This window comes from Kribbella sp. NPDC043289 (assembly GCF_056436705.1).
Window position 1 is genome coordinate 282,612 of the sequence record NZ_JBWKCB010000005.1, and the last position, 332,006, is coordinate 614,617.

Sequence of the window (332,006 nt, forward strand, 5' to 3'; positions counted from 1 at the left end):
ACCTCGCCGTACTACCGGGTCGTGCGGTGGGTCAGGCGCCGAGCGGCGCGGGACCGGTTGAAGCTCGGGGGATCAGCCGGGAGCCGACCTCGACGGACCGTGGTCCCGAGCCGGTGATCGTCTCGACGATCAGATCGGTGGCATGGGTGGCCACCGTCTGCGGCGAGATCCGGATCGTGGTGAGGGCAGGGATCGACAGACCGGCCAGCAAGGTGTCGTCGATGCCGATCACGCTGACCTGGCCGGGCACGTCCACCCCGGCGCCGGCCAACTGGTGCAGGACACCGATCGCCACCAGGTCGTTGTGCGCCAGGATGGCGGTCGCGCCGTTCGCGATCGCCAGCGTGGCCGCGTGCAGGCCGGTCTCGAAGCGTGGTTCGTAGGGGCCGAGCTCGACGACCGAGAGCCCCTGCGCGTCGAAGGATTCTCTTATCGTCTTACCCCGCAGGTGTTCCGGCCGCGAGCAGTTCACGAACACACAGCTCGTGTGACCGAGCGCGCGCAGGTGCTCGGCGGCCTGGCTGATCCCCGACGCCAGCGAGATCTGCAGCTCCGGGATGCCCGGGACGTGCCGGTTCACCAGCACCAGCGGGATCTCGGCGGCCAGCTCGAGCAGCCGGCCGTCCGACAAGGTCGATGCCCAGAGCACCAGACCGTCGACCTTCTTCACGATCGCGTCGATCGTCTCCAGCTCGTCGGCCTCGCGCTCGTCGCAGTCCGCGACCAGCAGCGTGTACCCGTGGTTGCGGGCCCGGGCCTGCATCGCCTTGACGATCGGCGGGAAGAACGGGTTCGCGATGTCCGGGACGACCAGGCCGAGTGACTCGGTCCGGCCGCTGCGCAGCGTCCGGGCCGCCGGGTCCGGCCGGTACCCGAGCTGCCGGGCGGCGTCGGTCACCTTCTGCCGGGTCGCCTCTTGCACCTGGTCCGGCGCGGTGAAGACCCGGGACACCGTCGACGGGGAGACACCCGCCAGCTGCGCGACTTCCCTGACCGTGGCGGCCATCCGGATCTCCTTGTCCTCGCCGAGCGTTGAAACATGTTTGCAATCGTTCCTGGTTGTGTCAACAGTTCGGTTCCCACCCTCTGGCACACCGTGCCGTTCTTGACTTATCGTCCAATGACAACGTTCCTGAAACAGAGCAGAGGCCACATGAAGATCACCGGCTGGGAAGTACTCACCCTCCCCGACCGCGGCGACGCGATGATGCTCGTCGCGGTCGACACCGACGAGGGCATCCACGGCATCGGCGAGGTCGGACTCCGCTCCCGCCAACGGGCCGCCGCCGGCGCCCTCGAACACCTCGGCGCACTGATCGTCGGCGAGGACCCGCTGCGCACCGAGCACCTGTGGCAGCTGATGTTCCGCTCCGGCTTCTACCCGGCCGACCGTGTCATCGCGTCGGCGATCGCCGCGATCGACGTCGCACTGTGGGACATCCGCGGCAAGGCGTACGGCGTACCGGTGCACCAACTGCTCGGCGGTGCGGTGCGTGATCACGTGCCCTGCTACGTGCACGTCGGTGACGGGATGGCCGATCGCCCGCGCTTCCTGGATCACTGCCGGGCGCTGGTGTCCGACGGGTGGCGGCATCTGCGCTTCTCCGTCCCGCACGACGCCGACGTGCTCGACGAACGACGTACCCTGCGGGAATCGATCCGGCTGTTCCACGAGGTCCGCGACGTCGTCGGCGACGAGATCGAGCTGCTCCTCGACGTTCACACCCGCCTCGACCCACCCGAAGCGGTTACGCTTTGCCGCGAGATCGAGTCCGCCCGCCCGTACTTCGTCGAGGACGCACTCCGCGCCGAGCACCCCGACTCGTACCGCATGCTGCGCGCGCGAACCGGCGTACCGCTGGCGGCCGGGGAACAGTTCGCGTCGAAGTGGGAGTTCGCGCCGCTCCTCGAGAACGAACTGATCGACTACGCCCGCGTCGACATCGCCATCGCCGGCGGCCTCACCGAGGCCCGCAAGATCACGGCCGCCTGCGAAACCCACCACATCAAACTCGCCACCCACAACCCCCTCGGCCCGGTGACCGCGGCATCATCCCTGCACCTCAACCTCGCCACCCCGACTGCCGTCATCCAGGAACACCAGGCCGCCCCCGACCCCGAACTGGCGTCCTTCTTCACCCACCTCCCCACCATCACCCCCGGCCGAGTCCACCCCACCACCCTCCCCGGCCTAGGCATAGACATCGACCGCCCCCGAGCCCGAGCCCACACCGCCAACCCCCGCCCCCTCCCCACCCTCCACCGCCCCGACAACTCCTACACCAACTGGTAACACCACCAGCGGTACGGCGTTGCAGGAAACTGCAACGCCTGTGGATAACGCACCGGCCGAACACCCTCCGTATGCGACGCTTACACCACCCGCATCGTTGAACGGAGCCCCCATGCCGCGCCGACCGGCCCTCGGACCCACCACCGCAGCCCTCTGCGCCCTCCTAGCGCTAACGGCCTGCCAAGGCTCCCCAGAGGCCGGCCAACCCAACACGGCACCGACGTCTCAGCCGTCCAGCCCGGCAAGCACGACGAGCACACCTGTTGACGAGTCCAAGGCAGCCGGCGATGCGGCGGTTGCCGCCTACGGCCGGTACATCGCCGTGATCAATGCGATGACGGCCAGCGGTGGCGCGTCCGTACAGGCTCTGCCAACGGTCGCGTCCGGGGTCGAGCTGGCCAAATCGCAGAACCAGGCCGAGACGTACCGGGTCAAGAAGATCAAGACGATCGGAGGCATCGAGATCCTCTGGGCCAAGGCGGTGAAGACCGGTCCCACCGGCGCCAGCATCACAACCGCCTCTGTCCAGGCCTGCTACGACACGTCGAAGTCCAAAGCAGTCGACTCCACCGGTAAGAACGTCCGAGTGCCTGGCACGCCCACCCGCTGGCTCGACAACCGCGACCTGCAGCTGATCGGCGGCATCTGGAAGGTCACCAGAGGCAGAAATCAGGGGGCGTCGTGCTGAGATTCTCGGCCGCGGCGTTGAGCTTGCTGGCCGCCGCTGTGCTCACTCCCCAGACGTCGCTTGCCACACCTACGCCGACGGCGGCGCCTCCTGACTGCGACTGGGATCCGCAGACCGGTCAATGCCTGGTCAGTGTGGCAGACGACGGGGATCCGCCGACCGCGTCGGTGACGACGAAACCCGGGAAGAAGAAACCTGGTGGGTCCGACTGTGTGTTCGAGGGGCAGGTCGTGCCGTGTCGGACGGCTGACGGGTTCTTCGATGCTGCGTCGCACTGTTACCTGACGCCGACCGACACCCCGCTGCTGATGGGGGGACCCACGGTGTACCCGCCGGGTACGAAGTACTACAGGTGCTGGGTGATTCTCGGTGTCGTGGACGGCAAGCCGGAAGGTATCGAGAGAGCGCTGTCGGTGGTCCGTCCGCCGGCCGAGCACCGCACCATTGATCCTCGGGTTGCCGCGCAGCAGGTGGTGAAGACGATGACCTTTGTGGCGCCGCAGCTTGGGTTGTCGCCGTATGTGCAGAGTGCGAATCAGGTCGGTGTCGTGAACGTTCCGATCTGGATGTGGGCCACCGATCCGGGGCCGACCACCACCGGTCCGCAGACGAAGACCGCGGCGCTCGGCGGGGTCTCGATCACCGCGACCGGCACCGTCGATCACATCGAATGGTCCATGGGCGGCGGCAACACGGTCACCTGCAAGGGCGCCGGTACGCCGTTCACCAAGGCGATGGCAGCCGGCAAGTCCCTCAAGGGCATGCCCACGTCGCCGACCTGCGGCTCCAAGTACACCAAGACCTCGCACTGCGAGAAGGCAGGCAGCTACACCGTCACCGCCACGGCGTACTGGAACGTCCACTGGACCGGCGGCGGCATGCAAGGCGACATCCCCCTCAACTTCAGCCGCTCACTCCCCCTCCAGGTCACCGACCTCCGCCCGGTCCTCGTCGACCCGAACGGCGGCTCGGCGACCACGTCGATCCCACCGCGGAACTGCGGCGGCTGACGCCGCGGCCGGGGCTGTGGATGACGACCGCAGCTCGTGGACGGAAAGGACTAGATTCGGCGCATGACGAACTGGCCATCGGTCGACGAGGTCCGGGCTGATCTTGCCGGCGTGCTCGCGAGGTTCCGCAGCGGGCAGACGCGTGCGTTCAGCTTCGGGAACAGCCTGCCTGAGGCAGTCGTCCTGACGTACGACGAGTTCGAGGACCTTGATGGCGCGGAGACGTTCACCGGTTTGAACGACGTACTCACGCCGGCCGAGCTCGCCGAGCGGTTGCCTGCTCTGGTCGCGACCGGTTCCGGGTTGCCCGTGGCGTGGGGCGACGGGGGCGAGGCGCAGGCGGTGGTGATGTCGACGACGCAGTACCGCGACCTCCGAGGCGACGACCACCCGCCACCGGGCGTCATCGACGACCCCACCGTCCGCACGTACAACACTGAGCCACTCCCCACCAGCCGTCCCCTCGACCTCGACGACTGGGCAGCCCGGATGGGCCCAGAAACCCAAGAACTACTGGAAGAACTCCGCCGCGAGCAAGAACCCCGGCGGGCCTGAGGCAGCCCTTCGGCGCGAGGTACTGCGGACGATGATCGACCTCGCCAGCGGGAAGACCGACGGTCACCACGCGCTGACCTGCGCGCTCGGCAACGGAGACCTGCGGGACTGCGTGACGGCGTACCTTCGATCGGATCCGCAACGTCCCGCGGACTACCGGCTCGTGTTCCGCGAGATCGGCCCCGCGACACCGAACGGACCGGCGCGCCGTGAGCTGCTGGCCATCAAGCCTCGTCGTGGGGCGAACAACATCTACGCGCAGGTCTGCGCTCGTCTGCACCGCCATCCGAATGATCGCCAGCCAGGCCTCAACCGGTACGACGACTGGACGCAGACAGATGTCGGTACGTCCAACCGCCAGGCTGAGCTGGACGCCAAGCGTGCGATCGCTCACGCGTGGGACGGGCAACGACCGCTCCGGTCCTCGCGACCGCTCGCCGTCGGCGGATCGCCGAGAGCCCCCGGCCTCATCTCCGCAACCCTCTCTCAGTACGTCGGTGGAGAGTCGCACCCAGGTTGACGATCGCCCTGGGATGCGGCGTGGTCGGCCCGGGCCAACTGGCTGGCCTGAGCGCGGTCGGTGAACGCAGTTTCGTCGAGGTTGCCTGGGGCAACTGGTTAGTGGGTCCAGTGGTGGTAGAGGTAGGACTCCAGGGTTGCGATGGTGGTGTAGAAGGCGTGGGTGCGGCGGGCTACTCGGGGGTCCAGCCAGTTCCAGTTGGCGAGGTGGCCGTACGCCGCGACGGTGTCGGCGAGGGTGAAGAGGGCCAGGGCTGTTGCGATTCGTCGCGCTCGGGCTCGGCCTGGTGTGTGGAGGGCGGTTGAGAGTAGGCCTCGGCTGGCGATGTGGGAGGTCATGGCGACGGATCGTTCGATGAGGACGAACTGGTCGACGACGACGGAGTGCTGGCGGGCTTTGCGCCATTGGTCGAGCGTCTCTGGATCGGCTGGGTGCGCGATGCCTAGTGCGAGGACGTACAGGGCTTCGATGCCGCCTACGCCCGCGCCGAATGCCACGACCTGGCCGGGGGCTGAGGGGCGGCGTACGGCGAAGGCTAGGGCGGTGCAGCCGAGTTCGGCGGCCGCTGAGATCGCCCCGCGTTGGGCGGCATGCGCGAGCATCGAGCGCCGCCCCGCGCTCGGAGCGGCACTCGGCATCCCGGCATCGGCCCGCTCCTCGCTAGGCACAGCTCCCGTGATCGCCGGGACGGCTCGTTTGATGAACGAGGCCAAGGCCCAGCTGGCTGCTCCGGCGAGGGGCCAGGTGAGCGAGACGTGGCGCGACCTGGCGACGGCGATGGGTGCGGCGGCCAGGGCGACGATTCCCAGCGTGCCGATCGCGCCGGATGTAGTCTCTGAGATCTTGTTCGAGGGAACCGTCACTCCTCGTCTGCCGGGGCGGCTCGGAAGCGCTCCTCCTCGGCCGGCACCACCTCGATCTCTGGGAGGTCGGACTCCTCCACGAGGACGACGGTATTGACGACGACCGACACCGCCGGCTGCGTCCCCTTCGTGACCACTCGGACGGCCGGCTTCGTGCCCTTGGTGATGATGCTGACCAGCGGCTTCGTCAACGGGAACGCGAGCTGCTCGTCCCCTAGCGCCTCGGGTTGCTCGAACCGCAGGCTCGACCGGATGGCCTCTTCCTGCTGGACGTCGAGCTCGTAGCCGGCTTCGTTGAGCGCCCGCACCGGGTCACTGTCCATCGCCTCCGCGAAGGACGGCTCGGTGAGCACTCGTTCCAGCAGCAGCGCAAACTGCTGCTCGCTCTCTGATACCGGGATGTACCTGTCCGGCATGGCTCCTCCCTACAGCTTCACGGCACCGGCCATCACAGCGGCAGGTGTCGTAGTGGCCGGCGCGCGACGTCCGCGCGCCGTTCCTTTCCGGTGTTCCGGTCCCGCGCGTACGCCACGGTGCGCAGATTCGGCAGCGCGTGGCTCGAGCCCCTGACCAGGTCCTCCGGGAAGTACAGACTGATCGGCTCCGGATGCCCGTACTCGATCATCACGCGATCGGGGTTCCGGGCCCGGGACAGGTACATCAGCGCGCGTACCTGCCGGCTGATGTCCCAGATCTCCTCCGGCGTCAACTGGACCCCGCTGCGGAACAGGTACAGGTTGCGGAAGAACCCGAACTCGTCGTACATCACTTCGCTGACGTCCAGGCGGTCACGCTGCTCCTGCCACAGCCGCGAGCCCGGGATCTGGCAGTACCACTGGAGCAGCAGCCGGACGCCGTACGTCGCGTAGAGTTTCGCGGCGAACGCGATGGTCCGGCGTACTTCGGTCACGGTTTCCCAGGGCAGGCCGAGAATGAAGGAGAAATCGGCACGGTCCGCGATTCCGAACTCGACGAGTTTCTGCGCCGCGCGTTCCAGAATGTCGGTGGTCGTCCCTTTCCCGATCTTCTTCAGACCTTCGTCGTACCCACATTCCGCGCCGACCAGGAACTGCCCGGTGAACTCGGCGATCGACTCGACGTACCCGGGGAACAACAGGTCTGTGGCCCGCGAGTCGTACACCAGGCTCGGTGTCATCCCGCGGCGCCGGATCGACTCGGCGATGCGGATCGCGCGGCGCGGATTCATCGAGAACTCGTCATCGATGATGTGCACGAATCCGGTGTTGGTCCGGCCGGTGTACTGCGACAACGCCTCGAGGCGATCGACGAAGGCCTCGGGTTCGAAACTGCGATAGCTGCGGCGGTACGACGTACTGCAGAACGAGCAGTCGAACGCGCAACCCCGCGACGACTCGATCGACAGCCCCTGGAAGACGCCCGGCTGCAACTGGTCGTAGTCCGGCAGCGGAGCCGCGGCGAGATCGTCCGCGGTGAGCTGCCGGGCGACCGGGTTCCGCACCAGTTCGCCGGACTCCGACATCCAGCTCAAGTTCGCGACGCCGGCCACATCACCGTTGTCCTGTACGGCGTTCGCGAGCTCGACGATCGCCCGTTCGCCCTCACCGCGGACGACGTACTGCACCGGGAACGTCCGCAACAGGTACGCGTCGAACATCGTCGGGTGAATACCGCCCAGCACGATCGGCACGTCCGGCCGCGCGGCGCGGATCTGCACGATCACCGACAGCGCGGTCGGCCAGGACATCGACGTCGCCCCGATCCCGACGAGCCCGGCCTCGGCCACCTGCGGCAGGTACGCGTCGATCCGGTCCGATCCGTCCGCGATCAGGTCGACCAGTGTCGCGTCGTGCCCGTTGGCGTTGAGCACCGCCTGCAGCAGGTACATCCCGTAGGCGGGACATTCCCGTACCGCATCCATCGCAATCGGCTTCGGATCGCCGGCGAAATCGTCCATGATCGGCGGCGAAATCAACACAACCTTCATCGCGCCCCCATTTCCCACCCGGCGACGAAGAATCAACTAATTGATTGAGATGTGCGCTCCTGGTAAATACAAAGCACATTCCAGCGTGCGCTTCCGGTCATCACGTGTCAAGCACGCCGGAACGCGGACCGGCTCCCCCGCGACACGGGGGAGCCGGTTTCGTGCGTTATCGGATCAGCGCAGGTCGAAGCGGTCGAGCTCCATGACCTTGTGCCAGGCGGCGACGAAGTCGGTGACGAACTTCTGCCGCGCGTCGTCACTGGCGTAAACCTCGGCGACGGCGCGGAGCTCGGAGTTCGAGCCGAACACGAGGTCGGCGCGGGTCCCGGTCCACTTGGTCTTGCCGTCGACGGTGGCCTCGAACGTCTCCTGGCTGTCGTCGGTCGCGTGCCACTCGGTGCCGAGGTCGAGCAGGTTGACGAAGTAGTCGTTCGTCAGCGTGCCGGGGTTGTCCGTCAGGACGCCGTACTTCGACCCGTCGTAGTTGGCACCGAGAACTCGCAGGCCGCCGACGAGGACCGTCAACTCCGGCGCGCTCAGCGTGAGCAGGTTCGCACGGTCGAGCAGGAGGTACTCGGCCGGGAGACGGTTGCCCTTGCCGTTGTAGTTGCGGAACCCGTCGGCGACCGGTTCGAGCGCCGCGAACGAGTCCGCGTCGGTCTGCTCGGCCGACGCGTCCACCCGACCGGGCGTGAACGGTACGACGACGTCGTGCCCGGCGTTCTTCGCGGCGATCTCCACACCGACGCCGCCGGCGAGGACGATCAGGTCGGCCAGCGAGACCGACTTCCCGAACGACTGCTGGACGCCCTCGAGCGTGCGCAGCACCTGCGCGAGCTCGTCGGGGTTGTTGACCTCCCAGCCGCTCTGCGGCTGCAGGCGGATCCGCGCACCGTTGGCGCCACCACGCTTGTCGCTACCGCGGAACGTCGACGCCGACGCCCACGCGGTCGAGACCAGCTGAGCCACCGTCAGGCCGGACGCCGCGATGGCCGCCTTGAGCGCGGTCACGTCGGCGTCGCCGACCAGCTCGTGGTCGACGGCCGGCAGCGGGTCCTGCCAGATCAGCACCTCGCTCGGGACCTCGGCGCCGAGGTACCGGACGATCGGGCCCATGTCGCGGTGGGTCAACTTGTACCAGGCGCGCGCGAACGCGTCCGCGAACTCTTCCGGGTTCTCGTGGAAGCGGCGCGAGATCGGCTCGTAGATCGGGTCGAACCGCAGCGACAGGTCGGTGGTGAGCATCGTCGGCAGCTTCTTCGGGCCGTCGTACGCGTCCGGGATGATCGCCTCGGCGTCCTTGGCGACCCACTGGTTCGCGCCGGCCGGGCTCTGGCTGAGCTCCCACTCGTAGCCGAACAGGATGTCGAAGAAGTCGTTCGACCATTGCGTCGGCTTCGTGGTCCAGGTGACCTCGAGGCCGCTGGTGATCGCGTCCTTGCCCTTGCCGGTGTTGAAGGTGCTCTTCCAGCCGAGGCCCTGCTGCTCGATCCCCGCGCCCTCGGGCTCCGCGCCGACGTTCTCGGCCGGGCCGGCACCGTGGGTCTTGCCGAACGTGTGGCCGCCGGCGATCAGCGCGACGGTCTCCTCGTCGTTCATCGCCATCCGGCCGAAGGTCTCGCGGATGTCGCGGGCGGCAGCGATCGGGTCCGGGTTCCCGTTCGGGCCTTCCGGGTTCACGTAGATCAGACCCATCTGGACCGCACCGAGCGGACGCTCCAGGTCGCGGTCACCGGAGTACCGCTCGTCGCCGAGCCAGGTGGTCTCCGGGCCCCAGTACACGTCGGTCTCCGGCTCCCAGACGTCCTCGCGGCCGCCGGCGAAGCCGAAGGTCTTGAAGCCCATGGTCTCCAGCGCGACATTGCCGGTGAGGATCAGCAGGTCGGCCCAGGAGATCTTCTGGCCGTACTTCTTCTTGACCGGCCAGAGCAGCCGGCGGGCCTTGTCCAGGTTGCCGTTGTCCGGCCAGCTGTTCAGCGGCGCGAACCGCTGCTGCCCGGCGCCGGCGCCACCGCGGCCGTCGTGGATCCGGTACGTGCCGGCGCTGTGCCAGGCCATCCGGATCATCAGCGGGCCGTAGTTCCCGAAGTCGGCCGGCCACCAGTCCTGCGACGTGGTCAGCACCTCGGCGATGTCGGCCTTCACGGCCGCCAGGTCGAGCGTCTTGAACGCCGCGGCGTAGTCGAACTCCTCCCCGAGCGGGTTCGACACCGGCTGGTTCTTGGCCAGGATCTTCAGGTTCAGCTGGTTCGGCCACCAGCCACGGTTGGCGTTCCCGCTGGTCGGGTGCACGCCCTGACCGTGGTTCACCGGGCAGCCACCGGTCTCGGCGCCGCGGCTGTCCGCGGAGGCCTCGCCGGGCAGGGGCTCATGGTTCTCGGACATCGAATTCCTTCCAGGACTGGACGTTTTCGGAAGATCAGGTACGGCGTGAGCAGTCGGCGCACAGCCCCCAGTAGATGACCTCGGCCTCGTCGATGACGAACCCGTGGTCCTCGGAGGCGGTCAGGCAGGGCGCATGCCCGACCGCGCAGTCGACATCGGCGATGGCACCGCACGACCTGCAGACCGCGTGGTGGTGGTTGTCCCCCACCCGCGACTCGTACCGTGCGACCGACCCCAACGGCTGGATCCGCCGCACCAGCCGCGCTGTCGTCAAAGTGTGCAGCGAGTCGTACACCGCCTGGTGCGAGACCTCCGGCAATTCGTTGCGCACGGCACCGATAATCGAGTCCGTGTCCGCATGCGGGTGATCGTGGACCGCGGCCAGCACCGCCACCCGCGGCCGGGTCACCCGCAACGAAGCCCCACGCAACAGATCCTGGAGCTCATCCACCGTCGGCACGTTCCGCAGTCTTCCGCCTTTTCTGGAATGAGTCAAGATTAGGCTCAGATTGAGACAGGCGTGTCGCGCCGGTCAGGGCTGGATGTTCTCCAGATCGTCCAGCAGGCCGGGGTGTTGCGGCGTCCAGTCGAGCGCTTCCCGCGTGTGCGCGCTGGAAGACGGCTGATCGGTCGCGAAGATCGGTCCCAGCGGCCCGAAGGTCTCCGGCGCCACGGACTCGACCGGGAGACCCAGCCGCCGCCCGATGACCGCCGCGATATCCCGTACGGCGTCCCCCTCGTCGGCGACCGCATGCCACGCGGTCCCCGCCGGTGCGTTCTCCAGAACCAACCGGAAGAGCACGGCCGCATCGAGCGCATGCACAGCAGGCCACCGCTGCGCGCCGTCGCCCGGATAGCCGGACACACCGCCCTGTCGCGCGATCTGAGTCAGCAAGCCGGCGAACCCGCCATCACCTTGATTGTGAACCGTGCGCGGCATCCGTACGGCGGCACTCCGGACACCACGCGACGCCAGGTCGAGCGTTGCCATCACCGCGCGACTGCGACCACCAACCGGGCCATCGGTCGGCAGCGGGTCGGCCTCCGTCGACGGTCGGCCAGGCACAGCCGGCGTACCCGAAACCGTGACCAACGGACGGTCGCTGCCCGTCAGCTCCTCCCCCAGGGCCGCGAGCGCGGCTCCCTCCTCGGCAATGCCCGCGGCGAGTGCTTCGGGGCTACTGAAGTCGTTGCTGAAGGCAAGATGAATCACCCCGTCGGCCTTGGCCGCGCCGGCGCGGACCGCGTCCAGATCGGCGAGCCCGCCGCGAACGGTCGTGGCACCGACAGCCCGGAGGGCCGCCTCAGACGCGTCGGAGCGCGCGAGGCCGAGGACGGCATGACCGTCCCCGAGCAGTTCACGGACGACCGCGGACCCGATCAGACCAGTGCCCCCGGTCACGAAAACCTGCATGAGATGCTCCTCAGAAGTGATGGGACTCTTGTCTCATCACCGTAGCACCCGATGGGACAAGAGTCCCATCACCTAGACTGACCGTATGGCTCGTTGGGAACCCGGTGCGCGCGACCGACTGGTCCTGGCCGCGGTCGACCTGTTCGCCGACCAGGGGTACGACGCCACCACGGTCACGCAGATCGCCGAACGCGCCGGCGTCACCAAGAGCACCTTCTTCCGCCACTTCCCCGACAAGCGCGAACTCCTCGTAGCCGGCCAAGACACCCTCAGCCGCCTGCTATCCGAAGGCATCGCCGCCGCCCCCGAGAACGCCACACCCCTAGAGGCAGTCGCCGCCGGCCTAGAGCGCGCCTCGAACACCATGGGCCCCATGAACCGCGAGCTCGCCCCACGCCTGAAAGCAGCCATCGCCGCCAGCGCGGAACTCCAGGAACGCGACGCCCTGAAAAGCGTCGGCCTAGCGACAGCCATGACAGCCGCCCTCCGAGCCCGCGGCGTACCCGATCCCCTCGCCCACCTAGCCGCCGAACTCGGCCTCCTAGCCTTCAAACAGGGCTACGCCGACTGGGCCGAACTAGAACACGACGAGGGCGGACTGGCCCCTCATACCTTGGCTGCTCTGGAGGGTCTCCGCGCCGCAACCGCATCCCTCACCTGAGCAAACAGCCCCGACTCCCAACCGCGGCGCCCAACCCCGGAGCCGAGCGAAGCGAAGGCGCAAGGGGGTGCGGGTGGCGGAGCCCCCGCTCGCGGCAAGCGAAGCGCAGCCGCACGAAATGACGAAGGCGACCCGGTCCGCGCTTTCCGCGGACACGAATCGCCCATCGACTTCGTGGAGCTGAGGGGATTCGAACCCCTGGCCTCTTCGTTGCGAACGAAGCGCGCTACCAACTGCGCCACAGCCCCGAGTCGGTCGCTCGGTTTCCCTTGCGACCGCGAAACTCTAACACGGAGAGCCCCGCAGACTAAAACCGGATATCAGTCGCCGACGGCGCGTTTCACCTCGGGCTCTTCGAAGGGCTTCGGCGCGACGGTTTCGGCGACGGCGGGCTTGTCCGCAGGGTCGCTGATGCGGGCGCTGGAGAAGACCGCGTCGTCGGTCAGGGAGATGGTCCGGACCGTCCGGTCGGGGGCCTTTTCCTTGAGCACATATGTCGGCAGCGTGACCGGCACCGGGTCCCACAGGCCTTCGGACGCGGGCTTTTCTTCCTTCTCCGGAGCAGGCGCCGGCGCAGGCTCGGCGGGGAGCTTGACCTCGATGGTCATCTCCTCGTCGACCGACGGCGCGGGCTTGCCGGCCGGGCCGCGGTCGTGCCGCGCCTGGACCCGTGCTCGCCGTTCGGCGGCAGCCGTGGCGCGCTCGTGGGCCTGTCGCCGCAACTGCACACGAGTGAGTACGACGAACCCGAGGATCAACGCCCCGGGTACGGCGACTGTCCACCACGGCAGCATCGCGAGACCGGCGAGCGCCACGACGGACAGCAGGGACAGCGTCAGGATCGACAGCACCCGCCGACGGCGCATGGCGGCCACCCGGCGGGCACGGTTGGGGATGTACCGCGCGGGTGGCGAGGGGTCGTCCGCGGCGACAGCTCCGGGCGGGCGTACGACGTACCGGGTCCGCGACGGGTCGCGGGACAGGACGCGCGCTTCGTCCGATGACGGCACCACCGGACGCCGCCGCGCTTCGTCGCCTCGCTTCAGCCACATCGGGACGAGGTAGGCGGCCCAGGCGGCGACGATCGCCACGTAGATCAGCCCTGTCGTCCCCATGCGATGACGCTAAAGCGCGGCGGGGGCCAGATGAGGTACGTGAGACGGTGTGTCGCAAGAAGACTCGTGTGACTGATGTGAATAGCACGCACCGTAGTCAGGTGAGTCGAGAAACGAGACCGGCTCCGACCTCTTCGACGTTGAGCGCGAAAATGCGGTGGTCGCGCCAGTCGCCGTCGATGTGCAGGAACCGCGGCCGCTCGCCCTCGTACCGGAAGCCGAGCTTCTCGACGACCCGCAGACTTGCCTTGTTCTCGGGGCGAATCGCGACTTCGATCCGGTGCAGACCGAGGGTGAACCAGCAGTGGTCGGCGGCCATCGCGACCGCTGTCGGGACGATGCCGCGACCGGCGTACTGCTCGTCGACCCAGTAGCCGAGGTTGGCCCAGCGGGCCGAGCCGTAGGTGATGCCGGACACGGTGAGCTGTCCGACGAGGGGCCATCGGGCGCGCGGCCCGGCGCCGGCCGCACCGCCGTACGTGATGACGAACGGCAGCATCCGTCCGTACCGCGCTTGGCGGTTCCAGTCGCGTGCCATGGCGCGGAAGGTGCGCGCACCGTCTTCGGCACCGGGCGGCTGGGTCGCGTCCCACGGCCGCAGCCAGCTGACGTTGCGTTGGCGCGCTGCGGCCCATTCGCTGCCGTCGCCGGCACGCAGCGGTCGTAGGCCGACCTGCCCGTGCTGCAGCTCCACTGGCCAGCGCACGATCGCCATCAGTCGACGTCCGTCCGCACGTGGTCCCCACCGTGTACTTGCTCGACCGCGTGTCTCAACAGTGGCTCCAGTACGGCGAGACCGTCTTTCACACCGCCCCGCGATCCGGGCAGGTTGACGATGACCGTAGTACCGGCGATTCCGGCCAGTCCACGCGACAGTGAGGCCGTTGGTACGCCGTTGGCCACGCCGTACGCCCGGATGGCTTCAGCGATCCCCGGCACCGCTTTCGTCAGCACAGCGGCGGTCTGCTCCGGCGTCTCGTCAGTGGGCGAGATCCCCGTGCCACCTGTCGTCAGAACCACGTCGTACGACGCCTCGACCGCGGACCGCAGCGCGGCCCCCACTGGCGCACCGTCCGGGACCACCTCCGGCCCGGACACCTCAAAACCCCAGTCCGCCAGCCGGGACGCGATCAGCGGACCTGTGGTGTCGGAGTACACCCCAGCGGCGGCCCGGTTGGACACGCTGACGACGAGCGCCCTCACGGCCGCTCCCAGTGCCCGGTCTTGCCGCCTTCTTTCAACTCGACCTGTACGTCGGTCAGGGTGGCCGCCGGGTCCAGTGCCTTCACCATGTCGATCACGGCGAGCCCTGCGACCGCTACGGCGGTCAGCGCCTCCATTTCGACACCGGTCCGGTCCGTCGTCTTCACCTGGGCCCGGATGAGTACGGCGTCGTCGGCAACCTCCAGGTCGACCTTCGCACCGGTGATCGCGATCGGATGGCACAGCGGCACCAGGTCCGGCGTCCGCTTCGCGCCCATGATCCCGGCGATCCGCGCGACGCCGAGCGCGTCACCTTTCGGTACGCCGTCGCCGCGCAGGGCGGCCACCACCTCGGCGGACACCAGAACCTTGCCGCTGGCAACCGCCCGGCGGACGGTGGCGTCCTTGGCGGACACGTCCACCATCCGCGCGGCCCCGGTCTCGTCGACGTGGGTCAACCCCGCAGGGGGCTCGGTCATCCGGTCTCCTCGTCCGAGGGCGTCCCTGGAACCATCAGGCACCCTCCAACAGCATCAGCTCGACCTGATCGCCGGCCCGGACCGCTGTCACGTCCTCGGGCACCACGATCAGTGCGTTCGCCCGGCTCAGCCCACCGAGCAGGTGGGAGCCGTGCCCGCCGACTGTACTGGCCATCCAGCCCTCGTCGCCGCCGCTGGCCGCAGCGCGGACGAACTGCCGCCGCCCGGCCGGCGAGTTGAACCCGTCCAGCGTCACGCCGGGGACCAGGGCCCGCCGGTACGGCATCTGCCCCATCATCTTGCGCAGCGCGGGCCGCACGAACACCTCGAACGAGATGTACGCCGACACCGGGTTACCGGGCAGCGTGAAGATCGGCACCGAGTCCTCACCGATCACACCGAACCCCTGCGGCTTGCCCGGCTGCATCGAGACCTGCGGGAAGTCCACTGTGCCCAATTTGGAGAGCTCTTCCTTCACCACGTCGTACGCGCCCATGCTGACGCCACCTGTGGTGATGACCAGGTCAGCACGCACCAACTGGTCGGACAGGGTGTCCATGATCCGTTTGGGGTCGTCGTCGACGATTCCGACCCGGTACACCACCGCGCCGGCGTCCCGCGCACAGGCGGCCAGCGTGTAGCTGTTCGAGTCGTAGATCTGTCCCTCGCCCAGTCGGCTCCCCGGCTCGCGCAGCTCGGCGCCGGTCGAGATCACCACGACGCGCGGCCGCGGGCGGGCCTTCACCCGCGCCCGACCGACAGCAGCCAGTACGGCGATCTGCCGCGGCCCCAGCACGGTGTCACTGTCCAGCACCTTCGTACCGGCGGTCACGTCCTCGCCGGCGTGCCGCACCGAGCCACCGACCGGCGGCTGCTGGGTGATGCGCACGTTGACCGTCCCGCCGTCGGTCCACTCGACCGGTACGACGCTGTCCGCGCCCCTGGGCATCGGTGCGCCCGTCATGATCCGCACACAGGTCCCCGGGGTCACCACGATCGGTTCGCTGCGCCCGGCCCGGAACTCGCCGACCACGGGCAGCGCGATCGGGTTCTCGTCCGAGGCGCCGGCCAGGTCGCCCGCCTGGACGGCGTACCCGTCCATGGCCGAGTTGTCGAACCCCGGCAGGCTGACCCCCGACACGATGTCCTCGCAGAGCACCTGCCCCACCGCGTCCATCAACGGCTGGTCGAACGCGGGCAACGCGGTCACCCGGCCGAGTACGACCTCCAGATGCTCATCCACACTCCGTCTCACGAGCCCGACCCTAATCCGTACCGAAGGACGGGAGGTAGTTGGCGCGGCCGACGGACCGCAGGCTCACCGCGGCTCGCCACGGCCCGCGGTGCGGCACCACTACCCGTTGATCGGTACGCCTTCGGGGTGGCGCCCCCACACCATCCGGACGTCGGGCGTGCGTTCCTCGTTCGCCGCTCCGTCGGTACGGCGGACCTCGCGGAAGCCGTGCGCCCGGTAGAAGGACTGGGCGCGGGTGTTCATCTGGAAGGTCCACAGCGCGAGACCGCCGGGGCGCAGGTCCTTGGCGAGGTCCACGAGGGTGGAGCCGACGCCGTGACCGGCCGCCTCCGGGTCGACGTACAGCTGGTCGAGGTCGTCGCCGTCCAGGGTGAGGACCGCGACGATCCGGCCGTCGTCCAGGGCCACCCAGGTCTGGGCGTCCGGCAGCAGCACGTCCGCGAACCACGTCGCCACCTGCGCGGCGGTGTGGATCGCCGGCGGCAGCTGCGCCCCCGCGGCGTGCCGGGAGCGCCACCAGACCGCGGCCGCCTCGTCCGTGTCGTACGGCTCCAGCGGCCTGATCAACAGCTCGTCCACAGTCCCCCCAGTGCGTGTCAGCTCAGTACGGTGCCGTCCGGGATGTCCCGGCGCTCGCCGTCCGGCGCGGTCACCTCGACATCACCGAGCACCACCACGTCCTTGCCGAAGGCAACGTCGCCGCGGACCGCGAGCCGGTCGGCCCGGACCAGCGACGGCGGGCCGGCGGCGAACCGGGCGTCGAAGTCGGCGAGGATCTTGAAGTACTCCGGGTCCAGGTCGACGTACGGCTCGTCGCCCTCGTGGGTCGTGGTCAGGTCGCCCGCCTCGTCCAGTTCGTAGACGTCGGAGCGGAGTACCAGCAAGTCGTTCGTGGTCTTCACCGGCTTGAACCGGCTGCGGTCGACGATCACCGCCTGCGAGCCCTCGAAGGTCTCGATCGCGGTACCCATCCCGGTCTCCAGCTGGATCACCTTCGGCGACGAGGGGTCGGCCGGGTCGACGGTCTTGCGGTTCACCATGATCGGCAGCCCGAGCACCCCGTCGTGCCCGGACATCAGCTCGTCGAGCCGGTCCAGGTCGATCCACAGGTTGTTGGTGTTGAACATCTTGTGCCGGGTGATGTCCTGGAAGTACTGCGTCTCGTCGTCCGCGACCTGGGCGCTGTCGCGCAGGATCAGCCGGCCGTCGGACTTCCGCACCGCGACGTGCCCGCCCTTGCGGTCCGAGCGCGTCCGCCGGCAGACCTCCATCCCGAACGGTACGTCGTGTTCGGCCATCCACGCCGCGATCCGGGGGTCCGGTGTCGCGCCGAGGTTGTCCGCGTTCGAGATGAACGCGTGCCGGAAGCCGTGCTCGCGGAGCGCGTCGAGGGTGCCGGAGGCAACCAGTGCGGTGAACAGGTCACCGTGTCCGGGCGGGCACCAGGCGAGCTCCGGGTCCGGCTCCCACTCGGCCGGGGTCAGGTCGTCGGCGAGCAGTTTCGGTTCCATGTTCTGCAGGAAGTCGAGCGGCAGGCCGTCGATCGCGAGGCCGTCGTACTCGCCGAGGATCTGCAGCGACTCGGTCTTGGTGCGGAACGAGTTCATCAGCACCAGCGGCAGCGGTACGTCGTACGCGCGCCGGGTGCTGAGGATCTGCCGGGCGATGATGTCGAGGAAACTCAGCCCGTCCTTGACCGGCAGCGCGGACTTCGGGCCGGTGACGCCCATCGACGTGCCGAGGCCGCCGTTGAGCTTGATCACCACGGTCTCGGCCAGCGCGGCCCGGAGCGCGTCCGGGTCGGTGTCCAGGTGGTCCAGGTGGGGCAGATCGCCCACCGGCTCGATGTCGGCCTCGGGGATCTTCCCGTGCTGGCCGGACTTGAGCAGCCGGTAGTAGTGCGTGAAGACGCGGATCGCGACGTCGGCAGCACCGGCGGCACGCATCTTCTCCTGCGCTTGTCTGAGACCCACCTCACCCATGCACCAACCCTAGGCGACAGGACGTAATCCCAGTGTTGCCCGCGTCACGCTCCTACGATCAGAGCGTGTTTGAAACCAAGGCCGTGGCGCGGCAGCACTTCCTGGAGGCGCGGGGGCAGCGGGCCCACGCGGACGGACTGCTGGCGAGCGCCCAACAGGTGTTGCCGGACGTGTACCGGGTCGCTGTGTACGTCTCGATGGATCCGGAGCCGCAGACCGGTGCGCTGATCGACTGGCTGCTCGCGACACACCATGAGGTGCTGCTGCCGATCCTGTACGCCGACAACGACCTCGGCTGGGGCGTTGCGCCCGGTGCGGCCGACCTGGTGCCCGGCCGGCTCGGACTGTCCGAGCCGCCGATCGATCTGGGCTCCGACGCGATCGCTACCGCCGAGCTCGTGATCTGCCCGGCCGTGGCCGTCTCCCGCGACGGAGTCCGCCTGGGCCGCGGCGGCGGCTCCTACGACCGCGCCCTCGCCCGCACCAGGCCCGGTACGCCGATCTGGGCCGCCGTGTACGACACCGAGATCGTCGACGCGCTCCCGTCCAACGCGCACGACCAGCCGGTCGACGCCGCGTTGACGCCAAATCGTTTGATCCCGCTGCGAAGATCGGGAGATGACTGAGACCGCGGTCCAAGCCGCAGCCACAGCCGCTCACAACCTCGGCCTGACGGTCACCGACCCGACAGTGCTCTACACCGCGTTCTCGACGGTGGTGCACCTGAAACCGACCTCAGTGGTCGCCCGGGTGCCGATGAACCTCCCGGACGGTCTCAAGGAGCCGGAGCCAGCAGGCCGCCGGCAACAGCGCGAGCTGGACGTCGTCGCCTGGCTGGCCGAGCAGGGCTTCCCCGTGGTGCCGCCGAGCCCACTGGTGCCTCGCGAGCCGGTCACTCAGGACGGGCTGTCCATGACGTTCTGGACGTACGTCGAGGTTGACCAGGCCGCCGAGCCCGACTACTACGGCGCGACCACTCGTGTACCAGAGCTGCACGCGCGACTCGCCGACTACCCGGGTGAACTGCCCTGGATGACCCCGCTGCGTCTGATCGGACCGGGTCTCGCCACAGTCGAGGCAGTACCCGGCCTGCTCGAGCAGGAGGACGTCGAGCGGGCACGCGCCGAGTGGAAGGTGCTGGAGCCGGTTCTGACCAGCCGCAGCGCCTTCGAGGCGGCGTTCCCCTCAGCGACCATTCAGCCGCTGCACGGCGACGCGCCGTCGTGGAACCTGATCACCACGGTCGACGGCCCGCTGTGGGCCGACTTCGAGGACGTCGGCCTCGGACCGATCGAATGGGACCTCGCCGGCTTCGGCCCCGACCTCTGCAAGGCGTACGACGAGGGCGCGCAGGCCCGCGGTCTCCCGACGCTGGACCCGCAGATCCAGCAGGTGATGGACCTGGTCCGCGCACTGCAGGTCCTCGTGTGCACCCCACTGGTCCCACAGATGCCCGCACTGGCCGACGGGATCCGCATGTTCGCCACCCAGTGGCGCGCGATGCCGTTCGCTGGTGGACTGAGCTGATGCTGCGCGAGTACGTCGACAACGGTGCGATGCCCGGACTCATCAGTCTGGTGAGCCGTGGTGACGAGACGCGGATCGAGGTGCTCGGCAGAACGGAGTACGACGGTCCGGAGCTGCAGCGGGACAGTCTGTTCCGGATCTCGTCGCTCACCAAGCCGATCGTTGCCGCAGCGACCATGCTCCTGGTCGACGACCTGCGGCTGTCCATGGACGCCCCGGTGGCCGACGTACTGCCGGAGCTCGCGCATCCCGTCGTACTGCGGGATCCGGACGGGCCGATCGACGACACCGTCCCGGCGGAGCGGCCGATCACGGTGCGGGATCTCCTCACGTTCCGGCTCGGGCTGGGCGAGTCGGACAACCCGGCGCTGCGGCAGCGGGAGGCCGAGCTGGAGCTGCACACGTTCGGGCCGCCGGTACCGCGGACTCCGCTGGAGCCTGACGAGTGGATCAAGCGCCTCGCGACGCTGCCGCTGCAGTACCAACCGGGTCAGCGGTGGCTGTACTCGACCGGCTCGCACATCCTCGGCGTACTCCTCCCACGGGTCACCGGGCGGCCGCTGGAGGAGTTCCTCCGCGAGCGGATCTTCGAGCCACTGGGGATGCACGACACCGGGTTCACCGCGGTGGATCCCGCCCGCCTCACCACGGCGTACGTCGGGGACGACGTACTGGACCCGGCCGCGGAGAGCCAGTGGCTGACTCCGCCGTCGTTCCCGGACGCGAGTGGTGGGTTGATCTCGACGATCGACGACTATCACGTGTTCACGCGGATGCTGCTGAGCGGCGATCTGCTGTCCCCGGCGGCCGTCGCGGAGATGACGAGCGACCAGCTGACACCGGCGCAGCGTACGGCGGCCGCCGACTTCCTCGGCCCGGACACCGGATGGGGCTACGGGATGTCCGTCGGCGGCGGCCGGTACGGCTGGGCGGGCGGACTCGGCTCGCTCTGGTCCACCACACCCGCGGACGGGACGATCTCGATCCTGCTGACCCCGCGGGCGCTCTGGACCTGGCCCGAAGAACTCTTCGCCGAGGCCAGCACGCCCGCGTGGTGACCTAGTTGCCGGGCTTGGTGAAGGTGAGCGAGTGCTTGCGGGTCGCCTCGACCGCACCCTTGGTGTAGGCCCACGGCAGGGTCTCGCCCTTGACCCACAGGTCGGTCTGGTCGGTGTAGTTCGGCGAGAACGCGTGCCCGGACACACCGGTCAGGTTCACCCAGCGGGACTGGTCGAAGTCGGACAGGTCGACCACCATCCGCATCGACGGGGTCGAGGTCACCTGGTACCCCTCGGAGGCGTCCCACGAGGTCGCGTCGACGATCGACGTACCGCCGCCGAGCTCGTACGGGCCGCGGTTGAAGATCTTCTCGACCACCCCGACGCCGGAGGTGCCCAGCGTCTGGTTGGTCAGCGTGAGCTTGTGCAGCCGGCCCCACTGCCAGTTGGACGGCTCGCGCGCCATCTTCTGGGTGATCTCGGTCCGGGCGTTGATCAGCGCCTCACGCAGGATGTCGTCGCGGCTCTCCCGCTGCGGTGTGCGGATGTCGTCCCACCAGCCGCTGTTGCGCTGGCCGATCAGGTTGTGGATCACCTCGAACCAGCGCGAGCCGCCGTCCGGCCAGGTGCCCTCGGGGAGCTGGTCGTGGAACGTCAGCGAGAGCAGGTTGCGCCAGACCACGTTGAAGTACGCGGCGGCCGCGGAGTCCGGCGGCTGGGTGAAGTCCCAGTTCCGCAGGGTGTCCTGGCCCTGCTTGTCGAACGCGTCGTCGATACTGATCCGCAGCAGGTACGGCACCACCATCTCGGCGGCCTTGTTCTTGGTGTCCAGCTGGATCGACGCCATCGCGTTCGCGTCCAGCTTCCCGGCGTCCTTGATCCGGTCCAGGATCTGCTGCGAGCGGTAGCCGTAGTCCCACGAGTTCGTCAGGTAGTACGTGTACGTGTTCGGCACCACGGCCTGGTTCGCGGTGACGATGATCCCGCTCGGTGGGTCGAACTCGTTCGGCAACGCGTCGAACGGGATGTAGCCCTTCCAGGAGTACTTCGGGTCCCACCCGGGCACCGGCCAGTCGCCACGGCCGGTCGTGCGGATCGGGATCAGTCCGGGCGACTGGTACCCGATGTGGCCTTCGGTGTCGGCGTACACCAGGTTCTGCGAAGGCACCTGGAACTGCGCGGCGGCGGCCCGGAACTGGGTCCAGTTCTGGGCGGTGTTGATCGCGAACAGCGCGTCCGCGGTGCGCCCCGGGTTCAGCGCGGTCCACTGCAGCGCCACGCCGTACGCCTTCGGGTACTTCGCCTGCGACGCGGACTGCTCGCCGACCTTCTTCTCGTCCTCGCCGACGTCGGAGATCAGCGGACCGTGCCGGGTCTCGCGGACAGTGATCTTCACCGGATCGTCCTGACCGGCGATCTTGAACGTCTCCTCGCGCGTGGTCATCGCGCGCCACTTGTTGTTGTAGAGGACGTTGTTGCCGTCGATCCGCTCCAGGTACAGGTCCTGGACGTCGGGGTCGAGGTTGGTGAAGCCCCAGGAGATCGCGTTGTTGTGCCCGATCACCACACCGGGCAGACCGGAGAAGCTGAAGCCGGAGACGTCGAACGGACAGGTCTTGCTGACGTTGTTGCAGTGCAGGCCGACCTGCGTCCAGATGCCCGGCATGGTCGCGCCCAGGTGCGGGTCGTTGGCCAGCAGCGGTTTGCCGGTGGTGGTGTGGTCACCGGAGACGACCCACGAGTTCGACCCGACGCCGTCACCCTGTCCGAGCAGTTGCGGCAGCCCCTTGGCGACCTTCTGCACCGAGTCCAGCGACTTGAGCAGGTCCTGGGTGAGCATGCCCCGGCGGACCTCGGTGCTGACCGGTGCGGTGGTGAACTTGCCGTTCTTGCCGATCGAGCCCGACTCCATGATCGGCTGGTTCCGCTCGTACGGGTACTGCGGGTAGAGGCTCTCGACGTTGCGGGCCGGGAACGCGGACAGCAGCTTGGTCCGGGTGATCTCCTCGTCCAGGTTGCCGCCGAGGTCCCACGCCATCGCCTTCAGCCAGGACAGCGAGTCCGCCGCGGTCCAAGGCTCCGGGGTGTAGTTCTTCGGGCCGCCGGGCTGGAGCGACAGGATGCCGTACTCGAGACTGAGACCGGAGCCGCTGTGCTTCGACAGGTACGCGTTGACGCCGCGGGCGTAGTCGTCCAGGTACTCCCGGGTGCTCGGGCTGAGCAGCGGCAGCTCCTGCTCCGCGACCCGCCGCCAGCCGAGGGTCCGGACGAACTTGTCGGTCTCCAGCGCCGTCTTGCCGAACAGCTCGGTCAGCCGGCCGGAGGTGACGTGCCGCCGGAAGTCCATCTCGAAGAACCGGTCCTGCGCGTGCACATACCCCTGCGCGGCGAACAGGTCGGCCGGGGAGTCGGCGTAGATCTGCGGGATGCCGTTGGCGTCCCGGACCACGCTGACATCGGCGTCCAGCCCGTTCAGATCGATCGTCCCGTCGTACGTCGGGAACGAGTGGCGGACGACGAAGATGACGGTTCCCGCGATCACCACGAGGAGCGTGATGAGGGCGATTCCGCTGTAGATGAGAGCTCGAAGCAGGCGACGCACGGACCAACCGTAGAGAATCCCCCCGCCCACCCCAAATGGAGTCCCTCACAACTTTGCGTTGCTTTGCGTTCCCTCGACATGAACGCAGAGTTGAGGTATGAAGCCGTCCCCCTTTCCGCGCTGGACCGGATCCGCTGCAACGGCTACGACGACTTCGGAAACGTCGTCGTACCGCTGGTTTCCGGAGGCGGTGAGCCACTGCGCTGCTGCCTCACGGTCGCGGACGCCGGCGAAAGCATCGCACTGGTCGCGCACCGCCCGATGACCGTCGGCGGACCGTATGCCGAGGTCGGGCCGGTATTCGTCCACTTGTCCACCTGCTCGGCGCCGGCCGCGGACAGCTTCCCGATCGACTACCGGGACCGGCGGGCGGTACTGCGTCCGTACAGCGCGGACGGTCAGATGCTGGACGGTGTCGTCGCGGATCCCGGGACGAGTGAGATCGAGCTCAAACGACTGTTCGAGGACCCGGTCGTGGACAGTGTTCAGGTGCGGAACGTGGTCGCCGGTTGCTGGAACTTCACAGTGCGCCGAACAGTGCGCCGACAGGCCTGAGTTGGAATACTTCGGGCCGCTGGCGCATTATTAGCAGTCGGGTAGTAGGAGTGCCAGCGGCTTGAAGGGAACCGACCGTGCCGACGTACCAGTACCAGTGCACCGACTGTGGCGAAGCGCTCGAGGTGCGCCAGAGCTTCACGGACGACGCACTGACCGTGTGCCCCAACTGCCAGGGCAACCTGCGCAAGGTCTTCAACGCCGTCGGCGTCGTGTTCAAGGGTTCCGGCTTCTACCGGACCGACAGCCGGTCCTCCGGCAAGAGCTCGGTGCCGGCGAAGTCCGAGTCCTCTTCGGGCTCGTCCGGCTCGTCGTCGAACGGGTCGGGCTCGTCCGGCAGCTCGTCCTCCGGTGGATCGTCGTCCGGTTCTTCGTCGTCGGGGTCCTCCTCGTCGGGCTCGTCCGGATCGTCCTCGAGTGGCTCGTCCTCGGGCACCAGCGCCGCCTGAACCACCGCGCCTGTGGATAACTGACGGGAGGGTGTCGGCGAAACTCGTACCTTCTCCGGCATGACAATCCCTTCCGCACTTCGTGACCTTGTTCGCGCCGCCCGGTGGCACCGTCGGCTCCTCGCCGGCGTCGCCGCCGCGGCCGCCGTGTACTTCGGACTTCTCGCCCTCTCCCCCGCACCGCCTCCGACGGTCGCTGTGCTGGCCGCTGCCCGCGACCTCACCGGCGGCGCCGTGCCGACGCACGACGACCTCCGCACGGTGGACCTGCCGCCCGGCGTCGTGCCGACTGGCGCGCTCAAACCCGGCGCCGATCTCAGCGCCCGGGTGCTGAGCGGCCCGGTCAGAGCCGGCGAACCACTCACCGACGCCAGATTCCTGGCGCCACCCGCCGTGCCACGCGGTTCTCTCGCTTACCCGTTCCGCATCGACGACGCCGACATCAGCGCGCTCCTGCGCGTCGGCGACAAGCTCAACGTGTACGCCGCGACGAGCACGACCGCGGGCGCCGCAGACCTGCTCGCCAAGGCTGTCCCCGTGGTTGCCCTGCCGACTCCGGGCTCGGGCAGCTCCGGCGCGCTGATCGTGGTCGCGACCAGCCCCGAGATCGCCGGCAGACTGGCCCAGGCCGGTGCGAGCGCCCGACTCACCGTGGCGCTGACGAACGACACCAGTTGATCACTCTGCGGACTGGTCAGGGCACGAAGCGTTCCCTGACCGGCGCGGTACCTCGCTCTCGCGGGTCTGCGGCCCTAACTTGTCCGGGTACATCCCACCCGCTTCGTGGAGGCACCCTCACATGCTCAAGGGCTTCAAAGAATTCATCATGCGCGGCAACGTCGTCGACCTCGCGGTCGCCGTCGTCATCGGCGCCGCGTTCGGGAAGATCGTCACCGCGCTGGTGGAAGGTCTGATCAACCCGCTGGTCGCTGCGATCTTCGGCAAGGCGGACATCTCCAAGGTCTGGAGCTTCGAGATCAACGGCGCGAAGTTCTCGATCGGCCTGATCCTGGACGCCGCGCTGAACTTCCTGTTCGTCGCGGCAGCGGTGTACTTCTTCATCGTGATGCCGCTGAACAAGCTGGCCGAGCGCCGTAAGCGCGGCCAGGAGCCGGAGCCGGAGACCACGCCGCTGACCACGGACCAGGAACTGCTGGCCGAGATCCGCGACCTGCTGCGCTCCGCCCAGACTCGCTAGTAAGACCTGCCATCGGCAGGTGGACGCACAACCTCAGCCCCTGAGCTCGCCGGCGTCCACCTGCTCACCGGCGTACCGCATCCAGCGGTACGGGACCGGTTGTCCGTCGTTCCACTCCTCCATCAACGCGGCGGGGACGTCGACGAATCCGCTGCCGTGATAGGCCCGGATCGCCGGCGCATTCTCCGGCCGGACCCGGACGAACACCTCCGAGTACCCGGCGTCGAGCGCGGGCCCGAGCAGCGCTCGGACCAGCTCACCGCCGAACCCGCGACCCCGGACCTTCGGGTCCACGATGATCCGGGCGAGCTCGACCTCGTCCTCCTCGTCGTCCAGCCACACCTCGCCGTACCCGACCGGCCGTTCACCGTCGAACAGCAGATAGGAGTGGATGTCCTCCTCGACCGTCCGCCAGCTCGTCCGCAGGTCCACCGGGAAGGGATACTCCACCCGCCCGGACAGCAACGCCACTTCCCTCTCGTTCCGCGCCCAGCTCGCGACCTGGACGCCGTACCCGTCGGAAAACCCCCGAAGCTCCACGCACTCCCCCTCAGTTGACGAACTCCACGATCGTTCGCACCAGCTGATCCAGGGACGGCGGGAAGGCGGGCGTCGGCGGTTCCGGACACCCGGCCAGTTCACGACTCCCCCGGATCGACCGCAGCAGCGCGTCGACCGTCTTCCGCTGATGCGACGGATTCTCCGGCACCGACGGCAGGACCGCCACTCGAAAGCGCGTCAGCGCCACCCCACGCACTGGCTCGGCGGGCCGATCAGGTGTCAGCACGTCCAGGCCGTGCGGCCGGGCTCATCCGTGGTGCGGGGGGACCTCGCGCAGGATGCGATCGTCGTCGTCGTTGTTGCCGAAGTCGTTGTCACCCCAGGTCCGCGGGTCATCGTCACGGGTCTGGTCCGGAAGCAGCGGCTCGTCGTCTTCGTACGGGCTCGTCATAGGTCCAGATTACCGAGTCGCCGAGGCTCGCCGGGACCGATTTCGCCGTCGACCACCTCACCCTGGATCTGGTCGGCGGAACTGCCTCCGAGTTGCGAACCGACGGCTTCCTGGATCAGCGGCGCGATCCCCGGTTCACCCTGCCACCGGTTGTTCCCGAGCACGGACCAGGAGGTCAGCACCGACAAGGTCGGAATCGCCAGCCCGGACAGCCGCAGCGGTACGGCGTTCTGGAACGCGAAGGTGATCGTCCAGTTCGCCGGATCGGGGTAGAACTCCTGGACGGCGCTGTAGTAGAAGCTCATCCAGCCCTTCGTGGGCAGGTGGCAGAGCAGCCGGTAGTTGGTCGCCACGACCGGGAGTTCCTGGACGTCGCGCCACGACTGCTGCATGTCCCGCTTGGCCGCGGCCTTCCGGCTCGCGTTCACCGCGGCGTTGGCGGCCATCAGCCCGAGCACCAGCGCCGGCTTGCCGATCACGAAGCCGCCGCTGGCGGTGTAGCGGCCGTTGCCGCCGTACAGCCTGGCGTACTGCGCGGTGGTCTGGATGTACGCCGCCTCGCCCGGGTCGAGGACGAGCCCGTACATGGTCAGCTCCTGCGGCGCGTTGCCGGACAGCAGCCAGCGTGCCCAGTCGACACCGAGCTGCCACTCCTCGCGCTCCCGCGCCGCGGCCGCCGCGGCGGCGTTCTTCTTCCGGCCCACGACACAGCATCGTAGACAGCGGCAAGCCGACGCGGCGCGCCCGGCGGCGCGTTCGGCGACCAGTACGCCGACGTTACAGCTGTGCCTCGGTTGCCGCACGATCCCGCGACGTGACCGGAAAGACGCGCTGCCGTGATGTTCTGGCACGCGCGGCGTGACCCCGTTCCACCATGATGGTGCACCTTGCCAACCCGGAAGGAACCGAGTCGTGAGTGCACTACGGACACGGGGCCTGATCGGTGCGACGCTCGTCGTGGCTGTACTCGGATTTGCCGCCGCCTGCGGCTCCGAGAACGCCTCGTCCCCGCCCGCCGCCCAGCCCACGGATACACCGACCACCCCCAGCCCGTCAGCCACCCCCAGCGGCACTCCCAGCACGGACTGCCCCGAGACCATCACCGCAGTCCGCACGGCCGCCGACAGGGTGGTCTGGGGCCAGGGTGTCGCCGCATCGACGTTCCAGCCGGTCAGCGTGACCATCTGCCAGTACGACCCGCAGGCGGCCGGGCAGGACTACGCGACCGTCAACAGCAAACGCAACGGCACGCAGGCCACCGCACTGTTCGCCTTGGTGAACGCGGCGAAACCCGTCGCGAAGAAGCCGAACATGTGCACCAAGGAACTCGGTCCCACCTACGTCCTGCGCTTCACCGACAACGACCGCGGCGTGCTGTCGTTCACCGCTGAGGCGTTCGGCTGCCACCGGCTGGTGGCGACCTCGCTGGAAGGCCAGGGCAAGCCCGGCACCCTGCCGGCCCCTCGCCAGGTGAGCGCCGAGCTGATCAAGTCTCTCGGCCTCCGCTGACCCCCGCGCCGGACGCGCACCCCGAAGCCGTCCGGAGCGGGCCACCCGCGCCTGCCTTGCGGGTCCCTCTCGAGGTCGACCCGCAAGGCAGGTTGCGGCAGCAGGCGCGCCTGCGAACGGCTCGCCCGCCCGCGTACCGACGTACCCGCTCGGCGAGATGTAACTGTGCGGGAAAGGTTGCATCAGGTGGGCGGCTCGGTGCGTCTAATAGATGTGAGGAGTTGTACGCCCAGCCAGGGAGTGGCGAGTGGAGTTCGAGGAGTACGCGGCCGCCCGCGGACAGGAACTGGTTCGGCTCGGGTTCACCGTCTCCGGCGACTACCAGCGTGCGGAGGACCTGGCACAGATCGCGTTGATGCAGGCGTTCCGTTCCTGGCGGAAGGTGCGGAAGGCCGACGATCCGCACCACTACGTCCGGCGGATCCTGGTCAACGAGTTCCTGTCGATGACGCGGCGGCGTTCGTACACCGAGGCGCCGACGGCCGACATCGACCCACAGCGCACCGTCCCGGATCACGCCACCGACATCGCGAATTCCGATGACCTGTGGCGATCCCTGGCGACGCTGTCCGCCCGGGAGCGGGTCGTGCTGGTCCTGCGCTACTACCAGGACCTGGACGACCAGACGATCGCCGACGTGCTCGGCATCAAACCGTCCTCCGTGCGTGCGACCGTCAGCCGGGCGCTCGCGTCGCTGCGGCGGAGTCCAACGTACTCAGGGGCCGGCGAGCCCCATCCTGTTGATGAGAGGTTGTCGTGAGCAACACCGATCTCGAGGATGACCTGCGCGGTACCTTCGAACGCGCCGCGGCCTCGGTGCCGCAGAGCACCGGCCTGGCCGAGCGCGCCACCACGAGCGGCCGCCGCGCCCAGCGCCATACCTGGATCGTCTCCGGTGCGGCCGCGGTCGCCGTGGCTGCGGTCGCTGTCGTCGGCTTCGGGTTGGCCGGCTCGCAGAACAAGCCGACCCAGCCTCCCGTGGCCGCCGCGCCTGCTGCGTCCTCGGCGACGCCGCAGACCAAGCCGCTGACGGCCCAGACCGTGTCCGGCACGTGGCGAGCGGTACAGGTGTCCGGATTCAAGGCCCTGCGGTTCTCCCGGCCTCAGGATCCGGTGCTGACCCTGCGCCCCGACGGCACGTGGACCGGTTCGGACGGGTGCAACGCGCTGCAGGGGACGTACACGATCGGTCAGCGTGGCGCGTTCACCGCGACGTCGGGGCCGCAGCATATGATCGGGTGCGACAACGTGCCGCACACCGGCGTACTGCAGGCAGCCAAGCGGGTCGCGGTGGACGGCGACACCCTGAAGTTCTTCGCGACCGACGGGCGCCAACTTGCGAGTTACGCTCGCGCACGGTAGTCGCAATTGCTCGCAGACGGTGACTAGGTCTTGACGCAGCGGAGTCCCTGACCGGACCATCTAGGGGTTTGGTCCACCGATCTGGGGAGCTTCGTGCGACTCTCTGTTACCGTCCCACTGCTCGCTCTCGGCTCAGCCTCACTCTTCGCAGTCGCCCTCACCGTGCCCTCGTCGGGCTCGGTGACGGGCGCCGCAGCGTGCTCGCACGCCCAGCCGAGTACGAGCTCGACCGATGCGAAACGACTCTCCCAGCCGACGTCCACCTCCGACGCCCGCCCGCTCGGTGAGTCGCTCGGCGACGGCATCTCCGCGGCGGTCGACTCCCTCGAGCCGCTCGACGCGACCGGCCGCCCGAAGTCCGGTCTGCCGTACGGACTCAGCCAGGGCATCATCGGCGTGGTCGGCTCGGCGACGAGCGGGTACAAGGTCGTCGTCGACTCCGCGAAGCTGGACAGCAAGAAGTACCAGTCCGCGATGGCCCGGAACCTCCCGGCGGCCGGCAAACAGATGGTGAAGATCGAGCGCAGCTGCCGCTCGGCCAAGTCCATCGCCGACACCTGGACCACCGTCGGCGACCGTTCGTGGTCCGCCGACGCCTCCCGTACGACGTTCGCCGCCGACCTCGACCCGATCAGCGAGAACGTCGTCGTCGAGTACGACCAAGCGACGACCTCCCCCGAGTCCCAGGCCGGCCTCCGCGAACTGTCCGGCGTACAAATGGTCGCCGGTTCGCTCGCGCGCACGTCCCGGCTCAGTGACACCCCGAAGGGCGGTCACTGGGGCGGTGCCCGGATCACGTCGGCGCTGAAGAACTGCACCGCCGGCTTCTCCGTCGTACGCCGGTCCAACGGCCAGCGCGCCTCGGTCACGGCCGGCCACTGCGGTCAGCGCGGGACGGTCTGGAAGTCCGGCACCAACTACTACGGCACCACCACGGTGCGGACGAACTACCCGGACTACGACCAGTCGCTGGTCACCGGCAGCGCCTACGGCCCGAAGATCTGGACCGACGGCCCCGGCGACACCGTCGCCACCCGCACCGTCACCGGCGGCGGCGACCCCGGCGTCGGCACGGTCGTCTGCCAGTCCGGCAGCTTCAGTACGTCTGTCTGCGGCCTCACGGTCCGTTCGACGTCGGCGCAGTACTGCGATGTCGACGGGTGCACGACGTACGTGATCCGCGCGACCCGCGGCGGGCTGGTGGCGATCATCGGCGGCGACTCCGGCGGCCCGGTCTACTCCCGCCGCGGCAGCAGCTCGGCCACTATCCGCGGCATCACCTTCGCCGGCGCCGGCTGCGCCGCCTCGCGCTGCACCACCCTCTACGCCGAACGCTACAAATCCATCACCGGCCACCTCGGCGTCACCGCCCTCACCGGCTGACCCCGACCACACCCGCACCTCCGCTAAGCTGTCCCCGCGTGCGCCCCCGTAGCTCAGGGGATAGAGCGTCGGTTTCCTAAACCGTGCGTCGCAGGTTCGAATCCTGCCGGGGGCACCAAGCGCGTCACGAACCCTCCGAGGTCTCCGGTTGTTTGGTGGCCGGTTGGGGTGTGCGGGACTGTCTGCGGGTGGCGAGGAAGTACTTGACGCCTTCGAGGGTGAGGAAGGCGGTCACAACCGCGATCAGGATGGGTGCGGTCTGCAAGGCCCCTACCTGCGTCAGGAACGCGGTCATCAGGACCATCGCGAACGGCGCGGACACCATCGCGCCCGGGACGGCGGCGAGCAGGCAGGAGAACGCCAGTCCGAGCGGTACGCCGGGGATGACCTGGTGCACGATGACTCCGGCCGTGCCGCCGATGAACAGCGACGGAAAGATCGGCCCGCCGATGAAGCCGCTGCCCTGGCTGACGGCGAAGGTGAGCATCTTCGCGATCAGCAGGGTGACGAGCAGGCCCAGGCCGAGGCTGCCCGCGTCGGTGAGCACGACCTTGAGTTGGTCGCTGCCGTTGAACATGGTCAGCGGCAGGGCCACGCCGACGACCCCGAAGATCAGCCCGCCGAGCACCGGTTTGGTCATCTCGGGGAGTTTCAGCCGCTCGAACAGCCGCGCAGCTCCGAGCATGAACCCAGCGAGCACCGTCACCACCAAGGCCGCGAACAGGCCCAGCGGCACCGCGGCCAGGAGCTGCCAGTCCTTGAACGCGTACCCCGGCACTTGGTAGTCGTCGATGAACGCGGCGCCGGCAATGACGAAGTAGACGGCGAACGAGATGCTCGATGCCACGGTCTGTGCGGCCAGGGCCTTGGTGAGCCGCCGTCCGCCCGGGCGGGCGACCTCCAGGATCAGCAGCACCACGATCACCGGGCTGGAGAACAGCCCACCGTAGGCACCGGCGAACCCGGCCAGGGTGTTCACCCCGGCGTTCTCCTTCTTGAGCCTTCGTCGCTCAGCGATCCAGCTGCCGACGCCGCCGCCCATGGCCCCCAGCGCCTTCTCCGGGCCGAGGCTGGCGCCCCCGATCAGCGACACCGTCGAGACCGCCGCGATCCCGGGCACCAACCGAGTATCGACGTGCTCGGTCTGCAGGTCGTCGAACAGCCCCGGAGTCTTCCACGGCACCCGCATCAGCCGCCGTACCAGGCCGACCAGGACACCCGCTGCCACGGCGATCGCGATCCACCACCACTTGCCGCCGAACCAGCCCGAATCGGCATCGCTGTACCACCTGCCGCCGAGCGTGAGCACGCCGATGAAGATCAGCCCGGCGAACGCTCCGAACACCCCGAGAACCACCGCGTAGGCGATCAGCACCCAGAAATCCCGGTGCTGAGTGACCGGCGGTGCGGGGCCCGGCCCGGAAACCGCGGTCACGACCGATCCCGCGCCACAGAGTGCCACCAACCCGCAACAACCATGCCCCGAACGCTAGGGGCGCTCCCCGGCGAAGACATCACCCGCGCGGGATGGCCCTCGCCGGGCGACCTGCTGATGCACGGGGTGGCGATTCGCTTCTGGAACTACGCGGTGTACTGCGGTGCGATTGCCGCGGCCGGTGGGCATCGCTGTGCTCGTCATGCTCCTGGCCGGGCTCCTCAGCAGGCGCACGGCCACAGCGCCGCCGCACCGGACCGGGCAGCCGGCCTGAACGGCTTCCGCTTCGGTGCCGACCGGGCGTCACTGTGAGGTGTCTGCCGGTTCGTCCGCTGCGTCCGGCCGCGGTGCTGCCTTGCGTTGCCGGCCACGCTGGACCGCGCCGACGACGACCTTGATCGCCACACCGAAGACGATCAGGTCGGCGATCATCTGCCCAGTGACCACCATCCGCGCCGCATCGCTCTTGGCGGTGATGTCACCGAACCCGACCGTGGAGAACACGGTGACGGTGAAGTACAGGGCTTCGCTGTGGGTCAGCTGCTCGCCGAAGCTGCTCGCCGACCGCGCGGCCATCACGACGTAGGTGGAGGCGAACAGCAGCAGGAACAGCGGCACGCTGGTGCCCAGCGATTCGACGGCCCGCACCGCGGGGAACGGCGACCGGAGAATCATCAGGACCTGAGCCGTGACCAGAGCGATGAACGCGGCCAACCCGACGACAAGGATGGTCACCGCGGTGAAGGTGGAGGCGTGGTCCAACGGCAGCGCGTAATACAGGGCTACCAGCGCGGCCGCCACCACGGCCACTCGCAGCAGCGCCCACGCCACCCTGCCGAACGAAGGCCGGGCCGCAGCCTCGTACGGCGCTATGCCGGCGCCGGCGGTCATGGCGCGCGCCGCGTTCCGCCGACCGCGACCCGGAACGACAGTCCGCCCGGCTGCACGGCGTACTCGTTCCCCGGGTCGCTCGGCATCGCGTCCGTCGCGCGCATCATGCCCTCAGCTTCACGCCGTACCGTGGCCGGCCCCATCACCCCTCGCGGGTGACGCCGTCCTTACTGGTGGAGTGTTTGGCTGGGGAGTTGGCGACCAGCCCCTCGTTCAACGCCCGGTCAGGGCGCGACGGCTTCGACGGTGCCGGCGTCGACCGCCGCCGCGAGTCGTTGGTGGTCGCGGTCGTTGACGTCGGCGTAGGTCAGCGCGAAGTCCGCGACCGCCCGGTCGAAGGTGTCGGACTTCCCGAGGTACGCCGCGATCGCGACCTCATCGCCTCCTCTGCCGTGCGCCCGAGCGAGGGTCCGTCCGCACAGGGCGCCGTACACGCGTAGCCCACCGGGAGTGAGTTTCGACGGGTCGATCTCGCCCTTCATGTCCCACAACTGCCGGACGTAGTAGTCGTTTCCGTCCAATGCGGTCGTCCAGCCGAGGAACTCGTCCGACAGCGCCTGCAGGAGGCGCTGGCCGGCCACCACCCGATGCCCGTGCGTCGGATAACTGCTGGCCGCCACGTACGGCTCGAGAACCGAGGACTCCGCCTGCTTGACCTGGAGGAACAGCACGTCGTCCGGGCTCTTGCCGCGCATCAGGACCACGAAACAGCGGGTGCCGACGCTGCCGACGCCGACCACTTTCCTCGCCATGTCGACGATCTCGTACTGGTCGAGCAGCGTGCGACGGTCGTCTCCAAGACTCCCCCGGTACCCGCCGAACGCCTGCTGGACTGCCTCGGCGATCCGGTCCGCGTCGTCGGCGGACCACAACTGCCGGACCGGGACCAGCAAGGGCGGCCGGCTGGCCAGACGGACCGACACGCCGTCCGACCGGCAAAGCCTGGCCAACGCCCCCAGGCTGTCGCGCGCCCGGGCCTTCGCGAAGATCTTCGCCAGCCGGTCAGGAGACAGTTTGGGCGCCCGGATCCCGAACTCGGCCTCCAGTTGCTCGGCGATGTCGGTGAGTTTCTCGGTGGACATGTGCATGTACCACAGGTCGATCGTCCGTTGGTCGGCGTAGCCCAGCATGGCCTCGCGGTAACCGCGCACCGTCGACCGAGCAGCATCGTGTTGCCGGCCGAGCGGAAGCCCCTTCTGGCGGGCAGCAACCGCGACGCTCGCCGCGAGGCGCTTCACGTCCCACTCCCACGGCCCCGGCAGGGTCTCGTCGAAATCGTTCACGTCGAAGACGAGGTCCCGCTCCGGCGACGCGAACAGCCCGAAGTTCACCAGGTGCGCGTCACCGCATACCTGGACCGTGATGCCGCTGGTGGGACTCCCGGCGAGGTCGTTCGCCATGATCGCGGGACCGCCGCGGAAGAAGGCGAACGGCGACGACAGCATCCGGCCGTAGCGAATCGGGACCAGATCCTTCTCGCGCGTCGTGGCCTGTTCCTCGAGGATGTCGATGGGGTCCGGCCGATCGGACGCCGGCGCCCAATCGCCGTGCGTGTGCCGCGGCGCTCGTTGCCGAGCAGCCTTTCCCATGGCCCGCCGTACCTGCGATGTCAGGTCCGGCGAACTCCCCGCGTCCCCCTCGAAGTCGAACATCGGCCTGCTCAAGTGCGCTCGCGGCGCGAGCCCTCGGTGAGCGGCAGGGCGCCGCCCTCCGCGGCCTCGCGCTCGTCCTTGTCGGGCAGGCCGCGGACGCTTCCGATGATCGCCACGGCGATCGCGGCGCCGAGCAGCGGACCGGCGACGTACACCCACCAGCCGGTGTAGTCGTTGCCGACGATGTCGGGCCCGAGGGTGCGGGCCGGGTTCATCGACGCGCCACTGATCGGGCTGGCGAACAGGCCGAGCAGCGCGACCGTCGAGCCGACCGCGATGGCCGCGTTGTGGCCGATGCTGCGGGCGCCGGTCGCCGTGTTCAGGATGATGCTGACCAGGATCGCGGTCAGGATCGTCTCCATCACGAACGACTTCCACTCCCCGCCGGACGAGCTGATCGGATAGTTGCTGCCCTGGCTGACGTCGCCGAACATCCCCTGCAGGAACAGTGCCGCACAGATCGCTCCGGCGAACTGCACCAGCCAGTACGGCACCAGCCACTTCGGCGGGAAGACGCCCCGGGCCGTGAAGGCGAAGGAGACGGCGGGGTTGATGTGCAGGCCCGACAGCGGGCCCCAGGCGTAGATCATCGCCATCACGGCCGCTCCGGGCGCGATCACAGCCGCCGTCCTGCTGATCGGCGCGTTGCCCACGTAGTGGTTGATCACCCCGGATCCGGCCGCCACCGTGACCAGCACGAACGTGCCCAGGAACTCGATGATCAGCCGGATCCACAACGGTCGTTGCCGGAGCACGTCTTCCTCGAACCGGACGAAGTACCGGCGCCCGAGGGCCGCTGGACGGTCGAGCTCGGGATCGATGGCGGGATCTGCCATGAACGTCTCCCTTCCTGTTCTGCGGTGCAGACTGTTCTGTGGTTCAGACGCCGGTGGTCGCTTCGACCTTGCCGGCCTTGACGGCGTGCTCGAGCGCGGCGTAGTCGCGTTCGTTCTGGTCGGCGTAGGTTTCGGCGAAGTCGGCGATCGCCTGGTCGAAGACGTCCGAGCCACCGAGGTAGGCGGCCAGCACGACGCGGTCGCCGGAGCGGGCGTGCGCGCGCGCCAGGGTCGATCCGCACAGGCGGGCGTACAGCGACATCCCCGAGGGCACCGCTTGCTCGATCGGGAAGGAGAACTTCCAGTCCTTGAGCTGACGCACGTAGTAGTCGCGGTCCACGCCGTCCGGGCCCGGAACGCGGGTCCAGCCGAGGAAGATGTCGCTCTCGGCCTGCATCAGGTGCTGTCCCGCGACCACCCGCTCGCCCTGGTTGGTGTACTGGCTGCGCCCGCAGTACTCCGCCAGGACCGAGTCCTGTGCCTCCTTGGCCTGCAGGAACACGGGTTCCACCCCGTCTCCGCTGTCCATCAGCACGATCCACGCGCGGGTACCGACACTGCCCACGCCGACGACCTTCCGCGCCGCCTGGACCAGCGTGAACTGCTCAAGCATGTGCCGCCGGTCGGACTGCAGGGTACGCCGGTACTTGCCCAGCATCTTGCGGATCTGCTCGTACACCGCATCGGCCTGCTCGTCGGCGAAGACCTCCTCGATCGGGACGACGATCGGCGCGTCGCTGATGATCTGCCGCCGGCCGTCGACGACCGTGGTCAGCTTGCGCAGCACCTGCGCGCTGTCGTGGGTGTGGGCCTTGGCGAGCATCTTCTCGGTCGCGGCGAACTGCTTCGACGTCATCTCGGACTGCAGGTCCCGCAGGGCCTGCTCGATGTCGAGGTGCGTGTACCAGACGTCCAGGAACTCCTCGTGCGCGAACCCGCGCATCGCCGTCCGGTAGCCCTTGACCGCGGCGAGCACGATCTCGCGGCGGCGCTTGCGCCCGTACCCGTTGGTTCGTCCGGCCACCGCGAGGCTGGCCGCCAGCCGTTTGACGTCCCATTCGAACGGCCCGGGCAGCGTCTCGTCGAAGTCGTTGACGTCGAACACCAGCTGCCGCTCGGGCGAGGCGAATGCGCCGAAGTTAGCCAGGTGCGCATCACCGCACAGCTGCACCCGCAGCCGCGACGTCGGCGTCGTGGCCAGGTCGGCCGCCATCGGCAGCGCCGCGCCCCGGTAGAACGAGAACGGCGACGCCAGCATCCGCCCGTGCCGGATCGGCACCAGCTCCGGTACCCGCGTCTTCGCCTGCTCCAGGAGCAGCCCGATCGGATCCCGCGAGGCGATGGGCCGGAACTCCGCGTGCGACTCCCGTGGAGTAGCTCCGCGGGCGTCCTTCCCTAGTGCGACTCGATCCGCCCGGCTCAACCGGGTGGCGTCCTTGTCCTGTTCCAGGTCTCTGCGCGCCGACCGCGTGGCGGGACTCGCCGTTTTACCCCGGGTCGTCACAGTCATAGCTCCCCTTCCAGCCACACCATCGAGAAAGTGCATCGGGCACGGGAGGGCCGCGGGCCGCGAGAACGGCGTCGTTCCCTCGACCACGCTCCCTACCCTGGTACGGACGGACCCGGCCGGCATCACCCCTGCCGGGTGACGAAAGCCCGGGCCATCGCGCTGCGTGGCAGGCCTGCGCGGCTCTGTGGTCGTGGGCATCGGTACTGTGTGAGAGATCTGGACGGAGAGGGATCGCGTGCGCGTCGTTGTCGGTGCTGGTGCGGTGGGGAGCGCGGTCGCGCGGTCGCTGGCGGCGCGCGGTGAGAAGGTGCGGGTCATCACGCGGTCCGGCGGTGGACCGGACGGGGTGGAGCGCGTCGCGGCCGACGCCCGATCCGGATTGACGCAGTACGTCGATGGCGCGTCGACGATCTACTCGTGCGCGGGACCGGCGTACAACAAGTGGACGACCGAGTGGCCGCCGCTCAATGCGGCGTTGATCGCCGCCGCGGAGGCCAGCGGCGCGGTGCTGGTCACCACCGGCAACCTCTACGGGTACGGCGCTGTCGACGGCCCGATGACCGAAGAGCTGCCGCTGCTGCCCAACACCGTGAAGGGGCGGGTACGGGCGCAACTCTGGACCGACGCCCTGGCGGCCCACGAGGCCGGGCGGATCCGGACGGCTGAGGTGCGCGGCTCGGACTACCTCGGCGCTGGCGCGGTGTCACCGTTCAGCGTCACCGTGTTGCCGAAGGTGATCGCCGGCAAGCGCGGACTGATGCCGGGCGACCTCGACGCGCCACACAGCTGGACGTACGTCGGTGACGTCGCGCGAACACTGATCGCGATCGCCGACGACGAGAGCGCCTGGGGACGTGCCTGGCACGTGCCGACGCCGGCGCCGCTGTCGGTGCGGGAACTGGCCCGTCGTGCCGCCGATCTGGCCGGGGCACCCCCCGCGCGGGTCGCGGCGATGCCGGCCGCGATACTCCGGCTAGCTGGGTTGGTGGACCCGGCAGCCCGGGAGATGGTGGAGATGCAGTACCAGTGGCAGCGGCCGTTCGTGGTCGACTCCACCGCCACGACTGTTGCGTTCGGCATCAAACCTACGACCACCGACGACGCGCTCCGGGAAATGATCGGGAAGGGCAACAATGAGCTCTAACGGACCAGGCCGGTGGATCCGCCGCCTCGTCGTCACGCTGGTGCTGCTGGCGGTGCTGGCGGTCGTCGTCGACCGGATCGCGCTGACGGTCGCCCAGAACCAGCTCGCGACGCGGGCCGACACGCAGGCCCGGAAGTACGACGTCCACTCGACGGACACCTCGGTCAAGATCAACGGCTTCGGGTTCCTGCCGCAGCTGTACAACGAGAAGTTCTCCAGCGTCACGATGACGATGCTGAAGCCGAAGTTCTCCGGGGTCCCGGCCGAGAGCCTGAAGGTCGACATGCACGACGTGCACGTGCCGCGGTCGCTGGTGCTGAACCAGAAGGGCACGGTGACCGTCGACACGACGGATCTCCAACTGAAGCTGTCGCCGCGTGAGCTCGGCCGGCTCGCGGTCAAGAGCACCGGACTCGAGGGCCTGCAGATGCCGGTCGTCGACGGCAAGGTGCATGCCCAGGCGACGGTCCAGGGCGTCAAGATCGACGTACCGGTCCTGCCGCAGATCCAGAACGGCAAGATCGCCGTGGACGTCTCCCAGTTGTCGACCACGCTTCCGTCGGTACTCCGGAACGCCCTGAAGAACCAGCTCGCGCAGGGGATCACGATCCCCCCGCTGCCGTTCGGCGCCCAGCTCAGCGGGGTCTCCGTGGTGGGTGGCGCGGTGGTGCTGACGGCGACGGCGTCCGGGCTGAACTTCAACGCCTGAGTTCCCTTGGGTTGCGATTGTTCGCGATATATCGTCGGACTATCGCAATCACATTCGTGAGGAACGGGTGGTCGAGATGACCGGATCGGCGTACGCCGCGGGCTGGCCCTGGCAGCAGCTCGCACGGCATTGTTCGAACTTCGACGACATCGTGGACGAGCTGCGCGCGGCGATGACCGGCAGCCGGCGGAGCACCAAGGGACACCACCAGCAGCACTTCGGGCCGCAGTGGGGGATGTTCGGCGGCGGGCAGATGTTCGGTCCGCCGTGGGGACCGCCGCCGCGCTGGCGTGGACCCAAGGCGCGCCGCGGCGACGTGCGCGCGGCGATCCTCGCCGTGCTCGCGGAGCAGCCGATGAACGGCTACCAGATCATCCAGGAGATCGCCGAGCGCAGCGGCGGCATGTGGAAGCCGAGCCCTGGCTCGATCTACCCGACCCTGCAGCAGCTCGAGGACGAGGGCCTGGTGACCGCAGACGCGGAGGTCGGGCGGCGGACGTTCCGGCTGACCGACGAGGGCCGGACGTACGTCGGCGAGCACCAGGACGAGGTGTCCGCGCCGTGGGAGGCGATGAGCGCTCCCCAGGGTGACGACGAGAACGGGTTCCGGCCGCTGTTCGGACAGGTCGCGACGGCGATGTGGCAGATCCTCGCCAGCGGTACCCCGGACCAGCAGGCCCGGGCGCGGGACGCGGTCGCGGACCTGCGGCGCAAGCTGTACGGGATCCTCGCCGAGGACGGCGACAGCACCGAACAGGACCGCTCATGACATCGCCCGACCGGGACCGCCGGCGGCGTGGCGGTCCCGGCGCCGGCCGCAGGCGCGATTGGCAGGGCTGGAATTCTCAGGGCTGGAACTCTCAGGGCTGGAACAGTCAGGGCTGGAACGGCCCCCGGTGGTACGACGAGTCCGCTGCCGACCGGCCCGAACAGGGGCGCGGTGGCCCCGGGTGGGGCGGTCGTTGGGGCGGCCCCGGCTGGGTCGGCGACTGGCGCGAGACGAGCTGGGACGACCCACGGGATGCGGGGCGTGACGGCCGGCGCGGCGACGTACCGGCGAAGCGGGTGCGGATCGGGGACGCCGAGCGAGACCAGGCCGTTGCTCTGCTGAGTGAGCATTTCGTGGCCGGGCGGCTGACCCAGGCCGAGTTCGAGGAGCGCAGCGAGCAGGCGACGCGCGCGCGGTACTCCGACGATTTCGACCAGCTCTTCGACGACCTCCCGTCGACGACGGAACTGGTACCGCACGGCGCGGCCCGACCGCTGCGGCGGCCCGGTCCACCGCCGGCGTTCATGATGATCGCGCCGTTCCTGATGGTCGGCCTGGTGATCAGCTCGATCGCCCTTACCGCACCGTGGCTGCTGTGGGGCCTGTTCTGGATCGTGATGATCAGCGGCATGACCAGGCGCCGCTGGCAGAACTAGACCTGCCGCCGCTGCCGGGCCCGCGGGATCTCCTCCGCGAACTCGACCACGAACCCGTCCGGGTCGGCGACGTGGACCGTCCGATGTCCCCACGGACGGTCCGCCGGCCCACTCAGCAGCGGTACGCCGGCTGCGCGCAACCGCTCGGCGTACGCATCGACATCGTCCACCGGCACCACCACTTCCCCACCGGCGCCGGGTGTCACCGTGCTCTCGGTCAGCCACTCCGCGCGCCGCCGCTCGTACAACGCGAACCGCACCCCACCCGCGTCGAACTCCGCATACCCCGCGTCGGTGAACTTGTACGCGAACCCGATCACGTCCCGGTAGAACCCCACGGACGCCTCCAGATCCCCGACATACAAGATCAGATACCCGATCTCCATCTCACCTCGTATTGTTCGTCGTCTACTGTTGCATATATGCTACAAGGTATGAGTGCAGGCGAACTGCTCAGACGGGCACGCGAGGACGCCGGCCTGTCGCGGAGCGCGCTCGCCACCAGGGCCGGAGTCCCGACGTCCACGGTCTCGAGGATCGAGACCGGCTTCAGTGATCCCACGTTGACGATGCTTTCGCGACTGATCGCGGCCGCCGGTCAGCACCTGACGCTGACCGTTGAACAGTCCCAGTTGCCTCCAGAACTCACGATCGCGCGCCTGGCAGGGGCCCATTCCCCGGGCGCGAAGGTTCGCAAGGTCAACTGGACGCGCTTGCGCGGTTTCATCGACACAGTCGTCGAGCATCGCGATCTCACCGCGACAGCGATCGCGTCCCCGCCGCACCGAACCGGCGACGCCGCGTTCGACGCGCTCCTGGCCGGCATGGCGGAGAAGCTCGCCGACGACGCCGGGGTCCCGCGACCCCGATGGACCAGGTCGGTTCCGCCCTCCCCCACCCCATGGGAGGCGCCTGGTACGCCGGCGCGGGTCCGCCAGGCACGAGCGCAAGCTCCGGCACAGCTCGCAGCACGCAACATCTGGCTCGCCGAGCATGATCTCTGGCGCGACGCAGCATGAGTCACGGTTCGCCTATGCCGAGCGCCGCCGTGCTCGGCAAGGCTGAGATCCTCAACCATCTGGCAGAAGTTGCCGATGAGTTGGCTCGCGAAGACCTCGTCTGCCGACTGGTGGTCGTCGGAGGTTCGTACCTGGCGCTGCATGGCCTGCGAGAGTCCACCGCGGATGTCGATTCCCTGACCCGGTTGACCGAGGACGTCAAAGCCGTCGTACGCCGGGTTGGCGAACGGCACGGCCTGCGGCCGACTTGGCTCAACGACTCGGCGGCTATGTTCATGCCTGCCGGACTCGATCTCGATGAGTGCGCCGTGCTGTACGAACACAGCCATCTCACGGTTCTGGGCCCTCCGCCGGAGCAGGTGTTCTTGATGAAACTGCTGGCCGGCCGCGCACCGGACCATGACGACCTGACTGCCCTGTGGCCGAGGTGTGGATTTGCCGACGCTCAGACGGCGGTGGACGCCTACTACGTTGCCTATCCGTTCGAGGAGCACGACCCGCATCTCGTCGATTACGTCCAGCAGATCGCAGAGCTGGCCGGCAACGCTTGATTGTCGGTGGCACCGCATAGCGTCATCGGTATGTATTCCGGAGTGTTGATTGTCGAGAGTCTTGGGGTTGGGGCCGAGGTGGCTGACATCCCGTTGGCTGTCCGGAAGGTCAGCCGGATTGCCGTCGGTGGTACGTCGGTGGCCCAGCCTGATGTCTGGTCGTTGCTCGAGTTCGACGTCGAGCGTGGGGCGGAGCTGGCCGAGGTGTTGTCGCGAACGCTGGCGAGTCCGGGGTGGTACGCCGACTTTCACGACGAGCACGAGAGCTTCGTGATCTTCCCCGGGCGGGTGTTCCGGTACCGGCGTGGCGACGACGCGGCGCGGGAGGAGGCGAAGGAGTTCGGACGTGGGCTGGCGATTCCGGAGCAGCAGCTCGACTGGACGCGATAACCGCTGGCGGGCGGTGATTGGATGGCTGGTATGACGACCGTTCTTCGCTACACCGCCTTCGCGTCCGACCCGGCCGGTGGTAATCCGGCCGGCGTGGTTCTGGACGCGCGCGGGCTCGACGACGCCACCATGCTGTCGATCGCGGCCGACGTGGGGTACTCCGAGACCGCCTTCCTCACCGAGGGCCCGGACGGCAGCGGCCCGCTCCCGGTGCGGTACTTCTCCCCCAAGGCCGAGGTCTCGTTCTGCGGGCATGTCACGGTCGCGACGGCCGTCGCGCTGGCCGAGCGCCACGGTCCGGGCGAGATCGTCTTCTCGACGCCGGCCGGCATCGTCCCGGTCACTGTCGACGACACCCTCCGGGCGACCCTCACCAGCGTCGAGCCGTCCGTCGAACCGGCCGGGGACATCACCGAGGTCCTCGACATCCTCCGCTGGTCCGCCGACGACCTCGACCCGGCCCTGCCCCCACGGATCGGGTACGCCGGAGCGCGCCACCTGATCCTGGGTACGGCGACCCGGCAACGACTCGCGGCGCTGGACTACGACTTCGACCGCCTGCTCGCGTACATGCTCGGCCTCGACCTCACCACCCTGCAGCTCGTCTGGCGCGAATCGCCGACCGTCTTCCACGTCCGCGACCCGTTCCCGGTGGGCGGCGTGGTCGAGGACCCGGCGACCGGTGCCGCCGCGGCCGCGTTCGGGGCCTACCTGCGCGAGCTCGGGCTCGGGCAGCCGTCGATCACGCTGCACCAGGGCGACGACCTCGGGCGGCCGAGTCTCATCACGGTCGAGCTGCGCCCCGACGACAACCGCGTGCGGGTCAGCGGCAACGCCGTACCGATCACGGCACCCGCGTGAGCCACTCCTCGGTGCCGAACTTCGCGGCGACCCGCTCGGCGGCCACGGCGACGGTCGCGTCGTCGATGGCGCCGGATTCCAGACCGTAGCGGTTCCGGAACGTGCCGACCATCCGCTCGATCACGTCCGCGCGGTCGAGCCCGGTCTGACTGCGCAGCGGGTCGACGCGCTTGTTGGCGCTCGTGGTGCCCTTGTCGGACAGCTTCTCGCGGCCGATCCGCAGTACCTCGAGCATCTTCGAGGCGTCCATGTCGTAGGCCATCGTCACGTGGTGCAGGACGGCGCCGCCCGCGAAGCGTTTCTGGGCGGCGCCCGCGATCTTGCCCGCCGGCGAGGTGATGTCGTTGATCGGCTGGTACGTCGCCGCGATGCCGAGATCGTTGAGCGCGCCAATGACCCAGTCGTCGAGGAACGCGTACGACTCGACGAACGACAGTCCGGAGACGAGTGATTCCGGAACGTACAGCGAGTAGGTGATCGTGTTGCCCGGTTCGACGAACATCGCGCCGCCGCCGCTGATCCGGCGTACCACGGTCACGTCGTGGCGGGCCGCGCCGTCGAGGTCGACCTCGTTGCGCACGGACTGGAAGCTGCCGATGATGACCGCGTTCGACGACCACTCCCACAGGCGCAGCGTGGGTGGGCGTTCACCCGACCCGACCTGCTCGGTGAGCACCTCGTCGAGGGCCATCTGCAGCGCCGGCTCCCGCGGTACGTCGTGCACGAACTGCCACGCGTGATCCCGCCATCCGGTCGCGCCGGTCAACGCCCGGCGTACCGCGACCGCGACCGCCTCGGGCGAGAACCCGAGCATCTCGACGCCGTCGCCCAGCGCGCCACGCACCCGGGCCGCGATCTGCGCCGCCGCGGTGTCCACCGGGAGCCCTGCCAAGGCACCGTTGATCCGCTCCAGCGCGTCGTCCGGCTCGAGGAAGAAGTCCCCGGAGATCTGCGCGCTCCGCACGTGTTCATCGACGACATCCAGATCGGCGACCACGAGCTTGCCGCCCGGCACCTTGTACTCACCATGCATATTCACCATCAACTTGCTCTGGTCAACGGTTGTTCCCGGACGGATACTCCGGGTCATGGGGGAAATGAGCATGAACCGCGCGATCCACGCCGCCGTACGCCGGGATCTGGATCGCTTCATTGACGCATTGGGAGAGTTCCCGGCCGGGGACCGGCAGCGGGCCGAGCAGCTGGCGACGGCCTGGAAGAACTTCGACGCGCAGCTCACCCGGCACCACCAGGGTGAGCACGACATCGCCTGGCCGGCCTTGGAGAAGGTCGGTGTGAGCCACGACGTACTGACGGAGTTGGACGCCGAGCACGACACCATGGCCGACGCGCTGGCGACCACCCGGACCGCGATGGCTGCGCTGCAGAGGTCGGCGAGCACCTCGGACGCGGAGGCCGCACTGACCGCGATGCGCGGGCTGCAGCGGGCCACCGTTCAGCACCTCGACCACGAGGAGGCGGAGATCGAGTCCGTCTACCTGGAGAAGGAGGGTACGCCGGAGATGCGCGCGATGGGCCGCGAGTTCGCGAAGGTCGGTCCGACCGAGGGCGGCACGTTCTTCGCCTGGGCACTGGACGGCGCGACACCGGCCGAGTCCGACGCCATCACCAGCACCGTGCCGAAGCCGGTCCTCACCCTCATCGTCGGCCTCTTCGGCCGCAACTACCGCAAATCAGTCGCCCCGACCTGGCGCAACTGACGGATCCGTCTGTCCGTGGTTGCCACCAGCAACGGTCAGGCGGCCTGCTTGAGTTCGACCGCGACCTGCCACACGCTCGCACGGACGGTGTCGACGTCGGGGGACGCGTCGACCTCGTAGTGGATGCCGCGGTCGGCGTAGAAGTCGAGCAGCGGTGCGGTCTGTTCGTGGTAGACCTCGAAGCGGCGGCGGATCACGTCTTCGGTGTCGTCCGAGCGGTGCTCGATCTCGGCGCGCCGGAGCAGCCGGGTGACCAGGGCATCCACCTCGACCTGCAGGACGACGGCCGCGTCGAGCGAACGCCCTTGCCCGTGGAGCATCTCGTCCAGGACCTTCGCCTGGTGGAGCGTCCGCGGGTAGCCGTCGAGGACGAAACCCGGACGGGCGTCGGCGCCGGCGAGCCGGTCGCGGACCATCCCGTTGGTGACCTCGTCGGGCACGTACTCCCCCGCGTCGAGATAGCCCTGTGCCGTCCGGCCGAGCTCGGTCCGCTCCGCGATGTTGCGGCGGAACAGGTCGCCGGTGGAGACGACGGGCACCCCGAGATGGCCTGCCAGATGACCCGCATGCGTCCCTTTGCCCGCCCCCGGCGGCCCCATCAGCAAGACAGTCGTCACGGCCCACCCCTCCTGACGCTCGATAAGTCATTCAGAGTAAGGGAGCTTTCGCCGCCGCGGTACGGCGTACGTCACTCCGAATCCCGGACTACGTCACACACCGCGCGTTACTGTCCGCAACGGCCGGTTTCGGAACATGTGGCGAAAACTGGAGCGGCACGGCGGGATCCGGCCGGGTGCGCTCGGCCGGATCCCGGTGCCGGTCACGTCAGAACTCCCACTCCGGGCGCAGCTCGATGGTGTCGCCAGGTCCGGCGAACTTCTCCGCCAGTTCCTCGGCACGTTCCCGGGTCGCGCAGTCCAGGACGAAGAAGCCGGCCAGCTGTTCCTTCGTCTCGGCGTAGGGGCCGTCGGTGCTGACCGGCTTCTTGCCGTCGTGCCGGTAGACCCGGCCGGTCTTCGGGGCGTCCAACGCCAGGCCGCTGACCAGCTCACCGGACGCGGACAGCTCGGTGAGCATCGCGTCGAACTCCTTGCCCATCGCCGCCCGCTCGTCGGCCGGGACCGCACGGCCGACCTCGGTGAAGTCGATCGTCGGGTGCCCCCACGGCTGCATGTTCGAGTGGATCAGTACCACGTACTTCATCTCGGACCTCCAGGTCGCTGTCTCCGCCGGTACGCCGTTGTGCGCCCGACACCCCCTACGTCGGAGGCGCCGGCAGACCCTCGACATTTTGCCTGGATGTATTCCAGCTCACATTCGGTCACACTCCCCCCACCCTGCTCCGTCAGCGCATCAGAACCCCACAGAGTCCCAGCGAACGGAGCGCGACCATGAGCACCATCCTCGTCACCGGCGGTACCGGAACGATCGGCCGGCAGGTGGTCCCGCTGCTGCAGGCGGCCGGCGGCAAGGTCCGCGTCCTCAGCCGGCACGCGCAGGACCGCGGCGACGGCGTCGAGTACGTGGCCGTCGACCTGCTGACCGGCGACGGTCTCGAGGCGGCGGTGGACGGCGTGGACGTCGTCCTGCACCTCGCCGGCGGCCCGAAGGGTGACGACATCGGCACCCGCAACCTGGTGCAGGCGGCCGAGCAGGCCGGCGTCAGCCACCTCGTACACATCTCGGTGACCGCGGTCGACCAACTGCCGCTGACCTACTTCAAGTCCAAGCTCGCCGCCGAACAGGCGGTCCGCGGCTCCACGGTGCCGTCGACGGTACTGCGGGTCGCCCAGCTGCACGATTTCGCCTGGAACACGGTGCGGGCGATGGCGAAACTGCCGATCCTCCCGACGCCCGGTGGGATCCGGTTCCAGCCGGTCGACAGCCGGGACGTGGCCCAGCGGCTGGCCGAACTGACGCTCGGCGAGCCGCAGGGTCTGGTCCCCGACCTGGTCGGCCCGAAGGTGTACAGCCTGTCAGAGCTCGCCCACGACTACCTGAAGGCGACCGGCAAGCACCGGCTCTCGCTGCCCGTCCGCGTCCCGGGCAAGGCGGGCAAGGTGTACCGCGCGGGCGGCAACCTGACCCTGACCGGCGCCACCGTCGGCACTCACACCTGGGAGGACTTCGTCGCCGCGCAGGTGTAGGGCGCCAGCAGTTCCACCAGGTCCGGTCTGCGGCGCCGGGCGATCCCGGCCAGAAAGTCGGCCACCTGCACCCGCGGATCGTGTTTCGAGTCGACCTGCTCGAACGACCGCAACGGCGCCGGTTCGAACCGTCCGGCGAGGTACTCGCCCAGCCTGGCCACCCGTCCCGGGGTCAGCGCACTCTGCTCGTCGTGCACCACGGCGACCGAACGACCGCCGGCGCTCCAGTACAGCACCGTCTCGGCGAGCGCCGGCACCAGCGGCTCGAGCGGCGGAGGAAGCTCCGGATCCTCGTCGATCAGCCGCTGCATCACCTCCTCGACCCGGGCCCGGGTCACCGCCCGCAGCGCGGGAACGTCGGCCGGCAACGTCGCGAAAAACCGATCGAGCGCCGCGTGATCCAGTAACCGCACCCGCTTCGTCCGCGTCAGGTCCACGAACGCCGCGAGGAACCCGGTCCGATGCCGCAGCGCCGCGACCACCTCCGAGTGATCCGTGGCGAGGCTGGTGCCCGCGCCGTACGACGGCTCCTCGGTGAACAGTTCGAACACCCGCGCGGCGACGTACGCGGTCTTGTCGATGACGTGGACGTGCGCATGACCGCGCAGGGTGCTGAGCAACCATTCCAGCGCGGGTCGTTGCTCGGAGCGCAGGAGTTGGTTGGCCTTGTACTCCGTGCGGCGGCGCAAACGGGTCCGCAGTACGTCGACGAGATCGGCGGCCGCGGTTTCGGGGAGATCGACGCTGGCGTGGGTGATGACGGGTGAGGTGGGGTCGAGCAGGTTGGTTCCGGAGAACCCCGACTCGTCGCACGCGACCTCGACCCAGGATGACTGGGTGGTCATGGGATGGCTGGCTCCAAGGCTGAAGGACTGCACGCTTCGGGGCCCGTCGGCAGGACGGGCTTGATCGGACGCGCCGGCATTCATCGGGGCGCGCGGGCGATCAGTGAGCGGCAGCAGCCTTGGCAGACATGCGACCCATCATGGTCCGGGCGGTCGCCGGACACCAGTGAATTACCCGGGTTTGCGGCCGAGCGCGACCAGCAGGAGCTGTCCCGCGCCGGTGGTGCTGAGCTTCCGCTCGTCGTCCGGCCACCAGGAGGTCAGGTCGACCAGCCCCGGCTCGACCAGCTCGAGCCCGCCGAGGAGCGCCGCCACCTCGTCCCGGGTCCGGAACCGGATGTGCGGGAACGTGTCCCGCAGCTTCCCCTCGATCGCAGTCGAGAACCCGGCCAGCCGGCCACCGTCGCGCGGGTTGATCGGGTGGGTGAGCGCCAGGTACGAACCAGCCGGCACGGCGGCCAGGTAGTCCGCGACGACGGCGCCGGGATCGGCGGCCGAGTGCAGGACCATGCCGAGCAGGATCCCAACCGGGCGGGTCAGATCGAGCGCGCCGGTCACCACCGGATCTGTCAGGACGGCCGCCGCGTCGGTCAGGTCCGCGCCCGCGAAGAAGCTGCGCTGCTCGTCGGCGAGCAGCGCCCGGCCGTGCGAGATCGCGGTCAGGTCGTGGTCGACGTACACGACCTTCGCGACGGCGTTGGTCCGCAGTACGACGTCGTGGGTGTTCTCCGCGGTCGGGAGTCCGGCGCCGAGGTCGAGGAACTGGTCGATCCGGCCGTCGGTCGCCATCCGGGTCACCGCTTCAGCCATCCACCGGCGGTTCTGCCGAGTCAGCTCGGGCAGTTCCGGGGCGATCTTGAGCAGCTCCTGGACGAACTGCCGGTCGACCTCGAACGCGTTCTTGCCCCCGAGCAGTACGTCGTACACCCGCGCCTGCGACGCTCGCCCGAGATCGATCGGAGCCGGGTTCGGCGGGCGGACGTCGTCCAGTTCGGGCATCGCCGCTCCACCTCGCCTCACGCACTGGAAACCAAGTTGCCGGAAGGCTACCCAGATCCCAGCCGAACGACCGCAGCGGGGCGTGCCGATGAGTTTTTCGACGCTCACTCGTCCCAACGAGAACCAACCCACTCTCAGGAGGCACGCATGGCGAAGGTCTTGTACTCGGTGACGATGTCGGTCGACGGCTTCATCACCGGACCGGACGGGGACATGCAGTGGATGCGCCCGTACCTCGGGCCCAATCCGGAGGTCGACGAACTGGTCCCGCGGATCGGGTCATTGCTGGTCGGCCGGCGATCGCACGACGGCGACGACCCACACAAGGGCGAGGCCGGCGAGGGCGAGGCGTTCGGCGGCGGCTGGAACGGCCCGCTGTACGTCGTCACGCACCGCCCACCGTCCACGCCCGAGCCCGATGTCACCTACGTCGACGACTTCCCCAAGGCGCTCGCGCAGGCGAAGGCAGCGGCCGGCGACAAGTACGTGAACGTCATCGGCGCCAACATCGCCAAGCAATGCGTCGAGGCCGGTGAACTCGACGAGGTTCTGCTGCTCTTCGCCCCGGTGATGCTCGGCGACGGCACCCGCCTCTTCGACCACCCCGGCGGCCGCACAGTCCGGCTCCAGCGAAAGAGCGTCACCGAGTCCCCACTCGCCACCAGCCTCTGGTTCGAAGTCGTCAAGGACTAGAAGTCGGCGGCGGTGGGTTGCATCAGGGCGCGGATCTCGACGGAGCGGCCGGGGGCTCGGGTGTCGGGCAGTAGGCGGGCGAGCTCGATCGCGCGGTCGCGGGTGTCGACGTCGATGACGTAGTACCCGTCGATCTGGCTGGGTTCGCACTCGGGCAGCCGGCCGGGTAGCTGGATGGCCAGTTGGGGATCCGCGAGCAGCCCGCTGCCGACCAGTTCACCGGCGTCGTGGGCGGCTCGCTCGAACTCGTCACGCCGCAGCCGTGCCTCCCCGGCACCCCGCAGGATCAGTAGGAACTTCATCGGCGCTCTCCTCTCATAAAAGGACGGAGTCGAGCGCGCGTTCTTGACATGATGGCCCGATGTTCGCGAGCACCGAACGGCTGACCCTGCGCCGTTTCACCCTTGACGATGCCGAACCGTTCGCGGCGTACCGCTCGGTTCCCGCGGTGGCGCGGCACCAGGGCTGGGAGGCGCCGGTGCCGATGGACGAGGCTCGGGAGAACGTCGAGCGGTTCGCGCAGAGCGATCCGGAGGCACCCGGCTGGTTCCAGTACGCCGTCGACCTGGACGGCGTACTGATCGGCGATATCGGGCTGAACCTGCACAAGAACCTGATGCAGGCCGATCTCGGGTTCACGCTCGCACCGGAATACCAGGGGCAGGGCTACGCGTCCGAGGCCGTGCTCGGGCTGCTGGAGTACGCGTTCGTCGAGCGGGAGCTGCACCGGGTCTCGGCCGAGTGCGACGCCCGCAACACCGCGTCGGCCAAGCTGCTCGAGCGCGTCGGCTTCACGCGTGAGGGACTGCGGCTGTCGAACACGTGGATCAAGCGCGAGTGGACCGACGATCTGCTGTACGGCCTGCTGCGTGACGATTACCTCGGCCGACGGGTCAGCCCGCCGCCGCCCACGCCCGCGCCGTCAGCTTGATCGACCCGTCCGCCTCGATCGGCAGCCGCGCCCGCACGGCGTCGCGCAACGCCAGGTGATCCGGCTCGGCGAGACTCCGCAGGTACGCTGGCGCGACCCCCTGCCCACCGAGGAACGGCTGCCAGTAGTCGTCGAACGACGCGAACACCGTCGGTACGACGATCTCGCGCGTCCGCACCGCATCGAACCCGGCGGCGCTGAACAGCCCCTTCAGCCCTTCCTCGGTGCAGAAAGTGAACCGGCGGCCCTCGTCGTACTCGCGATCCTGCGGACGCACCTCGACCATCGCGTCGAAGAAGTACCGCATCAACTGCATGCCATCGGCGTAGTCCCACACGTAGACGGCGACCGTCGCACCGATCTCGCGGATCCGGCGCAGCGCCTCGACCCGCTCCGGCACGAAGTTGAGCACCAGGCCCGCGACCACCACGTCGAACGGACCGTCAGGCAGCTCGGCCGCCGACCGCACGTCGAAGCTCGCCCGCTCGTCGTGGACGTGCTGCCGGGCGTACTCGACGAAGCCGGCCGACGGGTCGACACCGAGCACCGCCACTGGGTCCGCCGTCCGAAGGATCGTGCTGGTCAGCGCACCCGTCCCACAGCCGACGTCGAGCCAGCGCAGACCGGCCGGTCGACCGAGCCAGTCGACGAACTCGGTCGCGACGAGCCGGCTCCAGCGGCCGACGTACGACTCGTAGATTCCCCCGCTCGACCACTCGCTCATTTCCGCAGGATAGAGGGCAACGCGACGCCCGTCAGTCCTTCCGAGACCTCCCACAGCCGGGCGTTGACCTCCGGATCGGTGGCGCGCTTCGGGTTCCGGACGAGGGTGGTTTTGCCGACCAGGCCGAACAGACCATCGGGTCCGTAATACTCCCCCGCCTTGGCGGCTGGGTCCGCGGCGGCGAACAGCAGCGGTTCGGTGCCGATCTCCACGTCCTGCTTGGGAATCGGGTTGTGCTCCAGGAAGAGCCGCCACGCGAAGGACTGCCGTTTGGGGCCCAGGTTGGCGCCGGCGCTTTGCAGGTTGGTGCGCGTGTAGCCGGGGTGCGCGGCGACGCTGACCAGACCCCAGTCGCGCTCGGCCGACAGCTTGGCGAGGTGGTTGCTCAGGATCAGGTCCGCAAGCTTCGACTGCGCGTACGCCGCCGTACGCCGGTACCGCCGCTCCCACTGCAGGTCGTCGAACTCGATCTCACCCTGGTACGCCGCCCCGCTCGACATCGTCGCGACCCGAGGCGCCGGTGCGGCGAGGAGCAACGGCAGCAGCCGCACGGTGAGCGCGAACGGACCGAGGAAGTTCGAGCCGAACTGCAGCTCGAAACCGTCCTTCGTGGTGATCCGGGTCGGCGGGACCATCACGCCGGCGTTGTTCACCAGTACATCCAGGTGCGGCTCGTCGGCGCTCAGTTGGTCGGCGAACTCCTGGACCGAGGCGAGGTCGGCGAGGTCGATCCGCCGTACCTCCAGCTGGGCCTCGGGATGCGCGGCGAGGATCTCGGCCTTCGCGGCCTCGCCCTTCGCCGGGGTCCGGACGGCCATCACCACGCGGGCGCCGGCCGCCGCGAGACGTTTCGTGGCCTCTTTACCGGTGCCGCTGTTGGCGCCGGTGACGACAACGAGCTTGCCGGTCTGATCAGGGACGTCGTACATGATCCACTCTCCATAAAAGACTGGTGGTCTGTTATGAGATCGACGTTATCAGACCATCGGTACGATAACAACAGACCGTCGGTCTGTAGAATGGGGAGATGACTTTCCAGCGCGCGCGGAGCGCCGAGCAGCGGGCCGAGCGGCGCCGGGCGATCCTCGCGACGGCGGCCACGATGCTGACCGAGATGCCGGTCGCCGACCTCAGCCTCAACGAGCTGAGTCGCCGCGTCGGCCTCGCGAAGTCGAACGTGCTGAACTACTTCGACTCGCGCGAGGCGGTCCTGCTCGAGCTGTCGAGCAGCGAACTGACGGCCTGGGTGCAGGACCTGGCGGCGACGCTCGGCGACGCGCTTCCCGAGTTGTCGGTCACCGAGCGCGGGGAGCAGTTGATCAGCGCCATCGTCGGCACGCTGGCCAAGCGGCCGGTGCTCTGCGACCTGATCAGTGCGCAGGCGGCGGTCCTCGAGCGGAATATCACGACCGAGACCGCGCTGACGTTCAAACGCGCGGCCGCCGTCGCCTACCAGCAGATGATCGCAGCGGTCGAGGGCGTCCTGCCGGAGCTCGGCCGGGACGGCGCGGGTCGCTTCATCGCCACCGCGAGCCTGCTCGCCGGGGCGATCTGGTCACACTCGCACCCGGTGCCGGCCATCCTGGCCGCCTACGAGGCCGATCCGGCACTCGAGGCGATCAGGATGGACTTCGGGCCGTCACTGACCGACGGCCTACGGACCTTGCTGTACGGCGCGCTGCCCCGGGATCAGGGCAGGTAGTAGTTCGGGTTCGGGAGCTTGAAGGTGCGGTCCGCGGAGCCGCCCTTCAGGTCGGAGTACTGGTCGCCGAAGTTCGCCACGATCTCGTAGCCGAGGGACTCGATGTGCGCCCGGGTGGCCGACTTGTAGTGGATCGTCGTACACGAGCCGTTCGGGTCGCCCGCGCAGGCCTGCTTCAGGTAGTCCGGGTAGTCCGCGACGGCCGGCTTGGTGAACAGGCCGTCCTCACCGTTGCTGAGCGCGGTCGGCGCCGGGTAGCCGGCGTCGACGCCGACACCGTCGGTGGTCAGGTTGCCGAGCGTGGCCTTCTCCTGCGCGGCGCCGCGGCCGGTCAGGAAGAAGATCGCGTACCCCTCGGCCTGGGCCTTCTTCACCATGTCGACCATGCCCGGGACGGCCGGGAACCTCTGGTTCAGCACGTAGTCCGCGTTGGTGGTCGGGTTGTACGCCCAGTTGCTGAAGATCTCGTAGTTCCAGGTCGCCAGCGCGGTGTCGTCGACGTCCAGCAGGATCGCCTTGGTCTTGCGCGTGTGGTGCGGCACCGAGATCCAGCGCGTGCCGGCGGCGGCCACCGAGCGGGCCTCCTTGGCGTAGTAGCTGTCGTCCGCGAACGTGCCGCTGCCGAGCGGGTCGCCGTAGTAGTTGCGCAACTGCTGCCGCAGTACGTCGATGTTGGTGACCTGCTTCTCGCTGTGCGGCGTCGACGTCTGGATCGCCGGCTGCTGCGTCGCGGCGCCGGCGGAGTACGCGACCCCACCGACCACCGATGCCATCGCTACTGCGGCGACGCCGGTCAGAACCACCCGACGGGACGGCCGGCGCCAGGAACGGAATGCCATCGTGCCCCCTTCAGAACGGGAATGCTTGCCGAAGCAAACTAACCCCGCCCCGGGCCTGTCGGCGGCGCGACAACCGGAAGACCAGGGGAAACCTGCACGTAGTCAGACGGCCTTCACGTATCGATGACAGGGCACCGGCAGCGTTCCGTCGCCGACCGCGGCCGGGTAGTCGAAGGCGCCCGCGTCCGTCCAGCCGCTGCGCTCGTAGAAGCGTCGCGCCCGCGCGTTCCCGGTCGCCACGGCCAGCCAGGCCTGCTGATGCCCGTTCGCCTTCACCTGCCGCTCGGCCTCACTCAGCAGTACGCCGGCCACTCCCGCGCCACGGTGCTCGCGCCGACGTACACCTGCTCCACCTCGTCCCCCACCACCATCACAAACCCCGCGACCTCGTCACCGACTATCGAGACCGTCGTGTCCGCAATCCGTTGCGCAGCACGCATCCAGAACGATTCCTCGGTCCGCACCGCGACCAATTCGTCAGGGACATGCCCGAGATGCCCGTCCAGCCAACCGTCGTACCAAATCGCAGCAACCGCATCCGTGTCCCCGGCAACAGCAGCTCTCACGCTCATGCCTCGAGGGTAAGCACCAACGAGGCGCAGGCCATCGCCAGGAAGAACACCGCGAGCGCGAACTGGGCGGTGTAATCCGCGGCGCGCACATGCGTGTACAACGCACACACGAAGAACAACAACAGCCCAATCGCGGCCGCCGCCACCAACGACGGAAGCTGCCCAATCAGCCCGGCGAGCAACCCGAGCGCGCCCGCGGTCTTCAACGTCCCGATCGGGAACGACAGCCAGGACTCCGGTACGCCGGCCTTCGCCATCCCCGGCAGGATCGGCTGCCAGTGCAACAGCGCGGCGATCCCGGAGAACGCGTTGATCGCAACGGTCACAGCGACCACGAGAACAGCGAGTGTGGTCATCTCAGTTCACCGCCAGGTGGGCGAGCTTGTCCGGGTTGGTGATCGCGTAGATCCCGGTGATCTGATCGCCCTCGACCTCCAGCACGATCACGGCGTACGGCGTGGCGCCGGTGAGGAGCACCGCCGACGGGTCACCGTTCACGGTGCGGTACTCGACACCGAGCGACGGCACCGGGCGGCGCAGCCGATCGCCGATGATCAACGGCGCGATCCGGTCCCGGCCCAGGATCGGGTGCAGCCCGGCGGCACGCGCCTTGCCACCTCCATCGGCCCACAACGTGACGTCCGGCGCCAGCACCTCCATCAGCGCGTGCAGATCCCCGCCGACGATCGCGTCGATGAACCGCTGCGTCACGTCCAGCCGCACCTTCGGATCCGCGGTGAACCGTGCCCGTCGCGCCTGGACGTGCTCCCGCGCCCGATGCGCGAGCTGCCGTACCGCGGCCGGCGTCCGCCCGAGGATCCCCGCGATCTCGGCCAACTGATACCCGAACACCTCGTGCAGCACGAACACCGCCCGCTCCAACGGCGTCAGCGTCTCCAGTACGACGAGCATCGCGAGCGAGACCGCCTCGGTCCGCTCCGCCTGGTCGATCGGGGTGAGCACGGGCTCCGGCAGCCACGGGCCGACGTACTCCTCCTTGCGCCGGTTGATCGCGGTACGCCGGGCCAGCGCAGCGTTTACCGCCACGCGAACGAGGTACGCGCGCGGGTTCTGTACGTCGGTGCGCCCGGACCAGGCGAGCCAGGTCTCCTGCAGCACGTCCTCGGTGTCCGCGACGCTGCCGAGCACGTTGTAGACAATCGAGAACAGCAACTCGCGCTGCTCGAAGAAAGTGTCGGTCGAACTCATGGTGTTCATGCCCTCTGGGAGTCGTTCGCGCACGAAAGTGTGACATCGGCACGGTGAACCCGCCGCGCCCTACGCTGGATCGGGCGCGCTCGTCGGCGCCGGCAGACCGTAAGGCCCGCACGGCACGACAGGAGAACGATGGCCGACGAAGAGCTGCGCATCGGCCCGGAGTATTTCTGGGCGGTCTCGGTCGTCGAGGCCATCGGCCCGATCGGCGGACGATACGCCGCCACGCACTGGGACGGCCAGGTTGTGATCTCCGACAAAGAGCCGAACCTGGACTACTTCGAACGGGCGATGAGTTCGCCCGACCGGCCACTGATCATTCCCCGGCGCCACCTCGCAACGGTCCGCTCGGCGATCGGCCGGCAGCACGATGACGCCGGCAAGAAGGCCCCGAGTCAACGCCAACGGCAGGCGCGCTGGACGGCGCTGGTCGAGGCCACCGGCTACACGACGACTCAGGTCGTGGAGATCATGAGCCCGCTGCCGGATCTCCAGGGGAACCCGGGAGCCCACCCGGAGGCCCGGCTGAACGCCGCGCTGGCCGACATCGTGACCCAGGATCAGCTGGCCGCGGTGTGGCACGAGAGCGAGTCCGCCGGTCTGATCCGCACCGACGATGTCCCGTCGCCGGAGTTCTCCTGGTCCGACCGCGGCCCGGCCACCCCGGCGGCGCGCGAGATGCTCGCCGAGATCGTCCGGCAGCAGGGTCGGGAGCCGGACCCCCAGGAGATTGCCGCGATCGCCGGCGAGCTGATCGGCGTACCGCCCGATCGGCGCTGGACGGCGATGACCGGCATGATTCGCGGCGCCGACGGGCCCGGACCGGCCGAGCTGCGAGAGCTCACCGCCGGCGCACTGCGCCGCGGCTTCGAGGCTGCGGTCAAGCACCCCGAAACCGGCGCCGCCGACCCGGCCGTGGCGGCCCAAGCGGTGCGCACCGTGGGCGCCGACCCCCAGAGCGCCGCGCGGAAGACAGCTCTCGAACTGCTCGATTCCGGCCAGCCGGTGTTCGGCCTCGATCCCGCCATGCGCTCGCCACGAGGCGCGGCCGGCACCGACAACCGCAGCGATAACCGCACCGGCAGCCGCACCGACGACCGGGCCGGCAGGGCGACCAGCGGACCGCGCGCCTGGCTCAGTCAGTGGGGGTCAAGGCGTCCCGAAGGTCCCCGCGGGCGATAGACGCCTCACTCCGGGTCGTAGGCGAGGTTGGGGCGCAGCCAGCGTTCGACCTCGTCGACGGCGAGTCCTCGCCGTACGGCGTAGTCCAGGATCTGGTCGCGGCCCACGCGGCCCACGCTGAAGTAGCGGGACGCGGGGTGGGCGAAGATCAGACCGGAGACGGCCGCCGCCGGGGTCATCGCGAACGACTCGGTCAGCCCGAGGCCGAGCTTGTCGGCCTCGAGCAGCTCGAACAGTTCCCGCTTCTCGGTGTGGTCCGGGCTCGCCGGGTAGCCGAGCGCCGGGCGGATGCCGCGGAAACGCTCGGCGTGCAGGTCCTCCAGCACCGGCTGCGCGTCCGACTCGAACCACGCCCGCCGCGCCTCCAGGTGGATCCACTCCGCGAACGCCTCGGCCAACCGGTCGGCCAGCGCCTTCACCATGATCGCCCGGTAGTCGTCGTTGCGTTCCTCGTACGACTTCGCCATCGTCTCCGCCCCGTGGATCGCGACCCCGAAGCCACCGAGGTGGTCACCGGACGGCGCGATGTAGTCGGCCAGGCAGCGGTTGTGCCGGCCCGCCGGCTTCTCGGTCTGCTGCCGCAGCATCGGGAACGACGCGTCCAGACCGTCGAGGATGATGTCGTCGCCCTCGCTGTGCGCCGGCCAGAACCCGTACACGCCCTCGGCGGTGAAGGACCCGTCGGCGATGATCTCGTCCAGCAACGTGTTCGCGTCGTCGAACAGTTCCCGCGCCACCGGCTGATCGAGAATCGCCGGGTACTTCCCCTTCAGTTCCCAGGCCAGGAACAGGAACTGCCAGTCGATCATCGCGCGCAGCGTCTCGATGCTCGGTGAGACGCGCTTGAGACCGGTGAACGCCGGCACCGGGAGCTCGCCGTACTCGACCGGCTCCTTGTTCGCCCGCGCCTGCTCGACCGTCAGCAGCGGACTGCGCTGCTTGTTCGCGTGCTGCTCGCGCAGCCGCTCCTGCTCCAGGCTGTTGCTCTTGGCAAGCGCATCGGCACGGTCGGCGTCGAGCAGGTCGGACACCACGCCCACCACCCGCGAGGCGTCCAGCACGTGCACGGTCGTCTTCTCGTACGCCGGTGCGATGCGGACCGCGGTGTGTTGCTTCGACGTGGTGGCGCCACCGATCAGCAGCGGGAGCTTCAGCCCGCGGCGCTGCATCTCGGACGCCACCGACACCATCTCGTCCAGCGACGGCGTGATCAGTCCGGACAGCCCGACCGCGTCCGCGCCCTCGGCCACCGCGGTGTCGAGAATCCTTGCCGCGGGCACCATCACGCCGAGGTCGATGACCTCGTAGTTGTTGCAGCCGAGCACCACGCCGACGATGTTCTTGCCGATGTCGTGGACGTCGCCCTTCACGGTCGCGAGCACGACCTTGCCCTGGCCGCGCACCATCTCCGTGCGGCCCTCGCGGCGGGCCTGCTCCTTCTCCTCCTCCATGAACGGCTCGAGGTACGCGACCGACCGCTTCATCACCCGCGCGCTCTTCACCACCTGGGGCAGGAACATCTTGCCCGCGCCGAACAGGTCGCCGACGATCTTCATCCCGGCCATCAACGGGCCCTCGATCACCTCGAGCGGGCGGGGCAGCTGCTGCCGCGCCTCCTCGGTGTCGGCCTCGATGTAGTCGACGATGCCGTGCACCAGCGCGTGTGACAGCCGCTCCTCGACCGGCCCTTCGCGCCACGAAAGGTCGACCTCGCGCTGCTTGCCCTTGCCCTTCACGTTCTCGGCGAACGCGACCAGCCGGTCGGTGGCGTCCTCGCGACGATTGAAGATGACGTCCTCGACCAGCTCCAGCAGGTCCTTCGGGATGTCCTCGTAGACCGCGAGCTGGCCCGCGTTCACGATGCCCATGTCCAGGCCGACCTTGCCGGCGTGGAACAGGAATGCGGAGTGCATTGCCTCACGGACCACGTCGTTACCGCGGAACGAGAACGACAGGTTCGAGATACCGCCGCTGATGTGCACGCCGGGACAGCGGTCCTTGATCAGCGGGAGCGCTTCGATGAAGTTCTTCGCGTACCCGTTGTGCTCGGCCATGCCGGTGGCGACGGCCAGCACGTTCGGGTCGAAGATGATGTCCTCGGCCGGGAAGCCGATCTTCTGGGTCAGCAGGTCGTACGCCCGGCCGCAGATCTCCACCTTGCGCTCGACCGTGTCCGCCTGGCCCTGCTCGTCGAACGCCATCACCACGGCGCCCGCACCGTAGTCGCGGATCTTGCGCGCGTGCTCGAGGAACTGCTCCTCGCCTTCCTTCAGGCTGATCGAGTTGACCACGCCCTTGCCCTGCACGCACTTCAGCCCGGTCTCCAGCACCGACCACTTCGAGCTGTCGATCATGATCGGGATCCGGGCCACCTCGGGCTCGGTCGCGATCAAGTTCAGGAACGTGGTCATCGCCTGCTCGCTGTCCAGCAGGTCGGCGTCCATGTTCACGTCCAGCAGGTTCGCACCACCGCGCACCTGCTCCAGCGCCACGTCGACCGCGGCCTGGTGGTCGTCACCCTCGATCAGCCGGCGGAACTTCGCCGACCCCGTCACGTTGGTCCGCTCCCCGATCATCACGAACCCGGTGTCCGCGCCGATCTTGAACGGCTCGAGCCCGGAGAACCGCGTCGTGTGATCCGGCCGTACGACGGTGCGCGGCTCGAGATCCTGTACGACGTGCGCGATCTGCTTGATGTGGGCCGGAGTCGTCCCGCAACAACCGCCGACGATGTTGACCAGCCCGGACTGCGCGAACTCCTCGAGCATCGCCGCGGTCTCGTCGGGCGTCTCGTCGTACCCACCGAAGGCGTTCGGGAGACCGGCGTTCGGGTGCGAGGCGACGTACGTGTCGGCGAAGCGCGCGAGGTCGGCGACGTGCGGACGCATCTCGGCGGCACCGAGCGAACAGTTGACGCCGACGACCAGCGGCTTGGCGTGCTCGACCGAACTCCAGAACGCCTCGACCGTCTGACCCGACAGCGTCCGGCCGCTCAGGTCGACGATCGTGACGGAGATCCACAGCGGCAACTGCGGCGCGACCTCACGGGCCGCGGCGACGGCAGCCTTCGCGTTCAGGGTGTCGAAGATCGTCTCGATCAGCAGCAGGTCGACACCGCCCTCGGCGAGCGCGGCGATCTGCCCGGCGTACGCGTCCTTCACCTGCTGGAAGGACACCGCGCGGTACGACGGGTCCTCGACGCGCGGGGACAGCGACAGCGTCACGTTCAACGGGCCGATCGAACCGGCGACGAACTTGGGACTGCCTGGCGTGGCGAACTCGTCCGCGGCCTCGCGGGCCAGGCGCGCGCCGGCGACGTTCATCTCGCGCACGTACTCCTGCAGACCGTAGTCGGCCTGGCCGATGCTGGTCGCGGTGAACGTGTTCGTCGTGGTGATGTCGGCACCCGCCGCGAGGTACTGCCGGTGGACGTCGAGGATCACGTCCGGACGTGTCAGGTTCAGCAGGTCCGGATCACCGGTGACATCGTGCGTGTGGTCGCCGAACCGGTCGCCCCGATAGTCGGCGGGCTGCAGCTTCGCCCCTTGGAGCATCGTGCCCCACGCACCGTCGAGGACCGCGACCCGCTGATCCAGCAGGTCCCGCAGCGCGGCTTCACTCATCTGCCTACCCCTCCAGAAAAGATTCCGGAGGCGCCCTTGCAGTCAGAGACTCAGGTCGAGCGTGGCGGACCTGGGTCCGTTGCAGCGCCTCTCGGCCTGGATCGCCATGCTAGCGGCGTCACAGCCCGCAATCAGCACCCCGGATCACATTCTAAGACGGTGTTTCAAGGGGTGATCAGGGCTTGGACTCCCGGCGCGTAGAGCTCAACGATCGTTTCCGGGTCGGTGGTGGCGATCGGGCCGGTCTTGTCGATCGCCATCGCGGCACCGAGCCCGAGCAACTGCCCGGTGACGAGCGTCGCCCGTAGCTCGGCGTCCGGGCCGGTCAGCCGGGCGATGAAGGCGCGGACCACCTGGTCGCGGAAGTGCTCGCGGATCTGCGCCCGCTCGTCACCCTTGCCGGCCGCGAACACCACCCGGACGAGCAGGTCGGCGTCGTTGTCACGGCGGTACTGGACCAGGGTCCGGACGGCGTGCTCACCGAGCCGCTCGTTCGGGGCAGCGAGCAGCAGCTGGACGGCCTCGCTGAAGTCGGCGACCTTCTCGAACAGTGCTTCCTTGCTGCCGTAGTGCTTGACGATCAGGGCGGCACTAACCCCCGCGTCGGCGGCGACGCCGCGGAGCGTGACCGCGTCGTACGACTCCCGCGCGAACGCTTTCCGCGCCGCTCTCAGGATCGCGGTTCGCCCCGGATCGGTCACGTCCGCGCCACCCGCACCGTTTCCACCTGGTCGGCGGGCGCGGCACGGCGTACCGGGATCAGCAGCACCAGCCCGGCGGCGACCGCAGCGGCGATCCCCGCGATCACGAACACGATCAGGTACGCCGACAGCGCCGGCGCGACCTTGCCGGCCTGCGAGATCGTGACGTTGGCCAGCACGGTGGCGACGATCGTGCTGCAGATCGCCTGCCCGATCGTGCGCATCAACGTGTTCAGACCGTTGGCCGCGGCGGTTTCCGTCACCGGCACAGCATGCATGATCAGTGCCGGAAGTGCGGAGTACGCCACGGCGGTTCCGGCCGAGACGACGGTCGCGCCGATCACGATCCCGGCGACGTTGCTGCTGGTGAAGAGGCGGACGACGTACCCGGCCGCCATGATCACCGAGGCGATCATCAACGTGAACCGCGGACCGCGCGCGCTCGAGATCCGGGCGGACACCGGCGAGAGCAGCACCATGGCGACACCGCCGGGCAGCAGACACAACCCACTGACCACGATCGACTCGCCCAGTCCGTAACCGGTCCACTTCGGTTCCTGCACGAGCTGCGCGGTCGACAGCGAGTTGGCGTAGAACGCAAAACCGATCAGCAGCGCGCTGAGGTTGGTGAACAGTACGGCGGGTCGCGCCGAGACGCGGAGGTCGACGAGCGGGCTCTTGGTGCGCAGCTCGTACCAGCCCCAGAGCGGGACGAGCAGGACGGCAACGGCGTACAGGATTGTCAGTCGGCCGGCGCTCCACGCGTTGCTCTTCGAGACGGCGAGGAGCAGACAGACCAGGAACGCACTGAGCCCGAGGCCGCCGAGGACGTCGAACCGGCCGCTGGTCCGGACCGCTGACTCGGGAACGATCAGCAGCACCAGTACGACGTCCAGCAGGCCGAGGCCGAGGTTGATCCAGAACATCGTGTGCCAGTTCGCGTACTCGACGACCAGGGTCGCCGCCGGGATCCCGAACGCGGCGCCGATCCCGAGCGTCGAGCTCATGATCGCGATCGACGGGATCACCCGGGCCGGCGGCAACTCGTCGCGCAGGATGCTGATGCCGAGCGGTACGACGGCGACCGCGGCCCCCTGGAACGCGCGGCCGGTGATCAGGACGGTCAGGTTCGAACTCGTCGCGCAGAGCAGCGAGCCGATCACCATCGACGACAGGGCGATCAGCAGAACTTTCCGCTTCCCGTACATGTCGCCGGCGCGGCCGAGCAGCGGGGTGAAGACGGCACCGGTCAGCAGCGTCACGGTGATGAGCCAGCTGACGTCCGACACCGGGCTGTGGGTGATGGCGGGCAGCGACGGCAGCAGCGGTACGACGATGGTCTGGCTGATCGAGACCAGCACACCGCAGAACGCGAGCGCGGCCAGGATCAGACGTGGGTGAGCGGCAGGACGGACGATCAAGCGGAGTGTCCTCACGAGCGGCGGGGTGAACGGCTGTTTACTCAGCAATAGTAAACGCATGTTCACCCGTCCCGGAAGTGGACCGGGAAACGGTTCACCGATTGGACCAGGGACGCGGGTACCGGTTTGCCTACGGTGGCTCCATGAGGATCTTCGTCGCCGGCGCCACCGGCGTGATCGGCCGCCGGCTCGTCCCCCTGCTACTCGCCGACGGCCACCAGGTCACAGCCCTCACCCGACACACGACGGCTCACCTTCCGGCCGGCGTACAGATGGTGCTTGGCGATGTGTACGACGCCGATCATCTTCAGAACGTGGTCGCCTCAGCGCGACCGGACGTCGTCATGCACCAACTGACCGACCTCACCGCCCGCGACTTCGCCGCCAACACCCGCATCCGCCGCGAAGGCACCCGGAACCTGGTCGACGCTGCCCGAGCAGCCGGCGTACCGCGGGTCATCTCCCAAAGCATTGCCTGGGCCTACGAACCCGGCTCCACTCCCGCGACCGAGTCCACCCCGCTGGACCGGCACGCCGCCGACGAAGCCCGCCGTACGACGGTGGGAGCGGTCGCCACCCTCGAGGAGATCACCGCGGAAGCACCCGAATGGGTCGTCCTCCGCTACGGCATGCTCTACGGCCCCGACACCTGGTACACCAAAGGCGGCCTGATGGCCGACCTAGCTCTGGCTGGCCAACTCCCCGTCACCCCCGACATCACCAGCTTCCTCCACATCGACGACGCCGCCATCGCCGCCGCAGCCGCCCTCACCTGGCCCAACGGCCCCGTGAACATCGTCGACAACACCCCCGCCCCCGCCACCACCTGGCTCCCCACCTTCACCCAATCCATCGGCGGCCCCACGCCACCCACCCCCACAACAACCCCCCGCACTCCCTGGGCCCGAGGCGCCACCAACACCCACGCCCACTCCCTCGGCTGGACCCCCACCCACCCCACCTGGCAAACCGGCTTCTTCGCCTAGCCCTTCACCGAGTCGCAGCACGCGGCACCCACCAACTCCCCCGAGTCGTGGCATCCGGCGACCACCAGCTCCCCGAGTCGTGAACCACGGCTACGAATCCCCAACCGTCACCCACGACTCGACGCAGACCATCGGCTTGAGAACAGGCCAACCGCTGCACCGCCAACAGCACGCCAAACGGCGCCCGACGTACCCAAGCCATCGCACCCCGCGCAACGCGGGCCGCGCGAGTCGGACGCCCGTCGCACGCCCGTCGCACGCGTCGTGCGATGCGTGTGTGTCGTGAGATGGTCGCGTGTTGTGCGATCGCATCGGATGCGTGCGAGGCGTGTCCTGCGACGTACCTCCACTCGTCTCCCGCCCACTCCACCTCGGCACACCGGTTTCTCGCCCGACCTCCACCGAGTGGTGGCAACTGGCGGGCCCCGATCCGCCGAGTCGTGAACCGGGGCTCCGAATCTCCAGCCGTGTCCCACGACTCGGCGGGTGGCGGCTGGGATTTGGGGGCAAGAGAGCGGGCCCGGTGCTCCGAGGGGGGAGGAGCGCCGGGCCCGTGTTCGGTCCGCTGTAGCGAGGGGAGGCGCTACGGTCAGCGGACCGGGCCTGTGATGAGTTCGATGGTGGCCTTGTGGGTCTGGCCGGACTGGTCGGTCCAGCCGACCTCGACCTTGTCGCCGGGGTGTTGCTTGTTGAGCAGCGTGGACAGGGTGTCCGGCGACTCGACGGTGTGACCGGCGAACGAGGTGATCACGTCACCGGCCTGGATGCCGGCCTCGTCGGCGTGACCGCTCGCGACCACGTCGCCGACGACCGCGCCGGTGGTGCCTTGGCCGGCCACCACGGAGATGCCGAGCATCGCGGAGTCACCGATGTGTACGGCGTCCGACGACTTCCCGTTCTCGATCTGCTGGGCGATGTCGAGCGCCTGGTTGATCGGGATCGCGTACCCGGCGGTGGTCGTCCCGGACCCGTTCCCGGACCCGCCCTGACCGTCGCCGAACCCGTTGCCCTGCCCCTGGCTCTGTCCGCTGCCGTCACCAAGACCGCTGCCGTTGCCGCTGCCGTCACCCAGACCGCTGCCGTTACCGCTGCCGTCACCAAGACCGCTGCCGTTACCGGAGCCGTCGCCGAGGCCGCTGCCGGAGCCATCGCCCCAACTGCCGGGGCCGTTGTCGCCGAACGGGGAGCCGGTGCCGTCGCCGTTGCCCGTGCCGTCGCCGTACCCGGTGCCGGATCCGCTGGCGGCCAGCGTCGCGGTCGCGGTGCTGCCGGACGTCGCGGCGGTCTGGCCCGGGCGGCCCTGGCCGCCGTTGTTGCCGCCGTTGCCGGCGACGTCCACGCCGATCACCTTGCCGCTGGCGTTCACCAGCGGGCCACCGGAGTCACCGGCCTGGATGTCGGCGTCGGTCCCGATCAGGTTCGTCAGGTTCTCCGGGTCCTGACCGCTTTCGTCGGTCGCGGTGATCGACTGGTTCAGCGCGGTGACCTTGCCGGCCGCGTAGCTCGGCGTACCGCCGACGCCGCCTGCGTTCCCGACGCCGACGACCTGGTCGCCGACCTTCACCTGGTCGGAGTTCCCGGTGTCCGCGGTCTGCAGTCCGGAGGCGTCCTTCAGCTTGAGTACGGCGATGTCGTGCTGGTCGTCGTACCCGACCACACTCGCCTTGTACGTCTTGCCGTTGCCGATGTCCGTCACGGTGATCGACGTGGCGCCCTGGACCACGTGGTGGTTGGTGAGTACCTCGCCGTCGGAGCTCAGCACGATCCCGGTACCCGCCGCTCGTGCTCCCTCATACCCGAGCACGGTGTTGACGTCGACCAGACCGGGCGAGACGTTCGCGGCCACGGAGGAGGCGTCGAAGGCCTTCTGGGAGAGCTGCGAGGGAAGGCCCGCGCTGTGCTGGTTGATGCCCCAGGCAACCGAACCGGCGACCAGCACCGCGGCCAGCCCGATCGCACCGGCCCCCAGCAACCGGCGACCACGCTTCTTCGGCGGCCGCTGCGGCACGTACGGGAACGGCACCTGCCCGAACGGCGGGTACGGCGCGTGCTGCCCCTGCGAGTACGGCGCCTGCTGTCCTTGCTGCCACTGCGCTTGCTGTCCCTGCTGGTACTGCGCCTGCTGAAACGGCCCCGACGCCTGCTGGTACTGATACTGCGGCTGCCCACCCGGCACCTGCTGACCACCCGAAGCCTGCGACGGACCCTGCGGCGCCTGCTGCGCCGGCTGCTGCGGTCCCTGCGCCTGCGGCGGCTGCTGCCCAAGCGGCGCGTGCTGCTGCGCCGGCTGCGCGGACTGCGGCGCCGCCGACTGCCACTGCTGCGGCCCCTCCGCCTGCGGCGTCGGCTGCGGCTGCTGCCCCTGGGGCTGCGGCTGCTGCGGCTGTTGTGCCTGTGGCTGCTGGTTTTGTGGTGTGCCGTCCGATGGCATTCCGCCGTCCGGCGACTGCCCGCCGTTGTACGGTCCCGGTCCAGCGGTTTCGTTCATTGGTGTGTGCCCTCCTCGGCCAGTTCTCCCTCTGCTTTCGAGTAGAGCTCGCCAGACTGAGAACTCCATCGGGCCAACCAATGAATCAGCTGAGAATCTGCTGCACCGCCATCACCACCGCGCGTCGCCGGATGATCGCGTCCGGCAACTCGGTGCCGAGCTCGGGGTTCATCGAGGACCAGCTCGTCGCGATCGCCTGGATCAGCGACAACAGGCTGACCGCGGTGAACCGCCGCGGCACCACGCGCCGCCGCATCCCCCGCTGCAGTTCATCGAGCCGGGCCTGGTTGACCGCCACGATCGCCTCCAACGGCTGCCCGTCGGGCCGCTCCAGCCGGTACCAGACCGAGAGCCGCAACCTGTCCGGGTGTGCCTCGAAGTAGTCGAACACCCGCCCCGCGTACGCCGGCAGGTCGTCGACGTCGAACCCGACCTCGTCCAGGTACTTCTCCAGCGACGCACTGAACACCGCGTCGAACAGGTCGTCCTTGTTCCCGAAGTACGCGTACAGCATCGCTTTGTTGCACTCGGCGACCTCGGCGATCCGGCTCACCCGCGCGCCGCCGATCCCGCGGGCGGCGAACTCCTCGGTGGCCGCCTCCAGGATCCGGGCGCGGGTCCGGTCTGCGTTCCGTTGCTGCATACGGCCAGCTTACCAACCAACCGGTTGGTTGATTTATAACCAACCGGTTGGTTAGATTGAGTCGTATCCAACCGTTTGGTTAGTTAGGAACGACAATGAGCAAGATCTGGTTGATCACCGGTAGCTCGCGCGGCCTGGGCCGCGCCCTGACCGAGGCCGTGCTCGCGGCCGGCGACCGCGTCGTCGCGACCGCTCGCAAACCCGAGCAGCTCGACGACCTGGTGACGAAGTACGGCGACCAGCTCCGCGCGGTCGCCCTGGACGTGACGGACGCCGACGCCGCGCGCGCCGCGGTCCGGACGGCGGTCGAGGAGTTCGGCGGGCTGGACGTGGTGGCGAACAACGCCGGCTACGCGAACAGCGCACCGATCGAGCAGATGGCCGACGACGACTTCCGCGCGCAGGTGGAGACCAACCTGTTCGGCGTGGTGAACGTGACGAAGGCGGCGCTGCCGGTGTTTCGCGAGCAGCGGAGCGGGCACTTCCTGCAGTTCTCGTCGATCGGCGGGCGGGCCGGTGGCACGCCTGGGATGGGGGCCTACCAGACCGCGAAGTTCGCCGTCGAAGGGTTCTCCGAGGTGCTGAACAACGAGGTGCGGCCGCTCGGAGTCAAGGTGACGATCGTCGAGCCCGGCGGCTTCCGCACCGACTGGGGCGGCTCCTCGATGCAGCTCCACGACGTCCACCCGGACTACGAGTCCACTGTCGGCGAGATGCACCAGCGCCGCGTGGAGACCGACGGCAAGCAGCCCGGCGACCCGGCCAAGGCCGCGACCGCGATCCTCGAGATCGTCAACCTCGAGAACCCGCCGCTGCGCCTGCTGCTCGGCTCCGACGCCCTCAAGCTCGCCGTGACATCGTCGGCATCCCGCGCCGAGGAAGCCGCCACCTGGGCCCACCTCACCACCTCGACCGACTTCGACTGACCGACCTCAGCCGACCGCCCTCGGCGACCTGGACCGACCGGCCCCGACCCGGCCTCAACCGGCCTCGGCCCGCCGAGTTCGACCAGCAGTCGGCGCCATGTCTACACTGTAGATATGATCTACAGCGTAGACACCGGGGCGGCCGAACTGCACGTGGAGCGGACCGGCGACGGGCCGCCCGTCGTGCTGATCCCCGGCGGCGGAGGCGACGCTGCGATGTACCGCGACCTGGTCGACGAACTCGCCCGCCGCTACAGCGTGATCACGTTCGACCGCCGCGGTAACTCCCGCAGCACCCGCAAACCAGGCGCCGGCAGCGGCCTCGACGAGCAGGCCGCGGACATCGTCGCGATCCTGGACGACGCCCGCCTCGACCAAGCCTTCGTCTTCGGCTCCAGCGCCGGCGGCCTAGTGACCCTCAGCCTGATCACGCAGTACGCCGATCGCGTAGCCGCCGCCGTCGTCCACGAGGCCCCGGTGGTCCAGATCCTCCCCGACGCCGCCGAACGGACCGCCGACTTCGACGAGCTCGGCCGGATCGCCGATCGCGAAGGCGCCCTGCCGGCGATGATGAAGTTCGCCGCCACCACGATGGACAGGCCGACCAAGCTCTTCGACCGCAAGCTCGGCCGCCGGCTCGCCACCGCCGGCATCACCCTGGCCGGCCGACTCTCCCCCGACAACGAGATGAACAGACTCTTCGGCAACGCCGAGAACCTGATCCGCCGCGAGATGCCCGCCTTCGTCCGCTACCGACCTGACCGCGAAGCACTCAAGGACGCCAAGACCAGATGGGCCTTCGGCGTCGGCGATCTCAGCGAAGGCCGCTACTACAGTCGCGCCGCGCAACAGCTCGCCACCGAGCTCGGCGTACCGTGTCTGGAATTTCCTGGTGGTCACCTCGGCTACCAACGCGAGGCGGCCGAGTTCGCGCGTCGTCTGCAGGAGTACTTCGATGCCTGACCGGACCCCGCCGACGCGGGTCGTGCTGAACCGCAGGTACATCGCCGAGGTCGCGCTCGACCTGATCGACCGCGTCGGCCTGCCGAAGTTCTCGATGCGCAAGCTCGGCGCCGAGCTGGGCGCCGACCCGATGGCCGCCTACCGTCACTTCGCCGACCAGGAGGATCTGTACGACGGCATCGCCGAGCTGCTGTTCGACCGCCTCGACGTGGACTCGCTGCCCTGGGACAGCGGCTGGCGAGAGTTGTTGGCCGGCTACAACGAGAGGCTCAAGACAACACTCTTGGAGCACCCGCAGGCGGTGACCGTGTTCGCCTCCCGCCCGGTCCGCTCCCCCGAGGCGATTGCCACCGGCAACCGCATGATCGAGAGCCTGCAACGCAACGGTTTCACGGCACCCGACGCACTGCGGGTCACCCGTTGTCTCCGGGAGTACACGATCGGCCACGCGCTCACCATCGCCGTGGAAACGGTGGGCCGCAGCCGTAAGCCGCCGCCCACCGATCCCACCTACAACCTCCTCGCCGAGGCAGCCGACAGCGCAACCCCCGGCGATCACTTCACGCAAGGTCTGCAGGCGATGCTGACAGGCTTCACCGCAGCGAGCTGAAGAACTCCCGCACGTCCTTGACCAGCAGCTCCGGCTCCTCAAGCGCCGCGAAGTGACCGCCGTGGTCGACGTCCGTCCACCGCGTGATCGTGTTCGACGTCTCGCAGTACCGCCGGATCGCCACGTCGTGCGCGAGCGCCAGCACCGCAGTCGGTACGCCGGAGTTCGGGCTCGGTGCCCACGAGCGCGGCTGGGCGTACCCGATGTACGCCGCGGACCCGCCCGTGCCGGTCAGCCAGTACATCATCACGTTCGTCAGCAACCGGTCCTTGCTGATGATTGCCTCGGGCAAGGTCTCCGCCGGGAACGTCCAGGCGTGGAACTTGTCCATGATCCACGCCAGCTGCGCGACCGGCGAGTCGACCAGCCCGTATGCCAGCGTCTGCGGCCGCGTCGACTGGATCGAGATGTAGCCGAACTCGTCCTTCATGAACTGCCCGATCCGCGCCATCTTGTCCTGCTCCAGCGGCGTCAGCGTCTTGAGCTCGGCCTCGGAGATCTGCAACGGCGGCAGGTTCGTCCCGCCGTTCGTGTGCACGCCGACCACGTGCTCCGGCGCGACCCGCGCCACCTCAGGTGACACCGAGCCACCGAGATCCCCGCCCTGTACGCCGTACCGCTCGTACCCGAGCCGGCTCATCAGCTCCGCCCACACGCGCCCGATCCGCGGGAACGTCCAGTCGTCGTCCGCCGTCGGCCCGGAGAACCCGAACCCGGGCAGCGCCGGGATCACCACATGGAATGCATCCGACGCCTGCCCACCGAACGCGACCGGATCGGTCAGCGGCCCGATCAGGTCCAGGAACTCGACGATCGACCCCGGCCAGCCGTGCGTCAGCATCAACGGCAACGCGTCCGGCTCCGCCGAGCGCACGTGGATGAAGTGGATCCGCTGCCCCTCGATCTCGGTGGTGAACTGCGGGTACGAGTTCAGCTCCTTCTCGGCCGCACGCCAGTCGTAGGAGGTCCGCCAGTACTCCACCAGCGAGGACAGCCAGGACACCGGTACGCCGGTCGTCCAGTCGTCACCGGGCAACGGGGCGGGGAACCGGGCACTCGCCAGCTTGGCAGCGAGGTCGTCGAGCGTGCTCTGCGGAATGTCGATGGTGAAAGGCTTGATCATGTCTCTAGTCTGACACCCGGTTAGGACACCTTCGGACCTAACTAGATGCCAGACTGAATTCCATGCTGGAAACCTCCGCACGACTGCTCAAACTGCTCTCGCTCCTGCAGCAACCCAAGGAGTGGAGCGGCGCCGCCCTGGCCGACGAGCTCGACGTCGGAGTCCGGACGGTACGGCGGGACGTCGACAAGCTCCGCAACCTCGGCTACCCGGTCGACGCCGCACCGGGGGTCTCCGGCTACCGCCTCGGCTCCGGCGCCGCGCTCCCGCCGCTGCTGCTCGACGACGAGGAGGCCATCGCCGTCGCGGTCGGCCTACGCGCCGCCGCGACCGGCACCGTGGCCGGGACCGAGGAGTCGTCGGTGCGTGCGCTGACCAAACTCGAGCAGGTCCTGCCGTCCCGCCTGCGGCACCGGATCGAACTGCTCCAGCAGATCGCGGTCACTCCGGCGGGCGGGCCGTCGGTCCAACCCGACGTACTGCTCGCGGTCGCCGCCGCCTGTCGCGACCACCACCGGCTGCGCTTCGACTACCGCAACCACGACGGTACGGCGACCACTCGCACGACGGAGCCGCATCGACTCGTGCACACCGGCCGCCGCTGGTACCTGGTGGCGTGGGACCTGGACCGTGAGGACTGGCGCACGTTCCGCCTCGATCGACTGGAACCGCGGATCCCGACCGGCCCGCGCTTCACCCCACGCGAGGCGCCTCCTCTGGAGACCACCACCCGCGGCGTGGCATCCGGGGGGTACCGCTATCAGGCCCGCGTCCTGGTCCACGCACCGGCCGACGAGGTCGCGGATCGCTACGGGCCACACGTCGCCTCGGTGACGCCCCTCGACGAGACGACGACCCTTGTCGAGACCGGCGCGAACTCGCTCGACCAGATCGCCGTGTACCTCGGGATCCTCGGGCTCCCGTTCGAGGTCCAGTCACCGCCGGAACTGATCGATTGCATCCGCGAACTCACGACGCGCCTGACAGCCGCGATCCCGCCGTCCTGACCGGTACCGTTCAGACATGCAGGATCGGTACGTCGAGACCGTGCTGGGCCGGATCCGGTTGCGCGTCAGCGGGTCAGGGCCCGCGATGCTGTTCTGGCCGAGCCTGTTGATGGACGGCACGCTCTGGTCCGCCCAGGCCGCGCACTTCGCGGACCGCTTCCAGGTGGTGCTCGTCGATCCACCCGGGCACGGCGGCAGCGAGCCGCTGACCGGACCGTTCACCTTCGGCCAGTGCGCGCAGGTGATCACAGATATCCTCGACGACCTCGGTGTCGACCGAGTGCACCTGATCGGCAACAGCTGGGGCGGCATGATCGGCGGCACCTTCGCGGCGCTGCATCCCGACCGAATCGGCATCGCGGTGCTGATGAACGCGACCTCGTCACCGGCCGGCCGTCGGCAGCGGTTCGAGTACGGCGTCCTCACGCGGTCGGCGCAGTTGCTAGGTGGGATTCGTGGACCGCTCGTCGGGCCGGTCCGGGACGCGTTCGTCGGACCGACCGCGAAACGCGAGAAGCCCGAGGTCGTTGCCACGGTCAACGAACTGGCACGGAAGGTCAACGTCCGTTCGGGGATGCACGCGGTGACCAGCGTGGTCCCGCGCAGGCCCGACCAACGCGAACTGTTCAGGACCATCCGTACGCCGGTGCTCGTCGTCGCGGGCGGCGAGGACAAGACGTTCCCGGTCGCCGAGACCGAGGAGATGGCCGGCTGCATCCCGGGCGCGAGGTTCGTCGTACTCGAGCAGTCGGCACATCTCGCGGCGCTGGAGTCACCCAAAGAGGTGAACGCCCTGATCGACGATTTCCTCGCCGATCAGGGCAGCAACACCTAGCGGGTGACGGCCCCGGTCTTCGGGTCCAGGATCAGCGGCCGGGTGTTCGGGTGCGCGCGGAAGCTGAACATGCTGTTCAGGCTGCCGGCCCGCTCGTCGAACGAGTGGTCACCGATCTTGCCGGTCCGCCAGTTGTCCTCGATGAACTTCAGGACCGAGGTCTGGTCGGTCACCGCGTGGTCGACGTGGTTGGTCTTCGCGTACGGCGAGACGACGAGCAGCGGCAGCCGCGGGCCGTAGCCGCAGCGGTCGGCGTACCCACCGGCGACCGGCTTCTTGCCGCACAGCGCGGCCTGGTCGAGTGCCGCGTCCTTGGAACCGTTCACGCTCGGCGGCGTGACGTGGTCGTACCAGCCGTCGGAGTCGTCGTAGGCCAGGACGACCGCGGTCGACGCCCAGTCCTTGGACTTCTGCAGCTGGTTGATCTCCTTGACGACGAACGCCTGCTCGTCCAGCGGGTCGGAGTACCCGGCGTGGCCGTCCTGGTACTCGCCGGCCTTCAGGAAGCTGACCGCGGGCAGGTTGTTCGCCGCGACGGCCGCGTCGAAGTCCGACGTGTCGTACTGGTGGTTGGCCTGGTCGGTGCGACCGATCGCGGCCACCGACGACGGCGGCAGGTGCTTCGGGTTCGCGGTCGACTGGTAGTACATGAACGGCTCGTGGTGCGGGCTGTAGTCCGTCGCCGCGTTGCCGCCGACGTTGGTGTGCGTCGAGCCGCAGACCGCCTTGCCGTTCGCCGACGAGGTCGGCTTGAAGCCGCCCTGGAACCAGCCCCAGGTGACGTGCTGGTCGTTGAGCAGGTCACCGATGTTCTTGCCGTGCATCACGGCCAGGTTGTTCGACGACTTGCCGTTGTTGTTCGAGCAGTCGTCGTAGTACGGGTCGGGGTCGTTGGTGATGGTGCCGATCCCATTGGTGTCCGGCGACTGGACGGCGTACGCGTCCGTGGTCGGCTTGCCGGTCTTCGGGTCCATCGCCTGGCCGCCGTGGGTCTGCCCGGAGATCAGGTTCAGCGCGCCCGGCGTGGACGGCCCGTACACGGTGTCGAACGAGTTGTCGCTCATCGCGTAGTGCTGGGCGTAGTTCCACATCGCGGTGACGGTGTTGCCGTCGTAGTAGTCCATCACCAGGCCCGGCTCACCGAACAGGACGGGCTGGCCGGTGCACTTGTCGGTCTCGGTGTTCTCGACGAACTTGTCGTCCTTGCCACCGTTGACGGCCTTCTGCTCGGCGCTGTAGCCGTGGTTCTGGTCGCAGGTCAGCGCCTGCGACGGCGCCAGCCGCTTCGGGTTGTAGGCGTTGGGGTTGTTCGTCAGCAGCTGCTGCGACAGGCCGTTCACCTTGGGCGTGTGCCGGGCGGCGGTGAACGGGGTGCCGTTCTCGTTGGTCGCGTTGGGGTACGTGCCGAAGTAGTGGTCGAACGAGATGTTCTCGCCGAAGATCACCACCACGTGCTTGATCGGCGTCGTCGTACCGACCGGCCGGCTCCAGTTCGCCGCCTGGGCGTTGGCCGGGGGCTGGAACGTGGCGGCGGTATTGGTCAGCTGGTGGGTGTCGCCGGCACAGCCGGCGGCAAGCAACAAGCCTGTCGTGGCCGCGGCGGCGGTGGCCGCGACCCGGAGTCTTGCGCGCATGCCTTCTCCTCCTGAGTAACTCATCCGAGCAACGACCGCCCGAAGTGGTCGTTGCCGTCCCGAACACCGGGAAGCACGAAGAAATAACCGCCGCCGACCGGCCGGATGTAGTCGACGAGAGGCTCGTCGGCCAGCCGGGTCTGTACGGCGTCGAACTGCCGGGCGATGTCCTGCTGGTAGCAGCAGAACAGCAGGCCCATGTCCAGGTCGCCGACTGCGTCGGTCCCCTTGTCGTAGTTGTAGCCGCGGCGCAGGAACTGGCTGGCCGCGGTGTCCGCGGTCCGCGGGTTCGCCCGGCGGATGTGGCTGGTCAGCGGAATCGCCGTACCGGTCGGGTCGGCCGCGTAGTCCGGCGTGTCCGTCTCGCGGTTGCCGTCCAGCGGTGCGCCCGAGTCGCGGCGGCGGCCGAACATGTTCTCCTGCTCGCCGACCGAGACGCGGTCCCAGAACTCCACCAGCATGCGGATCTGGCGCAGGACCTGGTAGCTGCCGCCTTCGGTCCACGCCGGCTCACCGTTGCCCTTGGCAACCCATACGAGCTTGTCGTGGTCGGACTGCGCCGGCTGCACGATGCCGTCCTTGAAACCCATCAGGTTGCGCTGCGTACCGGACGGCCGCGGCGGGCTCTGGAAGCCGTCGACCCGCCAGCGCAGCTGCATCGCGCCGCGGGTGTGCCGAGCGATGTCCCGCAACGCGTGCAGTACGACGTCGGTCTCCGACGCGCACAACTGCAGGCTCAGATCCCCGTGACACAGGCTCTCGTCGAGGCTGTCGTTCGGGAACTCCTTCATCGCGGTCAACTTCGCCGGTTTACGGTCCTTCAGCCCGTACCGCGCGTCGAACAACGACGCCCCGACGCCAACGGTGACCGTCAGGTCGTCCCCCGGCATGTCCGGACCGAGTACGCCGGAATCCGCCGGTGGAGCCGTGATACCCAACGGCTGCAACGCACCGCCCGCGGTCAACAGCCGCGCCCGGTCGGTCAGCGTCCGGAACAGGTCGGCGAGCTCGCCCTTGTTCGCCGCGATCACGTCGAACGACGCGAAGATCGCCTGCTTCTGCTGCGGAGTCGTGATGCCGGCCTGGTGTACGCCGTGGAACGCCACGGACTGCGACGTCTCCGCGTCAGCAGACAACGACAACCCGGTCGCCGCGGCGGCACCTGCACCAGCTAGCGCACCGGCCAGGAAAGACCGGCGTCCGACGCCCGTCATGAGCCCCTCCGTACTTCGCAGATTGCGGCGACCGGCGCGAGCTTCTCCAGGAGTTCACCGACCGCGCCGTTGAGCTGCTCGCGCGTGGTCCGGTCCAGTTGGGCGACCGGCGTGTTCTGGTGCGCGGTCAGCAGTGCCCGCGTCCGGTCTTCCCACTTCTGCACCTCAGGCAGTTCGGGGTACCGGGGCTTGAGCACCGGGTTCAGGATGGCGAGCACGTTCGCCGTGCCGTTCAGGTTCGCCAGCGCGGTGTTCAGCGACGTACCGCTGCCTTGGTCGTTCTCCCCGGTGAGTTCGAACTGGAGGGCGTTCTCCATGATCTCGTGGGCGCGCAGGCCGAGGTCGTTCGGATCCACCTGCTGATTCGGCAGGTCAGCCTGGAGGCCGTGGACATCGGCGGCGAGCTTGGCCGCGATCGGCTTCAGCGCCGCGGCCGTCGCGTTGTGCCAGAGGCCCTTCTCCAGCGGGTGGAAGCCGCTGCCGGAGCCGTCGATCTTGTCCGCGAAGTCGCCGAACGCGTCGTACGCGGCGCCGAGGGAGTTGTACGCCAGGTGCGCGGACAGCCAGTCGGACCGAGCGGCAGCCAGGTTGCCCGCGTCCACCTCGCCGCGCAGCTTGTCCGTCTTGCCGACCAGCTGTGCCACACCGGTCGCGACCGCGGCCTCGTACTGCTTGACCAGCGGCAGCATGTCGTTCTTGGTGACCGCCACTGCGGCCGGGCCGCCCTTCGCGTCACCCGTGAGCGTCACGCTCGGACCGGTGATCGCGTCGGTGTCCTCGATCAGGCAGCGGATCGCGTACTTGCCGGCACCGAGTTGCACGTCCATCGGTGCTGTCGTGTTCGGCCCGAGGCCCTCGACCTCGCCGTACACCTTGTTGCTGGTGACCTCGACCAGGTCGACCTCGGCCGCGGCGTCGCCGGTGTTGTGCAGCAGCAGCGTCTGCCGACCGGTCCTCGCGTTGGTCCAGCCCTGGCCGCATTGGCTGCGGGACACGCTGATCTCAGGCGGGCCGCCGGCCGCCTGGGCCGAGTCCTCCCAGGGCCGCCACAACGCCACCGCCACCAAGGCGCCGACGGCAACTACCGCGATCGCGGCCGGCAGCGGGCGGGGAGGGCGCACGGAACGTTGCTCCTGGAGTAGGGCGGATTTACATTCGCGGGCAATGTTAATCCCGCTGCACCCTGCCATGGCTCGGGTTCCGGCGTGTTCGCGCGCTCGTCACGAACTGTTCGCTAGCGACGGGTTGGAACTGAGATTCTGCTGAGATCCGACGCCACCACGATCTCGCCGGAGAACTCCGCCGCGGCCTCCTCGTAGAAGCGCTCAGGCTCCAGATAGCGCTGCGAGAAGTGCGTCAGTACCAGCTTCCGTACGCCGCACTCGGCCGCGACCCGGGCCGCCTGGCGTGCGGTGAGATGACCGAAGCGACGCGCCAGCTCGGCCTCGGACGAGAGATACGTCGACTCGATCACCAACAGATCGGCGTCTTCGGCCAGCCGCAGGACGTTCGGGCACAGCCGGGTGTCCATGATGAACGCGAACCGTTGCCCGGGGCGCGGTTCGCTGACGTCCTCGAGATGGATGGTGCGACCATCGACCTCGAGCGAACCCGCCCGCTGCAGCCGGCCGATCGCCGGCCCGCTGACCCTCGCTGCGGCGAGTTTGTCCGGCAGCATGCGGCGGCCGTCCGGCTCGATCAACTGGTAGCCGAAGGACTCGATCGAGTGCTCCAGGCGGCGCGCCCACAGCTGCCCGAACGAGCCGACCGACAGCAGCCCGTCCTCCTCCACCGGCTCCTCGAGCAGTTCGGCCCGCTCGAAGAACGAGGCGGCGTACCGCAGTCGAGTGAAGTACGTCTGCCCCGACGCCGGGTAATGCGCCCGCACCGCATGCGGTACGTCGTCCAGCGACAACCGCTGCACGATCCCCGGCACCCCGAGACAGTGGTCGCCGTGGAAGTGCGTCACGCACAATCGCGTGATCGCCCCGGCTGCGACCCCGGCGTACAGCATCTGCCGCTGCGTGCCCTCGCCCGGATCGAACAGGAACCCCTCGTCGTCCCAGCGCAGGAAGTACCCGTTCTGCGTGCGTTCCCGGGACGGCACCTGACTGCCGGTCCCGAGCACCACGAGCTCACGCAAGCGCGTTCACCAGTGTTGACGAGGACATGTTGCCGCCGCAGGACACCACCGCGACCCGCTTCCCGGCCAGTTCGGTACGCCGTTCGCGCGCCGCCGCGAACGCCAGCGCGGCGGACCCTTCGATCAACTGGTGCTCGGTGTCGATCACCATCCGGAGCGCGTCCCGGATCGCATCCTCCTCGACGAGCACCCAGTCGTCGACCAGTGCACGGCACAGGTCGAACGTGATGCTGCCCGGTTCGACGCTGCCCGCCGTACCGTCGGACAACGTCTGCGCGGCGTCGACCTGGACGATCGAGCCGGCCCGCACCGACGCCGCCATCGCGTTGTCGACCGCCGGCTGCGCGCCGTACACCTTGATGCCGGGCAGGTGCTTCTTGAGCACCGCGGCGACCCCGCTGATCAGCCCGCCACCACCGACCGACACCACCACGGCATCGAGCGATGCGCCGCCGAGCTGCTCGACGATCTCCACCGCGAGCGTCCCCTGCCCGGCGACGATGTCCGGATCGTTGTACGGCGGAATGTACGTGAGCCCGTGCTCCGCGGCGTACGCCCGGGCCTTGAGTTCGAGCGCACCGGTGTCGTTGCCCTCGGCCCGCAGTTCGAGACCGAGCCGGCGGAGCGCGGCGACTTTGCCCGGTGCGGCGTTCTCGGGCAGGTACACGATGCCGTGACCGCCGAGGGTGGCCAGCGCGTTGCCGACGCCGACCCCATGGTTGCCGGTGGACGCCGTGATCACTCCCGCCGCCCGCTCCGCATCCGTCAGCGTGAGGATCTTCGCCAACGCCCCACGGGCCTTGAACGAGCCGGTGCGCTGCTGGTGCTCGCACTTCACGAGCACCTCGGCGCCGAGGTCGTCGCTGAACGCGTCGTACCGGACGAACGGTGTCAGGCGCAGATGTTCCCGCAGGGCCGGCGCCACCCGCTCGGCCCTGTCGGCAACCTCTGCCGGAGTGATCATTCCGACGGGTTGAGGCTGGTGCCCAGCGCCTGCCAGTCGAGCACCGGCGCGGCCAGCTTGCTGATCGTTGCCAGCAGCCCCAACCGGGCGGCGCGGATCTCCGGCTCCTTCGCCATCACGAGGATCTCGTCGAAGAACGCGTTGACCGGCTCGACCAGCACCGACGCGGCCGAGACGAACTCACCGAGTCCGGTGGGCGCGGTACCGATCTTCTGCACTGCTTCGTGCAGCGCGACCTCGGCCGGCTCGGTGAGCTTGCCGGCGTCGTACTCCGCCTCGGTGCCTTCGGGAACGATCCGGCGTACCCGCTGGAGGACGGCGACCAGGTCCGCGAAGTCGCTGTTCCCGACCTGGCCCTGCAGCGTCTCCAGCGTCTCGTCAGCGACCACCGGAGCAGTTGCCAGCGGCAACACGGCGGCCACCTGGAAGTGGTCGTCGCCCCGATCGAGGAGCTGCTGCTCGTACCGCCGGACGGTGAACTCGGCGACCTCGTCGAGCGAGTCCGCCGGTACGTCGATGCCCTGGGCACCGATCTCCGCGGCCGCGGCCCGGAGACCGACCGGCAACGTGATCGCCCGCAGTTCCGGGTGCTCGCGAAGGATCGCAACCACACCGGCAGCCGCCCGGCGCAGCGCGAACGGATCCGAGCTACCGGTCGGCTTCGCGCCGATACCGAACAGGCCGGCCAGCAGGTCGAAGCGGTCCGCCAGCGCCAGCAGCGCACCCGGAGTCGTCGACGGGACCGGGTCACCGGCCGACCGCGGCAGCTCCATGTCGAACAGCGCCTGCGCGACCGCCTCGGTCTCCCCCGCGCGCTTCGCGTACTCGCGGGCCATCGTGCCGGCCAGGCTGGTCAGCTCGACGACCATCTGCGAACCGAGGTCGAACTTCGCCAGCTCGGCCGCCCGCTTGAGCGTCGTCAGGTCGTCGCCGTCGAGGTCCACCGTGCCGGCCAGGGCCAGCGCGATCCGGCCGATCCGCCCGGCGCGGTCGGCCATCGAACCGAGCCGCTCCTCGAAGGCCAGCTTCTCCAGCTCGCTCTTCATCGACTCCAGCGGCGTCTCCAGGTCGGCCCGCCAGAAGAACGCGGCGTCCTCGTAGCGGGCCCGCAGGACCGCCTCGTTGCCGGCCCGGACCCGGTCCTCGTCGACCGAACCGTTGGCCACGGCAACGAAGTGCGGCAGCAGCTTGCCGTCGCCGTCACGCACCGGCAGATAGCGCTGGTGCTTGCGCATGACGGTGGTCAGGATCTCGCTCGGCAGCTCCAGGTAGTCCGCGCTGAAACCGCCGAGGATCGGCGTCGGCTCCTCGATCAGGTTCACGATCTGGTCGACCAGCGCGGACTCGCCCTCGACGTCGACGGTGCCCTGCACCTTGGCCGACAAGGTTTCGGCCGCCTCGACGACGGTGGCCCGCCGGCGAGCCGGGTCGGCCTCGATGCCGTGGATCCGGAGCAGGTCCAGGTAGCCCTCGGCCGAGGCGATCTCGACCTTCGGCTGCGCGGCCGTGCGGTGCACCCGCGTTGTCCGGCCGGCGGCCAGCGTCGACACCGAGACCGGCACGATCTCGTCACCGAGCAGCGCGACCAGCCAGCGGATCGGGCGGGTGAAGGACAGCTTGGCGTCGTTCCAGCGCATGTTCTTGTCCGAGCGCAGACCGGCGACGATCTCGCTCAGCACGCCGCTCAGCACCTCGGCCGCACCACGCCCCGGGTCCGGCTTGGTGACCGCGACGTACTCGACGCCGTCGACATCCAGGTCGTGCAGTTCGCTGACGTCGACACCCTGACCACGGGCGAATCCGGCCGCGGCCTTCGTGACGTTGCCGTCGGCGTCGTACGCGGCCTGCTTCTTCGGACCGCGCACCACCCGCTCCGCGTCCGGCTCACCGGCCTGGACGGAGGCGACGAAGGCGACCACCCGGCGAGGCGTCGCGTACGTCGTGATCGCGCCGTGCCCGAGGCGCGTCGCGGCCAGCTTCTCCTCGAGCGCGGCCTGCACCGCGGCGGCGGTCTTGGTGACCTCGGACGGCGGCATCTCCTCGGTACCGATCTCGAAGGTCAGCTGCCGGGTACCGCTGCTCGCCGGGAACTCGGTCGGCACGGCCGCGGCCGGCGGGAGCTCGGCGAGACCCAGCGGGTGCTCCAGCTCCTGACGGCGTTCGGCCCACAGCCGCGAGACCTCGCGCGCCAGCGTGCGCATCCGGCCGAAGGCCTTCGCGCGTTCCGTCGTACTGACGGCGCCGCGGGCGTCCAGCACGTTGAAGGTGTGCGAGCACCGCAGTACCTGGATGTGCGCCGGCACCGGGAGACGGTCGTCGATCATCCGGCGGGCCTCGTTCGCGTACTCCTCGAACAGCCGCTTCTGCGACTCCACGTCCGCGTCGTCGAGGTAGTACCGGCTCATCTCGTACTCCGCCTGGCCGAACGCCTCGCCGTACGAGATGCCCGGCGCGTAGGCGATGTCCTTGAAGTGCGAGACGCCCTGGAGCGCCATCATGATCCGCTCGATGCCGTAGGTGATCTCCACCGACACCGGGTCCAGCGTCATCCCGCCGGCCTGCTGGAAGTACGTGAACTGGGTGATCTCCAGGCCGTCCAGCCAGACCTCCCAGCCCAGACCCCAGGAGCCGGTCGCCGGGTTCGCCCAGTTGTCCTCGACGAACCGCACGTCGTGCGCGTCGATGTCGATCCCGAGCGCTTCCAGACTGTCCAGGAACAACTCCTGCGGGTTGCCCGGGTCCGGCTTCAGCACCACCTGGAACTGGGTGTGCGTCTGCAGGCGGTTCGGGTTCTCGCCGTAGCGGCTGTCGTCGGGCCGGACACTCGGCTCGACGTACGCGACCCGCCACGGCTCGGGACCGAGCACCCGCAGGATGGTGGCCGGGTTCAGCGTCCCGGCACCGACCTCGGTGTTGAACGGCTGCACGATCATGCAGCCGCGGTCGGTCCAGTACTTCGTCAGCGCCAGCAGCGCGTCCTGCATGGTGAGCACAGCAAACCTCGAGCCATCTTCGGGGGGTTTTCGCAGCGAAGTCTATTAGGCCAGCGCCGGTGCTATCCCCCGGATCGCGAGGGTGAGCAACCGGTCGGCCTGGACGGCGTCCTCACCGCTGGCCAGCGAGATGCCGTTGACGAGCTTCAGCAGGTCCTCGATCCGGACATCCGGGGGTACGGCGCCGTCGCGCTGAGCACGCTCCAGCAGCCCTCCACCGGCCGCCAGGATGCGCCGGTGGCAGTCCGAACCACGCTCCGCGCTCAGCTTCAGCGCCGGGCCGAGACCACGGCTCGCGGTGCAGTGCGCGACCATGCTACGCAGCCAGATCGTCAACGCCCGCAGGGGTTCGGGATGGTTCGCGAGCTGTACCGCCTGGTCGCAGACCGCGTCGATCCCGCTCTGGAAAACGGCCTCCAGGAGCGCCACCCGGCCGCCGAAGTGCCGGTGCAGGGTCGCGGACCCGACGCCGGCCCGGCGCGCGATCTCCTCGAGCGACGCGTCGGCGCCCTGCTCCGCGACCACCTCGGCGGCGACCGTGACCAGCCGGTCACGGTTCCGCTGGGCATCAGCTCGCATCGAAGTCCCTTGATCAAGTGGGGTGGTCCCCCATATCGTACCGGGAGATAAACGGGGGACCACCCCATTTCACTCGAGGAGACAGTTGATGCGTATCGGTATGGCCTTCGGGGACGTCCGCGGACAGATCCCGCTGCCGGAGATCGCGAGCCAGGCGCAGGCGGCGGCCGCGGCCGGATTCCGGACCGCCTGGCTCTCGGACGGCATCGGGTGGGATGCCCTCACCGCGCTCGCGGCCGTCGGTCCCGGGGCGCCGGGGATCGAGCTCGGCACCGCCGTGGTGCCGTTCCCGCAGCGCCATCCGCTGGTGCTCGCGAGACAGGCTCTGACCGTGCAGGGGGCAGTCGGGAACCGGCTGACGCTCGGCATCGGCGCCGGGATCTCCAGGATGGTCAGCGCGATGTACGGGCTGCCGACCGAGCGGCCTGCGCGACGACTGCGCGAGTACCTCGAGATCCTGCAGCCGCTACTCCGGGGCGAGTCCGTCGACCATCACGGAGAGACCTTCACGGCGGTCGGCTCGGCCGTACTGCCGGGCACCGAGCCGCCGTCGGTCCTCGTCGCGGCGCTCGGCCCGGCGATGCTGAAGGTCGCGGGCGAGCTCGCAGACGGCACAGTCACGTGGATGACCGGACCCCAGACACTCAGCAAGCACATCGTCCCGTCGATCACCCGAGCGTCCGGGAGCCGCGACCCACGGATTGTGGCTGGTCTTGCTGTGTGTCTGACGTCCGCCGAGGACACGGTACGGGCGCGTTTTGCGGAAGAGTTCGCGCTGGCGGGTCAAGTTCCGGAGTACCGCGCGATGTTCGACCGCGAGGGCGTCGCCGGGCCGGCCGACGTACTGCTCGTCGGTGACGAGTCAGCCATCGCGAAGCAACTCGACCGGATACGCGACACCGGAGTCACCGAGGTCATGCTCGCGCCGATCGGCACCCCCACCGAACAGACACGCACAACCGACTTCCTGTCTACAGTGGTGCGGTGACCTCGCCCCTCCATGCGGCGGTAGTTCGCTAGCTCCGTCGTCCGCTCCCCGGCGCCGTACCGGCGTTCCGGGTGAGCCGTGCTGCCCATATCGCTTCGCACTGGCAGGGACGACTCTTGGACGACGTCATCACGGTCGACGACTCCATCTCCGCGGATCGGGCGCTGCGCCTGATCGAACGCGGCTCGACACTTCTTTGGGAAGGTGATTTCCAGAACGCCAAACAACTGCTGTCCGCCCTCGGCCGCCGGCTTCCGGCCACGAGTGGTGGCTCGTTCCACGATCAACGGCGGCGCCAGGCCGAGCGGGTTCGCATCCTGAACTCCTTGTGCCTGCGACTGGTCGACCACCACATCGCGTTGCGCCGGGCTCCGGACGTGCGCGCTGCCTGCGCCGACGCCTACGGACCACCTGATGGCGAACGTTTGGTCCCGCTGCGCGAGCTGCTCGGTGTGATCGGCGCGCATCAACTTCGGCTCCGGGGCGTGGACGTGCTCGCCCTCGGCGAGCGGATCCATCCGCAGTACGGCGTGTTCGCGCCGACCCGTTCGGAGTACGTCGACCTTGTTGCCGACTGCCCCATGCCGACGACGAGTACGGCGTTCGACATCGGGACCGGGACCGGAGTACTGGCCGCGGTTCTTGCCCGCCGCGGTGTTCAGCGGGTTGTTGCTACAGACAACAACCCGCGCGCGGTGGAGTGCGCGCGGGAAAATCTGCGGAGGCTGGGGGTGCGCGCCGAGGTGGTCGAGACCGATCTGTTCCCGCCGGGTCGGGCCGATCTGATCGTCTGCAACCCGCCGTGGATCCCCGCCCGGCCGATGACGGTGCTCGACCACGCCGTCTACGACGAGGACGGCCGCATGCTGCGCGCGTTCCTGGCCGAGGTCGCCGATCACTTGGAACCGGATGGGGAGGTGTGGCTGATCCTGTCCGATCTGGCGCAGGTACTCGGGCTCCGGAGGCCGGGCGAGTTGGAGGAGATGTTCCGGGCCGGCGGGCTACGGGTCGTCGGCCGGGAGGACGTCGTACCGCGGCACCGCCGGGCGCGCGACGGCGAGACGACCTCGCTCTGGCGACTGCGGGTCCGTCGTGACAGTTGCTGCCGGGGGGTGCTGTGTTGTTCTATCGGCGGGTGACGGTAACGGATGCGGGCGGGGCGGTCGACGCGGTTTGGAGGATCGAGTCGGCGCGGATCATCGCGGGCGTCGCACGGATCGTGCGGGACGTCGGGCTGGCGGAGGAACTGGCGCAGGACGCACTGGTGGCCGCGCTGGAGCAGTGGCCGGAGTCCGGCGTACCGAACAATCCAGGTGCCTGGTTGATGGCGATCGCCAAACGCCGCGCGATCGACCTGATCCGGCGCAAGGAGACGTACCAGCGCAAGCTCGCCGAGATGGGTCACGAGCTCGAGATCGACGGCGACAGCGTCGAGGACGATGTGGAAGCCATTCTCGAGGACCACATCGAGGACGACCTGCTCCGGCTCGTCTTCACCGCATGTCACCCGGTGCTCACCATGGACGCGCGGGTGACGCTGACGCTGAAGCTGCTCGGCGGCCTGAAGACCGACGAGATCGCCCGCGCGTTCCTCGCCCCGGAAACGACGATCGCCCAGCGCGTCGTGCGCGCCAAGAAGAACCTGGCCAAGGCGGGCGTCGAGTTCGAGGTCCCGGCCGGCCCGGACCTGCTGGACCGGTTGTCATCGGTCCTCGAGGTCGTCTACCTGATCTACAACGAGGGGTACTCCGCGACCGCGGGCGACGACTGGATGCGTCCGGCGCTCTGCAACGAGGCGATGCGGCTCGGCCGGCTGCTCGCGGAGCTGATGCCGACCGAACCCGAAGTACTCGGCCTGCTGTCGCTGATGGAGCTGCAGTCGTCCCGTGCGAACGCGCGCACCGGACCGGACGGCGAACCGGTCCTGCTGCTCGAGCAGGACCGCCGCCGCTGGGACCGGCTGCTGATCCGCCGCGGCCTCGAAGGCATCGACCGTGCCTGGGCCCTGGAGAAGCCACCCGGCCCGTACCTCCTGCAGGCCGCGATCGCCGCCTGTCACGCCCGCGCCGCCGATCCCGAGGACACCGACTGGGCCCGCATCGCCGGCCTGTACGCCGTCCTCGCGCAGGTCACCCCGTCACCGGTCATCGAGTTGAACCAGGCGGTGGCGATCTCGATGGCGTTCGGGCCCGAGCGCGGACTCGAGGCGGTGGACCTGCTCGCGGACGACCCGTCGCTGAAGGACTACCACCTGCTGCCGAGCGTGCGCGGTGACCTGCTGTTCAAGCTCGGCCGGCTCGACGAGGCGCGCGCCGAGTTCGAGAAGGCCGCCGCGCTGACCCGCAACGAGCGCGAGCGGACCCTCCTCCTCGAACGCGCGGCGGCCTGCTGACTGCTCAGCAAGCGCCGCTCTAGTGCTGCCGGACTAGCCGTGCCGGCGGGCGATCCAGGCTGCGGCGCCGACACCGACGGCCAGTGCGGCGCCACCGACGGCCGCTGCGGCCTTCGGGTGCCGCTTGCCCATCGCCGGCAGCTCCTTCATCGCGCCGGGCACGTCCTTCATCTTCTGGCCCGCCTGCCCGGCGGCGCCCGAGACGCGCTGCCCGGCGTTCCCCGCGGTCTCCTTCACGCGCTGCGGCATGTTCAGCCGGCGGGTGAGCTCCTGGACGGTGTCGGCGAGCTGCTGCCGGGTGTGCTCGAGATCGATCCGGACCGTCTTGGCCTCGGACATCGGCTCCCGGTGGGTGGCGTTCCTGGAGTTGGTGGAGGTGGTGCTCATCGTGTGCGGTTCCCTTCCGGCTGGTGTCCCTTGAATGCTTCGAGGTCCTCGTGCACGGCGTCGGGCGGCACGCTGCGGAACGGGCGGATGGCACGTGCGACGTGCCGCTCGCGCAGCCCGGTACCCACATCACCGAGAGTCACACGTCGCACTGTGATCTGAGTCACAGGCTGTCGATCGGTCCCCCGATTCCTCGACGCACGGGTGAAGACTCACTCACTCAGGAGGATCGAGATGAACACGGTGGAATCCAAGGACGGTACGACGATCGCGTACGACCGGCGTGGGAATGGGCCGGCGCTGGTCCTGGTCGACGGCGCGCTCTGCAGCCGTGCCCAGGGCCCGATGGCCGACCTCGCCGAGACGCTCGCGGACCGGTTCACCGTCTACAACTACGACCGGCGCGGCCGTGGCGACTCCGGTGACGCCGAGGAGTACGAGGTCGACCGGGAGATCGAGGACCTGGCCGCGGTGATCGAGGCGGCCGGCGGATCGGCGTACGTCTACGGCTCGTCGTCCGGCGCGGCGCTGGCGTTGCGGGCCACGGCCGCCGGGCTGTCGATCGACAAACTGGTGGCGTTCGAGCCGCCGTACGTCGTCGACGACAGCCGCAAGCAGATCCCACGGAGCTGGGTCAGCGACCTGCAGCGCCTCGACGCGGGTGACGCGATCAAGTACTTCTTCACCAAGGGTATCGGGCTGCCCGGGATCGTCGTCACGATGATGAAGCTGATGCCGGCCTGGAAGCCGATGAAGGCGATCGCGCACACCCTGCCGTACGACGCACAGGTGGTCGGCGGCAACTGTTTCGGCGAGCCGATGGACGCTACCCAGTGGGCGCCGATCGACCAGCCGGTGCTGGTGGTGAACGGCGGCAAGAGCCCGGCGTGGATGAAGAACTCGGCCCACGCGCTCGCCGCGGCGGTCCCGGGCGCCGGCCACACCGAAGTACCGGGTCAGAACCACATGATCAAGTCGGCGGCGATCGCTCCGGTGATCGCGGAGTTCTGTGCCTGAGACACCCGAAGGGCGCCCAGCCGGAGCCGGGCGCCCTTCGTCGTACTGCGGAGTTCTCAGGCGCCGGTGATCAGCGCCGCGGCGCCGGAGCGGGCCGCGTCGAAGCGGGCCTGGGCGTCGCCCCAGTTGACGACGTTCCACCACGCCTTGACGTAGTCGGGCTTCACGTTCTTGTACTGCAGGTAGAACGCGTGCTCCCACATGTCCAGCATGGCGATCGGGATCTGCCCGGCCGGCAGGTTGCCCTGCTGGTCGTACAGCTGGTGGATGAGCAGCTTGCCGCCCAGCGCGTCCCAGCCGAGGATCGCCCAGCCGGAGCCCTGGATGGTGGTCGCGCTCGCGGTGAAGTTGGCCTGGAAGGCGTCGAACGAGCCGAAGAACTCGTCGATCGCCGCGCCCAGCTCGCCGTCCGGCTTGTCGCCACCGTCCGGCGACAGGTTCTTCCAGAAGATCGAGTGGTTGACGTGCCCACCGAGGTTGAAGGCGAGCGTCTTCTCCAGCCCGACGATCGCGCCGAAGTCACCCTTGTCGCGGGCCTCGGCCAGCTTGTCGAGGGTGTCGTTCAGACCCTTCACGTAGGTCGCGTGGTGCTTGTCGTGGTGCAGCTCCATGATCTCGCCGGCGATGCTCGGCGCCAGTGCACCGTAGTCGTAGGGGAGGTCGGGAAGCGTGTACGTGGTCAACTCTGCTCCTTCGTCGGGGCCCTCGGGGCCGATATCTCCGATGTCCTGTGTCAGCGGCACCAGCTTGAAACTTCAACCACGGTTGAGGTCAAGACGCCACGCGGGCGACGCGGCACCTCGGACCGGTGCCCGGTTCGACCGCGATCACTCCCCCGCGCACGTTCCGGACACCACCAGCTTCACATACTCCGCCCCAGGACCCACGGAGGAGTCTCACCTCGGCTGGTGCAGGACCTTCAGCTCGGCCCGCAGCGCCTCGGCGAACACCTCCGGCGTGTCCGCGAACCCGGTGTGACCGCCCGGGAACCGCGTCGGCTCGATGCCCAACCGGTCGGCCAGCGCGGACGACGTCCGGTCGCAGAGCTGCCCGGTCGACTCCTCGCCGATCCCGACCACGACGTCGGCCTCGCGGAGCCGGTCGAGGTCCGGGAGCCAGGTGATCGTCTCGCGCATCTCGTGCGCGAACCAGAACTGCTCCGCGGCCACCTGCTCCGGGTCGCGCTCGCCGCCGAACATCATCTCGACGACCTCGTCCGGCATCTGGATGTTCGCGAGCGCGAAGAACTGCCTCCAGGCGCCGGTCACGTCACCGGCGAGGTAGTCGGCCATCAGCTGCTCGGACTTCGCCGTCAGCTCGTCCGCGTCCGGGACCAGCCGGTTCAGCGGCGGCTCGTGCGCGATCACCGAGCGGACCAGCTCCGGGTGGTACTGCGCGAGCGCCAGCGCGCTGACCGCCCCACCACTCGACCCCAGTACGACGGCCGGCCCGGCGTCCACGTGCCGGATCAGCCGGGCCAGGTCGTCGGCCCGCTGCTCGGGGCGCGACGTACCGCCGGGGTTCAGCGTGCTCCGCTTCACCCCGCGCGGGTCGAGCGTCAGGACGGTGTAGTCGGGCGCCAGCAGGTCGGCCAGCGGCGCGAACGCGTCCGCGTCCATGGGTGCGCCGACCAGGACCACCAACGGTCCGGTCCCGCGCACTTCGTAGTACAACTCTGCCTCGGGAACCACTAGTGTGTTGTTCATGTCCCTTCCACGAACGGAAGGGGCACGGATGGACATCAGTTCTGGTAAACGTCCGAATCCGGGCCGAAGTCGGCTTCCTCGACGACCCGGCGCACCTCGACCTCGGCGCCGAGGGCCTCGGCCAGGCGGGCGGCCCACTCGATCGCCTCGTCACGGTTGCGGACCTCGACGACGATCATGCCGCCGATCAGTTCCTTGGTCTCCGCGAACGGGCCGTCGGTGACAGTACGGCGGCCGCCCTCGACCTTGACCCGGGCGCCGAGCGCGCTGCGGTGCACACCCTCCGCGAACAGCAGGACGCCGGCCTTCGACAGGTCCTCGACGACCTTGCCGACCGCCTCGCCGACCTCCGGCGCCGGGAACAACCCGGCCTCGCTGTCGGCGTCGGCCTTGTTGATGATCATGTAGCGCATCGCAACTGCTCCTCGTGGTTTCGGTCGATCACTTACACTCACGTCGAGCGGCAGCAGTACAGATCGACACCCGCTTCAGATCATTACCCGGGTCAGTTCGCACAGCCGTCGCGCGTCGTCCGCTGGCGGCTTAGGTGCGCGTTGGCGTGTTGTAGCGCGTCGGCGGGCAAACAACCCGTCAGTGGGCTAGGGCGTGTCTCCCAATCCGGCGAGGCGCCATGCCGAGTGCCTCGCAGTAGGCGGGGGATCGGGAGACACGCCCTAGTTCGGCTGGTCGCCGTTCGGGTGGTAGGCGCAGGCGTCGGCGAGGTTCTGGGTCGGGCCGGGCGGCGGGGGCGTGGTGGCGGGCTTCCGGGTGGTCGCGGGAGTCGACGACCTGGCCGACGGTGTGGTGGTCGGTGTGGTGGTCGGTGTGGTCGTCGGCGGCGTGGTGGCCGGGGCCGGCTCGGACTCCAGAGCCGTCTCGACGGTGTCCCGTAGCGCCTGGTAGTCCGGGTGCAGGTACTTGAGCCGCAGCTTCTCCGGGTCGAGCGTGACGTTCGAGACCGTCCCCGACTTCACCTTCAGCGCCAGCTCGACCATGGCCGGCAGCAGCTCCTGCGGGATGTCGGTCCGCAGCAGGTGCTGACCGGCGCGCGCGATCGCCTTGTACTTCGTCACCAGCGTCTGCGGGTCCGCTGCGTCGACGATGCTCTTGATCACGCACCGCTGCCGGACCTGGCGCTGGTCGTCGTCGGCGCCGTACCGCCCGCGGGCGAACCACAGCGCGTGCCGCCCGTCCAGGTGCTGGTTCGGACCGGGCTCGATCCATTCCTTCGGCGGGATGTGCGAGCTGCTGACGCCGCCCATCGCGACCCGCTCGTTGACGTTCACCTTGATCCCGCCGAGCGCGTCGACGATCTCCGGGAAGCTCTGCAGGTTGACCTGCAGGTAGTAGTCCAGCTTCAGGCCGGTGGCCTCACCGACCGACTGCTTCAGCACGTCCGCGCCCTCGTTGTCCGACGGCCCGAGGATGCCCGGGTGCGCGTCCGGGATGTTCTGGTACATCGCCGTCAGCATCCACTCCAGCCGGCCGTCGAGGCTGAGCCCTTCCTTGCCGAACCCGTTCGGGTAGAACTTGGCCAGCGGTGAGTCCTTCGGGAACGGCATGAAGGTCAGGTTCCGCGGCAACGAGATCAGCGCGGTGTTCCCGGTCTTGGTGTCGATACTCGCGACGATCACCGTGTCGGTGCGCACCCCCTCGCGGCTCGGAGCGTCGTCGCCACCGAGCAGCAACAGGTTGAGTCTCGGTGTGCCCTCCCACGGGTCCTTGACGTTGACCGTCGAGGGCCGCGTCGCGCTCTTGCTCTGCTCCTGCGCCTGGAACACGTCCTGCACCAGAGTCCGCTGCGCCAGCACGGTCTGGACGCCGATCGCCGACGGCGCCGCGATCGCGAAGCACAGCACGCCGACGAACGCCGCACCGAGCACTCGTCCGCCGGCGCCGCTCGTTGCCGGACGCAACGACCGGTGCGAGGCGACGATCACCATGATCCAGAGCAGCGCGACGACCCCGATCAGCACCGAGGTGAGCAGCAGCCGGCTCGGTACGACGGCCGCCGCGATCACCTCGTCACGACGGGTCAGCGCGACGTACACGACGAGGCCGGCCAGCGCGAGGAAGACGACAAGCACGAACGCACCGATCCGCCGGCGCCCGCCGGCGATCAGTCCGGTCCCGGGGAGCAGCGCACCGAGCAGCGTCAGCCCCAACACCGAGAGCACCGAGCGTGGCCGCTCGGCCTCCGCGCGCGCACGACTCGCCATGCGTTCCCCTGTCACCCCGTCTGTCCCCCGACTTCAAGTGTGCGCCAAACTCCCGCTCCTTACCTCTTCAGACGTGTTACAGGCTCAATCGGTTGTCAAACAGCCGACCGCTTAAACGGCTCGCGACCCCCGCGCGCGGGGTCTAGGTTGGTCGGTTGTGCGGATTCTGGTGCTGGGTGGAAACGGGTTTGTCGGGCGCGCGATCGTGGACGACGCGCTGGCGCACGGGGCCGAGGTCGCCTCGTTCAGTCGCGGGAAGGGCGGTACGCCGCTCCCTTCCGGCGTGACGCAGTTGATCGGGGACCGGGAGACCGGCGACTACTCGGGGCTGCAGACCGGTGAGTGGGACGCGGTCGTCGACCTGAGCGGCTTCCGGACGCGGGACGTCGACCAGGCGATGGACGTGCTCGGTGACCGCGTCGGACGGTACGTGTTCATCTCGAGCCACGCGGTGTACGTCCGCGATCTGCCGGCCGGGACCGACGAGACCGCGCCGCGACGGGAGCCGCTGCGCGATGCCGACGTACTGACGAACGACACCTACGGTCCGTGCAAGGTGGCCTGCGAGGACGACGTCGTCGAGCGATACGGCGACCGCGCAACCATCGTCCGTCCGGGCCGGGTGACCGGCCCCGGCGACTCGTCGGGTACGGCGCTCTACTGGATCCGCCGTGGCGCGCGCGGTGGCCGCGTCGCACTGCCCACGAGTCCGGAGCAGCCGCTCCAACTCATCGACAGCCGCGACGTGGGGCGTCTCGTCGTACAACTGATCACCGATGCGCGAGATGGTGCGTTCAACGCGGTCGGGCCGGACTCGACCATCAGCGATCTCATCCAGGTGTCCGCCGAGGTGTCGGGCCGCACCGTCGAGATCGTGCCCGTCCCATTCGACGCCGTACCGCCGCGGTTCCCGCTCGTCGACCCGGTGTCCGAATGGGGCGAGCGGCAACGTAACCCGGCCAAGGCCCGCGCGGCCGGTCTGCCGGTCACGCCGCTGCCGCAGACCGTGGCCGACGTACTCCAGTGGGACCAGGACCGCGGCGTACCCGCGCTGAAGATCGGGCTCACCCCGGAGCAGGAAGCTGAGCTACTCGGGTAGCGCGAGGGTCCGGCCGGCGTCGCGGGCCGCGTTGATGGAACGGGTGAGGGTGTCCTTGAGCGCGCTCGCCTCGTCAGTGAAGCCTTGGACGACCGACGTGTCGCCGACCGGTTCGGTGCGGGCGAGGAGTTCGATGTAGCGGTCGCCGTCCTCGAGGGCGGCCTCGGCCCGGAGCGCGGCGTCGGCGGCACGGACCCGGTCGGCGTACCGGTCGAGCAGATCGACCTTGCGCTTGATCGCTTCGGCGGAGAGCACCAGGGCGCGGCGCTGCGGGCCGAGGACGGCGTCCAGCTCGGCGGTGGACATACCGCGCGCGACGTCCTGCTGGCGCGCCCGCAGTACGGTCTGCTCGCGCAGGACCTGGGCGATGTCCCAGAGTTGCTCGGGCAGCACCAACTCGTTCTGTACGTCGTCGAGCAGGCCGCGCCGGGTAACTGTTGCCTCAAGCACCGTTCGGACCGCGCGCTGGGCCCGGCCGAGCAGTCGCGCGGCCTCAGAGTCGAAGTCCTCCGGCAGCAGGTACTTCCGGTGCTGCAACCGGACCGCCTTGTGTCCACGGTCCTCGACCATCGACTTCACCAGGACCCCACCGGTCGCCAGCACCGCGACCCCGGCCAGCACCACCGCGGCCCACGCCGCGACCGCGGTCGGCAGCGTCGCCGCCATCACGATCAGCGCCAGGATCCACCCGCCGACACACACCGCCAGCCAGACCAGCAACGTCCCGAACGTGTTGCCGGGCGCCACCGACCACGACGACTCCCGCTTCGGCCGCGGCGCGTCGGCCGCCACGAACAACTCCGGCCGGTGCTCGTACAACCGTCGTACGCCCACAGGCACACCCGGCGCGAACACAGGCTCCATCGCCACCTCCGGAGAAGACGTCAGCACTCAGCGTAGCCGCGATGCGAGACCATCGAGGAAGACGCCGAGCCCGAATTCGAACAACTGGTCCAGGTCGTAGTCGTAGTCGAAGCCGTCGGCGAGCAGATCGCGGAAGGCGGTCAGGTTTCCGGCGGCGATCATCGCGGCCAGCTGATCGCCCTGACCCTCGACCCACTCGTCCGCGGTCACGCCGGTGTCCTGCTCGGCCTGCGCCTCGGCCTCCATCACCAGCGCGATCCCGCGCACGTACGCGAACAGACTGATCACCGCCGACAACGCGGCGCCTTTCTCGAACCCACGCAACGCACCCAGCACCGCATCCGTGTGCGGCAACAGTCGCGGCACCAACTGCGGCCGGCTCAGACTGATCGCACTCGCCAGCCACAGATGCCGCCGGTACGCCGCCCAATGCACCTTGGCCACCACCGTGATCGCGTCCCGCCAGTGCTCCGGGACCTTCCCCAACGGGAACTCGCCGATCGCCGCGTCCACCATCTGTACGACGAGCGCGTCCTTGCCACCGACGTACCGGTAGAGCGCCATCGTCGACACCCCGAGCTCGGCTGCGATCCGTCGCATCGACAACGCGGCCAACCCTTCGGCGTCCGCGATCGCGATCCCCATCCGCACGACCTCGTCCCGGTTGAGATCCGGCGCGGAATCGGCGTCAGCACGCCGGGCGCGCGGCGGCGGACCGACCACGGTCCCGACCCCCGGCGCCGGATGCACCAGCCGCTCCTGCTGCAAGACCTGCAGCGCCTTGGTCGCGGTCGCCATCGCCACCCCGAAGTCCCGGACCAGCGCCCGCGTCGACGGCACCCGGTCCCCCGGCCGCAGCTCACCGGAGTCGACCCGCCGCCGCAGTTCCGCCGCGATCACCAGGTACGGCGCTTCGCTCATCAACCCTCCCCAGATAGTGCACGTACATCGTACGCGCACTACCTCAGAACCAGTCCCACACGATCCCTCCGCCCCGCCACCTCACCACCGTTTGAGGGGCCGGCCCCTCGGCCAGTGGGTCCTACCCCCGCTGTGCAGGACGCCACCCCACAGCTTGAGGGGCCCGCCCCCCAAACGGGGCGGGGAGCGGGTGCCCGCACGGTGAGGCCCGTGCCAAGATGGGCGACATGCTGCGCGAACTGCACCTCACCGGCAACCCGGATGCCGACACGCTGCTCAACGACGACCCGTTCGCCCTGCTCGTCGGGATGCTGCTCGACCAGCAGTACCCGATGGAGCACGCCTTCTCCGGCCCGCTGAAGATCGCGAACCGGATGGACGGGTTCGACCTGCACAAGATCGCGAACACCGACCTGGAGACGTTCGTCGAACTCTGCGTCACCCCACCGGCCATCCACCGGTACGGCGGCTCGATGGCCCGCCGGGTGCACGCCCTCGCCCAGCTGATCATCGACAAGTACGACGGTGACGCGGCGAACATCTGGCTCGCCGGCCGCCCGAAGCCGGACGGACCCGAGGTGCTGAAGCGACTGAAGGCGCTCCCCGGATTCGGCGAGCAGAAGGCGAAGATCTTCCTCGCCCTGCTCGGCAAGCAGCGCGGCGTGACGCCGAAGGGCTGGCGCGAGGCCGCGGGCAACTACGGCGACCGCGGCTCCCGGCGCTCGATCGCGGACGTCACCGACACCGCGTCGCTGAACGAGGTCCGCTCCTTCAAGAAGGCCGCGAAGGCAGCGGCCGCCGGCGCCTGATCCGGCGTCTGATTCTGCACCTGATTCCGCGCAACACCTGGGCCCGATCTGTTGCAGATCGGGCCTTTCGGTGCGGGATGTCCCTTGTGCTCCAGGCGTTTCCCTGCGAATCCCGGCGTACCGACCTATGCTCGGGGCAGCCACGGGAGGAGCGCGGATGGACATCCGGGATCTGGATCGGCGGGCCGGCGCGGTGCTTGGGGAAGTCGTGATGCAAGTCCGGCAGGAGCACCTGTGGTTCCCGACGCCGTGCCCGGACTGGACGGTCCGCGGCCTGCTCCGCCACGTGGTCAGCCAGAACGACGGCCTCGCGAAGGCCGCGCAGAACGGGTCCGCCTCCGTGCACGCGTGGAACGCCGGCCGGCTCGCCGACAACCCGGCCGGTGCCTACCGCCGCTCGAACGTGCGGGTCGCCGACGCGTTCGCCGACGGCGGCGCGCTGGACCGGCTGGTGGAGGTGCGCGAGTTCGGCTCGTTCCCGCGCCGGATCGCGCTGACCTTCCACCAGCTCGACTGCATCGTGCACGCCTGGGACCTGGCCCGGGCGATCGACGTGCCGTACAACCCGCCGCCGGACATGGTCGAGCTCGCCCTCACCCTGGCCCGCCGGATCCCCGACACCGACACCAACCGCGGGCCCGGCTACGCCTTCGAACGCGCCGTCAAGGTCTCCGGCACCGCCCCCGACCTCGACCAGTTACTCGGTTTCCTCGGCCGCGACCCGGAGTGGGTCTCGCCCCTCGACTGAGTACTCCGGCAGGTCAATGGCATCCGGCTTGGCGACGGCCATCTTGGCGAGCGCGCCGGACATCAGCCGCGACGTCATCACCCGCAGCACGAAGTCGCGGTAGCCGATCCCGAACGCGGTCATCGGCATCGCCATCTTCAGCCCACCCGGCGGCAGTTCCATCCGCTGGTCGACGTACGCCCGCATCCGGGCCTGGTACGCCGGGAACGCGCGCGCGTGATCGCCGTCCACAGCGGCCAGCTCACCCACCAGGACATAGGCCCCGACGAGCGAGAGCGCCGTACCGTGGCCGGCCATCGGTGAACCGCAGTACCCGGCGTCGCCGACGAGGGTGACTCGCCCGCGCGACCACTCCGGCACGACGACGCGGCTCGTGCTGTCGAGGTAGAAGTCGTCCGCGGCGTCCAGCCCGCGCAAGACGTGGTCGGTGTGCCACCCGAGCCCCTCGAAACGCGAGCGCACGAGCTGCTTCTGTCCCGCGACGTCCCGCCGGTCGTAGCTGACCACCGGTGACCGGAAACTCAGCAGCGCCTTCGCGAACCGCGGATCGCGATCCGGCCGCAGTGCCACCCAGCGACCGCGCGGCGCGGTGTACACCTTCATCCAGTGGTTCAGGTCCTCCGGCGAGTCGACGGTGAAGTACGACGTGTAGCCGCCGAGGTGGTGCACGAAATCGGTCTCGGGACCGAACGCGAGCCGCCGTACCCGCGAGTGCACGCCGTCGGCACCGACCACCAGGTCGAACCGCCTCCGCGCCCCGCTCGCGAACGTCACGTCGACACCGGCCGCGTCCTGCGCCAGTTCGGCGACCGAGTCGCCGTACAGGTACTCCACCTCGGCCGTCGCCGCGGTCAGGATCCCGGCGAGATCGCCACGCAGGATCTCGATCTCCGCGACCGGCCCGGCCCCGTCGAGCAGCTCCGCGGCCATCGCGGCGGACCGCCGGCCGTCGGCCCGCACGTACTCGAGCCCACGCTCGTGCACCTGCCGCTCGGCCACCGCCGGCAGCAGCCCCATCCGGTCGGCCACCACCCGGGACACTCCCCGCAGGTCGACGGTCTGCCCGCCCGGCCGCGGCCCGGACGCGAGCTCGACCACCGTCGGCGCGAACCCGAACCGCCGCAGCCAGTACGCCAGCGCCGGCCCCGCGATCCCGCCACCGGAAATCAGAACAGTCTTCATCGGACACCCCTTCGAACTAGTGCGCGTACGCCGTACACGGTGCACTACTCGGGGATGTCGACGCCACCGCGCACTAGTGCACCGGGGCAGGTGCACTAGTGGACGCCCAGGCCATCACAATCGCGCCACTCGGGCGGGCCCACGCTCAGCGAGCCCGCGATCGGCGGATTGTGATGGCCTGGCGGTCCGGGGTCAGAGGGTGAGGGCGAGGCGGGTCGCCTGTTCGATCGCGCGCTTGGCGTCGAGCTCGGCCGCGACGTCGGCCCCGCCGACCAGGTGCACCGGACGCCCGGTCGCCCGCAGCGCCTCGGCGAGATCGCGGACCGGCTCCTGACCGGCGCAAACGACCACCGTGTCGACCGCGAGCACGGTTGCCTTCTCGCGCTTCTCGCCGAAGGTGATGTGCAGTCCCTCGTCGTCGATGCGCTCGTAATTGACACCTCGCAACTGCTCGACCTGCTTGTTCTTCAGCGCGGCCCGATGCACCCACCCGGTCGTCTTGCCGAGACCGGCACCGATCTTCCCGGCCTTGCGCTGCAGGAGATACACCTTCCGCGGCGACGGCTCCGGCCGCGGTACGGCGAGGGCGCCCGGCAGCTCAGTCGGATCGCCGACGCCCCACTCCGCCTTCCACGCGGCGAGATCCGGCGCCCCGTCCGTCGTCAGGAACTCGCTGACGTCCACCCCGATCCCGCCGGCCCCGATCACCGCGACCGTCTTCCCGACCGGGCGGCCCGCGCGGACCACGTCGACGTACGACAGCACTGTCGGGTGGTCGATCCCCGGGATCGCCGGAACGCGCGGTACGACGCCGGTCGCGAGCACGATCTCGTCGAAGCCGGCCAGGTCCTCGACGGTCGCGCGCCGGCCGAGGTGCAGTTTCACGCCGGTCAGGTCGAGCTGCCGCCGGTAGTACCGGATCGTCTCGGCGAACTCCTCCTTGCCCGGGATCCGCCGCGCGATCCCGAACTGCCCGCCGATCTCCGCATCCGCCTCGAACAGCTCGACCCGGTGCCCGCGTTCGGCCGCCGTCACCGCGGCCGCCAGTCCCGCAGGCCCGGCCCCGACCACCGCGAGCCGCTTGGTACGACGGGTCGGCAGCAACCGCAGCTCGGTCTCGCGCGCCGCCCGCGGGTTCACCATGCAGCTCGCCTTCTTCTTGGCGAACACGTGGTCCAGACACGCCTGGTTGCAGGCGATGCAGACGTTGATCTCGTCGGCCCGGTCCGTGGTTGCCTTGAGCACCCACTCCGGGTCGGCCAAGAACGGGCGGGCCATGCTGACCAGGTCGGCGTCGCCGCGGGCCAGCACCTCCTCGGCGACCTGCGGCAGGTTGATCCGGTTCGAGGTGACCACCGGGATCGACACGTGCGGCTTGAACGCCGCGGTAACACTCGTGAACGCGGCCCGCGGAACGGACGTGACGATGGTCGGGACGCGCGCCTCGTGCCAGCCGATGCCGGTGTTGATGATCGACGCCCCGGCCGCCTCGATCTCCTGGCCCAGCGCCACCACGTCGTCCCAGGTCTGACCGCCGTCGACCAGGTCCGCCATCGAGAGCCGATAGATGATCAGGAAGTCCTTGCCGACCCGCTCCCGCGTGCGCCGGACGATCTCGACCGCGAGTCGTCGCCGGTTCTCCGGGCTACCGCCCCAGCGGTCGGAGCGCTTGTTCGTGCGCGCGGCGAGGAACTGGTTGATGAAGTACCCCTCGGACCCCATGATCTCGACGCCGTCGTACCCGGCCTCGCGGGCGAGCGCCGCACAGTCGACGTACGCCGTGATCTGTTGCTGAACGCCACGATCGGAGAGGGCTCGGGGCTTGAACGGGTTGATCGGGGCCTTGAGAGCGGACGCGGAGACGCTGAACGGGTGGTACGAGTAGCGCCCGGCGTGCAGGATCTGCAGCGCGATCCGGCCGCCCTCGGCGTGGACCGCGCCGGTCAGCAGCCGGTGCCTCGTCGCCTGCCGCCGGCTCGTCAGCGTGGACCCGAAGGGCGTCAGCCAGCCGGTCCGGTTCGGGGCGTAGCCGCCGGTCACCATCAGGCCGACGCCGCCGCGGGCGCGCTCCGCGAAGTACGCCGCGAGCTTCGGCATGTCACTCAGCCGGTCCTCCAGACCGGTGTGCATCGAGCCCATGATCACGCGGTTCGGCAACGTGACATGCCCGAGATCGAGCGGCTCCAGCAAGTGCGGGTACGCGCTCATGCTCTGTCCTTTCGGAGGGCTTCGATTACTTCGTCGCACCAGGCCACGAACGACTCCTCGGCGCGGATGCCGCCGCGCAGTACGAGGTACTGGTGCAGGTCGCGGCCGTGCAGCGTGGCCGGCTTCGGGAAGTCGCGTTTCTGGATCCCGCGGTACACCTCGAGTCGCGTCGCGTGCTCGGCCCGGTGCCGCTCGATCTCGTGGAACACCACGTCCAGATCGCCGAGCGAGGCGCCGCGGAGCTTCACCCCGAGCCCGTCCCGCAGTACGGCGGGATCCTCCGGCTCGGCCAGCCAGCGCGAGAGTTCCGCGCGCCCGGCCGCCGCGACCCGGTACACCTTCTTGTCCGGGCGGCCGTCCTGGGCGATCGCGGTGTGCTTCACCCAGCCGGCCTCGTCCATCCGGCGCAGCACCCGGTAGATCTGCTGGTGGGTGGCCGGCCAGAAGTAGCCGATCGACCGGTCGAACCGCCGGGCCAGCTCGTAGCCGGAGCCGGCCCGCTCGGTCAGCGAGACCAGGATCGCGTGCTCCAGTGCCATCTCCGGAGCGTACCTATGCAACTCGTTGCAGTGCACCGGAGTGCAGCACATGTCACAACAGTTGTCCGGACAGGCCTTTTCCCGTTTGAGAGAATGGTTGCAGACGCCTTGTATTTGTCACCAATGGATTTGGAGCACCATGGACCCGCAGGCCCACACGACCAAGACCACGCTGCCCGGGATCGGCACGCGGTACGACCTGGTCACCGAAGCCGGTAAACACGTCTCGGTGGTGGCGCACAACGACGGCCGGCGGTTCCTCGGCTTCCACAAACCCGATGACGACGACGAATGCCAGGCGTCCGTACCACTGGCGCAGGGCGAGGCGGCCGCGCTCGCCCAACTGCTGCTCCCGGAGCGGATCGACCCGGTCCGCGGCGAGATGGAGATCGACCTGGTCACCGAGCACATCCCGATCACCGCCAAGTCGCCGTACGGCGGACGCACCCTCGGCGACACGCAGGTCCGCAGCCGGACCGGTGCGTCCATCGTCGCGGTACTGCGCCGGACCGGGGCCACGCCGTCGCCGACGCCGGACTTCCGGTTCGCGATCGGGGACAAGCTGGTCGTGGTCGGGACCCGCGAAGGCGTGGACGCCGTGGCCGATCTGATCGCGGGGGGCTGAGCATGCACGAAAACATCACCGCGCTGCTGATCGAGCTCGGCGCCGTCATCCTCGCCCTGGGCGTCCTCGGGCGGATCGCCGGCCGGCTCGGCTTCTCCCCGATCCCGTTGTACCTGCTGGCCGGCCTGGCGTTCGGGCACGGCGGCATCCTCCCGTTGGCCGCGAGTGAGGAGTTCGTTGCCACCGGCGCCGAGATCGGCGTGATCCTGCTGCTGTTGCTGCTCGGGCTCGAGTACACCGCGTCCGACCTGGTCGGCACGTTGAAGACGCAGTACATCTCGGGTGCGGTCGACTTCCTGCTCAACGCCATCCCGGGCGCCGTGGTGGCGCTGCTGCTCGGCTGGGGTCCGGTCGCGGCGGTCGCGCTGGCCGGTGTCACCTGGATCTCCTCGTCCGGCGTGATCGCGAAGGTCGTCGGCGACCTCGGGCGCCTGGGTAATCGCGAAACCCCTGTGGTGCTGGGGATTCTCGTCCTCGAGGACCTGTCGATGGCGGTCTACCTGCCGATCCTCACCGCATTGCTCGCGGGAGTCGGCCTGGCCGGCGGCAGCATGACGTTGCTGATCTCGCTCGGCACGGTGAGCATCGTCCTGTTCATCGCACTCCGGTACGGGCGAGTCATCAGCCGGGCCGTGTCGTCGGACAATCCCGAGATGTTGCTGCTCGTCGTACTCGGCCTGACCTTGCTGGTCGCGGGCATCGCGCAGCAGCTGCAGGTGTCGGCGGCGGTCGGTGCGTTCCTCGTCGGGATCGCGTTGTCCGGTGAGGTCGCGCACGGTGCGCGGAACCTGCTGAGCCCGCTGCGGGACCTGTTCGCCGCGGTGTTCTTCGTGTTCTTCGGTCTGAGCACCGATCCGGCGAAGATCCCGCCGGTGCTCGCGGTCGCGTTCGCCCTGGCGGTCCTCACCGCTCTCACGAAGGTCGCCACCGGCTGGTTCGCCGCCCGGCGGGCCGGCATCGCGCCCGCGGGTCGCTGGCGGGCCGGTGGCACGCTGGTCGCTCGCGGTGAGTTCTCGATCGTCATCGCCGGCCTCGCGGTCGGTGTCGAACCGAAACTCGGTCCGCTCGCCACGGCGTACGTGCTGATCCTGGTCATCCTCGGCCCGGTCGCCGCCCGCTACACCGAGCCGCTCGCCCGCCGGCTGACCCGCAAGGCGCCGGCACGGGTCGAGGCCCAGGCTGTCGACGCTCCGGCCGTCGAGCGGCTGGACGACGCCGCGAACACACCTACCTGATCCTGACGCCACCTGCGGCCTGCTCAACGGTCTGAGCGATCCGTCGGGCTCGCGTCTCCGGACGCTTCGCCAGCGTGATCCATTCGAGGATCGCCCGGCGGGACGAGGGTGGGAAAGCCCGGAAGTGTTCATCGGCCTGGGGGTCGCGTGCCAGCGCGGCCCGCAGGTCGGCCGGGACGATCAGGTCCTGCGCATCCTTCAGCAGGTCCCACGTCCCGGTCCGCCGGGCCAGCGCGACGAGCTCCTCTCCCGGCGGCATCATCAGCCCGGCCGCGGTCAGCCGCTCGATCCGCTCCCGGTTCGACTTGCTCCACGTACTGCGCGGGTTCCGCGGCGTGAAGCACTGGTACGTCGTCCGCTCGTCGCGGCGCAGCGTCTTGCTGTCGATCCACCCGAAACACAACGCCTGCTCGACGGCCGTACCGAGGTCCAGGTCCTGGTGGACGATCAGCCACACGGATCGTTCACGCCGGCCGTTGGTGTCCAGCCAGCTGCGCCACTCGTCGGCGTCCGCGCAGCTCAGGGCTTCGTCATCGTTCATGCCATCCAGAGTGCACCCGATAAGTGCTCACCCGATGAGCAGTTTTGCACCGCGTTCGTGGTCGAGGAGGGCTCGTTTGCGTTCGATGCCGCCGCCGTAGCCGGTCAGGCTGCCGGTCGAGCCGACGAGGCGGTGGCACGGGACGATGACGCTGATCGGGTTCTTCCCGTTCGCCAGACCGACCGCGCGCGCCGACTGCGGTTTCAGACCGAGCGCCGTGGCGAGGCCGCCGTACGTCGACGTCTCGCCGTACGGGATGTCCTGCAGGGCGATCCAGATCTGCCGCTGGAAGTCCGTGCCAACGAGGTGCAGCGGTACGTCGAAGCTCGTGCGGCCGTGGTGGAAGTACTCGTCCAGCTGCTCGGCGACCTCGCGCAGCGTCGAGTCGTCGCGGTCGCCGAAAGTCTCGGTCTCGGGGCGGTAGCGCTGCTGGTCCATGTACAGACCGGTCAGCCCGTGTCGGTCGCCCACGAGAGTGAGCGGACCGAGTGGGCTGTCGATGACGGCGTAGGTCATTGCCTGGACTGCCACTGCGCGCGGCTGATCCGGTAGAGCACATGGCGCTGCAGCCGGTGGCCCTGCTCGATCCGCGGGTGGTCGAAGTCGCCGGCCTCGTCGTGCACCATGCCGATCCGCTGCATCACCCGTTGCGACGGCAGGTTGGTGGTCGTCGTGAACGACACGATCTCGTCCAGCCCGGCCGGCCCGAACCCGACCGCCAGCGCCGCCCGCGCGGCCTCGGTCGCGTAGCCGTTGCCCCAGGCACCTTTCGCGAGCCGCCAGCCAATCTCGACGGCCGGCAGGAAATGCGCCTCGAACGTCGGCAGGTTCAGACCGGTGAAACCGATGAACACGCCGGTGTCGCGCACCTCGATGGCCCACAGTCCCCAGCCGCGTTCGTCGAGCGCCGCGATGTTGCGGTCGATCAGCCCGTCGCTCTGCTCGCGGGTCTGGAGTGCCGGGAAGTGCTCCATCACCGCCGGGTCCGCGTTCAGCGCGGCGAACGGGTCGCGGTCGGCGTCGCGCCACTGGCGCAGCAGCAGGCGGTCGGTGGTCAGTTCGGTCATGCTCGCTCCGTGAGTACCTGGAAGGACGGGTCGTCGGCGGCCGGAATCCGGTTGATCGCATGCTCCCCCGTCGCCCAGAGGTACTGCACGGCGTACGCACGCCAAGGCCGCCACGCGCGCGCGTGATCGGTCAGGGGTTTGGGGGCCTCGGGCAAGCCTAGGTCACGAGCGGCGTAACGGATACCGAGATCGCTCGCCACGAAGGCGTCCGGATCACCGAGCGCCCGCATCGCGATCGACTCGACCGTCCACGGCCCGATCCCCGGCAACGCCGCGAGCTGCTCCCGCGCGCGATCCCAGTCCGCACCCGCGCCGAGGTCGATCTCGCCGTCGGCCAGCGTCGCGATCAGCGTGGTGAGCGTCGTACGCCGGGACTTCGGGAACGCCAGCGATTCGGGATCGAGCCCGGCCAGCGCCTGCATCGTCGGGAACAGATGCGTGAGCCCACCGCCCGGGTCCTCGATCGACTCACCGTGCTGCAGCACCAACCGATGGGCGTGCGTCCGTGCGGCAGCCGTCGACACCTGCTGACCGAGCACCGCCCGTACGGCGAACTCCTCGCCGTCGACCGTGTGCGGGACCCGGCGGCCCGGCGCCTTCGCGATCAGCGGAGCGAGCACCGGGTCTTCGCCGAGCAGGTCGTCGACGGCGATCGGGTCCGCGTCCAGGTCGAGCATCCGCCGGCAGCGGCTGATCGCGATCGCGAGGTCGCGCTGATCGGTGAGCGAGAGCTGACAGGCGATGTGGTCAGGCATCGGCTTGAGGGCGACGACACCGTGGCCGTGCGGAAGGCGGAGCGTGCGGCGGTAGTGACCGTCGCGCCACTCCTCCACGCCCGGTACGCCGGTCGCGATCAGGTGGCCGAAGAGGTTGTCAGGCGTGAGCGGAGCGCGGAACGGGAGGCGCAGCGCGATGGTGCCGGGCGCGGCGGACGCCGTACCCCGGCGGACCCGGCGACGCAGCTCGGTCGGCGACAGCGCGAAGACCTCCTGCACCGTCTCGTTGAACGTCCGCACGCTGGAGAACCCGGCCGCGAACGCGACGTCCGCCATCTGCAGCTCACTCGTCTCGATCAACAGCCGCGCGGTCTGTGCGCGCTGCGCCCGGGCGAGCGCGAGCGGCCCCGCACCGAGCTCGGCCTGGAGTTGCCGCTGCACCTGCCGCACGCTGTACCCGAGCTGGCCGGCCAGGCCCGGTACGCCGTCCCGGTCGACGACACCCTCCGCGATCAGGCGCATCGCGCGGGCCACCAGGTCGGCGCGGTCGTTCCACTCCGGCGACCCCGGACTCGCGTCCGGCCGGCACCGCTTACAGGCCCGGAACCCGGCCTGCTGGGCAGCCGCCGCGCTCGGGTAGAACCGCATGTTCTCGACCTTCGGCGGCACCACCGGACAGCTCGGCCGGCAATAGATCTTCGTCGTCAGCACCGCGGTGAAGAACCACCCGTCGAACCGCGCGTCCTTCGACTGCACCGCCCGGATGCATCGTTCCCTGCACTCGTACACGCCCTCCAGCATCCCTGCCGCCACCGACAATCACTAGCGGATTTACGACATCGAAGTACGCCGCCCGACCAGCTCCTCGGTGGACGCCTGGTAGGCGGCGGCAGCTTCTTCGAAGTAGCGGAACAGCGTTGCCTGTTCGGCCGCGGAGTACTCGCCGATGACCGCGCCGAGCCTCCGGCGGGCGCCGGCCACGGCCTTGTCGACGGACTTCGGCGGCTTGGCCAACTCGACGACGACCTTGCGGCGGTCGTTCGGATCGTAACCGCGTTCGACGTGCCCGCGCTGCTCGAGGCGATCGATCATCCGAGTGGTGGCGCCGGTGCTCAGCCCGGTCCAGCGGGCGAGTTCGCCGGACGTCAGCGGGCCGGTCAGATCGAGCAGGTTCAGCACGAAGTAGTCGGTCGCGTTCAACCCCGCAGCCTCGGCACTGGCCAGGCTGTGCAGCACCATCGCGCTCAGGTACCGCCGGAAGACGGAGCTCTGGTCGGTTGACATGCCGGGACACCTCCAGGTTAGATATCTGCATCATTGCAGATAATGATCCAGAACAGATACTGCAAGGGAGAAGGTATCATGGAGCAGACCCGGATTCTCGCCGTTCTCGATCGGCTGGCGGCTGCCTGGGAGCGCGGTGACGGGGCGGCGTACGGGCGGGAGTTCACCGCGGACGCGTCGTACGTGACGTTCGTCGGGACGACGTACCGCGGGCGGGACGACCTGGCGGCGGGGCATGCGGCGCTGTTCGGGAAGTTCCTGAAGGGGACGCGGATGTTCTCCGAGGTGGTCGAGGTGCGGATGTACGGCGAGCGCACGGCGGTCGTGGTGACGCGCGGGGACGTGGCGAAGAAGCGGCCGCGGCGGTTGCCGAAGGTGCAGACGTACACGCTGGTGCTCGAGGACGACGGGGAATGGCGGGTGGCGGCGTTCCAGAACGCCAAGCACCACCGGTTGATGGAGGCGGTGTCGTTCCGGATGCTGCCGGCGAGTGCGCCGCGGTAGCGGTTTTGCGACGGGAGGATCCGGTGGCGGATTCTCGCCAGCTTCGTGGAGCGTCGGGCGGTGAGATTGAAACATGAACGAACTACTGGGCAAGAAGGCATTGGTGACCGGCGGCAGCCGTGGGATCGGCGCGGCGACCGCCGTCGCGCTGGCGGAGCGCGGCGCCGATGTCGCGATCACGTACAGCACATCCGCGGACGCCGCGGCGACGGTGGTGAAGGAGATCGAGGGGCTGGGACGGCGCGGGTTCGCGTTCGCGGTCGACGCGGGAGACGCGGTCGCGGCGGCGGACGGCGTACGGCGGGCCGCGGAAACCCTTGGTGGGTTGGACATTCTGGTCAACAACGCGGGCGTCGGGGCGATCGCGCCGATCTCGGACATCTCGTTGGACGACCTCGATCGGGTGCTGGCCGTCAACGTGCGGGGCGTGTACGCGACCACGCAGGCCGCCGTACCGCTGCTGTCCGACGGCGCGCGCCTGATTCACGTCGGAAGCTGCGCCGCCGAGCGGGTCACGTCTCCCGGCATGACGCTCTACGCGATGAGCAAGTCCGCGTTGACCGGCCTCAGCAAGGCACTCGCCCGCGAGCTGGGCGCCCGCAACATCACGTCGAACGTCGTCCAACCCGGCCCTACCGACACCGACATGAACCCGTCCGACGGCCCGTACGCGGCGGCACAGATCGCCGACCTCGCCCTCAACCGCTTCGCCACCCCGGCCGAAGTAGCAGCCGCCATCACCTACCTGGCCGGCCCCACCGCCGCCTACATCACCGGCACCGAACTAACCATCGCCGGCGGCCACACCGCCTAACCCCAACACGCCTCCGGTCCCGCCGCGAGGACATGAATCACGGCGTACCGAACAACGGGTAGTGCGGCACCCCCAGCAGTGCACCTGAGCGTGACCCCAGCCCCACGCACGGCCTCTCACCCACTCACTACCCGTTCTTCCGCACCACGCCACACCCGGAGCCCGCACCCCACGCGCCGAGTGCCGGCAGAGCGCGCGGCGTACCGAAGGACGGGTAGTGCGGGCCCCGCTGGTGCGGCTGAGCGGTGGGGCGGGCGGTGTGCGCGGCGTGTCGTGGGTGTACTACCCGTTGGTCTGCACGGCGCGACCGTGAATCCGTGATGGTTGGTCGGTGGGTGGGGCTAGCGTCGGGGTGTGAAATTCTCGGTGACGGTTGGGGCGGTGGGGGCCGGGCGGGATCCGCGGGGGTTGGCGGAGCTTGCTCGGGTTGCGGAGGACGCTGGGTGGGACGGGGTGTTTCTCGAGGACTATCTGGTCTATCAGGGGGACGCCTCGCAGCCGACCTACGATCCCTGGATCTGTTTGGCGGCTATGGCGGTGGCGACCGAGCGGATCCGGATCGGGACGACGGTGACGCCGTTGCCGCGGCGGCGGCCGTGGAAGGTGGCGGCGGAGGCGGTGGCGCTGGATCACCTGTCCGGCGGCCGGATGATTCTCGGGGTCGGGATCGGGGACCCGGGCGACCCGTTCCTGGAGGGCAGGAGCCCGAAGGTGTTGGCGGAGATGCTGGACGAAGGGCTCGACCTGATCGACCAACTCTGGACCGGCCGGCCGGTGAGCTTCGACGGGCAGCACTACACGCTGACCGACGCGCAGCTCACCGCGCGGCCGGTGCAGCAGCCGCGGATCCCCATCTGGGTCGGAGGCAACTTTCTCGTACCGAGTGTTCGGCGCCGGATCCTGCGTTGGGACGGGTCCTGCGCGTACAAGGGCTCCACTGACGCACCGCAGCGGATCACTCCGCAGGACGTGGTCGACCTCAGAGAAGGCGGCGTCGTCGACATCAAGGTGAGTGGTGGCGACCCGGCAGCGTTCGCGCAAGCGGGTGCCAGTTGGTGGGGACGGTGGATCGCGCCGATGAGCGTCGAGGACACGCTCGCGCTTGTGCGGTTGGGACCACCCGGCGCTCTGAGGCGTTGACAGCGGGGCGGGCGCGGGGGAAACTGCGGATGTTTTTAACGTTCAAACGTTCGCGGGAGGCTGTGTGGCTACGTTGAAGCAGGTGGCTGCTCACGCCGAGGTGTCCGTGCAGACGGTGTCGAACGCGCTGAACGCACCGCACCGGCTGCGCCCGGACACGCTCGAGCGGGTGAACCGGTCGATCGAACTGCTCAACTACCGCCCGAATCGGAACGCGCGCAGTCTCCGGACCAGTGCCGTCGAGCTGATCGGATACTGCGTGCCGAACTGGCCGAACCAGACGCACCTCGTGATGGACCAGTTCCTGCACGCCCTCTGCGCCGCCGCGGAACGCACCGGCCGGCACATCCTGCTCTTCACCGCGCCACCCGGGGTCGACGGCATGCCGACGTACGACGACCTGCACGCGCGGCGGCTCGTCGACGGGTTCGTGTTGTCGCAGACCGAGACGCGCGACCCCCGGCACGGCTGGCTGAAGGACCAGGACATCCCGTTCGTCAGCTTCGGCCGGGTCTGGAAAGAGACCACGCAACCCGGTCCGTGGGTGGACGTCGACGGCGCGGCCGGATCCGCGCTGGCGGTAAAGCACCTGTACGAGACCGGCCGCCGGCGGATCGGGTTCCTCGGCTGGCCGAAGTCATCGGGCCTCGGCGAGGACCGGATCGGTGGCTGGCGGGCCGAGTGCAAGACACTCGGGCTGCCGACCACCGGGCTGGCCGTCCGGAGCCGTGACGACAGTATTGACGAGGGCGCCCGCGTCACCGCGAGCCTGCTCGACTCCGGCCAGGAGATCGACGGGATCGTTGCCCTGAGCGACATTCTCGCGCTGGGCGCGCTCCGCGAACTGACCCGCCGCGGCCTGACCGCCGGCCGGGAGATCGGCGTCACCGGCTTCGACGACTCGCCGCTCGCGGACGTCGTCTCCCCCGGCCTGACCAGCTTCCGGCAACCGATGGACCAGATCGCCGAAGAGCTGATCGCCATCCTCACCGGGCCCGGCGACGGGATGCCGGCCGAACGTCTGCTGCAGCCAGAACTGGTGATCAGGGGCAGCTCCGCCCCTGGCTGATCCGGCGCTGCTCCCCGGGCGCCGCGACAAGGAGGAACCGCCATGACTCCGCATCCGACCAACCGAAGTAGCTCCCCACCCCGCAGATCGGTACGCCGGGCCGCCGGCATCGCGCTGCTCGCCACCGCCACCGTCCTGGCCGGCGGCGCCTCAGCCCTCGCCGGCCCCACCGTCGACACCAACACCGGCGCCTCCAACAACACTGCCGCAGCCACGACCGCGGCCGCGGGCGGGGCGTCCGAGCTCTCCGAGACGACCCGTCTCCAGGACCGACGTTCGCTGGTCGTCGGCGACCGCGCGTACGCGATGGGCGACGAGTCCGGCCTCTACCCCGCCTCCGGCTGGCACGTCCGCGGTGAGATGGGCGGCTTCTGGACCCAGCCGATCAAGCTCCTCGACGGCCTCTGGTTCGGCCTCGACGGGAACTGGCTCGGCAAGCAAATGCCCGCCGCGAAGTACACCAGCGGTCACGGCTACAGCCGGATCGACTACTCCGGTGCCGTCAACGTCCGCCGTACCGACTTCGTCCCGGACGGGATCCGGGCGACGCTCGTCGGTCTCACGCTCAGCTCCAGTACGGCGAAGACGGTCAAGCTCGACGTCGACGCGCACTCCGAGCTGATGCAGTCCTACCCGTGGGACTGGACGACGCCGAGCGCGAAGGACGCGAACCTTCCCGACACCGGTGACTTCGTCGACGGTGCGCTCCGGTTCCGCGAGCAGGGCACCCCGGCGTACCCGAACGCGCCTGCCCACGACTACGCCGCGTTCGTCGGATCGTCCCTGCATCCGACGGGCTACCAGCCTGGTCCGGACCATCGCGGCCCGCAGGCCCCGGCGGTGATCTGTCCGAAGGACGGTACGACGCCCGCGCGGTGCGACGACTCGTTGACCGGCAAGGGCACCGGCGGCCGGCTCACGTACGACGTCCCGCTCGCTGCGGGTGAGCAGAAGACGATCTGGTTCGCGGTCGCCGGCTCCGATGAGGGCAGCCAGGCGGCGCAGCGCGAGTACGGGAAGGCACTGAGCAATCCCGAGAAGTTGCTGCGGGCAAAGAGTGCCGCGCGGCAGCAGGTCGACGCACAGTCCGCGGTGGACCTGCCTGGTGACCGGCTACTGCAGCGCAGCGTCGAGTGGAGCAAGCAGAACCTCGCGGACTCGGTGCAGCAGGCCAACAACCTGCAGATCCGCGACGTCAACGAAGGCAAGGACTTCCCGGCACCGGCCGGGAAGGTACAGACCGCGCGCTGGTTCGGCGCCGGCTTCCCGGACTATCCGTGGTTGTTCGCGACCGACGGTGAGTACACTGCGTTCGCAGCGGTCGCGGCCGGTCAGTTCGACACCGTGAAGGAACACCTGCGCGCGCTCCGCGACGTCAGCGAGATCCTGAACAAGCGCAGCGGCAAGGTCGCGCACGAGGTCACCCCGAACGGCTCGGTGTACTACGGCTCGAACCAGAGCGCGGGTAACACCGACGAGACGGTGAAGTTCCCGAGCACGGTCGCGCTGCTGTGGCGGTGGACCGGCGACGACAAGTTCCGCGACGAGATGTACGACTTCAGCGTCCGGAACCTGCAGTACGTGTACCGCGAACTCGACAAGGACGGCGACGGCTGGCCCGAGGGTCTCGCGAACGTCGAGCGCACCGGCATGGGCGTCGAGAAGCTCGACAGCACCGTGTACCTCGCCCGCGGGCTGCGCGACCTCGCCGACCTGGCCGCGTCGAAGCACGACACCAAGACCCAGCAGTGGGCGACCGCCAAGGCGAACGACCTCGAGTCCCGCTTCGAGGCGCAGTGGTGGGTCCCCCAGGCCATGGGGTACGCCGATTCCGTCGACGACCCCGCCAACCCGGCCAACGACAACACGCCGATCTTCCAGCGGCACTGGATCGGTGTCACGCCGATGGAGTCGGTGCTCACCCGTCCGGGTCAACCGGCGTCGCCGCTCGCGTCGAAGGAGCACGCGAACACCGCGCTCGACCAGCGGGAGAAGCCCTGCTACACGGGCGAGTTCGGCCTGTTCCACACCGGCACCGGGCCGACCTCGGACCCCGCCGGCAACCCCGGCGCGTCCTGCGACGGCGTGGTGTCGCAGGTGAAGAGCGAGCGCAGCATCTTCGGTCTCAACACCTCGATCATGGCCGTTGCGGAAGGCAACTTCGGACGGCTCGGCACGAAGCAGCAGCAGGTCTACACGACCGGCAACGCGCGGATCCAGCTCGACCCGTCGGTCTGGGAGACCCCGGGCGCGATGCCGGAGATCGCGCCGTCGCCGGACTCCCCGGCGAACATCGGCCGGCCGTTCTACGACCGCTCGATGACGCTGCAGGCCTGGGGTGCGTACGGGATCCTCTGGCCGGTGATCCACCAGCAGCTCGGCGTCGATCCCGATCTCGGGCACGGGCGGATCGCCGTCGTACCGCAGCTTCCGCAGGGCCAGCCGAAGGTGGCCGGGAGCAACATCCGGGTCGGTCAGGGATCCGTCGATGTGTCACAACGCCTTGCAGGTAAGGAGTTGTCGACCGATGTGACCGTCAAGGGTGTCGGTGCCGACGTCACGGTCGGCGCGGTGCTGCCGTCCGGGGCGAAGGTGAAGAGCGTGGCGGTCAACGGCCACGCGGCGCGGTACAAGCTGGTCACGACCAGCCGTGGGACGCAGGTGCAGGTGCCCGCGCAGGGTGCGCGCACCACGCTGGCGATCACTCTCGGCTGAGCCGCGAACGACCCGAGCCGGCCGGTGCACATCCGTTCTGTGCATCGGCCGGCTCTGTTGTGTCGCCATCCGGAACTACTGGGTTCCGTTACACACAAAGAAAGATGGCAAACAGACGGCGGGGCCCCTCCGGGTATGAGTCGGAGGGGCCCGCACCAGCTGAAGGAAGGGATGACGTCTCCAGCTTCCCGATACGGGTCCGTGGTGGCCGGCAGACCCCGTCACCGGTCTACCTCGGTGGGGATCCCCACCGCGAGGGGCCCTCGGTTTCCGATCGACCCGCCACTCCTTCCGAAGTCGCGTGCCGCTATTTCTACGCCCGACCACACGGTCGGCACAAGCCTTTCCTGAGAACAGTTTCAGTCGTCCACAGTGATTGGTCAGCCATCCACAGAAATGCTCCGAGTTATGCACACCCCCTGTGCATAACGTGTCTTAGCCCTTAGCGGGTTTGAGGGCCATCGGCTCCAGAACGCGATATCCGGCGTACACACCGAGCGCGCTGACCACGAGGACGGACGGGATGGCGACTGCGAGCGGTGGGCGGTGATAGCCGGCGTTGTTGAGGATATCCGCGAGCCACTGCGCGACGAGCAGGAACTCGGCCGCCGCCGCGGGCAGCACCGCGAGCGGCAGCATCAGCACGCCGAGCCAGAAGCCGAACCGGACGAACGTGATGCCGAGCAGCCAGCCCGCCACCTCGTGCGACAGGATCAGCAGGAAGAATTCGGCGAACACCAGACCGACCTGCGACGTACTGGTGAACAGGTGCGGGTTGTTGAGCTTGTCGGGCCAGCCCTGCCACGCGTACAACGCGTGCTCGAGCTGGTAGGCCAGCACCCACAGCAACGAGGTCGCGGCCGCAGCGCCGGTGAGGTAGATGCCGGCGGCAAAGGAGTACATCCGGCGGGTGACGCCTTGCGCGACGAACAGCGCGAAGAACGCCGGGGTGAGCGTGATGCCGATCGCCATTGAGAAGTACTTCGGGGACTGGGTGCCGTAGTCCCACATGCTGCTGGTGACGCCGCTGGTCGCCCACTGGATGACGATCCCGACGACCAGGAACGCGACCAGCATCACCGCCCAGTAGCCGACCAGCATCTGCAGCATGCCGCGCGTCATCGCGAGCAGGACTTGTTTCAAACGCTGCCCGTCGGTGACGCCCCGAGGCATCGCGGTGCGTTCCATCGCCGTACCGGTGCTCATGAACGGGCTCCTGCCGGGGCGGTGAGGTGGACGAAGAGGTCCTGCAGACCGACTGGGCCGATCTCCAGGCCGGCGTCGGTCGCCTGCGCGAGCAGCGCCGGATCGAGATCGCCGAGCACCGTGGTGGACTTGGTGCCGCCGAGACGCTCTTCCGCGAGCACGGTGAAGCCGGCGGTGAACGCGTCGACCGCGGCGGCCGGGCCGACGATCGAGGCGCCGCGACCGCGGAGCGCATCCACGGGCGACTGCGTGACGAGTCGGCCGTTGTCCAGGATCACGACCTCTTCGAGCATCGCGCTGACCTCGCTGACCAGATGCGTCGAGAGCACGATCGTCCGCGGGACCTCGGCGTAGTCGGCGAGCAGCGCGTCGTAGAACAGGTGCCGGGACGGGACGTCCATCCCCAGGTAGCTCTCGTCGAAGATCGTCAGCGGAGCCCGGCTGGCAAGCCCGAGCACGACGCCGAGCGCCGACTTCTTACCGCGGGAGAGCTTCTGGATCTTCTTGTTCAGCGGTACTTCGAAGCGGTCCAGGAGTTCGCCGGCGAGTTCAGCGTCCCAGTATGGCCGCAGCGCCGCTGCGAGTTCCAGCACGCGTTTGGCGGGCACCGGGTCCGGAAGATCTCCGGACTCGCGGATCAGGCAGACCCGGCTGGTGACGACCGCGTTCTCGTACGGCTCCTGGGCCGCGCCGAGATCGCCGCCCTCGATCAGCACCCGTCCCCCGTCCGGCCGGCGGAACCCGGCCAGGATCGCGGCGAGCGTGCTCTTGCCGGACCCGTTCCGGCCGAGCAGCCCGTGGATCTTTCCGGGCGCCAGCCGCAGATCGAGCCGGTCGAGTGCCGGCGTACCGGCGAAGTGAACCGAGAGATCCTCGGTCCGGACGGTCAGGGCGGTGGTCATCAGGTGTCACCCCACGTGCGGATGTGCTGGAGGACGTCGGCCACCGGGATGCCGATGGCCTTGGCCTCGCGGATCATCGGGTCGACGACGTCGGCGAAGAACGAGTCGCGGCGGCCGGTGCGGAGCAGGTCGCGGGCGTTCGGTGCCACGAACATGCCGATCCCGCGCTTCTTGTACAGGATCCCGTCGTCGACCAACTGGGCGAAGCCCTTGGCCGCGGTCGCCGGGTTGATCCGGTAGAAGGCGGCGTACTGGTTGGTCGACATCACCTGCTCGTCCTCGGCCAGCGCGCCGGTCACGATGTCGTTCTTGATCTGATCCGCGATCTGCAGATAGATCGGGCTGCGATCGTCGAACACCCACCCCACCTCCTTCCTCGGTTCATTACCTGAGTGCTGAACCATAGCGGCGAACAGGGTCACCCCGCGGCCGAGTACTGCGTCTGCTGCAGCGACCTCTTCAACGCCGGTACGACGGGACCGACGCGGACCGCGAGCTGCGCCAGCCGATCCTTGTGCCGCGCCTTCTGTTCCTTGGTGACGACCGCCCGCAGATCCGCGGTGGACGCGAGTACGACGACCGACGCGTCGCGCAGGTCCACTCGGGAGACGAGGCGAGACGCTCGCAATGTGTCGCGGGCGCTCTCGAGGAGTTGGCGACGTACCAACGGGTGGCGGACGGTGACGCGGTCGGCCGGGATGATGCCGAGGATGCGGTGCGGCTCGACCCTGATCAGGTGGGCGCGGGCGAGCTCGTCGCGCACGTGGCGCACGGTGGCACCCGGCCGCCGGTCGATCCAGTGCCGCCAGCGCCGCGGGCCGACCGCGCGCAGCTCCTGGAGCACCGCGGCGAGGACCGGATCCGCAGGAGCCGGTGCCGTCGTCACTCGCGCTCGGCCGTTGTCGTCCTCGAGGTTCCCGGCGAACTGCAGATCCACGAGCACCGCTGCGCGGAGGAGTTTCCCGAGCTTCGAGCGAGCGCTCAGCCGCCCTCGCTGCGGATCGTAGGCGAGCAAGAAAAGCCTTGCCGCCAAGGACTCCGGCGGCTTTGCGTTGCCTAGCGCAACTACCTTCCGGGTGGTCCGTGGTTGCCTTGTCAGACCCCGGGGACCGCGCGGCTCCGCGATCGCTGACTTCCTACTCATCGGCTTCCTCCTTCGACGGGCGGCCGGGGCGACGGAGTTTGCCCACGCCGGACGGCAACCGGCCGGCTTCGGCCAGGGCCCGGCGGAGCAGGTACTCGATCTGGGCGTTGGTGCTGCGGAGGTCGTCGGCCGCCCACCGGGCCAGCGCGTCGTGCACCACGGGATCCAGCCGGAGCAGGATCTTCTTGCGGTCGACTGCCACGATTACTGGTAGAGCGAGCCGGTGTTCAGGACAGGCTGGGCGTCCCGATCACCACAGAGGACGACCATCAGGTTGCTCACCATCGTCGCCTTGCGCTCCTCGTCCAGCTCGACCACCTCGTGCTCGGACAGCCGGTCCAGCGCGAGCTCGACCATGCCGACCGCGCCCTCGACGATCCGCTGCCGGGCCGCGACGACCGCGCCCGCCTGCTGACGGCGGAGCATCGCCTGCGCGATCTCCGGCGCGTACGCGAGGTGGGTGATCCGGGACTCGATCACCCGGACGCCGGCCGCGTGCACCCGCGCGCCGATCTCCGCGGACAGCTTCTCGGTGATCTCGTCGGTGCTGTCCCGCAGCGACAGGACGTCGTCGTCGGAGTGCACGTCGTACGGATAGCTGTTGGCGATGTGCCGGACCGCGGTCTCGGTCTGGATCGCGACGAACTCGACGAAGTCGTCCACCTCGAACAGCGCCTGCGCGGTGTCCTCGACCTGCCAGACCACCACCGCGGCGATCTCGATCGGGTTGCCGTCGGCATCGTTGACCTTGGCAACCGCCGTCTCGTGGTTGCGGATCCGGGTCGAGACCTCGCGGCGGGTGGAGATCGGGTTCACCCAGCGCAGCCCGTCGGTGCGCAGCGTCCCGGCGTACCGCCCGAGGATCTGCAGCACCCGCGCCCGCCCGGGCGAGACCGCCGTCAGGCCCGCGGCGACGATCACACCGGCCACGAACAGCACCACGCCGAGCGTGACCATCCCGCCGTGCCCGTTCGCGATCCCGAACGCGAACTGCACCACCGCGGCGATCAGCACCAGCAACGCCACGACCGCCACCGGCCAGCCATTCACATCCCAGGCCTTCCGCTCGGTCACCTTCGGCGCCGGCATCTCCACCACACCATCCACGTCCACCATCACCCGCTCCTCTCGAATAGCTCGAAGGTAGCAAAGTGATATCACATTTTCAAGCGAGAGCTGCCCCCACGCTTGGTGGGTTCTCGGGCGTTACGGGAGGCGGGCGGCGAGGGTGTCGAGGTGGGTCTGCCAGACGGTGGCGTGCGAGTTCGGGAGCGGGTCGATGGCCGACGGGCCCCAGGCGTGGACGGGGCGGATGCCGTGCAGGGCGTTCAGGAGCCAGGCCTCGGTGGTGTCGCGGAGGGCGTCGGGGGTGATCGGGTGTTCGGAGGTCTCGACGCCCTGCGCAGTGGCGATCTGGCGGAGGAGACGAGCGGTGACCGACGGGAGGAGCGGGCGGTCGGACGGCGGGAAGCAGAGGGTGTCGTCCTCCCACCAGGCGACCGCGGAGTACGCCGCCTCGAGCACGGTCCCGTCGCTGTCCAGCAACAGGATCTCGTCGGCGCGGTCGGGTGCCGCCTCCTTCAGCTTGCCCAGCAGTTCCAGGTCGGGACCCTTGACCCGTGGCGCCGTCCGCGGATCGGGACCGTCGTGTACGGCGACCCGCACCCGCCCGCCGATCGGTGGCGCCGGCCGAAGCTGGACCGCGAGCTCGCCCGACGCCTTCAGCTCGAACCGCGGGAACCACCGGCCGAACCCGGGCAACCGCCCGATCTGCTCGTCCCAGAACCGATCCGCGGACACCCCGGCCGCGGCGCAGGACCGGACGAACCGGTCCCGATGCAGCTCCAGTCCCCGGACCTTCCCGTTCGCCACCAGAAACGAGTCCGCCACCAGCAGATCACTCATGTCCCCCGCCTTTCCCGCCGACAGCCGCCGTTGCCTTCAGCACCATTTCGTCGTACTCCGCGACCGGATCGGAGTCAAGCACGATCGCACCCCCGGCGCCGATCACGGTCTCGTCCGGAGTCAGTACCGCCGTCCGGATCACCACGCTCAGGTCCGCGCGCCCGTCCACGGTCAGGTAGCCGAGCGCCCCGGCGTACACGCCCCGCGCGCTCCACTCGAGTTCGTCGATGATCTGCATCGTGCGGATCTTCGGCGCCCCGGTCATCGACCCCGGCGGGAAACACGCCCGGACCGCGTCCACCGCGGTCACCCCGGACCGCAGCCGGCCGCGGACGGTCGTCACCAGCTGATGCACGGTCCGGTAGCTCTCGACCTCCATCAGCTGCGGCACGTTCACGGTGCCCGGCTCGCTGACCCGGCCGAGGTCGTTGCGGATCAGGTCGACGATCATCAGGTTCTCGGCGCGGGTCTTGTCGTCCTCGGCGAGTGTCTTCGCGGCGAGCTGGTCCTGCGCCGGGTCGAGGTCCCGCGGTGCGGTGCCCTTGATCGGGCGGCACTCGGCCCAGCCGTCCGTGTCGACGGTGAGGAAGCGCTCCGGCGAGGAGCTCGCCACCGCGAGGTCGCCGTACCGCAGGAAGGCGGCGTACGGCGCCGGGTTCGCGGACCGTTGCCAGCGGAAGAACTCGAACGGGTCCTGGACCGCGGGCAGCCGGACCCGGTTCGTCAGGTTCACCTCGTAGGTCTCGCCGGCCTCGAGCTCGGCGAGAACGCGCGCGATCCCGGCCAGGTACGTCGCGCGGTCCTGTTCGAGGTGCGATTCGAGGTCCAGCCGGGCGATCGCTGGTTGGTCCACCGACCCCATCCACCAGTCGGCGGCGGCCTCCTCGGCGCGGTCCAGCCAGTCCTCCCCGGCGCCGGGGAGGTCGAGCGCGACGAGCCAGGTGCGATCTCGGTCGTGGTCGATGACGACGAACCGGTTCGCCCAGATCCACAGGGCGTCGGGCGTCGGCGACTCGTGAGCGGTCACTCCCCCGGTGAGCGCCTTCAGCTCGTAGCCGAAGTACCCGACGTAGCCGCCGCAGAACAGGCCGGCCAGCTCGGCCGGCGGTTCTCCGGCGCGCGCCGCCAGCAACTCGTCGAGCTCAGCGAACACGTCGCCGTCGGAAACATCCCGGGTGATCACCTCGGCACCGGCGCTCGTCCCGAGGACGGAGACGCGGCGCGGCACCCGGTCGGTCAGGCTGCCGTCGAGCCAGAACGCGACCGGTTCAGCGGCCAGCAGTTCGCGGTAGACCGTCTCACCGTCGAGCGCCCGGTCGAGCGTCCGGACAGACCAGCGCAGCGCACTCACAGGCACACGGTACCGACCGCGCGCCGCGGATGGACCCGGTGATCAGGAGACGGTCAGTGCCACCTTGGTGCGCATCGCCGTGATCCGGCGGATCGGGATCGCGACCTCGAGCCCGTCCTTCGACTCCGCACGGTCCGCGAGCCAGGCCGCGGCGGTGTCCCGCCGTACGTCGGGTGTTCCTGGGAGGTACAGCGCGTTCACCAGCCGGAGGGCGTCCTCGCGGCTGCGGATCGTGTACACGTACCGCTCGCGCTGGCTCTCCATCACGTGGAACCCCGCGTGCTTGAGCTGGTCCTTCAGCTCGGTGATCTCGCCACCGGCCGGGAACTGCGGCGTCGACCGCAGCCGCGTGGTCAGACCGCTCAGCGTCCGGATGTCCCCGCGCCGCAGTGGCCGGACGGCGGGCACGATCGCCGCCAGTACGCCGCCACGGCGCAGTACCCGGGCCGCTTCGGCGAGCACCTCGGGCAGCGGCTGCAGGACCATCAGGCCCATAGAGCAGGTGACGACGTCGAAGACCTCGTTCGCGAACGGCAGGTGCAGCGCGTCCGCCTGCACCTTCGGTCCGGGCGCCCCGGAGAGCTGGGCCGGGTTGTTGTCGACCCCGACCACCCACCGCCCGTACAGTTCGCGCGCCACCGGGCCGTTACCGCAGGCCAGGTCGAGCACGCGGCGCGCCTCACCGGACACCGCGCGGACAAGCCAGCGGTACGGCGTGTGATCACCCGCCACCGCGCGGGACAGCAACGCCTCGGTGCTACCCGGCGCTGAGGTGTGGAACTCCCGCAGGTACTGCGGCCAATCAACTGGATTCTCTGACATCGCGGTCCGACGCTACCCGCTGGCAACCCGGCGTACCTCGTTGGGTGCGCAGCGTTAACGCAGTGTTGACCTCTCTCAGACCCGGCTGACGAAGATGTGGCCGGCGGTCTCGTCGCTGATCACACCACCGGCTTCGCGGCTGCCGACCAGGACACCCTCGGCGTCCAGGGTCGAGTCGACCTCACGACCGGGCAACGCACCGGCCTTACGCAGCACGGCCATCGCGCCGTCGTCGGTCTGCACCGGCTCGGCGATCCGGCGGACCAGCACCCGCACGCTCTCACCGGTGGCCGTGTCGAGCACCTGGTCGAGCGGCTCGACGCCGATCCGGAAGTCCTCGATCCCGCTGGCCTGGCTGCTGGTCTGCAGCTCCTCCAACCCCGGGATCGGGTTGCCGTACGGCGATTCGGTCGGGTTACCGAGGAGCTGGAGCAACCGCAGCTCGACGGCGTCGCTCATCACGTGCTCCCACCGGCAGGCCTCGGCGTGCACGTCCTCCCACTCGAGCCCGATCACGTCGACCAGCAAGCGCTCGGCCAGGCGGTGCTTGCGCATCACCCGGACCGCCTGCTTGCGACCGACGTCGGTGAGCTCGAGGTGCCGGTCACCTTCGACCTTGATCAGACCGTCCCGCTCCATCCGCGCGACCGTCTGACTGACCGTCGGGCCGGACTGGTGCAACCGTTCGGCGATCCGTGCCCGCAGCGGCACGATGCCTTCTTCTTCGAGCTCGTAGACGGTCCGCAGGTACATCTCGGTGGTATCGATCAGGTCGCTCACGACAACCATTCTCACCTATGTAGGCAAGCCTCACCCAATTTCGCTGGGTACAGGCGGAGGATGGGCCCAGTGACAGCAGTGATGTGGTTTCGGCGAGACCTCCGGTTGACGGACAACCCCGCGCTCCTGGACGCGGTGAACGCGGGCGACGGACGGGTGCTGGGCGTGTTCGTCCTGGATCCGTTGCTGTGGGGGCGGTCCGGCGACCCACGCCGCGAGCACCTGGCCGGGTCGCTGCGGGCGCTGTCGGCGGCGATGGACGGCCGGCTGGTGGTGCGGCAGGGCGATCCGGCCACCGTGATCCCGGAGATCGCGGCGGAGATCGAGGCGGCGAGTGTGCATATCAGCGCGGACTACGCGCCGTACGGACAACAGCGCGACGAAAAGGTTGAAGCCTCATTGAAGTGTCCGTTGGTGCGCACGGGGTCGCCGTACGCGATCGCGCCCGGGCGGGTGCTGAACCAGCAGGGCCAGTCGTACCTGGTGTTCACGCCGTACTACAAGGCCTGGCTCGCGCACGGCTGGCGGCAGCCGGTCGAGGCGCCCGCGAAGGTGACGTGGGTGAGCGTGGATGGCGAGAAGCTTCCGGAAGGTACGGCGGACGGTGCCGGCGAGAACGCGGCGCGCGAGCACTGGCACGAGTATCTGGACAGCGTCGGCGAGTACGACGACCAGCGCGACCGCCCCGACCTGGACAGCACCTCGCGGATGTCGATCCCATTGAAGTGGGGCGAGCTGCATCCGCGGACGATGCTCGCCGACCTGGCCCGCAAACGCAGCGACGGCGCGCAGGCGTACGGCCGCGAACTCGCCTGGCGGGAGTTCTGCGCCGATCTCCTGGCGCGCTACCCGCAGGCGGCGTGGAAACCGCTGCGGTCCGAGTTCGAGAAGATGCAGTACGACGAACCCGACGAACTGTTCGACGCCTGGCGCGCGGGCCGCACCGGCTTCCCACTCGTCGACGCGGGGATGCGGCAGCTCGCCGAGACCGGGTTCATGCACAACCGGGTCCGGATGGTCGTCGCGTCGTTCCTGGTCAAGGACCTGCATGTGCACTGGAAGTACGGCGCCCGCTGGTTCATGCAGTCGCTGTACGACGGTGACCTCGCCTCGAACTCGCTGAACTGGCAGTGGGTGGCCGGCTGCGGCGCGGACGCGGCGCCGTACTTCCGGATCTTCAACCCGATCACGCAGGGGCTGAAGTTCGACCCGCAGGGCGACTACGTCCGGCGCTGGATCCCCGAACTGCGCGGGCTCGCGGGCAAGAAGGCGCACGAGCCGTGGAAGCACGGCGGCGCCGACGGCTACCCGGACCAGGTCGTCGACCACGGCGAGGCCCGCCACGAATCCCTCCGCAGGTACGAAGCCATCCGCTGATCCACCGCGCTCTTGACGCGGCGCTTGCCCATACACCTATAGTGCTAGGTAACTAGATGAATGGGGTTATGGATGATCGAGTTCCATCTGGACGGGCGGTCGGGGGTGTCGCCGTACCAGCAGATCGTGCAGCAGGTCCGGAACGCGTTGCGGCTCGGACTGCTGCGGGAGGGTGATCAGCTGCCGACCGTGAAGGACGTCGTGGCGGCGTTGGCGATCAACCCGAACACGGTGCTCAAGGCGTACCGCGAACTCGAGCACGAGGGCCTGGTGCAGGCCCGGCCGGGGCGCGGCACGTTCGTCACCCGCACGCTCACCGACAACTCGCTGGCCGCCCACGGCCCGCTCCGCCAGGACCTCCGCCGCTGGCTGGCCAAGGCACGCAAAGCAGGCCTCGACGACGAAAGCATCGAGGCGCTGTTCCTGACCACCTTTCGGTCCGCCGCTCAGGAGGACATAGCTTGAACACCGTTCTGCAAGCTCAGGGGCTGGGGAAGAAATACGGGCGGCGCTGGGCGCTGACCGATTGTGAGCTGGAAGTGCCGGCCGGGCACGTGGTGGGGCTCGTGGGGCCCAACGGCGCCGGTAAGAGCACGTTGCTGAATCTGGCGGTCGGGATGATCACGCCGAGCGCCGGAGCCGTCGAAGTACTGGGGGCACCGGCCGGGACACAGCAGGCGAAGGTCGGGTACGTCGCGCAGGACACGCCGACGTACGCGCGGTTGAGTGTCGCCGACCACCTGCGTCTCGGTGCGCGACTGAACCCGGCGTGGGACGAATCCCTTGCCCAGCAACGGATTCAGAACCTGAAACTGGACCCGAAGCAGCGCGCCGGCCGGCTGTCCGGCGGTCAGCGCGCGCAGCTCGCACTGACACTCGGGCTGGCGAAACAGCCCGACCTGCTGATCCTCGACGAGCCGGTCGCCGCGCTCGATCCGCTCGCGCGCCGGGAGTTCCTGCAGGACCTGATGGAGGCGGTCGCCGAGCAGGAACTGAGCGTCCTCCTGTCCTCGCACCTCGTCTCCGACGTCGAACGTGCCTGCGACTACCTGATCGTCCTGGTCGACTCGCGCGTCCAGGTCAGCGGCGAGATCGACACGCTGCTCGGCACGCACTTCCGGCTTGTCGGTCCGCGACGTGACCAGAAGGACCTGCCGAAGAACCAGCACGTGGTGACCGCGAGCCACACCGACCGGCAGTCGACGTACCTGATCCGGACCGACCAGCCGATCCTCGATCCGGCCTGGACGGTCACCCAACTCACGCTCGAGGACCTGGTGCTGGCCTACATGGGGCGCGACGTCCAGCCCGAGCGCCCGGTCCTGGAGGTGCAGCGATGATCTGGCTGACCTGGCGCCAGTTCCGCGTCCAGTTCCTGGTCGTCGCGGGCGTGATCCTCGCGGCCGCGATCGTGCTCGCCGCGACCGGACCGAATCTGCTCGACGACTACCACCGCCTGACCGACGGCTTCATCCAGAGCCTCGGCTACCAACGCCTCAATCCGGCGCTCTACCGCGTCGGCGAGGTCCTGCTGTACGCCGTTCCGCCGGTCATCGGTGCGTTCTGGGGCGCGCCGATGATCGCCCGGGAACTGGAGACCGGTACGCATCGGCTGGTGTGGAGCCAGAGCATCTCGCGGCGGCGCTGGCTCGCGACGAAGCTCGGCGTGACCGGCCTGTCCGCGATCGCGATCACCGGCCTGCTCAGCCTCGCGGTCACCTGGTGGTCCGGCCCGATCGACGATGCGATCAACGCGGGCCAGGACTCGAACAACTACCTGCCCCGGATGTTCCCACCGGTCTTCTCCGCCCGCGCCCTGGTCCCGGTCGGGTACGCCGCGTTCGCGTTCGCGCTGGGAGTCGCGGTGGGTCTGGTGATCCGCCGTACCGTCGTCGCACTCGCGGTGACGTTGGCCGCGGTGATCCTGATCCAGATCCTGACCCCGACGTTCATCCGGCCGCATCTGCTCGCGCCGACGGACAAGTACATTGTCGCGACCGGGGAGAACGTTCGCGGATTCGGGCTCAGTGGGGACGGGCCGACCCCACAGGTGCAGATGATGGAGGTCGCGACCGGAGCAGTCGGTGCCTGGAAGCTGTCCGACGACACCGTCGACAAGTCGGGTCACAAGGTGGGCATCCTGCCGTCGTGGGTGATGAACTGCGCGCCCGCGCCGCCGCCGGGGCTGAACCAGCAGCCGACGACTCCCGCCGACCGGAACGCGTGTTTCCAGCGGCTCGCCGACGAGGGGTACCGGCAGCACGTCAGGTACTTCACCGCGGATACGTTCTGGGCGTTGCAGTGGCGCGAGTTCGGGCTGTTCTTCGCGCTGGCGTTGGTGCTCTGCGGGTTCAGCTTCTGGCGGATCCGGCGCGACCTGTCGTGAAGCGCCGGGCCACCAGCCCGACAACCAGAACGCCGGCGGCCGCGACCGCCGACACCCACGGGAGCGTGACCGCGAGCACGACACAACCGGTCAGGCCGACCACGTTCACGAGGCGCGGCCAGCGGCGCTGATCGGCCGGCTGGGTGAAGGCGGAGGCGTTCGCGATCGCGTAGTACAGCAGGACGCCGAACGAGGAGAAGCCGATCACGCCGCGCAGATCGGTCGTGAGGACGAGGATGCCGACCACCACGGCGAGCGCGAGCTCGGCGTGGTGCGGCACCTGGTACCGAGGATGGACGGCGGCCAGCCAGCGGGGCAGGTCGCGGTTGCGGGCCATCGCGAGCGCGGTGCGGCCGATGCCGGCGATCAAGGCGAGCAGGGCGCCGAGGCTGGCGAGCGCGGCACCGATCCGGACGATCGGCAGCGCCCACACCGCACCGACGTTGTCGAGCGCGGCCACGAAGGGCGCCGCGGCCGCCGCGGGATCACTCACCCGGAGCAGCGCCACCGCGACGACCAGGTAGATGCCGACAGCAACAGTCAGCGCGATCGTCACCGCGCGCGGGATGGTCTTCGCCGGTTCGCGGACCTCCTCGCCCATGGTGGCGATCCGCGCATACCCGGCGAACGCGAAGAAGAGCAGTCCCGCCGACTGCAGAACGCCGTACGGCGAGGTCGCGGTGGCGGTGTGGTGGTGCGAGGGGTGGGCGAAGAGCGGGACGAGCACCATCGCAAGGATCACGAACGTGAACGTGACGATGATCCTGGTGAGCTGGGCCGTTCGGGTGATGCCCCGGTAGTTCACGGCGGCCAACGCCAGCACCGCGGCGAGAGCGATCAGCCGCCGAAGCCAGCCGATGTCGGTCACGTACGTCGCGAACGTCAGCGCCATCGCTGCACACGAGGCGGTCTTGCCGATCACGAAAGACCAGCCGGCCGCGAACCCCCACCACTCCCCCAGGCGCTCACGCCCGTAGACGTAGGTCCCACCCGAGACCGGGTAGACCGCGGCGAGCTGCGCCGACGACGCCGCGTTGCAGTAGGCAACGATCGCCGCAATCACCAGACCGATCAGCAGACCGCCCCCGGCCGCCTGAGCCGCCGGTGCCCACACCACGAACACCCCGGCCCCGACCATCGAGCCCAGCCCGATCACGACGGCGTCCCCGAGACCGAGACGCCGCGCGAGACCGGGCTGGCCGGACATCAGACGGCTTTCAGGACACTCAGCAGGCGGGCGACCTCGGTGGCGACCGTGTCGCGGGCCGGGCCTAGGTACTTGCGGGTGTCGACGAGCTTCGGGTTCTCGGCGAGGACCTGGCGGACCTTGTCGGTGAAGACGTTGTTGAGGTGCGTCGCGATGTTCACCTTCGTCATCCCGGCCTCGACCGCCCGGGTGAGGTCCGGGTCCGCGACGCCGGACGAGCCGTGCAGGACCAGCGGGACCGCGACGGCCTCGTGCAGTTGAGTGATCAGGTCGAAGTCGAGGGTCGCCGTACGCTCGGTCATCGCGTGCGAGGAGCCGACGGCGACCGCGAGCGCGTCGACGCCGGTCGCCTCGGCGAACGCGACGGCCTCGTCCGGACGGGTCCGGGCGCCGGGCGCGTGTACGCCGTCCTTCCCACCGACCTCACCGATCTCGGCCTCCACGAAGACACCGTGGTCGTGGCAGTACTTCGTCACCTCGGTGGTCGCCGCGACGTTGTCGTCGTACTCGAGCTTGGAGCCGTCGTACATCACCGACGTGAAGCCGAGCGTGACGGCTTCGGTGACCAGGTCGCGGTCCATCGCGTGGTCGAGGTGGACGACGACAGGCACCGTCGCGGCGGCGGCCGCGGCGAGGGTCGCGACACCGATCGGCTTGAGCGCGCCGTGGTACTTCACCGCGTTCTCGCTGATCTGCAGGATCACCGGCGCACCGGCCTGCTCGGCGCCGGCGATCAACGCGGTCGCGTGCTCCAGCTGGATCACGTTGAACGCGCCGACACCACGACCGGCCTTAGCAGCGGCCAGCACAACTTCAGCCCCAGAAACCAACGGCATGAGGGAACTCCTTCTACTTAACGGTGACCTGGGGTTGCCAGCGGCGGTATGCGGCCAGATCGATGTCTCCGGCAACGGGCGTCAGCACCGCGGCAGCGGACGCGGCGACAGCGGACTTGAGGACGACGGACCAGTCGGGCTCCGGCGACTCCGCGACCGCCGCGGCGACCACCGCCGTACACGCGTCGCCCGCGCCGGTCGGATTGCCACGCACGGTCTCGACCGGCAACGCCCGCCAGACGCCTTTCTTGCTCGCGGCAACCATCCCGCGCGGTCCGTCGGTGATCACTGCCGCGGTCGCACCGCGCGCGACCAGCTCGGACGCGCCTTCCTCGACCTCGACGTCACCCACCGCCGCTCGCAGCTCGGCCGCATTCGCCCGTACGACGGCGCCCGCGCCCGCGGCGGCCGTCAACGCGGCACCACCGGCGTCGATCACCGACAGTACGTCGTGATGGCGGGCCCGCACCGCGAGCTCGGCGTACGCATCGACCGGCAGACCCGGCGGCAAGCTCCCGGAACATGCCAGCACCGCCAGCCGTCCCCACGGCATCCGGTCGCCGAACGCGCGCCACTCGTCCGCGGTCACCGACGGCCCCGACTCGTTGAAGATCGTCGCGTCCCCATCCACCCCGTTGACGACGGCGACGGTACGCCGAGTCTCGCCGGCGATCGGAGTGAGCAACGCGGTCAGCCCGGCGTCGAACAGCTCTTCGGCGACCAGCTCACCGGTGACCCCACCAACGAATCCGAGCACCAGCGCCTGATGCCCGAGAGTCGATGCGACCCTGGCGACGTTGACGCCCTTGCCGCCCGCGCGCCGGCGTACCTGCTGGACGCGGTGACTGCCGCCGACCACCAGTTCGTCGACGTCGTAGGTGACGTCCAGCGCCAGGTTGAGGGTGACGGTGCCGATCAGTCCAGCCATGATCCGGCCCGCATCACCTTCTGGACGGTGTACTCGGCATCCAGCAGCACCAGGTCCGCGCGCTTGCCGGTCTCGATCGAGCCCACGTCGTACCAGCCGAAGTTCTGCGCCGGGGTGGTGGAGGCCATCCGGGACGCGTCCACCAGCGAGACGCCGGCCTTGACCGCGTTGCGGTAGGCGACGTCCATGGTCAGCGTGCTGCCGGCGATCGAGTGCGTGCCGTGCGCGAGCGTCACCAGGCCGTCCTTGACGTCGACCTCGAGATCGCCGAGCTTGTACCGCCCGTCGGGCATCCCGGTCGCTTCCATCGCGTCGGTGATCAGCGCGATCCGGTGGACGCCGGCCGCGGCGAGCGCGACCCGGACCACCTGCGGGTCCAGGTGCATGCCGTCGTTGATCACCTCGAGCAGCAGTCGCTCGTCGTTCAGCGCGGCACCGACCGGACCGGGGTCGCGGTGGTGGAACGGCCGCATCCCGTTGAACAGGTGCGTCGCGACGGTCGCGCCGGCGTCGGCACCCGCGACCATCTGCTCGTACGTCGCGTCCGTGTGCCCGAGCGCGGCGACCGCGCCCGCGTCGACGACCTGACGGATCGCGTCCAGTCCGTTCTCCAGCTCGGGCGCGATCGTCACCATCTTGACCGCGTCGCTGAGCACCTTCGCCACGTCGTCCTTGAGCGGCGGCCGCAGCAGCGACGGCTCGTGCGCGCCACACCGCGCCGCGGACAGGAACGGCCCCTCGAGGTGCACGCCCGCGATCACGCCGTCCTCAAGCAGGTCCGCCAGGCAAGCGGTCTGCGAGACGAGTACGTCGAGCGGCGCCGTCACCAGGCTGGCCAGCGTGGTCGTCGTACCGTGCCTGCCGTGGAAGGCCGCGACCTTGCGGGCCTCCTCCGGATCGGTGGTCGAGTACGTCGACCCGCCGCCACCGTGGGTGTGGATGTCCACGAACCCCGGCACCACTGTCACGTCACCGAGGTCCTCGGGCCGCTTGCCGTCGGCCGGCATCCCCTCGGACCGGCGCCCGAACGCGCGGATGTCCTCGTCGACCACCTGGATCCAGGCGTTCTCCAGAACATCGTCCGGCGTCACCAACCGCCCCACGCGGTACGTCGTCATTCCTGGCCCTCCTCAGTGGCGCGGTCCCAGGCCATCTGTGCGGCGCCGAGCATGCCCGCTTCCTCGCCCAGTACGGCGGCGACGATCTCCGGCTCGCGCTGGAACGTGAGGCGCGCGTGCACACCCGCACGCAGCGGCTCCAACAGCGTCTCACCGGCGCCGATCAGGCCGCCACCGATCGCGATCCGGGTCGGCGCCACGAGGGTCGTATAGAGCACCAGCGCGTCCACGAGGGCGGCCAGCGCGTCCTGCCAGACCTGCGCGGCGTCGGGGTCACCGGCCGCCAGCAGCTCCATCACCTCGCGGGCACCGTCCACGGTCCGGCCGGTGCGGGCGGCGTACCGGCGGGCCAGCGCGGCGGCCGAGGCGACCGTCTCGAGACAGCCCCACTGGCCGCAGGCGCAGAGTTCCGCGGCGTCGCCGTGGATGAACTTCGAGTGGCCGAGCTCACCGGCGTACCCGTCGCCGCTGACCAGCGAGCCGTCGACGATCATCGCGGCCGCGATCCCGGTGCCGAGCGGGAGGAACATCGCGTTCGTGGTCCCGGCCAGGGCTCCCTGGCGCAGCTCGGCGTACCCGCCGGCGCGGACGTCGTGGGCCAGCACGATCGGGACGTCGTCGCCGCCGGTCGCCTGGACCGCGGCCTTCAGCTCCGCGAGTACCGGCGTACCGACCCATTCCAGGTTCTCGGCGCCGACGGTGCCGTGCTCGGCGTCGATGACACCGGGCACCACGACCCCGATGGCACGCACCCGATGGCCTTCGGCCCTCGCCTTCTGGCCGAGCTCGACAACGGTCTCCAGCAACGCCTCGAGAATCCCGAGACCGCCGCCCCGAGGATCATCGGCAGGCTGCGGCGTCGGCCTGGTCTCGCGGTGCAGCAGGGCACCGTCGGCCGCGACCAGGCCGCATTTCATCCGGGTTCCACCGAGGTCGACGGCAACCACGACTTCACAGGGGTCCACGGAGCGCCATTATGCAGCGTTTCTGCCCCGCCCGAACATCCGTGAGCAAAACGCGGACAAATTCAGGCGGACCACTGTGCACGGTGGTCCGCGGAGCCGTGGGCATGGAAATCACGGCCCCGCGGACGTCGATCAGGATCGCAGACCGCGGTCGAAGGCCGCGACCAGGAATGCGACCAGGTTCTCGGCCAGCTTGCCGGGATCCTCCGGACCGGCGGTACCCAGTCCGGTCGCCTGTGACGTCGACGACAGTGTCGACGGTGTGGTGGACGACGTGGTGGACGCCATCGTGGACGGCGCGACGGCCAGTGCCTGTGACTGGTGCAGAGCCAGCAGACCCAGCATGTTCACGTACCCGAAGGCGACCGCGTCCGGCGTGGCCTGCGGCAGCGCCCGCTGCAGCGCGGCCAGGTACCGGCTCTCGATCGGATCCGACTCGGCCGCGTACAGCTCGCGGATCCGCCGGCTCGGATCGAACGCGATCCGGCCGATGAACCGCGCGATCACGGCACCCCGCTCACCGCGGCGCAGCACCAGGTCCAGTCCGGGCTCGATGAAGGCCCGGATCAGCTCCTCCGGTGTCGGTGACCCGCTGGCCTCCAACTGGTCCAGCCGGCGCCGGCGCTCGGCGTTGACGGGCGCCATTGCCCGGCTGACCGCGGCCCGCAACAGGGCTTCCTTCGATCCGAAGTGGTAGTTGACCGCTGCGATATTCGCGGCGGCCGCGACCGTGATGGCCCGCAGCGAGGTTCCTTCATAGCCCCCTTCGCCGAACCGCTGCTCGGCGACGTTGAGCAGCCTTTCCCTGGTCGTTTCGACCGGTGTCTCCACAGAGTTCTCCTTCCCCCCGGCTACCGCTCGCTCAGGCACCCCACCTGCTCACGCGCAGTAGCCTGCAGTCAGCATAGTTCAAACGGTCATTTGAACTGGAGGGCTCAGCCCGGTTGTCTCCGAGAAATCCTCAGATTTCTCTGAAACCCTCTACTTCCCACCACTCTCCGCGTTCACACCTCGATCACACCCTGTGCTCGGGCGAGTAGTTCCGGTGACTGGTCTAGGGTCGTGAGCCATGAATTTCGTGCGGGTCGAGCGGCGGTTCCAGGGGCCGGAGCGGTCGGGTAACGGCGGGTACGTCGCGGGTTTGGTCGGGACCGCACTGGCCGGGAAGCTCGACGGATCGCACGTTCCCACGGTGACGCTGCGGAAGCCGCCGCCCCTGCAGAAGGACCTCGGGCTGGCGGCCGCGGCGGACGGCGCGCGGCTGACCGACGGTGACGCCGTGGTCGCGGATGCAGTACCGGTCGGCAGCGACGAACTCGTCGACGCGACGATCGAACCGGTGCTGCCCGAGGAGGCGCGGGCGGCCGAGGCGTCGTACCGCGGGCTGCGGGATCACCCGTTCCCGACCTGCTTCGTCTGTGGGCCGGCGAATCGGGACGGTCTGCAGTTGAAGCCCGGGCCGATCGGCGACGGGCGGACGGCGTGCACCTGGAAGCCGGGCGGCGATCTCGCCACCGACGGGCTGGTCGACGAGGTGTTCCTCTGGGCGGCGCTGGACTGTCCTGGCGGCTGGACGATCGATCTCGAGGGCCGTCCGTCCGTGCTCGGCCGGCTGACCGCATGCATCGACGCGCGACCGCAGGCCGGCGAGGAGTGCGTCGCCCTCGGCCGCTACCTCGGCGAGGACGGCCGCAAGACGTTCACCGCAAGCACCCTGTACGACGCCGACGGCCGCGTTCTCGCCCGCGCCAAGCACACGTGGATCACGGTGGACCCCGCCGCGTTCAACTAGTGCGGGGCACTAGCGCACGCGGGCCGCGTGGGCTCGGACCTTGGCTCGGTTGCCGCAGGTGGCCATCGAGCACCAGCGGCGGCGGCCGCGCGGGTCGAGGAACAGCCAGCCGCATGACGGGCAGATCCGAACGTGCTCGCGGGACGGACCGGTCAGCAGGTCACCCGCGAGCAGCGCGACGTTGTGGAGCGGGAGCGCAGCGTCTTCGGGCAGCTGCCAGATCGGGCCGCTGTCCGATCGGACGAGTCGCCGGCGGCCGGAGGCGTCCTCGATCAAGTGGGCGACGGCCTCGAAAGTGTTGTCGGACGCCTGACCCGCCAGGACGTCGTACAGGTCGGCGCGGAAGGTGAGCGCGGCCCGCAGGTGTTCGTTGGGGGCGCCGACGAGTCGGGTCACCGTGGCGGGCGCGAGCAGGCCGACGTACGAGTTCCAGATCAGGAAGGCGTCGTACGACGTCAGCCACTCGGTCCGGGCGGGGCCTCGGGTGGTCCACTCGGACCGAGTGTTGACGAAGTCGAGCACCGGGTGCGCGCCGACCGGCTTGGGCAGGACGACGCCCTGCACGAGCTCGAGATGGGACGGCAGCGCACTCATGCTTTACCTGGCCGGCTGCGTCGGGGTGACCGGCGCGGACGGCTCCTGGTTCGGCAGCTGTCCCTGTTGGGTGGTCGTCGGCACCGGGATGCTGACGTTGCCGTTCTGCGGGATGACCATGAACTGGATCTTGCCCGATTCGATCGCGGTCTTCAGCAGGTAGCCGTTCGCACCAAGCATCGCGACCTGCTGCTTGACCGACTGCAACTCGACGTTGACCTGCTGGTTCTTCTGCTCCTGGGTGGCCTTCGCCAGCTCGGCACGCTGCTTGGCTTCCAGGCCGTCGATGATGCCCTTGTCCAGCGGCATCGGCTTCTGGACCGTGAACGACAGCTCGCCACAGTCGTTGCTGCCGTTGTAGCCCGGGCCGCAGAAGTAGTCGCCACCGACCGCGGCCGGCAGCAGCCGGGTGAATTCCTTGGCCGCCGCGCTCTGGAACGCCGACTTCTTCGCCTCGTTGTTGTAGAGCTCGGCCCACCCGTAGTTGGTCGCGACCGCGGCCAGCGCCCGGTCGATCTGCGGGCGGAAGTAGCTCTGCAGCATCGTGTTCCAGCCACTCTCTTCGTACGCCTCGGTCTTCAGGCCGATCCGTTCGTGGAAGGACTTGATGACGTCCTTGTCCCGGTTCAGCGTGAAGTAGACCTGGACCCGGACGCCGAGCCGGACGTTGTCCTTGCTGACCACGGTGACCTCGTCGCCCGCGTCGGTGTCCGCGCCGTCGCCGCCGATGATGTACGAGCGCTGGTCGATCGGGTACGTGTAGACGGTGTCACCGGGGCCGATCAGCGAGTTCGTCGAACCCGGCGGGATGATCGACTTGAACTTCTTGTCCTCGATCACGCCACCGCCGTAGTGCAGGCCGATCCGGTTCGCGTCGGTGTTCGCGAAGTTGAAGATGTTGAACAGCGCGATGATCACGATCACCGCGACGATCAGGCCACCGATCAGCTTGGCCTTCCCGCTGCCACCACCCTTCGGCTTGATCGCCGTGGCAGCGTTCCCCAGTTTCACCATCAGTCGTCGAGCTCCTTGTTGCTTTCCACCAAGCGCCGGATGTCGGCGAGGGTCAGGTCGGCGGTGACCGCGACGTCGCGCGGTACCGACGGATGCGAGCTGAGCGTACGCAGGCCCTGCTCGGCAGCCGCGACCGCCCGCTCCAGCGTCCGGACCTCCCGCATCAGCGCCCGGTGCTCGGCGTTGACCTCGGCAAGTGCCTGCTCCGCCTGGGCGGCCCGGCGGTACGACGCCCACGCCCACCAGGCGGTTCCGATCAGCAGGACGAGGGGAATCAGGCCGAGTCTGATCATCTTCCGATTGTCGTTCATCCCTGGGCGAAAACTGGTTGAACGGTGATCCGGGCGGCAGTAAGTTCTCAGTACACGCGAAGGGAGGTGGTCCAAGGCATGTATAGCTATCGGACTCGTGAGGTGGCGGCGGGCTGACCCGCCAACCACATTTGTGTGGGCAACGTGGTGGGCTAATTCAACGCCGGCCACCGGGCCCGCGGGCAGTCAGGTAGTCCGCCTGACCCTGAGCGTCGACCACCCGGTCGTGTCTCTGGAAGCGCCCGCGGGCTTTTTCTATTCCGGAGCAGGGCAGTCGAGGCCGAGAGCCTCGCCGATCTCGAAGAGCTGCGCCTCGAAGTACGCCGCGGCGTCCGGCAGCACCCAGTGCAGCTGACCGAAGACCTCCATGCAGATCAGGCCGTAGAGCCTGGTCCAGTAGTTCAGCGAGAGGTAGATCGCTCCGGGCGGCATCCCGTGGAAGTGCTCCGACTCGGCCGTGAGCTGCTCGACCAACGCCGTACCCAGTTGTTCCTCGGCCGGGTGCGGGAACGGCTTCTGGTGCCACACCTGCGCGACCAGCTCCTTGAACAGCGCCCCGAAACGCATCGCCGCCTGATGCCCCGGCGTCTCCTCGTGACAGTCGTCCTCCGGATCCGGTACGGCGGTCCCGAACAACAACCCGAACTCGGCCGGATGGGCCAGCGCCCAGTCCCGCAGCCCGTTCGCCAGCAGGTAGAGCCGCGCGCCGAGGTCCACGCCCTCGTCGGTGCCCTGCAGATCGAGCAGCGCGCCGGTCAACTCGTCGTACAGGTCGGCGATCAGTGCACTGATCAGCGCCTCGTGACTCGGGAAGTACCGGTACAGCGCCGGCGGAGTGAGACCGAGCTCGCGCGCCACCGCGCGCAGGCCGACCGCGGCCGTCCCGCCGCTGACCAGCAGCCGGCGTGCGGCCGTCTTGATCTCGGCGAGCGTCGCCGCCCGGCGACGGTCCCGTCCGGTCACGCGGAACTCCTCCTTGACAGGGGTACAGGTCAAACCCCTAGAGTGAACACCGTTAACAGTTAACACTGTTCACTCTAGCTTCTGCGCTTCAATCTACGCCTTCGGGAGAGTTTCGTGTTCGAGACGCTCGGCCGTTTCACGTATCGGCGGCGCCGTCTGGTGCTCGCCCTGACCGGAGTCTTCGTCGTCCTCGGGCTGGCCTGGGGCACCGGCGTGTTCGGCTCCCTGGCGAACGGCGGTTTCGACGCGCCGGACACCGAGGCCGCGAACGCGGTCAAGACCATCGAGCAGAACATCGGCCGCACCGGCACCGACGTGATCGTGCTCTACAAGAGCCCGACCGAGACGGTCGCCGACCCGGCGTTCCGGCAGTCGGTCGAGCAGCACCTGGCCGGTCTCCCGAAGGACGACGTGGTCGGCGCCACGACGTACTGGAGCACCAAGTCGCCGCTCTTCGTCTCGAAGGACCAGCACAGCACGTACGCCGTCCTCACGCTCGCCGGTGCGACGCAGGAGGAGCGGCTGGCCACGTTCCACAAGATCGCCGACCAGGTCCGAGCGACGCCGGCCGGGCTGGACGCGAAGGTCGGCGGCGAGGTCGCGGTGTTCGACGAGGTGAACACGCAGACCGAGCACGACATCGTCCGGGCCGAGACGATCTCGACGCCGATCGTGCTGATCCTGCTCGTCGTGGTCTTCGGCGGCCTGGTCGCCGCGTCGCTGCCGCTGTTCGTCGGGGCGCTGGCGATCCTCGGCGCGTTCGTGCTGCTGCGCGGGTTGTCGGCGGTCACCGACGTGTCGATCTTCTCGATCAACATCGTCACGATGATCGGACTCGGCCTGGCCATCGACTACGCGCTGTTCATCGTCACGCGTTTCCGCGAAGAACTTGCCAAGGGCAATGACGTGGAGACGGCGCTGACCACGACGATGGGCACCGCCGGACGGACGGTCGCGTTCTCCGGCGTGACGGTCGGCGTGGCGATCAGCAGTCTGGTGCTGTTCCCGGTGATGTTCCTGAAGTCGATGGCGTACGGCGGTGCGGCCGCGGTCGCCGTCGCGATGATCGCGGCCCTGACCGCGCTCCCGGCCCTGCTCGCGGTCCTCGGCCACCGGGTGAACAACCTGCGGATCTTCAAGCCCCGCAAGGCCACCGCGGAACACGGCGCCTGGTACCGCCTCGCGCACAGCGTCATGCGCCGCCCGGTCCGGTACGTCGTCGTGCTCGTGCCGGTGCTGCTCGTCTTGGGGATTCCGTTCCTGAGCGCACAACTCGGCGGTGTCGACCACCGGGCGCTGCCGGCCGGTGCGACTTCGCGAACGGTGACCGAGACGCTGCAACGCGATTTCCCAGGCGCCGGTGGGTCGGACATTTACGCAGCGGTGCGGTTCGACTCCGCGCCAGGCGATCCGTCTGCGGCGCTGGCGCCGTACCTCGCCGAACTACGGCGGGTGCCGGATGTGGAGAACGTGCGGATCGGCGGTTACCAGAACGGCGTCGCTTCGGTGGTGGTGCACACGAAGTACACCGGGCAGGAGTTGCCGGCGCGGGCGGTCGTGCACGGAGTGCGGGCGGTCGCGGCGCCGGCCGGGACGCAGCTGCAGGTCGGCGGTGAGACCGCGGCGGTGATCGATCTGCTCGACGTACTGAAGCAGCGGGCGCCGTACATGGCGGGGTTCATCGTGCTGGTGACGTTCGTGCTGCTGTTCATCGCGTTCGGGTCGGTGGTGCTGCCGGCGAAGGCGCTGCTGATGAACGTGCTGTCACTGTCCGCGGCGTTCGGGGCGATGGTGTGGATCTTCCAGGAGGGGCACCTGTCCGGACTCCTGGACTTCACGCCGGCCGGGTTCCTGGACGCGACGAACCCGGTGCTGCTGTTCGCCGTGCTCTTCGGGCTGTCGATGGACTACGAGGTGTTCCTGCTCAGCCGGATCCGGGAGGAGTACGACAAGACCGGTGACAACACCCAGGCGGTCGCACTCGGATTGCAGCGGACCGGCGGGATCATCACCAGTGCCGCGTTGCTGCTGATCATCGTGGTGGCGGCGTTCTCCACCTCTGGCATCGTCTTCGTGAAGATGATCGGCGTCGGGCTGGTGATCGCGATCGCCCTGGACGCGACGATCGTCCGGGCGCTGCTGGTGCCGGCGACGATGCGGTTGCTGGGTCGCGCCAACTGGTGGGCGCCGGCGCCACTGCAGCGGTGGTGGAAGCGACACGGCTTCCGCGAAGGCGATCAGGGCTGGAGTCGGGACAGCTCCCAGCCCGCTGAACCTACAGGGCCTACTGAGCCTTCGGGGCCGGAGCTGGCGCGGCGGTAGGCCAGTCGGTCGTGCAGCCGGCCGGTGCGGCCCTGCCAGAACTCGAACGCCTCCGGGGCGACCAGATAGCCGCCCCAGAAGTACGGCGTGGAGATTTCGGTGCCCTCCGGCCATTGCCGCTCGTACGACGCGTACTGCAGGTCGAGCTCCTCGCGCGAGTCGACGGGCTGACTCTGCTGCGACGCCCACGCTCCGAGCTGTGATTCGCGCGGACGACTCGCGAAGTACTCGTCGACCTCGTCGGCCGGGAGCTTGGTGACGATGCCCTCGATACGGATCTGGCGTTCCATCGCGTGCCACGGGAACACCAGCGCGCAGTGCGGGTTCGCCGCGAGGTCGTCGGCCTTGCGGGACTGCTGGTTGGTGTAGAAGACGAATCCGCGCTCGTCGACGCGCTTCAGCAGCACAGTGCGCGCCGAGGGCTTCCCGTCTTCGTCGGCGGTGGCCAACACCATGGCGTTGGGCTCGGCTAGACCCGCTGCCCTGGCCTGGTCCAGCCAGAGCTGGAACTGCACGATCGGGTCGGCGTCCACCTGGCTCTCGAGCAGCTCACCCAGTCCGTACGTCTGCCGCATCTCCGCAAGGTCCACGCATCGAGCCTACTGAGGTCCGAATCTGCTGGTCCGGTAGGCCCTTTTTGTCGCTGCTATGGCGCGGATCAGCGGGCTACGGGCGGGGACGTGCCTGTTGACCTCCGCGAGGTGCTGGTCGAAGGTCGCGCGCCACAGCGCCCGGCGGAGGGTGGACTCACCGGTTGCCGAGCTCGCACCGGCTACCGAGGCGGCCCACAGCGTGCTGAGCGCCTGCGAGTCGAAACCGTCGACGTCCGCGAGCACCTGCTCGATCAGGTCGCGGTCGGCCGCATCGGCCAGACACCGGAGCTTGGCCGGGCTCCTGCGGGTACTGACCTGCGGGCTGGGCGTGAAGTCGGCCCGCTCTGGGACGAGCAGTCGTACCAGCTCGCGGTGCAAGGCGTTCTCGATGCGCTGGGCGGGATCGAGCGCGAAGGCCGCGCGAACGAACGAGGGGATGAGGAGAGGCGAGACGACGGCCCCTGTTGTACCCCCGCGGCGGAGGCGTTCTACGACGTAGAAGTAGTCGAGCATCGTGGCGTTCTCGATGCCGCCGTCGACTGCGGTTCGCAGTACCCGGTCGATCTGGTCGGCGACCGCGCTGCGAGCTGAGTCCGCGGGGCCGGCCGCTGGCATGAGGCGGGACTGCAGGTGGTTGCCGAAGGCGCTCAGCTTGGCCGGCAAGGGCAGTGCGTCGATTTGCAGTACGTCGCGTGGGTAGAAGTGGCCGTGTGCGATCTCGCCACCCGCACTGCCGATCTCCAGACGCGTCACGCCTGCCAGCGTTGCCGGAGGCGTGTTGAAGAGGTCGCTGGCCGGGCGGAGCCCTTCGGCGTACCGGTGCCAGCGCAGCGCTCGGTCCACCAGCTCGAGCGGCTGCGGTCTCACCTGCTTGCTTGGGGTCGTTTGGCTGTCCACATCGACGCCTGCGGCAAAGAATGCACTGGCAACCAGCCGCGAGTCAGGGCCACCACTCAGGTCGACAGTCGGACGTTCCTGCCACAGGCTGCCCACCGATCGGGCCACGTCCTGCAGTGCCGCTGCTGTCTCCTCAACGTCGGTCGACAACACACTGGTGGTCTCGATCCGACTCACCGTCGGTCGCTGACGGTAGCCCTCGGCAACGATGTGTGTTGCCCCGGGCACCGTGAGTACACTGTCGTACGGCGTGCTGTCGTCCATGAACCAGCCACAGCCCGCGGCGAAGGTCCAGCCACGGGACGACGCCACGGCCGGTACGCCGGCGAACAGCAACGCGGCAACGGGGCGATTGGTCCAAACCCACCCGTCCGGTAAGCGCAACTGAAACAGGCGACCGACACCAATGAAGTCAGTGAACAACTCCAGTCGCTCGTCCGCCGGGTCCAGGACGGCCATCGTGAACGGGGACGCCAGTTCGAGGAAGCTCGCCGGAGTACGTCGTACCGCGTGGGCCAACCGAGGAGGAGCGTCGTACGGCGCGATCTCGCCGATCACGCGTTGGTATCCGAGTGGAGCGTGCACACTCGCCACACAGACGTCACCGGCGTCGTGCCAGGACGGCCACCGGCAGCTGCCGTCGCGGCGGTCCCAGAGATGCAGTCCGACCGAGCTGCCGTCGTACCCGTGGTGTTTGGCCTCGTGCTGCCAGAGATCGCCGTAGTACGCCTCCACACGAGCACGACCGGCGGTTGCCCGCGCGGCGCTGTCGTGCGCGAAGGAGTAGGCGATCAGCGTTTCCATGCAGAGCCAGATGCGGGCTCCGCGGTGAAAGTTATCGGGGTGGTTGCTGCCCCGGGTACTGCTGCTGGCCGGGGTTCGGCGGCTGCTGTTGCTGGCCGGGGTAGCCGCCCCACTGCTGCTGTTGCGGGTACGTCGACTGGTAGCCGCTGCTGTCCTGGATCTGCCCAGGTGCCGCCGCCAGCTTCGCCAACTTGGCGTCCACGGCCCAACGCCGCAGACCGACCATCAGCAACGGAATGCCGAACAGGATGAACGTTCCGTCGAACAGCATGTAGCCGCTGTACTGCGTGCCCGGGAACTGGAACAGCTTCGTCAGGTCGAACGCCTGCCGCATCGGCAGCAGCAACACGGCCACGCCGACGACGCTGAGCAACGCGCCCGCACCGGTCGTCACACCGGAACCGATCGCCGGCACCAGCATCAGCAGGCCGACAACGGCCGCGATGGCGACCAGCGCGGCCAGCCACGGCAGCGTGTGGCCCGTGTCCGCGCGGAACGTCTGGATCCGGAGCATCAGGCGGGTGGTCGCGTACGACGCGCACACCATCCCGACGTACGTCACGATGACGCCGATCACGAGCCCGAGGGCGGGGAGGGGCTTTGTCATGCCCTCGACAGTAGACCTCTGACCGGTCCACCCGTGCGGAACCGACGCGTTGCACGGGGTGCACCGGGCGCCTCGAACCGGTCACAAAGCTGTCCGGTCCTCTGTACGGAGAACTATGCTGCGGAAGCGCCCATGGGTGCGCGGCTCTCCTGGTGAGCCTGCGTATTCACGACGAGGACGAGGGAGTCGCATGTCTGATCCGAGGACCGAGGTGCAGCACGGGCTGGAGGGTGTGGTCGCGTTCGACACGCAGATCGCCGAGCCGGACAAGGAAGGTTCGGCGCTGCGCTACCGCGGTGTGGACATCGAGGACCTGGTCGGCCGGGTGCCGTTCGAGAACGTCTGGGGCCTGCTGGTCGACGGTGCGTTCACGCCGGGCCTGCCGCCCGCCGAGCCGTTCCCGCTGCCGGTGCACACCGGCGACGTCCGGGTCGACGTACAGTCCGCGCTGGCGATGCTCGCACCTGCCTGGGGTCTGCGGCCGCTCTACGACATCGACGACGTCCAGGCCCGCGAGGACCTGTCCCGCGCGGCGGTGATGGCACTGTCGTACGTCGCCCAGGCCGCGCGTGGCATCGGGCAGCCGATGGTGCCGCAACGCGAGGTGGACAAGGCGAAGACGATCACCGAGCGGTTCATGATCCGCTGGCGTGGCGAGCCGGACCCGAAGCACGTCCGCGCGGTCGACGCGTACTGGACGTCCGCGGCCGAGCACGGGATGAACGCGTCGACGTTCACCGCGCGGGTCATCGCCTCCACCGGTGCGGATGTCGCCGCGGCGCTGTCCGGTGCGGTGGGTGCGATGTCCGGTCCGCTGCACGGTGGCGCGCCGGCCCGGGTACTGACGATGATCGAAGGGGTCGAGCGCTCTGGTGACGCTCGGGCCTACGTGAAGGGCCTGCTGGACGCCGGCGAGCGGTTGATGGGCTTCGGCCACCGGGTCTACCGGGCCGAGGACCCGCGCGCGCGGGTGCTTCGCCGTACGGCGCGAGAGCTGGACGCACCGCGGTACGAGGTGGCCGAGGCGCTGGAGCAGGCCGCGCTGACCGAACTGCGCGAACGGCGACCGGACCGGGTGCTGGAGACGAACGTGGAGTTCTGGGCGGCGATCGTCCTGGACTTCGCCGAGGTCCCGCCGCCGATGTTCACGTCGATGTTCACCTGTGCACGCACCGCCGGCTGGAGCGCCCACGTCCTGGAGCAGAAGCGCACCGGCCGCCTGATCCGTCCCTCGGCGATCTACTCCGGCCCCGCCTCCCGCCCGGCCGACTCCATCGAGGGCTGGAACCCCAACTGGGCCTAACGGTCCTGGCTTGGGTTGCGTCCTGTGCGTTGTTTGTACTGGCGGCTGAAGTACGGGACATCTGTGTAGCCGAGGGCGGCGGCCGTCTCTGTGACGGTCATGCCGCTCTCGGTGAGTAGTTGGTGTGCCCTATCGATCCGCGCCTGGATCAGGTACTGCGCAGGCGACATCCCGAGCTGCGTGACGAAGCGCCGGGTGAACTGGGCCCTGGACAACGAAGCGCGGCGCGCCATCTCGGCGACCGTCCAGTCCCGGCTCGGGTCCTCACGTAACTGCCTCGCGAGCTCGTCGACGGCGGCGTCGGTGACGCTGCGGCCGGGATTGTGGACAGCGTCCCAGACCAGCGCGATCAGTTGCTCCAGGCACAGTTCCGCCTGTCGCCGCCCGATCGCGTCACCCCGCCGGTACGCCGCGTCGCTCGTCCGCGCGAGGACGCCGAGCAGCTCACGATCCATCACCTCACCCCAGCGTGGATCCGGTGCGGCCGTCGGCACGGTCGCGAAGTGCATGCCGAAGACCAGGAGTCTTCGGTGCGGGTCGTGCGTGGCGCGCGGCGCGTCACCCGGCTTGAACACCGCGCAGACGCCCGGCCGCAACTCCTGGCTCTGACCGTCGAGCTCGAGCGCGCCACGGCCGTCGACCACACACCACAGCAGGTGGTCCACGAGCGGCCGCGACGTCCAGGACCAGCGGGGTTCGCAGCGCCAGAAGGTCGGTGCGGACATCCGCTCCAGAGCGAGCCTGTGCAACAAAAGTTCAAGTCCTCGCGTGAATCGTCCGTGGTTCCGAACCAGGTTCGGGCAGGAAAATAGGGTTCACAAGCAGCGTAGAGCAGAGACGCGGGAGACGTGCATGAGCGTTTCATACAACACCGACGAGCGGGCCGCCGTACTCCGGGACGAGTTCGAGCGGACCGGGCACACCCTGGTGCGCGGGCTGTTCGCCACCGACGAGGTCGACCGGCTGCGGGACCACTACATGGAGGTGCGGCACGGCGGACCCCGGTCGCACGACTTCGCCGGGCACAACTCGACCGATCGCGACCCGCTGAAGCGGTACCCGCGGATGGCGCAGATGCACCGCTGGGACGACGCCTCGCTGCAGTGGCTGGTCGACCCGCGCATCGACGAGGTGATGACCGCATTGCTCGGGAGGTCGCCGTACGCCGTACAGACGATGCTCTACTTCAAGCCGCCGGGCTCCCGCGGACAGGCGCTGCACCAGGACAACTTCTACCTGAAGGCCGATCCGGGGACGTGCGTCGCGGCGTGGATGGCGCTGGACCGGGTCGACGAGGCGAACGGCTGTCTCGAGGTCGTGCCCGGGTCGCACCGCTGGCCGATCCTGTGCACCGAGAAGGCCGACACCAAGGTCAGCTTCACCGATGTGACCGTCCCGCTGCCGACGAACGGGGCCGCCGTACCGATCGAGATGGAGCCGGGTGACGTGCTGTTCTTCCACGGCGCGCTGGTGCACGGGAGCAACCCGAACATCACCACCGACCGGTTCCGGCGGGCGCTGATCGGCCACTACATCGAGGGCGAGGCGGAACGGGTGGCGCAGTACTACCACCCGGTGCTGCGGATGGACGGGACCGAACTGCCGCTCGAGGTCGCCGAGGGCGGCGGCGCCTGCGGAGAGTGGACCGACACGCCCGATGGCCCGGTCGCCCTCCTCACCGGCACGGAGCGAACCACCCGCAAGCACGAGTAGCCCTTGTGCACCAGATCCGTACGGCGGGGCGCTCGGCGTACGGATCCGGTGCACAGAGTGGACCCGCGGTGGTGGGTTGGGCGGGATGTGCGAGGATAGAGCGCGCTGACAGCGTCGTCGGCTTTCTGGAGTGCAGACGACGAAGGGAAGACGCTGGTGACCAGCGACATTCAGATTCCTGCAGAGCTCAAGCCCGCTGACGGCCGCTTCGGTTCGGGTCCGTCGAAGGTTCGCCCGGAGGCCATCGCCGCGCTGGCGAACGAGGGCGCCAAGCTGCTCGGCACCTCCCACCGGCAGGCGCCGGTGAAGAACCTGGTCAAGCGGGTTCAGGACGGCGTGGCCGAGCTGTTCCAGCTGCCCGACGGCTACCAGGTGGTGCTCGGGAACGGCGGCTCGACCGCGTTCTGGGACATCGCGACGTTCGGGCTGATCCGGGAGAAGAGCCAGCACCTGAGCTTCGGTGAGTTCTCCTCGAAGTTCGCGAAGGCCTCGCAGCTGGCCCCGCACCTGGGTGAGCCGTCGATCGTGAAGTCCGAGCCTGGCACCCGCCCGGTCGCGGTCGCCGAGGCCGGCGTCGACCTGTACGCGTGGCCGCACAACGAGACCTCCACCGGCGTGATGGCCCCGGTCAAGCGGGTCGAGGGCGCCGACGAGGGTGCGCTGGTCGCGATCGACGCCACGTCCGGTGCGGCCGGTCTGCCGGTCGACATCAACGAGGCCGACGTCTACTACTTCGCGCCGCAGAAGGGTTTCGCGTCCGACGGCGGCCTGTGGATCGCGCTGATGAGCCCGGCGGCGCTCGCGCGCGTCGAGGAGATCAGCGCGTCCGGCCGGTGGATCCCGGCGTTCCTGGACCTGGCGACCGCGGTCGACAACTCCAGCAAGAACCAGACGTACAACACGCCGTCGCTGGCCACGCTCTTCCTGATGGCGGAGCAGACCGACTGGATCAACAGCCAGGGCGGCCTGGAGTGGAGCGTCGCGCGGACGACGGACTCCAGCAACCGGCTCTACACGTGGGCCGAGAAGTCGGAGTACGCCACGCCGTACGTCGCCGACGCGGACGCCCGCTCGCTCGTGGTCGGCACCATCGACCTCGACGACGCGATCGACGCGACCGCGGTCGCCAAGACGCTGCGCGCCAACGGCATCGTCGACACCGAGCCGTACCGCAAGCTGGGCCGCAACCAACTGCGCGTCGCGATGTTCCCCGCAGTCGACCCCGACGACGTCGAAAAGCTCACCCAAGCCATCGACTACGTCGTCGAAAACCTCAAGTAACCCGATAACCCCCAACAGCCGCCGCACCCACCGGGTCGCGGCGGCTGTTCACGTCTGCACCAGCAACCGGCTGCCGCACCCACCGAGGTGCGCGGTGGCCACCGTCCCCACCCAAGTAGCTACACACGCGTGGGTGGGGTTAGGGGTTAGCGACGGTGGGCTGTGGGAGGTCCTTGGCCGGTGAGGCGGTCGTTCTCGGCCTGGCGGTCGCGGCGTTCGCGGCGGCCCGGCGGGAACGTGATGAAGGTGATGATCAGCGCGAACAGCGCGGCGCCGATGACGATCCAGCGGAGGCTGTGGCTCTTGCCGGAGCTCGAGCTGTCGCTGTCCGAGCTACCGGCCGGCTTCGGAGTAGCGCTGGAACTCGGCGGCGTGGACGCAGCCGCCTTCGCCGGGATCGCGACTTGGTACACGGCCGAGTTGGGCCCTTCGCTCCCCACCACGACGGTGGTGTCGGTCGGCCCGAGCGCGACAGTCTCCCCCTGGCCGAGCGGCGCGGCGCCACGGGCGATCGCGTTGGGCGTGTCACCCCACGCGACGGTCGCGACATCGGCGTACGTCCGAAGCACCACCCGCTGGCCGTCCGGCAGGAACGTGCCGTCGGTGATCACGCCCGACGGCGCCGGGGCGAGCTTGCTGAGTTTGTTGGTGCCCTCGCGGGACGGGGCCGGCGGGGCGGCGTAGATCGCGCCGGCGCCCTTGAGCGACTTCGTGACGATGTACAGCTGGCTCGTCCCGGGCTCGACCAGCAGCGTCTCGGCGTCGTGCGCACCGTCGGGGTAGGTGAAGTCGAACCGGTGGTACTTGACGTCCTGGTCCTGCAGCGTCTCCGGCTCCGGGACCGTGTAGATCTCGACCTGGTCCCGGTTCTCCTTGTTGTCGCCGATGTCGGCGATGTAGAGCGTGCCGTCCCGGCCGACCCCGAGCGCCTCGACGTCGGTCACCTTGGCGCCGAACTTCAGGACCGCCTTCACCTTGCCGGTCTGGTCAATTGCGAACACCCGCCCGGTGTCACCGGAGTCGTTCACGGTCCAGTAGATGCCCTGATGCTTGACGCTCTTCGCCAGCCCGGACGATTCCTTGATCCGATCGTCCCGGATCGTGAAGAGCTTCTTCGGTGCCGGCGTGGACGGGTCGGCGGCCGCGGACGAGGTGGTCGCGCTGGTCGCAGTGGCTGTTGTGGGAAGCGCCACACCTGTCAACGCGCAGAGGGCCACGCCCACCAGCGCCAACACCGACCGGACCTGTTTCACGAAACCACCTCGGCGCCCACGCTGTGCTCGGTGGGCGCTAGCAGGAGCTGGGCGAGCCGCGGCGTCACCTGCCACTCGGTGACGAGTGAACGGTACTCGGCCTGGAGGTCCGGTGTCGGCTTGGCGCCGGTCCGCGCTGCGCGGAGCAGCAGATTGCGCGGCGTGTGCTCACTGTCCACGAACTGCACGACCTCCACCCGGTATCCGACCTGTCGCAGCACGGCTGCCCGCAGGGAGTCCGTCAGGACGTCGGCGAACCGCTCACGAACGATGCCATATCTCGTCATCAGCGCATAAGGCGCCGGTGGTGTGACGCTCTTGAGCTGCTTTTGGATGTCGTGATGGCAACACGGAGCTGCGAGCACCAGCGGAGCCTCCCAGCCGACGGCCCGCGCGAGCGCGTCATCGGTCGCGGTGTCGCACGCGTGCAGCGCCAGGACGACGTCGGGCCGGACGTCCAGCTCCGCCGCCTGAATGGTCGCGTCGACGAACCGCAGGTGGTCCTGCCACCCGAGCGCCTCGACCACTCGGGTGTTCCGCTTCCGGGCCGCCGGGTTGTGGTCGATACCGGTCATCCGGACGTCCCGCCCGGCCGAGGACAGCAGGTGGTACGCCGCCAGCGTGAGGTACGCGTTCCCACAGCCGAGGTCGACCACCTGCAACGGCCGCCCGGTCGCGATCCGGCCCGCCGAAATCGCCTCGTCGAGCGCCGGCGCGAGCAGCTTGCAGAACTCCTCGATCTGCTTGTACTTCGCCTGTCGCGACGGCTTCACGCGGCCTTGGTGATCACTGATCCCGAGCTCGATCAGGAACGGCGCGGCCGGGTCGAGCACCCGCCGCTTCACGCGGTCGTGAGCGGTCTCCTGCTCCCGGTCGCTCTGCTCCCGGTGCAGCAGCTCCTTGCCCTTCTTGGTGTACCGCAGCCGCAAAGTCTCGCTCGTGGTCTCGACATGCCAGGACCCGTACGCCAGCGCAAGCAGCTCGTCGACGGCCTTCTCCAGGTCCGGCCCGGCGACGTTCCGCGTGTGCGCCTGCCGTTCGTCGAACTCGGTGATCTGCAGGTGCCGCTGCCCCTTCAGATCGACGTACCGCACCTCGACCCGGAGGTACGCCGGCGGCTCCAGCCCGCGGCGCCGACCGGACGCAAGCCCGCGGACCAGACCACTCTGGTCGAGCAAGGCGGCACGGATCTCCGCCGACGCTCCGGACTCCTCCGGCTGCGCCGGACCGCCCGACCGCTCCTGTTGCTGCATCGCGCCATTGTCCCCGACCCCTCCACCGGATCTCAAAAGGGTCTCGACCACTGGCAGTACCCCTCCCAGAACTCCCCGCATTCACCCTTCCGATTCCCACCCTCGAACGGCGAACTGGACGCCGGCATTTGGCACATGTACCACCTTGGAGTCATGGATACGTTTGGGCTCCGCGAACTCCGGCAACACGCGAGCGACCCCGTCCGTCGCGCCGAAGCTGGTGACCACTTGGTGATCACGGTCTCCGGCCGCCCTGCCGCGGTGCTCCTTCGGCGCCGCAGGCCGTTCCGTCGCGCCGGCGTATCCGGCGCCGTACCCGCCGTGCGGCGACGCGCGGTGCGATGGCCGCGGCGGTGTCACGGGGCGTTGCTTGTTGTCTTGGGATGCGTGGATCGGTCGCGTCTGGGCGGAGCGGGGGTTAGGGGAACTTTTGTGCCGCCTGGTGGCAATTAGTTTCCCTAGATCGGAGCAGGTGGCGGACGGCGGCGGTGCGTGAGGCAGCCCTCTACACGCGCAATCCGACGGACTTCCGCGCCCTCCACGACCTCGTCGAGGCAGCAGCCGTCTGACCCGGTTCCCGCCGCACGCCCCACGGATGCTTGCCCCCTCGCGCGGTGTTGGATTGCCGAGCGGAAGCGCCAGAAGAACTGTCGCCACACTGCCCTCGTCGCACGTGATGGTCGCGAGGGTCCGGTCCCCCGAGGTGGGGTCGGACGCGCCGGTGACGGAGCTCGGTGAGGCCGCTTTGCGGCACACCTCACACCCGGACCTTCGCCGAGGCAGCCCACCACACCACGACCCGCGCGCCGCCGAAGGCGGCCAAAAGAACCGTCGCCGCACTCAGCCCCCTCCACACATGATGCTCGCGAGGAGCCGGGCCCCAGGCGGCGACCTTTCTCCTCCGGTCGGGCGGTTCAGGTGAGTCTTTGGTCGTCTTCGATGAGGCCTAGGGCTCGGAGGCGGGTGGCGATGCCGCCTTCCTGGCGGCCGAGGGCTTCGACCAGCTGCTCCTTGGTGGCGCCGTTGTTGAACATCTCGATCAGGGTCTGCTCGTCCTCGGGGGTCCATTGGCGGAACGCGTTCGGGTGGTTCTTCCGGGCGCGCTCGATGCGGCGGGTCATCGAGCGGGCGTTCAGTACCTCGAGCGAGCGGATCCGGAGCTGCCGGTGGCGGCCGACCTCCTCACCCTCCCGCCAGAACACCACCGCCCCGTCGTCGAACGTCATCAGGTCGGCCGGGACGTCGCAGTAGTCGGCGTCCTCGAGCATCACGCGCATCATCGGTGGTTCTCTCCGTTCCTTGGTGGATGCGTGGTCGCCAGAGAAGATGCCGCGATCGCACCCCTCCCGACCGGCCGATCCGCAATCTGTGGACAACCAACCCCAGAACTGCTTTGCAAAATCTCTTTGCAAAGAGTCTTTGCAGTCCTATGCTCAGACCCATGAGCGACGAAACCCCGGCGCACGACAGCCCGGCCGACAGCACCCAGGCCGACGAGGCTGCCCGGACAGTCCGGCTGGACCGCCACCTCGTCCGCGCCCTCGCGCACCCAATGCGGAACCGGATCCTCGGTCTGCTCCGCGTCTACGGCCCACAAACCGCCACCACACTCGCCGGCCGACTCGGGGTGAACACCGGCGCGACCAGCTACCACCTCCGCCAGCTCGCGGACGCCGGGCTGGTGGTCGAGGACGACAGCCGCGGCAACGCGCGCGACCGCTGGTGGAAGTCGGCGCACCAGGGCACCGAGTTCAACGCCGCCGAACTGCTGGACCAGGAGCCCGAGCTGGCCCTGGGCTTCCTGCACGGCGTCGGCCAGACGTACGCCGAGAACATCTTCGGCTTCATCGACGCAATGCAGACCCTGCCGGAGGACTGGCGGGACGCCAGCCTGCTCTCGGACTACTTCTTCCACCTGCGCGCCGACCAGCTGGACGCGATGATGCACGAGGTCATGGCGGTCCTGGAGAAGTACAAGACGCCTGACCTCACCGCCCCGCTGCCCGAGGGCGCCGAGCAGGTCACGGTCCAGATCCAGGCCTTCCCGCGCGAGACGCGGTAACCGGACCAGGGGGTGAGGCAAGCGATGAACGAGAAGGGGAACCGGGCGCCGTTGGTGGCGTTCCTGGTGGCCAACGTGGTCTCGATCTGCGGGACCCGCGTCAGCGCGATCGCGATCCCGTGGTTCGTGCTGATCACGACCGGGTCGCCGATCAAGACCGGTGTGGTCGCGATGGCCGAGATGGCACCGCTAGTGCTGGTGAAGGCCATCGGCGGCCCACTGATCGACCGAGTAGGCGCGCGTCGGGTCAGCGTCGTCGCAGACACAGCCAGCACTGCAGTCGTGGGCCTCGTCCCCCTGCTGCACACACTCGGCCTACTGCACTTCCCGACCCTGCTGGTGCTGGTAGCGATCGCGGGCGCCCTGCGCGGGCCAGGTGACGCCGCCAAGGACACGCTGATCCCGGACATCGCCAGAGCCGCCAAGGTCCCGCTGGAGCGAGTGACAGGCCTGGAGAGTACGACGGAACGCCTCGCCGGCTTCTTCGCGTACGCACTCGCCGGTGGGCTCATCACTCTCGCGGGAGCGGTCAACGCCCTCTGGATCGATGCGGCGTCGTTCGGCGTCTGCGCCGTACTGATCGCCCGTTGGATCCCCAAGCCCGTGCAGCAAGAGCCCACCACAGCCGAGGCCGACGCAGAGGCAGAGCACAGCTACGGACAACGTCTGCTGGAAGGTTGGCGTTTTCTCCGCACCGACAAGCTGATGCTTCCGCTGGTGGTCATGATCGCGGTGACCAACCTGCTCGATGCCGCGACCAGCGGCGTACTGCTGCCAGTCTGGATCAAGGACCACGGCTACGGCCCCGGCCACACCAGTCTGATTCTCACGTCCTTCGCAGCGACCGCTACCGCGTTCGCCCTGCTCGCGTCCGCGATCGGCGACCGCATCCCCCGCAAGCTCGTCTTCACCGTGGCGTTCTTGATCGCCGGCGCCCCACGCTTCATCGCCATGGCCACCGACGCGCCAGTGTGGGCCCTGATGGCCGTGTACGCCGTCGGCGGGATCGGAGCCGGCTTCATCAACCCAGTTCTCGGCGCACTGTTCATCGAGCGCATCCCGAGTCACCTGCTCGGTCGCGTCCGTTCACTCAGCGGGGCGGTGTGCTGGACCGGCGTACCGCTGGGTGGGGTGATCGCCGGTGCGGCTGTCGCCGGTGTCGGACTGGCGCCCGCACTGCTCGCCGGTGGGGCAATCTACCTGGTCGCAACGATGTCACCGGTGCTGATCGGCCGGCACGAGCAGTGGAAAGCTACACCGGGTCCGACGGGTCCTGCGGAAACGGCGGCAGCTCCGGATCGGGTGGCAGTCGGAGCGTCTTAGTCTTCACCGTGGTGTCCACCGCGCGCCGCATCCGGTCGCGCTCCGCCCGCAGGATGCCGAGCATCACCAGGTCCAGCAGCATGCCGAAGGCGGCCGCGAACTGGGTGGCGGCGAACTGGAAGACCTGTGTCATCAGCAACGAGACGAGTACCGCCAGCTCGAACAGCCGGACCGCCCTGGCCCGGTTGTTCTTCCGCAGCGCCAGCGCACCGCGCACGGTGAACGTTGCTGACAGCAAACTCCCGACCGTGACTCCGATCACCGGGAGATGACCGAGACCGTCACCCAGCACGATCGCAATGATGAGCTCACCCACCACCTGGACCGCCAGCACGATGACCGCCACCCGCGGAGCCTTCGGGTGGGTGGCGAGTCGCTCGAAACCCTTCTGCAGCGCCTGCCAGGCCGCGTCCACCGGCGCGGCCAGCTCCACCTCGTCGGGCGGGCAGGCGGCCAGCAGCTCGGTCGTCTCCCGGCGACCGGAGATCTTCGGCGGAACGATCCGCAGCAGCTCTTCCGCCTCGGCCCGGCGCCGCCGGGAGAGGCCACCGGCGACGCCCTCGACGGCGTGGTCGATGACGTTCGCCAGCTCCTCGCGCGCGTCGATCGGCCGGCGCGTTGTGAGGAACCGGAACCCGAGCACGATCAGCACGAAGACGACGTACACGATCGCGGCGGTCGGTTTGTAGAAGTAGTTGTTGTCCGAGGTGACGAACTTCCCGACCTCGTCGATGAACAGCCCGAACCCGATCCCGCCGACTGTCGCCGCGGCGGGGCGGACCACCGGACCGACGTACCCGAGGAGCAGGGAGATGGCGATCAGCATCAGCAGACCACCGGGCAGTACGTGCGCGATGTGCAGGCCGCGGCCACCGATCTGCGGGTAGCCGCTCAGGCTGAGGATCAGTCGCGTCACCAGCACCGTCGCCACACCGGACACCACGAACGTGGTCAGGTGCTCACCCGACCGGACGTTACGGACCAGGCCCGCCCGCATCAGGTACGACGACCGCGCTCCGGTACTGGTGGTGGCACTCATGGGCTCGACGTTAGCCTCCTCAGCGGAGGAACGCCGCGACCACGACGATGGCAACCAGGGCGGCCAGTACGAGAGAGGTCACCAGTCGGCGCGTGCGGGGGTCCACCCCGTCAGAGTAGGGGGAAGTTCCCAGTCGGTGTGCCGAGGGGGTCGACCCGGCGCTTGATCTCCCGCAGTCTGGCCAGGTCCGGCCCGCTGACGCAGTCCTGCAACGAGCCCCACGCGGACAGGCCGGTCGGTGGCATGTCACCCGTGCGCCAAGGCGCCAGCGCCTCCTGCAGCGACCGCAGTGCGGTCTCCGCAGACTCCTGCAGCTCCGGCTTCGGAACGATGGAGACAGCCAGCACCATGTACTGCGCTGACGGGTCAGCCGAGGCCACTCCGGGACGACTGACGTCACTACTAGCCCTGAGGTGTCGCAGCTGCACCTGGAAGAGCAGCGACGGTTCAGCGCCGTACTCGAGCAGCGTGCCGATCAGCTCCGGTGTGAGTTCGTCGAACGTCGACGTGATGAGTGAGAGCGCCTGTGGTGGCGCCGGTACCGAATTCATCTCCCCGACCTCACTGGGCTGCAGCGGACCGACGACATCGCTCACTGCGGTGCCGGCAGCCCGGATAGTCGCCAGCATCCCGTCAAGTGCCTCCGGCTGGTACGGCGTCATCGCATCGACCATGCAGAACGACTGCCCGCGCACCTCCTCCGGCAGCGCCGCTGAGTCCGGGTAGTGGATCAGGTACGCCCACAGCGTCACCTGCTCCGCCGCGTCCCGCGTCGCCTTCGCGTACGCCGTCAGCACCGCCTCGGACTGCCCGATCGGGAACATCAGCCGCCCACCGGTGATGGCCGGAGCAGGATGCAGCTCCACCTCGGCCGACGTCACCACGCCGAAGTTCCCGCCACCACCACGCAGCGCCCACATCAGGTCCGCGTCGACGGTGTCATCGACCCACCGGCGTACTCCGGTCCCGTCGACGAGCTCCACCGCTCGGAGGCTCGCCGCACCGCTTCCGAACGGCCTGGCGAACCACGAGAACCCGCCACTCGTGCAGAACCCAACCACCGAGATGTTCCCGGTCGAACCAGGCAGTCCGGTCAGCCCAGTGCCGTCCAGCGCTGTCTGCACGGCTCCCCAGGTCACACCGGCACCAAGCCGTACGACGCGCTCCGGTACGTCGACCGTGAGCTCGTCGAACGCCGCAGTCCGCACCACGATCGTCCCGTCGAGCGCGGGCGTCGTACCGTGGCCGACTGCCTGTACCGCGACCTTCAGTCCGTGCGCAGCGGCGTACGCGACGGTCTGCTCGACGTCACTCGCGTCAGCCGCTTCGACGACCGCGAGGGGGTGCGAGTCGACGGACCGGTTCCAGCCACGTCGTACGTCGTCCCAGTCCGGGTCGTCCGGGGTCACCAGCCGTCCGGTCAGTCCCTGCCGCAGCTCTTCGACCATGCATCCGGCCTACCACGCAGAGTGGGTCAGTGCAGGCTGACCAGCGGCTCCGGACGGTGCACGCCGCGAGGCCGGTAGCCCAACGCGTCGGACACGCCCAAGTAGTCGGACAGCAGCCAGATGATCGCCAGCCACATCTCGGTCCCCTGCAGACCAGGGATCGCCCGCTCGTCGGTGCCGTCCGGGGCGAACGCGAAACCGGCGCCGTCGACCCAGCGGGTGAGGATCGCGCGCAGCTGCTCCTCCGCCCAGCGCTTGCCGTCCTGCTCGCCGTACGACGTCTGTTTGCGCGCCAGCCACAGCGGGTGGATCACGTCCAGGATGTTGCACGAGTTGTAGTTGTCGCCGGTGAACATCCGCTTGTCGTTGCTGTGAGCAAGCACCGTCGCGACGGCCTGTTCGGGGTACGGCAGCGGCAGACCGAACTGCGCGTAGGTCCCCCGGGTCAGCCGGTAGAACCCGTTCACGACCTGCAGCCAGCCGTCGTCGGGATGCGGCTCGCCCCACATGCCGGTCTTCGGATCGACGTGCGTGAGGAGCCAGCCCATCAGCGGTTCGAGCGGGCCGGATTCCTTGTGGTCATGGAGATTCCGCGCCAGTGCGGTGCCGAGCGCGTCGATGCCGGAACCCGACGACCAGGCGCGCCGCTCCCACGGCAGGTTGTCGAGCTGGTCGAGGGTGAACTCGGTGGTGATCGGGTGCTCGAAACTGCTCCCGAGCACCTGGAGTGCATACCCGACACAGAGGACGTGATAGCTCGCGGGCCCTTCCAGGACAGCGAGTTCGGCGTCCGACGGCTTGCCGAGACCGTCGTCGGAGAGGTCTCCCGGTGATACCAGTCCGGTCGCGGGATCCTGACGCGCGCGCAGTCGGCGTACCAGGTCGTCGCGCGTGTGGCCGGCCGGAGTCCGGCGTACCAGCAGATCCGCGATCTCGATCGCGTCGCACCACGGACGGATCTCGGGCGCGGCGTCGAGACCGGGGCGGTCGACGAAACGCTCACCGTCCCAGCAACGCGCCACTACGTCGTCGACCTGGGCGCGCGCCTTCGCGACGAACTCCTGCAGTTTGGTCCGAAGGTCACCTGACATGGATGCTCCTGTCCGCGAGCGGAGGACGCGGGCCGGGTTCCCGGCCGCGACGGAGTTGGCGGGGATGTTCTTCGTGACGACCGCGCCGGCGCCGATGATCGTGTGCGGGCCGATGGTGACACCGTCGAGGATCGTCACGTTGGAGCCGATCCAGACGTCGTCGCCGATCGTGACACCGCGCGCGGTGATCGGCTGCCGGAAGATCGGCTTGTCCGGCGACGTGCCGTGGTTGAACGCCAGGATCGACGTGTGCGCGCCGATCCGGACGCCGTCGCCGATCGTGATCTGGCCCCGGACGGTGGCGAACGGGTTGATCGTCGAGTCGGACCCGAGCGTGATCTTGCCGGTGACGTAGGCGTGCGCGGCGATGTACGAGCGCTCGCCGAGCCGCAGTACGTCGCAGTACACGGCGGCGGACTCGGCGACGTACACATCGGTGCCGAGCTCGACCGACCCGCCGAGCCGGGACTGCCGCTCGGCCTGCCGTTCGCGCTCGGCGTCGGAGCCCTTCCGGGCGTACTCCCAGGGCAGGAAATCCAGTCGCAGCGGCTCGGTCGAAGACATGGGAAAACGCTATCCAAAACCTAGCGGCACCGCCAGCCCCGAAAAGCCGCTGCTAATCTCCCGTCTGTGCGGGGACCGACATGAACACTTTTCCGTCTGTGCGAGGTGCCGGGCGATGACGACCAGCGGATCCGTGACCGACGGTGACGCCGACGGTCCGGCAGGCAGTACGCGCCGCAGCCATCGGGTCACGATCAGCGACCTCGCACGCCGGCTGCACATCTCGAAGGCGTCGGTCTCGTACGCGCTGAACGGCCGCGCCGGGGTCAGCGAAGAGACCCGGCAACGCGTCCTCGCGCTGGCCGAGGAGCTCGGCTTCCACCCGAACTCCGCCGCCGTCGCCCTGTCGGCCAGCCGGACCCGGACGATCGGCATCGTGATCGCCCGCGACCCCACGCTGATCTCGACCGAAGCGTTCTACATGCGCACGCTGGTCGGCATCGAGCAGTACCTGAACGAGGTCGATTCCTCGCTGCTCCTGCGGCTGACGGGCGAGCACGGCGAGGATCTCGACGTACTGCGGCGTTGGTCGCGGCAGGGGCGCGTCGACGGGTTCATCCTGTTCGACGAGCACGACGACGATCCGCGGATCCCGGTCATCAAAGAGCTCGGGATGCCGTGCGTGGTGGTCAGCTCGAACGCGCCGGACGACTCGGTCGGGCGGCTGATCAGCTCATCCGAGGAGACCGTCGCGCTCCTGCTCGAGCACCTTGTCGAGCTCGGGCACACGAACGTCGCGCACATCAGCGGGCCGTTCACCTTCATTCACGAACGCCTGCGGGTGCAGACGCTGCGCGACCAGGCGGCCCGGCGCGGGATCACGGTCCGGCACATCGAGGGCAGCTACCGGTACGACGACGGCGCCGAACTCACCCGCCAGTTGCTCACCGGGCCGAACCCGCCGACCGCGATCGTGCTCGGCAACGACCTGATGGCAGTCGCCGCACTCCGCGTCGCGATGGACCTCGGTACGGCGGTCCCCGGCCAGGTCTCGGTGCTCGCGTGGGACGACTCGCCGCTGTGCGAACTCGCCCGGCCCGGCATCACCGCGGTCGACCAGAAGACGATGGAACGCGGCCGCGCCGCCGCCGACCTGCTCCTCCGCATCGTCACCGGCGACCCGGACCTCCACGAACAAGCCCCCGCCGGCGAACTCCGCCGCCGCGACTCCTCCGGCCCAGCCCCCACCTGACGGCCCCCACCAACCCGCCACCGAACGGCCACCAACCCGCCGCCGGCCCCCAGCGCGTTTGAGGGGCCGGCCCCTCAAACGGTGGCTTGCCCCCTGGAAATTTGGGGTCCTACCCCACCAGCTGAGGGGGCGGCCCCTCAAACGACGCAGAGGTGGGCGGTTTGAGGGGGCGGCCCCTCAAACGGCACTGGATCGGGCGTCAGGTTAAGACTCTTTGAAATCGGGTGGTTTCGGAGAGTGTTGGATTGCGTTTGCCGGCGTCCTGGTGAAGTTTGAATGAGTCACGAGGTCGTAACGAAGACCCGAGAACTGAACCGGTTAGGGTTTCGAAACTTAACCGGTTAGGTCAGGATGGGGCCGATCCGCCCCCGCCGTCCGCGCGGGGGCTCGACGGGACGAGGGAGTCCGACGTGAGACTGCGTTCGCTTGTAGCCGCGGTTGCGGCGACCGCCATGGGAATCAGCCTCGCCGCCTGTGGTGGCGGCGACAAGAATGACTCCTCGGGCGGCAGCTCCGGTGACCAGACGCTGACCTACTGGGCCAGCAACCAGGGCACCAGCCTGGACAACGACAAGGAGGTGCTGACCCCGGTCCTGCAGAAGTTCACCCAGGACACCGGGATCAAGGTGAACCTCGAGGTGATCGGCTGGAACGATCTGCAGACCCGGATCCAGACCGCGATCACCTCCGGCCAGGCGCCGGACGTCGTCAACATCGGCAACACCTGGGCGGCCTCGCTGCAGGCCACCGACGCGTTCCTGCCCTTCGACGGCGACGCGATGTCGGCGATCGGCGGGAAGGACAAGTTCGTGCCGACGGCTCTGGCGACCGGCGGCAAGGAAGGCACCGACCCGACGTCGGTCCCGCTCTACGGTCTGGCCTACGGCCTGTACTACAACAAGGCGATGTTCGCGGCCGCCGGCCTGCAGCCGCCGAAGACGTGGGAAGAGATGGTGACCGACGCCAAGAAGCTGACCATCCCCGCGAAGAACCAGTGGGGTATGGCGCTGGCGGCCGGCAGCTACACCGAGAACGTGCACTTCGCGTTCATCAACGCCGCGCAGAACAAGGCCGACTGGTTCAACGGCGACGGCAAGCCGACCTTCACCGGTGACGGCAACGTGCAGGGCGTCCTGCGGTACCTCGACCTGATGCAGAAGGACAAGGTCGCGAACCCGTCGAACGCGCAGTACGACAACGGCACCAAGTCGGTGAACGACTTCGCCACCAAGAAGGTCGCGATGGTCATCAACCAGAACAACGCCGACTCCTCGATCGTTGCCAACGGCATGAAGGCCGGCGAGTACGGCGTCGTACCGTTCCCCTCGCCGTCCGGTGGCGAGCAGGTGGCCAGCCACGTCGCGGGCATCAACCTGTCGGTGTTCAAGAACACCAAGCACAAGGACGCGGCGCTCAAGTTCGTCAAGTACATGACCGACGCGCAGACCCAGACCACGCTGGGCAAGCCGTTCTCCTCGCTGCCGGTACTGAAGGACGCGAAGCCGGTGTTCACCACCGACGCGGCCGAGGCGGCGACGTTCTCCGACGTCTACAACACCAAGTCCAAGCCGCTGCCGCTGGTGCCGGCCGAGGACCAGTTCGAGAGCACCGTCGGCAAGGCGATGAACTCGATGTTCGCCAAGATCGCGACCGGCGGGACGGTGACCGCCGACGACGTGAAGGCAGCGCTGAAGACCGCCGAGGATCAGGTAGCGGCGAGTAGCTGACGACGGCCCGGTGGCCCGGACGCGGATCGTGTCCGGGCCACCGACCGCGTCAGCCCACCCGCACCCGACAGACAGGAGGCGACCCGGAGGATGTCCGTCGCCACAGAGCAAGCGACGCCGGCCGCCACGCAGCCCGCGAAGCAAAAGACGAAACGCGGCCCGGAACGCCGGCCAGGTCTGCACCGGTGGCTGCCGTACGCGCTGCTGGCTCCAGCGGTACTGATGGAACTGATCATCCACATCATCCCGATGCTGGTCGGGATCTGGATGAGCTTCGTGAAACTGACCAAGTTCTTCATCGCGAACTGGTCGGCCGCACCCAGCGCCGGGTTCGCCAACTACAAGGTCGCTCTCGACTTCAACAACGCGGTCGGCGAAGGACTGCTGAAGTCCTTCGGTGTCACCATCGTGTTCTCGCTCGTCACGGTCGCGTTCTCCTGGGTGCTCGGGATGGCGGCCGCGGTCGCGCTGCAGCCGGAGTTCCGCGGGCGCGGCGTGATCCGCACCCTGTTCCTGGTCCCCTACGCGCTACCGGCGTACGCCGGGATCCTGACCTGGAACTTCATGCTCCAGCGCGACACCGGCGCGGTGAACCACACGCTGCACCAACTGCACCTGGGCGACGGCAAGACGTTCTGGCTGATCGGGGGCAACGCCCTGATCTCGCTGATCATGGTGGCCGGCTGGAAGCTGTGGACGTTCGCGTTCCTGACGCTGATGGCCGGCATGCAGAGCATCCCGCGGGACCTCTACGAGGCCGCCTCAGTGGACGGTGCCGGCAACATCCGGCAGTGGCGCAACATCACGCTCCCCTCGCTGCGCCCGGTCAACCTGGTGCTCGTACTCGTGCTGTTCCTGTGGACGTTCAGCGACTTCAACACGCCGTACGTGCTGTTCGGTACGGCGCAGCCGCCGGCCGGTGACCTGATCACGTTCCACATCTACAACGCGTCGTTCCTGACCTGGAACTTCGGCACCGGTGCGGCGATGTCCGTACTGCTGCTGATCTTCCTGATGATCGTCACCGGCGCCTATCTGCTCGTCACCGGAAGGAGGTCGCGTCGTGCGTGAGACCAGAGGCTTCAAGATCTACCGCGGTGTCGTGCTGGTCGTGCTCGGGTTGTTCGTGCTCGTGCCGCTGTACGTGATGGCGACCTCGTCGCTGAAGCCGCTGAAGGACGTGCAGGGCGCGTTCACCTGGTGGCCGTCGAACCTGACCATCGACCCGTTCATCGACATGTGGAAAACGGTGCCGCTGGCCCGGTACTTCGTGAACTCGACGATCGTCTCGGTGGCGGCGACGGTGTTCTCGGTGGCGATCGCGATCCTGGCGGCGTTCGCGGTGTCGCGGTTCATGTTCCGCGGCCGCACCGTGTTCACCACGACCGTACTGTCGACGCAGATGTTCCCGGGTGTGCTGTTCCTGCTGCCGTTGTTCCTGATCTTCGTGAACATCAACAACTCGTTCGGGGTGCAGCTGGTCGGGACGCGTCTCGGGTTGATCATCACGTACCTGACGTTCAGCCTGCCGTTCTCGATCTGGATGCTGGCCGGGTACTTCGACAGCATCCCGCGCGAGCTCGACGAGGCCGCGCTGGTGGACGGTTGCGGTCCGATGGGAGCGCTGTGGCGCGTCGTACTGCCGGCCGCGCGGCCCGGTGTGATCGCGGTCGCGATCTACTCGTTCATGACGGCCTGGGGTGAGGTGCTGTTCGCGTCGGTGATGACGACCGAGGCGAACCGGACACTGTCGGTGGGTCTGCGGCAGTACTCCACGCAGACCAACATCTACTGGAACCAGATCATGGCGGCCGCGCTGGTCGTCAGCGTCCCGGTCGTGATCGGCTTCCTGCTCGCGCAACGACACTTCGTCGCCGGTGTAACTGCCGGCGCGGTCAAATAGAACGCATGTACTTCGAGGACTACGTGCCGGGTGTTCGCACCGAACACCCGGCCACACTCACCGTCGACCAGACCGCCGTCATCGAGTTCGCGCAGCAGTTCGACCCGCAGTACTTCCACGTCGATCCCGAGGCCGCGGCTGACGGCCCCTTCAACGGCCTGATCGCCAGCGGCTGGCACACCGCAGGCCTGATGATGCGCCTGTACGCCGACCAGTACTTGTCGAAGGTCGCAAGCCTCGGCGGCCCCGGCGTCGACGAACTCCGCTGGCCAGCCCCGGTCCGCCCCGGCGACACCCTCCGCCTACGCACCGAAGTCCTGGAAGCACGCCGCAGCAAGTCGAAACCGGATCGTGGTCTCGTGAAAACCCGAACCGAACTCCTCAACCAGCACAACACAGTCGTCTTCACCTGCACCGTCCTGAACTTCCTCGCCGTCCGCCCCTGACGCAGTTCAGGTCGTGATCGCGGCAGCTCGACAGGTAGTGCACCAGTGAGACGGTGTACACGCCGCGCCGATCACGCTCAGGTGCACTACCAGCCCACCGACACCTCCTGTCGAGATGCCGATCAGTCAGCCGTAGGTTCAAGAACCGAGTGGTTCAGGTGAGGAGTTTTTCGCCCCAGTAGGAGCCGGGGGTTACGCCTGGGGGGCAGGCGAAGATGCCGGAGCCTACGTGGTGGATGTACTCGTTCATGGTGTCGTTCTTGGCGAGTTGGTTCTGGATCGGGATGAACTGTTTGCGGGGGTCGCGCTGGTAGGCGAGGAAGAACAGGCCGGCGTCGAGTCGGCCGAGGCCGTCGGAGCCGTCGACGAAGTTGTAGCCGCGGCGGAGCAGTTCGGCGCCGTTGTTGAACTGCGGGTGCGCGAGCCGGACGTGTGAGTCGGTGGGGACCTTCGCCTGGCCGTCGGCGTTCTTGGCGTTGAAGTCGATCGCGTCGAACTCGTCGGCCTTGCCCAACGGAGCGCCCGTACCCTTGCCGCGCCCGATGATGTTCTCCTGCTCGGTGAGCGACGTACGGTCCCAGATCTCGATGTTCATCCGGATCCGCCGCGACACCAGGTACGCGCCGCCGACCATCCAGTCCGGGCCGTCCTCGGGCTGCACCCACAGCTGCTGCTCGAGCTTGTCGGCCTCTTCGAGCTTCATGTTGTTCGTGCCGTCTTTGAACCCGAACAGGTTCCGCGGCGTGGCCTGCGCCTTCGACGTGGACGACGTCCGCCCGAAGCCGAGCTGCGAATACCGTACGGCGACCCGCCCGAACCCGATCCGCGCCAGGTTCCGGATCGCGTGCACGGCGACCTGCGGGTCATCGGAACACGCCTGTACGGCGATGTCCCCGCCGGACCGCGCCGGCTCCAGGTCGTCGCCGATGAAATGCGGTAGATCCACCAACGCCTTGGGCCGTTGCGAAGCCAGCCCGAACCGCTTGTCGAACAGCGACGGACCGAACCCGACCGTGATCGTGAGCCGCGCCGGCGGCAGCCCGACCGCCTCGCCGGTGTCTTCCGGCGGCGCCTCGCCCGGACCGTTCACCGCGCCGTATTGGCCGATGTCGCGACCGGCTGTGAGGAGCGCGGCGGCAGCCGTCCACTCCTTCAGCAGCGAGATCAGTTCGTCCCGCTTGGTCGTGGTCACGTCGAACGCGGCGAAGTGCAGCCGGTCCTGGACCGGCGTGATGATCCCGGCCTGGCGCGGACCGTGGAACTCGACCGGGCCGTTGGTGTCGGCGGCCTGCGATTCCTCACCGGCCAGCGCGGAGTGCGCGGCGTACCCCGCGACCCCGGTGGCGACCGCGGCTCCGGCTGCCCCGAACAGACCACGCCGGGACAGCCCGCGACGGGTCGGCGCAGTCTCAGCCGGAGCGGAAGGCGTCGTGTTGTCGGTCATTTCTTCGCGATCACTCCGGCGACCTGGCTGACCGGCTCGGCCAACCCGTCGACGACGGCACCGAGGGCCTTCTTCTCGGCCTCGGACGCCGTGTAGGGCTTGAAGCCGTCACCGTCGCGGTACTTGTCCAGCGAGGCGAAGACCGCCTTGAAGTTCGTGTCCAGCTGGGTGACGAGCGCCGCGTTCCGCGCCTGCAGGGCCGGGCGGAGCGCCTGGATCGCGGCCTGCGAACCCTCGACGTTCGCCTGGAAGTCCCACAGGTCGGTGTGCGAGTAGCGGTCCTCCTCGCCGGTGACCTTTCCGGTCGCGACCTCGTCGAGCAGTTCCTTCGCACCGTTGGCCAGCTGCAGCGGGGTGAGCTTCACGACCTTGGCCTTCGCCACGACCGTCTTCACGTCGGTGAGCAGCTGGTCGGCGTACTTCTCCATGCCCTTGGTGGTGTTGGAGACCCAGAGCGCCTGCTCGATCCGGTGGTACCCGGTCCACTCGGTGCCCGGCTCGACGTCGTTCACGCGGGCGTCGATCTTCGGGTCGAGGTCGCCGAACGACTCCGCGACCGGCTCGATCCGCTCCCAGTACGTGCGCGACACCGGGAACAGCGCCTTCGCCTTCGCGACGTCGCCGGCCTTCACCGCGGTGACGAACTCGGTGGTCTTGTGCTCGAGCGCGATCGCCTGCGAGTTCACGTACCGCTGGTAGCTGTCCGCCGCCTGCTTGAGCAGCGCGTCCTCGGACACCTGCGACGGCGCGTCACCGGTGACGGTCAGATCGCCGCGGATGCCGTCGCCGACCATGCCGGGCTTGCAGACCGCCTGGTACTTGCCGGTCGGCAGTTCGACGATCAGGTCCCGCTTCAGGCCCGGGCCGATGTTCTCGACCTCACCCATCACGCGGTCGCCGTCGGCGTACACGTAGAACTCGGTGACCTTGCTGCCATCGTTCGCCACCGAGAACGTGCTGGTGCCGGACTTCACGTCGCGGCGGCTGAGGTCACACCCCGAGTCGGACGCCTTCACCGACACCGGGCCGGTCCCGTCGTCCTTGGCCGCGGGCGCGTCCTTCGCGCACGCGGTGAGCGCGGCGAGGCCGAGGACGACACCGAGGATGGAGGCCTTGCGGGCCAGTGAACTGGGCATGTTTCTCCTGAGCGGGGAACGACGAGAGGTGTTTCAGGCCGCGCGGCCGGTGGCGGGTTCGCCGACCGGGACAGCGGGCGGTGTGGAGCTCTTCACCGGGCGGAAGTAGAGCACCATCACCGGGACCAGGTACACGAGCCACGCGCTCGCCTCGAGAACACTCGGGGCCGGGTTGAAGTTGAAGATGCCCTTGAGCAGTACGCCGTACCAGCTGTCCGGCGGGATCACGTGGGAGATGTCGAAGGCCAGGGTGTGCAGGCCGGGCAGGATGCCGGCCTCCTGCAGGTCGTGGAAGCCGTAGGCGAAGATGCCGGCCGCGACCAGGATCAGCACCGCGCCGGTCCACTTGAAGAACACGGCCAGGTTGATCTTCACCGCGCCCTTGTAGATCGCGATCCCGAGCAGCACCGAGGTGGCCAGGCCGAGCAGGACGCCGATGAACGGTACGGCGGTGGTCGCGGTGGCAGCGGACGCGTACACGATGAACGCGGTCTCGATGCTCTCCCGGAACACTGCGAGGAACGCCAGGATGACGACCGCGCGGGAGCCGACCTCGAGGGCCTGGCCCATCCGTTCGCGGAGCTCCTTGGCGATACTGCGGGACGCCTTGCGCATCCAGAAGATCATCCAGGTGACGAAGCCGACGGCGAGGATCGACATCACCCCGCCGACCGTTTCCTGGGTGGTGAAGGACTTGGCGGTCAGCGCGGTGACGAACTGGAGCAGCCCCCAGGCGGCGGCCGCCACGGCGAGGGCCGTGGCGACTCCGATCCAGACCAGTTTGAGTCGATCGCGATGGCCCGACTTGACCAGGAAGGTGGCGAGGATACTGACGACCAGTGAGGCCTCGAGTCCTTCACGGAGTCCGATCAGGTAGTTCGCGAGCATGGCGGGACTCTCTCATAGCATTAGGTACGGCTAACCTTGCTGAGGTTAGCCTAAGAAATCCCATTCGCCTACAGTGACGTAGGCCGCACTGTGGCCCGGACCCTCGCCGAGCCGGGACTCGATCAGCCGCAGACTGCGCGCTGTCCACACAGGACTCTCGTACGTGTCGAAAACCCGTACCCACTTGGTGACGTCCATCTGCCGGCGCAGCCGCGCGAGCGTGAGATGCGGGTTGAACTTCCGGCCCTCGACGGTGACCCCGGCCCGGTTCGCCGCGGCCCGAGTCGTCATCGACAAGTGTTTGAGTGACTCGGTCTCGTCGCGAACTCCGGCGTACAGCACCCGGGCGTCCGGGACGCCGGGGAAGGCGCCGGCTCCGGCGAGCTGCAGTTCGAACGGTTTCTGCCTTCGCGCGGCCCGTTCCAGCCGCTCCTCGAGTTCCTCGGTCTTCCAGTCCGGCACCTCGCCGAGGAACGCCAGCGTGAGATGCCAGTGCTCGTCCGACGCCCACCGGATGTCGTCATCCGGATGCTCCCGGCGCGGTTCGACGAACTCGCTCAGATCCTCCACTACCTCGCTAGGTGGCACGACGGCCACGAACAATCGCATCCCGAAATGCTAGTGCCTCGCTTACGGGACACTGGCGGTGATGGAAACTGCTTTCTGTGGAACTCAAGCTGCCGTCGCCGTGCGTGGTGGTCCTGGCTGGGCCCGGGGCCTCGGGGAAGTCGACCTGGGCGGCCGAGCAGTTCGCGGCGGAGCTGATCGTGTCGAGCGATCGGTTGCGGGCGCTGGTCGGCTCGGGCGAGGACGACATCGCGGCGAGCGCCGACGCCTTCGCGCTGCTGGAAGTGGTGGTGCGACAGCGCATCGGGCGCCGACTGACCACGGTGATCGACACCCTGGGACTGGATCGCGAGCGGCGGACCCGGTGGCTCGGACTGGCGCGCGAGGCCGGGATGCCCTGCGTGGTGGTCGCTTTCGACACCCCGGCCGAGGAGTGCCGCCGGCGGAACCGGGAGCGGACGTCGAAGCGGATCCCGGCCGACGCGCTGACGTCCCAGCTACGGTCCTGGTCGTCGGTCAAGAAAGAACTCCCGACCGAGGGGTACGACGACGTACTGCAGCCGACCGCGGCGCGGGTGGTTCCGGCGGACTTCGTCGAGTCGACCGCCGCGCACACCCGGCAAGCGGAATCCCCGGTGGGACTGCGGTTCGGATTGCAGCTGAGCAGCTACCCCGGCGGCCGCGAAGGGCTGGCCTCGTGGGTGCGTGAGGTGGCGGAGCGCGCGGAGGCGGCCGGCTTCGACGCGATCTACGTGATGGATCACTTCCGGCAGATTCCGCAGGTCGGGCGGGCGTGGGACGACTTCCTGGAGAGCTGGACGACCCTCGGATACCTCGCCGCGTGTACGACGCGAGTTCGGCTCGGCACGCTGGTCTCCGGGATCACCTATCGCAACGTCGCGCACCTCGGGAAGATCGCGGCGACGCTCGACGTGCTCAGCGGCGGACGCGCGGTGTGCGGTGTGGGACTCGCCTGGTTCGAAGCCGAGCACAAGGCCTACGGCTGGCCGTTCCCCACCGTCGGCGAACGATATGCACTACTGGCCGATGCGCTGCAGTTGCTCCCGGTTTTATGGGGACCAGGCAACAAACCGTTCCTCGGCACAGTGCTCGAGGTGCCGGACACCACGTGTTATCCACGCCCGCTGCAAAAACACCTGCCGCTACTGGTCGGCGGAAGCGGTCAGCGAACGTTGCGGCTGGCCGGGCGGTACGCGGACGCCGTCAACGTCTTCGGCGACACCGCGACGGTCCGCGAGCGTGCGGCGTACCTGCGGCAGGTGAGTTCGAGGGCGGTTGAGCTCACGCATCTGTCCACGACATTGGTCGGCAAGAACCAGCAGCAGGTCGACCAGTTGGTGCAGGGACTGCGGCCGCGGAACGTGAACCCGGCACGGTACGCCGCCTCCGTGAACGCGGGCACCGTCGACGATCAGATCGGGCGGTTCCGCGAGCTGTCCGAGGCCGGGGTCGCCGAGGTGATGATCAGCCTCCCGGACCTCGACACACTCGATGCGGCCGCCGACGTGATCTCAGCCTTTCAGGTCTAGATCCAGCTTCAGCAGCGCGTTCTCGATCAGCTCGGGCATCGCCGGGTGGATCCAGTACTGGCCGCGGGCCATCGTGTACGCGTCGAGGCCGAAACTCATCGCCTGGATGACCGGCTGGATCACGGTCGGCGCATGCGGACCGATGATGTGGCAGCCGATGATCTGCCCCGTCTTCGGGTCGGCGAGGATCTTCGCGAAGCCGGTGGTGTCCTCCATCGCCCAGCCGTACGCGATGTCGGCGTACCGCTGAACCGCTGTGACATAAGGGATCCCGCGGTCCTTCACCTGCTCCTCGGTGAGGCCGACGGAGGCGATCTGCGGCGAGCTGAAGACGGCGTGCGGGACGAACCGGTGGTCGGCCTCGATCCGGTCGTCCGGGTTCAGCAGGTTGTGCTTGACCACCCGGGCCTCGTGGTTCGCGACGTGCTTGAGTTGGTGCGGGTTCGTCACGTCACCGAGCGCGTAGATGCCGTCGACGCTGGTCTGCTGGTACGCGTCCACGAGCACGCGGCCCTCGCGGTCGGTCTCAACCCCGGTGGCGTCCAGGTCCAGTACGTCGGAGTTCGGCATCCGGCCGACCGCGACGAGCAGTTCGTCGACGACCAGCTCGTCGAGACCGTCCGGACTCAGCATCTTCACCAGCACCGAGCCGTCGTCGCGCCGGCTCACCCGGACCGTCTCGTGATTCAGCCGGACGTCGTACTTCTGCTGGGCGATCTCGGTGTAGCGGGCGGCGATCTCACCGTCCTCCGGGCGGAGCAGCTCCTTCGAGCGGGCGACGATCGTGACCTCGACCCCGAACGCCCCGAAGACGTGCGCGAACTCGGCGGCGACGAACCCGCTGCCGATGATCGCGACCCGGCGCGGCAGCTCCTCGAGCCGCATGATGCTGTTCGAGGTGTGGTACCCGGTCTCCTCCAGCCCCGGGATCGGCGGCACGATCGGCCGGCTGCCGGTCGCGATCACGAACCGGTCGGCGCTGAAGACGCTCGTCGACCCGTCCTTCCCGTCGACCGTCAGCTCCTTCACGCCGGTGAACCGGCCGGTGCCGTCGTACATCCGCACGTTGGTGTTGTCCGGATTGTGGTGCCGGTACTCCGACCCGCTCGCCGAGATCGGGTCGATCCGGCCGAAGATCCGGTCCCGGACGTCCGGCCAGCGGACGTCGAGCAGCTGCTCGTCGACGCCGTACCGCGCGCTCTCCGACGGGGTCGCGGCGACGTCGGCGGCGTGCACGAACATCTTGGTCGGGATGCAGCCGAAGTTCAGGCAGGTGCCGCCGAAGATGCCCCGTTCGACGATCGCCACCTTCCAATCGGCGAACCGCCGGTTCACGATCGTGTTGCCGGAACCGGTCCCGATGATCACGAGGTCGTAATGGGTCACACCCCATTGTGGGGGTGACGGGCCAAAATCTGCGGTGAACCCACGGACCAGGGAAGATGAGCAGGGTGGCAAGTGGTGAGCTGAGAAGCGCGAACGGGACAGTCGTCTGGGACGGCGTCGGGACGCTCCGGCTCCGGTACGACGCGGCGGCGCCCGACCCGGTGCGCCCCCGCCTGGGCGAGCGGACCCTGCCGGTCGAGGCACTGCAGGCGGTCGAGATGAGCGGTACCGGGATCCGGTTCGTGCTGCGCGAGGGGGCCGACCCGCTGCAGTCGGTGACCCAGCCGGCTGTCGACCTCTACGACTTCCCGGGGGTCGATCCCGAGGTCGCGGGCGCGATCGCCGGCGATATCCGGCGGACCCTCACGCGGCGCGACGTACCGGCGACCCGGGCCAATGCCTGGCTGCTCGCGCCGCCGGTCGCGCCGGACCGGATCGCGGGCCGGGACGTGTCACTGGCGGTGGCGAGCGGACATCTCACGTTCTCCTACGCGCGGTCCGCGAGCCGGAAGAAGAAGTCCCTCGGCGCCCCGCGGGCGGTCCCGCTCGGTGACATCCTCGACGTGGAGTGGTCCCCGCAGCAGGGCCGGATCCGCGGCCGCGGCTTCCTCCGGATCAGTACGGCGAGCACGCCGTACGACCGCCCGAAGCCGAAGCACGACCCGGCCGCGATGGTCACCCGCCGCGGCGCCGACGTCGACGCCCTGTTCTTCGCCGCCCGCCTGCTGACCCGGATCAGGCCTTAAGCAACCTGAGGTCCGGCGTCCTGCTTCTCCTTCGAGGCAGAAGCAGGTTCCGGAAGAGGTGCGCCCTCGACGACGGCCTTCTCGCCGAGCAGCTCGGTCTGCGGCAGTACTTCGAGGCGCGGGCGCGGCAGCAACCGCGGCCGGATCGCGAGACCCCGCCGGCGGGAGAAGTACAGCACCGATCCGATCGTCCCGAGGACGGTCAGCCCACCGCCGACGATCAGCGAGTAGCGCGCACCGAACTCCTGACCGACCCAGCCGATGAACGGCGACCCGATCGGCGTACCACCCATCAGGACCGTCATGTAGAGCGCCATCACCCGGCCACGCATGGTCGGCTCGATACTCAGCTGCATCGTCGCGTTCGCGGACGTCAGCATCGTCAGCGAGGCCAGCCCGACCAGCGGCAGCACCAGCGCGAACCCGACGTACGTCGGCATCAGTGCGCTGACGACTTCGAAGACACCGAAGGCCAGCGCCGCGCCGATCACCAGCCGCGCGCGGATCCGGACTCGCCGGGCCGCCAGCAGCGCGCCGGCCAGTGAGCCGATCGCGAGCACCGAGCCGAGGATGCCGTACTCCCCCGCGCCCTTGTGGAAGACCTGGGTCGCCATCAGCGCCGACGTCAGCTGGAAGTTCAGCCCGAAGGTGCCCGCGAAGAACACCGCGACCAGCACCATCATCAGGTCCGGCCGGCGCCACAGGTAGCGCATGCCGTCGCGGATCATGCCCTTGTCGCGGGCCGCGGGTTTCGGCGTGTGCAGCTCGCCGACCCGCATCATCCGCAGCGACAGGATGACGGCCGAGTAGGTGAACGCGTTGATCAGGATCACCGGACCGGTGCCGATCCAGTTGATCAGCAGACCGGCCAGGGCCGGGCCGAGCAGCCGTGCGGCGTTGAACGAGGCGGAGTTGAGGCCGACCGCGTTCGACAGCTCGTCGCGGCCGACCATCTCGACCACGAACGCCTGCCGGGTCGGGGCGTCGAAGGCCGTGCCCACACCGAAGAGCAGGGCCAGCAGGTACACGTGCCAGGGCTGGACCACACCGGCGATCGTGAGGCCACCAAGGACCAGCGCGACGGAGGCCATCGCGATCTGGGTGCAGGTCAGCACCTGCCGCTTCGGGAACCGGTCGGCGACCAGACCGGCGTACGGGCCGAGCAGGAGGGCCGGGAGGAACTGGAGACCGGTGACGATCCCGAGCGCGGTGCCGGAGTGGGTCAGCTCCAGGACCAGCCAGTCCTGGGCGACACGCTGCATCCAGGTGCCGACGTTCGAGACGATCGCGCCGGAGGCGTAGAGACGGAAGTTACGGACTTTGAAAGCACGGAAGGTGGGGCTCATCGAGCCGCCAGTCGTTCGAGAACAGGTGCTGCCTTGCGCAGGATGTCGCGCTCCTCGGGGGTCAATTGCTTCAGTTTGGTCTGCAGCCACTCGTCGCGGCGCCGCCGGTTGGCCAGGATCAGCTCGTCGGCGCGGTCGGTCAGCTCGACGACGACCTGCCGCTTGTCGGTCGGATGCGGCCGGCGGGCGACCAGGCCCGCCTCCTCCATGTTCGTCACGATCCGCGTCATCGACGGCGGCTTCACCTGCTCGTGGGCGGCGAGCTCGCCGATCGTCATCGCGTCGTGCTTCGACAGCGCGCCGAGCACGCTGAGCTGGTTGGCGGTGAGGTCGTGACCGGGCTCACGCTGTCGGCGGATCTGCCGGGACAGGCGCAGCGTCGACGACCGCAGGGCACTCGCCAGCCCGACATCACTCTTCACCTGCTGCGCTACGACCTCGGGCATGTCTTTACCTTAACTCATTACCTTTGCTAACTAAAAACCCACGATCACTCTGTGGTATTCCCGGACCGATAGAGTGCGCGGTCATGAGCACGAGCGGCGAGCTGGAGCGGTACGAGCAGCGGTTCCGGCGGGCGGGGCTGCCGCTGTTCATCGAGGACTTCTCGCCGACGCACGACATCTTCACGCGGGCGGCGCCACTGCTGGTGCTGGTGTTCCTGGCCGAGATGATCGGCGCCACCTCCCTGGACTGGGACTGGTGGCAGAACCTGCTGGCCGCGGTCGGCGGCCTGGTCGCACTGGTTGCCGGGTTCGGGCTGCTGAACGGGTTCCGGGGCCGGCCGTTCTGGTCGCTGCCGACCCGCTTCGGGATCCCGGAGCTCGCGGTGTTCGTGCTGCTTCCCGCCCTGCTGCCGGTGGTCACCCAGGGTCAGCTCAAGCAGTTCTTCGGCGTCGCCTTCGGCAACCTGCTGCTGGTCGGCGTCGTGTACGTCGTCGTCGCCTACGGATTCATCGCGACCATCGTCTGGGGTGTGCGCCGACTGGCCGGCGAGCTGGCCAACTCCGTGGCCAGCTTCATCCGGGCGTTGCCGTTGCTGCTGGTCTTCTCCCTGGTGCTGTTCATCACCGCGGACATGTGGCAGGTGTTCGCCGGGATGCCGACCGCCTTCATCGTCTTCTCCGTGGTCGCGTTCACCCTGCTGAGCACGGTGTTCCTGCTGATCCGCCTACCCAAAGAGGTCGACGCGATCGAGCGCGACGCCGGTTCCGGTCCGGCGCTGCAGCCGATCCAGCGGGTGAACCTCAGCGTCAACCTGATGATCCGGCAGTGGATGCAGGTGCTCGTGGTCAGCGCCGGCGTCGGCCTGTTCTTCGTCGCCTTCGGCCTGCTCGCGATCAGCGAGCACATCTACGACCAATGGGGCATCACGCAGGGCAGCTGGTCGTACAACCTGACGCTGATGAACCACCCGCTCGTCCTGAGCGCGTCGCTGATCAAGGTCTCGGTCGGCATCGCGAACTTCACCGGTCTCTACTACTCGATCGCGCTGCTCACCGACTCGACGTACCGCACCGAGTTCCTCGACAACGTCAGTGCGGAGCTCCGCGACCTGTTCACCGCGCGGACGGAGTACCTGGAGCTCCGCAAGACGTCCTTACAGCCCGACGCGGTCCGTTAGACGTTCGCGCCGAACAGCTCGTCGACCCGGCGGGCCCATTCGGGGTACATCTCCATCTTCCGGGAGGCGACGCCGTACACGGCCTTGCCGATCTCCGGGTCCGCGTCGTCGCTGAAGCGGACGGCGCTCATCTTCTCGATCTTGCCGAGGATCTGGTCGTCGCCGGTGAGGTGCACCGGGTCGTGCATGTAGCGCTCGAGCGCGTCGAGGTCCGGCACCGCGGACAGGTACGCATGTGTGAAGCCGTCCTCCGGGTTGCCGAAGTCCTTGCCGACGGCACCGAACGTGACCGAGTCCACCCCGGCGGTCCGGCGCATCACCGTCAGTACCTCCTCCTGCTCCACGGCGCTGACGCCGGCCTTGAACCGGAACCGCAACACGTTGACAATCATCAGTTCTCCTTTTTTGCACTGGCCAGTGCAATCTACTGTACGTCATAGTTCAGCAAGCTACCCTGACCAGGTGCCAGCCACTCGCGGGAGAATCGACAAGCGCCAGGCGATCCTGGACGCGGCGTTCACGGTCTTCGCCCGGGACGGCTACCGACCGGCGAGCGTCGACACCGTCGCGGCCACCGCCGGCGTCGCGAAACACACGATCTACAACCACTTCGGCGACAAGCAGTCGCTGTTCCGGGCCGCGGTCGCCGCGCTCGCGGACGACTCGCTCGCCCGCAACCTGACCGCGCTGGAGGTGCTGCGCGCCGACCGGGACCCGGCAGAGGCGCTCACCGAGGTCGGCCTGAAGCTCGCCGACTGCTACTGCGACGAGAAATCGTGGGCGCTCCGCCGGCTCCTGTACGCCGAGCTCGCGAGCATGCCCGAGCTCCAGGACGTCATCCGCGACCGCGCGACAGACCGGGTGAACGACGCCCTGGCCGACCGCCTGGCCCGCCTGGCCCTCGCCGGAAAGCTCCGGATCACCGACCCGGCGGTCGCGGCCGAGCAGTTCGGCGCGTTGCTGACCGCTCCCCTGGAGACCCGCTCCCGCCTCGGCACGCGGAAGATCCCGGCCCGAGAACTGGCCGAGGTCACGCAGAACGCCGTACAGACGTTCCTGCGTGCCTTCGGATCAGAGTAGGTGGCTCGTTCGGGTCAGAGTAGGTGGCTCGAGAGGAAGGCGAGTTGGGAGCGGAGCAGGCCGACCGAGGCTGCCTCGCTGGTCGCCATGTGGGTGACGTTCGACAGCGGAAGCACTTGATGAGGACGGCCTGCCGCTGTGAGTGCGGCCGACATCCGGAGCGTGTGCGCCGCGAACACGTTGTCGTCGGCGAGCCCGTGGACGAGGAGCAACGGGCGGCGCAGGTCGGCGGCGTACGTCATCAGTGACAGGCGGTCGTAGACCTCCGGGTTCTCGTCCGGATGACCGAGGAACCGCTCCCGCCAATGCGTGTCGTACAGCCGCTGATCCGCCGGAGCGGCACCGGCGACGGCGGCATGGAAGACATCCGGACGCCACAGTACGGCGGCAGCCGCGAGCAGCCCGCCGTAGCTCCAGCCCCGAATCCCCACCCGGCTCAGATCCAGCGCACCGGTCTGCTCCGCGGCCGCGTGCAATGCGGTGACCTGGTCCTCCAGCGGCGCAGTCAGGTTGTCGAGGTGGACGGTCTTCTCCCACACCGGCCCTCGGCCCGGCGTACCGCGACCGTCCGCGATGACGACCGCGAACCCGGCTTCGGCGAACCACTGCGCGGTCGCGTACGCACCTCCGCTCGTCCGCATCACGAGCTGCGCCGCAGGACCGCCGTACGGCGCCATCAGGACCGGCAGCGGCTTGTCGCCAGACCGGTACCACGACGGGAGCAGTACGGCGGTGCGCAGTTCGAGCTCGCCGGCGCGCAGCCGGGTGATCCGCGGTGTGACGACCGGCGTGGCATTACGGGCCTCGATGGACCGATCCGGCCGACCTGCCCGACGTACGACGAACGAACGGCCGGACTCGGTGTGGGACGTGAGGAGCAACGTGTCGTCGACGAGGCTCCCGCTGTGCACGCCCTGGCCGTCTCTCAGTCGCCGGAGCCCGTGCCCGTCGTACAGCCACAGGTGGCGCTCGGTCGGCTCGTCGTTCGCCTGCAGCAGGACGGACTCTCCGGAGACCTCGAGAACACTGCGAACCTGGAGTCCGTCCGGAGTCACCGGTACGCCGTCGATCACCAGCCGCCTGGTCTCGCCGACGTCCTCGGTGTGGACGAGCTTGCCCGACGCCGTCCGCGCCGGGGTGCCGTCGATCAGCTCGACCCAGGCCTTGTCCTGCTGCTCGTGCAGGATCCGCGTCTCGCCGGTCTCGGGATCACCCGCCAGCACCAAGAGCGTACGCTGGTCGCGCGACTGTACGGCGAACAGCGGGCCGTGCGCGTCCCAGTCGGCCGCGGTCAGGTACTCGTACGCCCTCCGGTCCCAGCGCAGCTCGACCGAGCCGCCGTCGAGGTCGAGAGCGTGCAGGGTGACGATCGCGTTCGCCGTACCGGCGACCGGGTATGCGACCTCGCGTGGAAGGCGGTCGGGGTTCGCCGGGTCCGCGATCCACCAGCGCTGCACCGGGGTCTGGTCGACCCGCGCTGCGAGCAGCCGGGTGCCGTCGGGCGACCACCAGTACCCGCGGGTGCGGCCCATCGACTCGGACGCCTCATGCTCCGCCAGGCCCCAGCTGACCTCCGGGTCGGGGTCCGCCGCCACAGTCAGGTCCTTGCCGTCGGCAAGGTCCACCACATGCAGCTCGCGACCGGTCACGTACGCGACCCGGCGTCCGGTCGGATCGATCCGCGGATCGACGACCAGGCCGGCCGTCCAGATCTCGCGCGGCAGTGCGTCGGGCCCGTCCAGGTGATACAGCACGCCCTGGAGCGCGAAGACGATCTGCCGGGCGGAGCGATCGGTCGAGTAGGCGACGATGCCCGAGCCACGTTCGCGGCTGCGTTCCCGCCGTACCCGCTCGGCTTCCGGGAGCGACCCGTTCGAGTCCAGGTCCTCGGGGGCGACGACGAGCTGTTCCGTGCCGTCGGCGGTCAGTTGCCACAAGCAACTGGTGCGGTCCTCCGGGCCGGTGGTCCGGAGGAACAACACGTGCTCGCGGCCCAGGGTGAAGGCCTTCGGCAGGCCGTACGTGAAAAGCCCGGTGCGTGCGGATTGGCCGGGGAAGTCTTCGATCGGATTCACCGTGGTCAGGTCAGCCAGTCGGTCAGCGGGCCGATCGCAAAGTAGATCACGAACAGGCCGGCCACCACCCACATCAGCGGGTGCACCTGGCGGGCCTTGCCGCGGACCACCTTGAGGATCACGTACGCGACGAACCCGGCACCGATCCCCGCCGAGATCGAGTACGTGAACGGCATCAGCACGATCGTCAGGAACGCCGGGAACGCGACCTCGAGGTCGTCGAAGTCGATCCCCTTCACCTGCGTCATCATCAGGAACCCGACCAGGATCAGCGCCGGCGTCGCCGCCTCGTACGGGACCAGCGTGACCAGCGGCGCGACCACCATCGAGATCAGGAAGCAGATCCCGGTCACCACACTCGCCAGACCGGTCCGGGCCCCTTCACCGACCCCGGAGGCCGATTCGATGTACGACGTGTTGCTCGACACCGACGCGGCGCCACCGGCGGCCGCCGCGACGCTGTCCACGATCAGGATGCGCTGCGAGTTCGGCGGGATGCCGTCCTTGTCGTTCAGCCCCGCCTCGGCGCCGATCGCGGTCATCGTGCCCATCGTGTCGAAGAAGTCGGCGAGCATCAGCGAGAAGATCAGCAGCAGCGCCGAGACCATGCCGATCTTGTCGAACGAGCCGAACAGGTTGAACTCGCCGATCGTGTCCAGGTTCGGTTTCGTGAACCAGGAGTCCGGCAGCTTCGGCACACTCAGGCCCCAGCCGCCCGGGTTGTCCTGCGTCCGGGCGCCGATCTTCGCGACCGACTCGAGCACGATCGCCAGCACCGTCGAGGCCAGGATGCCGATCAGGATCGCGCCCTTCACCTTCCGGGCGTACAGCGTGACGATCAACAGCAGGCCGAACACGAACACCAGCACCGGCCAGCCGCGCAGGTTGCCGCCGACCCCCAGTTCGACCGGCGGACCGGTCGGCGCCGCGGGACGCCGTACGAAGCCGGAGTCGATGACGCCGATGAACGTGATGAACAGGCCGATACCGACGCTGATCGCCACCTTCAGCTGCAGCGGAACCGCCTCGAAGACCGCCTTGCGGAAGCCGGTGAGCACCAGGATCAGGATGATCAGGCCCTCCAGCACCACCAGGCCCATCGCGTCCGCCCAGGTCATCTTGGTGGCGACCGTGAACGCGATGAACGCGTTCAGGCCGAGCCCGGTGGCCAGGGCGAGCGGGAAGTTCGCGACCACGCCCATCAGGATCGTCACCACGCCCGCGACCAGCGCGGTCGCGACCGCGATCTTCGCGATCGCCGCCGCCGGGTCGGTGCCGCCGCCGACGAACTGACCGGTGCCGTCCTTGACGGTGCCGATGATCAGCGGGTTCAGCACGACGATGTAGGCCATCGTGAAGAACGTCACCAGCCCGCCACGGACCTCCCGGCCGAGCGTCGATCCGCGTTCACTGATCTTGAAGAAGGAGTCCAGAGGACCGGAACCGGAGCGGGCCGTCGCGGCCTGGGGCGAACTCATAAGCGCATCGTGCCAGGTCGGCCAGGGCAGTTGCGAGCACTTACCGCAAACCGTTGCGCGGCGGAAGCTAAGGTAGGCACGTGACGGAGGATCAGGGGGCATCCAAGAAGCGCACGGACCCGACCAGCCAGCTGGCCCGTGGCGAGCTGGTGCACGCCGAGGTCAAGCCGCTGGACCTGTCCGGCATCCCCAGCGTGATCACCGGTATCGCGCTCTGGGTGGTCGCTTTCGTCGTCCTGCTGATCTTCCGCGACGAGCTCAAGGCCGACGGCCTCGACTGGTGGCTCTGGGTTCCCGTCGCCGGCTTCGGCCTCGGCCTGATCGGCCTCTGGTACTGCAAGCGCCGCTGGGCCGCGATCCAGGCCGGCCACCGCCCGGAGACCGAGGACTGATCCCGCACTCCCCCGGCTCGATGATCGAGTACGAGGCGAAGGTCCTGGACATCGATCCGGATGCTGTCGCCGCAACGATCCTGGCACTGGGCGGCCGCCAGATCGCCGACCGCTTGCTGCGGCGCTACGTCTACGACATCACCGCCGGCGACGACTCCCGCTGGATCCGCCTGCGCGACACCGGCTCCGAGGTCACCCTCACGGTCAAGCAGATCGCCCACGACGGCATCGACGGTACGACGGAAACCGAGGTGACCGTCAGCGATTTCGCCACCACGAACGAACTGCTCCGCCTGATCGGCTACACACCGAAGTCGTACCAGGAGAACCGCCGTACCAGCTTCGCACTGCGCGGCGCTGCGCTCGAGATCGACCGCTGGCCGCGCATCCCGCCGTACCTGGAGATCGAAGGGCGATCCCGCGCGCACGTCGTCGAGGTCGCGAACCTGCTGGGCGTCGCCGAGACCGAGCTCACCGGGGAGAACACCACCAAGGTGTACGCCCGCTACGGGATCGACCTGACGACGATCCCCGACCTGCGGTTGGCCGAGTAGTCAGTCCTCGGGCTGGGCCAGCTCGAGGTTGTCGTAGCCGGTGGTGTCGAAGGCGTGCTCGGGGGTCGGCTGCTCGGCGATCTCGATGGTGGCGTCGGAGTGGGCACCGCAGCCGTAGTCGTAGGCGACGACGCGAGCCTCCCCCGGGGCCATCTCGTTGGCGCAGACCCCGAACGCCTGACCGAGGCTGTCGGCGAGGCGGATCCAGTAGCCGCAGGAGAAGCACTTGTACGGGACGGCCTGCGCGATCGCGGACGACGGCCCGAACTCCCCGGCGTACCAACGCTCGGCGGCGTCCTCCCGCCCGACCGGCGAGAGCACCCGCTCGCGACCGAGACCGAGCTCCTCGACCACCGTCAGGACCTCTTCGGGAGCGTCCGCGGTGTCGGTGAACCCCGGCTCGAGGCGCGGGTCGTCGGCGTGCGTCGGGAACAGGTCGCCGGGGCGCAGGTCGCCGGGCTGGACGCGCTCCGACCACGGGACCCACACCGGCGCGACGATCGCGTCCTCGCCGGGCAGCATCACGACCTCGTTGACCGTGACGGTCTTGGCGCGGGACGCGCGGGACAGCGTGACCGCCCAACGCCACCCGAGATACCCGGGGTGCGTCGAGGCGAAATAGTGGGTGACGAGGCGCTCGCCCTCGACCGACTGACCGAGGTGCTCCCCGACCTGCGCGGCGCCGGCCTCGGCGATCGCGGCCTCGCGAGCCGGTTCGACCGCCGCGACGCAGACGGCGTCAGGCTTCGCACGTACCTGGTCCGGGATTCTGACGGGAGTCACAATCGCCCATTCTCGCACGCCGTTCCAGCGACGCCGAACCGCCGTCGCGGAACCGCCAACTACCGGACGCACGCGCGGTGCCTGCGCGCTGTCCCCGGCAGGAGGCAGGATGGTTGCATGCACTCCCCCGACCCTGGCGACCCGAAGGCCACTCCCGGCGGCAAGCCCGCCGACGGCCCGGCGCGGAGCGACACCGGCCGAGCCGCCGGAGCAGGTGACGCAGGTGGCGCAGGTACGACGGGGCGGGCCGGGGCGGGAGGCGCCGAGCCGTCAGCCGGGAAGTCTGGGCAGTCGGCTGGGACGTCTGGACAGTCGGCTGGGACGTCTGCTGGGAAGTCGGCCGGTGAGCGGTTCGGGGACGCGCGCGGGCGGGTCGGCGGCGCCGGTAAAAAGGTCGGGAGCGCCGGTAAGAAGGTCGGGCACGCGTCGAAGGTCGGGGCCGAGGGCGTCGCGTCGGCGTCCAAGAAGGCGGCCGAAGTCAGTGGCAAGGTCGGCCGTGCCACCGGACGGCGGATCCGCGGACTGACCGGTGCGCAAGGGGCCGGTGAGTCCGGGCTGTCCCGGATGATCGAGCTCGGCGCCGTGAACGCGGCCGGTGACACGGCGTTCGCGGTGTCACTCGCCGGGACGGTGTTCTTCACCGTGCCGAGCGACCAGGCCCGCGACCGCGTCGCGCTCTTCCTGGTGCTGACGATGGCGCCGTTCGCGTTGATGGCGCCGCTGGTCGGCCCGATCCTGGATCGGTTCCGCCACGGCCGCCGTTGGGCGATCGGCGCGACGCTCGGCGTCCGCGCGTTCCTGGTCTGGAGCCTCGCGTCCTCGATCGCCGGCCAAGGCTCCGCCTGGCTGTATCCGGCCGCCCTCGGCTGCCTGGTCGCGTCCAAGGCGTACGGCGTCACGCGCGCCACCGCCGTACCGCGGCTGCTGCCCAAGCAGATCACGCTCGTCACGGCGAACTCGCGCATCTCACTCGCCGGTGTCGCCGGCGCGACCATCGGCGCCGGGATTGCCGCCGCCTTCGCCGCGATCGGTCCGCAGTGGTCGCTGCGCTGGGCGGCGCTGGTCTACATCGTCGGCCTCGTCCTCGCGATCCGGCTGCCGAGTGCGGTCGACTCCCCGGCCGACGAGGAAGTCACCGGTACGGCGGGCCGCGAAGCCCGTCGGCGCGCGATCACCGCCGCGGTGTCGCGCGGGATCCGGTGCAACCTCGGGCTCCGGTTCGTGTCCGGGTTCCTCACGATGTACCTCGCGTTCCTGCTGCGGGACCAGCCGATCAGCGGCGTAAAGGGTGCCGTCGCGGCCGGCGCGGTGATCGCCGCGGCCGGGATCGGGAACAGCCTCGGCACCATCCTCGGATCGTTGCTCAAGGCCCGTAAACCGGAAGCGATGGTGCTCGTCGTACTGCTGGCAGACGCGGTCGTGGCGATCGCGGTCGCGGTGCTCTACGGGTTGCCGATCCTCATCGCGCTCGGCCTGGTCGCCGGTTTGTGCAGCTCGCTCGGGAAGCTGTCGCTGGACGCGATGATCCAGCGCGACGTGCCCGAAACCGTGCGGACGTCGGTGTTCGCGCGCTCCGAGACCGTGCTGCAGCTCGCCTGGGTGATCGGCGGCGGTTGCGGGATCCTGATGCCGCTGATCCCGCGGCTCGGGTTCGGCTTCCTGGCCGCCGTACTGCTGATCGTGGTCTTCCTGGTACTGCGGATGCGCCCGACAACCCGCCCCACCGAAGGGCCGCTGCGCCCGGGCGGTCTCGGCGGTCCTCGCACCGACGCCCACCCGCAGCACGATCACACGGACGACCACGCGGACGAGCACGCGGACGAGCACGCGGACGAGCACGCGGATGAACACGCAGGCGAGCACGCGGACAGCACCACGCGGACGATCCTGACCACGAGCGTCGCCGAGCAGCGCGCCAACCGCGCCCAACGCTCGAGCTCCCACGACGAGCCGACGATCGAGTGGCGGGCCCCCGGCCGGCAATCATCCGGCCAGCAGCCGCCCAGCCCGCCCCAACACGACCATCCCCGTGAGGACCAGCGTCGTCAGGAACGGCCGTCGGGTTCGGGTCCGGAGCAGCAGTCCGCCGGCCGTTGGTGGAGCGGTCAGCCCGACGAGGACGAGGACACCACGCAGAACCAGGCCCCGTGGGCCGAGGAACCAACGGTCGAACGCAACAAGGGCGGCCTGTTCAAACGCCGCGGCGGCCACGACCCGCGTCGCCCACCCCGCTGACACCACGAAGCTGGCAGCACGAAGCTGGTAGCACGAAATTGACAGCACGAAGCGGCGGCCGGGTGGCCGCCGCTTCGGGTTCAGATCGGTTTCAGGATGCGCTGACTAGTTCAGTCTCCTCGGCGGCCGGCTCCTCGGCGGGGGCAGTCCCGCGGAGGGTGAGGGTGGCGGTGACCGCGGTGACCAGCAGGAGCACGGTCCCGACGAGCGCGACCACGTTCATGCTGTGGGTGAAGGCGTGCTGCGCGGTGGTCAGGACGGTGCCGGCCAGTTCCGCCGGCAGGTGGGACGCCGCCGCGGTCGCGGCCGGCAGGCCCTCGCGAACCGGTGCGGCGACGCCCGCTGGCAGGTTCGACGGGAGGTCGGCGCGGTAAGCCGCCGTACCGATCGAGCCGAGGACCGCGATCCCGAGCGCGCCACCGAACTCCGAGCAGGTCTCCATCACCGCGGACGCGGACCCGGCCCGCTCCGGAGCGACCGAACCGACGACGGCCTCGGTGACCAAGGTCATCACCATCACCAGGCCGGCGGCCAGCAGACCGGCTCCGGTCAGCGGCACGGCCAGCGACGAGTCGGGGTGCACCTGGGTCAGGACGCCGTACCCCGAAGCCGCGAGGACGAAGGCACCGCCGATCACGTACGCCCGGTCCATCTTGTTGGCCAGCGCGGTGGCCAGCGGCGCCGCGCCACCGACCAGCACCGACGGCGCCAGCGACCACAGTGCGGCCTTCAGCGGGCTCAGGCCGTGCACCAGCTGCAGGTACTGGGTGAGGAACACCGCGTTGCCGACCAGCGCCAGGGTGCCGACAGTGTTCGCGGCCAGCGACCCGTTGAACGCCCGGTTCCGGAACATCGCCAGCTCGACCATCGGGTGCGCCGCGGTCCGCTGCCGCTGCACGAACAGCGCTCCGAAGATCAGCCCGGCCACGATCGCCACCACCGGCAGCGTGGAAACACCGTTCGCAGCGATTTCTTTAATCCCCCAGATGACCGGAAGCACGGCGGCCAGCGACAGCACCGAACCCAGCAGATCGAAGCGTCCACGGGCCGCGGTCTTGAACTCGGGCAGCAGAATCGGCGCGAGAATCAGCAGCAGAACCATCGCCGGGGTGTTGATCAGGAACACCGAACCCCACCAGAAGTGCTCCAGCAGGAACCCACCGAGCACCGGGCCGAGGGTGATCCCGCCCATCATCACCGCGCTCCAGAACGCGATCGCCTTCGACCGCTGCTTGGCGTCGTGGAACATGTTCCGGATCAGGGCCAAGGTCGAGGGCATCAGCGTCGCACCGCCGATCCCGAGCAGCGCTCGAGCCGCGATCAACTGTTCCGGGCTCTGCGCGTACGCCGCGGCGAGCGAGGCGACGCCGAACCCGATCGCGCCGAGGATCAGCAGCCGGCGGCGGCCGATCCGGTCACCGAGCGAGCCCATGGTGATCAGCAGACCGGCGAGGACGAACCCGTAGATGTCGAAGATCCACAGCTGCTCGGTCGCGTTCACCCCGAGGTCCGCGCTGATGAACGGAACCGCGAAGTACAGGACCGAGACGTCCATCGAGACCAGCAGCAGCGGCAGTGCGAGCACGCCGAGCGCGATCCATTCCTTGCGGCCCGCCCGTTCGGTGGTCCCCATGATGCCCCTCCGGTTTATCTGTCTACGCCGCACACTGTGTGCGCCATACACAGACCATAGGACATGACTGTCTATGTTGTAAACAGATAGGATCCAAGGGAAGACGGCCTCGCTCCGCTCGGCGGTGGGGAGGGAGAAAAGACGGCCTCGCTCCGCTCGGCGGTGGGAGGGAAGGGTGGAGACCATGGACGAGAGCGAACTGCCGCGGGTGCTTCAGCAGCTCTGGGGGATCGAGGGGCGGTCGCGGCCGGGGCCGAAGCCGGCGTTCCAGGTGAGCGACATCGGGCGCGCGGCGATCAAGCTCGCGGACGCGGGCGGGCTGGGCGCGCTGTCGATGAGCAAGGTCGCCGCCGAGCTCGGCGTCACCACGATGGCGCTCTACCGGTACGTCGAGGCCAAGGACGACCTGTACGTCGTGATGCTCGACCAGGCGTTCGGACTGCCACCCGAGGCGAGCGACGGGCAAGACTGGCGGGACCGCATCACCGCCTGGGCGACCGCGTTCCAGGCCGCGTTGCTGGCGCATCCGTGGATCCTGCAGGTGCCGGTGGTCGAGCCGCCGCTGTCACCCAACCAGCTGGTCTGGATGGAGGAGGGCCTGCGCGCGTTCGCGAATACACCACTGACGCCGGGTGACCGGATGTCGGCGATGCTGCTGGTGAACATCTACGTCCGCGGCACCACCGGACTGAGCGCGAGCATGCTGAGCATGCCGCCGGACGAGGCCGCGGCGGCCGGCGAGCGGTACGTCCGCCGGCTGCGGGGCCTGGCCACGCCGGACCGGTTCCCGACCATCGCGGCCGGGCTCGACGAGCCGATGGATTACGTCGACAACGACCCGTCGGAGTTCTACTTCGGCCTCACTACAGTGCTCGACGGCATCGAATCCTTGATCAACCGCCGCAGCAGTTGATCAGACGTCGAGTTTGTCCGCGACGCCGCGCAGGACCGTCGCGACCTGGCGGGCGGACTTGTTGTCGGGCTGGCGGCCGCGGCGGTAGCCCTCGCCGAGGCGGTCGAGGAGCTTGATCAGGTCCTCGATGACGACCTGCATGTCCTCCGGCTTCGGCCGCATCGCCTTCGCCACCGACGGCGGCGGGTCGATCAGCCGGACCTGCAGGGCCTGCTCGCCCTTGCGGCCCTCGACGACGCCGAACTCGACCTTCTGGCCCGGCTTCAGGTTGGTCACACCGGACGGCAAGGCCTCGGCGCGGACGTAGACGTCCCCGCCCTCCTCCTTGCTGAGGAATCCGAACCCCTTGTCGGAGTCATACCACTTCACCTTGCCAACGGGCACGGGAAACCTCTTCAGTCGTCAATCGTTCGGAAGCCCATCGGACCGTGAAGTCCGATCGGAAACCCAGCGTACGTGAACCTGCGCGACGGCGCCTCCGGGAAACTACCTGATCGAGCAGCCTCCCCGCATCCCTACAAATTCCGGTACTTGTCGGGCTCCGAAAGCCGCTCGTTCATCGACCCGGACCGGAACCCGCGCGGGTCGACCTGCGCGGCCGCGAACCCTTCCGCCACCACGGCAGCCACCAACGTCTGCTGGTCGATCCGGTCGAGCAACGCGGCGTCGATCTCGATCGACGCGCTCTCCCCCAGGTCCCGCACGCGCACATTCTGGACGTCGTACGCCGTCAGCTGCGCACGCACCGCCTGCTCGGCGCGATCGACGCGGACGAGCAGGTTCGGGGTGATCCGGATGCCGTACGCGATCCGGCTGGACAGGCAGGCGGCAGCCGGCTTGTCCGAGGTCTCGAGACCCCAGCTGCGCGACGCCGTCCGGATCTGGGCCTTGGTCAGCCGCGCGTCCTTCAGCGGGGTCAGCGCACCGCGCTCGTGGGCCGCGCGGATGCCGGGCCGGAAACCGGCGATCGCGTCGTCGGCGTTCGTCCCGGTCGCGATCGCGGTGATACCGAACTCATCGGCGATCGGTTGCAGCGTCTCGATCAGCTCCGCCTTGCAAAAGTAGCAGCGGGCCCCCGAGTTCGCCTGATAGCCCTCGCGTTCCATCTCGTGTGTGTGCGGGGTGACATGGCGCACGCCGAGACCGTCCGCGAACCGTGCCGCGGGCTCGAGCTCGGACACCGGCAGACTCGGCGAAACAGCCGTCGCCGCGACCACGTTCGCCGCACCGATCGCCCGCGCCGCGGCCGCCAGCAGGAACGCCGAGTCGGCGCCACCGCTGAACGCGACGACCATCCTGTCGTACGTCGACAGCCGCCGCATCAACGCTTCCAGCCGCTGCTCGAGCACATACGCGTCAAGCCACGCCGGGAACTCGGTCAGATCGTTCAGTACGACGTCGGCGCCGTACGCCCGCAGCTCGTCGGCCGTGAACGGACCGGTCGCCACCGACACCGCGACCGCACCGGCGGCGTGTGCACCGTCGATGTCGGCGGTGTGATCACCGACGTAGATCGTGGCCCGGTGCTCGCGGAGCGCCGTACCCTTCTCGGCTCCGTGCAGGTCACCGACGGGCTCGTCGACGTCCAGGCCGAGGTGCTCGAGGTGCAGCCGGACCGACGGCGTGTACTTCGCGGACACCACCATCGTCCGCCCGCGCAGCGCCCGGATCGCGGCCAGCGACTCGGCCACGCCGGGCAGCGGCAGGCTGCCCGTGATCGCGTGCGACGGGTAGTGCTCGCGGTACCGCGACACCATCGCGTCGACCTGCTCCGGCGGGAACCAGTTCGCCATCTCCCAGGTCAGCGGCGGGCCGAGCCGGCTCACCACCAGGTCGGTGTCGATGGCGACGCCGGTCTCCGCGGCCAGCAGGTCCCAGACGGCCTGGATCCCTGGCCGAGAGTCGATCAGCGTCATGTCGAGGTCGAAGCCGACCACCAACTCCGGGACGTCGGCGGTGTCGGGGGCGGGTTCAAGAGCGGCGGCTGACACGTCCCCCACACTACGTGACCCGTCACCGACACGGTCTCGCATCCCGAAACAGACCCTATGTCTACTAAATCGGTCGGATTATGGGAGATCACCGACCGTGAGGGAGCAGTCATGACAGCGCAACTGGAAGCACCGGAGATCACCGTCGACAAGGCCGGCGGCGCGCTCGGCGCCGTGATCGGGAACGTCCGGCTCGGGGGCGACCTCGCGCCGCCGACCGTCGCCGCGATCCGGCAGGCGTTGCTCGACCACAAGGTGATCTTCTTCCGCGAGCAGCACCACCTCGACGACGCCGGCCAGCTGGCGTTCGCGCGCCTGCTCGGCACGCCGACCCTCGCGCACCCGACCTCGAAGAGCCTCGACGGCGCGGCCGAGGTACTGCCGATCGACTCCGACTACAGCAAGGCGAACAGCTGGCACACCGACGTCACGTTCGTCGACCGTGTGCCCGCGATCAGCCTGCTCCGCGCGGTCACGCTGCCGGCGTACGGCGGTGGGACGACGTGGGCCAACACCGTCCGCGCGTACGCCCAACTGCCCGAGTCGCTCAAGGCCCTGGTCGACCGACTGTGGGCCGTGCACAGCAATGTCTACGACTACGCCGGCCATGCGGACGAGGGCCGGATCGGCGGGGTCGACGTGAAATTCGAGGAGCACCACAAACAGTTCGAGTCGAAACTGTTCGAGACCGAGCATCCGGTGGTCCGCGTGCATCCCGAGACCGGTGAGCGGGCGTTCGTCCTCGGGCACTTCGTCCGCCGTTTCGTGGGCCTCAGCAGCACCGAGACGAGCGCGCTGTTCCAGCTCCTGCAGAACCGGATCACCAACCTCGACAACACCGTCCGCTGGCAGTGGCAGCCGGGCGACCTGGCGATCTGGGACAACCGCGCCACCCAGCACTTCGGCGTCGCCGACTATGACGACCTGCCGCGCCGCCTGCACCGGATCACGCTCGCCGGCGACGTCCCGGTGAGCGTCGACGGCGTCCGCAGTACGCCGCGATCGGGTGACGCCTCGCACTACTCCAGCATTTGACAAACGAAGACACGATGTCCGAACACTTGACACCGGAGACGATTTTGTAAACCCTCGTCCCCATGGACTCGTTTGCCGATCGGACCAAACGCCGGCTCCACGACGAGCTGCTCGACGCCGCACAGGACGCCATCGAAACAGGTGGGTACGACGGACTTCGGATGGCCGAGGTAGCCCGTCGTACCGGGGTGTCCCGCCAGACCGTGTACAACGAGTTCGGCGACAAGTGGGGCGTACTGGAAGCCGTCGCGGCGCGCGAGACCGAACGGTTCCTGCTGGATGTGAACGCGGCGCTCGCCGAGGAGTCCGACCCGATCGACGGCCTGCGGGCCGCGGTCGAGCGGGCCCTCACGCTGGCCGGGGCGAACCCGCTGGTGAAGGCGGCGCTGAGCCAGCCGGGATCGGACCAGGCCAGTCAGCTGCTGACCACACGGGGGCAGCAGGTGCTGGAACTGGCACACCTCCGGCTGGATGCCCATGTCAGGGAGCACTGGCCGGAGGTCCCAGCCGAGGACGCGACCAGTTGCGTCGACGTCGCGTTACGCGTCGTCCTGAGCCACATCGTCACGCCGGGCCCTCCCCCGGCGGTGGTGGCCGCGCAACTGGCTCGCGTCCTCTCTCCGTTCCTGTCCGAGACGAGGAGGCAGCACGTATGAACGAACTGCACCGTAAGGGTTTCAGCTCGCTGCGGTCCGGTGGCCTGAACTGGGACGCGCTGCCCCTGCGTCTGTTCGACAAGGGCAACCGCAAGTTCTGGAACCCGCGCGACATCGACTTCAGCCAGGACGCCAAGGACTGGCAGGAGCTGGGCGACAACGACAAGGACAACGCGTTGATGCTCTGCTCGCAGTTCATCGCGGGCGAGGAGGCGGTGACCGAGGATCTACAGCCGTTCCTGCAGGCGATGGCCGCCGAGGGCCGGTTCGGCGACGAGATGTACCTGACCCAGTTCTGCTTCGAGGAGGCCAAGCACACCGCGGTTTTCCGGCTCTGGCTGGACGCGGTCGGCGTCACCGAGGACCTGCACCGGTACGTCGAGAACAACCCGGGGTACCGCGCGATCTTCTACGAGGCGCTGCCGGTCGCGCTGAAGTCGCTCGCCGACGACCCGTCGCCGGCCAACCAGGTCCGGGCGTCGGTGACCTACAACCACGTGGTGGAAGGGACTCTGGCCCTCACCGGGTACCACGCGTGGAACCTGCTCTGCACGTCGCGCGGCGTCCTGCCCGGCATGCAGGAACTGATCCGCCGGATCGGCGACGACGAGCGCCGGCACATGGCGTGGGGCACGTTCACCTGCCGCCGGCACGTGGCGGGTGACGCGTCGAACTGGAAGGTCGTCACGGACACGATGGAGGAGCTCCTCCCGCACGCGTTGACGCAGATCCAGTGGGCTCTCGACAACTCGCCGGAACTCCCGCCGGAGATCAGCCCGGCGGCGTTGATGACGTACGCCGGTGATCGCGCGACCCGCCGCCTCGGCGCGATCGAGTCGGCGGTCGGCGCGGACGTGGCCGGGATCGATCTCGACTACTCGCCGGAGAAGCTCGAGGACACCTTCGGCGACGAGGACTCAGCCGCGCTGGCGGCGGTTCGCTAACAGGACCAGCAGGGCGGCGGTTGCCAGCGTTGCGGGCAGCCAGGTGACGGTCGTCGTACCAAGGTGATCGGCGACCTGGCCGCCGGCGAAGGCACCCAGGGCGATGGATCCGTTGTAGGTCCCGACGAGGACGGCGGAGGATGCTTCGGGCGCGGTGGGTGCCGCGGCATGTCCCCACGCTTGCGTGCTGACCGTCGTCCCGCCGTACGCGAGGCCCCAGATCACCAGCAGGACAAGGGATCCGGCGAGGGTGGTGCCGACGACGGGCAGGGCGAAGGCGGTCAACGCGATGCCGGCTGCGATGAGGGTCAGGGCGCGGGCCGGGCGGAGAGCGCCGGTGAGGAAGTTGCCGATGACACCGGCCACGCCGTACGCGAGCAGCAGGGTGCCGATCAGTGCAGGGCCCGTGTGCGGTTCGAGGAGCGGACGGACATAGGTGTACGCCGCGAAGTGGCCGGTCACGATGAGCCCGACGAGCACCAGACCGACGCGCACCTGCTTGACCTGCAGCACCTTCGCCACGTCGTTGAAGCGCACTGCTTTCTCGGCGGCCAGTGGCGGTAGGTAGATGGTCAGCGCGGCAGCCAGTGCGATGGACAGCAGCCCGACACCCGCGAAGGCCCAGCGCCAGCCGACAAGCTCGCCGACGTACGCGCCGGCCGGAATCCCCAGTACAGAAGCGATTCCGATCCCGCTGAAGATGAGCGACGTCGCGGGACCGGACGCATGCGCAGGTACGACGCGACGCGCGAGGCCGACCGTGAACAGCCAGACGCCGCCGATCGAGATCCCCATCAACACCCGGGCGCTGACGAAGACGGAGTACGCCGGGGCGATCGCAGCGAGGAAGCCGGCCGCGGCGAGCAGGAGCATCAGGCCGATCAGCACCGTGCGGCGGTCGAGTTTGCCGAGCAGCAGCGGGAGGACGGGCGCGGCGATCGCGGAGACGACGCCGGTGACGGTGAGGCTCAGGCCGGCGGTTCCTTCGGTGACATGCAGGGCGTCGCTCATCGGGGTCAGCAGGCCGACCGGCAGCATCTCGGCGGTCACCACGGTGAACACGGTCGCGGCCATCGTCACGGACGCGGCCCAGGCCCGCGCGCCGGAGACCGGCTGGTCGACGCAGATCGTTGTCATGTCACCAGTGAGCGGCTCAGCGGTGGTCCCGAACAACGGCGATCTGGTCATCCTTGTATTAGCTGAGCTAATCGATGACCCTGGACCCATGGCCGTCGAGATCCGCGAACTCGAGTGTTTCCTCGTCCTCGCCGACGAACTCCACTTCGGCCGCACGGCGGAACGCCTCTACCTCTCGCAAAGCCGAGTCAGCCAACTACTCCAGGCACTCGAACGCCGAATCGGCGGCCCGCTGTTCGAGCGAACCAGCCGGCGAGTGGCGCTGACCCCGCTGGGCAAGGAGCTGGTGACGTCCCTGCGCCCGGCGTACGCGGCACTGGAGCGGGTCGTCGAGAACGCCCGCGAGTACGCCGCGTGCGTCCAGGGGAAGCTGAAGATCGGGTTCCAGGGTGCGGCGAGCGACGAGATCCTCGCCGCGGTTTCGGCCTTCCAGGCGCGCAATCCGAACTGCCTGATCGATGTCTGCGAGCTGCCGCTGAACGATCCGTTCGGCGCTCTTCGCCGCGGCACGATCGACGCTGCCGTCGTACTGCTGCCGGTCGCCGAGGATGACCTGGTCGTCGGTCCGGTCTTCTCGCGCCACCCGCAAACCCTCGCGGTCTGCGAGCGGCATCGGCTCGCCGGGCGGGACTCGGTCGACGCGGAGGACCTGGCCGGCGAAACCCTGATCGCGTTCGCCGGGCCTGCGCCCGACTACTGGCGGCAGGCCCAGGCTCCGACGCAGACACCCGGCGGCGCACTCATCCACCGCGGGCCCGACGTCAACACCCTTCAGGAAGGCATCTCGCTGATCGCCGCCAACCGCGGCGCGATGATCATCTGCCGCCCCACCGCCGACCTCAACGGCCGCGCCGGCATCGTCACCGTCCCCCTCACCGGCCTCCCCGACTCCGCCCTCACCCTGATCTGGCGCCGCGGCGAACAAACCCCGTCAGTCAAAGCCTTCGCCGAACACCTGCGGGACTAGACGCGCGATCGGCAGCTCGACAGGAGGTGTCGGTCGGCCAGGTAGTGCACCTGAGCGTGATTGGTGTTCCGTGTACAGCGTCTCGCCTGTGCTCTACCTGTCGAGCTGCCGGTCAGACCTTGTGGACCTCGGTGTCTGACGGGGTGATTGGGCGGCCGTCGGCGGCGTGTACTTCGAGGGGGCGTAGCCGTAGGTGGTCGCGGCGGTCCAGGAGGACTGAGTGGTCCTCGCCCGGCTCGAAGGCGAAAGCCTCGCCCCATTGGCGGAGGGCGACGATCACGGGGAAGAGCGCCTCACCCTTGGCGGTCAGGACGTAGTCGGGGCCGGTGTGGTCGAGGATGCCGTTGTCGACCAGTGCGCGGAGCCGCGAGCTGAGGATGTTCTTCGCGACGCCGAGGCTGCGCTGGAAGTCGCCGAACCGGCGGCTGCCGTCGAAGGCGTCGCGGACGATCAGCAGCGACCACCAGTCGCCGACCGCGTCCACCGACCGCGCGACCGGGCAGCTCTCACCGTCGAATCTCGTGCGTTTGACCACTCCACACCTCCTGGTTGCAATATGCTACCAACTCCTCCTACGGTAGCAAGATGCAACCAAACAGGCTGTTCCTCGCGCTGACGGCCGGGGTCGCGGTCGCCACGGTGTACTTTGCCCAGCCGCTGCTCGTGACGATCGGCGGCGACCTCGGGATCGCCCCCGGAACGGTCGGAGTGTTCGTGACGGTCACCCAGGCCGGGTACGGGCTCGGCCTGTTCTTCCTGGTACCGCTGGGCGATCTGCTCGATCGGCGGCGCCTGATCGGGGTCCAGTTCGCCCTGCTGGCCGCGGCGCTGCTAGCGACCGGGTTGGCGAGGAACTCCGCGATGCTGCTCCTCGGCCTCGCCGCGGTCGGCGCCCTCGCCGTCGTCACCCAGTCCCTCGTCGCCTTCGGCGCGTCGATGAGCGACCCCGCCGAACGCGGCCGCACCGTCGGAACCATCACCAGCGGCATCGTGATCGGCATCCTGCTGGCCCGCACGACGTCGGGAATCCTCACCGACCTCCTCGGTTGGCGATCCGTCTACCTGATCGCCTGCGCCGTCTGCCTCGCCATCGCCGCCGCTTTCGCTCCCGCCAGACCGCGTCCCGCGAGCAACCTCACCTACCGCGCGGTGCTGCGATCCACCGCCGGGCTATGGCGGGAGCCGTTGTTCCGTGAGAGCGCGGTCCGCGCGTTCTTCGTCTTCGCGTCGTTCAGCACCCTGTGGACCTCGATCGCGCTGCCGCTCACCGAACGCGGCCTGTCGCACACCGAGATCGGTGCGTTCGGCCTGATCGGCGCGGCCGGCGCGCTCGCCGCCGGACCGGCCGGGCGGCTGGCCGATCGTGGCCACGGCCGGGCCGTCAGGATCGCCGCTTCGGTGCTCTTGGCAACGAGTTGGCTGGCGACGTCGCAGTCCCTGGTGGGGCTCGCGATCGGAGCGGTGCTGCTCGATCTCGCCGTACAGGCTGTGCACGTCACCAACCAGAGCCTGATCTACCGGCCGGACGCCGGCAGCCGGCTGATCGGTGGCTACATGGTGTTCTACTCGCTGGGCAGCGGCGTCGGCGCGATCGCCTCGACCGCGTTGTACGAGCGGGCCGGGTGGTCCGCGGTGTGCGGACTCGGCGCCGTGTTCGGGATCGGCAGCCTGATCAGTTCAGTCCGAGGAGCTCGACGGACTTCTCACGCATCTCGACCTTGCGAATCTTGCCCGTGACGGTCATCGGGAAGTCGTCCACCAGCAGCACGTACTTCGGGATCTTGAAGTGCGCGAGCCGGCCGTTCGCGAAGGCCCGGACGGCGTCCGCGTCCAGCGGGTCCGCGCCGGGCTTGAGCTTGATCCAGGCGCAAAGTTCCTCGCCGTACTTCTCGTCGGGGACACCAATGACCTGGACGTCGGCGATCGACGGGTGGGTGTAGAGGAACTCCTCGATCTCCCGCGGGTACACGTTCTCGCCACCGCGGATCACCATGTCCTTGATCCGGCCGACGATGTTCACGTACCCGTCCTCGCGCATCGTCGCGAGATCGCCGGTGTGCATCCAGCGGGCCCGGTCGATCGCCTCCGCGGTCTTCTCCGGCTCGTCCCAGTACCCGAGCATCACGGAGTACCCGCGGGTGCACAGCTCGCCGGTCCCGCCGCGCGGGACGACCAGGCCGGTGGCCGGGTCGACGAGCTTCACCTCGACGTGCGGCAGCACCCGCCCGACAGTCGACGTACGGCGGTCCAGGTCGTCGTCGCGGCGGGTCTGAGTGGACACCGGCGACGTCTCGGTCATGCCGTAGCAGATCGCGACCTCGGCCATGTGCATGTCGGCGACGCAGCGCTTCATCACCTCGATCGGGCACGGCGATCCGGCCATCACCCCGGTTCGCAACGAGCTCAGGTCGTACCCCGAGAAGTCCGGCAGCCCGAGCTCGGCGATGAACATCGTTGGTACGCCGTACAACCCGGTGCACCGCTCGTCCTGGACGGCCTGCAACGTGGCGGCCGGGTCGAACGCCGGCCCCGGGATCACCATGCAGGCACCGTGGGTGGTGCAGCCGAGGTTGCCCATCACCATGCCGAAGCAGTGGTAGAAGGGCACCGGGATGCAGAGCCGGTCCTCGGGAGTGAACGCGATCGTCTCGGTGACGAAGAAGCCGTTGTTCAGGATGTTGTGGTGGCTGAGTGTCGCGCCCTTCGGGAACCCCGTCGTACCGCTGGTGTACTGGATGTTGATCGGGTCGTCGAAGGACAGCTCGGACTCGCGGGCGTTCAGGGCCTCGACGGTGATCCGGCTCGCGTCGTCGCGGAGCGCGTCCCAGTCGCCGGTGCCGAGGTAGACGGTCTCCTCGAGCGCGGCGCAGTCCGGGCGCACCTCGTCGATCATCGCGCGGTAGTCGCTGGCCTTGAAGGCGGTCGCGGACACCAGCAGCCGGACGCCTGACTGGTTCAGCGCGTACGCCAGTTCGTGGGTGCGGTACGCCGGGTTGATGTTCACCAGGATCGCGCCCATCAAGGCGGTCGCGTACTGCGTGATCGTCCACTCGGCCTGGTTCGGGGCCCAGATGCCGACCCGGTCACCTTGCGCGATCCCCCGCGCCATCAGGCCGCGCGCCACCAGCTCCACCTCGGCGCCGAACTCGTCGTACGTCCAGCGCCTTCCGGTCTGGACCTCCACCAGCGCCTCGCGATCGCCGTACGCCGCGATCGCCCGTCTGAGGTTCTGGCCGATCGTCTCGCCCAGCAACGGAACCTCGGACACCCCGGACGCGTACGACGGCTGGCTCATGCCTGTCATCGTCACCTGCGCCGGATGCGCCTGCAAGTGCACGTGCGGCAGGAAACAGGGGCCCTCTTTCTTCGTTCCCCTGAACCGAGCACCTGCACGTGCAGCAGGAAACAGGGGGTGGACGGCAAGCAATGTCCTCTCCAACTCTCCGTCATCACGGTCGCGGAGCGTGGTTGGACCGTTACATTGGAGGTGAGAGGTGTGAGGCGATGGGCCGATCCATGGAAGGTCACGCCCGCAGCGAGCGTCCGCCGCGTCGATCCGCCGAAGCGGCGCAACGTACCGCTGCGGTACAGGAGCGCGTCGGAACCCTGGGCACCGTCCTGGCCGACGCGCTCGCCATCGACATACACGGTGCCGATCTACAGACCCTGAAGCGGGCTCCGCGCCGGGCTCCGCCGACCGTGTCACCGGCCGATCTCGAGGCGCATCCCGGACCTGTCTGGGATGCGTTCGTACCTCACCCGCCGGGCAGGTTCCGCTGGTGGGGCGCCGAGCGCCGGTTCGCGCGTCGACTCGCCGACGCGGAGGACCGGTTCGCAGAGGCGATCGAGCGGCACCGGGCCGCCGAGGAGACCCGCCGTACGCGGGTGGCCAAGGCGCTGCGGGAGCAGGTCGAGCACCAGCGCCGGCTCGACGAGGCGACCGCGGAGCAGCATGCGCGGGTCGACGCGTACCAGCGCGCGGTGGAGAACCACGACCGGGCCGCCGTGACCCGCTACTTCACCAAGGCGCTGGACCGCCTACCCGAGCCGTTGGACTTCCCACGCCGGCGCAAGGTCGGGTACGTGCCCGAGTCGACGTTGTTGGCGCTCGAGTGGGACCTCCCGGATGTCACTGCGGTCCCTGCCGAGGCGTCGTACCGCTATGACCGTGACGTCGACGCAGTGCTCGCCGTACTGCGGGATCCGCAGGAACTGCGGCGGCTCTACCAACAGCTGGTCGCCCAGCTCGCGCTGCGGGCGCTGCACCTGGTCTTCGGCAGTGACAGGTACGGCGTGGTCGACACGGTCGTGTTCAACGGGATGGTCGAGTCCGTGGATCTCACCACCGGTCAGACCGTGCGGCCGTGCCTCATCACCTTGCGGGCAACGCGGGAGCAGTACCAGGCGCTGGTGATGGATCAGCTCGACCCGGTGGCCTGTGTCCGGCACTTCTTCGCCGCAGAGGTGTCACGGCACCCGGAGGAGCTGCAGCCGGTCGAACCAGTGCTGGAGTTCGACCTGACCGATCCACGGGCTGTCGAAGCGGTCGACGTGATCAGTGAGATCGACGCCCGGCCCAATCTGCTGGAGCTGAGTGCGGAGTCCTTCGAACACCTCGTACACAACCTGCTGACCCGGATGGGCCTGGAGGCGCAGCTGTTCCGGCGCGGGACGGACGGTGGGATCGACTGCGTGGCTTACGATCCCCGGCCGATCACCGGTGGGAAGTTCGTCGTCCAGGCCAAGCTCTGGACCCGCACCGTGCCGCCGTCCGCCGTACGCGACCTGTTCGGCACTGTGGTGGACGCCGGCGCCACCAAGGGCATCCTGATCACCACCTCCGGTTTCGGACCGACCAGCTACCAGTTCGCCAACGGCAAACCCATCCAGCTCATCGACGGCACAGCACTGCTGTCGCTCTGCCACCTCCACGACATCCCCGCTCGCATCATCCGCCGCGCCAGTTGAGCGGGATGCCAGACTGGCCGCCATGGATACTGGGGTGACTGTTGTCGGGTCAGGACAGGTCAGTGGGGCGCCGGATGTGCTGCGGGCGACATTCGGGGTCGAGTCGTTCGCACCGGACGTGGCGAGTGCGGTGGCGCGGGTCGGTGAGCTCACGGAGGCGGTGACCGCAGCTCTGCGTGGACGCGGCGTCGTGGAGTCGCAGCTCGGCACCAGCGCCGTCAACGTGTTCCAGCACTTCCGTGAGCCCGGGGTTGACGTGGGGTTCCAGGCGTCACACATGATCCAGGTCGAGACGAAGGACCTCACCGGGTTCGGAGCGCTGCTGAACGCGGCGGTCGATGCTGCGGGCAACAGTCTGACCCTGAACGGGCTGCAGTTCGACATCGAGGACAAGTCCGGCCTGCTGACCCAGGCACGGGAACTCGCTTTCCAGCAGGCGCGGACGAAGGCCGAGCACCTGGCCACGCTGGCCGGCTTCGCACTGGGCTCGGTCACCGCGATCGCAGAGACCCAGAACGCGTTTCCGATCCGGTACGCCGCGTCCGCCGCGGGCCGGAAGGCGAACCTCGACGCCTCGATCAACGTCACCCCGGGCGACAGCAGCGTCGAGGTCACCCTGGAAGTGCACTTCAGCTGGGCGTAAGGCCCGTCTCAAAAGCGGAACAAGGGTTGCGTTGTCGGTGCCTTCGTAGAGACTTCTCTCATGTATGCACCGGCGCCGCTGCGGCGGCAACTGAGCCGGTCCGGGCTGTTACTGCTCGGACCGGCGTTCGTTGCTGCAGTTGCGTACGTCGACCCGGGCAACTTCGCGACCAACATCGCCGCGGGGGCGACGTACGGCTACTTGCTGTGCTGGGTCGTCGTCGGCGCGAACCTGATGGCCGTCCTGGTGCAGTACCTCGCGGCCAAGGCGAGTATCGCCACCGGGCGGACCCTGCCGCAGCTCTGCCGTGACCATTTCAAACGCTCGACGTCAACCGGACTGTGGGCGCAGGCCGAGATCGTCGCGGTCGCGACCGACCTGGCCGAGGTCGTCGGCGGTGCGATCGCGCTGAACCTGCTGTTCCACGTCCCACTGCTGCTCGGCGGAGCGATCACCGGCGTCGTCTCGTTCGCCTTGCTGATCTACCAGTCGAAGCGCGGGCAACGGCCGTTCGAGGCCGCGATCATCGGACTGCTGGCCGTCGTACTGATCGGCTTCGTGGTGTCGACGGCTAAGGCTGACCCGTCGGCGAGTGGCGTGGTCAGCGGTCTGGTGCCCCGCCTGGACGGGACCGAGTCCCTGGTGCTGGCGGCCGGCATGCTCGGCGCGACCGTGATGCCGCACGCCATCTGGCTGCACGGCGCCCTGGTCACCGACCGGCACTGGAAGAGCATCCGGTCCGACGAAGGCAAGTCCCGGGTACTACGGGCCACCCGCCTGGACGTAGCCGTCGCGATGGCGCTGGCCGGCGCGGTCAACCTGGCGATGGTCGTCCTCGCCGCCGCCTCCCTCAAGGGCACCGGCGCCGACTCGCTCGACGCCGCCCACTCCGCGATCGGTGTCCGGCTCGGAGAGTTCCCGGCCCTGCTGTTCGCGCTCGCCCTGCTGGCCAGCGGATTCGCCTCCTCCTCGGTCGGGACGTACGCCGGGTCGGTGATCCTGGACGGGTTCTGGCAGCGCCGCGTCCCGCTGGCAGCCCGACGGCTGATCACGCTGGTGCCCGCCCTGCTGGTGCTCGCGATCGGCATCGACCCGAGCCGGGCGCTGGTGGTTTCCCAGGTGGTGCTGAGCTTCGGCATCCCGTGCGCGTTGTGGCCGTTGGTGAGATTGACCGCTTCCCGGCGCGTCATGGGTGACCTCGTCAACCGCAAGGCGACTACTCTCGCGGCATGCCTGGTAGCCACCGCCGTCACGGCCCTGAACATCGTACTGATCGTGCTGACCATTCGGGGATGACGTGACGCGGGTGTTCGCCGTGAGCGACGTCCACGGCCACCTGGAGAAACTGACCGCCGCCCTGCACGCCGCCGGCCTCACCGATGCCGACGGCAACTGGGCCGCCGCGGACGCCCGACTGTGGTTCCTCGGCGACTTCTTCGACCGCGGCCCGGACGGCATCGGCGTCCTCCGCTACGTGCGCGGCCTGATCGACCAGGCACCGGACGACGCGGTCCGGATGCTGCTCGGCAACCACGAGATCCTCGCGCTCGGGATGCACAAGTTCGGCGACACCTTCGTCCCGCACGACGGCATCACCATGCGCAGCTTCGAGCGGTCCTGGGCTCTGAACGGCGGCCAGGACCGCGACCAGGAGCTGCTCACCGCCGAGGAAGTGGCCTGGCTGCTCGACCGGCCGATGCTCGCGTTGGACGCCGGCCATCTGCTGATGCACTCCGACACCGCCGAGTACGTCGAGTGGGGCGACACGATCGACCAGATCAACACTGCCGCCCGCGCCGAGCTGCACTCCGACGACATCGAGGTCTGGTGGGAGATCTGGCGCCGCACAACCTCCCGGTACGCGTTCCGCGGCGCGAGCGGTCCGGATGTGGCCCGGATCATGCTGCAGCACCTCGGCGGCCACCGGATCGTGCACGGGCACAGCATCGTCGCCGACCAGCTCGGGATCGACCCACAGTTCCTGACCGGCCCGCACCTGTACGCCGATGGGCTCGCGCTGGGGATCGACGGTGGCGCCTTCGACGGCGGACCGTGCCTAGTCGTCGAGCTGGAAGAGTTCACCACCGAGTGACCCGCTGACGGCATCGAGGCAGGACCGGAAGGTCCGCTGCCCGCCACCGTCGATCCACCGGCTGAACGCGTTCTGGAACACGACCGACCCCACCTGCGCCACCAGCGCGGCGTCGTCGGGCGACAACCCCCGCTCCTCGAGCCCGTCGCGCAGAGCGGCGGTCACCGAGGCCATCTTGGTCCGCTCGCGCTCCTGCAGTTCCGGGCTGGCCGCGATCACTTCCCGCCGTACGTCGGTGTCCTCGGCCAGGTCGGCCAGGAGCTCGCCGACGGCCGCGGCGGCCTGCAGTACGGCGGGCCACGGCGCGACCGTGGGGTCGACGGCGCGGATCGCGTCGGTCACCGCGGCGGGCAGGCGCTCGGAGCCGGCGAACAGGACCTCGCGCTTGTCCGGGAAGTAGCGGAAGTACGAGCGCCGGGTCAGGCCGGCGTGCTCGGCGATCTGGTTGACCGTCACCGCGTCGTACCCGTGTGCGGCGTACAGCTCGAGCGCGGCCTTCCGCAGCCGCTGCTCCGCACCGGGGTCCCATCGCGCCATGCCCGGAGTCTAGCAATCGCGATGTCTCAGAGTGTCATCGACGTGCTATCGTCGCAGTGATGACACCCTGAGACATCAGACCGAGGAGCACGCATGGCCATCTGGATTCTTGGCGCCACCGGGCGGACCGGACGCGAGATCGCCGCCCAGGTCGCGGCCCGAGGAGGTACGCCGGTGCTCGTCGGGCGGAATGCCGAGCGGCTGCGCAAGACCGCCGCGGAGGTAGGGCTGGGCGACGCCGAGGTGATCGAGACTGCGGACGCGGCGGCCGAGATCGCGCGGCGCCGGCCGGCCGTCGTGGTGAACACGATCGGTGGGTACGCCGAGACCGCCGTACCGATCGCGCGGGCCTGTCTGCCGGGCGGGCATTACGTTGACCTGGCCAACGATCTGGTCGCGATGCCGCGGTTGCTCGCACTGCACGACGAGGCCGTGGCGGCGGGCAGCACGTTCGTGACCGGCGCCGGGTTCGGGGTGCTCGGGACCGAGGCGGTGGTCGCGCTGTTGTGTGCGGATCGGGCGACGCCTCGCGACGTACGGGTGGATGCGTTGCCGTCGGTCGCGATCGAGGGCGGGCAGCTGGGCGAGGCGCTGGCGCAGTCGATCGTGTCGGGGCTGACTACGGGCGGACTGCGGTACGAGGACGGTCGGCGGGTCCCGACGCGACTGGCGGCCGTCCCGCGGGTACATGCGCTGCCCGACGGGCAGACGGCCAAGTCCGCCGGCGCTCCGACGGGCGAGCTGTTGGCGGCGCAGCTCGCGAGTGGTGCACCGAACGTCGTGGCGACGTCCGGACTGGTTCCGTCGGCGCCTGCGGTGCGGGCGATCCTGCCAGTGGCAGGTGCGCTGTTGAGGATCCCGGCGTTGCGACGGTTCGCCGTACGGCGGATGGCGGCGGCCGAGTTCAAGCCGGCTCCGCGACCGCGCGAGCACTCGTGGGGTCATGCGGTCGTGACGTGGCCGGACGGTACGACGCGGGAGGCGTGGCTGCGGACCGGGGACGCGATGGAGTTCACCGCGAACGCCACCGCGGAGACAGCAGTCCGACTGGCTCGCGGCGACGGCCGGCCCGGCGCGTACACCCCGGCCGGTGCCCTAGGCGCCGAGCTCGCGGAAGCCGCGGGGGCAACGTTCGTCACCAGTCACCAACATCCGGGAATGGGATGAGAGGTGGCTGGGTTGTCAGCAGTTATGGCGGAGAAGACTGTGAAGATCCCCGGGCCGGACCATCCGATCACCGTGGGAAAGAACCCGGACCGCGTGGTCGTGAAGGTCGGCGAGCGGGTCGTCGCGGACACCCGCGACGCGCTGTCGCTGCAGGAGGCGAGCTATCCGGCGGTGCAGTACATCCCGCGCAAGGACGTCGACTTCACGCAGCTCGAGCGCACCGAGCGCCACACCTACTGCCCGTACAAGGGCGACGCGTCGTACTACAACGTCCTCCCCGCCGGGGCGGACGGGGCGAACGCGGTCTGGACCTACGAGGCGCCGTACGACGCAGTCGCAGACATCCGCGACCACGTCGCCTTCTACCCGGACAAGGTGTCGATCGAGATCATCGCCTGAGAAAGTCAGCCACCACAGGGGCGAGCACCTCGGGGGCGACCGCGTGGTGCTGGTCCTTGAGTTCGGTGAGGGCGGCGTTCGGGAGGATCGAGACGATGCGATGCGCCGCGTCGATCATGAACGGCGCCGTCGCGGTGCCGGCCAGGACGAGCGTCTCGGGCTTGACCGTGCGGAGCAGCTCGACCGGCGTACCCGTGCCGTTCAGGCCGTGCCCCATGACGGCGAAGTCGTAGGCGAGCGTCGGCGCGAGATCGGCCAGACCGGGAGTGGCCGCCCACTGCAGCGCCTGGGGTTTCGGCATGCCCGTCATCATCAGGAACAGCTCGACCGCCTCCAGGTTGCGCCCCTCCCGGATCCGTTCGAGCACCTCGTCCCCACCGTCCGACGGGTCGACGTCGTCCGGTCCGTACGGCGGCTCGTGCAGCACGACCTTCGTGAACGGCAGTCCGGTGCTTGCCGCGATCGCCGCGAGCCCGGCGCCGGACGAGTGCCCGTAGATGGCCGCCATACCGCCGAGGGCCGTGACCAGGGCGGCGATGTCCTCCACCTCGCGCTGCACGCCGTACGGCGTGCAGCGCGAGGTGGAGTCACCGCGGCCGCGCCGGTCGTAGGTGACCACGTCGTACTCGCTCGCCAGCTCGTCGGCGAGCGGCCGGAACGACTGCCGGTCGCACAGCGCCCCGCCCACCAGGATCACCGGCTGTCCGCTGCCCAGGCGGTCGTAGGCGATCGTCGTACCGTCCGCGGACGTCACGTTCTGCATCTGTTGCTCCTCGGTCGTGTTAGCTGACACGTGGTACGTCGGAGCCGTTCGGCGCGTCTCGACATATCCACTGGCGTCGACCCGGTCCGGATGGTTCACTGCCTCGCGATGATCAGCACAGTCGATGAGTACCTTCACAGCGTCCCTCTGTCCGGCGCGTTTCCCGAACAGGTCGGTCCGTTCACGCTGTTCCGTAGTACGACCGTCTGGCCGTACTACGCCCGCCCAGTACCCGGATCCGGCGCGACCATCGAGCCGAGTGACATCGAGCTGGTGCGGGCGCGGTGTGCCGAGCTGGAGATCCCGCTGAGCTTCGAGTGGGTCGTGGAGACCTGTCCGTCGCTGGGACCGGCTGCTGCCGCCGCAGGTCTGTCTGTGGTCGAGCACCCGCTGCTCGTGCTGCAGCGAGATGACTTCCGGCCTGCCCTGGCTGACGCGCGCTGCGAGATCCTGTCCGCTGACGAGGTCATGGTCCGGGAGGCGCGTGCGGTCGCCGGCCTCGCGTTCGGTGAGCCCGGCACGGCGGTCGGCACTGCTGGACCCACTGAGCGCGAAGTAGCAGCCGCAGCGGTACCGGACGACGTCGTAGCGACGCTGAGAGACCGGGTACTACAGGGCGTGGCAGTCACCGCCGGCGCGTTCACCGAGCAGGGCATGGTGGCCAGTGGGACCCACCAGCCGGTCAACTCGACCTCTGAGATCGTCGGCGTCGGCACACTGCCGTCCATGCGCCGTCGCGGCCTGGCAGCCGCAGTGACCTCCACACTGGTCGAGCACGCGCTCGCCAACGGAGTGGAGCTGGTGCTGCTGTCCGCGGAGTCCGACGCCGTCGCAGCCGTCTACGAGCGTGTCGGCTTCCATCGGATCGGGAGCGCCGGGGCAGCCGAGTGACCGGTACGCCGGCGACGCGACTCGTCGTACTGCGGGGGAACTCGGGCTCCGGCAAGTCGACGACCGCGAAGGCGCTGCGGGAACGACTCGGCCGCGGTACGGCGTGGGTAGAGCAGGACCACCTCCGGCGGATCCTGCTCCGCGAGCGCGACGTCCCCGGCGGGGTGAACATCGGGCTGATCGACACAACCGTCCGCTACGCCCTCGACCACGGGTACGACGTGGTGCTCGAGGGCATCCTGGACCACGGGCGGTACGGCGACATGCTGCGGCGGCTGACCGCCGACCATCGCGGGACGACGCTGCACTACTACTTCGACATCCCGTTCACGGAGACCGTCGTACGGCACGGGACGCGGGTGATGCCCGGGGTGGATCCGGACATGATGCCGGACTGGTACCGGGAGCACGACGTCCTGGACCGGATCGAGCAGACCGTGATCGGCCCGGACAGTCCGCTGGAAGAAACCCTGGGCCGGATCCTGACCGACCTTGGGGTGCAGACCGCCGGGGCCGTACCTTTGGAAGGATGAGCACCGCCGATCCGACCCGCCCCCGTACCCTCGCTGAGGCCTTGCGGACGTGGGACGACGCCGCGCTCGGCGAGCTGCTCCGGCGGCGGCCCGACCTGGCGCTGCCGATTCCCGCGGACACCGGCCAACTCGCCGCGCGGGCGACCAGCAACGCGTCCGCGGCGCGCGCGATCAACCGGCTGGACGAGTTCGGCGTGGACCTGCTCGAGTCGCTGTCCGCACTGCCCGAGCCGGTCGATCTGGAGACGTTGGCGCGCGGCGTCGACCAGCCGGAGGAGGTGGTCCGGCCGCGGGTCGACGAGCTGCTGGACCTCGCTCTGGTGTGGGGAGCCGCGGACGACCTCCGCCCGATCCGTGCGGTGCACGAACTGCTCGGACCGACGCCGGCTGGACTCGGTCCGGTGACCACGCGGCACTTCGGTGATCTGGACAAGCTGATCGAGCAGGCCGGCCCGGATGCGCGGGCAGTGCTGGACAAGCTGACCTGGGGCCCGCCGACCGGCTCGGTCGAGAAGGCGGAGCGTCCGGTGACGATCGCCTCGGCCCGTACTCCCGTGGAGCGGTTGCTCGCGCGCGGTCTCGTCGTACCCAAGGATCCGAACACCGTGGTGCTGCCGCGGCAGATCGGGCTGCATCTGCGGGGCGGGCGGGTACTGGCGTCGACTCGGCCGGTGCCGCCGCCGTTGGACGGGAAGAAGGTGTCGGCGACGATCGCCGACCGGGCGGCTGCTGGTGCGGCGTTGGACCTGGTGCGGCTGGTTGACCGAGCTCTCGAGCAGCTGGGGACCGAGCCGCCGCCGGTGCTGCGTACTGGTGGGCTTGGCGTCCGTGAGCTCCGCAGTCTGGCCGGGAAGATCGGCGCGGAGGAGCAGACCGCCGCAGCAGTGCTGGAGATGGCGTACGCCGCTGGTCTGGTTGCTGCCGTCGAAGTCGGCACCAGTGAGCTGTGGCTGCCGACCAGTGCGTACGACGACTGGCTGGAGCTGGACCTGGCGCACCGGTGGGCTCAGCTCGTCGTTGCGTGGTTCAACGGACTCAGGGCGATCGGACTGATCGGCCGACGGGACAGCGGCGGCGGTACGGCGGCTGCTCGGGAGCGGCTGATCAACGCGCTGGCGCCGGACCTGGAGCGGTTGCTGGCACCGGAGATCCGGGTGCTGACGCTGCAGGCGCTGGCCGAAGCAGGTGCGGGTACTGCGCCGGCTCCGGAGACCGTGGTGACCTGGGTGGCGTGGCATCGGCCGCGGCGCGGTGGGCAGTTCCGGGACGACCTGGTTCAGTGGAGCGTGACCGAGGCCGCGCTGCTCGGGCTGACCGGACTGGGCTCGATGGCGAAGCACGCACAGCCGTTGCTGGGTGCGGAGCCGACCGTTGACGAGTTGGCCGAGGCAATCAGCCCGTTGATGCCGGAGCCGGTGTCCGAGGTGCTGTTGCAGGCTGACCTCACCGCGATTGCTCCTGGACCGTTGGTGCGTGCCGTGCAGGACGAGCTGTCCACGATGGCGGATGTCGAGTCCGACGGTGGCGCTGGCGTCTACCGGTTCAGTGACAGCTCGGTGCGGCGTGCGTTCGATCTCGGGCGGACCGCGGCGCAGTTGCACAGCTGGCTGGCGGAGCACTCGCGCACTCCGGTGCCGCAGCCGCTGGCGTACCTGATCGACGACGTTGCACGGCGCCACGGCGTACTGCGGCTCGGGACCGCCTCGACGTACCTGCGGTGTGATGACGAGAACGTGCTGACCCAACTGCTGAACTCGAACATGCCCGGTGTGCGGTTCCGGCGGTTGGCGCCGACCGTGGTCGTGTCGCCGTCCCCACCGGACATGGTCCTGAGCCGGCTGCGCGACGCCGGGCTGGCGCCGCTCGCCGAGACCTTCGACGGTGCGCTGCACGTGACCGGCGCGCCGCGACGTGGCGAGGCACCGCGGCGCCGTACCAGCCGGGACTTCAACGAGAGCGCGTTCGACCTGACCGACGACCAGGTGAAGGCAGTCATCGAGAAGGTCCGCGCCGGCGACCGCATCGCCGCCGAACGCCCCGACGACCAGGGCCTCGTCGAACCCGCCGCCCCCGCCGAAACCATCGCCGTCCTCACCAACGCCGCCGAGGCCCACACCCGCACCTGGATCGCGTACGTCGACCACAACGGCCACTCCTCCGAACGCATCGTCGAACCAGTCCGAGTAGCCGACGGCTGGCTAACCGCCTACGACGACACCACCGACGCCCCCCGCACCTACGCCCTCCACCGAATCTCCACAGCCCGCCCCGTCGACTAGGTCAGCCGCTTACTTGCAGCACCAGGCACAATGGAGGGTCGGGGCGAGGTTAGGAGCTGCGGGTGACAGACGGTCCACTGATCGTGCAGTCGGACAAGACGTTGTTGTTGGAGACCGCGCATGCGGACGCGAACGACTGCCGGAAGGCGATTGCGCCGTTTGCGGAGTTGGAGCGGGCGCCGGAGCATGTGCACACCTACCGGCTGACGCCGCTGGGCCTGTGGAACGCGCGCGCGGCCGGGCACGACGCGGAGCAGGTGATCGACGTACTGCTGCGCTACAGCCGCTACCCGGTCCCGCACTCGCTGCTCGTCGACATCGCCGAGACCCTGGATCGGTACGGGCGTCTGCGGCTCGAGAAGCATCCGGAGCACGGGCTGGTGCTCGTGACGACCGACCGGCCGGTGCTGGAAGAGGTGCTGCGCAGCAACAAGGTGAAGCCGATGCTGGGCGCGCGGCTCGACGACGACACCGTCCTGGTGCACCCGTCGGAGCGCGGTCACCTCAAGCAGACCCTGCTGAAGCTCGGCTGGCCCGCCGAGGACCTGGCCGGGTACGTCGACGGCGAGGCGCACCAGATCGACCTGGTAACTGACGGCTGGGAGCTACGCCCGTACCAGGAGCAGGCGACCGACTCGTTCTGGCACGGCGGCTCCGGGGTCGTCGTACTCCCCTGTGGTGCCGGCAAGACGATCGTCGGCGCGGCCGCGATGGCACAGGCCTCCGCGACCACGCTGATCCTGGTCACCAACACGGTGTCCGCGCGGCAGTGGAAGGACGAGCTGCTGCGCCGCACCACGCTGACCGAGGAGGAGATCGGCGAGTACTCCGGTGCGCGCAAGGAGATCCGGCCGGTCACGATCGCGACGTACCAGGTGATGACGACGCGGCGGAAGGGTGTCTACACGCACCTGGAGCTGTTCGACGCCCGCGACTGGGGCCTGATCGTGTACGACGAGGTGCACCTGCTGCCCGCGCCGATCTTCCGGATGACCGCCGACCTGCAGACCCGCCGCCGGCTCGGTCTGACGGCGACGCTGGTCCGCGAGGACGGTCGCGAGGGTGACGTGTTCTCGCTGATCGGCCCGAAGCGGTACGACGCGCCGTGGAAGGACATCGAGGCGCAGGGCTGGATCGCGCCCGCGGACTGCATCGAGGTGCGGGTCGACCTGGAGCAGACCGAGCGGTTCGTGTACGCGACGGCCGAGCCCGAGGACCGCTACCGCCTGGCCGCGTCCACGCCGGCGAAGTCCCGGCTGGTACGACGGATCGCCGACCATCACGCCGGTGAGCCGCTGCTCGTGATCGGTCAGTACATCGACCAGCTGGACGAGCTCGGCGAACGGCTGGAGTGCCCGGTGATCAAGGGCGAGACCACGGTCCGCGAACGCCAGCGCCTGTTCGACGCGTTCCGCCACGGCGAGATCACCCGGCTGGTGGTCAGCAAGGTCGCCAACTTCTCCATCGACCTGCCCGAGGCGTCGGTCGCGATCCAGGTCTCCGGCACCTTCGGCTCCCGCCAGGAAGAGGCCCAGCGCCTCGGCCGCGTCCTCCGCCCCAAGGGCGACGGCCGCACCGCCCGTTTCTACTCGATCGTCGCCCGAGACACCATCGACGCCGAGTTCGCCGCCCACCGCCAACGCTTCCTAGCCGAACAGGGCTACGCCTACACAATCGTGGACGCAGAGAACCTCTTCGCCTGAGGGATCGGCGGCTCGACAGGACGTGTCAGCTCGGTCGGCCCATCGTCACGCTCAACCGACCGAGCGCCGCGCCGCAGTGGGCGTATACGTACTGTCGAGCTGCCGGACTTCACCCGACGAGCCGCTGCGCGAGGGCCGCGCGGACGGTGGCAACAACCCAGGCCGGATCACCGATGATCTGCTCGTAGGTGAACCGGAGAACCAGCCAGCCCGCGGTGTTGAGCTCGTCGTACCGGTAGCAGTCGGCGGCGAAGTCCCGGCGCGAACCGTGGAACTCGAACCCCTCGGCCTCCAACGCCAACCGGGCGACCCGATGTCCGAGGTCGACTCGGGCATAGAACCCGTCGTGCGACACCAGGACCTGTGGCTCGAAGCCCTCGACGCCCGCGCTGATCAGGAGCGCCCGAAGGATCGACTCCAGAAAGCTGCCGGCCAACGGTGTGGCAGCGGTCGCGACCTGCCGAGCGTTCGGGCAACCGGCACCCCGCATCGCAGATACCTCGGACAGTAGTTCCTCGGGAAGCAGGTGCCGGGTGGCGAGAGCAGCGTCGGCGACGGCCAGTGCCTCGGCGAACGGAAGCAAGCGCGAACAGTCGGCGACAGTACGGGACAAGGAAGTGATGCGGGCCTTTCGCTCGGTCGAACTGACTTCGGCCCAATGCATCACAGCAGGTGGGCCTGGTCGCGGACGGCGATGCGGCGGCAGGATCAGGTGTGGCTTCTCAGGTGCTGACAGCAAGGGAAGGCCGGAGGCCGCTGCCGCACTCATGTGCGAGAGGACACCGTCGTAAGCCAGTACCGCGACAGTTTCGGCCGGGAGGCCGGGAAGTCCGTAGATCCCCAGTGCGATCCGCTGGACGTCGCCGCGCGCGACGGCCTTCGCCACGGCGTGCCGGGTGACCAGGCCGGCCAAGTCGGAGGCGGTGGCCCAGCCGCCCCGGCGCAGCAGGATCTGATCGACCGATTCCATCCCGGGATGGTGCCTGAAAACGCCAGTTCACCGGTTTGGTTCATCCACAGGCGGCAGCTCGACAGGAGGTGTCCCTCCCAATCACTCATCTTCACGCTCAGCTGCCGCGCCGCGAGGCCGCAGTGGGCGTATACGTACTGTCGAGCTGCAGAGCTACGAGTCCAGGCGGGTGTGGATTCCGTTGAAGTGGGACTTCATGGAGTGGGCGTAGGTGTCGGGGTTGCCGGAGGTTAGGGCTTGGAGGAGGTCTCGGTGCCAGGCGGCGGCGTCGGAGGGGGTGTAGCGGGCGCCGGGGAGGCGGGCGTCGACCTGGGCGAACGTGCGCCAGAAGACTGACAGCAGGTCGATGACCAGGGCGTTGCCCAGGGGTTCGTAGAGCGCTTGGTGGAAGGCCCAGTCCTCGTCGGGGAAGTACTTGCCCTCGGCGGCCTTGGCTTCCATGCGTTCGACGATGGGCTCGAGCGTGTCGTAGCCGTGCTGTTTGAAGTGCTCGACCACATCGTCCGCCAGCCCGACCTCGATGGCCTGGCGGACCTCCAGGACGTTCTGTACGTCGCGGAGGTCGCCGGCCATCGACTGGGACATGCGGAACGCGAGACCGTCCTCGAGCGACTGCAGGTTCACCGCGCCGACGTACGTGCCGTACCCGTGCCGGATCTCGATGATGCCGACCGCCTGCAGCGCCTTCATCGCCTCGCGCAGCGGGTGCCGCCCGACGCCGAGCTGCGCCATCAGGTCCTGCTCGTTGGGCAGCGGGTCACCTGCCTTCAACCCGCGTTCCAGGATGTACGACTTGATCGCATCCCGGATAAAGGACTGATTCCCCGCCGCACCACGTGCCCGGCTGAGCCCACCCGTTGTCACTGCCGGCCTCCCTTGGTCAGGATCGCTCAGTGTAATCCGGCCCGGTCCAGTAGCGGTCGGACCGCGGCGATCTCCGTCTCACTCAAAGGAATACACGGGTACGCCGTGATCGGGCAGGCGATCACGCCGAGCAGGTACAACCCCGCCTTGAACGCACCCAGTGCGGACGAGCTGGCGCCCATTCGCGACCGGTCCGCCACGTTGATGATGTCGAACAGCCTGAACAGCCGATCCTGCTCCGCCCGTGCCGCTGCCGCGTCGCCGGCAACAGCTGCCGTGAACAACCGCACGTACCCGGCCGGGTCCACGTTCCCAAGACCAGGTACGACGCCGTCGACGCCGAACGCCAAAGAGGAGTCGACCGTCACCTCCGAGCCGGTCATCAGGGTGAACCCCTCCAGCCCGGCCTCACGTCGCGACAGCACCAGCTCGCGCAACGAGGTGTCCTGACCACTGGAGTCCTTCACGCCCGCGATGACCCCCTGCTCGCCGAGCGAGATCATCAGCGAGGCGGGCAGCTTCGTGCCGGCCCGCGGCGGAATGTCGTACGCGTAGATCGGCGTGTCACCAGCCAGCGAGTGCAGGCGCACGAAATGGCGTTCGATCTCGGCAGGGTGGGTGGCCGCATAGAACGGGGCAGTGGCGACCAGCCCGTCCACACCGGCCTTCAGAGCGGCGGACACGTGCGCAGCCACCCGATTGGTCGACGTGTCGATGACGCCGGCCAGCACCGGTACCTGCCCGGCCACCTCCGCGACAGTGGTCTCCAGCACGACCTGCCGCTGCTCGTCGGTCAGGAACGTGCCCTCCCCGGAGGTGCCGAGCACGAACACCCCGTTGACACCCCCGGTCAGCTGGTACTGGATCAGCCGCGCCAGCGATGCGGTGTCGACGTCGTACTCGGGCGTGAGCGGAGTGACGAGCGGCGGTACGACGCCAGTCAAACGGGCGGATTCACGGGCGGACGCGGTCAAGGGGTCTCCCAACCTCAGAGGGCGAATGTGGCAAAACGCAGGGTCGCGAAGGAGGACGTCTCACCGGCCTCGTAGAAGATGCCGACCGAGCCGTCGGGCAGCAGCGTCAGATCGGAGTACCCGGCCATGGCTTCGTGCACGACCAGAGCGGGCTTCCAGGACGCACCGGAGTCCGAGCTCACGAAGATGGTCAGCTCGCGCCGGCTGGACGGGTTGACCGGAGTGGACAGCAGAAGGCGCCCGTCCGGCAGGCACAGCACGCTGCCTTGGATACCGGGCGCGGTGATCTCGGGAATCCCGGCGTACGGCGCGTCGAGGGTCTGACCGCCGTCGGACGACCAGGCGTGCACGCGGGCCGGTCCGGTGCCCTGGTGGTTGCGGGCGTTGAAGTAGAGGCGTCCGTCGGGCAGCTCGGCCACGGTGGTCTCGTTGGCGTTGATCTCGGCGCCGTCATTGCGGTCCACGAAGCCGACCGACCAGGAAACGCCACCGTCGTCGCTGTAGATGCAGTGCCCACCGTTCAGCCGGATCAGGTCCTCCACGGGCTCCGCCGGCACAAACGAGTGATTGGCCGGTACGACGAGACGCCCGGAGCGCAGCGTGATGCCGTGACACGGGCCAGTGGCATACCAGCCCCAGTTCGCCTGCTTCACCTGCGCTGTGATCTCCGTAGTTGCGCTCCAGGTCGCACCGTCGTCCGACGAACGCTGGACGAACACGCGCCTGCCGTCGACCGGATCGGTCCCACGGGCCAGCGACATCTCGACCGCGTGCGCGCCGTTCTCCACGGTGATCAGCACGAAGTCACCGCTGGCCGGGTCGAACAGCGGCACCGGGTTCCCACAGGTCTTGCCGGCCGCGGCGGACACCACCTGCAGCGGCAGCCACGTCCGCCCGCCGTCGAGTGAGCGCCGCAGGACGACCTCGATCTCGCCCGCGTCGCCGGCGCCGTGCAGCCGGCCCTCGCAGAAGGCGAGCACCAGGTCTCCCCGCGCCAGGACCGAGGGGATGCGGAAGGTGTGGTAGTCGCTGCCGCCGGATTCGAAGACGGTTTCCAGCGCGCCGACTCTTGAAGACATAGGACGTACTATGTCATGGTGTGGCCCTCCGATGGAAGGTGAGGCCTCATGCCGGTCAGCAGAAGAACATTCCTCGGCGGCGGTCTGGCCGCCGCCGCTGTCGCGGTCACGGGTACGCCGCTGCTGGCGGGGTGCGCGTCGGACAAGAAGAACACCGCGGCCGCCAACGCGGCGGTGAAGCTGCCGACGTACACGAAGTACGGCGAGATCAAGCCGGACCTGCCCGGCACCGACGTGGTGCTGGACGGGTTCCTGAAGTACCCGGCGAACCCGGTGAAGGCGATCACCGAGGTGCCCGGCGACGGCAAGCCGATCACGTTCATGACGAACATCCCCGGCGCCATCCCGCCCGCCGTCGACAAGAACCAGTTCTGGCAGGAACTGAACAAGCGCCTCGGCTCCGAGCTGCAGATCAGCATGGCGTCGAACGACGAGTACAAGGACAAGTTCGCGACCCGGATCGCGGGCGGCGACCTGCCGGACATCCTGAACATCCCGCCGGACACGCCGCAGATCCCGGGCCTGGTGAAGTCCAAGTGCCTGGACCTGACCGAGCACCTGTCCGGCGACGCGGTGCAGAAGTACCCGTTCCTGGCGAACCTCCCGGCCGAGTTCTGGAAGGGCTGCGTCTTCAACGGCGCGATCTACGGCGTGCCGGTACCGCGCGGCATGTCCCGTACGTCGCTCGCGCTGTACCGCGAGGACCTGCTCGCGGCGAAGGGCATCAAGGACCCGGCACCGAAGAACTTCCAGGAGTTCTTCGACCTGGCGAAGGAGATGACCGCCGCCAAGCAGAACAAGTGGGCCTGGACGCGGGTGCCGATGTCGACGATCCGGATGATGCTCGGGATCCCGAACGTCTGGAAGTCCGACGGCGGCAAGTTCACCTCGATGTACGAGCACGAGGCGCAGCAGCAGGCCCTCGAGGCCGGCCGCAAGATGGTCGCCGCCGGCGTGGTGAACCCGGACGCCTTCAACGACAAGGCGAGCGCCCGCAAGCAGTGGTTCAACGGTGGCACCGCCGCGTTCGACTACGACAGCTTCGTGGCCTGGAACCAGTACTACGCCGACAACACCGCCGGTGACGCGTTCGCGGTGAACATGCTCGACGTACCGGGTTTCGACGGCGGTGACGGTGCGCCGTGGATGGGTGCGGCGCTGAACAACGTCACGGCGTTCAACAAGGACACCAAGCACTCGCCCGAGACGCTGCTGAAGATCGCGAACTGGATGGCCGCGCCGTTCGGCACCGAGGAGTACATGTTCCGCAAGTACGGCGTCGCGGGCCGGCACTACACGTTGCAGGGCACGGACCCGATCCCGTCGAAGGTCGGCACCGTGGAGACCGGCATCGGCCTGCAGTACATCAGTGACTCGACACTGGCGCTGTACTGGGCCGGCAAGCCGGACGTCCCGCAGAAGCAGCACGCGATCCAGAAGAAGGTCGCCGAGCGGCTCGTGTACGACGCGTCGTACGGGCTGTACTCCGACACGGCGTCGAAGAAGCAGGCGCAGCTCAAGAAGACGCTGGACGACCTGGAGAACCAGATCGTGCAGGGCAAGAAGCCGGTGTCGGACTGGGCGGCCGCGGTACAGACCTGGAAGTCGTCCGGTGGCGACAAGATCCGCGCCGAACTCGAGCAGGCGCACGCCGACACGGCAGGGAAGTAATGCTGCAACGTTCCTCGAAGCGTCCGCAGCAGCAGCTGAGCCTCGGCCGGCGGCTGCTGCGGGACCGCGTACTGCTGCTGTTCGCCCTGCCGGGCGTCGCGCTGATCATCGTGTTCCACTACGTGCCGTTGCTCGGCAACGTGATCGCGTTCAAGGACTACCAGCCGTTCCTCGGGATCGGCGGCAGCGACTGGTCGGGCTGGGAGAACTTCGGTGTCATCTTCAACGGCGATCCGGCGTTCCTGCGGGCGTTGAAGAACACGCTGATCCTCACCAGCCTGCAGTCGGTCTTCGTGTTCCCGGCGCCGATCCTGCTCGCGCTGCTGCTGAACTCGTTGTTCTCCGAACGGATCAAACGGATCGCGCAGAGCATCCTGTACCTGCCGCACTTCATGTCCTGGGTGATCGTGGTCGCGCTGTTCCAGCAGATGCTCGGTGGCAGCGGCCTGCTGAACAACTACCTGCGCTCCCACGACCTGTCGACGGTCAGCATCATCGGGAACTCCGAACTGTTCCACGTGCTGCTGACGTCCCAGATCATCTGGAAGGACACCGGATGGGCGACCATCCTGTTCCTCGCCGCGCTGTCCCAGATCGACTCGCAGCTGTACGAGGCGGCGAGCGTGGACGGCGCGAGCCGGATGCGGCAGCTCTGGCATGTCACGCTGCCCGGGCTGCGCGGGATCATCATCCTGCTGTTCATCCTGCGGCTCGGTGACTCACTGACCGTCGGGTTCGAGCAGATCGTCCTGCAGCAGCAGGCGGTCGGCAGAGACGTCAGCGAAGTACTGGACACCTACGTCTACAACAACGGCGTCCTCGGCGGGGCCTGGGGCGTGGCGGCCGCGGTGGGTCTGGTGAAGGGCGTCGTCGGCGTGATCCTCGTCCTGACCGCGAACAAGGTCGCCCACATCTTCGGCGAGCAAGGGGTGTACCAGCGATGAGCAGGAAGATCGTCCAAGGTGTCCCGATGCCGGGCTGGCCAATGCGGGTCTTCAAGGGCTTCGTACTGCTGGTCTTCTGCGCGGTCGTGATCGTCCCGTTCGTCGGGGTGATCTCGACCAGCGTGGCGCCGAACAAGCAGATCAACGAGTCCGGTGGGCTGGTGCTGTTCCCGAAGGCGGTCAGCTTTGCGGCGTACGAGTCGCTGTTCGCCGGTGGCGTGGTGACGCGGGCACTGTTCGTCAGCATCTTCGTCACGATCGTCGGCACGCTGCTCAGCCTGACGGTGTCGTGTCTGCTGGCCTACGCGTTGTCGCGGCCCACGTTCTCCGCCGGGCGGCCGATCCTGCTGGTCGTGTTGTTCAGCATGCTGTTCTCGCCCGGCATCATCCCGCTCTACCTGACGGTCAAGGGCGCCGGCCTCCTGGACAGCATCTGGGCACTGATCGTCCCGACGATGATCAGCGCGTTCAACGTCGTCGTTCTGCGGGCGTTCTTCATGAACCTGCCCACCGAGATCACGGAGAGCGCCCGGATCGACGGCGCCGGTGAGTTGAAGACGTTCTCGTACATCGTGCTGCCGCTGTCGAAGGCGGTGCTGTCGGTGATCGGCCTGTTCTACGCGGTGGCCTACTGGAACGCGTTCTTCTCCGCACTGCTCTACCTCAACGACTCCAAGCTCTGGCCGCTGCAGTTGGTACTGCGGACCTACGTCATCAACGACACGCAACTCGGCAGCGCTGAGCTCGGCACCGAGCTACTGCCACCGCAGGCGTCCATCCAGATGGCCATCCTGGTCGTTTCGATCGTTCCGATCCTGCTGATCTATCCGTTCCTGCAAAGGCATTTCGCGAAGGGCGTGCTGACCGGCGCCGTGAAGGGTTAGGCCGCGCGTCACGCCCTCGTCGCGGTCGGTTCGCGGTCGGGTCACAACGAGTCGACCGGGGGTTGCCCAGGGCAACGTCAGGGTTGCGCCTGGGCAAACCCTGCCGGAACTGCGAGTACCGTCGAACGGTATGGGGATACAGGCGCTGGAGCGGGTGGGGAACGGCGGGGAAGACCAGCAACGAGGGGTCCAGGTTTTCTGGAGGGTGGTACGGGAAGCGGTCCTGCTGGCCACCTTGTTCCTGGTCTACAGCGCAGGCCGGCAGATCGCGGCCCGACATACCGGGCCGGCGTTCGACCATGCCCACCAGCTGTTGTCGTTCCAGAGCTGGCTGCATCTGCCGAACGAGGCGTCGATCCAGCACTGGGCGCTGCAGTTCCCGCACCTGATCGAGGGTGCGAACCTCTACTACGCGAGTGTGCACGCGCCGCTGACGGCCGCCGTACTGCTGTGGCTGAGCATCTGGCGGCCGAAGGCGTACGCGCACGTGCGCTGGACGCTGGTGTCGCTCACCGGGCTGGCCCTGATCGGTCACATCGCGTACCCGCTCGCGCCGCCGCGGATGATGCCGGGTTTCGTCGACACCGGCCTGAGGTTCGGCCAGTCCGTGTACGGCCCGGACCACTCCGGCGGTCCGGTGAACCAGTTCGCCGCGATGCCGAGCCTGCACGTCGGGTGGGCGGCGCTGATCGCGTTGTCGATGATCCTTATCACCCGGTCGCACTGGCGGTGGCTGTGGCTGCTGCACCCGATCATCACGTTCAGCGTGGTCGTGGTGACCGCCAATCACTACTGGCTGGACGGGATCGTCGCACTGGTCCTGCTGGCGGCCAGTCTGCCGTTCCTGCTCCGGCAGGGACTGCACGCCGACAGGCCGCAGCCGCGTAATTCGGTTCCACCGCGCAGGGTGCTCAAGTAACGTAGCCAGGCTTCCCCCACCCCCCGTGCTGCTGGAGGTTCAGTCATGCCCCCCGATACGTCCGACACCCTCCAGGCCGAGAAGGACTACCTGAAGAGCTCCCGGGCCGCGCTGGCGGTGATGCGGGAGAAGACCGGCGCGCTGGAGATCCACAGTGCGGACCGGGTCAACCAGGAGTACCTGCAGGCCGCCATCTTCCGGCGGATGAAGGAGCTCGAGGACGACCCGGACGTGCCGCTGTTCTTCGGGAGGCTGGACTACCTGGAGCCGACCGACGAGACGTTCCACATCGGCCGTCGGCACGTGAACGACGAGCTCGGCGAGCCGCTGGTGGTGGACTGGAGGGCCGACATTTCGGTGCCGTTCTACCGGGCCAGCAAGACCGAGCCGATGGGTGTCGGAGTACGGCGGCGGTTCGGCTTCACGCACGGTGAGATGACCGCGTTCGAGGACGAGGACCTCACCGCGAGCGGGGCGGCCGAACAGCACAGCGACATCCTGGACGCCGAGATCGAGCGGCCGCGGTCCGGCCCGATGCGCGACATCGTGGCCACCATCCAGCCGGAGCAGGACGTGATCGTCCGGGCCGGCGTCGACGACACCATCTGCGTGCAGGGAGCGCCCGGGACCGGGAAGACCGCTGTCGGTCTGCACAGGGCGGCGTACCTGCTCTATGCGTACCGGGACCAGCTCAGCCGGGCCGGCGTGCTCGTCGTGGGACCGAACGCGAGCTTCCTGCGGTACATCGGGGACGTCCTGCCGGCACTGGGTGAGATCGAGGCGAAGCAGACGACGGTCGAGGAGCTGGTCGGCCGGGTGAAGATCGCCGGGCCGGGGCCCGCGCCGGTCGACGTACTCAAGGGCGACGCCCGGATGGCCGAGGTACTGCACCGGGCCGTGTGGGCGCACATCAAGCTCCCCGAGGAGGCGCTGGTGGTGCCTCGCGGGGCGCACCGGTGGCGCGTCGCGACGTACCAGGCCGAGGAGCTCGTCACCGAGCTGCGCAACCGCGGCATCCGGTACGGCGCCGGTCGGGCGATGCTGCCGCAGCGCCTGGCCCACGCGGTGCTGCTGCGGATGGAGGCGGCGGGCGACTCCCCCGACGACCGCGTACAGGACTCGGTGGCGCGCAGCCGCCCGGTGAAGCAGTACGCCGACGCACTCTGGCCGGCCGTCGACCCTGCGAAGCTGCTCTTCCAGCTCTTCACCGACGCGGAGCGCCTGGCCGAGCACGCCGACGGCATCCTCACCGCGGACGAGCAGGCGATGCTGATCTGGGACAAGGTGCCCAGATCAGCCGGTGCGGCCAAGTGGTCGGTCGCCGACGCCACTCTGATCGACGAGATCGCCGATCTGGTCGACCGTACGCCGTCACTCGGCCACGTCGTCCTGGACGAGGCACAGGACCTGTCCGCGATGCAGCTGCGCGCCGTCGGCCGCCGCTGCTCGACCGGCTCGATGACTGTGCTCGGTGACATCGCGCAGGGCACCACGCCGTGGGCCACGCCGTCGTGGGACGACGCACTGAAGCACCTGGGGAAGACCGGAGCCCACACCGAGGAGCTGACCGCCGGCTTCCGCGTCCCTGGTCAGGTGATCGAGTACGCCGCCCGCCTCCTCCCGACTATCGCTCCGCACCTCAAGCCACCCACAGCGGTACGGCGAGCGCGCGGTGAGCTCACCATCTCTCGCGTACCGGACAGCCTCGCCGCCGCAACGGCTGCTGTTCGGGAGGTGTCGGCGCGCCCCGGCTCGATCGGTCTGATCGTCCCGGACGCACTGGTGACCGCGACCCGGAAGACCTTGCAGGACGAGGGCATCCCGTTCTCGGTGCTCGGTGACGAGGACGACGTGGACGCACACCTGGACGTCGTACCGGCGTCTCTGGCCAAGGGTCTCGAGTTCGACCATGTGGTGCTGGTGGAGCCGGCCGGCATCGTGGCCGGTGAGGCGGACGAGCGGACCGGACTCCGGCGGCTCTACGTCTGCCTGACGCGTGCCGTCACCTCACTGGTCGTTCTGCACGACGAAGACCTGCCGGTGGTACTAGAAGCCGCGTGACCCACCGGACCGGCGCGACGAGCGCCGGGACGAGCCGCCTCCGCTGGAGCGGGTCCGCGACGACCAGGAGCTGCGCCGGTTCGACCCGCCGTACCAGCTGCTGTCGCTGTCGCCGGAGCCGCTGCTCGACGCGGCCGCCATGTCGCCGATGGTGCTCCCAACGTTCGAGCCGAACCGCCGGAAGCGGCCGCCCGGACGACGGGAACGCCAGCGGGACCGCATCTGCTCACCACGGCGCTTGAAGTCGTTGTCCGGGAACCACCAGGCACTGCCGTCACCACGGGACCAGTAGCCGTCGACGTAGGCAGCGAGGTCCTCGCCGTGTTCCCAGTACGGCGACGAGATCTGCCACCCCTTCACCATCCGGATCTGGGGCTGCTCACCGGCCTCGTCCCGTTGCTTGCAGGCCGCACAGACGTCGACTGCGCGGGCGGCTCCGTCCTTGGGCTTCCATTCGATCTGGTCCGTACTGGGCCCGTGCCGCGGGTCGAAGAAGCAGGGCGCCGTCGGCTCGGGGATCGGCTTGCCCGCGCGGACGGCCTCCAGGCAGACCATCCCGTACCGGGCTGATCCGAGCAGGGTCGTGACCGCCTCGACGTCCTCGTCGCCGTTGGCCTCGTCCAGCCGGTGACGCGCTTTCTCGACGGTGTCGAGCACGTCCTTCGACAGCTTGGACTGCTGCGGATCCGAAACTGTCGGCAGCGCGGAGACCTGCTGCGAGAGCGCGATGATCTCCTCGTTCAGCAGCGGCTTGGTGACGTTGAGGTGGGCCTTCTCGTCGCGACGCCGTTCCCTGCGCGCACCGAGCCCGGTCACGGCACACCAGAGTCCGATCACACCGGCCGCACCGCCTGCGAACGGCGCGGCGTCGACGTAGAACGGCTTGTCGACGACCTGCGCGCGTTCAATGAACTGCTTGAGCATCGGCTCGTAGTTCGGTGCGCAGCAGTCGACCGCCTGGTCCACCGCGTCGCCCACGTAGTACGTCGGCCCGTGGTCGGCCCGCTGCACGGCGTGGAAGCCGCGCCCGTCGGACTCCGACTCCGCGTCGACCAGGACGGCGTACACACCCTCGACGCCGACCCGGTCGTACAGCTGGTCGGCGATCTCCTCGCCCTCCCAGGCGAGCTCGACGTAGTACTTGTTGTCGGAGGTGTTGATCTTGGACGCCGGGATGACCGCGATCCGGATCGGCGCAGCTGCGCTCTTCGCCGCGGCATTGAGCTCGGCGATCTCGGTCGAGCTCAGCTCCGTGACCCCCGGATCGACGTACACGCCGGGGTCGCCGAGGTGGCTGGCGACGGTGTTCATGTACGCGGCAGGGTCCGTGGCCGCGTGTGCGGGCAATGCGGGCAGGACCCACAGTCCGATGACGGCGAGTGCGGCGAGCAGGCGTTTCATCGTGCTCCTCCCGAGAGCCGATCGCGGCAGGGACCGCAGACCGGGATCTCCCGGGCCCGCCCGCCAGGTGGCGTGTACATCCAGTCCGTCACGGACATCCCGTGTGCCGGGTCGAAGAAGCAGGCGGCGCGGCGGGCCGGTGCGGGCGTGCCGGCGATCTTCGCCTGCGCGCACGCCAGCCGCCAGCGCCCGTACTCGACCGTGGCCCGGACTGCGCGCAGCGTGTCGTCGTCGGGGTCACCGTCGACCACGCGGCCGGCGTCGGCGTACGCGTCCATCGCCGCTTGCACGTCCGCTGCAGTGTCCACGCCGTCCAGACGCACGTCCGCCGCATCCAGTTCCTCACCGAACCGCGTCACGTCCTCCCGAGCCGCCGCCCGCCGCTCGTCGACCGTGTCCACCTCATCGGGCAGCACGTCGTACGACGGCCGGTACAGCGCGGGTCCGCTGTCCTTAGGCGGACGCGACCGCCACCACCGCAGTCCGAGCCCACCGGCCACCAGAAGCACCAGCACGATCACCAGCGGCCACAGCCAACCAGGTGCTCCCTTGGAAGCCTTCGGTACGTCGAGTTGGTCCAGCACCCCGTTCAACGTGCCCACCGGATCGGAGCGACTGTGCTTGTCCAACTCGTCGTTGAGGATCTCCGCGATCGGAGTGTCGACCCCCACCGCGCTCCCCCAGCTGATCGCCCCGCCGAACACCACCAGGTAGATGCCGTCCGCCTTCTGAGCGTCCACCAGCTTGTCGACGTACTTGTGAGCCGCCGTGCTGTTGTCAGCACTGCCGTCGTTGAGTACGGCGGCGGGCACGACCGCGATGCGAATCGCCGGGTCGTGCCCGTTCACCCGTTCAGCCAGCTCGGTGGCGTCCTTGTCCGAGACCAGGGACCGCTGCGTCGGGTCGACGTACACCGGTGAGGTCTTCCACCCGTCGACCACCGCGGTGGGGTCGCTGGAGCCCGTCAGAGTCGAGGCGAGCAACAGCACACCGGCAAGCAGACGCATGGGCAGAAGCCTGCCCTACGGCTGGTCCGTCCTAGTCGGCGACCGCTGTGACGTAGATGTCCTCGTCACGCTCGAGCTCCTCGACCTTCTGGAGGGAGGAGTCCCGCCAGAGGAGATAGACCAGGCCAACCACGACCAGCGAGAGCGCGGAGGCCAGCACCGGGAGGTAGCCGACGCCGAAGGCCTGGATGACCAGTCCGCCCACCACAGCCGACAGTCCGGCACCCAGGTAGATCGCGGAGGCGTTGAGCGAGATCAGCAGACCGCCGCCGAGCTCCAGCAGCAGATTCTGGATCGGAGGGTTGAAGGCCCAGGTCAGCATGCCCCACACCACCAGAGCGATACCGGCACCGACCTCGGTCGTCAGCGTCACGTCGAGGGTCGCGAGGACCGCGGTAATCCCGATCATCAGGACGACCAGGGTGCGCAGGCTGCCGAAACGGTCCGTGATCCGCCCACCGAGGAAGTTGCCGATGACAGCGCCCACGCCGTACAGCAGAAGGAGCAGGCCGGTGACGCTGCCGGTCAGGCCGGCGGTGTGCTTCAGCAGCGGGACGATGTAGATGTACACGCTGAACGCCGCGAGCACAGCCAGAACGGTGATCGCCAGGATGATCTGCACCCGCCGGTCGGTCACACCGGCGAAGCGTTCACGCAGGCTGACCACTGGGGGCGCCTCGACCTTCGGGAGCGCCGCACGCTCTGCGATGGCGACCAGTACGGCGACAGCGGTGATGAGCGCGAACACGCCCTTGTAACCGAGTGACGGGCCTAGCAGCGTGCCGGCCGGGACTCCGAGGACCAGTGCGAACGTCAAGCCGCCGAACACGATGGCGACGGCCCTGCCGCGTTCCTCGGGTGGCATCAGGCTGGTGGCGAACAGCGTGGCGGCCGGGGTGTACACGGCTGCGCCGAACGCGGCCACGACGCGACCGGCGATCAGGATCGGGTAGTTGTCGGCCAGCGCGGCGATCAGGTTGCCGAGCGCGGCCAGGACCAGTGCGGCGATCAGCAGCGTACGGCGCTCCCACCGGCCGGTCAGCGTCGACAGGATCGGCGCACCGATCGCGTACGACAGCGAGAACGCGGTGGCGAGCTGGCCCGCGGCGGTCAGCGAGACGTGCAGCTCGGAGCTGACGTCGGGGAGCACGCCGGACACGACGTACGCGCTGGTGCCGACCGCGAACGCGCCGGCGCCCAGGAGGTAGATCCGTGCGGACATCGAAGACCTTCCGGAGACGGGATCAGTAGTTCGACGATCATCGTACTACGAAGATCATCGAAGTTCGACAGGCGTCGTACTATGGATTCATGGCTCTACTAATGCCACGCCTCCGGCGCGGCGGGTCCCGGGGCTTCGACTCCCGGCCTTCCCTCGTCGCTCCGCTCCTCAGTCCAGGCCGGGAGGCCCCGTGACCAGCAAAGTCCTTCCGCAGCCGGAGCGGGCCGAGATCCGCGTCGAGGCGGTGCTGCAGGCCTTGGGCGAGCCGGTCCGGCTGACCATCGTCCGGGCGCTCGCCGACCAGCCGGCGGGAGTCTGCTGCGGCGAGATCGAGCTGCCGGTGACCGCGTCCACCCGGGCCCACCACCTGAAGATCCTGCGCGAGGCGGGCGTGCTGTCCACGCACACCGACGGCACCCGGCGGATCAGCATCCTGCGCCGCGACGACCTCGAGGCGCTCTACCCCGGCCTGCTCACCGGAGTGCTGTCGGCGAAGCAGTAACCAACCGCAAGGTGGCGTTGGGGTGATCGTGGGGTGGTTGTAGAACTGCGGCTGGCAGACTGAAGCAGTGGTGGAGCTGCGGGCGCGATGGGACGACCTGGTGCCCGGGTCTGCCCCGCTGGCCGACGACCTGGTCGCGCGGTACGTCGAACGCAACCGCCGCGCGTACCGCGACCACTATCTCGGCACCGTCCTCACCGCCCTGGACTCGCTGATCCAGCTGTCCACCGACCCGACCAGCGTCCGGCTCGCGGCCTGGTTCCACCGCGCCGTCCACGAGCCCGGCGGTACTCCGGCCGAGGACGCGGAAGGTTCCGCCCGCCTGGCCGAGCGGCTCCTCCCGAAGTACGGCGTACCGCCGATCCGGATCGCCGAGGTGGCCCGGCTGATCCGCCTCACCGGCGACCTCGCGGCCCCGCCACCGGACGCCTACGCGCCACCCCGCCGCGACGCCAACGGCGACGTACTGCTCGACGCCGTCAACGCCACCCTCGCCGCCGACCCCAGCCGGTACGCCGTCCACACCGCCGAGGTACGCCGCGACGCCGGCGACCGCAAGGCCGCACTCGAGCACAGGTACGACGAAGTTCGCGAACTGCTCGACGGACACCTCTACCGGACCCAACTGGCGCGCCAGCGTCTCGGCCCGGTGGCCCGCCTCAACCTCGAGTCCGAACTCGCCGGACTGGACAGCGAGCTCCCAGCCCCGTGGCGTGGCTGGCAACAGGCCGCACTGACCGCCACCGCCACCTTCACCGCGATCGCCGCCGCGGTTGTCGCCATCGCCGCGTCCGGAGCCTCCTGGCAGATCCCAGCCGCGCAGGACGAGGCAGGCTGGCCGACTGTCGCGCTGGCCATCGTCTCGTTCTTCAGCGCACCGGTCCTGTTCCGATGTGCCCGCAGCGCGAGTCAACGTGCCCGTCTGATCGCAGGCGCCGTACTGGCGATTGCGGTGACCGGACTGCTCGTCGCGTGGGCCCAAGCACCCCGCACCAATGTGGCCGTCGGCGTTGGCCTCCGCGTGCCACTGCTGATCTCCGCACTGGTCCTGCTGGTCCTTGCCAGCACCTCAGCTCTGGTCGCCTCACTACTCCGCACGAAGACGGCTCGCTACTTGCCTGCCCGCAACCTCGGTCAGCAGCTCGCCTGGCTCGCGGCACCAGCAGCGGTCGCCCTCGTCCTGTTGCTGATCGTCCAGCCGTTGTCGCGCAGCTACGTGCTCGGATCGAACGAGCGGGTCGAGGGATCACCGCAGGAGGCCGGCAAGGCGGTCCCGTCCGTTCTCGACGGCGGTGTGGCGTGGGTCAGCGACTCGGTCGTCGGAACCGGTGCGGAAGAAGCGATCGGCACCCGCTACGGCATCGCGATCCCCCGGCCCAACGGCGTGGTGGAAATGCTCGACGCGGCCACCGGCGAGCTGCGATGGCGCTACAGCCGGTCCGACTCCGACGAGAAGCCGGTCATCGCCGCCACCGACAACGGCGAATATGTCCTCGCACTGTTCGCCGACGTCGGGTACCTGCTGCTCGACGCGAACACCGGCCACCGCAAGGCCGCCTGGCCCGGCAACACCCGCGACCGCTTCATCCTGCAGGCCCAGCCGCTGCTGACCGGCGAACGCTCCGGCAAGCTGCACGGCGTGGATCCGTCCGGCCATGAGCGATGGACGTACGAGTCCGGCGACTGCACCGACCTGGGTGCCGTCGCCACGGCCGAGACCGTGCTCACGTTCGTCAGTCACACCTGCGACGATCGGCCCGACCAGATGACCGCTTTGGACGTCCGGTCCGGCAAGAAGCTGTGGACCAGGACGTCGACGGACACCTACCGCCGACCGGTGGTCGTGGCCGGTCTGGTCGTCGTGGCCGAGCCCGGCGGCGACTCCGACGTACCTGAGGCGCTGACCGCGATCGAGCCGCGGACCGGCGACATCCGCTGGCGCTGGGACGTACCGAAGACCTGGGCCTGCCGCACGCTGCTCAACGCGGCCGGCAAGTACCTGATCGTCGTCGACTGCCCGGGCCCGAGCAGCCTGGAGAACCGCGTCAGCGTGGTCACGGCGATCGACGCCAACACCGGCCTGACCGCCTGGCAGACCAAAGCACCGATCAGCCCGCGCGTGAAGGTCACCGTCACCGCCGACGGCCGCGTCATCACCCTGAGCCGCGGCGCGGCGGGCTGCATGGCCAACGTGGTCAGCCGCGCCGGCTACCGCCAGGTCCGCCTGCCGACCGGCATCCTGTGCAGCCGCGACCCCCGAGCCGTCGGCAACGTCGTCCTGGCCTCCGGCCCCGAATCGGTCATCGCCCTGCGCTGAGTTGCTGCTGGGCGGAGGTGAGGAGCTCGACGATGCGGGTGCCGAAGGCGACGTCGACGGGGTGGGACTCACCAGACTCGGCTGCGGCGACCAGCTCCTCCGCGGCGAGGCGGAGGGCGTCCGCCGGAGCGGTACGGCGCTCCGGGAGCAGCGCCGTACCGGACTCGCCCCAGACGCCGGTCTCGAAGTTGCTGCCGGCCGGTGGGGCGAACAGGGTGATGCTGGCGGTGCTGGTAGCGCCTGACTCATGCGTGAGGACCAGGTGGATCAGACCGTCGGCACCGCCCACAGCGGTGAGCTCACCGATCGGACCGAGCATGGCGGACAGGTTGGACAGCGCGTGCGGGCCGACGTCCCAGAGCGACCCCCACTGCTCGCGTCGCCAGGGTGAGTCGGCGGTCGGGTTGCCAGGGCGGTCCAGCGCGGCCAGCATCCGGCTCCAGCCGCCCTTCCAGCCGCCGGTGGCTTCCAGGTCCGCGAAGAACGTCCGCATCAGCGGGTCGAACCGCTGGGTCAGGAAGACCACCGACGCGATGCCTTCGTCCGCCACCTCGTCGACCAGCGCGCGGGCGTCGTCCAGCGAGTCCGCGACCGGCTTGTCGAGCAGCAGGTGCTTCCCGATCGCGGCCGCCTCCAGCGCCATCGCCGCCTGCACCTTCGGCGGGACGGCGAACGCGACCGCGTCGACCGACTCCAATAACTCCGCGTAGTCGTCGTATGCGGGGACTCCCAGCTGGTCCGCCAGCGCGGCGGTTCTGTCCGGGTGCCGGCCCCAGACCCCGGCCAGCTCGACCCCGGTAGCCGCCACGAGCCCCGGACCGTGCGTCCGCCCCGCCCACGGACCCGTCCCGACCAGACCGAACCGCATACCGTCCTCCTAGGGCCGGAGATGTGATCTGCACCGCAATATCAGTTGTCACGCGCCCTTTGCGAAGCGGTCAGGTGACGAGCCGATATCGCTTTGGCCACGACCCTATAGGGAACCCCGGATCGGGTCGGCCGAGACTCCCAACCGGTGCCAGACTCCTTAGCCATGGACCTGCGCGACCAGTGGAATCGCCTGCTGCCGCACGCGCAGCCGTTGGGCGACGACCTGCTGGCTCGTTACGCAGAGCAACATCGGCACTATCACGACCAGCGGCACCTGACCGAGGTACTGCAGACCGTCGACGAGCTGGCGGAGTACGCCGAGGACGCGGACAGCGTCCGGCTCGCGGCCTGGTTCCACGACGCGATCTACGATCCGCAGGCCGAGCCCGGTGAGAACGAGGAGGTCTCGGCCCAGCTGGCCGAGCTCGAACTGGCGGCGTACGGCGTGGCGGCCGAGCGGGTCGCGGAGATCGGGCGGCTGGTCCGGCTGACCGCCAAGCACGACTGCGCCCCGGACGACCGCAACGGCGCAGTGCTCTGCGACGCCGACCTGCGCATCCTCAGCCTGCCGGCGGAGCGGTACGACGAGTACGCCGCCGGGATCCGGCAGGAGTACCAGCACGTCGCCGACCGGGACTTCGCGCGCGGCCGAATGTCGTTCCTGCAGACGCTGAGCGAGACCCGGCTGTACGCGACACCCCGCGGTCATGAGGAATGGGAACGACCGGCCAGGGCGAACCTGACCCGGGAGGTCGAGTCGCTGGGCCCTAGGGCCGCCCGACCGATCGGCGGGCTGATCCCGGTCATCTACTTCGGTGCTGCCCTCGGTGCGGTCGTCGCGTCCTCGGTCCTCCTCGGCCGTGGCCTCGGCGCGGCCGCCAAGTGGCCCGCCGACCCGTCCGACGCCGCCGGTTTCCCGGTGTGGGCGCCGATCGCCGGTACAGCGGTGGCTGCCGCACTGACCTGTGCGTGGTTCCGGCGCGCTCAGCAGCGTTTGGTCACCATCCCGGCGATCGTGTTCGGTGTGGTCGGCATGGTCGCCATCGGTGTGTGCTGGTGGCGCTGGCCGGCAGCGCAGCCCGGTGCGGCCATGTCGGAGCGCTGGCCGTACCTGCTGATCGCCTCCGTGGCACTAGTACTCGCCGGCGCGTTGCTGGCGCTGGCGCGACGGCTGCGGTTGGCGCCGCCGTACGCACAGGCTCCCCCGCGCTGGCTGGGCGTCGGCGCGACGGCTGTGTTCGGCGCACTGCTGGCGTGGGTCGTGGTGTCGGCCGGTGAGCCGTTCGTACAGGCCCGGCTGGAGACCGCGAACACGGTCAGCACGACCACCACGATTCAGCCAACCCAGCTGCCGGTCCAGCTCGACGGAACGCTGGCGTGGAGCCGTGAGGTCCCAGCCACCGGCGCCATCACCGGTACGGCGGGTGGCGTCGCCGAACTGCGGTCGGACGGTGTGGTGATGTCCGACGCGGCCACCGGTCAGATCCGGTGGCGGTACTCGCGGGCCGACGTACAGGACGCCGCGTCGAACGGCGCGAAGGGTCTGCTGGTGTCTCCGGATGGGCGCACGATCGCTGCGCACCTGCCGCGGTCCGACTACCGCGAGCCGGCGGGCATCAACCTGCCGACGTACGCCGTGCTGGACGCGGTGAGCGGCAAGGTCCTGACCGAGGTCGACACCGACGGGACCGCACTGGCGGTCGACCAGGACCAGCTGCTCGTGGCGGAAGGCAACTACGTCGTCGCGCACGGCGTGAGCAGCCCGACGCACTGGCGGGCGCAGGTGCGCTGCAACGTGACGCAGGGCGAGCTGGTCGGCGACCAGGCGGTCGTCGTCGACGCCTGCGCCGGAAACAGCGCTGTTGTCCGCGGTCTGGATCTCAAGACCGGCGCCCAGCGCTGGGAGGTTGACCTGGGCACCCGGATCGAGCTGAGCTCGGAGCTGGACCCGACGACGTGGGTCGGCGACCTGGTCGCCGTACCGGACACGCGTGAGGTGTCTGGACTCATCTGGACCGGCGCGGCGGGCGGAACGCTCTACCAGTGGTCGGTGGACGTCAGCGAGGGCCACCTCATCTGGACGACGCCAGTACCGGGCACACCACGCCCACGGCTCGGCTCGTCCTCCTGCGACGCCCAACTGGCCGCTACACATGCCTCCTTGGTCCTCATCACGTGCCGCACCGGCGACGACCCCGGCCAGCCGCAGACGTACGACGTGTCCTCGTCGAGCCCCGCTGACGGGACTCCGCAGTGGCACCACCTGCTGCAGGTACCGCCGAAGTTGCAGCAACCGGAGTACCCGCGCAACGGGTTCGGGCTGCTGCCCGACGGGCGTGTGGTGACACTGATGCCGCAGGCCAACGGCAACTGCTCCCCCGTCATGATCGGCACCACCGGCGTCCAGCAGCGCGCGATCGTGCCGAGCCCGAACGCCCAGCCGGTCGCCAAGTCCGAAGAGGTCACCTGCGAACAGCCGGCCGTCACGGTCGCCGCCGCCCGCCCGATCTTCTCCGACGGCACCCGCCTCTTCGCACTGAACTAACGCCCAGCTTCCTCCGCTTCCCGCCTTCAGCGGTCTGGGAATTACGTTGCTCACGGCAGCGTTACTGCCTACCGTGATCCGCATGTTCCGCGTGGTTTTCGAGTTCGACCTGTCAGGCACCGGCCTGACGGGCGCTCCCACGTGGGCCCCGTCAGTCGATTGCACCGGCGCTCGAAGCTGACCCTCCTCCTGCCTCGCAGGACCCGCGGAGGAGGGTGGCCCGCACCGGCCCCCTCCACGCGGTGACAGCGCTGTGAGGGCTTGCCGGAGGGTCCTGGCTCAGACCGAATCTTCTGACAGGCAAAGGAATTCTCATGGCCAAGAGCCAGTTCGTGCGGACCAAGCCGCACCTCAACATCGGGACGATGGGTCACGTCGACCACGGCAAGACGACGCTGACCGCCGCGATCACCAAGGTGCTCAGCGACCGCGACCCGAGTGTGAACCGCTTCGTCGCCTTCGACGGTATCGACCGTGCGCCGGAGGAGATGCAGCGCGGGATCACGATCAACATCTCGCACGTCGAGTACGAGACCGCCACCCGGCACTACGCGCACGTCGACATGCCCGGGCACGCCGACTACGTGAAGAACATGATCACCGGTGCCGCCCAGGTGGACGCCGCGATCCTGGTCGTCTCCGCGCAGGACGGCGCCATGCCGCAGACGCGGGAGCACGTGCTGCTCGCGCGCCGGGTGGGCGTGCCGTACCTGGTGGTCGCGCTGAACAAGGCGGACACCGTCGACGACCCGGAGCTGCTCGACCTGGTCGAGCTGGAGGTCCGGGAGCTCCTCACGGAGTACGGCTTCCCGGGTGACGACGTACCGGTGGTGCGGGTGTCCGGTCTGAAGGCGCTCGAGGGCGACCCGCGGTGGACCGGCGCGATCGGCGAGCTGCTGGACGCGGTGGACACCTACGTGCCGGTGCCGGACCGTGAGCTCGGCGAGCCGTTCCTGATGCCGATCGAGAACGTGCTCACCATCAGCGGCCGCGGCACGGTGGTCACCGGTGCCGTCGAGCGCGGTTCGCTGAAGCTCGGTGACGCGGTCGAGGTCGTCGGCCTCGGCCCGACGGTCACCAGCACGGCGATCGGGATGGAGACGTTCGGCAAGTCGCTGGAGTCCGCGGACGCGGGCGACAACGCGGCGGTGCTGCTGCGTGGCGTGAAGCGCGACGAGGTCCGTCGTGGCCAGGTGGTGGCGTTGCCGGGCAGTGTGCAGCCGCACCGGAAGTTCCGGGCGACCCTGCACGCGCTGTCCACCGCCGAGGGTGGCCGGCACACGCCGTTCGCCGCGGACTACCGGCCGCAGTTCTACTTCCGGACCACGGACGTGTCCGGCGGGATCGACCTGGGTGAGATCACCCTGGTGATGCCCGGCGACACGATCGAGCTCGGCGTGGAGCTGGAGAAGCCGATCGCGATGAACGTCGGCCTCGGCTTCGCCGTCCGCGAGGGCGGCCACACCGTCGCCGCGGGCACCGTCACCGAACTGCTCGACTGATACGAAGAGGCCCTCAGCCTGCTGAGGGCCTCTTCCGATGTCTGAGCCCGGCAGCGATCAGCCGCTCCACCAGCTCCCTGCTGGACACAGGCGTCGCACCAGCAGCGACCAGGTCGTCATAGCGATCACTGGGTACGTCGTAGTGGTCCCGGTCGAAGCCACGCGCCGGAATGCCGGCCGCCTTGGCGAACGCGTGCAGCTCCTCGTAGGACTCGTCACTGACCAGATGCGACCAGATCCGGTCCCACGCCGGCCAGGCGGGTGGGTCGATGAGGATCATCCGCGGGCGTCCTGCGCGTCGAGCAGAGTGCGCCAGGAGCGGACGAAACGGGAGTTCACGTAGGCCTTCGTCCACGAGCCGTCCTGGCGGACCGACGTACCGACGTGGAAGCGGCGTACGCCGCTCTGGAACAGCCACGGGACATGCTCGGGCTGGAGACCGCCACCGGCCATCATCACGCCCGCGACAGCAGAGCCGTCACGTGCAAGCTTGCACAGGTCGTCCAGCCCGTGGCTGACCCCGATGGACGACCCAGCGGTCAGGACACAGTCCAGCCCAGGCAGAGTCCGCAGTGCGCGCCAGGCCTGATGCTGCTCCAGTACGGCGTCGATCGCGCGGTGGAACGTCCACGGCGTACCGGCGAAGGTGCTGACCAGTGTGGAGACCGACTCGACGTCCACCTGGTTGTTCGGTGTCAGGAAGCCCAGCACGAACCCGTCCGCCCCGGCGGCGAGGTACGACTGCGCCATCGCGGCCAGCCGGTCCAGCTCGGCGCTGTCTGTGGTGAACGAGTTCTCCAGTCGCAGCATCACCCGCAACGGCAGGTCGGTGACCCGCCGGATCGCACTGACCGTCGACACCGGCGGACACAGCCCGTCGGCCTCCATCGAGGCACACAGCTCCAGCCGGTCCGCCCCACCCTCCTGCGCCGCCTCCGCGTCCGCCGGGTGCAAGGCGATGATCTCCAGCAACGAACCCATGGGGGCTATCCTCTCGCACCCGCGGGGAATTGGTGTTGCACTCGCCGCCGGGCTTCTGTATCGTTTTTCTAGAACGATTTAGAAGAACGATACAGAAGGGTGTGTGAGATGGCCGGGGTGACGCTCAAGACCGTGGCGAAGGCCGTCGGTGTGTCGCCGTCCACCGTCTCCAACGCCTACAACAAGCCCGACCAGCTCTCCGGCGCTCTCCGCGAGCGCATCCTGGCCGCCGCCCAGCAACTCGGGTACGCCGGTCCGGACGCCTCCGCCCGCGCCCTGCGCAGCGGGAAGGCCGGGGCCGTCGGGGTGCTGTTCACGGACAAGCTCGCGTACGCGTTCTCGGACCCGTACGCGGTCGGTTTCCTCGCCGGTCTCGCGGAGGTCGCCGAGGAGTTCGCCACCAGCCTGCTGCTGATGCCACTGAGTTCGACGGATCCCGCGAGCGGGAGCAACGCCGTCCAGCAGGCGGCGATCGACGCGGCGGCGATCTTCTGCGTGCCGAGCGGCAACCCGGCGCTCGAGATCCTCGCCAACCGCGGCATCCCCGCGGTGTCGACCGATCGAGGCGACCACCCGGACCTGTCCTGGGTGGCCATCGACGAGATCGAAGCGGCCGCGCAGCTGGGCGAGCACCTGGCCCGCCTGGGGCACCGCGAGGTCGTCGTACTGGTGGACAACGCGCAGGCGGCCGGCGGCCGTCCGGTGGAGCTGACGCTCGACGAGGTCGGGTACACCGACTGCGAGCTGCGGATCCAGGGCCTGCAGAAGGCGATGCCGGATGCCCGGCTTCGGATCGTCTCCGGCGGGCACAACGCGATCGCGTCCGGCCTGCGCGGAGCGGAGTACGTGCTCGACTCGCAGGACCGGCCGACGGCGATCGTCGGGCTGAGCGACGTGCAGGCGCTCGGCGCGATGGAAGCGATGAAGGTCCGGGGGCTGACCCCGGGTCGCGATCTGACCCTGGCGGGATTCGACGACATCCCCGCCGCGGAGGCCGCCGGCCTGACGACGGTCCGGCAGCCGATCAAGGACAAAGGACGCGCGGTCGGCCGGATCCTGCTCGATCCCACCACCACCGAGCGCCAACTGCTGATGCCGACCCAGCTGATCGTCCGCTCGAGCAGCGGGCCGGCACCGAAGCGCTGACAACTCCAGACACCCTCGGGACCACTCCGTTCCCGGGCTGATCCAGCACGTCTTCCGACGGTCACACCGGCCGCCGGCCGATCAACCACGCTCTCAGGAGGGAGCAGAATCATGACGTACTTCACCCCCGGCAACACCGCGGTCGAGAACGCTCGCAGCCTCAGCCAGTCGGCTCTCCCGAACGCTCCCCAGCAGCCGTACGACGAGCCCGCGCCCCGTCGCGCGCTGACGATCCGGGCCCGCCTCGGCGCCGCATTGCGCACCACTGCGGAACGCGAACTCCGCCTCGCCAACCGCATCGACCCCAGCCCCACCTGCCCCACTCCGGCGAGCTGATCGCGCCGCACGCCTCTTTGGGCCCGCACCAACCAGATCCGCCGCGGAAATCTGGTTGAGCCGGACCCAAAGAGGCGGTGCGTGGTTTTGTCGATGCCGTCTGGCACCCTGAAGGGCGATGAATGAGCCAGGGGTGCTGCTGACCGCGCGGGCGATGGTCCTCCACGACCTCGCCGCGCGCGGCTTCAACGACGCGACGATGGTGTCCCTGCTGGAGGACGCCGTGGCCGGCCGCCAGTGGTGGCTGGATCAGTGGCCGGACGGCGCCGAGCACATCGCCGGCCTGGTCGCGCAGGACGTCCAGGACCGCCTGGTCGACTCCGGCGTCCGGTGGCCGCGGTGCACCGCGTGCGACGACCTGCACGACCACGAGCTCCGGATCGAGCCGGAGCTCGGCCCCGACCCGCACTGGGTCTGCGAGCGGGCCGGGATCAGCGTCGCACCCCTGGGGCAGCTCACCTGATCTCTCCGGGTAATACCTGATTGATCTACATGTAGCCAGACTACTATTGTCTGTCTACATGATGAGCCTGAGGGCACTCCAGCTACTGGCTGGGGTGCATGCGGTGGGGATCTGCCTGCAACCGGTGTTCGCCGGGGTCTATCTGAACGGTTCCCCGGCCGGCCTGCGGATGCACGAACCAACGGGACTCGCGCTGGTCTTCCTGGGGCTCGCGCAGTTGCTGGTAGCAACGATCTGGTGGCGGACCGGTGGTCGCTGGACGGCGCCCGCGGTCAGCCTGCTGATCGTGGCGGGCGAGGTCGGCCAGGTGGTGGTGGGGTACAGCCGCCAGCTCGCGATCCACATCCCGCTCGGCATCGCACTGGTCGCCGCCTCGGTCGCCTTCGCGTACTGGACCGCGCGTCAACGACAGGTCGTGCCCGCATGACCACCATCGCAGCCCCCGAGGTACGCAAGGTACGCCGCCCACGCGTCAGCCTGCAGCTCCTCCGGATCACCCTGGTGCTGCACGCCGTCTTCGTGATCACGCAACCGATCGCCGCCGGGTACTTCTTGTCCGGCAACGTGGACGCGATGACCAACGTGCACGGTGTGATCGGCGGCACGGTCTGGATGATCGCGTTGCTGCAGGCCGCCGTCGCCGCCTGCTACACACTCGCCGGTCGCGGCCGCATCTGGCCGAGCGTCGTCTCCGCACTGCTCGTCGTCGCGGAGTTCGTCCAGCTCACCTACGGCTACCTGCAGAACTTCGCCGTACACATTCCGCTCGGCACGGCCATCGTCACCACCGTCGTCTGGATGACGGTCTGGTCGTTCCGGCCCACCGCACGCCTGAGCCGCCGGGAGGCGAAGCGATGACGATGTCCCGCCGCGGGTTCCTGGCTGTTGCCGGAGGCACCGGTGCCGCAGCGACCCTGACCAGCTGCGGCGAGGAGGCGAAGCCCGCGCAGGCCGGAGAACTCCTGCGCAGCAAGGCGAAACTCCCCGCACCGTTCCAGGTCCCGCTCCCGATCCCGCCGGTGAAGAAGCCGATCCGCTCGGACGCGAAGGCCGACTACTACCAGGTCGTCCAGCGCAAGGCGAGCCTCGAGATCCTCCCCGGCCTGAAGACCGAGGTGATGGGGTACGACGGCCTGCTCCCCGGCCCGACCTTCGACGTACCCAGTGGACGCACCACCGTGGTCGAGCAGATCAACGAGCTCGACGTGTCGACCGTGGTGCATCTGCACGGCGGTCACACACCGGCGCCGAGCGACGGCTGGCCGCTCGACATGATCATGCCCGCGAACGGCGGCCACTCCGGCGGTCACCACATGGCCGGCGGCGACATGACAATGGGCCGCCGCACGTACACGTACCCGAACACGCAGCGCGCCGCGACACTCTGGTACCACGACCACACGATGGACTACACCGCGCCGCAGGTGTACCGCGGACTGTTCGGTCTGCACATCATCCGTGACGACGAGGAGGCGAAACTCCCGCTACCGAAGGGCGATCGGGAGATCCCGCTGGTCATCGCGGACCGTGCGTTCGACGCCGACGGGTCGTTCCTGTACCCCGCGGCGAAGGACGGTCCCGGGGTCGAGTCGGCGTACATGGAAGGTGTTGTCGCAGACGTCACGCTGGTGAACGGTGCGCCGTGGCCGGTGCACGAGGTGGACGCGGTGCGGTATCGCTTCCGGATCCTGAACGCCAGCAACGCCCGGCGGTACGAGCTCGCCTTCGACAAGGGGCCCGCGAAGTTCGTCCAGATCGGGAGTGACGGCGGACTGCTCGACAAGCCGATCGAGCATCAGACCCTCGTGCTCGCGCCGGCGGAACGGTTCGACGTGGTCGTCGACTTCTCGCAGTACCAGCCCGGTGACGAGGTCACGGTCGTCAACAAGCTCGACAAGAACGCGAACGTCCTGCGCTTCAAGGTCGCCCGCAAGGCCGCCGACGACACGAGCATTCCCGCGACCCTCTCGTCGTACGCCGTGACGCCCCGGCCGAGTGGCGTCGTACGGCGGGAGTGGCGCTTCCGCCGCGGTGACGCCGGGGACCACCGCGGCTGGACGATCAACGGGAAGGGCTTCGATCCCGCGGTGATGCAGGCGCAGGTGAAGCTGGACCAGTACGAGATCTGGTCGTTCGTCACCGATGTCCACCACCCGGTGCACGTCCATCTGGCGCCGTTCCAGGTGCTGACGCGCGGCGGGAAGAACAAGGTGTCGGCGTACGACCACGGCTGGAAGGACACCGTCGACATCCGCCCGGCCGAGGTCGTCGAGGTCCTGGTCAGGTTCACCGCCCACAAGGGCAAGTACCTGATCCACTGCCACAACCTCGAGCACGAGGACATGGCGATGATGGCCGCCTTCGAAACGATCTGATCCGAACGCCCCTTGACGGTGGCGGAGGCCTGTCCCTATAGTCAACCTATCAGTTGATCAAGGGAATGGTTGATAAAGATGACGATTGACGGCGATCAGCTCGACCGGTCCTTCGCGGCACTCGCCGACCCGGTCCGGCGGGCGATGATCGCCCGGCTGTCGCGCGGCCCGGCCACCGTGAACGAACTGGCCGAACCCTTCCCGATCACGAAACAGGCGGTGTCGCGGCACATCCAGGTGCTCGAGACCGCCGGCCTGATCACCAGGACCCGGGACGGCCAGCGCCGCCCGTGCCACCTGGTGCCGGCCGCCCTCGAAGCCCTGACGAGCTGGATCGACGAGTACCGGCTCGAGACCGAGCGCCGCTTCCGCCGGATGGACGCGCTGCTCAACACCGTGAAGGAGAAGGACCAATGAGCGAGACCACCATCAACACCCCGGCCGGGACCCCGTTCGTCGAGGTCACCCGGGAGTTCGACGCCACGCCGGCGCAGCTGTTCCGAGTCATGTCCGACCGCGACCTGGTCGCGCAGTGGATGGGCCCCCGCGAACTCGAGATGACCGTCGAGGAGTACGACGTACGCTCCGGCGGCCGCTACCGCTACATCCACCGCGACGACTCCGGTGAGTACGCGTTCCGCGGCGTCTTCCACACCGTCGACCAGGACAAGCTGATCATCCAGACCTTCGAGTGGGAGGGCGCGCCGGGCGAGGTCTGCCTGGAGAAGGCGACGCTCGAGCCGACCGCGACCGGTGTCCGGCTGAACCAGCAGTCGGTGTTCCCCTCGGTCGAGAGCCGGGACGCGTTCGTCGAGTCCGGTATGGAGCACGGCATCCGCGACTCGATGGACCGGCTCGCCGAAGTCGTCGCCAAGGAGGGCTGAGCGATGACCCAGGTCGTGGTGGACATCTCGGTGTCCCTGGACGGATACGTGACCGGCCCGAACGTCGGGATCGGCAACGGCCTCGGTGACGGCGGCATGGCCCTGCACGACTGGGTCTTCCACGGCACCGACGCGGACCGCGCCGTCCTCGACGCGGCCTTCGAGGCGAGCGGCGCGGTCGTCCAGGGCCGGAACCTGTTCGACATCATCGACGCCCCGGACGGCTGGAGCGAGGAGATGGGGTACGGCGCGAAACCGACCGGCGAGGTCAACCCACCGATCTTCGTCGTCACACACACCCCGCCGGTCAAGACCCGGCTCGGCGACCGGTTCCGCTTCGTCGGCAGCCCGGCCGAGGCAGTCACCCAGGCGCTGGACGTTGCCAGCGGCAAGGATGTGGTCGTGATGGGTGGCGGTCAGATCTGTCACGCGGTACTCGCCGAAGGGCTGGCCGACGTACTGCGGTTGCACGTGGCACCCGTCGTACTCGGTGCCGGCACGCGGTTATTCCCGGCCGAGCCTGCTGCTGGTTTCGCAGTGGAGTTGATCGAGGCGGTGTCTACGCCGGCGGCGCAGCACCTGACGTACCGGGTGGTGAAGTGATCATGGGGCGCGTGATCGTGTCGGCAGCCGTTTCACTCGACGGGTTCGTGGCGGACACCGAGGACGGGGTCGGGCCGCTGTTCGACTGGTACAACAACGGGCCGGTCGAGGTGTACGGGACCGACCGGGGCCGGCCGTTCCACGTGAGTGAGGCGAGTGCGGCGTACATGAAGTCCACCTGGCCGAACGTCGGGTCGTGCGTCATCGGGCGGCATCTCTTCGACATCACGAACGGCTGGGACGGCGTACCGTCGGTCGGCGACCACGTCTTCGTCGTCACGCATCAGCCGCCGACGGACTGGCCGTTCCCCGACGCACCGTTCACCTTCGTCAACAGTGTCGAGGAAACCATCGCCCGGGCGAAAGAGCACGCCGGCGACCGCGACGTCGTCGTCACCGGCGGCAACATCACCGGTCAGGCGCTCGCCGCTGGTCTGGTCGACGACATCGCGTACAACGTCGTACCGGTGGTCTTCGGCAGCGGGGTGAAGTTCTTCGGCGACTTCGTGGGGCCGCAGGTGCTGCTCGACAATCCGCGGGTGGTCCAGGGTGACCGCGTCACCCACCTGCACTACCGCGTCAGCAAAGGATGATCGGCGATCACGGTACGGGAGCCGGGAGCGATCTCGGTGAAGCCGGCGTCCTGCACCACGGGGAGACGCGTGGCCAGCAGTTCCTGCCACTGGGCGCGGCCGGCGGTCCGCACCGCCAGCGCGAAGTCGGCCGCCTCCCACTCCTTCCGCGCCGCTGACGACAGCCCCCACCACGCGAGCTGCGCCGCATGCCCGCACTGCGCGATCGCCTTACCACTGGACATCTCCAGATCCGGATTCACCCACAGCACCGGTACGCCGTGTCCGGGCGCCGCAAGCTCCGCGGAGTCCTCGAAGTCCGTGCCACTCACCTGAAGCTTGAACAAGTCCACCGGCACCGAATCCACCCCCGTAGGCGGAAACACCCGAACCTCAGCCACCGACACGCCCACCGCGCCTGCACCGGTCCCCGGCTCCACGCCACCCGCCCCAGTCCCCGCTTCCACGGCACCCGGCACCGCAGCGCCCGACACACCGCCCGGCTCCGCAGCACCGCCCGGCTCCGCGGTGCCTGCTCCGGTTCCCCTCACCGTGATGCCGGGCAGCGCCTCGGCTCGGCGCCACTCAGCTCCACGGGCGCGCTTGGTGATCTTCCGGATCCGGTTGTCCTGCCAGGCCGTCATCGCCGCCGCCCACTCGCCCTCGCCGGACGAGCGCTCGTCGGCCAGCATCGCCAGCACCGCCCGCGCCGCCGTCTCGAGAGCATCCGTCTGCGAAGGCCGCGCGTTCTTCTCGACGCGCACCACGAGTGTCAGCACCTGTTCCACGCCGCGAGTCTGCCAGCACCCTCGCCGCACACGGCACGCGGGACGCACGGGCCTGCGGCACGACGGTGACCGCGCTCGGTCACGGTGGGTGGCGCTAGGCGGCCGGCACCGGCGCGACGCCGTACGACAGCCCGCGAGTGCGACGGCGCCAGGTGGGGTTCGGACAGGAAACGGGGACTGGAGACCCGGTATTGCCTGTCCCCAGTCACCAGTACCTGTCCAAGGTCCCCATTCATGTGCTCCATCCGGCGCGGGGGCTCCGCTGCGCGGTCGGGCGGGTGCGGTCGGGCGGGTGCGGTCGGGCGGGTGCGTGTGGTCGAGTTCGCCTGTGGGAGGGGCTCGGGAGATGGCCGCGGGGTACGCGAGGGGTTATCCGCTCGTGGTGGGGGTTCTGGGGTGGTGTGCGAGGGGAGAAGGCCTGCCTGGAGGGGTTATCCCCTCGTGTGGGGACGGGAAGAGCTCGTGTGAGGTGAAGGTTCGTCGCGCCGTTGACCGGTTGCTCCGTCGCCCCGTTGAGGCGTCGGGGCGTTTGGGTCGCTCGGTTGTGGTGCGGCGGGCTCCGGGACGGGGCGGGGACAGGCAACGGCCCCGAACCGTTGGGTTCGGGGCCGTTGAGGTGTTGCTGTGTGCTGTCGGACTACTGGATCAGAAGTCCATGCCGCCCATGTCGGGCGCGCCGCCGGGGGCGGCCGCGGCCTTCTCCGGCTTGTCGGCGATGACGGCCTCGGTGGTGAGGAACAGGGCCGCGATCGACGCCGCGTTCTGCAGCGCGGACCGGGTCACCTTGGCCGGGTCGATGATGCCGGTGGCGATCAGGTCGACGTACTCACCGGTCGCGGCGTTGAGGCCCCAGCCCGGCTCGAGGTTGCGAACCTTCTCCACCACGACGCCACCCTCGAGGCCGGCGTTCACGGCGATCTGCTTCAGCGGGGCCTCGACGGCCTTGCGCACGATCTGCGCACCGGTCGCCTCGTCACCCTCGAGCTCCAGCTTCTCGAACGCCGCCACGGACGCCTGCAGAAGAGCGACGCCACCACCGGCGACGATGCCCTCCTCGACGGCCGCCTTCGCGTTGCGAACGGCGTCCTCGATGCGGTGCTTGCGCTCCTTCAGCTCGACCTCGGTGGCCGCGCCGACCTTGATCACCGCAACGCCACCGGCCAGCTTGGCCAGCCGCTCCTGCAGCTTCTCGCGGTCGTAGTCGGAGTCCGACTTCTCGATCTCGGCGCGGATCTGGTTGACCCGGCCGGTGATCTGGTCCGCGTCGCCCTCGCCCTCGACGATGGTCGTCTCGTCCTTGGTGACGACGATCTTGCGGGCCTGGCCGAGCAGCTCCAGGTCGACGGTGTCGAGCTTGAGGCCGACCTCCTCGGAGATCACCTCGCCGCCGGTGAGGACGGCGATGTCGACCAGCATGGCCTTGCGGCGGTCACCGAAGCCCGGCGCCTTGACGGCGACGGCCTTGAAGGTGCCCTTGATCTTGTTGACGACCAGGGTCGCCAGCGCCTCGCCCTCGATGTCCTCGGCGATGATGGCCAGCGGCTTGCCGGTCTGCATGACCTTCTCCAGCACCGGGACGAGGTCCTTGATGCTCGAGATCTTGCTGTTCACGATCAGGATGTACGGGTCGTCGAGGACCGCTTCCATCCGCTCGGTGTCGGTCACGAAGTACGGCGAGATGTACCCCTTGTCGAAGCGCATACCCTCGGTGAGCTCGAGCTCGAGGCCGAAGGTGTTGCTCTCCTCGACGGTGATGACGCCTTCCTTGCCGACCTTGTCCATCGCCTCGGCGATGATCTGGCCGACCTGGTTGTCGGCGGCAGAAATCGAGGCCGTGGAAGCGATCTGCTCCCGGGTCTCGACGTCCTTGGCCAGCGACAGCAGCTGCTCGCTGACCGCCTCGGTGGCCTTCTCGATGCCCTTCTTCAGGCCCATCGGGTTCGCGCCCGCGGCAACGTTGCGCAGTCCCTCGCGGACGAGGGCCTGGGCCAGCACGGTGGCGGTCGTGGTGCCGTCACCCGCGACGTCGTCGGTCTTCTTGGCAACTTCCTTGACAAGCTCGGCCCCGATCTTCTCGTACGGGTCCTCGAGCTCGATCTCCTTGGCGATGGAGACACCGTCGTTGGTGATCGTGGGGGCGCCCCACTTCTTCTCCAGCACGACGTTGCGGCCCTTCGGGCCGAGTGTCACCTTGACCGCGTCGGCGAGGGTGTTCATCCCCCGCTCGAGGCCACGGCGTGCCTCTTCATCGAAAGCAATCAGCTTGGGCATTCTCCGCGAGTCCTCCCGCGTCGAGTCTTTGTGGTCCAGCCGGCGCCGATGCCCGCGACGGACGGCACCGATCCGCGACGCTCATGTCCCGCCGCGCTCCGGCACCTCATCGAAGCCGTCTTCTTGCACACACCGCGGGCACGAGCTTTTATCACTCTCACCCTTGGAGTGCTAACCAAGTATTAGCACTCGACCCAAACGAGTGCAAGCCAGCCCGACCCTACGCACCGGCCCCCGGAGTCAGCTGGGCGATCAGGTACTTCGGTGCCGTCAGCCGCCACGCCTCGGTGATGAGCTCGCGCAGCTCCTCCTCGTCGGCCGGCTCCAGCTCGACGAGAAGCCACGCGAAGCGCCCGCCGGCCCACGAGGCGGAGTACACGGCCGGGTCCTCGGCGACCAGGGCCTCCTGCTCCTCACGGAGGGCCTTCAGGTGCATGCGGGTCTGGTCCTCGGACAGGTACGCGAAGCTCTTGTTCTTCACCTTGAAGACCGGCTGCCCCGCCCACCCCTCCTGCTCCTCAGCGCCCGGCAACCCCGCCATCACCTTCACCACCGCCGCCGCATCCATACCCCGAACGCTAGGCACCCCCGCCGACAGTTCCGCCTACTTGACGACGGTCAGCGTGACGGTTTCGCCGGGATTCAGGATGGTTCCAGGGGCTGGGGAGACGTTGACGACGCGGCCCGGTTCGTAGACGAGGGACGTCCTCGTGCGAACCTCCACTTCCAGGCCCAGCTGCTTCAGACGCCGCGCGTACGCCGTACCGTTCCCGCTCTCGTCGAGGGACCGGGCACTGGGTACGCCGATCAGGTCGGGAAGGACCTCGATCCGGCCCAGGATCTCGTCCACCTCGGCGGCGTTGGTCGACGACGAGGCACGGAACCAGACGTTCAGGGCCGGGATGCCCACCGCGCCCCAGCACACGTCGTCGTCCCCACAGCTGGTCCAGGTGCGCTCGGCTGCCACTCCGTTGATGCTGAACCTCAGGTCGACGTGGAAACCGTTCGGTGGGGAGGTGTCGAGCTCCACGCTGTCGACGTCCGGAGGGCGCGGCACATCGCAGTCCCCCGCCGCGCTCGGGTCGTCGATCAGGACGGTGTCGCGGCGCGGGATACCGCAGCGGCTGAGGTTCATGCCCCACCCCCGCGGTACGGCGATCGCCGCGTGCCCGAAGCCGACCACGCGCATCGCGACCGGCTCCGGAAGCAGCTCGGGCGTGGTGACCAGACCGCCGCCGCCGTTGGTGCTCAGCAAGTTGGTGACACCGATGACGGCGATCACCGTGGTCACCGCGGCGGCCGACGCCAGCACATTGCGCGATCGACTGCGCGAAACGGTGGTGTTGAGGCCCACGTCGTCCTCGGGCGGCTCCAGAAGCTCGGTCGAGTGCGGTGGGTTCATCAGGTCTCTCACAGTTCTGCCGAACCGGGCGACTCCTCCAGTCTGAGCGCCGGAGCGGTGGCTTGTCACGAAAGTCGTCAGGGACGCCGGATCTCCGGCCCCGGGGTCGGATCAGGGGTCGGTCGGTACCGATCCTGATGTGCCGCAGGGTGCCCGAACGGGACAGTAGAGACATGACGAACTCCAACGCACCGTTCCAGAACCTGTCCGGCAAGGTCCTCCGTCGGTCCGCGAACCAGCGGATGCTCTCCGGAGTCTCCGGCGGCATCGCCGAGTACCTGAACGTCGACGTGACCCTGGTCCGCCTCGGCTGGGTCGGCCTCACCCTGATCACCGGCGGCGCCGCCCTGCTCGGCTACGCGGTCGCCTGGATCGTGATCCCCGAGTCCGACGGCAAGGCCGTGTGGCAGAACGTCCAGCAGTCGGTGAACCAGCACCAGGACACCACCGAGCAGGACATCGCTTCCCGCCTCTACGACGACACCACCACGAACAACAAGCCCCCGGCGGCATGACAGTACTTTCGGCCGGGCCTCCGGCACCGGCGCGGTCACGGGGCTGTGACTCCCGGCCTTCCCTCGTCGCTCCGGTCGCTACGCTCCCTGCGCTCCTCAGTCCAGGCCGGGAGGCCCCGTGACCGGTCCTGCGCCTCGGACGAGGCGCAGTAGCCGCCCCAAGACCACCCAGGTGGGGTGACTGCTGCAGCGGTCACCCCACCGCTACACGTTCAGGGCGCGTTTGCGGAGTGTCTCGACCGCCTGGTCCGGCTGGTCGGCGAAGACGCCCTGGAGGCCCAGGGACGCGAACCGGGTCAGCTCGGTGGCGTAGTCCGTGGCGCTGGGCAGGAAGCGGCGCTCGGCGCGGAAGGTCCACGCCTGGACGTTCAGTCCGGCGCGGTGCGCCTGCTCCACCAGCCGAGTGGGTTCGCCGAGACAGTTCTCGGCGGTGCGCGGGATGATCAGGTCCTTGTGCGGCGCCAGCACCTGCGCGTACGTCGCGACCTCGCGTAACCCGGCCGGCTCGATCAGATCGGCGTACGTGCGCCCGTCGCCGGTCCGCAGGAAGTCGTTCGGCGCACTCTCGGCGTCGATCAGCTGGACCAGCGGTACCCGCGTCATCACCGACAGCCGCCGCAGGCTGGTCGGCTCGAACGACTGGACCATGATCTCGTCGTCCCGCAGCCGCAGCGCCAGGATCCGTTCGGTCAGCAGCTCCTCCAGCGGCAGCCCGAGCCGCCGGAAGTACGTCGGGTGCTTGATCTCCGGGATCACACCGATCGGCCGCCCGAGCCGCAGGGACTCCCGCCGCGCCAGCGCGACCACCTCGTCGAAGGTGGGGATCTCCTCCAGCCCCTCGTACGCCGTGTTGCTCGCGCGCAGCGCCGGCATCCGCTCCCGGGCGCGCAGCGTGCGCAGCTCGGCGAACGTGAAGTCCTCGACGAACCAGCCGGTCACCGCGGTGCCGTCGACGATCTTGGTGATCTTCCGGTCCGCGAAGACCGGGTGCTCGGCGACGTCCGTCGTACTCGAGATCTCGTTCTCGTGGCGGCAGACCAGGATGCCGTCGAGGGTGGCGACCAGGTCCGGCTCCAGGTAGTCGGCGCCCTGCAGGGCGGCCAGCCGGTAGGCCGCCGGTGTGTGTTCCGGGCGGTAGCCACTCGCTCCCCGATGCGCGATCACCAACATGGATCCAGGACAGGGGCCGGACATGGCCCGGCGGGAACCCGTTGCCCAACGCAAGGTGAAGCTCTACCGTCCGTCACCACGCACCAGACTGCGCGGCCCGGTACGTCGCCATCGGCAGCCGGTCCGGGGGTCCACAGACGCGATTAATTCGCATGCAAACTGTCCGAGGCGCGACCTAGCCTGAGTGGGCCATGAGACAACTGCCGCTCGCCGATCCCGGCGTCCCGAACCATCGCTCGCCGGCCCGCTACCTGTGGTGGGTGGCCCGCGGTCAGTCCCGCACGCTCGCCGGCGGGATGGCCTTCGGCATCATCTGGATGGCCGCGCAGGCGTTCATCCCGGCGATCCTCGGCCTGGCCATCGACGAGGGCATCGCGGCCCGCGACGGGGAGCGGCTGCTGCAGTGGACCGCGTTGCTGTTCGCGGTCGGCATAGTGCAGGCGGCGGCCGGCATCCTGCGGCACCGGTTCGCGGTCACCAACTGGCTGACCGCGGCGTACCGGACGGTCCAGGTGGTGACGCGGAAGTCCGCCGACCTGGGCGCGACGCTGCCGAAGCAGCTGGCCACCGGTGAAGTGGTCAGCATCGGCGCCGGCGACCTGTCCTACATCGGGAACCTGATGGAGATCTCGGCCCGGTTCGCCGGCGCGATCGTCGCGTTCTTCGTGGTCGCGGTGATCCTGCTGTCGTCCTCGACCGTGCTCGGCCTGGTCGTGCTGATCGGCGTACCGCTGATGCTGTTCGCCCTGGGCCCGATGCTGCGGCCGCTGCACAAGCGGCAGTCCGCGCAGCGCGAGGCAGTCGGCGAGCTGAACTCACTCGGTTCGGACATCGTGGCCGGCCTGCGGGTGCTGCGCGGTATCGGCGGCGAGGAGTCGTTCTCGCGGCGCTACCGCAGCGAGTCGCAGCAGGTGCGGAAGGCGGGCGTCCAGGTCGCCGGCATCCAGTCCGTGCTGGACGCGGCCCAGGTGCTGCTCCCGGGGATCTTCGTCGTGCTGGTGGTCGGCCTGGGCGCACACTTCGCCTTGCGCGGCGACCTCAGTGCCGGTTCGCTGGTGGCCTTCTACGGCTACGCGACGTTCCTCGTGCTGCCGCTGCGGACCGCGACGGAGTTCGCCAACCAGCTGATGCGCGGCCTGGTCGCCGCAGGCCGGGTGAACCGCGTGCTGGAGCTGGAGTCGGACATCACCGAGCCCGAGACCCCGGTCCGGCTGCCGGAGCACGGTGACCTGGTCGATCCGGTCTCCGGCGTTCGCGCCCGCGACGGCCTGCTCACCGCGATCGTCTCCGCCGAGCCGGACACCTACGGTCAGCTCGCGGACCGCCTGGGCCGGTACGACGACACCAGCGAGGTCCGGTACGGCGGTGTGACGCTGGCCAGTGCGACGCGGGCGGATCTGCGCGAGCGGATCCTGGTGAGCGACACGAGCTCCCAGCTGTTCACCGGCCTCCTGCGCGCGGAGCTGGACCCGAGCGGCCGACGTACCGATGACGAACTGATGGCCGCGCTGCGTACGGCGTCCGCGGAGGACGTTCTCGTCGCGCTGCCGGACGGGCTCGACTCCGAGGTGGAGGAGAAGGGCCGGTCGTTCTCGGGTGGACAGCGCCAGCGGCTGGTGCTGGTGCGGGCGCTGCTCGCCGACCCGTCCGTGCTGGTCCTGGTCGAGCCGACGTCCGCCGTGGACGCGCACACCGAGGCGCGGATCGCGGACCGGCTGCGCGACCACCGGTCCGGCCGGAGCACCGTCGTACTGACCGCGAGCCCGTTGCTGCTGGATCGCGCCGACGAGGTGATCTTCGTCGCCGACGGCCGAGTCGTCGCGACCGGTCGGCACCGTGAGCTGCTCGCGTCCGAGCCGCAGTACCGCCGAACTGTCACCCGACAGGCCGAGGCTGAGACCGAAGAAGAGGAGGCCCTGCGATGAGGCAGATCCTGCCCGTTGCCGGGTCGGCCGAGATCCGTCGGCACGCCCGGCGGCTGGCCCGGCGCCACCCACGCACGCTGGCCGTCGCCCTGCTGCTGCACGGGCTGGCAGCGGTGACCGGTCTCGCGGCGCCGCGGCTGATCGGTGACCTGGTGGAGGACGTGCAGAACGGCACGACCGCCACCAAGGTCAACGAGGTGATCGTCGTGATCGCCGTCTTCATCGTCGCGCAGTCGCTACTCACCCGCTGGGCGCGGTACAAGTCGTTCGCGCTCGGCGAGCAGGTGCTGGCCGAGCTCCGGGAGGAGTTCGTCGACAACGCGCTCGCGCTGCCGATCGGGACGGTCGAGCGGGCGGGTACCGGTGACCTGCTGTCCCGCACCTCGCGGGACGTCGACACGTTGTCGCGGACCGTGCGGTTCGCGGTGCCGGAGACGATCATCGCGTTCGTCACGGTGATCTTCACCGCGGTCGCAACGATGCTGGTCGGTGTCTGGGTGCTGGTGCCGCTGCTCGCGATGGTCCCGTTGCTCTGGCTGAGCACGAAGTGGTACCTGCGTCGCGCCAAGGACGGGTACCTCCGCGAGAACGCGGCGTACGCGCAGATGACCAGCTCGCTCGCGGAGACGGTCGAAGGTGCGCGGACGGTCGAGGCGCTCCGGCGGTACGACGACCGCGTGCGGCGTGGTGACGTGGACATCCGGGGTTCGTACAACGCGGAGCGGTACACGCTGTTCCTGCGGACGGTGTACTTCCCGGCGGCCGAGCTCGGGTACCTCGTGCCCGTCGTCGGCACGCTGCTCTTCGGTGGCTGGCTGCACATCAACGGCCACGTCTCGCTCGGCGCCGTGACGGCCGCCGTGCTGTACGTGAACCAGCTGATCGACCCGGTCGACCGGCTGCTCTCGTGGCTGGACGAGCTCCAGTCCGGCGGTGCCGCGTTCGCCCGGTTGCTCGGCATCAGCGACGTACCGGACGACCGGACGCCATCAGGGCGCCGGCCGGACGGTGAGCTGGTCGAGGCACGCGACGTGCGGTTTTCGTACGTCGAGGGTCGGGACGTGCTGCACTGTGTGGACCTGACGATCCAGCCGGGTGAGCGGATCGCGATGGTCGGGCCGTCGGGCGCCGGCAAGTCGACGCTGGGCCGGCTCGTCGCGGGGATCCACCCGCCGCGGACCGGTTCGGTGACGGTTGGCGGTGTGGGGATGACGGACCTGCCGCTGGACGAGCTGCGGAAGCAGGTCGCGCTGGTCACGCAGGAACACCACGTCTTCGTCGGCACACTGCGGGACAACCTGTCGATGGCGAAGCCGACGGCGACCGATGACGAGCTGATCGCGGCGCTGGCGGCCGTCGACGCGCGCGACTGGGCGGAGGCGTTGCCGGACGGGCTCGACACTCGAGTCGGCTCCGGCCAACTGGCGCTGACGCCTGCGCAGGCGCAGCAGTTGGCGCTGGCTCGCCTGGTCCTTGCCGACCCGCACACCCTGGTGCTCGACGAGGCGACGTCACTGATCGACCCACGCGCCGCACGGCACATGGAGCGCTCGCTGGCCGCGGTCCTGGACGGCAGGACGGTCATCGCGATCGCCCACCGCCTCTACACCGCCCACGACGCCGACCGCGTCGCAGTAGTGGAAGACGGCCACATCACCGAGCTGGGCAGCCACGACGAGTTGGTGGCCCGCAATGGCTCGTACGCCGCGCTCTGGAACTCCTGGCACGGCTGAGACCCAAAACAGTGGGCTGAGACCTGTAGCAACAGGTCTCAGCCCATGTTTTCCGGCTTCAGCGTTTGCGTAGTAGGAGGACTGCAGAGTCGACATGCGGAGGCGGGGTGAAAGCCTTGCGGGGAAGGCGAAGCCCGATCGACGGGTCGTACGAGCGGAACCAACGGTTCGCCCCGGGCGCGGCACCGCGAACCCACCGGTTCGCCACCTGACGTTGCAGCACCAGATCCGCCGACACCAGGCGTGAACCCGGGGCCAGCAAGCGCTTCAGCAACGCGGTGGAGACGTTGTACGGCGGACTCGACACCACCCGGAACGGCCGCGACGGCAACCGCAGGTCACCGGCATCGGCGCGGACGACCGTCACCGGCGCGTCCGCGAACCGCCGGCGCAACCGCTCGGCACGACCCGGATGGAGTTCGACGGCGACCACTCGGGCGCCGGCCCGGACCAGCGGCGCGGTCAGCGCACCGAGTCCGGCCCCGACATCGAGGACGAGTTCGCCGGGTTCGATCCCGGCCGCGTCCACAACCCGTTGGGCCCAACGACTATCGAGCGGATGCCATCCCCAGGCACCCCTCGCCTGCCCGGAGGCGGGCACGACGGACCATCACGAAGTACGTAATCATGCGTCGACCCTAGAGGCCGGTGCGCCCTTGGCTCAAAGCATTTTCGGCGTCGCGCCCAATGCGGTGACGGTCTCCGTGGTCCGGCGTTGCGCGAGTTCGAGCCGGCTCCTCGTCGCCACCGAGTCCCCCTTCGCGAGCTCCCGGCGTACGTCGAGAACGCGGACCGGCAGCGCGTCGGTCATCAGCAGCGGGGCGTACTCGGCCTCGGTCTTCCACCGGTTGCCGTCCCGAGTGAAGGTGAAGCGGGTCAGCAGACCCTCGGCCTTGGTGCTGTCGGGTTCGCGGTGCGCGGCGACCAGGTTCCCGTGGCCGTAGGCGATCCACTTGCCGTCGATCTCCTGCATCGGCTGCACGACGTGCGCGTGGTGGCCGATCACGAGGTCGATGTTGCTGTCGGCAAGCAGTTGCGGGCCGACCTCGCGCTGCTGGTCGTTGAGCTTGTTCGAGTACTCCGTGCCCCAGTGGCAGCTGACCAGCACCAGATCGGCACCGCGATCGCGGGCCTCCTGCGCCTTCAGCGTGATCGACTTCGTGCTGATCTTGCCGGCGCGCCACGTCTCGCCGTTCGGGTACGGCAGGCCGTTGAAGCCGAACGTGAAGCTCAGCGAGGCGACCTTCACTCCCCCGACGTCGACGATCGTGATCTGCTCGGCCTCCGCCCGCGACCGCGCGGTGCCGGCATGCTTCAGACCGACCTTGTCCAAGGTGTCGAGCGTGCGGTCGACACCGGCCGCGCCGCCGTCGAAGCTGTGGTTGCTCGCGGTCGTGCAGAGGTCGTAACCGGTCTGCTTCAGGGCGGTCGCGATCTGCGGCGGGCCCTGGAACATCGGGTCGCCGTGGTACGGGCCGCCGAGCGGCGCGAGCGGGGTCTCCAGGTGCGCGATGGCGAGATCCGCTTTCTGGACAAGGGGTTTCACGCTCGCCATCGACGGGGCGAAGTTCCAGTCGCCGTCACGTTTCGCGGTCGTCCACAGGCGCTCGTGCAACAACACGTCCCCGGTCGCGACCACGGTGATCCGGTCCGGCTTCTTGTCCGGTTTCGGCGCCCGCGTGGGCCGATCGGCGGTCGTCGTCGCGTAGGTGTCCGCGAGACATCCGCTCGTCGCCACTGCGGCGGCCCCGGCGAGCATCCCGCCGAGTACCGCGCGTCGTCGTACCGCCATCCCCGTCCCCCCAAACCCCGTTGTTGCCGTTGAAGACGCTGACTCCGGCCGATTGGTTGGGACTCGGCCGGTGATAATGGTCCCGATGCACCTACGGAAGCCGAGGCAGACATGGTCGACCTGAAGACGCCGGCGGAGATCGAACAGATGCGCGTGGCCGGACGGGTCGTCGCGAACGCACTCGCGGCCGTCAAGAAGGCGGCCGCGGCCGGGGTGTCGTTGCGCGAACTCGACGAGGTCGCCCGCGACGTCCTGCGCTCCGCGGGGGCCGTGTCGTTGTTCGAGGGGTACCAGCCCGGGTTCGCGACGTCACCGTTCAGCGGAGTGATCTGTACGTCGGTGAACGACGCCGTACTGCACGGACTGCCGACCGACCTGCGGCTGCAGGACGGCGACCTGCTGAACGTCGACTGCGGTGCGTCGGTCGACGGGTGGTGTGCCGACTCGGCGATCAGCTTCTGCATCGGTACGCCGCGCGCCGAGGATCTCGAGTTGATCGCGACGACCGAGGAAGCGCTCGCCGCGGGCATCGCGGCAGCGGTCGAGGGCAACCGCATCGGCGACATCGGCGCGGCGATCGGCAGGGTCGGCAAGCACGCCGGCATCGGTACCAACCTCGACTTCGGCGGCCACGGAGTCGGACGCCGGATGCACGAGGAACCCCACGTCCCGAACGGCGGCCGCCCCGGTCGCGGCCTCCGGCTCCGGGCCGGCCACGTCTTCGCGATCGAGCCCTGGTTCTGGACGGGCCCCGGCTCCACTTACGTCATCGACGAGGACGGCTGGACGCTGCGGTCCGCCGACCACACCCGCGGCGCCCACGCCGAACACACCGTTGCCATCACCCCCGAAGGCCCCCAGATCCTCACCCTCGCCTGACCCAGCTAGAACAAGGTTTGTTGGGGAGACGGCTTGGGGTGCATACCCGCGATGGGCTTGGCGCGATGACTGGAGCCGCGACCGAAGCCGTGTTTGTCCAGCAGCGGTCGCGCCTTCTCCTCGAAGGCCTTGCGGAAGCTGGGAACGGCGTACGCACCATGGGCGTACAGCGACTCGTAGCGGCCGACTAATTCAGGGTGGTCGTGGGAGAGCCACTGCATGAACCAGTCCTTCACGCCCGGCCGCAGGTGCAGGATCAGCGTGGTCACGCCAGTAGCGCCCGCGTCCGCGAGCTGGCCGAGAAGATGATCCAACTGCTCGGCCGAATCGGTGAGCCAGGGAAGAACCGGAGCAACCATTACACCGCACGGAAGGTCGGCGTCCCGGATGGCTCGGATCAGGTCGAGACGCCCACGGACAGAGGGTACGCCGGGCTCCAGGCGGCGACGCAGCTCTTCGTCACCCAAGGCCAGCGAGACGCCGACACCGACCGAAACCTCCGCGGACGCAGCGGACAACAACCCCAGATCGCGCCGGAGCAACGTGCCCTTGGTGAGAATCGACAGCGGCGTGCCCGAGGCGGCCAGCGCCTCGATGATGCCCGGCAGCAACCGATAGCGACCCTCGGCCCGCTGGTACGGATCGGTGTTGGTGCCCAAAGCAACTTCTTCGTGACGCCACGACGGCCGCGCGAGCTCGCGGCGCAGGACCTCGGCGACATTCGTCTTGACGACGATCTGCCGGTCGAAGTCCTGCCCCGTGTCGAGCTCGAGGTACGTATGAGTCGGCCGGGCGAAGCAGTACCGGCAGGCGTGCGTACACCCGCGGTACGGATTGATCGTCCAGTTGAACGGCAGCGCCGAACCCGGCACCGAGTTCAGCGCCGATCGCGCGAGCACCTCGTGGAACGTGATCCCCTGGAACTCCGGTGTCGTCACCGATCGGACCAGCCCCGCGATCGACCCGAGCCCCGGCAACGCGCCCGGGGTCTCCACGTCGATCTGCTGACCTGCCCATCTCATGATCCCCAGTCGAACATACGTTCCCTTACTGCGTCAAACGGGCGGCCCCGCGACCCGCGATCCTGTCAGTCAGCGGAAGGTCGCGGCGTTGGCGAGTGCCCACTCGCGGTACGTCGTCCCTGGGTGCCCGGTGAGGTCCGCGACCGCCGGCTCCGGTTTCATCGCGTATTCGGACATCATCCGGAAGCCGTCGAGCAGCCAGCGCGCCGTCTCCTCGCCGATCGCCGGAGCCAGCGCCGCGACGTACTCGTCGGGCGTCTGTTCCTCGAAGCGGACGTCCCGCCCGATCGCCTCGGCGATCCGTGCGACCTGCTCCGGCTGCGTGATCGCCTCCGGCCCGCTCATGACGATCTTCCGGCCGCCGAACTCCGCGGACAGCAGGACGACGCGCGCCACCGCCGCGATGTCCCCGAGGTCGATCGGCGTCTGCACAGCACCGGCGTACGGCGCCCGCACGACCCCCTCGGCCTTGATCGACGGCGCCCAGTCGAGCGTGTTGTTCATGAACTGACCCGGCCGCAGGAACGTCCAGTCGAAGCCGCCCGCCTCGATCGCCCGCTCGATCCGGTAGTAGTGCCACGTCGACGGATCACCCTGCGCCTCGTAGTCGGCAGGCTCCCCCGACAGTACGACGACCCGCCGTACGCCGGCCTCCCGCGCACACCGCACGAAGTCGTCGACGTACGCCGGAAGCGGCGCGAGATACACCGTGTCGATACCGGCGAGCGCGGCCGGCAGTGTCGCCGGCTTGCCCAGATACCCGCGCGCGATCTCGACAGTCTCGGGCAGCGCGGCCCGGGCCGGATTGTTGGTCAGCGCGCGCACCGGCGCGCCCGCCGACACCAGTTCGTCGACCAGCAACCGCCCCACACTCGCGGTCGCACCGGTCACCAGGATCGTCATCCCTGTCCTCCCTCGAATCGGAATTCCCGTAGGGTATACGAGAATTGGAGCGACCGCCTATCGTTGGTCCGTGAGTGAACGGCGGAGTGGTGAGGGGCAGCCGGACCGGACGCTGGCGTTGCTGTGGCGGAACCACCGGCAGACCGCGACCGACGGACCCGTCGAGGCGCGGCGCCGCGGAGCCGGCCGACGACCGTCGCTGAGCGTGGACGACGTCATTCGGGCAGGCATCCGGCTCGCGGACGAGCAGGGGCTAACGGCGGCATCGATGGGCGGGCTGGCCAAGGAGCTCGGCGTCGGCACGATGACGCTCTACACGTACGTGCCGTCGAAGGAGGAGTTGCTCGACCTGATGGTCGACCAGGTCCTCGGCGAGCGCGAACTCCCCGGTCCGGGCGAACCGCGGCCGGACGATTGGCGCGACCAGGTGGAGATCTACTCGCAGCAGACCCGCGCGATGTTCCAGCGGCACCTGTGGTTGTCGCAGGTCTCGACGATCCGCCCGCCGGTCGGCCCGGGCATGCTCGCGGCCCGCGAGTACCTGCTGTCCGCGCTGCTCGGTCTGGAGCTCAGCCCCGTCGAGACCAACACGGCCGCGCTCGCGATCACGACGTACGTCGACTCCGCGGCCAGCCTGGAGGCGGAGAGCCAGCTCGTGGAGCGCAGCACCGGTCAGACCAACGACGCCTGGTGGTACGAACGAAACGACCTCTGGGAGTCGTACTTCGATGTCGACCGGCATCCCGCGATGACGGCGATCTGGAACGCGAACGGCTACCAGTCCACCACCCGCGACGCCGCCGCCGACTCGTACCGCTACGGCCTCGACCGCCTCCTCGACGGCATCGAGTCCCAACGCCCCCGGTAGCTACTCACATCGTGCCGAGTGGGATCACTCCCACTCGATGGTGCCCGGGGGTTTGCTGGTGACGTCGAGGGTGACTCGGTTGATCTCGTCGACCTCGTTGGTGATGCGGGTGGAGATGCGTTCGATGACGTCGTACGGGAGGCGGGCCCAGTCGGCGGTCATGGCGTCCTCGCTGGTGACCGGGCGGAGGACGACGGGGTGGCCGTACGTGCGGCCGTCGCCCTGGACGCCGACCGAGCGGACGTCGGCCAGGAGGACCACCGGGAACTGCCAGATGTCGCGGTCCAGGCCGGCCGCGGTGAGCTCGTTGCGGGCGATCAGGTCGGCGGCGCGGAGGATGTCCAGCCGCTCGCGGGTGACCTCGCCGATGATCCGGATGCTCAGCCCCGGGCCCGGGAACGGGTGCCGGTAGACCATCGTCTCCGGCAGGCCGAGCGCCAGCCCGAGCTCGCGGACCTCGTCCTTGAACAGCGTCCGCAGCGGCTCGATCAGGCTGAACTGCAGGTCGTCCGGCAGTCCGCCGACGTTGTGGTGCGACTTGATGTTCGCCGCGCCCGCACCGCCGCCGGACTCGACGACGTCCGGGTACAGCGTGCCCTGGACCAGGAATTCGATGTGCCGCTCGGCGTCCACCTTGCGCGCGGTCGCCTCGAAGGTCCGGATGAACTCGCGGCCGACGATCTTCCGCTTCTGCTCCGGGTCGGTGACGCCGGCCAGCGCGGTCAGGAACTGCTCCTCGGCGTCGATCGCCTCGAGCCGGATCCCGATCGCGGCGACGAAGTCCTTCTCGATCTGCTCGGACTCACCGGCCCGCTGCAGACCGTGGTCGACGTACACGCAGGTCAGCTGGTCGCCGATCGCTTTGTGCACCAGCGCGGCCGCGACCGCGGAGTCGACACCGCCGGACAGCGCGCACAGCACCTGCTTGTCGCCGACCTGCTCGCGGATCAGCTCGACCTGCTCCTCGACGACGTTGGACGTCGTCCAGTCGCCCTTGCAGCCGGCGATCTCGAACAGGAAGTGCTCGAGCACGGCCTGCCCGGCCTGCGAGTGCAGGACCTCCGGGTGCCACTGCACGCCCGCGAACTTGCGGTCCAGGTCCTCGAACGCGGCCACCGGCGCGCCCTCGGACGCGGCCAGCACGGCGAACCCCGCGGGCGGCGCGTGCACCGCGTCGCCGTGGGACATCCACACGTTCAGCTCCTCGGGGATGCCGGCCAGCAGCGTCCCCGCCTCGCTCACGGCGACCGGCGTCCGGCCGAACTCACGCAGTCCGGTACGCCGGACCTCGCCGCCGAGCGTCTGCGCCATCGCCTGGAACCCGTAGCAGATCCCGAACGCCGGGACGCCGGCCTCGAACAGCCCCGAGTCGACCCGCGGCGCACCGTCGGCGTACACCGACTGCGGACCGCCGGACAGGATGATCGCCTTCGGGCCTTTGGCGAGCATCTCCTCGACCGGCATCGAGTGCGGCACGATCTCGGAGTACACGTTCGCCTCGCGCACCCGGCGGGCGATCAGCTGCGCGTACTGCGCTCCGAAGTCAACGACCAGGACCAACTCATGCTGCGTCACCTGGCAAAGCCTATCGGTGCAGGTCAGGAAGGCTGTAACTCGACTGGTCCGCGGCGATCGTGAGCGGGTCGTTGGTGATCGTCAAACCGGGGAAACGGCGCCGCATCGCCGCCTCGTACCGGCACGCCGCGGCAGGTTCACCGACGTACTCCGCGAGCTGGTGCTCTCCGAACCACAGCCGCACCCGGCGGCGAGCTGGCAACTCCATGCGCCGACGCTAGTGACGCGAGTTGTCCCCGGTGTTACCGCGCGTTACAACCAGGAGACGCTTCGGAGCGCGGAACGAGAGCAGGTCGATCATCGGCGGCTCTTCGGTCAGCCGTACGCCGCGCAGCAGATCCCGGGCACACTCCAGCGCCACCCGCGCCTCCATCCGCGCGAGCCCGGCGCCGAGGCAGCGGTGGATACCGATCCCGAACGCGAGATCCGCGGGACCGCCGTGGCCGCTCAGGCCGAGCAGGACCGGTGCCCGCGCCGGCAACTGCACGTCGCCCACGGTGGTCGCCTCCGCCGTGACCCGCCGCCACGTCGGCACCGACGACGCCTCGCGCAGTACGTCGTCAACGACCTCAACAGTCCCGCCGATCGCCCTCTGGAAGGCAGTCGAGATCAGTTGGGTCGTGGTCTCCTGCCCCGCGATCAGCAGGAAGTACCCGACCGCGCACACCTCTTCGTCGCTCAGCCCCATTCCGACCAACGCGCCGAACAGATCGTCAGCAGGCGCTTCACGGGCGGCCGTCGTCCGCGAGCGCAGCCAGCCGTAAAACTCGGCCGCACTGTGCGCCAGCTCCAACTGGCGGTCCTCGTCCGGCCAGCCCCAGAACAGCTCGAGCGAATCGAGACTCCAGGCCTTCAGCGCAGGTACGTCGACCTCCGCCAGCCCGAGCAGACGCAGTACGACGAGAGCCGGCGGCTCGGCCGCGATCGCCTGCACGAGATCCACCTGCTCGCCCGCCGCGAGCCGTGCGGACGCCGAGGCCACCCGCGCGGCGGTCAACTCCCGCGTCAGCGGCTCGACGGCGGCGACCCTCGCCGGGCTGAAGAACCGGGCGACCGCGGCACGGATCGACCGGTGCGACTCCCCCGCGTTGTTCGCCAGCGTCGGCGGCAGCGCGAACCCGACCGCGGACAGCACCCGCAACGCCTTGACCGACAACGGCGTGTGCGCGAGTACGGCGTTGTCCGGCCGGAACGTGTCCGGATCGAGCAGCACGTCACGAGCCAGCGCCGGGTCGTCGACGACCCAGTAGCCGAGGTCTTCGTCGTACCGAGCCGAGTCGTGTTGGGCGGGACAGTTGCTCACGTGAACCAGCTCGGCGCGGCCGCCTGGAACTCCTCGCCGCTCAGCGCCCCCGCCCCGGCCGGGATCCGCCCGATCACCGGTACGCCGGTCGTCGCGGGCAGATCCTCCAGGTTGCACTGCTCGGCCAGATCGGGATCCTCGGGCCAGGCACCGATCACCAGCCCGTCGATCGGCAGGTCCCGGGATCGCAGCGCCTCGATCGTCAGCCCGGCATGGTTCAGCGTCCCCAGACCGGCCCGCGCCACGACCACGAAACCGAACGGTGTCGTCAGCTGTCCGGCGAGGTCGGCAAGGTTGTTGCCCTCGGCATCCAGGCCGACGAGGATGCCACCGGCACCTTCCACCAGGACGGTGTCGTTGGTCAGGGTGAGCTGATCGATGGCCTTCGCGTGCGACGCGACCGGCGGCAGCTTGATGCCTTGCCGCCGGGCAGCCGTGGTCGGCGCCAACGGATCGCGCAGCCGGACCCCTTCGTGCAGCTTGGTGAGCCCGCTCAACCGGTGTACGTCGTCCAGGTCGCCCTGCTCGTCCGGCCCGACCCCGGTCTGCGCCGGCTTGACGACGGCCACCGTGCCGGACGCCCGGACAGCGAGCGCGGCCGTGGTGATGGTCTTACCAACACCGGTGTCGGTGCCGGTGACAAGAGTGATCATGAGACCTGGCCGATCGCCTCGACGACCACGGCACACGCGCGATCGAGATCTGCGGTGGACAACCCGGCGTGCGCGGTGAGCCGCACCCGGGAGATGCCGTCCGGGACGGACGGCGGCCGGAAACTCCCGACCCGTACGCCGTTCGCGAGGCACAGCTCGGCCGCACGGACGGTCTCCCGCGGACCCTGCATCGGGACCGAGACCACCGCACCGGACGACGGCGGCACCTCGCAGGCCGCAGCCAACCGGGCCGCCGCGGCGTGAATCGCGGCAGGACGTTCGGGCTCGGCCTGCAGCACCTGGAGCGCGGCGCAGGCGGCGGCGCACGCGGCCGGATTGAGACCGGTGTCGTAGATGAACGGACGCGCGCGGTTCACGAGGTGCTCGCGCAACAGCCGCGGGCCGAGGACGGCACCGCCTTGCGAAGCCAGCGACTTGGACAGCGTCATCGTGACGATCACGTGGTCGAGTCCTGCGAGCCCGGACGCGTGCACGGACCCGCGACCGTTGCCGGTGACGCCCAGGCCGTGGGCCTCGTCGACCAGGAGAACAGCGTTGTGCGCTGCGGCGGTGGCAGCCAAGGCGGTGAGCGGGGCTTCGTCGCTGAGGACCGAGAAGACCGACTCGGTCATCACGACCGCGTGCGGCTCGTTGCGCTCGGCAAGCACCTTGTCGACGGCGTCCACGTCGTTGTGCGGGACGATCTCGACGCGGGAGCGGGACAGCCGGCAGGCGTCCACCAGCGAGGCGTGGACGTGTTCGTCGGAGACCAGAAGAGTGCCGGGGCCGCCGAGGGCCGTGACGACGCCGAGGTTCGCGAGGTACCCGGAGGAGAAGACGAGCGCGGATTCCTGACCGGCGTACGTCGCCAGGTCGGCTTCGAGTTCCTCGTGGAGGGTTGTGGTGCCGGTGACGAGGCGGGAGGCCGTCGAGCCGGTGCCCCAGGTGCGGAGCGCGTCGGCGGCAGCGGTCACCACGCGCGGGTCGCGGGCCAGGCCGAGGTAGTCGTTGCCCGCCAGGTCGATCAGGTCGTCGGCGGCGTCCCGGGCGCGCAGGCGCCGGGTCAGGCCGCGGGACTCCAGCGCCGCGGCCTTCGGGGCGAGCCAGTCCTCCAGCATCAGCCCGCCTCCTCCACCGCACCGGTGATCGCCGCCGCGATGGTGGCGATCTCCTCGGCAGTGCACACGTACGGCGGCATCGTGTAGACGAGGTCGCGGAACGGGCGTACCCACACGCCACGACGCAACGCCGCCTCGGTCATCCGCGGCAGGTCGACCGGACCGGAGAGTTGAACGACGCCGACCGCGCCGAGCACCCGGACGTCCTTCACGGCAGGCAAGGCGGCCGCGGGGGCGAGCCCCGCCGACAACCCGGCCGAGATCTCGGCGACCCGACCGGACCAGTCCTGCCCGAGAAGGAGGTCGATCGACGCGAGCGCGACCGCGCAGGCGAGCGGGTTGGCCATGAACGTGGGGCCGTGCATGAGCGCACCGCCGGGTCCGTTCGAGACGGTGTGCGCGACTTCCGTCGTACAGAGCATCGCGGCCAGGGTGAGGTAGCCGCCGGTGAGGGCCTTGCCGACGCAGAGGATGTCGGGGTCCACGCCCGCGTGCTCGGACGCGAACAGCGTGCCGGTCCGGCCGAAGCCGGTGGCGATCTCGTCGAAGATCAACAGGAAGCCGTGCCGGTCGGCCAGATCGCGGAGGACCTTCAGGCACGACGGGCTGTACGGGTACATGCCGCCGGCGCCTTGGAGAACGGGCTCGACGATGATGCCCGCCACCTCGTCCGCGTGGTCGGCGGCCAGGGCTGCGAGAGCGTCGGCCCAGGCCAGCAGCTCCGGGTCGTCGGCGGGCCGGTCGAAGCCGGCCGGGGGCTGCGGGCCGAAGACCTGCTCCTTCAGGGCGCCGGTGAACAGCGAGTGCATGCCGTTCACCGGGTCGCAGACGCTCATCGGGGCGAACGTGTCGCCGTGGTACCCGCCGCGGACGGTCAGCATCCGCGTCCGCCCGTTGTTGCCGCGCGCAACCTGATACTGCAGCGCGATCTTGATCGCGACCTCGACCGAGACCGACCCGGAGTCGCACAGGAACACGTGCCGCAACGGATCCGGGGTGATCTCGACCAGCCGCTCGGCCAGCCGGATCGCCGGTTCGTGGGTCAGCCCACCGAACATCACGTGGCTGAAGTCGTCGGCCTGCGCCTTCAGCGCCGCGTCCAGCACCGGGTTCCGGTAGCCGTGGATCATGCACCACCAGGACGCCATCGCGTCGATCGCCTCGACGGTCCCGCCCTGATCGTCATCCAGCTGCAGGCGTACGCCGGACGCGCCGCGAACCAGCCGCACCGGCGAGGGCTCGGTCAGCGAGGAGTACGGATGCCAGAGCAGCTCCGCGTCTCGCTGTTGCCACGTGTTGACCGAGTGTGACACGGTCCTCCTCCGTCCTGAGGATTCACAACGTTAATCGGTCCACACCCCACCCCGGCTCGCAGGTGGTCAGGATGTGATCAGCCTGCGCGGGCGTCCGGTCCGCCGTACCCAGGAGCATCGCGGTCAGTCCGAGGTGATGTCGCCGTGCACCGAACAGCGGGCCGACCAGCCCATCGGGTGGACCTGGACGACCATCCGGCGCCGGCACTCGACGCAGTACCGGGGCGGTTCCAGCTCGAGGGACCGACGGCACTCGTGGTGCCCTCCGTCGGCCTCCGGACGGCCGCAGTGGCCGCAGTAGACCTCGACCACGGCGGTCCTCACAGCGTCTTCTGGAGTTCCTTGACCGGCATCTTCAGCTCGGCCAGCAGGTCCAGGTCGGCGGTCGCGGGGCGGCCGAGCGTCGTCAGGTAGTTGCCGACGATCACCGCGTTGATGCCACCGAGCAGACCGTCGCGGGTGCCGAGGTCGCCGAGGGTCAGCTCGCGACCACCGGCGTACCGCAGGACCGTCCGCGGCATCGCCAGCCGGAACGCGGCGATGGTCCGCAGCGCGTCCTTGCCGTCCATGATGTCGAGGTCGCCGAACGGGGTGCCCGGACGCGGGTTGAGGAAGTTCAGCGGCACCTCGTGCGGGTCCAGCTCGGAGAGCTGCGCGGCCAGCTCGGCGCGCTGCTCGACGGTCTCGCCCATCCCGACCAGGCCGCCGCAGCACAGCTCCATGCCGGACTCCTTGACCATCAGGCAGGTGTCCCAGCGCTCCTCGAACGAGTGCGTGGTGACCACGTCGCCGAAGTACGAGCGGGCCGACTCGAGGTTGTGGTTGTACCGGTGCACGCCCCACGAGCGCAGTTCGTCCACCTGCGCTTGCGTGAGCATGCCGAGCGAGCACGCGATGTTGATGTCGACCTCGGCGTTGATCGCCTCGATGCCGGCCTTCACCTGGCTCATCAGCCGTGCGTCCGGCCCGCGGACCGCGGCGACGATGCAGAACTCGGTCGCGCCGGTCTTCGCGGTCTCCTTGGCGGCCTCGACCAGCTCGGGGATGTTCAGCCAGACCGCGCGCACCGGCGAGGTGAACTGGCCCGACTGCGAGCAGAAGTGGCAGTCCTCGGGGCAGCCGCCGGTCTTCAGGGAGATGATCCCCTCGACCTCGACCTCCTCGCCGCACCACTTCACCCGGACGTCGTGGGCGAGCGCGAGCAATGCGGGCAGCCGGTCGTCCGGAGTGTTCAGGACCTCGACCAGTTGGTCCTGACGCAGCCCTACGCCCTGCTCCAGAACCTGCTCACGTGCCACGTCCAGGATCTCGCTCATGGTTCTCCTGCCTCATCGAACGGTCGGCTCACAGTAAGCCAGCGGGGTACGCCGGGACTGCGGCGGGCGTCACGTGGAACAGATCGGGCTGAAGTGCCACACGGCCACTCTCCGCACTCTCCCGGAAAGTTTTTGAATTTTTCTGTGGAACCTCGTAACCCCCTGTAGAGGGGCTCGTTGAAGTGTGCAGAGGCGGTTACCGCAAGGAAGACCGCCACCCGGTTACCAGGAGCTACGAAATGTTGATCATTACGATCAGCACGCAGAGTGGTCACAAGGCCCGAAGCTCTTGGAAATCGGAGGTAAGGTAGTAACCAAGAGCTCGGGTCGCCAGCTGTGGTTGGTGACCCGATCCCAAAGCGCCGGGCGCCTCACCCCGGCTTGAGTGGGTCCCTCGGGAAACGATTTGGGCGGAAACGTTCCCGAGGGACCTGCTCCCTTTCCGGACCTTTTCAGAAAGCCTCAGCAACTTACTGCTGAGGCTTTTTCATTTGCCTTTCCGTGGACACGCGCCGCGGACCGTGGACAGGCAATAGCTTGTTCAAGGTCCGCGATGGATATCCGTGGTTCTGTCGCGATTCCGTTACGGCTCGGTCACGGACTGCTTGGGGAAGATCGGAAGGCGCAGAGCGCCGGGGGCGTCAGCGGGGACGACCGGGTGTCCGGGCTTCACCGGCTGGATCCGCTCGTACTCCGCATCGACCGCCGGCCGCGGGTCGGTCTCGCCCTTGTTCGGCCAGAAGGAGAGGGCGCGTTCGGCCTGGGCGGTGATGGTCAGCGACGGGTTCACGCCGAGGTTCGCCGAGATCGTCGAGCCGTCGACGATGTGCAGACCGTCGTACCCGTAGACGCGGTGGTACGGGTCCACGACGCCGGTCTGCGGTGAGTCGCCGATCGCGCAGCCGCCGATGAAGTGCGCCGTCATCGGGACGTTGAACGGCTCGCCGATCGTGCCGCCCGGCGTCCCGTTCATCAGCTTCGCCATCCGGCGGACCACCTGGTTCGCGACCGGGATCCAGGACGGGTTCGGGGCGCCGTGGCCCTGCTTCGAGGTCAGCCGCCAGCGGCCGAGCCGGTCGCGCTTGCCGAAGGTGGTGATCGAGTTGTCCGCGGTCTGCATGACCAGGGCGATCACCGTCCGCTCGGACCAGTGCTTCAGGTCGTACAGCCGGCGGATGTTCTTCCGTTGCAGGCCGAGTTCCTTCAGCCAGGTCCGCCAGCGCGGCTTGTCGCCGTCGCCGTCGGTCAGGACGGTCTGCAGCAGCGACATCGCGTTGCTGCCCTTGCCGTACCGGACCGGCTCGATGTGGGTGATGTCGTCCGGGTGGAACGACGAGGTGATCGCGACCCCGCGGGTGTAGTCGACGTCCTTCTCGCGCGAGATCGCCCCGAGCAGCGACTCCGAGTTGGTCCTGGTCAGCACGCCGAGACGGTCCGACAGCCGGGGCAGCTTGCCCTCGTCCCGCAGCCGGTGCAGGAGCTTCGCCGTACCGAGGGCGGAGGCGGCGAAGACCACCTGATCCGCGGTGAACCGGCGGGTGACCTTCTTGTTCGACGTACGGCGGGTGTCGATCGCGTACCCGCCCTCGGGCAGCGGCTCGACGGACGTCACCGTGGTCAGCGAGTAGACCTCGGCGCCGGCCTTCTCGGCCAGGTACAGGTAGTTCTTGGTCAGCGTGTTCTTCGCGTTGTGCCGGCAGCCCGTCATGCACTCGCCGCAGTCCGTGCACCCGCTGCGCCGCGGTCCAGCGCCACCGAAGTACGGGTCCTCGACCTCGACGCCGGGCTCACCGAAGAACACCCCGACCGGGGTCGGGTGGAACGTGTCCCCCACCCCCATGTCCTCGGCGACCTGCTTCATCACCTTGTCCGCCGGCGAGAACCCGGGGTACGTCGTGACGCCGAGCATCCGCTTCGCCTGGTCGTAGTACGGCGCGAGTTCGGACTTCCAGTCGGTGATGTGGGTCCACTGGCGGTCGGAGTAGAACGCGGGCAGCGGTTCGTAGAGCGTGTTCGCGTAGACGAGGCTGCCGCCGCCGACGCCCGCGCCGGACAGGATGATCACGTCGCGCAGCGCGCTGATCCGCTGGATCCCGTACATCCCGAGCTTCGGGGCGAACAGAAACCGTTTGGTGTCCCACGAGTTCTTCGCGAACCCGCCGTCGTCGAACCGCGCCCCCGCCTCGAGGACCGCGACCTTGTACCCCTTCTCGGTCAGCCGCAGAGCGCTCACCGACCCGCCGAACCCGGACCCGACGATCAGGACGTCGTAGTCGTACTTCATGGGCGGCCGATCTTCTTCAGCACGCGCAGGGCGCCGGTCATCAGCTCGGCGAACTTCTCGTCCGAGAGACCGTGCGAGGCGGCGATCGGGATCAGTCGCTGCGTGGCGATCGCCTGCGGCTCGACGTACCGGCGGATGCCCTCGACGCCCTGGCGGCGCCCGAGGCCGGACGATCGCATGCCGCCCATCGGGGTGTCGACCGAGCCGAATGTCGCGCCGTACCCCTCATTGACGTTGACGGTGCCGGCCATCAGCTGCGCGGCGACGGCGCGGCCGCGGCGGCCGTCACGGCTCCAGACGCTGGCGTTCAGGCCGTACTCCCCCTCGTTGGCGCGCTGGATCGCCTCGGACTCGTCGGAGAACCGGTAGATCGAGACGACCGGGCCGAAGGTCTCGTTGTCGAAGCACTCCATCGCCGGGGTGACACCGGACAGAACGGTCGGCTCGTAGAACAGCGGGCCGATGTCGGGGCGTGGCTTCCCGCCGACGAGCACGGTCGCGCCGTTGGAGCGGGCGTCCTCGACGTGCCGGGTGACGGTTTCGAGCTGCGCCTTGGAGATCAGCGAGCCCATGTCGACGTCCCAGCCGGTGCCGGCGCTCAGACGGAGCTTCTTGACTCGGTCGACGAAGGCCGTCACGAACGCGTCGTACACCTGGTCGGCGACGTACAGGCGTTCCATCGAGACGCACAGTTGGCCGGCGTTCGCGAAGCAGGCGCGGACGGCGCCTTCCGCGGCGCGGTTGATGTCCGCGTCCCGCAGTACCAGCATCGGGTTCTTGCCGCCGAGCTCCAGGCTGCAGCCGATCAGGCGCTCGCCGCACTGCTGCGCGACCAGCCGGCCGGTCTTCGTGGAGCCGGTGAAGCAGATGTAGTCGGCGTTCTGGATCAGCGCGCCGCCGACCGTCGGGCCGGAGCCGTTCACCGCGAGCCAGGCGTCCCGCGGCAGACCCGCCTCGTACAGCAGCTCGATGCCGCGGAGCGCGGTCAGCGGCGTCTGGCTGTCCGGTTTGTGGACGATCGTGTTGCCGGCCAGGATTGCCGGCAGGCCGTCGGAGATCGCCATCGTCAGCGGGTAGTTCCACGGCGAGATGATGCCGACGACGCCCTTCGGCACGAACCGCTCCTCGGCCCGGGTGAGCACCGGGAAGATCCCGAGCTTGCGCTGCGGCTCGAGCAGCTCGAACGCCTTCCGGCCGTAGTACCGCGCGGTCAGCGCGACATGCGCGAGCTCCTCGAACGCCTGCTTCCGTGCCTTGCCGGACTCGCGAATGATCAGGTCCACCAGCTCGTGCCGGTGGTCGAGGACCAGGTCGTGGTACCGGAGCAGGATCGCGGCGCGCTCGGCGAGCGGTACCCGTTTCCAGGTCGCTTGCGTCTTCCGCGCCAGCCGGACCGCTGCGATCACGTCGTCCTCGCTGGACACCGGCAGGTCCGCGATCGGCTGCCCGGTGGCCGGCGCGTACGACGTCCGCGTCCCCGCCGTCGCGCGCAGCAGCCCCGACAACCGCCGAATCACCGACTGGTCGGTCGCGTACGACGCGGTCGGATCGAGCTCCGGATCAGCAGGAATCGACGTCTGCTCACTCATAACTGAAGGCTACCTGCCGGTAATAGCCAGTGTCAGTATCAGAGGATGGTTAAGCTGATCCGCTGAAACCGGTGAAGGGGTGGACTGTAAAGATGGTGGACAGCGGGGGGCTCTGGACGCCTCCTGAGGACGAGCTCGGTGAAGCGCTGCAGACCGCACAGGTGCTGATCGAGGAAGGCCGGGCCGACGAGGCCGGGCCGTACCAGCAGCGGGTCATCGAGCTGGCCAGGGAGCGTGCCGAAGGGCACCCGAACCACTACGAGGCCAAGCACCTGATGGCCGCGACCCAGTACGAGCTGGCCGGCTCGCTGAACGCCTCCGGGCGGCACGAGGAGGCACTCGTCGCGCTGCACGAGGCGCAACTCGGCTACACCGAGCTCCAGGATGCCGGTGTGCTCGACGCCACCTGCTTCCTCGCCGACGTCCGCGCCCGGCGCGCGATGACCCAGGCGCACCGCGGGCACGGCGCCACCGCCGTACTGGAGATGGACGGCGCGGTGATCGCGTACGGCCAGCTCGTCGGCGGCGCGGAGGGCCTGAAGCACCAGCCCGACTTCGCCCGGGTGCTCGCGATGAACGCGCTGATCCTGCGCCGGTACGGCGACCCCGCGCTCGCGGTCGCCTCCGCGGACGCCGCCACCCAGCTGTTCCTCCAGCTCGCCGACCAGATCAACGAGAGCCCGCAGTCCCTCTCCTACGCCCGCTACCTGTGTACGGCGACCGCGGTGTCCGCCGACGTCCACGCGGCAGAGGGGCGGCTCGACCTGGCGCTGGACGCGGACGAGATCGGTCTGACCACGGCCGACACGCTCGCCGACTCCGACTCGGCGACCGACATGCGGACGCTGGTCGCCGCACTGGTCCGGAAGGGCAAGCACCTCGGGACCGTCGGCCGCCTGGAGGGCGAGTCCTGTCTGCGGACCGCGTTCGACACCGATCCGGAGACGGCGGCCCGGGTGGTCGAGGAGCTCGACCGTGGGCTGCCCCTCACGCTGGTCGCCGCGCTGGAGAACGCGGAGGTCAAGCTCGGGCCGTTCGAGCAGTACCACCGCCTGGTCGCGCTCAGTGAGCCCGCGCCCGGGATGACGCTGGCCACGGTCTCCGGCCGAACCGATCCCGAGTCGGCGGCGATTCGCGCGACCGAGCTGGCGGAGCTGGTGCGACCACTCCTGAACCAGGACGCGGACACCGCGCTGACGCTCGGGCTGGAGGCGCACTACCTGTTCGCGATCTCGTCCGAGCGCGAATCACACCGGATGCGCTTCCAGACCGCCACCTACATGCCGATCTGGGCGCAACTGCTGCTCGACATCTCCGACGCGTACTTCCAGGCCGGCCGGACCGACATCGCGCTCGACCTGGGCGGCTGGTGCGCCGAGGTCGCGACCGCGCTGATCCCGTACGCCGACGACCACGCCGAGATGAAGGAGCTGGCCGGGTCCTGCTACCGGCACCACGGCAACCTGCTCGCCGCGACCGGCGACCTGGCCGCGTCCCACCACGCCCACGAGGCGGCGCAGCAACTCCAGCTCGGACGTTGACGCATCGCCCTCGCGCGGCGGACGCTGAGGCTTGGGGGTGGCATGTCATGGATGTCGTTGAGCTGCACAACCGCACGGTCGCGAACTTCGCGGAACTGGTCACCGGGGTGGCCGCCGATCAGTGGTCGGCACCGACCCCGTGCTCGGACTGGGACGTCCGCGCGCTGGTGAACCACGTCGTCGGCGAGGAACGCTGGACCGTACCGCTGATGGAGGGCCGGACGATCGCCGAGGTCGGGAACACCCTCGACGGCGACCTGCTCGCGGACGATCCGGCCGCCGCGGCGACGGACGCGGCCCGGGATGCCTCGGTCGCGGCGACACGGGCGATCGACAAGGTGCACCTGTCGTACGGCGACGAGGATCCGCACGAGTACCTGCGTCAGCTCGCGGCCGACCACCTGATCCACGGGTGGGACCTGGCCGTCGCGATCGGCGTACCGCCGCGGATGGACACGACGCTGGTGGCCGACGTCGGGACGTGGTTCGTCGGACGGGAGGAGCTGTACCGGTCCGCGGGGATGATCGGTGAGCATCTCACCGGGTACGCCGATCCGGCGGAGGCACTGTTGGCGGCCTTCGGTCGGGATCCGCACTGGAGCCCGTGGCTGCCGGTGATCGAGCGATTCGGGATCGCGCTCGACCAGCGGGACCTGGCGACGGCGATGTCCCTGGTCACCAGCGACATCGTGTTCGAATCCACGTCGCCGCCGGACGGTGCACGCTTCGAGGGCGCCGACGCCGTCCGGGCCGAGTGGGCGCGGATGTTCGCGGAGACCACCGACCCACACTTCGAGACCGAGGAGACGGTGGTCCTCGGTGATCGCGCGCTGGTGCGCTGGCGGTACTCGTGGCAGGAGCCGTCCGGCGACCGCGGTCACGTCCGAGGGGCCGACGTACTGCGCTTGCGGGACGGAAAGATCGCGGAGTCGCTGGCGTACGTGAAAGGTTAGTCGGCCAGGTCGGTGCGGAGGGCGCCGACGAAGAGGCCGGCTTCCTCGTCGGTCATGCCGGTCTCGGAGACGACCAGGGCGGTCGCCTGGTGGAGCTCGCCGGCGGCCTTCAAGGCGCGGGTGCGCTCGGCCAGGTTGGTGCCGGGCTTGCGGACCAGCGGCGTACCGGTCGTCGGCGGGACGTAGCGCCCCAGCCGGATGTCGTCGACCAGCTCCTTGGCCTGTTTCAGGGCCAGTCCGGTGCGGTCGTGGATGAGCTTCACCGCGTGCACCGACTTCTTGGTGGTGATCAGGAACCGCACCTGGTCCACGTCGTCGGGGGACAGCCGGCCCCGCGCCGCAGCGAGGGCAACATTGTCCGCGTCCTGGTCGCTCCGTCGGCTGAACAATCCCATGCCGTCATCCTTCCAGAACCGATCAAACGGGGTGAACTCGAAGCACGTCGGATCAGGGCGCGAGCACCCGGAGGATCTCGGGCCAGGCAAGGGTGCCGAGCGCGCGGTCCGCCGCGTCCGTGCCGCCGCGCGCCATCCGCTGCCCAGCGGTCTTCGGCTCCTCACCCGGCAACACCGCGCGGTGCCCTGCCTCCGGAACCGTGACGATCCGCGTCGGAAGGTCACCACGCCGGCGCCGGATCTCGTCCGCGAACTCGACCGCCGGCCACACCTGGTCGTCACCGCCGGCCACCAGCAGTACGCCGTCGCGGATCCGCTCCACCGGGATCCGCGCCTGCTCGGCGTCCTCGAACACCTGCACACTCTGCCGGTACAGCCCGGTGTAGCTCGGCGGATCCGCCGGCGGCGTCCAGGTCAGGTCGAACGGCACGAACGGAAGCGGTTCGCCCTGCCACGTCCACGCCGACCGCTGACTGCCGTCCTCCAGGTTGCGGCCCCAGACGTAGGCGCTCGGCGCGAACGCGACCACTGCGTGCACCCGTTCGTCCAGAGCGCCGAGCAGCAATGCTGCCTCGGCGCCCCACGAGCTGCCCATCACGACCAGCCGATCGTTGCGGTCCGCAAGCTCACCGACCGGGAACGACTCCAGCGGGACCTCGTGCGTCACGGTCCAGCGGGGCGCGAGTACGTCGTACCCCTCGGCCTCGAGGAGGCGCGCACGATCAAGATCAGGCGCACCACTCGAACCATGCAGGAGCAGTACGCCGGTGCTCAACCGACGACGACCTCTACTCGCTGGAACTCCTTGAGCTCCGTGTACCCCGTCGTGGCCATCGCGCGCTTCAGCGCGCCGACCAGGTTCATCGTGCCGTCCGGGACCCAGGACGGGCCGAACAGGATCTGCTCCATCGTGCCGGTGACGCCGACCTCGACCCGCTCGCCGCGGGGCAGGTCCTGGTGCCAGGCCTCGGCACCCCAGTGGTACCCGCCGCCCGGCGCGTCGCTCGCCCGGGCCAGCGGCGAACCGACCATCACCGCGTCCGCGCCGCAGGCGATCGCCTTCGCCACGTCACCGGACCGCCCGACCGAGCCGTCCGCGATGACGTGCACGTAGCGGCCGCCGGACTCGTCCATGTAGTCGCGCCGGGCCGCCGCGACGTCGGCCACCGCCGACGCCATCGGGACCGCGACCCCGAGCACCTTGCGGGTGGTGTGCGCGGCGCCACCGCCGAAGCCCACGAGGACACCGGCCGCACCGGTCCGCATCAGGTGCAATGCGGCCTGGTGCGTCGCGCAGCCACCGACGATCACCGGGACGTCGAGGTCGTAGATGAACTGCTTGAGGTTCAGCGGCTCCGCCTGACCCGAGACGTGCTCGGCCGAGACCGTCGTACCGCGGATGACGAACAAGTCGACGCCCGCGTCCACGACGTGCTTGGCGAACTGCTTGGTGCGCTGCGGCGAGAGCGCCCCGGCCACGGTGACGCCGGAGGCACGGATCTCCTGCACCCGCTGCGAGATCAGCTCAGGCTTGATCGGCGCCGAGTAGATCTCCTGCAGCCGGTGCGTGGCCTGCTGGATGTCGAGGTGGATGATCTCCTCGAGCAGCCCGGTCGGGTCCTCGTACCGCGTCCAGAGACCTTCGAGGTTCAGGACGCCGAGGCCGCCGGCCTTGCCGATCGCGATCGCGGTCGCCGGCGACATCACCGAGTCCATCGGCGCGGCCAGGATCGGCAGCTCGAAACGGTACGCGTCGATCTGCCAGGCGACCGAGACCTCCTCGGGGTCCCGCGTCCGCCGCGACGGCACGATCGCGATGTCGTCGAACGCGTACGCCTGCCGGCCCCGCTTCGCGCGGCCGATCTCGATCTCGGTCATCAGGTGATCCTTCGGGTTGGAGCAGACAGGTCAGCGGCCGGAGTAGTTCGGGGCCTCGACCGTCATCTGGATGTCGTGCGGGTGGGACTCCTGGAGGCCGGCGGAGGTGATGCGGACGAAGCGGCCCTTCTCCTGCAGCTCCGGCACCGTGCGGGCGCCGGTGTACCACATCGACTGCCGCAGGCCGCCGATCAGCTGGTGCGCGACGGCCGACAGCGGGCCGCGGTACGGGACCTGGCCCTCGACGCCTTCGGCGATCAGCTTCTCGTCGCTACCGACGTCGCTCTGGAAGTAGCGGTCCTTGGAGTACGACTTGCGCAGCCCGCCGGACTGCATCGCGCCCAGCGAACCCATCCCGCGGTAGGCCTTGAACTGCTTGCCGTTGATGAACACCAGGTCGCCCGGCGACTCCTCGCACCCGGCGAGCAGCGAGCCCAGCATCACGGTGTCCGCACCGGCGACGAGCGCCTTGGCGATGTCACCGGAGTACTGCAGGCCGCCGTCGCCGATCACCGGGACGCCGGCCGGCTTGCAGGCCAGCGAGGCCTCGTAGATCGCGGTCACCTGCGGCACGCCGACGCCGGACACCACGCGCGTCGTACAGATCGAGCCCGGGCCGACGCCGACCTTCACGCCGTCCGCGCCGGCGTCGACGAGCGCCTGGGCACCCACGCGGGTCCCGACGTTGCCGCCGACGATGTCGACGCCGCGGGTCGCCGGGTCGTTCTTGAGCTTGCGGATGATCTCGATCTGGGACTTCGAGTGCCCGTGCGCGGTGTCCACGACGAGCACGTCGACACCGGCCTCGACCAGGGACATCGCGCGCTTGTAGGCCTCGCCGAAGAACCCGATCGCGGCGCCGACCATCAGCCGGCCGGTCGCGTCCTTGGTGGACAGCGGGAACTTGTCGCGCTTGACGAAGTCCTTCAGCGTGATCAGGCCGGTCAGCTTGCCGGACTCGTCGACCAGCGGCAGCTTCTCCACCTTGTGCTTGCTGAGCAGCGCCATCGCGTCGTCGGCGGCGATGCCCTGCCTGCCGGTGATCAGCGGCTGCTTGGTCATCACTTCGCGGACCGGCCGGGACAGGTCGTTCTCGAAGCGCATGTCGCGGTTGGTGACGATGCCGACCAGGACACCGGCGCCGTCGACCACCGGCACACCGGAGATCCGGTACTGCGCGCAGAGCGCGTCGGCCTCGCCGATGGTGGCGTCCGGGCCGATGGTGATCGGCTGCGCGATCATGCCGGACTCGGAGCGCTTGACCAGGTCGACCTGCTGGGCCTGGTCCTCGATCGACAGGTTGCGGTGCAGGACGCCGAGACCGCCCTGGCGGGCCATCGCGATCGCCATCCGGGCCTCGGTGACGGTGTCCATCGCGCTGGACAGCAGCGGGATGTTCACCCAGACGTTGCGGCTCACCCGGGACCGGGTGACGGCTTCGGAGGGGATGACGTCGGACTCGTTCGGCTGCAGCAGTACGTCGTCGAAGGTGAGGCCGAGGACGGCGAACTTGTCGGGAACTCCAGCGGGTGTGATGTCCATGGGTAAAACAAGCACCTTTTGTACGGCGTGAACGGAGCCCCATCCTATCCGCGCCAGAGCAAGGCCCCGAATCCACCATCCACAAGCAGCCACAAGCAGCAGCCCGCCGCGATCGCGACGGGCTGCCGGTGATCGGCCGATTACTTGGTCGGCGTGTTGACGATGCCGAGGATCTTCAGCAGGTTCGCCTCTTCGGTCGACCCGTGGGTGCGGTCGATCGCGGCGTGCTTGCCCTCCGGGTACGCGCCGGTGGAGTGCTTGCCCGTCTTGTAGGTCTTGCGGACCGAGCCCGTCGTGACCTTCCCGCTGGAGTGCTTCGCGGTGGCGTGCTTGGCGGTGGCCTTCGTCGCCGCCGGCTTGGGCGCGACCGGCTTGGGCGCGACCGGCGTGCTGCCGACCGCCGCCGGGGTGTCCGCGCCGCCGAAGAACCGCTCGGCGCTCTCGACCGCGAGCGGCGCACCGGTCGGGGTCGGCAGGATCGTCTGGCCGAGCAGGTCGTTGACCGCGTCGGCGAGGTCGCTCGGAGCCTGGGTGACGTCACTGCTCGGCGTCGCCGTACTGCCGGCGCCGGACGTGTCGGTCCCGCTCGTCGCACCCGTTCCATCGGTCCCACCCGTGCTACCGGTGCCGCTGTCCGGAGCCGCCGTACCAGAGCCGGCGCCCGCGTCCGGCGCGGTGGTCCCGACGCCGCTCGAGGTGTCGGTCTGACCGGTGCCCGAGTCGCTGCTCGGGGTCGCGGTCGGGTCGGCCGCCGCCGAGTTGTCGCCGGTCCCGGTGTCGACGTTCGCCGGTGGGCTCGTCGGCGTCGTGGTGGTCGAGTCCGTCGGCGTCGGCGTCGTGCTGCTGCCCGGCTCGGTCGGGTCACCCGTTGGCGTCGGCGTCGGCGTCGTCGGGGTGTCCGGCGGCGTGGTCGGCGTGGCCGGGGTGTCCGTCGTGCCCTTGCCACCGGTGGTGGTGTCGGTCGGCGTGTTCGTCTTGTCGTCGTCCGACTTCGAGCTGCCGATCGGCTTGCCCGGGTCCTGCGTCTTCGCCGGCTCGTTCGGCACGATCAACGGCTTGTCGAGGATCGCCACCGGCCGCTCGATCGGCTTGACCAGCGGCGGCTTCGGCATATTGATCGAGCTCAGGTCGCCGTCGACCAGCGAGCTGTCGTCCTTGCCGTTGGTCTGCGCGGCGTGCTCGGCCTTGGTCTTGTCCTGGAAGTCCTTCGCGACCTTGACGATCTTGGTCTTGTCCAGAACCGGCAGACCGTCGAGCTCTTCCTTCGGGAAGCTGGTCTGCGGGCGGACCGCATCGACCATCTTCTCGATGACCTTCTCGTACGGCGACAACGGGTCACCCGTGACCGCCGCGGCCACCCCGGAGACCGAAAGCGCGGCCACCGCGGCGACACCGAGCGCCAGACCACGCGTCGCCACCTTGCGGGCGAACGGGTCGGTGATCGGGTTCAGCGCCGCGCAGCGCGCCAGGAAGCTCTCCGGGTCGTCGATGGTCTCCACCGGGAGCTCGTCCTCGACCTCCACCGCCAGCCGCAGATCGGCCAGCAGTGCGACGGCCGGGTCGTGCTCGCCCGCCGCGCGGGCGGACTCCCCTCCGGCGGCCAACAGATCGAGCAGTGCGTCATCGGCCTCGATCGCGTCCAGGTCGAACCGGTCAGCCATGATGCCCCTCCCCTGCTGATCCTCGTTCCGACTGTGCTTCATGCCCCACGAACCCCCTGAGCGTGTTCAACGCCCGATGCTGTGCGACCCTCACCGCCCCCGGTGTCATGCCCAGCGCCCGGCCGGTCTCCTCGGCTGACATCCCCGCGACGACCCGGAGGCGCAGGATCTCCCGCAGCTTCTCCGGCAGCTTGTCCAGCAGACCCATGATGTGCTGGACCTCGGACTGCCGGACCGCGCGTTCCTCCGGTGTCGGTGACTCGTCCGCGCCGTCCGGCAGGTCCGGCGTCGAGACGTCGGCGACCGCGAACGCACGCTGGGCATCGGCGACCTTGCGGGCCGCGATCCCGTAGACGAAAGCCTCGAAAGGCCTCCCCTCGTCCCGGTACCGGCCGAGTGCACCGAAGACCGCGACGCATACCTCTTGCGCGACGTCGTCGACCATGTCGGCGCCGCCGGGATAGGTCCACAGACGGGACCGTACGTAGCGGTGCGCCACAGCGCGCACCCTGGTGAGCAGGTCGTTGAGAGCTGTGCGATCCCCGTTGCCGGCCAGCGCGGCTAGATCCCTGAGCTCGACCCGGTCGTGGGTGTCAGGTACTCGGACCTCGGTCACCCCTCGCCCCCTCGTGTCGGACCGGTCAGCCTGGAAGATGCTACGGCTCTCAACCTCACTTGCCTAGTGGCAATTCGTGGTCGCTTCCGGCCAGTTGATCACGATCTGTCACTACTGGCCAGTTCGGATCCCGTACTGCGCGATGTTCCGGTAGATCGTCGCGCGGCTCATCCCGAGTTCAGCCGCCGCATTCTTCATCGAAACCTCCGGACGTCCCAGAACACGGATGATTTCGTCTCGCCCGAACCGCTCGATCCGGCTCAGCCGGTGACTCGGCCCGGCCCCCAGTTCGCCCGGAAGATGCCGTACATCGATCACGTCCGTACGCCGCGCAGCCACCTTCGCCACGCGCTGTAACTGCTCTGACGGCCGGCGCCTGCCTCGGCTGGCTGTCCGACATCATCGGCCAACGAATCCAACAACGAGCAGCCCGCCCCGCATAACCAGCGCGCGGGCCGGCCACCCACCGGCCCGTTGCCCAGGCGAGGCTGTTGTTGGGTTGGGCTGTTGTTGGGTTGGGCTGTTGTTGGGTTGGGCTGTTGTTGGGTTGGGCTGTTGTTGGGTTGGGCGGCTGCTGGGTGGGGCTGTTGCTAGGCGGGGGCGTTGAAGCGGATGAGTTCGGTGGCGTGGGTTCCACCCCAGTCGATCGGTGTCCGCCCGGCCTCGATCCAACCCGCCCGGCGATAGAGATGTACGGCGGCGCCTCGGTTGTCGACCACTTCGAGTGACAGCTTCCGACCGAGCCGCGCCGCCGTCGTCACGCAGTACGCGAGCAACTCACGACCGATCCCCCGCCCGGTCGCTTCCGGGTCGACGTACAACCGCTCCACCTCGGCACCATCACCAACAGCCGTCAGTACAACGTGCCCGACAACCCGCTCGTCGACGACCGCAACCCAGCACCCCAACCGACTCTCCGGCGTCAACCACCCCCGAGGATCCGCAGGCCAGTTGATCGGATACCCCGCCCGCTCATACACCGCCCGCAACAACTCAACACAAACCTCAAGATCCCCGTCACCGCGCTCCCGAATCAACACCCACCCATCCCATCACCACCCCATACCCGCACCCGAACCCAGCCCCCAGTGACCGAGCACAGGCAATACCTTGTGCTCAGTCACCACACCCCTGCCCCACACCACTCACCACCCCAGCCAGACGCCCACGCCCCGGCGAATCGCAGGAACAACTCGTACGCCGCCACGCGCGCTGGTGCTGTCCGCGGACCCGGTCACGCGACCGGCGCTGAAGCCGGGGGCTTACCCGCGCGGCGGTGACTGTGCACAGGCAATTGCTTGTGCACAGTCCCCAGCCCCTGTCCACACCCACCATCACCCCCGGCCACACGTCCGCGGAGCGGTGCATCGCGCGATCAGCCCGTACGCCGCCGCGCTCGCGCGCCGGAAGACGGGGGGTTGCTCAGGCTGCGGTGACTGGAGACAAGCAATTGCCTGTGCTCAGTCACCACACCCTGTCCACAGTCCCCATCACCGCCGGCCAGATGTCCGCGGAACGGCCCAGCGCACGAGCAGCCAGTACGCCGCCGTACTCGCGCGCCGGAAGGCGGGGGCTTGCCCGCGTGGCGGTGGGTGGGGACAGGTTATTGCTTGTTCAGGGGCCCTGGTTGTTGTGTTCGCGGACCGTTTGCGGCGTTGTCGGCAGGCTCGACGAGAGCGGCGGTGGGGGAGGCGGGGCGGGGCGGGGCGGGGCGGGGCGGGGCGGGGCGGGGCGTGGCGGGGCGGGGCGGGGCGGGGCGGGGCGGGGCGGGAAAGCAAGCACCGCCCGGCTGGTCGTGGGGACCTGCCGGGCGGTGCTTTGTGTGCTGTGCTGCCTGGCTGGGGTGGACAACCCCTGCGAGGCGGTGGTGCGTGCCTGGCGGGGGTGGAGACCCCTGCCGGGCGGTGCTGTCGGACTGCTGCTTACTGCCTGAGGTCAGTGACCGTGGCCGTGGCCGTGGCCGGCTGCGGCGGGCTCTTCTTCCTCGGGCTTGTCGACCACCAGGGTTTCGGTGGTCAGCAGCAGGGCGGCGATCGAGCCGGCGTTGGCGAGCGCGGACCGGGTCACCTTGACCGGGTCGAGGACGCCGGTGCCGAGCAGGTCGCCGTACTCGCCGGTGGCCGCGTTGAAGCCGTTGCCGGGCTCCATCTCGGACACCTTGGCGACGACGACGTAGCCCTCGTAGCCACCGTTCTCGGCGATCCAGCGCAGCGGCTCGACGACGGCCTTGCGGACGATCCGGACACCGGTCGCCTCGTCACCGTCGAGCTCGAGCTCCTTGTCGAGCACGGTGGCCGCGTGGACGAGAGCGGAGCCGCCACCGGCGACGATGCCCTCTTCGATCGCGGCCCGGGTCGCGGACACGGCGTCCTCGATCCGGTGCTTCTTCTCCTTGAGCTCGACCTCGGTGGCCGCGCCGACCTTGATCACGCAGACGCCACCGGCCAGCTTGGCCAGCCGCTCCTGCAGCTTCTCGCGGTCCCAGTCGGAGTCGGTGCGCTCGATCTCGGCCTTGATCTGGTTGACCCGGGCCTCGATGTCGTCGGCCTTGCCGGCGCCCTCGACAACGGTCGTGTTGTCCTTCGAGACGACGATCCGGCGCGCCGAACCGAGCACCTCGAGGCCGACCTGGTCGAGCTTCAGCCCGACCTCGGGGGCCACGACCTGCGCGCCGGTGAGGGCGGCCAGGTCCTCCAGCATCGCCTTGCGGCGGTCACCGAAGCCCGGCGCCTTGACGGCGACCGAGGTGAAGTTGCCGCGGATCTTGTTCACCACCAGGGTGGACAGCGCCTCGGCCTCGACGTCCTCGGCGATGATCAGCAGCGTCTTGCCGGACTGCACGACCTTCTCCAGCAGCGGCAGCAGGTCCGCGATCGCGGAGATCTTGCCCTGGTGGATCAGGATGTACGGGTCCTCCAGCACCGCTTCGCCGGCCTCGGCGTCGGTGATGAAGTACGGCGAGATGTAGCCCTTGTCGAACTGCATACCCTCGGTGAACTCGAGCTCGGTCCCGAAGGTGTTCGACTCCTCGACGGTGATCACACCGTCCTTGCCGACCTTGTCGAACGCGTCCGCGATCAGCGCACCGATCTCGGCGTCGCGGGCGGAGATGGTCGCGACGTGGGCCATGTCGCCCTTGTCGTCGACCGGCTTCGCGGTGTCCACCAGCTTGCCCGACACGGCCTCGACAGCCGCCTCGATACCGCGCTTGAGGCCCATCGGGTTGGCGCCGGCGGCGACCGCCCGGAGGCCCTCGTGCACCAGTGCCTGCGCCAGCACCGTCGCGGTGGTTGTGCCGTCACCGGCGATGTCGTTGGTCTTGGTGGCGACCTCCTTGGTGAGCTGCGCACCAAGGTTCTCGAACGGGTCGTCCAGCTCGACCTCACGGGCGACGGTGACACCGTCGTTGGTGATGGTCGGGGCGCCCCACTTCTTGTCCAGGACGACGTAGCGGCCCTTCGGGCCCAGCGTCACCTTCACCGTGTTCGCGAGCTTGTCGACGCCGCGCTCCAGGGCGCGCCGCGCGTTCTCGTCGAACTCGAGGATCTTCGGCATGAAGAAAACCAGTCCTTTTCTGAATGTCTACGTTGCAGGTGCCGAACGAACGCCGTTCCCGGCCGGGACGGCCCGGCAGGAACCCACTCCGCCCCGGCGCCAGTGGGCTCCGGGGCGGTGTCGGTCAGGAACGGTGGTTCGTCACTTGCTGACGACGGCGAGGATGTCGCGGGCGCCCAGGATCAGGTAGTCCTGACCGTCGTACTTGACCTCGGTGCCGCCGTACTTCGAGTAGATGACCTTGTCGCCGACGGCGACGTCCAGCGGGACGCGGTTGCCGTTGTCGTCGATCCGGCCCGGGCCGACAGCGAGGATCTCGCCCTCCTGCGGCTTCTCCTTGGCGGTGTCCGGGATCACCAGGCCGGACTTCGTGGTCTGCTCGGCTTCGAGCGGCGCGACGAGGACGCGGTCCTCGAGCGGCTTGATCGTGACCGACACTTGCTGACCTCCACGGTCGAATTCGCTTGTCTAATTCCCATGTGGTCGCGCTCCCCTGCCGTCGCGGGGGTCAAGGGCCGGACCGCTGGCACCCTCACTAGGAGAGTGCCAACACCGAATCTAGGCCGCGATTAGCACTCGGTCAACTCGAGTGCCAAAGGAATTCTCGAAGACGAACGGATTTCTTGGGTGACCGCCCCGGTACGGAATGTGGTCAAACACCGGCCGGCATGCGACCGTTCTCTCAGAGCGGTCTCAGGGACGGCCCCCAGGAGGAGCCATGGCGTTCAAGCTGCCGAAGCTACCGAAGCTGTCCGGCCGCACCGTCGCACTCCTCGCCGCGGTCGGCGCGGTGGCGGTCGGAGCGGTCGCCGCCAACGCCTCGAAATCCGACTCCCCGGCGGCCGGCGCGCCCGCAACGGCACCGGGCTCGAAGGCCGCGAAGGACGCCAAGGCCGCCGACCAGCCCGAGGAGTCCCGTAATGCGACCGCCGCCGAACTGAAGGCCGCGGCCGCGCTCCCGCAGTGCCGGGCCGCGCGGCTGGTCCCGGTGAACCGCAGCTGGGGCATCCCGATGCCGTCGATCTACGCCAGCGCCAGCACCACCTGCAACCTGATGTACGGCGACAACCCCTACCGCGGCTCCAACCGGTACGGCGACCCCGAGACCGCGATCCAGGTGCTCCAGCGCAACCTCAACTTCTGCTACGGCACCAAGCTGGCCGTCGACGGGCTCTACGGCACCAAGACCCAGGCCGCGATCAAGCTGGTCCAGCGCCGGCACCACCTGGTGGTCGACGGCATCTACGGCCCGAAGACTCGCTCAGCCATGAACTGGCGCCTCTACTCGATGGCCGGCCGCAGCTGGAGCAGGAGCTGTTCCAGCCCCCTCTAAAGTTGTCCGAGTGACTGTCACCGCACTGCTCGACGGACCGGGCGCCGAGGTCCTCGCCACAGCCTGTGCGGACTACCAGCCCGGTCGTGAGCTCCAGCTCGTCGAGAAGCTCAGACGCCGGTACGACGCAACGCTGGTCACGACTGCGGTCACGCAAGCCGCCTTACGCCACCGCGCCGTCGCCAAGTTCGGTCCGGACGCGCAGCGCATGTACTTCACCCCCGACGGCCTCGAGCAGGCCACCCGGACCGCTGTCGGCACCCACCGCGCCGCACGGATCGCAGCCACGCTCCCGGGCGCCGGCGTGGTCGACCTGGGCTGTGGGATCGGCGGTGACCTCATCAGCGCCGCACGCGCCGGTCTGCGCGTGACGGGCGTCGAACGTGACCCCGAGACCGCAGCCACTGCTCGCGCCAACCTGGCCGCCCTCGGTCTCCCGGGTGACGTGCTGATCGGCGAGGCGGAGTCGACCGACCTCACGCCGTACGACGTGGTGTTCGCGGACCCGGCGCGGCGGGCGGACGGGCGGCGCGTGTTCGATCACAACGCCTACTCGCCACCCTGGTCGTTCGTGACTGGGCTGCTGGAGCGGACTGCTTGCGTGAAGGTCGCACCGGGGATTCCGCACGACGCGATCCCCGACGGTGTCGAGGCGGAGTGGGTCAGTGACTCCGGTGAGGTGAAGGAGGCCGCGCTGTGGTCCGGCGCGCTCTCCACCGGCACCACACGGCGCGCCACTCTGCTGCCGAGCCAGGCCAGCGTCTCCAAAGCGCCGGACGCTGAAGTCGGGCCGGTCGGTCAGTACATCTACGAACCCGACGGTGCGGTCGTTCGGGCCGGTCTGGTCACCGCAGTGGCCGCCGCGGTGGACGGCTGGCTTCTGGATCCGCGCATTGCCTACGTCACCGCGGCGAAGTACGTCCCGACGCCGCTCAGCTCGGCGTACGAGGTGCTGGAGGAGCTGCCCTACAAGGAGAAGGCGTTGCGTTCCTGGGTGCGCAGTCAGGGCATCGGCACGCTGGAGATCAAGAAGCGCGGCGTGGACGTCGATCCGGCCCAGCTGCGCAAGAAGCTCGCGCCGAAGGGCTCGGCGTCCGCGACGTTGATCATCACGCGGATCGGCCGGGACGCTGTCGCCTACTCGTGCCGCCGCATCACATCCTGACGACCAGCTTCCCCGTCGCCTCGTCGTTCTCCATGGACCGATGCGCCGCGACGATGTCCTCCAGGTCGAACACGCGGTCCACATTGGGTGCGTAGACCCCAGCCTCGACCTCACCGACGATCCGCTGCAGCACGTCCGTCCGGCCCTTCATCGTCTCGCTGTGGAACGCGGTCAGCCGCGTACCGCTCGGGATCATCGCGATCGGCTCGAAGTTCTCGATCAGCCACCCGCTGAGCGAACCCGCGACGCACACCGTCCCGCCCGGAGCGACGAGACGCAACGACTCCACCGCCGTCCGCGCCCCGACCAGATCCAGCACGTACGACGGCCCGTCCGGCCACGGCAGCGCCAACGGTCCACCGTCGTCGATCACCACGTGGTCCGCCGTCAGCGCACCGGCCTTGTCGGGCCGCCGTGTCGTCACCGCGGTCGCAACGCCGTACCCACGCGCGATCGACGCGGCAGCCATCCCCACCGACGACGTCCCGCCGCGGATCAGCAGCCGGCCGCCCGCCTCGATCCCCACCGCCTCGAGCGCCCCGAACGCAGTCAGGTACGTCTCCGGCAGCGCGGCCAGCACGTCCCACGCCAAGGTGCTGTCGAGCGGCATCAACGATGCGTTCGGCAACAACGCGTACTCCGCATAACCCCCGTCGTACTGCCGTCCCATCTCCCCCATCACCGCCGCGACCGTCGCCCCTTCCGGTACGGCGGGATCGGTCGACACCGCCACGACTCCGACGCATTCGATGCCGAGCACCCGCGGAAACGTCACGGTCGGCGAGTGCCCCTGCCGGGTCCGCAACTCCGACCGGTTCAGCCCGGCCGCTCGCACCCGCACCAGACTCCAGCCGTCCCGAACCGCCGGCACCGGCAACTCGCGAATCTCCAGCACCTCGGGACCACCTGCGCGGGCACAGACCGCGGCACGCATCGTCGCATTCATGCGTCCACAGTGCGTCGAGTACCGCCTGGCCGACCACCGATAGAATGCCAAGCTATGCCCGTTGGCCGCCAACCCGTCCGGTCCGAGCTGTTCCCGTCCGCCGGGGCTCACCGCTGGACGTCGGGCGGCACGAGCTCCGTGCACACCCACGACGAAGGACACCTCGTGTACGCCGCCCGCGGCGTCCTGACCGTGCACACCGACGAAGGCACATCGATCGTCCCCGCGAACCGGATCGCGTGGACCCCGGCCGGCTCCGTGCATCACCACCGCGCCCACGGCGAGACCGACATGCGCATCGTCTTCCTGTCGGCCGCGCTGGCCAGACGAGTCCCGAACCACCCCGCGGTCTTCCTGGCCTCCGGCCTTGCGCGGGAGGTCCTGCTCGCCCTGACCAGCCGCCACCTCGACGACCAAGCCCGAGCCCGCCTGCAACGCGTCCTCGTCGACGAGCTGCATGAAGCGACGGAGCAGCCGCTCCAACTCCCGGAGCCGCAGGACGACCGCCTGCGCACCATCGCGAACCTGCTGCACGAGAACCCTGCCGACAACACCCCGTTGGCAGAGCTCGGCCGCAGCGCCGGCGCCGGGGCGCGCACGCTCAGCAGACTGTTCCGCAACGAACTCGGCATGACCTTCTACGAGTGGCGCACCCAGCTCCGGATCTACCATGCTCTCGTCCTGCTCGCCGGCGGCCACGACACGACGTACGTCGCACACGCCTGCGGCTGGGCGAACCCGAGCGGCTTCATCACAGCCTTCGCGGCCGTCGTCGGCACCACACCCGGCCGGCACCGGGCCGAGCAATCCGGACTTGCGCTCGACCTGTATTCGAACATATGATCGATCTCGCGTGCGGGTCTCCGGGTGACTTGCCGACGGGCGAGGTGCTGCGTCCGTTGCTGCGCTCCCCGGAGACCCGCCACTAGTGTCCTGAGTCGGAGGTTCGGCGAGTGATTTCGGCGCCGTCGAACCTCCGACTCAGGACACTCACGTCCGTTCACAAAACTGCAGTGCACCGTTCATCTCGGTTCGGCAGCCTGAAGCGTGGAACCGGTTGGCCGCTGACCGTTCGCCTGGGGAGCAAGCGGTGCGCGTCACCCCCGGGCCTTTGTCACCCCGCAGTGGGTGCGCAGCCGTCGACCAGCCACGCACCCACCGCGATCACCTCACTTAGGACGCTGAACTGTCACCGTCCGGGCCGGCTGCGCACCTCCGTTCCCACGGATCGTCAGCGTCAGCTGTGACACCCCGTCCGGCCAGGTCACGTCGACCGGGATCGTCGTCCGCCCCCGCTTCGCCAGCGTGCCGGAGTCCACCGGCACGGAAGCCCACCGCGGCTGCGGTGTGATCGGGTCGGGCGTGGCCACCGTCATCACGCTGGTGCTGGCGAAGAACGTCGTGATCAGGTTGCCCTGCGGGTCGAGATCCACCGAGGTCCCGGGACCGCCAGCGATGGAGTACTCCGGAATCGTCATCGACGACTGCTCCGCGCAGGTCGCCGGGTCGATCTGCCGGTAGACGGACTGGTTGTGCCCGAGCCCGTCGCCGAACTCCTCGGTGTGCGACCAGAGCGACTGCGACACCGGGTTGAAGCCGAGCCCCGAAGCCTGCCGCGGATACATGCAGCTGGCGAGCAGCTCGCCCGGATCGGCGTGCCCGAAGCCGGTCAGCGTCCGGATCTGCGCCTGGAACCCACCGATCTGGTTCTGCGCCGTGGTGAAGAACCGGTCCTGGTCCGCGTCGTACGCGAGCCCGACCAGCTGCACCTCCGCACGGTAGCCGGTCCGCATCAGCGACACGTTCGCCGGCGCCGCCGGGTTGACGCAGGCGATGTCCGTGGTCACCCGGTACAGCGTCATGCACAGCATCGACCGGTCCGGCACCCAGGCGAGGTCGGTCGCGACCGTCAGTGCGTCACCCGCCCCGACGGCCTTGGCGATCGGAGCCATCGGGATCACCGCACCGGTCGGGTCACCGCCCGCGGTCACCTGGACGATGCTCTGCCCGAGCAGGTCCGTGACCCAGTACTGCCCGTCGACCTCCTCGACCGCGTTCGTCGCCTTGCCGAACAGGATCTTCGACAGCTCGGTGCCCGGCGTCGCCCCGGCAGTACCAGGGGCCGACAGCCGCGCCCGCCAGTTCAGCGGACCGTCGCCGTCGTTGCGCAGCGCAACCTCGACCGGCTTGCCCGCTCGCGGCGAGACCGTGGAGGGCACGTTGATCACACCGCTCGACAACGTCGTCCGCAGCGCCAGCTCCTGCCGATCGGCCGTCAACTTCACGGCCTGGTCCGGCACCGCGTCGTACCCCGGCTTGGCCAGCACCGACAGCTTGTACTGCCGACCGGTCATCAGCTGGAACCGGTACTTGCCTTGGGCATCGGTCATGACCCGTTGGGCGAGCCAACCGTTCTGGTCGCGCAGGTCGACATTCGCGTTCGGCACCGGCTTGCCGGCCTTGTCCACGACCGTGCCGTTGACGAAACCGTTCGCAGGCAGGCTGAAGTGGATCTGCCGCTCACTGGACAGCACCGGCTCCCAGTTCGAGTACGTGAACTCGGTGCGGTCGGCGGCGCGCCCGTCCGGACTGTGGTCGCTGATCTGCACGATCGTCTGCAGGCCGGTCTGCAGCGGGTCGGCCGGGTCGAGACCGCGGTACGCGAACACGATGTCGCCGCGTTCGTGCAAGGTCACCTCGTAGCTGAAGTGAATGTCCTGGCCGATCACCGAGTAGTTCCGGAACTCCATCGTGAAGGTCCGGTTCGGCGCGGTCCCGCTGGTGCGGGTGAACAGTTGCGCCTGCCCGTCGTCGAAGTTCGCACCGAGCCGCGGGGTCAGCCCGTAGTTCACGGTGTTGTACCCGAACTCGTCGTACGGGTAGGCGTCAGAGTTGAACGGCGTGGTCCAGAACCCGACCTGCGCGATCCCGCCGGGAGCCATGTACGCCGTGTCGTACGCCTTCCCGAAGTACGTGAACCGGAACGGCAGCTTGACGGCCGTCGAGTCATAGACCTGCGGCTTGGTGACCTCCTGCGAACCCTCGATCCAGTTCGTCGGCTCCAGGCCACAGGTGTAGCCGTAGCTCCCGCCCCACCAGCCGTCCGCGCTCATCGGCTGGTCGGACCGCCGCCCGAGCTCGACGCCCGGAACCGTCGTGTTCGCAGCCACCTGAATCGTGCGGTACACCGGCACCGCACACCGGCCGCCGTCGTCGATCTTCACCGTGTAGCTGCGCGGCCCGGGCACGCCCTTCAGCGTGTACCGACCCTTCGCGTCCGCGGTCGCGACGTACTTCGTCCCGACGATCGTGACCGTACCGGCGAGCGGCCCGCCGGTCGTCTGGTCCGCGATCGACCCGGACACCGTGAATCCGTCGGTGTCGGCCAACTGGACATCGGTGGTCGTCGTCTGGTCGGCCGTCACCACGATGGTCGCCGTACCCGCCTTGTAGCCGAACGCGGTGATCGTCGCGGTGTAGCTGCCGACCGGGAGGTTCGCGACCGAGTAGTTGCCATCAGCATCGGTACGGGTCGAGCGCTGACCGGCCGATCCGGCCAGCGCCACGGCCGCGCCGGAGACCGCCGTACCGGTGCTGCTCGTGACCTTGCCGGCGATGGCGCCGGATGCGCCCGCGTCGACCGCCTCGACCAGGGCGAGCGCGTCCAGGCGGCCCTCGCCGTACACGTTGTTGTCGGCCGCAGTGCCGCCACAGGTGGTGTCGTCGGCGTCCTGCGCGGTCTGGTCGAGCAGCTGCCGGATCCGCGCGACGTCACCGATCAGCTCCGGGTGCGCCGACAGCAGCAGGGCGACGGCTCCCGCGACGTGCGGTGCCGCCATCGACGTACCGCTCATGACCGCGTAGCGGCCGTTCAGGTAGCTGGAGCGGACCAGGTCACCGGGTGCGGAGATGTTCGGCTTGACCTCGCCGTCCTGGCCGGGGCCGCGGCTGGAGAAGCTCGCGATCGTGCCGTCCTCGCTGTAGGCACCGACGGAGTAGTTCACGGTCCGGCTGCCCGGACTGCCGGCGGTGTTGCAGCCAGGTCCGTTGTTGCCGTTGCTCCAGACACCGAAGATGCCCGAGTCCGCCCACGCCTGCTGGATGTCCTCGAGGAACGGCTCGGTGGTCGGCTCGGTGGAACCCCAGGAGTTGTTGACGATGTTCGGCCGCTTCGACGGGTCCGGCGCGCTGCCGTCCTGCTTGGTCGGCGCCAGCATCCACTGCGACGCCTGCAGCAGCGTCTCGTCCGACGCGCAGCAGCCGTTCGCCTCGATCCAGCGTGCGCCGGGCGCGACACCCGGCTGGTTCACGCCGCCGTCGTCACCGACCATCGTGCCCATCGTGTGGGTGCCGTGGCCTTGGTGGTCCGTCGGGTACTGCGAGGCTCCGGACGTGTCGAGCCAGTTGTAGTCGTTGCTGAACGAGCCGTCCGCGTTCGTACCGCGGTACTGCTCGACGAGCGCCGGGTGGCTCAGCTCGGTGCCGGTGTCGATGCTGGCGATGGTGATGCCGTCGCCGCGGGCGCCGTACTTCTGCCAGACCTGGTCGGCCTTGATGTTCCGGACGCCCCACTCGGGCCCGGTGGCGGCCGCGGCAGCCTTCGTCTGCACCGGCTCGGCCTGCTTGTACGACACCGGCGCGAAGATGCTCTGCACCGACGGCGCGGCGCTCAGCGTCTGCGCCAGCGTGAAGTCACCGTTGTGCACGCGGATCGCGTTGGACACCCAGTACGACGTGTAGTCCACGTGGGCCTTGTCCAGGATGGCCCGGGCTCCGGCCTGCGCGTCCTTGGACGCTCTGCTGAGCCGATCGACGACGTACGTGCCGCGCTCGGTCCAGTCGCGGATACCGGAGGCCGCCGAGGTGTCGGCGGCGGAGTCGAACTTGATCCAGAAGTCCTGCGGACCGGTGCTGTCGGCAGTGAACTTCTGCTGCAGGGACTTGGCGATCTTGTCCGGACGGATCGGTGCCGGGCCGGCGTCGGTCCGGGCCTGCGCCGACGGTACCTGGACCAGCGCCAGGGTGAGGGTGATGACGAGCAGGAAAAGCAGGAACGCACGACTTCGGCGGAACTCGGCTGATCTGTTCATGGGCGGGGGAACTCCCTGGTCGAGTGGGCGGTCAGAGCGGCTCGTAGTCGTCGGTGCCGGCCGGCACGTCGGGCTCGGGCTGCTCGTCGGAGGCATCGGCCGCGGCCGGCTCGGATCCTTCGTCCGTGGACGCCCGCGGCTTCTGTGGATCACGCATGCCAGCAGTCAACCCAGGCGGACCGTCCGGTGGGGGCTCGGACCGAACCAATCTCGACCCAACACCGCACCAATCTGAACTACAGCAGTCCCGCCTCTCGCGCGGCCGCCGGGATCTCCTGGCGCGAGCTCAGCCCGAGTTTGCGGAGCGCCGACGACAGCTGGGACGAGACGGTGTGCGGCGAGCGGAACAGCGCCTCGGCCACCTCGCGGTTCGAACGGCCTTCCGCGACCAGACGGACGACTTCGAGTTCACGGGGCGAGAGCTGATCGCCGTACCCCTTGCGGCCGCCCCACCAGGGTCGGCTGCGTTTGACGCCGTGCTCCGTCAGCACCTGCAGGATCCGGGTCGCGTCGGCACGCGCACCCAACGCCGCGAGTCCGTCGAAGGTCGCGGTCAGCAAGGCCAACCCGTCGGCGGTCCGGCCAGCGACGAGGTCGCAGCGTCCGGCCTGCTCCTGGACCAGCAGAGCGGCGTACGGGCGCGGCAGTTGTTCCCACGCTCGGGCGGCCTCGCGGTACGCCGTACGCGCGCGTTCGAAGTCACCGGATGCCGCCGTGACCAACGCCGTACAGGTGGCGACCGCGGCGGGTGAGCTCAGCGAACGCTCGGCCGGTACTCCGCGCCGGAAGTCAGCCGTCAGCTCGGTCGCGTCGTCGAGCCGGCCGACCGCAGCCAGCGCGGCGACCCGGACGGGCACCAGCTCGTTCGCCCACAGCCAGGACTGTTTGGTGTGGATGATCTCCATCGCCGGATCGGTGAGGCGTACCGCTTCGTCCGGCCGGCCGTCGGCGAGCGGCCCGATCGCGGCCAATGCTGCGACTTCCGCCGTCAGTGACGTCGGTGCGAACTGCCAGACGCCCCGGACCGCCTCGTCGAGCCGGGTCATCTCGTGCCCCGCCGCGTGGTCGAGCCAGAGCGCGACGAGCAGCGCCTCGACCCTGGTGTTCGCCTGGATGTCCTCGTTGTCGGCCAGCGCGGCGGCTCGTTCGGCCAGCCCGTCCCAGGCGCCGGTGTGCCAGTCGAGCCGGGCCTGGTTCAAGGCGATCAGGTCCGTCATCCGCACGTAGCCGCGCCCCTCGGCCAGCTCGGCGGCGCGATCCAGCATCGTGCGCGCTTCCCGGTACCGACCCCACAACAGCGCCACGTCGCTCAAGTTGATGTTGCCTCGGGCAAGGTCATCGCGCTGCCGCGGATCGGTCACCTCGTCCGGGAGCTGGTCGAGCTGATCCCACCCGGACGGCTCGCCGAGCCCCAGCAACCCGACCGTGTGGTCGACGAGGAACCGCGTGCCTTCGGCCGGATCGTCCAGGCGCACCAACTCGCGCGCCCGCCGCAGCCAGCCCAGGTGCCGTGACGCCGGCCACCGCGTCCCGTGCGGTACGCCGAGCATCAACATCGCCCGCATCGACGTGGTCCGGTCCTGCGCCAGATCCGGTACGGCGAGTTCGAGCTCCCGCCGCGACCCGGCGAAGTCGCCGGAGTTGCTCAACGCCCGCGCGAGCTGGAACCGCAACGCGCCACGGGCCTCGTCAGGACACTCGTCGAGCGCGGCTCGCAACGCTTGGATCAACGCGTCGTACCGCTGCTCCCCCACGACCGCGCTGTAGGTGATCTTCGCCGCGATCCGCGCCAGTTCGGCACCGTCCAGTTCCGCCTCGAGCGCGAGGTCGAACAGGTACCCGACGGACGTGGTCTCGTCCCCGGCCGCGAGCGCCGCATCGGCCGCCTGCTCGGCGTACCGGCGCCAGCGCGGGAGCTCGCGGGCCGCCTTGAAGTGCTCGGCCAGTTGCGCGGCCCGGCCCCGCGACTCCAGCAGTTCCCCCGCCGCCCGGTGCGCGGCGCGCCGTTCGTGCGCGGGAATCTCGTCGTACACCGCCTGCCGGACGAGCGCGTGCCGGAACGCGACCCCGGTCCCGCGTTCCTCGAGCAGCTGGACGGCGAGTGCCGCCGACACCCCGTCGTACGCCGGCCCCTGGGCCAGCCCTGTGATCGCGACCAGACCGTCGACGTCGACCGGTTCGCCGACGACTGCCGCGGCCCGCAGTACTGCCTGCGCCGGTCGCTCGAGATGCGCGAACCGTTCGAGTACGCCGTCGCGGATCCGGGCCGGGACGGTGATCTGGTCGAGCTGTCGCCGTACCCAGGCGCCGTCGCGACGGGTCAGGTCGGCGCGGGCGTGCAGCAGGCGGACGGTCTCCTCCAGCGCCAGCGGTACGCCGTCGGTCCGCGTTCGCAGGAAGCCCGCGAACGCCTTGGAAACAGGCGGTTCCGCGAGCATCGACGACACCAGCGTCGCGGTCTCGCCGACGCTCAAGCCGTCGAGCCGGACCCGCACCGCGCCCGGCACGATCCGCAGCCGCGGTACGTCGGGAGTCCGGCAGGTGATCACCAACGACAGGGACGCGGCCGGCCGGGTCTGCAGGTACAGCAGCAGATCGACACTCGCCGGGTCGGCCCACTGCGCGTCCTCGACGACCAGCAACGAGATCCCGAGCGCGTCGATCAACTCGCCCAGCGCGCGGAACAACCGGTGCCGTGCGGCGGCCGGATCGTCCAGCGGCTCCGGGCTCGGCGGCAGATGACCGATCCACTCCGGGAACACCGACCGCAAGGCCCCGGTCAGCGGGCTCAGCGACAACCGCCGGACGTCGTCGACCGCCGCCCGCACCGCGTCCACCACCGCGGCCAACGTGAACGGCTGGCTGTACGGCGGACATGTGACCAGCAGCGTGGTCCGCTCGACGCCCCGCAGGACCTCCTGAACCAGCCGGGTCTTGCCGATCCCGGCCTCGCCCTCGACCAGCAGAACCACCGGCTCGGGGGTGTCCAACGCGTCCCGGACCATGGCCAGTTCGCGGTCCCGGCCGACGAAGCGGGGCGCGAGAATGCCGCTCGTCGGCTCGCTGTCCGAAGTACGCATCGACCGGCCACCTCCCGCACGGAGTCGGCGCAGCCTAACAAGCAGCGCGCGTCGGCGCCTGTCCTATCGAGTCGCGACCTCGTCGGCCACCCGGAACCGTTCCTTCACGGGCAACCGGAACCGCGCCATCGCGATGCTCGCCACCCCCGACGCCACGTGAGCGACGCCAGTCTCGGGCAGCCGCTCGCTGCCACCACCACCCTGGGTTTCTCGGACGAAGTCGGCCACCAGCCGGTCCCAGTCCTTCGGCCGCCGCAGCATCGCGTGCCCCTCGCCCTCGAGCAGGTACGTCGTCACCGCCACGCCGGCCGCCCGCAGCCGAGCGGCGTACGCCGTGGTTCCAGCCGGGTCGGTCATCGTGTCGTCGGTGCCGTGCACGAACGTGACCGGTGGACGCAGCGCGACCAGCGGTTCGTCGCGCGGCAGCCACGGAGCCAGCGCGAGCACTCCCGCCACCCGAGGATGGTCGCCGGCGGCAACAACGGCTCGTCCACCCATCGAGTGCCCGATCAGGAAGACGCGCGAGACCACCGACGGGAGCGCGTCCAAGACGGCTCGCAGATCGGTGGCGGCATCACCGTCGTCGTTCCAGCCGCGGAACCGATACCTCAGCAGCCCGATCGCCACGTCCGGTCGCGCCGACCGCGCGGCCAGCGCGAACGGCCACATCCGGAGCAACGCCGGCCGCCACAGGTGCGGGTCGGCGTGGGAGTGCTCCTCACCGCCGTGCGCGAGCAGCACGAGATCGGTCGCACCGGCCGGGTGCCGGACGAGGTCGACACCCGGGCGCATCACGGCTGCACGTACAGCTCGGTCGGATCCTGGCGGATCGCCATCATCCGGCCCGGCGGCGTCTCGGTGAAACCGTACGAACGGTAGAGCTCGTGCGCATCGGCGGTCGCCAGCAGGACCTGCCGCAGACCCTTCAGGTCCGGGTGCTCCAGCAAGGTCGACACCACGAACCGCCCCAGACCGTGCCCGCGATGCGACTCCAGCACGAACACATCGGCCAGCCAGGCGAACGTGGCCCGGTCCGTCACCATCCGCGCGTACGCGACCATCGCACCGTCCGCGTCGTACACCCCGAGGTTCAGCGAACCCGCGATCGCGCGGTCCACCACGTCCTGCGGGATCCCCTGCGCCCAGTACGACGTACTCAAGAAGCCCTGCACCACGGCCGCGTCGATACGGGTCGCGTCGTCATCGGCCTCGAAGCCGTCGGGACCGGTCCACCTCACTTGTTCAGGACCTCCGTGACCGGCATCGACGAGTCGGCCGGCAGATCCAGCGGTGACGGCGCCCGTCCGGCCCGGACGAGCTCCGAACCGAGCGCCGCGACCATCGCCCCGTTGTCCGTGCACAACCCCGGCCGCGGCACCCGTACGGCGATCCCCGCCGCCGTGGCCCGCTCCTCGGCCATCGCGCGCAACCGCGAGTTCGCCGCGACACCGCCGCCGATCAGCAGGTGCTCGAACCCGCGCTCCTTGCACGCGTCGATCGCCTTCCGGGTCAGTACGTCGCAGACCGCCTCTTGGAAGGCCGCCGCGACGTGGTTCACCGGCACGTCCTCGCCGTCGCGCCGCTTCGCCTCGACCCAGCGCGCGACCGCGGTCTTCAACCCGGAGAACGAGAAGTCGAACCGGTGCCGCTCGAGGTCCCGCTGCGACGTCAGCCCACGCGGGAACTTCACGTACAGCCGGTCGCCACCGTCCCGCGCCGCCTTGTCGATCCACGGCCCACCCGGGAACGGCAGCCCGAGCACCCGGGCCACCTTGTCGAACGCCTCCCCGGCCGCGTCGTCGATCGTGCTCCCCATCGGTACGACGCCGTCGGTGATGTCCTCGACCGCGAGCAGCGACGAGTGCCCGCCGGACACCAGCATCGCGACACAGCCCTTCGGCAGGTCACCGTGCTCCAGGGTGTCCACCGCGACGTGCGCCGCCAGGTGATTCACGCCGTAGATCGGCTTGTCCAGCGACAGCGCCAGACCCTTCGCGGCGGCGACACCGACCAGGAGCGCGCCGGCCAGTCCCGGGCCGCTGGTCACCGCGACCGCGTCCACGTCGGTCGGTTTGATGCCGGCCGTCTCGCACGCGCGGCGGATGGTCGGAACCATCGCCTCCAGGTGCGCCCGGCTGGCCACCTCGGGCACGACCCCGCCGAACCGGGCGTGCTCCTCGACACTGGACGCGATCGCGTCGGCGAGCAGCGTCTGCCCGCGCACGATCCCGACGCCGGTCTCGTCACACGACGTCTCGATCCCCAGGATCAGGGGCTCATTCGCACTCATACTGTCTCCCGCCACCGCATGATCACCGCGTCCTCGCCGGCGCCGTAGTACCCACGTCGCCGGCTGATCTGTTCGAAACCGAATCCCCGGTACAGCCCGATCGCCGATTCGTTGCTCGCCGCAACTTCCAGCAACACCGTCCGGCCGGCGCACCGGGCCAGCGCCGCCGACATCAGCTGCCCACCGATCCCGGTCCGCCGTTCCGCCGGGGTGACCGCGATCCGCAGTACCTCGACGACGTCCTCGGCGACCGGGGGCAGCAGCAGGACGACGTACCCGACGGGCTCGCCCTCGTCCGCCACCAGGATCACGCGGTCCTCGGACAGCCGCTCGAACTCGTCGGCCCAGGCGACCGTACTCCAGGCGCCCGGCCCGAAGCACACCTCGTCCAGGGCGACGAGCGCGGGCTGGTCGGCCGGCACCGCTGCCCGGATGGCAGGTCTCACAGCACGCTCTTCGGCCCGCCGGACAGCGTGACGTCCGGCCGGCGCAGGTACAGCGGCTCGGGTGCGACCACCTCGAGCGTCTTGGTCGCCACACCCGTCGCCAATACCTCGGCCGACGGGTACTCCGTGACGTCGACGGTGGTCACGCCGAGCACGTCGGCGTACAGGACCGCTCCGCGGCCGATCACCGGCAGACCGGACAGCACGTGGGCGACCTCGGCCGGCTTGTCGACCGCGGGACCTTCGAGCCGTCGGCGGCTGCCGTCCGCGGCCGGGCCGTCGTACAGCGCCCAGTAGATCTCCTTGCGCCGCGCGTCCGTCGCGACCGCGACGGGCAGCGTCATCGCCGACTGCCGGGCCAGGACGTCGAGGCTGCAGACACCGGAGACCTCGATCCCCAGCACCTCACCCATCGTCCGGGCGGTCACCAGGCCGACCCGCAGCCCGGTGAACGGGCCGGGTCCGACGCCGACCGCGATCCCGGTCAGGTCGCGTGGCGTGACGCCGGCGGTCTTCAGCGCGGACTCGATCGCCGGGGCGAGCAGTTCGCCGTGCCGCAGCGCATCCACGGTCGTCGACGAGGCGACGATCTCACCGGCCGGCGTGGCCAGCGCGACGGTGACGGCGGCACTCGAGGTGTCGAAGGCAAGCAGCATGTCAGTTCTTCTCCAGTACCGATACCCGGACGCCGGACGCTGCCCAGCGCGGGCCGACAGGGGTGATCCGCAGCGCGCGGGTCTCGTCGGTGTCGTCGTCGCCGCGGGTCACCACGACGTCCAGCCGGTCCGGCGCCAGCGCCTCGGCCAGCCCGTGACCCCACTCGACGACGGTGACCGCGTCCTCCAGGCTGGCGTCGAGGTCGAGGTCGTCCAGTTCCGCGAACCCGCCGATGCGGTACGCGTCCACGTGGACCAGCGGCGGCCCGTCGACCAGCGACGGATGCACCCGCGAGATCACGAAGGTCGGCGACGTGATCGCACCCCGCACCTTGAGCCCAACGCCGAGGCCCTGGGTGAACGTGGTCTTCCCGGCCCCGAGGTCACCGGACAGCACGAGTACGTCGCCCGCGCGCAGCTGACCGGCCAGTTCCTCGCCGATCGCCTGCATGTCGTCGGCCGTCGGCACCGTTCGCTCGACCGGCATCGCCTTCGCGTAGATCAGGTTCGCACCTTGCTGGTCGACGATGGAGTAACCGCGCCGCCGCCAGAACTCCACCGTGTCCGGCAGCTCGACCCGCGCGATCAGGTTCACCCGCGCGAGCCCACGCCGTACGGCGACCTCCTCGGCGCAGCCGACCATCGCGGAGGCGACACCGCGGCCTTGGTACCGCGGGTCCACCGAGACGCGGCGCAGGTTCAGTACGTCACCGGCCTGCTCGAACAGCATCGCCCCCGCGGGCTTGCCGTCGATCCGGACCAGCAACCCACCGTGCTCCGCGACGGCGGCCGCGACCGTGGTCGCGTTCTCGGACAGCGCGGTCGAGGGCGGGTCGAGGACCCGGCGGGCGGAGAAGGCGTGATGGATCGCCGTGACGATCTCGTCAACGTGCTCAGCAGTTGCGTCTACGACGTGCAGGTCGGTCATGAGGGTCCCAGGGATTGTTCGGCTCGCTCGATCATGCCAAGGAGGGCCGCGGTGAATTCACGGTGGTGCTCGATCAGGCCCAGGTGACCGCAGTTCTTGACCTCGACGAGTTCGGCGCCGGGCACCCGCCGGACGATCTCCTCGGCGTGGTCGAACGGGGTCAGCGCGTCCTTGTCGCCACCGATGACCACGCACTCCACCTTCTGCAGCGGCTCCAGGGCCGAGTACTTGTCGTGCAGCGCGAAGATCGGGTAGAACTCCGCGATCACCTCGATCGGCGTCGCCGCGATCATCTCGTTGACGAACTCGGTGAACGCCGGCGGCACCTCGGACCCGAACGAGTACTTCCGGGTCAGCAGGTAGCTGAGGTCCGAACCGGCCTTCCGGCTGCGCTCGACCACCTCCGGGATCCGGGCCAGCGCCGCGACCGTCGGCGTCGCGAGCGCCCGCGCCCACATCCCGATCTTGCCCGGGAACACGATCGGGACCCGGTCCAGACCGCCCGCGCTGGTCGAGCACAGGCCGACGCCGATCACGCGGTCCCCGAAGAGCTCCGGGTGCTGCTCGGCCAGCGCCATGATCGTCATGCCGCCCATCGAGTGCCCGATCAGGATCACCGGGCCGGTCGGCGCGAACCGCTCGAGGATCCCGTACAGGTCCCTCCCGAGCTGGTCGATGCTGACGTTCTCCTGCGGCGACCGGCCGGAGCGCCCGTGCGAGCGGTGGTCGTAGAACACCATCGTGCCGATCCCGGCCATGTCCCGGCGCTCGAAGTGCCAGGCGTCCATGTTCAGCCCGTAACCGTGCGCGAAGATCACCGTCAGGTCTTCGGGCGGCACGGGAAGCTTCCGGCTGAGCCGGCGCTTCGGCGGCGGCGGTGCCGATCGCCGGGACCGCTTGAGTTCGTCAACCTCGACGTACAGCTCGACACCGTCGTCGGCGGTGAACACGTACGGCGTACCGTGCACCGAGCCGAACGGCTCGGCCTCGAGCTGCTTGCGCTGACCCGCACGCCGGCCGATCAGCTGACGCTCGACCGCCACTCCGGCCGCCGCGCCCGCGGCCAGCACTCCGACCGCGGCACCGATCAGGCCCGCGGTCCGCCCTGCTTTGGACACGCCGGTCTACCCTTCGTGTCGGGTGCTCGGGCCCGCCGCGCTGTCGACGTACCGGCGCGGAATGCGGGCGCCCAGACGGGTGACGATCTCGTAGTTGATGGTGCCCGCGGCGTCGGCCCAGTCGTCGGCGGTCGGCTCACCGGACGTCCCCGGGCCGAACAGCACGACCTCGTCGCCGGCGGTCGCCTGGTCGTCCTCGAGGTTGACCACGCACTGGTCCATGCAGATCCGGCCAACGATCGCCCGCCGCGCGCCAGCGGCCTGGACCGGGCCGCCGTTCGAGGCGTGCCGCGGCAGACCGTCGCCGTACCCGAGCGGGACCAGGCCGAGTGTCGACGGTCGTGGCGCCGTCCAGGTCAGGCCGTAGGAGACGCCCGCGCCGGCCGGCACCCGCTTCACCATCGCGAGCCGCGCCTTCAGCGTCATCGCGGGCCGCAGCCCGAGCTCCGCCGACGGCAACGCGTGCCCGAACGGCGAGAGTCCGTACGTCGCGACGCCCGGGCGGACCAGGTTGAGATGCGTCTCCGGCAGCGCCAGCGTGGCACCGGAGTTCGCCAGGTGCTTGAACTCGGCGTCGATCCCGAACGACTCCGCCACCTCGATCGCCTCGGTGAACGTCGCCAACTGGCTCTCGTTCACCGGGCTCTTCGGCTCGTCCGAGGACGCCAGGTGCGACCAGATGCCCTTGATCTCGATCCGCCCGGCCGTCTGTTCGCGCAGGGCGGCCCTGATCAACGCCGGCCACTCCTCCGGTACGGCGCCTCCGCGGGACATCCCGGTGTCGATCTTGAGGTGCACCCGCGCCGGCCGGTCGGTCACGCCGGCCGCCAGCTCGTCGATCTCCCAGGGCGCGCCGGCGGACAGGTCGATACCGGCCTCGATCGCGTCGGTCAGCGGCTCGCCGGGCGTGGTCAGCCAGCAGAAGATCGGCCCGGTGTCACCGGCCGCACGCAGCGCCAGCGCCTCCTCGAGCACCGCGGCCCCGATCCAGTCGGCACCGGCCTCCCGGGCGGCCCGCGCGACCGGGACCATCCCGTGCCCGTACCCGTCGGCCTTCACCACCGTCATCATCTGCGCACCCTCAGCGCGGGCACGCAGCGTGGTCACGTTGTGGCGGATCGCATCCAGATCGACGATCGCTTCAGCGCGGACGGGGCGTGACTGAGGGGTAGGCATGGTCCATCCAGTGTCTCAGGCGCCGTCGATGAGGTCAGCGAGGGCCGTCATGTCGTGGAAAACCGTGTTCGCATCGGAAAGTTTCGCGGGGTCCGTCATGCCGGCGTACCCGAAGACCTTCATCCCGGCGGCGACCGCGGCGGCGACCCCGAGCGGGCTGTCCTCGATCACCAGGCAGTCGACCGGCTTCACGTCCAGGGCGGCGGCCGCGTGCAGGAACAGGTCCGGCGCGGGCTTGCCGTGCGCGACGTCCTCGGCGCTGAAGATCCGCCCCTCGAACCGGGACAGGAAGCCGACCGCGGTGAGCGCCGTACGGATCCGCCGGTGAGTGCCGGACGAGGCCAGGCAGTAGGTGACGCCGCGGGCGTCCAGGTGATCGAGGACAGCCTCGACGCCGGCGATCGCCTGGAGCCGCTCGAACCCGGCGAACAACCGCTCGTGGTACCGGTTCTCGAGATCGGCCGGCAGCGGGCGGCCCAGCTGCGCCTCGGCCTTCTGCCGCATCGAGGCCATCGAGCCGCCCATGAAGTCCCGCACCGCCTCGTCGAACGTGTACGGCAGCCCCGCCTCGGTCAGCAACTCCGCCAAGATCGAGTTCGCCAGCCGCTCGGAGTCCACCAGTACGCCGTCGTTGTCGAAGATCACCAGTCCGGTCACGACAGAAACCCTAAACGCGCGGCGGCCACCGCGAGAACGCGGTGGCCGCCGGTGTCGCGAGAGCGTGCGGCGCCTCAGTTCTCCTGGATGGAGAAGTCGGTGAAGTCGAAGCGCTGCTTGGTGTTGCCGGTGGAGACGACCTCGACGCCGTAGTCGACCTGCCAGGTGGTGGCCTTCGGGGCCCAGCCCCGGGTCGACATGTCGTTGAAGAAGCTCGCCAGCGGCATCGTGCCGGACTTCTGCGTCTTCTGGGACACGTAGGCCGTGTAGCCGTTCTCGTGCCAGACGTCGTAGGTGAAGCCACCGAAGGTGACGGTGCCGACCTTGTTGCCGGCCGGGGTCTGGTTCTTGTTGTCGGTCCAGATCATCAGCTCGTTGTTCAGCCCGTCGCCGATCCAGATGTCGAACGCGACGTTGTAGATGCACGCGGAGCAGTTCGCGGGCGTCGTCGCCGCGAACTTCGCCGACTGGACCTTCGACAGCGGCACGTTGTTGTAGTCCTTGTGGACGTTCGGGTACGCCTGGACACCACGGTCACCCGGCAGGGGCTGGGTGACGTCGAGGAACCAGTTGTCGTAGTTGCAGGCGCTCAGGCTGTAGGTGCCGTTGCTGTTGTTCCACATGTTGTTGTGGACGTAGTACGCACCGAAGGTCCGGCCGTCACCGGAGTTGTTCGTCGACGTGGTGGTGAACGACGGGTTCGTGCAGGTCTTGCTCGGGCTCGTCGTCGAGGTCGGCGACGTGGTGGTCGACGTCGGTGCGGAGGTCGGCGCCGACGTCGGGGCAGAAGTCGGGGCCGTGGTCGGGGGCTTGGTGGTCGTGGTGGTCTGCGTCGGCGTCGAGGTCGGGGCGGACGTCGGCGGCTTGGTCGGGGTCGACGTCGTCGGCGTACCGGACGGGGAGGTCGTCGGCTGTCCCGGGGCGGCGGCGAAGTCGTAGTGGACGGTGTAGGTCAGCTTCGTGCCGGCGGCGTACTTCAGGCCGTCGTACCGCAGGGCGCGCAACCGGTAGCTCTGGTCGGTGCTGCGGCTCGGGTCGATGGACAGGATCGCGGGACCGGCCGCGGTCGCGGTGATCGCGGTCGGCTTCTGGCCGAAGCCGTGCTGGACCGTACAGCTGGAGGACGAATCCAGGACGCAGGATTCCACGCGTCCGACGCTCGGGAGGGCAGTCGTCGTGCTGTCCGCGGCGTTCGCGGTCGCCAAGGACGAGTCCTTGGACGCGTGCACGGCGATCGGAACCGCGACCAGTCCGGCGACCGCGAGGAGGGCCGCTGGGAGGATCACGCGACTCCGGGCAGTTCGGGTGGGGGGCATGCGGAGAGTTCCTTAGTTTGCTCGACGGGCCGCACTGCTGCCCCAGAACTCGCGTGCGGCCCTCAACTGTTCGATTGGATCCCCAGAGGGGCCAGGTCAGTGGCCTTGTCGTGCTGTTCGCTCTCGCGTACGGCGGTGACGTTATCGAACCGTGATCAGCGCTGCCAACCCCAGGTCCCAATTTAACTGTCCGTGCACCTGCAACGCGAGCGCTCTCCGCGGCGTCCTGAGAGTGTGAACAAACGGATGATCGCCCGCGCCGCGGCCGGCCTGTTGCTGGCCCAGTTGACGCTGACCGCGTGCGGCCAGAGCGCTGGAAAGGACAGCGCCGGACAGGACACCGGCAGCGAGCCGTCCCTGGCCGGGCGGACGTACCTCTCGACTGCGGTCACCGAGGACGGGAAACCGCGACCGCTGGCGCCGAAGACCCGGGTCCGGCTGCAGTTCACCGCGGACGGCCGCCTGGTCGCGGACGTCGGCTGCAACTCGATGCAGTCGAAGGTCTCGACAGCCGGCGGCAAGCTCACCCTCGACGGCGAGCTCGCCAGCACCGCGATGGGCTGCCCCGGTCCGCAGCAAGGTCAGGACTCCTGGCTGGCCAAAATCATCCAGGCAACGCCGACGTGGCAGCTCACCGGCGACAAACTCGCCCTCACTGCGGGTAGTACGACGATCGCGCTCACCGACCAGCAGACCGCCGTACCCGATGTTGCCCTCGATGGCACCAAGTGGGCGCTGTCCACGGCCATCACCGGCGAGGTCGCGTCGCACCAGGCCGACTCCGAGAAGGCCTGGCTGACGCTGAACGGCGAGCGCGTCACCGGGTCCACCGGCTGCAACGAGTTCCAGGGCGTGGTCGCGCGGTCCACCGGCAAGCTCACCTTCGGCGAACTGGCCACCACCCGCCGGGCCTGCGCCGGCGACGCCGCGAAGCTGGAATCCACGCTGCTGAAGGGATTGCACGGCCAGGTGAGCTATCAGGTCGACGGCTCGACACTGAAGCTTCGTTCCACGGGCGGCGGCTTGGACTTCACCGCGATACGCTGAGGCAAGTGAGCGAGCAGCCCGCTAGCGGGCAGCACTGGACAGGTCTGGTCATCCGCCCGGACGACTGGTTGGACAACGACTTACTGGCCGCGATCGCCCTGGCGACCGGCACCAGCTTCGAACGCGTCGGCACCGGCGACCTCGGCATCGTCTTCGCGGCCGGCACCGAGCAGATCATCGAGGTGGAGTGCGCCGACGTGCGCGCGAAGGCGCTCTTCCTCCGCACTCGGTCCCCGGACCGGGCCGCGTTGATCACCGAGGCCGTCAACCGGCACACCCTGACCTGGACCGAGACGATGCTGGCCAACCAGGTGCAGCACGGGCTCGAGGCGGATCCGTACCTGCTGGTTCCGTTGCTGATGGCAACAGGTGGCGCCGTGCCGCAGGCCGCCACCACGGACCTGCTGCAGCGAGCGCTGGAGCACCCGAGCGAGCAGGTCCGGGAGGCGGCCGACTACGCGATCCGGATGTCGAAGGCCTGGACCTCGTTCTCCGTGGTCTCGTAGGACACCAACAGGTGCCCGCGGTCCCGGAGCTGTTGGCGCTGCGCCGCGGTCAACGGGATCGTCCAGTTCTGCACGCCGCGCGTGACCTGCTTCACCAGATGACCGCTCATGTCCGGTGACCACGGTGGCGTCGCGCCATCGGTGACGGCGCACGGCGTGAAGCCGTAGTCCGGCGCCGGATCGGACGTGCACGACGTCGTCCACACCGGGATCGCGCCGAGCTCACCACTGGTCAGGAACGCCCGCGCCGTACCGGATCCCTTCGACGACGTGACCAGCTGTACTGCGTTTCCGCGCAGCGCCGACGACAGGATCTTCAGGTCGTCACTCGGCACCCGGCCCGAGATCGGTACGCCGTTGCGCGCAGACTGTGCAATCGTCTGCGGAGACAGCGCGCCGTTCAGGTTCGGGTTCGACACGTCGGGCGGTGCCGGGGTAGTCGGACGGTCCGCCGGCGGGGTGTATCCGGGGAGCGTGGCGAGCCCCCAGCGGTACGGGTCGGACTGCACGGACCCGAGCGCCGACCACCCGAGCCGAGTACTCATGTCGATATGCCGCAACGTCGTCGTACCGGCGGCCGACGTGTCGTCGTTGTCGTACGGCGTGATGTTCAGGCCGAGCCGCGACGGGTCGACGGCGGACGGCAGGTCGGCGAGCGGGATCTTCACCTCGAGGTCGTACCCGCCACCGGCGTACGCGTGCGGGACCGTCGTCGAGTTGCTGCCGACCCACTGCGCGGTCGACGCGACCTGGACGCCCGGCGCGTTGCCGGTGTCGAGGGCGCCGCTCGAGTAGCCCTGGTGGTTGTCCGCGTCGCGTTCCCAGCACGGTCCTCCGCTCTGGGAGAACGGGAAGATCCCGAGCTTGAACGTGTTCGCGGTGTCCTTGAGGTCCTGCGACGCGGTGCCGCGCGGGTCGAGCAGGATCTCGACCGAGTCGGCCTGCCAGTGACCGACACATTCGGCCGGTGTCACGGCGTACGACTGGTAGTCGTCGCGGACGTGGATGAAGAAGTAGAGCGCGTCGTCGGACCAGCTGACCTTCGCCGTACTGCCTTCTCCCGTTGACGAAACGCCGCAGTCGTCGACGCCTGTGCAGGTGCTCGCGCCCTGCCAGATCCGGCCGAGGTCGAGCGTGGCGCCCGGGTACTCACCGGGTTCGGCCTTGCCGTCGACGACCGGCGTGGCCTGCGGGATGACGGTGGTCGGGACAAGCGTGAGGGTGAGAGTCTCGCTGCCGGTCGCGGTGCGGATCGGGATCGAGACATTCTGCTGGGCCGGCAATGTCGTGTCGGTGTTGGTCAGCTTGAACGTGACGGTGGCGTCCGCGCCGGGCTGCAGGTCGTACGGCTTGCTCGCCGCGTCGACCGTGAAGTTGGCGGGCACGTCCAGCGACACCGCGCCGGTCTGCTGCTTCGCCGACCAGTTGTGAACCACCACGGGTACGTCGATGCTCTGGCCGATGCCCATCGACTGGATCGCCTGCGAGCGGCCGAGACGGTTGGCTTGCGGTGCGGTGTTCTGCAGCCACTCGTCGTACTCCTGCCAATTGCCCCACCGCTGGAAGCGTCCCTCGGCGGCGGCGACGATGCGGACGACGTTGTCGGTGTACCCCGAGGCGTGGTCGGTGGTGTAGAGCGCGGAGACCTTCGCGTTCTGGTCGACCGGGGCGTTGGCGGCCGGGGTGACGGTGAAGGTGACGTCGGCGGCGGAACCGGCGCGGACCGGCTTCGGGCCATCGGTCGTCCAACCGGGCGGGACGGTCAGCGCTACGTTGCCTTTGGCAAGTTTCCCGCGGAGGTGCAAGGTTGCTTGGAAGGGTTCGCCTGCGACGTTGTAGGAGCGGGAGAACGTCAGGTATTCGAGCGTGCCGAGCGGCAGCCCGCCCGGATCCGGTCTGGTCGCGCCGAACAGGATCGCGTCGTCACGGCCCGCCAATGCGTTGTTGTTCGGCTGGAACGGTACGAACGATTCCGTCATACCGAAGCGTGGGCAGGCCGGGGCGGACGTGCCCTTGTACATCACGCGGCTCTGCGTCGGGTACGCCGCGCGGCCCTCGTCCGAGACCTGCTGCCAGATCTTCGGCGTACCGGCGGTCTGCCCCTGCGAGTTGCCGGCCGGCCAGCTGTACGGCGAGTTGTAGCCGGTCCACACGCCCGCGACAGTGTCGACGCCGGTCGGGGTGAAGCCGGTGGTGCAGTTCGCGGCGGTCGTCGTACCGCCCGTACCCGCCGTACTGCCGCCGGAGAAGACCTTCTTGACCTGCCAGGTGCTGAGCGCGTGCGGGCCCTTCAGCTGCTCCGGGAACATCGTGGGGTCGGCAGCGGCGATGACGCCTTCCCAGATCAGCCGGCCTGCCTGCTGGTGGTTGCCGTGGCCGGCGGCGAGTGTCGGGGTGAACCCGATGTAGACCTCCGGCTGCGTCTCGCGGATCACCCGCGTCACCCGGCGCAGCGTCTCCTGCTCGTCCCAGAAATACTGCGTCAGCGGCGCGCTCTGGTTGTAGAAGAAGTCCACGCGGTCGAGGTTGAAGATGTCGACCGTGCCCGAGCGGTAGTGCGCGACGCGGTCCTCGTTCTCCCTTCGGAGCCCGAGATCAGGGCCGAGCTCGGTACCGGCCGCGTTGCCGCCGCCCTCCCCCCGGGTCACCATGATCACGCCGCACTTCACGCCGTACAGCTGATGCCAGACACCACACGGCCCGATGAAGCTCGTGTCGTCATCGGGATGCGCCCACTCCCCCATCACGTCGATCTTCGTCTGCCGATCAGCCACGTACGACGTCGTCCTCGCGACCGCCGGAACCGGCAGCACCGCGAGCAGGACAAGCACCACGAACCCCACGAATCGCTTCACGTGCACACTCCAAAGGCGGTGGAGGCACCAGCAACTCTCCAGTCCTACGTCCGCACGCTCCACCCCGCAACACGTACCGCGCGCCTCAGGTACTGCGGTCGCCCCCGCGTGCTCCGGCGCTACTTCGTCGCTCCGCTCCTCAACGCACCACCACGCGCGCACCCACCCCCCCCCCCCGGCTAGCGCCGGTGCATCCCACCCGGCTAGCGCCGGACCTTGCGCGCTACCGCGCTCCTCGACCGACCGGCGGTTACGCGGGCACATGACTATCAAGCGAGCTCGTGGCGACGCCGACTCGTGGCGACGCGGGGTCTCGCATGACTCGTGGTGCCGGCGACTGGTGCTTGTCGAGCGGCTCGTGCCACGCGGCGCGGGGATCTCGGGGAGCCGGCGCACCTTCGAGGTCGCAGGCGATCTCCTCGCCGTTGTCCCCAACAGCGTCAGCTCAAGATCGAGCGGGTCGCCCTTGGCAGAGCGTGGGCGACATTCATGGAGGTTACTGGCGCACCATCAGCCGCGAGGTTGGCTGCGGCGGCGTGTAAGTAAGCACCGACGGCGGCCGCGTCCAGCGGCGACAGGCCGCCGGCCAGCAGCGAACCGCACAGGCCCGCAAGAACGTCTCCGGACCCCGCCGTCGCCAACCACGGCGTAGCGTTCGTGTTCACCCGGACCTCGCCGTCGGGAGCGGCAACAACAGTCGTCGACCCCTTGAGCAAGACCGTGACGTCGAAACGCTCGGCCGCGAGGCGCGCGTGCTTCAGTCGGTCGGCCTCGACGGTCGCGCGGTCAACCCCGAGCAAGCGGCTGAGTTCACCCGCGTGCGGCGTGGCCAGAACGTTGACATGGTCGCCGGATTCGTCGAGTGCCTTCAGGCCGTCGGCGTCCAGTACGACCGGCTCTTCGGCGTCCAGCAGTTCGCGGATCCGCGGTACGTCGAGCTCATCGCCGAGCCCGGAGCCGATCGTCCACGCCTGCACCCGGCCGGCGCCGACGATCTCCGGGTGGGCTTCCCGTACCGCGTTCGCGACCGCATCCGGACCGACGTACCGCACCATCCCGACCGGACCGGCCAGCGCGCCGGCGGTGGCGATGACGGCCGCACCCGGGTACTGCGTGGAGCCGACCATCAGCCCGAGAACCCCGCGCGAGTACTTGTCGGAGTCGGCGTGCGGCACCGGGTAGAGCGCCCGCACGTCGCGGGCCTGCAGCGCCTGCACCGGCGCCGGCGGCAGGTCGAGGCCGATGTCGACGAGGTGCACCGGCCCACACGCGCTCGCGGCGGGGTCGATGAAGTGGCAGATCTTGTGGGTGCCGAACGTGACGGTGAACGCGGCGCGGACGTGCGGCTCGGGCGTCTCGCCGGTGTCTACGTCGACCCCAGACGGCGTGTCCACAGCCACAATCGGTACGCCGTACTGCTCGGCGACCTGCACCGCGGCGAGCGCGTCCGGCCGGAGACCTGGGCGACCGCCGATCCCGACGATCCCGTCGACGACCACGTCGGCGGTGCGGATCTCGTCCGGAGAGCCGACCCGGCCACCTGCCGCGACGAGCGCCTCGAGCCCTGCCTCGTGCACCTTGGACGAGAGGAGCACCGCGGTGACTTGCGCGCCGCGGCGGGCCAGGTTCGCGCCGGCGTACAGGGCGTCACCGCCGTTGTCGCCGGAGCCGATCAGGAGCACCACGCGGGCCCCGTACGCGCGGCCCAGGAAGTTGCTGATGGCAACCGCAAGGCCGGTCGCGGCGCGTTGCATCAGCGTGCCGTCCGGGAGCTTCGCCATCAGTTCGGCCTCGGCGGCCCGGACCTGCTCGACGGTGTGCGCGCTGCGCATGTTCAGCCCTCCAGGACGACCACTGCGGATGCGATGCCGGCGTCGTGACTCAGCGACAGATGCAGGCTCTGTACGCCGAGCTTCGCCGCCTGGGTCGCGACCGTCCCGGTGATCTCGAGCCACGGCCGACCGGTCTCGTCGGTCTGCACCTCGGCGTCGTGCCAGTGCATGCCGGCCGGCGCCCCGAGCGCCTTCGCCAACGCTTCCTTGGCCGCGAACCGCGCCGCCAGCGAGGCCGGCGGTTTGACCGCCTCCACCGCGGTGAACACCCGGTCCCGCAGTCCGGGCGTCCGCTCCAGCGTCCGCATGAACCGATCCACGTCGACCACATCGATACCCACGCCGACGATCATGTCCCTCACCCTAGCCGCCGCCGGAGCACCGCACGCCGATCAGGTCCCTCTCAGCTTCGGCTCTCTACCCTCGCGCACCATGCATACACGAGTGTTCCCGGCCCCGAAGGTCCCCGCGGTCTTCGTCATGTTCTGGGTCGTCAAGCTGCTGACGACCGGCATCGGCGAGACCGCGTCGGACTACCTCGGCAGCCTCAGCATCCCGCTGGCCGCTGTCGTCGGGATCGGCACGTTCTTCACCGCCCTCTACCTGCAGCTGAAGGCCACCACCTACCACCCGGTGCGCTACTGGATCACCGTGCTCGGCGTCGCGCTCTTCGGCACGATGATCGCCGACGGACCGCACGTCGCCCTCGGTACGCCGTACTGGTTCGACTCCATCGTCTATCTCGTCCTGCTGTGCGGCCTCCTGACCTGGTGGCGGCGCAGCGAAGGCACCATCTCGGTGCACTCGATCACCACGGCCCGGCGCGAACGGTTCTACTGGGGTGTCGTGCTGCTGACCTTCGGCCTCGGTACCGCCGTCGGCGACGCCACCGCGATCGACTTCGGCCTCGGCTTCACCTGGTCGATCGTGCTCTTCGCCGTCCTGATCGTGGTGCCGCTCGGCCTGTGGCGGCTCGGCCTCAACGTCACGGTGGCCTTCTGGTCGTCGTACGTGCTGACCCGGCCGCTCGGCGCGTCGATCGCCGACTGGCTCGGCAAGGGCACCCACGACGGCGGCGTCGGCTGGGGCATCGGCCCGGTCACGCTGGTCGGACTCCTGCTGTTCGCCGTCCTCGTCGCCTACCTGACCGCGACCCACGGCGATGTCGACCACGCCCGTGAGACCGCGATCGCCGAGCCCGATCCCGTCTCGCGGTCCTAGGCCGGCCCGGTGGACCGGCGAACCCTCATGTCGACGGCCAGGTCCAGCCGGAGCGCGGTCGGTGTCTCGCCACGGGAGAGATCGAGTACGACGCGGGCCGCGAGCTCGGCCATCTGGTGCAGCGGTTGGTGGACGGTCGTCAGCGCCGGCGTGACCCACTGCGCGACGGGCAGATCGTCGTACCCGACCACGGAGAGATCGCGAGGTACGTCGAGGCCCAGTTCGCGGGCGGCCTGGTAGACGCCCAGCGCCTGCATGTCGCTGCCCGCGAAGATCGCGGTCGGCGGGCTGGGTTGGCGGAGCAGCACGAGTGCCTCGCGGTACCCGCCGCCGACCGAGAAGTCGCCCCAGCGGATCAGCGCCGGGTCGGCCTCGGCCCCGGTCGAGCGCAGCGCGTCGGAGTACCCATCGACGCGCTGCCGCGAGCACAACGTGTCCATCGGCCCGCCGATCATCCCGATCCGCTGATGGCCGAGGTTCCGCAAATGGGTGGTCGCCATCCGCCCGCCGTTCCAGTTCGCCGAGCCGATCGACGGTACGTCGTCGCCAACGTCGCCGACCGGATCGACGACCACGAACGGGATCCGCCGCGCCTCCAGCTGCGCCCGCTGCTCGGTATCCAGGTCGGAGAACACCATGATCACGCCGAGCGGCCGCCGGTTCAGCACCGACTCGATCCACTCCTGCCGCGGCCGCAACGCGCCGCCGCACTCGGACAGCACCAGTTCGACGCCCGCCGCGCGGACGACCTCCTCGACGCCGCGGATCAGCTCCATCGCCCACTCGCCGCCGAGCTGGTTGAACACCAGGTCGATCATCGGGCTGGCCGTCGTCCCCGCGCTGCGCCGCCGGTACCCGTGCTCCTGGATCAGGCCCTCGATCCGCGCCCGGGTCGCCTCGGCCACGTCCGCGCGCCCGTTCAGCACCTTGGACACGGTCGGCACCGACACCCCGGCCTGCTCCGCAATTTTCGCAATGGTCGGCCGCTCGCCCACGACGCCTCCCGTCTCGAAACTTTCGAACCAGGTTACCGGTGGATCGTGCGGCCCTGGTTGTCCGGTACGCCGCTGAGTCGGAAGAAGAACGTGTTCACCTGGTCGCGCCACTCCCGGGCGTTCGCGAGCTGCGTCTCGAACCGGTCCGTGATGTTGTCGCGGACCACCGGCACGAAACGCTCGGCGATCACGCGCCACCGCGCGGCCATCGCCTCGACCTCGGCGTACCCCTGGAAGTGCGTGTCGTAGATGTGTTGCAGGACCGTCGTCCCGCTCTGCAGCCGATGGTCGTAGGGCACGTGGTGGAAGAACAGCAGCAACTCGTCCGGGCAGCTGTGGACGTCCTCGTACAGACTGGCGAGCGGTTCCGGGTACTGCCCGGTGAATCCCGATCCGGTCTTCACCGTCCGGTCCACGCCGACACCGTCCCGGTCCGCGAAGTGGTGCGTGCCCAAGGCCGAGTACTCGTACCCGTTGACGCTCGGCCCGTAGTGCGTCTCCGGCGTCACCATGAACCCGACGCCGAGCGGCGCGGTGTACTGCTCGTACGTCCGCCACGAACCGGACATGATCGTCACCAGCTCGCTCCGCGTCCGATCGTCCATCGCGAACGTCGCCGCGGCCCATTCGTGCAGCAGGCTGACCGGGTCCGCGGCCGGGTCCCAGGCCAGCCGGCCGACCGCGTAGAGGTTGCTCTGCGCAAGCTTGTGGCCGGTCCAGTTCGGGTCGTCGCCGACGTTGGACACGGCAACGACCGCACCGATGCGGTCGGCAACCGTCGCCCCCGCGCCGCCGGTGGTGTCGAACTGCAGGATCTCCCGCCACCACGGCCCGAGGTAGCACAGGTCCCGTTGCTGTCCGGAATATTCCTGCGTGACCTGCAACTCCAGCCCGAAAACGGTTTCCTGCAGTTCCCCGAGCAGCGGCGCGACCGGCTCCCGGACCTGGAACTCCGACGGCCCGTGCGGAACCTGCAGTACGACGTTTTCCTCGAACCGTCCGTCCAGCGGGATGAACTGGTCGTACGCCGCCCGCGCGCGATCCGCCCGGCGGTCCCGCCAGTCCAGCGGCGACTCCGCGCCGGAAACTCGCCAGAAAACCGTTCCGCCGTACGGCGCCACCGCGCGCCCGAGCAGGTTCGCTCCCTCGGCGTCCGCGCCCGCCCGCACCACGAGTCCACCGAGATCGGGGACGACCTCGTACACCCGGGCGATCGTCGCGGCCCACCAGCGGGCGACGCGTTCGTCGCGCGGGTCGTCGGTGAACTCGATCGCCAGACTGACCGCGATCCCGTACTCCCGGAAAACTCCGGCCAACCGGGCCACGTCGGGCAGTTCGGCGGTGGCGAGTGCGACCGCGTTGATCCCGATCGACGCCAGCAGCCGCGCGTACGACCGGACCCTCGTCAGGTCCTCCACCGCCTGACCGTCGCGGAAGAAGATCGATCCACCCGAGTACCCGCGCCGGACCGTGCCGGACACCTCGTCCCAGTGGTCCAGCATCCGGATCGGGACCGCCGGCTGCTCGACGACGGTGAAGTCGCCGCTCATCCACTCGAAGTACCGGAGCACGTAGAAGTAGCCGTACAGCAATCCGTGGCCGCCCTCGGCGGCCACCACGAGATCGTTGCCCCGTCGCACCACCACGAACCCCTCGACGCCGAGCCCGTGCTCGGGGACGGCGGCCTCGACTTCCCGCCACAGCGGGGTCTCGCGGACCCGGGTCAAGGTGCACACGGCAACTTGTACGTCGGTGCGGAAGCGGCGCGTCTGCCGGAGCTCGGCCCGGATCGTTTGGGCCAGCGCCCCCGACGCGTGCACGGTCACTTCGGGCAGCCGTTGAGTACCGAGCCAGGCGGAATCGATCATCGGGTCGTGATCCTCGCACACCCGCTCGGTCACCGGACGGTGACCGAAAGTTTCGAGACCGTACCGTAGCTGAGACGAAGCCCACGTCCGCCTGATGTGGGTGCTTCCCGCGCCGGTGGGAAGAATGGGCCACATGCTGCAGCCGTCGCGGGAGGTGACTCCCTATACCGAGCTCGACCGGGCCACCTGGGCCCAACTGGCCGAGACCACCGTCTCCCCGCTGACGGCGGACGAGGTGGAGCGGTTGCGCGGTCTCGGGGACGAGATCGACATGGACGAGGTCCGCGAGGTCTACCTCCCGCTGTCCCGGATCCTGTCGCTGTACGTCCGGCACGCCCGCGCCCTGCACGCCGACACCGAGAGTTTCCTCGGCAAACCGGCCGCCACCCGCACGCCGTTCGTGATCGGCATCGGCGGATCGGTTGCCGTCGGCAAGTCCACGACCGCGCGCCTGCTCCGCGAACTGCTGGCCCGCTGGCCCGAGCACCCGCGGGTCGCGCTGGTCACCACCGACGGCTTCCTCTGGCCGAACGCCGAGCTCGAGCGCCGGAGCCTGATGCAGCGCAAAGGGTTCCCGGAGTCGTACGACCGCAAGTCCCTGCTGCGCTTCGTGGTCGAGGTGAAGTCCGGGATGGACACCGTCGAGGCGCCGGTCTACTCGCACCTGCACTACGACCGGATGGCCGACGTCCGGACGACCGTCGAGCAGCCCGACATCCTGCTGCTCGAGGGGCTGAACGTCCTGCAGCCGGCGCCCCGGCACGCGGACGGCAAGAGCGGCCTCGCGGTCAGCGACTTCTTCGACTTCTCGGTGTACGTCGACGCCGCCGCCGACGACATCCGCTCCTGGTACGTCGCCCGCTTCCTCAAACTCTGGGAGACGGCCTTCCGGAACCCGGAGTCGTACTTCGTCCGGTACGGCGAGCTGAGCCGCGAGCAGGCGATCTCGAAGGCCGAATCGCTCTGGGACGGCATCAACGGCCCGAACCTCCGCGAGAACATCCTGCCCACCCGCTCCCGCGCCACGCTCGTGCTCCGCAAGGGCGCCGACCACGCCGTCCGCTGGGTCAGGCTGCGCAAGCTCTGACCACGCCGCTCAGCGGGACGCCCTGATCGCCGGTACGACGGCCACGGCCACGACCGCCGCGGTCAGCGCGAACGCCACCGGGAAGCCGACCCCGCCGACGACCGCCCCGAAGATCAGCGCGCCGGCTCCCCAACCGCCGTCGTACGCGAGGTTCCAGAGCGCGCTGACCTGGCCGTAGCGGGAGCGGTCGACGCGGTTGTACATCAGCGTCAGCGTGAGGTTCTGCGCGGCGCCGAACCCGATACCGAAGCAGGTCGAGCCGATCAGGATCGCGACGGCGCTAGGCAGGAAAACCAGCGAGCCGGCGCCGACGACGGCGAAGAGCAGCGCGGGTGCGAGCAGTTTCGCGGGGCCGATGCGGTCGGCGTACCGACCGGCGAGCCAGCGCGCGGCGGGTGCAGCGATCGCCTGCAGCAGCAGGGCTGTCGCGACCATCGACTGCTTGCCCCCGGCAACCCCGAGCGGCAGGAAAGTCACGCTGATCCCAGCCGCGACGGTCACCGCGGCGAACACCAGAGTCGGCATCAGCAGACCACTGCGCCGGACGCCGCCGAGTACCTGGACGTGCTGCCCCTCGGTGCGCACCGCGGCGGGCAGCCCGATCAGCGTGACGAGACCGGCGAGCGAGGCGACCGCGGCCAGGACGAACAGCGCGCCGAAGCCGATCACGTGAGTCAGATAGACGCCGAGCGGGAGACCGATCACCGCGGGCACGCCGACCGCCACGCCGTACACGCCGAGCGCCTCGCCGCGGCGGGCGGCCGGGGTCAGGTCGGCGACCAGGGCGACCGCGCCGACGACGAGGATCGCCAGGCCGGCGCCCCGGACGATGCAGACGGCCAGCACGACCGGGAGGCTCGCGGTGGCGAGCAGGACCAGCGACGGTGCACCGAGGAGGATCAGACCGAGACCCAGGACGACCTGGTAGCCCCAGCGGGCGAGCATCCGCGGTACCAGCAGTTCGACGGCGACCGCGGAGAACATCATCGCGGCGGTCGACAGACCGGCGCCGACCCCGCCGGATCCGTTGGCGGCCAGGTAGAGCGGGACCACGGAGGTGAGCAGGTACATGCTCAGCCCGGATCCGAAAACCATCACCAGCAGCCGGCCGAACTGGCCGGTCAGCAAACGCTCGGCAGCAGCTACCTGGACTTCGCACGCGGTGGTCATACTTCGAAGTTAGAGACATACCGGTACGCCCTACAGATCCAGTTCCGGCTCCATCGAGAGGACCAGTTCCGTTAGGCAATTTGTCGACAAGACTCCCCGTGACGAGACCTGGGCTACCTTCATGCGGTGGGTGCTTCCGTGCATGTGTGGCTCGCGCCGGCTGGAGACGCCCACGAGCTGTTGCTCGAGCTGGCGGGGACGATGGTCGACGACCCGACCCTCGACCACGACGAGAGCGGTCGGCCGGAGATCCCCGGGCTGGCGGTGAGCGTGTCCCGGACCCACCACCTGATCGCCGTCGCCGCGTCGTACGACGGTCCGCTCGGGATCGACCTCGAAGAACGTGAGCCCCGGGACATCGTCCCGCTCGCGAACCGCTGGTTCACCGCGTCCGAGTCGGCATGGATGAACAGCCGGCCCGATCAGCTGGACGCCTTCCTACACCTCTGGACGGCCAAGGAAGCAGTCGGGAAGGCGCTCGGGGTCGGGTTGCGAGGGCTTCGGCGGGAGGTTCCGATCGGCGGCGGAGTCGTAGCATCCGCGCCCGAGCTCGAGGTGACCTACCTGCCGTGCACGGGTGGCCTTGTCGCCCTTGCGGCGCCGGTCGGAGCGCGGATCGAGCTGGGCGGTCCACTACGTGTCATCGACTCTTGACCCACCGTGCGCGCGTGGGTAACTTTCGCGTCTCGGGGAAGTATCTGTAATTCACTTACTTTGGCGCTCGCCCCTGCCCGCCCGCAAGGAGTTGGTGACACCCATGGAACTGACCCGACGCCAGACCCTCGGACTCGCGGCGGCCGCCGTCGCAGGATCGACGGTTGCCACGACGACGACCGCGAACGCCCAGACCCAGGCCGGCACCGACCGCTGGGTCCGCGAGACCCTGCGGCGGATGACGCTGGAACAGAAGGTCGGCCAGCTGTTCGTCTGCTACGCCTACGGCCCCGCCGCCGACACCGCCGACGCCCGCAACACCAGCCTGTACGGCGTCGCGACGCCGGCCGAAGTGGTGCGCAAGTACAACCTCGGCGGCGTCATCTACTTCACCTGGACCGACTCGGTCCGCAACCCGCAGCAGATCGCGGGCCTGTCCAACGGTCTGCAGGCCGCCGCGATCGCGAACAACGGGATCCCGCTGCAGATCGGCACCGACCAGGAGTACGGCTCGGTCGTCCGGGTCGGACCGCCCGCGACGCAGTTCCCGGGTGGCATGGCGCTCGGCGCGACCCGGTCGGCGGCGTTCGCCCGCGCGGCCGGTGCGATCGCCGGACGGGAGCTGAAGTCCCTTGGTATCACCACCGACTTCGCCCCGGACGCCGACGTCAACGTGAATCCGCTGAACCCAGTGATCGGGGTCCGCTCGGTCTCGTCCGACCCGGCGCTGGTCGCCGAACTCGTCGCCGGGCAGGTGAAGGGCTACCAGCGCGACGGCGGGATCGTGTCGACCGCGAAACACTTCCCCGGACACGGCGACACCGCCACCGACAGCCACACCGGCATCCCGGTCATCGGGCACACCCGCGACGAGTGGACCCGCATCGACCTGCCCCCGTTCCAGGCCGCGATCCGGGCCGGCATCCAGTCGATCATGACCGCGCACATCGTCGTACCCGCGCTCGATCCGTCCGGCGACCCGGCGACGTTGAGCCGGCCGATCCTGACCGGGATCCTGCGCGAGCAGCTCCGGTTCGACGGCGTCGTGATCACCGACTCACTCGGCATGCAGGGCGTCCGGGACAAGTACGGCGACGCGGAGATCCCGCTGCGCGCGATCGAGGCCGGCGTCGACCAGCTGCTGATGCCGGTCGATCCCGGGCTCGCCTACAACTCGGTCCTCGCCGCGGTCCGCGGCGGCCGGATCAGCGAAGCCCGGATCGACGAGAGCGTCACCCGCATCCTCGCGCTGAAGCACGCGGGCGGCCTGGTCGACCGGCCGTACGTCGACGTGTCCCGGGTCGCGCAGATCGTCGGTACGCCGGCCAACTACGCCGAGGCCCAGCTGATCGCGGACCGCAGTACGACGCTGCTGCGCAACGATGCCGGACTGCTGCCGCTCTCCCCCGCGCCACGCACGATCCTGGTCACCGGGTACGGCCCGGCCGCGCTCGCGACCGCCCTGCAGACCCATGGCGCGACGACGATCGTGAAGGACACCGGCACCACGCCGACCGACGCCAAGATCGCCGACGCCCTCGCCGCGACCGCCCAGGCCGACCTCACCGTTGTCCTCACCAACAAAGCCTGGGACACCGAGGTCACCGACAAGCTGGCCAAACAGCAGAAGCTCGTCAACGGACTACTCGGCACCGGTCGCCCGGTGATCGTCGTCCCGGTCCGCGACCCGTACGACGTCGCGTACTTCGGGCCGGCGCCGACCACGCTCGTCACGTACGGCTCCACCGCACCGTCGATGGCAGCCCTCGCGAAGGTGCTGTACGGCGAGATCGCCCCGACCGGCAAGCTCCCGGTGGAGATCCCGGCCAAGCCGGACCCGAACAGTCCGGACCCGGCTCCGGTCCTGCACCCGTTCGGCCACGGCCTGACCTTCGACGCCCGGCAGACCTCGCTGACCGTTGCGTCGTACAACATTCACGCCGGCGCCGGGGAAGACAACGTCTTCGACCTCGACCGCACCGCGCAGGCGCTGAAGGCGCTGGACGCGGACATCATCGGCCTGCAGGAAGTCGACGTGCATTGGGGCGACCGCAGCCAGTGGCTGGACACCCTCGCCGAACTCGGCGCCGAACTCGGCATGCACCCGGCGTTCGCCCCGATCTACGATTTCGACCCGCCGGCGGCCGGTCAGCCGCGGCGCCAGTACGGCGTCGGCCTGCTCTCCCGCTTCCCGCTGGTCCGCACCGAGAACCACTCGATCACGCGGCTCTCGACGCAGGACCCGAACCCGGTACCGGCTCCGGCGCCCGGGTTCCTCGAGGCGGAGCTGGACGTCCGCGGGCGGCGGCTGCACGTGTACTGCACGCACCTGGACTACCGGGCCGATCCGTCGGTCCGCCAGGCTCAGGTCGCCGACACCGTGAAGATGCTCGCCGCCGACCGTAGGCAGGACCTACAGATCCTCGTCGGCGACTTCAACGCGGAGGCCGGCGCACCCGAGCTCGCGGGCCTGTGGCGCAAGCTCTCGGACTCCTGGACGGCGGCCGGTTCGACGACCGGCGGTCCGGACACCTACCCCGCGGTCGCCGCCGACAAGCGGATCGACTTCGTGACCGTCGGCTCCGGTTTGCACGTCCTGCACGCCGAGGTGCCCGCCGAGGTCCCGGTCGCGCAGGCCGCCAGCGACCACCGGCCGATGATCGCCCATCTCTCTTTCCGCCCGTGACCCGTCCTGTCACGCCTCCAAGCCCCTGCCCCGAGGAGACCTCATGAAGCGACGCAATCTGCTCGCCGGCGCCGGCGCCCTCGCCGCCGCCCCACTGCTCGACGTACCCGCCGCGCAGGCGGTGCCCGACGGGACGGCGGTGTCCAGCCGACCGGTCCTGACCGGAGCCGAGGTGCTGGCCGCCGACGGCTGGCGGGCGCTGGCCGGTCAGAAGGTCGGCGTGATCAGCAACCCGACCGGCATCCTGTCCGACTTCCAGCACGTCGTGGACACCATGCACGCGTCCGGGAAGGTGGACATCGTCGCCGTGTTCGGCCCCGAACACGGTTTCCGCGGCAGCGCGCAGGCCGGTGGCTCGGAGGGCGACCACGTCGATCCGCGCACCGGGATCATGGTGTACGACGCGTACGGCGCGAACGCGGACAAGCTCGCCGCCCTGTACGCGAAGTCCGGGGTGGAAACCGTTGTCTTCGACATCCAGGACGTCGGCGCACGGTTCTACACCTACATCTGGACGATGTTCGAGGCGATGCTCGCCGCGGTCCGCACCGGCGCGCGGTTCGTCGTCCTGGACCGGCCGAACCCAGTCGGCGGCTACGCCCGCGGCCCGATGCTCAAACCCGGTTTCACCTCCGGCGTCGGCAAGAAGGAGATCCTCCAGCAGCACGGCATGACCGTCGGTGAGCTGGCCCGGATGTTCGACGCGGAATACCTGCCGCTGGAGCCGAACGGCGGCCGGCTGAAGCAACTGACCGTGATCGAGGCGAGGAACTGGAAGCGCGACCAGCTGGCCGCCGACACCGGGGTTTCCTGGGTGATGCCGAGCCCGAACATGCCCACCCCGGACACCGCACTGCTGTACCCGGGCCTGTGCCTGTTCGAGGCGACCAACATGTCCGAGGGCCGCGGTACGACACGACCGTTCGAGCTGATCGGAGCGCCGTACGTCGACTACCGGTGGACCGAGGCGCTGCAGGCCAAGGAAATCCCCGGAATCGCGTTCCGCGAGGCGTACTTCACGCCGACCATCAGCAAGAACGCCAACGTGCTGTGCGGCGGCGTCCAGGTCCAGATCACCGACCCGCACCGGGTCGAGGCGATCACGGCCGCGACGCACATGATCGTCGAGGCCCGTAAGCTCTACCCGGAGTTCACCTGGCGGGCGGAGACCCCACCCGGCCGGTGGATCGATCTGCTGACCGGATCCGATCGGTTCCGGACCATGCTTTCGGCCGATGCGACCGCCGAAGAGATCGTGGCAGCCTGGAAGTCCGAGACGGACGCCTGGACGGCCCGGCGGGCGAAGTACCTGCTCTACAAGGGAGCTCACCGATGAAACGGTGGGCCGCGATCACGACGACTTCAGCGGTGATACTCACGATGGCAACCCCTGCCGTTGCTGGCAGCAACAATTCCGGCCGGTTCGACCACCCGTACACCGGGTACGCGCCGAAGACCACGCTGCTGCGCGACGCGACCCCGGCGAAGGCCGGCCTGGACCCGGCGCCGATCGACGCCGCGCTGTCCCAGGTCGCCGCCTGGACGCAACCGAGCGGTACGGCGAAACCGCTGTACGCCGGTGCCGTCACGCTGCTCGGTCACGACGGGAACATCGTCACCCGGACGGCCACCGGCCAGGCGGTCAAGTACGCCGACGGTCAGGGCACCGAGCTGCCGGCGAACGAGCAGATCCCGATGCGCACCGACACGATCTTCGACATGGCCTCGGTGTCCAAGCTGTTCACGTCGATCGTCGTGCTGCAGCTGGTCGAGAAGAGCAAGGTCGACCTGGACGCGCCGATCGCGACGTACATCCCGGAGTTCGCGGAAAACGGCAAGGAAACCGTCACCGTCCGGCAAGCCCTCACGCACACCAGTGGATTTCCGTCCTGGCTCCCGCTGTGGAGCACCGGCAAGACCCCCGAGGAACGGCTGCACCTCGCGCTGACCGCGAAACTGCAGGACCCGCCGGGAACGAAGTACCTCTACAGCGACCTGAACCTGATCGCGCTCGGCGAGCTCGCGCACCGGGTGACCGGCAAGCCGCTCGACAAGCTGGTCGCCGACGGGATCACCAAACCGCTGCAGATGCGCGACACCGGCTACAACCCGGACCCGAAGAAGAAGCCGCGGATCGCCGCCACGGAGTTCCAGAGCTCGCCCCCGCGCGGGATGGTGTGGGGCTCGGTCCACGACGAGAACGCCTGGTCACTCGGTGGCGTCGCCGGACACGCGGGCGTGTTCAGCACGGCCGACGACATGGCGGTGCTGGCGCAGACCTTCCTGAACGGCGGCAGCTACCGCGGCGCCCGGATCCTCAAGGAATCCTCGGTCACCGCGATGATCACGAACTTCAACCAGGGTTTCCCGGGCAACGACCACGGCCTGGGCTTCGAGCTCAACCAGCGCTGGTACATGGGCGGCCTGTCCGGCCCCCGCACCGCCGGCCACACCGGCTACACCGGCACGTCGATCGTGATCGACTTCGATTCCCGCTCGTTCGCGATCCTGCTCACCAACCGCGTGCACCCGAGCCGGGACTGGGGCAGCAACAACCCGGCCCGCCGCGCGGTCGCCCAAGGCCTCGCGCTGGCCCTCGGCGTCGGCCCACGGCACGGCAAGGACTCCTGGTTCTCCGGTACGACGGACAACGCGACCAGCACGCTGTCCACGAAGGTCGTCGTACCTCTGGGTGGCGCGAAGCTCGCGTTCGACCTGTTCGTCGACACCGAGGACACGGACCTGCTGTACCTGGAGACCTCCACGGACGGATCGACGTGGACCAAGGTGCCGTTCACGGTGCGGGACCGGGGATCGATGGTCGACACCGACGGTTCGATCAGCGGTTCGGGTGACCGGCACTGGCACCAGGTGACCGCGGAACTGGGCGCCGGCCAGCGGATCGTCCGCTGGCGGTACACGAGCGACCCGCTCTACCAGGGCAGGGGCGTGTACGTCGACGGTGTGAAGATCACGAGTGCGAACGGTGTTCTTCTCGACGGTGAACACACTCCGGAATCATTTACCGCAACAGGTTGGAGACTTTCGCGTCGGTGATCCCATCTCGTGCATGGGCGCCGTACCGTGGCTGTCATGAATTCAACAACCTCTCCAGAACCCACGGGGCCGCTGCTGGTCCGGGTCCGCGCGGTGATGCCCGCGCTGGCGCCGGCCGAGCAGCGGGTGGCGAACGCGGTCCTCGCGGACCCGGGCGGAGTGGCGGCGATGACGATCTCCGAACTGGCCGAGGTGGCGTCCACCTCGGAGACCACGGTCATCCGGTTCTGCAAGCAGATCGGCGTCCCCGGCTATCCGCAGCTCCGCCTGCAGCTGGCGGCCCAGTCGGCGCAGGAGAGTGTCCGTCCGGAAGTCGGCGGCGACATCGAGCCCGGTGACTCGCTGGCCGACGTGGTCGGCAAGGTCGCGTTCGCCGACGAGCGGGCGGTCCGCGAGACCGCGCAGCAGGTCGACGTGGCGACGCTGGCCAAGGTCGTCGAAGCGGTCGTGAAGGCGCCGCGGGTCGACCTGTACGGCTTCGGCGCCAGCGCGTTCGTCGCGATGGACCTGCAGCAGAAGCTGCACCGGATCCGCCGCGTCGCGTTCGCCTGGAACGACGTACACGTCGCGCTGCCCAGCGCGGCCCTGCTCGGCGACGGCGACGTGGCGATCGGCATCTCGCACACCGGCACGACGGTCGAGGTCGTCGAAGCGCTCGAGGAGGCCGCCAAGCACGGCGCCACCACGGTCGCGGTGACCAACTTCCCGCGCTCGCCGCTGGCCAAGACGGCCGACCTGGTGCTCACCACGGCCGCCCGCGAGACGACGTACCGCTCCGGGGCGATGTCCAGCCGGATCGCGCAACTGACGGTGATCGACTGCCTCTTCATCGGAGTCGCGCAGCAGGTGCTGCCGGACGCCCGGAAGGCGCTCGAGGAGACCGCTACCTCGGTCCGCGGGCACCGGCTCAAAGGATCCGAGTGACGTCAACCGTTTAGTCAAGGATGAACGGAATTGAAAATCCTTCAGTAGAAAACTAACATCAATCCTGTGACCTCACCGACCGAGCAGCGCAACCCGAGGACGCTCGCCATCGATGCGGTGGGCACGTCCGAGATCCTCCAGATGGTCAACAACGAGGACGCCCGGGTCGCGGGCGCCGTCGGAGCCGTGATCCCGGAGCTGACCAAGGCCGTCGACGCCGCCGTCGAGGCGGTCCGTGGCGGCGGCCGGGTGCATTACTTCGGCGCCGGGACATCAGGGCGCCTGGCGGTGCTGGACGCCGCCGAGCTGCTGCCCACGTTCCACGTGCCGGAGGGGCTGGTGGTCGCCCACCACGCCGGCGGCATGGAGGCGCTGCTGCGCGCGGTCGAGAACGTCGAGGACTCCGAGCAGGGCGGCGCCACGGATGCGGCCGCCGTGACCGATCAGGATCTCGTCGTCGGCCTCGCCGCTTCCGGAAGCACGCCGTACGTCGCCGGCGCCTTGAAAGCCGCCCGCGCGGCCGGCGCGACCACCGTTCTGGTCACGTCGAACCCCGACGCCCCACTGGCGCCGCTGGCCGACATCGTGATCGCCGCCGACACCGGCCCGGAGGTGATCGCGGGCTCGACCCGGCTGAAGGCCGGCAGCGCGCAGAAGATGATCCTGAACGCGTTCTCCACGACGCTGATGATCAAGCTCGGCCGCACCTGGTCCAACCTGATGGTCGACCTGGTCGCCACCAACAAGAAGCTCCGCGGCCGGATGCTCCGGATCCTCGGCGAGGCCACCGGCGCCGACGAGGCCGCCTGCGAGACCGCGCTGGCCGCCTCCGACGGCGAGCTGAAGCCCGCCCTGGTCCATCTCCTCACCGGAACCCCGATCGCCGAGGCCCGCGCCGCCCTGGACGCCGCCCACGGCCGCGTCGCCACCGCCCTCGCGGAGCTCGGCAACCCCTAGCCGCGCGGCACCGGCGGACGCAGGACCAGCGTGACGACGATCCCCGCCATGAAGACGGCGGTGAGCGCGAACGGCACCGGGATCAGCGGATCCAGCAACACCAGCACCGCGCCCACGGGTACGACGGCGTTCACCACGCGATCGGCGTTGTCGCGCAACGCGATCCACCAGATGCCGAGCACGAAGACCGCGATCGGGATCGTCACCGTGAAGGACGCGGCGACCTCGCTCAGCTCGGTGTGATGGGTGATCCGGTCGATCTGCACCTCGATCCCGGCCGAGAACGCACCGGCCGCGGCGAACACGAAGTAGTGCACGTACCCGTACCGCAGCGAGCGCCACAGTGACGTGATCGCGGTGTGGTGCGGCGGCCAGAAGTAGATCCACCACAGCGCGGCCGTGACGACCAGCGTCAGCACCGAGAGCGAGATCAACGGGCCGAGCTCCTCGTGCTCGTGGACCGCCTCGATGATCGCGTTCGCGGACGCGAGCAGGCTCTCACCGAGCAGGATCAGCGTGAACAGGCTGTACCGCTCGGTGATGTGGTGCGGGTGCCACGGCGTCATCCCACGCTGCTCGGCGATCACCGGTACGGCGAGCTCGGCGGCCACGAGCAGCACCAGCACAGGTGTCTGGATCGCCTCGGGCAGGAGCAGCAGCACCAGCCACAACACCTGGACGATCGCGATCCCGCCGGCGTAGAACTGCGTGGCCCGCCGGCTCGACCCGGCCGAGTGGGACGCCCGCAACCATTGCGCGATCATCGCCACCCGCATGACGACGTACGCGAGGATGGCGACGGTGAAGTCGTGCTCGGTGAACACCTTCTCGATGCCGGCCGCCAGCACCAGGACGCCGCTCATCTGGACGATCGTGAGCAGCCGGTAGAGCCAGTCGTCGGTCGCGAAGGACGTGGCGAACCAGGTGAAGTTCATCCACGCCCACCAGATCGCGAAGAACACCATCGCGAAGGACCGCAGGCCCTCGACGACGTGCCCCTCGGACAGCGCGTGATGCAACTGCGCCGCGGCGACGCTCACCGCCACCACGAACACCAGGTCGAAGAACAACTCCAGCGACGACGCGGTCCGGCCGGGCTCGTGCGGGTCCCGCGGCAGCATCGGCACCAACCGCGACCGCGTCATCTGAGAATTCATGCCCGCCAGGCTAGACGGACAACTCCCGCAAGTCCGGCATCTCGACAGTACGTATACGTCTACTACCCGTCGTCGCCACGCTCAGCCGGTTCTCACCACCCACCGGATCCGCCGACATGTCCTGTCGAGCTGCCGATCCTCACGAGGTGACGGAGATGTCGACCGAGGGGCGGAGCTCGGCTGCGGCGGCGAGTGCTTCGTGGGCGGGGTTCTCCAGGAAGCTCTTCAGCAGTTCGGGATCGGCCGGGCTGTCGAGGTGCGGCAGGGCGATCTGCTCGTACGCCGCCTGGAACCGCGGGCCCCAGCGACGGGTGCCGAGGCGCGCGGTGCGGGAGCAGTTGTCGACCATGTAGGCGACGTCGCGGGCGTGCATGTACGGGAGCAGCGAGTCGACCGCCTCGATGACCGACTCGTTGACGATCTCCGACCACGCGTGCCCGCGCTCGGCGAACTCGTCGACCTGCGCCATCATCGTGGCCACGAACAGCCCCGCGGTCACCGGATCGAGCACCGCCGGCGCCGTACCGCGACGGGCCCGCACCTCCGCGCTGTGCGACCACATCTCACTGCCGCCTATCTCGGTCATCGGGCGGGTCGCGAGCCGCTGCTCGGCCAGGATCACGCTCCGCAGTTCGGTGCCGTCGGCAACCTCGTCGTAGATCTCCGCGACCAGGTCCCGGGCCGGTCCGTACGCCGCGGAGTACGCGCGGTCGAACAGGTCCACGTCACCGGTCGCCGCCCGCACCGCCACGATCCCGTCGTCCGAGATCCTCCGCGCGATCGGCCCGGTGATCGCCTCGGTCGACCGCTCGTACGCCGTCACCGGGTCCGCACCGCCGATCCGGAAGTGCCGGTAGAGCGCCTCCACCAGACCGTGCACCGCACCGAGCAGGATCGCCCGTTCACCGACGATGTCCGAGCGGTACTCGTCGCCCAGCGTGGTCGCGAACGTGTACGGCGAGCCGAGGCCGATCGACCACGCCAGCGCGCGATCCGTGGCGTGCCCGTCCGGATCGGCGTGCACCGCGATACTCGCGTTGATCCCGGCCCCGTTGACCGTCGCGCCCTGCTGGTACAGGCGCCGTACCGAATCGCCCATCCCCTTCGGGCACACGGCGATCACCGGATGCCCGGCCGGGAAGTCACCGCCGGTCGCAGTCAGGTGACCGAGCAGGAAACCGTGGGACAGGCCAATGGTCGCGCCGGGCTTGAGCCGCGCGAAGATCTCCTCGTGGTGCGCGGCCAGCGCGGCGTCGGCGATCAGCAGGATGACCAGGTCGGACGCGGCCGCGACCTCGAGCCAGTCCCCCAGCGTCCCGTCCGCCTCGCTGAACCCCTCGGCCCGTGCGTCCGCCGCGGACTTCGATCCCGGCCGCAGGCCCACCGCGACGGTGATGCCACTGCCAGCCAGCGAGTCGCGCAGGTTCAGCGCCTGCGCCCGTCCTTGCGGCCCCCATCCGAGGACGCCGATGCGCTCCACCCCGTGCAGCGCCGCCGGCAGCGACGGGAACAGGTCCCGCCCACCCCGCACGATCGACTCCGTGCCACCCGGCACACTCATGCTCTCGACCCGAAACACCGAACTCTCCATGCCTCAAGTCAAAGGGCGGTACCCACATTGCAGCAAGCGCAATGTACGCACCGCCCCGTTTCAGGAGCTGAAAGACTCAGTCCTGCAGACCGACCGCCTTCAGGGGAGTGGGCCAGGCCTTCAGCGCCGCGTGCAGCGCCGGGTCCTCGATCGTCGCCAGCGCCTCGTCGTACGCGTCGGTGATCACATCGGCGATCCGCACCGGTACGCCGGTGTTCGCGGAGCGTACGGCGGCCTCCACCATCGCGATGCTGATCACGTTGGAGTGCACCTCGGACTGCGGGATCGTCGACGACCGGACCGCGTCGACGAACTCGACCAGTGAGCCGGCGATCTCCTCCGGTTCGTCGCCCAGTGCAGAAGGCAGGGACTCGCCGGACGCCGACTCCGCGACCGGTGCGTTGTCGCCGTCCCAGGTCGCCGTACCGCCGGGAGTGCTGGCCCGCCAGCGGCCGTTCCAGGACGTCTCCAGGCCGTCCGCGCACCAGCTGCCGGTGAAGGCGAAGCGGGTGCCGTCGACGTACGTGAAGACCGCGGACGCGGCCGCGTTGCCGTCGAACCAGCTCCAGGACGGGTTGTACGACTCGCAGTACACCGACACCGGCTCGGAGCCGATCAGCTTGCGGGACAGGTCGAACTGGTGGATCGCCATGTCCACCAGCAGCGGCTCCGCCATCCGCTCGCGGAACCCGCTGAAGTGCGGCGCCTTGTAGAACTCACACGTCAGCGTCCCGATCGGTCCGAGCTCGGCGAGCTGCCGCTCGAGCGCCGCGATCGCCCGGAAGTACCGGCGGGACTGCGAGACCATCAGCAGCTTGCCGGTGACCTCGGAGGCCGCGACCATCCCGAGGCATTCCCGGACCGTCTCGGCCAGCGGCTTCTCGCACAGCACCGGGAGCCCGAGCTGCAGCGCCCGCACGCTGACCGTCGGGTGCGCCTGCGGGACGGTCACGTCGATCAGCGCGTCGGCCTGGCCGGCCAGCTCGTCGATCGACGCGGCGACCGGGACGTCGGTGAACCCGTGCTCGTCGGCCGCGGCCCGGGCCACGTCGACGTCCAGGTCGACGAGCCCGGCCAGGACGACGTCGGGGTTGGCGGCGATGGTGCGCAACCAGGCGCGGCCCATCCCACCGGCTCCGGCCTGCAGCAGTCGCAAGGGTTCAGGCATCGGCAGGCTCCTCGATGGGTCCGGTGTACCCGTGTCCGTTGAAGAAGTCGTCGGTTTCGTAACGCAGCAACGTCGGTACCTTTCGCTCGGGCAGGTCGGTGCGCACCCACGCGACCCCGTTCGCGATCACCTTACGGACGTCCTTGTGGTCGTAGACCGGGAAGTCCTGGTCGCCCGGCGAGAAGTAGAAGATCTTTCCGTGCCCACGGCGGAACGTGCAGCCGGAACGGAATACCTCCCCGCCGGAGAACGAGGACACGAAGATCAGTTCGTCCGGCACCGGGATGTCGAAGAACTCGCCGTACATCTCCTGCTGCTCGATCTCGATCGGGTGCGGGACACCCTGGGCGATCGGGTGCGTCGGGTTCACCGTCCAGACCAGCTCGCGGTCCCGCTCGCTGCGCCAGCGCAGGGTGCACGACGTACCCATCAACTTGCCGAAGATCTTCGACCAGTGTCCGGAGTGCAGCACGACCAGCCCCATACCCGACAGCACGTGCTGGTACACGCGCTCGACCACCTTGTCGTCGACCTCGCCATGCGCGGCGTGGCCCCACCAGACCAGTACGTCGGTGTTCGTGAGCACGTCCTCGGTCAGGCCGTGCTCGGGTTCGTCGAGGGTCGTGGTGGACACCTTGGCGTCGGGAAGGTTCTCGGCGATGCCGGCCGCGATCGTGGCGTGCATGCCGTCGGGGTAGATCTCCCGGACGTGCGGCTCGACCTGCTCGTGGCGGTTCTCGCCCCAGACGAGTACACGAATCGTCATAGTTTTTCCTTAGCTGGAAGGGTTATTTGACGGCTCCGCCGATGGCACCGGCGGCGATGTACTTCTGTGCGGCGATCAGCAGCACGATGGCCGGGACCGCCGAGAGCACCGCGGTCGCCATCACCGCGTTCCAGTTCTGCACCTGCGTGCCGAGGTACTGGTAGATCCCCAGCGTCACCGGCCGGACGCCGCCCTTGGTGGTCAGCGTCAGCGCGAACAGGAAATCGCTCCAGGAGAACAGGAAACTGAACAGCCCCGCGGTGATCAGCGAGTTCTTGCTGATCGGCAGCACGATCGCGATGAACGCCCGGAACAACCCGGCGCCGTCCACCCGCGCCGCCTCCACCAGCGACGGCGGCAGCGAGAGCATGAACGACCGCAGGATCAGGATCGCGAACGGGATGCCGCTGCTGCAGTTCGCCAGGATCAGCCCCGGGACCGAGTTCAGCAACCCGATCCGTTCGTACGCCGTGTAGAGCGCGTTCGCGATCACGATCCCCGGGATCATCTGCGAGATCAGGATCGCCAGCAGCCCGACCGACACCCACCGGGACCGGAACTGCGAGAGCGCGTACGCGGCCGGGGTCGCGATCGCCAGACTGAGCACGACCGTTCCGGCCGCGATGATCATGCTGGTGACGAGATTCCCGCCCTGCTCGTCGAGCGCGCGGCGGTAGCCGGAAAACGTTGGATGCAGTGGCAGGAAACCCGCCGTCAGCGTGTTTCCGGACGGCTGCAGCGACGCGTTCACCATCCAGTAGACCGGGAACAGCATCACGCACAGGATCAGCACACCGATCACGGTGTACGCCGTACGTCGCATCGTGTCCTCCCTTCTCTGCTCTGCCGACGAGTCCAGCGGCACCGGGCGAGGTCACGTAACCTCGTCCGATGGGAAGCGATTGGACGGCTGATGAACCCCGGTCCAGAGCCGATGCGTGTCTCCTCTTCGGCTGTTTCGTTCCGATCGGCGCCGCCATCGTGGGTTTTGTGACCTGGGTCGTCGTCGACCACTTCACACCCTGCGACTGCGACGGTGAGCCCGATGCGGAGTTTTACGACTCGATGGCGGTGTTCCCGTTCGGCCTGCTCGCGTTCGTTGTCACGCTGGCGCTGTTCACCTTTGTCCTGATCCGTAGACGCCGTTAGAACTTGTCGCGGAAGTCGCCTGAGCACGTGCATGGCCGCAACCGCCCTACTCGTCGACGGCACGCCGGGTGCCGCGCAGGTAGAAGATCGCGAACACGAACGAGATCGCGATCAGGATGTTGCTGAGGGCCGCGCCCTGGCCGAACCGGAAGTCCACGAACGACTTCTCGTACGACTGGGTCGCCAGCGTCTGGGTCGCGTTCGCCGGCCCTCCGCCGGTGAGGCCGAGGATGATATCCAGCACCTTGATCGTGTAGACGACCCCGAGCATCAGCAGCACGCTCGCGACCGAGCGCAGGTTCGGCCAGGTGATGTACCGGAAGGCCCGCCAGCCGGTGGCGCCGTCCAGCTGCCCGGCTTCGTAGAGCTCTTCGGGGATCTCCGCGAGCCCGGCGTACAGCAGGGTCACGTTGAACGGGATTCCGATCCAGATGTTCACGCCGATCACCGCGATCAGCGCCACCGACGGCGAGTTCAGCCACGGCACCGGATCGCCGATCAGGTGCAGGCCCATCAGCGTCCGGTTCAGGATGCCGCTGTCCTGCTCGAGGATCGACCGCCAGGTCGCGCTGGACACGATCAGCGGCAGCAGCCACGGCAGCAGGAGCAGCGAACGCAGCACGCCGCTGAGCGGAAAACGGTTTCGGAAAAACAGCGCGAGCCCGAGTCCGATGGCGAACTGGAACGCGATCGACCCGACCGTGAACAGCGCCGTGTTCAGCATCGCGTCCGAGAACAGGTTGTCGGTCACCACCGTGCTGTAGTTCTTCAGTCCGACCCACGGTGCGTCCCCCGTGAAGAACGTCCGCAGCCCGTAGTCCTGCAGGCTCATCAGCAGGTTCTTCACCACCGGGTAGCCGAACAGCGCGGTCATCGCCACCGCGGCCGGCAGGACGAACAGCACCTTGGTGAGGTTTTCACCCCGGTGGTACCGGCCGCGCACCCGCGCGCGGCCGGCCACCGTCGTTCGTGTGAGCGTCACCATGCCGATCAGCCGCCGGAGGCCTGCTTGAAGGCGTCCTGGGCCGAGGCCTTACCGGTCAGCGCCAGCTGGATGGCCTGGTAGATCACCTTCGCGGCGTCCGGCCACTTGTCGCCGAGCTTGCCGGTCCGGGCCCGGGCGGTCTTCACCTGCTCGGTGAACGCCTTCATCGACGGCACCTCCTTGACGTACTCGTCGAGCAGGGCGGTCTTGGTCGGGATCGTGAACCGGGCCTTCGCCCAGGCCAGCTCGTTCTCGTCCGAGTTCAGGCACTTCACGAAGTCCGCGGCCTTCTGCTGTTTGGCCTGGTCCTTGTTCAGCGGCACCGTCCAGGCCTCGCCGCCGAGCGGCGCGACCGGCGTCTGGTCCGGCTTGTTCAGCGGGAACGTGACCACGTCCCACTTCACGTTCGGCGTCTTCTGCAGCGCCGGGATCTGCCACGGGCCGTTGATCATCATCGCGGCCTTGCCGGCCACGAACTGGTCCTTCACATCGCCCTGCGTCCAGTTGATGACGCTCTTCGACGCGGACCCCGACTTCACCAGATCCACCCACAGCTGCAGGGCTTCGGAGACCTGCGGGCTGTTCAGGTCGGTCTCGTCACCACCGTTGGTCCACATCGCCGGCAGGAACTGCCACGACCCCTCGTACGTCGCGTTCGCGTTGAACGCCATCCCGTACCGGCCGGGCTTGGTCAGCTTCTTGGCCGCGGCCTTCAGCTCGTCCCAGGTCTTCGGCGGCTGGACGCCGGCCTCCTTGAGCATCTGGGTGTTGTAGAACAACGCGATCGTGTTCGTCACCGGCGCCAGCCCGTAGAGCTTGCCGTCGTACGACGTCGCGTCGGTCATGCCCTTGATGACGCCGTCGCTGCTCAGGCCCAGGTCGTTCAGCGGCGCGAGCGCACCGGTCGCGGCGATCTGCTGGACGTCGGGGTTGTCGAGCATCAGGACGTCCGGCAGCGTCTTCGACGAGGCCTGCTGCAGCACCTTCTGGATCAAGGTGTCACCAGGCACCGTCTCCCGCTGGATGGTGATGCCGAGCTTCGACGCGCAGGAGTCGAGACCCTTCTGCACCAGGGACTTGTCCGGGTCGTTGTTGTAGTAGTCGAGGACCGTGAGGCTCTTGACGCTGTCGCCGGACGACGAGGACGACTGACCGCCGCCGTTGTTGCCGCAGGCAACCAGCAGGAGCGACACCGTCGTCGCACCCGCCAGCGCGGCGGCGATCCGCTTGCTGATCATGACATCGGACTCCTTTTAAAGCGTTTAACCGATGGACGAAGAGAAGTGGGCTGCACTTGTGATTGGGGCGGTAAACCGCTTAACTGAGGCGTTGAAGGACTATGTTCCCTAGGTCACATCGCTGTCAAGAGTTCAGCGTCGTCAAGAGGGGGGTCGATCGATGGTCACGATGCGTGACGTCGCTCAGCGCGCGGGGGTTTCGATCGCGACCGTCTCGTTCCTGCTGAACGACACGAAACCCGTGACGGCCGGCACCAGAGCGCGGATCGAGCAGGCGATGGCCGAGCTCGGGTACCGGCGGAACGTCGTCGCCCGGGCGCTGGCGAGCCGGCGTACCCACATCGTCGCGATGGCGTACCCGGCGCTCGAGCACCGGTTCGGGATGTCGACCGCGGAGTTCTTCACCAGCGCGGCCGAAGCGGCCCGCAAACAGGACTACCACCTGGTGCTCTGGCCGGTCGGGAACGACGGAGTCGAGCTGCGTGAGCTGCTCGGACAGGGCCTGGTCGACGGCGTCGTCCTGATGGAGGTGCAGCTGGACGACCCGCGCGTCGACGTACTGCGGGAGTCGGGCACACCGTTCGCGTTGATCGGCCGGACGACGGAGCTCGACGGGTTGTCGCATGTGGACATCGACTTCGACACGACGGTCGAGGACGCGGTCAAGCACCTGTACGACCACGGGCATCGTCAGCTCGCGTTGATCTCCGGGGATCTGAACGATCCGCGGTTCCACGCGTACGGCCCCTGGGTCCGGACCGAGGATGCGTACCGCCGCGTCGCCGCGTCGTACGGGCTTCCGGTGGTGATCCTGCCCTGCTCCGACACCACCCAGGCCGGCAAGGCCGCCGCGGATCAGTTGCTGGCCGAGCATCCCGAGACGACAGCGGTCCTGGTCCTGAACGAGTACGCCGCGCTCGGTGTCGTCTCAGGCCTCAAGCGCGCCGGCCACGACGTTCCGGGCGACCTGTCGGTCCTGTCCCTGCTGATGGTCCCCGAGACCGCGGCCATGACCGAACCCGAGCTCACCATGATGCGCACCCCCGGCCCCGAACTCGGCCAGCTGGGTACCGAGGCATTGCTGCGCCAACTCGAGGGCGACGACCCGCTGCCGCCGCAACTGGTCCCCGCCAAGCTCTTCCCGGGCGCTACTGTCGGTCCGCCCCGCTCGTCAGGTTCCACAAAGCGGCGACCAGCGGGCGGTGCAAGTCGGCGCGGCGCACGCAAAGACCGATAGTCAGCGGGTCCAGATCGGCCGGCACCTCGACGAGCTGATCGCGCACCGCCGACGATTCGAGAACCAGCCGCGGCACGACACCGGTCCCACATCCCAACGCCACCAGGGCGAGCAGCGCCTCGTGACCGGTGGGTTCCGCGGCGATCGCCGGCTTCACCCCGGTCTTCCGGAACCAGCGGTACGCCGCCTCGCGGACGAGCCCGCGGGCGGGTACGACGTACGGCATCTCGGCATCGCCCGAGCGGGCTCGCACCAGGACGAGATCCGTGACGGCGACGGTGCGCGTGACCATGCTCTGCGGCAGGCGACGTGGGATGCCGGCGACCGCCGCGTCCACCTCACCCTCGTCGAGACGCGCCAGCGCGGCGGCGGCATCACCCGTGCGGATGTCCAGCCGGATCTGCGGATGCGCCGCCCGCAACGGCGCGAGCAGCTCGGGCACCAAGGTCTGGCACGCGGTGACGGTCGCGAAGATCCGCAGCTCCCCGCTCAGCCCACCCGGCTCGGCGGACCCGGCGCGATAGTCCGCCCACAGCTCCAGCGCCTGCTCGGCGTACGTCGTGAACCGCCGCCCCTCAGCCGTCAGTACGACGCCCCGCGGCCCACGATCGAGCAGCTGTCCGCCGACCCGGGTCTCCAACCGCTGGATGGTCCGAGTCAGCGTCGCCGCGCTCACATGACACTCCAAACTGGTGCGCCCGTAGTTCAACGTGCGCGCCAGATGCAGGAAGAGCTCCAGCTCCCGATGCTCGGTGCTCACCTCCGGCGCTACCTTCCGTTCTGCTGCAGGTTCACCGCAGTCGACTGCGCGAGCCGGATCGTCGGCTTCGGCACGTGGTACGTCGTCACGTCGCCGCCGTCCATGACCGCGAGGATCGCCTCGCCGACGACCGTACCGAGACCGTGCACGTCGACGGTCACCACGCTCAGCGGCGGATGGGCGAGCCGGGCCACTGCCGTGTCGTCCCAGGCGATGACCGACAGCCGTTCCGGGATCTCGACCCCGAGCTCCTTCGCCACGGCGAGGCCGCCGATCGCCATCAGGTCGTTGTCGTAGACGATCGCGGTCGGCACCTGGCCGCCGGTGAGCAACTGCCGCGTCGCCTCCCGCCCGGCGTCCTCGGAGTAGTCGCCCTCGATGACCCGGCCGTGCACCTCGCGCTCGGCACACGTCCGCAGGAACGCGTCGTCGCGCGCCTGGCAGTGCAGCATGTCGCGCGGACCGCTGATCCGGGCGATGTCGTGGTGCCCGAGGTCCGCGAGCGCCCGGACGGCCGCGCGGGCGCCCTCGGCGTTGTCGACCAGCACGTTGGTGATCGGCGCCTGCAGCTCCGGTCCGCCCAGCAGCACGGTCGGCACCTTCAGGCGCTCAGCCTCGGCCAGCCGCGGATCCGTGGTCCGGAGGTCCACCAGCACGATGCCGTCGACGTGGTCGTTGGCCACCCAGCGCCGCCAGATCTCGATCTCACCGGCGATATCGGCCGCGAACTCGATCAGCAGGCTGCAGTGCCGTCCGGCGAAGACCTCCTCGATGCCCTGCACGACATCGGCCATGAAGGGTTCCATCCCGAGCAACCGTCCGGGCCGTGCCAGCACCAGACCGGCGATTCGCTCCCGCATACACTGCCCTCCAAGGCCACCGTGCCCACTATATTCACAGACCTAACTAACCCGACAGATTGCGGATGTCCCGATGCAGCAGGTCAGCGACCCGTCGCCGTCCCCGGGGTACGACCCGGCGCCGACGAACAGTCGCGCCCTCATTGTGGACAGCATCCGCTCGGCAGGCACACTCAGCCGGGTCGAGCTGACCCAGATCACCGGCCTCACCGCGCCGTCGGTGACCGCGCTCGTCCGCCGGCTGATCGACGACGGCCTGGTCGCCGAGGCCGGCCGCGGCACGTCCACCGGCGGCAAGCCGCGCACGATGCTGCAGATCAGGGCCGCGGCCCGGTACGTCGTCGGCGTCCATCTCAGCAACGACAGCCTGACCTACGTGCTGGTCGACTACGCCGGCAGCGTGGTGGCCCGCTGGCGCCGGCACGGTCCGGGTGAGGAGAGCGACCCGGAGACGGTCGTGCGACGGATCGCGGCCGAGACCACCGAGCTGATCGAGCGTTCCGGCGTCGACTCCTCGCTGGTCCTCGGCGTCGGCTTCGTCTGCCCCGGACCGCTGATCCGCAACCGCGGAGTGACCTCGGCGCCGCCGTCGATGACGCAGTGGGTCGGCTTCCCGATCCACCGCCGCCTCGAGGAGTGCCTCGGCCTGCCGACACTACTGGAGAACGACGCGACCGCGGCCGCCGCGGGCACCCGGCTCACCACCAGCCACGACGTGTCGGTGATGGCCGCGCTGTTCATGAGCGAGGGGATCGGCTCGGGCCTGCGGCTGAACGGCAACGTCTACCAGGGCGCGCACGGCAACGCCGGCGAGGTCGGGCACATCTGCGTCCAGATCGGCGGTCCGCAGTGCTGGTGCGGCAGCACCGGCTGCCTGGAGGCGGTCGCCGGTCCCGCCACAGTCGTCGCCAAGGCCCGTGCGGCGGGGCTCGACCTCGGCGCGGACCGGCGTACCGGGGTGGCGGCGTTCGCTGCGATCGCGCGGCTCGCGCTGACCGGGGACTCCCGCGCCGAGGCGATCATCCGCGACTCCGCCGCGTGGCTGGCGCTCGGCGCCCAGACGATCACCAACATGTACGACGTCCAGCTGCTGGTGCTGACCGGGCCGGCCTTCGCCGTCGCCGGGACGATCTACCTGCCGATCCTGCAGGAACGGATCATGAGCTCCGCCTTCGGGCGCAGCGTGGCCCCCGAGGTGGTCCTCGACGAACGCGGTCACGACGCCGCCGCGATCGGCGCCGCGCTGCTGATGTTGCGCTCCGACCGCGCCGTCTCGGCGTAGGACTCCGCGGAGGACTTCGCACCCTCCGCTGTCGAATCGTTACCCTCGTCAGCCCTTGCGCCAAGTTTATTAGTCCAACTAAGTTACCGCCAGCTTCCCTGGCCGGGTGCCGGGTGACGCGTTCCAAGGACCGCGTTGGTGCGGACCATCCCGGAAAGGACCGATCTATGCTCCGGAATCCCACGAACCGTACGAGGGTGCGGCGCCTGGTGAGCGCCGCGGCCGCGGCGACCACGACCGCCCTGCTGCTCGGCGCCTGCTCCGGCGCCGCCACCGGCGGCACCCAGGCCGCCGCGAAGGACGCCTCCATCACGGTCGCGGCCGGCGACATCACCGCCAAGAACTTCAACCCGTTCAGCTCGACGGCGCTGCAGCCGACGCTGGGCGTCATCTACGAGCCGCTGTACTGGTACAACTTCGCGAAGCAGTCCGAGCCGACGCCGGTGCTGGCCACCGGGTACTCCTGGAACCCGGCCGGCACCGAGCTCACCATCAAGCTCCGCCAGGGCGTGAAGTGGAACGACGGCCAGCCGTTCACCGCCAAGGACGTGGCCTACACGTTCAACCTGGTCGCGACGACGCCCGCCCTGAACCCGTCGGGTCTCGCCGCCACGGCCAAGGCCACCGCGGACGACACCGCCGTGCTCACCTTCAAGTCCAAGTCCCTGATGCAGGAGCCCGCCGTACTCGCCAACCAGGCGATCGTGCCGGAGCACATCTGGAAGGACATCAAGGACCCGACGACGAACCTGAACGAGAACCCGGTCGGCACCGGCCCGTTCAAGCTGAAGTCGTTCACGCCGCAGAGCTACGTGCTGACGAAGAACGACCAGTACTGGGAGACGGGCAAGCCGGCCATCAAGGAGGTCCGCTACCTGCCGGTCCAGTCGGCGGACGCCGCCAGTGCGGCCCTGGTCGCGGGCAAGGTCGACTGGGCGAGCGCGTACCTGCCCGGGATCGACAACATCATGAAGACCAACAAGGACCTGACGTACGTCAACACCCCCGCGATGACGACCGTGATCGTGACGTGCTCCAACTCGGGCCTCGGCTGCACCGGGCCGCAGACCGACCCGGCGGTCCGCAAGGCGATCTACCTGGCGATGAACCGCGAACAGCTCGGCAAGCTGGCCGGTGGCGGTGTCGCGGGTGTCGGCTCGCCGACCCTGCTGCTGCCCGGCCGTGACGACGACTGGATGGCCGACGCCGGCTCCGGAAAGCTTCCGCAGAGCGCCGACGCCGACGAGGCGAACAAGCTCCTCGACGCGGCGGGCTGGACGAAGGGCAGTGACGGCGTCCGGGCCAAGGCCGGCAAGCGCCTCTCGCTGACGGTTCAGACCGTCACCGGCTGGAGCGACTACATCCTGATCAACGACACCCTGAAGCAGCAGCTGTCTGCGGTCGGCATCGAGCTCAAGCCGAGCCAGGTCTCGTGGAACGAGTGGAACGCTGCGCAGACCAACGGCAAGTTCCAGCTGTCGCTCGACTCCGTCGGCCTGGGCGCGTCGACGAACCCGTACTTCACCTACGACAGCAAGCTTGCGACCGCGAACACGGCGCCGGTCGGCAAGTCCGCCAGCGCCGGCAACCAGTCCCGGTTCTCCGACCCGACGGTCGACGCGGCCCTCACGACCGCGGCCGGTACGACGGACAAGGCCGTACAGAAGGCGCAGTACGCCAAGATCCAGACCGTGATCGCGGAGCAGCTGCCCTACATCCCGGTCTACGTGAACTCGATGCTGACCGAGTTCAACACCTCGCGCGCGACCGGCTGGCCGACCAAGGACGACACCTACGTGCTGCCCGCGGCCTGGAAGGCGTGGGACGCCGGGATCGTGCTCAAGACGATCAAGCCCGCCAACTGAGCGCGGGCCGGCCGTGCGCTATCTGCTGCGGAAGCTCGCCTTCTACGTCGCCGCCCTCTGGGCGGCGCTGACCCTGAACTTCCTGATTCCCCGGCTGATGCCGGGGAACCCGGTCGACCTGATGCTGTCGAAGCTGGCGACCAAGGGCCCGGTCACACCGACGACCCGGGCGGCGATCCAGGCGCTACTCGGGACGGACACCGACGCGTCGCTGTGGCACCAGTACACGACGTACCTGCACCAACTCGCCTCCGGCAACCTCGGTACGTCGATCGCGTACTTCCCGATGCCGGTGTCGCAAGTCATCGGTCAGACCCTGCCCTGGACCGTCGGCCTGATCGGCATCGCGACCGTGATCTCGTTCGCGGTCGGGGTCCTGATGGGCCGCGCCGCCGGGTGGCGGCGCGGTTCCTGGATCGACAGCCTGATCCCGCTCACCACGATGCTGCAGTCGGTGCCGTACTTCTGGCTCGCGCTGCTGCTGCTCTTCCTGCTCGGCAGCAGCTGGCCGGTCTTCCCGCTCAACGGCGGGTACGACGTCTACTCGGTGACGCCCGGGTGGAACCTGCCGTTCGCGCGGTCGGTCGTCTATCACGGCACGCTGCCGGCGCTGACCATCGTGGTCTCGTCGATCGGCGGCTGGATGCTCGGGATGCGCAACATGATGGTGTCGACGCTGTCCGAGGACTTCGTCGTCACCGCCGAGGCGAAAGGTCTCACCCCGCGCCGGATCCGCTCCCGCTACGTGGCCCGGAACGCCGTACTGCCGTCGATCTCGGGGTTCGCGATCTCGCTCGGTTTCGTGGTCGCCGGTTCGATCGTGACCGAGGCCGTCTTCACCTATCCCGGGATCGGCTCCGCACTGTTGCTTGCCGTCGGCAACAACGACTACGCGCTGATGCAGGGCGTCTTCCTGATCATCACCCTGGCCGTCCTCGGCGCCAACCTGCTCGTCGACCTCCTGTACGGCGTCATCGATCCCCGCACCCGCGCGCGGTCCTAGGAGAGGTGAACCTGAATGGCAATCACCACTGAAGGGGCCGCGCAAGCAGCCACCGCGGACGGCCCGTCGCCGATCGCACCGGCGCGGCGCAAGCTGCCGCCGATGACCCTCAAGCTCGCCGTCGGTCTGGCCCTCGCCGGACTGATCGTGCTGTTCGGTGTGCTCGGTCCGCTGCTCGTCGGCAACCCGTCGACGGTCCGGGACATCGGGCTGGCCGGGCCGGGCCACGGCTTCGTGCTCGGCACCACACAGAGCGGTCAGGACGTCTTCGCCCAGCTCGCCTACGCGACCCGCGGCTCACTGATCATCGGCGTCGTGGTCGGCGCGATCACGCTGCTGCTGTCCGCGTTCTTCGGTGTCGTCGGCGCGTTCGTCGGCGGCTGGGTGGACGAGGCGTTCTCGCTGCTCACCAACATCATGCTGGTCATCCCCGGTCTGCCGCTGGTGATCGTGATCTCCAGCTACGTACCGAACAAGTCGATCTGGCTGGTGGCCGCCGTACTGGCGATCACCAGCTGGGCCGGGTCCGCCCGCGTGCTGCGCGGGTTCACCCTCAGCGTGCGCGGTCGCGACTACGTGCTCGCCGCCCGGATCAGCGGCGAGAAGCGCTGGCGGATCCTGCTCGTCGAGATCCTGCCGAACCTGATCCCGCTGCTCGCCTCCCAGGTGGTGTTCGCGGTGATCTTCGCGATCCTCGGCGAGGCGGGGCTGTCGTTCCTCGGTCTCGGAGCGTCCGGGTCGTTCACCTGGGGCACGATGCTGTTCTACGCCCAGAACGGGCTCGCGCTCCGGCTCGGCGCCTGGTGGTGGTTCGCACCGCCGGGCCTGGCGATCGCGCTGTTCGGCGCGGCACTGTCGCTGATCAACTTCTCGATCGACGAGATCATCAACCCCAAGCTGCGCTCGCAGACCCGTGCCGAACGCAACAAGTGGAGCGTGCAGTCGTGAATCCTGTGCTGAGTATCGAGAACCTGAGTATCGACTACCTCGCCGAGACGACCGTGCATGCCGTCCGCGACGTCACGCTCACCCTGCAACGCGGCGAGATCCTCGGCCTGGCCGGGGAGAGCGGCTGCGGGAAGTCGACCCTCGCGTACGGCATCACCCAGCTGCTCAAACCACCGGCCCGGATCACCGGCGGCCGCGTCGTCTTCTCGTCCCGCGAGGGGTACGACGTCGACCTGTCGAGCCTGACCGGAGAAGACCTGCGCGCGTTCCGCTGGGACAAGATCGCGATGGTCTTCCAGGGCGCGATGAACTCCCTCAATCCGGTACTGCGGATCTCCGAGCAGCTCGACGACGTGTTCTTCACGCACCGGCCCGAACTGGGTAAGGCCGAGCGCCGCGAACGCTGCGCCGGACTGCTCGAACGCGTCGGCGTCGACCGCGACCGGCTCCGCGCCTACCCGCACGAACTGTCCGGCGGGATGCGGCAACGGGTGATGATCGCGATGGCGCTCGCACTCGAGCCGCAGGTGCTGATCATGGACGAGCCGACCACCGCGCTGGACGTCGTCGTCCAGCGGGAGATCCTCCGGGAGATCACCCGGCTCCGGTCGGAGCTGGGATTCGCCGTCGTCTTCATCACCCACGACCTGCCGCTGCTGCTCGAGATCAGCGACCGGATCGCGGTCATGCGGGCCGGCCTGATCGTCGAGCTGGACGACGCGCTGACGCTCTACACGAAGCCGCAGCACCCGTACACCCGGCGCCTGCTGTCGTCGTTCCCCAGTCTGACCGGCGATCGGGGAAGCTTCGTGCGCAGCGGCGGCATCGCGCTGGACGAGACCGAACAGACCGTCGAGGCCGTGGAGAGGGAGGCCGGATGAGCGTCCTGGAGATGCGCGACGTGGTCAAGGAGTACCGCCTGCGCAACGGGCTCCGCAGTACGCGGCTGCGTGCCGTCGACCGGGTCAGCTTCGAACTGACGCCGGGCCGCACCATCGCGCTCGTCGGCCAGTCCGGGTCGGGCAAGTCGACGATCGCCAAGTTGCTGATGCAGCTCGAGCGGCCGACCTCCGGTGCGATCCTGGTGGACGGCGAGCCGATGCGGTATCACGGTGCGCGCGCCGCGGCGTACCGGAAGGCCGTGCAGATGGTGTTCCAGGACCCGTTCGCGTCGTTGAACCCGTACCACTCGATCGGTCATCACCTGGCCCGGCCGGTGCAGCTGCACCACCCGGGGTTCACCCGCGCGCAGGTCGCGGACCGCGTCCAGGAGCTGCTGCGGCGCGTCCGGCTGGACGAGGACTTCGTGCACCGCAAGCCGCACGAGCTGTCAGGTGGTCAGCGGCAGCGCGTCGCGATCGCCCGCGCGCTGGCGCCCGAGCCCGCGATCCTGGTCGCCGACGAACCGGTCTCGATGCTCGACGTCTCGATCCGTCTCGGCGTCCTCAACCTGCTCGCGACCCTGCAGCGCGAGGAGAACCTCGGAGTCCTCTACATCACCCACGACCTGGCCACCGCCCGCCACTTCAGCGACGAGATCATGGTGCTCTACCACGGCGCCGTCGTAGAACACGGCCCCGCCGACGACGTGATCCTCAACCCCCAGCACGAATACACCCAGCTCCTCGCCGAGGCCGCGCCGGCCCCGGAACGCCGCTTGGCGCAACTCAGACCCTGAGACGCGAGTACGCCGGAGAGCCCTGGTGGGTCTCCGGCGTACTTGTTGGTGTCAGAGCTTCAGTGAGGAAGCAACCACGTCGGCCAGCGAGTGGGCGATCTCGTCGGCCGTGTCCGAGGACTCGGCTTCGACCATCACGCGGACGAGCGGCTCGGTGCCGGACGGGCGCAGCAACACGCGGCCGGTGTCGCCGAGGCGGTTGGTGGCTTCGGCGACCGCGGACTGGACCGTCGGGTCGGTGCCCGCGCGGTTCTTGTCCACGTTCTTCACGTTGACCAGGACCTGCGGCAGGCGGGTCATCGCACCGGCCAGGTCGGCCAGGCTCTTGCCCGTCTGGGCCACCCGGGCCAGCAGGTTGACCGCGGTCAGCGTGCCGTCGCCGGTGGTGGCGTGGTCGGACAGGATCACGTGCCCGGACTGCTCACCGCCGAGCTTGTGGCCGCCGGCCTTCATGGCCTCCAGCACGTACCGGTCGCCGACCTTGGTCTGCTCGACCGCGATCCGCTCGCGGACCATCGCCTGCACGAAGCCCAGGTTGCTCATCACGGTCGCGACCACGGTGTCGTTGGACAACCGGCCGCTGTCCCGCATCGCCAGCGCCAGCACCGCGAGGATCTGGTCGCCGTCGACGAGCTCGCCGTTCGCGTCCACCGCCAGGCAGCGGTCCGCGTCACCGTCGAGCGCGATGCCGACGTCGGCGCGGTGGCCGATCACCTCACGCTGCAGACCCTCGATGTGGGTCGAACCGCAGTTCAGGTTGATGTTCAGGCCGTCGGGTGCGGCGGCGACCGTGATCACCTCGGCACCGAGCCGGCGCAACGCCTCCGGAGCGGTCTGCGAGGCGGCACCGTTCGCGCAGTCGATGACGACCTTCAACCCGTCGAACCGGTTCGGCGCGGAGCGGAGCAGGTGCGAGACGTAGGTCTCGAACCCCTGCCCGTCGTCGGTCACCCGCCCGACGGCCGCGCCGGTCGGGCGCTGCCACTCCTCGCCCATCCGGGCCTCGATGGCGTCCTCGATCACGTCGTCGAGCTTGATCCCGCCGCGGGCCAGGAACTTGATGCCGTTGTCCGGCATCGGGTTGTGGCTGGCGGACAGCATCACGCCGAGGTCGGCGCCGGTCGAGCCGGTCAGGTACGCGACGGCCGGGGTCGGCAGTACGCCGAGCCGGACGACGTCGACGCCGGCGCTGGCCAGACCGGCCACGACGGCGGCTTCCAGGAACTCACCACTGGCACGAGGATCCCGGCCCACAACGGCGCGTGGCCGGTGCCCTTCGAAGGCACCGGCCTCGCCGAGTACGTGAGCTGCCGCGACCGAGAGGTCGAGCGCCAGCTCCGCGGTCAGGTCCACGTTCGCCAGGCCACGGACTCCGTCCGTGCCGAACAAACGCCCCATCAGGTGATCAGCGCTTGCTGTACTGAGGCGCCTTACGGGCCTTCTTGAGACCGGCCTTCTTACGCTCCTTGATCCGCGCGTCGCGGGTGAGCAGACCGGCCTTCTTCAGACCCGGGCGGTTGGCCTCGAGGTCCGCCGCGTTCAGGCAGCGGGCCACACCGAGCTGCAGCGCACCGGCCTGGCCGGTGATGCCGCCACCGTTGATCCGGGCGATCACGTCGTACGAGCCCTCGAGGCCCGCGACGACGAACGGCTCGTTCACGTGCTGCTGGTGGACCTTGTTCGGGAAGTAGACGTCGAGGTCCTTCCCGTTGATCTTCCACTTGCCGGTGCCCGGGACGATCCGCACGCGGGCGACGGCCTCCTTGCGGCGACCAGTGGCGCCGGCCGGGTTGATGACCGCGACCCGCCCCGTCTCGGCGCGCTGCTCCGGAGCCGGGTTGGTCTCGGAGGTGTAGGCGACCGGGCCCTCGGTGTCCATAGGGACCTCGGAGTCGATCGTCTCGGTCTCGGTGGTGATGTCGCTCACGCTGTGAATCCTCGTTTACCTGGCTCGTCGATCGCTTACTGAGCGATCTGGGTGATCTCGAACGGCTTCGGCTGCTGTGCCGTGTGCGGGTGCTCCGGACCGGCGTACACCTTCAGCTTGGTGAGCAGCTTCCGGCTCAGGCGGTTCTTCGGCAGCATGCCCCAGACGGCCTTCTCGACGGCCTTGCGCGGGTCCTTGTCGAGAATCTCACCGATCGGCGTCGCGGTCAGACCGCCCGGGTGACCCGAGTGGCGGTACGCCAGCTTGTCGGTGCGCTTGGTGCCGGACAGGGCCACCTTGGAGGCGTTCACGACGACGACGAAGTCTCCGCCGTCGACATGCGGCGCGAACGTCGGCTTGTGCTTGCCACGCAGCAGCGTGGCGATCTGGACGGCGAGCCGACCGAGCGTGACGTCGGTGGCGTCGATCACGTGCCACTCACGAGTGACGTCAGCAGGCTTCGGGCTGTACGTGCGCACGGTCGTTGACCTTCGTTTCTCAGAGATTGAACAAACTGGACGTCGGCGAGCGGTCAGCCGACACGGCATCGACCTGGAACGCACAACAGCAGCCCAGAATACCGGCGGTAGCACGTACGGGTCAAAGTGAGCCCACACGCCGAGGGGACCCCGGCTTGGAAGCAGCTGGGGACCGCACTAGTTTAGCGGTGAAGATTGCAGTCCAGACCCGCGTCCCGCCGGCTGATCTACCCTCATTCATCCAGGCGATGACGCCAGCTTCCGAAGAGGGCATCGTGACCGAACAGTCGCTCACCGTCCGGGACAACCGGACCGGCAAGGACTTCGACCTTGCCATCACCGATGGCACCATCCGTGCCGCAGACCTCAAGCAGATCAGCGCATCCGACGGCGACGGTGGCCTGGCCACCTACGACCCCGGCTTCGTCAACACCGCGTCCTGCCGCTCCTCCGTCACCTTCATCGACGGCGACAAGGGCATCCTGGAGTACCGCGGCTACCCGATCGAGCAGCTCGCCGAGCAGTCGAACTACCTCGAGGTGGCCTACCTCCTGGTGAACGGCAAGCTGCCGAACAAGGCCGAGTACGAGGCCTGGGCGCACGACGTGACGTATCACACGTTCGTGCACGAGAACCTGAAGACGTTCATGCAGGGCTTCCGGTACGACGCGCACCCGATGGGCATGCTGCTCGCCTCGGTCGGTGGGCTGTCCACGTTCTACCCGGAGTCCCGCGACATCTTCGACGAGGAGTCCCGGGCGCTGCAGATCCGGCGGCTGATCGCGAAGATGCCGACGCTCGGCGCGTTCGCGTTCCGCCACGCCCAGGGCAAGCCGTACGTGTACCCGGACAACGAGCTCAGCTACACGGCGAACTTCCTGTCGATGCTGTTCAAGATGAGCGAGCCGAAGTACGCCGCCGACGACCGGCTGGTGCGCGCGCTGGAGATCCTGTTCATCCTGCACGCCGACCACGAGCAGAACGCGTCCACGAACGCGGTCCGCGCGATCGGCTCGACCCAGGTCGACCCGTACACCGCGGTGGCCGGCGGGATCGGTGCCCTCTACGGCCCGCTGCACGGCGGCGCCAACGAGGCGGTGCTGAAGATGCTCCGCCGGATCGGCGGCATCGAGAACGTGCCGTCGTTCATCGAGGGCGTGAAGAACGGCGAAGAGCGGCTGATGGGCTTCGGCCACCGGGTCTACAAGAACTACGATCCGCGGGCGAAGATCATCAAGAAGGCCGCCGACGACGTCTTCGAGGTGACCGGGATCAACCCGCTGCTGAAGATCGCCGTCGAGCTGGAGAAGATCGCGCTGGAGGACGAGTACTTCGTCTCCCGCAAGCTCTACCCGAACGTCGACTTCTACTCGGGCCTGATCTACGAGGCGCTGCAGTTCCCGCCGGAGATGTTCACCGTGCTGTTCGCGATCCCGCGGACCTCCGGCTGGCTGGCGCAGTGGCTGGAGATGCTCGGCGACGGCGACCAGAAGATCGCCCGGCCGAAGCAGATCTACACCGGCGAGCGCGGCGTCCAGTACGTCCCGATGGGCGACCGCTGACCTGATCCGCGAACGGCCCCCGCCCATCGGCGGGTTCATGCGGTCCTCGCAACACCTCGATTTGAGGAGTTGCGGGGACCGTGTCGTTTTCGGAGGAGTTGGCCGGCCTGTTGAGGTTGGTGG

At 69.1% G+C, this 332,006-nt stretch carries 325 protein-coding genes, 2 tRNA genes, 2 pseudogenes and 1 riboswitch; of the genes and pseudogenes, 141 read left to right on the forward strand and 188 right to left on the reverse strand.

Translation table 11 applies throughout. The features are described 5' to 3' along the window. Positions 1-31 precede the first annotated feature (31 nt). Positions 32-1,006, reverse strand: coding sequence for a LacI family DNA-binding transcriptional regulator (locus tag AC0662_RS29030; RefSeq protein WP_478304577.1), 975 nt, complete (start codon positions 1,004-1,006; stop codon positions 32-34). A gap of 147 nt (positions 1,007-1,153) precedes the next feature. Here AC0662_RS29030 and AC0662_RS29035 point away from each other — a divergent pair, with 147 nt between their 5' ends. From AC0662_RS29035 to AC0662_RS29055, 5 genes are all read left to right on the forward strand, one after another. After that, positions 1,154-2,293: a mandelate racemase/muconate lactonizing enzyme family protein gene (locus tag AC0662_RS29035; RefSeq protein ID WP_478304579.1), complete on the forward strand. Its 1,140-nt coding sequence runs from the start codon at positions 1,154-1,156 to the stop codon at positions 2,291-2,293. A 112-nt stretch (positions 2,294-2,405) separates the two neighbouring features. Continuing rightward, complete coding sequence (locus AC0662_RS29040; RefSeq protein ID WP_478304581.1) at positions 2,406-2,981, forward strand: hypothetical protein; 576 nt, start codon at positions 2,406-2,408, stop codon at positions 2,979-2,981. After that, positions 2,975-3,991, forward strand: coding sequence for a hypothetical protein (locus AC0662_RS29045; RefSeq protein ID WP_478304582.1), 1,017 nt, complete (start codon positions 2,975-2,977; stop codon positions 3,989-3,991). Before AC0662_RS29040 ends, AC0662_RS29045 begins: the two co-directional genes overlap by 7 nt. 63 nt (positions 3,992-4,054) lie before the next feature. Beyond that, positions 4,055-4,546, forward strand: a complete 492-nt coding sequence (locus AC0662_RS29050) for a hypothetical protein (RefSeq protein WP_478304583.1) — start codon at positions 4,055-4,057, stop codon at positions 4,544-4,546. Positions 4,547-4,577: 31 nt separating this feature from the next. Then, the gene (locus AC0662_RS29055; RefSeq protein ID WP_478304585.1) at positions 4,578-5,066 is read left to right on the forward strand and encodes a hypothetical protein; all 489 of its coding nucleotides are present in this window, start codon (positions 4,578-4,580) and stop codon (positions 5,064-5,066) included. 98 nt (positions 5,067-5,164) lie between these two features. Here AC0662_RS29055 and AC0662_RS29060 read toward each other — a convergent pair whose 3' ends face one another. The 6 genes from AC0662_RS29060 to AC0662_RS29085 all read right to left on the reverse strand — a co-directional run bounded on the left by AC0662_RS29060 (position 5,165) and on the right by AC0662_RS29085 (position 11,694). Further along, positions 5,165-5,929 carry a hypothetical protein gene (locus AC0662_RS29060; RefSeq protein WP_478304587.1) on the reverse strand — a complete coding sequence of 255 codons (765 nt, stop codon included), beginning with the start codon at positions 5,927-5,929 and terminating at the stop codon, positions 5,165-5,167. Beyond that, the gene (locus tag AC0662_RS29065; protein ID WP_452197023.1) at positions 5,926-6,345 is read right to left on the reverse strand and encodes a hypothetical protein; all 420 of its coding nucleotides are present in this window, start codon (positions 6,343-6,345) and stop codon (positions 5,926-5,928) included. The genes AC0662_RS29060 and AC0662_RS29065 overlap by 4 nt, the downstream gene beginning before the upstream one ends. A gap of 32 nt (positions 6,346-6,377) precedes the next feature. Next, positions 6,378-7,895, reverse strand: coding sequence for a B12-binding domain-containing radical SAM protein (locus AC0662_RS29070; RefSeq protein WP_478304589.1), 1,518 nt, complete (start codon positions 7,893-7,895; stop codon positions 6,378-6,380). A 174-nt stretch (positions 7,896-8,069) separates the two neighbouring features. After that, positions 8,070-10,280, reverse strand: a complete 2,211-nt coding sequence (gene katG / locus AC0662_RS29075; protein WP_478304591.1) for a catalase/peroxidase HPI — start codon at positions 10,278-10,280, stop codon at positions 8,070-8,072. A 34-nt stretch (positions 10,281-10,314) separates the two neighbouring features. Next, positions 10,315-10,731 (reverse strand): Fur family transcriptional regulator, encoded by a 417-nt coding sequence (locus AC0662_RS29080; RefSeq protein ID WP_452197020.1) that lies wholly within the window; start codon positions 10,729-10,731, stop codon positions 10,315-10,317. Positions 10,732-10,812: 81 nt separating this feature from the next. After that, positions 10,813-11,694, reverse strand: coding sequence for an SDR family oxidoreductase (locus AC0662_RS29085; RefSeq protein ID WP_478304593.1), 882 nt, complete (start codon positions 11,692-11,694; stop codon positions 10,813-10,815). Positions 11,695-11,779: 85 nt separating this feature from the next. Here AC0662_RS29085 and AC0662_RS29090 point away from each other — a divergent pair, with 85 nt between their 5' ends. Further along, positions 11,780-12,355, forward strand: a complete 576-nt coding sequence (locus AC0662_RS29090; RefSeq protein WP_478304595.1) for a TetR/AcrR family transcriptional regulator — start codon at positions 11,780-11,782, stop codon at positions 12,353-12,355. 175 nt (positions 12,356-12,530) lie between these two features. On the opposite strand, the gene AC0662_RS29095 is transcribed toward AC0662_RS29090, so the two are convergent. The 8 genes from AC0662_RS29095 to AC0662_RS29130 all read right to left on the reverse strand — a co-directional run bounded on the left by AC0662_RS29095 (position 12,531) and on the right by AC0662_RS29130 (position 18,389). Then, positions 12,531-12,603, reverse strand: a tRNA-Ala gene (locus AC0662_RS29095). A 72-nt stretch (positions 12,604-12,675) separates the two neighbouring features. Beyond that, on the reverse strand, positions 12,676-13,470 hold the full coding sequence (gene sepX, locus AC0662_RS29100; protein WP_478304597.1) for a divisome protein SepX/GlpR: 795 nt from the start codon (positions 13,468-13,470) through the stop codon (positions 12,676-12,678). A 97-nt stretch (positions 13,471-13,567) separates the two neighbouring features. Then, entirely contained in the window at positions 13,568-14,185 is a 618-nt protein-coding gene (locus tag AC0662_RS29105) for a GNAT family N-acetyltransferase (RefSeq protein WP_452197016.1), read from the reverse strand. Then, positions 14,185-14,673 (reverse strand): MogA/MoaB family molybdenum cofactor biosynthesis protein, encoded by a 489-nt coding sequence (locus AC0662_RS29110; protein WP_452197015.1) that lies wholly within the window; start codon positions 14,671-14,673, stop codon positions 14,185-14,187. The genes AC0662_RS29105 and AC0662_RS29110 overlap by 1 nt, the downstream gene beginning before the upstream one ends. Next, positions 14,670-15,152, reverse strand: a complete 483-nt coding sequence (gene moaC, locus AC0662_RS29115; protein WP_452197014.1) for a cyclic pyranopterin monophosphate synthase MoaC — start codon at positions 15,150-15,152, stop codon at positions 14,670-14,672. The genes AC0662_RS29110 and moaC overlap by 4 nt, the downstream gene beginning before the upstream one ends. Positions 15,153-15,186: 34 nt before the next feature. Continuing rightward, entirely contained in the window at positions 15,187-16,407 is a 1,221-nt protein-coding gene (gene glp, locus AC0662_RS29120) for a molybdotransferase-like divisome protein Glp (protein ID WP_452197013.1), read from the reverse strand. Between the two features lie 99 nt (positions 16,408-16,506). Next, the gene (locus AC0662_RS29125; RefSeq protein WP_478304600.1) at positions 16,507-16,986 is read right to left on the reverse strand and encodes an N-acetyltransferase family protein; all 480 of its coding nucleotides are present in this window, start codon (positions 16,984-16,986) and stop codon (positions 16,507-16,509) included. 17 nt (positions 16,987-17,003) lie between these two features. Further along, a complete protein-coding gene (locus tag AC0662_RS29130; protein WP_478304602.1) occupies positions 17,004-18,389 on the reverse strand; it encodes a UTP--glucose-1-phosphate uridylyltransferase in 1,386 nt (461 codons plus the stop codon). A gap of 65 nt (positions 18,390-18,454) precedes the next feature. Between AC0662_RS29130 and AC0662_RS29135 the strand changes: the two genes are divergently transcribed. From AC0662_RS29135 to AC0662_RS29145, 3 genes are read left to right on the forward strand one after another with little or no spacing between them, the layout of a single operon-like run. Further along, positions 18,455-19,015: a 5-formyltetrahydrofolate cyclo-ligase gene (locus tag AC0662_RS29135; protein WP_478304604.1), complete on the forward strand. Its 561-nt coding sequence runs from the start codon at positions 18,455-18,457 to the stop codon at positions 19,013-19,015. Then, on the forward strand, positions 19,008-19,916 hold the full coding sequence (locus AC0662_RS29140; protein WP_478304606.1) for a phosphotransferase: 909 nt from the start codon (positions 19,008-19,010) through the stop codon (positions 19,914-19,916). Before AC0662_RS29135 ends, AC0662_RS29140 begins: the two co-directional genes overlap by 8 nt. After that, entirely contained in the window at positions 19,916-20,974 is a 1,059-nt protein-coding gene (locus AC0662_RS29145) for a serine hydrolase domain-containing protein (protein ID WP_452197008.1), read from the forward strand. The genes AC0662_RS29140 and AC0662_RS29145 overlap by 1 nt, the downstream gene beginning before the upstream one ends. Position 20,975: 1 nt before the next feature. On the opposite strand, the gene AC0662_RS29150 is transcribed toward AC0662_RS29145, so the two are convergent. Next, on the reverse strand, positions 20,976-23,516 hold the full coding sequence (locus tag AC0662_RS29150) for a penicillin acylase family protein (RefSeq protein WP_452197007.1): 2,541 nt from the start codon (positions 23,514-23,516) through the stop codon (positions 20,976-20,978). Between the two features lie 78 nt (positions 23,517-23,594). Between AC0662_RS29150 and AC0662_RS29155 the strand changes: the two genes are divergently transcribed. The 4 genes from AC0662_RS29155 to mscL all read left to right on the forward strand — a co-directional run bounded on the left by AC0662_RS29155 (position 23,595) and on the right by mscL (position 25,718). Continuing rightward, on the forward strand, positions 23,595-24,071 hold the full coding sequence (locus tag AC0662_RS29155) for a DUF1203 domain-containing protein (RefSeq protein ID WP_452197006.1): 477 nt from the start codon (positions 23,595-23,597) through the stop codon (positions 24,069-24,071). A 77-nt stretch (positions 24,072-24,148) separates the two neighbouring features. Further along, positions 24,149-24,520 carry an FmdB family zinc ribbon protein gene (locus AC0662_RS29160; protein WP_452197005.1) on the forward strand — a complete coding sequence of 124 codons (372 nt, stop codon included), beginning with the start codon at positions 24,149-24,151 and terminating at the stop codon, positions 24,518-24,520. A gap of 60 nt (positions 24,521-24,580) precedes the next feature. After that, positions 24,581-25,198, forward strand: a complete 618-nt coding sequence (locus AC0662_RS29165) for a CpaB family protein (protein WP_452197004.1) — start codon at positions 24,581-24,583, stop codon at positions 25,196-25,198. A gap of 121 nt (positions 25,199-25,319) precedes the next feature. Continuing rightward, a complete protein-coding gene (gene mscL / locus AC0662_RS29170) occupies positions 25,320-25,718 on the forward strand; it encodes a large conductance mechanosensitive channel protein MscL (protein ID WP_452197003.1) in 399 nt (132 codons plus the stop codon). Positions 25,719-25,751: 33 nt separating this feature from the next. Here mscL and AC0662_RS29175 read toward each other — a convergent pair whose 3' ends face one another. Genes AC0662_RS29175 through AC0662_RS29190 form a run of 4 tightly spaced genes read right to left on the reverse strand, consistent with a single transcriptional unit; the run spans position 25,752 to position 27,374 of the window. Continuing rightward, positions 25,752-26,258, reverse strand: a complete 507-nt coding sequence (locus AC0662_RS29175; RefSeq protein WP_452197002.1) for a GNAT family N-acetyltransferase — start codon at positions 26,256-26,258, stop codon at positions 25,752-25,754. Positions 26,259-26,268: 10 nt separating this feature from the next. Beyond that, positions 26,269-26,505 carry a hypothetical protein gene (locus AC0662_RS29180; RefSeq protein WP_452197001.1) on the reverse strand — a complete coding sequence of 79 codons (237 nt, stop codon included), beginning with the start codon at positions 26,503-26,505 and terminating at the stop codon, positions 26,269-26,271. 21 nt (positions 26,506-26,526) lie between these two features. Further along, complete coding sequence (locus tag AC0662_RS29185) at positions 26,527-26,670, reverse strand: hypothetical protein (RefSeq protein WP_452197000.1); 144 nt, start codon at positions 26,668-26,670, stop codon at positions 26,527-26,529. Then, entirely contained in the window at positions 26,667-27,374 is a 708-nt protein-coding gene (locus AC0662_RS29190) for a hypothetical protein (RefSeq protein ID WP_452196999.1), read from the reverse strand. The genes AC0662_RS29185 and AC0662_RS29190 overlap by 4 nt, the downstream gene beginning before the upstream one ends. Positions 27,375-27,582: 208 nt before the next feature. Between AC0662_RS29190 and AC0662_RS29195 the strand changes: the two genes are divergently transcribed. The 5 genes from AC0662_RS29195 (at position 27,583) to AC0662_RS29215 (ending at position 31,042) form a co-directional block, all read left to right on the forward strand. Then, positions 27,583-28,179, forward strand: a complete 597-nt coding sequence (locus AC0662_RS29195; protein ID WP_478304609.1) for a hypothetical protein — start codon at positions 27,583-27,585, stop codon at positions 28,177-28,179. 247 nt (positions 28,180-28,426) lie between these two features. Next, positions 28,427-28,939: a SigE family RNA polymerase sigma factor gene (locus AC0662_RS29200; protein ID WP_452196997.1), complete on the forward strand. Its 513-nt coding sequence runs from the start codon at positions 28,427-28,429 to the stop codon at positions 28,937-28,939. Next, positions 28,936-29,541 carry an META domain-containing protein gene (locus AC0662_RS29205; RefSeq protein WP_478304611.1) on the forward strand — a complete coding sequence of 202 codons (606 nt, stop codon included), beginning with the start codon at positions 28,936-28,938 and terminating at the stop codon, positions 29,539-29,541. Before AC0662_RS29200 ends, AC0662_RS29205 begins: the two co-directional genes overlap by 4 nt. A 93-nt stretch (positions 29,542-29,634) precedes the next feature. Continuing rightward, entirely contained in the window at positions 29,635-30,924 is a 1,290-nt protein-coding gene (locus tag AC0662_RS29210) for a chymotrypsin family serine protease (protein WP_478304613.1), read from the forward strand. A gap of 42 nt (positions 30,925-30,966) precedes the next feature. Then, positions 30,967-31,042: transfer RNA gene (locus tag AC0662_RS29215), tRNA-Arg, on the forward strand. A gap of 6 nt (positions 31,043-31,048) precedes the next feature. On the opposite strand, the gene AC0662_RS29220 is transcribed toward AC0662_RS29215, so the two are convergent. After that, positions 31,049-32,359, reverse strand: coding sequence for a chloride channel protein (locus AC0662_RS29220; RefSeq protein ID WP_452196994.1), 1,311 nt, complete (start codon positions 32,357-32,359; stop codon positions 31,049-31,051). 42 nt (positions 32,360-32,401) lie between these two features. Here AC0662_RS29220 and AC0662_RS29225 point away from each other — a divergent pair, with 42 nt between their 5' ends. Beyond that, positions 32,402-32,671: a hypothetical protein gene (locus AC0662_RS29225; protein WP_452196993.1), complete on the forward strand. Its 270-nt coding sequence runs from the start codon at positions 32,402-32,404 to the stop codon at positions 32,669-32,671. Here the strand turns inward: AC0662_RS29225 and AC0662_RS29230 are convergent. The 4 genes from AC0662_RS29230 to AC0662_RS29245 all read right to left on the reverse strand — a co-directional run bounded on the left by AC0662_RS29230 (position 32,663) and on the right by AC0662_RS29245 (position 37,248). Continuing rightward, positions 32,663-33,250, reverse strand: coding sequence for a potassium channel family protein (locus AC0662_RS29230; protein ID WP_478304615.1), 588 nt, complete (start codon positions 33,248-33,250; stop codon positions 32,663-32,665). The genes AC0662_RS29225 and AC0662_RS29230 overlap by 9 nt on opposite strands. 224 nt (positions 33,251-33,474) lie before the next feature. Further along, the gene (locus AC0662_RS29235; protein WP_478304617.1) at positions 33,475-34,902 is read right to left on the reverse strand and encodes a DUF2252 domain-containing protein; all 1,428 of its coding nucleotides are present in this window, start codon (positions 34,900-34,902) and stop codon (positions 33,475-33,477) included. An 8-nt stretch (positions 34,903-34,910) separates the two neighbouring features. Continuing rightward, a complete protein-coding gene (locus AC0662_RS29240) occupies positions 34,911-35,738 on the reverse strand; it encodes an MIP/aquaporin family protein (protein ID WP_452196990.1) in 828 nt (275 codons plus the stop codon). Between the two features lie 43 nt (positions 35,739-35,781). Further along, positions 35,782-37,248: a DUF2252 domain-containing protein gene (locus AC0662_RS29245; protein ID WP_452196989.1), complete on the reverse strand. Its 1,467-nt coding sequence runs from the start codon at positions 37,246-37,248 to the stop codon at positions 35,782-35,784. Positions 37,249-37,483: 235 nt separating this feature from the next. Here AC0662_RS29245 and AC0662_RS29250 point away from each other — a divergent pair, with 235 nt between their 5' ends. From AC0662_RS29250 to AC0662_RS29265, 4 genes are all read left to right on the forward strand, one after another. Further along, entirely contained in the window at positions 37,484-38,392 is a 909-nt protein-coding gene (locus tag AC0662_RS29250; protein WP_478304619.1) for an NAD-dependent epimerase/dehydratase family protein, read from the forward strand. Beyond that, positions 38,382-39,101: an LmeA family phospholipid-binding protein gene (locus AC0662_RS29255; RefSeq protein ID WP_478304621.1), complete on the forward strand. Its 720-nt coding sequence runs from the start codon at positions 38,382-38,384 to the stop codon at positions 39,099-39,101. Before AC0662_RS29250 ends, AC0662_RS29255 begins: the two co-directional genes overlap by 11 nt. 76 nt (positions 39,102-39,177) lie before the next feature. Next, positions 39,178-39,870: a PadR family transcriptional regulator gene (locus AC0662_RS29260; RefSeq protein WP_478304623.1), complete on the forward strand. Its 693-nt coding sequence runs from the start codon at positions 39,178-39,180 to the stop codon at positions 39,868-39,870. Next, positions 39,867-40,526, forward strand: coding sequence for a DUF1707 SHOCT-like domain-containing protein (locus tag AC0662_RS29265; RefSeq protein ID WP_478304625.1), 660 nt, complete (start codon positions 39,867-39,869; stop codon positions 40,524-40,526). Before AC0662_RS29260 ends, AC0662_RS29265 begins: the two co-directional genes overlap by 4 nt. Here the strand turns inward: AC0662_RS29265 and AC0662_RS29270 are convergent. Next, a complete protein-coding gene (locus AC0662_RS29270) occupies positions 40,523-40,912 on the reverse strand; it encodes a VOC family protein (RefSeq protein WP_478304627.1) in 390 nt (129 codons plus the stop codon). The two genes, AC0662_RS29265 and AC0662_RS29270, sit on opposite strands and share 4 nt — an antisense overlap. Before the next feature lie 48 nt (positions 40,913-40,960). Between AC0662_RS29270 and AC0662_RS29275 the strand changes: the two genes are divergently transcribed. From AC0662_RS29275 to AC0662_RS29290, 4 genes are read left to right on the forward strand one after another with little or no spacing between them, the layout of a single operon-like run. Next, positions 40,961-41,545, forward strand: coding sequence for a helix-turn-helix domain-containing protein (locus AC0662_RS29275; RefSeq protein WP_452196983.1), 585 nt, complete (start codon positions 40,961-40,963; stop codon positions 41,543-41,545). A 14-nt stretch (positions 41,546-41,559) separates the two neighbouring features. Beyond that, positions 41,560-42,096, forward strand: a complete 537-nt coding sequence (locus AC0662_RS29280; RefSeq protein WP_452196982.1) for a DUF6036 family nucleotidyltransferase — start codon at positions 41,560-41,562, stop codon at positions 42,094-42,096. Between the two features lie 30 nt (positions 42,097-42,126). Then, complete coding sequence (locus tag AC0662_RS29285; protein ID WP_452196981.1) at positions 42,127-42,486, forward strand: hypothetical protein; 360 nt, start codon at positions 42,127-42,129, stop codon at positions 42,484-42,486. Positions 42,487-42,516: 30 nt separating this feature from the next. Next, a complete protein-coding gene (locus AC0662_RS29290) occupies positions 42,517-43,347 on the forward strand; it encodes a PhzF family phenazine biosynthesis protein (RefSeq protein ID WP_478304629.1) in 831 nt (276 codons plus the stop codon). Here AC0662_RS29290 and AC0662_RS29295 read toward each other — a convergent pair. Further along, positions 43,331-44,389 carry a lipoate--protein ligase family protein gene (locus AC0662_RS29295; protein WP_478304631.1) on the reverse strand — a complete coding sequence of 353 codons (1,059 nt, stop codon included), beginning with the start codon at positions 44,387-44,389 and terminating at the stop codon, positions 43,331-43,333. The two genes, AC0662_RS29290 and AC0662_RS29295, sit on opposite strands and share 17 nt — an antisense overlap. Positions 44,390-44,450: 61 nt before the next feature. Here AC0662_RS29295 and AC0662_RS29300 point away from each other — a divergent pair, with 61 nt between their 5' ends. Then, positions 44,451-45,068 (forward strand): hemerythrin domain-containing protein, encoded by a 618-nt coding sequence (locus tag AC0662_RS29300; RefSeq protein WP_478304633.1) that lies wholly within the window; start codon positions 44,451-44,453, stop codon positions 45,066-45,068. A 35-nt stretch (positions 45,069-45,103) separates the two neighbouring features. Here AC0662_RS29300 and AC0662_RS29305 read toward each other — a convergent pair whose 3' ends face one another. Then, the gene (locus AC0662_RS29305; protein ID WP_452196977.1) at positions 45,104-45,685 is read right to left on the reverse strand and encodes an adenylate kinase; all 582 of its coding nucleotides are present in this window, start codon (positions 45,683-45,685) and stop codon (positions 45,104-45,106) included. Positions 45,686-45,893: 208 nt separating this feature from the next. Beyond that, positions 45,894-46,271 carry a YciI family protein gene (locus AC0662_RS29310; RefSeq protein ID WP_452196976.1) on the reverse strand — a complete coding sequence of 126 codons (378 nt, stop codon included), beginning with the start codon at positions 46,269-46,271 and terminating at the stop codon, positions 45,894-45,896. A gap of 188 nt (positions 46,272-46,459) precedes the next feature. On the opposite strand from AC0662_RS29310, the gene AC0662_RS29315 reads away from it, so the two are divergent. Next, positions 46,460-47,215 (forward strand): SDR family oxidoreductase, encoded by a 756-nt coding sequence (locus AC0662_RS29315; RefSeq protein WP_478304635.1) that lies wholly within the window; start codon positions 46,460-46,462, stop codon positions 47,213-47,215. Here AC0662_RS29315 and AC0662_RS29320 read toward each other — a convergent pair. Together AC0662_RS29320 and AC0662_RS29325 are read right to left on the reverse strand one after the other, a co-directional pair. Beyond that, entirely contained in the window at positions 47,179-48,060 is an 882-nt protein-coding gene (locus AC0662_RS29320) for a DUF3800 domain-containing protein (RefSeq protein WP_452196974.1), read from the reverse strand. The two genes, AC0662_RS29315 and AC0662_RS29320, sit on opposite strands and share 37 nt — an antisense overlap. Positions 48,061-48,231: 171 nt before the next feature. Next, entirely contained in the window at positions 48,232-49,059 is an 828-nt protein-coding gene (locus tag AC0662_RS29325) for an SAM-dependent methyltransferase (RefSeq protein ID WP_478304637.1), read from the reverse strand. Between the two features lie 147 nt (positions 49,060-49,206). On the opposite strand from AC0662_RS29325, the gene AC0662_RS29330 reads away from it, so the two are divergent. After that, a complete protein-coding gene (locus AC0662_RS29330) occupies positions 49,207-49,752 on the forward strand; it encodes a dihydrofolate reductase family protein (protein ID WP_452196972.1) in 546 nt (181 codons plus the stop codon). On the opposite strand, the gene AC0662_RS29335 is transcribed toward AC0662_RS29330, so the two are convergent. Then, positions 49,749-50,054, reverse strand: coding sequence for a YciI family protein (locus AC0662_RS29335; RefSeq protein ID WP_452196971.1), 306 nt, complete (start codon positions 50,052-50,054; stop codon positions 49,749-49,751). The genes AC0662_RS29330 and AC0662_RS29335 overlap by 4 nt on opposite strands. 59 nt (positions 50,055-50,113) lie before the next feature. Between AC0662_RS29335 and AC0662_RS29340 the strand changes: the two genes are divergently transcribed. Further along, a complete protein-coding gene (locus AC0662_RS29340; protein WP_478304639.1) occupies positions 50,114-50,683 on the forward strand; it encodes a GNAT family N-acetyltransferase in 570 nt (189 codons plus the stop codon). On the opposite strand, the gene AC0662_RS29345 is transcribed toward AC0662_RS29340, so the two are convergent. Together AC0662_RS29345 and AC0662_RS29350 are read right to left on the reverse strand one after the other, a co-directional pair. Beyond that, on the reverse strand, positions 50,646-51,407 hold the full coding sequence (locus AC0662_RS29345) for a class I SAM-dependent methyltransferase (RefSeq protein ID WP_452196969.1): 762 nt from the start codon (positions 51,405-51,407) through the stop codon (positions 50,646-50,648). The genes AC0662_RS29340 and AC0662_RS29345 overlap by 38 nt on opposite strands. Continuing rightward, entirely contained in the window at positions 51,404-52,336 is a 933-nt protein-coding gene (locus AC0662_RS29350) for an SDR family oxidoreductase (RefSeq protein ID WP_452196968.1), read from the reverse strand. Before AC0662_RS29350 ends, AC0662_RS29345 begins: the two co-directional genes overlap by 4 nt. Positions 52,337-52,434: 98 nt before the next feature. Between AC0662_RS29350 and AC0662_RS29355 the strand changes: the two genes are divergently transcribed. Continuing rightward, a complete protein-coding gene (locus AC0662_RS29355; RefSeq protein ID WP_452196967.1) occupies positions 52,435-53,109 on the forward strand; it encodes a TetR/AcrR family transcriptional regulator in 675 nt (224 codons plus the stop codon). Here AC0662_RS29355 and AC0662_RS29360 read toward each other — a convergent pair. From AC0662_RS29360 to sigJ, 5 genes are all read right to left on the reverse strand, one after another. Continuing rightward, positions 53,097-53,948, reverse strand: a complete 852-nt coding sequence (locus AC0662_RS29360) for an HAD family acid phosphatase (protein ID WP_478304642.1) — start codon at positions 53,946-53,948, stop codon at positions 53,097-53,099. The genes AC0662_RS29355 and AC0662_RS29360 overlap by 13 nt on opposite strands. Before the next feature lie 102 nt (positions 53,949-54,050). After that, positions 54,051-54,260: a GNAT family N-acetyltransferase gene (locus AC0662_RS29365; RefSeq protein ID WP_478304644.1), complete on the reverse strand. Its 210-nt coding sequence runs from the start codon at positions 54,258-54,260 to the stop codon at positions 54,051-54,053. Then, positions 54,242-54,520, reverse strand: a complete 279-nt coding sequence (locus AC0662_RS29370) for a hypothetical protein (RefSeq protein ID WP_478304646.1) — start codon at positions 54,518-54,520, stop codon at positions 54,242-54,244. The genes AC0662_RS29365 and AC0662_RS29370 overlap by 19 nt, the downstream gene beginning before the upstream one ends. After that, complete coding sequence (locus AC0662_RS29375; RefSeq protein WP_452196964.1) at positions 54,517-54,876, reverse strand: DoxX family protein; 360 nt, start codon at positions 54,874-54,876, stop codon at positions 54,517-54,519. Before AC0662_RS29375 ends, AC0662_RS29370 begins: the two co-directional genes overlap by 4 nt. Position 54,877: 1 nt before the next feature. Then, positions 54,878-55,729 (reverse strand): RNA polymerase sigma factor SigJ, encoded by an 852-nt coding sequence (gene sigJ, locus AC0662_RS29380; protein WP_478304648.1) that lies wholly within the window; start codon positions 55,727-55,729, stop codon positions 54,878-54,880. A gap of 138 nt (positions 55,730-55,867) precedes the next feature. On the opposite strand from sigJ, the gene AC0662_RS29385 reads away from it, so the two are divergent. Beyond that, on the forward strand, positions 55,868-56,917 hold the full coding sequence (locus AC0662_RS29385; RefSeq protein ID WP_478304650.1) for a hypothetical protein: 1,050 nt from the start codon (positions 55,868-55,870) through the stop codon (positions 56,915-56,917). Between the two features lie 5 nt (positions 56,918-56,922). Here AC0662_RS29385 and metH read toward each other — a convergent pair whose 3' ends face one another. The 3 genes from metH to AC0662_RS29400 form a co-directional block, all read right to left on the reverse strand. Continuing rightward, the gene (gene metH, locus AC0662_RS29390) at positions 56,923-60,540 is read right to left on the reverse strand and encodes a methionine synthase (protein ID WP_478304652.1); all 3,618 of its coding nucleotides are present in this window, start codon (positions 60,538-60,540) and stop codon (positions 56,923-56,925) included. 21 nt (positions 60,541-60,561) lie between these two features. Then, positions 60,562-60,639: riboswitch (S-adenosyl-L-homocysteine riboswitch) on the reverse strand. 65 nt (positions 60,640-60,704) lie between these two features. Further along, positions 60,705-61,241 carry a TetR/AcrR family transcriptional regulator gene (locus AC0662_RS29395; protein ID WP_452196960.1) on the reverse strand — a complete coding sequence of 179 codons (537 nt, stop codon included), beginning with the start codon at positions 61,239-61,241 and terminating at the stop codon, positions 60,705-60,707. Beyond that, on the reverse strand, positions 61,238-62,662 hold the full coding sequence (locus AC0662_RS29400; protein WP_452196959.1) for an MFS transporter: 1,425 nt from the start codon (positions 62,660-62,662) through the stop codon (positions 61,238-61,240). Before AC0662_RS29400 ends, AC0662_RS29395 begins: the two co-directional genes overlap by 4 nt. Positions 62,663-62,805: 143 nt before the next feature. Here AC0662_RS29400 and AC0662_RS29405 point away from each other — a divergent pair, with 143 nt between their 5' ends. Beyond that, positions 62,806-63,648, forward strand: a complete 843-nt coding sequence (locus tag AC0662_RS29405) for an NAD-dependent epimerase/dehydratase family protein (RefSeq protein WP_478304655.1) — start codon at positions 62,806-62,808, stop codon at positions 63,646-63,648. A gap of 589 nt (positions 63,649-64,237) precedes the next feature. On the opposite strand, the gene AC0662_RS29410 is transcribed toward AC0662_RS29405, so the two are convergent. Both AC0662_RS29410 and AC0662_RS29415 read right to left on the reverse strand, forming a co-directional pair. Beyond that, complete coding sequence (locus AC0662_RS29410; RefSeq protein ID WP_478304657.1) at positions 64,238-66,136, reverse strand: S1C family serine protease; 1,899 nt, start codon at positions 66,134-66,136, stop codon at positions 64,238-64,240. A gap of 85 nt (positions 66,137-66,221) precedes the next feature. Further along, entirely contained in the window at positions 66,222-66,779 is a 558-nt protein-coding gene (locus tag AC0662_RS29415) for a TetR/AcrR family transcriptional regulator (protein ID WP_452196956.1), read from the reverse strand. A gap of 95 nt (positions 66,780-66,874) precedes the next feature. Between AC0662_RS29415 and AC0662_RS29420 the strand changes: the two genes are divergently transcribed. The 3 genes from AC0662_RS29420 to AC0662_RS29430 all read left to right on the forward strand — a co-directional run bounded on the left by AC0662_RS29420 (position 66,875) and on the right by AC0662_RS29430 (position 69,278). Further along, entirely contained in the window at positions 66,875-67,705 is an 831-nt protein-coding gene (locus AC0662_RS29420) for an oxidoreductase (protein WP_478304659.1), read from the forward strand. A 114-nt stretch (positions 67,706-67,819) separates the two neighbouring features. Beyond that, on the forward strand, positions 67,820-68,668 hold the full coding sequence (locus AC0662_RS29425) for an alpha/beta hydrolase (protein WP_478304661.1): 849 nt from the start codon (positions 67,820-67,822) through the stop codon (positions 68,666-68,668). After that, a complete protein-coding gene (locus tag AC0662_RS29430) occupies positions 68,661-69,278 on the forward strand; it encodes a TetR/AcrR family transcriptional regulator C-terminal domain-containing protein (RefSeq protein ID WP_478304663.1) in 618 nt (205 codons plus the stop codon). Before AC0662_RS29425 ends, AC0662_RS29430 begins: the two co-directional genes overlap by 8 nt. Here AC0662_RS29430 and AC0662_RS29435 read toward each other — a convergent pair. Further along, entirely contained in the window at positions 69,262-70,401 is a 1,140-nt protein-coding gene (locus AC0662_RS29435) for an epoxide hydrolase family protein (RefSeq protein ID WP_478304665.1), read from the reverse strand. The genes AC0662_RS29430 and AC0662_RS29435 overlap by 17 nt on opposite strands. 62 nt (positions 70,402-70,463) lie before the next feature. Here AC0662_RS29435 and AC0662_RS29440 point away from each other — a divergent pair, with 62 nt between their 5' ends. Together AC0662_RS29440 and AC0662_RS29445 are read left to right on the forward strand one after the other, a co-directional pair. Beyond that, positions 70,464-71,408 carry a helix-turn-helix transcriptional regulator gene (locus AC0662_RS29440; RefSeq protein ID WP_452196951.1) on the forward strand — a complete coding sequence of 315 codons (945 nt, stop codon included), beginning with the start codon at positions 70,464-70,466 and terminating at the stop codon, positions 71,406-71,408. A 16-nt stretch (positions 71,409-71,424) separates the two neighbouring features. After that, positions 71,425-72,243, forward strand: coding sequence for an alpha/beta fold hydrolase (locus AC0662_RS29445; RefSeq protein ID WP_478304668.1), 819 nt, complete (start codon positions 71,425-71,427; stop codon positions 72,241-72,243). Here the strand turns inward: AC0662_RS29445 and AC0662_RS29450 are convergent. The 7 genes from AC0662_RS29450 to AC0662_RS29480 form a co-directional block, all read right to left on the reverse strand. Continuing rightward, positions 72,240-73,877 (reverse strand): phospholipase C, encoded by a 1,638-nt coding sequence (locus tag AC0662_RS29450; RefSeq protein ID WP_478304670.1) that lies wholly within the window; start codon positions 73,875-73,877, stop codon positions 72,240-72,242. The genes AC0662_RS29445 and AC0662_RS29450 overlap by 4 nt on opposite strands. 20 nt (positions 73,878-73,897) lie before the next feature. Further along, complete coding sequence (efeB, locus tag AC0662_RS29455) at positions 73,898-75,091, reverse strand: iron uptake transporter deferrochelatase/peroxidase subunit (protein ID WP_478304672.1); 1,194 nt, start codon at positions 75,089-75,091, stop codon at positions 73,898-73,900. Then, complete coding sequence (locus AC0662_RS29460) at positions 75,088-76,212, reverse strand: EfeM/EfeO family lipoprotein (protein ID WP_478304674.1); 1,125 nt, start codon at positions 76,210-76,212, stop codon at positions 75,088-75,090. Before AC0662_RS29460 ends, efeB (AC0662_RS29455) begins: the two co-directional genes overlap by 4 nt. Positions 76,213-76,325: 113 nt before the next feature. Then, positions 76,326-77,234, reverse strand: a complete 909-nt coding sequence (locus tag AC0662_RS29465) for a ribonuclease Z (protein ID WP_478304676.1) — start codon at positions 77,232-77,234, stop codon at positions 76,326-76,328. Next, positions 77,227-78,198, reverse strand: a complete 972-nt coding sequence (locus AC0662_RS29470; RefSeq protein ID WP_478304678.1) for a pyridoxal-phosphate dependent enzyme — start codon at positions 78,196-78,198, stop codon at positions 77,227-77,229. The genes AC0662_RS29465 and AC0662_RS29470 overlap by 8 nt, the downstream gene beginning before the upstream one ends. Next, positions 78,195-81,182, reverse strand: coding sequence for a glycine--tRNA ligase (locus tag AC0662_RS29475; protein ID WP_478304993.1), 2,988 nt, complete (start codon positions 81,180-81,182; stop codon positions 78,195-78,197). The genes AC0662_RS29470 and AC0662_RS29475 overlap by 4 nt, the downstream gene beginning before the upstream one ends. Positions 81,183-81,236: 54 nt before the next feature. Continuing rightward, positions 81,237-81,770, reverse strand: a complete 534-nt coding sequence (locus AC0662_RS29480) for a TetR/AcrR family transcriptional regulator (protein WP_478304680.1) — start codon at positions 81,768-81,770, stop codon at positions 81,237-81,239. 88 nt (positions 81,771-81,858) lie between these two features. On the opposite strand from AC0662_RS29480, the gene AC0662_RS29485 reads away from it, so the two are divergent. The 3 genes from AC0662_RS29485 (at position 81,859) to AC0662_RS29495 (ending at position 85,150) form a co-directional block, all read left to right on the forward strand. Next, positions 81,859-82,758, forward strand: coding sequence for a TIGR03564 family F420-dependent LLM class oxidoreductase (locus AC0662_RS29485; protein ID WP_478304682.1), 900 nt, complete (start codon positions 81,859-81,861; stop codon positions 82,756-82,758). A gap of 116 nt (positions 82,759-82,874) precedes the next feature. Next, positions 82,875-83,897, forward strand: coding sequence for a methyltransferase (locus tag AC0662_RS29490; protein WP_478304684.1), 1,023 nt, complete (start codon positions 82,875-82,877; stop codon positions 83,895-83,897). Then, positions 83,894-85,150 (forward strand): RNA polymerase sigma factor, encoded by a 1,257-nt coding sequence (locus AC0662_RS29495; RefSeq protein WP_478304686.1) that lies wholly within the window; start codon positions 83,894-83,896, stop codon positions 85,148-85,150. Before AC0662_RS29490 ends, AC0662_RS29495 begins: the two co-directional genes overlap by 4 nt. A 33-nt stretch (positions 85,151-85,183) precedes the next feature. Here the strand turns inward: AC0662_RS29495 and AC0662_RS29500 are convergent, their stop codons facing one another. Beyond that, the gene (locus tag AC0662_RS29500) at positions 85,184-85,537 is read right to left on the reverse strand and encodes a DUF3618 domain-containing protein (protein WP_452196940.1); all 354 of its coding nucleotides are present in this window, start codon (positions 85,535-85,537) and stop codon (positions 85,184-85,186) included. A 234-nt stretch (positions 85,538-85,771) separates the two neighbouring features. Between AC0662_RS29500 and AC0662_RS29505 the strand changes: the two genes are divergently transcribed. Then, positions 85,772-86,554: an alpha/beta fold hydrolase gene (locus tag AC0662_RS29505; RefSeq protein ID WP_478304689.1), complete on the forward strand. Its 783-nt coding sequence runs from the start codon at positions 85,772-85,774 to the stop codon at positions 86,552-86,554. 56 nt (positions 86,555-86,610) lie between these two features. On the opposite strand, the gene AC0662_RS29510 is transcribed toward AC0662_RS29505, so the two are convergent. From AC0662_RS29510 to AC0662_RS29525, 4 genes are all read right to left on the reverse strand, one after another. Beyond that, positions 86,611-87,237 carry a superoxide dismutase gene (locus AC0662_RS29510; protein ID WP_452196938.1) on the reverse strand — a complete coding sequence of 209 codons (627 nt, stop codon included), beginning with the start codon at positions 87,235-87,237 and terminating at the stop codon, positions 86,611-86,613. Positions 87,238-87,450: 213 nt separating this feature from the next. Continuing rightward, the gene (locus tag AC0662_RS29515; RefSeq protein WP_452196937.1) at positions 87,451-88,260 is read right to left on the reverse strand and encodes an alpha/beta fold hydrolase; all 810 of its coding nucleotides are present in this window, start codon (positions 88,258-88,260) and stop codon (positions 87,451-87,453) included. Between the two features lie 35 nt (positions 88,261-88,295). Beyond that, positions 88,296-88,673, reverse strand: coding sequence for a YciI family protein (locus tag AC0662_RS29520; RefSeq protein WP_478304691.1), 378 nt, complete (start codon positions 88,671-88,673; stop codon positions 88,296-88,298). A 261-nt stretch (positions 88,674-88,934) separates the two neighbouring features. After that, entirely contained in the window at positions 88,935-90,479 is a 1,545-nt protein-coding gene (locus AC0662_RS29525) for an LCP family glycopolymer transferase (protein ID WP_478304693.1), read from the reverse strand. A 157-nt stretch (positions 90,480-90,636) separates the two neighbouring features. On the opposite strand from AC0662_RS29525, the gene AC0662_RS29530 reads away from it, so the two are divergent. After that, a complete protein-coding gene (locus tag AC0662_RS29530) occupies positions 90,637-91,578 on the forward strand; it encodes an NAD-dependent epimerase/dehydratase family protein (protein ID WP_478304695.1) in 942 nt (313 codons plus the stop codon). On the opposite strand, the gene AC0662_RS29535 is transcribed toward AC0662_RS29530, so the two are convergent. After that, positions 91,567-92,442, reverse strand: coding sequence for a hypothetical protein (locus AC0662_RS29535; protein ID WP_452196933.1), 876 nt, complete (start codon positions 92,440-92,442; stop codon positions 91,567-91,569). The two genes, AC0662_RS29530 and AC0662_RS29535, sit on opposite strands and share 12 nt — an antisense overlap. Before the next feature lie 27 nt (positions 92,443-92,469). Beyond that, positions 92,470-93,363, reverse strand: coding sequence for a GntR family transcriptional regulator (locus AC0662_RS29540; protein WP_478304698.1), 894 nt, complete (start codon positions 93,361-93,363; stop codon positions 92,470-92,472). Between the two features lie 227 nt (positions 93,364-93,590). Between AC0662_RS29540 and AC0662_RS29545 the strand changes: the two genes are divergently transcribed. Further along, complete coding sequence (locus AC0662_RS29545; RefSeq protein WP_478304700.1) at positions 93,591-94,172, forward strand: HhH-GPD-type base excision DNA repair protein; 582 nt, start codon at positions 93,591-93,593, stop codon at positions 94,170-94,172. 157 nt (positions 94,173-94,329) lie between these two features. Further along, positions 94,330-94,920, forward strand: coding sequence for a TIGR03086 family metal-binding protein (locus tag AC0662_RS29550; protein ID WP_478304702.1), 591 nt, complete (start codon positions 94,330-94,332; stop codon positions 94,918-94,920). Here AC0662_RS29550 and AC0662_RS29555 read toward each other — a convergent pair. The 3 genes from AC0662_RS29555 to AC0662_RS29565 form a co-directional block, all read right to left on the reverse strand. Further along, a complete protein-coding gene (locus AC0662_RS29555) occupies positions 94,870-96,102 on the reverse strand; it encodes an FAD-dependent monooxygenase (RefSeq protein ID WP_478304705.1) in 1,233 nt (410 codons plus the stop codon). The genes AC0662_RS29550 and AC0662_RS29555 overlap by 51 nt on opposite strands. 192 nt (positions 96,103-96,294) lie before the next feature. Beyond that, on the reverse strand, positions 96,295-98,310 hold the full coding sequence (locus AC0662_RS29560; RefSeq protein WP_478304707.1) for an oxidoreductase: 2,016 nt from the start codon (positions 98,308-98,310) through the stop codon (positions 96,295-96,297). After that, positions 98,307-98,849 (reverse strand): PadR family transcriptional regulator, encoded by a 543-nt coding sequence (locus AC0662_RS29565; RefSeq protein WP_452196927.1) that lies wholly within the window; start codon positions 98,847-98,849, stop codon positions 98,307-98,309. The genes AC0662_RS29560 and AC0662_RS29565 overlap by 4 nt, the downstream gene beginning before the upstream one ends. 139 nt (positions 98,850-98,988) lie before the next feature. Here AC0662_RS29565 and AC0662_RS29570 point away from each other — a divergent pair, with 139 nt between their 5' ends. Together AC0662_RS29570 and AC0662_RS29575 are read left to right on the forward strand one after the other, a co-directional pair. Continuing rightward, a complete protein-coding gene (locus AC0662_RS29570; protein ID WP_452196926.1) occupies positions 98,989-99,474 on the forward strand; it encodes a cation:proton antiporter regulatory subunit in 486 nt (161 codons plus the stop codon). 2 nt (positions 99,475-99,476) lie between these two features. Next, the gene (locus AC0662_RS29575) at positions 99,477-100,709 is read left to right on the forward strand and encodes a cation:proton antiporter (RefSeq protein ID WP_452196925.1); all 1,233 of its coding nucleotides are present in this window, start codon (positions 99,477-99,479) and stop codon (positions 100,707-100,709) included. On the opposite strand, the gene AC0662_RS29580 is transcribed toward AC0662_RS29575, so the two are convergent. The 5 genes from AC0662_RS29580 to AC0662_RS29600 are packed head-to-tail and all read right to left on the reverse strand — an operon-like array spanning position 100,702 to position 104,317. Continuing rightward, positions 100,702-101,250, reverse strand: a complete 549-nt coding sequence (locus AC0662_RS29580; RefSeq protein ID WP_478304709.1) for a YdeI/OmpD-associated family protein — start codon at positions 101,248-101,250, stop codon at positions 100,702-100,704. The two genes, AC0662_RS29575 and AC0662_RS29580, sit on opposite strands and share 8 nt — an antisense overlap. Before the next feature lie 27 nt (positions 101,251-101,277). After that, complete coding sequence (locus tag AC0662_RS29585; protein ID WP_478304711.1) at positions 101,278-101,766, reverse strand: methylated-DNA--[protein]-cysteine S-methyltransferase; 489 nt, start codon at positions 101,764-101,766, stop codon at positions 101,278-101,280. Next, positions 101,763-102,317, reverse strand: a complete 555-nt coding sequence (locus tag AC0662_RS29590; protein ID WP_478304713.1) for a GNAT family N-acetyltransferase — start codon at positions 102,315-102,317, stop codon at positions 101,763-101,765. The genes AC0662_RS29585 and AC0662_RS29590 overlap by 4 nt, the downstream gene beginning before the upstream one ends. Continuing rightward, positions 102,314-103,822, reverse strand: a complete 1,509-nt coding sequence (locus AC0662_RS29595; RefSeq protein ID WP_478304715.1) for an AlkA N-terminal domain-containing protein — start codon at positions 103,820-103,822, stop codon at positions 102,314-102,316. The genes AC0662_RS29590 and AC0662_RS29595 overlap by 4 nt, the downstream gene beginning before the upstream one ends. A 42-nt stretch (positions 103,823-103,864) precedes the next feature. Next, positions 103,865-104,317, reverse strand: a complete 453-nt coding sequence (locus AC0662_RS29600) for a MarR family winged helix-turn-helix transcriptional regulator (RefSeq protein ID WP_452196920.1) — start codon at positions 104,315-104,317, stop codon at positions 103,865-103,867. A 78-nt stretch (positions 104,318-104,395) separates the two neighbouring features. Here AC0662_RS29600 and AC0662_RS29605 point away from each other — a divergent pair, with 78 nt between their 5' ends. The 5 genes from AC0662_RS29605 to AC0662_RS29625 all read left to right on the forward strand — a co-directional run bounded on the left by AC0662_RS29605 (position 104,396) and on the right by AC0662_RS29625 (position 110,559). Continuing rightward, a complete protein-coding gene (locus tag AC0662_RS29605) occupies positions 104,396-104,821 on the forward strand; it encodes an SgcJ/EcaC family oxidoreductase (protein WP_478304717.1) in 426 nt (141 codons plus the stop codon). Between the two features lie 73 nt (positions 104,822-104,894). After that, on the forward strand, positions 104,895-105,635 hold the full coding sequence (locus tag AC0662_RS29610) for an SDR family NAD(P)-dependent oxidoreductase (protein WP_452196918.1): 741 nt from the start codon (positions 104,895-104,897) through the stop codon (positions 105,633-105,635). A gap of 354 nt (positions 105,636-105,989) precedes the next feature. Continuing rightward, on the forward strand, positions 105,990-106,775 hold the full coding sequence (locus AC0662_RS29615; RefSeq protein WP_478304719.1) for an LLM class flavin-dependent oxidoreductase: 786 nt from the start codon (positions 105,990-105,992) through the stop codon (positions 106,773-106,775). A 64-nt stretch (positions 106,776-106,839) separates the two neighbouring features. Next, positions 106,840-107,844, forward strand: a complete 1,005-nt coding sequence (locus AC0662_RS29620) for a LacI family DNA-binding transcriptional regulator (protein ID WP_478304721.1) — start codon at positions 106,840-106,842, stop codon at positions 107,842-107,844. Positions 107,845-107,886: 42 nt separating this feature from the next. Next, on the forward strand, positions 107,887-110,559 hold the full coding sequence (locus tag AC0662_RS29625) for a glucosidase family protein (RefSeq protein WP_478304723.1): 2,673 nt from the start codon (positions 107,887-107,889) through the stop codon (positions 110,557-110,559). Between the two features lie 435 nt (positions 110,560-110,994). Here the strand turns inward: AC0662_RS29625 and AC0662_RS29630 are convergent, their stop codons facing one another. The 10 genes from AC0662_RS29630 to AC0662_RS29675 form a co-directional block, all read right to left on the reverse strand. Next, positions 110,995-111,765, reverse strand: a complete 771-nt coding sequence (locus AC0662_RS29630) for a hypothetical protein (RefSeq protein WP_478304725.1) — start codon at positions 111,763-111,765, stop codon at positions 110,995-110,997. Continuing rightward, entirely contained in the window at positions 111,762-112,667 is a 906-nt protein-coding gene (locus tag AC0662_RS29635) for an ATP-binding cassette domain-containing protein (protein ID WP_452196913.1), read from the reverse strand. The genes AC0662_RS29630 and AC0662_RS29635 overlap by 4 nt, the downstream gene beginning before the upstream one ends. Then, positions 112,667-113,026, reverse strand: coding sequence for a GntR family transcriptional regulator (locus AC0662_RS29640; protein WP_452196912.1), 360 nt, complete (start codon positions 113,024-113,026; stop codon positions 112,667-112,669). Before AC0662_RS29640 ends, AC0662_RS29635 begins: the two co-directional genes overlap by 1 nt. A 59-nt stretch (positions 113,027-113,085) precedes the next feature. Continuing rightward, positions 113,086-113,811 carry a GOLPH3/VPS74 family protein gene (locus AC0662_RS29645; RefSeq protein WP_478304728.1) on the reverse strand — a complete coding sequence of 242 codons (726 nt, stop codon included), beginning with the start codon at positions 113,809-113,811 and terminating at the stop codon, positions 113,086-113,088. Then, the gene (locus tag AC0662_RS29650) at positions 113,804-114,013 is read right to left on the reverse strand and encodes a type II toxin-antitoxin system antitoxin (RefSeq protein ID WP_452196910.1); all 210 of its coding nucleotides are present in this window, start codon (positions 114,011-114,013) and stop codon (positions 113,804-113,806) included. Before AC0662_RS29650 ends, AC0662_RS29645 begins: the two co-directional genes overlap by 8 nt. Before the next feature lie 2 nt (positions 114,014-114,015). Further along, positions 114,016-114,927 (reverse strand): SPFH domain-containing protein, encoded by a 912-nt coding sequence (locus tag AC0662_RS29655; RefSeq protein ID WP_452196909.1) that lies wholly within the window; start codon positions 114,925-114,927, stop codon positions 114,016-114,018. A 90-nt stretch (positions 114,928-115,017) separates the two neighbouring features. Then, positions 115,018-115,716, reverse strand: a complete 699-nt coding sequence (locus AC0662_RS29660; protein ID WP_452196908.1) for an aminotransferase class IV — start codon at positions 115,714-115,716, stop codon at positions 115,018-115,020. Beyond that, positions 115,709-117,067: an aminodeoxychorismate synthase component I gene (gene pabB / locus AC0662_RS29665; protein WP_478304731.1), complete on the reverse strand. Its 1,359-nt coding sequence runs from the start codon at positions 117,065-117,067 to the stop codon at positions 115,709-115,711. Before pabB ends, AC0662_RS29660 begins: the two co-directional genes overlap by 8 nt. 42 nt (positions 117,068-117,109) lie before the next feature. Next, the gene (locus AC0662_RS29670; RefSeq protein WP_452196906.1) at positions 117,110-117,889 is read right to left on the reverse strand and encodes a class I SAM-dependent methyltransferase; all 780 of its coding nucleotides are present in this window, start codon (positions 117,887-117,889) and stop codon (positions 117,110-117,112) included. 75 nt (positions 117,890-117,964) lie between these two features. Next, a complete protein-coding gene (locus tag AC0662_RS29675; RefSeq protein ID WP_452197088.1) occupies positions 117,965-118,678 on the reverse strand; it encodes an iron-dependent transcriptional repressor DtxR in 714 nt (237 codons plus the stop codon). A gap of 51 nt (positions 118,679-118,729) precedes the next feature. Between AC0662_RS29675 and AC0662_RS29680 the strand changes: the two genes are divergently transcribed. The 4 genes from AC0662_RS29680 (at position 118,730) to AC0662_RS29695 (ending at position 122,432) form a co-directional block, all read left to right on the forward strand. Continuing rightward, entirely contained in the window at positions 118,730-120,046 is a 1,317-nt protein-coding gene (locus AC0662_RS29680; protein WP_478304734.1) for a cryptochrome/photolyase family protein, read from the forward strand. A gap of 72 nt (positions 120,047-120,118) precedes the next feature. Next, positions 120,119-120,511, forward strand: coding sequence for a GntR family transcriptional regulator (locus AC0662_RS29685; RefSeq protein ID WP_387652797.1), 393 nt, complete (start codon positions 120,119-120,121; stop codon positions 120,509-120,511). After that, complete coding sequence (locus tag AC0662_RS29690) at positions 120,508-121,386, forward strand: ABC transporter ATP-binding protein (RefSeq protein ID WP_478304736.1); 879 nt, start codon at positions 120,508-120,510, stop codon at positions 121,384-121,386. Before AC0662_RS29685 ends, AC0662_RS29690 begins: the two co-directional genes overlap by 4 nt. Next, positions 121,383-122,432, forward strand: a complete 1,050-nt coding sequence (locus tag AC0662_RS29695; protein WP_478304738.1) for an ABC transporter permease subunit — start codon at positions 121,383-121,385, stop codon at positions 122,430-122,432. The genes AC0662_RS29690 and AC0662_RS29695 overlap by 4 nt, the downstream gene beginning before the upstream one ends. Here AC0662_RS29695 and AC0662_RS29700 read toward each other — a convergent pair. The 6 genes from AC0662_RS29700 to AC0662_RS29725 form a co-directional block, all read right to left on the reverse strand. Beyond that, positions 122,398-123,639, reverse strand: a complete 1,242-nt coding sequence (locus AC0662_RS29700) for an APC family permease (RefSeq protein ID WP_478304740.1) — start codon at positions 123,637-123,639, stop codon at positions 122,398-122,400. The two genes, AC0662_RS29695 and AC0662_RS29700, sit on opposite strands and share 35 nt — an antisense overlap. Then, on the reverse strand, positions 123,639-124,475 hold the full coding sequence (locus AC0662_RS29705; protein WP_452196901.1) for a class II fructose-bisphosphate aldolase: 837 nt from the start codon (positions 124,473-124,475) through the stop codon (positions 123,639-123,641). The genes AC0662_RS29700 and AC0662_RS29705 overlap by 1 nt, the downstream gene beginning before the upstream one ends. Before the next feature lie 13 nt (positions 124,476-124,488). Beyond that, positions 124,489-125,403, reverse strand: coding sequence for a 1-phosphofructokinase family hexose kinase (locus tag AC0662_RS29710; RefSeq protein WP_478304743.1), 915 nt, complete (start codon positions 125,401-125,403; stop codon positions 124,489-124,491). Beyond that, on the reverse strand, positions 125,391-126,521 hold the full coding sequence (gene nagA, locus AC0662_RS29715; protein ID WP_452196899.1) for an N-acetylglucosamine-6-phosphate deacetylase: 1,131 nt from the start codon (positions 126,519-126,521) through the stop codon (positions 125,391-125,393). The genes AC0662_RS29710 and nagA overlap by 13 nt, the downstream gene beginning before the upstream one ends. Next, positions 126,518-127,486: an ROK family protein gene (locus tag AC0662_RS29720; RefSeq protein ID WP_478304745.1), complete on the reverse strand. Its 969-nt coding sequence runs from the start codon at positions 127,484-127,486 to the stop codon at positions 126,518-126,520. Before AC0662_RS29720 ends, nagA begins: the two co-directional genes overlap by 4 nt. 132 nt (positions 127,487-127,618) lie before the next feature. Continuing rightward, on the reverse strand, positions 127,619-128,317 hold the full coding sequence (locus AC0662_RS29725) for a TetR/AcrR family transcriptional regulator (RefSeq protein ID WP_452196897.1): 699 nt from the start codon (positions 128,315-128,317) through the stop codon (positions 127,619-127,621). A gap of 238 nt (positions 128,318-128,555) precedes the next feature. Here AC0662_RS29725 and AC0662_RS29730 point away from each other — a divergent pair, with 238 nt between their 5' ends. Continuing rightward, positions 128,556-129,278 (forward strand): hotdog family protein, encoded by a 723-nt coding sequence (locus AC0662_RS29730; protein WP_478304748.1) that lies wholly within the window; start codon positions 128,556-128,558, stop codon positions 129,276-129,278. 9 nt (positions 129,279-129,287) lie between these two features. Here the strand turns inward: AC0662_RS29730 and AC0662_RS29735 are convergent, their stop codons facing one another. The 4 genes from AC0662_RS29735 to AC0662_RS29750 all read right to left on the reverse strand — a co-directional run bounded on the left by AC0662_RS29735 (position 129,288) and on the right by AC0662_RS29750 (position 132,160). Beyond that, a complete protein-coding gene (locus AC0662_RS29735; RefSeq protein WP_452196895.1) occupies positions 129,288-129,872 on the reverse strand; it encodes a CGNR zinc finger domain-containing protein in 585 nt (194 codons plus the stop codon). Positions 129,873-129,875: 3 nt separating this feature from the next. Then, positions 129,876-130,886, reverse strand: a complete 1,011-nt coding sequence (locus AC0662_RS29740) for an SPFH domain-containing protein (RefSeq protein WP_452196894.1) — start codon at positions 130,884-130,886, stop codon at positions 129,876-129,878. After that, positions 130,886-131,179 (reverse strand): hypothetical protein, encoded by a 294-nt coding sequence (locus tag AC0662_RS29745; protein ID WP_452196893.1) that lies wholly within the window; start codon positions 131,177-131,179, stop codon positions 130,886-130,888. Before AC0662_RS29745 ends, AC0662_RS29740 begins: the two co-directional genes overlap by 1 nt. 273 nt (positions 131,180-131,452) lie before the next feature. Next, the gene (locus tag AC0662_RS29750) at positions 131,453-132,160 is read right to left on the reverse strand and encodes a TetR/AcrR family transcriptional regulator (RefSeq protein WP_452196892.1); all 708 of its coding nucleotides are present in this window, start codon (positions 132,158-132,160) and stop codon (positions 131,453-131,455) included. Positions 132,161-132,274: 114 nt separating this feature from the next. On the opposite strand from AC0662_RS29750, the gene AC0662_RS29755 reads away from it, so the two are divergent. Next, complete coding sequence (locus tag AC0662_RS29755) at positions 132,275-134,482, forward strand: MMPL family transporter (RefSeq protein WP_478304751.1); 2,208 nt, start codon at positions 132,275-132,277, stop codon at positions 134,480-134,482. Here the strand turns inward: AC0662_RS29755 and pdxH are convergent. Genes pdxH through AC0662_RS29770 form a run of 3 tightly spaced genes read right to left on the reverse strand, consistent with a single transcriptional unit; the run spans position 134,398 to position 137,383 of the window. Further along, entirely contained in the window at positions 134,398-135,072 is a 675-nt protein-coding gene (gene pdxH, locus AC0662_RS29760) for a pyridoxamine 5'-phosphate oxidase (RefSeq protein ID WP_452196890.1), read from the reverse strand. The two genes, AC0662_RS29755 and pdxH, sit on opposite strands and share 85 nt — an antisense overlap. Positions 135,073-135,081: 9 nt before the next feature. Further along, positions 135,082-136,776, reverse strand: a complete 1,695-nt coding sequence (locus AC0662_RS29765; RefSeq protein ID WP_478304754.1) for a hypothetical protein — start codon at positions 136,774-136,776, stop codon at positions 135,082-135,084. Between the two features lie 31 nt (positions 136,777-136,807). After that, positions 136,808-137,383: a hypothetical protein gene (locus AC0662_RS29770; RefSeq protein ID WP_452196888.1), complete on the reverse strand. Its 576-nt coding sequence runs from the start codon at positions 137,381-137,383 to the stop codon at positions 136,808-136,810. Positions 137,384-137,573: 190 nt separating this feature from the next. Between AC0662_RS29770 and AC0662_RS29775 the strand changes: the two genes are divergently transcribed. Continuing rightward, a complete protein-coding gene (locus tag AC0662_RS29775) occupies positions 137,574-138,686 on the forward strand; it encodes a citrate synthase 2 (RefSeq protein WP_452196887.1) in 1,113 nt (370 codons plus the stop codon). Here the strand turns inward: AC0662_RS29775 and AC0662_RS29780 are convergent. Next, positions 138,683-139,411 (reverse strand): helix-turn-helix domain-containing protein, encoded by a 729-nt coding sequence (locus AC0662_RS29780; RefSeq protein WP_478304756.1) that lies wholly within the window; start codon positions 139,409-139,411, stop codon positions 138,683-138,685. The two genes, AC0662_RS29775 and AC0662_RS29780, sit on opposite strands and share 4 nt — an antisense overlap. Before the next feature lie 127 nt (positions 139,412-139,538). On the opposite strand from AC0662_RS29780, the gene AC0662_RS29785 reads away from it, so the two are divergent. Then, positions 139,539-140,399 (forward strand): phytanoyl-CoA dioxygenase family protein, encoded by an 861-nt coding sequence (locus AC0662_RS29785; protein ID WP_478304758.1) that lies wholly within the window; start codon positions 139,539-139,541, stop codon positions 140,397-140,399. 156 nt (positions 140,400-140,555) lie between these two features. Then, entirely contained in the window at positions 140,556-141,680 is a 1,125-nt protein-coding gene (gene serC, locus AC0662_RS29790; protein ID WP_478304760.1) for a phosphoserine transaminase, read from the forward strand. Between the two features lie 146 nt (positions 141,681-141,826). On the opposite strand, the gene AC0662_RS29795 is transcribed toward serC, so the two are convergent. Both AC0662_RS29795 and AC0662_RS29800 read right to left on the reverse strand, forming a co-directional pair. Beyond that, positions 141,827-142,933, reverse strand: a complete 1,107-nt coding sequence (locus AC0662_RS29795; protein WP_452196883.1) for a hypothetical protein — start codon at positions 142,931-142,933, stop codon at positions 141,827-141,829. Next, complete coding sequence (locus tag AC0662_RS29800; RefSeq protein ID WP_478304763.1) at positions 142,930-144,186, reverse strand: class I SAM-dependent methyltransferase; 1,257 nt, start codon at positions 144,184-144,186, stop codon at positions 142,930-142,932. Before AC0662_RS29800 ends, AC0662_RS29795 begins: the two co-directional genes overlap by 4 nt. Before the next feature lie 153 nt (positions 144,187-144,339). On the opposite strand from AC0662_RS29800, the gene AC0662_RS29805 reads away from it, so the two are divergent. Beyond that, on the forward strand, positions 144,340-144,639 hold the full coding sequence (locus tag AC0662_RS29805; RefSeq protein WP_478304765.1) for a type II toxin-antitoxin system Phd/YefM family antitoxin: 300 nt from the start codon (positions 144,340-144,342) through the stop codon (positions 144,637-144,639). A gap of 461 nt (positions 144,640-145,100) precedes the next feature. Here the strand turns inward: AC0662_RS29805 and AC0662_RS29810 are convergent, their stop codons facing one another. Then, positions 145,101-145,466, reverse strand: a complete 366-nt coding sequence (locus tag AC0662_RS29810) for a hypothetical protein (RefSeq protein WP_452196880.1) — start codon at positions 145,464-145,466, stop codon at positions 145,101-145,103. Between the two features lie 161 nt (positions 145,467-145,627). Between AC0662_RS29810 and AC0662_RS29815 the strand changes: the two genes are divergently transcribed. Both AC0662_RS29815 and AC0662_RS29820 read left to right on the forward strand, forming a co-directional pair. Then, the gene (locus AC0662_RS29815) at positions 145,628-146,248 is read left to right on the forward strand and encodes a helix-turn-helix domain-containing protein (protein ID WP_478304767.1); all 621 of its coding nucleotides are present in this window, start codon (positions 145,628-145,630) and stop codon (positions 146,246-146,248) included. Positions 146,249-146,272: 24 nt separating this feature from the next. Continuing rightward, positions 146,273-147,571, forward strand: a complete 1,299-nt coding sequence (locus tag AC0662_RS29820; protein WP_478304769.1) for an MFS transporter — start codon at positions 146,273-146,275, stop codon at positions 147,569-147,571. On the opposite strand, the gene AC0662_RS29825 is transcribed toward AC0662_RS29820, so the two are convergent. From AC0662_RS29825 to AC0662_RS29840, 4 genes and pseudogenes are all read right to left on the reverse strand, one after another. Further along, entirely contained in the window at positions 147,501-148,610 is a 1,110-nt protein-coding gene (locus tag AC0662_RS29825; RefSeq protein WP_478304771.1) for a hypothetical protein, read from the reverse strand. The two genes, AC0662_RS29820 and AC0662_RS29825, sit on opposite strands and share 71 nt — an antisense overlap. Positions 148,611-148,720: 110 nt before the next feature. Further along, entirely contained in the window at positions 148,721-150,058 is a 1,338-nt protein-coding gene (locus tag AC0662_RS29830) for an FAD-binding oxidoreductase (RefSeq protein ID WP_478304773.1), read from the reverse strand. A gap of 1,156 nt (positions 150,059-151,214) precedes the next feature. Beyond that, positions 151,215-151,317 (reverse strand): annotated as a pseudogene (locus tag AC0662_RS29835) (DapH/DapD/GlmU-related protein); the annotation flags it as partial. 84 nt (positions 151,318-151,401) lie between these two features. Next, a pseudogene (locus AC0662_RS29840) lies at positions 151,402-151,713 on the reverse strand (acyltransferase); the annotation flags it as partial. Positions 151,714-151,828: 115 nt separating this feature from the next. On the opposite strand from AC0662_RS29840, the gene AC0662_RS29845 reads away from it, so the two are divergent. The 5 genes from AC0662_RS29845 (at position 151,829) to AC0662_RS29865 (ending at position 156,981) form a co-directional block, all read left to right on the forward strand. After that, positions 151,829-152,905 (forward strand): LacI family DNA-binding transcriptional regulator, encoded by a 1,077-nt coding sequence (locus tag AC0662_RS29845; RefSeq protein ID WP_452196875.1) that lies wholly within the window; start codon positions 151,829-151,831, stop codon positions 152,903-152,905. Positions 152,906-153,315: 410 nt separating this feature from the next. Beyond that, positions 153,316-154,632 carry an ABC transporter substrate-binding protein gene (locus AC0662_RS29850; RefSeq protein WP_452196874.1) on the forward strand — a complete coding sequence of 439 codons (1,317 nt, stop codon included), beginning with the start codon at positions 153,316-153,318 and terminating at the stop codon, positions 154,630-154,632. 90 nt (positions 154,633-154,722) lie between these two features. Next, complete coding sequence (locus AC0662_RS29855; protein WP_452196873.1) at positions 154,723-155,703, forward strand: carbohydrate ABC transporter permease; 981 nt, start codon at positions 154,723-154,725, stop codon at positions 155,701-155,703. Then, positions 155,696-156,535 (forward strand): carbohydrate ABC transporter permease, encoded by an 840-nt coding sequence (locus tag AC0662_RS29860; protein WP_452196872.1) that lies wholly within the window; start codon positions 155,696-155,698, stop codon positions 156,533-156,535. Before AC0662_RS29855 ends, AC0662_RS29860 begins: the two co-directional genes overlap by 8 nt. A gap of 5 nt (positions 156,536-156,540) precedes the next feature. After that, positions 156,541-156,981: a MaoC family dehydratase gene (locus AC0662_RS29865; RefSeq protein ID WP_478304777.1), complete on the forward strand. Its 441-nt coding sequence runs from the start codon at positions 156,541-156,543 to the stop codon at positions 156,979-156,981. Positions 156,982-157,135: 154 nt separating this feature from the next. On the opposite strand, the gene efeB (AC0662_RS29870) is transcribed toward AC0662_RS29865, so the two are convergent. The 4 genes from efeB (AC0662_RS29870) to thpR are packed head-to-tail and all read right to left on the reverse strand — an operon-like array spanning position 157,136 to position 161,058. Beyond that, positions 157,136-158,425 (reverse strand): iron uptake transporter deferrochelatase/peroxidase subunit, encoded by a 1,290-nt coding sequence (gene efeB / locus AC0662_RS29870; RefSeq protein WP_478304779.1) that lies wholly within the window; start codon positions 158,423-158,425, stop codon positions 157,136-157,138. Then, entirely contained in the window at positions 158,422-159,561 is a 1,140-nt protein-coding gene (efeO, locus tag AC0662_RS29875) for an iron uptake system protein EfeO (protein WP_452196869.1), read from the reverse strand. Before efeO ends, efeB (AC0662_RS29870) begins: the two co-directional genes overlap by 4 nt. Before the next feature lie 33 nt (positions 159,562-159,594). Then, positions 159,595-160,449, reverse strand: a complete 855-nt coding sequence (gene efeU / locus AC0662_RS29880) for an iron uptake transporter permease EfeU (protein WP_478304782.1) — start codon at positions 160,447-160,449, stop codon at positions 159,595-159,597. A gap of 45 nt (positions 160,450-160,494) precedes the next feature. After that, positions 160,495-161,058 carry an RNA 2',3'-cyclic phosphodiesterase gene (gene thpR, locus AC0662_RS29885; RefSeq protein ID WP_478304784.1) on the reverse strand — a complete coding sequence of 188 codons (564 nt, stop codon included), beginning with the start codon at positions 161,056-161,058 and terminating at the stop codon, positions 160,495-160,497. A gap of 56 nt (positions 161,059-161,114) precedes the next feature. Here thpR and AC0662_RS29890 point away from each other — a divergent pair, with 56 nt between their 5' ends. Further along, positions 161,115-162,566: an LLM class flavin-dependent oxidoreductase gene (locus AC0662_RS29890; RefSeq protein ID WP_478304786.1), complete on the forward strand. Its 1,452-nt coding sequence runs from the start codon at positions 161,115-161,117 to the stop codon at positions 162,564-162,566. Here the strand turns inward: AC0662_RS29890 and AC0662_RS29895 are convergent. Beyond that, on the reverse strand, positions 162,549-163,952 hold the full coding sequence (locus AC0662_RS29895) for a mycothione reductase (RefSeq protein WP_478304788.1): 1,404 nt from the start codon (positions 163,950-163,952) through the stop codon (positions 162,549-162,551). The two genes, AC0662_RS29890 and AC0662_RS29895, sit on opposite strands and share 18 nt — an antisense overlap. A gap of 56 nt (positions 163,953-164,008) precedes the next feature. Between AC0662_RS29895 and AC0662_RS29900 the strand changes: the two genes are divergently transcribed. Beyond that, positions 164,009-164,698 carry a DUF4429 domain-containing protein gene (locus AC0662_RS29900; protein ID WP_478304790.1) on the forward strand — a complete coding sequence of 230 codons (690 nt, stop codon included), beginning with the start codon at positions 164,009-164,011 and terminating at the stop codon, positions 164,696-164,698. On the opposite strand, the gene AC0662_RS29905 is transcribed toward AC0662_RS29900, so the two are convergent. Then, positions 164,695-166,044, reverse strand: coding sequence for an MFS transporter (locus AC0662_RS29905; RefSeq protein WP_478304792.1), 1,350 nt, complete (start codon positions 166,042-166,044; stop codon positions 164,695-164,697). The two genes, AC0662_RS29900 and AC0662_RS29905, sit on opposite strands and share 4 nt — an antisense overlap. Next, positions 166,041-166,490 carry a MarR family winged helix-turn-helix transcriptional regulator gene (locus tag AC0662_RS29910; RefSeq protein WP_452196862.1) on the reverse strand — a complete coding sequence of 150 codons (450 nt, stop codon included), beginning with the start codon at positions 166,488-166,490 and terminating at the stop codon, positions 166,041-166,043. The genes AC0662_RS29905 and AC0662_RS29910 overlap by 4 nt, the downstream gene beginning before the upstream one ends. An 83-nt stretch (positions 166,491-166,573) precedes the next feature. On the opposite strand from AC0662_RS29910, the gene AC0662_RS29915 reads away from it, so the two are divergent. Next, entirely contained in the window at positions 166,574-167,668 is a 1,095-nt protein-coding gene (locus tag AC0662_RS29915) for a hypothetical protein (RefSeq protein WP_478304795.1), read from the forward strand. Here the strand turns inward: AC0662_RS29915 and AC0662_RS29920 are convergent. Next, positions 167,665-168,060, reverse strand: coding sequence for a Dabb family protein (locus AC0662_RS29920; protein WP_452196860.1), 396 nt, complete (start codon positions 168,058-168,060; stop codon positions 167,665-167,667). The genes AC0662_RS29915 and AC0662_RS29920 overlap by 4 nt on opposite strands. A gap of 70 nt (positions 168,061-168,130) precedes the next feature. Here AC0662_RS29920 and AC0662_RS29925 point away from each other — a divergent pair, with 70 nt between their 5' ends. Next, the gene (locus AC0662_RS29925) at positions 168,131-168,748 is read left to right on the forward strand and encodes a TetR/AcrR family transcriptional regulator C-terminal domain-containing protein (protein WP_452196859.1); all 618 of its coding nucleotides are present in this window, start codon (positions 168,131-168,133) and stop codon (positions 168,746-168,748) included. A 14-nt stretch (positions 168,749-168,762) separates the two neighbouring features. On the opposite strand, the gene AC0662_RS29930 is transcribed toward AC0662_RS29925, so the two are convergent. Further along, on the reverse strand, positions 168,763-170,823 hold the full coding sequence (locus tag AC0662_RS29930; protein WP_478304797.1) for a prolyl oligopeptidase family serine peptidase: 2,061 nt from the start codon (positions 170,821-170,823) through the stop codon (positions 168,763-168,765). 5 nt (positions 170,824-170,828) lie between these two features. Beyond that, a complete protein-coding gene (locus tag AC0662_RS29935) occupies positions 170,829-172,301 on the reverse strand; it encodes an NCS2 family permease (RefSeq protein WP_478304799.1) in 1,473 nt (490 codons plus the stop codon). Between the two features lie 80 nt (positions 172,302-172,381). Here AC0662_RS29935 and AC0662_RS29940 point away from each other — a divergent pair, with 80 nt between their 5' ends. Beyond that, positions 172,382-172,693, forward strand: a complete 312-nt coding sequence (locus AC0662_RS29940) for a DUF2530 domain-containing protein (RefSeq protein WP_452196856.1) — start codon at positions 172,382-172,384, stop codon at positions 172,691-172,693. Between the two features lie 20 nt (positions 172,694-172,713). After that, on the forward strand, positions 172,714-173,247 hold the full coding sequence (locus AC0662_RS29945) for a class IV adenylate cyclase (protein WP_478304802.1): 534 nt from the start codon (positions 172,714-172,716) through the stop codon (positions 173,245-173,247). Here AC0662_RS29945 and AC0662_RS29950 read toward each other — a convergent pair whose 3' ends face one another. Next, positions 173,248-174,030 carry a DUF3027 domain-containing protein gene (locus AC0662_RS29950; protein ID WP_452196854.1) on the reverse strand — a complete coding sequence of 261 codons (783 nt, stop codon included), beginning with the start codon at positions 174,028-174,030 and terminating at the stop codon, positions 173,248-173,250. A 564-nt stretch (positions 174,031-174,594) separates the two neighbouring features. On the opposite strand from AC0662_RS29950, the gene AC0662_RS29955 reads away from it, so the two are divergent. After that, complete coding sequence (locus tag AC0662_RS29955) at positions 174,595-176,265, forward strand: MFS transporter (RefSeq protein ID WP_478304804.1); 1,671 nt, start codon at positions 174,595-174,597, stop codon at positions 176,263-176,265. Positions 176,266-176,356: 91 nt separating this feature from the next. Here AC0662_RS29955 and AC0662_RS29960 read toward each other — a convergent pair whose 3' ends face one another. Continuing rightward, entirely contained in the window at positions 176,357-177,898 is a 1,542-nt protein-coding gene (locus AC0662_RS29960) for an MFS transporter (RefSeq protein ID WP_478304806.1), read from the reverse strand. A gap of 184 nt (positions 177,899-178,082) precedes the next feature. Here AC0662_RS29960 and AC0662_RS29965 point away from each other — a divergent pair, with 184 nt between their 5' ends. Next, positions 178,083-178,811 carry a TetR/AcrR family transcriptional regulator gene (locus tag AC0662_RS29965; protein WP_452196851.1) on the forward strand — a complete coding sequence of 243 codons (729 nt, stop codon included), beginning with the start codon at positions 178,083-178,085 and terminating at the stop codon, positions 178,809-178,811. Here the strand turns inward: AC0662_RS29965 and AC0662_RS29970 are convergent, their stop codons facing one another. Next, a complete protein-coding gene (locus AC0662_RS29970) occupies positions 178,812-179,195 on the reverse strand; it encodes a cold-shock protein (RefSeq protein ID WP_452196850.1) in 384 nt (127 codons plus the stop codon). It lies immediately after the preceding gene. A gap of 131 nt (positions 179,196-179,326) precedes the next feature. Beyond that, a complete protein-coding gene (larE, locus tag AC0662_RS29975; RefSeq protein ID WP_478304809.1) occupies positions 179,327-180,802 on the reverse strand; it encodes an ATP-dependent sacrificial sulfur transferase LarE in 1,476 nt (491 codons plus the stop codon). A 111-nt stretch (positions 180,803-180,913) separates the two neighbouring features. Between larE and AC0662_RS29980 the strand changes: the two genes are divergently transcribed. From AC0662_RS29980 to AC0662_RS29990, 3 genes are all read left to right on the forward strand, one after another. After that, positions 180,914-181,837, forward strand: a complete 924-nt coding sequence (locus tag AC0662_RS29980; RefSeq protein ID WP_452196848.1) for a TauD/TfdA dioxygenase family protein — start codon at positions 180,914-180,916, stop codon at positions 181,835-181,837. Positions 181,838-181,899: 62 nt separating this feature from the next. Then, positions 181,900-182,493 carry a TetR/AcrR family transcriptional regulator gene (locus tag AC0662_RS29985; protein WP_478304811.1) on the forward strand — a complete coding sequence of 198 codons (594 nt, stop codon included), beginning with the start codon at positions 181,900-181,902 and terminating at the stop codon, positions 182,491-182,493. Next, on the forward strand, positions 182,490-183,437 hold the full coding sequence (locus AC0662_RS29990) for a R2-like ligand-binding oxidase (protein ID WP_478304813.1): 948 nt from the start codon (positions 182,490-182,492) through the stop codon (positions 183,435-183,437). The genes AC0662_RS29985 and AC0662_RS29990 overlap by 4 nt, the downstream gene beginning before the upstream one ends. Here AC0662_RS29990 and AC0662_RS29995 read toward each other — a convergent pair. Further along, a complete protein-coding gene (locus tag AC0662_RS29995) occupies positions 183,411-184,574 on the reverse strand; it encodes an MFS transporter (RefSeq protein ID WP_478304815.1) in 1,164 nt (387 codons plus the stop codon). The genes AC0662_RS29990 and AC0662_RS29995 overlap by 27 nt on opposite strands. 88 nt (positions 184,575-184,662) lie before the next feature. Between AC0662_RS29995 and AC0662_RS30000 the strand changes: the two genes are divergently transcribed. After that, on the forward strand, positions 184,663-185,541 hold the full coding sequence (locus AC0662_RS30000) for a LysR family transcriptional regulator (protein ID WP_452196844.1): 879 nt from the start codon (positions 184,663-184,665) through the stop codon (positions 185,539-185,541). Between the two features lie 112 nt (positions 185,542-185,653). On the opposite strand, the gene AC0662_RS30005 is transcribed toward AC0662_RS30000, so the two are convergent. After that, the gene (locus AC0662_RS30005) at positions 185,654-186,076 is read right to left on the reverse strand and encodes a winged helix-turn-helix transcriptional regulator (protein ID WP_452196843.1); all 423 of its coding nucleotides are present in this window, start codon (positions 186,074-186,076) and stop codon (positions 185,654-185,656) included. 50 nt (positions 186,077-186,126) lie between these two features. On the opposite strand from AC0662_RS30005, the gene AC0662_RS30010 reads away from it, so the two are divergent. Next, the gene (locus AC0662_RS30010) at positions 186,127-187,278 is read left to right on the forward strand and encodes an MFS transporter (RefSeq protein WP_478304818.1); all 1,152 of its coding nucleotides are present in this window, start codon (positions 186,127-186,129) and stop codon (positions 187,276-187,278) included. Here AC0662_RS30010 and AC0662_RS30015 read toward each other — a convergent pair. After that, positions 187,214-188,836: an AMP-binding protein gene (locus AC0662_RS30015; RefSeq protein ID WP_478304820.1), complete on the reverse strand. Its 1,623-nt coding sequence runs from the start codon at positions 188,834-188,836 to the stop codon at positions 187,214-187,216. The genes AC0662_RS30010 and AC0662_RS30015 overlap by 65 nt on opposite strands. 209 nt (positions 188,837-189,045) lie before the next feature. On the opposite strand from AC0662_RS30015, the gene AC0662_RS30020 reads away from it, so the two are divergent. From AC0662_RS30020 to AC0662_RS30035, 4 genes are read left to right on the forward strand one after another with little or no spacing between them, the layout of a single operon-like run. Then, on the forward strand, positions 189,046-190,509 hold the full coding sequence (locus tag AC0662_RS30020; protein WP_478304822.1) for a restriction endonuclease: 1,464 nt from the start codon (positions 189,046-189,048) through the stop codon (positions 190,507-190,509). Between the two features lie 22 nt (positions 190,510-190,531). Next, positions 190,532-191,152, forward strand: a complete 621-nt coding sequence (locus AC0662_RS30025; protein WP_452196839.1) for an SIMPL domain-containing protein — start codon at positions 190,532-190,534, stop codon at positions 191,150-191,152. A 60-nt stretch (positions 191,153-191,212) separates the two neighbouring features. After that, positions 191,213-192,448 carry an Nramp family divalent metal transporter gene (locus AC0662_RS30030; RefSeq protein WP_478304824.1) on the forward strand — a complete coding sequence of 412 codons (1,236 nt, stop codon included), beginning with the start codon at positions 191,213-191,215 and terminating at the stop codon, positions 192,446-192,448. Positions 192,449-192,467: 19 nt separating this feature from the next. Further along, a complete protein-coding gene (locus AC0662_RS30035) occupies positions 192,468-193,244 on the forward strand; it encodes a metallophosphoesterase (protein WP_478304826.1) in 777 nt (258 codons plus the stop codon). Here AC0662_RS30035 and AC0662_RS30040 read toward each other — a convergent pair. Beyond that, positions 193,209-193,781 carry a TetR/AcrR family transcriptional regulator gene (locus AC0662_RS30040; protein WP_478304828.1) on the reverse strand — a complete coding sequence of 191 codons (573 nt, stop codon included), beginning with the start codon at positions 193,779-193,781 and terminating at the stop codon, positions 193,209-193,211. The two genes, AC0662_RS30035 and AC0662_RS30040, sit on opposite strands and share 36 nt — an antisense overlap. A gap of 93 nt (positions 193,782-193,874) precedes the next feature. Between AC0662_RS30040 and AC0662_RS30045 the strand changes: the two genes are divergently transcribed. After that, positions 193,875-194,948 (forward strand): saccharopine dehydrogenase NADP-binding domain-containing protein, encoded by a 1,074-nt coding sequence (locus tag AC0662_RS30045; protein ID WP_478304830.1) that lies wholly within the window; start codon positions 193,875-193,877, stop codon positions 194,946-194,948. 24 nt (positions 194,949-194,972) lie between these two features. Beyond that, on the forward strand, positions 194,973-195,347 hold the full coding sequence (locus AC0662_RS30050; protein WP_478304832.1) for a DUF427 domain-containing protein: 375 nt from the start codon (positions 194,973-194,975) through the stop codon (positions 195,345-195,347). Here AC0662_RS30050 and AC0662_RS30055 read toward each other — a convergent pair. Next, positions 195,337-196,110: an alpha/beta fold hydrolase gene (locus tag AC0662_RS30055; protein WP_478304835.1), complete on the reverse strand. Its 774-nt coding sequence runs from the start codon at positions 196,108-196,110 to the stop codon at positions 195,337-195,339. The two genes, AC0662_RS30050 and AC0662_RS30055, sit on opposite strands and share 11 nt — an antisense overlap. A gap of 108 nt (positions 196,111-196,218) precedes the next feature. Between AC0662_RS30055 and AC0662_RS30060 the strand changes: the two genes are divergently transcribed. The 4 genes from AC0662_RS30060 (at position 196,219) to AC0662_RS30075 (ending at position 201,516) form a co-directional block, all read left to right on the forward strand. Continuing rightward, a complete protein-coding gene (locus AC0662_RS30060) occupies positions 196,219-197,001 on the forward strand; it encodes a GNAT family N-acetyltransferase (RefSeq protein ID WP_478304837.1) in 783 nt (260 codons plus the stop codon). Then, a complete protein-coding gene (locus AC0662_RS30065) occupies positions 196,998-197,534 on the forward strand; it encodes a zeta toxin family protein (protein ID WP_478304839.1) in 537 nt (178 codons plus the stop codon). Before AC0662_RS30060 ends, AC0662_RS30065 begins: the two co-directional genes overlap by 4 nt. Next, entirely contained in the window at positions 197,531-199,813 is a 2,283-nt protein-coding gene (locus AC0662_RS30070) for a helicase-associated domain-containing protein (RefSeq protein ID WP_478304841.1), read from the forward strand. Before AC0662_RS30065 ends, AC0662_RS30070 begins: the two co-directional genes overlap by 4 nt. A gap of 62 nt (positions 199,814-199,875) precedes the next feature. Beyond that, positions 199,876-201,516, forward strand: coding sequence for a DNA repair helicase XPB (locus AC0662_RS30075; protein ID WP_452196829.1), 1,641 nt, complete (start codon positions 199,876-199,878; stop codon positions 201,514-201,516). Between the two features lie 109 nt (positions 201,517-201,625). Here the strand turns inward: AC0662_RS30075 and AC0662_RS30080 are convergent, their stop codons facing one another. The 4 genes from AC0662_RS30080 to AC0662_RS30095 all read right to left on the reverse strand — a co-directional run bounded on the left by AC0662_RS30080 (position 201,626) and on the right by AC0662_RS30095 (position 205,403). Continuing rightward, positions 201,626-202,486 carry a DUF559 domain-containing protein gene (locus AC0662_RS30080; protein WP_452196828.1) on the reverse strand — a complete coding sequence of 287 codons (861 nt, stop codon included), beginning with the start codon at positions 202,484-202,486 and terminating at the stop codon, positions 201,626-201,628. A 153-nt stretch (positions 202,487-202,639) separates the two neighbouring features. Further along, entirely contained in the window at positions 202,640-203,350 is a 711-nt protein-coding gene (locus AC0662_RS30085; protein WP_452196827.1) for a FadR/GntR family transcriptional regulator, read from the reverse strand. 26 nt (positions 203,351-203,376) lie between these two features. Continuing rightward, on the reverse strand, positions 203,377-204,324 hold the full coding sequence (locus AC0662_RS30090) for a dihydrodipicolinate synthase family protein (protein WP_452196826.1): 948 nt from the start codon (positions 204,322-204,324) through the stop codon (positions 203,377-203,379). Positions 204,325-204,338: 14 nt separating this feature from the next. After that, positions 204,339-205,403, reverse strand: coding sequence for a sialidase family protein (locus AC0662_RS30095; RefSeq protein WP_478304844.1), 1,065 nt, complete (start codon positions 205,401-205,403; stop codon positions 204,339-204,341). A gap of 48 nt (positions 205,404-205,451) precedes the next feature. Between AC0662_RS30095 and AC0662_RS30100 the strand changes: the two genes are divergently transcribed. From AC0662_RS30100 to AC0662_RS30120, 5 genes are all read left to right on the forward strand, one after another. Continuing rightward, a complete protein-coding gene (locus tag AC0662_RS30100) occupies positions 205,452-207,074 on the forward strand; it encodes an extracellular solute-binding protein (protein ID WP_478304846.1) in 1,623 nt (540 codons plus the stop codon). Next, positions 207,074-208,018 carry an ABC transporter permease subunit gene (locus tag AC0662_RS30105; RefSeq protein ID WP_478304848.1) on the forward strand — a complete coding sequence of 315 codons (945 nt, stop codon included), beginning with the start codon at positions 207,074-207,076 and terminating at the stop codon, positions 208,016-208,018. Before AC0662_RS30100 ends, AC0662_RS30105 begins: the two co-directional genes overlap by 1 nt. Beyond that, entirely contained in the window at positions 208,015-208,902 is an 888-nt protein-coding gene (locus AC0662_RS30110; RefSeq protein ID WP_452196822.1) for a carbohydrate ABC transporter permease, read from the forward strand. The genes AC0662_RS30105 and AC0662_RS30110 overlap by 4 nt, the downstream gene beginning before the upstream one ends. A 130-nt stretch (positions 208,903-209,032) precedes the next feature. Continuing rightward, positions 209,033-209,821, forward strand: a complete 789-nt coding sequence (locus tag AC0662_RS30115; RefSeq protein ID WP_452196821.1) for a phosphatase PAP2 family protein — start codon at positions 209,033-209,035, stop codon at positions 209,819-209,821. Between the two features lie 45 nt (positions 209,822-209,866). After that, the gene (locus AC0662_RS30120) at positions 209,867-211,882 is read left to right on the forward strand and encodes a HelD family protein (RefSeq protein ID WP_452196820.1); all 2,016 of its coding nucleotides are present in this window, start codon (positions 209,867-209,869) and stop codon (positions 211,880-211,882) included. On the opposite strand, the gene AC0662_RS30125 is transcribed toward AC0662_RS30120, so the two are convergent. From AC0662_RS30125 to AC0662_RS30135, 3 genes are read right to left on the reverse strand one after another with little or no spacing between them, the layout of a single operon-like run. Continuing rightward, a complete protein-coding gene (locus tag AC0662_RS30125) occupies positions 211,868-213,283 on the reverse strand; it encodes a hypothetical protein (RefSeq protein WP_478304852.1) in 1,416 nt (471 codons plus the stop codon). The two genes, AC0662_RS30120 and AC0662_RS30125, sit on opposite strands and share 15 nt — an antisense overlap. Next, positions 213,280-214,290: a hypothetical protein gene (locus tag AC0662_RS30130; RefSeq protein WP_478304854.1), complete on the reverse strand. Its 1,011-nt coding sequence runs from the start codon at positions 214,288-214,290 to the stop codon at positions 213,280-213,282. The genes AC0662_RS30125 and AC0662_RS30130 overlap by 4 nt, the downstream gene beginning before the upstream one ends. 31 nt (positions 214,291-214,321) lie before the next feature. After that, complete coding sequence (locus AC0662_RS30135) at positions 214,322-215,512, reverse strand: MFS transporter (RefSeq protein ID WP_478304856.1); 1,191 nt, start codon at positions 215,510-215,512, stop codon at positions 214,322-214,324. A gap of 190 nt (positions 215,513-215,702) precedes the next feature. Between AC0662_RS30135 and AC0662_RS30140 the strand changes: the two genes are divergently transcribed. Further along, positions 215,703-216,014 carry an ArsR/SmtB family transcription factor gene (locus tag AC0662_RS30140; protein WP_452196816.1) on the forward strand — a complete coding sequence of 104 codons (312 nt, stop codon included), beginning with the start codon at positions 215,703-215,705 and terminating at the stop codon, positions 216,012-216,014. A gap of 67 nt (positions 216,015-216,081) precedes the next feature. Further along, positions 216,082-218,331, forward strand: a complete 2,250-nt coding sequence (locus AC0662_RS30145; protein WP_478304858.1) for an outer membrane protein assembly factor BamB family protein — start codon at positions 216,082-216,084, stop codon at positions 218,329-218,331. Here AC0662_RS30145 and AC0662_RS30150 read toward each other — a convergent pair. Then, positions 218,315-219,199, reverse strand: a complete 885-nt coding sequence (locus AC0662_RS30150; RefSeq protein WP_478304860.1) for a Gfo/Idh/MocA family protein — start codon at positions 219,197-219,199, stop codon at positions 218,315-218,317. The two genes, AC0662_RS30145 and AC0662_RS30150, sit on opposite strands and share 17 nt — an antisense overlap. Positions 219,200-219,364: 165 nt before the next feature. On the opposite strand from AC0662_RS30150, the gene AC0662_RS30155 reads away from it, so the two are divergent. Beyond that, positions 219,365-221,746, forward strand: coding sequence for an outer membrane protein assembly factor BamB family protein (locus AC0662_RS30155; RefSeq protein ID WP_478304862.1), 2,382 nt, complete (start codon positions 219,365-219,367; stop codon positions 221,744-221,746). A gap of 314 nt (positions 221,747-222,060) precedes the next feature. Further along, positions 222,061-223,248, forward strand: a complete 1,188-nt coding sequence (gene tuf, locus AC0662_RS30160; RefSeq protein ID WP_478304864.1) for an elongation factor Tu — start codon at positions 222,061-222,063, stop codon at positions 223,246-223,248. Positions 223,249-223,261: 13 nt separating this feature from the next. Here tuf and AC0662_RS30165 read toward each other — a convergent pair whose 3' ends face one another. Both AC0662_RS30165 and AC0662_RS30170 read right to left on the reverse strand, forming a co-directional pair. Further along, positions 223,262-223,528 (reverse strand): DUF4031 domain-containing protein, encoded by a 267-nt coding sequence (locus AC0662_RS30165; RefSeq protein ID WP_452196811.1) that lies wholly within the window; start codon positions 223,526-223,528, stop codon positions 223,262-223,264. Continuing rightward, on the reverse strand, positions 223,525-224,229 hold the full coding sequence (locus AC0662_RS30170) for a copper homeostasis protein CutC (RefSeq protein ID WP_478304867.1): 705 nt from the start codon (positions 224,227-224,229) through the stop codon (positions 223,525-223,527). The genes AC0662_RS30165 and AC0662_RS30170 overlap by 4 nt, the downstream gene beginning before the upstream one ends. 108 nt (positions 224,230-224,337) lie before the next feature. On the opposite strand from AC0662_RS30170, the gene AC0662_RS30175 reads away from it, so the two are divergent. The 10 genes from AC0662_RS30175 to AC0662_RS30220 all read left to right on the forward strand — a co-directional run bounded on the left by AC0662_RS30175 (position 224,338) and on the right by AC0662_RS30220 (position 230,629). Beyond that, positions 224,338-225,375 carry a LacI family DNA-binding transcriptional regulator gene (locus tag AC0662_RS30175; RefSeq protein WP_478304869.1) on the forward strand — a complete coding sequence of 346 codons (1,038 nt, stop codon included), beginning with the start codon at positions 224,338-224,340 and terminating at the stop codon, positions 225,373-225,375. A gap of 111 nt (positions 225,376-225,486) precedes the next feature. Continuing rightward, positions 225,487-225,711, forward strand: a complete 225-nt coding sequence (locus tag AC0662_RS30180; RefSeq protein WP_452196808.1) for a hypothetical protein — start codon at positions 225,487-225,489, stop codon at positions 225,709-225,711. A 118-nt stretch (positions 225,712-225,829) separates the two neighbouring features. Further along, positions 225,830-226,174 carry a hypothetical protein gene (locus AC0662_RS30185; protein ID WP_387785623.1) on the forward strand — a complete coding sequence of 115 codons (345 nt, stop codon included), beginning with the start codon at positions 225,830-225,832 and terminating at the stop codon, positions 226,172-226,174. Between the two features lie 58 nt (positions 226,175-226,232). After that, a complete protein-coding gene (locus AC0662_RS30190; protein WP_478304871.1) occupies positions 226,233-226,601 on the forward strand; it encodes a hypothetical protein in 369 nt (122 codons plus the stop codon). Further along, positions 226,598-227,032 (forward strand): hypothetical protein, encoded by a 435-nt coding sequence (locus AC0662_RS30195; RefSeq protein WP_478304873.1) that lies wholly within the window; start codon positions 226,598-226,600, stop codon positions 227,030-227,032. Before AC0662_RS30190 ends, AC0662_RS30195 begins: the two co-directional genes overlap by 4 nt. Continuing rightward, on the forward strand, positions 227,029-228,549 hold the full coding sequence (locus tag AC0662_RS30200; RefSeq protein ID WP_478304874.1) for a multicopper oxidase family protein: 1,521 nt from the start codon (positions 227,029-227,031) through the stop codon (positions 228,547-228,549). The genes AC0662_RS30195 and AC0662_RS30200 overlap by 4 nt, the downstream gene beginning before the upstream one ends. A gap of 78 nt (positions 228,550-228,627) precedes the next feature. Continuing rightward, positions 228,628-228,966, forward strand: coding sequence for an ArsR/SmtB family transcription factor (locus AC0662_RS30205; RefSeq protein WP_452196803.1), 339 nt, complete (start codon positions 228,628-228,630; stop codon positions 228,964-228,966). Next, positions 228,963-229,433 (forward strand): SRPBCC family protein, encoded by a 471-nt coding sequence (locus tag AC0662_RS30210; RefSeq protein ID WP_452196802.1) that lies wholly within the window; start codon positions 228,963-228,965, stop codon positions 229,431-229,433. Before AC0662_RS30205 ends, AC0662_RS30210 begins: the two co-directional genes overlap by 4 nt. A gap of 3 nt (positions 229,434-229,436) precedes the next feature. After that, positions 229,437-230,036, forward strand: a complete 600-nt coding sequence (locus AC0662_RS30215) for a dihydrofolate reductase family protein (RefSeq protein ID WP_478304876.1) — start codon at positions 229,437-229,439, stop codon at positions 230,034-230,036. Positions 230,037-230,038: 2 nt separating this feature from the next. After that, positions 230,039-230,629, forward strand: a complete 591-nt coding sequence (locus AC0662_RS30220; RefSeq protein WP_478304878.1) for a dihydrofolate reductase family protein — start codon at positions 230,039-230,041, stop codon at positions 230,627-230,629. Here the strand turns inward: AC0662_RS30220 and AC0662_RS30225 are convergent. The 4 genes from AC0662_RS30225 to AC0662_RS30240 form a co-directional block, all read right to left on the reverse strand. Beyond that, positions 230,608-231,396, reverse strand: coding sequence for an aminoacyl-tRNA hydrolase (locus tag AC0662_RS30225; RefSeq protein ID WP_478304880.1), 789 nt, complete (start codon positions 231,394-231,396; stop codon positions 230,608-230,610). The two genes, AC0662_RS30220 and AC0662_RS30225, sit on opposite strands and share 22 nt — an antisense overlap. A 645-nt stretch (positions 231,397-232,041) precedes the next feature. Then, positions 232,042-233,667: a chaperonin GroEL gene (gene groL / locus AC0662_RS30230; protein ID WP_452196798.1), complete on the reverse strand. Its 1,626-nt coding sequence runs from the start codon at positions 233,665-233,667 to the stop codon at positions 232,042-232,044. Positions 233,668-233,887: 220 nt separating this feature from the next. Continuing rightward, positions 233,888-234,235: an MmcQ/YjbR family DNA-binding protein gene (locus AC0662_RS30235; protein WP_478304882.1), complete on the reverse strand. Its 348-nt coding sequence runs from the start codon at positions 234,233-234,235 to the stop codon at positions 233,888-233,890. Positions 234,236-234,271: 36 nt separating this feature from the next. Next, on the reverse strand, positions 234,272-235,069 hold the full coding sequence (locus AC0662_RS30240; RefSeq protein WP_478304884.1) for a PASTA domain-containing protein: 798 nt from the start codon (positions 235,067-235,069) through the stop codon (positions 234,272-234,274). A gap of 173 nt (positions 235,070-235,242) precedes the next feature. On the opposite strand from AC0662_RS30240, the gene AC0662_RS30245 reads away from it, so the two are divergent. Beyond that, on the forward strand, positions 235,243-235,584 hold the full coding sequence (locus AC0662_RS30245) for a PspC domain-containing protein (protein ID WP_452196795.1): 342 nt from the start codon (positions 235,243-235,245) through the stop codon (positions 235,582-235,584). A 204-nt stretch (positions 235,585-235,788) separates the two neighbouring features. On the opposite strand, the gene AC0662_RS30250 is transcribed toward AC0662_RS30245, so the two are convergent. After that, entirely contained in the window at positions 235,789-236,754 is a 966-nt protein-coding gene (locus AC0662_RS30250) for a glycerophosphodiester phosphodiesterase (RefSeq protein WP_478304886.1), read from the reverse strand. A gap of 191 nt (positions 236,755-236,945) precedes the next feature. On the opposite strand from AC0662_RS30250, the gene AC0662_RS30255 reads away from it, so the two are divergent. Continuing rightward, a complete protein-coding gene (locus AC0662_RS30255) occupies positions 236,946-238,679 on the forward strand; it encodes an ABC transporter ATP-binding protein (RefSeq protein ID WP_478304888.1) in 1,734 nt (577 codons plus the stop codon). Then, positions 238,676-240,412: an ABC transporter ATP-binding protein gene (locus tag AC0662_RS30260; RefSeq protein WP_478304890.1), complete on the forward strand. Its 1,737-nt coding sequence runs from the start codon at positions 238,676-238,678 to the stop codon at positions 240,410-240,412. Before AC0662_RS30255 ends, AC0662_RS30260 begins: the two co-directional genes overlap by 4 nt. Positions 240,413-240,470: 58 nt before the next feature. On the opposite strand, the gene AC0662_RS30265 is transcribed toward AC0662_RS30260, so the two are convergent. Together AC0662_RS30265 and AC0662_RS30270 are read right to left on the reverse strand one after the other, a co-directional pair. Then, a complete protein-coding gene (locus AC0662_RS30265) occupies positions 240,471-241,013 on the reverse strand; it encodes a 23S rRNA (adenine(2058)-N(6))-methyltransferase Erm(C) (protein ID WP_452202959.1) in 543 nt (180 codons plus the stop codon). A 60-nt stretch (positions 241,014-241,073) separates the two neighbouring features. Beyond that, a complete protein-coding gene (locus AC0662_RS30270; protein ID WP_478304892.1) occupies positions 241,074-242,204 on the reverse strand; it encodes a CapA family protein in 1,131 nt (376 codons plus the stop codon). 111 nt (positions 242,205-242,315) lie between these two features. Between AC0662_RS30270 and map the strand changes: the two genes are divergently transcribed. Beyond that, positions 242,316-243,083: a type I methionyl aminopeptidase gene (gene map / locus AC0662_RS30275; RefSeq protein WP_478304894.1), complete on the forward strand. Its 768-nt coding sequence runs from the start codon at positions 242,316-242,318 to the stop codon at positions 243,081-243,083. Positions 243,084-243,088: 5 nt separating this feature from the next. Here the strand turns inward: map and AC0662_RS30280 are convergent, their stop codons facing one another. Continuing rightward, entirely contained in the window at positions 243,089-244,105 is a 1,017-nt protein-coding gene (locus AC0662_RS30280; RefSeq protein WP_478304896.1) for an Rv2578c family radical SAM protein, read from the reverse strand. A 69-nt stretch (positions 244,106-244,174) separates the two neighbouring features. Next, positions 244,175-245,008: an NAD(P)H-binding protein gene (locus AC0662_RS30285; protein ID WP_478304898.1), complete on the reverse strand. Its 834-nt coding sequence runs from the start codon at positions 245,006-245,008 to the stop codon at positions 244,175-244,177. 70 nt (positions 245,009-245,078) lie between these two features. Here AC0662_RS30285 and AC0662_RS30290 point away from each other — a divergent pair, with 70 nt between their 5' ends. Then, positions 245,079-245,876: a TetR/AcrR family transcriptional regulator gene (locus tag AC0662_RS30290; protein WP_478304900.1), complete on the forward strand. Its 798-nt coding sequence runs from the start codon at positions 245,079-245,081 to the stop codon at positions 245,874-245,876. Positions 245,877-245,900: 24 nt separating this feature from the next. Here AC0662_RS30290 and guaA read toward each other — a convergent pair whose 3' ends face one another. From guaA to AC0662_RS30340, 10 genes are all read right to left on the reverse strand, one after another. Next, on the reverse strand, positions 245,901-247,451 hold the full coding sequence (guaA, locus tag AC0662_RS30295; protein WP_452202970.1) for a glutamine-hydrolyzing GMP synthase: 1,551 nt from the start codon (positions 247,449-247,451) through the stop codon (positions 245,901-245,903). Positions 247,452-247,461: 10 nt separating this feature from the next. Further along, the gene (locus AC0662_RS30300) at positions 247,462-247,659 is read right to left on the reverse strand and encodes a hypothetical protein (protein WP_452202972.1); all 198 of its coding nucleotides are present in this window, start codon (positions 247,657-247,659) and stop codon (positions 247,462-247,464) included. Between the two features lie 9 nt (positions 247,660-247,668). Further along, on the reverse strand, positions 247,669-248,754 hold the full coding sequence (locus AC0662_RS30305) for a cytochrome P450 family protein (protein ID WP_478304902.1): 1,086 nt from the start codon (positions 248,752-248,754) through the stop codon (positions 247,669-247,671). After that, positions 248,751-249,407, reverse strand: a complete 657-nt coding sequence (gene bioD / locus AC0662_RS30310) for a dethiobiotin synthase (protein WP_478304904.1) — start codon at positions 249,405-249,407, stop codon at positions 248,751-248,753. Before bioD ends, AC0662_RS30305 begins: the two co-directional genes overlap by 4 nt. Beyond that, positions 249,404-250,525, reverse strand: coding sequence for an 8-amino-7-oxononanoate synthase (locus AC0662_RS30315; RefSeq protein ID WP_478304906.1), 1,122 nt, complete (start codon positions 250,523-250,525; stop codon positions 249,404-249,406). The genes bioD and AC0662_RS30315 overlap by 4 nt, the downstream gene beginning before the upstream one ends. Beyond that, the gene (locus AC0662_RS30320) at positions 250,525-251,796 is read right to left on the reverse strand and encodes an adenosylmethionine--8-amino-7-oxononanoate transaminase (protein ID WP_452203134.1); all 1,272 of its coding nucleotides are present in this window, start codon (positions 251,794-251,796) and stop codon (positions 250,525-250,527) included. Before AC0662_RS30320 ends, AC0662_RS30315 begins: the two co-directional genes overlap by 1 nt. A 165-nt stretch (positions 251,797-251,961) precedes the next feature. Continuing rightward, positions 251,962-252,162 carry a biotin synthase auxiliary protein BsaP gene (gene bsaP, locus AC0662_RS30325; RefSeq protein WP_452202980.1) on the reverse strand — a complete coding sequence of 67 codons (201 nt, stop codon included), beginning with the start codon at positions 252,160-252,162 and terminating at the stop codon, positions 251,962-251,964. After that, positions 252,159-253,154, reverse strand: a complete 996-nt coding sequence (bioB, locus tag AC0662_RS30330; protein WP_478304908.1) for a biotin synthase BioB — start codon at positions 253,152-253,154, stop codon at positions 252,159-252,161. Before bioB ends, bsaP begins: the two co-directional genes overlap by 4 nt. 583 nt (positions 253,155-253,737) lie before the next feature. Then, entirely contained in the window at positions 253,738-255,438 is a 1,701-nt protein-coding gene (locus AC0662_RS30335; protein ID WP_478304910.1) for a GMC oxidoreductase, read from the reverse strand. Continuing rightward, positions 255,435-257,027 carry a succinic semialdehyde dehydrogenase gene (locus tag AC0662_RS30340; RefSeq protein WP_478304912.1) on the reverse strand — a complete coding sequence of 531 codons (1,593 nt, stop codon included), beginning with the start codon at positions 257,025-257,027 and terminating at the stop codon, positions 255,435-255,437. The genes AC0662_RS30335 and AC0662_RS30340 overlap by 4 nt, the downstream gene beginning before the upstream one ends. Positions 257,028-257,119: 92 nt before the next feature. Between AC0662_RS30340 and AC0662_RS30345 the strand changes: the two genes are divergently transcribed. Together AC0662_RS30345 and AC0662_RS30350 are read left to right on the forward strand one after the other, a co-directional pair. Beyond that, positions 257,120-258,568 carry a hypothetical protein gene (locus AC0662_RS30345; RefSeq protein WP_478304914.1) on the forward strand — a complete coding sequence of 483 codons (1,449 nt, stop codon included), beginning with the start codon at positions 257,120-257,122 and terminating at the stop codon, positions 258,566-258,568. A 47-nt stretch (positions 258,569-258,615) separates the two neighbouring features. After that, entirely contained in the window at positions 258,616-259,521 is a 906-nt protein-coding gene (locus AC0662_RS30350; RefSeq protein WP_452202989.1) for a TIGR03086 family metal-binding protein, read from the forward strand. Here the strand turns inward: AC0662_RS30350 and AC0662_RS30355 are convergent. The 10 genes from AC0662_RS30355 to groES form a co-directional block, all read right to left on the reverse strand. After that, positions 259,518-259,916, reverse strand: a complete 399-nt coding sequence (locus AC0662_RS30355) for a hypothetical protein (RefSeq protein ID WP_478304916.1) — start codon at positions 259,914-259,916, stop codon at positions 259,518-259,520. The genes AC0662_RS30350 and AC0662_RS30355 overlap by 4 nt on opposite strands. 52 nt (positions 259,917-259,968) lie before the next feature. Beyond that, a complete protein-coding gene (locus AC0662_RS30360) occupies positions 259,969-260,691 on the reverse strand; it encodes an acyl-CoA thioester hydrolase/BAAT C-terminal domain-containing protein (RefSeq protein ID WP_478304918.1) in 723 nt (240 codons plus the stop codon). After that, positions 260,688-261,794 (reverse strand): GuaB3 family IMP dehydrogenase-related protein, encoded by a 1,107-nt coding sequence (locus tag AC0662_RS30365; RefSeq protein WP_478304920.1) that lies wholly within the window; start codon positions 261,792-261,794, stop codon positions 260,688-260,690. The genes AC0662_RS30360 and AC0662_RS30365 overlap by 4 nt, the downstream gene beginning before the upstream one ends. Positions 261,795-261,824: 30 nt before the next feature. Continuing rightward, complete coding sequence (gene guaB, locus AC0662_RS30370) at positions 261,825-263,336, reverse strand: IMP dehydrogenase (protein ID WP_452202996.1); 1,512 nt, start codon at positions 263,334-263,336, stop codon at positions 261,825-261,827. A 140-nt stretch (positions 263,337-263,476) separates the two neighbouring features. After that, positions 263,477-264,997, reverse strand: a complete 1,521-nt coding sequence (locus AC0662_RS30375) for a hypothetical protein (protein WP_478304922.1) — start codon at positions 264,995-264,997, stop codon at positions 263,477-263,479. Continuing rightward, a complete protein-coding gene (shbA, locus tag AC0662_RS30380) occupies positions 264,990-265,613 on the reverse strand; it encodes an RNA polymerase sigma factor ShbA (protein ID WP_452203000.1) in 624 nt (207 codons plus the stop codon). Before shbA ends, AC0662_RS30375 begins: the two co-directional genes overlap by 8 nt. 111 nt (positions 265,614-265,724) lie before the next feature. Then, complete coding sequence (locus tag AC0662_RS30385) at positions 265,725-265,961, reverse strand: helix-turn-helix domain-containing protein (protein ID WP_478304924.1); 237 nt, start codon at positions 265,959-265,961, stop codon at positions 265,725-265,727. 242 nt (positions 265,962-266,203) lie between these two features. Continuing rightward, positions 266,204-266,653 carry a GNAT family N-acetyltransferase gene (locus AC0662_RS30390; protein ID WP_452203004.1) on the reverse strand — a complete coding sequence of 150 codons (450 nt, stop codon included), beginning with the start codon at positions 266,651-266,653 and terminating at the stop codon, positions 266,204-266,206. Positions 266,654-267,548: 895 nt separating this feature from the next. Beyond that, positions 267,549-269,168, reverse strand: coding sequence for a chaperonin GroEL (gene groL, locus AC0662_RS30395; RefSeq protein WP_452203005.1), 1,620 nt, complete (start codon positions 269,166-269,168; stop codon positions 267,549-267,551). Positions 269,169-269,309: 141 nt separating this feature from the next. Further along, positions 269,310-269,606 carry a co-chaperone GroES gene (gene groES / locus AC0662_RS30400; protein ID WP_130384566.1) on the reverse strand — a complete coding sequence of 99 codons (297 nt, stop codon included), beginning with the start codon at positions 269,604-269,606 and terminating at the stop codon, positions 269,310-269,312. Positions 269,607-269,886: 280 nt separating this feature from the next. On the opposite strand from groES, the gene AC0662_RS30405 reads away from it, so the two are divergent. After that, positions 269,887-270,501: a peptidoglycan-binding domain-containing protein gene (locus tag AC0662_RS30405; protein ID WP_452203007.1), complete on the forward strand. Its 615-nt coding sequence runs from the start codon at positions 269,887-269,889 to the stop codon at positions 270,499-270,501. 10 nt (positions 270,502-270,511) lie between these two features. Beyond that, positions 270,512-271,666 carry a class I SAM-dependent methyltransferase gene (locus tag AC0662_RS30410; RefSeq protein ID WP_478304927.1) on the forward strand — a complete coding sequence of 385 codons (1,155 nt, stop codon included), beginning with the start codon at positions 270,512-270,514 and terminating at the stop codon, positions 271,664-271,666. Here AC0662_RS30410 and AC0662_RS30415 read toward each other — a convergent pair. Beyond that, a complete protein-coding gene (locus AC0662_RS30415; RefSeq protein ID WP_452203011.1) occupies positions 271,656-272,612 on the reverse strand; it encodes a zinc-binding dehydrogenase in 957 nt (318 codons plus the stop codon). The two genes, AC0662_RS30410 and AC0662_RS30415, sit on opposite strands and share 11 nt — an antisense overlap. Before the next feature lie 54 nt (positions 272,613-272,666). On the opposite strand from AC0662_RS30415, the gene AC0662_RS30420 reads away from it, so the two are divergent. After that, positions 272,667-273,455: an AraC family transcriptional regulator gene (locus AC0662_RS30420; RefSeq protein ID WP_452203013.1), complete on the forward strand. Its 789-nt coding sequence runs from the start codon at positions 272,667-272,669 to the stop codon at positions 273,453-273,455. Between the two features lie 326 nt (positions 273,456-273,781). On the opposite strand, the gene AC0662_RS30425 is transcribed toward AC0662_RS30420, so the two are convergent. The 13 genes from AC0662_RS30425 to AC0662_RS30485 all read right to left on the reverse strand — a co-directional run bounded on the left by AC0662_RS30425 (position 273,782) and on the right by AC0662_RS30485 (position 289,369). Then, positions 273,782-277,702 (reverse strand): S8 family serine peptidase, encoded by a 3,921-nt coding sequence (locus AC0662_RS30425; protein ID WP_478304929.1) that lies wholly within the window; start codon positions 277,700-277,702, stop codon positions 273,782-273,784. A 31-nt stretch (positions 277,703-277,733) separates the two neighbouring features. Continuing rightward, complete coding sequence (locus AC0662_RS30430) at positions 277,734-277,859, reverse strand: hypothetical protein (RefSeq protein ID WP_452203017.1); 126 nt, start codon at positions 277,857-277,859, stop codon at positions 277,734-277,736. A 79-nt stretch (positions 277,860-277,938) separates the two neighbouring features. After that, entirely contained in the window at positions 277,939-280,782 is a 2,844-nt protein-coding gene (locus AC0662_RS30435; protein WP_478304932.1) for a helix-turn-helix transcriptional regulator, read from the reverse strand. 63 nt (positions 280,783-280,845) lie between these two features. Next, entirely contained in the window at positions 280,846-281,574 is a 729-nt protein-coding gene (locus AC0662_RS30440) for a dienelactone hydrolase family protein (RefSeq protein ID WP_478304934.1), read from the reverse strand. Then, a complete protein-coding gene (locus AC0662_RS30445) occupies positions 281,574-282,020 on the reverse strand; it encodes a GNAT family N-acetyltransferase (protein WP_478304936.1) in 447 nt (148 codons plus the stop codon). Before AC0662_RS30445 ends, AC0662_RS30440 begins: the two co-directional genes overlap by 1 nt. Beyond that, the gene (tsaD, locus tag AC0662_RS30450; RefSeq protein ID WP_452203023.1) at positions 282,017-283,072 is read right to left on the reverse strand and encodes a tRNA (adenosine(37)-N6)-threonylcarbamoyltransferase complex transferase subunit TsaD; all 1,056 of its coding nucleotides are present in this window, start codon (positions 283,070-283,072) and stop codon (positions 282,017-282,019) included. The genes AC0662_RS30445 and tsaD overlap by 4 nt, the downstream gene beginning before the upstream one ends. Next, positions 283,069-283,518 carry a GNAT family N-acetyltransferase gene (locus AC0662_RS30455; protein WP_478304938.1) on the reverse strand — a complete coding sequence of 150 codons (450 nt, stop codon included), beginning with the start codon at positions 283,516-283,518 and terminating at the stop codon, positions 283,069-283,071. Before AC0662_RS30455 ends, tsaD begins: the two co-directional genes overlap by 4 nt. Next, a complete protein-coding gene (gene tsaB, locus AC0662_RS30460) occupies positions 283,515-284,174 on the reverse strand; it encodes a tRNA (adenosine(37)-N6)-threonylcarbamoyltransferase complex dimerization subunit type 1 TsaB (RefSeq protein ID WP_452203027.1) in 660 nt (219 codons plus the stop codon). The genes AC0662_RS30455 and tsaB overlap by 4 nt, the downstream gene beginning before the upstream one ends. Position 284,175: 1 nt before the next feature. Beyond that, on the reverse strand, positions 284,176-285,102 hold the full coding sequence (tsaE, locus tag AC0662_RS30465; protein ID WP_478304941.1) for a tRNA (adenosine(37)-N6)-threonylcarbamoyltransferase complex ATPase subunit type 1 TsaE: 927 nt from the start codon (positions 285,100-285,102) through the stop codon (positions 284,176-284,178). Further along, positions 285,099-286,220, reverse strand: a complete 1,122-nt coding sequence (locus tag AC0662_RS30470) for an alpha/beta fold hydrolase (RefSeq protein WP_478304943.1) — start codon at positions 286,218-286,220, stop codon at positions 285,099-285,101. The genes tsaE and AC0662_RS30470 overlap by 4 nt, the downstream gene beginning before the upstream one ends. A 6-nt stretch (positions 286,221-286,226) precedes the next feature. Next, positions 286,227-287,396 carry an alanine racemase gene (alr, locus tag AC0662_RS30475; protein ID WP_478304945.1) on the reverse strand — a complete coding sequence of 390 codons (1,170 nt, stop codon included), beginning with the start codon at positions 287,394-287,396 and terminating at the stop codon, positions 286,227-286,229. A gap of 15 nt (positions 287,397-287,411) precedes the next feature. Then, the gene (locus AC0662_RS30480; RefSeq protein WP_478304947.1) at positions 287,412-288,053 is read right to left on the reverse strand and encodes an HAD family hydrolase; all 642 of its coding nucleotides are present in this window, start codon (positions 288,051-288,053) and stop codon (positions 287,412-287,414) included. Between the two features lie 74 nt (positions 288,054-288,127). Next, positions 288,128-289,369 carry a GH12 family glycosyl hydrolase domain-containing protein gene (locus AC0662_RS30485; protein WP_478304949.1) on the reverse strand — a complete coding sequence of 414 codons (1,242 nt, stop codon included), beginning with the start codon at positions 289,367-289,369 and terminating at the stop codon, positions 288,128-288,130. Positions 289,370-289,603: 234 nt separating this feature from the next. On the opposite strand from AC0662_RS30485, the gene AC0662_RS30490 reads away from it, so the two are divergent. Beyond that, positions 289,604-290,416 (forward strand): META domain-containing protein, encoded by an 813-nt coding sequence (locus AC0662_RS30490; protein ID WP_478304951.1) that lies wholly within the window; start codon positions 289,604-289,606, stop codon positions 290,414-290,416. A 5-nt stretch (positions 290,417-290,421) separates the two neighbouring features. Beyond that, positions 290,422-290,922, forward strand: coding sequence for a hypothetical protein (locus AC0662_RS30495; RefSeq protein WP_452203041.1), 501 nt, complete (start codon positions 290,422-290,424; stop codon positions 290,920-290,922). On the opposite strand, the gene AC0662_RS30500 is transcribed toward AC0662_RS30495, so the two are convergent. The 3 genes from AC0662_RS30500 to AC0662_RS30510 form a co-directional block, all read right to left on the reverse strand. Beyond that, positions 290,871-293,777: a PIG-L family deacetylase gene (locus AC0662_RS30500; protein ID WP_478304953.1), complete on the reverse strand. Its 2,907-nt coding sequence runs from the start codon at positions 293,775-293,777 to the stop codon at positions 290,871-290,873. The two genes, AC0662_RS30495 and AC0662_RS30500, sit on opposite strands and share 52 nt — an antisense overlap. Positions 293,778-294,217: 440 nt before the next feature. Next, a complete protein-coding gene (locus AC0662_RS30505; RefSeq protein ID WP_478304955.1) occupies positions 294,218-295,609 on the reverse strand; it encodes an NAD(P)H-hydrate dehydratase in 1,392 nt (463 codons plus the stop codon). 2 nt (positions 295,610-295,611) lie between these two features. Then, positions 295,612-295,962: a holo-ACP synthase gene (locus AC0662_RS30510; RefSeq protein WP_452203046.1), complete on the reverse strand. Its 351-nt coding sequence runs from the start codon at positions 295,960-295,962 to the stop codon at positions 295,612-295,614. Positions 295,963-296,041: 79 nt separating this feature from the next. On the opposite strand from AC0662_RS30510, the gene AC0662_RS30515 reads away from it, so the two are divergent. Beyond that, positions 296,042-296,830, forward strand: a complete 789-nt coding sequence (locus AC0662_RS30515) for a COG4705 family protein (protein ID WP_478304957.1) — start codon at positions 296,042-296,044, stop codon at positions 296,828-296,830. Here AC0662_RS30515 and AC0662_RS30520 read toward each other — a convergent pair. Both AC0662_RS30520 and AC0662_RS30525 read right to left on the reverse strand, forming a co-directional pair. Continuing rightward, positions 296,827-297,825: a LacI family DNA-binding transcriptional regulator gene (locus tag AC0662_RS30520; protein WP_452203050.1), complete on the reverse strand. Its 999-nt coding sequence runs from the start codon at positions 297,823-297,825 to the stop codon at positions 296,827-296,829. The genes AC0662_RS30515 and AC0662_RS30520 overlap by 4 nt on opposite strands. A gap of 32 nt (positions 297,826-297,857) precedes the next feature. Then, positions 297,858-299,693 carry an alpha-glucuronidase gene (locus tag AC0662_RS30525; RefSeq protein ID WP_478304959.1) on the reverse strand — a complete coding sequence of 612 codons (1,836 nt, stop codon included), beginning with the start codon at positions 299,691-299,693 and terminating at the stop codon, positions 297,858-297,860. 133 nt (positions 299,694-299,826) lie between these two features. Between AC0662_RS30525 and coaA the strand changes: the two genes are divergently transcribed. Next, positions 299,827-300,780 (forward strand): type I pantothenate kinase, encoded by a 954-nt coding sequence (gene coaA, locus AC0662_RS30530; RefSeq protein ID WP_452203054.1) that lies wholly within the window; start codon positions 299,827-299,829, stop codon positions 300,778-300,780. Between the two features lie 9 nt (positions 300,781-300,789). Here coaA and AC0662_RS30535 read toward each other — a convergent pair whose 3' ends face one another. After that, positions 300,790-301,950, reverse strand: coding sequence for an MFS transporter (locus tag AC0662_RS30535; RefSeq protein ID WP_478304961.1), 1,161 nt, complete (start codon positions 301,948-301,950; stop codon positions 300,790-300,792). 126 nt (positions 301,951-302,076) lie between these two features. Between AC0662_RS30535 and AC0662_RS30540 the strand changes: the two genes are divergently transcribed. The 6 genes from AC0662_RS30540 (at position 302,077) to murQ (ending at position 310,228) form a co-directional block, all read left to right on the forward strand. Further along, positions 302,077-302,604 (forward strand): 4'-phosphopantetheinyl transferase family protein, encoded by a 528-nt coding sequence (locus AC0662_RS30540; RefSeq protein WP_478304963.1) that lies wholly within the window; start codon positions 302,077-302,079, stop codon positions 302,602-302,604. A 103-nt stretch (positions 302,605-302,707) separates the two neighbouring features. After that, positions 302,708-305,290 (forward strand): glycoside hydrolase family 3 N-terminal domain-containing protein, encoded by a 2,583-nt coding sequence (locus AC0662_RS30545; RefSeq protein ID WP_478304965.1) that lies wholly within the window; start codon positions 302,708-302,710, stop codon positions 305,288-305,290. A gap of 43 nt (positions 305,291-305,333) precedes the next feature. Further along, positions 305,334-306,626, forward strand: coding sequence for an exo-beta-N-acetylmuramidase NamZ family protein (locus AC0662_RS30550; RefSeq protein WP_478304967.1), 1,293 nt, complete (start codon positions 305,334-305,336; stop codon positions 306,624-306,626). Then, positions 306,623-308,347 carry a serine hydrolase domain-containing protein gene (locus AC0662_RS30555; RefSeq protein WP_478304969.1) on the forward strand — a complete coding sequence of 575 codons (1,725 nt, stop codon included), beginning with the start codon at positions 306,623-306,625 and terminating at the stop codon, positions 308,345-308,347. Before AC0662_RS30550 ends, AC0662_RS30555 begins: the two co-directional genes overlap by 4 nt. 36 nt (positions 308,348-308,383) lie before the next feature. Next, positions 308,384-309,271, forward strand: coding sequence for a MurR/RpiR family transcriptional regulator (locus AC0662_RS30560; RefSeq protein WP_452203065.1), 888 nt, complete (start codon positions 308,384-308,386; stop codon positions 309,269-309,271). Positions 309,272-309,337: 66 nt separating this feature from the next. Continuing rightward, on the forward strand, positions 309,338-310,228 hold the full coding sequence (murQ, locus tag AC0662_RS30565) for an N-acetylmuramic acid 6-phosphate etherase (protein WP_452203067.1): 891 nt from the start codon (positions 309,338-309,340) through the stop codon (positions 310,226-310,228). On the opposite strand, the gene AC0662_RS30570 is transcribed toward murQ, so the two are convergent. From AC0662_RS30570 to AC0662_RS30590, 5 genes are all read right to left on the reverse strand, one after another. Then, a complete protein-coding gene (locus AC0662_RS30570; RefSeq protein ID WP_452203069.1) occupies positions 310,225-311,385 on the reverse strand; it encodes a low temperature requirement protein A in 1,161 nt (386 codons plus the stop codon). The two genes, murQ and AC0662_RS30570, sit on opposite strands and share 4 nt — an antisense overlap. 139 nt (positions 311,386-311,524) lie before the next feature. Beyond that, the gene (locus AC0662_RS30575) at positions 311,525-312,976 is read right to left on the reverse strand and encodes a ketol-acid reductoisomerase (RefSeq protein WP_478304972.1); all 1,452 of its coding nucleotides are present in this window, start codon (positions 312,974-312,976) and stop codon (positions 311,525-311,527) included. Between the two features lie 76 nt (positions 312,977-313,052). Next, complete coding sequence (locus AC0662_RS30580; RefSeq protein ID WP_478304974.1) at positions 313,053-314,144, reverse strand: Gfo/Idh/MocA family protein; 1,092 nt, start codon at positions 314,142-314,144, stop codon at positions 313,053-313,055. Continuing rightward, the gene (locus AC0662_RS30585; protein WP_478304976.1) at positions 314,137-314,910 is read right to left on the reverse strand and encodes a ThuA domain-containing protein; all 774 of its coding nucleotides are present in this window, start codon (positions 314,908-314,910) and stop codon (positions 314,137-314,139) included. Before AC0662_RS30585 ends, AC0662_RS30580 begins: the two co-directional genes overlap by 8 nt. 22 nt (positions 314,911-314,932) lie before the next feature. Next, positions 314,933-315,733, reverse strand: a complete 801-nt coding sequence (locus AC0662_RS30590) for a carbohydrate ABC transporter permease (RefSeq protein WP_452203077.1) — start codon at positions 315,731-315,733, stop codon at positions 314,933-314,935. Positions 315,734-315,900: 167 nt separating this feature from the next. Here AC0662_RS30590 and AC0662_RS30595 point away from each other — a divergent pair, with 167 nt between their 5' ends. Beyond that, positions 315,901-316,059, forward strand: a complete 159-nt coding sequence (locus AC0662_RS30595; protein WP_452203079.1) for a hypothetical protein — start codon at positions 315,901-315,903, stop codon at positions 316,057-316,059. Between the two features lie 46 nt (positions 316,060-316,105). Here the strand turns inward: AC0662_RS30595 and AC0662_RS30600 are convergent, their stop codons facing one another. Both AC0662_RS30600 and AC0662_RS30605 read right to left on the reverse strand, forming a co-directional pair. Continuing rightward, complete coding sequence (locus tag AC0662_RS30600; protein WP_478304978.1) at positions 316,106-317,044, reverse strand: carbohydrate ABC transporter permease; 939 nt, start codon at positions 317,042-317,044, stop codon at positions 316,106-316,108. A gap of 5 nt (positions 317,045-317,049) precedes the next feature. After that, positions 317,050-318,282, reverse strand: coding sequence for a sugar ABC transporter substrate-binding protein (locus AC0662_RS30605; RefSeq protein ID WP_452203082.1), 1,233 nt, complete (start codon positions 318,280-318,282; stop codon positions 317,050-317,052). Between the two features lie 160 nt (positions 318,283-318,442). On the opposite strand from AC0662_RS30605, the gene AC0662_RS30610 reads away from it, so the two are divergent. Continuing rightward, on the forward strand, positions 318,443-319,519 hold the full coding sequence (locus AC0662_RS30610; RefSeq protein WP_452203084.1) for a LacI family DNA-binding transcriptional regulator: 1,077 nt from the start codon (positions 318,443-318,445) through the stop codon (positions 319,517-319,519). On the opposite strand, the gene ilvY is transcribed toward AC0662_RS30610, so the two are convergent. Further along, positions 319,431-320,279: an HTH-type transcriptional activator IlvY gene (gene ilvY, locus AC0662_RS30615; protein ID WP_452203086.1), complete on the reverse strand. Its 849-nt coding sequence runs from the start codon at positions 320,277-320,279 to the stop codon at positions 319,431-319,433. The two genes, AC0662_RS30610 and ilvY, sit on opposite strands and share 89 nt — an antisense overlap. 8 nt (positions 320,280-320,287) lie before the next feature. After that, positions 320,288-321,139: a LacI family DNA-binding transcriptional regulator gene (locus tag AC0662_RS30620; RefSeq protein WP_452203088.1), complete on the reverse strand. Its 852-nt coding sequence runs from the start codon at positions 321,137-321,139 to the stop codon at positions 320,288-320,290. 73 nt (positions 321,140-321,212) lie between these two features. Between AC0662_RS30620 and AC0662_RS30625 the strand changes: the two genes are divergently transcribed. From AC0662_RS30625 to AC0662_RS30650, 6 genes are all read left to right on the forward strand, one after another. Then, the gene (locus tag AC0662_RS30625) at positions 321,213-322,421 is read left to right on the forward strand and encodes an ROK family transcriptional regulator (RefSeq protein ID WP_452203089.1); all 1,209 of its coding nucleotides are present in this window, start codon (positions 321,213-321,215) and stop codon (positions 322,419-322,421) included. A gap of 197 nt (positions 322,422-322,618) precedes the next feature. After that, positions 322,619-324,286 carry an ABC transporter substrate-binding protein gene (locus AC0662_RS30630; protein ID WP_452203091.1) on the forward strand — a complete coding sequence of 556 codons (1,668 nt, stop codon included), beginning with the start codon at positions 322,619-322,621 and terminating at the stop codon, positions 324,284-324,286. Between the two features lie 13 nt (positions 324,287-324,299). Further along, the gene (locus AC0662_RS30635) at positions 324,300-325,289 is read left to right on the forward strand and encodes an ABC transporter permease (RefSeq protein WP_478304981.1); all 990 of its coding nucleotides are present in this window, start codon (positions 324,300-324,302) and stop codon (positions 325,287-325,289) included. Positions 325,290-325,304: 15 nt separating this feature from the next. Beyond that, positions 325,305-326,237, forward strand: a complete 933-nt coding sequence (locus AC0662_RS30640; protein ID WP_452203095.1) for an ABC transporter permease — start codon at positions 325,305-325,307, stop codon at positions 326,235-326,237. Next, positions 326,234-327,118: an ABC transporter ATP-binding protein gene (locus AC0662_RS30645; protein ID WP_478304983.1), complete on the forward strand. Its 885-nt coding sequence runs from the start codon at positions 326,234-326,236 to the stop codon at positions 327,116-327,118. Before AC0662_RS30640 ends, AC0662_RS30645 begins: the two co-directional genes overlap by 4 nt. Next, the gene (locus tag AC0662_RS30650) at positions 327,115-327,915 is read left to right on the forward strand and encodes an ABC transporter ATP-binding protein (protein ID WP_452203099.1); all 801 of its coding nucleotides are present in this window, start codon (positions 327,115-327,117) and stop codon (positions 327,913-327,915) included. Before AC0662_RS30645 ends, AC0662_RS30650 begins: the two co-directional genes overlap by 4 nt. Positions 327,916-327,966: 51 nt before the next feature. Here the strand turns inward: AC0662_RS30650 and glmM are convergent, their stop codons facing one another. The 3 genes from glmM to rplM all read right to left on the reverse strand — a co-directional run bounded on the left by glmM (position 327,967) and on the right by rplM (position 330,321). Further along, positions 327,967-329,313 (reverse strand): phosphoglucosamine mutase, encoded by a 1,347-nt coding sequence (gene glmM, locus AC0662_RS30655; RefSeq protein ID WP_478304985.1) that lies wholly within the window; start codon positions 329,311-329,313, stop codon positions 327,967-327,969. A gap of 7 nt (positions 329,314-329,320) precedes the next feature. Then, positions 329,321-329,794, reverse strand: a complete 474-nt coding sequence (gene rpsI / locus AC0662_RS30660) for a 30S ribosomal protein S9 (RefSeq protein ID WP_478304995.1) — start codon at positions 329,792-329,794, stop codon at positions 329,321-329,323. An 83-nt stretch (positions 329,795-329,877) separates the two neighbouring features. Then, positions 329,878-330,321 carry a 50S ribosomal protein L13 gene (rplM, locus tag AC0662_RS30665; protein WP_131286311.1) on the reverse strand — a complete coding sequence of 148 codons (444 nt, stop codon included), beginning with the start codon at positions 330,319-330,321 and terminating at the stop codon, positions 329,878-329,880. 275 nt (positions 330,322-330,596) lie between these two features. Between rplM and AC0662_RS30670 the strand changes: the two genes are divergently transcribed. After that, the gene (locus AC0662_RS30670) at positions 330,597-331,883 is read left to right on the forward strand and encodes a citrate synthase (protein WP_478304987.1); all 1,287 of its coding nucleotides are present in this window, start codon (positions 330,597-330,599) and stop codon (positions 331,881-331,883) included. Positions 331,884-332,006: the final 123 nt, after the last annotated feature.

Coding starts and splice junctions, on each gene's coding strand:
- AC0662_RS29980 (WP_452196848.1), top strand. CDS start 180,914: ATGACAGCGCAACTGGAAGCACCGGAGATCACCGTCGACAAGGCCGGC.
- AC0662_RS29055 (WP_478304585.1), top strand. CDS start 4,578: ATGATCGACCTCGCCAGCGGGAAGACCGACGGTCACCACGCGCTGACC.
- AC0662_RS29450 (WP_478304670.1), bottom strand. CDS start 73,877: ATGCGCGCAAGACTCCGGGTCGCGGCCACCGCCGCCGCGGCCACGACA.
- AC0662_RS30205 (WP_452196803.1), top strand. CDS start 228,628: ATGACGATTGACGGCGATCAGCTCGACCGGTCCTTCGCGGCACTCGCC.
- AC0662_RS30580 (WP_478304974.1), bottom strand. CDS start 314,144: ATGCCTGAACCCTTGCGACTGCTGCAGGCCGGAGCCGGTGGGATGGGC.
- AC0662_RS29270 (WP_478304627.1), bottom strand. CDS start 40,912: ATGGAGATCGGGTATCTGATCTTGTATGTCGGGGATCTGGAGGCGTCC.
- AC0662_RS30125 (WP_478304852.1), bottom strand. CDS start 213,283: ATGAAACGCCTGCTCGCCGCACTCGCCGTCATCGGACTGTGGGTCCTG.
- AC0662_RS29955 (WP_478304804.1), top strand. CDS start 174,595: ATGATCGAGCTCGGCGCCGTGAACGCGGCCGGTGACACGGCGTTCGCG.
- AC0662_RS29300 (WP_478304633.1), top strand. CDS start 44,451: ATGAACCGCGCGATCCACGCCGCCGTACGCCGGGATCTGGATCGCTTC.
- AC0662_RS30045 (WP_478304830.1), top strand. CDS start 193,875: ATGGCCATCTGGATTCTTGGCGCCACCGGGCGGACCGGACGCGAGATC.
- AC0662_RS30545 (WP_478304965.1), top strand. CDS start 302,708: ATGGAACTGACCCGACGCCAGACCCTCGGACTCGCGGCGGCCGCCGTC.
- AC0662_RS29805 (WP_478304765.1), top strand. CDS start 144,340: ATGGATACGTTTGGGCTCCGCGAACTCCGGCAACACGCGAGCGACCCC.
- AC0662_RS29320 (WP_452196974.1), bottom strand. CDS start 48,060: ATGACCACCCAGTCATCCTGGGTCGAGGTCGCGTGCGACGAGTCGGGG.
- AC0662_RS30180 (WP_452196808.1), top strand. CDS start 225,487: ATGACGTACTTCACCCCCGGCAACACCGCGGTCGAGAACGCTCGCAGC.
- AC0662_RS29185 (WP_452197000.1), bottom strand. CDS start 26,670: ATGACGAGCCCGTACGAAGACGACGAGCCGCTGCTTCCGGACCAGACC.
- nagA (WP_452196899.1), bottom strand. CDS start 126,521: ATGACGACGTACCGCGTGGGGCGGTTGGTGACGCCGGACGATGTTCTG.
- AC0662_RS29275 (WP_452196983.1), top strand. CDS start 40,961: ATGAGTGCAGGCGAACTGCTCAGACGGGCACGCGAGGACGCCGGCCTG.
- AC0662_RS29905 (WP_478304792.1), bottom strand. CDS start 166,044: ATGAGCCCCACCTTCCGTGCTTTCAAAGTCCGTAACTTCCGTCTCTAC.
- rpsI (WP_478304995.1), bottom strand. CDS start 329,794: ATGGACACCGAGGGCCCGGTCGCCTACACCTCCGAGACCAACCCGGCT.
- AC0662_RS30435 (WP_478304932.1), bottom strand. CDS start 280,782: ATGCGTACTTCGGACAGCGAGCCGACGAGCGGCATTCTCGCGCCCCGC.
- AC0662_RS29245 (WP_452196989.1), bottom strand. CDS start 37,248: ATGACTGTGACGACCCGGGGTAAAACGGCGAGTCCCGCCACGCGGTCG.
- AC0662_RS29920 (WP_452196860.1), bottom strand. CDS start 168,060: ATGATTGTCAACGTGTTGCGGTTCCGGTTCAAGGCCGGCGTCAGCGCC.
- AC0662_RS29580 (WP_478304709.1), bottom strand. CDS start 101,250: ATGAACGATGACGAAGCCCTGAGCTGCGCGGACGCCGACGAGTGGCGC.
- AC0662_RS29570 (WP_452196926.1), top strand. CDS start 98,989: ATGGACCCGCAGGCCCACACGACCAAGACCACGCTGCCCGGGATCGGC.
- guaB (WP_452202996.1), bottom strand. CDS start 263,336: ATGGACATCACACCCGCTGGAGTTCCCGACAAGTTCGCCGTCCTCGGC.
- efeU (WP_478304782.1), bottom strand. CDS start 160,449: ATGCTCGCGAACTACCTGATCGGACTCCGTGAAGGACTCGAGGCCTCA.
- AC0662_RS29070 (WP_478304589.1), bottom strand. CDS start 7,895: ATGAAGGTTGTGTTGATTTCGCCGCCGATCATGGACGATTTCGCCGGC.
- groL (WP_452203005.1), bottom strand. CDS start 269,168: ATGCCGAAGATCCTCGAGTTCGACGAGAACGCGCGGCGCGCCCTGGAG.
- AC0662_RS29550 (WP_478304702.1), top strand. CDS start 94,330: ATGGACATCCGGGATCTGGATCGGCGGGCCGGCGCGGTGCTTGGGGAA.
- AC0662_RS30015 (WP_478304820.1), bottom strand. CDS start 188,836: ATGAGCCAGCCGTCGTACGCGTCCGGGGTGTCCGAGGTTCCGTTGCTG.
- AC0662_RS29565 (WP_452196927.1), bottom strand. CDS start 98,849: ATGGCACTGGAGCACGCGATCCTGGTCTCGCTGACCGAGCGGGCCGGC.
- AC0662_RS29355 (WP_452196967.1), top strand. CDS start 52,435: ATGACTTTCCAGCGCGCGCGGAGCGCCGAGCAGCGGGCCGAGCGGCGC.
- AC0662_RS30055 (WP_478304835.1), bottom strand. CDS start 196,110: ATGCAGAACGTGACGTCCGCGGACGGTACGACGATCGCCTACGACCGC.
- AC0662_RS29605 (WP_478304717.1), top strand. CDS start 104,396: ATGGAGCAGACCCGGATTCTCGCCGTTCTCGATCGGCTGGCGGCTGCC.
- bioB (WP_478304908.1), bottom strand. CDS start 253,154: ATGAGCGAGATCCTGGACGTGGCACGTGAGCAGGTTCTGGAGCAGGGC.
- AC0662_RS30280 (WP_478304896.1), bottom strand. CDS start 244,105: ATGAGATGGGCAGGTCAGCAGATCGACGTGGAGACCCCGGGCGCGTTG.
- AC0662_RS29350 (WP_452196968.1), bottom strand. CDS start 52,336: ATGTACGACGTCCCTGATCAGACCGGCAAGCTCGTTGTCGTCACCGGC.
- AC0662_RS29520 (WP_478304691.1), bottom strand. CDS start 88,673: ATGCGCTACATGATCATCAACAAGGCCGACGCCGACAGCGAGGCCGGG.
- AC0662_RS29535 (WP_452196933.1), bottom strand. CDS start 92,442: ATGGAGCCTGTGTTCGCGCCGGGTGTGCCTGTGGGCGTACGACGGTTG.
- AC0662_RS29630 (WP_478304725.1), bottom strand. CDS start 111,765: ATGAGCACCGGTACGGCGATGGAACGCACCGCGATGCCTCGGGGCGTC.
- AC0662_RS30350 (WP_452202989.1), top strand. CDS start 258,616: ATGGATGTCGTTGAGCTGCACAACCGCACGGTCGCGAACTTCGCGGAA.
- tsaB (WP_452203027.1), bottom strand. CDS start 284,174: ATGCTGCTTGCCTTCGACACCTCGAGTGCCGCCGTCACCGTCGCGCTG.
- AC0662_RS30515 (WP_478304957.1), top strand. CDS start 296,042: ATGCATACACGAGTGTTCCCGGCCCCGAAGGTCCCCGCGGTCTTCGTC.
- AC0662_RS29600 (WP_452196920.1), bottom strand. CDS start 104,317: ATGTCAACCGACCAGAGCTCCGTCTTCCGGCGGTACCTGAGCGCGATG.
- AC0662_RS30195 (WP_478304873.1), top strand. CDS start 226,598: ATGACCACCATCGCAGCCCCCGAGGTACGCAAGGTACGCCGCCCACGC.
- AC0662_RS30000 (WP_452196844.1), top strand. CDS start 184,663: ATGGCCGTCGAGATCCGCGAACTCGAGTGTTTCCTCGTCCTCGCCGAC.
- AC0662_RS29830 (WP_478304773.1), bottom strand. CDS start 150,058: ATGGTCGAAGAGCTGCGGCAGGGACTGACCGGACGGCTGGTGACCCCG.
- AC0662_RS30130 (WP_478304854.1), bottom strand. CDS start 214,290: ATGCGTCTGCTTGCCGGTGTGCTGTTGCTCGCCTCGACTCTGACGGGC.
- AC0662_RS29325 (WP_478304637.1), bottom strand. CDS start 49,059: ATGCCCGAACTGGACGACGTCCGCCCGCCGAACCCGGCTCCGATCGAT.
- AC0662_RS30120 (WP_452196820.1), top strand. CDS start 209,867: ATGCCCCCCGATACGTCCGACACCCTCCAGGCCGAGAAGGACTACCTG.
- AC0662_RS30025 (WP_452196839.1), top strand. CDS start 190,532: ATGGATACTGGGGTGACTGTTGTCGGGTCAGGACAGGTCAGTGGGGCG.
- AC0662_RS30115 (WP_452196821.1), top strand. CDS start 209,033: ATGGGGATACAGGCGCTGGAGCGGGTGGGGAACGGCGGGGAAGACCAG.
- AC0662_RS29935 (WP_478304799.1), bottom strand. CDS start 172,301: ATGAGTTCGCCCCAGGCCGCGACGGCCCGCTCCGGTTCCGGTCCTCTG.
- AC0662_RS29815 (WP_478304767.1), top strand. CDS start 145,628: ATGAGCGACGAAACCCCGGCGCACGACAGCCCGGCCGACAGCACCCAG.
- AC0662_RS29330 (WP_452196972.1), top strand. CDS start 49,207: ATGGCGAAGGTCTTGTACTCGGTGACGATGTCGGTCGACGGCTTCATC.
- AC0662_RS29625 (WP_478304723.1), top strand. CDS start 107,887: ATGACTCCGCATCCGACCAACCGAAGTAGCTCCCCACCCCGCAGATCG.
- AC0662_RS30240 (WP_478304884.1), bottom strand. CDS start 235,069: ATGAACCCACCGCACTCGACCGAGCTTCTGGAGCCGCCCGAGGACGAC.
- AC0662_RS30175 (WP_478304869.1), top strand. CDS start 224,338: ATGGCCGGGGTGACGCTCAAGACCGTGGCGAAGGCCGTCGGTGTGTCG.
- AC0662_RS29740 (WP_452196894.1), bottom strand. CDS start 130,886: ATGGTGAAACTGGGGAACGCTGCCACGGCGATCAAGCCGAAGGGTGGT.
- AC0662_RS29590 (WP_478304713.1), bottom strand. CDS start 102,317: ATGACCGAACTGACCACCGACCGCCTGCTGCTGCGCCAGTGGCGCGAC.
- AC0662_RS30185 (WP_387785623.1), top strand. CDS start 225,830: ATGAATGAGCCAGGGGTGCTGCTGACCGCGCGGGCGATGGTCCTCCAC.
- AC0662_RS29090 (WP_478304595.1), top strand. CDS start 11,780: ATGGCTCGTTGGGAACCCGGTGCGCGCGACCGACTGGTCCTGGCCGCG.
- AC0662_RS29500 (WP_452196940.1), bottom strand. CDS start 85,537: ATGAGCACCACCTCCACCAACTCCAGGAACGCCACCCACCGGGAGCCG.
- AC0662_RS29225 (WP_452196993.1), top strand. CDS start 32,402: ATGCCCCGAACGCTAGGGGCGCTCCCCGGCGAAGACATCACCCGCGCG.
- AC0662_RS30150 (WP_478304860.1), bottom strand. CDS start 219,199: ATGCGGTTCGGTCTGGTCGGGACGGGTCCGTGGGCGGGGCGGACGCAC.
- AC0662_RS30300 (WP_452202972.1), bottom strand. CDS start 247,659: ATGGAGTTGCCAGCTCGCCGCCGGGTGCGGCTGTGGTTCGGAGAGCAC.
- AC0662_RS30425 (WP_478304929.1), bottom strand. CDS start 277,702: ATGAACAGATCAGCCGAGTTCCGCCGAAGTCGTGCGTTCCTGCTTTTC.
- AC0662_RS29735 (WP_452196895.1), bottom strand. CDS start 129,872: ATGAGTGCGCTGCCGTCCCATCTCGAGCTCGTGCAGGGCGTCGTCCTG.
- AC0662_RS30620 (WP_452203088.1), bottom strand. CDS start 321,139: ATGCGGGAGCGAATCGCCGGTCTGGTGCTGGCACGGCCCGGACGGTTG.
- AC0662_RS29810 (WP_452196880.1), bottom strand. CDS start 145,466: ATGATGCGCGTGATGCTCGAGGACGCCGACTACTGCGACGTCCCGGCC.
- AC0662_RS29050 (WP_478304583.1), top strand. CDS start 4,055: ATGACGAACTGGCCATCGGTCGACGAGGTCCGGGCTGATCTTGCCGGC.
- AC0662_RS29660 (WP_452196908.1), bottom strand. CDS start 115,716: ATGAGTGATCTGCTGGTGGCGGACTCGTTTCTGGTGGCGAACGGGAAG.
- AC0662_RS30375 (WP_478304922.1), bottom strand. CDS start 264,997: ATGGCTGACCGGTTCGACCTGGACGCGATCGAGGCCGATGACGCACTG.
- AC0662_RS30590 (WP_452203077.1), bottom strand. CDS start 315,733: ATGCGACGTACGGCGTACACCGTGATCGGTGTGCTGATCCTGTGCGTG.
- AC0662_RS29785 (WP_478304758.1), top strand. CDS start 139,539: ATGAGCGTTTCATACAACACCGACGAGCGGGCCGCCGTACTCCGGGAC.
- AC0662_RS29285 (WP_452196981.1), top strand. CDS start 42,127: ATGTATTCCGGAGTGTTGATTGTCGAGAGTCTTGGGGTTGGGGCCGAG.
- AC0662_RS30260 (WP_478304890.1), top strand. CDS start 238,676: ATGAGGCAGATCCTGCCCGTTGCCGGGTCGGCCGAGATCCGTCGGCAC.
- efeO (WP_452196869.1), bottom strand. CDS start 159,561: ATGCCCAGTTCACTGGCCCGCAAGGCCTCCATCCTCGGTGTCGTCCTC.
- AC0662_RS29480 (WP_478304680.1), bottom strand. CDS start 81,770: ATGCGAGCTGATGCCCAGCGGAACCGTGACCGGCTGGTCACGGTCGCC.
- katG (WP_478304591.1), bottom strand. CDS start 10,280: ATGTCCGAGAACCATGAGCCCCTGCCCGGCGAGGCCTCCGCGGACAGC.
- AC0662_RS29340 (WP_478304639.1), top strand. CDS start 50,114: ATGTTCGCGAGCACCGAACGGCTGACCCTGCGCCGTTTCACCCTTGAC.
- AC0662_RS29370 (WP_478304646.1), bottom strand. CDS start 54,520: ATGAGCGTGAGAGCTGCTGTTGCCGGGGACACGGATGCGGTTGCTGCG.
- moaC (WP_452197014.1), bottom strand. CDS start 15,152: ATGACCGAGCCCCCTGCGGGGTTGACCCACGTCGACGAGACCGGGGCC.
- AC0662_RS29105 (WP_452197016.1), bottom strand. CDS start 14,185: ATGGCGATCGTGCGCTGGCCAGTGGAGCTGCAGCACGGGCAGGTCGGC.
- AC0662_RS29405 (WP_478304655.1), top strand. CDS start 62,806: ATGAGGATCTTCGTCGCCGGCGCCACCGGCGTGATCGGCCGCCGGCTC.
- AC0662_RS29945 (WP_478304802.1), top strand. CDS start 172,714: ATGATCGAGTACGAGGCGAAGGTCCTGGACATCGATCCGGATGCTGTC.
- AC0662_RS29635 (WP_452196913.1), bottom strand. CDS start 112,667: ATGACCACCGCCCTGACCGTCCGGACCGAGGATCTCTCGGTTCACTTC.
- bioD (WP_478304904.1), bottom strand. CDS start 249,407: ATGATCACTCTTGTCACCGGCACCGACACCGGTGTTGGTAAGACCATC.
- AC0662_RS30170 (WP_478304867.1), bottom strand. CDS start 224,229: ATGGGTTCGTTGCTGGAGATCATCGCCTTGCACCCGGCGGACGCGGAG.
- AC0662_RS30315 (WP_478304906.1), bottom strand. CDS start 250,525: ATGCTGGAGGACTGGCTCGCCCCGAAGGCCGCGGCGCTGGAGTCCCGC.
- AC0662_RS29240 (WP_452196990.1), bottom strand. CDS start 35,738: ATGGCAGATCCCGCCATCGATCCCGAGCTCGACCGTCCAGCGGCCCTC.
- mscL (WP_452197003.1), top strand. CDS start 25,320: ATGCTCAAGGGCTTCAAAGAATTCATCATGCGCGGCAACGTCGTCGAC.
- AC0662_RS30100 (WP_478304846.1), top strand. CDS start 205,452: ATGCCGGTCAGCAGAAGAACATTCCTCGGCGGCGGTCTGGCCGCCGCC.
- AC0662_RS29710 (WP_478304743.1), bottom strand. CDS start 125,403: ATGGCTGGACTGATCGGCACCGTCACCCTCAACCTGGCGCTGGACGTC.
- AC0662_RS29360 (WP_478304642.1), bottom strand. CDS start 53,948: ATGGCATTCCGTTCCTGGCGCCGGCCGTCCCGTCGGGTGGTTCTGACC.
- sigJ (WP_478304648.1), bottom strand. CDS start 55,729: ATGAGTTCGACCGACACTTTCTTCGAGCAGCGCGAGTTGCTGTTCTCG.
- AC0662_RS30560 (WP_452203065.1), top strand. CDS start 308,384: ATGAATTCAACAACCTCTCCAGAACCCACGGGGCCGCTGCTGGTCCGG.
- coaA (WP_452203054.1), top strand. CDS start 299,827: ATGCTGCAGCCGTCGCGGGAGGTGACTCCCTATACCGAGCTCGACCGG.
- AC0662_RS30070 (WP_478304841.1), top strand. CDS start 197,531: ATGAGCACCGCCGATCCGACCCGCCCCCGTACCCTCGCTGAGGCCTTG.
- AC0662_RS29990 (WP_478304813.1), top strand. CDS start 182,490: ATGAACGAACTGCACCGTAAGGGTTTCAGCTCGCTGCGGTCCGGTGGC.
- AC0662_RS30285 (WP_478304898.1), bottom strand. CDS start 245,008: ATGACGATCCTGGTGACCGGTGCGACCGCGAGTGTGGGGCGGTTGCTG.
- AC0662_RS29705 (WP_452196901.1), bottom strand. CDS start 124,475: ATGCCGTTGGTTTCTGGGGCTGAAGTTGTGCTGGCCGCTGCTAAGGCC.
- AC0662_RS29505 (WP_478304689.1), top strand. CDS start 85,772: ATGAACACGGTGGAATCCAAGGACGGTACGACGATCGCGTACGACCGG.
- AC0662_RS29525 (WP_478304693.1), bottom strand. CDS start 90,479: ATGGCGAGTCGTGCGCGCGCGGAGGCCGAGCGGCCACGCTCGGTGCTC.
- AC0662_RS30600 (WP_478304978.1), bottom strand. CDS start 317,044: ATGGTGACGCTCACACGAACGACGGTGGCCGGCCGCGCGCGGGTGCGC.
- AC0662_RS29290 (WP_478304629.1), top strand. CDS start 42,517: ATGACGACCGTTCTTCGCTACACCGCCTTCGCGTCCGACCCGGCCGGT.
- AC0662_RS30610 (WP_452203084.1), top strand. CDS start 318,443: ATGGTCACGATGCGTGACGTCGCTCAGCGCGCGGGGGTTTCGATCGCG.
- AC0662_RS29345 (WP_452196969.1), bottom strand. CDS start 51,407: ATGAGCGAGTGGTCGAGCGGGGGAATCTACGAGTCGTACGTCGGCCGC.
- AC0662_RS29800 (WP_478304763.1), bottom strand. CDS start 144,186: ATGCAGCAACAGGAGCGGTCGGGCGGTCCGGCGCAGCCGGAGGAGTCC.
- AC0662_RS30345 (WP_478304914.1), top strand. CDS start 257,120: ATGGTGGACAGCGGGGGGCTCTGGACGCCTCCTGAGGACGAGCTCGGT.
- AC0662_RS29845 (WP_452196875.1), top strand. CDS start 151,829: ATGACGACCAGCGGATCCGTGACCGACGGTGACGCCGACGGTCCGGCA.
- AC0662_RS30405 (WP_452203007.1), top strand. CDS start 269,887: ATGGCGTTCAAGCTGCCGAAGCTACCGAAGCTGTCCGGCCGCACCGTC.
- AC0662_RS30135 (WP_478304856.1), bottom strand. CDS start 215,512: ATGTCCGCACGGATCTACCTCCTGGGCGCCGGCGCGTTCGCGGTCGGC.
- AC0662_RS29260 (WP_478304623.1), top strand. CDS start 39,178: ATGACCGGATCGGCGTACGCCGCGGGCTGGCCCTGGCAGCAGCTCGCA.
- AC0662_RS29130 (WP_478304602.1), bottom strand. CDS start 18,389: ATGGGTGAGGTGGGTCTCAGACAAGCGCAGGAGAAGATGCGTGCCGCC.
- AC0662_RS29575 (WP_452196925.1), top strand. CDS start 99,477: ATGCACGAAAACATCACCGCGCTGCTGATCGAGCTCGGCGCCGTCATC.
- AC0662_RS29965 (WP_452196851.1), top strand. CDS start 178,083: ATGGACGAGAGCGAACTGCCGCGGGTGCTTCAGCAGCTCTGGGGGATC.
- AC0662_RS30210 (WP_452196802.1), top strand. CDS start 228,963: ATGAGCGAGACCACCATCAACACCCCGGCCGGGACCCCGTTCGTCGAG.
- AC0662_RS30250 (WP_478304886.1), bottom strand. CDS start 236,754: ATGTTGGTGATCGCGCATCGGGGAGCGAGTGGCTACCGCCCGGAACAC.
- AC0662_RS29855 (WP_452196873.1), top strand. CDS start 154,723: ATGTCCGTCGCCACAGAGCAAGCGACGCCGGCCGCCACGCAGCCCGCG.
- AC0662_RS30165 (WP_452196811.1), bottom strand. CDS start 223,528: ATGATCCTCATCGACCCACCCGCCTGGCCGGCGTGGGACCGGATCTGG.
- AC0662_RS29540 (WP_478304698.1), bottom strand. CDS start 93,363: ATGAGCGAAGCGCCGTACCTGGTGATCGCGGCGGAACTGCGGCGGCGG.
- AC0662_RS30270 (WP_478304892.1), bottom strand. CDS start 242,204: ATGGCGGTACGACGACGCGCGGTACTCGGCGGGATGCTCGCCGGGGCC.
- AC0662_RS29960 (WP_478304806.1), bottom strand. CDS start 177,898: ATGGGGACCACCGAACGGGCGGGCCGCAAGGAATGGATCGCGCTCGGC.
- AC0662_RS29445 (WP_478304668.1), top strand. CDS start 71,425: ATGCAGGATCGGTACGTCGAGACCGTGCTGGGCCGGATCCGGTTGCGC.
- AC0662_RS29295 (WP_478304631.1), bottom strand. CDS start 44,389: ATGGTGAATATGCATGGTGAGTACAAGGTGCCGGGCGGCAAGCTCGTG.
- AC0662_RS29030 (WP_478304577.1), bottom strand. CDS start 1,006: ATGGCCGCCACGGTCAGGGAAGTCGCGCAGCTGGCGGGTGTCTCCCCG.
- AC0662_RS30485 (WP_478304949.1), bottom strand. CDS start 289,369: ATGCCCCCCACCCGAACTGCCCGGAGTCGCGTGATCCTCCCAGCGGCC.
- AC0662_RS30510 (WP_452203046.1), bottom strand. CDS start 295,962: ATGATCGTCGGCGTGGGTATCGATGTGGTCGACGTGGATCGGTTCATG.
- AC0662_RS29915 (WP_478304795.1), top strand. CDS start 166,574: ATGAGCACGAGCGGCGAGCTGGAGCGGTACGAGCAGCGGTTCCGGCGG.
- AC0662_RS30525 (WP_478304959.1), bottom strand. CDS start 299,693: ATGATCGATTCCGCCTGGCTCGGTACTCAACGGCTGCCCGAAGTGACC.
- AC0662_RS30415 (WP_452203011.1), bottom strand. CDS start 272,612: ATGAATGCGACGATGCGTGCCGCGGTCTGTGCCCGCGCAGGTGGTCCC.
- AC0662_RS29435 (WP_478304665.1), bottom strand. CDS start 70,401: ATGATCAAGCCTTTCACCATCGACATTCCGCAGAGCACGCTCGACGAC.
- tsaE (WP_478304941.1), bottom strand. CDS start 285,102: ATGACCGACCTGCACGTCGTAGACGCAACTGCTGAGCACGTTGACGAG.
- AC0662_RS29670 (WP_452196906.1), bottom strand. CDS start 117,889: ATGTCAGAGAATCCAGTTGATTGGCCGCAGTACCTGCGGGAGTTCCAC.
- AC0662_RS29560 (WP_478304707.1), bottom strand. CDS start 98,310: ATGAGCGCGTACCCGCACTTGCTGGAGCCGCTCGATCTCGGGCATGTC.
- AC0662_RS29035 (WP_478304579.1), top strand. CDS start 1,154: ATGAAGATCACCGGCTGGGAAGTACTCACCCTCCCCGACCGCGGCGAC.
- AC0662_RS29310 (WP_452196976.1), bottom strand. CDS start 46,271: ATGAAGTACGTGGTACTGATCCACTCGAACATGCAGCCGTGGGGGCAC.
- AC0662_RS29410 (WP_478304657.1), bottom strand. CDS start 66,136: ATGAACGAAACCGCTGGACCGGGACCGTACAACGGCGGGCAGTCGCCG.
- AC0662_RS29515 (WP_452196937.1), bottom strand. CDS start 88,260: ATGAACAACACACTAGTGGTTCCCGAGGCAGAGTTGTACTACGAAGTG.
- AC0662_RS29265 (WP_478304625.1), top strand. CDS start 39,867: ATGACATCGCCCGACCGGGACCGCCGGCGGCGTGGCGGTCCCGGCGCC.
- AC0662_RS29695 (WP_478304738.1), top strand. CDS start 121,383: ATGATCTGGCTGACCTGGCGCCAGTTCCGCGTCCAGTTCCTGGTCGTC.
- AC0662_RS30535 (WP_478304961.1), bottom strand. CDS start 301,950: ATGACCACCGCGTGCGAAGTCCAGGTAGCTGCTGCCGAGCGTTTGCTG.
- AC0662_RS29165 (WP_452197004.1), top strand. CDS start 24,581: ATGACAATCCCTTCCGCACTTCGTGACCTTGTTCGCGCCGCCCGGTGG.
- tuf (WP_478304864.1), top strand. CDS start 222,061: ATGGCCAAGAGCCAGTTCGTGCGGACCAAGCCGCACCTCAACATCGGG.
- AC0662_RS29555 (WP_478304705.1), bottom strand. CDS start 96,102: ATGAAGACTGTTCTGATTTCCGGTGGCGGGATCGCGGGGCCGGCGCTG.
- AC0662_RS29685 (WP_387652797.1), top strand. CDS start 120,119: ATGATCGAGTTCCATCTGGACGGGCGGTCGGGGGTGTCGCCGTACCAG.
- AC0662_RS30235 (WP_478304882.1), bottom strand. CDS start 234,235: ATGGATGCGGCGGCGGTGGTGAAGGTGATGGCGGGGTTGCCGGGCGCT.
- AC0662_RS30010 (WP_478304818.1), top strand. CDS start 186,127: ATGCAACCAAACAGGCTGTTCCTCGCGCTGACGGCCGGGGTCGCGGTC.
- AC0662_RS29645 (WP_478304728.1), bottom strand. CDS start 113,811: ATGAGTAGGAAGTCAGCGATCGCGGAGCCGCGCGGTCCCCGGGGTCTG.
- AC0662_RS30200 (WP_478304874.1), top strand. CDS start 227,029: ATGACGATGTCCCGCCGCGGGTTCCTGGCTGTTGCCGGAGGCACCGGT.
- AC0662_RS29995 (WP_478304815.1), bottom strand. CDS start 184,574: ATGACAACGATCTGCGTCGACCAGCCGGTCTCCGGCGCGCGGGCCTGG.
- AC0662_RS30650 (WP_452203099.1), top strand. CDS start 327,115: ATGAGCGTCCTGGAGATGCGCGACGTGGTCAAGGAGTACCGCCTGCGC.
- AC0662_RS29375 (WP_452196964.1), bottom strand. CDS start 54,876: ATGACCACACTCGCTGTTCTCGTGGTCGCTGTGACCGTTGCGATCAAC.
- AC0662_RS29235 (WP_478304617.1), bottom strand. CDS start 34,902: ATGTTCGACTTCGAGGGGGACGCGGGGAGTTCGCCGGACCTGACATCG.
- AC0662_RS29140 (WP_478304606.1), top strand. CDS start 19,008: ATGACTGAGACCGCGGTCCAAGCCGCAGCCACAGCCGCTCACAACCTC.
- alr (WP_478304945.1), bottom strand. CDS start 287,396: ATGCCTACCCCTCAGTCACGCCCCGTCCGCGCTGAAGCGATCGTCGAT.
- AC0662_RS29475 (WP_478304993.1), bottom strand. CDS start 81,182: ATGCAGGACGCGCTGCTGGCGCTGACGAAGTACTGGACCGACCGCGGC.
- AC0662_RS29775 (WP_452196887.1), top strand. CDS start 137,574: ATGTCTGATCCGAGGACCGAGGTGCAGCACGGGCTGGAGGGTGTGGTC.
- AC0662_RS30060 (WP_478304837.1), top strand. CDS start 196,219: ATGATCAGCACAGTCGATGAGTACCTTCACAGCGTCCCTCTGTCCGGC.
- tsaD (WP_452203023.1), bottom strand. CDS start 283,072: ATGAGTGCGAATGAGCCCCTGATCCTGGGGATCGAGACGTCGTGTGAC.
- AC0662_RS29765 (WP_478304754.1), bottom strand. CDS start 136,776: ATGGAAACGCTGATCGCCTACTCCTTCGCGCACGACAGCGCCGCGCGG.
- AC0662_RS30335 (WP_478304910.1), bottom strand. CDS start 255,438: ATGAAGTACGACTACGACGTCCTGATCGTCGGGTCCGGGTTCGGCGGG.
- AC0662_RS29680 (WP_478304734.1), top strand. CDS start 118,730: ATGGGCCCAGTGACAGCAGTGATGTGGTTTCGGCGAGACCTCCGGTTG.
- AC0662_RS30575 (WP_478304972.1), bottom strand. CDS start 312,976: ATGGAGAGTTCGGTGTTTCGGGTCGAGAGCATGAGTGTGCCGGGTGGC.
- AC0662_RS29440 (WP_452196951.1), top strand. CDS start 70,464: ATGCTGGAAACCTCCGCACGACTGCTCAAACTGCTCTCGCTCCTGCAG.
- AC0662_RS29425 (WP_478304661.1), top strand. CDS start 67,820: ATGATCTACAGCGTAGACACCGGGGCGGCCGAACTGCACGTGGAGCGG.
- efeB (WP_478304779.1), bottom strand. CDS start 158,425: ATGACCGACAACACGACGCCTTCCGCTCCGGCTGAGACTGCGCCGACC.
- glmM (WP_478304985.1), bottom strand. CDS start 329,313: ATGGGGCGTTTGTTCGGCACGGACGGAGTCCGTGGCCTGGCGAACGTG.
- AC0662_RS30105 (WP_478304848.1), top strand. CDS start 207,074: ATGCTGCAACGTTCCTCGAAGCGTCCGCAGCAGCAGCTGAGCCTCGGC.
- AC0662_RS30080 (WP_452196828.1), bottom strand. CDS start 202,486: ATGGAATCGGTCGATCAGATCCTGCTGCGCCGGGGCGGCTGGGCCACC.
- AC0662_RS29730 (WP_478304748.1), top strand. CDS start 128,556: ATGAATTTCGTGCGGGTCGAGCGGCGGTTCCAGGGGCCGGAGCGGTCG.
- AC0662_RS30215 (WP_478304876.1), top strand. CDS start 229,437: ATGACCCAGGTCGTGGTGGACATCTCGGTGTCCCTGGACGGATACGTG.
- AC0662_RS30020 (WP_478304822.1), top strand. CDS start 189,046: ATGGGCCGATCCATGGAAGGTCACGCCCGCAGCGAGCGTCCGCCGCGT.
- AC0662_RS29065 (WP_452197023.1), bottom strand. CDS start 6,345: ATGCCGGACAGGTACATCCCGGTATCAGAGAGCGAGCAGCAGTTTGCG.
- AC0662_RS29155 (WP_452197006.1), top strand. CDS start 23,595: ATGAACGCAGAGTTGAGGTATGAAGCCGTCCCCCTTTCCGCGCTGGAC.
- AC0662_RS29780 (WP_478304756.1), bottom strand. CDS start 139,411: ATGTCCGCACCGACCTTCTGGCGCTGCGAACCCCGCTGGTCCTGGACG.
- groL (WP_452196798.1), bottom strand. CDS start 233,667: ATGCCCAAGCTGATTGCTTTCGATGAAGAGGCACGCCGTGGCCTCGAG.
- AC0662_RS29985 (WP_478304811.1), top strand. CDS start 181,900: ATGGACTCGTTTGCCGATCGGACCAAACGCCGGCTCCACGACGAGCTG.
- AC0662_RS29040 (WP_478304581.1), top strand. CDS start 2,406: ATGCCGCGCCGACCGGCCCTCGGACCCACCACCGCAGCCCTCTGCGCC.
- AC0662_RS30095 (WP_478304844.1), bottom strand. CDS start 205,403: ATGTCTTCAAGAGTCGGCGCGCTGGAAACCGTCTTCGAATCCGGCGGC.
- AC0662_RS30625 (WP_452203089.1), top strand. CDS start 321,213: ATGCAGCAGGTCAGCGACCCGTCGCCGTCCCCGGGGTACGACCCGGCG.
- AC0662_RS29825 (WP_478304771.1), bottom strand. CDS start 148,610: ATGAGTGCCACCACCAGTACCGGAGCGCGGTCGTCGTACCTGATGCGG.
- AC0662_RS29420 (WP_478304659.1), top strand. CDS start 66,875: ATGAGCAAGATCTGGTTGATCACCGGTAGCTCGCGCGGCCTGGGCCGC.
- AC0662_RS30245 (WP_452196795.1), top strand. CDS start 235,243: ATGACGAACTCCAACGCACCGTTCCAGAACCTGTCCGGCAAGGTCCTC.
- AC0662_RS30040 (WP_478304828.1), bottom strand. CDS start 193,781: ATGGCGCGATGGGACCCCGGTGCGGAGCAGCGGCTGCGGAAGGCCGCG.
- AC0662_RS30220 (WP_478304878.1), top strand. CDS start 230,039: ATGGGGCGCGTGATCGTGTCGGCAGCCGTTTCACTCGACGGGTTCGTG.
- map (WP_478304894.1), top strand. CDS start 242,316: ATGGTCGACCTGAAGACGCCGGCGGAGATCGAACAGATGCGCGTGGCC.
- AC0662_RS29700 (WP_478304740.1), bottom strand. CDS start 123,639: ATGTCCGGCCAGCCCGGTCTCGCGCGGCGTCTCGGTCTCGGGGACGCC.
- AC0662_RS30340 (WP_478304912.1), bottom strand. CDS start 257,027: ATGAGTGAGCAGACGTCGATTCCTGCTGATCCGGAGCTCGATCCGACC.
- AC0662_RS29255 (WP_478304621.1), top strand. CDS start 38,382: ATGAGCTCTAACGGACCAGGCCGGTGGATCCGCCGCCTCGTCGTCACG.
- AC0662_RS30550 (WP_478304967.1), top strand. CDS start 305,334: ATGAAGCGACGCAATCTGCTCGCCGGCGCCGGCGCCCTCGCCGCCGCC.
- AC0662_RS30365 (WP_478304920.1), bottom strand. CDS start 261,794: ATGACCGAGATCGAGATCGGCCGCGCGAAGCGGGGCCGGCAGGCGTAC.
- AC0662_RS29865 (WP_478304777.1), top strand. CDS start 156,541: ATGTACTTCGAGGACTACGTGCCGGGTGTTCGCACCGAACACCCGGCC.
- AC0662_RS30110 (WP_452196822.1), top strand. CDS start 208,015: ATGAGCAGGAAGATCGTCCAAGGTGTCCCGATGCCGGGCTGGCCAATG.
- AC0662_RS29335 (WP_452196971.1), bottom strand. CDS start 50,054: ATGAAGTTCCTACTGATCCTGCGGGGTGCCGGGGAGGCACGGCTGCGG.
- AC0662_RS29485 (WP_478304682.1), top strand. CDS start 81,859: ATGCGTATCGGTATGGCCTTCGGGGACGTCCGCGGACAGATCCCGCTG.
- AC0662_RS29315 (WP_478304635.1), top strand. CDS start 46,460: ATGAGCACCATCCTCGTCACCGGCGGTACCGGAACGATCGGCCGGCAG.
- sepX (WP_478304597.1), bottom strand. CDS start 13,470: ATGGGGACGACAGGGCTGATCTACGTGGCGATCGTCGCCGCCTGGGCC.
- thpR (WP_478304784.1), bottom strand. CDS start 161,058: ATGCGATTGTTCGTGGCCGTCGTGCCACCTAGCGAGGTAGTGGAGGAT.
- AC0662_RS29085 (WP_478304593.1), bottom strand. CDS start 11,694: ATGCAGGTTTTCGTGACCGGGGGCACTGGTCTGATCGGGTCCGCGGTC.
- AC0662_RS30605 (WP_452203082.1), bottom strand. CDS start 318,282: ATGATCAGCAAGCGGATCGCCGCCGCGCTGGCGGGTGCGACGACGGTG.
- AC0662_RS29900 (WP_478304790.1), top strand. CDS start 164,009: ATGAGCAGGGTGGCAAGTGGTGAGCTGAGAAGCGCGAACGGGACAGTC.
- efeB (WP_478304672.1), bottom strand. CDS start 75,091: ATGACGGGCGTCGGACGCCGGTCTTTCCTGGCCGGTGCGCTAGCTGGT.
- AC0662_RS29655 (WP_452196909.1), bottom strand. CDS start 114,927: ATGGTGGACGTGGATGGTGTGGTGGAGATGCCGGCGCCGAAGGTGACC.
- metH (WP_478304652.1), bottom strand. CDS start 60,540: ATGAGTGAAGCCGCGCTGCGGGACCTGCTGGATCAGCGGGTCGCGGTC.
- AC0662_RS30050 (WP_478304832.1), top strand. CDS start 194,973: ATGGCGGAGAAGACTGTGAAGATCCCCGGGCCGGACCATCCGATCACC.
- AC0662_RS30155 (WP_478304862.1), top strand. CDS start 219,365: ATGGACCTGCGCGACCAGTGGAATCGCCTGCTGCCGCACGCGCAGCCG.
- AC0662_RS29910 (WP_452196862.1), bottom strand. CDS start 166,490: ATGCCCGAGGTCGTAGCGCAGCAGGTGAAGAGTGATGTCGGGCTGGCG.
- AC0662_RS30570 (WP_452203069.1), bottom strand. CDS start 311,385: ATGAATTCTCAGATGACGCGGTCGCGGTTGGTGCCGATGCTGCCGCGG.
- AC0662_RS30420 (WP_452203013.1), top strand. CDS start 272,667: ATGCCCGTTGGCCGCCAACCCGTCCGGTCCGAGCTGTTCCCGTCCGCC.
- AC0662_RS30255 (WP_478304888.1), top strand. CDS start 236,946: ATGAGACAACTGCCGCTCGCCGATCCCGGCGTCCCGAACCATCGCTCG.
- AC0662_RS30505 (WP_478304955.1), bottom strand. CDS start 295,609: ATGCGCAGCGCGCACACCGTCGAGCAGGTCCGGGCCGCCGAGGCCGAA.
- AC0662_RS29675 (WP_452197088.1), bottom strand. CDS start 118,678: ATGGTTGTCGTGAGCGACCTGATCGATACCACCGAGATGTACCTGCGG.
- AC0662_RS30555 (WP_478304969.1), top strand. CDS start 306,623: ATGAAACGGTGGGCCGCGATCACGACGACTTCAGCGGTGATACTCACG.
- AC0662_RS29585 (WP_478304711.1), bottom strand. CDS start 101,766: ATGACCTACGCCGTCATCGACAGCCCACTCGGTCCGCTCACTCTCGTG.
- AC0662_RS29145 (WP_452197008.1), top strand. CDS start 19,916: ATGCTGCGCGAGTACGTCGACAACGGTGCGATGCCCGGACTCATCAGT.
- AC0662_RS30430 (WP_452203017.1), bottom strand. CDS start 277,859: ATGCGTGATCCACAGAAGCCGCGGGCGTCCACGGACGAAGGATCCGAG.
- AC0662_RS30440 (WP_478304934.1), bottom strand. CDS start 281,574: ATGCGCCCGGGTGTCGACCTCGTCCGGCACCCGGCCGGTGCGACCGAT.
- AC0662_RS29745 (WP_452196893.1), bottom strand. CDS start 131,179: ATGATCAGACTCGGCCTGATTCCCCTCGTCCTGCTGATCGGAACCGCC.
- AC0662_RS29415 (WP_452196956.1), bottom strand. CDS start 66,779: ATGCAGCAACGGAACGCAGACCGGACCCGCGCCCGGATCCTGGAGGCG.
- AC0662_RS29430 (WP_478304663.1), top strand. CDS start 68,661: ATGCCTGACCGGACCCCGCCGACGCGGGTCGTGCTGAACCGCAGGTAC.
- AC0662_RS30355 (WP_478304916.1), bottom strand. CDS start 259,916: ATGGGATTGTTCAGCCGACGGAGCGACCAGGACGCGGACAATGTTGCC.
- AC0662_RS29470 (WP_478304678.1), bottom strand. CDS start 78,198: ATGATCACTCCGGCAGAGGTTGCCGACAGGGCCGAGCGGGTGGCGCCG.
- AC0662_RS29820 (WP_478304769.1), top strand. CDS start 146,273: ATGAACGAGAAGGGGAACCGGGCGCCGTTGGTGGCGTTCCTGGTGGCC.
- AC0662_RS30190 (WP_478304871.1), top strand. CDS start 226,233: ATGATGAGCCTGAGGGCACTCCAGCTACTGGCTGGGGTGCATGCGGTG.
- AC0662_RS30640 (WP_452203095.1), top strand. CDS start 325,305: ATGGCAATCACCACTGAAGGGGCCGCGCAAGCAGCCACCGCGGACGGC.
- AC0662_RS29770 (WP_452196888.1), bottom strand. CDS start 137,383: ATGACAAAGCCCCTCCCCGCCCTCGGGCTCGTGATCGGCGTCATCGTG.
- AC0662_RS29610 (WP_452196918.1), top strand. CDS start 104,895: ATGAACGAACTACTGGGCAAGAAGGCATTGGTGACCGGCGGCAGCCGT.
- AC0662_RS29280 (WP_452196982.1), top strand. CDS start 41,560: ATGCCGAGCGCCGCCGTGCTCGGCAAGGCTGAGATCCTCAACCATCTG.
- AC0662_RS30585 (WP_478304976.1), bottom strand. CDS start 314,910: ATGACGATTCGTGTACTCGTCTGGGGCGAGAACCGCCACGAGCAGGTC.
- AC0662_RS29385 (WP_478304650.1), top strand. CDS start 55,868: ATGGCCGACGAAGAGCTGCGCATCGGCCCGGAGTATTTCTGGGCGGTC.
- AC0662_RS29545 (WP_478304700.1), top strand. CDS start 93,591: ATGCTGCGCGAACTGCACCTCACCGGCAACCCGGATGCCGACACGCTG.
- AC0662_RS29230 (WP_478304615.1), bottom strand. CDS start 33,250: ATGACCGCCGGCGCCGGCATAGCGCCGTACGAGGCTGCGGCCCGGCCT.
- AC0662_RS30030 (WP_478304824.1), top strand. CDS start 191,213: ATGTATGCACCGGCGCCGCTGCGGCGGCAACTGAGCCGGTCCGGGCTG.